A 461,373-nucleotide genomic window follows, 5' to 3' on the forward strand; every position below is an offset into this window, starting at 1 on the left:
CGGTGAGTTGTTCGAGCCTCGCGGAGGCGGTCCCGTCGGGAATGCCGGCCTCAGCGAAGATGGCCTCCTGGCCCGCGAAAGTTTCCAGGCAGCCGCGGCCGCCGCACGAACAGTCCGGTCCCGAAGGATCCACCACCACGTGGCCTACTTCGCCGGCCTGCCCGCGGGGACCCGCAAAGAGCCGTGAGCCGATGACGAGGCCGCCGCCGACGCCCACTTCGCCGGAGACAAAGAGGTAGTCCTGGAAATCCACGCCGTGTCCGTACCAGAGCTCGGCCAGCGCAGCGCAGTTTGCCTCGTTATGCAGGAGAGTGCCCTGTGGCGCCCCCGGCAGCAACCCGTGCAGCTCAAGGACAACCCCGTGCCATTTCAGGTTGGGGGCGCTGGAAACAGTTCCGGATCCGGTGTCCACAAGTCCGGGAACAGCCAGTCCCCCGCCAAGGATTTCGATTCCGGCTGCGGAGGCCTCTGCGGCAACATCAGTGACGAGTCCCGCCAGCAGGGCCATCACGGATTGGGGTGATTTGCCGCGGTTGCCGCTTTCCAGTGTCCTGTGGATCCGCAGGGTCCCGCCAAGGTCAAGGAGCCCGGCCGAAATGTAGTCGACATTGATTTCCATGCCCACCACGCCGCGACAGGTGCTGAGCTCAAGGCCCACGCCAGGGCGGCCGCGTTCACCGTCCCGGGCAGCACCGGATTCCGCCACCAGTCCGGCGTCCACGAGCTCGGCGACGAGGCTGGACACGGAGGCCTTGGTCAGGCCGGTCCGGGAGGCCAGGTCGGCGCGGGTGGGGCGTACGTCCGGATCAGTGCGCGGCTCCGCCAGGGACGCCAGGATGCGCACCAGGTTTCCGCGCCGGACATCCTCGACACGCCCGGGGGCAGGACGCCCCGCACCGCCGTCGGTATTTTTTCCGAGTGACATTTCCGCCGCCTTCATCATTGACCTTAGTCAATCATGATGCATATAGTTCAGATTGAAAACTAATTGATCCACAGCCGCTGCGGCGGTGGACCGCAATCTGAACCCCAACCTCCAAATCTCTGAACCAAGGACGCTTCATGACCCTCTTGCCCTCCCCCGCTGATAAGTTCACTTTTGGCCTTTGGACCGTCGGCTGGACCGGCGCCGATCCGTTCGGCGTCGCCACCCGCCCGGCCCTGGACCCCGTTGAGGCCGTCCACAAGCTCAGCGAACTCGGCGCATACGGCATCACCTTCCACGACAACGACCTGGTTCCGTTCGATGCCACAGCCTCCGAGCGCGAACTGATCCTGAAGAACTTCAAGGCAGCCTTGGCCGAGACCGGCCTGAAGACACCCATGGTGACCACCAATCTGTTCAGCCACCCGGTCTTCAAGGACGGCGGCTTCACTTCCAACGACCGTTCCGTCCGCCGGTTCGCGCTCAGCAAGGTCCTGCAGAACATCGACCTCGCCGCCGAGCTGGGTGCAGAAACCTTCGTCATGTGGGGCGGACGCGAAGGCAGCGAGTACGACGGTTCCAAGGACCTCTCCGCCGCCCTGGACCGGATGAAGGAAGGCGTGGACACGGCCGCGGCGTACATCAAGGACAAGGGCTACGGCCTGCGGATCGCCTTGGAGCCCAAGCCCAACGAGCCCCGCGGCGACATCTTCCTGCCCACCGTCGGCCACGGGCTGGCCTTCATCGCCCAGCTCGAACACGGCGACATCGTGGGGCTCAACCCGGAAACCGGCCACGAGCAGATGGCGGGACTGAACTTCACCCACGGCATCGCCCAGGCGCTGTGGGCCGGGAAGCTCTTCCACATCGACCTGAACGGCCAGCGCGGTATCAAATACGACCAGGATCTCGTCTTCGGCCACGGCGACCTCACCAGCGCCTTCTTCACCGTGGACCTCCTCGAAAACGGCTTCCCCAACGGTGGCCCCAAGTACGACGGTCCGCGCCACTTCGACTACAAGCCCTCCCGCACCGACGGCTACGACGGCGTCTGGGAATCCGCGAAGTCCAACATGTCCATGTATCTGCTCCTGAAGGAGCGAGCCCTGGCCTTCCGCGCCGACCCGGATGTCCAGGATGCGCTGGCCACCTCCGGTGTCTTCGAACTCGGCGAGCCCACGCTCGCCGCCGGGGAGACCGCCGCGGAGCTGCTCGCTGACGCGTCCGCTTTCGCGGAGTTCGACGCCGATGCGGCCGCGCAGCGATCGTTCGCGTTCGTCCGGCTCAACCAGCTTGCCATCGAGCACCTGCTCGGCGCACGCTAAGCCAAGCTCCCACACCCAACAAACACCCGCTGCCGCCGGATCCGGACTCCCGGGTCCGGCGGCAGAGCCCTCCAGAAAGAACCCGACATGCCGCTGGTAGCAGGAATCGACAGTTCCACGCAGTCATGCAAAGTGGTGATCCGTGACGCAGCCACCGGTGAGCTGGTCCGCCAGGGCCGCGCCGCCCACCCCGACGGAAGCGAGATCCACCCGGACCACTGGTGGAACGCCCTGCAGGAAGCCATCGCCCAGGCTGGCGGCCTCGATGACGTTGCCGCCGTCTCAGTCGGCGGCCAGCAGCACGGCATGGTCTGCCTGGATGCCTCCGGTGCGGTGGTCCGGCCGGCCCTTCTGTGGAACGACACGCGCTCCGCCGGGGATGCGGAACAACTCATCGCAGATGCCGGCGAAGGCGACGCCCGGGCCGGCGCCGATTTCTGGGCGCAGGCGACGGGGACGGTCCCGGTGGCATCACTGACCATCACCAAGCTTCGCTGGCTGGCCCGCAACGAACCGGACAATGCACGCCGCGTCGCGGCCGTCTGCCTGCCGCACGACTGGCTCAGCTGGCGGCTGGCCGGCCACGGCCCGGGAAGCGGTCCCTCCTCGCTGCAGCACCTTCGCACGGACAGGTCGGACGCGTCCGGCACAGGATACTTTTCCACTGCGTCGGGAACCTATCTCCCGGAAGTCCTCGAACAGGTGCTGGGCCACGTCCCGATACTTCCCGCCGTCGCCGGCTCGCTCGAGGCCGCGGGCAGAATGCCGGCCGGCGCGCTCATCGGCCCCGGTGCCGGCGACAATGCGGCGGCAGCCCTCGGCGTGGACGCGCGTCCGGGCGACGTTGTGGTGTCACTGGGGACATCGGGAACGGTTTTCGCCGTTTCGGAGACCCCGTCCGCGGATGCCACCGGACTCGTTGCAGGATTTGCCGACGCCACCGGCAACTTTCTCCCGCTGGCCTGCACCCTGAACGCCACCCGGATCTTCGATTCCACGGCCGCGCTGCTGGGCGTGACGCTGGCGGGACTCACCGAACTGGCCCTTGCCGCCCCGGCCGGTTCCGGCGGCCTCACGCTTGTTCCGTACTTCGAAGGCGAGCGCACGCCCAACCTGCCGGACGCCACAGGCTCCCTCCACGGGGCCACCCTGGCCAGCTATACCCGGGGCAACCTGGCCCGGGCCGCGATCGAGGGCGTGGTCTGCTCCCTTGCGGACGGCCTGGCCGCCTTGCAGGCCCAGGGAGTCAGGGCCGGCCGGATCATCCTGGTGGGAGGCGGGGCCCAGTCAGCTGCAGTGCAGCAGATTGCTGCGTCCGTCTTCGGACTCCCCGTGGTGGTGCCCGAGCCAGGGGAATACGTGGCCGACGGCGCCGCCCGTCAGGCGGCGGCCGTCCTTACGGGTCAATGGCCGCAGTGGGGTTCTGGTGGCACCGAAATAGACGCAGCCGACGGCGGTGCGCCGGAGGTCCTTGACCAGTACCGGCGGTACGCCAGGAGCTACCTCACCAGCTGAGTTCTGCCTCAACGACTGATTGCGCGGACGGTCCAGCTGGCCTCGTGGGACTCCCCCGGGGCCAGCCGGACCACGTCGGTTCCGCTGTTGAAGGCGTCAGGCGGGCACGTCATGGGTTCAACTGCGAGGCCCAGCCGGGACGGCCCTGCGGGCTTGTCGGCCGTATGGATCTGCAGCCACGGCCACGCCGAATCCCACTCCAGCTCGACGCCGGTGCCGGACGGGTCGTAGGCCCGAACGGCCGCGAGGCCGTCCCCGTTGTGAATCAGGCCGGTAAAGGCATGGTCGATCTCCACCGCACCCAGGACCTTCTGGGTCCGGAAGTCAAAGGCATGCCCTTCGACGCCGGCCATGCCCGCCGGCAGCAGCCGTTCGGCGGACACCTCCATGAATTCGGCGGCCGGGATCTGCACCGTCCACTCATCCAGCGGGGCGGCTCCGGCGAGGAGGTACGGATGCGGGCACACGCCGTACGGCGCGGCGTCCCCGCCAACATTCTCGGCGCGCACAGTGCTGCGCAGCCCGTCAGCCCGGAGCTCGTATTCGACAGAGATGTCAAGGCGCCCCGGATACGCCTCGCCGGGTTCAATGCGGGTGCCGAGACGGACAGAGCAAGCGGTGCGCTCCTGGAGCTCCCATAGTGCTCCAAACACCAGGCCGTGCAGGGCGGTCCCCCGGGCCTCCTCATTGACGGTGGACTGAAAATCCTTGCCGTCGAAGCTGTACCGGCCGTCAGCCAGCCGGTTCGGCCACGGGGCGCAGATGACACCGCGGTAGTCCGGAATCCCGCCGTCGGCGCCGAAACCGACCACCAGATCGCGGCCCTCGTGCTGCAGCCCGCGGAGTGCCCCTCCCCGGGCCGTGGCGACAGCGGTGTACGGGCCGAAACTGATCTCATGCTCGGTGGGGTTCATAGGGTGTCCATTTACTGCCGAAGACGGTGTGTTAGCGCTCACTATTCTAATACATCGCCTGTCAGGGCAGGGTAAGGATGACGGGCCCCTCCGCGGTGATCGCCACCGTGTGCTCGCTGTGGGCCGCGCGGCGTCCATTGGCGGACCGCAAGGTCCACTCGTCTTCGTCGTGGTAGTAGTCGTCCTTGCCCCCAAGGATCAGCATGGGCTCGATGGCAATCACCAGCCCTTCCGTCAGCTTGATGCCCCGGCCTGGACGGCCGTCGTTCGGCACGGGAGGCTCGGCGTGCATCGTCCGGCCGATCCCGTGGCCTCCGTGATGGGCCAGCAGGCCGTAACCGGCGCGGCGGGCAACCCCGCCGATTGCATAGGCGAGGTCCCCCATCTTGTTGCCGATCCTGGCCATCTCAATTCCCCGCGCCAGTGCTGCATCGGTGGCGGCAATCAGCTCAAGATCCGCCGGATCCGCCGTGCCGACCACGAAGCTGACGGCGGCATCGCCGCACCAGCCCTCAACGAACGCGCCGCAGTCCACGCTGAGCAGGTCACCGTCCTCAAGGCGGTAGCCGTTCGGGATGCCGTGGACCACGGCGTCGTTAACGCTTGTGCAGATGGCACCCGGAAAAGGCACCGAGGCCCACCGCGGGCGGTAATTGAGGAACGCCGGGGTGGCGCCAGCCTCGGAAATGGACTCGGCGGCAAGTTCATCAAGCTCCTTCAGGGAAACACCTACGGCGGCAGCGGCCCTGACAGCGGCCAGCGTGTTGGCCACGACCCGGCCGGCCTCGCGCATCAGTCCTATTTCCTGGGGATTTTTGATCATGGACATGGCTTTCCTCCGGATTCAGCTTGCCTGGTCCCACTCTAGGACTCCGCCGGACCGGCTGGTAAGCGGCTGGCTAGCACTTGGCAGGAGCCGGGCGCGGCGCCAGTAGAGTTGCCACCATGGCGAACGAAGATCTGATAGCCGGGATCCGCAGCCAGCTGAGGGCCGCGGCAGACCCGGTACGGGCGGCCGGAAGCCAGGCCTACATGAAATCGGACATGCCGTCGCTGGGGGTCAGGGTTCCCGAGGTGCGGAAGATCACCCATGCCGCCGCCGCGCAGTGGCCCTGCAGTTCAGTCCAGGAACTGGGCGATACTGTCCTGGCGCTCTGGCGTTCAGCCGCATTCCGGGAAGAGCGGTACGCCGCCATTGACCTGACGGGTTCGCGGCTTGCCGGCGGGCGGCTGGAGCTGCTGCCGGTGTACGAAGAAATTATCCGGACCGGAGCCTGGTGGGATCTCGTGGACGGGGTGGCTCACCGGATGTGCGCACTGCTGCAGGCACACCGTCCGGAGCTCGACCGGATCCTCCGCACGTGGAGCAAGGACCCCGATATGTGGATCCGCAGATCCGCCATCACCGCCCAGCTCGGGGCAAAGGCCGCCACCGATCCGGAGCTGCTCGCGTCCGTCATCGAGGCCAACGTGTCGGACCCGGAGTTCTTCATCCGCAAGGCCATTGGTTGGGCGTTACGCGAGTACGCAAAGACTGATCCGGTCTGGGTCCGGGAGTTTGTTGCCCGCCACGGCACGGATCTCAGCCCCCTCTCCCGCCGCGAGGCCGTCCGGAACCTCCCGGCCGGATGACCGGCGTCAGATAACCGGGCGGGTGGTTACCGGCTCATCCGGCTTGCTGAACAACTGCTTCGTTTTGGGATCCAGGAAGATCAGGTACAGCGCGAAAAGCAGTGCGATGATGGCCGCGGCGTTGCGCGCCAGGGCCAGGGGAAGGCCCAGGTCCTCCGTCTGCAGGTAGGGGAAGACTTCGAGCTGGTCCGAGATGGCGTAGACCATAAAGAAGGACACGATGAAGTAGAGAGCCTTTACCTGCCAGTCATCCCGGATGCCTGTGACGGCGAACAGCGGGATGAGCCATACAACGTACCAGGACTGGATCATGGGGGCGAGCAGGACCACGGCCGCGAACCCCAGCGTGAGGCGGCGCATCAGGCGGTCGTGGTCGCCGCGGAAGATCTGCCAGGCAACAATTCCGACAGCCAGCAGCTTGCCGGCGTCGTAAACCCATTTGGCCAGTCCCCAACCGTCCAGCCCGAAGGCGTTCGAGATGGAGGCCACCACAAGGCCCAGCAGGCCCACCGGCGCGTACCAGATCCAGATGCTTCCCGGCGCGGACAGTCCGTTCACCCAGCCGAAGCCAAAGCCGTTCACCAGGCTCATGGCGTACAGCATCGCCAGGCTGATGCCGGCAGTGAGTCCCCAGAAAACGAACTTCCGCAGCCAGCCGGCGTTCTTTCCCGCCCACAGAAGTCCGATAAACGGCAGGAACACGATGGTGATCGGCTTGACGGAGATCGACAGCGTCACGAGGACCAGCCCAAGCACCACGCGTTTGGTGGCGCAGTAATAGAGTCCGGCCAGTGCCAGCCCGATCATGAGCGCATCGTTATGGACACTCGCGATGAAGTTGGTCAGGAACAGCGGATTGGCTGCCGTGAGCCACAGTGCGCGGTGCGGATTCACGCCGTGCAGCTCCGCCAGTTTGGGAACATACACAATGCACAGCACCACGCCCACCAGGGCGGCAACGCGGAAGAGCATGATGCTCGCCTCGGGCTGCACGTTGGTGGACCACACCACCAGTTGTTCGATCCACAGGAACAGCTGCCCGTAGGGAACGGGTGCCTCGGTCCACATCTTGTCGGCCCCGAGTTGGAAATAGTTGGAGAGTGCCGAAATCCCGTTTTCGTAGGGATTGAAGCCTTCAACCATCAGGCGGCCCTGCCCGATGTAGGCGTAGACGTCACGGCTGAAGAGCGGGACGGAGAACATCATGGGCAGCCCCCACAGTGCCACAGCCTGCAGGGTGGCCTTTCGTGCACCGGCCCCCCAGACGCGGACACGCTGGCCAAGCCGAAGCCAGGCCCGCACCAGGAGCATGCCGCCCACGGCCAGCAGCACGATGGACAGTGCCACCCCTACCGCTTCGGTGCGCATCCAGATGAACAGCGGCAGGCGGCGAAGCTCAGAGACGGGCGCGAGCCAGCCGACGCCCAACGAGCCGATCGCCATGAACATCGAGCCGGCGAACCCCGAGAGGAGCGGCGAGAGGGCGTTGTCCACTTCAGCCGCGGCCGGCTCCGGTGACGGACCGGCAGCCACATTTCCCGCCGCAGGCACACGCGCCGTCATCTCAGGATCGTCCAATCTGTTGTGGGACATTATTCACCCGCTAGAAGCCGGACAGGCCGGCGGGGGTGGGGCCGCGGCAGCGAAAAGAGGGCACCGCCACGTATCGAAATCCTAGCACCGGGCAGCTCCGTGGCAGCGGAACGGTAGGCTGGTCGGGTGCCTATTACTAACGAACGCATTGTCTGGATCGACTGCGAGATGACCGGCCTGGACATCAAGAACGACGCCCTTATTGAGGTGGCCGCACTGGTGACGGACTCCGAACTCAACATCCTGGGAGACGGCGTTGACGTCGTTATCCGGCCGGACGACGCTGCGCTCGCCCAGATGAACGATTTCGTCCGCGACATGCACACCCGTTCCGGGCTTCTCGAAGAGCTTCCTCACGGCAAGACGATGGCAGAGGCCGAAGCCGTGATCATGGAATACATCGCGAAATGGGTTCCGGATCCCCGCAAGGCTCCGCTGGGCGGCAATTCCGTGGGCACGGACCGCGTCTTCCTCGCCCGGGACATGCCTGCCGTGGTGGAGCACCTGCATTACCGGGTCATTGATGTCAGCACCATCAAGGAACTGTCACGCCGCTGGTTCGCGCGGGCATACTTCCAGGCCCCGGCCAAGCACGGCGGGCACCGCGCCCTCGGCGACATCAAAGATTCAATCGATGAGCTGCGTTACTACCGGGAGGCAGTATTCGTCCCGGCGCCGGGACCGGACAGTGCCACCGCCCAGCGCATTTCGAAGTCCGTCATGGCCTCCGCCGAGTCCCTTGCAGAGGCGTCAGAAAAGTAATCTGCGCCACGTTTGAAGGAAATTTTCCCGAAACCGGCAAAAGTGGCAAAAACAGCCCCGCGGAGCAGGTAAGCTATATGACGTTGCCTTCCAAGACAGCCGGTAACCCGGACGGTCTCGCGGGGCACATGGTGGGCTTAGCTCAGTTGGCAGAGCGCCTGGTTGTGGTCCAGGAGGTCGCGGGTTCAACCCCCGTAGCTCACCCTCATGAAGGGCAGGATTTTCGCCCTTACCTAAAGGCCGCACCGGTTATCCGGTGCGGCCTTTACTTGTTTCCGCACTGCATCAAAAGGAACCACCTGACATGACCGTTCTGCCGATCACCATCTGGGGCGAGCCGGTTCTCCACCGCCGGGCCGCCGAAGTGGAAGTCTTCGACGACGAACTCCGTACCCTCATCGCCGACATGTTCGAAACGAACGACGCCGCCAACGGCGTGGGGCTCGCCGCCCCCCAGGTGGGCGTTGGCAAGCGCCTCTTTGTGTACAAGTTCGCCAACGACGACGGCGTGCCCCCTGCGGGCGTCGTGGTGAACCCGGTCCTGACGCTGTCCAAGGTTTCCGGCGCACTTCCGGACCCTGATGAGGAAGTGGAGGGCTGCCTGTCCTTCCCCGGCGGCCAGTACCCGCTCAAGCGCGCGGAGTGGGCGCGGGTGCAGGGGTTCGACGGTGACGGAAATCCGGTGGACTTCGAGGCCACTGACTGGTTCGCCCGGATCATCCAGCACGAATACGACCACTTGGACGGCAAGCTCTACGTGAACCGGCTGATGGACCGATACGCCCGCAAGGCCATGAAGCAGGCCAAGCGGAGCGGCTGGGGTGTTCCCGGCCTGACGTGGATGCCCGGCGTCGACCCCGACCCGTTCGGGCACTGACGTTAATGGGGCACTGACGCACACTGCCCGCCGCTACCGCGGAATAAGGGTGTGCTGCTCGGGGCACGATGCCAGGACACGTTTCATGGCATCCTTTTCGGTCTGGGTCACCCACAGCGCATAGGCCGCTTTCACTGAGATCTGGCGGGCTACGTAATGGCACCTGAAGGCCTTGTTTTTCGGCAGCCAGCTTGCTGCGTCCGAGGCGCTCTTTTCCTGGTTGGCGGGACCGTCGGCGGCTACGAGGTTGAGAGGATCGTTGGCGAGGTTTTGGCGCTGCAGCGGCGTCAACTGCTGGGCCCCCTTCTGCCATGCGTCGCCCAGAGCCACGACGTGGTCAATCTGGACGGCTTTGCTGCTCTCTGCTCCCCTGGTGAAGGTCACCACCGCTCCGGTGTACGGCTCATGGAATTCCCCGCGTGCCACACGGCACCGGGAGCCCTCGGTGAACTGCGCGCCGCCCAGGTCCCGCCGGAGGATGTCATTGCGGGTGTCGCAGCCGTTGCGGTCCACATCCAGCCAGGCCTGGCCGAACGCGGTGCGCTCGTAGTTGTCGTTGGCCGCCCGCCCTTTCACCTCGAGCGATTCCAGCACATCAGCCGCACGTCCTTCCGGTACGGGGCGGACGGGCAGAACTGCTTTCATCCACGCCGGGTCCAGCACGGGAGCAGTGCTGGGACCGGTGACGGGCGGCTCCGCCACGGCAAACTGGCCTGCGGTGAAAAACCAGCACACCGCGGAGACCAGTCCTACGGCCAGCACGATCAGCACGGCCCAGGCCTGGCGGGAGCGGCGCCGCGCACGGCGGTAGGCCGCCCAGCTGATGGTCATGGTTGCAGAGCCCGATGATGATTCCTACGCACCGGACGAGCTTAGGTGCGGCCACTGACAACGCGGCCGATATCCACAGTGTGGAGGGGCAGTTACTGCTCCTTCATCACACGCTTCAGGTCTACGGTGGCAAGGTCAAGCAGCTCCTCAAGCTGTTTGATCCTGCTATCGGGAATCTCTCCCGCGGCATGCGCCACGCGCGCCTGTTCAAGGAGGCGGGTAGCTTCCTTGTGGTTCTGCCGTGCTACGTCGAGGGCGTGTTCGAGGGTGGTTTCATGTTCGAGAGTCGATTCGTGTTCCATGACACCATTTTGGGTCCGTTTCCCGGCCGATGCCAGAGCATCGGCCGGGAAACCTCAGACCCGGACCCGTCCGGGCCCCTAGACCGAGATTGCCGCCAGCGCCGCGGCCGGTTCCTTGACGGGGAACGACGGCGGGTTGACGCCGGCCATTTCCTCCATCACGCGGACCACCTGGCAGCTGTAGCCGAACTCGTTGTCGTACCAGACGTAGAGGACCAGGTTCTTGTCGTTGGAGATCGTGGCCAGGCCGTCAACAATGCCTGCACGGCGCGAACCGACGAAGTCCGTGGAAACGACCTCGGGGGAATCGATGTAGTCGATCTGCTTACGCAGCTCGGAGTGCAGGGACATCTGCCGCAGGTAGTCGTTGACCTCATCCTTGGTGGTGCCCTGCTCCAGGCTCAGGTTCAGGATGGCCAGCGACACGTCCGGGGTGGGGACGCGGATGGAGCTGCCGGTGAGCTTGCCGAGGAGTTCGGGCAGCGCCTTGGCAACTGCTTTGGCGGCACCTGTTTCGGTGATCACCATGTTCAGCGCGGCGGAGCGGCCGCGGCGGTCGCCCTTGTGGAAGTTGTCGATCAGGTTCTGGTCGTTGGTGAAGGAGTGGACCGTCTCGACGTGGCCGTGGACCACGCCGAACTTGTCGTTGATGGCCTTCAGGACCGGGGTGATGGCGTTGGTGGTACAGGACGCCGCGGTGACGATCTTGTCCGAGTCCAGGATGGTGCCGTGGTTGATGCCGTGGACGATGTTCTTCAGCTCGCCCTTGCCGGGTGCCGTGAGCAGGACGCGGGAGACGCCCTTGCTCAGGAGGTGCTGGGACAGGCCTTCGGCGTCGCGCCAGCGTCCCGTGTTGTCCACCACGAGGGCGTCCTTGATGCCATAGGCCGTGTAATCCACGGTGGAGGGGTTGTCCGAGTAGATGACCTGGACCTGGACACCGTTGGCCGTGATGGTGTTGTTCTCGGTGTCCACCTTGATGGTGCCCTCGAACGATCCGTGAACGGAGTCCCGGCGCAGCAGGCTGGCACGCTTGGCGAGGTCGTTGTCCGAGCCGCGGCGGACCACGATCGCGCGGAGCCGGAGTCCGTGACCGCCACCGGCCTTTTCGATGAGGAGGCGCGCCAGCAGGCGGCCGATGCGGCCAAAGCCGTAGAGCACGACGTCGGTGCTGGTGCGGTCGTCGCCTCCACGCTTCCCCACGACGTCCGCGAGTTCGGCCCGCAGGAACTCTTCCAGGCTCGCACCGTTCGCCTCGGCCTTGAACTTCTGGTTCAGGCGGGCGATGTCGATTGCCGCAGCACCCAGATCCAGCCCGGCGAGGGCATCCAGCAGCGGGGCCGTCTCTTCCAGGAGCAGCTCGTCCTTGCTCATCCGGCGCGCAAAGCGGTGCGCCTTCAGGATGTTCATGGTGGACTTGTTGATCAGGCTGCGGCCGTGGATGGAAGTCACCACGTTGTTCTCGCGGTACAGCCGGCCGATCACCGGGATCATGGCCTCGGCAAGTGCCTCACGGCCCATCCACGTATCAAGACAAGAATCTGACGTCTGGCTCACAGAACTACCTTCCTTGGGTCAACCACATACGTCCTCGTATGCGGATGTCGGCCACCGGAGGTATTCCGGGGCACAGGCATCGGCGGGGATTCGGTCCACCCCGGACACCTTGGAGAATCGCAAAGAAAAACCGCCGGCTGCGAACGCAGACCCGGCGGCAGAACTTCTACGTTCGCTATCCATTCTAGGGTGGCGGCGCCGCCAGTACTGCCCCGCAAAGCGTGAAGTCACTCACATGCCGGCGATGGGAGACGTGCCTGAAAGCGGTGATGGATGGGTTGACCGATACGCCGGGTTCTGTGTTCCCGCTCCGTTACCGGTGCGGGAGTAGCGGCCATCCATCTACGAACGCCGTTGCCGACGCCCTCCAGCGGCCTACCCGGACACTCGGGCGAGCAGCCCTCGAACGTGCCCTGTCTGGCCTTGCTCCGGGTGGGGTTTACCTAGCCTTCCCGGTCACCCGGGAAGCTGGTGGTCTCTTACACCACCGTTTCACCCTTACCTGCTTCGTGCCGCTTTCAAACCGGCGCGACGCAGGCGGTCTATTCTCTGTGGCACTGGCCTGCGGGTTGCCCCGAGTGGGCGTTACCCACCACCCTGCTCTGCGGAGCCCGGACGTTCCTCGAGCCACTTGCGTGACGCGCGGCCGCCTGGTCAACCCATCCGCATTTCATTCTACGTGCTGCACCGGCGCCCGGCGTGCGGGACGTCCTGCGGGCGCCCGGCGGGACGTTTCGGACGCCAAGCGGGACGTTTCGGGCGCCAAGCGGGACGTTTCGGGCGCCAAGTGGGACAATTGGACAAGGTCAACTCATGCAAGAAAAGAGGGGATCCTGATGGACCCCACCGGTACCTACATCGCCATCGCCGTCGCAGTGCTGCTGCTCATCTTCCTGAAGATGTCCATCCGGATCGTGCGGCAGTACGAGCAGGGGGTGCTCTTCCGGCTGGGCAGGGTTATTGGCATTAGACTCCCGGGCCTGCGGTTCATCATCCCGGTCGTCGACCGCCTCCCGTTGGTCAGCCTGCGGATCGTGACCATGCCGATCCAGTCGCAGGGAATCATCACCCAGGACAACGTGAGCGTCGACATTTCCGCCGTGGCCTACTACCGCGTGGTCGATGCCGTGAAATCGGTCGTGGCCATCGAGAACGTGGCGGCCGCCATAGACCAGATCGCGCAGACCACGTTGCGGAAGGTAGTCGGCAGGCACAGCCTGGACCAGACGTTGTCAGAAACCGAGCGCATCAATAGCGATATCCGGGAAATCCTCGATGCCCTGACGTTGGCGTGGGGTGTCGAGGTGACCCTGGTGGAACTGAAGGACATCCAACTGCCCGAGAGCATGAAGCGCGCAATGGCCCGCCAGGCCGAGGCCGAGCGGGAAAAGCGGGCGAAGATCATCGCCGCGGAAGGCGAAGCCATCGCGGCCGCTGCCCTCGGCGACGCGTCGGACACCATGATGGCCCACCCGCTGGCGCTGCAGCTGCGGAACCTGCAGTCCCTGGTCGAAATCGCGGTGGACAAGAACTCCACGGTTGTCTTCCCCGCGCCGCTGATGAGTACGATCGGCGAACTGTCTGCCTTCCTCGCCCGCGAAAACCAGGCCGCGACGGCCGCCGCCAAACCGCCGATCAAGGCGGCCTGAGCTGCGGGCCGGTGGTGGGGCCTTCACGCCTATGATCGGCTTATGGAATTTGCGACGCTCGGACGCCGGCGGCTGCTGGAACTCGGAGCCGGCGGTGTGACTGCCGCGGTGCTGGCCGCATGTGCGCCGGTCGCCGACGGCCTCACGGCTTCGACCGGGGAAGTTCGCAGTGGATCCTTCACGTCGAGGTTCCGCCCGGACACGGGAACGAACTGGTCCGTGGCGATTCCGGCCGGCGGCGCCGACAGCGGTCAGCGCCCCCTCCCCGTGGCGCTCTTCCTGCACGGTACGGGCGCGGACCACCGGATGGTTTTCGACGACCTGCAGGCTGACCGGTTCCTGGCACAGCATGTGGCACGCGGCGGGTCGCGTTTCGCGATCGCGGCCGTCGATGGCGGCGAAAGCTGGTGGCACCCGCGCGCAACGGGCACGGACACGCAGTCCATGGTGGTGGAGGAGTTCCTGCCCTTGCTGGCAAGCCAGGGCCTGGACACCGGCAGGACCGCCGTGTTCGGCCTGTCGATGGGCGGCTTTGGCGCCCTTCTCCTCGCCTCCCGGCACCGGATTCCCGGCCTCCGGGCCGTCGCAGCGATGAGCCCGGCAGTCTGGAGCATGCACGACGCCGGGCGGGCGGACAACTTTGACAACGCCGCGGACTTCGAGGCCAACGACATCTTCGCGCTCAGGCCGGAACTGGAAATGTTGCCCAAGAGGATCGACTGCGGCACCGGTGACAACCTGCTTTACAGCGTCAAGGACTACGTAAGCGGCCTGCCCGGGGAGCATGAGGGTGGCTTCCAGGACGGCGGCCACGACAGCGGCTACTGGCGCTCCATCCTGCCGGATGTCATCTCGTTCCTGGGTCGGAACCTGGCCTGACCGCCGGCCCATCACTCCGCTGCCCCGCGCCGGTAAGATCGTACGGTGCTGATTCTGCTGCCGCCGTCTGAAGGCAAGACCCCCGCTGTCCATGGTGAAGCCGTCGACTGGACCGCCCTGAGCTTTCCGGTGTTGAACACTTACCGTGCGAAGGTGCTGGAAGCACTGGGCGACGTCAGTGCCCACCGCGACGCCCTCGCCCTGCTGGGCGTCGGGGCCTCGCTCAGTGCCGACGTCGAACGCAACACCCGGCTGCACACGGAACCGGCGGCACCGGCGCACCAGGTCTATTCCGGCGTCCTGTTCGACGCGCTCGGCTACCAGTCGCTGACGGCGGCGCAGCGCCGGAAGGCGGATGAATCGGTGCTGGTCATCTCCGCCCTCTGGGGCGCGATCCGCTTCGCTGACCGGGTGCCTGCCTACCGGCTGTCGATGGGAACGTCACTGCCCGACGTCGGCCGCCTGGCTTCATTCTGGAAGCCGCAGATTTCGGCGGCGCTGGCAGCCGCATCCGAGGGGGAGCTTCTGGTGGACTGCCGCTCCAGCACTTATTCTGCGGCCTGGACTCCCCCGCCGGCGCAGACCGTCGCCGTCAACGTGTTCACGGAAGTGAACGGCGTGCGCAAGGTGGTCAGCCACTTCGCCAAGCACACGCGCGGCGAGCTGGCCCGCCACCTGCTGACGCGCCGGGGTGCCGCTCCCCGGACCCCCGCTCAGCTGCTCAAGGCGGCACGCGAAAAGTGGGAAGCCGAGCTGGTCGAGGGCACTCCACGCAAAGCGCACGCCCTCAACATCATTCTCGGCGCCTAGGCCCATTCCGAGGAGCGGACCAGGATGCAGCCGGAGTCCGGGCAAAACACGATGTCATCCTCGGCCGCTGCCTTGATCTCGGCAAGGTCGCCGGGGCTCAGCTGCATCCCCGAACCTTCGGACTTGCCGTGGAAAAGCCGCGCCGCCCCCACTCCGCGTCTGGCCAGCGTCTTGTCATAAACAGCCAGCAGCCCGGCATCAAGGCCGGCGGCAAACTCCGCACGCGCGGCGCCCACTTCGGCGGCCTCGGCGGCAATCTCCGCCAGGGCGGCGTCAAGCTCCCCACGGATCCCGCCGAAGGATCCCTGGACGTCGTCCACGATCTTCTGCTGGGCCGCCTGGCGTTCACGGAGCCCCTCAAGCCGTTCCATGACCTCGAGCTCCACATCTTCAAGGGCCGAGCGCCGCTTGTTGAGCGAGGCAATGTCGCTTTGCAGGGCAACCAGGTCCTTGGACAAGCCGGTGCCGCTGTTCAGGCGCGCTTCATCGCGTTCGATCCTGGACGCCACCTGCTCCACATCGGCTTCCGAGCGCTTGAGCTCGGCTTCGGCGTCGTGGACCGCCATTTTCGCGGCACCGAGTTCACCGTTGGCCACGGACAGCGCAGCCTGCAGGTCACTGATCCGGGGATCGTTCTCGAGGGTGCGGCGGCGGTTGGACAGCGATTTGAGCCTGGCGTCGAGTCCCTGCAGTTCGAGCAATTTCAACTGTTCTGCCGGTGCTGCCTTGGCCACTATTACCTCCGCTTGTTCCTACCGGCCGCAGCCGGGCACCGGACCGGCGCAGTTTAGACTCTAGTCCCCGCCCGGAGTCAGAATGAAGTCCCACGGATCACTGTTGGTGGTGCTGACCCGGATGTCGACGTCGTGGCCCTGATCGCTGAGGACGTTTCCCAATGCCTCGGCCGCCGCCGGCAGCCACAGCCACTCGCTGGCGAAGTGGGAAACGTCGATGAGGTACGGCCTGTCATTCACGGCATTCTCACGCGCCTCGGACGCCGGGTGGTGGCGGAGGTCCGCGGTCACGAAAAGGTCAGCGTTGCTCGCCCGGACCTCGTTGAACAGGGAGTCCCCCGCGCCGCCGCACACTGCGACGCGGCGCACCAGGCCGTCCTTGTCCCCGGAGACCCTGACGCCACCGGCGACGGAGGGCAGGATGCCGTATACGCGAGCTGCAAAGTCCCCGAGCGTCATGACGTCTTCAAGGTCGCCAACGCGGCCAATGCCTTCTTCCGGCAGGCCGTTCGTGGCCGGAGTCAACGGCACAACATCTTGGAGGCCCAGGGCATCCGCCAGGACATCGGACACGCCCCCAACCGCGGAGTCACCATTGGTATGGACAGTGAGGAGCGCTGTTCCGGATTCGATCAGGCGGTGGACGGCTTTGCCCTTGGCCGTCGTGGCCGCGACGGAAGTGACTCCTTTGAGCAGCAACGGGTGGTGCGTGATCAGCAGGTCAGCGCCCCATTCGATGGCTTCCTCAATGACGTCAAGGGTGGGATCGACGGCGAACATGATCCTGCTGACCGCTGCTGAGGGATGGCCTGCGACGAGGCCCACCTCGTCCCACTCCTCCGCGAGGGATTCGGGCCAGAGTTCTTCGACGGCCAGCAAGATCTCGCCCAGTGCGGGGGCATCCGAGTGCTCGGCAGCGTCAGACTCAGCACCGGCCGGATCAGCAGCGGTGCGGGCGTCTTCTGCAACGTCGGTGTTCACAGGTTCCATACCCTCATTTTTACCCTATTCGCCGTCTTCGCCTGCACGCGCAGCAGTCTCGTAAAGTGGTTGGGGAATCATCAGGGCGCTTCAACCATTGAAGAGGACATGAAAACTTTTGTGCTTGGCGGAGGCTGCTTCTGGTGCCTTGACGCCGTCTACCAACAGACCAAAGGTGTTACGGCGGTCATTTCCGGCTATACCGGCGGCCACGACCGCCATCCGGACTACTACTCGGTCTGCTCGGGCACCACAGGCCACGCCGAAGTTGTGGCCGTGAGCTTTGATGAAGACGTGATCCCGGCCGAGGTCATACTGGACATGTTCTTCGCCCTCCACGATCCCACCACACTCAACCGCCAGGGATACGACGTCGGCACCCAGTACCGCTCGTCCATGTTTTACGAGACCACGGAGGAAAAGATCCTTTTCGAGGAGGCGATCGAACGGAACCAGGCGCTGTGGGCACATCCGATCGTCACCGAGGTCAGCAGGCTGCCCGTGTTCCATGTGGCCGAGGATTTCCACCAGAACTACTACGGCAAGCATCCGGAACAGGGCTACTGCCAGGTGATCATCAACCCCAAGCTGGCAAAGGCAAGGAAATATTACTCTGCATGGCTTAATGCTTAGCTAGGCTCCGGCCGCCCTCGTTAGGCTGACCTCAGTATTCGCTGTTCAGAGAACTCTTCAGAGATAGGCACAAATACATGGCACGGATCTACGACGACGTCACCCAGCTTGTCGGCGGCACTCCGCTGGTCAGGCTCAACCGGCTGACAGAGGGCCTCGACGCCCAGGTGGCGGTCAAGCTCGAGTTCTACAACCCGGCCAACAGCGTCAAGGACCGTATCGGTGTGGCCATTGTGGACGCGGCTGAGAAGTCCGGCGCACTGAAGCCCGGCGGAACCATCGTCGAAGGAACCTCCGGCAACACGGGCATTGCCCTGGCCATGGTGGGTGCCGCCCGCGGCTACAAAGTCATCCTGACCATGCCTGAGACCATGTCCACCGAGCGCCGTGTCATGCTTCGCGCGTTCGGCGCGGAGATCGTGCTTACCCCGGGTTCCGAAGGCATGCGCGGCGCCGTGGAGAAGGCCCAGGAGATCGTGGCAAACACGGAGAACTCCATCTGGGCCCAGCAGTTCGCCAACGAAGCCAACCCGGAGATCCACCGCACCACCACCGCGGAGGAAATCTGGTCCGACACCGACGGCAAGGTGGACATCTTCGTCGCCGGCATCGGCACCGGCGGCACCGTCACCGGCGTCGGCCAGGTCCTGAAGGAACGCAAGCCGGACGTCCAGATCGTTGCCATCGAACCGAAGGACTCCGCCATCCTGAACGGCGGCGCTCCCGGCCCGCACAAGATCCAGGGCATCGGCGCCAACTTCATTCCCGAAATCCTCGACACCAACGTCTACGACGAAGTCCTGGACGCCACCCTGGAGGACTCCGTCCGCGTTGCCCGCGACCTCGGCGTCAAGGAAGGCATCCTCGGCGGCATTTCCTCGGGTGCGATCGTCTGGGGAGCCCTCGAACTCGCCAAGCGCCCGGAGAATGCCGGCAAGCTCATCGTCGCGGTTGTCTGCGACTTCGGCGAGCGTTACATCTCCACCGTGCTCTATGACGACATCCGGGGCTAAGCCTTAGCCCGCCACTCACCGTTTCCTGTAGAAAGGTCTTTGTGAGCTTCTTCGCAAGACTTAAGGAAGACCTCGAAGCCGCCCGGTCGCATGACCCGGCGGCTCGAGGTTCTTTTGAGAACTTTTTTGCCTACTCCGGCCTCCACGCAATCTGGGCACACCGCCTGACGCACAAGCTCTGGCAGAATCCTTCGCTTCGCTTCCCGGCCCGGCTGATTTCGCAGCTGGCACGCTTCCTGACCGGGATTGAGATCCACCCGGGAGCCACGATCGGAAAGCGGTTCTTCATCGACCACGGCATGGGCGTGGTCATCGGTGAAACGGCCGAGATCGGTGAGGACGTCATGATCTATCACGGCGTCACCCTGGGCGGACGCTCGCTGGCGAAGGTCAAGCGGCACCCCACCATCGGGGACCGCGTGACCATCGGCGCGGGCGCCAAGGTCCTGGGCCCCATCACGATCGGACGGGACAGCGCAGTGGGCGCCAACGCCGTCGTGGTCAAGGACGCCCCGCCGGAATCCATCATCACCGGGGTTCCTGCAACGTGGCGCCACCGGGACGCCCAGCGCGAAACCAAACCGGCTGTGGACCCTGCCGAGTACTACATCGAGTACCGGATCTAGCGGCCAAGCCGCTGGTAGATAGTCCAGAAGATTACGTCGAACGCACGGTCCGGCAGGATCCTTCGCAGGGTCAGGATGGCGCGCGCACCCTTGCCCACCGGGTAGCGCGTCTTCGGCCGGGCCGCCGTTGCGGCATGGACAATGGCATCGGCAATAACGGCAGGGTGCGTTGACATGCTGGAACCCTCGGTGGAGGCCAGCGCCGCGGCGACGATCTTCGCCTGGTCCCGATAGGGGCCGTGACCGGACGTTTCCAGCAGGCTCTCGCCGGAGATGCCTCCCCATTCAGTCTGCGTGCCTGCCGGTTCGATGATTGACACCTTGATGCCATGCGGCTTGAGCTCCAGGCGCAGGGAGTCGCTCAGGCCCTCCACGGCGAACTTCGTGGCGTGATACCAGGCGCCCAGAGGCTCGTACATCTTGCCGCCGATGGAGGAAACATTGATGATCCTCCCCTGGGCGGCGGCCCGCATGGCGGGCAGCACGAGCTGGGTCATGCGCGCCAGGCCGAAGACGTTGACGTCGAACTGCCGCCGGCCTTCAGCCAGGTCCACCTCTTCCAGCGACCCGTAGGACCCGTAGCCGGCGTTGTTCACGAGGACATCGATCCGGCCGTGCGCCTCGAGGATTCCGCCCACGGCCGCCGCCATGGACGCCTCATCCGTGACATCCAGCGCCAGCACCTTTACGCCGTGGGCCTTCAGCGGCTCCATCTTCTCGACCCGGCGGGCGCCGGCGTAGACAGTGAATCCCTGCCCACTCAGCTTCTTGGCGGCCTCGAAGCCGATGCCGGTGGACGCACCGGTAACAAACGCGACTGGCTGCGACATGGGCTGCACTCCTTGGAGACGACAATCATTGGACAGGCGGCGATTGGAAGCCGCGGCCACCGAAAGAGCAGTCCGCAAACGGCAACGGCCGGCACCTCCCAGAGTATCCGGGAAGCGCCGGCCGTTGCGGTCAGAGCAGGGTGTGGCTTGAAGCTAGTGGGTGTCCACTGCCTCGATTTCGGACTTGTCCTCGCCCCACAGGGTGTGGAACGTGCCCTCGGCGTCAACGCGGCCGTAGGTGTGCGCACCGAAGAGGTCGCGCTGGCCCTGGATCACGGCGGCCGGCAGGCGCTTGCGGCGCAGGCCGTCGTAGTACGCCAGCGACGAGGAGAACACCGGTACCGGGATGCCCAGCTGAACAGCCGTGGCCACCACGCGGCGCCATGCCGGCAGGACCTCGGCGATGGCCTTGGTGAAGGCCGGTGCAAACAGCAGGTTGGCGGGCTTTTCGTCCGCGGCGTAGGCCTTGGTGATTTCCTTCAGCAGTTCCGCACGGATGATGCAGCCGCCGCGCCAGAGGGAAGCGATCTCGTCCAGCTTCAGGTCCCAGCCGTATTCCTTGGCAGCCGAGGTCAGCATGTCCAGGCCCTGGGCGTAGGAAACCAGCTTGGAGGCGTACAGCGCCTGACGGACGTCCTCAACGAACGTTTCCGGAACCTCGACGGCGATTTCCTCGCCGGCCAGGAGTTCCTGGGCCAGCTTGCGCTGTTCCGACTGGGACGAGAGGGCGCGTGCGAACACGGATTCGGCAATGCCCGACGTCGGGGATCCCAGCTCGAGTGCGGAGATAACCGTCCAGCGGCCCGTGCCCTTCTGCCCTGCGGCGTCCACCACGACGTCGACGAACGGCTTCCCGGTGCGGGTATCCACGTGGCCGAGGACCTCGGCGGAGATTTCGATCAGGAACGAGGCGAGTTCGCCCTTGTTCCACTCGGCGAAGATCTTGGACTGCTCGGCCGGTTCGATGCCGGCACCCGAGCGGAGAAGGTCGAAGGCTTCGCCGATAACCTGCATGTCGGCGTATTCGATGCCGTTGTGGACCATCTTGACGAAGTGGCCGGCGCCGTCGGTGCCGATCCAGGCGCAGCAGGGCTGGCCGTCAACGTTTGCGGCGATCTTTTCCAGCAGCGGTCCGAGGGCGTCGTAGGACTCCTTGGAGCCGCCGGGCATGATGGACGGGCCGTTCAGGGCGCCTTCCTCACCGCCGGAAACACCGATGCCTACGAAGTGCAGGTCCTTCTTGGCCAGGGCGGCTTCGCGGCGGCGGGTGTCCTCGTAGTGCGAGTTGCCGGCGTCGATGATGATGTCGCCGGCTTCCAGCAGGGGCTCGAGCTGTTCGATCACGGAGTCGACCGGCTTGCCGGCCTTGACCATGATCAGCACGCGGCGGGGCTTTTCCAGCGAATCCACAAGCTCCTGGAGGGTTTCGGTACGCACGAAGTCGCCATCGTGTCCGTGCTTTTCCAGCAGCGCGTCAGTCTTTTCAACAGACCTGTTGTGCAGGGCAACGGTGAAGCCGTTCCGGGCCAGGTTGCGGGCGAGGTTGGCCCCCATCACCGCAAGGCCGGTGACACCGATGTGTGCTGACATCAAAACTCCAATTCATTTCTGTGCAACGTGTGCATTCTGTTCCGCACTTCCTGCGGAACACGCTTTAAGAACCAGTGGCTGTCAATAAACCATATGTATTTCCGTCGACTACGGGAAAGTTGCGCCCACGTTTTGGAAGGTGGCGCGTCACAAAACAGTCTATGATGCCGCCAGCGCCATGACAGGCGAGGATGTACGCCCGGGCCGCGGACGGTGCCGCGCAGGACGGCGCCGCCAGCCCCATTATGCTTACGACTATGTCAACCAGCCTCCACCACCGCGCCATCGAAAACCTGGGCACCCGCATCGTGAGCGGCGCGCTGCCCACTGGCCATGTGATGCTGGCTGAGCAGCTTGAGGACGAACTGAAAGTCTCGCGTTCTGTGGTCCGCGAAGCAGTCCGCGTCCTGCAGTCCCTCGGCCTGGTGGAAACCATCAAGCGCGTGGGAATCCGGGTGCTGCCGGCACACCGCTGGAACCCGTTTGATCCGCTGGTCATCCGCTGGCGCCTGGCCGGTGACGGCCGCGGCGCCCAGCTCAGGTCCCTCGCGGAGCTGCGCTCCGCCGTCGAGCCTGTTGCCGCCGAGCTGGCGGCCGCCAACGCCCCCCAGGCAATCCGGCAGGAACTGCTGGACGTCTCGCTGGCAATGCGCGACGCCGGCGAGGCCGGCAACGTGGCGGAGTTCCTGGAGCTGGACATCAAATTCCACTCGCTTCTCCTCACCGGATCCGGCAACGAAATGTTCGCCAACCTTGTCGGACAGGTGGCGGAAACCCTGACCGGCCGTACCGTCCACGGACTCATGCCGGACCGCCCGCGGGAGACGGCCCTGCAATGGCACGTGGATGTGGCCGAGGCCATCGCCGCAGCGGACGCCGCCGGAGCCCGCGAGGCTTCCAGCAGGATCATGCGCGAGACGATCTCCGAGATGGAACCCGGCTGGCGGGACCAGCCCAGGGTTTTCATTCCGCTGCAGCAGGGCTGAAGTCCAGCAGCACCTTCCCTGATTCCGCGGAGTTCCGGGCAACGCCGAACGCCTCCAGGGCTGCCTCCACGGGGTACTCGTGGGTGATCACGGGGTCCACGAACAGGGTGCCGTCGGCGAGGGCCGCGATGACGTCGTCGATCTCGTCGTTGAAGCGGAAGGAACCCTTGAGCTCCAGTTCGCGGGTGATGGCCAGCGAGATCAGGACCGGCTGCGGGCCGGTGGGCAGCAGGCCGACCATCACGACGGTGCCGCCGCGGGCGGCGCCCTGGATGGCGGAGGCCAGGCCGTGGTGGTTGCCGGAGGATTCAATCACGACGTCGGCCTCGACGGCGGCGATCGCTTCCGCGTCGGAGGCGGCGAGCACTTCGTCCGCTCCCACGGCCGCGGCGATTTCCAGCGGCCTGGCGTGCATGTCCACGGCGACGATCCGGCCTGCGCCGGCGCGCTTGAGGACGGCCGCGGCCAGCGCGCCGATGGGGCCGCTGCCGATCACCAGGGCGGTCTTTCCGCTGACGTCCCCGGCACGGGACACCGCGTGCCAGGCCACGGAGGCGGGCTCGATCAGCGCCGCCGTGCGCAGGCTGAGGCCTCCCGGCAGCGCGCGCAGCATCCGCGCCGGCAGGTTCACGTAGCGGCTGAACGCGCCGTCGGTGTGCGGGAAGCGGGCGGCGCTGCCCAGGTACGTGCAGCCCGGGGACAGGTTGGGCCGGTCCGCCGGATACCGCGCCGCACCGGGCCCGGGCGTGGCCGGATGAACGGCAACCGGGGTGCCGGCCACCGGCCCGGTGCCGTCTGCCGCGGCACGAATCACGGTCCCGGAAATTTCGTGCCCGAGCACCAGGGGCGCGCGGAGGATGGATTCGCCGGCGGCGCCGTGCAGCCAGTAGTGCAGGTCCGAGCCGCAGATGCCACCGTAGCAGACTTCGACGACCGACTCGTCGCGGGCGGGGGCGGTGAGAATCACGTCTTCGATGCGGAGGTCGCCCGCGGCGTGCGCCACCACGGCCGCGCCGCTGGCAGGAAGTTGATGAAGGCCGCGCATCAGACCACCACCGTCATTCCGCCGTCAATGAAGATGGTCTGCCCGTTCACGAAGTCCGACCCGTCCGAGGCCAGCCACACCGCGGGCCCGGCCAGGTCCTGCACGGTCCCCCACCGGTGCGCCGGGGTCCGGCCCAGGATCCAGGCATTGAAGTCCTCGTCATCCACCAGGTTCTGCGTCATCTCGGTATGGATGTAGCCCGGGGCGATCCCGTTGATCTGCAGCCCGGACCCGGCCCACTCCGCGGTCATCGCCCGGGTCAGGTTCCGCAGCCCGCCCTTCGCCGCGATATACGGGGCGATGGTCGGGCGGGCGAGATCGGTCTGCACCGAACAGATATTGATGATCTTCCCCCGCCCGCGCGGGATCATGACCCGCGCCGCCTCACGCCCCACCAAAAACGCGCTGGTCAGGTCCGTGGAAATCACCCGCTCCCAGTCCGCCACGTCCAAATCCAGCATCGGCACCCGGTGCTGGATCCCCGCATTGTTCACCAGGACCTCCAGCGGCCCCACGTTCTCCTCCACCCATGCAACACCCCGCGCAGCCTCAGTGTCGCTGGTGACGTCGAACGCGCAACTGTGCACCCGCCCCGGCGGGTACCCGGCCGCCATCGCAGCCTCAGCCGCCTTCAGCCGCTCAGGATTGATGCCGTTCAGCACCACCGTCGCGCCGGCATCCGCCAGCGCCCGCGCCAGCGCATTGCCGATCCCCCGACTCGAACCGGTCACCAGGGCAACACGCCCGCTCAGGTCAAAAAGTGCACTCATCGTCTGCTGTTCCTCAATTGCTCTTGATTACTGGTGTGACTGCTGGTTCTGACTTGCGTCCCAGCTGAGATTCGAAATCGCCTGCCGGACGGCGGCGAGGTCGAGGTCCCCGAGACCCTGGCGCTTCAGTTCGGCGTAGAGTTCGACGCCGGCGGTAGCCATGGGAACCGCCGCGTCCACGGCGGCAGCGCTTTCCAGGACGAACGAGAGGTCCTTGTGCATGAACTTCGCCGGCCCTGTGGGCTCGTAGTCCTTTGCAGCGAGGCGGGGCCCCACAACTTCCAGGACCTTACTGCCGGCCAGTCCGCCGGCAAGCACCTCATACAACGCCGCGACGTCCATGCCCGAGCGTTCGGCGAGCTCTGCCGCTTCGGCGAGCGCCGCCGTCGTGGTTCCCACAATGAGCTGGTTGCAAGCCTTTGCCAGCGACCCTGATCCCAGCGGCCCCAGCCGCCGGACGGTGCCGCCCATAGCGCTGAACAGCGGAAGAAGCCTCCGGAAATCCCGCTCCTCCGCGCCGGCCATGATGGCCAGGGTTCCGTCCTCGGCACCCTTGGTGCCGCCGCTGACGGGTGCATCGACGACGGTGGCGTTACCGCGGCTCAAGCGGGCCACCCTTGCCCCGAAGTCCCGAACGGCTGCGGGCGACACGCTGCTCATGACAACGACGGCGGTACCAGGCACGGGCGGCTCTGCGGCCCAGCCGGCGAGGAGCTCCTGGGCCGCGTCCTCTATGTAGGACAGGTCGGGGAGCATAAAGATGATGACCGGTTCGTCCCGCAATGCTGCGACGTCAGCGGCCCGGATGCCGCCGCGCGCGGCAAAGCCGTCCAGGGCGGCAGCTGACCTGTTCCAGCCGGTGACGGCCCAGCCGGCCTTCAACAGGTTGACAGCCATATGGCCGCCCATCAGGCCCAGCCCGACGAAACCGGCCCTTTTTTCACTCAAATTTTCGCTCAGATCAGGGTTTGCCTGCACATCCATCGGCAGCGCACCTCACTTCATCGTGGTTATCTTCGTGGTTAGTTCTGGTTAACAGGAGGAATTCTGTTCAATATCCTAGCCTCCATTCAGTATGATGAACACCATGACGACTAAAACCACCGTCGCAATCGCCGTCCCGCTCGAAGCTGAGCTGGTTGAGCGCATCCGCGCCGTAGATCCCGCCGTGACCGTCCTCTATGAGCCCGACCTCCTCCCGCCCGAACGGTTCCCTGCGGACCACGCCGGCGATCCGCACTTCACGCGCACTCCCGAACAGGAGGAGCGCTACTGGGACATGTTGAACAAGGCCGACGTCCTGTACGGCTTCCCCAACGAGAGTCCTGCCGGACTGGCCCGCATCGCCGCCAGCAACCCCCGGCTCCAGTGGATCCACGCAATGGCCGCAGGCGCGGGCGGAGCGGTCAAAGCTTCCGGCCTGGACCAGGAAACCCTGCAGAAATTCAAGGTGACCACCTCAGCGGGCGTTCACGCCCTGCCACTGGCGGAGTTCGCCGCGCTGGGTATCTTCAACGGCTTCAAGCGCAGCGCAGAGCTTGCAGTGGACCAGGCCGCCAAGGTCTGGCCCGATCTGCGCACCCCGACGCGCCTGGTGAACGGCTCCACGCTGGTGGTGACGGGCCTCGGCGAGATCGGGCTGGAAACAGCCCGCATCGCCCGGGCACTCGGCATGAAGGTGAGCGGCACCAAGCGGAACGTTGAGCCGATCGACGGCATCGAAGAGGTAGCCGGGAACGACGGCCTGGCCGGCCTGCTTGCCACGGCAGACGCCGTCGTGAATACCCTGCCCGGCACGCCGTACACGGAAAAGCTGTTCAACCGGGAGGTGTTCGCGGCCATGAAGCCGGGAACCGTTTTCGTCAACGTTGGCCGCGGCACCGTGGTGGATGAAGACGCACTCCTGGGGGCACTCGACAACGGCCAGGTGGGCTACGCCTGCCTCGACGTGTTCGCCGTCGAACCCCTGCCGCAGGACAGCCCGCTCTGGAACCACCCGAGGGTCATGGTTTCCCCGCACACGTCGGCCCTGAGCGCCGCTGAGAACCGGCTGATCGCCGAACGCTTCAGCAGCAACCTGCGCACGTTCCTGGACGGCGGGGAACTCCCCCACCTCGTGGACACCGTGCACTTCTACTAGGCCGTACCAAGCCAATCTTCACCCGCCCATCGGCCCGCGCGGCCGCCGGGCATTTCGGCACGCCGCACTACAGGCCGGCCCCTCTTGGGGCACGCCGCACTACAGGCCGGCCCCCGCCTTGGGCGGAGGAGCCGGCCTGTTTGTTTGTGCCGGGGACTACTGCCGCTTTGCCCGCTCGACCTCGGCGGCGGTCCCGGCGTGCCCCCGGGCAGTAAGTCCTGCCACCACGCCGTCGATGTCGGCGTCCGGCCGGTTCTGGCTGAGCTTGGTCTTCGCCTCGATCCGGGTGATCACCAGTTCCAGGCCCACGATGGCGCGCAGCTGCCCGGAGATGTAGCGCTCCGGCGCGTCGTCCACGCTCCACGGGTGGTCGAAGCCTGCTTCGTTGACGTCGGTCAGCCGCCTGACCTGGCCGGCGAGCCAGGCCGGATCGTCGTGGACAACCAAGTTTCCGTATACATGCGCCGTGGAGTAGTTCCAGGTGGGGACTACGCGCCCGTGCTCGGCCTTCGATGCGTACCAGGACGGCGAGATATAGGCGTCCGCACCCTGGATGATGGCGAGTGCCTCTCCGATCACCGGCTCGGACCACTGCGCGTTGTTCCGGGCTACGTGGGTGTTCAGGGCGCCGTGTTCGCCGATCGACGGGTCATAGACGAAGGGCAGCAGCGTCGCAAGCAGGCCCTGCGATGTCATGGTGACCAGATTGGCTGCGGCCGGCCGGGCGAGGAGATCCTGGATGGCGTCGGGTCCGGCGGCGAAGTGGGCTGGGGTGTACATGATGCTAATCCTTTGCAGGCTGGAGGGATCGTGCGGCGTGCGGGACAGCGGGTGGGGCCGTTTGCGGAGCGGGCGCCGGTTTGAGGCGGACCCGGACGGCGGCGCCGGCGCAGAGGATGACGGCGAGGCCGCCGATGATGGTGGTCCAGCCCAGGCTCTCGCCAAGCAGGAGTCCGGCCCAGCAGATGCTCAGTACTGGCTGGACGAGTTGGATCTGGCTGACCTGGGCCATGGGGCCGATGGCAAGGCCGTGATACCAGGCGAAGAAGCCCAGGAACATGCTCACCACACCGAGGTAGGCGAACGCCACCCACTGGACGGGAGAGGCCGACGGCGGCTGCTGAGCCAGGGAGAGCATCGTCAGGACCGCCATCAACGGCGACGCCAGCACCAGAGCCCAGGATACGGTCTGCCAGGGGCCCAGTTCCCGGGCCAGCAGGCCGCCTTCCGCGTAGCCGACGGCCGCGGCCACCACTGCGCCCAGGAGCAGCAGGTCCGCAGAGTGCAGCTGGCCGAATCCGCCGGACTGCATGGAGGCGAAGGCGATAGCCGCCAGCGCGCCCAAACCGGTGATCAGCCAGAACACCAGGGGTGGACGTTCGCGTCCCCTCAGCACGGCGGCCGTCGCCGTCGCGGCCGGGAGCAGGGCGATGACCACCGCGCCGTGGCTGGCCGGTGTGGTGGTGAGTGCAAAGGACGTGAGCAAGGGAAATCCGATCACGACGCCGGCGGCCACCACTGCGAGGCGTGCCCACTGCACGCCGCGGGGAAGCCGCTGCCGGGTGAGTGCCAGTGCGAAGGCGGCGAGGACGGAGGCCACCACCGCGCGGCCGGACCCGATGAAAAGGGGCGACAGTCCTGTGACGGCAATCTTGGTGAAGGGGACCGTGAACGAGAAGGCCGCTACTCCGAGGAGGCCCCACCACAGTCCGGAGGGAGTGCGGGGCAGTACCACTGGGCGATTGCGTGTAGTAGCGCTACTATTGTCTCTCATGAACAACGATAGCAGTTCCCGAATTGCGACGCGACTGCGGGAGTGGATCGCCAAAGCCGCGCCAGGATCGAAGCTGCCGTCCACCCGGTCGCTGGTTGCTGAGTACCAGGCAAGTCCGGTGACCGTGCAAAAGGCACTGCAGGCCCTCACTGCGCAAGGGCTGATCGAAAGCCGGCCCGGCGTCGGCACTTTCGTACGGGCCGTCCGGAGTGCGCGCCCCTCGGACTACGGCTGGCAGACGGCGGCGCTGCGGTCACCGCTGGCACCCCTGCCGTCAGCCTCCAGCACCATGCGCGACGTGCCGAACAATGCCATCGCCTTCCACTCCGGCTACCCGGACCGGGAACTCCTGCCCGAGCGCCTTGTCCGGGCGGCACTCACACGCGCAGCCCGGAGCGACGCTGCATTGTCCCGTCCCCCGGCAGCGGGCCTGCCGGAACTGCAATCGTGGTTCGCGCACGAACTTGGCGGCTCGACACCGGTCGGAACCACACCGCCGAACCCGAGTGACGTCGTCGTCCTGCCGGGAAGCCAGAGCGGCCTCAGTTCCATTTTCAGCGCGCTGGCCGGGCGCGGACAACCGCTGCTGATGGAATCACCAACCTACTGGGGCGCCATTCTGGCGGCGGCGCAGGCCGGAGTCCGCGTTGTCCCGGTGCCCAGCGGACCTGACGGTCCGGACCCGGCGGAACTGGCCAGGGCCTTTGACGAAACCGGCGCGCGCCTCTTCTACGCCCAGCCGAACTACGCGAACCCCACCGGTGCACAGTGGGCTGCCGGGCGGGGTGAAGAGGTCCTGGAGGTGGTGCGCGCGAAGGGCGGGTTCCTGGTGGAAGACGACTGGGCCCACGACTTCGGCATCACCACCAGTCCGGTTCCCGTCGCCTCACGCGACGACTCCGGCCACGTGGTGTACCTCCGCTCGCTGACCAAGAGCGTATCCCCGGCCATCCGCATCGCCGCCGTCATCGCGCGCGGTCCGGCCCGTGAACGCATTCTCGCGGACCGGGCCGCCGAGTCGATGTACGTCAGTGGATTGCTCCAGGCTGCAGCGCTCGACGTCGTGACGCAGCCCGGGTGGCAGACGCACCTGCGCAGCCTCCGCCACCAGCTCCAGTCGCGCCGCGACCTCCTGGTCACCAGCATGCGCGAGCACGCCCCGCAGGCACACATCGAACAGGTCCCCAAGGGAGGCCTGAACCTCTGGGCGAGGCTGCCCGACGGCACAGACCTGGAGCGGCTGACCCGCGACTGCGAAAGCGCAGGGGTCATCATCGCGGCCGGGCGGGAGTGGTTCCCGGCCGAACCCGCCGGTGCGTTCATCCGCCTCAACTACTCAGGGTCCAACCCGGGAGCCTTCCCGGAAGGGGCGCGGATCATCGGCCAGGCACTGGAACGCAACAGCTAGGGACCGGCAGTGTCCAGGGCCCGGCCGGACTCACGTGCCGGATGAACCGGCGACGGCAGAGCAAAGGCTGCGGCCCCCTCCGTGCGGAGGGAGCCACAGCCTTTGTTTCGGAGTGCAGTTCCGGTGGTGCGGGTGGTACTAGCTCGCGTCCTCGGTAAGGACGAGGTCACGGCCTACGGTCTCCGGAGTGAAGAACGTCGTGGCGAACGAAATGAGCGCCAGCACCAGGGAGTAGATGGCGAGCACCAGCCAGGAGTGATTCGTTGCCGCCAGGAGCGACGCGCCAACGAGGGGAACCAGGCCCCCGGCCATAACGGCGGAGAGTTCACGGCTCATGGCAACGCCGGTGAAGCGGTACTGGGATCCGAAGAGCTCGGGCAGGAGCGGGCATTGCGGTCCGAGCATGGACTGGACGCCGATGGCGATACCCACCACCATGACCACCCAGACAAGGGTCACGTTGCCCAGCGTCACCAGGTAGAACGCCGGAAGTGCGATGACGGCTTGGAACAGGGCGCCGTAGCGGTAGACCGGCACCCGGCCGAAACGGTCCGAGAGCGCGCCGAAGGTGACCACCATGACGGCGGCGAAGCCGGCGGCAATGAGCAGGCCCACGGGTCCGATGAACTTGTCGCCCGGGAACACCCCGTCCTTGGCTGCCAGGAAGGCAATGAGGAGGGCTGAGTAGATCGACGAGTTGCCGTTCTCGCCCATGCGCAGGCCAATGCCGATCAGGACGTTCTTCTTGGAGTGCTTCCACAGCTGGCCGATGGGGTTCTTGACTACGTTTTTGTGCTTTTCGAGCTCCTGGAATACCGGAGTTTCCTTGAGCCGCAGCCGGATGAAGATGGCTACTGCAATCAGGATGATGCTGGCCAGGAACGGTACGCGCCACAGCCAGCCTTCGAGCACGGCCTTGTCAGCCATGGCAATCAGTGCGAAAGTACCGGCTCCGAGCAGGGTGCCGAGCTGGATGCCGACGAACGGCAGGGAAGCGAAGAATCCACGACGGCGGCGCGGCGCGACTTCTGATATCAACGTGGTGGCACCGGCCTGTTCAGCCCCGGCGCCGAGGCCCTGGAGGATGCGCAGTGTCACGAGCAGGACCGCACCCAGCATGCCCGCCTGCTCGAAGGTGGGCAGCAGGCCGATGGCGAAGCTTGCGGTTCCCATCAGGCCGATCGTCAGGATGAGGACCATTTTGCGGCCGAACCTGTCGCCGATGTAGCCGAAGATGACCCCGCCGAACGGTCGGGCCGCAAACCCGACGCCATAGGTGGCGAAGGACGCGATCAGGGCGCCGTCTTCACCTAGGGGCTTGAAGAAAAGCGGTCCGAAGATCAAAGCCGAAGCGAGGCCATAAATGTAGAAATCGTAGTACTCCAGAGCGGAGCCCACGGAGCTGGCAAGAGTTGCCCTCCGCAGTTGTTCCGGTTCGACGACGGCGTCGTCCGCATCGGCCAGTGGTGATTCAGTACGAGTTGTCACAAGCACTCCCTTAAGAACACTCCAGACCCCCGTTGGTCTGGTGGGATAGCGACGGCACCGGTGGTGTCGATCACTATATTGAACAGCGTACAGCACCATGAACGGTTCGCCAATGATGAAAGCTGATTTATTTTCCGGCGGAATCTGCGCCGGCCCTCAGCTTCCCTCCCCTAGCCCATGGGATTGCCCAGCGACCGGGCCAGCTCCTGCAATTCCTTCACCATCATGGCGCCCTGCTCCTCGGAATAGGTGGCCTTCAGCGCGGTAACGGACAGCCCCAGGCTGGGGCCGTGCGCCCCCCTCGTTGGGACCGATACCGCCAGGCACACAACTCCCGTGGTGGACTCCTCGTCCTCGAAGGCATATCCGCGCTCCCGGATGAGGGGCAATTGCTTCTTGAATTCAGCACCCGTCCGGAGTGATTTCGGGGTCAGTACGGGAAGTTCCTGGCCATCAGGGAACATCTCGTCGATGTCGTGGTCATGCAGCCTTGCGATGAGTGCCTTACCCACGGCACACAACGACACGGGCATCTTGTCACCGATATTCGAGGTCAGCCGGACCGCGGGATGCCCTTCGTAGCGGGCCAGGTAGATGACGTTGGTCCCGTCCAGCATGGCGATGCGGACGGTTTCGCCAGACAAGGTGGGCGCCTGCTCACAGAAGCGGTAGAACTCCTGCACCTCGTCCAGCCGGCTCAGGTAGGCGGCACCTAGTTCCACGAGTTTGCGCCCGAGCGTGAAGTCGGCCCCCTGCCGGTTGATAAGGCGCGCCTCCTCAAGGGCCAGCAGGAGGTTCGATGTTGATGATTTGGGGATGCCGAGTTCCCGCGAGAGATCGCTCAGCGTAAGCCGACCCGTCGCTGAAGCGGCCAGGGCCTCGAGTACTGCGGCGGCACGCGTCACGGCCGGCGCGGGGGACGCACTCCCTAGTCCGTCGGAAGTGCGGGGAGCCCGGGAATCGGCCATGATTCTCCTTCAGTTAAAGCGCGTCCGTAAGTGCGCCGTTCATTCACAACTGTTCATTCAGCTGAACAGTAACCATCATAATGTCTGCCGACCCGATTTGCTCCCCTGCGTGTATCGCCGGGGCGGGGCCCGCGCCGGCACCGGCGCCGGCACCGAGGGACCTTCGACTCTGGGAGGATCGGCCGGAGCATGAAAATGTTTCACATTTCCAAAAATTCACTGTATATTCATTCCAAGCCTTCCACCGCGGCATCCCCCAATAGCCGCGGTGGAAGGCTTTTCCAATTCCCCGTGATTCCGCGATCCAGAGGATCAAGCGGCGTCGGCCACGGCGTCCCGGAGCCGCCACCCGCCACCGAGCCCGTCACGGATCAATTCCATGGTGGTCAGTGCCGAGTTCTCGTTGCGGCCAAGGCGCGCCTGGACCCGCCACACCTCGATGTCCACTCGCCCCAGGCCCTTGGGCATCCTGCGTTCGGCCTCCCACCAGCTGATGCGCTCAAACCAACGGACCGGCTCGGCACTAATGGTCCATTCGCGGCCACCGCGGAGAACGGAAAGCGGCCGGCCGTCCGGGGCCAGCCTCATCATGACGTGTTCCATGCCGCCACACTATGAACAGGGTCCGACATTCCTCCCCGGGCGCCAATGACCATGGCCCGGACGACAAAAAACCCCGCCTTTGCCTGCCTGATCGGCCTGCAATGACGGGGTTTTGCTGGTGGGTCCTACCGGGATCGAACCGATGACATCCACGGTGTAAACGTGGCGCTCTACCAGCTGAGCTAAAGACCCAAACCGTGGTTTCCGCGCCTCAGCGCTTCAACCAACGAACAGCAACTCTACCGGACAAGTCCCGCCGAACGCCAATCGACGAACCCGCCACGGGGCAGTGAGGTGAACGTCACAGGTCCGGCAGTTCGGCCGCCAGCCACGTCAACGATTCACTGACCCCCGCCTCCAGCTTGATGGTGGCCAGGTCATCGCCGCGCGTGGCTCCCCTGTTGATGATCACCACTGGTTTCTCCTGCTTGGCGGCGTGACGGACGAATCGAAGGCCGCTCATGACCGTCAGTGAGGATCCGGCAACAACCAGAGCGCCGGCCGCGTCGACCATGGCGTACGAGCGCTCCACCCGGTCCTTCGGGACATTTTCACCGAAGTACACAAAGTCGGGCTTGAGGGTGCCCCCGCATGCCGGGCAGTGAGCCACGATGAAACTGCTGATCAGGGCCGAGTCCTCCACGGTTGCATCGGCGTCGGGCGCGATCTCCACCACGCCGTCCGCCAGGGCCCGTTCCAGGAATCCGGGGTTCAGTTCCTCCAGCACTCCTGCCAGCAGGGTCCTGCTGTAGCGGCGGGCGCAGGACAGGCAGGCCACCCGGTCGAAGCGGCCATGGAGGTCGACAACATTGATGCTGCCCGCGTCTTCGTGGAGCCGGTCCACGTTTTGGGTGATAAGGCCGGTGAGAAGGCCCCGCTGCTCAAGCCGGGCCGCGGCCGCATGGCCCTCATTCGGATCGGCGCGACGGAGGTGCGACCAGCCGATGTGATTGCGCGCCCAGTACCGCTGGCGGTTGGCGGCGTGCCCGATGAACTCCTGATATGTCATGGGCGCCCGTGGAGCCGCACCGGGCCCGCGGTAGTCCGGGATACCAGAGTCGGTGCTGAGGCCGGCCCCGGTCAGGAGTGCGAAGCGCTTTCCCGCTATGGCGTCCCTGATGTCGGCCAGGGCTCCGATTTCGTCCGGCGCAGGAGCGGCAGCACCCACCGGCGGCAGGCTGGCGAACCCAGTCATGCCAAGTCCGGGGTGCCGCTGCCTCATTCCGTCAGTTCCCGCCGAGCTCCGACAGGGCTGCGCGGTATCCCGCCAGATCACGGGCCTGGCCGCGCGGATTCACCACGACGTACCGGATGATGCCGTGCGCGTCGATGATGAACGTTCCACGCTTCGCCATGCCGCTGGCCGGGTCGAAGACGCCGTATTCCGATGCCACGTCCCCGTGCGGCCAGAAGTCGGCCAGCAGATCAAATCCATAGCCTTCCTTTTCCGCGTAGGCCCGCACCGTGAATTTGCTGTCCACGGATATCGCCAGGACAGTTGCGTTCGCATCTTCGAACAGCGAAAGGTTGTCCCGGATCTCGCAAAGCTCTCCGGTACAGATCCCCGAGAAGGCAAACGGATAGAAAACCACGACGACGTTGCGCCCCCGAAGCTCCGACAGCCGGACCGGTTCGCCGTACTGATTGACCAGCTCAAAGTCAGGGGCCGGCTCTCCGACCTCCGGGACGCTGGTCGTTGCGGGATTTTCTGCCGTTTGCAGCGGCTGAAGCGTCACTTGTTCTTCCTGGTGACCAGGCGCGTGGCGCTCCAGTCCTTGGATACACCGGCCGAGGTGGTGAGGTGAAGCCCTGCCGTGGGTGCCGCTTCCTGGATCTCCGCCGGGGACACGTAGCCATGCCTTCCCGACTTCGGAGTCAGAACCCAGACCACACCGTTCTCACTCAACGTGGTCAGGGAATCCATGAGCGTGTCAACAAGGTCCCCGTCGCCGTCCCGCCACCAGAAAATGACGGCGTCTACAACGTCATGGTCGTCTTCATCCAGGAGTTCGGACCCGGTGAGGTCCTCAATATCATCACGCAAGTCGAAGTCGACGTCGTCGTCGTAACCGAACTCCTGAATCAGATCCCCGTTTTTGAAACCCAATTTTTCCGCCACATTTACCGAAGTGGCGGCGTCGGCCTCACTCACGTGTTCCTCCAATGCTTAGTCATTTGCATAAATCTAGTGATTTCCATTACTACAAGCCAACACCCTTTGTGCCTGCTCTTCAAGCTACTGCCCCAGCGATCCCACTTATTCTGCGTCACACCAACGGTCTGGCGGCGGTCCGGCCCGGCGGCTACCGTCACAAACCAGTATGACGTCAAATACGACAAGCACGTCAGGCAGCGGCTACGCATCGGATAGCTCTCACAGCTAGAGTGGCTGATGACGTCTATGCCGGCGGGGCGATCGCCCTGGATTTAAGCGGTCATAGACGTGATAGGACCCTGCCCGGCGCACATGACCGGGCTGTTGTAACCGATACGTCGCACACGTCGCGTTCACGCCAGGCAGTTACCCTGCCGGACCTGAGTGCGCCGATGCATGCGCGCAAAGAGAGGTTGGACGTGGCTGCAGGAGAAGATACCTCCCATATCCTCAGCGGGTTGACTAACCAGCTGCCTGATCGTGATCCGGAAGAGACCGCCGAATGGATTGAGTCCCTGGATACGCTGATCAGGGAACAGGGCACCGAGCGTGCCCAGTACATCATGCGCAGTCTCCTGCAGCGTGCCGGCGCCCAGAGCGTCGGGGTTCCGATGGTCACCACCACGGACTATGTGAACACCATCCCGGTGGACCAGGAAGCGGAGTTCCCCGGGAACGAGGAATACGAACGCCGCTACCGGGCGTACATGCGCTGGAACGCCGCGGTGATGGTGCACCGGTCCCAGCGGCCGAACATCGGCGTGGGCGGGCACATCTCCACCTACGCCGGGGCCGCGACCCTGTACGAGGTCGGCTTCAACCACTTCTTCCGCGGCAAGGACCACCCCGGCGGCGGGGACCAGGTCTTCTTCCAGGGCCATGCCTCCCCCGGCATGTACGCCCGCGCGTTCATGGAAGGACGCCTGACCGAAGAGGACCTCGACGGGTTCCGGCAGGAAAAGTCCAAGGCCGGCCACGCCCTGTCCTCGTACCCGCACCCGCGGCTGATGCCGGACTTCTGGGAATTCCCCACGGTGTCCATGGGCATCGGGCCGATGAACGCGATTTACCAGGCCCAGTCCAACCGGTACCTGCACAACCGGGGCCTGAAAGACACCTCGGACCAGCAGGTCTGGGCGTTCCTGGGCGACGGGGAAATGGACGAGCCCGAGTCCCGCGGCCTGCTCCAGCTCGCCGCGAACGAGAACCTGGACAACCTGAACTTCGTGATCAACTGCAACCTCCAGCGCCTGGACGGACCGGTGCGCGGCAACGGCAAGATCATGCAGGAACTCGAAGCGTTCTTCCGCGGCGCGGGCTGGAACGTCATCAAGGTCGTCTGGGGCCGGGAGTGGGATGACCTGCTGACCCGGGACGCCGACGGGTCGCTGGTGAAGATCATGAACGAAACCCCGGACGGGGACTACCAGACCTACAAGGCCGAGTCCGGCGGGTTCGTCCGCGAACACTTCTTCGGGAAGACCCCGCAGACCAAGGAACTGGTCGCGGACCTGAGCGATGACCAGATCTGGAACCTCAAGCGCGGCGGCCACGACTACCGCAAGGTCTACGCCGCGTACAAGGCCGCCACCGAATTCAAGGGCAAACCCACCGTCATCCTGGCCAAAACCGTCAAGGGCTACGGACTCGGACCGCACTTCGAAGGCCGCAACGCCACCCACCAGATGAAGAAACTCACCCTGGATGACCTCAAGTCGTTCCGGGACCACCTGCGCATTCCCATCACGGATGAGCAGCTTGAGGGCGACCCCTACCAGCCGCCGTACTTCCACCCGGGCAACGATGCGCCGGAAATTGCCTACATGATGGAGCGCCGCGCAGCCCTGGGCGGGTCCGTTCCGGAACGCCGCAGCAAGCACGCCGCCCTCACGCTTCCTGACCCGAAGTCCTACGAAGTGGCAAAACGCGGTTCGGGCAAGCAGCAGGCAGCCACCACCATGGCCTTCGTCAGGCTCCTCAAGGACCTCATGCGGGACAAGGAGTTCGGCAAGCACATCGCCCCGATCATCCCCGATGAGGCCCGCACGTTCGGTATGGACGCGTTCTTCCCGACGGCGAAGATCTACAACCCCAAGGGCCAGAACTACCTGTCCGTGGACCGGGACCTGGTCCTGGCCTACAAGGAATCCGCCCAGGGCCAGCTGATCCACCCCGGCATCAACGAAGCCGGCGCCGTCGCAGCCTTCACCGCCGCCGGCACCGCCTACGCCACCCACGGAGTGCCGCTGATCCCGGTCTACGTGTTCTACTCCATGTTCGGCTTCCAGCGCACCGGCGACGCCTTCTGGGCAGCCGCGGACCAAATGACCCGCGGCTTCATCATCGGCGCCACCGCAGGCCGGACCACCCTCACCGGCGAAGGACTCCAGCACGCCGACGGCCACTCCCCCATCCTCGCCGCCACCAACCCGGCAGTGGTCACCTACGACCCCGCCTACGGCTACGAAATGGGCCACATCGTCCGCGACGGCATCGAGCGCATGTACGGACCGGATTCGACTAACCGGAACCTGATGTACTACATCACCGTCTACAACGAACCCATCTCCCAGCCGGCCGAGCCGGATGAACTGGACGTTGAAGGCGTGATCAAGGGCATCTACCTGCTTGCACCGGCCAAGATCGACGGCCCCCGCACGCAGATCCTGGCCTCGGGCGTTTCCGTTCCGTGGGCCCTGGAAGCCCAGCGCCTCCTGGCCGAGGACTGGGGCGTCTCAGCGGACGTCTGGTCCGTCACGTCCTGGAACGAACTGCGCCGCGACGCCATGGCAGCGGAAGAGGACGCGTTCCTCAACCCCGGCGAACCGGCACGAGTGCCGTTCGTGACAGCACAGCTCGAAGGCGCCACCGGCCCCATCGTGGCGGTCACGGACTACATGAAGGCCGTCCCCGACCAGATCCGTCAGTACCTCCCGAACGAGTTCGCTTCGCTCGGCGCGGACGGCTTCGGCTTCTCCGACACCCGCGCCGCGGCCCGCCGCTTCTTCAAGAACGACATCCACTCCATAGTGGTCCGTTCCCTCGAGATGCTTGCGCGCCGAAGCGAAGTGGACGCCCAGGCTCCTGCCCAGGCGATCGAGAAGTACCGGCTGAACAACGTCAATGCCGGCTCCACAGGAAACGCTGGCGGCGAATCCTGATCCGGCTGCAGTGAATCACGACGGCGGCGGTCCCCACCAAAAAGGCGGGGGCCGCCGTCGTCGTTGTGTTCCCGGCGTCAGGCGGACTACGGGTCTTTGTGACGCAGCGCAAATCGAGTTGTAGCCTTTGCACAAATGGAGCTTGGCCTGCGCGCACCGTATGCTCGATGCATGGCAGAGCCAACCCCCACTCCCGAAAAGCGCAAGCCGGCCTCGCGCGCCCTGACGCCGGAAAAAACCCAGACGCTGAAGAAACTCCGGGCCAGCGTGGGGCAGTTGTCCACCACCACCATGCGCCAGCTCGAAAAATCGCTGCCTTGGTACGGCCGGCTCAGTTCCGATGAGCGGTCCGCCCTCGGGATGGTGGCCCAGAACGGCATCGCCGCATTTGTGACCTGGTACGAGCGGCCCAGCTCGCCGTCGTGGATCCTCACGGATGTTTTCGGGACCGCCCCCACCGAGCTGACCCGCTCCATCAGCCTGCAGAAGGCGCTCCAGCTCATCAGGATCGTGGTGGAGGTGGTGGAGGACCAGGTGCCCGTCATCGCGCCGGAGGCGGACCAGCCGGCGCTGCGGGAAGCCGTGCTCCGCTATTCACGTGAAGTGGCCTTTGCCGCCGCCGATGTCTATGCCCGGGCAGCCGAGTCGAGGGGTTCATGGGACACCCGGCTTGAGGCCCTGATTGTTGACGCCATCCTGCGCGGCGAAAACACCGATGCCCTGCGGTCGCGCATTGCCGCCCTCGGCTGGAAAGCACAGGAGCGCTTTACCGTAATGGTGGGGAATTCGCCGTCGGAACCGAGCGCCAGCTACGTCAGCGAGCTGCGCCGGACGGCTGGCCGGTTCGCCGAGGACGCGCTGGTGGGGATCCAGGGGGACCGCCTGATCCTGATCCTTGGCGGAGTCCAGGACCGTGAGAGCGCCTACCTGAAGCTCAGCGAACTCTTCGCCCCCGGCCCTGTTGTCTACGGGCCGGAAGCGGGTTCCCTGCTGGAAGCCAGCAGCTCGGCGCAGTCCGCCTTTGCTGGGCTGACCGCAGCGCGGGCCTGGCCCTCGGCGCCGCGCCCGGTGGCGGCAGACGACCTGCTGCCGGAGCGGGTCATTTCCGGGGACGACGCTGCACGCCGGTCCCTCATCAAGAACATCTACCGGCCTCTGATTGCCGCGTCCAACGGACTGGTGGAGACCCTGGGCACCTATCTCGAGCTTGGACACTCGCTCGAGGCAACGGCCCGTGAGCTCTTTGTGCACGCGAACACCGTCCGCTACCGGCTCAAGCGTGTTTGTGACGTCACCGGCTGGGATCCGCTCCTTCCCCGGGAGGCGTTTGTGCTTCAGGCGGCCCTCGTGGTGGGACGGCTTTCCGTGCCGCCCAAGGCACCCACCGAACGCCAAACGTCCCGGAACGGCAACTGAACCGTTGTAGACTTCCTACAAACTGACCCAGTGAGCTTGGTGTATGAATACACCGAGAATCACGCGGTAATTTGGAAAGCTGGATACGTGCTTGCAATCGTCTGCCCTGGACAGGGCTCCCAGACCCCTGGTTTTCTGGCCCCCTGGCTGGAACTGCCTCCCGTCGCTGGCCATTTGGCCTCCCTCAGTGAAATAGCAGGCATCGACCTCACCGCACACGGCACTACGTCGGATGAGGAAACCATCAAGGACACGGCGGTGGCGCAGCCGCTGATCGTGGCGGCCGGCCTGGTGGCCGCAAAGTCGCTTTTCGACGTCGAACTCAGCGCTCTCCCTGTCATCCTCGCCGGACATTCCGTCGGCGAGATCACGGCGTCGGCGCTTGCCGGAGTCCTGACGGAGACCGAGGCCATGACGTTCGTGCGGGAGCGTGCCAACAGCATGGCCGCTGCCGCCGCGGTCACCCCCACCGGCATGAGCGCCGTGGTTGGCGGAGACCCGGCCGAGGTACTGGCCGCCATTGAAGCAGCCGGCGCCACGCCGGCCAACGTCAACGGGGCCGGCCAGACCGTCGCGGCGGGCACGTTCGAACAGCTCAAGGCCCTTGCGGAGAATCCTCCGGCCAAGGCGCGCGTGATCCCGTTGAAGGTGGCCGGAGCGTTCCACACCTCGCACATGTCACCTGCGGTTGCGGCGCTGGAAGCGCTGAAGCCCTCGCTGCAACCCCGGAATCCGCAGGTGCCGCTCTTGTCCAACTTTGACGGCAAGGAAGTGACCGACGGCGACGCAGCTGTCGGCAGCCTCATCGCCCAGGTCTCCCGCCCGGTCCGTTGGGACCTGTGCATGGAAACGCTGGTGCAGCGCGGCGTCACCGGCGTCATTGAACTTGCACCGGCCGGAACCCTGGCCGGACTCGCCAAGCGGGGCATGCCCGGGGTCAAGACCGTTGCCGTCAAGACGCCGGACGACCTCACCGCTGCCCTGGCCCTATTCGCAGAACTGGAGGGACAGGCATGAGCGCTCCCGCACTCAAACAGGCACCAATGCGCGAACACACCCGCATCCTCGGACTCGGTGCTTACCGGCCGGACGTCATCGTCACCAACGAAGACGTCTGCCAGTGGATCGATTCCTCGGATGAATGGATCCGGCAGCGCACCGGCATCGTGACCCGTCACCGGGCTCCCGCAGACGTCAGTGTCATTGACATGGCTGAGGGCGCGGCCCGCGAAGCCCTGGCGAAAGCGGGCATCGAGGCCAGCCAGCTGGGCGCCGTGATCGTCTCCACCGTGACGCATCCGTACGCGACGCCCTCGGCCGCTGCCAGCCTGGCGGACCGCATCGGAGCAACGCCCGCTCCGGCGTTCGACATCTCCGCAGCGTGTGCCGGCTACTGCTACGGCATTGCCCAGGGCGACGCACTGGTCCGTTCCGGCGCAGCCGAATATGTGCTGGTGGTGGGTGCGGAGAAGCTTTCGGACGTCATCGACAACACTGAACGCACGATTTCCTTCCTGCTGGGCGACGGCGCCGGCGCCGTGGTGATCGGTCCCTCCGACACCCCGGGCATCGGACCGTCCGTCTGGGGTTCGGACGGCAGCAAGTGGGACGCCATCGGCATGACGCATTCCCTGCTCGACGTCCGTGAGCTTGCCCTTGCCGCGAACAAATCCGGGGCCCTGAGCACCGAAGAGGCTGCGGTCACCGACGCCGCCATCTGGCCCACCCTGCGCCAGGACGGCCAGACTGTTTTCCGCTGGGCAGTGTGGGAGATGGCCAAGGTGGCCCAGCAGGCCCTCGACGCCGCCGGCATTGCGGCGGAAGACCTCGCAGCGTTCATCCCCCACCAGGCCAACATGCGCATCATCGACGAGATGGTCAAGAAGCTCAAGCTTCCCGAGACCGTCAAGGTGGCCCGGGACATTGCCGAAGCCGGAAACACGTCGGCGGCTTCCATTCCGCTTGCCACCCACCGCCTGCTCCAGGAAAACCCCGAGCTCAGCGGCGGACTGGCCCTGCAGATCGGATTTGGCGCCGGACTGGTGTTCGGTGCCCAGGTGATAGTGCTCCCGTAGCCGAACCCTTTACCCACAACTGAATACGTTCTGAAAAGCACGGATTCGCGAACCAAGCCGTAACCGCGGTTTGAATCATTTCCGGCAGCACCTGCCGGCAACAACAAGAAAAGGAGCCATCAATGGCTAGCAACGAAGAGATCCTGGCCGGCCTGGCTGAAATCGTCAACGAAGAAACCGGCCTCGCCACCGAAGCCGTCGAGCTGGACAAGTCCTTCACCGAGGACCTGGACATCGACTCCATCTCCATGATGACCATCGTGGTCAACGCTGAGGAAAAGTTCGGCGTGCGCATCCCGGACGAAGAGGTCAAGAACCTCAAGACCGTCGGTGACGCTGTCAGCTTCATCGCCGACGCACAGGCCTAGTCCTGGCTCCTGCCGGCAACGGCCGAATCCGGTATTCGGTCCGGGGCGCTGATCCAGCGTTCCGGACCGGACACCGCTGAATGACCCCAAGTTTTCCCCACGCATCCCCGGCCAGGCATTTCCCGGACTCGGCATGCGCACCGATAGAGAGTGATCCCATGGCACGCAAAGTAGTCATTACCGGTCTGGGTGCCACCACGCCCATTGGCGGCGATGTCCCCACAATGTGGAATAACGCGCTGAAGGGCGTCTCCGGCGCACGCACGCTCGAGGACGACTGGGTAGCGAAGTATGAACTGCCCGTCCACTTCGCAGCACGCGCCTCCACTCCCGCCCTGGACGTCCTGAGCCGCGTGGAAGCCAAGCGCATGGATCCGTCCACGCAGTTCGGCGTTGTCGCTGCCCGCGAAGCCTGGGCCGACTCCGGCATTACCGAAGTGGACCACGACCGTCTGGCTGTGGCTTTCGCCACGGGTATCGGCGGCGTATGGACCCTGCTGGACGCGTGGGACACGCTGCGCGAAAAAGGCCCGCGCCGTGTCCTGCCGATGACCGTGCCCATGCTGATGCCCAATGGCGTGGCAGCAGCGGTAAGCCTCGACCTTGGCGCCCGTGCAGGAGCACATACTCCGGTGTCCGCCTGCGCGTCAGGCACCGAAGCCCTGCACCTCGGCCTGGACCTGATCCGTTCCGGTAAGGCGGACGTCGTGGTCTGCGGTGGCGCCGAAGCGGCGATCCACCCCATGCCCATTGCCGCGTTCGCCTCGATGCAGGCTCTTTCCCGCCGCAACGACGATCCCGAGCACGCATCGCGCCCCTATGACACGGACCGCGACGGCTTCGTCATGGGTGAAGGCGCCGGCGCCCTGGTCATCGAGGCCGAGGAACATGCCCTGGCCCGCGGAGCCCGGATATACGGCGAGCTCGCCGGAACGTCCGTGACGGCAGACGCCTATCACATCACCGCCCCGGACCCGCAGGGCCTGGGAGCCACCCGTGCCCTGAAGGCGGCCATGTTCGACGGCAGGATCCAGCCTGAGGAAGTGGTCCACGTCAACGCCCACGCGACGTCCACGCCCGTGGGTGACAAGCCGGAATACACTGCCCTTCGTGCCGCCCTTGGCGCGCATGTCGACAATGTTGCGGTCTCCGCGACGAAGTCACAGATGGGCCACCTGCTGGGTGCCTCAGGTGCGGTAGAGGCCGTGCTGACCGTGCTGGCCATCTACGAACGCAAGGCGCCGGTGACCATCAACCTGGAAAACCAAGACCCGGAGATCCCGCTCGACGTCGTCACCAAGACTGCCCGCGACCTGCCCTCCGGCAACATCGTGGCACTGAGCAACTCGTTCGGGTTCGGCGGCCACAATGCCGTGATTGCGGTCCGCAGCATCTAACGTCCGCGCTAGCAATAGCAAGAGGCCCCCGCCGTCCGGCGGGGGCCTCTTGCGTTATGGAGGTTGTGGCAAAACGGCGGCCGGTTAGCCCACCTGGTGCAGCCAGCGCACGGGTGCGCCCTCGGCAGCGTGCCTGAACGGCTCGAGCTCTTCGTCCCAGGCTTCGCCGAGGGCAAGTGACAGCTCGTGGTAGACGGCGGACGGGTCGCCGGCACCGGATTCGTAGGCGTAGCGGATGCGGTCTTCGGAGACCATGATGTTACCATGCACGTCGGTGACGGCGTGGAAGATTCCCAGCTCGGGAGTGTGCGACCACCGTCCGCCGTCTACGCCTTGGCTGGGCTCTTCAGTGACCTCATAGCGAAGGTGCGCCCAGCCGCGCAGGGCGGACGCCAGCAGCGCGCCGGTGCCCGGGCTGCCGGTCCAGGACAGTTCCGAACGGAACATTCCGGGCGCAGCAGGCTGAGCAGTCCACTCAAGGTCCGTCCGCTTGTCCACGACAGACCCAATGGCCCACTCAACGTGGGGGCACAGGGCGGTCGGGGCCGAGTGAACGAACAAGACACCGCGGGTCATTGCAACAGACATTCCATCCTCCATAGCTGTAGGTACGTCTTCCCCAACGACCTCTGCCTGGATGTGTGTCTGCCGCGCCGGGTCCGCATGCTGCCGTGGTCCCTGCAAAGCTATGAAATTAGTGCCGGCTGATGCCTGAAACTGCTTGAGGGCGAGCTTCAAGCCTGACTTGAGAGTTGCCGGGCATGACTCTTATTGTGCCGTACCCCGCCTAATTACGCCAGTGCAATTCGGCGCGCCGGAAGCGGTCTGGAAATGTCACGCGCGCGGGTGCGCCTGCTGGTAGCTTCGCCGGAGCCGGTCAACCGAGACGTGGGTGTAGATCTGCGTGGTGGCCAGGCTGCTGTGGCCGAGGATCTCCTGCACGGCCCTGAGATCGGCTCCGCCGTCCAGCAAATGGGTGGCGGCAGAGTGCCGGAGTGCGTGCGGACCGGTGGCAGCGGTGTCGCCCAGCGCGTCAAGAAGGTCCTTCACCACCACACGAACCTGCCGCTGGTCCACCCTGCGGCCCCGGACCCCCAGGAAGAGTGCCGGACCGCTCCCCTCGGCTGCCAGCAGTGGCCGTCCGCGTCGCAGCCAGTCGTCGACAGCGACCGCAGCCGGGAGCCCGTACGGCACCGTCCGCTCCTTGTTGCCCTTGCCGACCACCCTCAGCGTCCGGCGGTCGGGGTCGAGATCGTCAACGTCCATCCCTGCCAACTCCCCCACCCGGACACCGGTGGCGTAGAGCAACTCCACCATGGCGCGGTCTCGAAGGGCGAGGACTCCGCCGTCTTCAGCAGCAGCCTTCAGCCCGTCCATGACACGGACAACCTGCTGCTGGTGCAGAACGCCGGGCAAGGACTTTTCCCGCTTCGGCGCCTTCAGGCGAAGCGCCGGGTCGGCCTCGAGGAGCTCCTCACGGACAGCCCAGGCGGTGAAGGACCGTGCGGTGGCTGCCCGCCGCGCAAGTGTGGAACGGGACACGCCGGCCTCACTCTGCGTGCCGAGCCAGCGCCGCAGCGTTGCTAGTTCGATCCCGTCGAGGTCGGTGGCGCCGTCGGCTGCGGCGGCCGACAGCAGGCTGTGGACGTCCGACAGGTAGGCGCGAACGGTGTGGGGCGACCTGGCGCGTTCATTTTCGAGGTAGCGGCCGAAGCCGTGTGCGGCGCCAGCGAGGGCTGCGGGAAGATCAGGGGTGTCCACGCTCCCACTTTCCCATCATTTGGCGGCCACGCAACGAACCACGTGACTCAACACGCCTTGCGGGAACGCTTCCAACCGCCTCGTTCGGATTCAGCGAGCCCCAACAACCCCAGCCTGCCCAGCCCCGCCCTGACGGAATCAGCACTTAACCCGGCAACTGAAGTCAGCTTTTCGACAGAACTGGTGGTCCGCAGCGGTAGTGCGTCGAGCAGGATGAGGTCCTCCAGCGTGAGGCCATCATGGTCGGCGGGCTGTCCCGGGCCAAGGTTGGCCAGCGACTCACCACTGGGAGAGGCAAGTTCGGCAATTTCCCCGGCATCAGTAACGCACACGGCTCCCCCCTCGCGAATCAGCCGGTGGCAGCCTGCGGAATTGGCGCTGTGCACGGATCCGGGGACGGCGCCGACGGCGCGGCCCAGGTTTTCGGCATGATGGGCAGTGTTCAGTGCACCGGAGCGCCAGCGGGCCTCCACCACCACAGTGACTGAGGACAGCGCGGCGATGAGGCGGTTCCGTTGCAGGAAACGGTACCGGGTGGGAGCGGATCCGGGCGGGACTTCAGCCAGGACAGCACCCTGGTTTGCGACGGCCCTGAGCAGGTCCTCGTTGCCGGATGGATAGAAGCGGTCTACTCCCCCGGCCATCACGGCGATGGTGGGCATGGTGTCGCCGGTACCCGCCAACGCAGCCCTGTGAGCGTGGGCATCAATCCCGTAAGCCCCGCCGGAGACGATGGTGAAGCCCCGTTGGGCCAGCGAATAGGCGAGGTCGCCGGTGACGGCTGCACCGTAGCTGGTGCTGTCGCGGGACCCGACAAGCGCAATGGACCTGGAAGCCGCGGGCAGGGGCTGTTCCACCCCGCGCCACCAGAGGCAGATGGGTTCATGAAGGTCCAGGTCGGTCAACTGCCTGGGCCATAGGGCGTCGGACGGCATGATCATGCGGCCGCCCAGCCGGTGCATGGTGGCGAGGTCCCGCTCCGGAGCAAGGTCCGGTATCCGGGGGGCCCAGCGCCTGAGCGAGGCGTTCATTCCGGGCCAGCTGCTGGTGCCGTTCTCTGCCAGCAGCGCTGTCATGGCCTGCTCAAGCTCGGGACCGGTTGCCAGCTGTCCGGTGGCGATTCGAAGCGCATCCACGGCACCGGCGGTCCTCACGAGCGCCAGGCCCACGGCGTCCTGGGGCTCCATCAGACGCGACAGGGCGGCCCGCGCTATGCGTTCAGTGTCAGTCATCGTTTTCCTTTCAGGCCGCAGCCGAGGCAGCTTGCCGGAGTCCCAGCGCCTGCCCGATATCGTCGTGGTCCGGGGTGTCGCGGCCGGCCAGGTCCGCCAGCGTCCACGCGAGGCGCAGAACGCGGTCGTATCCGCGGGCGGTGAGGACGCCGCGTTCGAGCGAGTGGTCCAGGATTCGCGTGGTTGGTGACGAGAGGCGCAATGCCCCGCGAAGCACGCGGCCAGGCACTTGTGAGTTGGTTTCCAGCCCCAGGGGGCGAAGTCTCAGCAGCTGACGCTCCCGGGCGCCACGGACCCGGGCGGCGATTGCAGGAGTGTCTTCCTCCGCGCCCGTCCGGCCGAAGTCCGCAAGCGAAACCCGTTCCACCTGAAGCTGGATGTCCACCCGGTCCAGCAGAGGCCCGGACATCCGTGCCAGGTACCGGCGCCTCATCATCGGCGTACAGGTGCAGTCGAGCCCTTTGCCCGAAGCCTTACCGCAAGGGCAGGGGTTGGCAGCAAGCACAAGCTGGAACCTTGCCGGATAGGCGGCGGTGCCCGCAGACCGGTGGATCACCAGTTCGCCGCTCTCTAAGGGTTGCCTGAGCGCGTCAAGGACCCGCCGCTCGTATTCCGGAGCCTCGTCAAGGAACAGTACGCCACGGTGCGCCCTGGACGCCGCTCCCGGCCGCGGCAACCCCGAGCCACCCCCGATGATGGCGGCGGCTGTGGCGCTGTGGTGCGGATTCTCAAACGGCGGCCGGCGAAGGAGCTGCACGGCGGCAGTCGGCAACGCACACAGGGAGTGGATGGCGGTCACCTCCATGGCCTCGTTGTCAGCCAAATCCGGCAGCAGGCCCGGAAGCCGTTCAGCCAACATTGTCTTCCCGGCCCCCGGCGGACCGGACAGGAGCAGATGGTGGGCACCGGCGGCAGCAACTTCAAGCGCCCTCCTGGCATCACCTTGCCCGGAGACGTCGCACATATCCGGCGCCATCCCGGCCCCGGAGGCGGCGGCGTCGGAGGAATCTTCGTCGTCGGGTTCGAAATCCAGGGCAAGCTCCTGCGGATCCGCCCCGAAGTCACATGCGAGCCGGGCCAGTGTCCTGTACCCGCGGACCCTGGCCCCCGGCACGAGTTCAGCCTCAGCCGCATTTGCGTGCGCCACCACAATGTCCGCATACCCGGCCTGCACGGCGGCCATGACGGCCGGGAGGATTCCCCGGACCGGCCTGAGCCTGCCATCGAGGCTCAGTTCGGCGATAAACACTGTCCGCTCTGTGGAGCGGATGTCATTCGCGGCGCGAAGGACGGCCATGGTGATGGCCAGGTCAAAGCCGGAACCCCGTTTGGGCAGCGAGGCCGGGATAAGGTTCGCGGTGATCTTTCTGCGGCTCAACGGGATGCCCGAGTTTTGCGCGGCGGACCGGATGCGTTCCTTGGCTTCGTTAAGTGAGGCGTCCGGAAGGCCGAGTATGACGAAGGCCGGGAGGGTCTGGCCGATGTCGGCTTCGACCTCGACGATGTACCCGTTGAGTCCCACAAGCGCCACTGAGTAGGTCCTGCCCAGGGCCACCTACCCCACCCCTTTGAGGTGCTCCACACGCGGCTGGCCGGCGCCGTCGTCAAGGACTGAAACGACGTCGACGCGCCGGAAAGGCATGCGGAGTTCGTGGTCGCGGCACCATGCCGACGCGAGCCGGTGCAGCCGCGCCAGTTTGGCAACACCGACGGCTTCGAAGGGATGACCGTAGGCGAGGGATTTACGCGTCTTCACTTCGGCGATGACAAGCGAGTCGCCGTCCAGGGCGACGATGTCGATTTCACCTTCGGGACAGCGCCAGTTGCGGTCCACGATCCGCATGCCCTGTGATTCCAGATATCCGGCCGCTAATTCTTCGCCGCGCCGGCCAAGCAAGTCTTTGGCTCTCATTGTTACCTCCGCCATCAGCCTGCTGGAGAGGCGGAGGCCGGCAAACCGGCGGAGGGAGCTATGTGGGAAACCCGGTCAAAAGAGTCCTGTGGAGGAGATGTTGCAGCGTTGCGCGAGGCGCTAGGCGCGGGTTCCGCATCTCATGCAGTGGGCAGACTGGTGTGGCCGCTCATCATAGAATCCGGCATGGCTGCTCCAGATGTGCCCTAGGAACCAGCAGAGTATTTTCACGGTGAGATCTTCTCTGATTTCAGCCTGGTAGGCGGTGCCAGTACGAGCCTGCGGTGCTCGATTCAAGCACCGCCAGTATTTGTCTGAACGACGCGGAACCCCCCGCACTGCGGTAAGCCGTCGGAACAGAACTACGAATCAATCCCTTACAGTAGTCTCGCGCCAAGGACGGCCTGGATGCCAGACCCCGGGCAAAAAACAGGTAGTGCAACCCGCTGATACGGTGGTCGCCTACCCGCTTCAGGCGCCCGGCCCGGCTACCCGTGCGTCAGCCGCTGCGGTCAGTTGCCCAGGTCCACGTCCTTGGGAAGGGCGAGTTCCTCGTTGCGGGGCAACTCTTCGACGTTGACGTCCTTGAAGGTGATCACCCGCACACTCTTGACGAACCGGGCCGAGCGGTAGACGTCCCACACCCAGGCGTCCTGGAGGGTGAGGTCGAAATAGACTTCGCCGTCGGCGCTGCGCGCCTGCAGGTCCACGTGGTTGGCGAGATAGAAACGCCGCTCGGTCTCGACTACGTAGCTGAACAGCCCGACGACGTCACGGTATTCGCGGTAGAGCTGCAGCTCCATATCGGTTTCATAGTTCTCAAGATCCTCGGCACTCATGGTTCCATCTTGCACCATTCCGCGCGGCCCCGCGGCCAAGGTCGGAGATCCAGGGTCAGAGAATCTGCCAGCTGACCCGGTGATAGGGGGTTGGCCCGGTGGCTTTGAGGGCCTCCTTGTGGGACGCCGTCCCGTAGCCTTTGTTTTCGTTCCAGCCGAAGGATGGGTACTCATCGTGCAGCGAACGCATCAGCTGGTCCCGCTCCACCTTGGCCAGGATGCTGGCAGCGGCCACGCTCAGGCACTGCATGTCCGCCTTGACAAGGGTGTGGACCGGCGCGTCGCAGCCGGGCCCGGCCGGTGCGTCGTCGAAGAGAGATGCCTGCGTTTCCGGTGAGAGCCAGTTGTGGCTTCCGTCGAGCAGCACCACGTCGGGGGTGATGCCGGCCGCCAGGATCTGGAGCCAGGCCCGCGTCCCGGCCGTCCGCAGGGCCGCGATGATGCCCATTGCGTCGATCTCGGCGGCAGAGGCGTGGCCGACCGCCGACGCGACGCTCCAGTTCCGCACCAGGGGCTCCAGCCGCTCCCGGTCGGCTTCTTTCAGGAGCTTGCTGTCGCGGACGTCGTCGAGCAGCACCGGCCGGGTCAGGTCCACGACGGCGATTCCGACGGTCACGGGTCCTGCAATGGCGCCGCGCCCTACTTCGTCGATGCCGGCCAGCAGCCGGGCACCAGAGCTCAGGAAGCGGTGCTCGTAGTCGAGGGTCGGTGCAAGGGACATTTATTTTCCAGCCGGTGCGGGTACGTTCCGGAACACATCGGGATAGTTGCCCAGCCCTGTCAGGCGGTTGAGGGGCCAGGCGATCACGGCCGCCTTGCCCTCGATGTCCGGCATGTCGATGAAGCCGCCGTTGCTTTCCTGGTGGGCCCGGGAATCGGCCGAGTGGTTCCGGTTGTCGCCCATGACCCAGATCTTGCCGTCCGGGACGACGACATCGAAGTTGCGGATGTCCGGGACCTCCGCGGGGTTGACGTACGTTTCATCCACGGCCTGGCCGTTGATGGTGAGTTTGCCGCCCGCATCGCAGCACACCACATGGTCGCCGGGGAGTCCGATGACGCGCTTGACCAGGTGCTGCTCCGAATTGTCGGGCAGGAGCCCCACAAACGTCAGGCCGTCCTGGACCCAGGTGAAGGGTCCGTCAGCCTTCTCCGGCGTGGGCACCAGCCACCCCTTGGTGTCTTTGAAGACCACCACGTCGCCGCGTTCGAGGGCAAAGGGCTCCGGAACAAGCAGGTTGACGAAGATCCGGTCGTTTACGTCAAGCGTGCTGACCATCGATTCGGACGGGATATAAAACGCCCGGAACAGGAAGGTCTTGATCAGGAAGGACAACACCACGGCGATGGCCACCACCGTGAGCACCTCTTTGATCCAGAGGTACACCGGGCCATGGGCCCTGCCTTCTTTCGCCGGCTTCGGCGGGCGCGACTTCGAGTGGGCGCCTCTCGAACCGGCGGTCCGGCTGTCGGTCCGGTGAGCGGGCGCATCGGCTTCTGCAGGCAGGCCGGTATCCGGAGCTTCCTCCGGAAAGGCTGTATCCCTGTCCGTGGCAGTCCCCGCGAGTTCGCGGCCGGCACGGTCGCGCTTGAACGGATCAGGAGTCCGGGGGTCAATCTCGGGCATCTACTGTCCGTCCTTCGTTGTCGTGCTGGTTTCTGCGGGCCGGGGTACAGCCGCAAATCTGTCGAGTGGCCAGATAATCTGGACCGGCCTGCCGATGATCCGGTCCAGGGGCACCATGCCGCCACCCGGGGCGCCCAGCAGGCTTCGGGAGTCTGCGGACATGGACCGGTGGTCTCCAAGCAACCATAACCGTCCGGCCGGAACGATCACACTGAACTTCTGCTTGCTCGGAGCGTCTCCGCCATAGAGGTATGGTTCCTCAAGCGCCTGACCGTTAACTGTGAGCCGCTGCCGGTCATCGCAGCAGATAACATGATCGCCGGGCAACCCGATAACCCGCTTTATGTAGGTTGTATCACTGCCCGTGATGCCAAGCCAGTGGCCGGCTGCCGCCGCGCCGTCCTGCAGCGGTCCGTTGCCGCTGTTGAGCGGGGCGAACGTCCCGCGGCCGTCGAAGACCACCACATCACCGCGCCGGACCGGCTCGGACTGGAAGTCAGTGCGGGAAACGAGGATCCTGTCGCCTGCGCCGAAGAGCGGCTCCATGGAGGCGGACGGGATGTAGTAGACATCCAGCCAGAGTCCGCGGACAAGCCCGCTGATGAGCAGGGCCAGCGCGATGGCCAGGAACGCAAAACGCCAGCCCAGTTTCCTGGGCTGGCGTTCTGACTGGTCCATGATCCGTATCCTGTGGCGCTGTTGCGGAAGAGCTCCGGCGCGGGCCGGATCCGGGTTCTGGACCCGCCGTGGAAGTCCGGGGACTTACTTGGCGGTGCTGAAGTCGCGCTTTTCCTTGATCTTCGCAGCCTTACCGCGCAGTGCGCGCATGTAGTAAAGCTTGGCGCGGCGGACGTCACCCTTGGTGACGACCTCGATCTTGTCGATGATCGGGGAGTGTACCGGGAAGGTACGCTCAACGCCGACACCGAAGGAGACCTTGCGGACCGTGAAGGTTTCGCGGATGCCGTCACCCTGGCGGCCCAGGACGAAGCCCTGGAATACCTGGACACGGGAGTTCTTGCCTTCGATGATGTTCACGTGAACCTTGAGGGTGTCACCCGCGCGGAACTCGGGAACATCGGTGCGCAGCGAGGCTGCATCTACGGTATCGAGGATATGCATTGATCCACTCCTGGTGAACGCCACAGGTCATCCACTTTGGGTCACGACGGCCAAGCCGGGAACTTGCCCGGAATCACCGCCGAAAGTTTTCTGATCCGGCCCCATCACTGATTGAAGGCGCCGGGGTGCCGGGCTGTTGGTGGCGCTCCCCCTGTGGCAGGTGCGCACCCAGCAGGCACAAGGACTAATTTTGCCACATCCGGAGGATTCCGGCTAATCCGGTCCCGCCCGCGACGAGGCGGCTGCAGAGTCCGCGTCAGCCTTCCGCCGGAGTGCCGTTCCCGCCATCGGCCGGGCGGAGCCTCAGGTGACCGTCGACGACGTCGTATCCCAGGTCCCCGAGCGCGGTGCGGTCCGCGCGGGGAAGTTTGCCGGCGTCGAACTCCGCCAGCAGATCGGGGCGGCGTTCCGCCGTACGGCGGTACTGCTCGTGGCGGCGCCACTGGGCAATCTTGCCGTGGTTGCCGCTCAACAAGACGGGCGGAACTTCGCGGTCCCGCCAGGTGGAGGGCTTGGTGTACACGGGGTACTCCAGCAGGCCGTCCGAGTGTGATTCTTCAATGAGGGACTCCGGGTTGCCGACAACGCCGGGAAGGAGCCGGACGATGGCTTCGGTCATGGCCAGGACGGCCACTTCGCCTCCATTGAGTACGTAGTCCCCCAGGCTCATGGGCCGGACCGTAAAGTGCTCTTCCGCCCACTCGATGACCCGCTCGTCGATGCCCTCATACCGGCCGCAGGCGAAGACCAGCTGGTCCTCCTCGGCGAGTTCGTGCGCCAGAGCCTGGGTGAACCGTTCCCCCGCCGGAGACGGGACGATCAGCACCGGCTTCCGGTCGGTGGCATCTTCCCGCCCTGCGGCTACCGAACTGAGCGCCTGCGCCCATGGTTCCGCCTTCATCACCATGCCGGCGCCGCCGCCGTAGGGAGTGTCGTCCACCGACCTGTGCTTGTCCGTGGTGAAATCCCGGAGGTCGTGGACGTTCAGGTCCAACAGGCCGTCCTGGCGGGCCTTCCCGATCAGGGATAGTTCCAGGGGCGCGAGGTACTCCGGGAAGATGCTGACGACGTCGATCCTCATTTAGGCGTTGTCCCCGGCCTCTGCTGTGCCCTGCCCTGTTGTGCCCGGCTCATCGTCCCCGGAATCCTCAAGGTTGATCTCGAACAGTCCGGGCGGCGGGGTGACCAGGATGTACTTCTCCCCCACGTTGACCTCGGGCACGATCTCTTCGACGAACGGAATCAGGATCTCCTTGCCATCCGCCGCCTCCACCATAATCAGGTCCTGGACCGGCAGGGTGCGGAGCCCGGAGACCTTACCGACAACGGTGCCGCCTACGCGGACCTCGAGGCCGACGAGCTCGTGCTCGTACCACCCCTCGTCGTCGTCTTCGTCAAGCTCTTCCGTCTCGATAAACAGTTTGGCGCCGCGCAGGGCCTCGGCCTGGTTGCGGGTCTCGACGCCCTCAAATCCCAGCAGCAGGATGTCTTTGTTCCAGCGGGCGCTGTCCACGGTCAGCGTTCCGACCGAGGCGGGCTCAACCACGAATTCCGTGCCCGGAACGAAGCGGTCCTCCGGCGCATCGGTCAGGACCTGGACGGTCACTTCGCCGCGGATGCCGTGCGGTTTGCCGATTCGTGCCACCTGAAGCTGCATCTGTTCCTCTGTTCCGGGATTCGTTCTGTACTGGTTTTACTGCGGCCGGTTGCTGCGACTTGTTCCACCGCGCGCCCGCCGCCGCGCCGGGTTTTCCTGAAAACAGTCCGGCCCCTCCACCATAATCTGGTGAAGGGGCCGGACTTGAGACAAATAGTGCGGGGCGTTTACCGGCGGCGGTCGGTGTCGACGACGTCGACCCTGACCTGTTCGCCGCCGGCCAGCGCCGCCACGACAGTGCGCAGTGCGCGTGCCGTGCGGCCCTGACGACCGATCACCCGTCCGAGGTCATCCTGGTGAACTCGCACCTCGAGGGTGTCCCCGCGGCGGTTGTTCTTGGCGCTGACCTTGACGTCCTCAGGACTGTCAACAATCCCGCGGACAAGGTGTTCGAGCGCTTCTGCCAGCAATTTACTCAGCCTCGGTGGTCTCTGCTTCAGCTTCGGTGGAAGCTTCGGCTGCTTCGTCCTTCTTGGCCTTCTTGGTGATGGCTTCCGGGATGATCACGGAACCCTTTTCCGGGGTAACGAAGGCAGCCTTGGGAGCCTTGGTCTTCAAGGTGCCCTCCTGGCCGGGGAGACCCTTGAACTTCTGCCAGTCACCGGTGATCTTGAGGATCGCGGCGACCTGCTCGGACGGCTGTGCGCCGACGCCGAGCCAGTACTGGGCACGGTCCGTGTCGACCTCGATGTACGAGGGCTCTTCGGTGGGGTGGTACTTGCCGATCTCTTCGATCGCACGGCCGTCACGCTTGGAGCGTGCGTCCATGACAACGATGCGGTAGTACGGTGCGCGCATCTTGCCGAAGCGCTTAAGGCGAATCTTTACGGCCACTTTTGTGGTCACTCCTGTTTCTGAAACGGGGTCGAGCCCGGCGTTCTGCACCCGTGGGGCGGGCCGTACTAGGGGGTTCTAAAAGGACAAGATCCGGACGCGGAGAGAGGGGCCACGCAGATCAAGTACCTGTCTATTGTGCCAGATCAGCGCCGGGATTTCGACTTGACACACGGCGGCCCGGTCAGGCGGACCAGACGTAAAGGCCGGTCCGGGCGTTCGCGTCCACGCTGCCGGCCATCTGCGCAAGCCGCTGGACATAGCCGAGGGCCTCGTCGGAGCCGAAAGGCATGTCCTCTTCGGCCGCCCACCTGGCGGCAACATCCTCCAGAACGTTGCCCTCGCCCTCGGTCTCGTAACTGAGGAGTTCCGCGAGCGCCCGGACCATCGCAGCCGGTACGCCCAGGAGGGAATCGCTGGCCACGTCCACCATGGCGAGTTCATAGTCCGCCCCAGCCGCGTGCACGGCCGCTCCTGCCAGGTCGCCGAGCTGCTCAATCTCGAAATCGCTGATGTCCGGAATCCGCAGCGAGTCCGGAGCCGCGGGCCCGCCGCCCTCAAGTGCCCCCGCGCGCTTGAGCGCCTCATCGTGGGTGGAAACAAAGATTTCAGTGAAACCCATGGAAATCATCCTCATTCCGTCGGCGCTGCAATGGTCCCGTCGGGCACCTTCGCAGCTGCCCCGGACTTCCGGAATCAGCCTAACGCAGAAGGACGCGCAGGTCAGCGACGCCTCAGCGGACGGCGACGCGGATCCGGTTGCGCCACGGATCCTCGAAACGCAGCTCCGCTCCCGTGTGGTGGGACGCCGCACCGGCAACCCGCAAACGGTCGGCGAGCGCGCCGACGTCGTCCGTTCCCGGCACTTCGATCAGGACTTCGCCCAGGCCAAGGGTGTCCTTACGGGGCCCTGCGCCGCGGCTGTTCCAGACGTTCATTGCCATGTGATGGTGGTAGCCGCCGGCGGAGACGAACAGGGCCTGCCCGTGCCATCCGGCGGTTTTCTCGAAACCAAGGGTGCCCACGTAGAAGTCATGGGCCGACTGGACGTCGCCCACCTGAAGGTGGACGTGCCCGACGCCGGCATGCGCCTCACGCTGCCCGCTTACCGCTTCCTCGGTCAGGAATTCCTGCAGGAACCGCTGCGGCGGGAGGGCAAGGCTGTCCATGACCACATTGGTCCCCTCCCAGGACCAGTCGCTACGGGGACGGTCCCAGTACAGCTCGATGCCGTTGCCCTCGGGGTCGCTGAAGTAGAAAGCCTCGCTGACGAGGTGGTCGGCGCTCCCGGTGAACAGCCGCGGCTCATACCGGGCCGCTGAAGCCACCGTGGCAGCGAGCGCCGGCCTGTCCCCGAAGAGCAGGGCCGTGTGGAACAGTCCGGCTTCACCCCGGGCCGGAAGGTTGAGCCCGGGTGCGGGTGCGAGATGGACCAGGGGCGTTCCGCGCCGGCCAAGGTACACGCCGCCATCCTGCTCAGCCACGACCTCCAGCCCGAGCGCGCGCTGGTAGTAATCGGTCATCAGCTTCATGTCCCCCACCTTGAGCATCACCGTGCCCATGGCGAGATCCGCCGGCAGCAGGTCCTTGCTGGATTCTGTGGTCATGGCAACTCCAAACTCCCGAAACTCCGCCTCCGGTCCTCCGGTGACGCTTACATAGAGTTAAATTACTTGAACCTTCAATTTATTCCTGGTGGAGCTGCCGACCGCGAAGAATGATGTAGGTGAGGTTCCGCAGCGTTTCCGGATTGATCCTGGGGTCCTGTTCGCACAGTACGACGTCGGCGCTGGCACCCTCGGCGATACCGTCCGCTCCCAGCCACTTCCGGGCGCCCCACGACGCCGCGTCGAGCGCCGTCGCCGCCGGCAGGCCGGCGGTGTGGAGCGCATGGATCTCATCCACTATCCGGCCGTGGCCGATGACGCTGCCCGCGTCTGTCCCGGCGTAGATCGGCACGCCCGCCTCGAAAGCTTCCACAATCCGCTCGTTCCGCCGCTGCCACAAGGCGCGCATGTGTGCTGCGTAAACCGGAAACTTTGCTTCCGCCCGGGCCGCGATGTCCGGGAACGTCGCAATATTGATCAGCGTGGGAACAATCGGGACGCGTTGTTCCACGAAGCGGGGTATGTGCCGTGGCAGGAGTCCGGTGCCGTGTTCGATGCAGTCGATGCCGGCGTCGAGCATGTCATCCAGCGTCTCCTCGGCGAAACAGTGCGCCGTCACCCGGGCACCTTCATCGTGGGCGGCGCGGACAGCATCCCGGACCACGGCGGCGGGGAACGACGCCGAAAGGTCACCGGCGTCGCGGTCGATCCAGTCCCCCACGATCTTGACCCAGCCGTCACCCGCGAGCGCCTGCTTGCGCACCGCCTCGACCAGTCCGTCCGGCTCAACTTCGACGGCGAATCCCCGCAGATAGCGGCGGGTCCTGGCAATGTGGCGTCCCGCCCGGATGATCCGCGGCAGCTCCGGACGCTGCTGGATCCAGCGCGTGTCATGTACCGCTCCCGCGTCGCGGACCAGCAGCGTGCCGGCCATCAGGTCCGTGACGGCCTGCTCCTCGGCGATGGACTCGGACACATCGCCGTCAGGTCCAAGACCGATGTGACAGTGTGCGTCCACGAGGCCCGGAAGCACCCAGCCATCCAGCACCACATCCGGCGGACCCGCCGGCCGACTGAACGTCAGCCTGCCGTCCACGGCCCAGAGGCCGTCCCGTTCCTGGTCTGGAGCGGTCAGCACCGTTCCGGTGAATTCGATGATTCCACGCATGCCTCAAGCCTAGACCGCCGGTTCCGGTCGTTGGATGTGAACGTCGTGTGACGTGGACGCTGCCCGGGCCTGTGGTAGCTTCGTCTACGACCACACGGGTGCCCCTGCAGGGGCTGAGATCGGGCTGACGCGGCCTGCGACCGTTGAACCTGTCCGGGTAATGCCGGCGAAGGAAGTGAGTATTCCGTGAATACACCAGAAACACAGCTGTCCCGTGCCCAAAATGGATCCACCGCCGGCCAGGCGGGCACTCATGAAACGCAGTCCCTGAAGTCCCATTCACTGGCCTTCATCGCCGACGAAGCCACCGGGATCCGGGTGCCGGTGACCGAGATTGCCTTGGAGGACTCGCCGGGCGGCGCGGCAAACCCGCCGTTCCGGGTCTACCGGACAGCGGGGCCCGGCAGCGATCCCGTGGTGGGACTGGAACCGTTCAGGACCCGGTGGATTGAATCCAGGGCGGACACCGAGCCGTACAGCGGCAGGGAACGGAACCTCCTCGACGACGGGAAGTCGGCCGTGCGCCGAGGCGCTGCCTCCGCGGAGTGGAAGGGCGCGCAGCCGGTGCCCCGCCGCGCTGTCGCGGGACGGACCGTCACGCAGATGCATTACGCCAGGAAGGGCGTGGTGACTCCCGAAATGCAGTTCGTCGCACTGCGGGAAAACTGCGATGTTGAGCTGGTGCGCAGCGAAGTTGCCGCGGGCCGCGCCATCATCCCCAACAACATCAACCACCCGGAATCCGAGCCGATGATCATCGGCAAGGCCTTCCTTGTGAAGATCAACGCCAACATCGGCAACTCGGCTGTTACCAGCTCCATCGCCGAGGAGGTCGACAAGCTGCAGTGGGCCACCCAGTGGGGTGCCGACACGGTGATGGACCTTTCCACCGGAGACGACATCCACACCACCCGGGAATGGATCATCCGCAACTCGCCGGTGCCGATCGGCACCGTGCCCATCTACCAGGCCCTGGAGAAGGTCAACGGCGAGGCCAACAAACTGACCTGGGAAATTTTCCGCGACACGGTGATCGAACAGTGCGAGCAGGGTGTGGACTACATGACCATCCACGCCGGAGTCCTGCTGCGCTACGTTCCGCTGACGGCCAACCGCGTCACCGGCATCGTCTCCCGCGGCGGATCCATCATGGCAGGGTGGTGCCTGGCCCACCACCAGGAGAACTTCCTCTACACGCACTTCGACGAGCTGTGCGAGATCTTCGCCAAGTACGACGTTGCGTTCTCGCTCGGCGACGGGCTGCGGCCCGGCGCGACGGCGGACGCGAACGACGCCGCCCAGTTCGCCGAGCTGGATACTTTGGCTGAGCTGACGCAGCGTGCCTGGGAATTCGATGTCCAGGTGATGGTGGAAGGCCCGGGGCATGTGCCGTTCCACCTTGTCAGGGAAAACGTGGAGCGCCAGCAGGAACTCTGCAAGGGAGCTCCCTTCTACACCCTGGGGCCGCTAGTCACGGACATAGCTCCGGGCTATGACCACATCACCTCCGCCATCGGCGCCACGGAAATCGCCCGCTACGGCACGGCCATGCTCTGTTACGTCACACCCAAGGAACACCTGGGGCTGCCGAACAAGGACGACGTGAAGACCGGCGTGATCACCTACAAGATCGCCGCCCACGCCGCCGACCTCGCCAAGGGCCACCCGGGGGCACATGAACGTGACGACGCCCTGTCCAAGGCACGGTTCGAATTCCGGTGGCGGGACCAGTTTTCCCTGTCTCTGGACCCTGTCACGGCTGAAGCCTTCCATGACGAGACGCTGCCTGCGGAACCGGCGAAGACTGCGCATTTCTGCTCAATGTGCGGGCCCAAGTTCTGCTCCATGCGCATCAGCCAGGACATCCGGGACGAATACGGTTCAGCCGAAGCCCAGGCAGCGCTGGCCGAGATGGCGGCCGGAATGCGCGAGAAGAGCAACGAATTCCTGGCAGCCGGCGGCAAGGTCTACCTTCCGGAGCTGCAGCTTCCCCGCCAGGAACTCCCTGGCTCGCACAGTGCAGCGGCGGGCGAAGTCGCCGCTAAGACGCCTGCGAGTGCTGACGCCGGCTGACCTCTGCAATAAATGACCGGATAACCCGGTCCCCCTCCACGGAGTCCTGAGGCCGGTGCCCGCCCGCCGCAACGCGGTGCAGGGCACCGGTTTCGCGCAGGTACCCGGCAATCTCCTCGTACAGCGGCTCCCAGCCGCCGGTGAGCACGAGCGTGGGGACTCCCGGGACGATCTGCAGCGGCGCCTCCCACGGAGGCGCCTGCAGCCGGAGCCTGCGGGCGGTGTTGAGCGATTCCGGTGTGGCCGGGCCGTCACTGTGAACGGAAAATGCGCGCCGGACGAACTCCCGCTGGAAATCGTCGTCGCCCAACTGGTGCCGCACATCAAAAAGGGGCTGCATCAGGGCCCGGTGCGCCGCCGTCGCGGGCAGTTCGGCGGTCAGCGACAGGCACGCGGGCTCCACGAGGGTGAGGGAGTGCACCAGGTCCGGGCGCTCCACGGCCGCCATCATCGCCGCAATGGCGCCCTGGGAATGGGCCACGACATGACCGCCGGCAGCGCCACGCCCTTCATCCGCCAAAGCGGCCAGCACAATCCGGGCATCGGCCTGGAAGTCCGACTCAAGAGGTTCCGCCACCGGGTCAAAGCCGTAGCGGCGCAGGAACAAAGCGTCGTAGGCCAGTGCCATGCCGTGCTGCTTGGGCCACGCGGCGGACCCGAAGGCCCCCGAACCGTGGACGAACACTACGCGCTGCTTAAACATGCCCCAACCCTATGGCAATGGCCGGATAATTCAGCGGGCGACATTGAACCCGCCGACAATCAAGTTGCCCGCGCGGAAAACTGCCTGGCCGGTAACTACTTGCTCCCGCCGAGGAACTTATCGAAACCCTTGGGCAGGTTGAGCTGGGACGGATCGAAATCCGCTCCCTGCTGGCCGAAGGCGGCGCCGGTGGGAAGTGCCTTGCCGGCGTTGGCACGCCGGGCCTCCGCTTCTCGAAGCTCCTGCGCGGCCTTGGCAGGGTTTCCCGACTTGGCCTTCTTCTTGGGTGCATTCTTGGCGCCCTTGCGGGCACCTCCTGCGCCGCCGCCCATGCCCGGCATCCCTGGCATGCCGGGCATTCCGCCGCCGGCTGCCATCTTCTTCATCATCTTCTGGGCCTGGGCAAACCGCTCCAGCAGGCCGTTGACGTCCGACACGTGCATGCCTGAGCCCTTGGCGATGCGGGCCCGGCGTGATCCGTTGATGATCTTGGGGGCAACGCGCTCGTGCGGCGTCATGGAACGGACGATCGCTTCCACACGGTCAATTTCGCGCTCGTCAAACTGCTCCAGCTGCTGGCGGATATTCTGCGCGCCCGGCATCATCATGAGCATTTTCTTCATCGAACCCATGTTGCGGATCTGCTGCATTTGGGCGAGGAAGTCGTCGAGGGTGAAGTCTTCCTGGTCGGCGAACTTCTTCGCCATCCGCGCCGCTTCGTCCTTGTCCCAGGACTTTTCCGCCTGCTCGATGAGGGTGAGGACGTCGCCCATGTCGAGGATGCGGGACGCCATGCGGTCCGGGTGGAACAGCTCAAAGTCGTCAACGCCTTCGCCGGTGGAGGCGAACATGACCGGCTTACCGGTGACTGACGCAACGGACAGGGCGGCACCGCCGCGGGCGTCGCCGTCGAGCTTTGAGAGAACGATGCCGGTGAAGTTGACACCCTCATCGAAGGCGAGCGCCGTGTTGACGGCGTCCTGGCCGATCATGGAGTCGATGACGAAGAGCACTTCATTCGGCACGATGGCGCGGCGGATCTGGCGCGCCTGCTCCATCATGTCGGCGTCCACACCGAGTCGTCCGGCGGTGTCAACGATGACGACGTCGTGAAGCTTCTGGCGCGCTTCCTCGACACCAGCGCGGGCAACCGCCACGGGGTCGCCCGCAGGATGGTCCAGTTCGGTGGACGTGGCACCCGGGTGCGGGGCGAAGACGGGAACTCCGGCGCGCTGGCCGACAACCTGCAGCTGGGTGACGGCGTTGGGCCGCTGGAGGTCGCAGGCCACCAGCATGGGGCTGTGGCCCTGGGACTTCAGCCACTTGGAAAGTTTGCCGGCGAGGGTCGTCTTGCCGGCGCCCTGAAGGCCCGCGAGCATGATGATGGTGGGGCCGGTCTTGGCCAGACGGATCCGACGGGTCTCGCCGCCCAGGATCTCAACGAGTTCCTCGTTGACGATCTTGACGATCTGCTGGCTGGGGTTCAACGCACCGGAGACCTCGGCACCCAGGGAACGCTCGCGCACCCGGCCCGTGAACTCGCGGACCACTGGCACAGCAACGTCGGCGTCCAGGAGGGCCCGCCGGATCTCGCGGACCGTGGCGTCAACGTCCGCCTCGGTGAGGCGGCCCTTGCCGCGGAGATTCTTGAAGGTTGCTGTCAACCGGTCAGAGAGTGAATTGAACACGCGCCGTGCACTTCTTTCAGTGGATCTACAGCTGGCGGCCGGTGCGGCTCGCCAGAGTCGTGACTGTTGTTGGCCTGGACCAACTGCCTCGACAACGGGACTCGACTATCTAGGGTACCAAGACAGGCCTGCAAGATGGCATGCTGGCAGGATGGCCACCCAAACAACTGTAAAAACCCTGCTCATCCTTGGTGCGTCAGGGGATCTTACCGGCCGGCTGCTCCTGCCGGGGCTCGCACGGCTGGCCGCCAGGGGCCGCGCGGACGGGCTGACGCTCGTCGGGGCAGGTTCGGATCCCTGGACCCAGGAGCAATGGCTGGAACGTGTCGAGACCTCTTTCGCCGACTCGAACTCGCAGGCGGACGCCGCGGGCAAGCGCGAACTCAAGCGGATAGCGGCGTCAACCTCGTATCACCAGCTTGACGTGACCGCTGGTGGCGGCCTTGCCTCACTGCTGTCCGGCCTCGAAGCTCCGGTGGCCGTGTACTTCGCCCTTCCGCCCCACGTCAGCCAAAAAGCATGCGAAGTGCTGGCCCCGGAGGACGTGCCCGCCGGCACCCGCCTGGTGATGGAAAAGCCGTTCGGATCCAGTGAGGATTCGGCCCGGCACCTCAACGTGACCCTGGCGGCGCTGGTCCCGGAGGACCACATCCACCGGGTGGACCACTTCCTGGGCAAGGCAACGGTACTCAACATCCTCGGACTTCGCTTTGCCAACACCTTCCTGGAGCCGGTCTGGAACCGCGAATACATCGAGAAGGTGGAGATCATCTTTGATGAGGACCTCGCACTGGAGGGCCGCGCCCGATACTACGACGGCGCAGGCGCGCTGCGTGACATGATCCAGAGCCACCTGCTGCAGATCATGGCGCTGATGGCCATCGAGCCGCCGGCCACTGTCGATGAGCGTGACCTCCGGGACGCCGTGGCCACACTCCTGCGCGCCAGCAGCATCAAGGCCCCCTACCGCTCAAACACGCGCCGTGCCCGATACACCGCAGGCTCCATCGACGGGCGGAAAGTCCCGGACTACACCAAGGAAGCAGGCGTGGACGCAGCCAGGAACACCGAGACACTGGCGGAGGTGCAGGTGGGCATCGACAACTGGCGGTGGCAGGGTGTCCCCTTCATCCTCCGGTCCGGCAAGGCGCTCGGGGCAAAACGCAAGGAAGCAGTTGTCACCTTTAAGCCTGTGCCGCACCTGCCAGCAGGATTCACCGGCGTCGACTCCCCCAATCAGCTCCGCATCGGGTTCGGCCCCGACACCCTGCAGTTCGACGTCGACGTGAACGGCCCCGGCAATGTCCTGAGCCTCGACCGGGTAACGCTCAACGCCGAACTCAGCGCTTCCGACCTCCTCCCTTACGGTGAAGTGCTCGAGGGCGTCCTCACCGGCGATCCGCTGCTGTCCGTGCGGGCGGACACCGCCGAAGACTGCTGGCGGATCATTGAGCCGGTGATCAAGGCGTGGGAACGCGGCAGCGTTCCGCTGGAGGAATACGCAGCCGGAACCTCCGGTCCCGAGGGCTGGCCGGCCTAAGAGCCCCGAACGTAGCTGTTCCGAACGCAAAGCGGGCCCGGCACCTTTTCAGGTGCCGGGCCCGCTTTACGCAAAGCTCATTGGGCTTGCGGCCGGCTAGATAGCGGCCGAGCCGCGTTCTCCCGTTCGTACCCTTACAGCTTCAAAGACGTCCACCGTCCAGACCTTGCCGTCGCCGGCACGGCCCGTGTTGGAGCTGGCGATGATGACATCCAGGATGTCGTCAGCCTGTTCGTCCGTGGCCAGGACTTCAACGCGGATCTTGGGAAGCAGGTCCACGTTGTACTCAGCCCCGCGGTACACCTCGGTGTAACCGCGCTGCCTGCCGTACCCGCTGGCGGCGCTGACCGTAAGGCCCTGCACGCCATAGGATTCGAGCCCCTCCCGGATGGAGTCGAGCTTTTCCGGCCGGACGATTGCTGTGATCAGTTTCATGCCCCCACACTTTCCTTACCTGTTGCTGCGTCAGTCTTCTTGCCGTCTTCGGCTACCGGAGCGGACTCCTCGCCCTGCTTGCCGGTAATCAGTTCATGCAGCGGCTGGAAGCTCCCGCCGTGTCCGCCGACGCCGAATTCGTAGGCAGTCTCGGCGTGCAGGCTGAGGTCCACGCCCACAACTTCCTGCTCCTGGGAGACGCGGAAGCCCATGGTCTTGTGGATGGCCAGGGCGATCACGGTCGTCAGGATGGCCGAGTAGGCGATGGCAATGCCTGCCGCTGCGAGCTGGGCCCACAGCTGGGTCAGTCCGCCGCCGTAGAAGAGGCCGCCGCCGACGCCCTCAACCGGGAGGGCGATGAAGCCGAGTGCCACGGTGCCGATAACGCCTGAGACGAGGTGGACGCCGACAACATCCAGCGAGTCATCGAAGCCCCAGCGGAACTTCAGGCCGACTGCCAGGGCGGAGGCCACACCGGCAACAACGCCGAGGCCCAGCGCGCCGATCGGGCTGACGTTGGCACAAGCCGGGGTGATGGCGACCAGGCCGGCGACAACGCCGGAGGCTGCGCCCAGTGACGTGGGGTGGCCGTCGCGGATGCGTTCGGTGATGAGCCAGCCGAGCATGGCAGCTGCCGGTGCGGCGAGGGTGTTGACCCAGATCAGTCCGCCCTGTTCCGCCGTGGTTGCTGCGCCGCCGTTGAAGCCGAACCAGCCGAACCACAGGATCGCCGCACCGAGCATCACGAACGGGATGTTGTGCGGGCGGTGGTTCGGGTCCTTGCCGAAGCCCCTGCGGTTGCCGATGATCAGAACGAGAATGAGTGCGGCCACACCGGCATTGATGTGCACCACGGTGCCACCGGCGAAGTCAATGGCAGGACCGAGAGCCTTGCCGACTGCGCCTTCAGGACCGAAGAGTCCTCCGCCCCAGACCATGTAGGCGATCGGGCAGTAAACCAGCGTGACCCAGACCGGGACGAACACTGTCCATGCGCCGAACTTTGCACGGTCCGCGATGGCGCCGCTGATCAGTGCCACCGTAATGATGGCGAAGGTTGCTGCGTAGCCGACCTTGATGAGTCCGTCCGGGGTGGTGATTCCCTCAAGTCCGAACGTTGCGAACGGGTTGCCGACGATCTGCATGAAGCCTTCGCCGGAGCTCATCGATGCGCCCCAGAGCACCCACACCACGCCGACCATGCCGATGGAGATGAAGCTCATCATCATCATGTTCAGCGCGGCCTTCGCACGTGTCATGCCGCCGTAGAAAAATGCCAGCCCTGGTGTCATGAACAGCACAAGTGCCGCCGCAACCATAAGCCATACGTGACCTGCGGTAAGTTCCATGGTGCACGTCCTCCCTTGCCTAGATGCTTTGTTGATCCCGCGGAGTTCTCCGCATGCCCAACGCCTGTTTGCGTTCTAAGACGATTTTTGCCGGGCTGTGTTTCGCCGGCGGAGGAATTAGATGTCCGGGTTGTTACAAGAACCTCCCGGAAGTAAATGGTGCATATCCCACTTGTTACGGTTATGTTTCACCAGTCCCAAACGCACCTCACAGCACCCCGCAAGGACAACGGCACCATGAACGAACGCTTCCGCCCCGGTAAGGCCTTGCCCGGCCGGAATGGCGGCCAATCAGGCCAACCCGGCCCCGCAGAACAGCCTCCCGGCACACGTCTCCCGCGCGATATTAAGGTGATGCTGGTCGCAGCCTTCCTGATTGCGCTTGGTTTCGGGCTGGTGGCGCCCGTGTTGCCCCAATTTGCCACCACATTCGACGTCGGGGCCACTGCCGCCGCCGTCATCGTGAGCATTTTTGCCTTCATGCGGCTGCTTTTCGCACCTGCCGGCGGTGCGCTGATCGTGAAGCTGGGCGAACGTCCCGTCTATGTGGCCGGCCTGTTGATCGTGGCCGTCTCAACTGCGGCATGCGCGTTCGCCCAGGACTATTGGCAGTTGCTCATTTTCCGGGGACTGGGAGGCGCGGGCTCGGTAATGTTCACGGTCGCGTCCATGGCCCTGGTGGTACGGCTGGCACCGCCGGAGAGCCGCGGCCGGGTTTCCGGCGCCTACGCTTCCGCTTTCCTCATCGGCAACGTCTGCGGTCCCATCGTTGGCGGATTGCTCGCCGGATTCGGCCTGCGCATCCCGTTCCTGGCCTACGCGGCCGCGCTGGTCCTGGCGGCGCTGGTGGTCCAGACCCAGCTCAGCCATGTGCCAGGGAAGTCACGGAAGGACCGCAGCACCGAGCCGGCGATGGGGCTGGGCGAGGCGATGCAGGACAGCGCCTACCGTGCAGGACTGTTCTCCAGCTTCGCCAACGGCTGGGCGACGTTCGGTGTGCGAATGGCCACGGTGCCGCTTTTCGCCGTAGCGGCCCTGGGTGCAGGGCCTGCTGCCGCGGGCTGGGCGCTGGCCGTCTTTGCCGGCGGCAACGCCGCGGCCCTGACAGTTTCAGGGAAACTTGCCGACAGCCTGGGACGCAAGCCCATGATGATTGCCGGCCTGGTCCTGACGGGCGTGGCGACGGCTGGAATCGGGCTGACCCACGACATGACCTGGTTCCTGGCGGCCTCCGCCGTCGCCGGAATAGGTTCCGGCCTGCTGGGTCCGGCCCAGCAGGCCGCCATTGCCGACGTGATCGGTAACGGGCGCTCCGGCGGCCGCGTGCTCGCGGTCTTCCAGATGATGTCCGACGCGGGCGCCATCGTCGGCCCCGTGCTCGCCGGGCTCCTCGCGGACCGGCTCGGTTACGGCTGGGCCTTCGGCGTGACCGGTGGCGTGCTGATCGTGGCCGCGGCCGGCTGGCTGTTCGCGCGGGAGACCGTCCACCGGCCTGCCTAGTTCAGCAGCGCGTCCACAAAGCTCTCGGCGTCGAACGGGGCGAGGTCGTCCGCCCCTTCGCCCAGCCCGATCAGCTTGACCGGAACCCCGAGCGTCTTCTGGATTGCCACCACGATGCCGCCCTTGGCGGTGCCGTCCAGTTTGGTCAGCACGATGCCGGTGATGTTGACTACCTCGGAAAACACGCGGGCCTGGTTCAGGCCGTTCTGTCCGGTGGTGGCATCCAGCACCAGAAGGACCTCGTCCACTTCGGCCAACTTCTCGATGACGCGCTTGACCTTGCCGAGTTCGTCCATCAGGCCGACTTTGTTCTGGAGCCGGCCGGCGGTGTCGATCATCACGACGTCGACCTCCTGGTCGATGCCCGCCTTGACCGCTTCATAGGCGACTGAGGCGGGATCGGCGCCGTCGACGTCGGACTTCACGGTGGGAACGCCGACGCGCTGACCCCATGTGGCGAGCTGTTCGGCGGCTGCGGCACGGAACGTGTCCGCAGCGCCCAGCAGGACGTCCTTGTCTTCCGCCACGAGGACGCGTGCGAGCTTGCCCACGGTGGTGGTCTTACCCACGCCGTTGACACCGACCACCATCATGACGGAGGGCTTGTCGGCGTGGCGTTCGGTGCGGAGGCTGCGGTCCATGGTCGGGTCCACGAGCTTGATCAATTCTTCGCGAAGCAGGGCCTTGACCTGCTCGGGGGTCCGTGTTCCCAGCACTTTGACGCGTTCCCGGAGCGCGTCAACCAGCTCCATGGTCGGTGCGGTGCCTAGATCCGCCAGCAGGAGCGTTTCTTCGACTTCGTCCCAGACGTCTTCGTCAATCTTGTCGCTGGACAGGAGCGCGAGCAGGCCCTTGCCGAGGATGTTGTTGGACCTGACAAGGCGTTCGCGGAGCCGGGTCAGCCGTCCCGCAACCGGCAGCGGGGTTTCGACGGCAATGGTTTCAAGCCCCGCAGCGTCGTCCGGGACCTCGGCCGGCTCCAGTCCTTCGAGGTCGACGGCGCCGGGCGCTTTGCGCTCGGTTGTCGCCGCCGGGCGGTCCTCCACCAGCGTTCCGCCCGCGCCGCGCACGGGTTCGACGGGATCGTTGGCGTCGCGGGTGCCCGGGTACTTCGTGATGTTCCGGCGGGTCTTCAGGAGGACCGGGATCAGTCCGCCAACGACCACCAGGGCAGCGAGGATGGCAAGGATAATGGGGAGGATGTCATTCACTCCCCTAGCTTCTCACAATCGCGGGACGCTGCCGGAGACTCACACCGACGCCGGCCGGCACGCAGTCCGGCTAAACTTCGGCGCCGAGGCGCTGGCTGATGACCGTTGACACCCCGTCGCCCCGCATGGTGACGCCGTACAGCGCGTCGGCAACCTCCATGGTCCGCTTCTGGTGCGTGATGACGATCAGCTGGCTGGACTCACGGAGTTCTTCGAAGATCGTGATGAGCCTGCCCAGGTTGGTGTCGTCCAAGGCAGCCTCCACTTCGTCCATCACATAGAACGGCGACGGGCGCGCCTTGAAGATGGCCACGAGCAGGGCCACCGCGGTCAGTGAACGCTCGCCCCCGGACAGCAGGGAGAGCCGTTTGATCTTCTTGCCGGCCGGCCGTGCCTCCACCTCAATGCCCGTGGTGAGCATGTCTGACGGGTCGGTCAGGACGAGCCGGCCTTCGCCGCCAGGAAAGAGCCGGGCAAATACGCGGACGAACTGCGCCGAGGTGTCCGCGAACGCTTCGGCGAACACCTTCTGGACACGGTCATCCACTTCCTTGATGATGTCCAGCAGATCCTTGCGGCTGGATTTGAGGTCCTCGAGCTGGCTGCTGAGGAACTGGTGCCGTTCCTCCAGGGCAGCGAACTCCTCCAGTGCCAACGGATTCACCCGGCCCAGGGACGAGAGGTCCCGCTCGGCTTTGCGGAGCCGTTTTTCCTGCTCGCCGCGGACGAAGGGTTTGCCTTCGGGGATCGGTCTGCCGTCCTCGTCCACCGCCGCGCGGAGGGCCGCCCACTTGTCGCCGGACCCTTCGGCGGGCACCGGCACCGGCTGGTCCGGACCGTAGTCCGCCACCAGCTGGTCCGGCGACAAGCCGAGCTCCTCAACCGAGCGCAGCTCGAGGGCCTCGATCCGCAGCCGCTGCTGGGTGCGGGCAAGCTCGTCGCGGTGCACCGAATCCGTCAGTTCCGCCAGCTCGCGGCTGAGGGCGTCGTTCTGCGAACGTACCTCCACAAGTTCGCGATCCCTGAGCTCCCGTTCTTCCTCTGCAAGGTCCCGGGCGCGGAGGGCGAGATCCACGGAGACGTCCATGAAACCGATGGCCTGCTCCGCCGCAGCCGAAACAGCCGCAGCGCGGCGAGCCTGGAGCCTGCGGCGGCGGGCACGCCGCGCCGCTTCTTCCCGCGCCCGTCGCTCGGCCACCGCGGCACGTTCCAATGAAAGGGCCCGGTTGCGCGTGGCGGTGAGTTGTTCCTCGGCGCTCCGGAGCGAAAGCCTGGCCTCCATCTCGGCAGACCGTGCCGCCGACGCCGCCAGCGCCAGCTCGTCACGGAGCTCGGCCGAGGGCTCCTCATCCGCGGGGGCCTGCTGGGCTGCGTCGAGTCGGGCGGTCGCAGCTTCGAGTGCCTCCTGCTCGGCCACAATGTTTGCCTCGGCCCTGGCCAGCGACGCGCCGAGCCTTTCGCTCTCCCCCACTGCGCTCCGGAGCACCGAGTTCAGATGGCCCAGCCGTTCGGCCACGGCCGCCAGCCGGGCATCTGATTCGTGGAGACGGTCCAAGGCGGCGTCTGCGCGTTCCTGCGCATCGGCCTTTCGCGCCGAGGCCGAGGCCAGCGCAAACCGGTTCCGTTCGAGGTCGGCGCCAACCGCGGCGAGCCTCGTTTCGGCGTCGTCGACGGCGGCCTGCACTTCCAGCAGGGACGGTGCACTCGCCGAGCCGCCCCGGACGGTTAAGGCTGTGAAAACGTCGCCCGCCCGCGTTGCAACGGTCAGCCCTGGCTGCTCGCGGATAAGCTCCGACGCCGCTTCAAGGCCGTCAACAACCACAGTGGCATCCAGCAAGCTGCGCAGCAGGGTGTCCAGCAGCGGGTCCGCCGCGGCACCGCCGGCGTCAGATGCACTGACCAGGTCCGCAGCCCATCGGGCACCCGGGGCAAGGGGACGTCGGGCCGGCACCGCGGGCACGGCAGGCATCGCCTCCGGGTCGTCCTGCCCCGCCGGGGCCGCCAGCAGCAGCGAGGCGAGTCCGGCGTCGTCGTCCTTAAGCAGTTGCAGCGCTTCGACGGCGGTACCGGCGTCCCGGACGACGACTGCGTCAGAGCAGTTACCCAGTGCAGCGGCGACGGCCGCTTCATAACCGGATTCGACGGAGAGCATCGACGCCAGGGACCCAATGACGCCGGGCAATCCCGAGTCGGCGACGCGGCCGGACCCGTCCTTGCGGTTGAGCCCGAGCTGCAGTGCCTCGCGCCTGGCGAGGAGCGAATCGCGTTCCCGTTCCGCGTCGCGCTCGGCTGACTTCAGCGCTTCAATGTCCGCCAGGATTTCATCCAGGGAAGCGCTGGCATCCTCGTAATCGGCGTCCAGGGATTCCTCGCCGTCCTCGACGCCGGCGACCTGCGATTCCAGCGCCGTGAACTCGCTCTGGGCGCGGCGCCGGCGTTCGTCACCGGCAGCCTGCGAATCCCGGAGCCGGCCAAGTTCGGCTTGTGCAGCCTCAACGCGTGACCGTGCTGCACCGACCTGGCCGGCCAGTTTTGCCAGCCCCTCCCGGCGGTCGGCGGCGGCACGGAGCACCGCAGCCAGCCGTTTGTCTTCGGCACTTGCCGCACTCTCGGCGTCCTGTTTGGCTGCCGTCGCGGCTTCCAGCGCAGTGCGCTTTTGCAGGATCCCGTCTTCCAGGGCGGCTTGTTCCTCGCGGACGCGGGCGGCATTTCTTTCAAGCTGTTCCGGATCCCGTCCCGAGTCCGGGGTCTCGTCCGCGGCGCCCAGCAGCCGGCGGCGTTCCTCCGCAAGCGACCGGAGGGAGCGGAACCTTTCCCGGCCCGCGGATAGCTGGTACCAGGTGTCCCGCGCAGCGTTGAGCTTGGGGGTTGCCTCGGCCGCCTGCCGTTCCAGCGCCGACTGCCGCTGACGACCGTTTTCGAGGCCTTGCTCCACAATGGCCCGGCGCGCCCTCAGCGCGGATTCATCGGCAACCTCCTGGGCCAGGACCGACCGCAACTGCACAAGGTCGTCCGCCAGAAGCCTTGCACGGGCGTCCCGCACTTCAAACTGGACGCTTTGGGCGCGGCGGGCCACTTCCGCCTGCTTGCCAAGCGGGGTCAGCTGCCGCCGGATTTCACTGGTGAGGTCACCCAGTCGCTGCAGGTTCGCCTGCATCGCCTCCAGTTTCCGGACCGTCTTTTCCTTGCGCCGGCGGTGTTTGAGGATCCCTGCCGCCTCTTCGATGAAGCCGCGCCGGTCCTCCGGGGTGGCGTGCAGGACCTTGTCCAGCTGCCCCTGCCCAACGATCACGTGCATTTCCCGGCCGAGGCCTGAATCCGACAGGAGTTCCTGAATGTCGAGGAGACGGCAGCCTGCACCGTTGATGGCGTACTCGGACCCGCCGGTGCGGAACAGCGTCCGAGAGATCGTCACTTCGCTGTACTCGATCGGCAGCGCACCGTCCGTGTTGTCGATCGTCAACGAGACGTGTGCCCGGCCCAGGGGCGGCCGGCCGGACGTACCCGCGAAAATGACGTCCTCCATTTTGCCGCCGCGCAGTGTTTTGGCACCCTGTTCGCCCATGACCCAGGACAAAGCATCCACAACATTGGATTTACCGGAGCCGTTCGGACCGACCACTGCAGTGACGCCCGGCTCAAAGTCGAACGTCGTGGCTGACGCGAACGATTTGAATCCGCGGACGGTCAGGCTCTTGAGGTGCAAGGTGTTTCGGATCTCCTGAGTGGCTGATGTTCTGCGTGGCTGAAGCTGGGTGTTCCTGCCCTAAATCTACTGCGTGGCACCGACAAAGCCCGGATTTGGGCTCCGCTCACCACCGGCCGTTGCGGGGCCGCGGCTGGCAGACGGGGCAGGTGTAGGAGGACCGGTTCATGAATTGTTCGCGCTTCATGAGGCTCACTATTCCTGCAGCTGCGCAGCGCTTGCACTCCTGATTTTCCCTGCCGTAGGCATTAAGGGACCGGTCAAAGTATCCCGAGGCGCCGTTGACGTTGACGTAGAGGGAATCGAAGCTGGTCCCGCCCGCCGCCAGCGCATCCAGCATGACCTCGCGGGCGGCGTCGAGAACCCTCAGGGCATCGCCGCGGCGGAGCGTATCGGTGGGTCGGGCGTAGTGGAGGCGGGCGCGCCACAGCGCCTCATCTGCGTAGATGTTGCCGATGCCGGAAACCAGCCCTTGGTCCAGGAGCGCCCGCTTCAACCCCGTCTTCCGGTTGCGCAAGCGCCGGTAAAAGGAATCGAAGGAAAAGTGCGGGTCCAGGGGATCCCGGGCAATGTGAGCGGCTTCCTCGGCAATGTACGGCGCGGGCACCTCACCCAGGCCGCCGGGTCCGCCGTCGGCCGTGGGAACCAGCGACGTCACGAACAGGCCCCCAAAAATGCGTTGATCCACGAACCTGAGCTGTTCCGGCATGCCGTCAACAGGGCTCAGCCGCAGACGGATCTTCAAGTGCTTTTCGTCCGGCACGCCGGAATCCTGCATCAGCAGCTGGCCGCTCATTCCCAGGTGCGCCATCAGGGCGACGGCAGGCCGGTCGGTGCCCGACTGCGCTGTTACCGACTGCTCCAGGGGGAGCCAGAGGAACTTTCCGCGGCGCACCACATCCAGGACCCGGGCGCCCTCAAGATTGCCCGCGAAGTCCTCGGCGCCGAGTGCATGCCGGCGGATGGAACGCGGATCCAGGACGTCAACGGAGGTGATGGTCCTGCCGCGGACCCAGCTCACCAGGCCGCGGCGGACAACTTCGACTTCCGGCAGTTCGGGCACGAAGAACCTAGAGGTCGGCTTCGGATTCCGCCGGAACGTTTGCCGGGCCCGCAGTCGACAGCTTCCGCCAGGCATCGGCTGCGGCTTCCTGCTCGGCTTCCTTCTTGGAGCGTCCGGCACCCTGCCCGTAATCGGTCCCACCGATCCGGAGCACCGCTACGAACGTCCGCGCGTGGTCCGGGCCTGAACCCTCCACCGCGTAGTAGATGCTGCCCAGCTGGCGGCTGGCTGCGAGCTCCTGGATGCTGGTCTTCCAGTCGGTGCCTGCACCGAGGGCCGCGGCATCCTGAAGCAGCGGACCGATCAGCCGCATGACCAGTTGACGGGCCGTCTCGATGTCGTTGGACACGTAGGTGGCGCCAATGAGCGCTTCCATGGTGTCGGCGAGGATGGACGCCTTGTTCTTGCCGTCGGTGAGCTTTTCGCCCTGTCCGAGGTAGATGTAGTCGCCGATGCCAAGGCTGCGGCCGATTCCTGCAAGCGCCCTGGTGCTCACCACGGCAGAACGCCGCTTGGCAAGGTCACCCTCGGGCAGTGCAGGGTTGTCCCGATACAGGGCATCTGTCACGGAAAAGCCCAGAATGGAATCGCCCAGGAACTCGAGGCGCTCATTGGTGGGTATGCCGCCGTTTTCGTAGGCATAGGAGCGATGTGTCAGAGCAAGACGAAGCGTCCCGGCGTCAATAGAGACACCGAGACGCTTCAAAAGCTCTTCAGTTGAAGACGTCATGTTCAGCCAGTGGGCCGATTAGACGTCCGCGACCTTGCGGCCCTTGTACTCAAGGAACAGCGCAGTGCCAGCCGAGTCGGTAACGACCTTTGCCTGGTGCGGCAGGCTGTAGGTAACCTGGCCGTTCTCAACGGTCTTCACCAGGTGGGGGGCGGTTGCCTTCCACTGGGAGCGGCGGGCGCGGGTATTCGAGCGAGACATTTTCCGCTTCGGGACAGCCACGGCTAACTCATTTCTCTCTAGAAAAACACTTACAAATCAATTTTGCCGGTCAGGCTTAGCCAGATCAGCTAGGGCAGCCCAGCGAGGATCTACGACCTCGTGGTGATGCCCCGGCTCGTCTTCCAGGCGTACTCCGCATTCGGAGCAAAGGCCCTGGCAGTCTTCCCGGCACACCGGCTGGAACGGCAGCATGGTTACAACTGCGTCCCGCAACACCGGCTCAAGATCGATTAAATCGTGCTCGATTCGATATTGCTCTTCTTCGTCTTCTTCATCGGAGAACTGGGCGTCCTCGTAGAAGAAAAGTTCTTGCACATTGACCTCGAGGTCATACGCAAGGGGATCCAGGCATCGGCCGCACTCGCCGGTTACTTCGACGTGAACGGTTCCTGATACCAGGATTCCTTCGTGTACGGCCTCCAGTCGCAGATCCAGCTCGACATCCGAGCCTTCCTGCACGCCAATGAGGGCCACACCAAGGTCACTTGGTGCGGGTACATGTTCCGTCAGCGTCCGCATGCTCCCCGGACTGCGTCCGAGGTCCTTGACGTCGAACGCCAAGGGCGAACTAGCATCTCGTTTAATGAGAACTCCTGTTGAACATATGACCGACGTACCATCTTAGCCTGATCTTCCGGATGGACTCAAACCGGGCGAAAGCCACACAGTTCAGCACCGCGGGACAAACAAAGGAATGGGTCGCGAATCCGGCCGGGGCCGTTGCGTACCGATCAAGCCTACCCTCTGCGGGGCTGGTCCGGCGACGACTCGCCCGCAAGCAGCCGCTTCAGCACCGACCTCGGCACGTAGTCGGACACACTTCCGCCCAGCGTAAAGACTTCCTTGATTAGCGTGGATGACAAGTGGAGGTAGTGGCCCTCGGTGGGAAGGAAGACCGTTTCCACGCCGCTGAGTTGACGGTTCATGGTGGCCATCGGGAGCTCATAGTCAAAGTCTGAGGACGAGCGCAGGCCCTTCACAATGGCGGACACTCCCCGCTGCCTGCAGTATTCCGCGAGCAGGCCCTCCCCCACAGGCTCCACCACGATGCCGCGGAGCGACGCAAGGGTCTCGCGCGCCATGTCGATCCGCTCCTCCAGGGTGAAACGGTACTTCTTGGCATAGTTGGTGGACACCGCCACAATCACTTCGTCAAAGAGGCCGGCGGCCCTGGCGATGACTTCCAAGTGGCCATTGTGGATCGGGTCGAAGGAGCCTGGGCAAACGGCGCGTCTCATGTTCCGAACCTACCCCATAGACGGAGCGGGATAACATGACTGGATGCCCGAGTCGAACATTCCCTTCACCGTTGCAGGGGGCGTAGTTCTTGTCACCGGAGCCGCCATGGGCATGGGCCGGCTGCACGCCCTCCGTGCCGCCCGGGAAGGCGCCGCAGTGGTGATCCTGTGGGATGTGGACGGCGTCGGACTGGAACGCGTTGCCGGCGAAGTCACGGCCCTCGGCTCTCGTGCCGTGGCCCGGCAAGTGGATCTTGCGGACCGTGACGCCATTGCGGCGGCCGCACGCGAATGCACGGCGGACGGCCCCCTGACGCTGCTGGTGAATAACGCCGGAATCGTGCGCGGCGCCCTGTTCTGGGAGCACCGGCCCGCCCCGGACATCGCGTTGACCATGGAAGTCAACGCTCTGGCTCCGATGTACGTAACCTTGGCGTTCCTGCCGGGCATGATGGCCGACGGCGCGCGCCCCCGCCGGATTTTGAACGTCGCCTCTGCCGCCGGAACAGTGTCAAACCCGCGAATGAGCGTTTATGCAGCTTCCAAGTGGGCCATGGTGGGCTGGAGCGACTCGCTGCGGATCGAACTGGAGCAGGAGGGCTATCGGCATCTCCGGGTCACAACGTTCTGTCCGAGCTACATTTCCACCGGAATGTTCGCCGGCGCCCGGGGTCCGTTGCTCACGCCGCTCATGACTCCCGATGACGCGGTCCGGCGGTCGTGGCGGGCAATGGCCGCGGGACGCCCGCTCCTGATCGCTCCGGCGACGGCCAATCTCGGCAAGGTCCTTCGGGGGATTCTCCCGGTCCGCGCATGGGACTTCATCGGCGGACGAATCTTCCGGATCTACGCGGGCATGGAAAAATTCACCGGACGGGCAGAGAACTCCGTCACCAACCGACAGGCAGGCAAACAGTGAGCACAACAGTTCCGGCACCGTGGCAGCGGGCAGCGTCGGGAGCGAACCTGCTGGCAGCCGACGGCACCCTCGGTGTCACAATCTTCGAGGAGATGACCACCCTCGCGGTCCGGACCGGCGCCATCAACCTTGGCCAGGGCTTCCCCGATGAGGACGGCCCGGCGGAAATCAAAGCGGCCGCCCAGGCGGCGATCAGCTCGGGCGCCAACCAGTACGCGCCCGGCAAGGGAATCCTTTCCCTCCGGGAGGCCATTTCGGCACACCAGCAGCGGTTCTATGGACTGGCCCCGGACCCGGAAACTGAAGTCATCGTTACCACCGGCGCCACCGAAGCCATCGCGGCCTCGCTGCTGGCCCTTGTGGAGCACGGCGACGAAGTGCTCACGTTCGAACCCTTCTATGACTCCTACGGCGCGATGATCGGGCTGGCAGGAGCCACGCACGTGACGGCTCCACTGCTGGCTCCCGATTTCATGCCGGACATGGCTGCCCTGGAAGCGGCCTTCAGCAGCCGCACCAAGGTTGTGCTCATCAACAATCCGCACAATCCCACCGGCGCCGTTTTTCCGCGCGAAGTGCTGCAGCGGGTCGTCGAACTTGCTACCAGGCACAATGCCGTGATCATCACCGATGAGGTGTACGAGCACCTGACGTTCGGTGTACAGCACATCCCTGTGGCTACGCTGCCAGGCGCTGCCGGCCGGACCATCACCATTTCCTCGGCAGGCAAGACGTTCTCCTTTACCGGCTGGAAGATCGGCTGGCTGAGCGGACCCGAACACCTCGTGTCGGCCATCAGGACCGTGAAGCAGTTCCTGAGCTACAGCTCCGGCACGCCGTTCCAGAACGCCATCGCCGTGGGGCTGGCCCTTCCGGACGATTTCTACACCGGAATCTCCGAGACCCTCAGGCGGAAGCGGGACATCCTCAGCGACGGGCTCAGGGCTGCCGGCCTGGACGTGTTCACCCCGCAGGGAACGTATTTCGTGAATGTGGACACTGCCCCACTGGGGATCTCCGATTCCGTCGACCTGGCCCGGAGGCTGCCGGACCTGGTGGGCGTCGCTGCAATCCCGGTGCCCGTCTTCTGCCACGCCGCGGGTGCCGAACGGACCCGCAGCCTGCTCCGTTTTGCCTTCTGTAAAAAGACTGAGGTCCTTGAAGAGGCCGCATCGAGGCTCGCTACGCTCCGCGACAGGCTCTGACGATGCCTCCGCGGCCCGCAGCAGGGTCACGCTTCCTCCGGACCACCGGCCAGCACGCGACCATCGAACCGGACACCTTTACGGAGGGATCCTTTGTGCTGAGCATCGGCGGCGCGGAGCAGTCCCACGTGAATCTCGCCGAACCGGGCGAAATATTCTACGAATACCTCCGTCGGATCGGACACGTCGTGGACCTGGCTGCACCTGCGGGCGAGCCCGTGAGCGCCCTGCATCTTGGCGCCGGGGCGCTGACGCTGGCCCGCTATATCCAAGCGACCCGACCGGGGTCCCTGCAGTACGCCGTGGAACTCGAGCGGGAGCTGCTGGACTTCGTCCTGCAGCAGTTGCCGATGCCGGACGGAACGGTGCTGCACACGCTGATCGGCGACGCCCGGGACGCACTGGCGGAGCTCCCGGCTGAGCTGCGTTTCGACGTCGTGATCCTGGATATCTTCTCCGGCCCGGAGGCGCCTGCGCACATTGCCTGCGCCGGGTTCTACGCAGAAGCGGCGGCCCGGCTGACGCCACGGGGAGTGCTGATCGTCAACGTGGGTGATGAGCCCGGGCTGACGCTGGTCCGGAGCCAGGTGGCAGCGTTGCGGCAGGTCATGGACGGCGTGGCTGCGTTCGCAGAGTCCGGGATGTTCGCCGGGCGCCATCCCGGCAACATCATCCTCATAGGAACGCAGGGTCCGTGGCCGGCGGGATGGACCGGGGAGCTGACGGCGCGCGGCCCGCACCCCGGGACGGTGCTGGCCGGCGTGGACCTCGACGCGATCTCAGACTAGTCAGCTGCCGCCGCCCACGGGTTCGGCAAACCACAGCTTGGTCTCGCCGTACTTCTTCTCGGCAAACCGTTCCAACGACGCCGGCCACCCCGGTTCCGGGCTGCGGGACGAGCGCTCCACAACTACGACGGCGGCCTCCGCCAGGTAGGGTGACAGCTCCTCCAGCACAGCGGCCATGGCGGGCTCGTCCAGCGGATACGGCGGGTCAAGGAACACAAGGTCCCACAGGGTTCCCGGCACGGTCCGTTCCAGGAAGGATTCCACCCGGGACCGGTGGACCGACACCGCCTTGCGGCCCACGGACCCGTTAATAAGGTCCGCGTTGCGCTGGCAGACCTCGCTGGCCTTGCCGTCGAACTCCACGAGGTCAACAGTCTCCGCCCCGCGGCTGGCACTTTCCACCCCCAGCGCGCCGGAGCCCGCATAGAGATCGAGCACACGGGCCCCCGCCACCACGTTGAAGGCCTCTAGCCGTGAGAAAAGTGCTTCCTTGACGCGGTCAGTGGTAGGACGGGTCATGGACCCGGGCACGCTGACCAGCGGCATTCCCCCGCCGGTGCCCGCGATGATACGGCTCATGCGCGTGCCCCCATGTCGCCTGCAGCTGCGCGCCCTCTTCTAGCCACGCTCAAGGAACGCCTCCTTTTCGGGGTTCAAGTACTCTTCGATTGCCTCCGCTAGTGCGGAATGGTCCGCCAGCGCCGGATCCGAGGCCACGATCTGCTGCGCGTCCTGGCGTGCCTTCGCAATGATGTCCTCATGTTCCAGCACTCGCAGCAGTTTCAGCGCAGAGCGTCCGCCGGACTGCGAGGCCCCGAGGATGTCCCCTTCACGGCGCAGCTTCAAGTCCTCCTGCGACAGCTCGAAGCCATCGGTGGTGGCTGCCACGGCGTCCAGCCGGCGGCGGCTGGGGTGGCCGGGTTCCAGGGTGGTCACCAGGAGGCAGGTGCCGGGCAAACCGCCGCGGCCCACCCGTCCGCGAAGCTGGTGCAGCTGCGATATTCCGAATCTGTCCGCGTCCAGGATCACCATCAGCGTGGCGTTGTGGACGTCAACGCCCACCTCGATCACGGTGGTGGACACCAGCAGTTTGGTTTCATTCGCCGTGAAGGACGCCATGGTTGCGGACTTCAGGACCGGATCCTGCCTGCCGTGCAGCGGTGCCAGCGAAACGCCGGCCAGCGCAGGTTCGTCCTGGAGATGTTCGACGACGGCCGTGACGGACGCTAGCTCGCGGGCAGGTCCGTCCCCTTCCAGGTCGGCGGCCGTCGGTTCCGCTTCCCCGGGGCTGAAGTCGCCGTCGTCGTCCTCGCCGATCTTGGGACACACCACGTAGACCTGGTGGCCGGCGTCGATCTCTTCCCGGGACCGGGACCAGATACGGCCGGCCCAGCCGGGATTTTCGGCGAGTCCAACCACGTGCGTTGAAATGGGGGCGCGGCCCGCCGGCAGTTCGTCCAGCACCGATGTTTCGAGGTCGCCGAACACGGTCATGGCCACGGTCCTCGGAATTGGGGTGGCAGTCATCACCAGCAGGTGGGGCGGTTTGCTGGCCTTCGCACGGAGGGCGTCGCGCTGCTCCACACCGAAACGGTGCTGCTCATCAACGACAATCAGCCCGAGGTCGTAGAACGAGACATTGTCACTCAGCAGCGCATGCGTTCCGATCACGATCCCGGCCGTGCCCGAGGCCGCGTCCAGCATGGCCTGCTTGCGGGCAGCGGTGGGCATGGATCCGGTGAGCAGCGTCACCTGCACGGCGTCGGGCCCGGACCCGCCCAGGAGTCCGTCCCTGGACAGCGGACCGAGCGTCCGGCGGATGGATTCGAAGTGCTGCCCGGCCAGGACTTCGGTAGGCGCCAGCAGCGCGGCCTGCCCGCCGGCGTCAACCACCTGGAGCATGGCGCGCAGGGCAACGATGGTCTTGCCTGAGCCCACCTCGCCCTGGAGGAGCCGGTTCATGGGGCTGTCCTGCGAGAGCTCCTCCGCGAGGGTCTTGCCGACGGCGGACTGGCCGGCGGTGAGGGTGAACGGCAACTGGCGGTCGAACGCCGTCAGAATTGCGCCTGCGACCGGCCGCCGGGCCGTGGCCTCTTCGGCCGCCAGCTGGGCGCGGCGCCGGGCAAGGGCGGACTGCAGTACGAGGGCTTCCTGGTACCGGAACCGGTCCCGGGCGCGTTGCCAGTCCCCCGGCACTTCCGGCGTGTGGATGAGCCGGTAGGCTTCGGCAGCCGGCAGGAACTTTTCCCGTGACGAGACTTCCGCCGGCAGGGGGTCGTCCAGGAGTTCCAGGTCGACCGTGTCCAGAAGGGTTGAGATCACTTTCTGGATGGACCAGCTGGTGAGTTTGGCTGTTGCCGGATAGATCGGGATGGGCATGGCGGCGAGCTTCTCCGGGTCCATGCCCGGAGTGTCAGGATCCTCATCGAGCAGCTGGAAGTCAGGGTTCGTGAGGCTCAGGCTGCCGGCGTACCGGGTGACTTTGCCCGAGAACAGGGCCCGCCGGCCCGGGAGCAGCTCCGCTTTGGCGCGGTAACCGTTGAAGAAGCTCACCTTCAGGGTGCCGGCGTCATCCGTGATCACGACGTCCGTCAGGGTGCCGCGGCGCGCCCGCATGGCGCGCGTGCTGCTGGACACGACGCGCGCGATCAGGGTGACCTCTTCATCCAGCGGGACCTCGCTGATGGGCGTCAGCTCACCCCGGCTGAGGTAACGGCGCGGAAAGTAGTTGAGCAGTCCGCCGACCGTGGTGATTCCGAGGTGTTTCTCAATGACGGCTGCGGAACGTTTGCCGATGCGGCGTTCCAGGCCCAGTTCCAGCTCAGCGTTCATGTCAGTCGGGGTCCCGGGGCAGGGCGAGCTGGCTGACAGAGATGTCCGTGGGTTCCCCGAGGGAGCCGATCAGTGCCACGGCCGGTTCCGGGGCCGGGACGTGGACGTGCACCCGCCAGCGGTATTTTCCGTCGGCGTCCATGGCACCGCCCACCTGGCTCATGATCACCGAATCACCCATTTCATCAAGCCGCTGGCGCAGTGTTGCGGCGTCCAGCGGCGAAAGGCTGATGGTGCACATGACTTCCACGCCGTCGTCGTCGGGCATGTCCGCATGGATGTGCGGATCCTGGACGTCGTAGCCGTGGAGGCCGTCCAGCATTTCACTTTGAAGTTCCTCGCCGAGCACCGCCGAGCGCAGGCAGTCGAGGATGAGGAGCATTCCGACCCCTCCGGCGTCCACGACATGGGCCTCGTGCAGGGCAGCCAACTGGTCTTCGGTCCGGACGACCGCTTCGAGGGCTGCCTCAACCGCTGCATCGAGGGCAAGTCCCAGGGCGTGGTTGCTGTCGTCGCCGTTCTGGTCGGCATCCACTCCGGCGGCAGCGCGCGCAGCCGCCTCCATGACCGAGAGCATGGTTCCCGGAACGGGATCGCTCAAGGCGGACCAGGCCCGGATCTGGGCGCGGTTGAGTGCGGCTGCCAGCAGTGGCGAACTCAGGCGGGTATGGCCGGCCAACGGCTCCGCGGCGGCGCACAGGAACACCGAGAACAGGGTTCCCGAATTGCCGCGGGCCTGTTCCATGGCGGCCTGGCCTGCCCGTGCAAGCACGGCCCCGACGTCCTGCTGGCCCGGTGTCCTCCCGGGCTGCTGCGCAAGTTCGGTGTCAGGTGATGTTGCCGGGCTGTTCAGGGCCTGCGCGGCGGCACGGACGGTCAGGTACAGGTTGGTGCCGGTGTCGCCGTCGGCCACGGGAAAAATGTTGATGGCGTTGAGGCGGTCGCTGTGGTTTCCGAGCGCTGTTTCGGCCTTGCCCAACCACCGCTTCATCGCTTGCGCGTTGGCGGCAATCTTAGTCTGCAAAGTGATCCCATCCCACAGTGTCCGCGGGCCGGCCCGCTATCTTCACGCCAGTGCTTTCCGTTGGTGCAAGGGCTTCTACTGAGCCTATCGCAGCGAAACCCGGAGGCAGCTGTACGTCCGCGGGGAATGTGGCAAGGAGGCCATGATCTTCTCCGCCGCCCAGCACCCAGGCCATGGCGTCCCCGTCCACCGCGTCCGCGGCGGCGGCCAGCGGCTCCGTGAGCAGCTTCAGTGCGGCCGGATCGAGGTTCAGGACGACGCCGCTGGCGGCGGCCAGGCGGCTGCCGTCGCGTACCAGTCCGTCGGAAATGTCCAACATGGCCGAGGCGCCCGAAGCCAGTGCAGCCGGCCCGGCCGCCAGCGGCGGAAGCGGCCGGCACTGCCTGTCCATAACGGTTCGCAGCGCCGGACTAAGCAGGTCAACGGCCGGCCCGGATTCAAGCAGGGCAAGCCCGGCTGCCGCGTGCCCCACCGTTCCGGCCAGGGCGACGGTATGGCCCGGGCGGGCGCCCGAGCGCAGAACAGGCTGCTGCCCGGCCAGGGTGCCCAGGATGGCCACCGTGACCGCGAGTTCGCGGCCACGCCCGAGGTCACCGCCGGCCACCGAACATCCGTCGGCGCCGAGGTCACGGATGGCATGGGAAAGCCCGTCGGCAAAATCCTCGACCCAAAAAACGGGCGTCTCCGGCGGCAGGGTCAGACTCACCACCATGGCCGTGGACTGCGCGCCCATGGCATTGATGTCGCTGAGGTTTTGCGCCGCAGCCTTCCAGCCGACGTCGAAGCCAGTGGTCCGGTATCCGTTGCGCCACACCAGCCGGAAATCCTGGTCCTGTACCTGGGTGTCGATGCTGACCACGGTCCGGCCATCCGGGGCTGCCACGATGGCGGCGTCATCACCGGGTCCCAGTAGAAGCGCCGAGCCTTCAGCGGTTCCGCCGTTCGGGTGCAGATTGTTCAGGCGCGGGAAGATCCTGGCAAGGAGTTCGGATTCGGAAAGTCCGCCGACAGTGAGGTGAGATTCAGGCACACCACTACGCTACAGTCCGGGACCGACATCTGGTTCCGGAGCCGGGTGCCGCCCTCCCCTGCCCGTCCGGCCGGCCGCCCGGGCCGGGATAGGCTTAAACAATGCACCAGCCCCGCACTCCGGTTTCCCTCCGTTCGCTCCGCCTGCCCGCAACGGCGGCGGCAGTGGTGCTGGCCCTCAGCGGATGCGCACCCGTGGTGGATGTGGCGCCGGCCAAGGATGCGGCCAACCCGGCCTGCGCTCCCATGATGGTGGCCCTTCCGGACACCATGGGAGATGCGGGGCTGCGGAAGACCAACAGCCAGGCAACCGCCGCGTGGGGCGATCCGTCCAGGGTCATCCTCCGCTGCGGGGTCAATGTTCCCGGCCCCACCACCGACCGCTGCGTCAGCGTCAACGGCATCGACTGGGTCATCAAGGAAGGCGACCCCGTGTGGACGCTGACCACCTTCGGCCGCGAACCGGCCACGGAGATCCTCATGGACCCCGACCAGATCAGTTCCGCGACCGTGCTGGCGGAGCTCTCGGCTGCTGCAGGGAAGATCAAGGCCACGCGGAACTGCGTGGGCCAGGAAGAGCTGCAGGACCTGCCCACCGGGCAGTAGCGTCTCGACAGGTTCGACCACCGGGGGCCCACGCGTCCCCGGCCGGACCCGCCCGCCGCGACGGCGGCTAGCGCAGGCCGGTCTTCCGGTTCAGCGCCAGGTAGATCAGTTCGTCGATGAGTTCCGCGTAGCCCAGCCCGGAGGCGGCCCACATCTGCGGGTACATGCTTTTCGGCGTGAAGCCAGGCATGGTGTTGATCTCATTGATGATCAGCTCACCGTCGGGAGTGTAGAAGAAGTCCACCCGGCTCAGCCCTTCGGCCCCGACAGCGTCGAACGCAGCGGCGGCAAGCTCGCGGACCCGGGCAATCGCCTCGTCGGGGAGGTCTGCCGGGCAGCTAAGCGACGCGGCGTCGTCCTCCACGTATTTTGCGTTGAAGTCATAGAACTCGTGCTCCCCCGGTGCCACGGCGATCTCCCCGGGCATGGACGTGCGCGGGGCATCGGTGCCGCGCCCTTCGAGGACAGCGCATTCGATCTCGCGGCCCACGATTCCAGCCTCGATCACGAGTTTGAGGTCATGCTCCCGGGCCGCCTCGATGGCCGCATCCAGGCCCTCCAGTGAATCCACCTTGGAGATGCCCATGGAAGACCCTGCCCGTGCCGGCTTGACGAATACGGGGTACCCCAGCAGGTCAACGCGTTTGCGGACGGATTCGGGGTCAGTGATCCACTGGCGGTCCGTCACGGCAATGTAGGGCCCCACCTGCAGGCCGGCGGCTTCGAAGACCACCTTCATGTAGTGCTTGTCCATGCCGACGGCGGAGGCCAGCACGCCGGCGCCCACGTAGCGGGTATCCGACAGTTCCAGCAGGCCCTGGATGGTGCCGTCTTCGCCGAACGGTCCGTGGAGCAGCGGGAAGACAACGTCCACGGTGCCGAGTTCCTGCGGCACTTCGTTCGGGGACGCCACGATGAGCTGGTGTTCTCCGCCGATCTCAGCAAGCGTTACCGTCCGGGCCGACGGCGCCACCTCGGGAAGTGAGGAGGCCGAGAGGGACCACTGCCGGGTGTCCCCCGGGGCGAGGACCCACTGGCCGGTCTTGGCGATGCCGATGGGTATGACATCGTACTTGTCGTAATCGATGGCCCCGAGAACGCCGGCGGCCGTGACGCAGCTGACGGCGTGCTCGCTGGAGCGGCCCCCAAACAAAACGGCGACGCGGGGTTTGGTGTGGCCGGGGCCGGTGTTCTTGTTCACTTGTTCTTCCGACACAGTCAGTAGTCGCCTTCGGATTTCAGGTCCCGGGCCAGCAGCAGCGGTCCCAGTTCGTCAACGGACAATTTTCCGGCCAGCACGGCAACCACTGCCGCGGTGATGGGCATCTCGACGCCCAGCTTTCCGGCAAGTTCGTGCACGGCCTGCCCGGACTTGATCCCTTCGGCTGTCTGGGTCATTTCGGCGGTGACCTGTTCCAGCGTCAGCCCCTTGCCCAGCAGGCGTCCGGCGGTGTGGTTCCGGGACAGCGGTGAGGAGCAGGTGGCGACGAGGTCGCCGAGGCCGGCCAGGCCGGCCATGGTTTGCGCTTCTCCTCCGAGCGCCAGGGCAAGCCTGGAGGTCTCTGCAAGCCCGCGGGTAATGACCGAGGCTTTGGTGTTGTCACCCATCCTTTTGCCTTCGCAGATACCGACCGCCAGGGCGATCACGTTCTTCACGATGCCGCCGATTTCAACGCCGACGACGTCGGTGGTGGTGTACGGCCGGAAATACGGTGCGGTGCAGCTGCGGGCGATCCAGGAGGCCACCTCTGCGTCGGAACAGGCCACCACCGAGGCGGTGGGTTCCTCGCGGGCGATTTCCATGGCCAGGTTCGGTCCGGACACCACGGCAATCCTGTCGGCTTTGATACCCAGTTCCTCGCAGATGACCTCGCTCATGCGGGCATCCGAACTGAGTTCGAGGCCTTTCATCAGGGAAACCACGTAGGCATCCGGGGATATCAGGCGCCGCCACTCGCGCAGCTGCAGCCGCAGCGACTGGGCTGGAACCGCCAGCACCACCAGGTCGGCGCCGGAAAGCACCTCCGCAACCTCGGTGGAAGCCGTAATGCTGTGCGGGAGGTCAATGTCCTTAAGGTACTGCGGGTTCCGGTGCCGGGTGTTGATCTGCTCAACAACCTCGGCGCGGCGCCCCCAGAGCCGTATGCTCCGCTGGACGCCGGATGCCGTTGCTGCATCGGCAAGGATCTTGGCAAAGGTGGTGCCCCAGGACCCTGCTCCGAGGACAGCGACTGACAAGGCTGAGCCCGCTGCGGCTTGTTCAGGGGTCATTTGCCGCCCCGATCGATGTTGCGCCCATGTTTGCTCTGGTTGTGGGCGGCGGGATCCCACCGCTCAGCGGGAGGCTGTTCCGATCGCAGGGTTGCCAGGAGCCCGGTGATGGCTTCCATGATGACGCCGGTGGCGGCCGTCAGCGTGGCCTTGTCCAGCGGCCGGCCCTCAAAAGCGCTGAGGTCCACGGGGTCGCCCACGATGACGCGTGAGGTCTGTCGGGGAAACAGATGGAACCGCTTCGCATAGCGCGGGAACACCTGATGGGCTCCCCAGTGCGCCATGGGAACCACGGGAATTCCGCTTTCGAGCGCCATCCTGGCGGCACCGGTGTGCCCCTTCATCGGCCACAGCTCCGGATCCCGGGTCAGTGTGCCTTCGGGGTAGATGATGATGGCCCCGCCTTCGTCCACCACTTCCCTGGCGACGTTCAGCGAACGGTTGGCGCCCGCCGTCGAGCGTTCCACCGGGATCTGTTTGGTGGCCCGCAGCACCGCTCCGAGGACCGGCACCTTAAACAGGCCGCCCTTGGCCAGGAAGTGCGGCATCCGCTTCTGGTTGTACAGCATGTGGCCGATGACCAGCGGGTCGATCTCGGTGCAGTGGTTGGGGGCGGCGATGAAGCCGCCCGCCGGGAGTTTTTCCAGCCCTTCCCACTTCTTGTTCATCAGCAGGTTCATCACGGGCCTGACGATCCCGGCGACGATGACAAAGGTGATGCGGCTCTTGGCCGTTTCCTTCACTGGGTCCCCGTTACTTGGCTGAAGTGATGTCGAAATCGGCGCCCAGCCCGGCGAGCTTCTCCGTGAAGCGCTCGTAACCGCGGTTGATGATGTCTATTCCGGTCACCCGGGACGTACCCGTGGCGGCCAGTGCGGCGATGAGGTGGCTGAAGCCGCCCCGGAGGTCCGGGACGTCGATGTCGGTGCCTTTGAGCTGTGTGGGTCCCGAGATGACGGCGGAGTGCAGGAAGTTGCGCTGGCCGAAACGGCACGGCACGCTGCCGAGGCATTCCCGGTGCACCTGGATGTTGGCCCCCATCCGGATGAGAGCGTCGGTGAATCCGAAACGGTTCTCGTAGACGGTTTCGTGGACGATGGACACGCCCTCGGCCTGGGTCAGGGCAACCACGAGGGGCTGCTGCCAGTCCGTCATGAAGCCAGGATGGACGTCCGTTTCCAGGACGAGCGGGTTCAGCTTGCCGCCCCGGTGGTAGAAACGGATGCCGTCCTCACCGATGTCCATGCCGCCGCCCACCTTGCGGTAGGTGTTCAGGAACGTCATCATGTCGCGCTGGGAGGCGCCCTCCACGAAGATGTCTCCGCGCGTCACGAGTGCCGCCGATGCCCAGGACGCGGATTCGTTCCGGTCCGAGAGGGCTCGGTGGTTGTAGCCACCGAGATCCTTCACGCCTTCGATCCGGATGGTGCGGTCTGTCTGGACGCTGATGATGGCGCCCATCTTCTGCAGCACGGCAATGAGATCGATGATTTCCGGTTCCGTGGCGGCGCCGGAAAGCTCCGTGATGCCCTCGGCGCGGGTGGCGCTGAGCAGAACCTGCTCAGTTGCCCCCACCGACGGGTACGGCAGCGAGATCTTGGCGCCTTGGAGTCCCTTGGGCGCGGAAATGTGGATGCCGCCCGGACGCTTTTCCACGACGGCCCCGAACTGGCGCAGCACGTTCAGGTGGTAATCGATGGGGCGGTCGCCGATTTTGCAGCCGCCCAGGTCGGGAATGAACGCTTCCCCGATGGCGTGGATCAGCGGGCCGCACAACAGGATGGGAATCCTGGAGTCGCCGGCGTGGGCATCGATGGCGGTGCTCGATGCGGTCTTGGCACCCTTCGGGTCCAGGGTCAGATCACCGGTAACCGGGTCCTTTTCGACCGTGACGCCGTGGAGCTGGAGCAGGCTGGTGACAACCTCGACGTCCTTGATTTCAGGGACGTTGCGCAGTACGGACGGCTCGTTGCCCAGCAGGGCGGCCACCATGGCCTTGGGGACAAGATTCTTGGCCCCGCGAACGGTGACGCGTCCAGTTAGCGGGACGCCTCCGCGGATTGTCAAAACACTACTCATATACCGGTTTCCTCACGACTACTCGCCCCCAAATCCTTACAAAGGCTCCAGCTAAGCATAGGAGCTAGCGTTACCGATCTGAAATACGGCGCGATTTTCCCGACAGTTCAGAGGGGGCCTGAATCGGGCGCAACGCGGACCGGGTAAGGGTGCGGGGTGTACCAGGCGGGGTGCTGCGGGGATCCCGGAGACCGCCCCCTAGGAAAGCCGTGCGGGCAGCGTCTTCGGCTTGAACGCGGGCCTTGTGGCCTCGTAGGCCGTGATGTCTTCCTCGTGCTGGAGGGTCAGCCCGATGTCGTCCAGGCCCTCCAGGAGGCGCCAGCGCGTGTAGTCGTCAATCTCGAACGGTGCCACCACATTGCCGCACATCACGGTCTTGGAGACGAGGTCCACGGTCACTTCGGTGCCCGGGGCGTTCTCCAGCACCTTCCAGATGAGCTCGATGTCATCCTGGGCGAGTTCAGCCGCCAGGAGGCCCTGCTTGCCGGAGTTGCCGCGGAAGATATCGGCGAACCGGGAGGACAGGACCGTCTTGAAGCCGTAGTCCTTCAGGGCCCACACAGCGTGCTCACGGGAGGATCCGGTGCCGAAGTCGGGCCCGGCGACGAGCACGGAGCCGGCGTTGAACGGTGCCTGGTTGAGGATGAAGGCCGGGTCCTTGCGCCAGGCGGCGAAGAGTGCGTCTTCGAAGCCGGTGCGGGTAATGCGCTTGAGGTATACGGCGGGGATGATCTGGTCGGTGTCCACGTTGCTCTGGCGCAGCGGTACGCCGATCCCGGTGTGGGTGCTGAACTTTTCCATGGCGGATCCTTCGGTGCTGGGTGGGTCTGGGCTGCGTGCTCTGGGCAGCGCGGGCTAGTCGGCGTTATCTAAGCGGCGCTGCTGCGGACGGCGGCGGACTCCGGAGCGGGGTCCAGGTCCGACGGCGAGCTGAGCGTGCCGCGTACTGCCGTGGCTGCCGCGACCACCGGTGAGACGAGGTGCGTGCGGCCGCCCTTGCCCTGGCGTCCTTCGAAGTTGCGGTTGGATGTGGAGGCGCAGCGTTCGCCCGGCTCCAGCTGGTCCGGGTTCATGCCCAGGCACATGGAGCAGCCGGCGAAGCGCCATTCGGCACCGAAATCCTTGAAGACCTTGTCCAGGCCCTCCGCTTCTGCCTCGAGCCGCACCCGCGCCGAGCCGGGAACAACGAGCATCCGGATGTTCGGATCCTTGGTGCGGCCCCGGACGATGTCCGCCGCCGCCCGCAGGTCCTCCATCCGGGAGTTGGTGCAGGAACCCAGGAAGACTGTGTCCACCCGGATCTCCTTCATCGGGGTGCCGGCTTCCAGCCCCATGTACTGCAACGCGCGTTCGGCCGCGGCCTTGGCGTTTTCATCGCCGAAGTCCTCCGGCGACGGCACCTTGGAGGACAGTGAAACGCCCTGGCCGGGGTTGGTCCCCCAGGTCACGAACGGCTCCAGGGTGTCGGCGTCAAGGTCAACTTCGACGTCGAACGTTGCGTCATCTTCGGAGCGGAGCGTGTTCCAGTATTCGACGGCGGCGTCCCAGTCCGCGCCCTGCGGCGCGTGCGGGCGTCCATGCATGTAGTCGTACGTGGTCTGATCCGGAGCAACCAGGCCTGCGCGGGCGCCGGCTTCGATGGACATGTTGCAGATGGTCATCCGGGCTTCCATGGACAGCGCACGGATCGCCGAGCCGCGGTACTCCAGGACGTAGCCCTGTCCGCCGCCGGTGCCGATCTTCGCGATGACGGCAAGGATGATGTCCTTCGCCGAAACGCCGGGGCGCAGGGTGCCCTCCACATTGATGGCCATGGTCTTGAACGGCTTCAGGGACAGCGTCTGGGTGGCCATGACGTGCTCCACCTCGGAGGTGCCGATGCCCATGGCCAACGCGCCGAAGGCACCGTGCGTGGACGTGTGCGAGTCGCCGCAGACCACGGTCATGCCGGGCTGGGTCAGGCCAAGCTGGGGACCGACAACGTGAACGATGCCCTGCTCGGCATCGCCCAGGGAGTGGAGGCGGACGCCGAACTCCTGGCAGTTGTTGCGGAGGGTCTGGATCTGCGTCCGGCTGGTGAGATCGGCGATAGGCTTGTCGATGTCCAGCGTGGGGGTGTTGTGGTCCTCGGTGGCGATGGTGAGGTCCGGGCGGCGCAACGGACGGCCCGCCAGGCGGAGTCCTTCGAAGGCCTGCGGCGACGTCACTTCGTGCACCAGGTGGAGGTCGATGTAGAGAAGGTCCGGCTGGGCGTTGGCACCTTCGCCGTCGCCTTTGCGCACCACGTGCGCGTCCCAGACTTTCTCGGCCAATGTCTTTGCCATGGCCATCTCCCTTCACTGCTGTTGGCTGTTTACATCCACTGAACCAGCACGCCCGCGTAATACGCCAGCCAAATGATTTGCATCTCAGATATTGAGACGGCAATATCATTACATGGACAATTCTAGTGGAGTCGGTGTCATCGATAAAGCGGCCCATGTGCTTGACGCACTTGAGGCCGGTCCCACCACTCTGGCGCAGCTCGTAGCCGCTACCGGACTGGCCCGGCCGACCGTACACAGGCTTGCCCTGGCGCTGGTCCACCACCGGCTTGTCAGCCGTGACATCCAGGGCCGCTTCGTCCTGGGAAGCCGCCTCGTGGAGCTCGCCTCCGCCGCCGGCGAGGACCGGCTGATCGCCTCCGCGGGACCGGTCCTGATGCAGCTGCGCGACGCCACTGGCGAAAGCGCCCAGATCTTCCGCCGGCAGGGCGACTGGCGTGTGTGTGTCGCGTCGGCCGAACGCCCCATCGGGCTCCGCGACACCATCCCGGTGGGTACACAGCTGTCCATGAAGGCCGGCTCCGCCGCCCAGGTGCTGCTGGCCTGGGAAGACCACGACCGGCTGCTCGAAGGACTCCAGGCAGCGCGCTTCACGCCCACCGTCCTGGCAGGCGTACGACGGCGGGGCTGGGGCCAGAGCCTCGGCGAACGCGAGCCGGGGGTCGCCTCCGTTTCGGCGCCTGTGCGGGGTCCCTCCGGACGCGTGATTGCCGCCGTCTCCATTTCCGGCCCGATCGAGCGCCTGACCCGCCAGCCCGGCCGGCTGCACGCAGAAGTCGTCTGTAACGCCGCACGGGTGCTGACCGAGGCACTCCGCAAGAACAACGACTAAGTAGGCTGTGCCCATGAACAGCTATGCGGTTTTCCTCCGCGGCATCAACGTGGGCGGCATCAACATCAAAATGGCGGACCTCCGCAGTGCGCTGGAGGACCAGGGCTTTGCGGGCGTGAAAACACTGCTGGCCAGCGGCAACGTGGTGCTGGCCAGCGATCTCGGCGCTGCGGCGGTGAAGAAAGACGTCGAAGCCTGCCTCCGTGAGGCCTTTGGCTACGACGCCTGGGTGGTGGTGCTGACCGCGGACCGGGTTGCCGCGCTGGTCGAGGCGTGCCCGTACCCGGCCGAGGACAAGACGACGCACACCTACGTCACGCTGAGTTCGGACACGGCCGTTCTGGACGAGCTGTTCGAGGCCGGTTCCCGGCTGGACGGGACGCAGCAGCACCGCCTTGGGCCGGAGGCGATGGCTTGGCTGGCTCCCGCGGGCGGCACCCTGGACAGCCCGTTCAGCAAGCTGTCATCCAAGGCCCGCTACAAATCCACAACCACCACACGCAACCTTCGCACCATGATCAAGGTGCGCGACGCCACGGAGGCATTGGAAACCCGCTAGTCGCGGCGGGCGGATTTCAGCGCGGCGTTAAAGGACTTCAGCCTGCTGACCTCCACCTCAACCGGCTCAACCACCAGCCTGTCCGCGACGGCAGCCACGGCCGCCCTGAGCTTCTTCCCGGCCGCGGCTGCCCGCAGCCCGGCAGCGGCCGCTGCTGCAAACTTCCCGGCGAGGGCCAGCACAATGCCAAGCACCACTCCCCCGGCAATCATCAGTGTGGGAACAGGCCACCCTTCCACCCGGGGAACCTCAGGAACCGGGAGCTGGAGATACGCCAGGCCGGCCAGGATGCCGAGCCAGCCCAGGCCGCCCAGGGCCGTGACGAGGGCCAGCCACTGGATGACGTTGAACAGTCCCCACCACCACGATTTCCGTCCGGCCATCAGCTCGGTGCCGGCAATGGCCTGGTCCAGCGCGTCAGGCAACCGGTCACGGCCTTCACGCGCCGCACTGCGGATGGCAGCCCGCCAGGGCCCCGGGGCCCCGGCACTGGCTGCATCCGCGAATTCCCGTACGGCCGCGTCCGTCCTGGCACGTTCCGGAGCCCCCGCCGGTGGCAGCGACGTCCTGTTGACTTCGGAATTGGCTCCCTCCCGGCGCAGGTTCAGCCGCCGCAGCGGATCGGGCCGGAACCGGACCAGCCAACGGGTCAGCGGCCAGCCGGTGCGCCGGATGGCTTCCTGCCGGTAGGACCGCGACACAGCGTCCACCACCAGCTGGACGTTGGCGGCAGCCGCAAGCTCATCGGCCAGTTGCGACCGGGTGCCCGCTGTGACACCGGCGGCCTCTCCCGCCCCGGATGCCTCAGCAAGCTGCGCCGAGGCCTTGGAAACATCCGCGGCCAGCCGCTGCGACAACGCCTGCCGTTGCACCACGACGTGGCGGATAGCTGCCCGCACCTTGTCCACTCCCGCGCCCGTCAGCGCTGAGACGCCGAGGATCCGGACCCTGCCCAGTCCGTCCCGGGCAAGGATCGCTTTGAGGGACTCCAGGACCGGCTCGACATCCGCGGGCGGAAGCCGGTCGATCTGGTTGAGTACCACCAGCGTGACCGCTCCGTGCGAAGCCAGCGGCGTCAGGAAGTCGTTGTGCACAGCGGCGTCCGCATATTTCTGGGGGTCCAGCACCCACACCAGGACGTCGACCAATCCCACCATCCGCTGGACGATTTCCCGGTTGGCGGCCTTGGTTGAGTCGAAATCGGGCAGGTCCAGCAGGACCAGGCCGGTGGATTCGTCGGCGAACCCCGGCACCGCTGCGGAGTGGTGCCGGCTGCTGACGCCAAGCCAGTCCAGCAGCGGCTCACTGCCTTCCGCTCCCCAGACACCCGCCAGCGGTTCCGACGTCGTGGGGCGGCGGGCCGCCGCCGTCGCGATTTCCGCGCCGCTGACCGCGTTGAAGAGCGACGATTTACCGCTGCCCGTCGCGCCGAAGAAGCCCACCACCGTGTGGTCCGAGGACAGCGAACGGCGGGAACTGGCTCGCTCGAGCACCTGGAGCACTTCGTCCAGGGCCTCGTCCGGCACTACGCCGCCGGCGAGCTCCCTTGCGTCGTTGAGGGCTTCCAGGCGGGAGCCAAGCCGGGAGGCCTCCCTGGTCCCGCTGTGCCGGCTCATGCTGACTCGGCCAGTCGCTGAAGGGCGCGGGCATGGCCCGAGAGGACTTCCGGCGAAACGCCCGTGGTGAAGTCCAGGCGGTCGAGGAAACGCCGCTGTTCGGCCTGCATCAGCTTGTGGCACCTCGCGTTCAGGTCCTCCCGCGCAGTCTTCGCGAGCCGCCTCACGGCATCCTCGCCAAAGACTGCCTCAAGGAGCCGTTGACCGACGACGGCGGTGCCGCCCGCCACGCCGATCTCCAGTCCGGTGAGGCCGGCCGTCATGGAGAAAACGACGATCATCAGGGCGGCCCCGAGCCCGTTGACCCCGAAGGAGAGCCACCGGGCCTGGGTCCGCTTGCCCTGGCCCTCTGTGCGGATGAGCTCCATGAGGGCTCCCTGCCAGGCACGGATCTCCGCGGCAACCTTCTCCGGGAAACCGGCGCCGGTGCCGGAAAGGTCGTCGGTGCCCAGCAGTTGGCGTCCCGCAGGGTCCGAGCGCCAGCGTTGGTCAGCGTCCTCGGCCGCAGTGGCAGCTTCGTCAATGATGACCGCCTGCAGCCCGGTTTCAATGGCAGTTTCGACCTTGACCGCCGGGGTCGGCTCACCGCGGAAGAACGCACCCAAGCGGTCACGCATGCGCCCGATGTTCTGCTCCAGGACGCGGAAGAACTCCCCGGTGCCCACGAAGTCCTGCCACCGGGCAAGGACTTCGCCCCGCAGGAGGGCGCCGTCCCGAGTGGCGTCCAGAATCCGGGCCACAGCATCCTGGTAAGCCGCGGCGGCATCCTTGGCCAGGACATCCCGCGATTGCTGCTGTTCCAGCGAAGCCTGCGCCAGCGCGGCAACTCTGCCGCTGAGCGCACGAACCGTGCCGTTCAGTGTCCGGCGGACGATGTCCGCCCTCCCGGCGGAGTCCGCGGCCAGTTCACGCACCCAGCGTGCCAGGGGCTCCACGGCCCCGTCGGGCAGCATTCCGAGGCCGTCAAGGGTGACCTCCGGAATAATAAACAGGCGGGCCGCGCCCAGGCCCTCCCGCTGCAGCATCATCCTCAGGTCCGTGCTGACCTCCGCCTCGGCCGCCGGAGGCACGCGGTCCAGGACCACTGCCACCATGATGTCCCTGGAGGCAGCGTCCTGGAGCAGCTTCCAGGGCACGGCGTCGGCATAGCGGTTCGCGGTTGTGACGAATAACCAGAGATCGGCGGCGGCGAGCAGCTGGCCCGCCAGCTTGCGGTTGTCATCCGAGACGGAGTCGACGTCCGGAGCATCCAGGAGGGCGATTCCTTCCGGCACGGCGGGGTGCCCCACTAGCACCAGGGACGATATTGATGCGGCGTCCGGCGCGGCTCCGGCCCGGTTGGCGGGCAACAGCGTGTCCACTACCGTGCCCCTGATGCGGCTCAGGCTCGGCAGAACCCGCTGGTCCTCGAACCAGGCTGCGTCCGCCGGGTGGTGAAGCAGGATCGGCTGCCTGGTGGTCGGCCGGATGGCGCCCGCCCTCGTGACCGGGTGGCCCACGAGGGCATTGACCAGCGTGGATTTGCCGGCACCGGTGGATCCGCCAACCACCGCCAGCAGCGGGGCGTCCAGGCTGCGGAAGCGCGGGAGGATGTAGTCGTCCAGCTGTGCCAGCGCGTTCCTGATATCGAGGCGGGCAGCGTCCGCGCCGGGCAGTGCAAGCGGCAGCCGGGCCGCGCCAAGGTCCGTGCGCACAGCTTCGAGCAGTTCCACGGCCGCGGCCGCCCGCGTGTTTTGCGCGGCAGTTCCCGGGGGCGAACTCTCAGATGGTGACGTCACAGCTTCATCATGCCAGTTCAGCGCTGGTCCGGCTCGGGCATCGCCCAGGAAGTCCCCTCCAGGCGGTCACATCCCCCTCGCGGTTCCAGGGGAAAGGACCATTCGGCGGGGAATAGCAGGGAAAGTATCCGGGCACATAAAAAACGGCCCCGGGCTGTTGCCCGGGACCGTTTCAGTGGTGACCCCAGCGGGATTCGAACCCGCGTTACCGCCGTGAGAGGGCAGCGTACTAGGCCGCTATACGATGGGGCCGCGTACTTTCCAGATAGCATTTCTGCTATCAGGCTCAGTGAGTATTTCACACACAAAGCCAGTGTTTCAAATCGGACAAACCGCTCGAAACCCCTGATCTTCCGCATCGGAATGCAGCTTTCTCAGAGCTGGGATACCAGGACTCGAACCTAGAATGACGGTACCAGAAACCGTAGTGTTGCCAATTACACCATATCCCAATGGAACTTTCGGGCTGGACTTTCAGGCCTAAACCTTCGCTCTCAGCGCCTCAGCACGAGTAATTACTTTACCCGAGAGTTTTGGATGGCACAAATCGGGGTCCGACTCCCCTGCCGCCGCACGCCCGGGCCCCTGTGATGGCACGCCATTCGGGTCGACCCGCGAGAAAATCCTTGCCATTCCGGGGCAAACAAGTTTACGCTCGGTAAGTTACCGCAGAGTAACCACCTCCCCGAAGCCAGCCCGACCGGCAGTTCTGCGCTCATTTCAGAATGTTAGCTGCATCACGGCTGGACACTTCCGGGGGCCACACACGTTTCCGCCAGGACCGTCGAGAGGAACCAACCGTGCCACAGAGTCGTGCCACTGCTCCCCCGAACCCCCGCACGCGCGGCCAACAGATCGCCATAGCGCTCCTTGCCTTGCTCCTTATTGCCTTGCTGGGTTTCTACACCGTCGTCACCGGCCGCATCACCGAAGGATCATCGAGGCTCAAGGACGGAGCCGGCCAGGCCTCCGCAGGTGCCGATCAGCTCAAGGACGGCGCCGGGAAGCTCGCCGCCGGCGCCACGCTGGCAGACACAGGGGCCGGCAAGCTAGCCGCCGGGGCGCAGAAGGTGCGCGCCGGCATCGCCGATCGGCTGGCCCCCGGTGCGGACCAACTCCAGGCCGGCGCCGAGAAACTTGCGGCCGGTGCGGTGAAGATCGAGACGGACGTCACGACGAAGCTCGCCCCGGGGGTGTACAAGGTCGATGACGGTGCCGGCAAACTGGCGGCCGGTGCGGTACAGCTCTCCGCAGCGCTGACGCCCACTGCATCCGGGAGCGCAGAGAATAACCTCGCCGACGGCGCGACCCGGCTCAGCGCCGGTGCATCCAAGCTGGAAGCCGGCGCCGGCCAGCTTGCTGCCGGAACAGACCAGCTCAAGGGCTACCGCGGGGCCAACGGCAACCCGGAAACGGGTACGGGCACCGCTGCCCTTGCGCAGGCGCTGGAGCTGCTGCAGGCCGCCGCGAACGATCCCGTACAGGGACTCGTGCCGCTTTCGGTCGTCAGGGACAAGATCGCGAAGATCACCGCAGGTGCCCAAAAGCTGGACGCCGGCGCCGCCCAGCTGCAGTCCGGCGCCTCACGGCTCCATGAAGGCACCGCGGAACTGCAGGCCGGGGCCGGCAAGCTGACCGCCGGCTTTACCACCCTAAGCGGCAAACTCAACAGCCAGGATCCGGAAAACCCCGGTGTTGTCCTTGGCACCCGGCTCCTCGCGGACGGGACCGCCAAGATCAGGGTGGGCATGGACGGCGTACCCGGGAACCCGGATCGTCCGGGCCTGCTCAAGGCCGCCGCAAGCATGACCGAAGGTTCGGCCCGGCTGGCCGCTGGAACCGGGACCTTGAATGCCGGCATCAAGGGCGACCCGGCAGATCCCGCGAACCCCGGCCTGCTGCGTGGTTCGGAGGCCCTTGCAGTCGGAGCCGCGCAGCTCTCGGAAGGCAACACCAAGCTGGCCTCCGGTTCCACGCAGCTGGCCACCGGGTCGGGCAAGCTCGCGGAGGGGAACGCGAAGGTGGCGGCCGGGACGGAAACGCTCTACTCGAGTGCGGCCGCGGTCTCACCATCAGACATGGTGGGGCAGCGGGACGGGGTTACGGCCATCGGCATGGTGGGAGTCCTGGGGCTTGGTTCAGTGGGCGCGTATGCCGCCTTGCGCAAACGGCGGAATGCCGGCGAACCGGTGTGATCATGCCGGTGGCCCCGCCCGGACCGGGCGGGGCCACCGGCCGCGGGCTATCCCAGCAGCTCGACGAGCGACCCCACCTGGTGGCCGGCAAAAACAGACTCCGTTTCACCGCTGCGGTTCAGCCATACGCCCAGCAGGCCGGCCGCCGTCGAACCTTCCGCGTCCAGCAGGCGGTTGTCTCCCACATAGAGCGTTTCAGCGGCGCTGCTGCCAAGGAGGCGTACGCCCTCGAGGTAGATGGCCGGATCCGGTTTGGGCACGCCCACGGTGTCCGTGCCCACCAGCACCCTGATCCGTTGAAGTCCCGCAGTATCCAGCTTCACCCGCTGGTAATCGTGCACGTTGTTGCTCACCGCTCCGTAGGGAATTCCTGCGGCGTCGAGGGCGTCCAGCACAGGGGCCACGTCTTCAAACGCACGGACATAGCCGTGCTGCAGGGCGGCGTAGGACGTAACCCACGCGTGGGATTCCTCCCCCTCTTCCAGTTCCACCCCGAAATGTCCCAGGGCGGCCCGCCCGCGGAGGAGCCGCTGCTCGTTGAAAGTCAGCTCCCCGGCCAGGTAGCGGTCATAGAAATGTGTGGTTTCGTGCGTGAAGATCCGCCCGAATTTCTCCCACCCGGCCTGGTCCAGGCCGGGCAGGAGATGCTCGCTGACATCACGCAGCGCCGTGGTCATGGCGTATTCGAGGTCCACGAGGGTGTCGTCAATATCGAACAGCACGCCCCGGATGACGCCGAAGCCCGTGTGCAGCACACGGCCGCCGTCGCCACGCAGTGCAGTCATCAGCCGCGGAAAGCGTGCAGGCGGGCCAACGAGGATGCCTTGCCCAGGATCACCATTGACTCAAAGAGCGGCGGTGAAATCCGGCGCCCGGAAATGGCCGTCCGGACCGGGCCGAACGCCAGCCTCGGCTTCACGCCCAGGCCTTCCACGAGCGCCTGCTTCAGCGCGGCCTGGATGCTCTCGGCGTTCCAGTCAGCCACGGCGTCGAGGGCTGCGATTGCCGCGTCCAGCACCTCGGTGAGGTTTTCCGGCAGTCCCTTGCGGGCGTCGTCCGCAACGTCGATGGCGTCGTCGTTCTTGAACAGGAAGGAAATCATCTCGGGAGCCTCGCCCAGCAGGGCGATGCGCTCCTGGATCAGAGGTGCTGCCTCGGCAAGGATCTCCTCTTCGCGGGCCGTAAGGCTCTCCCCCACGAGGCCGGCTGCGCGGAGGTAAGGAACGAGACGGCCCCTGAAGTCGTCCGCTTCCAGCATCCGGATGTGCGTGCCGTTGATCGCTTCAGCCTTCTTGATGTCAAAGCGTGCCGGGTTGGCAAGTACGTCGTGGACGTCGAAGTGCTCGATGAGCTGTTCCACCGTGAAGATGTCTTCGTCGGCGGACAGGCTCCAGCCCAGCAGGGAGAGGTAGTTGAGCAGGCCCTCGGGGATGAATCCGCGGTCCCTGAGCAGGAACAGGTTGGACTGCGGATCACGCTTGGACAGCTTCTTGTTGCCCTCGCCCATCACGTAGGGAAGGTGGCCGAACACCGGCATGTAGTTTGCGACGCCGATGTCCATCAGCGCGCGGATCAGCACCACCTGGCGGGGGGTGGACGACAGCAGGTCCTCGCCGCGCAGGACGTGGGTGATCCCCATGAGCGCGTCATCCACCGGGTTCACCAGGGTGTACAGCGGGGACCCGTCAGCGCGAACAATCACGTAGTCCGGGATGCTTCCGGCCTTGAAGGTAATTTCGCCGCGGACCATGTCGGTGAAGGTGACGTCCTCATCGGGCATGCGGACACGGAGCACCGGTTCGCGGCCTTCCGCCTTGAACGCGGCAATCTGCTCCTCGGTCAGTTCACGGTCGAAGTTGTCGTAGCCGAGCTTGGGGTCGCGGCCGGCGGCACGGTGGCGCGCTTCAACTTCATCCGGCGAGGAGTAGCACTCGTAGGCGTAGCCGGCTTCCAGCAGCTTGGCCACGACGTCCTTGTAGAGATCCAGGCGCTGTGACTGGCGGTACGGCTCGTGCGGTCCGCCTGTTTCCACGCCCTCTTCCCACGAGATGCCCAACCACTTCAGGGCCTCAAGCAACTGCTCGTAGCTCTCTTCCGAGTCCCGCGCCGCATCCGTGTCCTCAATGCGGAAGACAAAGGTTCCCTGGGTATGCCGGGCGTATGCCCAGTTAAACAGCGCCGTGCGGATCAGGCCGACGTGCGGCGTGCCCGTGGGCGACGGGCAGAACCGCACCCGGACCGGGGTTTCGGCGGTGACGGCAGGACTGGAGACGGCGTTGGACACAGAAGGAGTAGTCATAGTGACTCCAACTTTACCGCCTGCCCGGAGGCCGGGCCTCGCCGCTAGCGCCGGACGATCGGGTTGGAGAGCCGGCCGATGCCTTCGATCTCCACCTCAAAGCGGTCGCCGGCCGCAACCACGCCCACACCAGCGGGCGTACCGGTCATAATCACGTCGCCGGGAAGCAGCGTGAAGGCCTGGGAGACTACCGAGACGAGCTCGCGGACGCCCCGAATCATCTGGCTCGTGCTGCCGTCCTGGCGCAGTTCCCCATTGAGCCAGCCCTGGATCCGGAGGTCCTCGGTGTCGAGCTCGGTTTCGATCCACGGGCCCAGCGGCGCCGAAGTGTCAAAGCCTTTGGCCCGTGCCCACTGCAGGTCCGTCTTCTGGACGTCGCGGGCGGTGAGGTCGTTGCCGCAGGTGTAGCCGAAGATGACGTCATCCACGCGGTCCTCGGGCACGTCCTTGCAGATGCGGCCGATGACGACGCACAGCTCGGCCTCGAAGGAGACTTCCTCGGAGAATTCGGGCAGCACGATGGGATCGTTGGGGCCGATCACCGAGGTGTTCGGCTTCAGGAACAGCAGCGGCTGCTTGGGGACCTCGTTGCCCAGTTCCGCGGCGTGCTCGACGAAGTTGCGGCCCACGCCCACCACTTTGCTGCGCGGAATGATCGGCGCGAGGAGGCGAACGTCCTCCAGCTTGTGCTTTATTGTGGTTCGTTCCACGCCGTGAAAGAAGGGGTCGCCCTTGATAACAGTGACTACCTCACTGCCGGGCTCGCCTTCAACAACACCGTAGAGGGGATCAGAATCAGCTACAAAACGGGCGATACGCATGGTTCCTAGCGTACAGTCTCCGCTCGGGCGTCCCGCCGCGGGCACTGCCGCGCCAGCACCGCGCCGGAGCCCGGCATCCCGGTGCTCAGCCGCGGAGGAACTCCAGCTGTGCGGCCACGGAGTTCTCAGCGGCCGTACGGACGGCGGGGTCGATATCCGCATAGACGACATCAGTGATTTCGCCCACCCCCGCAGATGGCCCAAGGCCCGCCAGGGCAGCCCGGATCTGCGCGAGCCGTTCGTGCCGGTGGTTCCGGTAGGCACGGACAACTTCATCGAGCGCCGGGAGCACGGCTCCGTGACCAGGCAGCACGGTGGCCGGGCCAATGCCCTCAAGCCTGTCCAGGGTTGCCAGATAGTCGCCCAGTTTGCCATCGGGGAAGTCCAGCACCGTGGTGCCGCGGCCCAGAACTGTGTCGCCGGTCAGTACCGATCCGTGCCTGCCGTCGGCGGGCAGATGAAAACAGAGCGAGTCCGAGGTGTGGCCGGGCGTGGCAATCACACGGATCTCAACCCCCGCCGCGAGGATGGTTTCCCCGTCAGCCAGGGGAATCCCGCCGTGACAGTGCCGTGCATCTGCTGCGCGCACTGGCGCCCCGGTGAGCTCGTGGAAGCGCGCCGCCGCCGCGGTGTGGTCGGCATGACGGTGCGTGATGAGGATGAGCTCCACCCTCCCTGCCCCGGCCAGTTCCCGCAGGTGCTGTTCGTCCAGCGGCCCGGGGTCCACCACCACGGTGCTGCCCGAATCGGGGCCGCCCAGCAGGTATGAATTGGTCCCGTCAAGGCTCATGGGTCCGGGGTTGGGTGCTAGCCGGAACCGCGTCAGGTCGCTGGCCGGAAGAATCGACGGAAAGGATTCGGGATTCACCCACCCATCTTCGCACTGTTAACGCACGACGCCGGGTGGGCCGTAATGCTTACGGCCCACCCGGCGTCGTGCGTCAGGAAAGTGGGGAGACTCAGGCGAGGCGCGTCAGCCAGCCGTGGGTGTCCTCGACCGTGCCCGTCTGGATGCCGAGAAGCTGCTCGCGGATGGCCATGGTGGTCTCCCCCGCCTTCGCATCCTCGGAACCGATGAACTCGGTGGCGTCCTTGAGCACTCCGATGGGCGTGATGACAGCTGCAGTCCCGCAGGCGAAGACCTCGGTGATCTCGCCCGAGGCGACGCCATCCCGCCATTCGTCCAGGGTGATCTTGCGCTCGGTGACGGTGCGGCCCATGTCCTTGGCCACCTGCATGACGGACATCCGGGTGACGCCTTCCAGGATGGTCCCGGTCAGGGCGGGGGTGACCAGCGAGCCGTCCTTCATCACGAAGAAAACGTTCATGCCGCCGAGTTCTTCCACGGCGTTGTCATTGAACTGGTCCAGGAAGAGGACCTGCTTGCAGCCGTGGGCCTCGGCCTCCTGCTGGGCGATGAGGGAGGCTGCGTAGTTGCCGCCGCACTTGGCTGCACCGGTGCCGCCGCGGCCAGCCCGGGCATACTCCCGGGAGATCCAGATCGACACCGGCTTCAGCTCGCCGCCGAAGTAGTTTCCGGCCGGTGATGCAATCACGCGGAAGGAGACTTCCCTGGCCGCGCGGACACCCAGGAACGCTTCCGTGGCGATCATGAACGGGCGCAGGTAGAGCGCCTCGCCGTCCCCGGCGGGAACCCACTCGCGGTCGGCCTGCACAAGTTCGCGGATGGCGCCGAGGAAGTACTCCTCCGGAAGCTCCGGCAGCGCCAGCCTGCGGGCGGACTTGTTCAGCCGGGCGGCGTTGGCCTCCGGGCGGAACGTCCAGACCGAGCCGTCGGCATGGCGGTAGGCCTTGAGGCCCTCGAAGATCTCCTGGCCGTAGTGCAGCACCGCCGCCGACGGGTCAAGCGAGATGGGACCGTATGCCTCGATGCGCGCGTCATGCCAGCCGCCCTTGCCGGTCTCGTCGACGCTGTAGTCGACAACTGCGGTGTGGTCGGTGAAATAGTTGCCGAAACCCGGGTTCGCCAGGATGGCTGCTCGCTCTTCAGCAGACTTCGGGGTTACCGAAGGCTGATGGGTGAATTCGACGCCATGGGCAGTCTGAGTCATGGTTCCTCCACGGTCGGCTGCCTGGTGTGTGAACGTGGTTCAGCGTCGGACCACGGCAGCATTATTGGTGATTCGAAACTAGCTTACGCCCGATGCGTGGCCCTAAACGGCGGCGGCGATTGCGTCACCGATCGCGCTGGTGGTGCGCTCCCGGCCATCCCGGGTTTCGACGTCGGCAATGACTGCCGCTTCGATCTTCTTCGCTGCCTCCGCATAGCCGAGGTGGTCCAGAAGCAGGGCCGCCGACAGGATTGCCGCCGTTGGATCGGCCTTTTGCTGACCGGCGATGTCAGGGGCAGATCCGTGCACGGGTTCAAACATGGACGGAGCGGTGCGTTCCATGTTGATATTGCCCGAGGCCGCGAGGCCAATGCCGCCGGTGACGGCAGCGGCGAGGTCGGTGATGATGTCACCGAAGAGGTTGTCCGTGACGATGACGTCGAAGCGTGCGGGGTCGGTGACCATGAAGATGGTGGCAGCATCGATGTGCAGGTAGTCGTGGGTAACGTCCGGGAATTCCTGCGCCACCGCTTCGACTGTCCGCTTCCACAAATGGCCGGCGTAAACCAGGACATTGTGTTTGTGGACAAGGGTGACGTGCTTGCGCGGGCGTTCGCTGGCCCTGCGGAATGCGTCCCGGACAACCCGTTCCACGCCGTGGGCCGTGTTCAGCGAAACCTCGGTGGCAACCTCGTGCTTGGTCCCGGCCCGCAGGGTGCCGCCGTTGCCTACATACGGGCCCTCGGTGCCTTCGCGGACCACAATGAAATCGATGTCGCCGGGATTGGCCAGCGGGCTGCCGACCGTGCCGAAGAGGCGTGACGGGCGCAGGTTGACGAAATGGTCCAGGCTGAAGCGAAGCTTCAGCAGCATCTCCCGTTCGATGATGCCGGAAGGGATCCGGGTGTCACCGGGGGCTGCACCGACGGCGCCGAAGAGGATGGCATCGCGGGTGCGGAGGTCGCTGAGTACTGCCTCCGGGAGGGTCTCGCCCGTCTCAAGCCAATGCTGGGCTCCCAGCTTGTAGTGGGTCTGGTCCAGCGTGACGCCTTCGGCGGCTACAACCTTCTCCAACACTTTCAACGCTTCGGCGATAACTTCGGGGCCGATGCCGTCGCCGGGAATGACAGCAAGATTAATCGTGGGTGCGCTCATCGTTTCAGCGTAACCAAGCTATCCACATGATGGTCAAGTCGTCTCAATATTCGAACAGCCAGGAATGCCGGCCGGTGCGTATCAGCGGCCTGGCAGGGGCGAGGCGACGACGGCAACGTTCTTACCCCACGGATCCTCCGTGTAGCAGCTGATAAGGACCAACCGGTTGGGAACCACTGCCCAGATGGGGCTGTCCTTCAAGGTGGCCTTCGTGTACGTGGTCACGGAGTCCACCCTGTAGGTGATGGCGCCGGTTGACGTGGCAACTGTCAACTCGTCCCCGGCCGCGGCGGCGGAACTCAAGTGGTTGAACGGCGCGTCAAGCCCCTCCCAGCTGTGGCCGATGACATAGCTGGTGTTCACGGAGCCAGCGCCGGGCGTCCCGAGGTTCGCGAGCCAGTAGCCATCCATCGTCTCCGGTGGCACGATGCTGTGGCTTGCGGCGTCGACCGACTCCGGTTCCAGGGGGTGCACCACAACGTCCATGCCGGCAGCCGGGTAGATGATGCGCTGCGGTGCCGCCGCCGCGGGATAGGAAGGAGCAGGCGGTGCCGCCGGGGCTGCACCGCCTGCGGCCAACGGCTCGGCAGGCAACGGTACGGCGTGCAACGCAACAGGATCCGTCTTTGCAACGGATTCCGCGGCCTGCGCTCCGGCGGCAGGCATCGTGGCCTGCGCCAGCGGATCCGGCAAGCGCCCGGACAGGACTATTGCCGCCGGTTCCCCGGCCGCAGTTGCTCCGTGGTTGCCGGATCCGGTCACACCGTAGGCCAGCCAGGCCCCGAGAATCCCCGCGACGCAGAAGGCCAGCACCAGGAGGTCCCGGGTGCTAAGAACCAGGCTGCGGATACGGGCGGCATGCCTATGCCGGTACCGGACGTGACAGACCATGCTGGGCTCCTGAAGATTTTAGGAAGGTGATGCACAACCGGAGGGCGGGCGCCGTAAGTTCACGGCACCCGCCCCGGGGTTTACAGTCCTAGCTGCTTGCGCCGCGCGACCGCAGGCCGCTCTTGACGAGCACCCAGGCACCTGCCGCGGTAAAGAGGCCGGTCAGGATGGTCAGCCAGGCGGGGACTCCGCCAGGGGAGCTGCCCACGGCCGTCTGGACGTTGTAGCCCGTATTGCTAGCTGCCGGAACGGATGCTGCGGCAGCCCCCTGGGGCGTTGACGCAACCGGGGTCACTGCAGCGGGAGCCGGCGTGACGGCCGCCGGTGTGGTTGCCGGCGGCACTACCACTGTGACAACCGCAGGAGTCGTCGACGTATCAGTCGGCGTGACCGTCGGCTCGACCGTTGGTTCGTCCGTCGGCTCATCCGTCGGGGTGACCGTCGGGGTGACCGTCGGCTCATCCGTTGGTTCGTCCGTGGGCGGAGGCGGCGGCGGAGTTGTCGGTACGACACCCCCGCCCGCGCAGCCCTGGGCGAGAAGTGCGAGATTCGCCGGTGTCAGGTTCTGGCCGCCCGGCAGAGTGTCGCCATTGTTCTGCGGGACAACGTCGTCAGCGTGCCCGCTGTGTCCCGAAAGCCCGTTGACACTGACCTCTACCGCTGTATAGCTTCCAGATCCGCCCTTGGCGTGGCAGATGATAATGCTGTTTCCGTCGCTGGAAGCCGGTGGCGCGGCGTAGGCCGCCACTGTGGCCCCCATAACGCCGAGGCCCACCACCCCCAGAGTGGCTATTGTCCGTTTCATGTTCGGTCCCTCCATACCAAATCCGATTCGAACTGACCAGACTGTGCGGAGTAACCGTCTTCGAGACCAGTAAAAACAAAACCTGTGTGAGACCTCAAACAGCGAAGTGAAGGCGACAGTTACTCCCCAGACAGTGTCATCAGTTCGCTTGCCTTTTCAGGCTAGGTTTGCGGCTCCGGTTAAACCCGAGTAACAGGTACGCGTTTACTCAAACAGGCACAGGTACCAATTACCTGCTTCGTGAAAATATTCACTCGCACGCATACGGCGGACTACTTGGAAACTTGGGCGCTTCTGCCACGGCCCGAACCTCGCACCGGCAAATCAGCGGGCATAAAAGCGCTCCCCCACCTGCTGTGGCAAGTGAGGGAGCATCGGGGGAATTATGGCGGGACGCCAGGGTGTCCGGCCGGACTACGCTTCGGCCGGCTCCTCGTACTTCGGGAAGATCGGGGCCGGTGCAGGGAGCTCCGTGCCGGGAACGAGCGGCGCGGCGACCGCCGCGAACAGGCGGGCGTCGCCGTCGGGCTGGCCGAGGGTTTCCAGCAGTGCGGCGGACGCGGTCGGCATGACCGGCTGGACCAGGATCGCAACGATCCTGAGCACCTCAACGGTCACGTACAGCACCGTGTTCATGCGCTCGACGTCGGTCTTCCGCAGCACCCATGGCGCCTGCTCGGCGAAGTACGCGTTGGTGTCGCCAAGGACGCCCCAGATCGCTTCCAGGGCGCGGCTGAATTCCTGCTTCTCGAACGCGGCCCGGGCGGCGTCCAGCAGTCCGTTGGCCTGCGCCAGCAGCGCGGCATCCTCTGCAGTGAAGACGCCGGGGACCGGGACCCGGCCCTCGCAGTTCTTGGCGACCATCGACAGTGAGCGCTGTGCCAGGTTCCCGAAGTTGTTGGCGAGGTCGGAGTTCATCCGGCCGACGATGGCCTCGTGGCTGTAGCTCCCGTCGGCGCCGAAGGGCACCTCGCGGAGGAAGAAGAAGCGCACCTGGTCCAGGCCGTACTGTGCCACGAAATCCGACGGAGCCACCACGTTGCCCAGCGACTTGGACATCTTGACGCCGTTGTTGTTCAGGAATCCGTGGATCATGATCCGTTTGGGCAGTTCCAGCCCGGCGCTCATCAGGAACGCCGGCCAGTAAATGGCGTGGAAGCGGGAAATGTCCTTGCCGATCACGTGGACATCGGCGGGCCAGAATTTCTTGAAGGATTCCGAGTCGATGTCCGGGTAACCGACGCCGGTCAGGTAGTTGGTCAGCGCGTCGACCCACACGTACATGACGTGCTTGTCATTGCCGGGCACGGGAACGCCCCAGTCGAACGTGGTGCGGCTGATGGAGAGGTCGTCCAGCCCCCGCTTGACGAAGCTGATGACCTCGTTGAAGCGGGACTGCGGGGCACCGAATTCCGGGTGTGCCTCGTACAGTGCCAGCAGCTTGTCCTGGTAGGCGGAGAGCCGGAAGAAGTAGCTTTCCTCGGCCGTCCAGGTCAGCTCGGTGTCCGTCTCGCGCGAGTAGCGGAGACCGTCTTCCTTGACGACGGTCTCGTCTTCAACGTAATACGCCTCGTCGCGGACCGAGTACCAGCCCTCGTACTTGGACAGGTAGATGTCCCCGTTGGCCTCCATCTTCTTCCAGATGGCCTGGGAAGCGGCGTAGTGGTCCTCGTCCGTGGTGCGGATGAAGCGGTCGTACGAGATTCCCAGGGCGGAGTGGGCGGCCTTGTAGATTTCGGCGTTCCGATCCACCAGCTCCTTGGGCGTAATGCCTTCCTTTTCGGCCGTCTGAGCGATCTTCATGCCGTGCTCGTCCGTGCCGGTCAGGAAGAAAACGTCGTAGCCGTCCAGGCGCTTGAACCGGGCCATTGCGTCGGTGGCAATGTACTCGTAGGCATGGCCGATGTGCGGCACGCCGTTGGGGTACGTAATGGCGGTGGTGATGTAGAACGGGGTCTGGGCTGAAGACGACACTCTGGGAAGTTACCTTTTTTCGGAAGCGGTGCGGGCCGGGAGCTGGTGGAACGCTACCCCTAAATCTAGATCAGTTCGGTCAGGGTATCGCTGAGCCGGACAAGTTCGTGGTCATGTGACGCCACCAGCACGGCAATTCCGTCGGACGTGGTGTCCTTCAGGATGCTGATGATGCGGTTGGCCGAGGTACGGTCCAGGCTCGCCGTCGGTTCGTCGACCACGAGGACGCGGGTGCCCAGGATCAGGGCACGTGCGATCGCCACACGCTGCCGCTCGCCGCCGGACAGCTGGGCCGGACGGTGGCGCATGCGACGGCCCAGGCCGACAAGGTCCAGGAGGTCCTTTGCCATGTCGCGGCGCTGGTCCACTTCGCCGTCCGGCACGGCCGGCAGCAGTACGTTCTCCAGTGCGCTCATGCCGTCAATCAGCGCGCCGCCCTGGTCGACGTAGCCGATCAGGGCCCGGCGGCGGTCGGCGATTTCGTCGTCGCCCATGCTCTCGAGGGACTGGCCCTCCCAGTACACACGGCCCGACGTCGGCAGGGTAAGGCCGGCGCCGACGGTCAGGATACTGGTCTTGCCGGAACCGCTTCGGCCGGCGACGCAGTGCATTTCTCCGGCGTGGAGGGTCAGGTCGAAGCCTTCGACGACGTTGACGGCGTCGGCTCCGCCCTTCTGGCCGCCGTAGCGGATGGTGATGTTGCTCAGTTCCAGCGGGGTCCCGTGGTCTGCGGCCTTCAGGATGGTGTTTGCACGGGTCTGGAGCGAGCCGTCCCCGGCGTCATCCTGGGGAATCCGGTCGAGATTCAGGTCGTTGTTCATTGGACCACTTTCGTTGCAATTGGAATCCAGCAAAGTACAGCCACGAGTCCGGCCAGGGCGGCCCAGAGCGCAGCATAGGGGGCGAGCAGGAGGCCGATGCCGAGGGCGCCGACCACGCCGAGCGGCAGGGCCACCGTGCCCACGAGGGCGTTTTCGAACAGCCGGACCTGGCCCAGCATGTCCGGGTTCCAGCCCATGGCTTCGAGGGTGCCGAGGTACTGCCGCTTGGCCTGGAGCTCGAACCGTCCGGTGACAAGGGTCAGCACCAGCCCCACAGCTACTCCGGAGAGTGCCAGGACGATGCTGGGCAGCGCCACGCTGGCAGCAGCCAGGCCGCTGAGGGCACTGGCGCCGGCGGCTCTCGGGATGTCGATCAGCAGGGCGATCAGGCCACCAACGGCGGCACCAAAAACCCCGACTGCCACGGCCAGCGAGATCGTGTTGAATTTGTTGGTGCTCAACTGGCGGTTGGCGAACGTGAGCGGGGAGTCGACGGCGATCAGCCGCTCGTCGTGCTGCGGCTCCTGGTCGATTTCGTCACGGTGCCTCAGCTGCCGTGCCGCGAAGTAGGCGGCGGCGGCGTAGAGCACCAGCACTGAGGCGGAAACGATGACCGTAGCGAGGTTCCAGCTGACCAGGCTCAGGATGATCCCGGCAATCGCCAGCATGGCCGCTCCGACGCCGAACTCGGCGAGAACCCAGCTGCGGATCCTGTTCTGGGTCCAACCCATGGCTCGCAGGGTGCCGGCTTCGCGGCGGCGCTGGCGGATGTAGCTGACGGTGGAGGCGCCGGTCAGCAAAGCGGCACCGCACAGGGTGAGGAACAGCAGCGTCACGTTGGTTCCGGTCAGGGAACCGGACACGGCGTCGGCTGCATCCTGGCGGACCCACGACTGGGTGACGGTGCCCAGCGCGGATTCCTTGCCGGCGCCGTCCTTGGAGTATCCGGGAACGAAAATGTTGGCGTCTTCACGCGCCGAGCCGGCAACAACCGTTGCTTCGAGGCCCATGTCGCGGATTTCGTCCGCGAGTTTCTCGACCTCCGGCTGGGACTCCTTCCAGCTGCCCGGCGCCTTGGCCTTGACGCGGACGGCGTCGATGACCGAAGCGTTCTGTTCGTATCCCCGGGCGGCGGCGAGGCCGTAGTAGTCGGTAATCGCACCGGCAGACTGGCTGACCAGTCCCGTCGCGCTCAGTGACGGCTTGAGTTCGGTGTTCTCCACCTTCTTGCCTTGGGCGTCCTCGGTCAGGGTGAGGGGCGACGGATCGTAGCCGCCCAGGGGCAGCCGGTTAACGTCCCCGGCGGCTTCCTTGACCTTCTCGGCGTCGAACGTGCCGTAGACCATGGCCAGCGGCGCGGCGACCTTGGTGCCGGTCTCCAGGCTGTCGCGGTAGGAACGTTCGTCAACAGGCTCGCGCTGGGTCTGGTCGACGGGTGCTCCGCCCGCACCCTTCTCCGGAAGGCGGTTGACGGTCACCCACTCCCCCGGTGTGGCGGTCTTGTCCACGGCGCCGTTGCCGGCGGTGGCACCGTCGGTGTATTTGGGGGCGGACGCGAAGTCGGTGCTCCACGTTGCCGGGTTGTAGAGGCCCTGGCTGAAGTTGCCGGTGTTCCCCAGCAGCTGGGAGTAGTCCTGCGAGCCCGGCCAGGACAGGGCGAACGGCGACTTGGAAACGAACGGAAGGTAGTCCTTGTCCAGCGAACGAGTCACCGTGCCCACGTCCTTGACCACATTTCCGGAGCCGTCGATCTCCTCGATCTTGACCGAGTACTTGAGGTCGAGGGAGGTGCCGGAGCGGACGATCAGCGGGATCGCCTGGGAATCAGCGGTGAGCTGCCCTGCGCGCTTGGCCTGCTGGTACTGGGTCATCAGGGGTGCCCAGTACTTGAGCTTGACGCCGAGGAAGTCAGGCCCCTCTTCAAGCTCCTGCATGCTGATTCCCGTGGTGAACAGGCTTTCGAAGTGGCGGCCTATGGCCCCGGCGTTCCGGGCGTCTGCCGGCGGCGCCTTTTCGAGTGGTGCCAGGAAGTCGCCGGCGGTGCCCAGGAGGGCACGTTCGGACACGGGGTCGACGGCGACGACGGACTCTGTCACCTGTGGCGCCAGCGGCAGGGACACCGACAGGTTGAAAAGGTTGTGTTCGGAGCCGCCCGCGGGAGCCGGGAACTTGATGCCCGTTTCCCCATCGGCGCCTGCGATGCGGATGCTCTTGCCGCCGGCGGTCTGCTCTTCGACGAGCTTGGCCTTGCCGAGGGAACCTTCGGCCATGGACTTGAACAGGGTCTGTTCCGACTGTCCGTCGGAGCTGACCGCAGTGGCCGTCATGCGGTATTTCTTGGCCTCGTCAGTGAGGACCGATTCCGCTGCCGGCCACTTGCTGGGGTCGGTTCCGCCGGGCTCCCCTGCGGTCGCCGTGCCCACGAGGCCGGCGTTGAATCCGAGGTAGTCCATTGCGTCAAGCCGCGGCGCTTCGAGGTTCTGCGATACCCGTGAAACGAGGCTGATGGGGGCCGCCACTGAGGTGCCGGTGAGCTTCCTGATGCCATCAAGCTGATCGAAGCTGATACCGCCCTGGCCGTTGGCGATTTCCGGCTGCATGAGTGCGCCGCCGGAACCTGCCTTGGCCTGGACCAGGATGTCATAAAGTCCGCGGGAATTCTGGTCGACTGTTCGGTTGAGCGCTGCCTGTGACTGGCCCTGGACGAGGACGGACAGGCACATGGCGACGATCAAAATGGCCGCGGTCAGCAAAAGCACTCGGCTTCTGATGAACCTCTGGACGGCGTTCATTGGGCTCCCTGAAAGCTGGATTGCGTGAGCGCACACCTCTGTCCACATCTAACGGATGTGAAGGCGTCCCCTGCCGGGTGTGCAAAAAATAATGGCCGGTCTGCCGGCCGGATCCGAAAATCGGACCCAGCCATTGTACGCAGACCGGCCAATCATACGTGGCAGAAGTTAACGTCTGTCACGAGAAGTTCACCGATTAGGCGGGAGGTCAGTCTTCGAGGTCGACTTCCCGCACCATCTCGGCACCGATGCCGGCCTTGATCGCGTCAAGGACCTGCTGCGGAACCGAGCTGTCAATGGTCAGGAGGGCCAAGACCTGGCCGCCCTCGGCCTGGCGCGCAACCTGCATGCCGGCGATGTTGATGTTGTTCATGCCCAGGATGTGGCCGATGGTGCCGATGACACCGGGACGGTCCGCATAGGCAACCACCACCAGGTGTTCGCTGATGGGAATTTCCACCTCGTAGCCGTTGACGCCCACGAGCTTCTGGATCTGCTTGGGACCCGTCAGTGTCCCGGCGACGGAGATCTGGCTGCCGTCGCTCAGGGCACCGCGCAGCGTCAGGAGGTTGCGGTACGACTCGGTGTCCGGCGTGGTGATCAGGCGGACGTTGATGCCCCGCTGCTCGGCGATGACCGGGGCGTTGACGTAGGAGACCTGTTCGGTCACGACGTCGGCGAAGATGCCCTTGAGCGCGGCCAATTCCAGCACCTTGACGTCCAGGGAGGAAATCTCGCCGGCAACTTCGACGTCGAACTGGGTCAGGGATGCGTGGGTCAGTGCGGTGAAGATGCGGCCCAGCTTCTCGATCAGCGGGATGCCCGGGCGCACGTCCGGAGCGATGACACCGCCGGCTACGTTCACTGCGTCGGGGACCAGTTCGCCGGCCAGGGCGAGCCGCACCGACTTGGCCACGGAGACGCCGGCCTTTTCCTGGGCTTCGTCAGTGGAGGCGCCCAGGTGGGGGGTCACCACCACGTTGTCCATCTCGAAGAACGGCAGGTCGGTGCTGGGTTCCTTGACGAACACGTCCACGCCGGCACCGGCGATTTCGCCGTCCTTCAGGGCAGCGTGCAGGGCTTCCTCGTCCACCAGGCCGCCACGGGCGACGTTGATGACGTAGGCGGTCTTCTTCATCTTCTTGAACGCCTCAGCGCCGAGCATGCCCACCGTTTCGGGCGTTTTCGGCATGTGGATGGTGATGAAGTCCGACTGTGCCAGCAGCTCGTCCAGGGTGACCAGCTGCACGCCCAGCTGGGCGGCGCGAGCGGAGGTGATGTAGGGGTCGTACGCCAGGATCTTGGTGTCGAAGCCCTTCAGGCGGGCTGCCACGAGGGCGCCGATCCGGCCGAGGCCGATGATGCCGATCTTCTTCTCGTAGAGTTCAATGCCCGTGTACTTGGAGCGCTTCCATTCGCCGTCCTTGAGCGCGGCACTGGCCTGCGGAATGTGGCGGGCGAGGCTCAGGATGTGCCCAACCGTCAGTTCAGCGGCAGAGACGATATTCGACGTCGGGGCGTTGACCACCATGACACCGGCCTGCGTGGCGGCCTTGATGTCGACGTTGTCCAGGCCCACTCCGGCGCGGGCAATGACCTTCAGGTTCTTGGCCGCGGCGATGGCCTCAGCGTCCACCTGCGTGGCAGAGCGGACCAGGATTGCGTCAACATCCACGATGGCAGCGAGCAGCTGGGAACGGTCCGAGCCGTCTGTCTGGCGGATTTCGAAGTCCGGGCCGAGGGCCTCGACTGTGGCGGGTGAAAGTTCTTCGGCGAGCAGTACTACGGGTTTTGACACGGCTGATCCTCTGCGTTGCAGTCCGGGGGATAAATCAAGTCTAGGCTGACGGAAAGGCCGGGCTCACATTGTTAAGTGTGAACCCGGCCTCACTGCTGCCTTGTGAAGGGCACTGGCCGATGGCCTGGCGGCAGGCAGCCTTAGCGGGCTGCCGAGCCCTCTACGTAGTCCTCGTCCTGCTGCTGCCAGGAGAACAGGCCGCGCAGTTCGCGGCCGACGCTCTCGATGGGGTGCTGCTCAGCCTTGGCACGCAGTGCCTTGAACTCGACGCCGCCGTTGTCCTGGTCTTCAATGAAGCGCTTGGCAAACGCGCCGTTCTGGATGTCGCCGAGGACAGCCTTCATGTTTTCCTTCACCTCGGGGGTGATGACGCGGGGGCCGGAGACGTAGTCGCCGTACTCTGCGGTGTCAGAAACGCTCCAGCGCTGCTTGGCGATGCCGCCTTCCCACATGAGGTCAACGATGAGCTTGAGCTCGTGAAGCACCTCGAAGTAGGCGATCTGCGGCTGGTAGCCGGCCTCGGTCAGGGTCTCGAAGCCGTACTGGACCAGCTGGGAAACACCGCCGCACAGGACTGCCTGCTCGCCGAAGAGGTCGGTTTCGGTTTCTTCGGTGAAGGTCGTCTTGATGACACCGGCGCGGGTGCCGCCGATGGCCTTGGCGTAGGACTTGGCCAGGTCCCAGGCTGCGCCGGTGGCGTCCTGCTCGACGGCGATGATGTCCGGGATGCCGCGGCCGGCTTCGAATTCGCGGCGCACGGTGTGGCCGGGAGCCTTCGGGGCGATCAGGATGACGTCAACACCCTCCGGTGCCTCGATGTAACCGAAGCGGATGTTGAAGCCGTGGGCGAAGGCCAGGGCCTTGCCGGGGGTCAGCTTGTCCTTGATGGAGTCGTTGTAGATCGAGCGCTGGTGCTGATCCGGCGCCAGGATCATGATGACGTCTGCCCATTCGGCGGCATCGGCGACGTTCTTGACCGTGAATCCGGCGTCCTGTGCCTTGGCGATCGAGGCAGAGCCCTCCTTGAGGGCGATGGTAACTTCAACGCCGGAGTCGCGCAGGTTCAGGGCGTGGGCGTGGCCCTGCGAGCCATAGCCGACGATGGCTACCTTCCGGCCCTGGATGATGGACAGATCAGCGTCGTCGTCATAGAACATTTCAGTCACTTGCGTAACTCCTTTTGAGTGGATTCTCGAGTGTAAATAGTCTGTGGTGTTGCGTTACTGCACGGGCTGTGCGCTGCGCCTAAGCGCTGCGCAAAGCCCTGTCGCTCATGGAGCGGGATCCCCGTCCAACGGCCAGGGTGCCGGACTGCACAATTTCGCGGATGCCGAAGGGCTCGAGCACTGACAGCAGTGCGGTGAGCTTTTCGGGGTGGCCGGTTGCTTCAATGACCACCGAGTCTGTGGAGACGTCGACCACTGAAGCGCGGAACAGGTCTGCAGCCTGGGTCACCTGCAGGCGTGTTGCGGCATCCGCACGTACCTTGACCAGGATGTGGTCTCGCTGTACGGAAGATTCTGAGGTCAGTTCAACAATCTTGATCACGTTGACAAGTTTGTTCAACTGCTTGGTGACCTGTTCGATCAGGTCACCGTCGGCGTCGACGACGACGGTCATCCGGGACATGCCCGGAACTTCCGTCGGGCCGACGGCCAGGGAATTGATGTTGAAGGCCCGGCGCGCGAAGAGGCTCGCGACTCGGGTCAGCACACCGGGTTTGTCTTCGACCAGAACGGACAGCGTGTGGCGGGTCATGATCAGTCCTCCTCTTCCCATTCCGGGGTCATGTTGCGGGCGACCTGGATCTGGTCGTTGCTCACTCCGGCGGGCACCATCGGCCACACCATGGAGTCGGGGCTCACCACGAAGTCGATGACCACGGGTCGGTCATTGATCTCAAGGGCCTTCTGGATGGTGGCGTCGATATCCTCAGCGCGTTCGCACCGGAAGGACGCGCAGCCGTAGGCCTCGCCCAGTTTCACGAAGTCCGGGATGCGGACCGTCTCGTGGCCGGTGTTCAGGTCGGTGTTCGAGTACCGGCCCTCATAGAAGAGGGTCTGCCACTGGCGCACCATGCCCAGCGAGGAGTTGTTGATGATGGCAACCTTGATGGGGATCTTGTTGATGGCACAGGTGGCCAGTTCCTGGTTGGTCATCTGGAAGCAGCCGTCGCCGTCGATGGCCCAGACCACACGGTCCGGTGCACCCACCTTGGCGCCCATGGCCGCGGGGACCGCGTAGCCCATGGTGCCGGCTCCGCCGGAGTTCAGCCAGGCGTGGGGGCGTTCGTACTTGATGAACTGGGCCGCCCACATCTGGTGCTGTCCGACGCCGGCAACGTAAATCCCTTCGGGACCGGTCAGGGCACCGATGCGCTCAATGACGCGCTGCGGCGCGGTAAGGCCGTCCTCGGGCTCGGTCCAGCCCAGGGGATACGTATCCTTCAGGTTGTTCAGGAACGTCCACCAGTTCTCCAGGTCCGGCTTGCCGGAAGCAGCGAACTGCGTCTTCACCGCCTCGGTGAGTTCCGGAATGATCTCCTTGACGGAGCCCACGATCGGAACGTCCGCCGCGCGGTTCTTGGAGATCTCGGCGGGATCGATGTCCGCGTGGATCACCTTGGCGTTCGGCGCGAAGGTCTTCAGGACGCCGGTCACCCGGTCATCGAAACGGGCGCCCAGGGTGATGAGGAGGTCGGACTGCTGCAGCGCGGTGACGGCGGACACCGTGCCGTGCATGCCCGGCATGCCGACATGCTGCGGGTGCGAGTCCGGGAACACGCCGCGGGCCATCAGGGTGGTGACCACAGGCGCGCCGGTGATTTCGGCGAGCTCCCGCAGTTCCGCCGAAGCATGCGCCTTCACCACGCCGCCGCCAACGTAGAGGACGGGCTTGCTGGCCGCGGCTATCAGCTTCGCCGCTTCGCGAACCTGCTTGTTGTGGCCCCGGACCACCGGCCGGTAGCCGGGAAGGTCGATCTTCGGCGGCCAGGAGAAGGTCATCTGGCCCTGCTGGGCATCCTTGGCAACATCCACCAGGACGGGGCCGGGCCGGCCCGTTGACGCAAGGTGGAACGCCTCGGCCATGACATGCGGGATGTCATTGGGGTTGGTCACCAGGAACGAGTGCTTCGTGATCGGCATGGTGATGCCCACGATGTCAGCTTCCTGGAAAGCGTCGGTACCGATGACTCCGCTGGACACCTGGCCGGTGATGGCCACCAGCGGCACGGAATCCATATGCGCATCCATGATGGCGGTAACGAGGTTGGTGGCGCCGGGGCCTGAGGTGGCAATGCAAACGCCCACCCGCCCGGTAACCATGGCGTAGCCTTGCGCGGCGTGGCCGGCTCCCTGTTCGTGACGGACCAGCACGTGATTCATGCGGGAGGCCATCAAGGGGTCATAGGTGGGCAGGATCGCGCCACCGGGCAAACCAAAAATATCGTCCACGCCGAGTTCTTCGAGCGAGCGGACAATAGCTTGTGAACCGGTCATCACCGTCGGGGGTACAACGTTGTTCGGTCCGAGTACAGGAGAGACAGCAGCAGCGTGCTCGACGCCGGCATCAGCCGTGCGGTCGGCGCGTTCCGGAGCCTTGGGGGCTCCAGCGGACTTTGTAGCCATCAGCGAGGGGCTGATCGGCGATCCTTTGCTCATCGGACTCTTCCTTTGTGGATCTTTATTAGCGGGTACTTCTCATGACGGGTTCAATATGTGCAACAAATAAAAAAACCCCTCAGCCGTGAGGCTCTTCGAGGGGTTTGCGCGTGACGGTTCGTTACCAGTCGGGCTATTGAGCCACGCGCTTGGTAAGGACGACGTCTGCCTCTGCAGCGGCGCAGCTAGTAACGAATGCGATCATGCGTTCAGTTTTCCCTCTGGTGAGAAGCGTGTCAACGACGACGGTACGCATCTCACTATGTGGACGCCGTTGTCCACAGATTGAGCGCCTTCCCCAACTGACTGGCAGCTAACGCTCCGAAAAGCGCGTTTGGCGACGTTAGCTGCCAGTCAGTTGGGTCAGCGCGGCTGCGGGTACTACCCGCAGTATGCGCCGGTGGAGGCGCTGTGCACCAGCTTGGCGTACTTGGCGAGCACGCCCTTGGTGAACTTGGCCGGAAGCGGCTCCCAGCCGATCTTGCGGGATTCCAGCTCGGCCTCGTCGACCAGGAGGTCGAAGGTACGTGCTGCGATGTCGACACGGATCTTGTCGCCGTCCTGGACGAAGGCGATGGGGCCGCCGTCGACTGCTTCAGGAGCAACGTGGCCGATGCACAGGCCGGTGGTCCCGCCGGAGAAGCGGCCGTCCGTCAGGAGCAGGACGTCCTTGCCGAGGCCCGCGCCCTTGATGGCGCCGGTGATGGCGAGCATCTCGCGCATGCCCGGACCGCCCTTCGGACCTTCGTAGCGGATGACGACGACATCGCCGGCCTTGATCTTGCCGTTGTCCAGAGCATCCAGGGCGCCCTGTTCGCGCTCGAAGACGCGGGCGGTGCCCTCAAAGACGTCGGCGTCGAAGCCGGCGCTCTTGACGACGGCGCCTTCCGGCGCCATGGAACCGTGCAGGATGGTGATGCCGCCGGTCTTGTGGATCGGGTTGTCCAGCGCACGAAGGATCTTGCCGTCGAGGTCCGGCGGGTTGATGGACTCGAGGTTCTCGGCAAGGGTCTTGCCGGTAACGGTGAGGCAGTCGCCGTGCAGCAGTCCGGCGTCGAGCAGGGCCTTCATGATGACCGGCACGCCGCCGATCTTGTCCACGTCGGTCATGACGTAGCGGCCGAAGGGCTTAAGGTCACCGAGGTGCGGGATCTTGTCGCCGATGCGGTTGAAGTCGTCGAGCGTAAGTTCGACTTCGGCTTCACGGGCGATGGCGAGCAGGTGCAGGACGGCGTTGGTGGAGCCGCCGAAGGCCATGGTCACGGCTATGGCGTTCTCGAACGCCTTTTTGGTCATGATGTCGCGGGCCGTGATGCCGAGGCGGAGCAGGTTGACCACTGCTTCGCCGGACTTGCGGGCGAACTCATCACGACGGCGGTCTGCCGACGGCGGGGCGGCAGAGCCCGGAAGGGACATGCCCAGGGCTTCGCCGATGCAGGCCATGGTGTTGGCCGTGTACATGCCGCCACAGGCTCCTTCACCCGGGCAGATGGCCTTTTCGATGCGCTCCAGGTCCCCGAGGCTCATCTTGCCGGCGGCGCAGGCACCCACGGCTTCGAAGGCGTCAATAAGGGTGACTTCCTTCTCGGAACCGTCTTCCAGCTTGACCCAGCCCGGCATGATGGAGCCGGCGTAGAGGAACACGCTGGCGAGGTCCAGGCGCGCGGCAGCCATCAGCATTCCCGGCAGGGACTTGTCGCAGCCTGCGAGGAGCACGGAGCCGTCGATGCGCTCGGCCTGCATCACGGTTTCCACGGAGTCGGCAATGACTTCGCGGGAGACCAGCGAGAAGTGCATGCCCTCGTGGCCCATGGAAATGCCGTCCGAGACGGAGATGGTGCCGAACTGCATGGGGAAACCGCCGCCTGCGTGGACACCCTCCTTGGCACCCTGGGCCAGTCGGTTCAGTGAGAGGTTGCAGGGAGTGATTTCATTCCAGGAACTCGCGACGCCGATCTGGGGCTTCGAGAAGTCGTCATCGCCCATGCCGACTGCGCGGAACATACCGCGCGCGGGTGCGGCATGGATCCCGTCGGTGACGACTCGGCTGCGGGGCTTGATGTCAATCTTGTTCTCGGTTGCTGTTTGGGTGTCCTCACTCATGGGTCAAAGTCTATGACTCCGATCGGGACGCCAACGACCCGGAGGGCCCCGTTAAGCCGAAAACCGGGAATATTTCGATCAAATAGTGGACTCTCGTCTCGAATAATGAGATCGAGAGGGTCGGAACCGCCCTGGATGTGTCAGGCGTCACGGAGTCCGGCGGCATTGATCGCCGCAGCTTCGGCCTCCAGCATGGACAGGACCTGCGCGATCGTGGTCCGTGCCGCCACATCCGGGCGTGCGAGCGCCACGATGCTCCGGCGGGCAGTCACTCCGAGCAGCGGGCGCAAGACGAAGCCGCGTTCCTGGTTCCGCAAGGCGGTGTACCGCGGCAGCAGGCTCAGCCCGTGTCCGGCACTCACAAGCGCTTCCAGGACGCGAAGATCGGGAAACAACTGCGCGCGCACCGCCGGAGACCCTGCCTGGACCTCGATCTGGCGCAGCACCGTGTCGAAGGGGAACCCTTCCGGGACGCCCATCCACGGAAATCCCACCACGTCGCCGGCGGTCAGCGAGGACTTCGCCGCCAGGACGTGTCCGGCCGGCACAGCAACATCCAGCGGCTCGTTCAGCAGCGGAACCACCACCAGCCCCTGCCGGGCGAAAACATCGGGACCATCAACGCTGTGGGCCAGGACGATATCGTAGTCGGCGGCCAGGGCAGCGAAGCCGGCAACGCCGGGGTCCTCGAAAGAGGCCTCGAACCGGAGTCCTTCCACCGCCTTGACGCGGTGCAGGAGGCCGGGGAGGAACATTTCCGCTGCGCTCGGAAAGAAGGCCGCTTTGACGTGCGTCTGCCAGCCCTGCCGGTAGGTGTCGATGGTGGCCTCAGCGCGGGCCATGGCAGTGGACACGTCCGCCGCCGCTGCCGCCATCGCGCGCCCGGCCTCGGTCAGCCGCACTCCCCTGCCGGACTTCTCGACCAGGACAACGCCCAGTTCGTCCTGGAGGGTCTTGAGCTGCTGGGATACGGCCGACGGCGTCACCTCCATCGCTTCGGCGGTGGCGCCGACTGTGCCCCGGTCCGAGAGTTCACGGAGAATCCGGAGCCGTTTCAAATCCATGATGCGAGGCTACAGGACAGTGCCCGGGCACGGATCCCTCGTGCAGTCCCGACGTGACAAGGCATCCTGCGCCGGCTCTGGTAGCGTGCAAGCCACCCTGCCGGTCGACCATCAGGACTTCACTGTGAACAGCAAGCCCGTGCCGGTCAACCCGGACGCGACCAACCCCGCACCCGACACTCACGACGGTCCCCCGCTCAGCAGCGAAGAGCTGAAGACCAGGCTCCGCGCGGTTTTCGATCACCAGATTCCCAACTACGGCGACTACAACCTCGTCTGTGGCTCCAACAGCTTCGAGGGGACGGGTGCCGCAGCCCGTGGCTGGGCTCCTCCGCGCCGGCGGAGTTATGTTATCGGCTACCGCTGGCACCCGGCCGAGATCATCGTGGCCCCATTTGATGAAAAATCACTGGCCGCCGCGGGGGTACCGGTGGCGATCAACATGACCAACCTTTCGCACGCCCTCCGGCTGCCCGCCGTCGCATCTTCCCCGGGCGGTTACGAAGTGGCCGCAAGCACGGGGAAAGCCTTCCGTTTCGGGGTGGAGAACAGCATGCGGCTGGCTTCGGAGCCGGCAGGACCGGACCAGCGGTCCGCTCGCGGGCCGCGAAGCATCGAACAGGCCGACGACGCCGCGGACTTCTATGAATTCATGGCCGACTTCATCCGGCGCGGGCTGCCCCTCTGAACCTTTACAGCCCTAATCACACCGACGTAACGTCAAGCAACGGCAACCTTGCCTTATGGACAGAAGGGCTCTGCTATGGACTGGATTATCTGGGTCATCGTCATCGTAGTCATCGTCGGAGTTGTGTGGTGGCTCCTGAACCGCAACAGTTCAGGAACTACCACCGGACCATCGACGCTCTCCGATACCGATGCGTCCGTTCCACCGTCAGGGCAGGCCGGCACTCCCCGGCCCGTTGCCGGAGCACCGGCCGGAGGCAGCGCAGCACCTTCGGCAGACGCGGCCGCCACCGCCGGAATGCCCGGTGCCGCAGGGTTCAGCTTGGCAGCCAAAGCCGCACCGGCAACTTCCGCACCCGCCGGTGGAGATGTGGACGACTGGGACGAAGACCCAACGGCCACGACGGAGGTGCCCACAGCGGCCACGGACGCCCGGGCTCCCTCAAACGCGAGTGTCAAACCCGCCGGCACCGCCGAACCTGAAGTGACAGCCCAACCTGAGCACGCAGCCGTACCCGATAAAGAAGCCGTGTCCGAGAAGGCAGCCGTGTCCGACAAAGCTGAGTGGGAGGCGCAGTGGTCCGAGGCGGCCAGCACCCCGCACGCGGCGGAAGCGCACGCCGAATCGCACACCATGGAGGCTCCGGCTAAGGAATCAGCGGGCGAATCCCGGACCGCCGGGACGGGTACCACGGCTCCTGTCCATCACCCCGAGTACACGGAGCCGCATGCCCCCACTCTTCCCGGCGCCGAATCCGCCGCAGCGGAAGTCGTCCTGGACACAGCCGTTCGGGATAAAGATGCCCGGGAGTCAGGAGCGGGGGCGGAGCTGCCACCGGCCGGCGGGACCGGGCCGGTCGTTGCGAACGACACAGGAGTCCCTTCCGAGGGGGATGCCGAAACCATGCAGGCGGCCTCCTCTTCGGCCGCGACCGAAGGGGCCGCGAGCCACACGGCTGAACCCGCCGGACACCTGGCGGCGGACAAACCGTATGGGGAAGGATCAGCCGCCCCGGCTCCTGATGGCAGCGCACCCGAGGGCTACACAGTCAAGGGCAATGCGCAGCAGATGATCTACCACGATGAAACAAGCCCGGCCTACGAGGAAACCGTAGCGGAGGTCTGGTTCGAGTCAGCCGCCCATGCCGAAGCGGCCGGCTTCCGGGCGCCGCGACGTAGCCGGCACTAGGTCCGGCAACCGGAGGGCCGCCGTCACCATGAGCCGGGACAAGGAGGGGCGCAGATCCATGCTTGCGCTCCTCCCGGGACCTGTCACCGCCGTCGTGACGGCGCTGGCGTTGGTTGCCTGCACAGGTGGCGGCAGCGGTCCTCCCACGGGTAACGCCGGTCAAGTCACAGGCAGCAACAGGGCGGGCCAGGAACCCCGCGTGCTGCGGACAGTGGAGGGACTGAGCGTGCCGTGGTCCACGGTGTTCCTGCCGGACGGCACGGCCGTCATTTCCGAACGTGACAGCGCCACACTCAAGGCGGTCAAGGACGGGAAGACAACGGTGCTGGGGAGTGTCCCCGGAGTAGAGCCGGGCGGTGAAGGCGGCCTCCTGGGACTGGCAGTGTCGCCACACTTCGCCTCCGACCGGTCGCTTTTCGCCTATTTCACAGCCCGGTCCGACAACCGGATCGCCCGGCTCACACTGACTGAGCGTGATCCAGGAGGCGCGCTGGGGCTGGGTCCGCCGGAGACAATTTTCGCTGGCATCCCGAAAGCCTCAACCCACAACGGTGGCCGCATCCGTTTCGGACCGGACGGGAACCTCTATGTGGGAACCGGAGACTCCCAGCGCCGCGACCAGCCCCAGGATCCGAACGCGCTTGGCGGGAAGATCCTCCGGATCACGGAAAAGGGCGAGCCGGCGCCCGGCAACCCGTTCGGAGACAACCCGGTCTACAGCCTTGGCCACCGCAATGTGCAGGGACTCGACTGGGATGACGCGGGCAGGCTCTGGTCCAGCGAATTCGGACCGAACGTGGATGACGAACTGAACCTGATCCAGCCGGGCGGGAACTATGGCTGGCCCGAGGTCACCGGAGCTCCGGGAAACCCCGGCTTCATTGACGCCAAAGTCGTCTGGCCGTCCACCGCGGAATCGTCTCCGAGCGGACTCGAGATCGTAGGCTCCACAGCGTATCTCGGAGCGCTGCGGGGCCAGCGGTTGTGGGCAGTCCCGCTCGATGGTGAAAATGCGGGCAATCCTGTGAGCCATTTCACAGCCAAGTTCGGGCGCATCCGCGACGTTTCCCTGGCCCCGGACGGCACCCTGTGGATGCTTACCAACAATCAAAACCCTGATTCCGCGCTGATTTTGGCGCCCCCAGGCAGTCGCGGAGACTGATGCAGGCGCCGATTTCACACCGGGCTAAAACTCGTGTAGAGTTTCATGTCGTTGCGGAGATGAACGAGGGAAACAAAAGCCATCGGGAAGAACCAAAACAACAGTTGCACCTCTAGCTCAACTGGCAGAGCAATTGACTCTTAATCAATGGGTTCCGGGTTCGAGTCCCGGGGGGTGCACCAGAGAAACCCCGTCTTCACAGGCCAAAAGCCGTGAAGGCGGGGTTTCGCTTTGCCCGAAAACACTGCATCAGGCCTGGCCACAATTCTTTAGGAAATATTCACCTTAAGCATCGGAGCACCTGCGCCGCACTGGATAGAGTGACGTCACTCCTAGGTGTGGGAGGGGCTAACCATGGCTGTCTTTCGGTTTACTGTGACGGGCACGATCGAAGCCGACGCCGAAGCGCTTGGCGCCGCCATGGCGGCCTCCCTGCCGCTCCCCTCCACGGACGTCGACGCGCTGGGGATCATGGAAAGCAGCCTCGAGTTCAGCGAAAACCCCGGCTCGGCTTTGCAGGCCATGTTGGAGATGGGCGTAATGGCCGTCCTGCAGGCCAAATTAGGCCCCCTGAATAAGGGCTGGGACGTTCAGGCGCTGGAAGCCATTGCCGTCCGGCTCCTGGGGTAGTGAATCAGCTGATCAGTTAGCGCTGTTCGCGTCCACGGTAAGGCCGGACTCGGCACTTGCCACGATTGCCTTGGTCTCCGGCGAGGAAAAACGGCTGGCCAGGACTGTCACCACAGCCTGGAGCTCCTGACGAAGGATGTCCGGGTCGATCGAAGCGGCCGCAAGCACGGTCCGCTCCATGTCCGCCGCAGCGGCCACGGCCTCCACTCCGCGCTCAGTCAGGGACACCACGTGGCTTCGGCGGTCGGACGTGCTGCGCTCGCGCCGAATGTGGCCGTGCACCTCGAGCCTGCTGAGTGTTTTTCCCATGGTCTGGGCCTGGACGCGGACCAATTGAGCCAGCTGCGCCTGCGTCATGGGTCCATTAAGCGAAAGTACCTCCATGGCGATCACTCCGGCATGGGTGAGCCCGATGGCTCCCAGCTTCTCGTTCCAGGAGTGTTCCACGAGACGTGCCGCGGTGGACAAGAGGCGCCCTGTGGGCCAGCGATCCATATCAGGCATACAACTTAGTATAGCCAGCGTGGGATTCGTCCCTCGCTCCCCCGCTTACTAAGCTTTGATGTCCAGAACATTCCTAAGGAGAAAATCTTGGCTGAACGACTCACCCCCGGCACTCCGGCACCGGACTTTACGCTGAAGGATTCCGCAGGGAAGGACGTCAGCCTGAAGGACTACCGCGGCCGGAACACCATCGTGTACTTCTACCCTGCAGCGTCGACGCCGGGCTGCACCAAGGAAGCGTGCGACTTCCGCGACACGCTCGCTTCCCTGCAACGCGAAGGCTATGACGTCGTCGGCGTCTCTCCTGATCCGATCGGGAAGCTCTCCACGTTCGCAGAGAAGGAAGGGCTGACGTTCCCGCTCCTGTCCGACGAAGACCACACCGTGGCTGAGGCCTATGGCGCCTGGGGGGAGAAGAAGAATTACGGGCGGACCTACGAGGGCCTCATCCGGTCCACCGTTGTGGTGGACCCTGACGGCAAGGTGTCCGTCGCCCAGTACAACGTACGGGCCGCCGGCCATGTGGCCAAGCTGCGCCGGGACCTCGGACTGTCTTAGTCGTTTTCGCCAGGCCGTGAACGGCACGCGGGCCCATCGAGCGGAAGGCGCCCCCGGCAGGTACACTGGAGCCTGGAATCCGCCGTCGGACGTTTCCTGCTCTCGCAGGAATGGGAGCAAGAACACGCACGACGGCGCCGCGCGCGAGTGGTGAAATTGGCAGACACGCAGGATTTAGGTTCCTGTGCCTTCGGGCGTGGGGGTTCAAGTCCCCCCTTGCGCACAGCTGCACAATCCTCGGAATCCCGGGCCTCATGGTCCGGGATTCCTTCGTTTAACGCCGCCGCACCCGCGCCAGGAAGGACCTCGAAAAAAAGATTCTCTCCGTTCACCCATCCGTTCGTGCCGAGCGGCCGAATACCCATTGAGACACCAACCAAGGGTCGGTGCCCGCAGTCGGAAATTCAGCCAGTGCAGTGATCGACGCAGTCGTTCGCAGCAGGCAATGATCGGCACTAACAAGGAGAATCGAAATGCAGTCATTCAAGCGCACAACTTTCACCGTCGCAGGTGTTGCAGCTGCAGCACTGCTCAGCCTGACCGCCTGTGGCGGTTCAGCCACGACGGCGAACAGCTCCTCCGCACCGGCTTCGACGCCGTCTGCTTCGAGCATGGCTCCGTCACCGTCCGCCAGCTCTGCGGCCGCCATGGATCCGGCCGCCAACCTGGTGGGTCCCGGCTGCGCAGGTTACGCGGAAAAGGTCCCCAGTGGCGCGGGCTCGGTATCAGGAATGGCCCTCGATCCGGTTGCGGTTGCAGCCTCGAACAACCCGCTGCTGACCACCCTCACGGCAGCCGTGTCCGGCAAGCTCAACCCGAAGGTCAACCTCGTGGACACGCTCAATGGCAGTGAATTCACGGTCTTCGCACCGGTGGATGACGCGTTCGCCAAGATCGACGCCGCCACCATCGAAACGCTCAAGACCGACGACGCACTCCTGAGCAAGATCCTGACCTACCACGTGGTTCCGGGCCAGATCACCCCTGACAAGATTGTGGGCACCCACAAAACTGTCCAGGGCGGTTCAGTCACCGTGACCGGCACCAAGGATGCGCTGAAGGTCGATGACGCCAGCGTCATCTGTGGCGGCGTCCAGACGGCCAACGCCACGGTCTACCTGGTGGACTCCGTCCTGATGCCGAAGTAGGCAACCCCGCACGCTCCTGCTCCGGCTCCAGCCTGACTCCCTGGACCGACCCTGGAGAAACGGAGGCCCGCACCGGACGGTGCGGGCCTCCTTTTTGCCCTCAGGCAAGCCGGCCGGCAGCCCGGCGCGCGGCCGGCGCGCACCCGGCGGGTGTCCAGGATCGGTCAATTAGACTGGGGACCGGTCCGTTGTCCGCGGGCCTTCCTGCCGTCCAGAGGTGATCATCGAGTGCCCAGCAGTAAATCGCGCCGCATTGCAGTCAGTATCGGCGCAGGGGTCCTGTCGCTGCTTCTGGCCTCGTGCACGGGCACGCCCGCTCCGGCACCGGCGTCGTCGTCCGCGGTTCCGACCGGCTCGGCACCCGCCGCACCGACAGCGACGTTCACGTTCGGCACCGCTGCCCAGCCGCTGGGACTCGATCCTGCCCTGGCCTCCGACGTCGAGTCCTACCGGATTACCCGCCAGGTCCTCGAAGGCCTCGTCGGAGTGGACCAGACGACGGGACTGCCCACTCCCCTGCTCGCCACCGAGTGGGCAGAGTCAAGTGAAGGCCGCGCCTACACGTTCAAGCTCCGGGAGGGCGTCACCTTCCAGGACGGCTCACCCTTCGATGCGGCGGCCGTCTGCACCAACTTCAACCGATGGTTCAACTTCCCGGAAAGCCTGCGGAAGCAGGCGCCGGGCACCTCGTTCAAGGGCGTCTTCAAGGCCCACGCCGACCAGGCCTCGCTGTCCATCTACAAGGGCTGCACCGCGCTCTCCGCCGGAAACGTCCGGATCGATCTCACACAGCCCTTCACCGGATTCCTCCAGGCCCTGACGCTCCCGGCCTTCGCGATGTCCTCGCCGACTGCGATGGCGGCGCAGAAAGCGGACAGCCTCAGCCAGAGCCGCGACGGCCAGCCGGTCTCGGCCTATGCCCTGCATCCCGTCGGGACGGGCCCCTACAGCTTTGCGGCGTGGGAGGACTCCAGCGTCAAGCTGGTCAGCAACAAGGACTACTGGGGCGACAAGGGCCAGATCGGCACCATCAACTTCGTCACCTACGATCATCCGCAGTCCCGGCTCCAGGCCCTCCTCGACGGGAAGATCGACGGCTACGACGCCGTCACCGTGGGCAACTTCGACCAGCTCGTCAAGCGCGGGAAGCAAATCATCCAGCGGGACCCGTTCTCCGTGATGTACCTCGGAATGAACCAGGACGTGCCCATCCTGCAGAACATCAAGGTCCGCCAGGCCATCGAGTTGGCGGTGGACAAGGAAACGCTGATCCGCCGCTTCTTCATCGATAACACCGCCCAGGCGTCCCAGTTCGTCCCGCCCAAACTCAGCGGGTTCAACAACAACGCCCCCTCGCTGGGCCATGATCCGGCCAAGGCCAAAGCGCTTCTGGAGGAGGCTGGCTACAAGGGCGAGGAACTCAAGTTCTACTACCCCCTGAATGTGACCAGGCCATACCTTCCGACACCCGAGAAGATCTATGCGGAGCTCAGCAGGCAGCTCACCGCCGTCGGCCTGAACATCAAGCCGGTCCCCGTGGACTGGACGGACGGGTACCTGCAGAAAGTGCAGTCTCCGGGCGACCACGCCCTGCACCTGCTCGGCTGGAATGGTTCCTACTCCGATCCGGACAACTTCGTGGGACCCTTGTTCGGCGAGAAGAACGGTGAGTTCGGCTACCAGGATCCGCAGGTCTTTTCGAAGATTGCGCGCGCCCGCGGTTTGCCCGAGGGAGACGAACGGACCAAGCAGTACCAGACCATCAACGCCCAGATTGCGGAGACGGTCCCCGCCGTCCCCATTGCCTTCCCCATTTCGGCCCTGGCACTTTCAGACCGGGTGTTGAAGTACCCGGCCTCGCCGGTATTAAACGAGGTTTTCACAAAGGTGGAGCTTAAACCTTGACGGACCGCCCCAATTTCAGTTAGTGGGGCGCTCGGGATATTCTGTGACAGCCAGAGCCGCTGCTATCGGAGACTGATTGTGACTTTCATATCCAAGACCCAACATGCCGACGTCGTCCTGATTGGCGGCGGCATCATGAGCGCCACCCTGGGTGCGTTCATCAAGCAGCTCGAACCGAACTGGACCATTTCGCTGTTCGAACGGCTCGACGAAGCCGGCCTGGAAAGCTCAGGCCCGTGGAACAATGCAGGGACCGGCCACGCGGCCCTATGTGAGCTTAACTACTCTCCCGCAGCCAAAGACGGCTCGGTTGATCCGTCCAAGGCGCTGCACATCAACGAGCAGTTCCAGCTGTCCCGCCAGTTCTGGTCCCACCTGGTCAGCAATTCCCTGATCGGCTCCCCCAAGGGCTTCATCAACACGGTCCCGCACATGAGCTTTGTGATCGGGGACAACAACGCGGACTTCCTAAAGACACGGTATGAGGCACTGAAGCCGAACACCCTCTTCCGCTCCATGGAGTACTCCGAAGACCACGCCCAGATCGCCAAGTGGGCTCCGCTGATCGTCAAGGGCCGGGACCCCAAGCAGCGGATCGCCGCCACCCGCGCGGCCGAAGGGACCGACGTCGACTTCGGCGCGCTGACCCGCGAGCTGACCACGTACCTGGGCAACAACGGTGTGGAGATCAACTACGGCCACGACGTCAACGGCATCCGCCGTGCACCGGGCGGCGGCTGGGACCTCACACTCAAGCACAAGCAGTCCGGCGAGCACGGCAACATCCGCGCGAAGTTCGTCTTCGTCGGCGCCGGGGGCGGCGCGCTCCACCTGCTGCAGGCCTCCGGAATTCCGGAGAGCAAGGGCTACGGCGGCTTCCCGGTCTCCGGCCAGTTCTTCCGCTGCACCGATGAGGCCCTCGCCGCCCGGCACAGCGCCAAGGTCTACGGCCAGGCCTCCGTCGGAGCACCACCCATGTCCGTGCCGCACCTGGACACCCGCTACGTCAACGGCAAGCGTTCACTGCTGTTCGGCCCGTACGCCGGCTTCTCCACCAATTTCCTCAAGCACGGTTCGTACCTGGACCTGCCGCTGTCCATCCGCCCGAGCAACATCATCCCGATGCTGGCCGTCGCCAAGGACAACATGGACCTCACGGCATACCTGGTCAAGGAAGTTGCCAAGCGCCACGGCGACAAGGTCGAGGCCCTGCGCGAGTATTACCCCGAAGCAAAAGACGGCGATTGGGAACTCATCACCGCCGGCCAGCGTGTTCAGATCATCAAGAAGGACCCGAAGAGGGGCGGTGTCCTGCAGTTCGGCACCGAGGTGATCGCGGCGCGGGACGGTTCCATCGGTGCGCTGCTGGGGGCTTCCCCGGGAGCATCCACCGCCGTTCCCATCATGATCGAACTCCTGCAGAAGTCCTTCCCGAAGGACTTCAAGGGCTGGCAGTCCAAGCTCAAGGAAATGATGCCCGGCTACGGCATCAAACTCAACGACAACCCGGAGTTGGCCACTCAGCTGGAGGCAGAAACTGCCAAGGCCCTCCAGCTGGAAGCCGTGGACGCGCCCTCCAGCTGACGCCCTGTTGGGTTACGGCCGGTTCCACCTCCAACCACTAGACCGTCAACCCACCAGGAGACCATGAGATGTACCGGCTGGCTAAACTTTCGCTGGCAAACAGGGCACTGATCGCGCTGATCACCGTCTTTGCGTCGGTGTTCGGCGTGATCACCATGTCCTCGCTGAAACAAGAGCTCATTCCCTCCATCGAGTTTCCGCAAATCACGGTCATCTCCGCCATGCCCGGGGCCTCGCCGGAAGTGGTGGACAAGCAGGTGAGCGGGCCCCTCGAGACCGCGCTTAACGGTGTCGAGGGGCTCGAGTCGACGTCGTCCACATCCCGCACGGGCGTTTCCCAGATCACGATGGTGTTCACCTACGGTTCCAACCTGGACCGGGCACGGAACCAGATCGACCGTGCCATCTCCAATGCCAAGCGCGGGTTACCCGATGACGTCCAGCCGCAGGCCATTGCCGGCAGCATCAGCGACTTCCCGATTGTCTTCCTGGCGGTCTCCTCCGACAAGCCGCTCAGTGAGCTGAACGCCGACCTCCAGCGCCTCAGCGTCCCCCGTCTCCAGAAGCTCGACGGCGTCAGGGGCGCCGACGTCACCGGCGGCGCGTCCCAGCACATCCAGATTCTTCCCCGCCCCGATGCCATGGCAGCCAAGGGCGCCACCCTCCAGTCCATCACCAACGCCCTGAAAAACAATGGGGCTCTGGTTCCGGCAGGCACCATCGAGGAACAGGGCAAAACGCTCTCGCTGCAGATCGGCAGCCCCGTGGACTCCCTGGACGCTGTCAAGGCCCTGCCGCTCGGTGGTGCCAAGGACGCCGCCACCATCGGCAGCGTGGCCGATGTCAGCATCAAGGACGACGCCCGCACCTCGATAACCCGGACCAACGGCAAGGAAACGCTTGCCCTCTCCGTGACGAAAAAGCCCGAAGGTGACACCGTGGCAATCTCCCACGCGGTGAAGGATTCCATCAGCCAGCTCGAAGCCGAGCTGGGATCCAACGCCAAGTTCACCCCGGTGTTCGACCAGGCCCCGTTCATCGAAAAGTCCATCAAGGACCTCACCACGGAGGGCCTCCTGGGCCTCGGCTTTGCCGTCGCGGTGATCCTGGTATTCCTGATGTCCGTGCGGTCCACGCTGGTCACCGCCGTTTCCATCCCGCTCTCGCTGCTCATTACTTTCATCGGGCTCTCTGCCACGGGATACTCGCTGAACATCCTGACCCTCGGAGCACTCACCATCGCGATCGGACGCGTGGTGGACGACTCGATTGTGGTCATCGAGAACATCAAGCGGCACCTGAGCTACGGCGAAACCAAGCTCTCCGCCATCCTCACTTCCATCCGGGAAGTCGCCGGCGCCATCACGGCATCCACCCTGACCACGGTGGCCGTCTTCCTCCCAATAGCCTTTGTCGGGGAACTGGCAGGAGAACTGTTCCGGCCCTTCGCCCTGACGGTGACCATAGCGCTGCTCTCGTCACTCCTGGTGTCACTCACCATCGTTCCCGTTCTGGCTTACTGGTTCCTCAAGACGCCGGCCGGCAGCGCAGGAGCCGAGCTTTCCGCAGAGGCCGCCCGGGAAGCCGCCGCCAAGGCCCATGAGAAGGAGCAGCGCAGCCTGCTCCAGCGGGGCTACCTGCCCGTCCTGAACAAGACTCAGAAACACCCGGTGGTGACACTCATCGCGGCTGTCCTGGTGCTCGGCGGGACGGCGGCCATGACCCCCCTGCTCGCCACCGACCTGCTGGGCCGCTCCGGCGAGAACAGTATGACGGTCCGCCAGGTCCTGCCGGCCGGAACCAGCCTCACGGACACCAGCGCGGCCGCCGTGAAGGTCGAGGAAGTACTGCGAGACATCGACGGCATCAAGGACGTCCAGGTCACGTCAGGGAACGCGCAGACGGGCTTCACTGCCCTGACCTCCAGCGGCGCCTCCAACTCCTCGTTCACGGTGGTCACCGAGGAGAAGGCCAACCAGTCCCGGCTCCAGGAAACAGTCCGCACCGAACTGGCCAAGATCAGTGACGCCGGCAAGATCTCCGTAGGCTCCCAACAGGGCGGATTCGGCACCACCTCCACGGTGGACATCACTTTGAAGGCGGCAAACTCCGCAGACCTCAGGGCAGCCAGCGATGCCATGGTCAAGGCCATGGAAGGCGTACCCGGCAGCACCGAGGTTGCCACCAACCTTGCGGCAAGCCAGCCGGTGGTCCAGGTCAAGGTGGACCGCGCCAAGGCCGTCGCGGCGGGCTTGAACGAGGAGCAGGTGGCCGGTGTCCTGGCCGCCACCATCAGCCCGTTGCCGGCCGGAACGGTGCGGATCGACACCAACGACTTCCCGGTCCAGATCGGCGAGGGCACCCGCTTTACCAGCGTCAGCGCCGTCCGCAACATCCCGCTGCCGGCCGCTGGTGGTGCCGTCACGCTGGGAAGCATCGCTTCGGTGGAGCAGGTAGACATCCCGGTTTCCATCACCGCCAGCAACGGGCAGCGGACCGCGCGGGTCTCGGTGACGCCGTCGGGCGCCAACCTGGGCGCAGTGAGCACAGAGGTGCAGAACCGGCTCAAGGGGGTTGAACTGCCCGCAGGCGTCACGGCGGAGATCGGCGGAGCCACCACCCAGCAGACAGAGTCCTTCCAGCAGCTGGGCCTGGCCCTGCTGGCCGCCATCGCCATCGTCTACGTGATCATGGTGGCTGCGTTCAAATCGCTCATCCAGCCGCTCATCCTGCTGGTCTCCGTCCCGTTCGCCGCCACGGGAGCCATCGCTCTGCTCCTGGTGACCCGGGTGCCGCTGGGGCTGCCCTCGCTGATCGGCATGCTGATGCTGGTGGGCATCGTGGTGACCAACGCCATCGTCCTGATCGACCTCATCAACCAATACCGGCAGCCGCGGACCGGTCTTTCCGGAACGAAGTCCCCTGGAATGAACGTGGCCGACGCCATCACGCACGGGGCGCGGCAACGCCTCCGCCCCATCCTGATGACCGCCTTGGCCACCGTTTTCGCCCTGACGCCCATGGCACTCGGACTTACCGGCGGCGGCGGATTCATCTCCCAGCCGCTGGCGATCGTGGTGATCGGCGGTCTGGTTTCCTCGACGGCGCTGACGCTGGTGCTGGTACCAGTCCTGTACCGGCTGGTGGAAGGGCGCCGGGAGAAGAAGACCCTGCTCCGCGCAATGCACGAACGTCCCGACTTCGGTCCGCCGGACGACGTCGACGCAGAGTTCCGCGACTGGACAACGGGCATGGTGCCCAAGGTTTCCGGCCGCCGGGCAGCGGCCGGCGAACCCGAATAGCCGCTTCCTGAAAGTCTTTCTGCGCCTGAACAACAGCAGTGCCCGTGCCACCCGGTGGGACGGGCACTGCTGTTTAACCGTGCGGGAATATCCTGGCGTGCCAGACGTTACATCCACCGATAGATGCAAATGCATGTATATCGGGTACACTGAAACCAGACCCGAACAGTTCAGGAACGGAAGGCACATCATGCAGATCGGCGTATTCAGTGTCAGTGACATCACCACCGACCCCACCACCGGCCGCACGCCCACGGAACACGAGCGCATCAAAGCGTCCGTAGCCATCGCCAAGAAGGTCGAAGAGATCGGCATGGACGTCTACGCCATCGGCGAGCACCACAACCGCCCGTTCTTCTCCTCCTCCCCCACCACCACGCTGGCCTACATCGCGGCGCAGACAGAACGCATCATCCTGTCCACGGCGACCACACTGATCACCACCAACGATCCCGTAAAGATCGCCGAAGACTTCGCGATGCTGCAGCACCTTGCTGACGGCCGCGTGGACCTCGTGATGGGCCGCGGCAACACGGCACCGGTGTACCCCTGGTTCGGCAAGAACATCCAGGACGGCATCGAACTGGCCATCGAGAACTACAGCCTGCTGCGCAAGCTGTGGGACGAGGACACCGTGAACTGGTCCGGCAAGCACCGCACGCCGCTGCAGAACTTCACGTCCACCCCCCGCCCGCTCGACGGCGTCGCCCCCTTCGTGTGGCACGGTTCCATCCGCACGCCGCAGATCGCGGAAGTGGCTGCGTACTACGGCGACGGCTTCTTCGCGAACAACATCTTCTGGCCCAAGGAGCACTACCAGCAGCTGATCGGCCTCTACCGCGAACGCTACGAGCACTACGGCCACGGCAAGGCCGACCAGGCGATTGTGGGCCTCGGCGGACAATTCTTCATGCGGAAGAACTCGCAGGACGCCGTCAAGGAGTTCCGCCCGTACTTCGACAATGCCCCGGTCTACGGCCACGGCCCTTCCTTGGAGGACTTCACGTCACAGACCCCGCTGACCGTCGGCAGCCCGCAGGAAGTCATCGAAAAGACCCTGACGTTCCGTGAGTACTTCGGCGACTACCAACGCCAGCTGTTCCTGATTGACCACGCGGGCCTGCCGCTGAAGACCGTGCTGGAACAGCTCGACCTGTTCGGCGAAGAGGTCCTGCCGGTCCTGCGCAAGGAGTACGCCGCCCTCACGCCCGCCCATGTACCGGAACCGCCCACGCACGCCGGACGGGTGGCAGCCCGGCTGGCCGCCCAGGTGCAGGAGGATGCAGTGACCAATCCAACAGCCCGGGACGCCTGATGAAAGCCCAGCCAGGCGGGTCGCCCGTCAAACTCGCTGCGGAAACCTGGGAGTCGCTGTTCCGCGCCCAGGTTGCGGTGATGCGAAAGCTCCAGTCCGGCCCTGCCTTCAAGTCGCTGGCCGTCAACGAATACGACGTCCTTTTCACCCTCTCGCGCTGCCCCTCCGGCTGGCTGCGCTTGAACGAACTGAACGACAACGTACTCCTCAGCCAGTCCAGCCTCAGCAGGCTTGTGGAGAGGCTGGAGAAGCGGGGGCTCCTGGAGCGCATGCCGGCGCCCCAGGACGGACGCGGCATCCTCCTGAGGCTGACAGATGCCGGGCGGGAGCTGCAGAAGCAGATCGGACGCGAACATGTCCGCGACATTTCCGCACTGATCACCCCCGCACTCACCGCCAGCGAACAGCGTGAACTCCTGCGGCTTACCGAGAAACTGCGCGGGTCCTTGTCAGGGCGCTAAGGCCTGCGTCAGGTCAGGGCGACGAGTTTGGCGGGGTCCTCCACAGGCAGCTGCCCGTCCACCACCGCAGTGACCCGAAGTTCCCGCAAGGACAGGCTTCCGCCGACAGTGGACAGGAAGGCGGTGTCCGAGGAGTCCCGGCCCGCCGTGATCCTCAGCATGCTCTCGCGCGGGGCCAGCCCGGTGGGGTCGATGACATGCCAGGCACCGTTGACATAGGCCTCTGCCACGGCATGGAAATCCATCGGGCTCAGCCCGGGCGCGTAGACGGCCACGAGCCTGGCCGGGACGTCCTTCGAACGCAGGAGGGAAATGGCCAGGTGTGCGAAGTCCCGGCACACGCCACGGCGGTTCAGGAGCGTCTCCACCGCTCCGTCGGTCCCCCGGGAGGAACCGCTGACGTAGCGCAGCTCGCTGAAGACCCAGTTGCGGACGGCGAGCAGGAGCTCTTCGCCCTGGAGGCCGCCGAATTCCGCGTAGGCCGTAGGCAGCAGCCGGTCGGACTCCGCGTAGCGGCTGGGCCGGACGTAGCGGATGAGTTCCATGCGGGTGGGCTCTTCCGGAAGTGCCAGCCCGGAAACGGTGGCCGAGTAGTCCACGGTCACCTCCGTGGGGTCCGCGAACTCCATGTAGTGGAAGCGGCCGCCGTGGTGGTCGGACAGTTCCGTCACGGGCACCGGGTCCGTCCCGGAGGTCACCGACAACGTTTCCACGAGCGACGTATAGCCCGCATTCCTCGCGACGGCAACCGCCAGTGCGACTTTGGTTTCAGCTGCGGTCTTGAAGACGAGGCGGGCGGCCACGCTGCGTTCCATGTATCTCCGGGGTGTGAGGTAGTGGCAGAACAGTCCCCGGTGCCGGCCGGTTGGGTTTACGGGCGGGCGGCGGGACTAACTTTTGATCTTCAGAGACATTAGCATCCGCTGGACATTCGCAAATTCAGACCCCTCGTTGACGTACTTCGCCGCCTGGTCCAGGGTGTCGAAGGCCTTGGCCGGGGCCACCTTCTCATCCGCGGCGAAGGCCCGGAGCGCGGCCAGGTCTCCGAACGAGACGTCGCCCTTGCCTTCGGGGCCACGGACCACGTTTTGCAGGGTGCACGCCTTGCCGTCGCCTCCCCCCACCACGTTGGTGATGCCGAAGGAGCCGAAATATTTGTATCCCTGGATCACGCGGAACACCACATGCGGGGTGATAAGGCCGTCACCCTCACGGTGCGGCAGGTCCACCGGAACACTGCTGACCACCACGTAGGGCCTTCTGGCCGAGTCCGCGCAGGCAGCGGAGGACGGTGATGGCAGGCCCGTCTGCAGCGTCGCCAGGTAGGTACCCTTGGCGTCCTTGACTTCGACCTTGAGGGCCCCCGGAAGCGTCCCCTGGTCCGGCGTGACTGATTGTGCGATCCAGTCCTGGGGCAGTTCAAAACTCACGACCTTGGCGGGATCCGAAAAGACCTTCCACGCGGCGGCCGTCGCCCCGGCGGAGGCGGATTCCGTACCCGACGCCGAAGGTTGCGCGCCGGTGGCGGAGGATCCGGGTGTTGCACCTGTTGCCGACGCCGACGGCGTTCCTCCCGCCGTCGCGCTCTCGGACGGGCTGCTGCCCGCCGTCCAGGCCGGTTGTCCCTTGCCGTCGCCGCTGCATCCGGACATCACCGCGGCCGCCACGATGAACGCCGCCCCCAGCCGTGCCCTGCGGGCCATTGCCTTCCCTGTCATGAGGCAAGAGTAGCCGCGCGGCCGGTGCAGCCGCCGCGTTCCGGGCGGAGTGTTGACGCACGGGGTTTCCCGCCCGCAAAGAGGGCTACGCTGGGGGCATGGCGGAACAGCACTTTGACGCGGAGCAGGACAGCGTGGCGGACATCTCGGCCCTGGACATTGCCGACTGGCGGATCCGGACCTTTGCCATGTACCAAAACGTCCGAAGGATAGCCGTGGACAGCCCCGCCGAGGCGCACTCGTATTGGCGGCAGGAACGCGACAGGATGTTCGGCACCCACCCGGCGTCGGCACTCACCGCAGCATCCAAGGCCACGTTCAGCGGCCTCCGGACAGCTGACTACGACCCCATCTACAGGTTCCACGTGCCCCTGACGAAAGAGGGAGCCGGCCGGGAAATGAACGTCGAGACGGGCACCGACGGGCTGGTCAGGTTTGTCCGGCTGGGCACTTTCGACCTGCCCGAGATGGGTCAACTGGGCGTCTGGAAGCTGCACGGTTACGGCGGCGGCATCTTCGTGCCGTTCCGGGATGCGACGGCGGGTCAGCCCGGCGGCAGCTACGGCGCCGGACGCTACCTGCTGGACACAATCAAGGGCGCCTTCCACGGCGTGCTGGGATCAGGGCCCGACGCCGAGTTCGTCCTGGACTTCAACTTCGCCTACAACCCCTCCTGCGCCTACAACGAGGCCTGGGCCTGTCCGCTGGCCGGCCCGTCCAACCGGCTGGCCGTGGAGATCCCGGTCGGCGAACTGTACTGACGGGCCCAGCCGCAGGGCAGGGCCTCCGGGCGACACACTCCGACGGCACGTCCCGGCGGGACGTAGGATGTCGTGATGACCGCACCGACCCGCCGCATTGCCCGCGTCCGCCCGCACTCCCCCGCCTCGGAGCTGGAACAGTTCTTCGTCGCCAATGACGCTCCGGATTTCGGCAGCGAAGCGGGAAAGCTCTGGACCGTTATCCACAGCCCCTTCCCCGGGTCACTGGCGAACGCGGCGGCTGCCCCGCGGGCAGGCTGGCACCACGGCTCCACTGTCGGCGAAGACGCATTCACGTTCCTGGCACCAAGCATTCCGGCCAACGTGCTAGGCATGGCGCACAACACGGGCCCGGCGGGCCGGGACCTTCCTCCGCAGGCCTTCCACAAGGCAGCCACCAGCGTGGTGGGACCGGGCGATGCCATCGAACTCGCGCCAGGAGTGGGGCATGTGGACCCGGAAGCCGAGCTGACCGTCGTCGTCGGACGCAAGGCCCGCGGGTTGACGCTGGAGAACGCCCGGGAAGCCGTCCTCGGCTTCACTATCGGCAATGACGTCACAGCCCGGGACCTGCAGAAAGCGGACGACCTGTGGATCAGCGCCAAGAGCCAGGACACGTTCACACCAGTAGGACCGTGGATCGTGACGGGCCTGGACACCGCCTTGGACAGCGCGGCCCTTTCCATCGGAGTCGTGCACAACGGAACTGAACTGAGGGCTGCCAGTTCAGCGGACCTAGGCTGGGGCGTGGACGAAATCCTGGTTTATCTGACGTCCTTCATGACGCTCCACCCCGGAGACCTGGTCCTCACCGGATTCCCTGCCGAAAGCGCACAGCTGCACCCCGGAGACACCGTTACCTGCCGGGTGGAGGGGATCGGCGAACTGACGAACCCGGTCAGGGACGCCGCCGCCTGACCGAATCCGCCGGTGTGGTGTGGCAGGCTTGAGCGATGGAATCACCTGCTGCGACCGCCGTCCCGCTGACGCAACAGTCCGGTTCCGACACGGCCGTCCGGCAGCCACCGGCCACGAAGCACTACCGCGGCGTCCTGCGATTCCCCGCAGTCCGGCAGCTAATCCGTTTCACCGGTGTAGGGATTGTGTGCACGGTGACCTCGCTTGCCCTGTACGCGCTGCTACGGCCCTGGTTGGGGCCGCAACTGGCCAACGCCTCGGCGCTGATCATCACGTCGGTGATGAACACAGCCCTGAACCGGCGGCTCACGTTCAAAATCGCCGGACGCAGCAAAGTCGGCAGGGACCACCTGAGCGGCCTGGTGGTCATCGTGATTGCGCTGGTACTCACCGGAGGCAGCCTCGGAGTGCTGCACTGGTTCAATCCTGAGGCGAGCATGTCCGATGAGCTGTGGACCACCACGTTGTCCGGCTTCGCGGCCACTGCAGTGCGCTTTGCGCTGCTGCGGCACTGGATCTTCCGCCGCGCACGGCACCGCTGACGGCACCGCTGACGGCGCCGTTCAGCGGCAGCCCGGATAGCGCGCCTGACCGCGCGCTGCGGGCATGCGCCCTAGCGGATGCCCAGCGTCTGCACGCTGTCCACTGCGTGCCGGACGGCTGCTGCTGCTTCGTGCAGTTCCGCCGCCGTCACCGAGGCGTCAAAGCTGAAGCGGACGGCGGTCTGGGCGACGTCGGACGGAATGCCCATCGCCAGTAGCACCGGCGAGGCGGCATCGGATCCGGCGGCGCAGGCGGACCCGCTGGAGCACACCACGCCTTGCCGTTCCAGCTCAAGGAGCACCGATTCGCCGCTGGTCCCCGGGAAGCAGAAGGAAGCCACCGAGGGCAGCCGCTCGGCGGGGTGTCCTGTCAGTTGCGCGCCGGGCACCCCGGCCAGGACCTCGCGGATGAAGTCGTCCCGCAGGGCTTCGACGTGCTCCTGACCGGGGCGGACCAGCGCCAGTGCGGTGGCCAACGCCACGGCGCCCGCAACATTCTCGGTTCCGGAGCGGCGGCCGCGTTCCTGCCCGCCGCCATGGAGCAGGGGTTCAACCCGGGTGCGGCTCCGGACGAACAGCGCCCCGTTGCCTTTGGGTGCACCCAGCTTGTGCCCGGAGATGCTCATGGCGTCCACACCGAGGATTTTCGTGTCCAGCGGAAGCCAGCCCGCAGCCTGGACAGCGTCCGTGTGGAACGGGATGCCTTTCTCACGGCACAGCGCGGCAAGTTCCCGGATTGGCTGGACCGTTCCCACTTCATTGTTCGCATACATCACGCTGACCAGCGCCGTCTCCCGGCGGAGCACGGCTGCAAGGGCTGCGGCTGTCACTTGCCCGTAGCCGTCGACCGGGACGGTATCAACGGCGAAACCGTGGAACCGTTCGAGGTACCGTGCCGATTCTTCCACCGCGGGATGTTCGACGGCGCTGATCACCACGCGATTCAGGGCCTGGTCCGCAGCCTGTCGCGCCAGCGCGATTCCCTTGACGGCCAAGTTGTCCGCCTCAGTGCCGCCGGACGTGAAGGTAACCTCCGCGGGCCGGCAGTTCAGCGCCTTGGCCGTGGCCGTGCGGGCGCCGGCGAGCGCCGTGGCGGCGGACTCTCCGAGCGAGTGGTGGCTCGACGGGTTTCCGAAGTCGCCGGTGAGGTATGGCCACATGGCTTCCAGCACTTCGCGGCGGACCGGCGTGGTTGCTGCGGCGTCCAGGAAAATCATGGCGTGTTCAGCCCACCGTCAGTTCAGTGTCAGTCAGTTCCACGCCCAGCAGTTCAATGTCGAGGCCCAGGTCGAGGGCGATCACACTGTGCGTGAGGCCGCCGATGGAAATGACGTCCACACCAGTGGCCGCGATCGCCGCGACGGTACCGAGGTTCACGTTGCCGCTGGCTTCCACCCGGGCCCGACCATCCACGAGCGCCACACCGGCGGCCAGTTCCTCCAGCGTGAAGTTGTCCAGCATGATCGTGTCCACTCCGGCGGCGAGCACAGGCTCCACCTGCTCCATCCGGTCCACTTCAACCTCGAAGTGCGTAGTGTGGCCGAGCTGCGCTTTCGCCGACCTGAGCACTGCGGTGAGTTTCGCCGGATCGCCTCCGGTGATGACCGCGAGGTGGTTGTCCTTGGCCAGCACGGCGTCGGACAGGCTGAAGCGGTGGTTGGCTCCGCCGCCGCAGCGTACTGCGTAGCGTTCCAGCACCCGCAGGCCCGGAGTCGTCTTCCGCGTGTCGGTGATCCGGGCTTTGGTTCCCTGGACACGGTCCACGAATTCGGCCGTTTTCGTCGCGATCGCGCTCATCCTTTGAACCAGGTTCAGGGCCACGCGCTCGGCCAGCAGGACTGCCCGGGCGTTGCCGGACACCCTGGCCAGCGGGGTGCCCGCGCCGAACCTTCCGCCGTCCGCCACCAACAGCTCGACGACGGCGTCCGGGTCCGTGAGTTTCATGGCGGCAGCGAACACCGCTCCCCCGCTGAGGACGCCCGGGACACGGGCGTTCAGCACCGCCGTCGCGCGTGCCTGCGCTGGAATCAGGACCTGCGAGGTGATGTCACCGTAGGGGGCATCCTCGGCGAGCGCGGCCCTGAGCACACCCAGCACGGCGGCTTCGGGGAGGCTGCCGGTGAGCTCAACGCCCGTCCGGACCGTTGTTTCCTGGGCGGTGGTGGTCATGAGGAAATCCTTTGCATCGAATGGGAGGGGGCGGCCGCGGGGTCCGTATCCGCCCGGTAGTGGGCACCCACGGAGGCAGTCCGGTTCCGGGCGGCCTCCACGAGCAGCCGGGCGGCCAGCAACAGGTTGCGGTCTTCAAACTGACGCGGGTCGCGCGCGTCAGTACCGTCGATGGAGTCCGCCCACTCGGCCAACTGGACGGCAGCGGCATCGAGTTCAGACCCTGTTCGCAGCACCCCGGCAGCACCGGTCATCAACCGCCCCAGAGCGTCCCGCGAGAACGGACCGGGATCCGGCACAGTCATAACGACACTTTCGGGCTGCGCCGCTGAGGCTGCTTCCCCGCACGCAAGGCCGCGCTTCCCGCCGTCGTTCGAGGGTGTTCCGGAAGCGTGCGTAAAAGGGAGGCCGCCCGCGGCCGAGCTAGCACGCGGAGGAACAGCGTCGCACGACGCCCCAGCCGACGGCACAGGTGAAAGGAATGCCTCCACGGCACGCCGCCCGAAAACCAACCCTTCGAGCAGCGAGTTGCTGGCGAGCCGATTGGCGCCCTGAGCGCCGGTGCAAGCTACTTCGCCCGCTGCGTAGAGTCCCGGGACGGTGGTCCGTCCGCCCAGGTCTGTGGCCACCCCGCCCATCCAGTAGTGGGCTGCCGGAGACACCGGAAGCGGTTCGGCCGTCCAGTCGTATCCTGCCGCCGCCGTGGCGGCGGTGATCGTAGGGAACCGCCGCGCCAGGAAATCCGGGCCCTTGGCGGCAGCAATGCCCCGGGCGTCCAGGAACACCGGGCTGTCCGCCGGCGCCCCGGTCCGGGCAAGGTGCAGCGCGATGCTGCGGGAGACGACGTCGCGCGGTGCAAGTTCGGCGTCGGGATGATAGTCCGGCATAAAGCGGTGGCCGTCGGCATCGATCAGCACCGCGCCCTCGCCGCGGACTGCTTCGGACACCAGGAGCGGCGGCGGGCCGCCTGCCGTCTCCGTCATCGCCATGGTGGTGGGGTGGAACTGGAAGAATTCGAGGTCGCTCACTGCGGCGCCTGCACGCCAGGCCAGCGCCAGTCCGTCGGCCGTGGCTACCGAGGGGTTGCTGGTGCGCGCGAAAATCCTTCCGGCACCGCCGGTGGCGAGCAGCACGCCCGTGGCTGCCAGGTTCTTGAGTTCGCCGTTCTGCAGGTAAGTCACGCCGGTCACCCGGCCGTCCGCCGTCGTCAGTTCCGTGACGAAAGCGCCTGTTTCCAGCCGGAGCCGGCCGGACACCGCCCGTTCCAGGACCGCGGCGATCAGACCGCGGGCAATGCGGGCGCCGGTGGCGTCCCCGCCGGCGTGCAGGATGCGCGGTGCGGAATGGGCAGCTTCCAGTCCCAGTGCGGTGTCCCCCTGCGCATCGGCATCGAAGGTGACCCCGTACCGGCGCAGCCCGGCAATGTCCTGTGCCGCCTCCGTGCAGAGGATGCGCACGGCCTCCGGGTTGTTCAGGCCCGCCCCTGCGGCCAGCGTGTCGGCCACGTGGGCCGCCACGGAGTCGCCGGGGGCGGCTTCGCCCGGTTCCAGCACAGCCGACACGCCGCCCTGGGCGTAAAAGGTGTTGCTGTGCTCCAGCTGCCCCTTGCTGAGCAGGACCACTTCCGCAGCAGAGCCATCTTGGGCGTCGGCTGCCAGAAGCGCCGCGTAGAGTCCGGCAATACCGCTGCCGGCAACCACAAGCCGCCTGGTCACGGCCGCGCCGCCAGCATCCGCTCGAGGGCCACGCGCGCCGGAGCGGCCACGTCGTCGTCCACGGTGATGCGGTTGAGGACTTCGCCGTTGACCAGCGCCTCCAGTACCCAGGCCAGGTAACCGGGGTGTATCCGATACATGGTGGAGCAGGGGCAAATGACCGGGTCCAGGCAGAAGATGGTGTGCTGCGGGTACTCCGCCGCCAGCCGGTTGACCATGTTGATCTCGGTGCCGATCGCAAACGTGGTGGGTTCCGTGGCGGCGGCGATGGCCTTCCGGATGAAGTCGGTGGAGCCGGCGGAATCCGCGGCGTCCACCACCTCCATGGGGCACTCGGGGTGCACGATCACGTTGACGCCGGGGAAGTCGGCGCGGGCCTTCTCGATCTGCCCCACGTTGAAGCGCTTGTGCACGGAGCAGAAGCCGTGCCAGAGGATCACGCGGGAATCGAGTAGCGTCTGTTCGTCGTTGCCGCCGAGGTCCTTGCGCGGGTTCCACATGGGCATCTGCTCCATCGGCACGCCCATGGCCTTGGCGGTGTTGCGGCCCAGGTGCTGGTCGGGGAAGAACAGGACCCGTTGGCCGCGCTGGAAGGCCCATTCGAGCACTGTGGCGGCGTTGGATGAGGTGCAGACGATGCCGCCGTGGTCGCCGCAGAAGCCCTTGAGCGCCGCGGAGGAGTTCATGTAGGTGACGGGGATGACCGGAACCCGGCCGTCGGCGTCGGGCTCGGTGCCGTAAAGCTCCTCCAGCTGCTCCCAGCATTCGGTCACGGAATCGATGTCCGCCATGTCCGCCATGGAGCAGCCCGCTGCGAGGTTCGGCAGGATGACCGCCTGGTCCGGCTTCGAGAGGATGTCCGCGGTTTCGGCCATGAAGTGGACGCCGCAGAAGATGATGGCCTCGGCGTCCGGCCGGGTCAGCGCGGCATTGGCCAGCTGGAAGGAGTCACCCACGAAGTCGGCGTACTCAATCACCTCGTCCCGCTGGTAGAAGTGCCCTAGGATGACGGCCTTGTCCCCGAGTGCGGCTTTGGCCGCCCTGATGCGGGTGTCCAGTTCGGCGTCGCTGGCCTTCTTGTATTCCTCCGGCAGCTGCCCCTGGCGCGGGGTGGCCGCGGGGGCGACGTCCGAGCTGGAAGCACCCGGGCCGTACGCAGGCACACCGGCGAGGGCCTCGGCGAGATCGTAATCCCATGGCCCGCGGGCCAGCGCCGGGCTGCAGGTTGCGGCTGTTGCAATGCCTGTGGCACTGCTGGCGGCCTGTTCGCGAGTGATCAACTGGATTGCCGTGTTGACGCTGCTCATGGTGTGCTCCTGTTATCTGGGTCAAGGCCGGGGCGGCCGGTAAAGCGGTAGAGGCGGGGCGGGCGGTGTTTTCCGCCCTGCAGGTATTCGCCGGTTTCTTCGATTTCCGGCGTGGACTTGAGCTGGCGGCGGAAATTCGCGGGGTCCAGCTCCCGGTCAAGGACGGCTTCGTAGACCTCCCGGACCTGGGCCAGGGTGAAGTACTCCCCCAGCAGGTGGTAGGCGACCGAACCGTAGGCCAGCTTGTTCCGCAGGCGCCCGAGGGCATAGTCCACGATCGCGTTGTGGTCGAACGCCAGGTCTCCCAGGCGGTCCGCCCGGAACCACTTGACGTTCTCGGATTCGTCGGCGAGGGCGGCTTCCGTCGGCTGGACCAGCGCCCAGTAGACGATGGACACCACACGCTGGGATGGAGAGCGGTGCAGGCCGCCGAAGGCGTAGAGCTGTTCCAGGTAGTTCGGTGCCAGCCCGGTGGTTTCCTGCAGGTTCCGCGACGCCGCGTCCTGGAGGGATTCGGCGTGGGTCAACGGTCCTCCGGGGAGCGCCCACAGATCCTTGAACGGCTCACGGATGCGGCGTACCAGCGGCAGCCACAGGGTGGGCCGCCCGGATTTCTCGCTGGGACGGAGGGCGAAGATCACCGTGGAAATGGCGAGCGACGGCGGTGCGACCTGCCGCTCGGCAACGTTGGCGGAGCTCGTGTACACGGCGGTTCACCCCGCTTTCTTCGCACCCGACGGTGCCTCTGGGCTTCGTCCGGCGTCCCGTCCGCGGGTACCCCGGTTAGTTATAGTCAACATGACTAGAACTAATGGTACGACTGCCGGGCTCCTACACAAAATGGTTCAGGTCACATTGCGGCGGCCGCTTCGAGCAGCGGCAGCGTCCGGCCTTGGAAGTGCGTGTTCAGGACAATCACGGACGAGGACCTCAGCACGGTCCTGGTGGCGATCATGGCATCAAGGACCCGCTGCAGGTCGGGGTTGGACCGCGCTGCGATCCGCGCCATCAGGTCCGAGCTGCCGGAAACGGTGTGGATCTCGATCAGTTCAGGAATACCCGCCAGCGCTTCGACCACAGCATCGTGCCCCAGGTCCTGGTTGATGGTGAGCGAACAAAACGCCACCACCGGGTAGCCGAAATGGGAGGGGTCCGGCTGGGGCACCCACGAACCGATGACCCCGCCTGCCGTCATCCGGTCCAGCCGGGACTGGACGGTGGCGCGGGCGATCTTCAGGACGCGTGAAGCTTCCAGCACCGAAGCCCTGGGCGAATCCGTGAAGAATCGGACAATTTTGGCGTCCGTTGCGTCCACATTCATTGATTTCCCTTTCACGTCGGCCCATCCGCTTACAAATCGCCGGATATCCGGGCGATACTCCTGCAAACTGCCACCATGCTCTCACGGAAGCTGTGCGAAGAGGCCCGCGCGGGACGGTAAATTCAATATGTCCCAAAAGGACCACCCACCGACCACAAGAAGGTTCGCAAGCATGACGATGAAGTCCACGGCAGAGCGCCCATCCACTTCGCTCGGCCACAGCATGAAGCCCCGCCAGCTGACCATGATGGGGCTGGGCAGCGCCATCGGGGCAGGCCTGTTCCTCGGCTCAGGGGCGGGCGTCCAGGCCGCCGGTCCGGCCGTCCTGATCTCCTACCTCGTGGCCGGCACGCTGATCATCCTGGTCATGTGGGCCCTGGGCGAAATGGCCGCCGCCAACCCGAACAGCGGAGCGTTCTCGGTTTACGCGGAAAAGGCCATGGGCAGGACCGCCGGCGCAACTGTGGGGTGGCTGTGGTGGCTGCAACTGGTAGTGGTCATCGCGGCCGAAGCCCTCGGCGCGGCGGGCCTCCTTTTCACGGTCTGGCCGGTGATCCCCGTCTGGGTGCTTTCCCTGGTGTTCATGGCCCTCTTCACCGCCATCAACCTGGCCGGCGTGAACAACTTCGGTGAGTTCGAGTTCTGGTTCGCCATCCTCAAGGTGGCCGCAATCCTGATGTTCCTGGGCATCGGCACGGCGCTGCTCCTTGGCCTGCTGCCTGACGCACCCAGCCCCGGCCTGGGCAACATCACCGGAAACTTCGCCCCCGCAGGCCTCGGCGGAATTGCCACCGCGCTGTTCGTGGTGATCTTCGCCTTCGGCGGCACCGAGATCGTCAGCGTTGCCGCCGCCGAGACTGAAAACCCCCGCCACAGCGTGGGCCAGGCGATCCGCACGGTGCTGTGGCGGATCCTGGTGTTTTACATCGGCTCGGTGTTTGTCATTGCCGCTGTCCTGCCGGCCACCTCCGAATCCCTCGCCTCGCCGTTCGCCGGCGTACTCGATGCCGCAAGGATTCCGGGAGCCGGCACGGCCATCACCCTGGTGGCTGTCATTGCACTGCTGTCCGCGCTCAACGCGAACCTCTACGGTGCGTCCCGGATGATCTATTCGCTGGCCCAGCGCGACGAAGCCCCGCGCTTCCTGTCGAAGCTGAATGCGGCCAGGGTGCCGATGGTTGCCGTGGGCGTCTCCGTGGCCTTCGGCTTCATCGCCGCCGTGCTCGAACTCCTCTTCCCGGAACAGATCCTCCCGGCGCTATTCCAGCTGGTGGGCTCAACCTGCCTCATGGTCTGGGGCTCTGCCCTCATTTCCCAGCTCATCCTGCGCCGCAAGGCGGATCGCGACGGCACCGAGCTTCCGCTCCGAATGAAGGGCTTCCCGGGCCTGACGATCTTCGGATTGGTCCTGCTGGCGCTGATCTTCGCCGTCGGTTTCAGCAGCCCCGAGAGCAGCCGCCAGCTGGTGAGCACCATCATCCTGGTTGCCGCGATTGCCGCGGCCTGCAGGATCGGCGCCAAGGTCACAGCGTCCCGCCGGGCGAGCGCAGCCAGGTAGGCACGTAGGGGGGCAGCCCAAGCGGATCGCTCCCGATTCCACTAGGCAAATTGCTATGCGACACAGCTGCAGCCATGGCAGCTTTTCACAATCTGGCAAGTCCAACGTGGGCTGATTGCCCAGCCTTCCGCCCGTGACTAGGGTCACAGGCATGGATACCTCGCCTTCCCCTTTGAACGGCAACGACGCCGGGCACCTGTCGGGACCACATGCTGAACCCCTGACCGCCGAGCAGCTTCGCGAACTGTATTCGCTGATGGTGGCCGTCCGGCACCTGGACACATCGGCGATCGCCTGGCAGCGCCAGGGGCTCATCCCCGGCTACGCGCCGGAACTCGGCCAGGAGGCCGCACAGGTGGGAAGCGGCTACGCCGTGGACACCACCCGCGACTTCGTCTTCCCCACCTACCGCGAAATGGGCGTGGCCCGGGCCATGGGTGTGGACATGGTGGCCTATATGTCCACACACAAGGCCACGTGGCACGGCGGACTCTATAACCCGATCGAGTCCCGGCTTGCACCCATCCAGGCCGTGGTGGGCGGATCGGTGCTCCACGCCGTGGGCTGGGCCCACGGCCAGACGCTGGATCAGGCGGACGGCGTGGCCATGACGTACTTCGGCGACGGCGCGTCGTCCCAGGGCGATATCCATGAGGCGATGAACTTCGCGGCGGTCATGAAGGCTCCGGTGGTCTTTTTCGTCCAGAACAACGGCTGGGCCATCTCGGTCCCCACGGAACGCCAGGTGGCCGGCGGATCCGTCGCCGCCCGCGCGGCGGGCTACGGCATGCCGGCACTGAGGATCGACGGGAACGACGTCGTTGCCGTGGCCGAAGCGACGCGCCGCGCCTTCGCGCACGCGCGCGCCGGCAATGGCCCGGTGCTCATCGAGGCCATGACCTACCGCCGCGGCCCGCACTCCACCTCCGATGACCCGGGCAGGTACCGGTCGCTCAATGAAGAGCGCGACGACGCCGGCGAAGACCCGCTGGAACGGTTCCGGAAGCAGCTGCTAGCCGACGGTATCGCCGACGATGCCTTCTTCGCCGAAGCATTGGCAGCCGCCAAAGCCGAGGAGGAAGACATCCGCGCCGGGATCCAGGCGCTCGGTTCCCGCCCCGGCACCGAAATGTTCGACCTGGTCTTCCAGGAAACCACCCCTGCACTGCAGGCCCAGGCCGCCAGCTGGCGCGAGGAGTCCGAACATGTCTAATGCCACCCTTGAAAGCGGGGCCGCCATGGCCGAAGGAACTGCACGCAGCGGAGTTGAACAGTTGTCCATGCAGCAGGCACTGAACCGTGCCCTGGACGAGGTGCTCGCCGCGAACCCGAAAGCGCTGGTCTTCGGTGAGGACTGCGGCCGGCTCGGCGGCGTGTTCCGCATTACCGACGGCCTCCAGGCGAAGCACGGCACCGGCCGGGTGTTTGATACCCCGCTCGCCGAGTCCGGCATCCTGGGCATGTCGGTGGGGCTGGCGATGGCCGGCTTCCATCCCATCCCGGAGGTCCAGTTCGACGGCTTCGCCTACCCGGCCGTCAACCAGATCGTCTGCCAGATTGCCCGGATGAACTACCGCAGCCGCGGCACGATGCCGATGCCCATCACCCTGCGCGTGCCCAGCTTCGGCGGCATTCGCGCCCCCGAACACCACGGCGAAAGCCTCGAGGCGCTCTTCGCGCACGTACCGGGCCTGAAGGTCGTCTCGCCGTCGAACCCGCACGAGGCATACCACCTGCTCAAGTACGCCGCCACGCGGCCTGACCCGGTGATCTTCATGGAGCCGAAGTCCCGCTACTGGCAAAAAGGCGAGGTCGACTTCGACTCTCCGGACCCGGCAGGCTCCCCCACCGGCGGCTCCCCCACCGGCGCGAAAGTCAAGCGCGCGGGCCGCCACCTCACGCTCGTCGCCTGGGGCGCCATGGTGGCGCGCTGCCTGCAGGTGGCCGAGCTCGCCGCCGAGGACGGGATCGACATCGAGGTCCTGGATCTGCGCTGGCTGAAGCCCATCGATGAAGCCACGCTGGCGGCGTCCGTGCGGAAGACGCGGCGCGCCGTCGTCGTCCATGAAGCGCCGCTCACATCCGGGCTTGGCGCCGAAGTTGCCCAGCTCATCACGCAGGCCTGCTTCGACACGCTCAAGGCACCCGTGGAGCGCATCACCGGCTTCGACGTGCCGTATCCCTCGGGCGATCTGGAAGACGAATACATCCCGAACATTGACCGGATCCTCTTTGGCATCCAGCGAGTATTGGAGTACAAACGTGGCTGAAATTTCCTTCCCGCTCCCCGACCTCGGCGAGGGCCTGATCGAGGCGACGGTGCTGGAGTGGCTGGTTTCCCCGGGCGATCAGGTGGAGCGCAACCAGCCGCTCGTCGAAGTGGAAACCACCAAATCCGCTGTTGAACTGCCCAGTCCGCAGGCAGGTAAAGTGGTGCGTATCCACGGCGGGCCCGGTGACAAGATCAATGTCGGCGAGCCCCTGATTGTGTTTGAGGTGCCGGACAACACTGCCGGCATCGTGGGCACGGTCCCGAAGGAAGAGGCACCAAAGCGCCGGGTCCGCCTGAGCGCCGTACTTGATGAGGACTGACACCATGAGCGGCAGGCACACCGGCGAGCAGCACCACCACACCGTGGAGGGCACCGACCCCCAGCTTTACGTGGAGGTGCACGAGCCGGAGGCCGACACCGGGCTGCGGCCCGTCCTGTTGCTCCACGGGTTTTCCTCCTCCACCAAGCTCAACTGGCAGGACACCGGCTGGCTGGCCGCCCTGCTGGAAGCCGGCCGCCGCGTCATAACCGTCGACCTGCCCGGCCACGGCCGCAGCGGGGCACCGGAAGACATGGATTCGTACAGCCCCAGCCGGATCCGCGCGGACCTCCTGCAGGTGGCGTTCGACGCCGGTGTCCGCCCCTTGCGGGACGGCGACCCCGCCAGCGGGCTCGACGTGGTCGGCTACTCCCTGGGGTCCCGGCTCGCCTGGGAATTCGGCGCCACCCAGCCGGAGCTCGTTCACCGCCTGGTGCTCGGCGGCCCCAACATTGCCGATCCGCTGGCGGCCTTTGACCTGGTGGCCGCGCAACGTTATCTGGCGGACGGCACGCCCATCGCGGACGAGTCCACGGCCGGCCTGCTGAAAATGGCCCAGGGGCTGCCCAGCAACAATATCTTTGCGCTGTTGTCGCTCGTGGAAGCGATCAAGGGAGAACCCTTCGATCCGGCCGAAGCCGTCCCCCACATGCCCATGCTGCTTGTGGCCGGCGAGAAGGACGACCGGGCCGCGACCATGCCCGAGCTCGCTGAACTGGGCGCCAGGTCAGGGGCGCTCGTGGAGCAGCTGCTGATTCCCGGCCGGAACCACAGCAATGTGATCACCAGCAGGGCGTTCAAGCAGGCGGCAACGGAGTTCCTGGGAGTCTAGGTCCGGCACACCAACGGCGGGCGCGGACCGTAATGGTCCGCGCCCGCCGTCGTGCTTGTCAGGAACGCTGCGCAGTCAGCCTGCCTCCTAGTGGTGGCTGCTGACGCCCAGCGGGCGGCCCTTGGTTTCGCCGGCCAGGAGTACACCGACTGCGGAAATAACGCACAGGACCATGATGTAGATGCCGATGGAGCCGGTCCACTTGGTGCTCTGCATCAGCGTCTCCGCGATGGTGGCCGCGAAGGCACCGCCCAGGATCGCACCGAACGCGTAGCCGATGGAAATGCCCGAGTAGCGCACGTTGGCCGGGAACATTTCGGCATACATGGCGGACATCGGGCCGTACGACAGCCCGAGGCCGACGGTCAGCACGAAGAGCGCCAGGCCGTACAGCATGATGTTCTTCGTGTCGATCAGGGCAAACATCGGGATCATCCAGGCGAACACGATGCCGTAGCCGATCAGGAACGTCTTGACCCGGCCGATCTTGTCAGAGAGCCAGCCGCCCACGAGCGTGAAGATCAGCCAGCCGAATGAAGCCAGGGTGGTGGCCAGCAGGATCTCGGCGACCGGCATCTTCAGCGTCTTGGTGGCGTAGGAGATGAAGAACGCGATCAGCAGGTAGCCCGCCGCGTTATTGCCGATGAAGATCATCGTGGAGTAGAGCACGGACTTCTTGTGGAACTTGATCAGCTGTCCGAGCGGAGCCTTGGCCTTCTCCTTGCGCTCGATCATTTCCTTGAAGACCGGGCTTTCGGCCACCGCACGGCGGATCAGGTAGCCCACCACGATCAGCACGATGGACAGCAGGAACGGCACGCGCCAGCCCCAGGCGCCGAAGGCTTCCTTGGACATGCTGGTGTTGAGGAAGTACAGCAGGCCCGTGGCCAGGATCATCCCGACGGGAACGCCGATCTGCGGGTACGCGCCGAACAGGCCCCGCTTGCTCTTGGGAGCGTGCTCCACGGCCATCAGTGCCGCGCCGCCCCATTCACCGCCGGCGGAGAAGCCCTGGATGATGCGGAGCAGGATCAGCAGGATCGGCGCCCAGACTCCGATGTCGTTGTAGGTCGGCAGCATGCCGATCAGCGCGGTGGCGGCACCCATCATGATGAGGGTGAAGACCAGCATGGCCTTGCGGCCCAGGCGATCGCCCAGGTGGCCGGCGATGACTGCGCCGAGCGGGCGGAAGAGGAAACTGATGCCGATCAGCGCGAAGGAAAGGATCTGCGCAAGGCCGGGATTCGAGGCCTGCAGCGGGGTGAGGAACAGCGGTGACAGCAGCGTTGCTGTGAGCTGGGCAAAAATGAAGAAGTCGTACCACTCGATGGTGGTGCCGACCAGCGTCCCGGCGAGGACTTTCCGTTCCTCATGTTTGCTGCTGGGGCCCGCCTCTGAATCGACGTGTGAAGTTGCGGTCATTGGAACTCCGTGGCTGTGGGCAGTAGCAGAAAGCGCTACTACCGAATTTGGAATGACGCCGAGCGAATTACCGATCGAACGGTCAGTTGGTATGAGGATACTCGAATGTGTGACAAAGCGCACTAGGACTTTTGGTCCAACGTGCCGCCGGACTCGTGGCGCCGGACTCGTGGGCGGCGGCCACATGGACCCGGCAGGCAGGACGGTCAGTCCGGCCTGGTGAGGAATTCGCGGACCCTGACCCGGACCGGTTCGCGGTCATAACTGTTGACGAGGGCACCGGCCATCCGGACGGGATCACCGAAGAAGAAGTACTCGTAGAGGGACTGCCGGCCCGCGAACCCTGAGATGGAGGCATCAAAGGCCAGCTTGAACAGGCGGACGCGCTCAGGTCCGGTGAGCGTCTTGCCCTGCAGATACATGTCGATGTCCGCCCTGGCCCCGCTGTTGACGTCGGCCTCACCCGGCAGCGCCATCAGCCCGGAGGCGGAGAACTTCCGGATGATCTGCGGGAAGCGCTGGGCGATTTTGGGGTACCAGTTCCTGGCAGCATTCAGCGTGGTCCATTTGGGAAGCATCACGCCTGCCTCGTTGGGCCTGGCGTCAGCTTCCGACGCGCGGACCAGCGCCTTGCCGATTTCGACGTCGATGATCAGTTCGGCGATGTCCTCCTGGATGTGCTGGAAACCGTCGATCCCGATGGACTCGGCCAGTTCCGACGCCAGGCCGAGGAAGAACTCGCTCTTGGCGATCGTCCGGGTGACCACCTGGTGCGTCATGAGGGCGCCCGCGCCGGTCTCCGTGTAGAAGCTGTTGCAGAGCTCCGGGTGGCCGAGCATGAAGATCCGTTCGCTCGGCACGAATACCCTGTCGAAGATGGCCACCGCATCCATTTCCTCATAGCGCGAGGCCAGGGGCTCGTCATGGCTGCTGCCGCCGTTGTACAGCGAGGTTCGGCACAGGTACCGCAGGCCCGGAGCATCATTGGGGATGGCGAACGCATAGGAATACGGGGCGTCCTCCGGGGTGCCCCGCAGCACGGTGGACGGGAACACCAGGAGCTCGTCGGCAATGGGCGCGATCGTGGCCAGCATGCGGGCACCGCTGATCACAATGCCGTCCTCGCGCTCTTCGACGATGTGGGCCGACAACTGCCCGCCCATCTGTTCGGAGCCCGAGACGGAGCGGTTGACCTGCGGCGGGATGAGCGTGTGCGTGGCAAGGACGTCGTTCTCCCGTGCCCACTCGTAGTAGTTGCGGATGTTTTCGCCAAATTTGGGGTCGGCCTGCGAGAACCATTTTTCCGCGGTGCTGAGCGCCGTCAGGGATGAGTTCATATAGTCCCCCGAGCGGCCCAGGAAGCCGTTGGAGGATTCGGCCCAGGTGGAAATGGCCCTGCGCCGGCGCTGCAGATCCTCGATGGTCCGGGGGACCAGGAAGGACGCGTTCACCAGGTCGCCGGTCGAGGGCGAGGGGTATGTCAGTGCTTCCTGGTGGGCGGGGTCGTGCTGCATGTCGAAGAGCTTCGCGTAGGACCTGGCCACGTTGCGGAACGCCGGGTGCTCAGCAATTTTTTCGCTGACCACCTCACCGTCGATCACCACATGGGGCTTCATGGCGTTGAGTTTGTCCAGATACTGCCGTCCGGTGCGGATACCCATTGTTCTTCCTCCAGTCCTCGTTGAGCTGCAGCGGGTTGTTCGGATACGGGGGCCGGGCTAGAGGAGGTCCTCCATGCCCAACTCCCGGTCCGGGATGGTGGTGTAGGTGCCGTTGGCAAACGCCAGGGCGTCGCCGTGGCGGTAGTCGAAGTCCACCACCTGGCCGAGATACAGGGTGTGGTCGCCGCCGTCGTATGCAGCCCAGGGCCGGCACTCGAAGTACGCCAGGACCCCGGCGAGGCGCGGCGCCGTGGCACCCTCCACCCACCGGGGTTCGTGCCCGGGGCGGCCGGCGAAATGCGTGGCGAGGTACCGCTGTTCGGCACCCAGAATATTCACCGTGAACGGACGGCCGGCAAGCTCATCGTGCGCTTTTGCGGTACGGGCAATGCTGACCAGGACCAGGGGCGGCTCCATGGACACCGACGTAAACGAGTTAACGGTGATGCCGTGGCGCTTGGTGGCGCCGTCGAAGGTCACGATCGCGACGCCTGTGGCAAACCTGCCGAGGCTCCCGCGGAAACGGTGGTCCTTCGGTGTCGACGTCCTGCCCGCAACTTCGGGGGCCTCTCCCGGACGTGGTGTGGACATCATCATTGATCCCTTGGATTGTCTGCTCTATAGTCGATCTCGACGACCCAACTGTTCTATAGTTGAACATATAGTTCCCATATGGAACGCTAACCCAAAGTGAGGCGCAACACAAGACCCTGCGAGTGGAGCGCCACGGAACCCGGCCTAGGATGGACAGCATGACTCAGACTGCCGGCGCCGGTACACAGGCCGCGACCGCCCAGGCTTCCCCGTCGCAGACCCTCTCGCGCGGGATCCGCGCGCTGGAAATTCTCGCGGAAGCCGGGCAGCCGCTCACCATCGCTGAACTTGCCGACGCGATGGGGGTCCATCGTTCCGTGGCCTACCGGATCCTGCGCACGCTGGAGGATCACTCCCTGCTGGTCCGGGACGACTCCGGCAAGGTCCAGCCCGGCCCGGGCCTGGCCGTCCTGGCACGGGGTGTTTCCCGCAACCTGCAGTCGGCTGCATTGCCTGAGCTCACACAGCTTGCCAACACCCTGAACATGACGGCCTTCGTCGCGGTGTGGGACCACCAGGACTGCATCACCCTGGTGACCGTGGAGCCCCGGCACTCGGCGGCCACCGTGGTCCAGCACCCCGGCTCACGGCACCCGATAAGCGCCGGCGCCCCGGGGATAGCCATCCAGTCTGCACTCACGGAGCACGACTGGAACCTGCTGGCGCCGGATATCCCCTACCGGCCCGAGGCGGCCGAGGCCCGGAAACGCGGCTACGCGGCCAGCCACGATGAAGTCATTGCGGGGGTTTCCTCGCTGGCAGCCCCCATCAACGTGCCGGGCGGCCGCCCGGCCTCGGTCGCCGTCGTCTACATCCGCTCAACCCAGGACCCGGCTGAAGTGGCGGCAGCCCTGACCTCGAGCGCCGCGCGCATCGAAAAGCAGCTGCTCTAAGGCGCGGCACGCCATTCGTTAGCGGCTGCCGGCCACCTGGGTTCCGCGGCGCGCCTTGCCGTTTCGGATGACGACGGCGGCGGCCGCCCCCAGCAGGAACAGCGCCGCTGCGGCGCAGACCGGCACGAGGAACGCGGCGGAATACCCCTGGTGCTGCGCCAGCTGACCGGCTACCGAAGACCCCAGTGCCGTGCCGGCGACAATGCCGCTGGCGAGGGCTGTCATGACGGTTCCCAGCCGCCCGGCCGGGGCCACCAGGCCGCCGATAGCGAATACGGTGACCATCAGCGGGCCCACGGGCAGTCCGAGGACCAGCAGTACCAGCACCATGGGGAACGCCGAAGCAGGCAGCAGCAGGAGCACCGCCAGGCCGGCCATGAGCATGGCACTCACCATCCAGCGTGCCGACAGGGTGAACCGCTGCGGCCAGTAGGCAACGCTCAGGGCTGCCGCGGCCGAACTCAGTCCCATGACGGCGTAGAGCAGCCCGGCAATTTCGGCCGTGGCAAAGCTTGCCGAGAAGGAGCTCAGGCCCGTCTGGGTGGAACCAAAGAATGTCCCCATGCACACCATGGCCAGGAAGGGCAGGGCAACAGCTGCCATGCCGTTCGCGCGGGAGCCCGTTCGCCCGGACCCTGCGGCGTCGGACCCTGCGGTGTCGGGGCCGGCGGTGGCGGAGGCATCCGTGCCCGAAGCAGCCGTTCCTGAGCCTGCGACCGTCCTGGCGCCCCGGCGCCGGCGCACGCTCAGCGGTACGGCGAGGTGGGTGCGGTGGACGGCGAACGCGGGCACGAGGGTGAGCGTCAGGGCTGCGGCCAGGGCCAGCGGAAGCCAAGGGGCGATCAGGCTCGCGAGGATGCCCACCAACGCGGGGCCGAGGACGAAGGTCAGTTCATCGGCGGTGCTTTCGTAGGACAAGGCCGCATCCAGGTCCTTCGCATTCCTGGCTGTGCTGCCCCGGGCGGTCAGCGCCATCCAGCGGACGCGGGCCAGCGGGCCCACCTGGGGGCAGCTGGCCCCTGCCACGAAAGCCGCGACGAGGACCGGCACAGCCGCACCAAGGTCCTGGCCGGACGGAACGAGGTAGGCCGTGAGGATCAGGGCCACCACGGCGGCGGTGTTGAAGACCGCAGCGACCAGCAGCACCAACCGCTGGCCGAGCCGGTCGGCCCAGGCCCCGAGCACCGGCGCTCCCAGTGCGGAGCCGATTCCCACGGCCCCGGCTGCTGCTCCGCCGACCGCGTATGAGCCCGTGACGGCCGTAACCAGGGTCAGGGCGCCCACTGTCAGCATGGCCAGGGGAAGGCGGGCGAAGAGACCCAGCGGGATGAAGCCCTTGCCTGCCAGCAGCGGAAGCCGGGCGTAGCGGCCACCCCGGCTCGAAAGCGGGCGGGGGATGTCCTGCTCAGGATGCGGTGCGGGGCGCGCAGTGGCTTCGGGTGCAGTGGCTTCGGGTGCGGTGGTGGCAGGGGACGTTGCGGCGGATGCCTGCGAGAACATTGAAGTGGTCATTATTCCGGGTTCGCTCAAAGATGCGCATCGTCCCTCCTCCCGATGCGCGCGACCCGGTAACCCTTCAATTGTAGCCGAGGCCCCGGCACGCCGGTCCCGGCTGACGGAGCTCGAAACCGCCGCCGGGCCAGGGAATCAGGCCGGAGCGTCGTCGGAAATGTGGAGCGTGGACCCGTTCCGCCCCTTGACCACCTGGAGCTGGGTGCTGATGCGCTGCTTCATCTCCGGCACGTGGCTCACGAGGCCGACCACCCGGCCGCCGTCCCGCAACCCTTCAAGGGCATCCATGACCTGTTCCAGCGCCTGCTCATCCAGGCTGCCGAAGCCCTCATCCACGAAGAGCGTCTCGATGTCGACCCCGCCGGACTCCTGCTGCACTACGTCGGCAAGGCCCAGCGCCAGAGCCAGCGAGGCCATGAACGATTCACCACCGGAAAGCGTTGACGTATCCCTGCGCTGCCCGGTCCACTGGTCCACGACCTCGAGGCCGAGACCGGACTTGGCTCCCCGGGCAGCCTTGGCGTCCGTGTGCTGCAGGGTGTACCGGCCATCGCTCATTCCGACCAGCCGCTCCGAGGCGGCGATGGCCACCTGCTCCAGCCTGGCCGCCAGCACGTAGCTGTTAAGGCTCATCCGGTAGGAGTTGTCGCCGGCACCGCGGGCGGCGTCGGCCACCGCGGTGAGCAGCGCCGCGCGTTCCCGCGGACCTTGGCCTGAAGCTGCCAGCAGGGTGTAGTCCCCCGCGATCCGGCAGATGGTCTGCACCGATTTGTCCGCGAGCCCGGCCGCGATGACTGCTTGCCTGGCGGCCTGTTCCGCAGCGGAATCCTCCGCCCGGAGCTCTTCGAGCACGCCGGGCTCGACCGGGCCGTCCGCCGCAAGCTCGCGGGCCGCCTGTGTGAGTTCCTCGCCGGCGAAGAGTTCGCCGACGCGGGCTGCTTCATCCTGGCCGGCCCGGATGGCCGCTTCAAGCGTGGCCGCTTCAGGGGCCGGCAGGAGGACGGCCCGGGCCGCCTCTGCGGAGGCGAATCCGGACTCCGGAAGCGCCTGGTCCAGCAGCTGGCGGGCCTCCGTGGTCCGCAGCATGGCCTGTTCGAGGCTGGTCCGGGCGGCGTCTGCTCGTTCCAGGAGGGCCGTGGACTGATTCAGCGAGGTGAGCCGGCTGCCGAGGGTCGGGTAGCCGGCATGCAGCTTCTGCAGCGTAGCCTCCAGTGCAGCTGCCTGTTCGAGGACCTCCGTGTGCGTGGACTCCGTCGTCGCAATGCTGGAATCAGTAGCCGCCTGCGTCGATTCGGCGGCTGCAACCTGTTCGTCCAGTTCCGCCAGCCGCTCACGGCTGGCGACGAGATCCGCGGCGGCCCGGACGGCCTCGCGCGCACGTTCCTTGGCCAAAGCGGCTTCCGCGCGGGCGTCCTCCGCCGGGGTGTCGCCACCCTGGGCCGCCAGGACGGCGACCTGCTGCCGGGCCTCGGCAAGTTCCTTGTCCAGCGTTGCGAGGACAGCCTCTGCTGCCTCACAAGCTTCCTGGGCTGCCTGTTCCGCTTCAGCGATGGCCAGCGCGGCTGTGGCCGCGGGCGCCGGCGAGGGGTGCTCCGGGCTGCCGCACACCGGGCAGGGCGCGGCCGGCCGGAGCTGGGAAGCGAGCTCCGCAGCGGCGTTGGCGAGCCGCTCTTCCCGCAGATCCAGCCACCGCTGGCGGTGGTTCTGCTGATCATCCCGGGCAATGCGGTGCCGTTCGTCCACGCCGGAACATAACCGGGCCGCCGTGGCATACCGGCCGACGACGGCCACGAGTTCCTCAGCGGCAGCGGCTTCCTTGGTCCGCAGCTGGGCTTCGGCAGCGAGCTCCTCAAGGGGTGCCAGACCGGCCAGCAGCCCGGCCATTTCCGCACGCAGCGCATCAAGGGCCGCGGCGCCGGCGCGCCACCCCTCCCTCAGCTTCTCCACGGTGCTGCGAAGCTCTGTGCTGCGGACCGCCATCCCGGACAGCCTGGCCTCATCCGGCAACCGTTCCTCGAGCACGGCGCGGAGGGAGCGCAGGCGGCTGAGTTCGCTGCGCAGGACTGCCGCTTCGAAGTAGGGTTCGCCTTCGCTTCCGGCGGGGTGGCGGCTTGTGGTGGCGCCCCCGCCGGTAGCCAGGGCGGCAAGCTCGGGGTCCAGAAGAACCGCGGCGTCCAATTCGGCGGCAGCCGCGGCCATTGCGCCGGCCGCCCGCTCTTCGGCGTCCTCTGCTTTGTCGACGGCCTGCAGCTGGCCGCCGAGCACTTCGGCCCTGCGGTGGAGGCCAAGCTGCCGGGTCTTTTCACCGAGTTCGGGTGCCGCCGCGTCGGCGGCCGATTTCCGCAGTTCCGCGGCGGCGAGTTTTGCCTGGCGGGCGGCACGCGCGGCCGCGGACTCGAGGCGCCGGGCAGCCTCGGCGCGCGCTGCCGCCGCCTGGTCCGCCTCGGCCTGCAATATCCCGGCCCTGGCCGCGGCGGTGTCCTGCAGCCAGGCAAGAAGGTGGTCGGCGTCGTCGGGCACGGGGAAGGCGTCCGGCAGATCCTCTTCGGACGGTGCCGCTTCAGCCCGGGCCTGCGCCAGCAGCAGGTCCAACTGGTTGTTGAGGCCGGCGACCTCGGTGCGGGCCTCCGCGGCCTGCCGGGCCAGTTCCTGCTCGACAGCCCCAAACCGCTGCGTGCCGAAGAGGCTTTGAAGCAGCTCCAGCCGGTCGGAGGGCTTTGACCGAAGGAAAGCAGCGAAGTCGCCCTGGGGCAGCATGACCACCCGGGTGAACTGCTCCCGGTCCATGCCGAGCACTGAACTGATTTCAGCCCCGGCCTCATCGTTCCGGCCGGACTTTTCCATCCACTGCCCGTCAACGCGTTCCCGCAGCAGCGTATTGGCTTTCTGCTCCGTAAATCCGTTTTTGCCCCTGGCGCTGGGCCGGTTCCACGCAGGGATCCTGGAGACCTCAAAATGCCGGCCTTTGGCGGAAAACTCGCAGGTGACGCGCGGTTCGGCGGCGGCGTCAGCGTGGTCGCTGCGGAGCCGCTTTCCTTCCTGTCGCGCACCCGGCACGGATCCGTACAGGGCAAAGCAGATGGCATCCAGCACGCTGGTCTTGCCGGCACCGGTTGCGCCGTTCAGGAGGAAGAGTCCGTGAGAGCTGAGCCGGTCAAAGTCGATGTGCTCGGTGCCGGCGAAGGGGCCGAAGGCGGAGATTTCAAGCCGGTGGATCCTCATCGTGACATCTCCCCCAGACGCACGGCTTCGAGCGCTTCCCCGAGAACAGCTGCTTCGGCGTCATCGGTGCTGCGGCCCCGAACGTGCTCCAGGAAGCCGCAGCAGATGGACAGATCGTCATCCGCCGCGGCGAGCCTGGAGCTGTAACTCGTCGTGGTAGCTGCAGCGGCGCCTTCGGGCTCGAAACCGAGGACCAGGGTGTCCGGAAAGCGGGCACGAAGTTTGTCCATGGCCTGGGCGGGGCGCTGGGAGTCCGTCAGTGTGATCTGGCAATACGCGGCCTCGGCCCAGGCGTGCTCCTCTGCCGTGAGGAGGTGGTCCAGAGTGCCCCGCAGCACCGCGAGCGCGCGCGGCGCGTCCCATTGGACCTCCCTGACGTCGGTGATGCCCGTGGCATCCGCTTCGACCAGCCAGCCGCCTTTCCGGTGCTTCGCCTCTGAGAAGGAATAGGCAAGGGGCGAACCGGAATAGCGCACGGTCGGCGACAGCGTCTGCCTGCCGTGCAGGTGCCCGAGTGCGGTGTAGCCAAAACCGTCGAAGAGATCCAGGGGGACGGCCCCGACTCCGCCGATGCTCAGGTCCCTTTCACTGTCCGAGCTGATCCCGCCGCTCGCGAACGTATGGGCCAGCACGACGGAATGCACGGTCCTTCCGCTCGCACGGGTGACCACATCGGACCGGATCTTCGCTGTGGCTGCGCGCGTCACTTCGAAGTGGCTGGCGGGCTCAACGCCCAAGTGCTCGGCGACCAGACGGGGCTCGAGCCACGGAATGCCGTAAATGGCCAGCACAGGACCATCCTCCGCCGGGTCCAGCGGAAACAGCACCGGCACATCGAGTTCGGCGAGCCGGGTACGCAGGTGCACTCCCCCGCGCTCCAGCAGCCGCGACGCGAAGCCAAGGCGGATGGCCGAATCGTGGTTCCCGCTGGTGAGGACCACCTGCGCTCCCGCGTCCGTCAGGCGGACCAGGGCATCATCCAGCAGGCGAACGACGTCGACGCCGGGCAGGGCGCGATCGTAGACATCCCCGGCAATCAGGACGACGTCCACTTTCTCCGCGCTGACGAATTCGACCAGCTGGTCAATGAAATCCTGCTGGGCGTCCAGCATGCCGACGCCGTGGAAGGACCGGCCCAGGTGCCAATCGGAAGTGTGCAATAACCGCATGTTCTTAAGCTATCCGCGGGTACCGACAGTTTTGTGGCACAGACACGGCTTGGCCGGGCAACTACCGTCCGCGCTTGCCGTCAAAGAAGTCGCGGGCGTCGTCGTCAGCGGAGCCATCAGCGTCGTCAGAGGTAACGCCGGCGGCATCGTCGTCGTCGTCGAGATCGTCGTCGTTGGTGACCAGTTCGTCGTCGTCTGCATCGTCTTCGGCATCGTGCGCGCGGGCCGGCGCAGCAGCCGGGGCCTCGGCGAACCCGCGGAACACCAGACCTGCGATGGCGGCGCCCACCAGCGGCGCCACCCAGAAGAGCCACAGCTGTTCAAGGGACCAGGAGTTGCTGAAGATGGCCGAGGCGGTTGCGCGTGCCGGGTTGAACGGCGTGTTGCCCACTGCCTGGCCCAGCTGCAGCAGGACGGCGAGCGTGAGGCCCACAGCGAAGGGCGCGGCGGCCTTGCTGGTGTTGCGTGCAGCCGTGGTGCCGAGGAAAACGGCTACCAGGATGGCGGCGCCCAGGACCTCCACGAGCAGGACGCCGGCCATGGGCGCCTGGATGATGGAATGCTCGCCAAAGCCGGCGGTCACGGTGTCAAAGGCGGCCCGGGTGTCTTCGATCTTGGGAACAGTCCGCAGGATTCCGAACAGTGCCAGTGCTCCGGCCACAGCCCCGACCAGCTGCGCACCGAGGTACGCCGCGGCTTCCGGCACCCGGATGCGGCCTGCGATGGCGTTGCCCAGGGTTACTGCCGGGTTGAAATGGCCACCGGAAATGTAGGCGAAGGCGAGCATGGCCGCGGTGACGGCAAGTCCGGCCGCCAGCGAGGCGGACAACGGGTTTGACTGCGGAATCGTGAACAGCGGAACGCCCAGGCCGGCGATGACCAGGAACAGGGTGCCAAAGGCCTCCGCTGACAGGCGTGCCACCAGGCCCGGTTTGAAAGCCTCCGGTGCGGCATGCAAATCGGAACTTCGGGTCGGGCGTGCAGGCACAGGGGCGGTCATGGTGTGGAAATCCTTTGTTTCGATGCGCGGCCGGTGATCCCGGTGAGCGTGCGGGCGGCGGTGCGCCCGGCAATGTACTGTCCGACGTATTCTGCCAACTGAGTCTGGACGCTTGCTGGATTCGAGCTTAGCGGTCGACGCGCCGCCGCAGCGACTTCGGTACCTGCGCCCGGGGAATCCAGATGCCGTACGCGGGGTAAATTTACAGATATGAGCACTGAACATTCCCGCCTGACGGCGCCGACGCCCCAGTCCCGGATCCATGGCTGCCTGCTGGGCGGCGCCTTGGGCGATTCCCTCGGCTACGCCGTGGAATTCGATGATATTTCCACCATCCGGAGCCGCTTCGGTCCGGCGGGACTTCAGGATTTTTCAGCGCTCGACGGCGGCAGCCACTTCTCCGACGACACCCAAATGACGCTGTATACGGTTGACGGCCTCGTCGAGGCACTGGAGTGGGCAAATGATGGCACAGCCGCCGATGCCAACGCCTGTGTATGGCTCGCCTACCTTCGCTGGCTGGCGACGCAGGGCGTGCCGGTACCGTCGTCGGCTCCAGCCCCGCAGCCGCGCTGGATTGACGGTCAGCCAGCCCTGAAGCATCGCCGCGCGCCCGGAAATGCCTGCCTCAGCGGCCTGGCCTCCGGCGAAATGGGGACCATCTACCGCCCGGTCAATCCCGAGTCGAAGGGATGCGGCACGGTGATGCGCTCGGCGCCGTTCGGCCTCATTCCGCACATCCCGGCGGAGGCGGTGTACAAGCTGAGCTCTGACGCGGCTTCGTTGACCCACGGCCACCGTTCGGCGCGGCAGAGTGCAGGAACTTTCAGCCTCCTGATCCACGCCCTGATGAGTGGCCAAAGTCTCACAGAAGCGGCCGAATACGTGCTCGACCATGCCCGTGGACGGGACGACGCCGAGCCGGCACTCATTGACCGGCTGGAACGGTCCGTCCACCTCGCGGCAGTCTCCCGGCAGGAGCCGGCGGCGGCCGGCCGCCTCAGCCCCGAAGACCTGGTCCATGAGCTCGGGGAAGGCTGGGTGGCGGAGGAGGCACTCGCCGTCGCGCTTTACGCGGTGCTGGCCACAGCGCCGGCACGGGAGATGGCCGGCAACACCCCGGAGGAGACGACCGGCGCCGTTTCCAGTGCAGGCATTGAGGCGCACTTCCGTGAGGCCATCGTGCTGGCCGTGAACCACAGCGGGGACAGTGACTCCACCGGCTCCATCGCCGGGAACATCCTGGGCGCCTTCTACGGTGAGGAGTGCCTGCCGGCGGAGTGGCTGGAGTCGCTGGAAGCCCCGGAGGTCATCCGCGGTATGGCCGGTCAGCTGATCTCGGTGACCATCGCCTGAGTCAGGGCCGCTTCAGGGAGATGTTGGTGCAGGCTTCGCAGATGTCCGCCGGAATGAGTCCGCGGCGCTGAAGGAAGCCGAAGATCGCGCAACCCAGGCAGAACCCTGCGAATGCTTCCAGCGAGGCTGCCAGGATAAGGACAGCCAGGAGCGTCCAGGCAGCGGGAGCAAGCCCGGCCGCGAGCAGTAGCGCCGCGGCGGTGGACATGGCTGCACCGATGCCCTGCGCGAAGCGCTTGGGCGGGCCCGGAACCAGCTTGGCCCGGCCCAGACGCGGGGCCAGGACCTTGACGGAAAGCCGGGCAAGGGGTGAAATCCTGGGACCGAACAGCACGCGCAGCCAGAAGCCTGCGGCGATTACGGCAAGTCCCCAACCCCATCCGGTCAACAGCGTGGCGGCGGCAAGCACCACAACGAGGGCTGCGGTGATCCTGGCAGCATACTCGTTGACCGGGTTGGGGAATGCGAACACCGTGCGCCAGTCGACGCCGGTGCGCCCGCCTGCTGCCGTGGCAGTAGTAGGAACGGCGTCGGCCGGGGAGTCGGTCTGGAGTTTACCCATGGTGCAAGGCTAGGAGTCCGCCTCCGGCACCGGAAGGATTGTTGCGCCGTATGACCGCTGGCTAGATCAGGGCGGCGGCTGCCGGCACCTGCCCGCCCACCATCTGCAGGAACTCACCTTCGGACAGCACTTCGATGGCCTGCCCACGCTCGTGGAGTTCCAGGACCCGCCGGGCTTTGCCGGTCAGGCGGCCGGAGCGGAGGTCCGAGGCCACAAAGCCGTCGCCGACCACCAGCACCGTGGTCCGTCCGGTCACCCTGCTTTCGGGCTGCGCGCCGTACTCGGCCGACAGGACCTTGGCCTCCGGCCGGGGCATGGCGAGCTCCCCCGTGAACACGACCGTCTGCCCGAACAGCGGGTGGCCGGGTTCGGCGTCGGAATTTGGCACGGGGTTGGCCCCTTCCTCGGGCCAGCCGGATTTGAACGCCCGCGCCGCGGCTGTACCGGTTCCGCCGGCTGCCCCCAGGGCAGTCAGCGTGGCCTTGGACAGGCCGTCACGGGCGGGATCGAATGCCTGTTGATGCGGGAGCTCCAGTCCCAGGGACAGGAAGAGTTCCGCAATGCTGCCGGCGCCGTTGCGCCGGGCAATGTCTATCAGGATTCCCGCGCACGCCCTGGCATCCTCAGCTGCGTCGTGGTGGTTGACCAGCGGAACGCCGGCTTCCTCCGCCGCATAGGGCAGCGAATTGGAGACCAGGGAATAGCACCGGCGGGAAAGCATCACGGTACACACATAGTCGTAGGCAGGACCCGGCAGCCCGGACACTTCCAGCCCGGACCGGATCACGCCCAGGTCGAAGGCGGCATTGTGGGCAGCCAGGACATCGCCGCCAATGAAGGCACCAATCTCGGGGAAGAGCTCGCCGAAGCGCGGCAGGCCGGCCACATCCTCGGCCCTGATGCCGTGGATCCGCACATTGTGGTAATCGAACCGGTCATGGTTTTCGGGCGGGCGCATCAGCCAGGAAGCCTCCTCCACCACCACGCCGCCGCGGACCTTGCTCAGCCCAACGGCGCACGGCGAACCGCGGAAGCCGTTGGCTGTCTCGAAGTCGATCGCCGTAAAGTCCAAACCCACGGGTCAAACTTTACCGCCGGCCGGCCCGTGCCCCGGCACGCCAGCCCGGCTCGTCGCGGGTGTCGATGGTCACGCACCGTCCCTGCAGGAAAGCCCGGCACCGGGGGTCCAGTAACCTTGAGGGGTGAACCTACATGCGATGAGTGACTTTGCCGTGTCCACCCTCGGGGGTGCGGGACCGGTGCAGCCGCACCTGGCCTCGTTCCTCCCCGACTGGCTCAACCCCCAGATCTTCCTGGCCGATCCGGCCCTGGCCCCCTGGGTTGTGCTGCTGGTCTGCGGCATCATCTTCGCCGAGACGGGCTTGCTGATCGGCTTCTTCCTCCCTGGCGACTCCATGCTGTTCACTGCCGGACTGCTGGTGGCTACGGACACCATCAAGTTCAACATCTGGCTGTTCTCGGCACTGATCATCGTTGCCGCCATCATCGGCAACCAGACCGGTTACCTCATCGGTTCCAAAGCCGGCCCGGCCATCTTCAACAAGCCGGACTCCAAGCTGTTCAAGCGTGAAAACGTCGAAAGCGCGCACGCGTTCTTCGAAAAGCACGGCGGCAAGGCGCTGATCCTGGCCCGTTTCGTTCCGATCATCCGCACCTTCGTGCCGGTCATCGTGGGCGTCGCGCAGATGAGCAAGCGCAAGTTCTTCCTCTTCAACGTGATCGGCGCCGTGCTCTGGGGCGGCGGCGTCACCCTGCTCGGCTACCTGCTGGGCGACCGCGTGCCGTGGGTCCGCGACAACCTGGACATCATCTTCATCATCATCGTGCTGGTCTCCGTGATCCCCATCGGCATCGAAGTACTCCGCGGGCTGTCCGCCAAGCGCCAGGCCGCACACTTCGGCACGGACGCGGTGGAGGAGTTCATCGAAGAGCACGAACCCGAAGAAGAGCGCAAGACGAACATGTAGCACGACAAAAAATGAAGGCGCCCCGCACTGCGGGGCGCCTTCACTCGTTAATCAGCCGGCTAGGACCGGCTCTGCGGGCGGCGTTCGGCCAACGCCTCAACAATGGCCGGCAGCAACGCCCTGAACGCCTGGCCCCGGTGGCTGATGGCATTCTTTTCCTCGGGGCTCAATTCGGCGCAGCTGCGGTCCAGGCCGCTTGGCTGGAGCACCGGATCATAGCCAAAGCCGCCTTCGCCCCGCGGTTCGCGCAACAGCGATCCTTCGAGCTGGCCGTACTCCACCACCTCGCGTCCGCCATCCGTTGCCGCGCCCGGCACTGCGAGCGCAGCCGCGCAGACGAAAGCGGCGCCTCGGTACTCGTCGGGGACATCGGACAGCTGGTCCAGCAGGAGCCGAAGGTTGGCGGCATCGTCACCGTGGCGGCCGCTCCACCGGGCCGAAAAGATCCCCGGTGCCCCGCCGAGAACATCCACCGACAGGCCCGAATCATCGGCAATGGCCACCAGCCCCGTGGCCTCGGCCACGGCGCGCGCCTTCAGCAGCGAGTTCTCGGCAAAGGTCACACCGGTTTCTGCGACGTCCGGGGCGCCAACCGCACCGGCGTCCACCACCTGGGTGTCGACGTCGAGCCCTGGCACCTGCCCGCGCAGCAGCTCACGCAGTTCGCGGAGCTTGCCCTTGTTGTGGGTCGCGAGGACCAGCACGGGGACGGCGGCGTCCGTCACGGGGCCTCCGCCAGCGTTTCGCGCTGGATGGCCGCGAGCTGCTCCGTACCCAGCAGGGCAAGGTCCAGCAGCTGGTTCAACTCGTCGCGGTCGAAGGGGGCGCCCTCGGCCGTGCCCTGGACTTCCACGAATTTGCCTGACCCGGTGACCACGACGTTCATGTCGGTCTCGGCGCGGACGTCTTCGACGTACGGCAGGTCCAGCATGGGGATGCCGTCGATGATGCCGACGGACACGGCAGCGATTGTGTCGATGAGGGGCTGTGCGTTCTTGGAGATGATTTTGTTTTCGCGGGCAAAGCGGATGGCTTCGGCGAGCGCCACGTAGGCGCCGGTGATGGCGGCGGTGCGGGTGCCGCCGTCGGCCTGCAAAACATCGCAGTCCAGCACAATGGTGTTCTCGCCCAGCGCCTTGGTGTCGATGATGGACCTCAGCGAGCGGCCGATCAGCCTGGAAATCTCGTGGGTGCGGCCGCCGATCTTGCCCTTGACGGACTCGCGGTCGGAGCGGGTGTTCGTGGCGCGGGGAAGCATGGCGTATTCAGCCGTGACCCAGCCGCGGCCCTCCCCCTTGAGCCAACGCGGCACGCCTTCGGTCAGGGAAGCCGTGCACAGGACCCGGGTGTTGCCGAACTCGATCAGGGCCGACCCTTCAGCCTGCTTGGACCAGCCGCGGGTGATGCTGATCGGGCGGAGCTGATCAGGGGTACGGCCGTCGGCACGAATGACGGGGGTTGCAATTGCTTCAGAAGTCATGCCTTTAGCTTATCGACCCGCACGGACCCCCCGGACCGGCAGCTGCCAGGACCGGCGTCAGCCCGCACCGCCGGCAGTTCAGACGGTGTAGTGGACTCCGGCCACGGCCACTGCGACGTCGCCGCTGAACACGGGCTTGGCCTCGGCCATGACTTTTGTCTGCGACGTCCACACCGGAATGTGGGTGAGGAGCAGCCGGCGTGCCCCTGCAGCGGCTGCAGCCTCGCCGGCACGTTTGCCCGTCAGGTGCACGTCCTTGATGTCGTCGTCGCGGCCTTCCTCGAAGGCGGCCTCGCACAGGAAGAGGTCGGCGTCCTTCGCGGCTTCTTCCAGCCCGGCACACGAGTCGGTGTCCCCCGAGTACGTCAGGACGCGCGTGACCGGCGCGCCGCCTGCGGACGGCTCCGTCACCTCGACGCGGAGGGCGTAGGCCTCCTCCACGGGGTGGTTCACCGCGAACGGCGTCACCGTGTAGGGCCCGACCGTAACGGACTGCCGTTCGGTCCAGTTGGTGAAGTCGAATTCCTCGTGCATGCCCGGGTCCAGCTCCAGACCGTACGCCGTGGCCATCCGGTCCGCTGTGGCGGCGGGGCCCCAGACCTTAATCCGGTCACGGCCCCAGCCGCCCGGCTTCCAGCGCACGGCCACATGGAGGCCGCACAGGTCCATGCAATGGTCCGGGTGCAGGTGGGTGAGGAAGATCGCGTCGATGTCCTCAAGGTCCGTGTACCGCTGGATCGCCCCGAGGGCCCCGCTGCCGAGGTCCATCACGACCTTCCAGGTCCGCTCGCCGTCGTGGGCGGTCAGCAGGTAGCACGACGCCGGGGAGCCCGGACCCGGGAAGGAACCGGTGCAGCCAACAATGGTCAGTTTCACAGGCGGGAACCCCCGGCCGCGGATCCGCCGACGAAGTTGGAAATCCTTGGCCGGGCGGCGCCGGCCCGGGCTGCCGCGATCATCTCCGGCGTTATTTTCGCCAGGCTGCCGGTGGGGTACTGCGCGGCGACGTGGTCCACGTGCTTCACGCTGAGCACCTCGGGCCCCAGGAAGCGCCTGGCCAGGGTTTCGAACTGGCTGGCTTCGCCGGTGGCGATGAAGTGGTGCTGGGGCGGCGCCTCGACGGTCCGCTGAAGATCGTGTGAGACGAGCGCCCGATAGACATCCTTGGCGGTTTCCTCAGCACTGGAGACAAGGGTGACGTCCTCCCCCATGACGTAGGAGATCACACCGGTGAGCAGCGGGTAGTGCGTGCAGCCGAGCACAACAGTATCCACGCCGGCGGTGCGCAGCGGCTCAAGGTACTCCCGGGCAACGGCCAGGAGTTCCGGACCCGTGGTGATGCCGGCCTCCACGTAGCTGACGAACGCCGGACAGGCCACGGACGTGATGTGCAGGTCCGGGGCGGCGGCGAAGGTGTCCTCGTAGGCCCGGGAACCCACGGTGGCGGAGGTGCCGATGACGCCCACCCGTCCGCTCCGGGTGGCAGCCACGGCCCGACGCACTGCAGGCTGGATCACTTCGATCACGGGAATCCCGTAGCGGGCCGTGTACCTTTCACGGGCATCCCGGAGCACAGCGGCGGAGGCGGAGTTGCACGCGATGGTCAGCAGCTTGACGCCGGAATCCACCAGCTCATCCATCACGCCGAGGGCATTGGCGCGGACCTCGGCGATGGGCAGCGGGCCGTAGGGGCCGTTCGCGGTATCGCCTACATAGAGGATCGATTCGTTGGGCAGCTGGTCGATGATGGACCGCGCCACGGTCAGTCCGCCGACTCCGGAGTCGAAGATGCCGATGGGCCGCGAGCCCATGGGGCTGTCGTCCGTACTGCTCGCTGGGGAATCCGCCACAGCGTCCGCTGCCGGATCCATGCTCGATGCTGAAGTCATGATTATTCGAGGATAGGGCTTCCCTGTTGGTGCGGCCATCACATTGTGTCGCCCGACTCATGTTGGATAAGTCACATATTTTGGCGTCCGGCCGCTCCGGCCCGCACGCCGGTCCGTTCAGCCCCGCTGCTCCATGGACTGGAGCATGGCCTGCACCAGCGATTCCTGCAGCCACGTGGTGAAGTTGTACACCAGTGCCAGGTAGCTTTCCACGTCTTCGGCCTGGGACCAGTCCTGCATGGTGTGGACGTGTTCGGCGTCGGCGTCGTCCCGGATGTCGAGCCGTTCGGCCAGGACAAGCCGGACATCGTTCAGCGCCTGCGACCAGTGCCGGGCGTCGGCGGACGAAAGGACCACTTCGTTGGTGTCCAGACCCAACGCCGCCGCCCGCAGGGCGCCGATCTTGTTTTCCCGCAGTGAGCGTTCGGTGAGCTGGCGGAACTCCAGGGCGGCGGCGTCGTCGTTCCTGGTGACGTTGGGCAACAGCCGCCGCAGCGCGCGGTCCGACGGTTCCTGGACATTCATGTCCAGCCCGATCAGGGCTGTCAGCGGATCTTCGCTGGCGCTTTCGGCCGGTTCGAGCATCGAGATGACGTCGTCGATCAGGCTCCGCAGCAGTTCCCGTTCCGCCGGTTCCAGATATCCGGTAATGCCTTTGAGCCCGTATTTGAATGCCTTAGCCACGTTTGCCTTTGCCCTTGCCGGATCCGCCGTCTTTGCCGCCGCCGGTGGCTTTCTCCACCGTTGCCCACAGGCCGAAGCCGTGCATGGCGACGGCGTGCTGCTCCACCTGTTCCTTGCTGCCGTGCGCCACGATGGAACGTCCCTTCTTATGGACCTCCATCATGAGCTTGTTGGCTTTGGGCTCCGAATAGCCGAAATAGCTCTGGAAAACGTAGCTCACGTAGCTCATCAGGTTGACGGGATCGTTCCAGATCACCAGGTTCCAGGGAATGTCCGGGGCCGTCAGGGCGTCGGTGGACGTCACTGTTCCGGTCTGGGTGCTCTCCTGGGTGTCAGGGCCGAGCGCAACGCTTAAGGTCATCTGTCCATTCTAGGGCGATGCGCACTAGAGTGAATTCGTGAGTACCCCTGCTGGCTGGGATCATCCCCGCACGTCCTTGTACACCGACCACTACGAGCTGACCATGCTCCAGGCGGCGCTTCATTCAGGTGCCGCACACCGGAAGTCAGTGTTTGAGGCGTTCGCCCGCAGGCTCCCCGACGGCCGCCGCTACGGGATTGTGGCGGGAACGGGCAGGCTGCTGGAGGGCATCGCGGACTTCCGTTTCGGCGGACCCGAACTGGATTTCCTCCGCCGCTCCGGCGTGGTCAACGCCGAGACCCTGGACTACCTGGCCGGATTCCGTTTCACCGGCGACATCTGGGGCTACGCCGAGGGCGAAGCCTATTTCCCCAACTCCCCCATCCTGATTGTGGAATCCACGTTTGCCGAAGCCTGCATCCTCGAGACCTATGTTCTCTCGGTACTCAACCACGACAGCGCCATTGCCTCCGCTGCGTCGCGCATGATCACCGCGGCCGGCAACCGGCCCTGCATCGAAATGGGATCCCGGCGTACCCAGGAGGAATCCGCGGCCGCGGCCGCCCGCGCAGCCGTCATCGCCGGCTTTGACAGCACCTCCAACCTTGAAGCCGGACGCCGGTACGGCATCAAGACGGTGGGCACCGCCGCCCACTCCTTCACGCTCCTGCACGACACTGAACGGGAAGCCTTTGAGGCGCAGATCGCCTCGCTCGGCGCCGGAACGTCGCTGCTGGTGGACACGTACGACGTCGAAGCGGCCGTCCGCACGGCTGTGGACCTCGCGGGTCCCAAGTTGGGGGCAGTCCGGCTCGACTCCGGAGACCTCGTGGCGCAGGCCCAGTGGGTCCGCCGGTTGCTGGACGAACTCGGCAACGAGAACACCAAGATCGTGGTCACCTCGGACCTGGATGAATACGCCATCGCGGCGCTGCAGTCCGCACCGGTTGACTCCTACGGCGTGGGCACCTCGCTGGTCACCGGGTCCGGCGCCCCCACCGCAAGCATGGTCTACAAACTCGTCAGCCGAACCGACGACTCCGGGGAATTCGTGTCAGTAGCCAAAGCTGCCAAGAACAAGACGAGCAAGGGCGGCCGGAAATACGCGCTGCGCAGGCTCAACGAACGGGGCGTAGCCACCCACGAGATGGTGGGAGTGGGCCACGCGCCCGGGGACGACGGCAATGACCGCCAGTTGCTGCAGCAGTTCATCAAGAACGGCGAACTGCTCCCTGGCTGGACCGGGACCGAGGGCGTGTTCCGCGCCCGCCAGCGGCACATTGACTCCATGGCGGAACTTCCGGCGGTCGTCAACCGACTGCAACGCGGCGAGCCGGCCATCCCCACCGTCTACGAGGAGAACTGATGTCACGCGCCCTGATCATTGTTGATGTGCAGAACGATTTCTGCGAAGGCGGCTCCCTGGCCGTCAAAGGCGGGGCGGACGTAGCCGGGGCCATCAGCGAATACGTGGACGCCCACCACGGCCAGTTCGACCACATCGTGGCCACCCAGGACTGGCACATCGAGCCCGGCGCCCACTTCGCAGAGAGCCCCGACTTCATTGATTCGTGGCCGCCGCACTGCGTTGCCGGGACGCGCGGGGCGGAACTGCACCCGGACCTGGACACGGAGTACATCCAGGCCTTTTTCCGCAAAGGCCAGTTCACTGCCGCCTACTCCGGATTTGAAGGCATTCTTGCCCCCGAGGACGCGGTTCCCACAGGCGACCGGAAGCCCGGGGCCCTGCCGTTGCCGGAGGACGCGGAGCCATTCACCGCCAGTTCATTCGCCGACGAGGACGCCATCGGCCTGGACGACTGGCTGCAGAGCCACGATGTAGAGGATGTGGTGATCGTGGGCATCGCCACCGACTACTGCGTTATGGCTACGGCCCTGGACGCCGTCCAGGCCGGCTATTCCGTGACGGTGGTCCGCAACCTCACGGCAGGAATCGCAGCCGACCTCGACGACGCCTACGCCGAGATGGAACTCGGCGGAGTGGACCTGGCCTGACGTGGACTTCCCTGGCGTGGACGTGGCCCGAGCCGCGTCCGCGTTGCCGGCGGGTGCCGGGCTTAGCTGGTCCGGGCGCTATTTCCGGCCGATGAACCAGTCCTGAAGCTTCCGCAGCCTGGCCTGCAGCTGTTCCTCGTTGGCCTGCGCCACCGGCGGGCCGCCGCACACGGTTCGGAGTTTCGTATGCACCACCCCGTGCGGGGTTCCGGTCCGCGCGGACCATGCGGCCACGTTCTTGGCCAGTTCGTTGCGCAGGTCCATAAGCATCCGGTGATCGGGTACGGCGGGAGCCGCCTGCGAGGCAGCAGATTCAACCGACCGGAGCTTTTTCCGGCTCTGCTGTTCATGCTGGCGCTGGCGCAGCAGCGTACCCACCTGTTCGGCGTCCAGAAGTCCCGGAATGCCCAGGAAGTCCAGTTCGTCGTCGGATCCGATGTCGCCGCCGGTGCCGAACTCGCCGCCGTCGAACAGCACGCGGTCGAATGATGCCTGCGAGTCGAGGGCCTCAAATTTGCCCTTGGTGAGGCTGTCGGATGCCTTGTCCTCCCGGTTGGCCTCGTCCATGAGCGAATCTTCGGGATTGAACAGGCCGTCCGGGTCTTCTTTCTCCGGCCGGTCCAGGGCGTGGTCGCGTTCAGCCTCCATCGAGTTCGCCAGCGCGGTCAGTTGCGGAACCGACGGTAGGAACACCGACGCCGTTTCGCCGCGCTTCCGGGCGCGGACAAAGCGGCCGACGGCCTGGGCGAAGAACAGCGGCGTGGACGTGGACGTGGCATAGACGCCCACCGACAGCCGGGGAACGTCCACGCCTTCGGACACCATGCGGACCGCCACCATCCAGCGCTTATCGCTGGCAGTGAATTCCTCGATTTTGCTGGATGCCTTGACGTCATCGGAAAGGATCACGGTGGGTGATTCACCCGTGATCTTCTTCAGCTGGCCGGCGTAGGCGCGGGCGTCCTCGTGGTCGGTGGCAATCACCAGGCCGCCGGCGTCGGGTACGGTCCGGCGGACCTCGCTAAGGCGTTTGTCCGCTCCAGCCAGCACGGCCGGGATCCATTCGCCTGCAGGGTTGAGCGCTGTCCTCCAAGCCTGCGAAATGATGTCCTTGGTGACGGCCGACTCGCCAAGGGACGCCGCCATCTCCTCGCCGCCGCTGGTGCGCCAGCGCATCTGGCCCGAGTAGGCCATGAACATGACAGGACGGACCACGTGGTCGCGCAGGGCGTTGCCGTAGCCGTAGGTGTAGTCGGCTTTGGAGCGGCGGATGCCGTCCCGGTCTTCGGCGTACTCCACGAACGGAATGGGGGAAGTGTCGGAGCGGAAGGGCGTGCCCGTGAGTGAAAGCCGGCGTGCGGCCGGATCGAAGGCCTCGCGGAGGCCGTCACCCCAGGACAGGGCTTCGCCGCCGTGGTGGATCTCGTCCAGGATCACCAAGGTACGGGCTGCCTCGGTCTTCGCGCGGTGCAGCATGGGCTTGCTGGCAACCTGGGCATAGGTCACGGCCACGCCGATGAAGCCGCGGCCGTGCTGCCCGTCCGCATTCTTGAAGTTGGGGTCGATCGCGATGCCCACGCGGGCCGCTGCGTCAGCCCACTGCCGTTTGAGGTGGTCCGTGGGCGCCACGATGGTCACACGGTTCACGGTGCCCGCCTCGATCAGCATCGACGCCACACGCAGGGCGAAGGTGGTCTTGCCTGCGCCGGGCGTTGCCACCGCCAGGAAGTCCCTGGGACCGGTGGCAAAATAGCGGTCGAGCGCTTCCTGCTGCCACGCACGGAGCTTCTGCGCGGTCCCCCACGCTGCCCGCTCGGGATACGCCGGCGGCAGCGTCGGCCCGCCAAAGAGTGTCTCGGTCACGCAGAGCCCTCAATTCCCCGCATTGCGGCAGCCGTGAGCGAAAGACACATAAACATAAACACCAATCTGTTCCGGAGGAGCCGCACTGCTCCGGTCATCAAAATCATCGTGGTCACGGGACTTGCGCAGCAGAGATTGCGCCCCATGGTTGTCTTGCCCCGCCCCGGCCGGGCGGCCCGGTCACTGGCCTAAGCCAGATGACCGGTGAACGGCCCTATTTGCCGGAATCGCCGTCGGAGCCCTTGCCGCCGTCCTTGCCGGGACGCAGGCCTTCGTAGACCTCTTTGCACTCCGGGCAGACCGGGAACTTCTGCGGATCGCGGCCGGGAGTCCACACCTTGCCGCACAGTGCGATGACCGGCTCGCCCGTCATGGCCGATTCCATGATCTTCTCTTTGCGCACGTAGTGGGAGAACCGTTCCCGGTCACCGGGTTCAACTTCCTCGCGCACTTCCTCGCGCTCGATAGTGGCCGTGGACGTTCCTGGTCCGGAAAGCTCGCGCATCGGGTCGTTTTCGAGGGGGTCCGTCATGCTAGTCATGGCATCCATCTTAGCCGTTGTGCCGGACAAAAAACCGGACCTCCGAACTACAGGCCCTGCCAGGCGGGCTTGTTGTCATACGTGTGGCGGTAGTAATCGGCCAGCCTGAGCGATGACGCGGCGGCCTCGTCCACCAGGACGGTGACGTGGGGGTGCATTTGCAGGACGGACGCGGCGCAGATGGCAGCCACCGGCCCTTCAACGAAGTCCCGGACAGCCTGCGCTTTTTGGGCACCGGTGGCAATCAAGATCACATGGCGGGCTTCCATGATGGTGCCCAGCCCCTGGGTGATCACATGGTGGGGAACATCATGGATGCTGGTGAAGAACCTGGCGTTGTCCCGGCGTGTCTGCTCGATGAGGCTCTTGATCCTCGTCCTGGACGCCAGCGACGAGCCGGGCTCGTTGAATCCGATGTGACCGTCGGTGCCTACACCCAGTAGCTGGAGGTCCACCCCGCCGGCTGCCCTGATGGCGTCCTCGTAGGCCTGGCAGGCCGCCGGGATGTCAGCCGCCAGGCCGTCGGGAGTGTGTACGTTTTCCGGTGCAATGTTCACCCGGTCCGTGAACTCCCGGCGGATGACCTCCCGGTAGGACTGGGGATGCCCCTGCCCCAGGCCCACGTATTCGTCCAGTGCAAAAGCGCGGGCACGGCTGAAGTCGAGGCCGCCGTCGTCATGACGGCGGGCGAGTTCGTCATAGACGGGCAACGGGGACACCCCCGTTGCCAGGCCGAGCACCGCGTCGGGCTTACGGCGCAGCAGGGCCTCGACGGCGTCGGCCGCAAGGGACCCGATCTGTTTGCTCCCCGGAAGAATAACCACTTCCATGGCGTACCGCCTTTCCGCATCCAGTACTACTAATCATGGCCCAACCGGCCTAGCGGTTGACTGAAAGCTGTGCCAGAAGTTCCGGGCCGCGGGCGTCGAGCCATTTCCCGCCAAGGCGGACCCCTGCCGCAAAGAGGACGAGGCCCAGCACCGGGCCGAGCACCAGGTTGATCCAGCCGGGCACCATGCTGCCTGTCACGGACTGCGTGATGACCAGGGCCGCCTCCGGCAGCACCAGCACCATCAGCACGCCCATCCCGCCGAACTGGACCGCCATGGTCTGGGCAACGTTTCCGGGCGGCTTCTTGAACGGACTGTCGCCGGGGAGGGGTACCGCCACCGTGTACCGTGCCGAGATCACGGATGCCAGGCCGAGCCCGGTGAACAGGACCCCCAGGGAGAGGCCCAGCAGCGCCGGCAGCCACTCCCAGTTCCCTGTGAAGAAGAACGGGCCGACGCTGAAAACCAGCACGATGGGTAGCGCAAACGCCAGGCAGGCGAGTGCGCGCCCCAGCCTGTCGTGGACGCCGCGGACGCCGCTGGACAAATGGAGGGCAAACGCTGTGTTGTCGTAGGACACGTCCGCTGAAATCGACCATGCCAGCAGGAAAGCCGCCAGCGGACCGATGATCGCCAGCACTCCGTAATCACCGGTCTGGCTCGCCTGGAAGAACATCAGGACGGGCAGGAGCGGGATGACCACCAGCGACCCCGAATAACGGGGGTCCCTGATCCAATACGTGAGGGCCCTGGCCGTAATAGCGCCGACGGGCGTGGCCGGCAGCACACCGAAGAGGCCCATCCGACCGCCGCGCTTCCTGCTGCCCGCTGCGTACGGCGGCGTGACCAGGGCACGCTGCAGCAGCACCTTCCAGCACCAGGCGAGGCCGGCCAGTGTTGCCAGCGCGATCAGCAATTTAAGCCCGGCCGGTCCATACCGGGCCGCCGCCGCGTCGCCGCCGAGTGACCATGCGGCACCGGCAGGCGTCCACGCCAGGAAACGGGCCAGATCAGTCAGGAATCCGGCGGAGCCTGCGGCTCCCTGGGCCACGAAGGCCACGATCGGTCCCATGAGCATCAGGGGCACCATGAAGGCGAGCGCGCTGACATCCTTGAACCGCCGGGAGGATGCCAGGCCGGCAGTCGCCGTCGTCACCACTTTGGAAAGGACAATGCACGTCAGCACGCCGAGCACGGCGCCCGCTATGGCGGCCGCAACGGCCGGCACTCCCCTGCTCCACGTGCCCACCGTGGCAAGCGCCACCAGCGCCGTGGCGATGCCGGGGATCCCGATCAATCCGCCGAGGGCCAGGCCGGTGAGCAGCTGCGGCATGGGGACTGCCGCCGTGGTGAAGCGTGCCGGGTCCAGGGTCATGTCGGCCGAGGACGCAATGACGGGGACCACTCCCCAGCCCAGGACCGCCGCGGAACCGCCCAGCACCACCACGGTCTGGGCGAGCTCCAGGTCGGCCGTCCGGAGCAGGACGAGCGCCACTCCAAAGAAGCCGGCAATTCCCAGGGCATACAGCCCGCCGATGATCAGTCCCAGGAGCTGCCACGGGCTGCACCGGAGGCTGTTGCGCAGAAGCGTCAGCTTGAGCCTTAGAAGGTTCGCAACCATTCCAGGCCCTCCGTCTGGCTCCGGCCCCCCACTAGCTGGACAAAGCGGTCCTCCAGCGAGGCGCCGGCCCGGACTTCCTCCACCGTGCCGGCCGCCAGCAGCCTGCCCGCAGCAACCACCGCCACGTGGTCGCACATCCGCTGCACGAGGTCCATGACATGGCTGGAGACGATCACCGTTCCGCCGGAACCGACGTAGCGGTCCAGGATGTCCCTGATATTCGCCGCGGAAACCGGGTCCACCGATTCGAAGGGTTCATCCAGCACCAGCAGCCTGGGCGCGTGGATGAGGGCTGACGCGAGGGCGATCTTTTTGGTCATGCCGGCCGAATAGTCCACAACGAGGGTTCCGGCGTCGGCACTCAGATCAAGCGCCGCCAGGAGTTCCGCCACCCTGGCGGACACGACGTCCTTGTCCATCCCACGCAACAGGCCCGCGTAGCTCACCAGCTGCTCCCCGGTCAGACGGTCAAACAGCCGCACGCCGTCGGTGAGGATGCCCATGAGCTTCTTGGCTTCGAGCGGCCGTGCCCAGACGTCGGTGCCGTGCACCAGGGCCGTGCCGAAGTCCGGCCGGAGCAGCCCCGTGGCCATGGACAGCGTGGTGGTTTTCCCGGCGCCGTTGGGACCCACGATCCCGTAGAAGGACCCTGCCGGCACGTCCAGGCTGAGGCCGTCCACAGCGATCTTCCCGCCGAAGCGTTTGGCGAGGCCGCGGATGGACAGCGCCGGAACAGGGTGGTCCTGGGGGCCGGCGGACGGACGCAGACCGGGTTGCGGTTCAGTCATGGTGCCAGCGTAGCCTCCCGTCCGCGCGCAGAGGATCGTCCGTAAGGGTTACTTCCTAGAACGAATGGCGGGGAACCGCACGCTCATACTGCGGGACCCATGGCATCTCGTGGCCGAGCTCGAAGGCCGCGCGCAGCCACCAATGCGGGTCGCGGAGCGCGGCCCGCGCAATGAAGACTGCGTCAGCCTGTCCCGTGGCGACGGCGTGTTCCGCCTGCCCGGCCGAGGTCAGGAGTCCCACTGTGCCGGTGCGGATGCCCGCCTCGCGCTTGATCCGGGCTGCGAACCCGGTCTGGTAGCCGGGACCGGCCGGAATCTGCTGGTGCGCCACGGCGCCGCCGCTGGAGACGTCCACTAGGTCCACCCCGTGCTCGGCGGCGGCGCTGGCCAGCCGGACGGAGGCGGCGGCGTCGATCCCGCCGTCGGCCCAGTCCGAGGCGGAGATCCGCAACAGCAGCGGCATGGAGTCGGGAATGACGTTGCGAACGGCGTCCACCACGGCCAGGGTGAGCCGGTTCCGTCCGGTTTCGTCCGCTCCCCAGGCGTCCGTCCGGTCGTTAATGAGCGGGCTCTGGAACTGGTGGAGCAGGTAGCCGTGCGCACCGTGGATTTCGATCGTGTCGAACCCTGCGTCGACCGCCCGGATGGCGGCCGCTGCGAAGTCGGCAATCACGCCGTCAATCTCCGCCTCGGTCATGGCGGCGGGTGCCGCATAGCCGTCGAACGCGCCGGTGCCGGGACCCATGGTCTGCCAGCCGCCGTCGGACGCCGGCACTGACCCGCGTTTCCCCGAGAAGGGCCAGTACGTCGAAGCCTTCCGGCCGGCGTGCGCCAGCTGGGTGCCGATCTTGGCGTCAGCGGCGCCGTAGCGGTGCACAAACGCCGTGATCCGCTCCCAGGCTGCGGCCTGCTCGTCGTTGTAGAGACCGGCGTCGAGCGGGCTGATCCGGCCGGCCGCATTCACTGCGGCCGCCTCGGTGAGGATCAGCGCGGCTCCCCCGGTGGCGAAGGAACCCAGGTGCATGAGGTGCCAGTCGTGCGGAACGCCTTCCCCGGTGTCCGGGCCGCAGCTGTACTGGCACATGGGGGAAACCCAGCCGCGGTGGCGGAGCGTCAGTGAGCGCAGCTCCAGCGGCGAGAAAAGCGCCGACGACATTAAAACAGCACCCGTGCCAGCCCCTGCCGCGCCTTGGCGACGCGTTCATCGGACGGGCCCACCACCTCGAAGAGCTCCAGCAGCCGTACCCGGGCAGTCTCTCGTTCCGGGCCGAAGTTCCGGCCGATGAAGCCGACGATCCGGCCCAGGGCGTCGTCAATGTGGCCGCCGGCGATGTCCAGGTCCGCCACGCCCAGCTGGGCATCAAGGTTGTCCGGCTGCTCGGCGGCGAGCTGGCGCAGCGCTTCACCGTCGGGACCGGTCAGGGACTGCAGCCGGTCCATCAGCTCCACTTGGGCGAGTCCGGCCTTGGCTTCAGCATCCGCAGGCATCTCCAGCAGGGCCTGCCGGTAGGCGGCGGCCGCGGCGGCGAAGTCTCCTGCTTCGATGGCGTCGTAGGCGGCCTGGTGCAGCGGCGGCAGCGGGGCCGGCTCGGCCTCTGCGGGGGCGTTTCCGGCGCCGCCCAGGCTGCCGGTGACTCCGTTGGCTGCGGCGACCTTCAACAGTTCATCCAGCAGGCTGCGCACCTGCTGTTCGTCGGCTCCGCCCTGGAAAAGGGGCACCGGCTGGCCCTTCACCACAGCCACCGCGGTGGGAACGGCCTGTACCTGGAACGCCTGCGCAAGCTGCGGGAAGGCGTCGATGTCCGCGGCGCCCAGGACCAGGCGTCCGCCGTAGCTGTTGATGATGTCTTCGAGGACGTTGAGCAGCTCGCCTGAAGCGGGCGAGTAGCTGGCCCACAGGCCGAACACCACGGGCACCTGCGCCGAGAGCTCAACGAGCTGCTGGAAGTTGGCCTCGGTGACCTCGACCCGGAGCGGCTGGCCGCCCGTGTCCGGGGCGGCCCCTTGGGCCGTTGCTGACGGCGGGGCTGCGCCCGCCGGCCCGGCAGTTGGGGCTGCGGACGACTGCCCGGCCGGTGGCGCCGTGCGCTGTTTCAGGCTGGAAAGGTCGACGGCGCCGCGCAGGTTAAGCTGGCTGGCAGCGGCCGGAGGGACTGGACGGGAGGCTGGCGAACTCATAGCCTCCACTCTAGCCACTCAGGCCGCTGCCGGTCATACGTGGAGCGGGCTACTTGAAGCTGGCTCCCACGAGTCCGCGGGTGGCGGCCACGAGCTTCATCGGATCCTTCGAGCCGGTCGGCGGGATGTAGACCGCCATGGACTCGGCGAAGTTGAGCACCATGCCCGTGCTCGTTTCCTTGCCGCCGGCCAGCACGGCTGCGTCGTCCCCGATGGCCAGCTTGTCGCCCTCGGCCTTGGGCGTGCCGTCGAAGGCGAAGTTCAACTTGCCCATGACCAGTGCGCCGCCGTCGGCGGTGCGGAACACCACGGTGTCCTCGGGGGACACCTTATGCGTGAAGCTGAAGTTGCCGTTCACGCCGGTCTTGGCCACATCGGCCTGGTACGCCAGCGTGTCGGCGATGTACGGCGACGACTGGCCCTCCACGAGCTTGTCCTTGAACGTCGAATCGGCTTTCGTCAGACGGTCCCCCAGCCCGGCAAGGGCTTCCGCCCCGCTGTAGAGCAAGCCTGACTTGTCGTCTGCGGCCAGGGTTTCCGTTCCGGTGCGTCCGATGGACGGGAACGTGGTGCCCGGCTGCAGCGGCGTGGTCTGCACCAGCTTGTAGTTCTCGCGCGGCGACTTCTGCACGAGGGTCAGGAGCTGGGGCACAACATTGCCTTCGCCCTGGGTAACGGCCATCACCGAACGCGGCCAGGCGCGCTTGCTGGTGACAACCGTGGTCAGCAGTTTGGTGGCGCGGACCGGCATGCGCGCCTCGTAGGCGCCCACCTGTGAGCGGATTTTGTAGTTCTGTGTTCGGACCTCAAGTTCGGTGCGGTCCACCCGGGACTTGAGCTTCGCGGCATCCTTGGCGGCGTCGCCGGCGTCCACCGTGCTGGAAACCTGTTCCAGGATCCGGCGGAACTGGGCGTCCAGGAGCACCGGTGAATCGGGGGCGGTGTCGGCCCCGGCGGTTTCACTGCTTGACGGCGACGGAGCGGGCGTCGTGGCCGCCTGCGCAGCCACACCCGTTCCGGCCACGATCGTGGCGGCGAGCGCAACCATGGCCACGCCCGCCCGCTTTGCTGTGAACGTCGCGGTGAAGGCGGAGGTCCCGGGCCGCTTTTCAACGGGCGGCTCCACGGGGGCGGGAGCGGCAGGCGCCGGCTTGTCGGCCGGACGGACTGCTCGGGCACGGCGGATCAGCTTGTCCTTCATGGATTCGTCCGTGATGGACTCGCCGGTATCGTCCCCGCCGACTCCGGGCTTGCCGCTCTTGGGCTTGAGCACCAGCAGGGCCAGTCCGGCCAGCATGAGCAGGCCGCCCAGCACCATGAACGGCACGGCCCACGGTGTGGAGGTGTCGTTGGGGAACGTCATGGAGATGGACGACGGCGCCGGCTTGGTGCCGTCCGAGGCCAGCAGGAGCGACCATTCGCCGTCCGCCGGGGCGCTCCACGTGTAGTTCAGTTCACCGCTGGCATTCTCGGTGGTAACCCAGAGATCGGAACCGGCCGGCGAGGGAGCGGCGGCTTCGCCCTCCGCGTGCGCGAGCTGCAGCGACTTATTGTCTTCGGAAACTCCGGAGACCGTGTTGTGGGCCGTCTTGCCAACCCAGGCGTCCACGTCATCAGGGCGGCCTGCTGCCAGCATGAAGCCGCCTTCGCCCTTGACATTGATCTTGACCGTACCCCCGTGAAGGGTCCGCAACTTCTGGTCGATAACGGTCAGTGGTGCGGCGGTGCCGTCGGCGGGCGCCGTGGCCGTAAATGTCTCGGCCGGGGCCCAGATGGTCTTCTGTCCTACGCCGGCCAGCAGTGTCAGGAGGCCGAGCAGCACTAGTGCAACTGCAGTCTTGAAACGCAAAGGGATACCTATCATCAGCGGGGGTTTACTTTCAATAGTAACCATTTTGTTACCAATGAGTCAGGTCGGGACCCGGATCACAGCCTAGGGCAACCGGCCGCGCCGGGAGTAAAACCGGGCACTGACAAGCCTGCTGATAGTGTTTGCGATGATCATCACATGGTCCGCAGCAGCGGCGCCACAGAAGGTAAAGGGCCCCAAAACGCAGTGACTGAACACACGGATTCGTCCGCCCCAGGACATAACGACTCGACCGGATCCGGTGCCCAGGAAAGTGTACCGGCCGGTACGCGGCAAGAACACAAACCGCTGTTGCCGGGCCTGGCCGCGGCGGTGGTGCGCAGGCTCCGGACGCCCCTTCCCGGCGCACAGCCCAGGCTCCGCTTCGAGATGCCCCCCGAGTCCGCCGAGGACTCCGCCGAGCCTGCGACCGAGACCAGCACCCGCTTCGGACATCCCGGACCGCGCATGTCGTCCCAGCATCCCTTATATATGGGCTTTATGGGCACCGTGGGTGTCGGCCTTGCCCTGCTCGTCTACTGGATCGGTTCCAACACCACGCAGCTCCTGCTCTGGATCGTGACTGCGCTTTTCATCGCGCTGGGCCTGGACCCGGTGGTCCGCTGGCTGGAAGGACGCAAGCTTCCGCGGCCCGTAGGCATCCTGGTCTCCGTCACGGTCCTCGTCTCGGCTGTTGCCGGCTTCTTCGCCACGCTGATCCCCACTATCGTCCAGCAGGTCACCCAGGTCGTGCAGGAAGCACCCCGCTGGATCCAGGACTTCATCGATTCGGACTTCTTCCGCAGCGTGGACGACCAGTTCGGCGTCCGGGAACGCATCACGCAGGAGCTGGAAAAGTTCGTCAACAATCCGGATGCCATGGGCGGCATCTTCGGAGGGGTCGTCGGCTTCGGGTCCACGGTGGCCAACGGGCTCTTCGGAACCCTGATAGTCCTCGTGCTCAGCCTTTACTTCCTCGCTGCCCTTCCCGCCATGAAAAAGTGGGGCTACCGGCTGGCACCGCGTTCGCGCCGTGTCCGGGTTGAAGCCCTGTCGGAGGAGATCACCGGCTCCGTGGGCAACTACGTCATCGGCCAGGCCTGCGTGGCCCTGCTCAACGCGACCTTTGCGTTCATCGTGATGTCGATTGTCGGAGTCCCCTTTGCCGTTCTGCTGGCGTTCGTCGTGGCGCTCCTCGCCTTTATCCCCCTGGTCGGGGGCATGATCGCGGGTGTGCTGGTGACGCTGATCGCCCTCACCGCGGGCTGGCAGACCGCCTTGGTGTACGGCATTTGCTACTTTGCCTACCTCCAGTTCGAGGCGTACTTCATCTCGCCCCGCATCATGCAGAAGGCCGTGGCCGTGCCCGGCGCCGTAGCCGTTATCTCCGTTATCGCAGGCGGCAGCCTCCTGGGTGTCCTCGGCGCGCTCATCGCCATACCCACCGCAGCGGCGGTCATGCTGCTGGTGAAGGAAATCTTCATCGTCCGCCAGGACAAGCACTAGCGAACCGGGCTGCTACCGGGCCAGCGCCCTTAGGGGGCCGCGGAGGCCACGGGCCCGTTCCAGTCCTGGGGCAGGCCCTCGGGGCCCGCTCCCTGCGCCGTGACCTCATCGACGATTTCGTTGAGCACCCGGGCGGCGTACTTCTCCCCCACCCAAAGGTGCTTGGCGCCGTCGACGCCCACAACGTCAGCCTGCGGCACCAGACCGAAGCGCTCGGCGGCGGCCTCCGGCCGGAGGTAGTCGTCGTGTTCGGGAACCAGCACCTTCAGCGGCTTTCCCGAGGCTGCCCATTCCAGCAGGTGCGCGTCCGTGGCACGGTGCAGCGGGGGTGACAGGAGGACGGCGCCCTCCACTTCGGAGGCGACCGGCTCCGTCGCCCCGTACATGAGCGCTAGCTCCGTGCCGAACGACCACCCCACCAGCCAGCGGTTGGGAAGGTTCCGGGACGCCGCGAAGCGGACGGCGGCCTCGACGTCCAGCCGTTCGCCGATGCCCTCTTCGAAACGGCCGCCGCTGGTGCCGCGGGGCGAGGTGGTCCCCCTGGTGTTGAACCTGAGGACGGCCACGCCGGCGAGTGCGGGCAATCGGAAGGAAGCCTTGCGGTAAACATGCGAATCCATGAAACCGCCGTGGGTGGGCAGCGGGTGGAGCGTGATCAGTGTGGCGGTGATCTCCCCCGATTCCGGCACGGCGAGTTCGCCGACGAGGACGCAGCCGTCCTCCGTTTGTATTTCCACGTTCTCCCGGCGCGCCGGCAGGACTGTTGAAGCCCGGATAGCGGTGGCTTCGGAAGACTGGCTGAAAACGAACGACGCCGGGTCAAAAGTCATGACTAACAGCTTAGCGATAGCGGTACGTGCGTGACGTCCAGCAGTTGGAGTGCCAGTGCCTCCGCTCCGAAAGTCCCGCGGCCGCACCGAACAGGTGGTCCTCGGACCAGACCACCAGGTGTTCGACACCGGGCAGGACCGCCGTCGAGCAGCCCGGGCAGATGTAGGACTTTTCGGCCCGCTTGGCCGTCATGGTGCGCACCATCCACTCGCCGTCGGGGGCGCTCTCCCGCCGTGAGATCCCCGACCTCGCCCGCTCCAGGTCCAGTTCCGGCACGGGACCGCCGGCGTGCTTGCGGCTGGCCTGTCCCAGTTTTCCGGAGGCGGCACGGCGGGGGCGGTTGGAACGGGGCATGCCTCCATTCTGCCCCAGGCTCAGGCGCCGCGCTGTTCCTGCCTTGCGCCCAGACGGTAGTGTTTACCGGGTGCGTTTAGTCATAGCCCGATGTTCTGTTGATTATGTAGGCCGCCTCAAGGCCCATCTCCCCCTTGCCACCAGGCTCCTGCTGGTCAAGGCTGACGGGTCCGTCCTGGTGCACTCCGACGGCGGCTCCTACAAGCCGTTGAACTGGATGAGCCCGCCGGCCAGCCTTCGTGTTTCCCTGCCGGATGAAGTGGACCTGGAGCTCGGTGTCACCGAGCAGTGGACCGTCCAGTCCGCCAAGACCGATGACCGGCTCATCATCAATATCCACGAGCAGCTGCACGACACTTCCCATGAGCTCGGCCAGGATCCCGGCCTCATCAAGGACGGTGTGGAAGCTGACCTGCAACGGCTGCTGGCCGATCAGATCGAACGCCTCGGCACCGGCTTTTCCCTGATCCGGCGCGAGTACTTCACCGCCATCGGTCCGGTGGATATCCTGGCCAGGGATGCCGACGGCGCCACGGTGGCCATCGAGCTCAAAAGGCGGGGCGACATCGACGGCGTCGAACAGCTGACCCGCTACCTGGAGCTGCTCAACCGGGATCCCCTGCTGGCACCCGTCCGGGGCATCTTTGCCGCCCAGCAGATCAAGCCGCAGGCCAAGGTCCTGGCCAACGACCGCGGAATCGACTGCGTCACCCTGGACTACGACGCCATGCGCGGCGTTGACGACAGCGAATCACGCCTCTTCTGACGGGCCCTTCCAAATAAGCAGTCCGTCAATAGCCGGGTGCACGGCCATAACGAAGCGGTTCACGTCGGCTTTACGCAAAATTTATCGAATTCCCCCTTTTACCCGTTGACCTGACGCACCCCACATGAAATTCTTATCTAAGTCTTTGTGTAGGTGTTTTTCATGCTCGCAAGACATGTTGCGAGCGCGAAGCTTCGTCAGCTAGTGTCCGGTTCCACCGGGCGGCAAGCCAGGATTCTTCTCGCGGAGTGACCAAGTGCGGCACGAAGTGTGCCGGGCTTAAGCAAGTTCCACAATGAGGAGATATACATGGCACAGGGAACCGTCAAGTGGTTCAACGCTGAAAAGGGCTTCGGCTTCATCACCCCGGACGACTCCGATGGCGATGTCTTCGTTCACTACTCGGAGATCCAGACCGGTGGGTTCAAGACCCTCGACGAGAACCAGCGCGTTCAGTTCGAGATCGGCCAGGGCGCCAAGGGCCCCCAGGCTACCGGCGTAACTCTGGTCTAGTCCCGCTTCGGATCGCCGCCTGCAGGCGGCGTCCTGCGAATCAATGATCCCCGGCATTAGTGCCGGGGATCATTTTTTTGCTTTTTATCCATTCATCCGACGACGCATTGTTGCTTGTCACAAATGTTTTCTGAATCTGAAAACATGGCGCCGATAATAGTTACGCCGCCGTGCGCAATTAGCCGACCAAGGTCCTCAGGAGCCGGGCGCTCTGGCGGACCGAGAGGCCGGGCAGGTAGGCGCGGCTCAGCGCGCGGCCAATGGCAGGCAGCTGCAGGGGGTCCTGGTAATAGAGGTAGAGCGTGCGGTAATCGGGTTTGAACCGTGATTTGAAGGTGGCCAGGGAGCGGAATCCGTACACCGGCTCCAGTGCCCGTCCCACCACGTCAAGGATGGACGTGAGGGCGTCGGGCTCCCGCGCTGGCTCCCGTTCGGCTTCACTGCCTGGGTCCTCCGACGGATCCTGCGCTGCGCCGGACGCCGCCCCGTCGGCAGGCTCCTTGGCCAGCGGCGAGCCGGACAGGGAAATGACCTCAACCGAGCTCCGCAGCTCCAGCACGGCGGAGGCAATGAGGAACTCCATGGCACCGGGGAATCCATCCTCCCGCCGGCGCATGAAGTCGAGCGTCCAGCTGACCACGCGCCCCTCATCAAATACCGGGAGCCAACTGGTGACGCCGTGCACCAGGCCGCCGGCATCGACGGCGACGCAGCACAGCACGTCGTCGTCCATCAGTTCGTCCATGCCGCCGAGCGTAAAGCCCATCTCGGGAACGGATTTCTGCGCAGCCCATTCCTCGGATACTTCCAGCAGCTGGGCCCGCAGGGCCGCAGGAAAGTCGCTGTACCGTCCCCAGACCGCCGTGACGCCGGTCTTCCGTGCACGGTTCAGCGCAGTCCGGACGTTCTGCCACTCCTTGCCTTTGAATTCAAGCTCCCTGACCGCCAGCCGGGTCTCCTGCGCCACAGCCACCCGGCTGAACCCCCGCGACTGGAGCAGGGGCCACAGCCCCTCAGTGCAGGAATAGAAGCAGGGAACCATCGCATGCTCGGCGCAGTACCGCATGAAGCCGGTAGCGGCTTCCTCCCGCAACGCGGCATCACCGAATGGCCCGCCCAGCGTCAAGGCCACGCTGCCATGTTGCTGGTAGGCAACCCCGGCGTCCAGGGTGGGGGTGAACCAGTATTTGTTCGGTTCCCAGAGCGCCATCCAGGACAGGGAGTCGCCGCCCCGCCGCACCAGGCGGCGGGCCACGTCCCTCGCCTCAACGCCGGCACCGGCACCGTGGTGCTGCCCCAGGAGCACCACCCACACGCCGGCCAGTGCGACGGCCCAGAACACAATGCCGGAGTAGGCAAACAGAAAGGCCTCAACCGATTGCCGGTCCTGGAAGATCCGGTTGTACAGGCTGGGGATGGGCACCGGCAGGTACTGGCGTGCCAGTTCGGCCGCCAGACCGGACAGTCCGCCGTCGCGCGCCATTCCGCCGGCTCCCAGCCAGGCGACCGTGTAGCTGCCGGCAAGTGCCGCCCAGGTCCCTGCCAGCACCCTGGTCAGATTGCGCCGCGCCCCGGCCGACGTTTCCACCCGGAACTGCCGCCTGTTGATCCACAGCAGCACCACGAGCAGCAGCGGAACTGCCACGAGCGGGAGGACGTGGACGAACCCTGAGCCCATGACGGCCGTGTGCGGCCGCTGCGGGTAGTGCGGGATGCGGGCAAACAGGGTGAGGTACACGGCGGACAACGCGGTGACGGCCAGCTGGACTCCGATCGTGATCCGCCAGGCAAGCCGGCGTCCGCGGCGCAGCCCGTCCGCGCAGATCAGCAGGAGCAGCACGGGCACCACTGCCAGGGCAAGGCCCAGCGGTCCCGCGAATCCCGTCCGCCCGATCTCCAGGCAGTTCACGTCCACCGTGCCGCCGCAGTTTTGCTCCAGCTGGCTGAGGGTGGGCAACGGGTTCAGGACGACGTCCCGCAGCAGCGCCAGCGGCCCGGTGGGGCTGCGGACGGCGGCCGTCAGAATGGGCCCGACGGCGAAAATACCGACGATCAGGGACAGGAGGTTGCGCGTCTCGCGGCCGGTGGAACGGTGCCGGTGGAGGGTTCCGTGGTCGCTCTGGATCCACCAGCCGGCGGCAATTCCGGCCAGCGCACCCAGGAATCCGACCACGGTCTCCGGATGCCCTACGTAGAGGACGAGGAGCAGGGAGGCTGAAACAATGCCCGTGCGAAGGCGCCGCTGCCAGAGGGTAGGCAGGAGCCCGCTGGCCCCAAGGACTGCGGCGAGGACAGCGGCGTACGGCCCGATGAGCCGGGCGTCCACCATGAGCCCCAGCCACCCGTCGCCCGCGTAGCGGGCGAGCTGCGTGAGCAGCAGAAACAGCGAGACAGCCGCGAACTGGCCGCCGAAGAAGAACCACGCCGTCCGCAGCGTGCCCAGCCTGCGTTCGGCGAGCCCCAGCAACAACAGGATCATGAGTCCGGCAGTGAGATAGGCCGCAGGGTTCGTGGCGAAAAACAGCGAGGTGAACATGGACCACCAGCGGCCGTCCTTCAGCGCGCCGACGTGCACGGAGGCCACGTCAAGGAGGGCCTCCGGCGGGCCGGACAGGAAACTGTTGGTGGCCGCACCCGCCCCAAGGAAAAGACCCAGGACTACCAAGGTGAACGGCACGGCTTTGAAATGCTGCCGCACGCGGCGCAGCGCCGCCAGCATGACGTCAGTCCAGGTGACGCTGCCGGCCGCCGCGGAAGCGCGCCTGCCTGTTTCCGGGACGGCCTCCCGCTGGTTCGTCATGGCCGGATTCCCCAGCGGGCCGCCACGAAGTCGAGGGCAGCAGGAAGTCCCTTGGAAGCGGCCTCCCAGGAATGGCCCGTGTTGACCACCGGTTGCGCCTGCACGGTGAAGCCGGCCCGGCCGGCCGCAGCCGAAAGTTCATCCATGTAGGCAAGGAATTCCGGATCCCGGGAACCTGCGCCGAAATATATGGCATGACCCTCAAACCGCGTATTCTGCATGATGCTCAAGGGAGTCAGTCGGTCGAAGGTTGCCACGTCACCCCCGAACGCCGCGTCAACAGTCTTCTGCCGCTCCTTGGCCAGTGCGGGCTCACGTTCGCTGGAAAAGGCGAGGACCGAGGCGTAGACGTCGGGATGGCGGGTGCCCATCTGCAGGGCGCAGGTGGCCCCGAAGGAAAAGCCCCCGGCGGCCCACTGCCGGTGGTCCGGATCAACATCAAGGGTCTGCTCGATCCAGCGGGGAACATCCCGGGCAAGAAAAGTGTCGGCGTTGGCAATGCGGCTGTCCATGCAGAGGGTATTGGCCGACGCGGTACCGTTCGGATCCACCACCACGACAACCGGGGCCACGCCGTCGTGGTCCTCTGCGAAGCGGTCCATCCGGCTGCGCAGGGCCCCTCCTGTGAGCCAGTCCGAAGGCCCGCCAGGCTGCCCGGAAAAGAGGACGAGGACCGGTAAGGCGGGACGGGGTGTGGCCTGGTAGGCGGGAGGGAGGTAGATATAGGCCTCGCGGCTGCTGAAACCCGAATCGGTGCCCGGGATGACGGCTTTCCTCACGGCGCCGTCCGACGGCATTCCCTCCGGTGGACGCCAGGCATTGAGGGCAACGGGGGCAGCGGCCACAGGCTGGCGCTTCAGTCCGGCTTCGAGTGGCTGGATCCTCGCCACGGCGGTACCCATGAGGTCACTGACCGTATGGTTGAGGCCGAAGTAGGCGTTGATCTGGACAGCGCCGAGCAGGCAGACGCCGAGCATAGCTGCCGTTGCGGCGGCCCTCCCCCGCCACGCACCGCGGCTCTTCAAAGGGGAAGGCTGCCGGAGTTTCCACAGCCGGAGCACCCACAGGAAAAGGGCAAATACCATAGCTACAAACCACGCGAGCACTTCGCGCGGGAGGCTCTCGGGCAGGGTAGAAAACGTGTACAACAGCAGCCAGTGCACCGCGGCGACGGTGCCGGTGGCCAGCAGGAGGGCAGCTCCGGCACTCAGGACCCAGCGGCGTCCGCGGGCCCACAGCAGCCATCCGAGGCCGACAGCGCCGGCGGTCCAGGCAACCCAGAGCAGGGGCCCATCGGTCAGACGGACGTCAGCGATAAGGTCCACCGGCGTTAACGCCAGGTGCCCACACCGATGACCGGCCCGGCTTCAAGCCACGAGGACAGTCCTGTGTAGGCATCGAACTTCATGGCGAGCAGGACTTCCTGGCCTTCGTAGTGGAGTTCCACGATGACGGAGTCGGGCTGAACCTTCACGAGTTCCGCCTCGGTGGGCTGGCGGCGGCCCACCAGTTCCAGCGAGCTGCGCCGGAAAGTGTATTTGGGTCGGACACTGAGCGAGAGCAGCTTGAACCACTCAAGGTCGTTGTCCTGATAACGACAAACCCCCATCTGCCAGCTTTTTCCAGCCGTGCAAATGGAGGCGTCCACTGTGCCCAGGGCACGCCGCAGGTTAAAGCGGCGTACCCCGGACAGGCACAGTGCAAAAATCAGCAACGCAAAGACTGTTGCCAACGCGATGAACGGAAAACCAGGATCGTTCATCAAGGTCGTGCTAGCGGATCCCCGCGGTAGCCGCTTCACCCATTTGGGCGTTATCAGCAACTATGACCACCCTGTTGTTGTCGACGGAGAAGAATCCGCCGTCGACAACCACAGCAATGCGCTCACCGGAAACAGGCTCAATGGCCAGTTCACCTTCGGCCAGAATCGCCAGCAGGGGCGAGTGGCCGGGCAGGATTCCGATTTCACCATCGCTGGTGCGGGCCTTGACCATCTTGGCCGCTCCGGACCACACGAAGTGATCCGCTGCGACAATCTCAACCTCAAGCTCAGCCATATTACTTGGTCTGTTCCTGGATCTTGGCCCACTGGCGCTCAACGTCGTCCAGGCCACCGACGTTGAAGAACGCCTGCTCTGCAACGTGGTCAAGCTCGCCGTCGCAGATGGCGGTGAAGCCTTCAACCGTGTCCTTGATGGAAACGGTGGAGCCTTCGACGCCGGTGAACTGCTTGGCGGTGTAGGTGTTCTGGGAGAGGAACTGCTGGATGCGGCGTGCACGCGACACGACGATCTTGTCCTCTTCCGACAGTTCGTCAACACCGAGGATGGCGATGATGTCCTGGAGTTCCTTGTTCTTCTGCAGGATCTGCTTCACACGGACAGCCGTGTTGTAGTGGTCCTTGCCGATGTACTGGGGGTCCAGGATACGGGAAGTCGACGTCAGCGGATCCACGGCCGGGTACAGACCACGCGAAGCGATTTCACGGGAAAGTTCCGTGGTCGCGTCGAGGTGTGCGAACGTGGTGGCCGGTGCCGGGTCGGTGTAGTCATCCGCGGGAACGTAGATGGCCTGCATCGAGGTGATGGAGTGGCCCTTGGTGGACGTGATGCGCTCCTGGAGGAGACCCATCTCGTCAGCAAGGTTCGGCTGGTAACCCACGGCGGACGGCATGCGGCCGAGAAGGGTGGAAACCTCGGAACCTGCCTGCGTGAAGCGGAAGATGTTGTCGATGAAGAGCAGCACGTCCTGGTTCTGCACATCGCGGAAGTACTCCGCCATGGTCAGTGCGGACAGCGCAACGCGCAGACGCGTTCCCGGCGGCTCATCCATCTGGCCGAATACAAGGGCGGTGTCCTTGAGGACGCCTGCCTCTTCCATTTCAACCCAGAGGTCGTTGCCTTCACGGGTACGCTCGCCGACGCCGGCGAACACCGAGGTGCCACCGAAGTTGCGGGCAACACGGGTGATCATTTCCTGGATCAGCACGGTCTTGCCGACACCGGCACCACCGAAGAGGCCGATCTTTCCACCCTTGATGTACGGGGTGAGGAGGTCGATGACCTTGATGCCGGTTTCCAGCATCTCGGTGGAGCCCTCGAGGGTCGCGAAGGCGGGAGCCTTGCGGTGGATGGCCCAGTGGTCCGAAGCCTGGATCTCCGACTCGTCAACGTCAAGCGGCTTGCCGAGGACGTTGAAGATGTGACCCTTGACGCCGTCGCCGACAGGCACGGTGATGGGCGAGCCGGTATCCACAACGTTGGTACCGCGGACGAGTCCGTCAGTAGCCTGCAGGGAGATGGCGCGAATGAGGTTGTCACCCAGGTGGAGGGCAACCTCGAACGTGATGGTCTTGGTCTCACCGTTGAGAGTAATCTCCGTGGTGAGTGCGTTGTAAATCGAGGGGATTGCGTCAGCCGGGAATTCGACGTCGACAACCGGGCCAATAACACGTGCAATACGGCCGGTAGCACCGGACGTTGCGGCTACGTGTTCGGTAGCGGTGGCAGTCATCTCTCTCACTTCACTCAGTAGATGGCGTGGGGGTTAAGTCTATCTTTTGGTGCAGGTACAGCTGGATCCGGAACCGTGCTGGCTAGGACGCACTCAAGGCGTCGGCACCGGCCACGATTTCGGAAAGCTCCTGCGTAATTTCAGCCTGGCGGGCAGTGTTGCGCAGACGCGTGTACTTCTTGATGAGGTCCGTGGCGTTGTCACCGGCAGACTTCATCGCCCGCTGACGGGCTGCAAGCTCGGAAGCTGCTGCCTGCAACATGGCGGCGAAGATACGTGATTCGATGTAGCGCGGCAGCAGTGCATCTAGCACCTGCTCCGTTTCCGGCTCGAACTCGTAGAGCGGCAGGAGGTCCGATTCGGACTGTGCCTGCTCTTCGACGACCTCGAGGGGAAGCAGTCGGATGACCGTAGGTTCCTGCGTCACCATGGACTTGAAGCGTGTGTAGACGACGTGGATCTCGTCCACGCCATCCTCTTCGTACGCGGTGGCAAAATCCTCCAGCAGCGCTGCGCCGATTTCCTGCGCGGTCGCAAACTCCGGTGAATCCGTGTTGCCGGTCCATACCCGTGCGTAAGGACGGTTGCGGAAGTCGAAGTACGCCTGGGCCTTGCGGCCGACAACGTACGTCTTGACTTCCTTACCTTCCTCATGAAGCAGCTCGGTGAGGCCTTCCGCCTGCTTGAGCACACTTGCCGAGTAGGAACCTGCAAGGCCACGGTCCGAGGTGATGACCAGGACGGCGGCACGGCGGATCTGCTCGGGCTCGGTGACCAGCGGGTGGTCGATTTCACTCTGGCTAGCGACAGCAGAAACGGCGCGCGTAATCGCGTTTGCGTAAGGCAGTGAAGCCGCTACGCGTGCGCGGGCCTTGCCGATGCGCGAGGTAGCGATCAGTTCCATCGCCTTGAAGATCTTGCGCATCGACGTCGTCGAGCTGATCTTCTGGCGGTAGACCCGAATCTGGGCTCCCATACTTATCCTTTCCTAAGATCCCGGTGGCCGGGACTGCCGGAACCCGTCGGGGTCCCGGCAGTCCCTGCCAGCGAAACTAGCGCTTCTGCTTGACGATTTTTTCCTGGTCGACCTGCGCCTCGTCGATGGGGGCGTGCTCCTCGTGCCCTGCACCAACCAGGAGGCTGTCGCCCTCGCCGAAGAAGCCCTTCTTGAAGGCCACGATCGAGGTCTTCAGTGCTTCTGCGGTGTCATCGTCCATGACGTTGGTCTGTGCCAGCGTCGTCAGGATGGAGGACTTGTGCTTCAGGTGCTCCAGGAACTCGGTCTCGAAGCGGTTGATGTCCTCAACCGGAACGTCGTCCAGGTAGCCGTTGGTACCGGCCCAGATGGACACAACCTGGTTCTCGACCGGGAACGGCGAGTACTGGCCCTGCTTGAGCAGTTCCATCAGGCGTGCGCCACGGGTCAGCTGCTGGCGCGATGCGGCGTCGAGGTCCGACGCGAACATTGCGAATGCCTGCATGTCGCGGTACTGGGCCAATTCCAGCTTCAAGGTACCGGAGACCTTCTTCATGGACTTGACCTGCGCTGCGCCACCCACGCGGGAAACGGAGACACCCACGTCGACGGCGGGACGCTGGTTGGCGTTGAAGAGGTCCGACTGCAGGAAGATCTGGCCATCGGTAATGGAGATCACGTTGGTCGGGATGTAGGCGGAGACGTCGTTTGCCTTGGTCTCGATGAGCGGCAGGCCGGTCATCGAGCCGGCGCCCAGCTCGTCGGAGAGCTTGGCACAACGCTCCAGGAGGCGGGAGTGCAAGTAGAAGACGTCGCCCGGGTAGGCTTCGCGTCCCGGCGGGCGGCGGAGCAGCAGCGACACTGCACGGTAGGCCTCGGCCTGCTTGGAAAGGTCATCGAACACGATGAGGACGTGCTTGCCGCCGTACATCCAGTGCTGGCCGATGGCCGAACCGGCGTAAGGAGCCAGGTACTTGAAGCCTGCGGGGTCGGACGCGGGGGAAGCCACAATGGTGGTGTATTCCAGTGCGCCGTTGTCCTCGAGCGTCTGGCGAACAGCCGCGATGGTGGACGCCTTCTGGCCGATGGCCACGTAGATGCAGCGCACCTGCTTGGTGACATCTCCGGAAGCCCAGTTGGCCTTCTGGTTGATGATCGTGTCGATGGCGATTGCCGACTTGCCGGTCTGGCGGTCACCAATGATCAGCTGACGCTGGCCGCGGCCGATCGGGATCATGGCGTCGATAGCCTTCAGACCGGTCTGCATCGGCTCGTGCACCGACTTGCGCTGGGTCACGCCGGGCGCCTGGAGTTCCAGAGCACGGGTGGTTTCAGCCTTGATTTCGCCGAGGTCGTCGATCGGCTGGCCCAGCGGGTCAACCACGCGGCCGAGGAAGGCATCGCCAACCGGCACGGACAGAACCTGTCCCGTGCGGTGGACTTCCTGGCCTTCTTCGATTCCGGTGAAGTCACCGAGGATAATGACACCGATTTCGCGGACGTCGAGGTTCTGGGCCAGGCCCAGCGTGCCGTCTTCGAAACGAAGCAACTCGTTCGCCATGACCGAGGGAAGGCCCTCAACACGGGCGATGCCGTCACCTGCGGTGGTCACACGGCCGACCTCTACGCGCTCTGCGTTTCCGGGTTCGTAGGACGCCGCGAACTCGTTCAACGCAATACGGACGTCGTCGGCGTTGATGGTCAATTCGGCCATCTGCAGTCCCTGCTCTCCTGTTTTCGTGATCATCGTTGTCACGATGACCGGGGTTTCTATCAGTTAAGTTGTGCTTGTCCGGTTAGCCGGCAAGCTGACGCTGGAGCTGGCCCAGGCGGTTCAGTACAGAAGCGTCTACCACTTCATCACCGACCTGGATCCGGATACCACCAATCAGTGCCGGGTCAACGTTCATGTTGATCTTGAGCTCGCGCCCGTACAGCGCATTCAGCGCTGCCTGAAGCCGGCTGGTCTGCGTCTCCGTCAGCGGACGGGTGACGCTGACCGTTGCGATCCAACGCTGCTGGCGCTTGGCTGCAAGCTCTGCGAAACGGCGCACAAGGTTGGTCACCTTGAGGCCGCGCGGCTGCGAAACTGCCTGTCCGATAAGGACTTTCGCTTCCTCGCTTGCGTGGGGAACGAGCTTCTCGGCGAGGGCAATCTTGGCAGCCGGGCTCGCCTGCGGCTCGGACAGAGCACGCTGTACCTCGTGGCTGGAACCGACGGCCTGGTTGAAGGAGAACAGATCGTTCTCCAGCGTTTCCAGTCCGTTGATCCCTGAGGCAGAGACGGCCGACTTGTTCTCAGCAACGGCAATTACCACCGAAGCGGCAAGAGTCTCGAGTGCATCGCCGATATCCCGAGCCGACGCCCAGCGTGAACTGGCCAGTCCGCTCGCGATTTCCGCAGCATCAGTGGAGACTTTTCCACCGAAGAGCTGCTTGACCAGTGCCGACTTTTCGTCACCGCTGCGGGACGGGTCAGTCAGGGCACGGCGCAAGCCAGCCGAGCTGTCCACCGTTCCCAGGATTCCGAAGAGTTCCTTTGCCAACTGCAGCGAAGCGAAGGGAAGCTTGGCTTCCAATGCCACCAGCGCCGCGGTCAGCGATTCGCTCGATACACCTGCCATTACTTAGCTGCACCTGCGTTCTGGTTCTCCAGATCTGCCAGGAAACGGTCAACCACGCGGGCTGCACGTGCATCATCGCTCAGTGACTCGCCGACAATGCGGCTTGCCAGCGTGGTGGCCAGCGTGCCGACTTCGGCGCGCAGCGACACAACGGCCGACTGACGCTCGGATTCGATCTGAGCGTGGGCGTGCGCGGTGATGCGGGCAGACTCTGCAGCTGCCTTTTCCTTCAGGTCCGCGAGGATCTGGGCGCCTTCGGCACGGGCTTCCTCGCGGATGCGGTTGGCTTCTGCACGGGCGTCGGTGAGCTGCTGCTTGTACTCTTCGAGTGCAGCAGAAGCCTCTGCCTGGGCCTTTTCAGCCTTGGCGATGCCACCTTCAATAGCCTCGGCACGCTCCGCGAACGTCTTCTCGAACATCGGGACAACGAACTTGACCACGATGTAAAAGAGGACAGCAAAGCCGGCCAGGACTACGCCCATTTCCCAAGGGTTGGGAACGAGCGGATTAGTGCCTTCGGTGGCGGCTGAGATGATCGTCTGATTCATATTTCACCCGTCCTTATCTACTCGGTTTCTGGATGTTCGCTAAGTTCTAACGCTTAGGAGAGAACGAAAGCGAAGACCAGGCCGAGGATGGCGAGTGCTTCAGTCAGCGCAAGGCCGAGGAATGCGATCGGCTGCAGGACGCGCTGGGCTTCCGGCTGACGTGCCACACCATTGATGTAAGCCGCGAACACGAGACCCACACCGATACCACCGCCGATAGCGGAGAGGCCGTAGCCGATGAGGTTGAGGGAGCCGTTGATGGAGCCTTCCATTTTTCTTCCTTTCAAGATGCCACCCGTGTGGCAGGTTGTTTGGGTTGCTTCATCCCCGCGAAGGGGAAGTATGTGGGTGCCTAGTGGCTGTCCGCGTGCAGAGCGCCTTCAATGTAGATGGCAGTCAGCAGCGTGAAAACGTAAGCCTGCAGCGCCATGATCAGCGCTTCCAGCATGTACATGGCGATGGCGCCGACGAGAACCAGTACCGAGGTGCCCTTCAGGAGGATGTTCTCCTGCATGACCAGGTACTCGATGCCGGATCCGGCAATCATCACAATCAAGTGTCCGGCCAGCATGGTGGCAAACAGACGGAGGCTGTGGGTGACAGGGCGGACCAGGAAGTTGGAAATGATCTCGATCGGGATAACGATCGGGAGGATGTACACCGGCACGCCCGAGGGAACGGTGGCCAGCTTGAAGTACTTGAGACCGTTCTTCTTGACGCCGATGCCGATCCAGGTCAGGTAGACGATGGCTGCCAGCACATAGGCGCCGCCGACGTGCGAGAAGCTCGGAAGCTGGATCAGCGGGATGGCGCCGTAGATGTTGTTCACCAGGATGAAGAAGAAGAGGCTGAACAACAGCGGGACGTACTTAATAAAGTCCTTGCCGCCAATGATGTCCTTGGCGATGCTGTTGCGGACGAAGCCGTAGGCAGCTTCACCTGCAAACTGCAGTTTGCCGGGAACAAGCTGCTGCTTCCGCGCAGCTAGCAGAAAGAATGTAGCGATAATGACGACCGACAGGATAACCAGCAGCATCTGCTTGGAGAATCCGTCTGCCGCACCCCACGGCAGGATTGCCGGCAGGTGCATTTCTTCAATTCCAGGAGGGTTGAACTCTCCTGAATCTTGGGCCGGGAGCGCAAGCGCGATCAACGCGTTTCCTCTCTGCAGTGTCCATCATTGGGCGTTGGTGAGGGTCCGGCGATCTTCATGTCCGCCCTTCCCCTTGTGAAATTGTTAGGCATTACTGTTCCTCGTCCTTGGACGGGCCGCTGGCTGCACTGTCTTCACCAGGTGACGTTCTGTTACTGGTGAGTCCGTGCATATGAGAAAGATAGAACCCTCCCGCAGCTCCAAGCAGAGCGCCTAGGAGCACAATCCAGCGGGTTCCCCACAGATAATCCAGACCCCACCCTATCAAACTCCAGACGATGATTCCGCCAATTATGTAGCTAAAGACGGCGATGCCGGCGTTGTATCCGCCGTCCCCGCCGTCGGAAGATACGCCTACGGAACCGTGGGTGGATTTGGGGATTTCCCGCATGTTTTTTCGCTTCGAATTACGGCTGTTCATCGTTGCCGTCCTTCACGGGTTCGGGGTCGTTATAGATACGGAGGCGGGCCTTGCTGAATCCGTAGATCTCAGCCGCCTGCCAGAACACGACGGCGGTGACGGCGCCGATCAGGAACCAGCGGGCGTGGAGCCATTCAGGTGCTCCGATAACGAAAAGCACCACGGCGAATCCCACAACTTTGACGAAGTAGGTGACTACAAAGACCCCGATGGCGCCGGAGGGATTGTTCCGTCCGACAAAATGGCCCACAAGGAGGCTAATTCCGAAGAACGCCATAACAAGGAGGCCGCCGAAAGTGCTTGAGAGCGCTCCCCCGCCGCCGTTGAGGATCGCGGCCGGTATTCCGGCGAGCACGAGGCCGGCCAGGGCCGCACCTGCGCTCAGCTTCAGGAGCCCCAGCCACAGTGACTTTGTGGGGCCGGAGACACCAACGGGTCCGTTACCGGATCTGTGTCCGGGTTCGGCGTTGGAGGTCATCAGATCCCAATCGTCGTGTACTGCGGGCTGGCAAAGGAGGGTGCGGCGAAGAGCTGCACTGAAATTCTACATGAGATAGAAATTATTCGGAAAAGGGTGTCCAAGGCTCACTCCTGCCCTGCCGCTTCCGCCTCGGCCTCGTACTCCGCTTCCGACCGCGGCCCCGGTCCGGGTGCCTTGTCGCGAAGGTACGGCCATGCCGTGACCACGGCCATAACGGCGGCCGCTGCGACGTCCGCAGCCAGCACAAGCTGCCACGGGAAGATGGCGAAGGCCAGGCCCCCGAAGGCCAGCACACAGGTCCAGGCGTACATCAGGATGACGGAGGCGCGGTGGGAGTAGCCAATGTCCATCAGCTTGTGGTGCAGGTGTCCGCGGTCCGCGGACCAGGGCGAACGCCCCAGCGCCGTGCGCCGCACGACCGCCAGGCAGAGGTCCAGCAACGGGAGGAACAGCACCGCGAAGGGCAGGAGGATGGGGATGATCGTCGGTATACCGTTGGCCCGGTCGTAGAGGCCGGAGGTGATCTGGCCCGTTGAGACAATGCCGGCAGAGGCCAGGAGGAGTCCGATCAGCATGGCGCCGGAGTCCCCCATGAAGATCTTCGAAGGAAACCAGTTGTGCGGCAGGAAGCCGGCGCAGCTTCCCACCACCACCGCGGTGAGCAGCGTCGCGAGATCCGAATAGTCGAGCAGGACTGCCGACCGGTGCACCCAGTAGGCAGTCAGGAAGAACGCCACGCCGCCGATGATGGCCACGCCGGCGGCGAGCCCGTCCAGCCCGTCGATGAAGTTGAAGGCGTTCATGGTGGTGACGATCAGCCCGGCGGTGAGGACGATGCGGACGACCTCATTCTCAAGCAGGATCGGCTCGGGTATCAGCGGCAGGATGCTCATCCTTACGCCCCAGATGGCCACCACCATGGCCGCAGCGCTCTGGCCGATCAGTTTCACCCACCACCGCAGGTCCAGGAGGTCATCGGCGAGACCCACGATGACGATCAGCGTGGCGCCGGCGAGGACCCCCCAGGGCGAGGCGTTGCCGCGGAAGATGTCCTTGACGAAGAAAGACTGGCTCGCAACGATCAGGGCCACCAGGAATCCCGCGTAAATACCCAGGCCTCCCAGCCTGGAGACTTTGTGGGAGTGGGTGTCGCGGCTGCGGATCGGCGAGAAAAGCTCAAGCCTGTTGCCGATCAGCCGTGCACCCCAGGTGGCGGCGAAGGATACGCCTGCGGCCGTCAGCATCATCAGCAGGTACATGATCATGGGGAAGCCACCTTCCCCGCACTGCTGACGGAACCAACCCTCGACAGTGTGTATCCCTGCTGCCCGGTCAGTGCCCGGCGGCAGGGATAGCTAGGGTTCGATTGCTGTGGAACTGACTTTCGATAAATGAAACTTCTCCGTCGCCGTGCGCGCGGCAGGCAGTGCTTGGTGCCTGACAGGGCTGTATTACAGTGGACTCTAGTCAAGATACTAATGCCAACGGCTGGCTGGCTTCGCGTCACACGGCCCATTGCCGGCGGGAAATCCACCGGCGGCCGTGTTGAAAGGAACCAGCGATGTCCCCCTCGGTTGCAGTTGCCGCCGTGACGTTTGACCGTCCCCGCGAGCTCGCCGTCCTGCTGAATGCCATCAACCGGCAGAGCTCTCCGGTCCATTCCATTTGCCTCGTGGACAGCGGCACCGTGCCCGCCAAAGAGGTGGCGGACCAGCACGCAAACGTGGACTACGTCCGGTCCGAAGCGAACCTTGGCGGCGCCGGCGGATTCTCCCTGGCCATCCTGAAGGCGGTTGCCAGCGGCGCTGACTGGATCTGGATGATGGACGACGACGCCGAGCCCGGGGACCCGGAATGCCTCGCCACGCTGCTCCGGGAAGCCGAAGCGCGCGGCCTGGATGCCGTGGTCCCGCTGGTTGCCGCGCCGGGCCACCCGGACCGGTTGTCCTTTTTCTTCCGCCTCGACGGCAAAGTAACGCACGACCGTGCGGAAGTGGAGAAGCTCGGTTTCCTGCCCGACGACGGCCACTTCTTTAACGGAGCGCTGATCCGTTCGGACGTCTTCTTCAAAGTGGGCCTGCCCGACATGCGGCTTTTCATCCGCGGCGACGAGGTGGACTTCACTATCAGGCTCCGGAAGGCGGGCATCCGCTTTGGCACGGTGACCACCACCGCCATCACGCATCCGCACGCTTTTGCCGAGACACAGCACGTTTTCGGCGCCAGGTGGCACGTGATTGTTCCCGAGACGGCGTTCAAGCGCTACTACTACTACCGAAACCGCGGCTACCTGATCCGCCGCCACTTCCGGGCGAAGTCGCTGGTGGCGGACGTTGGCGGCTATCTCGGCTACTTCCTGCGACGCGGCGACTTCCGCGGCCTGGCGGATTGGTTCCGGGCGTTTTCCACCGGTCTCCGCGGCAAGGGCTTCGGTCCCCTGAAGGACCAGAAGTTCTAGCCTGGAGGACGGCTGGTCCTAGCCGTCCTGCCTGAGTCGTCTCCGGACCAGGAGGGCCAGCAGCACCCACGGCTCACCGAAGACGCGATAGGCCACCCTGCGCGGATGCAGCATGAGCCGCCAGGCCCATTCCAGGCCCAGCCGTCCCAGCCAGCGCGGAGCAAGCTTCTGGATTCCGGCGATCTGTTCGATGGCACCGCCCACCGCGCAATACACGGCAGGGGGAAGGGAGTCCAGCCTCCGGCGGAGGACCATTTCCTGCAGTGGCATGCCGAGTCCCAGCAGCACCAGCTGCGGACGCAGCTCCTGCAGCCAGGCGACAGCTTCATCTTCAAGGGCGCCGTTCCAGCCTTCGCCCGGCATGCCGGCCACTTTCGCACCCGGCACGATCCCGGCCAGCCGCGTCACAGCCTTGGCGTTGGCTTCCGCTCCGGCGCCGAGCACGGCAATTCGCTCAAGGCCTTCCACATTGCCGAGGGCTGGGATCCAGTCGGTGGAACCCAGGCGGTAGTCCATGACGGGCCCGTCCGCGTCCCCCGATCGTCCCCACAGCCACAGCACCGGGGCGCCGTCGAGCAGCACAACATCGCTGTTTTCGTAAAGGGCCCGGAATTCCGGATCGGAGTGGAAGAGCGTCACACTGTGCAGGTTGTGGCCTACCACCGTGCGGGTGCTGCCTTCGGCGACAAAGCGGTTGAGGGTGGCTGTCATCCCCTGAACTGTCAGTGGCGTCGCGTCGACACCGAGGACAGGGATGTGCTGCCGGGTGAGAATCATTCGACGCCGGGTCCCGTCACGGATCCGTCGCCGGCTGCCGGCCCGGCCGGCCGGGCGTCAGCGGCCGGGACTTCGGCTGGCCGGGCGTCAGCAGCCGGCACGTCGGCAGTTTGGGCGTCAGCAGCCGGCACGTCGGCGGCATTGCCGTCAATGTCCAGGAGTCCGGGAACAACCTCGCGCAGTTTTTCGAGGGCGAGGGCACCCTGGCGCACCACCCTGAGGGGCAGTGCAGTCGCGTCGACAATGGTTGAGGGCAGGGCATCCATGTCCGTGCCGCCCTCCGGACGCAGTCCCCCTTCGAGGTAGACCTCAACGGATTCGGCGAGCTGGGTCAAGGCCTCGGCGGCCGTCCGGGCTGCCGGCTGGCCGGTGCGGTTTGCTGACGACACAGCGAGGGGTCCGGTCAGTGTCAACAGGTCCTGGGCGACGTCGTCGGCCGGCATCCGCAACGCGACGGTGCCCTTTGTCTCGCCCAGGTCCCAGTCGAGCGACGGCTGCGCATGGAAGATCATGGTGAGGCCGCCCGGCCAGAAGGCCTCGGCAAGCTTGCGTGCCTCTGGCGGGACGTCGGTTGCCAGCCCGTCCAGGGCGTTGAGCCGCGGAATAAGGACCGGCGGAGGCATCTTCCGGCTGCGTCCCTTGGACGCCAGCAGCATATTGACAGCCTGGAGTGAGAACGCGTCAGCACCGATCCCGTACACCGTGTCGGTCGGGAACACCACGCATTTGTGTTGGCGGATGGCCCGCTGGGCATTCTCCAGCCCTTCAGCCCGCTGGTCAGCTGCCGTGCAGTCGTAGGTTGTGGTCACTGGCCTATTCTTTCATCACTTCAGGGGCTGATCGGTTTAAGGGTCCGACGGTGCGGCAAGGACTGCACTCGTGGCGCGCTCCTTGCCGTTGAGGTCCAGGTGCGTCTTCACGTCGGACCAGAGGCCCGAGGTCTTCAACATGGCTGCGATCCATGTTGCCTGGACTTCGGCGTGTTCCATAACGAAGTAGCCGCCGGAAACCAGCAGCCGGGCGGCTGACGCCGCTGCCGCCGTCGGAAGTTCCATGCCGTCCGCTCCCCCGCCGTACAGCGCTTCGGGCGGATCGTGCAAGGCCACTTCAGGTTCGTTGGGAATCGCCTCAGCGGGAATGTACGGCGGATTTGAAACCACGACGTCGAACGTGCCGTTGAGTTCCGGCAGTGCGTCGCGGAGGTCTCCGCGGAGCAGGGTGACGCCGAGCGGCCGAAGGTTGCGTTCAGCCCAGGCATGGGCAAATTCGCTGAACTCCACGGCGTAGACGTCCGCGCCGGGGACTTCGAGGGCGATGGAGCCGGCGATGGCTCCCGAGCCCGTGCCCAGGTCCACCACCTTGGCACGGCGCGTGCCTTGGGCCGGATCCTTGAGCCGGTCGATGACCAGCTGGACCACGGACTCGGTCTCCGGCCGGGGAATGAAGACTCCGGGCCCCACGGCCAGCTGCAGGTAGCGGAAATGGGCCACACCGGTAATGTGCTGCAGCGGCACCCGCTGTGCGCGCTCGGCCACCAGTTCGGCATAGCCGTCCGGCTCCGGAGACGAATCCGCCAGGAGCATGGCCCGCAGCCTGCCCAGGCCGACGCCCAGGAGGTGGTCCGCCAGCAGCTCCGCATCCACGCGCGGGCTGGGAACCCCGGCGTCGCGAAGGATGGCGGTCGCCTCGCGGACGGCTTCCGCCAGGCTCAGCCCTGTTCCGAGTGTCATCGTGCGTGCCGCCGAAGCCTATTCGCCGATGGCGTCCAGGCGGGCCTGTTCGTCCATCTCGATGGCCGACTGGATCACGGGCTCCAGGTCGCCGTTCATTACCTGGTCCAGGTTGTAGGCCTTGTACCCGGTGCGGTGGTCCGCGATGCGGTTTTCCGGGTAGTTGTAGGTGCGGATGCGCTCGGAACGGTCCATGGTGCGGATCTGGGACTTGCGCTGGGCCGAGTTCTCGGCGTCGATCTGCTCCTGCTGGTGCGCCAGGATGCGGGCCCGAAGCACGCGCATGCCGGCTTCACGGTTTTGCAGCTGGGACTTCTCGTTCTGCATGGCCACCACGATCCCGGTGGGAAGGTGGGTGATGCGGACCGCGGAGTCGGTGGTGTTGACCGACTGGCCGCCCGGCCCTGAGGACCGGTAGACGTCGATCTTGAGGTCATTCTGGTTGATCTCGAGCTCTTCGGGCTCGTCCACTTCGGGAAGCACCAGCACGCCGGCGGCCGAGGTGTGGATCCGGCCCTGGGATTCCGTCACGGGGACACGCTGCACACGGTGCACGCCGCCTTCGAACTTAAGCCGCGCGTAAACGCCCTCGGCGGGATCGTTCGAGCTGCCCTTGACGGCCATCTGGACGTCCTTGTAGCCGCCCAGGTCCGATTCGGTGGCCGAAATGAGTTCGGTCTTCCAGCCGCGTGATTCCGCGTAGCGGGTGTACATGCGCAGCAGGTCCGCAGCGAACAGCGCGGCCTCGTCGCCGCCTTCGCCGCCCTTGACCTCGAGAATCACGTTGCGGGCATCGTCCGGGTCCCGCGGGATCAGGAGCCGGCGCAATTTGGCGGCCGCCGTCTCCAGCGAAGCCTCCAGCTCGGGCACCTCCGCGGCAAACTCGGGGTCCTCGTCCGCCATTTCCTTGGCAGCCGCGAGGTCATCACGGATGGCCTCCCAGCGGTGGTAGGCCTCAACAATGCCATTCAACTGAGCAGACCGCCGCCCCAGCTTCCGGGCAAGCCGCTGGTCAGCATAAACAGCGGGATCCCCCAGCTGTGCCTGGATGGCATCATGCTCATCAAGCAGGCCCTGTACGGACTCAAACATTTTCAAAACCTCTTTCGACTCTTACAAGTCTAATGACTGCCATGCGGAGACTGACCGCACGTCCGGGCGCTAGCCCGCATCTGGTGAGATAACTGCATGGCGTTCGGATTTTGCCGCCCCGGGAGTGGCATCGGGCCTGCCGGAGCTGGGCGGCGAACGATCGAAGATCGAAGCCGCCCAGCGTAGGGGCGGGGGCGGCAAAATCCGAACGACAAAGGCGGGGCCGGCAAAATGCGTCGGCCCCGCCCCTGGTGAAACTATTTGTCGTTATCCGACTTCGCACCAAGCGTCGTCTTCTGAACCTGCATGAGGAACTCGACGTTGCTCTGGGTCTCCCGGATCTTGTTGGTCAGCAGCTCAAGGCTCTGCTGCGTTTCGAGTCCGGAAAGGACACGGCGCAGCTTCCACATGATCTTGACTTCCTCGGGGGAAAGCAGGTTTTCTTCGCGGCGGGTGCCGGACGCGTTGACGTCCACTGCCGGGAAGATGCGCTTGTCCGCGAGCTGGCGGGACAGGCGCAGTTCCATGTTGCCGGTGCCCTTGAACTCTTCGAAGATGACCTCGTCCATCTTGGAACCGGTCTCAACGAGCGCGGTGGCCAGGATGGTGAGTGAGCCGCCGTTTTCGATGTTGCGTGCTGCACCGAAGAAGCGCTTCGGCGGGTACAGCGCTGCGGAATCGACGCCACCGGACAGGATACGGCCGGAAGCCGGTGCTGCCAGGTTGTAGGCACGGCCCAGGCGGGTCATGGAGTCGAGGAGCACCACAACGTCCATGCCCATTTCCACGAGGCGCTTGGCGCGTTCGATGGAGAGCTCGGCCACGGTGGTGTGGTCGTCGGCGGGACGGTCGAAGGTGGAGGCAATGACCTCGCCCTTCACGGTGCGCTGCATGTCCGTGACTTCTTCGGGACGTTCGTCAACGAGCACCATCATGAGGTGGACCTCAGGATTGTTGGTGGTGATGGCGTTGGCAATGGACTGCAGGATAAGCGTCTTGCCGGCCTTCGGCGGCGAAACGATCAGGCCGCGCTGGCCCTTGCCGATCGGGGCAACCAGGTCGATGACGCGGGGGCCGATCTTCTTGGGGTCCGTCTCGAGGCGCAGGCGCTCCGAGGGATACAGCGGGACGAGCTTCGCGAATTCGACCCGGTCCTTGAGTTCCTCGGGGGTCTTGCCGTTGACGGAGGTGACGCGGACCAGGGCGTTGAACTTCTGGCGGGCGGACTGCTGGCTGCGGTCTTCGCCTTCACGGGGTGCGCGGATGGCGCCGACCACGGCGTCGCCCTTGCGCAGGTTGTACTTCTTGACCTGGGCGAGGGACACGTAGACGTCGTTCGGACCCGGCAGGTAGCCGGAGGTGCGGATGAACGCGTAGTTCTCCAGCACGTCCAGGATGCCGGCGACGGGCAGCAGGACATCGTCCTCGGTGACCTCGACGTCGTCGACGTCCGGACCCTGGGCGCGTCCACGACGGCGATCGTTACGGTCGCGGAAGCGGTCGTTGCGGGAGTTATCCCGGTTGTCCCGGCTGTTGTCCTGGCCGCCCGTCCTGTCGTTGCGGTCACGGCGGTTGCGGCGGTTACGGCGGCTTCCGCCGTCCGCATCGTCGCTTTCGCGGGTGTCGTCCCGACGGGTTGTTTCACGCGTACCGGCGGTTTCGCCGCCGTCGCGGCCGCCACGGGTGCGGGTTGTCTGGCGCTCGTTGCGCTGACCGGCTTCGGCTGCTTCGCCGGCCTGGTCTGCGCCGCGCTGTTCACGCTGCTCACCGCCACGCTGTTCCGTGCGCTGCTCGGAAACACGCTGTTCGGAGACGCGCTGTTCAGAAACACGCTGCTCGGCCGGCGCCTGCGCCGGGGCCTCACCCTCGGCGGCGGGGGCCGTCGCCTGGGCGGCTGCTTCACCGCGGCGGCGGTTGCGGGTGCGGGGCTGGCGGCGCTCCGCAGCTTCCGGTGCAGCACCTTCGGACACGGCGGCCTGAGCGGCTTCAGGAGCCGCGGGCGCTTCGCTGGGTGCGGCTTCCGGGGCGGGTGCCTCGGTGGCGGGAGCGGTGACAACGCCGTCGCTGCCGGCACGGCGGCTGCGACCACGGCGGGCACGGGTGCCTTCCGCGGCGGGAGCCTCTGCAGCTTCAGCAGCAGGGGCGGCAGCTGCCGGCGCGGTTGCCCGTGCCGAGATGTTTTCGCCGGTCTTATCAGCGCCCTTGGCCGGAGCCTTGGTGGCTGAAGTGCCTGCGCGGTGGGCGGAAATGGCGGTCACCAGATCGCCCTTGCGCATGCGGGATCCGCCGGAGATACCGAGCTGGCTGGCGAGAGCCTGCAGCTGGGCGAGCTTAAGGCCGGCAAGGCCGCTGCTCTTGGCGGGTGCTGCCGACAAGTCGGTAGCAGAAGATATGTCCACAGCTGGAGACAGCTCAGTGGTTTCGGTCACGAAGGATCCTTCCCCCTCGACGGCGTCCAGACTGGGAGCTGGACGCGATGATTTGATCTGGGCTGCAGTTCAGATCTGCAGCCGGATTTCGGCCTTGCCGGATGGAATTCGGCCAGCAGGGCCGGATACTGATACGCCTCGAACATTCCAGGAAGAGAACGGAATGGCGGACTGACGGTTCAGGGGTGCAGAGCGATTCTGCAGATTCCTGCGACAGACCAAAGCAGGCGGCACCGGAGACTATTGCGCAGTTGAAGTTCAGAGCAGCAAACGATTAGACAGGCGCCATGGCCAACATCGGGTTCGTTTTGACTGCCTGCGGGATTACCGCCGGTGCACTCCCACTTTAGCACCTTCAACGTCCACCGCCAGCTTCATCACACGCCATCCGACATCCGGCGTGTTGGCCCGGGTGTAGGCCTCGATGAAACCCACCACTGCGGCTGCCTCTTCTTCCCCGTTGGCGAGCACCAGGACAGTTGGCCCGGCGCCGGATACAACGGCAGCGTGTCCTGCATAGCGCAGCGCACGGATCAGGTCCGCGCTGGGGCGCATGGCCTCCGCGCGGTAGCTCTGGTGGAGGTAGTCCTCCGTGCCGGCGAGCAGGAATTCCGGCTTGCTGGTGAGGGCATGGATGAGCAGCGCGGCCCGGCCGGAGTTCATGGCGGCAGCATGATGGCCCACCGATGCCGGCAGGAGTGCGCGTGCCGCTTCGGTGGACAGCTCATAGTCAGGTACGGCGACGACTGGAATCACCGAATCCGTCACCGTGGCGCAGGTGCTGCTGTACTGGTCACTGTCCTGCCATGACAGCGCCAGACCGCCGAATATGGCCGGTGCCACGTTGTCAGGATGGCCTTCCATTTCGCTGGTCAGCTGCAGGATCCAGTCCTTGCCGCGGCGGGACGGCTCCGGCACGAGCGCATTCGCGGCCGTAACCGCGGCCACCACGGCCGAGGCCGAAGAACCCAGGCCGCGTCCGTGGGGGTTGACGTTGTCGGCCGTGATCTTCAGGCCCTGGTGCCGGAAGCCCAGCCGGTGCAGGGCCTCGGTGATGGCCTTGACCACCAGGTGGCTCGCGTCGCGCGGAAGCGTCTCCGCACCCTCGCCGCTCAGTTCGAACTCGAGCTCGCCGCTGCCCAGGGTTTCAACGGTCAGCGTGTCGTGCAGCGAGAGTGCGAGTCCCAGGCTGTCATAGCCGGGGCCGAGGTTGGCGCTGGTGGCAGGCACGCGGACGGTCACCAGCTGCCCGGTCGGGACCGCCGGCGCGCCGGCAGCTGACTCGGCCGGGACGGTGAGGGTGGTTTCCAAGGCTATTTTTCTTCCAGGCCAAGTTCGGCAGCCACGGTGACCACGTCGTTGGACACCTTGACGGGCTGCACTTCGCTGCCGTCTTCGGTGCGCAGCGCCCACTGCGGGTCCTTCAGGCCATGGCCGGTAACGGTGATCACGATAATCTTGCCAGTGGGAACCTGCCCCGCGGCGTGCTTCTTGATCAGGCCCGCGACGCCTGCGGCGGAACCGGGTTCCACGAAGACGCCCTCCTTGGCGGAAAGCCAGCGGTGCGCCGCGAGGATCTCATCGTCCGTCACGGCGTCGATGAATCCGCCGGACTCGTCACGGGCGGCGATGGCACCGTCCCAGGAGGCCGGGTTTCCGATCCGGATTGCCGTGGCGATGGTGTCCGGCTCCGTGATGGGGTGGCCCGCGACGAACGGCGCAGCGCCGGCGGCCTGGAAGCCCCACATCTGCGGGGTCCTGGTGGACACGGCGGGCAGCGTGCCGGCGGTCTCGGACTCGAACGGGGCGGAGTACTCCTTGTAGCCCTTCCAGTACGCGGTGATGTTACCGGCATTGCCTACCGGGAGGACGTGGATGTCCGGGGCGTCGCCGAGCGCATCCACAACTTCGAAGGCACCGGTTTTCTGCCCCTGGATCCTGGCCGGGTTGACAGAGTTCACCAGGAACACGGGGTAGGACTCCCCCAGCTTCCGGGCGATGTCGAGGCAGTTGTCGAAGTTCCCGTCCACCTGCAGGAGGGTGGCGCCGTGGGCGATCGCCTGGCTCAGCTTGCCCATGGAGATCTTGCCCTCCGGCACCAGCACGGCGCACTGGAGGCCGGCTGCCGTGGCGTAGGCCGCTGCGGACGCTGACGTGTTGCCGGTGGAGGCGCACACCACTGCCTTGGCACCCGAGGCCACTGCGGCCGTCATGGCCATAGTCATGCCCCGGTCCTTGAAGGAGCCGGTGGGGTTCATGCCTTCGACCTTCAGGTACACGGTGGACCCGGTCAGCTCGGAGAGCTTCTGCGCGTGGACCAGCGGCGTACCGCCCTCACCGAGGGTAATGACCTTCGTGCTTTCCGTTACGGGCAAACGATCAGCGTATTCGCGGATGACACCGCGCCATTGGTGAGCCACTTAGACTCCTTCTACCCGCAGTACGGATGTAACTGAATTGATGACGTCCAGGCCCTTCACGGCCCGGACGGTCGCTGCCAGTGCAGCTTCGGTTGCGCGGTGGGTGACGATCCGCAGTTCGGCAGATTCCACGTTGGAGTCGGCGTCACGGTGGATAGTCTGGCGCATGATCTCGATGGACACGCCGTGCTCAGCGAACAGCTGGGCGATCTTGGCAAGCACGCCGGGCTGGTCGGCAACGTCGAGGCCGATGTAGTAGCTGGTGTTGACGGCGTCGATGGGCAGCGCGGGCACCTGGCCGTTGGTGGTCTCGGTCTGCGCGGGGCCACCCAGGACGATCCGGCGTGCGGCGGAGACGAGGTCGCCCAGGACGGCCGAGGCCGTGGGGGTTCCGCCGGCGCCCTGGCCGTAGAACATCAGCTCGCCGGCGTTCTCGGCTTCGATGAACACGGCGTTGAAGGCGCCGTGGACGGCGGCCAGCGGGTGCTCGCGGGGCAGCAGAGTGGGGTGTACGCGGACGGACACGCCCTCGCTGCCGTCTGCGGCGGTCAGTTTCTCGGCGATGGCCAGCAGCTTGATGACGAACCCGGCGTCCTTCGCTGCGGCGATGTCCGCAGCACTGACTCCGGTGATGCCTTCGCAGTGGACGTTCTCCAGGTCGAAGCGCGTGTGGAAGGACAGCGAGGCGAGGATGGTCGCCTTGGCCGCGGCATCAAGGCCTTCGACGTCGGCAGTGGGGTCAGCCTCTGCGTAACCAAGGCGCTGCGCCTCGGCGAGGGCGTCCTCAAACTGAGCACCCGTGGTATCCATCTGGTCGAGGATGAAGTTGGTGGTGCCGTTCACGATGCCCAGCACCCGGGTGATGCGGTCGCCGGAAAGGCTGTCGCGGATGGGGCGCAGGATGGGGATCGCGCCGGCCACGGCTGCCTCGTAGGACAGCTGGACGCCGGCCTTGTCCGCTGCTTCGTAGAGGGTGGGGCCATCCTGGGCCAGGAGCGCCTTGTTTCCGGTGACCACAGAGGCGCCGTTCTGGATGGCGGCGAGAATCAGGGTACGGGCAGGTTCGATGCCGCCCATCAGTTCGATGACGAGGTCGGCGTCCTTGACGAGGGTGTCGGCATCCGTGGTGAACAGTTCCCGCGGCAGCTCGACGTCACGCGGCGCATCGATGGTGCGCACGGCGATGCCGGTCAGCTCCAGGCGGGCTCCGGCGCGGGCGGCCAGTGCTTCGGCGTCATCAATCAGAATCCGCGCCACCTGAGCCCCAACGTTGCCACAGCCCAACAGGGCTACTTTCAGGGTTCGCAATTCAGTCATTCAGACTCCCATGTCGCGGTTCAGCAGATCTTGTTCGGTTTCCCCGCGGACAATCAGCCGGGCTGATCCGTCGCGCACAGCGACAACGCCCGGCCGGGCCAGATAGTTGTAGTTGCTGGAGAGGGCCCAGCAGTAGGCGCCGGTCCCCGGTACAGCGAGCAGATCACCGGCTGCCACGTCCTCGGGCAGATATACATCTCTAACAACTATGTCGCCGCTCTCGCAATGTTTGCCCACTACGCGGGACAGCTGCGGTACGGCCTCGGAGATCCGCGACGCCACAATCGCCGAATAATCCGCGTCGTAGAGCACCGGGCGGGCGTTGTCGCTCATGCCGCCGTCCACCGACACATAGCGGCGCGGGTACGTAACGTTTTCCCCGGCATTCCCTGCATTTTCAGCGGCGGCAGCGTCCACGCGGACGGTCTTGAGGGTTCCCACCTCGTAAAGGGTGAACGTGGTGCTGCCTACGATGGCGCGTCCCGGCTCAATCGAGATTCGGGGAGACGTGATGCCCAGCTCGGCGCAGGTGGAACGCACGACGGCGGCCATCGCCTGCGCGATCTCTGCCGGCGGGCGCGGTGTGTCCACTGGCGTATAGGCGATGCCGTATCCGCCGCCGAGGTCCAGTTCGGGCAGGACGATGGAGTATTTCTCCTGCATGGCCGCAAGGAAATTGAGCAGTTTCACTGCGGCCAGCGCGAAGCCGTCCGGTTCGAAGATCTGCGAGCCGATGTGGCAGTGCAGGCCAAGGAGCTCAATGCTGTGGTAACTCGTGGCGGCGGCCACGGCTTCCTCGGCCGCGGACAGGCCTGCCTGGTCCGTGGTGTCCTCCGCCATGGACAGGCCGAACTTCTGGTCCTCATGGGCGGTGGCAATGAACTCGTGGGTGTGCGCATGCACTCCGGGTGTCAGCCGCAGCATCACCTTGGCGGTTTCGCCGCGTTCGGACGCGATTTTGGCGACGCGCTCCAGCTCGACAAGGCTGTCCACCACAATCCGGCCCAGCTTCATGTCCAGCGCACGGTGGATCTCGGCGTCGGACTTGTTGTTGCCGTGCAGGGCGACATCGGCGCCCGGTATGCCGGCGCGGTCCGCGACGGCAAGTTCCCCGCCGGAAGCGGTGTCCAGGCGCAGCCCTTCTTCCTCCACCCAGCGGACCACGGCGGTGCACAGGAACGACTTGCCGGCGTAGTAGACATCCACTCCCCCGCAGATGTCGGCGAAAGCGTCGTTGAAGGCGTCGCTGAAGGCCCGGGCACGTGCCCTGAAGTCGTTTTCGCTCATCACGAACAGCGGCGTGCCGAACTGGCGCTGGAGCTCACTGACCGGAATGCCGTCAATGGCGAGTTCACCGGCGTCGTTCCGGGCAACGCCGGCCGCCCAGAGGGGCTCGTGGAGCCTATTGAGGTCTGCCGGGACGGCAAGCCACTCCGGTGCCAGGGGGGATGCGTGGTTCAAAGAATTCCCTGTCATTGCGTCACATCCGTTCCGGCGCCGAAACGCCAAGCAGTTCCAGTCCGTTGGCCAACACCTGGCTGGTGGCGTCGTTGAGCCACAGGCGGGTGCGGTTGACGTCCGTGATGGGCTCATCGCCCTGCGGCGCCACGCGGCAGGCGTCATACCAGCGGTGGTAGGCGCCGGCGATAACTTCCAGGTGGCGGGCCACGCGGTGCGGTTCGCGCAACTCGGCGGCCTTGGCCACGATGGAGGGGTAGCTGCCCAGGTAGGACAGCAGTTCGTTCTCGGTGGCGTGGTCCAGGAGGGCGGCGTCGAACACGTCCTTCCCGTCAACACTGCGCTCCACTCCGGCTGCCACGGCGTTGCGGGCAGTGCCGCGGGACCGTGCGTGCGCGTACTGGACGTAGAAGACCGGATTCTCGTTGCTGTGCTTCTTCAGGAGATCGGGGTCCAGAGTGAGCGGGGAGTCCGCCGGGAAACGCGCCAGCGAATAACGGACGGCATCCTTGCCCAGCCAGGAAATAAGGTCCTTGAGCTCGATGATGTTGCCCGCGCGCTTGGACAGCTTGGCACCGTTCACCGACACGAGCTGGCCGATCAGCACCTCGATGTTGGCCTCGGGGTCGTCGCCGGCCGCTGCCGCGATGGCCTTGAGCCGGTGGATGTAGCCGTGGTGGTCCGCTCCCAGCAGGTAGATCTTCTGGTCGAAGCCACGGTCCTTCTTGGACAGGTAGTAGGCGGCGTCGGCGGCGAAGTAGGTCGGTTCGCCGTTCGCGCGGATCATCACGCGGTCCTTGTCGTCCCCGAAGTCCGTGGTGCGCAGCCAGACGGCGCCGCCGTCGTCGAACACGTGGCCCTGCTCGCGAAGGCGCGCGACGGCACTTTCGATGGCGCCGGCGTCGTGCAGTTCCTGCTCGGAAAAGTAGACGTCGAAGGCGACGCCGAAGTCGGCAAGGGTGTCCTTGATGTCCTTCATCTGCGCCTTGTACGCCGCACTCCGGATGACCGGCAGCGCCGCGACGTCGGTCAGTTCCCGGATGTCCGGGTGGTCCGCCAGGACATGGTGGCCCAGGTCGGAAATGTACTGGCCGGGGTAACCGCCCTCCGGCACGCCACGGCCGTGCAGCCGGGACAGCACGGAATGGGCGAAGACGTTCATCTGCGACCCGGCGTCGTTGATGTAGTACTCGGCGGTGACCGTCGCGCCGGAGGCCCGGAGGACGCGGGCGATCGAGTCGCCCAGCGCGGCCCAGCGCGTGTGGCCGATGTGCAGCGGGCCGGTGGGGTTGGCAGAGACGAATTCCATGTTGACCACGTGTCCGGCGAGCGCCGAGTTGGTGCCGTACGCCGGCCCCGCTTCGACGATGGCCTTGGCCAGGGCGCCTGCAGCCGCGGCGTCCACCGTGATGTTCAGGAAGCCCGGACCGGCGATATCCACGGCCGAAACGCCGTCAATGCCCTTGAGCCGTGCGCTGAGGATAGTGGCGAATTCCCGGGGATTAACGCCGGCCTGCTTGGACAGCTGGAGGGCAATGTTGGTGGCCCAGTCGCCGTGGTCCCGGTTCTTTGGCCGCTCCACGCGCACCTCGTCCGGCACGGCTGATGCGGAAAGAGTGATTTCGCCGGCGGCGACGGCGTCTTTCAGGCAGGCGGATATGGCGAGGGAGAGTTCTTCGGGAGTCACGCATCTAGCCTACCGGTGGCCCGCGAAACCCGCGGAATCCTCAGCAACGCCATGACGCTGTGAAGGGGCACAGGAATAGGAAGCCTCACAGAATTGAATCGGGTTCGTCACAGGCTGAACCATTACGCTGATTCCAACGTTGTCCATCCTGTAACTGCCTGACTGGATCCTGTCCCAGCGGTGCCGGGACCTGTCCGGCACGCAGCTGCCCGCAACTATACGAAACGAGCCCCGTATGAGCTTCCCGGCACGAAAGAGCGTCTTCGTCGGCATCGCCGGCATGTCCCTGATCGGAACCGTGGCCGGTTGCGCGCCGTCCGCCCAGGCACCGGCAGCCCAATCCGCGGCAGCCCAGTCCACGGCCGCGTCCGCCGGCTCCGCAACCAGCAGCGCCCCTGCTGCCGCGTCCGGCTACAAGGACGGCACCTACAGCGCCGACGGAAACTATGTGTCCCCCAACGGCACTGAAACTGTGGGCGTTGAGCTGACGCTTTCCGGCGGCACAGTGTCCGGCGTGAACATCACCCAGCATCCTTCCAATCCCAATACCCGGAAGTTCCAGGGCGAGTTCGCCGGCGGTATCGCGGCGCAGATAGTGGGCAAGAGCCTGGATGAACTGAATGTTTCAAAAGTGGCCGGCTCATCGCTCACCAGCGGCGGCTTCAACCAGGCCGTGGAGAAGATCAAATCCGAGGCCCGGTAGGCCGCGCCCGGACGAACGGCGCAGTATCCACCGTTCACCGCGTCAAGAGGAGATAACGTGCCGCACCCTGGCTGGGCAGCGTTCAGTTTCGACGGAATCGGAACCAGCTGGGAGATTTCAACGCCGGGCCCCCTGGACGGCGGCCAGCGCCGCCGGCTGCTCGGCGTGGTGGAGACGTACGACGCCGCGTGGTCCCGTTTCAGGGCGGACTCGATCGTCGCGCAGGCGGCCAGGGAGCCCGGCCGCTTCCGGATGCCGGACGGTGCAGGCGCGCTGGGCCGCCTGTACCGGAACCTCTACCGGCTGACTGACGGTGCAATGACGCCGCTGATCGGCGGCAGCCTGGAACAGCTGGGGTACGGCCCGGACTATTCGCTCCGGTCCCGCGGGACACCGGTTCCCGCTCCGCGGTGGGATGACGTCCTGGACTGGAATGACGCCGTGCTGACCACCACGGCTCCCGTGGTACTTGACGTCGGGGCTGCCGGCAAGGGCCAGTTGGCCGATCTGCTCGCAGCGGAACTCCGGTCCCTGGGCGCAGGCGAATACTTCATCGACGCCAGCGGCGACCTCCTCAATTCCGGACCGGTACCGGTGGCCGTGGCACTGGAACATCCGTACGATCCCGGCCGGGCCATCGGCACCCTCAGCCTGGGCACGGGCGCCTTGTGCGCCTCGGCAGCAAACCGCCGGGCGTGGGGCGACGGGCTGCATCACGTGTTGGACGGCACCACCGGGGCACCGGTCAGAACCGTGGTGGCCACCTGGGCGCTGGCCGAGGACGCCATGACGGCCGATGCCTTGGCCACTGCCCTGTTCTTCGTCTCAGGGAGGTCGCTTCAGCAGGATTTTGCGTTTTCCTGGCTTACGGTTTTCTCGGACGGAAGTGCCGCCTACTCAGCAGGTTTCGAAGGAGTGCTGTTCGAATGAGTTCCATGATCCAGCGGGTGGACACGTCCCTGAACCGCTTCACCATGTACCGCCTGGTGCTGTGGGTGCTTGCCGTGCTGGCCGCGTACAGCCTGCTGCTTAATGTCCTGGGCTGGCTCACCTTCGGCATCCCGGAGATGCTCACCCATCTGGCGCTCTGCCTGGGACTCACCTACGCCTCGAACCGCGGGCTGGCGGCCCTGTTCCACGTCCGGCCGCATTCCGAATCCTCGCTGATCACCGGCCTGCTGCTGTACTTCCTGTTCTGGCCCAGTTTCAAGGCGCTGGATGTTGCCGGCGTCGCGATCGCCTGCGTCCTGGCATCGGCCTCGAAATACGCCCTGGCCTGGCGCGGCCGGCATATCTTCAACCCGGCAGCCGCTGGGGCATTTGCGGCCGGACTGACCGGCCTCAACATCGCCACGTGGTGGGCTGCCACTCCCGCCATGCTTTTCCTCATCGTCCCCGGCATCGTGCTGGTCCTCTACCGCACCCGGAAGATACTGATGGGGGCCGTGTTCACGGCGGTCTCCGTATCCATCGTGGCCACTGAGCTCCTCCGGGCCGGAATGTCCACGGGCCAGGCCCTGTGGCAGCCCCTCGCACAGCGCCCCGTGCTGTTCTTCGTGGGCTTCATGCTGACCGAACCGCTGACCCTGCCGCCCCGGCGCTGGCAGCAGCTGGCGCTCGCCGCCGTCGTCGGCGTGATCTTTGCCGTCCCCTACAACCTGGGCTTCGTGGCCAACTCTCCCGAACTGGCCCTGCTGGCAGGGAACCTGCTTGCCTTCCTGGCCGGACAGCGCGGCGGCATCCGCCTCAACTTCCAGGAATCGCGGCCCCTCACGCCGACGACGACGGAATTCAGCTTCCGGCCCGAACGTGCGGTCAGGTTCGCGCCGGGACAATACATGGAACTGCACCTGCCGCATGCCAAGTCCGACGGCAAGGGCAGGCGCCGGGTCTTCAGCCTGACCAGCGCCCCGGATGCCCGGGACGTGACCATCGGCGTCGGTACTGCCGAGCCGGTGTCCGCCGCCAAGCGCGCCCTGCTCGCCCTGCGGCCCGGCGACTCCGTGACCGCCACGGCGGTGGGCGGCGACTTCGTGCTGCCCCGGGGCCGGACCGGGCCTGTCCTGCTGATTGCGGCCGGAATCGGCGTTACGCCCTACCTCGCGCAGCTCGCCGCAGGCGCGGCAAGGAACCGCGACGTGGTCCTGCTGTACCTTGCGAAGTCGACTGCGGAACTCGCCTACGCGGATGCGCTGGAGCAGTCCGGCGCACGGGTCATAGCCAGGCTCTCCGACGGCTCCGCGCCGCCGTCGTTCATGGAAGACGCCGGCAAAGTTTCCCGTCCGCCGGAGCCGCTCGACGGCGCGGCTCTCAAGGAACTTGTCCCGGACATTGCCTCGCGCGAAGTGTTCGTGTCCGGCTCGCCTGCCAGCGTCCGCTCACTGCGGTCCGCCGCCCGCAGTGCCGGCGCCCGCCGCATCCGCACGGACTCGTTCGCGGGCTACTGAGTGCCGATTTCGACCCGATTTTCCTTTGGGGGCCACCTTCCTGCTAAGCTCTAGGACGTCCCGCCGGCAACGGCAGGAACCCTGACTGCCCTCGTAGCTCAGGGGATAGAGCGTCTGCCTCCGGAGCAGAAGGTCGTAGGTTCGAATCCTATCGAGGGCACAGACAACCCCGCCAGCCCAGCTGGCGGGGTCTCCTGTTTAAGGCGTGTCCCGCCGCAATGTCGGCACCCCCTCGTAGGCTGTTTCCATCGCCGACGAGTAAAGGGGACATTTTATGTACTGCTCCATCATCCCGCCCTACATGCTGCGGCGCCTTGCGGCTCAGCACGAACCCCGCCTGTCCAGGGTGGCCCGGGCGGCGAAGGAAGCACTGCTCCATGTCAGGTCCATCCAAGCAACCCGCGCGCTTCCGCTCCCCGCGGTTCCGTCCGGAGTCCGGCAGCTCCAGCCCGGCCCGCCGAACCGCACGGTGTATGACGCGAAGACCTCCGAGTCCCTGCCCGGGCAGCTGGTGCGCAAGGAGGGGGAACCCGCCACGGGCGACTCGTCGGCGGACGAGGCTTACGACGGCCTGGGCCACACCCACCGGCTCTATGCCGAGGCCTTCGGACGGAATTCGATTGACGCCCAGGGACTGCCGCTTGATGCCACTGTCCACTTCGGCAAGCTCTACGACAATGCCTTCTGGGACGGACACCAGATGGTGTTCGGCGACGGCGACGGCGAAATATTCCAGCGCTTCACCCGCTCGCTGAGTGTCATCGGCCACGAGTTGGCACACGGCGTCACGCAGCACTCCGCCGGGCTCGTCTACCGGAACCAGGCCGGTGCCATCAACGAATCGCTTTCGGATGTGTTCGGCGCACTCGTGGAGCAATACGTCGCGCAGCAGACGGCTGCGGAGGCCAGCTGGCTGATCGGCGAAGGCCTGTTCACGGACCAGGTGCAAGGCGCAGCCCTGAGGTCGCTGAAGGCTCCCGGCACCGCCTATGACGACGACGTGCTAGGCAAGGACCCCCAGCCGGACTCGATGGACTCGTATGTCCGTACGAGCGCGGACAACGGCGGGGTGCACATCAACTCCGGCATCCCCAACCGGGCGTTCTACCTCGTAGCCTCGGCTCTTGGCGGCAATGCCTGGGAGACCCCGGGCCGCATTTGGTATGACACGCTCACCGGCGGTTCCCTCCCGGCCAACGCCACGTTCACCAAATTCGCCAAGGCCACGGCGGCATCGGCGGCGGAACTGTTTGGTGCGGCTTCACCGGAACATGACGCCGTCCGGACGGCGTGGGAAACTGTGAAGGTAAAGCTGTAACTGGAACGCCGCCGGAGGGGTCAGCCGGCGGCCAGGCAGTAGCGGAAGCACAGGAACCAGGCCATGAAGATCACTGTCCAGCGCAGCGGCGGGATTGCTGCGCTCAAGAGGGTATGGAGCGTCCAGGCCACCACCCCGACGGACAAGAGCCGCTGGGGGCCGCTCGTTGAGGCGTGCCCTTGGGATGCCGTTCCGCGCTCCGCGGAGGCCGTCGGCCAGCCGGACAGGTTCATGTATTCCATCAGGGCCGGCCAGCACCGCGCCACCCTTCCGGAGCAGGCCGTCACCGGCCCGTGGCGGGTCCTCGTCGACAACACCCGGGCAGCGGCCGAAGCCGCCCGGGACGGCGTCCCGGACCCGGGGCGCTAGACCGCAGGTTCAAGGTGGCCCCGGAACGCCCGCCGGTAGGATTGCGGGCTCGTGGCCAGCACTTTGCCGAAGTGGTGGCGGAGCAGCACGGAGTGTCCGAACCCTGACTCGCGGGCGATCTCGTCAATGTTGAGCTCGGTGGATTCCAGGAGCTCCTGCGCCCGCAGCACGCGCTGGGAGTTGAGCCAGGCTGCGGGGGTGGCACCCGTTTCGGACCGGAAGCGGCGCGCGAACGTCCGCGGCGACATGTGGACCCGCGCGGCGAGTTCGTTGACGGTGTGGTCCTGTTCCAGGTTCCGGACCATCCACTGCAGCAGTTCCTCCATGGGCTGTGAGCCGCAGGCCGGTATCGGACGGTCGATGAACTGGGCCTGCCCGCCGTCGCGATGGGGCGGAACCACCATGTCGCGGGCGATGCTGGCCGCCACGCCGGCTCCGAGTTCCACCCTCACCAGGTGAAGGCAGGCATCGATGCCGGCCGCGGTGCCAGCGCTGGTGATGATGCGGCCGTCCTGGACGTACAGGACGTTCTCGTCCACCAGTGCCGCCGGGTAGCGGCTGGCCAGTTCCGGGGAATAGTGCCAGTGCGTGGTGCATCGCCGGCCGTCGAGCAGGCCCGCACGCGCGAGGGCGAAAGCGCCGGAACAGATGGACATCACCCAGGCGCCTCGGGTATGGGCCGCCCGAAGTGCGTCCAGCACTTCTTCCGGGACATCCTGGTCGTGGCCGTAGGGAGCCATGACCACCAGATCGGCATCGGCGGCCGCTTCCAGCCCCAGGTCGACGTGCATGGACAGCCCGGACTTGAGCCGGATATCGCCCGGTTCCGGCGTGCAGACGCGGAAGTCGAAAGCCGGCACACCGGTCCCCCGGGCCGACCTGTCGATGCCGAACACCTCGAACGCGGTACCGAACTCAAAGATGGAAAAGTTGGGAACAACGATCACTGCCACTGATTTGAGCATGCTTCCATTGTGGCAGAAATTATAGCTTTTTGGTCATTTCTGCCACTGTTTTGTTGCCGGCAACGGGAGAAACATAGAGGCATGGAAACCATCGGAGTTGCACTCATCGTCCTGTTGCTCGTCATCCTCTCGGCCACCATCGCCGCACTCCTCAGGGACGGACGGGGCCACACCCCTCCCGAACGTTCAGAGCGCGACTGGTCAGCGCTGGACCTTCCGAGCATCAGCTACACCCTGCGGAACTACTGAGCGCCGCACCATCCGGATCCGGATTCTGCTCCGGACCGGCGCCGACTCAAATGCGGGATACAACAACAGGGACCCGGCTCAATAATGAGCCGGGTCCCTCTACCGCCAACGCCAGGAACCTATCTGCCGGCACTGGAACGCAGCGGGCGGGCCCGCCGCAGTAGACTGTCTCCAGCCATGACTTTTCATATTTCCTACCCCGCCGAGCTGCCGGTTTCCGAGCGCCGCGAGGACCTGATGGCCGCCATCGCGGCCAACCAGGTGACGATCATTGCCGGCGAGACCGGCTCCGGCAAGACCACCCAGATTCCCAAGATGTGCCTGGAACTGGGCCTGGGCGACAACGGACTGATCGGCCACACCCAGCCGCGCCGGCTGGCTGCACGCACGGTGGCCGAGCGTATTGCCGAGGAACTGGGCGTCGAGATCGGCCAGGAAGTGGGCTTCCAGGTCCGCTTCACCGGCGAGGTCAGCCGCAACACCAAGGTCAAGCTCATGACCGACGGCATCCTGCTGGCCGAAATCCAGCGCGACAAGCTGCTGCGCAGGTACAACGCCATCATCATCGACGAAGCCCACGAGCGCAGCCTCAACATCGACTTCATCCTCGGGTACCTCAAGCGGATCCTGCCGCAGCGCCCCGACCTGAAGATCATCATCACCTCCGCCACCATCGATCCGGAACGCTTCGCCAAGCACTTCGGCACCGAGGAGGATCCCTCCCCCATCATCGAGGTCTCCGGACGGACGTTCCCGGTGGAAATCCGGTACCGGCCGTTGTCCCAGCCGGCGGGCGGCGCAGTATCCGGCGATGACGACGACGCGGTAGCCGCCTCCGACGACGAACTCGAGGAGGACCGCGACCCGCTCGACGCCGTCTGCGACGCCGTCGACGAACTGGCCCTCGAAGCCCCGGGCGACATCCTGATCTTCTTCTCCGGCGAGCGCGAAATCCGCGATGCCGCCGAGGCCCTCAACGCCCGCATCCAGTCCAACCGGCGGCTGGCCGGCACCGAGGTGCTGCCGCTCTTCGCCCGGCTGAGCCTGCAGGAGCAGCACAAGGTTTTCCATCCCGGCAGCAAACGGCGGATCGTGCTGGCCACCAACGTCGCCGAAACGTCGCTCACGGTGCCCGGCATCAAGTACGTCGTGGACACCGGAACCGCACGCATCTCCCGGTACTCGCACCGGACCAAGGTGCAGCGGCTGCCCATCGAACGCGTGTCCCAGGCCTCGGCCAACCAGCGCTCCGGCCGGTGCGGCCGCGTGTCAGACGGCATCGCCATCCGGCTGTATTCGAAAGAGGACTACGAATCCCGGCCGCAGTTCACGGACCCCGAAATCCTGCGCACCAACCTCGCGGCCGTCATCCTGCAGATGACCGCTATGGGTGTGGCCCGGGGGCCGAAGGACGTGGAGAACTTCCCGTTTGTGGAGCCGCCGGATTCGCGCGCCATCAACGACGGCGTCACGCTCCTGCGCGAGCTGGGCGCCCTGAGCGCCGCGCGTCCGCAGGAGGAGAAGGGCGACGCCGACGGACGACCCGGCCGTCGGCCCGCCGCCGGCAGGAACGGCAGCGGCGGGCTGACCGCAGTCGGTCAGCAACTTGCCCAGCTTCCGGTCGACCCGAGGCTCGGCCGGATGATCGTCGAGTCCGGCAAGCGCGGGTGCGTCCGCGAGGTCATGATCTTGGCCGCCGCGCTCACCATCCAGGACCCGCGCGAGCGTCCGACGGACAAAAAGCAGCTCGCCGCGGAGAAGCATGCGCGGTTCCGGGACGAAAACTCGGACTTCACCGGCTTCCTGAACCTCTGGAACTACCTCCAGGAGAAGCAGCAGGAGCTCTCCTCCACGGCCTTCCGCCGGCTCTGCCGCGCCGAGTTCATCAACTACCTGCGCGTCCGCGAGTGGCAGGACCTCTTCGCCCAGCTCCGCCAGCTCGCCCGCCCGCTGGGCATCAGCCTGGACAACAAGCGCCTGGCCGATCCCGTGGGCAACCATGAGGGCATCCACATCAGCCTTCTCTCCGGCCTGCTCAGCCACATCGGCATCCTCGACGAGCGCAAGCGAGAGTACGCCGGGGCCCGCGGCAGCCGTTTTGCGGTCTTCCCGGGCTCGGCGCTGTTCAAGAAGTCACCCACGTTCGTCATGGCAGCCGAACTGGTGGAAACGAGCCGGCTGTGGGCCAGGGTGGCCGCGAAGTTCGATCCGCTCTGGGCCGAACAGGTGGCCCCGGACCTGGTCAAGCGCAGCTACAGCGAGCCACACTGGTCCAAGAAGATGGGCTCGGTGATGGCCCACGAGAAGGTCACTCTCTACGGTGTGCCCATCATCCCGAGCCGGCGCATCAACTACGGCAAAGTGGATCCGGAGCTCTGCCGCGAGCTGTTCATCCGCCACGCCCTGGTTGAGGGCGACTGGCAGACCCACCACAAGTTCTTCCACCGCAACCGGGCACTGCTCCATGAAGTCGAGGAGCTCGAGGCCCGGATGCGGCGCCGGGACATCCTGGTGGACGACGAGACGCTGTTCGACTTCTACGACGCCCGGATCGGTAAGGACGTCGTATCCGAACGGCACTTCGACAAGTGGTGGAAGGACGCACGTCAGCAGGATCCCACCCTGCTCGACTTCGACCAGTCCCTGCTGATCAGCGAGGACGCCTCGGCCCTTGACGATTCGGCCTACCCGAAGACCCTGCTGCACAAGGGCTTCGAACTGCCGCTCAGCTACGAGTTCCACCCCGTCGCGCCGGGTTCCCCGCCCAACCCCTCCGACGGCGTCACGGCCGAAGTGCCCGTGCTCTTCCTGAACCAGCTGGACGACGCCGCGTTCCGCTGGCTCATTCCGGGCCAGCGCGTGGAGCTCGTTACTGCCCTGATCAAGTCGCTGCCGAAGCAGGTCCGCAAGAACTTCGTTCCCGCCCCGGACGTCGCCCGGCAGGCCGTTGCCGCCCTCGAAGCCGATTTCGATCCTGCGGCCGACGAGCTGGAGCCCTCGCTTGAGCTGGTCCTGCGGCGGATCCGGGGACAGGTCATCCCGCCGGGTTCATGGAACTGGGCTGCCGTGCCGTCCCACCTTCGCGTGAGCTTCCGCGTGGTCGATTCCCAGGGCAAGACGCTGGATGAGGGCAAGGACCTGGCAGAACTGCAGGAACGGCTTGCTCCGGCCACGAGGCGGGCGATCGCCGAGTCCCTGGGCGCCACCCCGGTGACGACGGCCCCCAAAGGCCCGAAGGGCGCACAGCGCGGGCAGTCCGTGCAGGCCCCGAAGAACGCCGGAGGCTTCACGCCGTCCCCGGACGGTGCCGCAACACCCGGCTTCGCAGAGAAATCCGGGCTGACGGACTGGACCTTCGGAACCGTGCAGCGCCAGGTCCAGGGCATGGTGAAAGGACACACTGTCACCGGTTACCCGGCCTTGGTGGATGAAGGCGCATCGGTTGCCCTCCGACTGTTCCAGACCGCTTCCGAACAGGAGCTGGCCATGCGCGGCGGCGTCATCCGTCTGCTTGCGCTCAAGGTGCCCGCGCCGGACCGGTATGTCCTGGAGCACCTGAACAACACCGAGAAACTGACGTTCAGCCAGAATCCGCACGGCTCGGTGTCGGCCCTGATCGCGGACTGCGCGCTGGCCGCGATCGACAGGCTCACGCCGGCCGAACTGCCGTGGGCCGAGGCGTCCTTCAAAGCCCTGTACGAGCAGGTCCGGGCCGAACTCATCGACACAGTGTTCACTGTCACCGCGGTCGTCGAACGCATCCTCGCCAGCACGCGCCGGATCGAAAAGCAGCTCAAGGGGACCACCAGCCTGGCCCTGATCAGCGCGCTCAACGACGTCAGGAGCCAGCTCGAACAGCTCGTCTTCCCCGGCTTTGTAGCACGCACCGGCTACGCCCAGCTCAGCCAATTGCCGCGCTATCTGGCCGCGATCGAGAAGCGGTTGGAAAAGCTGCCCGGCAATGTCCAGCGGGACGCCTTGCACATGGCCGCGGTCCAGGCCTTGGAGGACGACTACGACGATGCCGTGTCGGCGCTGCTGCCGGGTCGCCGGGCCGGGGCCGAGTTAACGCAGGTGCGCTGGATGATCGAAGAGCTGCGGGTGAGCCTTTTCGCCGTCGAGCTCGGAACGGCCTATTCCGTCTCCGAGAAGCGGATCCGGGCGGTCCTGAATAAGGCGCTGGCCCCGGCGTAGCCCCCGTAAGGGAACCACGCCGGGGCCAGCCCGGACCAAAACCGGAATTGCGCCGGAGCTCTCAGGCCGCGGGAACGTGATCGCCGTGGCCGGCCTGGCGGAGCCCTTCGCGCAGCTTCTCCGCGTTGGCGTCGAGCTGTGCGGCGTCGGGGTTCTGGTCCACCGAGCCGAAGTCGTAGTCGGCCATGGAGTTGGACGGCCACACATGGACGTGGAGGTGGTTGACCTCGTAGCCGGCCACGATGAGCCCTGCCCGTGCGGCATCAAAGACATCCACCTGGACGGCGCCGATCTTCTGCGCAACTTCCATCACCCGTGTCAGCAGCGCGGGCGGGGCGTCCGTCCAACGGTCCACTTCCTCCGTGGGAACCACCAGGGTGTGTCCGTCGGCGAGCGGTCCCATGGTCAGGAACGCCACCACGTCCGGCTCGCGCCAGACGAAGCGTCCGGGGATCTCGCCGTTGATGATCTTGGTGAAAACGGTGCTCATGCGTCTGCCTTTTCCGAAGGGGTTCCGAGGGTGCTGGTGTCCAGGACAAAACGATACTTGACGTCTCCGGCCACCATGCGGTCATATGCCTCGTTCAGCTGATCGGCACCCACCACCTCGACGTCGGAGACAACGTTGTGTTCAGCACAGAAGTCCAGCATCTCCTGGGTCTCGGCGATGCCGCCGATCAGCGAACCCGCGTAGGCGATCCGGCGCCGGATCAGCGCCCCCGGATTGACAGGTGGCATGACTCCAGAGGGCAGGCCCAGCTGGAAGAGCGCGCCGTCCCGGCGGAGGGTCCGGAAGTTGGGGTTGAGGTCATGCGGCGCTGCCACCGTGTCGATGATGACGTCGATGCTCCGGCCGGCGGCCGCCATGGCCGCTTCGTCGCGTGACAGGACGACGCCGTCGGCACCAAGCTCCCGCGCCGCGGCGACCTTCGATGCCGAGGTGGTGAACACCACAACTTCGGCCCCCATGGCCTTGGCGAGCTTCACCGCCATGTGGCCCAGTCCGCCCAGTCCCACCACACCCACAACGTCGCCGGGCTCGACGTCGAAGTGCCGCAGCGGGGAATAGGTGGTGATGCCGGCGCAGAGCAGCGGCGCGACGGCCGCCGGGTCGAGGTTTTCGGGAACCCGCAGCACGTAGCGGCGGTCCACCACCACCGAGGTGGCGTAGCCGCCCTGAGTGATGGCGTCCCCGTTGCGGGCGTCAGGTGCACCGTAGGTTCCGGTCATGCCGTTTTCGCAGTACTGCTCCAGGCCGTCCAGGCAGCTTTCGCATTCACGGCAGGAGTCCACCAGGCAGCCCACGCCCACGAGGTCACCCGGCGCGAAATCGTCGACGGCGGCACCCACGCGGCTGACCCGGCCGACGATTTCGTGGCCGGGCACCAGAGGGTACTTCTGCGACCCCCACTCGCCGCGCGTCGCGTGCACGTCCGAATGGCAGAGGCCGCAAAACTCAATGGCGATCTCGACGTCGTCGTCCTTCGGGGCCCGGCGGGCGACGGTGAGCGGGACCAAGCCGCTGTCGCTTGCTGTGGCCCCGTAGGCCGCGGCCAGCCGCGGGAGCGCAGGCGGCGCGGTCTGGCTTGCGTCCCGGAGCGGCGGGGTGCCGGGGAGGGGCGGGGTGCCGGGGAGCGGCTTGGCGAGGGGCGGCGGTACGGGGCGTCCGGGGGTCATGCTCCGACGCTACCCCCGCCCCCGGCCGGCGTTCCAATCGGCCCAGGCCTACGGGGCCGCTCCCGCGGCCACCTCGTTGGCGGGATCATTGGACCACTGCGAGAACGAGCCCGGGTACAGCGCCGCGGGGAACCCGGCGATTTCCAGGGCGGCGATTTCGTGCGCGGCCGTCACGCCCGAGCCGCAGTACACAGCGGTGGGCACATCCGGCCGCACGCCCAGGGCCGTAAACCGCTCGCGCAGCTCCTCCGGCGGCAAAAACCGTCCGTCGCCTCCAATGTTCCCGGCCGTGGGGGCACTCACGGCCCCCGGAATGTGCCCTGCCCGCGGATCCACCGGCTCGACCTCCCCGCGGTATCGTTCGGCCGCCCGTGCGTCCAGCAGGACACCCCGTTCCGGCCACTGCGCAGCCTGCGGCGCATCGATGACGGGCATGGCACCGTCGGTGAGCGTGACGTCGCCCAGCGAAGCCTGCTCAAGGCCGCCTTCCACGGCGTATCCGGCCGCCCGCCAGGCGGACAGGCCGCCGTCGAGCAGGAAAACGGTGGACATCCCCGCGTTGCGCAGCATCCACCACAGCCTGGCGGCGGCAGTGCCGCCCGTGTCGTCATAGGCAACCACGACGTCGTTGTCCCGGATGCCCCAGCATCGCGCCGATTCCTGGAACTGCTGCAGCGGCGGCAAGGGATGCCGTCCCTGGGCGGGGTCCGCCGGCCCGGCCAGCCTGGTGGGCAGGTCCACGTACACGGCGCCCGGAATATGTGCCTCAAGGTAGTGCTCACGGCCGTGGGGGTCGCCCAGCGCCCAACGCACATCCAGCAGAACGGTGCGCTTGCCGGAGGTCATCCGGTGGTTCAGCGCGGACACGTCCATCAGGGGGTTCATCAAATCTCCTTTGGTTCGGATGACAGGCTGTCCGGCCTGGTCCGCAGACGCGGGCGGGCAGCCGGTTCCAACTGTAGCCGTGGACGCCTCCGGTCCCGGGTAGGCTGAATCGGTGAACACAGTGGGTAGCCGTGCGGGCAAGCAGGACCGGGCGTGGGCGGATGAAGCCGTCCGCAGGATCAACGCCGAGAACAACAGATCAGCGGACACACACCTATACTCCGTCCCGTTGCCGGAGCACTGGGGCGTCCAGCTGTACCTGAAGGACGAATCCACGCACCGCTCCGGCAGCCTGAAGCACCGGCTGGCCCGTTCACTGTTCCTGTTCGGACTGGTCAACGGCTGGATCCGGGAAGACACCACCATCGTGGAGGCTTCCAGCGGCAGCACGGCGGTCTCCGAGGCCTACTTCGCCCAGCTCCTCGGACTGCCGTTCGTCGCCGTCATGACCCGCACCACCAGCCCCGAAAAGATTGCCCTGATCGAGCAGTTCGGCGGGTCCTGCCTCCTGGTGGAACACGCCTCGGAGGTTTACTCCGCCGCCGAGGAAGTCGCCCGGACCACACGCGGCCACTACATGGACCAGTTCACCTATGCCGAGCGGGCCACGGACTGGCGGGGGAACAACAACATCGCCGAGTCCATCTTCCAGCAGCTGGCCCTGGAAGAGCACCCGGTCCCGCGGTGGATCGTGGTGGGCGCAGGCACCGGCGGCACCAGCGCCACCATCGGCCGGTACCTGCGGTATCACCGCCACGGCACGGAGCTCGCCGTCGTGGACCCGGAGAACTCCGCCTTCTACCCCGGCTGGAGGGACGGCGTGCCCGGGTTTAGCACCGGCATGCCCTCCCGCATCGAGGGCATCGGCCGGCCGCGGATGGAGCCCAGCTTTGTGCCCGCCGTCATCGACCACATGATCCAGGTGCCCGATGCGGCATCGGTGGCCGCCATGCGGCACCTGTGGGACCTGGCCGGGCTGCACGCGGGCCCGTCCACCGGGACCAATCTCTGGGGTGTGTGGCAGCTGATCGCCGGGATGGTCTCGGAGGGCCGGCGCGGCAGCGTGGTCTCGCTGATGTGCGACGCCGGAGACCGGTACGCCGGCAGCTACTACAACGAGGAGTGGCTGCAGGCCCGGGGGCTGGATCCCAGGCCGCATGAGGCCGCCATCAAGGAATTCTTCGAATCCGGAACCTGGCGGGCTTAAACCTCCACGGAGTCTCCGCTGGAGAGGTGGATGTACTCGGTGCCGTACTTGGCTCCCAGCCGCTTCACGTGACCTTCGATGAGGCCCAGTCCGGTCTCATTGAGCAGTGCGTCGTGGATGGGGAATGCCTTGGCGGCCCGGACTCCGATGACGAAATCCACTACCTCGCCAACTTTGTTCCAGGGCGCGTGGACCGGGACCAGGAGGGTCCGGACTCCAATGCCGTCCGGAATCACGAACGAGTCGCCCGGGTGGTACACGTTGGAGTCAATCAGGTACCCGATGTTGGCCACCACGGGGATCTGGGGGTGGATCAGCGCGTGCTGTCCGCCGAACGTCTGAACGTCGAATCCCACAGCGGTGAACGCCGACGCGGGCTCGACGTCCCGGATCCGGGACTCCGCAAACGGCGCCTCGGTCCGCAACTTGGCGGCTACTCCCCCGGGGGCAAAGACCAGGAGCGACTCATTGTCCCGCAGGGCTGAGACCACGGCAGGAACGTCAATATGGTCGCCATGTTCATGGGTGACCAGGACCGCCCCCGCGGCATCGAGGGCCTTGCCGGTTTCGGAGAACGTGCCGGGATCGAGCACCAGCACCTGCCCGTCCTTCTCGAGCCGGACACAGGCGTGGGTGTATTTAGTCAACTTCATGGAGCCAGCCTAGGGCGGCCTGCGCGGGAGTGTCCATGAACCCGCCCACGCACCCGCCCATCAGGTCCCGGCTGGTAATCTTGGACATTGCACCACCCCTGAGGGAAGCGAGTTATTCCATGGCCCACGGCGCCAAGGCCGACGCCACAAAGCTGTCCGCACCGGCTTCCGCCGGCGGCCGGGAGCAGCGTGTCACGAAGCAGCGAGTGGCCGTCAGCGCCGCCCTGGATGAGCTGGACGACTTTGTCAGCACCCAGGAGCTCTACCGGATCCTGCAGAACCAGGGCACTTCCGTGTCCCTGGCCACTGCCTACCGGATCCTGCAGTCGCTCGCCGACGACGGGCTGGTGGATGTCCTGCGCAACGGCGAGGGCGAGGCCGTCTACCGGAGGTGCGCCGTCACCGGGCACCACCACCATTTGCTGTGCCGCAACTGCGGCAAGGCTGTGGAAGTGGAAGCTCCCGCCGTGGAAACGTGGGCTGCGCGGACGGCCGCGGAACACGGTTACACCGAAGTGGCCCACACCGTGGAGATCTTCGGCCTGTGCCCGGACTGCACGGCCCGGAAATCCGCCGCAGGCTAAGGGGCACCGTCGCAGCCGCTGTCGCAGCCTGGGAGGCGCCGGCCTAGGAGGCTTCTGCGCCTGCCGGGAGGACGCGACCGTTGAGGCCGCGGCCGGCCCGGACGCCGCCGATGATCCGGCAGACGACGTAGATCAGGAATGACAGCGTGGTCACGTACGGGCTGATGGGGATCCGCCCGCCGAGGGCAAGCAGGATGCCGCCCACAGTAGCCGTCACCGCGAAGGCCACGCTGAGCATCACCACCAGCCGGGGCGAGGAGGTCACTCGAAGCGCCGCGGCGGCCGGAGTGATCAGCAATGCGAGCACCAGGAGCGCCCCCACCACCTGGATGGACAGCGCCACACTGATGCCCAGCAGCACCATGAAGCCGATGCCGAGTGTCCGGACAGGCACACCCCGCGCTTCCGCCACTTCCGGGTCCACGCTTGCAAACGTGAGCGGGCGCCAGATGGCCACCAGCGCCAGCATCACCACGAGGGCCGCTGTGGCCAGCACCTGCAGCTGGACTGTATCCACGGATACGATCTGCCCCGTCAGGAGACCGAACTTGTTTGATGCCCGCCCTTCGTAAAGGGAAAGAAAGAGGATGCCCAGGCCCAGGCCGAAGGGCATGATGACGCCGATAATGGAGTTCTTGTCCCGGGCCCGGACCCCCATCACTCCCAGCAGCAGCGCCGCCAGCACCGAACCGATGAGGGATCCGAAAACGATGTCGGCTCCGATCAGCAGCGCAAAGGCGGCACCGGCGAATGAAAGCTCGGAGATTCCGTGGACGGCGAATGCGAGGTCCCGTTTCATCACGAAGGTTCCGATCAGGCCGCCCAGCAGTCCGAGCAGCGCTCCTGCCCAGATGGAGTTCTGGACCAGGGCCAGGAGCTCGCCGTAGTTGTCGAAATTGAAGATGGAACCCAGGATGCTGTCGAAATCCACTTAGCCCACCTCCCCTGCCACCGAATGCGCGTCCTCGTGGTGGTGCGTGGCCCCCTCCGGGAGCCCCACCACGATCATCCGGCCGTTGGCACGGATGACTTCGACCCGGCTGCCGTAGAGCCCGGAGAGTACTTCGGTAGTCATCACTTCTGCCGGCTTGCCTACCCGGAAACGGCCGCCGGCAAGGTAGAGCACGCGGTCCACGTAATCGATGATCGGATTGATCTCGTGCGTTACGAAGACCACGGCACTGTCCTGCGTGCGGCATTGCTCGTTGATAAGTGCGCTGACGGCCTGCTGGTGCTGAAGGTCAAGGGAAAGCAGCGGCTCGTCACAGAGCAGTATCTGCGGATCGGCGGCCAGCGACTGGGCAACCCTCAGTCGCTGCTGTTCGCCGCCGGAGAGCTGGCCTACCGGAACGTTGGCATAGTCCGCGGCGCCCACCAGGTCCAGGAGTTCATCGATCCTGCGGTTGGCCTTTGCTGCACCGAGCCGCAGTCCCCAGCGGTGGCCGTCAACGCCCAGCCCCACCAGGTCCCGGGCACGCAGGGGCGTGTCCGGGGCGAAGGATTTCTGCTGCGGAATGTAGCCGATCAGGTTGCTGCCGCGTTCCACCGGACGGCCGCCCAGCGTTGCCGTCCCGGAATGGAGTTCCTGCAGTCCCAGCAGGACCTTCAGGAACGTGGTCTTGCCGCTGCCGTTCGGGCCGAGGACGGCAAAGAACTCGCCGGGATTGATATCGAGGTCCAGGTCCTCCCACAATGTCCGTTTGCCGAACTTCAGGGTGGCTCCGCGGAGGCTCACTACCGGTTTCAACGTTCTTTATCCTCGATTCATACGGGGCGAAGCGCCCCCACCATCTTAGGACTGCCGGTCCGTGGATGGTTCAGTACGGCTTCCCGGGGCGGAATAAGCCCCGCGGGCTACTTGCCCAGGGCCTGTTTGATGTTGTCCACGTTGCTGCCCATCCACTGTACGTACGTCTTCCCCTCGGGAAGCGTTTCGCTGAAGTCCAGCACCGGGACGCCGGCGCCCTCGGCTGCTTTCTTGAGGGCCTGCGTCTGCGGACTCTCCGTCTGTGTGTTGTACGCCAGGAACTTGATGTCTTTCGACCCGGCCAGTTCCGTGGCTTCCTTGAGGACCGCGGGCGGCACATCGGAGCCTTCCTCGATGGCGGCCGTGTAGTCGGCAGGGGTCTTGTTCACGAGGCCCGCAGCCTCGAGCAGGTACAGCGGCACCGGTTCAGTCACGGCGACGGGCGCCTGGGCTGACGTCGCGGCAAGTCCGGCGGCCTGGGCGTTCAGCCCGGCGATCTCCTCTTTGAACGAGGCGGCGTTGGCCTGGAAGGTCGAGGCGGACGCCGGCTCAAGCGCTGCGAGCTTGGCTTCGACGGCGTCGGCCAGCTTGGTCATGGCACCCAGGCTGTACCAGACGTGTTCGTTGAATGTTCCGTCATGGGAGTGGCCGTGCTCGTCGGCCGCGGGCGTGGACGCCGCCGACGGCTCCTCTGCCGGGGCAAGCCCGGAAACCTCGACTGCGCTGATGATGTTCTCGTGGCCCAGGTTGCTGTCGTCGGCCAGCTTGTGCATGAAGTCGTCGTAGCCGCCGCCGTTTTCAACGACCAGCCGGGCCTTTGAGACCGCCAGCTTGTCCTGGGTGGTGGCTTCGTAGGAATGCGGGTCCTGGCTCGCCTTGGTGATCAGTGCCTTGACGTTCACTTTATCGCCGCCGATTTCCTTGACGATTTCGCCGTACACGTTCGTTGAGGTGACCACCTCGATGGTGCCGGGATCCGCCTGCGGGCCGCCCGACGTCGTACTGCAGGCTGACAGCAGCAAGCTTAGGCCGGCGAGGGCGGTGGCGGAAAGGGCTGCGGAACGGCGCACGGAAGGACCTCGGATCTGGTTATCGGAAACTTGCCACATGAGAATCAGGAGCATTAGCAACAAGACGAGTGTAGCCCTAAATAGGAATGATTCCTATTTAGGGCTACAGCTTCCGGCGCGGGAGCTACTCGCCGTCCGGCTGGCCGAGCCGGCGGATGCCCTTCGCCTGCGTGGCATCACGGATCTCGCCCACGAGCTGCTCGATCACGTCTTCCAGGAACAACACGCCCTTGGTGTTGCCATCCGGTCCGATGACGCGCGCCAGGTGCGACCCGGTGCGCTGCATCACGGACATGGCTTTTTCGATCTCGTCATCCATGGCGAGGTTCGCCAGGGACCTGATCCTGCTCTCGGCAATAGGGTGCTCGTATCCGGCTTCCGGGATGGACAGCACATCCTTGATGTGCAGGTAGCCCGACAGCATGCCGTCCTCGTCCATCATCGGGAACCGGGAGAATCCGGTGCGGCTGACGGCTTTTTCGAACTCCACCGGCGTGGTGGGCGACTTCATCATGACCAGTTTGTCGAGCGGAACCATAATGCGCGACGCCGTATGCTCGGAGAATTCAAGCGCACCGGTGATCAGGCCGGCGTCGTCATCCACGAGCCCGTGCCGCGTGGATTCCTGCACGATCGACTGGACCTCCTCCAAAGTGAACGAGGAGTTGACCTCGTCCTTGGGCTCAATCCGCATCAGGCGCAGGATGTGGTTGGCGGACCAGTTGAGGGCTGCAATCACCGGGTTCACCAGCCGCGCAATGAACATCAGCGGCGGCGCCAGAAGCAGGGCCGCCTTGTCCGCAACGGACACCGAGATGTTCTTGGGCACCATCTCGCCGAAGGTCACGTGCAGGAAGGTCACTACCAGCAGGGCCACGGTGAACGCCACAATGTCGGCGAGTTCCATCGGCATGCCGACGGCTTCAAGGGGAACCGCCATCAGGTGGTGGATGGCCGGTTCGGCCACCTGCAGGATCAGCAAGGAGCAGACCGTGATGCCCAACTGGGCGCACGCGAGCATGAGGGACACGTTTTCCATGGCCCGCAGCGTCGTCTGCGCCCGCACGGAGCCGGCCTCCGCCAGCGGCTCGATCTGGCTCCGCCGCGCGGACATCACCGCGAACTCGGCCGCAACAAAAAAGGCGTTGCCGAATAGCAGGACTACCAGCCAGAGAATTCCTACCCAGTCGCTCATGCCGTGCCTCCCTGGCCGGCCGCGTGCTCTTCGCCGCGGACCGGAGAAGGCTTGAAGCAGATCCGGTCGATCCGGCGCCCGTCCATGCGGGTCACACTCAACGTGCCTCCGCCGACGTCCACCTTGTCCCCCACTGCGGCGATCCGGCCGAGCTGGCTCATCACGTAGCCGCCCACTGTTTCGTAGGCCGACTCGTCAGGAACCGTCAGTCCGGGAATCTGTTCCGAGAGTTCATCCGGGCGCAGGAGCCCGGGGAAGTACCAGTCCCCCGACGCACTCTGCAGCAGTCCGGGACGTACCTTGTCGTGTTCATCCGCGACCTCCCCGACAATTTCCTCCACGAGGTCCTCCAGGGTGGCGATGCCGGCAGTGCCGCCGTATTCGTCCAGCACTACCGCAAGCTGCATGTTTCCTTCACGGAGTTCCGCCAGCAGGGCATCCAGGTGGATGGTTTCGGGAACCCTGAGGACGTCCGTCATGATGGCGCCTGCCTCAAGGTTGGCGCGCCGGTCCGAGGGCACGGCGATTGCCTTCTTGACGTGGACCAGGCCGCGGATGTCGTCGGCGGACTCACCAATGACCGGGAAGCGTGAATACCCGGTCCGCCGTGCGGCGTCGACAATGTCCGAAACCGGCTGCCCGGCGGCAATGGTCTCCACCCGGATCCGCGGGGTCATCACGTCGGCCGCAGTGCGGCCGGAGAACTTCAACGTCCGGGCGATGAAGTTCGCCGTTCCCGGGTCAAGTGTTCCCATGGCGGCGGAGCGCCGCACCAGGGATGCCAGTTCGGCCGGGGTCCGGGCGCCGGAGATCTCTTCCTTGGCTTCGAGTCCGAAGACATTCAGCACTTTGTTGGAGAAGCCGTTGAGCACGATGATTGCCGGCTTGAAGACGGCGGTGAAGACCAGCTGCGGACGGGCCACGGCCTTGCCGATGGGCAGGGACAGGGCGATGGCCATGTTTTTGGGCACCAGCTCGCCGATCAGCATGGATCCAAGGGTGGCGATAGTCATGGCCATCACCAACGAAACAGATGCGGCTGCGGCTTCCGGAACACCGGCCGCGGCCAGCGGACCTTCCAGCAGCTTTCCGACGGACGGTTCCATGACGTAGCCGGTCAGCAGGGTGGTCATGGTGATCCCGAGCTGGCAGCTGGATAGTTGGGTGGACAGTGATTTGAGGCATTTGAGCAGCGGCACGGCCGCAGCGTCGCCGCTGTCGACGGCCCGCTGGACCGTGGCCTGGTCCAGGGCGACGAGGGAAAACTCAACGGCGACGAAGAAACCCGTGCCAAGGATGAGCAGGATGCCTGCTCCAAGTAGTAACCATTCCATCAGCGGTTAGCCTCCGGCGAAGATGCCGGCCGCGTAGCGGCTGAAGAAAGGGAGGTGCTGCCGGGGAAACCGCCCGGCGGAGGATGGTCGGCCGGCGCCGACCCTGTTTCCTGGAAGGCTGCGGCGTGGACTGCTGCAGAATGATGGGCACGTGAACGGGGTTTGCCGGCTCTGTGGGTGGACTGCGGGGAGCTCGTGTTCATGCTCCGCTGACAGCCCCCAGGCCGGCACCTAGATTTACTGTCCATAAGAATTTCAGTCTACAGGAGCAGATGCGGCGCACAGGGTAGGTGCGGCCCCGCCGGGCCGCTCCTCCGAAGGGCTTTTCGTCACCAGCTTTGCGGAACAGGCCGGCCCTCCTCGTAGCCGGCTGCGGACTGGATTCCCGCCACGGCACGCTCACGGAATCCGGCGAGGTCCACTGCGCCGGCGTAGCTGATGGAGCTGCGGAGCCCTGCGGTGATCATGTCAACAAGGTCCTCCACGCCCGGCCGCGCGGGGTCCAGGTACATGCGTGACGTGGAGATGCCCTCTTCGAAGAGCGCCTTGCGGTCCTTTTCAAAAGCGCCCTCGCGCTGGTTCCGGTTCTGCACAGCCCTGGCCGAGGCCATGCCGAAGCTCTCCTTATATAGGCGGCCGTTCGCGTCCGGCTGCAGGTCCCCCGGGCTTTCGTGGGTTCCCGCAAACCACGAACCGATCATGACCTGGCTTGCCCCGGCCGCCAGCGCCAGGGCCACGTCCCGCGGATACCGCACGCCGCCGTCGGCCCAGATCCGCCCACCTGCGGCGCGCGCCGCGGCGGCGCACTCCAGCACCGCGGAGAGCTGGGGACGGCCGACGGCCGTCATCATGCGCGTGGTGCACATGGCCCCCGGACCGACGCCGACCTTGACGATGTTCGCGCCGGCGTGGATCAGTTCCCGGGTTGCATCCGCTGTCACGACGTTGCCGGCCACGATGGGTACGGCGGGGTCAAGCCCGCGGACAGCCGCCAGGGCGTCGAACATCTTTTGCTGGTGACCGTGTGCGGTGTCGATGACAAGGACGTCGACACCGGCGGCCAGCAGTTCCGCCGCCCGGCCCGCCACGTCACCGTTGATTCCGACGGCGGCAGCCACCTTCAGCTTCCCCGCCGCGTCCAGCAGGGGCCGGTAGATGGTGGAACGAAGGGCACCCTTGCGGGTGAGGACTCCTGCGAGGGTGCCGTCCTGGTGGACCGGGGCGAAATCCGTGCCCGCGGCGTCCATCGCCTCGAAGGCCTTCCGCAGGGAGGCGTCACGGATATCGGAGCCCGTTCCGCCCGCGGCCGGGTTCCCCGGGCCCAACGCGCCGGCGTCCAGCACCAGCGCCTGCCGCATGATCGACGCGAGGGAGGCAAAACGGTCCTGCCCCTCGCAGTCCGCAGCGCGGACCACGCCGGCAACCCTGCCTGCGTCGTCCACCACCACCACGGCACCGTGCGGCCGCTTGCCCATCAGATGGAGGGCGTCGATGACGGTTTCCGAGGCCAGCAGGCTGACCGGAGTTTCGAACACCGTGTGGCGCGACTTAATCCAGGCGGTGACATCGCGCAGCACATCAAGCGGAACGTCCTGCGGCAGGACGGCCAGCCCGCCGCGGCGGGCCATGGTCTCGGCCATGCGCTTTCCCGTCACCGCCGTCATGTTGGCCACCACCAGCGGGATGGAGGACCCGGTGCCGTCGTCGGCCGCGAGGTCCACATCCAGCCGCGACGTGACGTCCGAACGCGAGGGCACCAGGAAGGCGTCCGAGTAGGTCAGGTCGGTGGACGGTTCACTCAAAAAACGCACGGCTGCTCCTCGTCGAAAAGGGATACTCAGTGCGAGTCTAGGCGAGGGAGCGCCCGCAGCGGGACGGCCCCGGGGAGGCCTCCAAGGAAGGCTCCGGGAGGGGCTCCGGTGACGGCGGCGGGACGGCTCGGACGGAGGCTCCGGCAGCTTATTCGCGCAATAGTTTCGCCGCTACATGATTTGGGTCACCCTTATTGGCAGTTAACCAAGGATCGTCACTAGACTGGCAAAGGTCTGGGTTCACAGGACGCAGAGACTGGTTCGATTGTTGTGCTGAGGCACCGAAGGCGACCAGAGGGAAATCAAACTCATGGAAGAGGCGTATTTCAAGTGCCAGAGCAGCCTAGCCACCGTCTACCAGAGGAATTTGGCGGAAACGAGTGGCTCGTTGACGAACTGTACGAGCGTTACCAGCAGGACAAGAACACGGTAGATGCCAAGTGGTGGCCCCTGTTCGAATCCTTCGACGCCGGTGACAGCTCGTCTTCCAACGGGACCTCCGGTGCACCGGCGCCCGCAGATCCCTCAACCCGCGAACTTCCAGTTGTAGCTCCCGCTCCGGCCGCACCGGCACCGGCGCCGGCAGCCGCCGCCAAACCGGCCGCTGCCGCCCCGACCGCTTCCGCCCAGGCTCCCGCAGCCCCGGCGAAGAAGGCACCCGCCACTGTTGCCCGCGACGGCGCAAAGAAGCCCGAATCCGCAGGCACTCCGCCCATCCCCGCCCAGCTGCCGAAGAACGTCAAGGCTCCCACGGCTCCCGAAGAGGACGTTGTCTCCGTTCTCCGCGGACCGGCCAAGGCCATCGCTTCCAACATGGTCACCAGCCTGGAAGTTCCCACCGCGACCAGCGTCCGCGCGATTCCCGCGAAGCTGCTGATCGACAACCGTGTGGTCATCAACTCCAACCTGGCCCGGGCCCGCGGCGGCAAGGTCTCTTTCACGCACCTGATCGGCTATGCCGTCATCCGCGCACTTTCCCAGTTCCCGTCCATGAACGTCTACTACGACGAAGTGGACGGCAAGCCCGTCGCTGTCCAGCCGGCACACGTGAACTTCGGCATCGCCATCGACATGCCCAAGCCGGACGGCACGCGCCTGCTTATGGTGCCGAACATCAAGAAGGCGGAGACCCTCAACTTCTCCGAGTTCTGGCACACCTACGAAGACCTGATCAAGCGCGCCCGCAACGGCAAGCTGACCGCCGATGACCACTCCGGCACCACGGTCTCCCTCACCAACCCGGGCGGCATCGGCACCGTGCACTCCGTGCCCCGCCTCTCCAAGGGCCAGGCTGCCATCATCGGCGTCGGCGCACTGGATTACCCGGCCGAGTTCCAGGGCGCCAGCGAGAAGATCATCGCGCACAACGCCATCAGCAAGGTCCTCACGCTGACCTCCACCTATGACCACCGCGTCATCCAGGGTGCCGGCAGCGGCGAGTTCCTGAAGCTCGTGCACCAGCTCCTGCTCGGTGCGCAGAACTTCTACGACGAGATCTTCGAGTCCCTGCGCATCCCGTACGAGCCCGTGCGCTGGAGCCCGGACCTGCAGGTGGACCCGGCCGACGAAATCAACAAGGTCGCCCGGATCCAGCAGCTGATCCACTCCTACCGCGTCCGCGGCCACCTCATGGCGGACACCGATCCGCTGGAATACGTACAGCGGAAGCACCCGGACCTGGACGTCCTCACCTACGGCCTGACCCTGTGGGACCTCGACCGCGAGTGGCCCACCGGCGGCTTCGGCGGCAAGCCCATGCTGGCGTTCCGCGATATCCTCGGCGTGCTCCGTGACGCCTACTGCCGCACCACCGGCATCGAATACATGCACATCCAGGACCCGGCCGAGCGCAAGTGGTTCCAGGACCAGCTGGAGCACCCGTACTCCAAGCCCAGCCGCGAAGAGCAGCTGCGCATCGTGTCCAAGCTCAATGCCGCGGAAGCCTTCGAAACGTTCCTGCAGACCAAGTTCGTGGGCCAGAAGCGGTTCTCGCTCGAAGGCGGCGAATCGCTGATCCCGCTGCTGGACGCCATCATCTCCGATGCAGCCGACGACGATCTCGACGAAGTGGCGATCGGTATGGCCCACCGCGGCCGCCTGAACGTGCTCACCAACATCGCCGGCAAGACCTACGCCCAGGTCTTCCGCGAATTCGAAGGCACGCAGGACCCGCGCTCCGTGCAGGGCTCCGGTGACGTCAAGTACCACCTCGGCACCGAGGGCACGTTCACCTCGGACAACGGCAAGGAGACGAAGGTCTACCTCGCCGCCAACCCCTCGCACCTCGAGGCAGTGGACTCCGTCCTCGAAGGCATCGTCCGCGCCAAGCAGGACCGCCTGGACCAGGGCGAGGCCTTCCCCGTGCTCCCCATCATGGTGCACGGCGACGCTGCCTTCGCGGGCCAGGGCGTGGTGGCGGAAACGCTCAACCTCTCCCAGCTGCGCGGATACCGCACCGGCGGAACCATCCACGTGGTGGTCAACAACCAGGTGGGCTTCACCACCGCCCCCTCCTCGTCGCGTTCCTCCACCTACTCCACGGACGTCGCCAAGATGATCCAGGCTCCGGTGTTCCACGTGAACGGCGATGACCCGGAGGCCGTGGTCCGCATCGGCCAGCTCGCCTACGAGTTCCGCCAGCGATTCCACAAGGACGTTGTCATCGACATGGTCTGCTACCGGCGCCGCGGGCACAACGAGGGCGACGACCCCTCGATGACCCAGCCGCTGATGTACAACCTGATCGAAGCCAAGCGCTCTGTACGCAAGCTGTACACCGAATCGCTGATCGGCCGCGGGGACATCACCGAGGAAGAAGCCGAGCAGCTGCTCCGCGACTACCAGGAACGCCTGGAACGCGTCTTCGCTGAGACCCACGCTGCGCAGACCTCCCCGATCCCGATCATCACCGCCGATTCCGCCGCCGTGTCCGATATCGAACGGCCGAGCGCCCAGCAGTCCGACTCCGGCATCAACGCGCCGGCGTCCACCGCAATCTCCCCGGAGACCCTGGCGCGCATCGGCAAGGCCCACATCGAGATTCCTGAGGGCTTCACGGTCCACGCCAAGCTCAAGCAGTTGCTGGAGAAGCGCGAACAGATGTCCCGCGAAGGCGGCATCGACTGGGGCTTTGGCGAGATCGCCGCCTTCGGCTCGCTGATCATGGAAGGCGTTCCCGTCCGGCTCGCCGGCCAGGACTCGCGCCGCGGCACTTTCGTGCAGCGCCACGCCGTGTTCCACGACCGCGCCAACGGCAATGAGTGGCTGCCGCTGGGCAACCTCTCCGATGACCAGGCCAAGCTGTGGATCTACGACTCCCTGCTGTCCGAATACGCTGCAATGGGCTTCGAATACGGCTACTCCGTCGAACGCCCTGACGCCCTGGTGCTGTGGGAAGCGCAGTTCGGTGACTTCGTCAACGGTGCGCAGACCATCATCGACGAGTTCATCTCCTCGGCCGAGCAGAAGTGGGGCCAGCGCTCCTCGCTGGTGCTCATGCTGCCCCACGGCTACGAGGGCCAGGGCCCTGACCACTCATCCGCCCGGATCGAGCGGTTCCTGCAGATGTGCGCCGAAGAAAACATGATCGTGGCCAACCCCACGACGTCGGCCTCGCACTTCCACCTGCTGCGCCGCCAGGCGTACAGCCGGCCGCGGAAGCCGCTCATCATCTTCACGCCGAAGCAGCTGCTCCGCCTGAAGGCCGCAGCGTCTTCCGTGGAGGACTTCACCACCGGCGCCTTCAAGCCTGTCATCGGAGAGCACGAGCAGCTGCAGGCGGATGCCGTTGAGCGTGTGCTGCTGGTGTCCGGCCGCCTGTACTACGATCTCCTGTCCACGCGGCAGAAGACCGGCGACAAGACCACGGCGATCGTCCGCGTCGAGCAGCTCTACCCGCTGCCCGCCGCTGAAATCGCGGCCGAGCTCGCCAAGTACCCCAACGCCGACGTGGTGTGGGCACAGGACGAACCGGCCAACCAGGGACCGTGGCCGTTCATGGGCCTTAACCTGCCCGAGGCGCTCGACCGCCGGGTCAAGCTGGTATCCCGTCCGGCTTCGGCCTCCACGGCCGCCGGTTCCATGAAGCGGCACGCTGCGGAGCAGGACGCCCTCCTCAAGCAGGCGTTCGCACGGAAGTAGCTTGGACGCTGCCCGGCCGGAACTCGACATTCACGACTCCGGCCGGGCAGCGCTGCTTAATGGAAGGGGCGGCGCTGCCCGACGCAGGTGCTGACCGACGCCGGTGCTCCCCAACGCGGGTCGCGGAGTTGGCTGGCAGCCCCTTTCCATGGAACGCTGAACCAATTGCATATTGAGGTAAAGAGGTAGTCGTGGAAGACAGGAAGCTGCGGATTGCGGCTGTTGGAGATGAACTGTTGGCCGGCCTGGGCGATCCCCGTGCGCTCGGCTGGCTGGGCCGCGTGCTGGCCCGCACTCCGCAGGACGGCATCACCGTTGAGTGCTATCCCCTCCCCTGCCCGCAGGAAGGCACCGAGGGCCTGGCCGCCCGCTGGCTCGACGAGGCCGGCCGCCGCTTCGGCAACAACCACGAAAACCGGCTCGTGATCGGCCTGAGCGGGCGTGACCTCGAGTTTGGCCTGTCCACGGCCCGCAGCCGCCTCAACCTTGCCAATATCCTGGACTCCGCGTCCCAGAACAAGATCGAAGTCTTTGTGGTGGGTCCGCCGCCGTCACTTGACCCCTCGCAGAACCGCCGGCTGGGGGAACTGAATACGGCCTTCGCCGATGTCACCACGCGGCGCAAGCACTTGTACGTGGACACCTTCTCCCCGTTGCTCAACCATGAGCAGTGGCGGCAGGATCTGGCAGCCAACGGCGGAACGCCGGGACAGGCCGGCTACGGGCTGATGGCCTGGCTGGTGCTGCACCGCGGCTGGTTCCAGTGGCTCGGTATCGCTGCCCCGGAGTAGACCCGGAAGCCCGGGCGGCTTTGCCCGCTCGGGGTGCTGCATCGAAACAGATGCGCACGTGCTCGGGGTGCTTGACACCCCAGTCCCGCCCGTGACCCAATGGGCCCATAACGCCGTCGACATAAGGTTGTGGGTCCATGAACGTTCCCGGAATCCCCAAGGGCTCCCCCGCCCCGGCAGCGCTGGCCGTAGCGCTGATGCTTGCTGTGGCAGGTTGCAGTGCGGGCCCGGCTCCTGCCCCGTCTTCGCCTTCCCCCTCCACCGCAGCCTCCTCCCCGGCAGCTTCGTCCAACGACGGGCTGCAGGAGTTCGACCAGGCGGCGCTGGAACAGACCTTCAGGGATGCCGCCCGGGAACTGCGCGTCCCCGGCGCGGTAATGCTCCTGCGGACCCCAGCTGGGAACGTCACGTACGCATACGGCGTGCGTAGCTTCGGCGGAACCGATCCCGTGACGCCGGCGGACCACGTCCGGATCGGCTCCGTCACAAAGACCTGGACCACCACTGTCATCCTGCAGCTGGTCCAGGAAGGGAAGATAGAGCTCGACGACCCGGTGGCGGACTACCGTCCGGACGTGCCGAACGGCGCCAACATCACCATCGAACAGTTGCTGACGATGCGCAGCGGACTCTACAACTACACCGAGGCACTGGAAGTAAACCAGGTCCTCGATGCCGATCCCGGAAAGGCATGGCCCCCCGAAGAACTGCTCGCCGTTGCTTTCCGCCATCCGCCGTATTTCGCTCCGGGCGAGGGCTTCCACTATTCCAACACCAACACGGTGCTGCTCGGCCTGATCGCGGAAGCCCTGGACGGCAAGCCGCTCACTGCGGCGTTCCGGGACAGGCTGTTCACACCGCTGGGACTGACCGGATCCGTATTTCCGGAGCAATCATCCAACGCCATTCCGGAACCGCATCCGCAGGGGTACATGTACGGGAACAACGTGCTGACGCTCAACGACCCTGCCCTCCCCGCGGACATGCAAAAGGCTGCCGCTGACGGAACGCTCCTGCCCACGGACCAGACAGCCATGAACCCCTCGTGGGCCTGGGCCGCCGGGTCCGGAATTTCGACCGCGGAAGACCTGGCAACGTGGGCAGAGGCACTCGGCAGCGGAAAGCTCCTGGGGCCCGCCCTGCAGAAACTGCGGCTGGACAGTCCCCAGCCGGTCAAGGCCGACGACCCTGGAGGGGCTCTCTACGGGCTGGGGATCGCCAAATTCGGGAAACTCTTCGGGCATACCGGCGAACTGCCCGGCTTCAACACCTTCGCAGGCCATGACCCTGCCGCCCAGGTCACCCTCGTCGTCTGGACGAACCTGGCCCCGACGCCGGATGGCAGGGATCCGGCGACCACGACTGCCCGGACCCTCATCGGAAAGATCTATCGCTAGCCAGCGTCTATTGCTTTTGGGCAAGACGCGATATATCGTCAAATCATAATCACGATATATCGCAATATGGAGGCGCAGTGGACGAGAACACCTGGACCGTCACCGGTCCGCAGACGATCGACGTCGACGGCGTCAGGTCACTCAAGCTCGGAATCATCCGGGGACGGTTCGATGTGGTCACCCACGCCGAGGAGGTCACGCGGATCGAAGTATCCGAAATCCACGGGGATCCGCTGACGGTCACCCTGGTCAACGGGCGACTCGAGGTTCGGCACCAACTACAGGGCGCCCAGGGCTGGTTCAAGAACCTGATGGACACAGTCAACAACAGCAGCACCAACTCCGTGGTCATCAGCATTGCGTTGCCAGCGGGTGTGGAAGTGGAGGCCGGCACGGTCAGCGGCGACGGCCTCGTCTCCGGGATCAGCGGCCACACCAAGCTCAACACCGTCTCCGGATCCGTCATGGCGGACGGCACCAGCGGCGAACTCCACGTCAACACGGTCAGCGGCGAAGTCATCGCCCGGAACCACGAGGGCGTCCTAACCGCCAAGAGCGTTTCCGGGGAGGTCACCGCGTCCGGCCGGTTCAGCAACATCCGCGCCAACACCGTCAGCGGCGACATGAGCTTCGACCTCCGCGGCTTCACCCACGACTTCGGGGCCAACTCGGTGTCGGGCGACCTGACCGTCCGGCTTCCCCAGGACGTCGGAGTCGATGTCGTGGCCAAGTCCGCCGGCGGCACCGTGGTCATCGACGACCAGAAGTACGTCCATCCGGGCGGCAAGGTCCAGACGATCGCCGGCCCGGACGCGCAGCTGATGATTGTGCGAACCAACTCCGTCTCCGGAAAGACGTCCATCATCCACAGCCTGTCGCCTGCGGACACGGAAACGGAGGCCTAGATGCCTCCGGTCTTCGCCCATGGCGCGCTTCGCCTCTATCTGCTTTCCCTCCTGGAGTCGGGCCCCAAACACGGCTACGAACTCATCAAAGCCCTCAGCGAACGCTTTGGGGGGACCTACTCCCCCAGTGCCGGGACGATCTATCCGCGGCTCGGCAAGCTGGAAGAAGACGGGCTCGTGGCCACGGAAGCCGAGGGGCGACGCACCAACTACCGCATCACCCCCGCGGGCCTGGTGGAGCTCAACCGGCGCAGGGACGAACTGGCCGGCGTGGAGAATGACATTTCCGCCTCGGTGCGCCGGCTGGCCGACAATCTGCGGGAGGATATCCGCGTCAACATGCGCGGGCTCCGGGCCGACCTTGCCGCCACTGCCGAGGCCGCGCGGTCGTCTGCGCGTTCCGCAGGGTTCCCGGACCGCGGTACCCGGCACACTCCCGAAGGCGACCGCACGCTCAAAGAGGCGGAAATGCTGGTGCAGTCGTTCAGGGACAACCTGCGTGTGGAGCTTCGGGTAAAAGCCAGCGCTGCACCAATCAGCGGCGTCACGCTCGAGACGATCCGGACGGTGCTGGACCAGGCCGAAATATCGATCCGCAACTCGCTGAACGCCGGCAGTCATTGAGCGGGACCCGGTTCGCGGGCCGTCGCGTGATGTGGGAGACTTGAGGGCAGCTCTTTTGAGTACCAAGATTAAGGAGGCCAGCTATGAGCAAGCGTGCACGTAAACGTCGTGACCGTAAGCGTGGCGGCGCGAACCACGGGAAGCGCCCCAACACCTAAGCTACGGTTTGGAACATGAGCTTTAAAGCGGAGGGCCCCGGAAACCACATGGTTTCCGGGGCCCTTCGCCGTTAATGCCGTGAAACCGGGATCAGCGGCCGTCCGGCCGGGCTTCGGGCGGAGCTAGGCCTCGACAGGACGGATCGAATGGATCCGGTCCAGGATGGCGTTCTTCAGGTTCTCCGGGGCGGCTTCCGTACAGGAGCGCTTGACCACCTTGCGGATGACGCACTCGAGATCGTACTCTTCAAGGCACTCCGGGCAACCGTCCAGGTGATCCTTGATCTCCGCGATGTCGCTGTGCGTCAACGCACCGTCCAGATATTCGTAAATACGTTGCATCCGGGCGTCGTCGCAATCGCCCAGTCCCTGGCAGTCGCTCATTTCCTGTTCTCCTGTGTTGTGCTTTCGGCCGCGGCACCGGAATCGGTTGCGGCTTTGAAACCCCGCTCTGCGGCGTAGTCCGCAAGCATGTCGCGCAGCATCTTGCGGCCGCGGTGAAGCCGGGACATCACAGTGCCGATGGGGGTGTTCATGATGTCTGAGATTTCCTTGTACGCGAACCCCTCCACGTCGGCAAAGTACACAGCGAGGCGGAATTCCTCCGGAATCGCCTGCAGCGCCCGCTTCACATCGGAATCCGGAAGGTGGTCCAGCGCTTCCGCTTCGGCAGAACGCAGGCCGGATGAAGTGTGCGACTCCGCCCGCGCCAACTGCCAGTCCTCAATGGTGTCCGAGTTCGACTGCAGCGGCTCTCGCTGCCTCTTGCGGTAGAGGTTGATGTACGTGTTTGTGAGGATCCGGTAGAGCCACGCCTTGAGGTTGGTTCCCGGTTTGTACTGATGGAACGCCGAGAAAGCCTTGGTGTAGGCCTCCTGCACCAGGTCCTCAGCGTCGGCGGGATTCCGTGCCATCCTCATGGCGGCCGAATACAGCTGGTCGACATACTGCATGGCGTCGCGTTCAAACCGCAGCCTGCGCTGCTCGGGGGTCTCGGACACGACGTCGACCTCCGCCTCCGCGGACCGCCCGCCGTCCGGGCTTGTCCCGACGTCCGGGCTCACCCCGGTGTCCGTGCTGGCTGCAGCGTCCGCGCTGGCCCCGGCGTCCGCCGGATGCCTGCTGTTGGTTTTGGCCTCGTTACCGGCAGCCTCGTATATGGCCGCAACGGCCGGATCAATGGTGCTCATTGCCCTTAAGTCTACTGTGACACGTCCCGGGCCTACCGGCGGGTGCCCGCCAGGCTCATCACGCCCCGAGAACTCCAGCGGCGCAAGGAGTTCCGCGCTGTCCCTAACCAATGTCAAAGCTTCATCTCCGCTCTGTGTCCTTGTGTCGGCGTCCTTCTTGGAGGCGCCCGTGCGAACGCATTCAGCGTTCAGCCGCCCGGCGTCCGCAAGCGCCTTAGGCCGTGGCCAAGCACAGCCCGTGACTCATCGGGACCTGCTTTCCATAACCACTGCCGGCGGGCAAATATTCCGCAAAAGTGCAAGACTAGAACCGGTTCCCCCGCAGATGTTCCGCGGCTCGTCCACCCAGGAGGAAATTCATGTCGTTAGTCCGCATTCTCGCCCGGCCCATGCTGGCCTCCAGTTTCATTCTCGCCGGCCTGGACAAGCTAAAGAACGCGGATGACACTGCGACGCAGCTGTCGCCGCTGTTGCGCCGGGCAGCGGATTCCCTCCCGTTCGCCACCAACGAAAAAGTACTGGCACGCGTCATTGGAGGCACCCAGGTGGGCGCTGGCGTGCTGTTCGCCCTGGGCAAGTCGGCCAGGCTCGCAGCCTCCGTACTCGCCGTCATTTCAGCGCTGAACGCCTTCGTCGAGTGGCGCAGCGCCGACATCACCACCAAGGAAGGCCGGGACGCGCGGCGGACCCAGCTCCTGAAGAACGTCACGCTCACCGGCGGCGTACTGCTTGCGTCCGTGGACACCGCGGGCAAGCCGAGCCTGGCCTGGCGGGCCGAGCATCTGGCCGCCGACGCCCGCAAGGGTGCCAGCCACCTGGCTGCAGACGCCCGGAAGACCACCAGCAAGAATCTCAATAAGGCCGAAAAAGCAGTCCGCAAGGCCGTGGACCACGCCGTGAAAGCATAGGCACGAATGACAGGCACTGCCCCCGCCCCAGTACCGTCCGCGCCGGTTGCGGACGACACCTGGCCCGCGCCGTTCGCCGAAGCGCCGGTCGACGCCACAGTCACCGTCCCCGGTTCGAAGTCCCTCACCAACAGGTACCTGGTCCTTGCTGCCCTGGCCGACGGGCCGTCCCGCCTCCGTGCACCCCTGCACTCCCGCGATTCGGCCCTAATGATCCAGGCACTCCGCCAATTGGGGGCCGGAATCCGGGAAGTCCCGGGGGACGGCTCATTCGGGCCCGACCTTGAAATCACTCCCCTCGCCCCGGATGCGACGGCGGCGGATGCCGCCATCGACTGCGGGCTCGCGGGTACTGTGATGCGCTTCGTTCCCCCTGTGGCTGCCCTCCGCAGCGGCGCCACAGTCTTCGACGGCGACCCGCACGCCCGCAAGCGGCCGATGGGCACCATCATCGAGGCGCTGGCAGCCCTCGGCGTCGATGTCCGGGCCGCCGACGGAACCCGGCCGTCCTCGCTTCCCTTCGCGGTGGCCGGCACTGGCGAAGTGCGCGGCGGACACCTGGTGATTGATGCAAGCGCCTCATCGCAGTTTGTGTCGGCGCTGCTCCTTGTGGGAGCGCGTTTCACCGAGGGCCTGCACCTTGAGCACGTGGGCAAGCCGGTCCCAAGCCTCGACCACATCAATATGACCGTGGCCGTACTGCGCGAAGTCGGCGTGTCGGTCGACGATTCCGTCCCCAACCACTGGGTGGTGGCGCCGGGCTCGATCCGGGCCTTCGACCGCCGCATTGAACAGGATCTGTCCAACGCGGGCCCCTTCCTCGCAGCGGCGCTGGCAACCGGCGGTACCGTCCGCATCCCCAACTGGCCCGCGCCCACAACGCAGGTCGGTGACCTGTGGCGCAGCATCCTGGCTGCCATGGGCGCCACGGTCACGCTGACCGACGGGACACTCACCGTTACGGGCGGACCGGAAATCAAGGGCGCAGACTTCGCCGACACCAGCGAACTGGCACCGACCGTGGCAGCGTTGTGTGCGTTGGCAACAACCCCGTCGCGGCTGACCGGCATAGCGCACCTCCGCGGCCACGAGACCGACAGGCTTGCCGCACTCGTCACGGAAATCAACCGCCTGGGCGGGGACGCTGAGGAAACCGCCGACGGCCTGATAATCCGGCCTGCAAAGCTCCACGGCGGAACAGTTCACAGCTACGCCGACCACCGGATGGCCACCGCCGGGGCCATCCTCGGCCTCGCCGTTCCCGGCGTCGAGGTTGAAGACATCGGCACCACGTCCAAGACAATGCCCGACTTCCCGCAGCTGTGGGAAGCTATGCTGGCACCACAGCCGGGCCGGCAGACGGAACAGGCCAGTGGGGCGTAGCACCGGTACATGGGACGAGTCCGATATCCGGGTCCGTCCCAACAAGAAAGGTACGCGTCCACGGACCAAGGACCGGCCCAGCCATGACGACGCCGTGACCGGCCGGATCATCACGGTGGACCGCGGGCGCTACACGGCGGTGGTGGGCGAAGACAGCGGCAACGAGCGCATCGTGGTCGCCGCGCGGGCACGCGAGCTGCGTCGTTCGCCGGTAGTGGCCGGGGACTTCGTGTCCCTGGTGGGTGATGTTTCCGGAGAGCCCGACACCCTTGCCCGGCTCGTGAAGATCCAGGACCGGCGCACCCTTTTGCGGCGCAGCGCCGACGACACGGATCCGATTGAGCGGGCGGTCGTGGCGAATGCGGACCAGCTCGTGGTGGTGGTCGCCGCCGCCAATCCGGAACCCCGCACAGGATTTATCGACCGCGCCCTGGTGGCGGCATACGACGCCGGCATCGAGCCGCTGCTGCTGGTCACCAAGGCGGATGTCAAGGATCCCACCGAGCTCCTGTCCAACTACCGGCACCTTGATTTCCCGGTCATCATCAGCCGGACCGCCGACGCCGCCGCCTCCGGCATCGATGCCCGCTCGGACGACGGGCTGTCCGCGCGCCTCGACAGCGACGCCGTCTCGCAGCTCCGTTCACACCTCGACGGCAAGGTCACCGTCATGCTTGGGCATTCGGGCGTGGGGAAGTCCACCATGGTCAATGCCCTGACCGGCGCTGAGCGGGCCACCGGAGGAGTCAACGCCGTCACCGGGCGGGGACGGCACACGTCGTCGTCGGCACTTGCCCTGCGGATCAGTGACGCGCCCGCCGGAAGCTGGATTATTGACACCCCGGGTATCCGGTCATTCGGCCTTGCCCACGTCGATCCGGACCGGATCCTGCGTTCGTTCCCCGACCTCGAACCCGGCACGGATGCCTGCGAACGCGGCTGCAAGCATGATGCATCCGCCGTCAACTGCGGCGTGGACGCCTGGGTGGCCGAAGGACACGCAGGGCCGTCCGGCGCGGCGCGTCTTGCGTCCCTGCGGCGGTTGCTCGGCACCGATCCCCGGATGGAAGCTCAGGAAGCGAAGGAACTCGGCATCGTTTCGTAGCAGGCGGAGGGGCCAGGGACCTGACATCCCGCCCGGCCGGCCACAGAGACGGTAGTTTGGAACCATGACCCAACCCGCTTCGAGCTACAACGACGACCTGCGCCTCGCCCATGTACTGGCTGACTCTGTCGACTCCCAGACCATGAGCCGCTTCAAGGCGCTGGACCTTCAGATTGAAACCAAACCGGACCTGACCCCGGTCACGGATGCTGACAAATCAGCTGAAGAGTCCATCCGCGGCCAGCTGTCCCGTTCCCGCCCGCGGGATGCCGTCCTCGGCGAAGAATTCGGCAGCTCCGGGCACGGTTCCCGCCGCTGGATCATCGATCCGATCGACGGCACCAAGAACTTCGTGCGCGGCGTGCCGGTGTGGGCCACCCTGATCGCCCTCGTGGATGAGGGCGAGCCGGTGGTCGGCCTGGTCAGCGCACCGGCGCTGGGAAAGCGCTGGTGGGCCGCTAAAGGGGCTGGCGCCTACATGGGACGGTCGCTTGCGGCAGCCACCCGGCTGAAGGTTTCGAACGTGTCCAAGCTCTCGGACGCCTCCCTCTCCTACTCGAGCCTTAGCGGCTGGAAGGAACGCGGCAACCTGGATGAATTCCTGGGCCTCACGGAGGACGTCTGGCGGACCCGGGCCTACGGCGACTTCTGGTCTTATTGCATGGTGGCCGAAGGGTCCGTGGACATCGCCTGCGAGCCGGAACTGAACCTCTACGACATGGCCGCCCTGGTGCCCATTGTCACCGAAGCCGGAGGCCGCTTCACTTCGCTGGAGGGAGTGGACGGCCCCTTCGGCGGGAATGCCCTCGCCACCAACTCGATCCTCCATTCGGAGGTCCTCAAGCGCCTGAACCCGGACCTCGACGACCTCCTCTGACGCGCAGCGCACCCCCCGGTCGCTAGGCGCGAGGGCGGCAGATCAACGCAGCGCCGAATGAACGCAGTGCCGAATAAACGACGGCGGACGCCCCTCCCAAGGGTGCGTCCGCCGTCCTTTGTTCGGCCGCAACGCCATTCTTCTGCCTCGCGTAACAAAGTGCTTAATAATTGCCGCAACTTTCCCGCGGCGCTGTCAATGTCCTAATCTCGAAACAGGTCACGAGTGCCAGCGCTAAACCCCGGTTTGCTGGCCGGCAACCCTCCATTCGCGGTGGGGTGCCCCGGGTGACGACCAGGCCGGTCCGGAACGGACCCGGCAAGCGCGGATCCCCGGAGTGAGGGGTCCCTTTACAGTGAGGTCCCCATGACTACTGCCACGTTCCCCGCAAACTCCGGAACCGCCCCCGCCCCAGCCCGTCTGGATGAACGGTTCAGCGTCGCCCGGCGCCCCCTCTCGGCCGTCACCGGCGCGGAGATCCAGGCTCCGCTGATCCAGGGCGGCCACGTCCGCTACGCGAACCTGGACTACGGCGCGTCGGCACCGGCACTGTCCGTCGTCTCGGCCTACCTCAACGAAATCCTGCCGTACTACGCCAGCGTGCACCGAGGCGCGGGCTACGCTTCGCAGATCAGCACGTCCGTGTACGAAAACGCGCGGAATATCGTCCGCGGCTTCGTGGGCGGCAGGCCGGACGATTCCGTCATTTTCACCAGGAACACCACCGACTCCCTGAACCTGCTGGCGGGCTGCCTGCCGGTGGCGGACGGCCGCCACACCGGTGAAGTGCTCTACCTGGACATCGAGCACCACGCCAACCTGCTCCCCTGGCAGGGCGTGCCGCACCGCAGCGTGGTTGCCGCGTCCACCCTGAAGGCAACCCTGGAGAGCCTGCGCACTGAACTCCGGCAGGGTGACATCAGCCTGCTGGCCGTCACCGGCGCCTCCAATGTCACCGGCGAAATCCTTCCGATCCGTGAACTGGCCGCTTTGGCGCACGAACACGGCGCAAGGATTGTGGTGGACGCGGCGCAACTGGCCCCGCACCGCCGCATCGACATCGCAGCGGACGACGTCGACTACCTCGCCTTCTCGGGTCACAAGCTGTATGCACCCTTCGGCTCCGGCGTCCTCGTGGGCCGGCCGGACTGGCTCGACGCCGGGACCCCCCACCTGGCAGGCGGCGGAGCGGTCCGCGAGGCCCGGCTGGATTCCGTCAGCTGGGCCACGGGACCGGCACGGCATGAGGGCGGCTCGCCCAACGTGCTCGGCGCCGCCACCCTTGCCCGCGCCACGCAGGTCATCGGCGCTCTGGACCAGGAGCTGTGGCACGCCCACGAGACCGCCATCCGGTCCTTCCTCGTGGAGGGGCTGCAGAGGATCGACGGCGTCACGGTGCACCAGATCTTCAGCGACACCAATGACACGATCGGGGTGGTCAACTTCTCCGTCGCCGGCTACGACGCGGGCCTTGTTGCGGCCTACCTCTCCGCCGAACACGGCGTGGGCCTGCGGGACGGCCGCTTCTGCGCCCACCCGCTGCTCAAGCGGCTGGGACTGCCCTCGGGCTCGCTCCGCGCAAGCTTCGGCGTCGGATCCCGGCTGGAGGACGCCCAGCGCCTGCTCGCTGGCATTGAGGAACTCCGCCGCACGGGCCTGGGCTGGGACTACGTTGTGGACGCGGGCCGCTGGGTGCCGGCCAACGACACCCGCAGCTACCCGGAATGGGCGCCCAATACCCCCGGCACCGCCGGCGCGGCGCCCTGCACCGACGACTGAGCGTTGGGCCTGAGGCCCGAGGACTGGGGACACGGTCTGTGCGGTAAATTCGAGGGGTAAGAATTCCAGCCTGCCCGAAGGAGATTGCACGTGGCACGGGGAGGCCCCAAACTGCACCACCAGCGCCGGCACGAGCTCGGCCAAAGCTTCCAGGACGGCGGTGAACACTACGACCGGGTCCGCCCAAGCTACCCTGGCGACTCTGCGGACTGGCTGATCGAAAGCGTCGGCGGGATCGCCGGAGTGTCCGACGCCGCTGACATTGGGGCGGGGACGGGCAAGTACACCGCATTGCTGGTGCAACGCGGGCTGGCAGTCTCCGCGGTGGATCCTTCACCGGACATGCTCGCCCAACTGCGCCTCGTCCTGCCGGGAGTTCCAGCGACGGAGGGCACAGCGGAGGCAACCGGACTCCCGGACGCGGCGTTCGACGTCGTCGTTGTTGCCCAGGCCTGGCACTGGTGCGATCCCCTCCTGGCAAGCACCGAACTGTCCCGCATCCTCCGCCCTGCCGGCGTGCTGGGACTGGTGTGGAATCAGCTGGATACGTCCGTCCCGTGGGTCCACCGCTTGTCCCGGATCATGCATGCAGGGGACGTGCACAAGCCGGACTTCCGTCCCGCAATCGGGCCGGAGTTTGCCGGGCTTGAGAGCCACCTGACACGCTGGGAAGACTCAGTGACCACCGGAGACATCGTCGAACTGGCAAAGTCCCGCAGCTATTACCTCGCGGCCGGCGAAAGTACGCGCGCAAAGGTCCGCCACAACCTGGACTGGTACCTCCACGAGCACCTGGGCCATTCCCCGGCGGACACCATCGGACTTCCCTACCTCACCCAGACCTGGCGGGCGTTCAAAGCATGAGTGCCGCAGCCAAAGCGGTAGGCTTGGACTCGTGAAGACCAGCGCGCCCTCCTCCTCCATCGAGGACTACGTCAAGGTCATCTACTCCTTTACGGAGTGGCAGGACAAGCCCATCACGTCCTCGCAGCTGGCCCAGCGGCTTGGCGTCGCAAACTCCTCGGTCTCGGAGATGGTCCGCAAACTCAAGGACCAGGGCCTGGTTGACCACAAGCCGTACAGCGCCATCACGCTCACGGCGGACGGAATCCGCCTCGCGCTCTCGATGGTCCGGCGTCACCGCCTGATTGAGACCTACCTCGTCCAGGAACTCGGCTACAGCTGGGATGAAGTCCACGACGAAGCCGAACTCCTGGAACACGCAGTGTCGGATACCTTCATCGAGCGGATGGCCCGCAAGCTCGGCGATCCCCTGCGCGACCCGCACGGTGACCCCATCCCGGCAGCGGACGGCACGGTCCATATGCCGCACGCCCATCGGATGAGCGAACTCGACGACGGCCACACAGGCCGGATCACCCGGATCAGCGACGACAACCCCGAACTCCTGCGCTATCTTTCCGCGCAGGAGATCGATCTCGATGCCGACATCGAAGTGCTTGGCCGGAAACCCTTCGGCGGCGCACTGGTGGTCCGGATCGGCGCTGCCGGAGCCGGCCGCGAATTCGACCTCGCCGATGAGGTGTCGTCAGCGCTGTGGGTATACAGCGATTCACGCCACGCCGGATGCCGGCTGGCGGACGCCTGAATGCGTGCCGCCTGAATGAAGGCCCTCAGAAGCGCCGGCTGGCGTGCCTGGACGGCAGTCGCCCTCGGGGCTCTCGTGGGGACGGAACTCCGCTACGGTCTGGGCGTCCTCCTGCCCGAACCCCCTGGCGCGATCCCGTGGACCACCTTGGCCATCAACGTTTGCGGAAGCTTTGTCCTTGCCGCGCTCACCACGGTGTGGATGGCACGCCCCAGGACAGCGTTCTGGCTGCGGGCGGGGATTGGGCCCGGGCTGCTGGGCTCGTTCACAACTTTCTCCGCCGTGGTCTTTTCCGTTAACCAGGAGGCCCGTTCCGGGCAGCACGTGACCTGGCTGATCTATCTCGGCCTCTCGCTGGTTCTGGGTCTCGGTGCGGCCGCCGCGGGCTGGAAAGCAGGCAAGGCCCTGAGCGACCGGACAGGTGGATCATGACAGCGCTGCTGGTAGGAATTTTCGGCGTTGCAGGAGGCCTGCTCAGGTTCTCCGTCGACACGTACTTCGCGCACCGCGCTGGCGACCGCCGGCACTGGCCCTGGGCTACCCTGGTGGTCAATGTCATCGGGTCGCTGATCATCGGCCTTTCCCTGGGCGTTACCGGCAGGCTGGGGCTCGGCGGGGAATGGCATGCGGCGATCGCCACCGGGCTGGCCGGCGGGCTGACAACCTTCAGTTCCTGGACCACTGCCACCATCCGGCTGGTCAGTGAGGTGCGGTACGTTGCAGCTGCCCTGAACGTCACGGTCAACCTCGTGGCCGGGCTCAGCGCCGCCGCCGCGGGAATTGCCATCTCTGGCTGAGGCTTGCCGGCCGACAGCGTGTGGAGACCCGGCCTCTGCGCCGGAGTCCCGCCGTCGTGAACGAGGAGCGGCCCCGCATCCCGTATCGTTAAACGATGGTTACGCGACGTGAAGCAGCTCAAATCCTCGACATCCCGCTGGAAATGGCACACCGTCACGGTATCCCCGCCAGGCTGTCGGACGCCGAACTGTCCGAACTCCTGGACAATCCCCCGGCCTGGCTCGTCCAGTCCAAGGCAAACCGGACCGGCAAGCGGCCGGTCTGGGTCCAGCTGACCTGCGCGGTCTGCGGTTTCTCGGAAGCCGCCCGGCCCAAGAAATGGTGGCCGCCGTTCACGTATGTCTGCTGCGTCCATCACGCGGCGTCGGACCTGCCCCCGGTCCTGCCGGGTCTGGTCCGTAGTGAATACGAGGGCATCGGGAGCCGGTTCGTCGGCATCGTCGACGTTGAAGTGCCGGGTTCCTGACCAGTTACATTCGGGACAAAACAGGCGTACCTTACAAGCACGGGGCCTATTCGAGGGCCCCGACGTTAGGGAGGGCGACATGCCTGACAAATCGCCGCACCGGCAGGTTACCAAGAAGTCGGACAAGTCCATCAAGCAAAAGAGGGCCGAAAAGAAGTCCAAGCATGAGCTGGACACCCACGTGGACCCCGTCGCGCACATCAAGAAGCGCTGACCCGGGGCCGCGGACGGCCGCTGGAGAATGCCAGATCGGTGCCGAAAACAAAAGGCCGGAAGCTTTCGCTTCCGGCCTTTTGCACGGGGTGGGACCGCGTTGCCGCCGTCCCGATGGTGGAGATGGGGGGAATTGAACCCCCGTCCGATGTCGTGTTGTCAGGGCTTCTCCGGGCGCAGTTTGCGTCGGATTTTCTCGGCCCCAGCTATCCTGCAAACGAGTAGCTGATCCGGGCCCAGTCATTTAAGAGTCCCGTTCACCCCAATGACGAAGGTAAACAGCAGTGGCTATCTTAATGACGCCAGGATCCGGGACGATAGCAATCCCGGGCTGACGGACTGTCTTACTGCTTAGGCAGCGAGAGCGAAGTCAGTGCGCGTTTGTTTGGCACTTATTGTTTTGCAGACAGCGTTTACGAGATAATTCTGCATCCTCGGCCCGCTTCACCTGTCGCGACTAACATCGTCGAAACCGATCATCCCCGTATTTTGTTACCAAACCGGTCAGGTTCCTTGCGGATTCTTTGCGGAATCCACGCCGTTCCTTCCCGGACTACCTATCATAACGCACTGCCGCCCGGAATCATTCCCCGACGTTCGCAGCCGCTCCGCGGCCAGGTTCAGCTGCGGTTCTTTTCGCGCATGACGCGCAGCGCTTCGCGCTTGTCCTGCTGCTCGCGGAGCGTCTGCCGCTTGTCGTATTCCTTCTTACCGCGGGCGACGCCGATCTCCACTTTCGCTTTGCCGTCCAGGAAGTAGAGCTGGAGCGGCACGATGGTGAAGCCTGATTCGCGGACCTTGTGCGAGATCTTGGTTAGTTCCTCGCGGTGCAACAACAGTTTGCGCCGTCTCCGGGCGGAGTGGTTCGTCCAACTCCCCTGGTTGTATTCGGGGATATGGATTCCCTCCATCCACAGCTCGTCGTTGTAGAACGTGCAGAACCCGTCAACCATGGAGGCGTGGCCCTCGCGAAGGGACTTCACTTCTGTCCCCATCAGGGCAATGCCCGCCTCGTAGGTGTCGAGGACGTGGTAGTCATGCCGGGCCTTCCGGTTGGTGGCCACTACCTTACGGCCACTTTCTTTCGGCACGGTGGAACTCCTCAGCTCTTGGTCTGGATGGTTGCCCCGACCGTTGAGGCTCGGGGGCTATTTAATTCTACGGCAGCCGCAGGGCCTGCCTGTCAGAGCAGGATCATCGGATCGACGGCCTGGCCGTTGAGCCACGTCTCGAAGTGTGAATGGCAGCCGGTTGAGTTACCCGTTGTTCCCGAATAGGCGATGAGCTGCCCCTGGCTGACCTGCTGGCCCAACGAAACGACCACGCTGCTGTTGTGGTAGTAAATAGTGGTCAGCGAGTTGCCTTGGACAACGCCATGCGAGATCTTCACGTTGTTGCCGCCGCCGTCGTTGCTCCACCCCGCGGATACGATCGTGCCGGCCGCCGGGGCGTAGACCGGGGTCCCGCAGCTGGCACCAAAGTCGATGCCGGTGTGCATGTATCCGCCGGAGCCGTAGAAGTCGACCGTGCCGGGCGGCGTCGCACGCCAGCCGAAACCTGAGGTGATGGGGACGTCGGCCGAGAATGGGTGCCGCAGGCCGAAGGCCGAAGGCGGCCCGACCTGCGGAACGTAGGGCTGGGCTGCCTGGCCGGCTGCCCTGGCCGCTGCGGCGGCGGCCTCGGCGATGCGGCGCTGTTCGGCCTCCCACGCTTCGCGCAGCTTCCGGTCACGTTCGACGATTTCCGCAGCCACGGCATCCTGGGCTGCCTGTACCTTGGAGAGTTGGCTTTGGATGCCCGGCTTTGCCGCCTGGAGTTCGTTGTTGATGCGGGTGGTGTCAGCGATCAGCTTGTCCACCTGCTCCTTCTTGGCGGCGGCTTCATCCCGGGCGGCCTTTTCCCGGGCCAGCGCGGCATCCGCCTTGGCCTTGAGGTCCTTGATCTCCGCCTCAACCGCCTGCAGCCGCGCCTCCGAATTGACGTTCGTTGCGTTCTGCTGGGAGAGCTTGTCCATGGCGGAGTTCTGGCTCCGCATGGCCTGGTCTGCCAGGTCCATGGTGTCCGTCAGGCTGCCGCCGCCCTTGGAGCCAAAGAAGAGCGTGAGGTTCGAGGGAACCCCGCCGGACTTGTAGGCCTGGGTGGCGATCTGACCGATGAGTTTCTTGGTGTCGGCGATCTTCTTCTTGTCGGTCTCGAGCTGCTGCGTGATCTTGGCCTTGTTCTGCTGCGCCAGATCCACCCGCGCAGCCAGTGCCTCGACTTCCTTGACGGCACTCGCAACCCGGCCCTGGGCTTCGAGCAATGCCTGCTGTGCGGCCGGGAGCTGGCCCTGGTAGATCACCAGGTCGCCGGCTGCCTTGGCAATCTTGGCATCCACAAACTCGAGGGACTGCTGCACCCGGGCTGCCTCGGCTTCCAGCGCCGCCTGCTTGTCTTCCAATTCGTCCGCGAAGGCCACAGGGGTGGAGGCGCCCAGGCTCGCGGCCAGGAGCAGTGCGAGGGCAGCGCTGATGATGCGGCTTCCCCGTCCCGCGGTCCGGCGCCGGCGGGCCTTGCGGTCCAGATCTGTCATGGTCATTCCTTCGTTGGTATGCACAGCCTAGACCCGCAAATATCTACGTAAGGTCAAGAGAGACGAAATTCCAGCCAAAGTTGCGCCCAGGCCGAGCAGTGCCGGAGCCAGGATCAGGGTTTGCGCCGGCGAGATGAACGCCGTGTCCGGATACTGCTTTGACATGTATTCGCCGAGGAAGAAATGGGCCACGGCCCAGAGCGTGCCCGAGGCCAGCGCCGCTCCGATCACGGCGGCGATGACGCCTTCGAGGATGAACGGCAGCTGAATCACGGTCTTGGAGGCGCCCACCAGCCGCATGATTCCGGTCTCCCGGCGCCTGCTGAAGGCGGACAGCCGGATGGTGGTGGCGATGAGCAGGATGGCGCAGACGATCATCACGCCGGCGATGATGACGGCGACCAGGGAAGCCGCGTTCATCACCGAGAAGAGCCGTTCCAGGACCTGGCGTTGGTCGATGACCGTCTCAACGCCGGGCTGCGAGGAGAAGGTCTCACTGATGATCTGGTATTTCTCCGGATCCTTCATGTTGATCCGGAAGGAGGCAGGCAGCTGGTCGGGTGTCACCGAGTCAACGATCGGTGAGTTGGAGAACTGCTCCTTGAAGTGCTTGTAGGCGTCGTCCTTGGACTCAAACTGGAAGTCGTTGATGTACTGGGCCACGGCGGGTGATTCCAGCAGGGTGCGCAGGTTTTCCTGCTGCTCCGGCGTGGCCGTCCCGGTGGCGCAGCCAGCCGCCGTCGAGCCGTCACCGCAGAGGAAGATTGCCACCTGGACCTTGTCGTACCAGTAGCCCTTCATCTGGTTGATCTGGAGCTGCAGCATGCCGGCGGCGCCGACGAAGGTCAGCGACACGAAGGTGACCAGGATGACCGAGACCACCATGGACAGGTTGCGCCTCAGGCCGCTGCCGATCTCGCTGAGGATGAAAGCCAGCCTCACAGTTCCTCCCCCGGCTGGGAGGAAACTGGCCCGTCACCCGGGTCCGCTGCAGACCCGTCCGGGCGTCCGCTGGCGTCTTTGAAACGGCGGGACTGCCCCACAACCGGCATCATCGACGTGTACAGTGCCCGTGCTTCGTCGCGGATGACGATACCGTTCCTTAGTTCCACCACACGTTTGCGCATCTCATTGACGATGTCGTCGTCGTGCGTTGCCATAACCACTGTGGTGCCGTTCTGGTTGATCTTGTCCAGGACGCCCATAATTCCCATCGACGTCGTGGGGTCAAGGTTTCCGGTGGGCTCATCCGCCAGGAGGATCCCCGGGCGGTTGACCACGGCACGGGCGATCGCCACACGCTGCTGTTCACCGCCGGAGAGCTCGTGCGGCATGCGGTGCTCCTTGCCTTCCAGGCCCACCGTCTTGAGTACTTCGGGAACAGTGTCCCGGATGATGCTGCGGCTCTTGCCGATGACCTGCATGGCGAAGGCGACGTTCGCGAAGACGTTTTTTTGCGGAAGGAGCCGGAAGTCCTGGAATACGACGCCGATCCCGCGGCGCAGCCGCGGAACACGCCAGCTTGAAATGTTCGCCACATTCTGGCCGGCGACATACACGGCGCCGGACGTGGCCCGGTCTTCCTTAAGCACCAGTCGGAGGAAGGTTGATTTGCCGGAACCGGAGGCGCCCACAAGGAACGCAAACTCACCACGGTCAATTTCAAGGTTGACAGAGTCCAGCGCAGGCCGGGCTTTCTGGTCGTAGACCTTGGTGACATTCTCGAAACGGATCATTGCCCTAAGAACCCTGCAGGACATGGCTTATGGAGCCCCGTACTGCAGCCGGTGCACGGGCTTTCTTTTGGGGGAAGTAGAGCTCCGGCTCCTCGACTATACACACCGGCACCTGCAGAAAAGCTGGAGTTACCTGGCGTGTCGCAGGATTTCAGCCACCGAATGGAGCACCCCCGCCGGTCCCGACCCTAGTTGGCGGCGTTGCGGTTATCTGTCCGCCAGCGGATGCCGGCGTCGATGAAGTCGTCGATTTCGCCGTCGAACACTGCGGAGGTGTTGCCCACTTCGTGCTCGGTCCGGAGGTCCTTGACCATCTGGTAGGGGTTCAGGACGTAGGAGCGCATCTGGTCGCCCCATGAGGCCTTGACGTCGCCGGCGAAGGCCTTCTTTTCCGCGTCTTCCTGCTCCTTCTTGAGCAGCAGGAGCCGGGACTGCAGCACGCGGAGGGCCGCCGCACGGTTCTGCAACTGGGACTTCTCGTTCTGCATCGAGACCACGGTGCCGGTGGGGATGTGCGTCAGGCGCACCGCCGAGTCCGTGGTGTTGACGGACTGGCCGCCGGGGCCGGAGGAACGGAAGACATCCACGCGGATTTCGTTGTCCGGGATCTCGATGGAGTCCGTCTGCTCGATCAGCGGAATCACTTCCACGGCCGCGAACGACGTCTGGCGGCGGCCCTGGTTGTCGAAGGGGCTGATCCGGACCAGGCGGTGGGTACCGGCTTCCACGCTGAGCGTGCCGTAAGCATAGGGTGCGTTGACCTCGAAGGTGGCGGACTTGAGCCCGGCTTCCTCGGCGTAGGAGGTGTCCATAATGGTGGTCGGGTAGCCGTGGCGTTCCGCCCAGCGCAGGTACATCCTGAGCAGCATTTCGGCGAAATCCGCGGCATCCACGCCGCCGGCGCCGGCACGGATGGTGACCACTGCTTCGCGTTCGTCGAACTCGCCGGACAGCAGCGTCACCACTTCAAGGTCCTTCAGGGACTTCCGGATGGACTCGAGCTCGGCGGCCGCCTCGCCCATGGAATCGGCGTCGTCCTCGTCCTGGCCGAGTTCGACCAGGACCTCCAGGTCGTCAATCCGGGAAACGAGCTTGTTGAGCCGTTCGAGCTCGCTCTGCCGGTGGGAGAGCCTGGAGGTGATCTTCTGTGCAGCCGCCGGGTCGTCCCAGAGGTTGGGCTCGCCTGCGCGCTCGCTCAGTTCAGCGATGTCTTCCTTCAGCTCCTCAACATTCGAGACGTTTTCGATGGAGGTGTAGGTGGCGCGCAAAGCGCGGATTTCTGCGGAAAAATCTATTTGAGCCATGGTTGTTAAAGCCTACGCTATGGTTCCTAGCCGTCCGGCACCGGCTCTGCGGCGCTACCGGACCAGTCGGGAGCGCGCTGTGGAGGTGGCCTCAATCCTGATCCCGTCCGGAATGAGGAAGTTCACGATTGGAGGATGCACCTCAGCGCTCAGCACAACGACGGCGGTAGAACCGTCGGGGCTCCCGGTGTCCGGCGCGACGGCTAGGCCGTCGAACCTGGCAAAGGCGCCGTTCCGGCTTAGGTAGTCTGCGGCGACGCTGCGCACCCGTCCGCCGTTGAGGACCGCGGACGGGCTGCCGCCGCCCGTCTCGACCTGGCCCAGCGTGTAGCTGTCGGCCGCTGCCACCGATGCCCCGTCTGCCGCGGACAGCAGCTTCTTGTGTTCAAGGTAGAGCGAAGAGGCCGCCATGACTGCGGTGCTTACCAGGAGCGCCAGGAGCACGTAGCCGATGATCAGGACCATCATCTGCCCGCCTTCCCGGCTTGGTTCAGTGTCACGGCGTTGGGACGCTATCGGAATCGCCCCACAATCTGCGTGGCGGAGGCGTCCAACCGACTTGCATTGAGCTGCATCGAGTCGCTGAACGGTACAAAAGGCAGCGGCACAGTGAGGTGGACGGTGATGGTGACGGCCGAGCCCGGGGCGAGGCAGTCCGAGGACTGGCAGCTCGCGTCCATGCTCGCGTTGTCCGCCGTGTGTCCGTAGTCCGCCAGGGCAAGCATGACGGCCTGCTCGGCTGCAAGACGGCCGCTTTCTGCGTCGGGCTGGGCAACATACACCTTGGCGGCCTGGTCGGCCGCGCCGACGACAGCGAAGGCGCCGCCCTGGATCTGCCCCACGGTAATGATGAAATACACGAGGGGCACCATCAGGAGAAGGGCGAGGAACGTGAATTCGACGACGGCGCTCCCGCGCTCGTCAGAGGTGGCTTCCCCGCTCCCGGGCAAGGCTTCCCCGCTCCCGGCCAGGAACAGCCTGGCCGCGGTCCTACGGCTGGATGGCAGCATGGCCTCTCACCTCCAGAGCCTCCCGGGGACCGATCAGCCCGATCACCGGCAACGGCGCCCGGACCGTGACTTCGAGGGCGCGGATTCCCTGATAGTTGACCTCCGAGGTGGTCACGTCTTTGGCGAAGTCCGCGTTGAGCGCCATTCCGATGAGCTCACTGGTGCGGTCCCTCGCGTCGGCCGCGTTCCGGTCGGCGAGCGTGCCGTATCTGGCCCCCGAAGCCGCAGCGTCGATCAGGGTGTTGCGGACATGCAGCACCAGCGTCAGCTGGATGATTGCCAGGAAGAACATCGTGAGAAGCCCGCCGACCAGAACGAAGTCCACAACGGCGGAGCCACGTTCCCGCAGGGACGTAGCATCGCGCTCAGCAGGGTTCTCCGATGTCCGGCAAGCCGGATCGTCCGCCGCCGCGAACGCCGGGGTCATCTGCTAGTTTCCGACCTTGTTCATGGCCTGGTTGAACAACCCTTCGAGGGCAGGTCCGGCCAGGGCCAGCAGTGCAGCCACGAGCACTGCCGACATCAAGGTGATCATTACCCAGCCCGGTACGTCCCCTCGTTCCGGATGGTCCGCGCTCCCGGCAGGCCCACGGCTGCTGTTCTCGACGAACGCTGCCGCTGTCCGGAGCAGCAGGACGATGGGGTGGATGAGGGCCAGGGCGCGGATTCCTAGGTGTTTCATCGAGATTCCATTCTGTGGGTTCGGGCTGGAGTTCTTGTCCGGCGATCCGGGCGATCTTGATTCAGTCATAGTCCGAGGCTGATGGCGGCGAGGCCGGGAAACACGGCAAAGATGACCGTCAACGGGAGTATGCCAAAAACCAGCGGGACCATCATGGCGATCTCCTTCTTTCCGGCCGATTCCATCAGCTCACGTTTGGCGGTGTCGCGAACATCCTGCGCCTGGGCCCTGAGGACATCAGCAAGGGGTGTCCCCCGCTCCACTGCCACGATGATCCCGTCAACGAATCGCACCAAAGGCCCCAGGTCGGTCCGTGCCGAGAACCGCTGCAACGCTTCGACCAGCGGTTTTCCGGCCCGGGTTTCCCCAAGGACCAGCTCAAATTCGCCGGCGAGTTCGCCATGCGATGTCCTGCAGACCCTGTCCAGGGCGCCCGAGGCACTTTCGCCAGCGCTGACGGCAAGTGCCATCAGCTCGGCGAGGCTCGGGAACTCGGCCATCATCCGCTTTTCCCGCCTGCTGATCTGAGCGCCAAGCCAGTAGTCCCTGAACAGGAATCCGCCAAGGGCGCCGCCGAGGACGGCCACAACAGCGAGGAACGGATTGAACTGTCCTGCGGCCACTCCGACTAGCACCAGGCCCGTGGCAACGACGAACGCCAGGACAGCCCACAGCAGCTGCTCTGCCCTGAAGTCGACGACAGACTTGCGGATTCCTGCCTGCGCCAGCCTGCGGGTCAACGCCGAGGACCCCAGGTTGAACCGGGTGAGGAACGAGTGCGCGTCTTTCAGCATCGGGCGCAGGATGCGTTCGAGGGGACCGAAGGGCGTGAGGTTGTCCGCCGGGGCCATGAGCAGCCTGGACTCCAGGTTCTGGGACTTGAGTTGCGGTTCAATGCGCTCCGTAAAGCTCATGGGCCGCATGAATGGCAGCCGTACAACCAGAAGCCAGAGTCCGGCTCCGAGCAGGAGACCGTAGATCACGGCAGCGGCCGCGGGCGACGTCATCTGAGCACCCGCTCGTCCTCGGGAAGGGCCCCGATGCGCAGCATGACGGCGTAGCAGATGGCGGACACGACCAGCCCGCCGAGGAGCACCGCAGCCCCCATCGCCGTGTTGTAGGCGGCGACCGCTTCGGGTCTGGTGGCCAGCAGGACCATGACAATCCACGGAGCAGCCACTGCAAGCCGGGCCGCATTCACCGTCCAGGACTGCCGGGCTTCGAGCTCGCTTCTGGTCCGTGCGCTTTCCCGTAGGAATTCGCCCAGGGTTCCCAACAGCCGGCCCAGGTCGGAGCCGCCCACTTCGCGCGTGAGCCTCAGGGCTTCGACAATCCGATCCGCGACGGGATCAGCAAGCCGTTCTTTGAGCCTGTTGAGGGCCGGATCGAACTGGCCGCCGGCGCGGTAGTCGGATCCAAAATCACGAAAAACGTGCCGCAGTTCCTCGGGACCCTTGTCACCCAGTTGGATCAGCGCCTCCGGCAGGGACAACCCTGCCCTGATTGCGGAACGAAGGTGGTCAACAACGTCCGGCCAGAGCTGACGCAGTGTCGCCGTGCGCTTACGGGCGCGCCACCTGACAACTGCCATCGGGAGCCAGCCGCCAAACAGGCCGAAGCAGGCAGAGATGGGCCAGGACCTGGTCACGGCGAAGAACACCAGACTGACGAATGCCCCGAGGCCAAGACACGTAGCTACCAAACCCAGCCCGGAGACGTTTTCGATTCCCGCTGCCCGCAGCAGGTCCCGGAGCCGACTGGAGCGGGCAGGGCGTTTGACGGACTGGGGCTGTTCCCATGCCGACCACCAGATGAGGAACAGACCTGCACCGAGAACCACGCCCAGCACGGGGGCCATCAGCGGACCTCCAGCAGTGCCGCAACGTCGAATCCCGCAGCGGCGAACTTCTCGACGGCGGGCATGGAGTTGGCCCTAGGCTGCAGCTGGCCGTCGACCATCGAGAAAACCATCGACGACTCGATGATGCCATTCTCAACCCGCCTGCCAAGGGAGAGGATCTCCGTCACCTGGCGGCGGCCGCTCGCATGGCGGCTGCAGTGGACCACCAGATCAATGCAGGAGGCGACCGTCGGCACTACGAACGCACTGGAGATGTTGTCACCGGCCAGCAGCGGAAGGGTGCACAGCTTGGTAACGGCGTCGTGCGCGGAGTTCGCATGCACAGTACACATGCCGGGCAAGCCGGAGTTGAGCGCGATGAGCATATCCAGGCTTTCCGCCTCGCGGACTTCGCCAACAACCAGGCGGTCCGGCCGCATCCTCAGCGCTTCCTTGACAAGCCTTCGCAGCGGGATCTCTCCTTCCCCCTCAAGGTTCGGCTGCCGGCACTGCAATCCGACAACATCACGCAAGGGAAACTGCAGTTCAAAGATTTCCTCGACCGTGATGACTCGCTCACGTGCCCCAATGCTGGCAGCCAGGCAGTTCAGCATGGTGGTTTTCCCGGCTTGCGTAGCCCCCGACACCAGTATGTTGAGCCCGCTGGCTACTGCGGCACCCAGGAACCGGGCCGACTGGGGAGTAAGGGTGCCCAGCTCCACGAGGTGGTCGAGCCGGCTTGCCTTGACCACAAACTTTCGGATGTTGACCGCCCAGTGGCGCCTCGTGACATCCGGGATAACAACGTGTAGCCGGGATCCGTCCGGGAGGGCGGCATCCACGAACGGCGAGGACATATCGAGGCGGCGGCCTGAGCTTTTCAGCATACGTTCCACAAGGTCCCGTACCTGCTGGTCCGAGAGACTAAGGGACGTGAGTTCAGATTCGCCGTTCCGCGCCACGTAAATTTCGCTCGGTTCGTTGATCCAAATTTCTTCGATGGCGGGGTCATCCAGCAGGGGCTGCAACGCGCCGAAACCTGCAACGGCGTCGTAAACCTGCCGACGGGCGGTGTCCAAGGGGCCGATCGGCGGAAGCGGTCCCATGAGCGCACGCTCGTCATAGTCGCTGACCGCCGCTTCGACCAGGCGCCTGACCTCGCCGGCCTGCCGAAGCGGGTCAAGGCCGCGGCGCCGGATCAGTTCGCGGACCTCGTCCTCCACAATTCGAACAGCATCCATGAGTTCCCCAATACGACTGCCGCCCCCGACTGAGGCAGTACAACTTAAAACTAAGGGGCCAAGACGTGTCGACCAAGTCATATCTTCGATCTGTGGATAAATCTGCGATGGCGATGATTCGAACTTTATCTATTTGAGCCTGTATTTCGTCACAGTTGTGGAGGGTCCCACCTGACTGTCGGCGGAAGAATAACCCATGCTTTGCAAGGCATCAGCCATTGCGGATTCGCCGGACTTTTGAATGAGAATTACCGTGCGGTACTGGCGGATCCGGTCCGCCGACGCCTTCACGTCGAAACGTTGGTTGAATATCCTCTTCCACTGGGCGGCGGTGATTCCGATGGTGGGGTCACCCAATCCGGCAAACGCCTCGGGGTATGCCTGGTACGCCAAGTCGCTGGCTGGACTCAGCACAAACGAATCTCCGGGTGTGCCAAGCTTTTGAACGGAGTCCGCAACAAAACGAAAATCGTCCTGACGATCACGTCCGTACTGGGTCCGTTGGCCCGCGTAGGACGGAACGCAGATGAGGAGAACGACTGCAACTGCAGACGCTATGGCGGCTTTGAGCTTTCGAGTTGTTCCTGTACGCATTACCGGCAGCACCGCGGCCGGCGCGGCCGCCAGTAGCGCCATTGCGGGGAGCTCGAACGTCAAGTATCGCGGCAGGTAGTAGTTGCCACCCGAAACCAGTGACCCGACAATCACAACCGCGGCCGGACCAATCAGCCAAGGTATTGTTAGGCGCACAAGAAAATGCCGCCGACACAACACAACACCGATCGCCGCGGCCGTCCACATGAAAATCGCAAGTCCCACCATTGACAAATCCTCGCCCGGCGTTGGCACCGGCACGACTTGGCCGTCGTTGGCGAAATAGCCGTCGGCGAAAAACTGGAGGAATGTGAATTCGAAGGGAAACGCGGGACCGACTTCGCGAATCCACGAGATCTGGAACTGCTGCCGGCTGGCTGCAATTCCTACATACAGTGCGGGCAGAAGCCACCCTAGGGACGCCGTCAGCATGCCGCGCCACTCCTTGCGCAACATCCGGTCCCAGAGAAGGGATACGGCGTGCGCAAGCAGGAGTAAGACGCAATAAAAAGACAAACTAACAGTGACGATTCCAACCACTAAGTAGGCGGCCCATTTGATCCGTCGCGGATTCTCACGGATGGAGACCAGAATATACGTAGCGGCCACAGCGCCCAGGAGGGTCAGAGCGTAAGACCGGGCATCGGTCGCAGCGTACTGGACTCTCGGCAACAGAACCAGGAAGGCCGCAGCTAAGAAACCGAAGTGAAGGTTTGCGACCTTCCTGCCAATTTCAACCATAAGCAATGCCGACACCGCGACGGCCAAGAGGCTAGGGAACCGAACGGACACCTCAGAAAACCCAAATATTCGGGTCCATCCGTACATAATGAAGTAGTAGGCACCGTGGACGGCATCGATGTTTCCGAGCATCGCCACAAGATCCGGAAAACTCCGCCGGACAGCGCTCAGGGTTGCCGCTTCATCGGTCCAGAAACTCGGCCGCCAGCTACCAAGAACCGAATAGGCAAATGCGATGATTGCCACGATGATCGAGGACTTGGAGAGTTTGGTCACCGCACCATCCTAAGTGCGCGCCCAGACTAAGACCCGATCCCCAGAGCCCGGCAAACCGTGGCTCTCGGCCACTGCTAACACGTACAGGCCTGCAGTGAGAGCAGACCCAAGCCTATAAGAGTCCGCGTTTTTCAATCAGTTCTTTCAGTGCGCCCTCAATGTGTTGGCCGTAAGGGAGCGTGAAATGAGTATGGTCTTTCTTCACGGGAATCCGACCGGCGAACTCGGGACAAGCGTCCTTGGAACTGCAAAAAAGCGCACGAGTATCGAGATGCACGCTGTTGGTCGCCTTGGCAGCAGCCGAATCGGCTTTGGCGATGTCATACCAAAGACTGGATACCGTGCCGAGGCAGTCGGCGGGCTTGCTGACAGGTGAATAGCACTCCCTGACGTCCTTGTCGAAGGGCGGAGGACTGAGGATGAGGCGCTTACCCGATCCATCGATCCTTCCAAGAATGGACTCCATGCCCGCTTGCCAGTCCGCCGCTGTTGCCGGCTTGCCGGTAGTTGACATACGCTCGGGAACCATCGTGTTGCCCACAATCACAATGTCCGGCTTTGATTGTTGAATGAAGTCCACGGCTTGCTTCTTGCGTTCGACGCAGTAAGCCTGTTCCTCCGGGGACTTCACCATTGGATAATCATTGAATGGGCATCCCGGCCGCCCAAAGATTCGGATGTTCCAGCCGTTCTCTGCATATAGCTTCGTCAGCGGAAAAGCCCACCGCTGCGAGATTGAGTCTCCCACCAGCACGGCTTTCTTCTCGGCGTCCGCCGGACCAAATGTGCATTCTTCGGCACTGTGGTTGCCGGGCGTGCCACAGTTCAGTACTCGGTCCGGATGCGGGTCCTCGGACATGAGCGTCTCCAGAGAAGGGTCGAATTCCGGCCACGACGTTGCGGAGACGGCAGCGTTTAGCTCCTCACGAAGCGCTTCTCCAGCCGGACCCTCCACTGGGGCGGGCGGGAAGTCCGTATGGGTCGCGGAAAGCGGCGGCGCGACCACAGCAGGCATGGAGCCTACCTTCAGTCCTGTCGCGCCAACAGCCACCAGAAGGAATACGGACAATCCGGCGAGAGGCCGCACAAGCTGTCCCCGCGCTGAGCGACGCCTCTCCTCGGGGACCCCTTTGCTTTCTGTTTTCGGTCCGGAGGACAGCCACGAGCTCTTGCGGATCGGGTCCTCAACGAGACGGTAGGAGTACACGGCAAGGCCAAGTGTCATGAACAACGACATAGCGAAAAAGAACCCGCTTCCCGGCGGGAGCAGGACCCCCAGGAAGACAATTACCGGAAAATGCCACAGATACAGGCTGAAAGAAATATCGCCGAGATAGCGGCTCACGGGGTTGGTCAACAAAGGCAGGAACCGCTGCGAGCCGCCGCAGCCCGCCCCAATAACCAAGACTGTGGAGACCACCGGCAGCAGCCCACCGGGTGCCGGGAAGCCAGTTGCGGGAGTAACTACGAAGACTGAAACGATGATCCCCACAAGACCGAGGTTGGCCAATGCCGGACGCAGCCAGTTCGGAATCCGCTCGCAAAGCGGTATGGCGAACGCAAGTAGTGCGCCCAGACCCAGTTCCCATGCCCGGGAAAAAGAGGAATAGTACGCGGCACCCGGATTGGAAGACGTTTCAAAGAGCGCCCAGGCGAAAGAAGCGACGCTCAGTAGTCCTATCAACATCGCAGCGGCCCGAAGGGACGCGGAGCGGGCGACGCCCCGCCGTCGCAGAAATACCAAAGCGGCCAGCATGATCCATGGCCATATGAAGTAGAACTGTTCCTCCACCGCAAGGGACCAATAATGGCGCAATGGGGATACCGGGCCGTCTGCCTGGAAGTAGTCCGAGCCCTGCAGGAGGAACCTCCAGTTTGCCGAAAACAGTGCCGCCCACAAGGAATCAACTGCGGTGGTGGCCATACGCGGCCCAGCGAAGAGGAAGAAGGAAGCCACAAGAGTCGCTGCGATGACCACAAGCGAGGCGGGCAAAATGCGCTTCACCCGTCGCCGGTAAAAGTTCGCGAATGAAATGGTCCCGCTTCGCTGCCATTCCCTCACCAAGAGGCCGGTTATAAGGAATCCGGAGATAACAAAAAACACGTCAACGCCGACGAAGCCGCCTTTGGGCCAACCGAACAGATGGTCGACAATGACAGCACCCACGGCAACAGCGCGAAGGCCTTGGATGTCCGGGCGGAGTCCCGAACTTTTTGCCCTGCTACGTTTGGCCGTGTTCTTCCTGGTAGCGGATGGCGTGGCCAACGCTTCAGCTGGACCTTCATATGACGTCAACGACAAGCTTCTAGCCTCCTCCGGGATGTAGTCAAGCGCCCACTGACGAAGTCTTCCCGACGAAAAGAGCGATGGTCGAGAGTGGCAGTCAGGGGGTTCGCACTTCACTTTGAGGCGCGAGGGCGGTCCACACGTCAGATATGCCGCCGCGAATCACTTCTGCCCGTCAATACTACCCTTCCCGGTTCGTCTGAGCTGCATTCGACAAAACCCATCAGAGGCTTCTCAGCCGCTTCAGGTAAGCGATTCCTGCCACAAGACCCACCGCGCAAGTGGCAATTGCGCTCCCGATGCCCCAGCCGATGGAGTCCGGCAACAGCAGCATGAGGAGAGTAACGCCGACAGCGCCAGCCATGCCTTTGAGCATCAGTGGCAGGTTAACCAGTTCGCGGTCGTAGCTCCGGACTACTAAGGCGTAGACAACGCCAAGGAGCAGATACGCGACGACTTTGATCACACCCACGAGCAGCAGATTCCCGCTTCCGGCCGGGAAGAATGCCAGTCCCAGACCGACAACTGCGATGGCCGGCGTAACGACAGCCATCAGTCGCGTCTTCCCAATGGCAAACAACTGGGACGTTGAAACGAGGAAAACCACGTATCCGTAACCCAGAAGCGGCAGGATCCGTGCCAGCAGGAGGAGGACCGGCTCTGGATCGTTGACCAGCACGTGAGTTGCAAACACCGCAACGCCGCTTCCCCCGAGCGTCAGCATCAGACCAATAAAGACGGCCTCACGCTGCACCTTTGCAACCTGCCCGGTTGTATCCACCCCCCGATGAGAAAAAATTGTCGTTTGCCACACATTGGAAAGGGCCATGATGACCGCAAGTGGACCCAAGGCCAAGGGCATCACTGCGTTATATCGTCCGACCAGTTCTTCGCCGCGCAACAATGTAATCAGGATCGACTCGCCTTGCAGCATCAGCACGAGGGCGATGCTATGCGGCAGCACCGGCAGGGACGTTCTCACTGCGGACCTAATGGATTCACGATATTTCAGTGGTGCTCCGGGCTTGCTGAGCGCAAGCCCCGCCAGCGAAGCCAGCAAAACGCACACGGCGAAACTCGCCATGTACACCGTCGCTGTGGGTGCGATTATCAGGATGGCTGCGAGGCCCGCGACGTGTCCCAACACCGTGGCTACAATCGTTATCACTACGAACGCCAGGGCTCGGTGCTGAGAACGCAAATAGGCGAGCGCCATTTGCGTAATGCCGTGGAGGCCGATTATTCCTATGGAAATCAGGTAAGCAGAGACATCTCCCAGGGACCCGGTAACGGACGCAATGACGGCGAACAGCAGGCCAGCCACGCTGGCACCGACAATGCTGAGTCCGACGCCGAACCCGTTCAGGGAACGCGCCCGCTCGGGTCCCCGATCAGGATCGAAGTACATCGTGCTGAGGACCATCGGGAGGCCCGCCGAGAGTGCAATCAGGCCAATCGAAATGAATGACAGGGAGAAACTCACCTGTCCCCACTGTTGAGGGTCCAGCAAGCGTATGGCGAACGGCTGCACTGCTACGGCCCCAATGCCCTGGGCGACGGCGGCAACGAGATAGAGAAGACGGTGGTGTGATGGAACTGCCACCGGTGACGTCTCGCCGGTCAGCCGCGGTTCAGTAGTCATCTACTTGGCCATGTCGAAGGTCCGCCGGACATGCCAGAGATAGAGCTTGGCATACAGTGCCGGGAAGACTTTGATGAGCATTCCGGACAGGCCCAGGTGCGGCGCAGCCAAGGTCACGTCAGCAAGATCCCTGAACGAGAGTTCCTCACGAACGTAGCGCACAATCCTGTCGACGCTTTGTTTAGGGCTCCCCGCAAACAGCCCGCCCGAAATGGTAAGCACGCCCAGAAATGTCCGCAGTGTATTCCAGGAACGCGTCTTGACCTTTGCCGCCAGATCCGGGTTCAGACCTTCACGGACGCAGGCCAGCGGACCGTCGACAAATTCCATCGAGGGCTCTTGGCTCCAGGTGAGTGACTGGCCTTGGACGTGGTAGACGTAGACCGGTGTGGACACTATGCGTACCTTGCGGCTATACGAATAGGCAATGGAATTAACTACAAGGTCCTCATAACGGACCAGATGGTCCGGAAACGAAAAATGGTCAAAAAGCGAGCGGCGATAGACCTTGGCATGGAGGAAGTTCCACAGCTTGCCCTGCAGCGCCGCGTCCACAGTCTCCAGTCCGGTCAGCAGCCCCTGCGCAGAGTCCGGCCTTGGATACCGGCGGCCCGCCGGAGTCTGCGCCACGTGGGCAGCGACGACTATGTCGATGCCTTCCGCAATGTTCGCTTCCATCGTGGCGAGATAGTTTGAGAGCAGCTCGTCGTCACAGTCCAAAAAACCCACGAATTCGCCGACCGCCTCTGCAACGCCAGCGTTCCTGGCCGCACTCGGACCTCCGTTTCGCTCCTGCCTGATGAGCCGGATCCGGCCGTGCCCTTCTGCATCGACGAGGGACTCGACCAAGTCACGGCTGTTGTCCGTGGAGCAGTCATCTACGACCAGCAACTCCCAGTCGTCGCGATCCTGCGCCAGCACACTCCTGATGGCACGCTCCACCGTCGCGCCTCCGTTGTATAGGGGCATCACGAAGCTGGTCCTGATCGGCATGGAGTGTCCTTACTTATCGCTCACGGAACGGATCCCACTTAGGGTCGACGGCCCTGCCCCGGCATCCGCGGCAGCATATCTACTCTACCGGTCTCAGTACTTAGCCCCTTCGCGCTCCAGCTTTTGTCACTCCAGCAACCCTAGTAACACACGCAACAGGAGTGTTATCTTAGATCAGCTATTCGGGACCGTTGACGTGGTCGACGCAACCGCCACTGCCCTACCCTGATCCCGACGGTCAATCCGAGTTCGCACGGTTACCCTGGGGAGCCCGTTCCGGAGTTGTATATGAATAAGTCCAAGCACAAAATGCCAAGCTTGCACTCGGAAGGTGCGGCGCGTAGGCAGATCGCCGCAATGCTATCGACAGCATTCACGGCCGTGGCCATTGGGCTCGCAGGGACCCTGATAGCGGTCCCCTCCGCCACCGCGTCGCCACTCCCGTCGCCCTCCCCCTCGGCCACAGCGTCAGCATCGCCTACAGCGGACTCAGTCGCCACCGCAGCGGCACCGACTATCCCGGCGTCACCTGAACCAACTCCGACGGCGACGGCGACGGCGACGCCCACGGCGACAGCCACACCCTTGCCAACCGATAGCGCGCCCAATCCGAATCCCGACCGTTCCGGCGTCATGCCTCTCTCTCCTGCCGACGCTGCCGCGCTTGAAGCCGAGATGGGTCAGGGAGGCGGATACATGGGTGTCGGAAAGCGGGCTGCATCGGACCCTGGTCCGGGATCTCCTTTGCCGGGCAAGAGCGCTCTGCTAACCACAGAGGCTTTTAACACCTGGAGGCCGGCCGGCATCCAGGGTGTCGATGTCAGCGGCTGGCAAACCGGCATTGACTGGGACTCACAGTTCAACCAGGGAGCCCGTTTTGCGTATGTGAAGGCTACAGAGAGCACCACCTACACCAACGACGAGTTCTCAAGCCAGTACATGGGCTCCCGGGACGCAGGCATGATCCGCGGCGCATACCACTTCGCCACACCAAGCACTTCGTCGGGCGCTGAACAGGCCCGCTATTTCGTGGCACACGGTGGCGGCTGGTCGGCGGATGGTATGACTCTTCCGCCCCTTCTAGATATCGAGTACAACCCCTACAGCACACTGGGTAACCTGTGCTACAACATGTCCCCCAGCCAGATGGTGAACTGGGTACGTGATTTCTCCAACACGATCGTCGCCTTGACCGGCCGCAAACCCGCTATCTACACCACCACGGACTGGTGGAAGACCTGCACAGGAAACAACACAGGCTTTGCGGACCACCCTTTGCATCTGGCCAGTTACTCGACCAGTCCCGGAGTCCTTCCCAGCGGCTGGACGTTTTACAGCATTTGGCAGTATTCACCGGATGGCCCCTATGTGGGGGACTCAAATGTCTGGAATGGAACCTACGCCCAGCTCAAGGCCTTCGCGTACGGGCGTGCACTGAACGCCGGGGAAAGTGCCATTTCCAGCCTGGCAGAAGGTATGCCGATCGGGGCCCCCGCGGGCACGATTGTCTGTGGGATAAGAGACAACGGATGCTACCAAGGCTTCCGCAACGGAGAAGTGCTGTGGTCCCCTGCGACCGGCCCGCGGGTCTCGCGCGCGGGTGCCATTCGCTCCCTATACCGCCTAATCGGCGCGGAGAACAGCTCAATGGGCTACCCCGCCAGCGGTGAACAGTGCGGGCTCAGGGACGGCGGTTGCTATCAGATGTTCCAGGGCGGCGCCATCATGTGGTCCCCGCAAACGGGCGCCCAACTGTCCCGATACGGGGCCATCCGCAATGCATGGGCCGCCGGCAATTTTGAGAATGGGGTACTGGGTTATCCCTCCAGCGGGGAGATCTGCGGACTGAAGAACAACGGTTGCTACCAGGCATACCAAAATGGCGCCATCCACTGGAGTGCCGACACTGGCGCCCGCCCTACCCGTAATGGTGCAATCCGAAGCGTCTGGGCCTCGAGCGGGTACGAAACAGGTGTGCTGGGATATCCGACAGGTACCGAAACCTGCGGGCTCAAAGACGGCGGCTGCCTCCAGTCGTTCGAGAATGGCCAGGTTCATTGGACTGCTACAACTGGCGCGAACCTCACCCGCGGCGGTGCTATCCGTAGCCTTTGGGTTTCGACGCGTTCCGAAGAGGGAGTGTTGGGCTATCCCACCGGCGCCGAAGCCTGCGGGCTCAAAGACGGCGGCTGCTACCAGTCCTTCCAGAATGGACAGATCCACTGGACGGCCAAGACTGGGGCCCAGTTGACACGCAACGGCGCCATTCGGAACGTCTGGGCCGGCAGCGGCTACCAAGACGGCGTGCTGGGCTTCCCCACAGGTATTGAGACCTGCGGGCTCAAAGACGGCGGCTGCTACCAGTCCTTCCAGAATGGACAGATCCACTGGTCGCCTGCTACCGGAGCGCACCCCACCAGGGCCGGAGCAATCTCCAGCTACTGGGCACAGTCCGGCTGGGAAAACGGACCGTTGGGATACCCCACAGGTAGTGAAACATGCAAGTCCGGCGGCGAGTGCTATCAGTTGTTCCAGAATGGGACCCTGCAATGGACGCCGATAAATGGAGTAACACGCCGCTGACGTGGCCGCTGGCCCCGATGGTTGCCAGGGTCATTCACTTCAGAGACAACGACGGCGGGCCCCCTGTCGGGACTGCCCGCCGTCGTGGTTTATCCAGACTTTTCTTGATGTGCCCCGATCAGGGGCGGAAAGCGTGCTTGACCAGTTTGCCAAGGCCGGGCCACATCCGCTTGCTAACCACCTTTGGGGTCAGCGACACGGCGTTGAGCCGCGACGTCAGATGAAGGCGGGCAGCCCGTGCCGCCTTAGTCCAGCCCAGCTTGGAAAAGTCCCGGGCGCACTCGTCGAAGAAAGCTCGTTCCTCCGCGAACCTGCGTCCGTCGAGGGCACGCACAGAGGAATCCGACTCCCTGTGGCGGCGGTACTGGAAGCAGACGGTGTCTGTCACGAGCATCTTGCCTCCGTCCATGATGATGTCCATCGCCAAGGCAATGTCCTGCACTACGTTGTACTGCTCGCGGAAGTCGTGTTTCAGGATCGCGTCGGCGCGCCACGCGACAGACGGGAAGTACAACCAGTCCCCCGTGATGAGGCTTTCGGCAATCGGCTCGCCGGCGATGATCGCCTCGGACGAGCCGCCGACCGCCAGGCGGCGCAGTCCGGCTTTGACCTTGTCCCCCAGCGGCTCGTAGACCGCACCGTTCTCGTCAATGACTTCGACGCCCGGCTGCACAATCTTGATTTCCGGATTCTGGAAAGCCTTGCGTACGGTACCCACGTAGTTCGGCAACATGATGTCGTCGGCACCCATAACCACCACGACGTCGTGCTGCACAAGCCCGAGGCACTTCTTATAGTTGCCGTTTGCGCCGAGGTTGACTTCGTTGCGGAAGTAGCGCACTCGGCCGTCGGAATCAACGAGGTTCTGGAAATAGGCCGGCAGGGACTCATCCGGATAGCCATCGTCGACGATCGTCAGGACAAAGTCTCTGTCCTCTTGGCCAAGTACCGAGTCGACGGCAGCCTTCATCATCGCCACGTCGCCGTAGTAGGGCAGCATCACATCAATGGTCAATTTTTACTCTTCTCTGGAATTACTGGTCTGATCTGCAACATGGTCTGCGGTCGGAGGACGCAGGCCCTCCGACTTCCCGTCAGAAAGCCGCGCGATGGAAGAGCGCAGGATCGCCACTTCTTCGGCGAGGATACGCGTCTCGTCTTCTAGAATGGTCAGCTCGCGGGAAACGTGAAGTCCTACCCCCACCAGCAGCACAATGGACAACGCGAACAGCAGGTTTGCGGGAACACGAACACCGACAACCGACGCAGCAAAGTCCAACATGCTGGGAAAAAGTCCCAGCACAATCGTCAGCCCGCCAACCACGAGCCAGAGCACCGCATATTTTTCGCGGAGTTTGCCCACTCGGAGCATCAGGAGAACGGCCAGAACCATCCCAATGGACGTGGCCAAAGAAAAAGCAACACTCACGCGGGAACACTTCCTTCTCCGGCGATGTCGCCCGGCCGGGGTGTAGCTGTATCGGTCTGCACGCGTGGCCTACGACGCGCCAAGGCAAAACAAAGAACAAGTCCCGAGCGTGCAAGGTAGATCATCGCTTTAAATGGACTGTGACTGGGCGTTCCTGCCTGCCGCACCTTCATCTCGACGGGGATCTGCACGACCCTGCAGCCGGACTTTATCGCCACCACCAGGGAGTCGATCGTGTCGCCCAAATACTCCGCAGGGAAATGGTCTATGTACTGATGCAGCGCCCGTTCGTTCGCCGCCCGAAAGCCTGACGTGACGTCGGTCAGCGGCGTTTGCGCAACTTTCGAGATCACCCTGGCGAGGACCGACATGGCCCACCGCCGCGGGCCTTTGGCATCATATGATCCGCGGCCGGCAAAGCGCGCACCAATTGAGATATCTGCGGTTTCCAGTCCGGCTAGTACCCGGTCAATGTCGTGGGGATCGTGCTGGCCATCTGAATCCACTTGGATGGCGGAGCTGTAGCCGTGGCGGATGGCATACTTGAAACCGGTCCGCATGGCACCCCCGACACCCAGGTTGAAAGGTAGCCGAAGAACCGAAGCGCCTGCCTGTTCAGCGATGGCGGCGGTGTCGTCGTGCGACCCGTCGTCGACCACGAGGATGTCATGCTGGGGAACGACGCGGCGTACTTCCCTGACCGTATTACCGATTGCTTCGGCCTCGTTCCAAGCAGGCATGATTATCAGCGTGCCGGACCGCGTCTTGTTACTCATGGTTTGTAACTATAGCAAGGGGCCCGGTGCTCCATACGACGGCCTGACCATGGCCCAGAGACGTAACCTGCATAATTGTACGGTTGACAACACACAATGAGGAGCCTTGATCGATGACTTGGTGGCAGACCGTACCGACTTTTGCGTCGGCGGCATTGATCTATTTCTTGCCGGGACTGTCCATACTGGCGGCGGCGGGAGTTCGCCGCCTCAACCTCGTTGCTCTGGCGGCCCCTGTTTCAACGTCAGTAGCCGCTTGCGCCGCCGTCGTCGCTCCTTACCTGCGTTTGCCGTACACACCTCTGGTGTATTTCGCTATAAGCGGTGTCCTGGCGCTCCTGACTCTGGCTGCCCGATGGTGGTGGGTCCGCGAGGGAAAGACTGTTGGCTCGCTGGCGGACAACGGCCCACTCAACGCCGGCGATCTTGGGAGGTGGACCGCTACCTGGGCCGTTCCGCTGGGCCTGGTTTTCGCCGCGCTGCTGATTGGCAGGCGCTTCGTGACCGGTTTCGGAAGCCCTGAAAACTTCTCGCAAACCTTTGACAATGTGTATCACCTCAACGCGGTGCACCACATCGCACAGACGCAGAACGGTTCGTCCCTGTCGCTGGGCAACCTCACCGAAGCCTCCAGCTATTTTTACCCCGCAGGCATGCACGACATGATGGCACTCCTCCAGATGCTGACGGGCAGCCCCGTTCCCGTCGTCGTCAATGTTGGAACAATAGTGATTGGCGCCATTGTCTGGCCGCTCGGTTGCATGTTCCTGGTTTCCAGGCTTGTGGCCTACCGCCCAGTGGCCCTTGTTGCAGCCGCAGTACTCTCGGCGGGCTTCAGTGCATTCCCGTACCTGCTCATCGGTTTTGGCGTCTTGTATCCAAACAACGCCGCCATAGCACTGCTGCCGGTCATTCTGGGACTGGCGGTGGAGATGCTGGGCATGTCGCGGAGCGCGCCTTCCTCGTTCATTGCGCCCGCCGTTGCCTTCTGCGCGGCCCTGCCGGGGATGGTTCTCACGCACCCCAGTGCCATGGTGGCGCTTCTGGGGTTCCTAGTGCCCGTACTGTTGGGCCGGCTGGTCAGGGTCTTCTTCGAATGGAGAGAAGGAAGCTCACCCAAAACGGCAGTCATTCGTTGGGCCGTAGTATGTACCGCATACATTGCGGCAGTAACCGCCGCCTGGATGGTTCTTCGTCCGGGCCTTGGCGCGGCACCGTGGCTGCCTTTCCAGTCGAATGCTCGGGCAATTGGTGAAATCCTGGGCAGTGCACCGATGGGCACAACTACCGCATGGGTCCTCGCCATCCTCACGGTCATCGGCCTGTACGTCATTGCCCGCACGCTGCGGCGCACATGGTGGATCCTCGGAATGTACCTGGTGGCCGCACTTTTATACATGGTCGTTTCGAGCTGGCCTCCCGGCGCATTCCGAACGTTTCTGACGGGGGTCTGGTATAACGACAGCTTCCGACTGGCGGCCCTGTTGCCCGTTGTCACCTTGCCTATTGCTGTATTTGGCGCCGAGTGGCTGCTGTGGCGCATTCGGGCCTTGATGGACAATGCTTCAACGCTCCTGCCGGGTATCGGCCGTGCGTCCGCAGCCCCCATTTCGGATCTCGGCGAGGCGCGGCCTCCTGCTGTCAGCAAAGTGGTCGCCGTATGGGTGACGCTCGGACTCTTGGGCCTAGCCGCACAAGGTGGCACCCTGTCGCAGGTCCAGGACAGGCTCCACTCGATATTCGACATCACGAAGGCGTCCGACCTTGTGGACGAGGATGAAATGAAGATTCTCAAAGAGGTGGGCGCCAAGGTGCCGGTCGACGGTGTCGTTGTCGCCAACCCGCTTACGGGCGGCTCATTGGTCTACGCACTAGCGGACCGGCAACCCCTTGCGCCCCACATTTTCGGTGAACGCACGGAAAAAGAGCAGCTCTTGCTGGACCACTGGGACGAGGCCGCCTATAACAAGGATGTTTGCCCTGCCATCAGGGAACTAAACGCGTACTGGGCGCTGGATTTCGGCACTAAAACGGTCATTCCGACCGAGGACCCGTTCCCCGGCCTGGCCGACGTAGCTGCGGGCACTGCAAAGGACATCGAAGTCTTGGCGACTTCAGATGAGGCCCGCTTGGTCCGGACTACGGCGTGTGACTAAGTTTCCCTGAAAATAGATGTGGGCTCCGCAAGGTCTTGCGGAGCCCACATCTATGTTTAGCCGGGTCTTGATAACCGGGACCGGCTGCCCTACGGCCTGCGCTTCGTCTCGTAGGCCGCCCGTGCCAGTTCGGGCAACACTGTGAGAGTCGCCCATTTAACTCCAAGTGGCGATGCTTCCACCAAGGCGAGGGCATCGTCGGAGGTCTTCACGAGCACGAGGGCGTCCCGTTGGGCGCCTGGAAGGTCGTCGAGAACCCCATCTTTCAAGATGATCTTCTTGTCCGATATGACAGAGACAACATCGATGTCGGCTTCAAGTTCGCGCGCCCGCCTCGCTTCCCAAAGAACCGGACCGGTTCCCGCTTCGACACGTTTCCGATTGCCTCCTTCCACCACTTTCGCCAAGACAGGGGCTGGCACAACGCCGAAATCCTTGAGGATTCGAACGGGGTTCGACTCCTCGTCATACACTTCGAAATCGGCGCCTGGTGCCAGACTTGCGCCTAGATAGAGGAACGTTGAACCATCAAGCACATCGTAGCTGGACCTTGCTTTTGTGATGCCCTCTTCGACTTCCTCGATCAGCCTCTGCGCCCCTTGGGGTTTGCCAATCGCCGTACCGACCATCGTCGTCGTCGTGCGCCAATCCGTCCCAAAGGGAGCGCCCGGATAAGCAACTACCGGGGCTATCTCGCTCAGTTCATCGTATTGTTCCCTGGTCAGACCGGAATTAACGGCGAGAATCAGATCCGGCTTGAGCGATTCCAACTCTTTTAAGGGCGGCTCCTCGCTGTCCCTGTACTGTGCGGGCATTACGGCATTCATCGCTGTGACAGCCTTGTTGAACCAGAGGCTAACCCCGAATCCGCGCAATTCATACTGCGGCACCGCTGCCGGGACGACTCCCAAAGCGATGCAGACGTCCTGACTCGCGTAGCCCAGGGTGGCGATTCTCTTGGGGGCGGACTTGATGGTTGTGGAACCGAAGGAATGCGTCAACGTAACGGGAAACGTAGATGTCTCCCCCTGACCGGAAGGTCCATCGGGCTGGCCGAGGCAGCCGGACAGCAGAAGCGGCGAAGCTGCCGCTGCTATTAGGAATGAACGGCGTCCCATGCTCTTTGCGGAGCCGGACATGTGTTCCTGCATACTGTTGTTCTCCCGTCCTTCCCCCATTGCGGAGGCCCGCCCAAATTGGGCAACTTGCTAATTCTAATGGGGATCAGCAGCCGACCGGCGGCTCACAGGGCCCTTGAACGCTCACGGAGTTCAGCGACAACCTCGTGGACATCGCCATCCATCACGACGTGGCCGTGCTCGAGCAATACGCCACGCTCACAGATCGTGGCCACAAGGTCAAGGTCGTGGCTGACTACGAAGAGCGTCTTACCCTTGGCGGCAAGTTCCTTGATCTTCGCAATGCACTTGCGCTGAAACGGTTCGTCTCCCACGGCAAGGATCTCGTCAATAAGAAATACTTCGGGATCAGTGTGGACAGCGATGGAGAACGCCAGCCGCAGGTACATTCCCGAGGAATAGAACTTCACCTCCGTGTCGATGAATTCGCCGATCTCAGAAAACTCTACGATCGAGTCGAATTTCTCGTCGATTTCGGATTCGGTCATTCCCAGGATCGCACCATTTAGGTAGACATTGTCCCGTCCACTCAGGTCGTGATGAAAACCTGCGCCCACTTCAATGAGGCCCGCCACCCGCCCGCGGGTCAGAACTGTTCCACTGTCTGGCTGCAGTACCCCGGAGATGAGTTTCAGCAATGTGGATTTTCCGGAACCATTAAGACCCAGGAGAGCTACGGTCTCGCCATGCTGAACGTCCAAAGAGACGTCCTTCAGTGCGTCGAATTTCTTCGACAAGTCACCTTTGCGGCCCCGGATCAGCCACACAAGCGCTTCCTTCATGGAACGGGTGTGGCGCAGCACGAATTGCTTGCGGAGTCCGATGCAACTGATCGCCCGGTTGTCTACGATCATCTAGAGCTCCTGGGCGAAGTGGATAGCGAGCTTGCGGAATACTAGTTGGCCCACAAAGAGGACTAGGAGCGAAATGCCAAACGCGACGGGCAACCAGAGGGAGATAAGGTCCGGCGGCAGGGGGGCCAAGGGTATTTGGTCCGGTTTCAGCGTCGGATACCAGAACGCCCAGTGGAATATCTCCACGCCTACGGTGAGGGGATTCAGCTGGTAGATCCAATACCACGGTCCCATGACGCGTTCCACCATGGTCCACAGGTACAGGACCGGGGACGCCCAAGTGACGATCATCAAGATCATGTCGACAAGGTTTTCCGAATCCCGGAAGTAAACGTTGGCCGCTCCGAAAAGGAGACCAAGCCCCGTTGCCAGAATCGCAACCATTACAAAAGCCGCAATCACTGTCAGCAACTGAACGATGGAGGGTGCCCAGCCGGCGATCAGACAGGCCCCGACAAGAACCGCAGCCTGCGGCAGGAAGTGCGCAGCGGACACCCAGACTGTAGCCACCGGAAATAGCTCACGCGGAAGGTAGATCTTCCGTATAAGATCACGGTTGTCGACAATGGAACGCGTGGCATTACCCAGCGATTCGGTAAAAAAGTTCACGAAAACAATGCCCGAGAACAAGTAGATGGCGTAGTTTGGCGTCCCGTGCTGCAGGTTGAGGAAGACTCCCAACGCAACAAAATAGATGAGAAACTGCATCAGCGGCTTAACGTAGGACCAGAGCAGACCCAGAGCCGATCCGCGATAGCGGATCTTGATTTCCTTCCTGACCAGCAGCTTCAGCAGGAAGCGATTGGCGTAGACGTCCAGCAGTCCTCGACCGTAGCCCGGCTTAATAAGCTCCTCGGACGGGACCATCTACCTACGATCCTTCATCGGTGTACCCACGGTGGTGCCAAAGGTTCTTTCCCACGATTCCATGGAAGTGATCTCGGGGAGCGCCTTTCGGTATTCAGCCGACAGGCTTTCCCATTGCTGGAAGAGCTGCGCCTGTAGCTTCGAGGCTTCCATCAACTTGCTCTTCAGCAATCCCGGATCCCTCCGATACCACGAAATGCCAGTTCCCTCTGCGTTGGATACAAGGACACTGTCGTATTTGGACAAGGTCCACCATTTGTTCTCGCGGTGCGCAAGATGCGCCTGAGGCCGCTCTAAGGTTTGCGGATCCGGCTTGCGGAAAACTTGCCGCAGGACCGTCTTAGCAGCCCATTTGACGAGGTCTTTCTTGGCCGGCATTTCGTTGAGAGCGCCGCCGCGACCGCCGCGAGTCAATCCGGGTGCCGGGAAGTCGTCGATGTCGGACCGGATTTGGGCCTCAGGATGGCGTGAACGCAAGGCATTCACCTCGGCAAGTTTCGTACCAAGATCCGGGTGTAGGCCCGCAGGTCCCCGCAATACATCGCGAAGCGCCATAATGCGCGCTTCCTGGGCGAAGTACTGCATGGAAATCAAATGCTTGACGCTGTTTTGGAAGGACTCCCGCAATACACGTCCGCCCTTAGGGAATGGGCTGTGAATCAGCGCAGCGATCAGACGGTTCCGTTCGTGGAAGTACGACTGCCAGCCCAAAGAATCGTCTTTATCAATCCACGAAACGTGCCACAGCGCAGCTCCGGGCAGCGACACTGTGGAGTAGCCGGCTTCCTTGGCCCGCAGAGAATACTCCGCATCGTCCCACTTAATAAAAACGGGGAGCGAAAGGCCGATTTCCCGAATGATGGCCGTCGGGATCAGGCACATCCACCAGCCATTGAAGTCCACGTCGACACGCCGGTGCATCCAGGGAGTCTGGCGAAGGTTTCGCTGCCGGAAGTCGTGGCGGTACTCAATATCGTTGTCCGGGCTGATCCAGCTCAGACGGTAAGGATCTACGACCTCTCCGAAAGTGTGCAAAGTCGTGCGGCTGAAGAGGTCAAACATGTGGCCACCAACGATCGTTGGCTTCCGGCTGAAGCGGGCGAAGGCGATGAGGCGCTCAATGCTGTCCGGTTCAACCACTACGTCGTCGTCCAGAAGCAGGACAAACTCGCTGCCGTTCCGGACTGATTCTGCCATCCCCCGGGAGAACCCGCCAGAGCCGCCAAGGTTGGGCTGATCCACCACTCTAAGCTTGCCCTCGAGAAGCTGGGTCACTTCGTCGAAGTCGTCCGCGGCCGTCACCTTGTCAGTCCCCTGATCAACAATGAGGACCTCCTTGACGCTCTTTAAAGCATGAGGGTTGGAACCCAGAATTCTTGCGTTGGCAATGCAAAAAGCCGGCTTGTTCATCGTCGTGATTTGTACCGTAGCCACTTCACCGGCGGGAATCGTGGGGCTATCTGACGTGGCCCAAGTGGCTTCCAGCAGCTTAAGCTCGGACTTGCCTGCCACCAACTCGAACCAGTACCAGCCGCCGTCACCGAACGTCTCCAGCGGCAGGTCCAGCCTCACTTCGTCCATGCCCTGGACCCCGATGGATTCAACTCGCTGCGGGACACCGCGTGCGTTGGATTTGTAGACCACAACGCTTCCGGTACCCTCCGTGCTGACGGCAAGTTGCACGGACCGGACCGTAGTCCATCGGCGCCAGTAGCTGGCAGGGAAGGCGTTGAAGTAGGTTCCGAAGGAAACATGCTGCCCGGCGCGGATCTTCATCGACGTTCGAGACAGGAAGTCCTCATGATGCGCTTCGACCGCGGTAGCCCCGACAAGGTGAAGCTTTTCCTCGGGCAGCTTCGGCGACCTGTAGAGGTCGTCGTCCTCCACGAGGTGCAACCCGACCGCACTGCCAGCATCGACGTAGAGTTCGATAGCATCCAACTCACCCGGGGGCGGAAAGATAACCCTCTGCAGTTCGAACGCCGCGGAAGCGGTCATGCGTCCACGCCTCCGCTTTCAAGCTGTGCGCCACTCTCAAAATGCGGCCGGATCTGGTTGTCAAACATGGTCAGGGCTGAGCCGATTGCCATGTGCATGTCGAGGTACTTGTACGTGCCTAGGCGGCCGCCGAACAGCACATCGCTTTCCGCAGCCGCGAGGTCGCGGTACTTCAGCAGGCGTTCGCGGTCGGCGGCAGTGTTGATCGGGTAATAGGGCTCATCGCCCTTCTCCGCCGCGCGGGAGAACTCCCGCATGATGACGGTCTTTTCCGTCTGGTAGTCGCGCTCGGGGTGGAAGTGGCGCGGTTCGATGATGCGGGTGTAGGGCACGTCGTCGTCGTTGTAGTTCACCACCGACGTTCCCTGGAAGTCGCCCACTTCGAGGACTTCTTCCTCGAAGTCGATCGTCCGCCAGGACAGGTCGCCTTCCGCGAAGTCGAAGTACCGGTCCACCGGACCCGTGTAGATCACCGGGATGTTTCCAACGACCTTGTTCTTGCTGTACTCATGCGACTCATCGAAGAAGTCGGTATTGAGCCTGACCTCGATGTTCGGGTGCTCCGCCATCTTCTCGATCCACGCGGTGTAGCCGTTGGTCGGCAGTCCCTCGTACTTGTCGTTGAAGTAGCGGTTGTCGTAGTTGTAGCGCACCGGGAGGCGGGAGATGATCCCCGCGGGCAGGTCCTTCGGATCCGTCTGCCACTGCTTGCCGGTGTAGTGCTTGATGAACGCCTCGTACAGCGGCCGGCCAATCAGCTGGATGCCTTTGTCGTTCAGGTTCTGGGGATCGGTGCCTGCGAGCTCGCCGGCCTGCTCCTTGATGAGGGCCTGGGCCTGTCCCGGGGTGAGGTTCGCACGGAAGAACTGGTTGATCGTGGCCAGGTTGATCGGCAGCGAGTACACCTCGCCCTTGTGGACTCCGTAGACCTTGTGAACGTAATTCGTGAACGTCGTGAACCGGTTGACGTACTCCCAAACACGTTCGTTTGACGTGTGGAACAGGTGGGCACCGTAGCGGTGCACTTCGATGCCGGTCTGCTCTTCCTTTTCGCTGTAGGCATTACCACCGATGTGGTGGCGGCGGTCGATGACAACGACCTTCAAGCCAAGCTCAGTGGCGGCCTGTTCTGCGATTGTCAGGCCGAAAAAGCCCGACCCTACGATGACGAGGTCAGCGGTCACAAAATCTCCTGATTCGAATGCGGGCAGCCCAATGTTGTGCATTGGCTGCTGCTCTAGCCTACCCGAGACTACGCCGACACCAGTGATTCCCGGGCATGGGCCGGGCTTATCCACATAGTGAGCCGGGGGCGATGCCCCGCGGCTCTGCCCGCAGGTAGCTTGGGCAGAAAGCAGCCTCCTTCCCAAGGGAAAGCACCTGATGACACTCCACTGCACCCTGGTCCGCGGGCCCGATGCCGCCAGTCCGGGACCTCCGCTCGAACTGATTATCGAGGCCCCGCCGGGAGGCTCCGGGCTCATGCTGCAGCAGGCCTTAACGCAGGAATACGGTGCCCGTGAACTCTCAGTGTCCGGCTTTCCGTTGTGCCGCTTGGTCGTCGGTGAGCCGCCACTGGTTACCGGGGCAGTCATCGTTGACGGCGCCGGGGATCGCCCTCCGGAAAGCGGCGAGGGAAGGGCCTCGACGCTGCTTGTTGCCGTACACAGCGGTCCGGCGGCGGGGACAGTGCTGCCACTAAGGCGCGGCAGGTATCGGCTCGGCCGGAGCGGCACGGAAATCGCCATCCCCGATGCCGCCCTCTCCCGTGAGCACGCCAGGCTGGACCTTAGTGACACGGCCGTCACCATCACCGATCTGGACAGCGTCAACGGGACCTTTGTGGACGGCAGGCGGGTGGGGCAGGCCGACGTCTCAACGAACTCGCTCATCAGCTGCGGGAATTCGACGCTGTCCATCGTGTTCGGGCCTGGTCCGGCCGTACGGCTGCCGGAGTGGGAGGCTGCCGGATCCAGTGTGGCTGATCCCCTGAAGATTCCGCACAGGGCGGAAGGCGGCAACCGGGGAATTCTCCTCCTCACGGCGGTCCTGCCGCTACTCATTGGCGTGGGCCTGGCTGTCATCACCGGGATGTGGATGTTTCTGGCCTTTACGGCCGTTTCTGCTGTCTCTTTGCTGGTGCCCATGCTCGCCGGCCGCCGCCAGCGGCAGCGGCTCAAGGCATTAGTGTCTGCCGCCGTTGAAGAAGACAGGGAACGTCGACGCCGATCCGCACCGTCCGCGGCCGAGCTCGCCCTGAGGGGGCGATCGGAACACAACGGCCGGTGGGACGGGACAGCCGTACCCGACGATATTGGGCTCCGCCTCGGGCTGGCCGAGCAACGGGCAAACATCAGTCTGGACCCGGCGGACCCGGATTTCGAAGCGCCGGAGGCGGGCCTCATGCCGACCGTCCTTCAGCTTTTGGACCTTACGTTTGTCCGCGGACCGCGGCAGGACGTCGCCGGGCTGGTCAGGTTCATGCTGATGCAGCTCACAAGTTTCAGGTCGGCGGCCCGGACCCGGGTCGTTGTGCATGGGTCACCCGGCTCCCTGCCGCTGACCGCCAGGTACCTTACGCCGGTCATGCTTTCGTCCAGTCCCCGGACAACCTCGGAGGTTCTGGAGCGCTGCATCGACCGGGAGCGGGAACGCGGCGTGCTGATACTTACCGGTGATTCCCGAGGCCAGTCCGGATCCCACGGCCTGGCTGCCACCGCCATCAGCCGGGGCTGGCACGTTGTGGACTGCACACTCGATAGCGGCCCAGAGGAAGGCGGCCCCGAATCGGGCGCGGTTGTCGAACTTGGAGGAGCCACCGCCAGGTTACGGATTGGGGGCGCGGCGAGGGACTTCCTGCCCGACCTCGTCCCGGAGGGAGTCTTCGACCGATATTGCCGGAACATGGCCGTGCGGCGTGAGCGCCGCCCGAACTCCGCACCGGTCGTTCCGCAGAGTTGCTCGCTCGCTGACGTCCTCCCTGGTGCCGCAGCGGACGCATCAGCCCGTTGGGTCGCCGGCAACAGCAAACCCGGACTCTGCGTTCCCATCGGGATGACTGCATCCGGGCCCCGCGTGCTGGACCTTGAGTCGGACGGCCCGCATTTTCTGGTGGCAGGAACCACCGGGTCCGGAAAATCCGAACTACTCCGGAGCCTGACCGCCGGCCTGGCACTCAGCTACCCGCCGGACAGGATCAACTTCCTCTTTTTCGACTTCAAAGGCGGTTCGGGCCTGGGACCGCTGACCGGCCTGCCCCATTGTGTGGGCATGCTCACCGACCTCACCAGAAATGAACTGGACCGCGCGCTAATCTCCCTGCGAGCGGAAATCCGGCACCGGGAGGAATTGCTGTCCGCCGCTCAGGCTCCGGACTTGGCCGGCTATCGGTCCGTTGGATCCCCGGCCGGGCCGCTCCCCCACCTGGTCCTCATCATTGACGAATTCCGCATGCTCGTTGAAGATGCTCCCGACGCACTGAAGGAGCTGATGAGGATCGCAGCCGTCGGACGGTCGTTGGGCCTGCACCTGATCATGGCAACGCAGCGGCCTCAGGGCGCACTCACGGCAGACATCCGCGCCAACGTCACCACAAGCATTGCCCTGCGCGTCCAGTCGGACATGGAATCGGTGGACATCATCAATTCACGGCTTGCCGCCGGCATTTCGGTGGCCAACCCCGGGCGCGCCTACCTCGCCCGCGGGACGGAGGATCCAGTCGAGTTCCAGGCGGCAACCCTCTCGGGCGCCGCAGCAGCGGTGAGATCATCCCCGGTCCGCGTTCGCCCTGCGGCCGAGGCTCTTGTGGTGTCTGCGACCGACCAGGAAGAGAACGCCGACCCGGGGTTCCCGCTTTCACCAGCCCGGGCGGCCGGTCCCATTGTGGAGTCGCTGGTGGAACTCTGGGACGGTCTGGGCGGTTCAGCACCCCGCCGCCCCGTGGCGATACCGCTGCCAACGATCGTGCTGCTTCCCGACCCCGGCAGAGAAGGCGGACCCGATCCCGGCATCTGGTCCGTACAGCTCGGCCTGCTGGACGAGCCGGACCGGCAGCGGGTCTCTCGGCTGACGTGGCAGCCAGCCAACCATGGTCACTTGGCCTTGGTCGGCGGAACGGCAAGCGGGGTGGACGAAGCCCTGGATCTGGTACTGCAGCAACTGATCGAACATGACATCGAATCGCATATCTACCTGCTCGATGCTGGCAATGCCTTCAGCTCGGTCCACTCCCATCCGCGGGTGGGCGCGGCGGCCGGCCTTCACGAACTCCGCCGGGCCGTCCGGATCCTGGAACGTGTTGCCCTCGAGCTGTCACTGCGGCTCAGCCGCCCGGCGGAGTCACTGCCGCCACCGATTGTCCTAGTGCTTGCCGGCTGGGGCTCATGGGTCTCATCGTTCCGTGCCGGCCCGCTGGCCTGGGCGGAAGACCTAGTCCAGGACATCGTCCGGGACGGCGCCAGGGCAGGCGTTACGGTGCTCATTGCCGGAGACCGGGAGGTGGTAACAGCCCGATACTTCGCGTCCATCCCTAGCCGGGCCTACTTCCCGACTGGCTCCACCGAAGAGGGCCGGCTTGCCTGGCCACGGCTCCCGGACGTAGCGCTAATCCGCGGACGGGCAGTGATGTTCGGCCCGTTGGCGGGCAGCCCGGCCTCCGCGGCCCAGTTTTACGCAGCCCCTCCTACGTCGACTACATGCGCTGGCAGGGGCAAGGAACCGGCCGTCAGGCCCTTCAGAATTGAGGCGCTGCCCAGGCGCCTGAGCGTTGCGGATGTCCTGGCACGTGTCCCGAGCGTTTCCGCACCGCCAGCCAGCACAACAGCTGCAGCCGGAAACGATTACAGAAGCCGCAAGATAATAGTCGGGATCGGCGGTGATGAACTTGTCCCGGCTACAGTCCGTCTTCCGCCGGGAGGCGTCCTGCCGGTTATGGGAGGCCCGTCTTCCGGCAAGAGTTCCCTTCTTGCAGCCATCCCGGAGCTTAACGCTGATGCTCCAGGGTGGCTCCGCCCCGGCCCGGAAGATACAGCCGCCAGCTACTGGGCCGATGTGCTGGCAAGCGCCGACGCGGGCACGCTCAACAAGGACTGGGTTCTCCTCGTGGACGATGCGGACATGCTGACACCGGAATCGCACCGGCATCTCGAGGCCCTGCATGGTTTTGGTTTGAGGGTAATCCTGACTGCGGGGTTCAGCCCTTCACTCAGCCAGCGGGTTCCGCTGGCTGCACGTGCCCGCGGGCAGGGGGCCGGCATCCTGATCGCGCCGCGGCACATCAACGACGGCGATTTCTTCGGCATTCGCTTTGAGGTGGAAGCCAACCCGCCGGCAGGGAGGGCCGTCATCATTGCAGAGGGCCGGGCTGTGCCCGTTCAGTTGGCGGCCGGACCGGGCCCCGGGGTCACAACGCCGGAGGCGCCCCGCCGGCACGTGAAGCAAAACTGATCACGCGCTTGTTAAAGAGCAGGACCACGGCAATGACCGCCGGAACCAGCATCGCGAATCCCGCGGCAATGTAACCGCCGGTGAGCGTCGGAAATCCGATCGTCAGCACAAACAGCTGGGCCACCAAAGCCCCCGCCCGCGGCCAGCGGAATCCCCGGAGGAGAAAATAGGCAACGGCGTAAAGCCAGGCCGAAAATGACATCAGGAGCGCCAGGGTAAACACAGCACCCCAAAACGAAAGGACGGGCGCTCCTGTGATCAGCTGAATTGCATACCAGCCCGCTGCCGCGAGCAGTGCCGTTGCTTCAGCGGCCACGATCAGGGACAGGACGGTGACCGGAGGCGGCCGCGTGGCCCGAACTTCCGGGGAAACAGGGCGCGGGGAAGCAACCGAACCGTCAGTGTCACCAGGCAAGCGGGGCTCGGGGGTGGCGTCGGAGTGGTCCTCTGGGGGTCTTGACACACTGGCACCATACCGGACATAGTCGACTCCGGGGAGAGCGCTGGCGAGCTATGTGACGTATCGCTCACGCTTATAAGGCACTTCGTGGACGATTACCCCTTGTTTACACAGCGTTAACATGACACGCTTAATTCAGATGACCAAGGGGACCCGGCTGGGTCCCTTTCTTATGTTGCCTCTAGTGAATATTTTCACAAGTGGCTAAAAACGAGTTCCCAGGAATGGAGTGACTGATCAGCATGGATTGGCGTAACCGCGCAGCGTGCCTCGACAAGGACCCGGAGCTGTTCTTCCCAGTAGGAAACACCGGGCCTGCTCTCCTGCAGATCGAGGAGGCCAAGAGTGTGTGCCGCCGCTGCCCGGTGGTGGACACCTGCCTCCAGTGGGCCCTCGAATCGGGCCAGGACGCCGGCGTCTGGGGCGGAATGAGCGAAGACGAGCGTCGGGCCCTCAAGCGCCGCGCTGCACGCGCCCGTCGGGCCTCCTGACCGTTTGGATTTCCGGCCTCCGGACAAAACGAAGCGGCCGCGGACTTCAGAGTCCGCGGCCGCTTCCCATTTAAGGGTCGAAGGTCATTTAGGGTTCCACCGTCACCGTTTTTGCAGGTTCAGGACGATCTGCACGGCGGTGCCGCCGCCCTCGCGGGGTTTCCACTGGATGCTGCCGCCCAGTTCGCTGGTGACGAGGGTCCTAACGATCTGCAGTCCCAGGCCTTCAACATGTGGAGTTTCCGGAAGCCCGACACCGTCATCGGCCACGGTCACGGTCAGGAACTCGTCGCCGTCGTCGCCTTCCGATCGGTCGGCCAGAAGCCAGACAGTTCCGGTTCGCCCCTCCAGGCCGTGCTCGACTGCGTTGGTCACCAGCTCGTTGATAACCAGGGCAAGCGGGGTGGCGAAGTCGCTGGGCAGTTCACCAAACAGCCCGGACCTGGCAGTCTTGACCTGCTGCGACGGCGAGGCCACTTCGGCGGACAGACGGAACTGGCGGCCGATCAGCTCATCGAAGTCAACGCTTTGCGTCAGCCCCTGGGACAGCGTCTCATGGACCAAGGCAATCGTTGCGACTCTCCGCATCGCCTGTTCCAGGCCCTGCTTGGCCTCATCACTGACCATCCGGCGAGACTGCATGCGCAGCAATGCCGCAACAGTCTGAAGGTTGTTCTTAACCCGGTGGTGGATCTCCCGAATGGTGGCGTCCTTGGTCACAAGCTCCATTTCACGGCGCCGGAGCTCGGAGACGTCGCGGCAGAGCACCAGCGCCCCGAACCTTTGCTGCTCATCGCGTAAGGGGATGGCCCGGAGCGAGAGGCTGACTCCGCGGGATTCGATTTCGCTCCGCCACGGCATCCGGCCGGTGACCACGAGCGGCAGCGTTTCATCCACCATGCGGCGGTCCCGCAGCAGACCCGCCGTGACCTCGGCGAGCGACCTGCCCTCGAGGGATTCACCGTCCCCCAGGCGCCTGAATGCGGAGACGCCGTTGGGGCTGGCGTACTGCACAATCCCGTCTGCGTCGAGCCGGATCAGGCCGTCTCCCACCCGCGGGGCGCCGCGGCGGGATCCGGTGGGCGACGCAAAGTCGGGCCACAGTCCGAGCGTTCCCATCCGGAGCAGGTCATAGGCGCACTGCCTGTACGTCAGTTCAAGCCTGGACGGCATCCGTGAACTGGACAGGTCCATGTGTGTTGTCACGACGGCGAGCGTCCGGCCATTCCTGACCATGGGGACAGCCTCGACGCGGAGAGCCATGTCGCTGCTCCAGTTGGTCTCACTCGAACGCTCAATGGTCCGGCTACTCCACGCCTTATCAACCAGCGGCTGCAGGTCCGACCTGATCCCCTCCCCCACGAAGTCGGTGTGGAACACCGTGTGCGTGGTGGAGGGGCGGACGTGGGCCAAGGCCACGTAGCCGAACTCAGGATGCGGAAACCACAAGGCAAGGTCAGCGAAGGCGAGGTCGGCGACCATCTGCCAGTCGCCCACCAGGAGGTGAAGCCACTCGGCATCCCCCGGCCCAAAATCAGCGTGTTCCCTGATGGGGTCCGTAAAGATTGCCACTACACCTCCAGATTCGACGCTAAGGAACGGATCCTTAGCGCCGGACGATTGACCTCAAGAGCCTCAATGCTACCGACAGTGACGCCATATCGTCCGCTTCGAGCGAGTTGACCTCCTCAAACATGCTCCTGGCACGGTCGAGCTGTTCGGCATTCAGGCCTTCCCACTTCAGTACCCGGTCCTCCGCAGGGGTCCCGGGCGACGTCGACTCAAGCACCGACGCCGTAATATCCGAAATGGTGGAGTAGAGGTCGTCACGCAAGGCGGCACGGGCCAGCGCCTGCCAGCGGTCACGCCGCGGGAGCTTGGTGATGCGTTCCAGGAGGGAATCCACGTGGAAGCGGTCGAACACCGTGTAATACACGTGTGCGATGCTTTCCACCGGCTCCGCGTTGACGTGGGCTATCTTGGCGATGTCCAGCAGCACAAAGCTTTCGAACAGCTCGGCCCAGCGATGGGCCAGGTCCTCCGGAAGTTCCCAGCTCCGGGCCTTTTCCAGCCACGCAGCCACCCGGGCACGGTCGTCGCCCCGCAGGTAATCGAGGAGCCGGGCCCGCATCGGATCCATCAGAGGCTTGAATTCAGCCACGATTTCGGAGATCGGCCGGGAAGCGCTGCCCTGGCCGATCACCCAGCGGACAGCCCGGTCCAGGAGCCGGCGGATGTCCAGGTGGACAGTGCTCCAGTGCTCGGTGGGGAAGGAGGCAGGCAGTTCATTGAGCTCACCGACCATGATGTCCAGCTCGTAGATTTCGCGGAGGGCCACAAACGCCTTGGCCACCGCAGCTTCGTTGGCTGACGTCTCTTCGATGGTGCGGAATGCAAACGTGATGCCGCCAAGGTTGATCATGTCGTTGGCCACGACAGTGGCGATGATCTCGCGCCGCAGCGGATGGCTGTCGAGCTCAACGTCGAACCTCTCCCTCAGCTGCTTCGGGAAATAGGACCGCAGGGTCTGCCTGAACCACGGATCGTCGGCGAGATCGCTCTCACGCAGTGCCGTTGCGAGTTCGATCTTGGCGTAAGCCGCCAGCACCGAGAGTTCCGGCGAGGTCAGCCCCTGTCCCTGGGCCAGGCGTTCCCGAAGGGTCGCGGTTGTGGGCAGTGCTTCGAGCTCGCGCTTGAGGTCGGCCGACTTCTCCAGCCAGTCCATCAGCCGTTCATAGCTGGGGCTCCACTCCGCCACACGGATTCTGTCATTGAGGAGCAGGATGTTCTGGTCAATGTTGTCTTCAAGCACGAGCCGGCCGACTTCATCCGTCATGGACGCCAGGAAATCGGCCCGCTCGGCGGACTCGAGCTTGCCCGCGGCGACCATCCGGTCGACGAAGATCTTGATGTTGACCTCGTGGTCCGAGCAGTCAACTCCGGCCGAGTTGTCAATGGCGTCCGTATTCAGGATGACACCCTGAAGTGCGGCCTCAATGCGCCCGCGCTGGGTCATGCCCAGGTTTCCGCCTTCTCCGACCACCTTGACGCGGAGGTCACGCCCGTCAACGCGGATGGCGTCGTTGGCCTTGTCCCCCACCTCGGCATGCGTTTCGGTGCTTGCCTTGACGTAGGTTCCGATGCCGCCGTTGTACAGCAGATCGGCGGGCGCCAGGAGAATGGCGCGAAGGAGCTCCGGCGGGCTCAGCTCGGAGGTGCCGTCCGGGAGTCCCAGGGCTGCCCGCACCTGGTCGGAGACCGGAATCGACTTGGCCTGCCGTCCGTACACGCCACCGCCTTCGCTGATGAGGGCCTTGTCGTAGTCATCCCAGGAGGACCGGGGCAGGTTGAAGAGCCGCAGCCGCTCTTCGTAGGACGCCGACTCGTCGGGATTCGGATCCAGGAAGATGTGGCGGTGGTCGAACGCGGCAAGCAGCCGGATGTGTTTCGACAGCAGCATGCCGTTGCCAAAGACGTCCCCGGACATGTCACCGACGCCCACCACGGTGAACGGCTCCGACTGGGTATCAAGGTCGAGTTCGCTGAAGTGGCGCTTGACCGATTCCCACGCGCCCCGGGCGGTGATCCCCATGGCCTTGTGGTCGTAACCCACGGATCCGCCTGAGGCAAAGGCATCCCCGAGCCAGAAGCCGTAGTCCGCTGAGAGCCCGTTGGCGATGTCTGAAAACGTTGCGGTTCCCTTGTCTGCTGCGACAACGAGGTAGTTGTCGTTGTCGTCGTAGCGGACGACGTCGGCCGGCGGAACCACAGCTTCGCCGTCCGGAGTGGTGATCAGGTTGTCCGTGAGGTCCAGCAGGCCGCGGATGAAGGTCTTGTAGCTCTCCACGCCCTCCGCCATCCACGCGGTCCTGTCGGCGGCAGGATCGGGAAGCTGCTTGGCGAAGAATCCGCCCTTGGCGCCGGTGGGCACAATGACAGCGTTCTTGACCGTCTGCGCCTTAACAAGGCCAAGGATTTCGGTCCGGAAGTCCTCACGCCGGTCGGACCAGCGCAGCCCGCCGCGGGCCACCTTGCCGAAGCGGAGGTGTACGCCCTCCACCCTGGGCGAGTACACCCAGATTTCAAACATGGGTCGCGGGAAAGCCAGTCCGTCGATTGCGGCCGGATTCAGCTTGAAGCTCAGGTAGGGCTTCTGCTGATAGAAGTTCGTCCGGAGCGTGGCCTCGATGAGGTTCGCAAAAGTCCGGAGCACCCGGTCGGCGTCCAGGGTTGCAACCTGTTCAATGGCGGCTGCCAGCTCCGTACGGACGCTGGCTTGGCGCTCCGCCCGGACGTCGTCCTCGAGGGCGGGGTCGAAGCGTGCCGCGAACAGTGCCACGAGCGAACGTGTCACGTCAGGATTTGCCAAGAGTGTGTCAGCAATGAATCCGAACGAATTTGTGTTGCCCATCTGACGCATGTATTTCGCATAGGCGCGAAGGACCACAATCTGGCGCCACGGCATGCGCTCGCGCAGGACCAGGCGGTCGAAGCTGTCCGACTCGACGTCGCCGGAGACGGCGGCGCCGAATGCGTCCGCCAACAACTGGCCCGTCGCGAGGGGAGCAACACCGGAGGGGTACTTCAGGCCCAGGTCATACAGGAAAAAATCCCGTTTGTCGGCCGTCTCGATTTCGAAGGGCCGCTCATCGAGCACTTCGAGCCCCAGATTGTGAAAAAACGGCAGGATCTGGCTGAGGCTCTTCGGCTCCAGCATGTAGAGCTTGACGCGTGCGTCCTCTTCGAGCGTGGCCCCTGCGCCCTCGGGCAGGTACACGTGTACCCCGGGCTTCTCGAGCCGTCCTTTTTCAGCCGGCTCGGCGGCCGACCCGTACTTCTCGAAGCGCGCAATGTCGGTCAGCGCATCTTCGACCTCGTAGTCCACGCGGTAGCTGGCCGGGAAGGCCTCGGCCCAGGCAGAGGCAATCGCCTTGTTGTCGCCGTTGGCGCCACTGGCACGCAGCACTTCCGTGATGCCCTCGCTCCACGAACGCGCGGCACGGACAAGCCTCTTCTCCAGTTCCTCGACATTGACGTCGCTGACGTCTGCGTCCTTCGGGAGCCGGATCCGGAAGAAGAGCCTGGCCAGCGCGGATTCGGTCATCCTGGCTTCGTAATCAATGGAGACGGCGTGAAAGGTCTCGCGGAGCTCCTGCTCGATGCGGAGGCGCACGTTGGTGGTGTAGCGGTCACGGGGAAGGTACACGAGTGCGGACATAAACCGGCCGTAGATGTCGGGCCTCAGGAACAAGCGGGTGCGCCGCCGCTCCTGCAGCCTTTGAATGCCTGTCGCCGTCGCTGCGAGGTCGGAAACCTCGATCTGGAACAGCTCATCGCGGGGGTAGGTTTCAAGGATACCCAGCAGGTCTTTGCCCGAATGGGAGTGCGGCGGGAAGCCGGCGCTGCGCAGGACGGCTTCGACCTTCTCGCGAACAATCGGAATGTTCCGGACCGAGCCCGCGTAGGCGCTCGTGGCGAAGAGGCCGATGAACCGCTGCTCGCCGTTGACGTTGCCGGCGGCGTCGAAGCTCTTCACGCCGATGTAGTCGAGGTATGCCGGACGGTGCACTGTGGAACGGGAGTTGGCTTTGGTGATCACCAGAGCGCGCTTTTCCCGCGCTTTCCTCCGGCCGGCGACGGTGAGGTGCTGGACGTGGTGCCCGTCCGCGCCGCTGCGGAGCAGTCCGAGTCCGCTTTCCTCCCGCAGTTCCAGGACGTCCTCGCCGGACTCGTTGACCAGGTCATATTCGCGGTAGCCAAGGAAGGTGAAGTTTCCGTCATCGAGCCACCGGAGGAGGTCCTGGGCCTGACGAAGTTCCTCGATCTGGGAGGCATTGGCCACGTTGTCCAGGTCCTGGGCGATCTGGAGGGCCTTGTTGCGCATCTTGGGCCAGTCTTCAACGGCCGCCCGCACATCACCGAGCACGCGCTCAATGCCTTCGATGAGCCGCCCCTGCGCTTCCTCGCTGGCAAGGCCGATTTCGACGGCGATCCAGGACTCCATGTGCGAGGCGTTGTCACCCTGGGCGATCAGGTGCGACAGGCTTGGCATTGCGGCAGTGTCGCCGCTGGAGATGCCGATGCTGGACGGAACCCTGTCCACCTTCGTCAGACGGGAGGTTGCGCGGTTGCGTGTGACGACGAAAAGCGGGTGGAGGACAAGGTGGATTGCCGAGTTCTGGCGAACGAGCTCGGCGTTGACGGAGTCCACGAGAAACGGCATGTCGTCCGTGACGATATACACGACGCTGCAGTCCGACTCGTCCACGATCCTGATGTTGGCCGTGCCCGGTACACAGACAGCGGCAACTTCGCGGTGAGTCTCGGCGCGGGCGGCCAGGACATCCGGCGAATAGGCCCGGGAATCCTCCTCCGCAAGGTGCTCGTAATAGTCTCCGAAGTACCCTTCACGGGCTCCGAGCAAAACGGACTGATCCTCCACATTGGAGCCAGACGACATCGACAAACGCCTCCATCACAAGTTCATAGCTGCCTCATTGCAGCCCTTATGGCGAGCCTAGCCCTTTAGGTGTCTCTTCGCTGTGGAAGAAAAGACAGAGGATCGGCGTTTTTGCTGGGCAGGTGCACAAACCAATTCGGCAATGGCCTGGCGTAGCCCGGACTCGGGTGCGGCCTCCAGCAGGAGACTCCCGGCGAGGAGCGCCGCGTCACTTGCTGCCCCGTCTGCCGGGAGGAACGCGGTGATCCCTTCTGACGGCCCGTACCTTTCCCACGCCTCGCGCAGCTGGCGCGCAGGGAAACGTCCGGCGGCAGCGGCGCGAACCTTGTTCAGGACCACCTTCGGTGACGCCTGGGGAACCGCTGCCTCAAGTTCGGCAAGACCGCGGACGAGCCGCGGCACGCCGATCGAGTCGGCCGATCCCACGGCATAAACGGTGTCCGCGAGCTCGAGGCTCCGCAGCGTGGCGGCATTCCTGCGTGGAGCCATGGTGTCAAAACTGAGTTCCTCGTCCGCTTCGAGGCAGAAGCCGGTGTCCACTACGACGAAGTCCGCCACCTCCCGCGCCCTCTCAAAGACGACACCCAGGGCTGTTGCGCGCAATTCGCTCCAGCGATCCGCGCGTGTGATGCCTGTCAGAATCCGGAGCGTCCCGGATTTGAGGACGACGGGTGTGGCAATCTTCAGCAGCGCGCCGGCATCCAGTTGCCCCAGGTCGGCCAGCCGGCACGCCTGGGCTAGACCTGCGGATTCGTCCAGGAGTCCCAGCATGCCCGCGACGCTGGCTCCATAGCTGTCAGCGTCAATCAGAAGCACTGAATTGCCGGCCGCGGCCAGTTCACCGGCCATGTTGACGGCCACCAGAGTCCGGCCGGGAGAACCCGCTGGACCCCAGACGGTGATGACTTGTCCGCTACCGGACGGCTCTCCCGGGACGGCATCGATCTCCTCCGGGACGGTCCGGATGGCGGCACCGGTGTCCGCGAATCCGCTGTCCCACGCCTGAAACGGCGCGGGACTGGCCCACCGGGCAACCGCGCCCGAAATCCTGCCGGCAAGTGCCGCCGAGTCAACCCCCGCAGGCGCCGCCGTGACACCGATCGCTGTCAGCCTCACCGTTTCTTCCGGACTGTCCGTCAATGCGATGACGACGACGCCCACGGCGGTGAGCCGGTCAACAAGCGAGGCCGTCAGTTCGTCACTCCCCTCCGCGACAACGGCAGCCCGGGCGAGGCCGCTCTGGCAGGCGGCCAGCAGCTCCGTCAGCTCCGAGCATCTCCTCACCACAGTGACCGGTCCATGGAGGCGTTCGAGGCCGCCGACCAGATCCTCCCGGGACTGGCCGACCGTGACGACGGGGATGCTCATGATGTTCCGCCGCCCGGGTTCCAGACCACGGAAATCCTCGCCTTGTTCGCCTGGGCACCAAGCAGCCTCGGCATCTGCTCGTCAGTGACAAGGACCATGACCACCGTGGAGCGGGAAGATCCCAACGTGGTCGAGCCCGGGGTAACTTCAGCGATCTCAGCCCCTGGAAGCAACAACTTCGGTTCGCTGAAGCCGTTGCGGGCATCAGGCAGGGCCACCCAGACGTCAACCCGTGAACCTGCTGCGGCCTGCTCCGGCAGGGCTTCGTCGACAGTAATTGCGACCGGCTTACGGTTCAGCGCATCGGGCTTGCCGAGGCTTCCCCGAGGAACCAACTGGTCCGGACCGATCCGCTGCACGGCAACCATGCCCTCGGGCAGTCCGGCCTCTGCGGTGACATAGTGGGATTCCACGTCGCCGAGCCTGACCTTCACACGGTTGACGTTTTCAGCAGTGACTTTCTCACCGACGGCGATCTGACCTTTTGCCGCAAACACCTCGGTGGTCTGGTCGGCGCCCCCGACCAGTGACACAACACCGGCCACGGAGGCCAGGACCAGCAGGAACCCGAGAAGCAGCCTCGGATCCTTCCAAGACGGCTTTTTGAGCCTGACTGCACTGGCCGTCGTACCTGAACTCACGTGCTGTTCCCCCCGTCGGTGCCGGCGGACTGGCTGATGCGCCGGACTACCTCATTGTTACGGCAAATGGGCCTGATCGAAAGTCAAAAGACCAAACAACGCCAAACTGTGGATAACAGCACCACCCGACGCCAATGGTGGCAAAATAGAAACATGCCCCGATTCCTCACCCTTGCAGACGTAGCCGAACAGCTGCAGATCAACTCCCCGGCGGCCTATGCGCTCGTGCGTAGCGGCGAACTCAAAGCCATCCAGGTGGGCGGAAGGGGACAGTGGCGCGTGGAAGAAAAGATGCTGGAACAGTACATCGAAGAGCGCTACGCGGAAGCCGAGCGCATGATTCAGGAAGCCAAGTCCAAGTCACTCTGAGCAGGGACGCCCGTCTGAGCCGGGACCGGGGCGCGGGCGCACGAACCGCCGCCAGGGAGTGCGTTCAGAGCTCCGCTCCGCGTATTGAACGTAGTGCACCAAGCGAGGAAAAAGGCACCGAGGCAACCTGGCTGACGTTGGCGGCGCGGCGGACCTCTCCGGGCCGGGTCATGGCCAGATCGAAATAGTCCCGCCCCACGCGATCAATAACACCACTCAGTCCCGCCGCGCCCTGTGCGCCGCCGATGAGAATAACCGACAGATCAGCCCTGTCGCGCCCCAGGCCGCGAAGGGCACTGGCCAGCCCCAGCTTTCGCCGGACGGATGACGGCTCGGCCATTGCCAGCCTCCCCAGGCCGTGGTACCGGGAAACTGCCGCGAAGGGGACCAGCACCTGCTGATGATGATCGTTGAGCACCAGGCTCTCTCCCCCCACGTGACTCAAGGCGCCCTCGAACACGGCTCCGGATGCCAGGTGCACCGCCACCCTGAGCCCCAGGGAACCGCGCAACCTGTCCGCCAGTTCCACACCCGCGACATCTGCCCGCGACCGCTCGGCGATTTCCGATTCGAGCTCCAGCCGGCCAACTGAGGCCAGTTGTGCCTCCATGTCCTCAAACAAGGCGTCCCAACGCATGCCGCCAATCTAGGCGCGCGTCGTCCCCCGGTCAATTCGCGGCTGGCCCATGCGACGAAAAACAAATCACTGGACAAAAGTCGGAAAGTAAGTTCAAACTAGGTTCAAATAGATCAAACAACATCAAACAACATCAAACAACCTGAGGAGTAGGATCATGGAGGTTTCACGCGGCAGGCTGCTCCGCTCAGACGCAATGCTGGCGGTGACGATCCTGCTTCTCGGGCTCTTCCTGGCGGCTACAGGAGCCTCGCTGACGGAGCGATGGGAGCGATCATCTGCCAGGGACCAGTCACTGGCTTTCGAAGACCTGCTCGGATTTGTCGTCAACACAACGGGACTCATCATTGTCACCTGGTGGATTCTGTCGATGTTGATTGCACTAACTTCCGCCGGCCTGGAACGCGCCGGAAGCCGCCGGGCTGCGGAGATCACCGGAAAATACAGTCCTTCCTTCATGCGCCGCCTCGCCCTCGCCGCAGTGGGACTTCAGCTGCTGGGAGCACCGCTTGCCCACGCCGGCACGGTGACTGCTGACCCCCAGTGGAGTCCAACCTCCCCTCCGGCCACCTCAGCAGTGTGGATGCCCACCGAACACGCGGCGTCAGCACCTCACCCCGGTCCCGGCGCCACTGATCCGAGGTGGAAACCGCACGCGCCCGTCGTCAGCCCGGGTCCATTGTCGGCACAACCTGTACGGGCTGCCCGCCAACAGCCGGTTGACGAGGACGGATCGGTCACCGTGGTGGCCGGTGACTCGCTGTGGACCATTGCGGCCAACCAGCTGGGCTCCCCCGCTTCTGATCGCGACATCGCCCTGGAATGGCCTCGCTGGTACGAGGCGAACAGGGCCGTCCTGGGTGAAAGCCCCGATCTCCTTCTCCCGGGACAGGTACTCCGGCCTCCGTCCAGGTCCTAAATCCGCAGTAAAGCCACACCTTAACTTTTACGTATCCGCCATCAAACAGAGGAAAACGTCATGAGCGCATTGCATCTGGTCCCCACACTGCCGCAGGCGGAACGATCCAGCGACGGTAGCCGGGTTCAAGCCACCGAGAGCCGGCGTGCCCTCCAGACGGTGGATGAGAACAGGGAAATCTGTGCCATTGCCCGAGGGACGGTGCAGGCCGCAATCGAGGTGCTGGCGGGAACGCGTCCTGTCCAGCAGCTCTCACGCAGGCTTGACCAACGATGCCTGGCATCACTGCAGCACCGTGCCGCACTGACCCGACGGCTTGCTGCCGGTCCGTCTCCGACAGCAGGGCGACTGCACCGCAATCCGGCCGTCCGGTCGGTCCGCGCCTGCCAAGTCGCCGCTGGGATCTACGAGGCAAGTGCCGTCGTGGTGGATGAACTACGGGTCCGTGCAGTGGCAGTGAGGCTTGAGCGCAGCAATCAGGTGTGGCGGATCACCGCGCTGGAGATCGGCTGACTATTCTTCGTGAAGGCGCCGCCGCACAAGCCACCCCTCCACACCTGCGCGAAGACGAATGAGGACCGGAACAGTTGTTCCGGTCCTCATCCGTATTCAAGGTACGGCTGCTTCGGCAGCCGTCTTTTCCTAGCGCTTCTTCTTTTTCGGAGCGGGCTTCCGGGTGCCGTCCTGGGCAGCGGCCTTGGCCGGATTTCCCGAACGCCCGGAGGTCCTTCCCTCGACACGCGTCTGGCTGGCGCCGTCTTCTCCCGGTGCGGTGTACTGCAACTGCGCGGGCTTCTCCGGAGCCTCCAGGCCGGCCGCACGGATCTGCGGCTCATGGTGCTCCGTGTGTTCCCCGGCGCCGTCGGCTACCACCACGTCTTCCGCGGGAGTCACCTCGACCTCAAGGTTGAACAGGAATCCGACGCTTTCCTCACGGATGGCCTCCATCATGGCCTGGAACATGATGAAACCCTCGCGCTGGTACTCCACCAGGGGATCTCGCTGGGCCATCGCCCTAAGGCCGATGCCTTCCTTCAGGTAGTCCATCTCGTAGAGATGCTCCTGCCACTTCCGGCCGATCACAGACAGGACCACCCGGCGTTCCAGTTCGCGCATGCTCTCGGATCCGATGACCTGTTCTCTGGCCTGGTAGACCAGTCGGGCGTCGGAAAGAATCTCTTCCTTCAGGAAGTCCACCGTGATGCGGGACTTGCCGCCGGCCTCGTCGATAACGTCGTGGGATGTAACGCTGACGGGGTAGAGCGTCTTCAGGTTCGTCCAGAGCTGGTTGAAGTCCCAGTCGTCGCCGGTGCCTTCGGTGGTTGCTGCGTCGATGAGGGCAGTGATGGTGTCCTCGATGAAGAACTGCACTTTCTCGTGCAGGTCGTCTCCCTCGAGGATGCGCCGGCGGTCGCCGTAGATTGCTTCACGCTGGCGGTTGAGGACGTCGTCGTACTTCAGCACGTTCTTGCGCTGTTCCGCGTTGCGGCCTTCAACCTGGCCCTGCGCAGATGCAATGGCACGGGACACCAGTTTCGACTCCAGTGCGACGTCGTCCGGCACCGAACTGTTCATGAGCCGTTCGGCCGCGCCCGAATTGAACAAACGCATTAGGTCATCTGTGAGGGACAGGTAGAACCGTGACTCACCGGGGTCGCCCTGACGTCCGGAACGGCCGCGGAGCTGGTTGTCGATGCGGCGCGACTCGTGGCGTTCGGTGCCCAGGACGTAGAGTCCACCGAGGTTCAGCACTTCTTCGTGCTCGTCCTTGACTGCTTGTTTGGCCGCTTCGAGCGCCGCAGGCCAGGCTGCTTCGTACTCTTCCGAGTTTTCTTCCGGATCCAGGCCTTTGGCGGCCAGTTCGGCGACGGCGGTGAATTCGGCGTTTCCGCCCAGCATGATGTCGGTACCGCGACCGGCCATGTTCGTGGCGACAGTCACGGCGCCCTTACGGCCGGCCTGCGCGACGATCGCGGCTTCACGGGCGTGGTTCTTCGCGTTCAGTACCTCGTGCCGGATGCCTTCCTTGGCCAGCAGCCTTGAGAGGTATTCGCTCTTCTCAACGCTGGTGGTTCCAACGAGGACGGGCTGGCCCTTTTCGTGGCGCTCAGCGATGTCCTTGACGACGGCGTCGAACTTGACCGCTTCGTTCTTGTAGACCAGGTCCGACTGATCGATGCGCTGCATGTCCCGGTTGGTGGGGATGGCCACCACTCCGAGCTTGTAGGTGCCCATGAATTCCGCGGCTTCGGTTTCGGCGGTGCCGGTCATGCCCGAAAGCTTGTCGTACATGCGGAAGTAATTCTGCAGCGTGACGGTGGCCAGCGTCTGGTTCTCGGCCTTGATTTCGACGCCTTCCTTGGCCTCGATCGCCTGGTGCATTCCCTCGTTGTACCGGCGGCCGGCCAGGATGCGGCCGGTGTGTTCGTCAACGATCAGGACTTCGCCGTCGAGGATGACGTAGTCCTTGTCCCGCTTGAAGAGCTCCTTGGCCTTGATGGCGTTGTTCAGGAAGCCGATCAGCGGGGTGTTGGCTGACTCATAGAGATTGTGGATGCCGAGGTAGTCCTCGACCTTTTCGATTCCGGCTTCGAGCACACCCACGGTGCGCTTCTTTTCGTCGACCTCATAGTCGGTGTCGGCCTGGAGCCGGAGGACCACCTTGGCGAATTCGCTGTACCAGCGGTTCGTGTCGCCTTGGGCCGGACCGGAAATGATGAGCGGGGTACGGGCCTCGTCGATGAGGATGGAGTCCACTTCGTCAACGATCGCGAAGTGGTGGCCGCGCTGGACCAGTTCTGACTTGTCCCAGGCCATGTTGTCGCGCAGGTAGTCAAAACCGAACTCGTTGTTGGTGCCGTAGGTGATGTCCGCGGCGTATTGTTCGCGGCGCACGGCAGGGTCCTGGTTGGACAGGATGCAGCCGCTGCTCAGGCCAAGGAAGCGGTAGACGCGGCCCATGAGGTCGGACTGGTATTCGGCGAGGTAGTCGTTCACGGTGATGACGTGGACGCCATTGCCGGCCAGGGCGTTGAGGTAGGCCGGAGCGGTGGCCACGAGAGTCTTTCCTTCGCCGGTCTTCATTTCGGCAATGTTGCCCAGATGCAGGGCCGCGCCGCCCATCAGCTGAACGTCGAAGTGCCGCATTCCCAAGGTTCGGGAGGAAGCTTCGCGGACGGCGGCGAAAGCCTCCGGCAGGAGATCGTCGAGCTTTTCGCCGTCCTGGTGGCGTTCCCGGAGCCGGCCGGTTTCTTCACGCAGTTCGGCGTCCGTGAAGGTCTTGAAAGAGCTCTCCAGGGCATTGATGGAATCGGCATAGTTCCTCAATTGCCTCAGGGTTTTTTTGTCACCCGTACGGAGAAGTTTTTCGATAAGTGATGCCACGTGAAGTTGCTCCCAGTCTCAAGCTGCCGAATTCTGGCGTGTTCAGTCTACGGGAGACGCGCACGGCACGTTACGCCTGTTCCCTGAGAGCGGATAGTCCGGTTTCGTGGGCAGCGACGGCCTCAGCAAGGGAAGCGGCAAGGTCGCCGACCGGCGAGACAACCACGCCGTCAAGCCCCAGCCATTCGGCCATGAGGCGGAGCTCCATGGCAAGTTCAACGGCGGTGTCGGCTGGAGCACCCGGTTCGGCGTGCGCCGCCCTCGCGAGGAGCAGGCCGGCCGGCCTGTCGGCTTTGAGGTCCACACGAGCCACGATGCCGTCCCGAAGCAGGAACGGGAGGACGTAGTACCCGAAGCGTCGCTTGGCCTCCGGAGTGTAGATCTCGATCCTGAAGTGGAAGCCGAAGAGCTCCTCTAGCCGCCGACGCTCAAAGACAAGCGAGTCAAAAGGGCTCAGAAGCGCCCGCCCGGTTGCCGCGCGGGGCAACCGTGCGTCAACATGCCGGTAAACCGGCCGGTCCCAGCCCCGGACCGATACCGGCTCAAGTCTGCCCCCGTCGACCAGGTGCTCCACCGCGATGGCGGCAGTCTTCATCGGCGTGCGGAAGTAGTCGGCGAAGCAGCGCACGGTGCCGATGCCATGGGCCCTTGCAGCGGCTTCAATGAGCCGGTCCATCGCTCCCGCGGGATCGGCGTCCTGCGCGCCCCCGCCGTCCAACGCGGTGTACACCTTGGCGGACAGCGTGTAGCGGCGTTCGAACTGTTCAGTCCGGGAGGATGCCGAGACAAGTCCTTCCTCGAAAAGGTGCTCCAGGACACGCTTGACCGCGTTCCAGTTCCACCCCCAGTTGTCCGTCCGACGGTCTTCGACATGCCCGATCCGTGCGGTGAGTTCAGCGGCAGTCAGGGGCTTGCTATTGGCCAGAGCTGTGAGGACCTTTTCGGCTACGTCAGTGCGAAGTTCGGGATCCATGCCGGATGCGCCGACCCATTTCCGGTTCTGCCACAGCAGCAGGTCCGGAAAATGGTCCGGCCGGATGAAGCTCGCTTCGTGTGCCCAGTACTCCGTCATTCTGCGCGGATGCGTTGAGGCCATCCGGTGCAGAATGGCGCGGTCATAGTTTCCGAGCCGGGAAAAGAAAGGCAGGTAGTGGCTGCGGGCGAGAACGTTGACGGAGTCAATCTGGACCAGGTGGAGCCGGTCAAAGGTACGGCCCACCGCCCGTGCACTCACGGGTCCGGCGGGCCGTCCTTTGTCCAATCCCTGGGCTGCCAAAGCGATCCGCCGCGCCTGGATAAGGCTCAGCGATGCGCCCATGTCAGTCCTTCCGTTGGCTGGTCAACACCAGCTTAGGCGGACTCGCGGCTCAAGGGCGCGCAGGTTCATCCTCCGAGCGGTAGGCGAGGATCTTTTCCTCGACGGCTGCTTCGCCCGGTTCGCACGTCTGGTCCAGGCTGATGACGCCGTAGGTCCACCCGTCGCGCCGGTACACCACGGACGGCGCTTTGGTTTCCTTATCCACGAAGAGGTAGAAGTCGTGGCCCACGAGCTCCATGTTGTCGACGGCATCGTCGAGTGTGAGGGACGCCGCCGGGAACACCTTGCGGCGGATCAGGACCGGTGAATCTCCTGCAGGGATGTCATTGTCGACCTCGTAGGGCGACTTCTCAACGGGTGCAGCCTGGGGCTCCTGGTGGTTGATGGCCTCTACATACAGAGGCTCGGTGGTGCTTGCCGGCTCAAGGCTGGCAGTCGCCTCGCGGACGGCCTTGGGTGTGTGCCGCCCATGGTGGACCTTCTTGCGATCCTTGGCCCGGCGAAGGCGCTCAAGAAGCTTGTTGTAAGCGAGATCGAACGCGGCGAACTTGTCGGCGGCGCTTGCCTCTGCACGAATGACGGGGCCGCGGCCCAAGACGGTCAGCTCAACCGTGAGCAAGTCTGCGGTCTGGCGTGCCTTGGTCTCCTTGGAGACCTTCGCGTCCACCCGTTGGACCTTGTCTCCCAGCGATGCGATCTTTGAGATCTTCTCGTCGGCGTATTCGCGGAAGCGGTCTGAAACCGTCAAATTCCGTCCGCTGATCATGAACTCCATGGTGCCCTCCAAATGACTTCGGTGACACGACGGCGGCACTTCCCGGGGCCGATCTGACTGACAGTCGAGCCCCTTTCCGAGCCGCTATCGACAGGTACAACTGATCTTGGTACCCACAACCGACGTTAGTTCATCGCTACCCGTTATTCACCTTTTCTTCATTTATTTTTTTCAATGTCAGCCGCCAGTCCCTGCTGGAGCACCGGGAACGGGCGATGGGTCGGCGGCGTCGGGCGGGCGTGTCGCTGCCAGCACGACGGCACCCATCACCACGCCTCCCGCCCGGTGGACGGCACGCGCTGCTTCCGCCAGTGTGGCCCCGGTGGTGAGGACATCATCCACGATGATGCAGGGGCGTCCCCGGATGTCCGGCGCGAGCGGCGAGGATCTTGCCCGCATGGACCCCCGGACACGTTTGGCGCGGGCGCCCCGCCCCAGTCCCTTTTGGCCTCCGGCCATCGGGTGGGCTTGAACCAGCGCCCGGAGGCGTCCGGACAGGTCATTATTGGCAGCAGACGGCCCTTGCGTAAAGGCACGGCTCTTGCGGAGTGCGTCGGCGAGGTTCCCGGCACCGAGGCTCCCGCTGCGGTCCAGATTCCGCAGCAGGAGGTGCACAGGGCTGAAGCCCCGCTTCCTGAACGCGCTGTTCGTGGTGGGAACGGGTATCAGGCAGTATCCCCGCAGTGTTCCGCCCGCCCCGTTGATGGCTCGACCAAGCGCCTTGGACAACACCGATCCGAGCTGCCCCTGGCCATGTTTCTTGAACGACAGCACAGCCTGCGCAAGTTCCTCGCGATAAATACCGGCGGCCACGACGGGGAGGATCACCGAACCGTTCACGTCCATGAGGGCAGGAGCCTGCCCCTCAGCCCGGAATGGGGTCCTGGTGAGGATACGCACCGCCCGCTCGCAGGGTCCGCACAGCGCGAAGTCTTCCGTCCCGCAACAGACGCATTCAACAGGGGCCGCCAGCGCCAGTAGCTCGCGGCCAGCGTTCGCTGCACCGTCCGCAGCCCGCGGCCACCACTGTGAGTAGCCGCTGCGGTGCTTTGCCGCGGTGGGCGCCGGCGGTTCAAGATCGGGGTCCGGGTTTCTCTCCACATGCAAAGGCTCCATGGCGGGCGGCTCCACCGGAAGTCTCCTGTCCGCCTATGTGGAATCGGCGCATATGTGGACAAGGCCCCGCCGGTCTTAGCCGGGGAATGACGGGTCCACGGGCCCCTTTAGCTGGGGCGACCAGCCGTTTCCAAGGCGCTGGAATATGCCGTCGGCGGACTGCCCGAAGATTTCCTCCGGGCCGTTGCCGGCGCTGATGGCCGTAAGCCCGGGCCAGGGTGCCAGCTGCTGGGGCTGTGACGCCGCCAGGGACAGCAATTCGGGCGTTACGTTGTCAGTTGCCGATGCTTTCATGACCGCGACTGTGGTGTCGCTGACCCACACGCCACGGTCCGGATCGCGGTCGGTCAGGAGGGTGGTCGGGGCCGTGAGGTCGCGGGGGGTGCCGTCTGCGCTGCGGACGATTCCCGTCACCTGCACCCGGGTTCTTCCGTTTTGTTCAGAAATCACCAGTGCCCGAACGCCTTCACGCGATATGCGGAATTCTTTGACGGTGCGTCCGGCCAGCCAGGCAGGGGCCAGCGTGACGGTGGGAATGCTGGCCCCTTCCGGAATTCCGGTGGGCCGGAAGGCGAGTACTTCCGTTGCCCCATTGGCGCCGGGACCGGCCGTCCAGACCCAATCCTGCTGGCCGAACGACGGGCGGGTCAGGGTGGTGCGGGTGGTCAGGGCCCGCGCAGGCTGCCCCGGCAAGATGGAATACAACGTGGTCCGGCTGCCGTTGAGGAACGCCGCCGACTGCGATACCGGCGATTCGGCAGGGGAAACCGGGCCGAGGGCCCCCACCGACTGGATATCCGGGAGCGGCGAGATCCGGTTGTTCTCATATCGGACCAGTTGGCCGTCGCTCACGGCGATCTGGCGGGCCGGCACGTTCTTGTCCCGGACAGGAGGCAGCACGGACCCGTTGTCCTCGACCCGGACAAGGTCCTGGTTCGCGCGCAGTTCGACGTTGACGACATCCGGCTGGCCGCGGAAGGAGAGAGCCAGCTGTGTCTGCATCCGCAACCTGTCCTCGTTGGAAGCCTCCACGAGTTCCTTGGCTGACAGGTCAACCTGCGCTGCGCCGGAGACGACCGGGACGGATTCCCGCGTCAGTTTCATCCCGGACGGGAAGGCACTGACCACAGCTCCCTTGAGATAGGGAGCCGGACCGCTCAGCAAGGCGCTGGTCATCGCCTTGACCGTTTTCTTCTTGTTGAACCATCGGACGTCGGGCACGGCGTAAGTGAAGCTGGGATCGTAGAAATAGATGGGGTAGGCGCCGTATATCACTTTGAATGTCTGCTCCGGGATGGCGATCCCGTCCGGGATGGCGGAGATGCGCCACTGGCCGTCCACCTGAGTCAGCGTGACCGGAATCTTCTCCTTGGTGCCCTCGGGAAACTGTGTGGCAATCCCGTCCGCATCAACCGAGTAGGCAACGTCCAGTTCGTAGTTGTAGACGTTTTCCACCCCGGTGCGGACCACTCTGGTTGAGCGGAAGACCAAGGTGCGCTGGTCCGGTTTCCACGCAACGGAGGCTGCCTGAGTGAGGTATTCCCTCGCCACTGCGTAGTCGTCCTCGTAGCCGCTGCCAGCGAGGTAGAAGTCTTCAATGACGGATTCAGGTCCGGCGCCTTCGCGCGGCGCAACCGGGAAAAAGACGGGCGCGTTGTTTGGCTTGCCCGCGCTCTCGTCGGTGCTTTTCCCCACGGGACCCGAGCGCGGAATCTGGGCGCAGGAGGTTAGCAGCAGGAGCAATACAGTCATTAAGGCCGCGGCCACCGTGCCAAACCGCCGTGGGATACGGGTCATTTTGCTTCTTCCCCGCCCTCGCCATGCTTTAACCCCGGAGCAGCTGCCGACGGCACGGCCGGCTGAGGCGCTGCCTGCCCTGTGGGCCCGGCAGGACCGGCGTCGGCTCCTGCTCCCTCCGGGAAAGCAACGGTTCCAAACAGCAGCATGGTGCCCTGCCCCGATCCGCCCGGCAATTCGACGTCGGCCGGTTCCAGTTGGAGCGGCGATTTGGTGATGGCTTCGCCCTGCCGAAGCGGCAGCGTCAGCCGGAAGTTCGCTCCCGTCCCCTTGCTGCCCCAGGCCTGGAGCCACCCGTTGTGGAGTTTCGTGTCCTCCGCGGCGATGGACAGGCCCAGCCCGCTGCCGCCCGTGGTGCGCGCCCGGGCGGGGTCCGCACGCCAGAAACGGTCAAACACCCTGGCGGCTTCCGACTGTGTCATGCCGATACCGTGGTCGCGGACGGCTACCGCCACGGCGGTGTCGTTAGCAGCGACGGAAATACTGACCGGCTTGCCTTCGCTGTGCTCCAGCGCATTCAGCACCAGGTTGCGGAGAATCCGCTCGATGCGTCGGTCATCCATCTCCACCACGATGCTCTCTTCCCGCGAATTGATGGTGACCTCCGAACCGTACTCAGCCGCGACCGGCCCCGCGTCTTCCACGACGTTGGCCACGAGCTGAAGGATATCGGTGGGCTCGGCGTCGAGTACTGCCACGCCCGCATCGAAGCGTGAAATCTCAAGCAGGTCAGCAAGGAGGGACTGGAAGCGTTCCACCTGGTTGTAGAGCAGTTCCGCCGAGCGCTTGTTGATGGGGTCGAAATCGTGCCGCGCGTCGTACAGAACCTCTGCTGCCATCCGCACAGTGGTGAGCGGCGTGCGAAGCTCGTGGGACACATCCGAGACGAAGCGCTGCTGCATCTGCGACAAGGTGGCCAGCTGCGTGATCTGTTCCTGCAGGCTGGCGGCCATGTGATTGAACGATGCGCCCAACCGCGCCACCTCGTCCTCGCCTTTGACCACCATTCGTTCCTGGAGCTGCCCGGCCGCCAGCTTTTCCGACACCACTGCGGCGTGGCTGACCGGGCTGACCACGTTGCGCGTCACGTACCAGGCAATGGCACCGATGATAAGAACGAGGACCGCGCCGCCGGCCAGGAGGACGTTCTGTATTTCGTCGAGGGTCTTTTGCGCAGTGTTGAGGTCGTAAATAAGGTACAGCTCGTACACGGTGCCGTTGAACGTGACCTTGTTGCCCACGGCGATGCCCGGCCGGTCTTCCGTTCCCACAGGGAACTCCGTGGATGCCCAGAACTGGTCCTTTCCGGACTCCTGAACGGCCTTCCGCAGCTCCGGCGGAATCACGCTGATGGTCAGCTGGTCCGAGGCCCGCGATTCCACCCAGCGGTTGCGGGGCTTGGTCTGCTCGGGCATCGCCTCAAACACGTACCGCCGCTGGATCACGTTTCCGCGCCCCTCCACGGCATTCAAAGTGTCGTAGACAAGCGTAATGACGCTCGACTGGTCGGTGACCTGGGCGCCGTCGAACGTGTCCTGGACCTGTTTGACGTTATAGAGCGTCTCCGACTCAGCCTGCGTCAACCGCTCCTGGAACAGGTTGTTGGCGATCTGGTTCGACAGGTAGGCGCCAACAACTGCGAAGGAACCGATCGACAGCAGAAGCGTGGTGAGGACCGTCCGGAACTGCAAGGACCGGCGCCAGCGCCTGTGGAGCGCCCGCAGCAGGAATCGGACACCGGGCAGGAGCCTGATCAGCCCGGTCCGGACGAGCCGCGAGACCCGCAATCCCACGATCCGGGCGCGACGGACCCAGATCCGGGCGCGGAACGGCAACCCGGAGAGCACACCCGCGATGGCGTCGGTATGTTCCGGAGCGCTGTGGACGTGGGTGTGTTCCGTTTTTTGCGGGCGGGCTACCTCCGGCTCATGGCCGGCTTCGCCGCTGGGCGGTTCAGGAACCTGCTTTGTAGCCGACACCACGGACCGTCAAAACTACTTCGGGGGCTTCGGGGTCTCGCTCGATCTTTGACCTCAGCCGCTGGACGTGGACGTTCACTAGGCGGGTGTCTGCCGCGTGCCGGTATCCCCAGACCTGCTCCAGCAGCAGTTCGCGGGTGAAAACCTGCCAGGGTTTACGGGCAAGGGCAACGAGCAGGTCGAACTCGAGGGGCGTGAGCGAGATGCGTTCGTCGTTCCGGCTCACCAGGTGGCCGGCCACATCAATGGTGATGTCTGCGATGCGCAGCGTTTCGGGTGCCTTCTGGTCGCCGGGGCGGAGCCGGGCCCTGACACGGGCCACCAATTCCGCCGGCTTGAACGGTTTGGGAACGTAGTCGTCCGCACCCGACTCCAGGCCGCGGACCACGTCCGAGGTATCCGACTTCGCGGTCAGCATGACAATAGGTGAATCCGACTCGGCGCGGATCTGCCGGCACACTTCGATCCCGTCCATGCCCGGAAGCATCAGGTCGAGCAGCACGAGATCAGGCTTCGAGGAACGGAAGACTTCCAGCGCCTGCCCGCCGTCCGCGCAAAAGACGGGTTCAAAGCCGTCATTGCGCAGGACAATCCCGATCATCTCGGCCAGCGCTTCGTCATCGTCCACTACCAGAATGCGTGCCTTCATAGTTATATATTCGCCTATTGAATGGGCTTTGTCCCGTTGAGGGCCGACACGGCATGGCGCGGGCAACCGCCGTACGGGGCGCGCTTCGGACGGCGGACCGCCGCCACAGCGGGAAGAATCAGCCGGAAGCTATGAGGCATGCAGGCAAAACTATAGGCTGGGAGCGGGCCGGACGGTGCAGGACGCCGCCGGTCCGGAGCGCCGGGCGGAAGTTGTGGCCGGGCGGCTCGCGGACAGCGTCTTTTGGGGAGGAACAGGTTGTCAGAGCAGGATCCGAACGCGCGGCCCCGGGAGGGCCAGCAGCAGCCGGTGCAGCCACTCCCCTGGGATGCCCCCGCGCAGTGGAACGCACCGCCGCCCGCGTACGGCGGCCAGCCGCAGTGGGGCTCCCCCCATCCCGGGACGCAGCCGGCTCCGCCGCCGGGGTACGGTCAGCAGGCGTACGGTCAGCCCGGATACGTTCAGCCTGGATACGTCGCCCCGCCGAAGCCAGGCATCGTGCCCCTGCGGCCCCTGATGTTCGGCGAGATCCTGGATGGATCGTTTCAGACCATCAGGCGGAACGCCGGGGCGATGCTGGGCGCGGCGCTTCTTGCACAAACCCTGGCAACCGTTGTCAGCGCGGTCGTTACCGCAGAGACCCAATCGCGGGGACAGTCGATCGCGATGTGGGTATCCGGCATGGCTCCGCCCGAGATGCTCGGACTCGGCTTCGGCCTCCTCATCGGCGCCGCCCTGCTGGGACTCTTGTCCTTCTTTATCTCCATTGTGCTGCAGGGTGTGATGGCGGTACCCGTGGCCCGGTCGGTCCTGAACTGGCGCACAGGATTCAAGGAGATGTGGAAGCTGTCGCGGTCCAGGATCGGATCGTTGCTGGCGTATGGCGGGCTGCAGATCCTCGCCGGCATCACCCTGGGCGTCGTTCTGGTCGGCGCAGTCGTACTCCTGATTGATGGCATGCGCGGAGCCTCTGCGCTGATCCTCGTCCCGCTGTTCCTCGGTTCCATGCTGATCGTCCTGTGGCTCTCCATCCGGCTCCTCCTGGCGCCGACGGCGATCGTCGTCGAGGAGTTGGACGTTCTTGACGGCCTGCGGAGGTCCTGGCAGCTCACCCGACACAACTGGTGGCGCATCTTCGGCATCGTTTTGGTCATTTCCCTCCTGATCGGCATCATCAGCCAGATTGTGCTGGTCCCCCTCGGGATTGCTTCCGGCGGGCTCTCCTCCGTCATCGCGCCGCACGGCGACGACGACGGCCAGCGCGCCCTCGACGCGGGTCTCGGGGTCGCTGCGATCATCGTCACCGCGGTGGTCGGGGCGGTCGGCTACGCTTTCCAGACCTCTGTGATGGGCCTTCTTTATTTTGACCTCCGGATGCGCAAGGAGGGCCTGGACCTCGCCCTCCAGCGGCAGCTCGAAGCGGGCAACGACGCCGACGGCGTTCCCGGGCGCGGTGTGGCCCCCGAAGCAAACTCTGCGGGGCGTCCTCCCTCCGGCATCTGGCCCCAGCCGCCGTACGGACCGTCCCCTTACGCACAGCCGCCGTACGGACCGTCCCCTTATAACCCGCCGCAGAGCTACGGACCCCCGCCCGGATACAACCCGCCGCAGAGCTACGGCCAGCACCCAACCAATCCGCCGCCGGGCGCCGGATGACGGGGCCAGGCATTTACGAGGCTGTGCCCGCGCCTCCCGTGGAACCTGGCGCTGATGAGGCCCGCAGGTGGGCCGTCGAGGAGCTCTCCAAACCCGTCTACCAGGACGCGCAGCCCGACTGGCTCACCGATCTGTGGCGGCAGTTCACCGATTGGCTGCGATCCCTCGGCAGCGGCGACCCTGCCATTGACAGCGGAGTTGCGGTACCGGCCATCGGAGTGACAATCCTGGTTCTCATCGCCGTCGCTGTCCTTCTCGCGCGCCCCCGATTGAACGCCCGGCGCCAGCGCCCCGCCGGGGACGACGTCGATGCCGATCCTTCCGTCAGCCCGGCCGAGTACCGCCGGCGCGCGGCCGCGGCCGCAGCGCGCTCCGAGTGGCGCACCGCCATCGTCGAACAGTTCCGCGCCATGGTCCGGTCTGCCGAGGACCGCACGGTCATCGATCCCCTGCCCGGCCGGACGGCGGACGAGGTGGCCGGCCAGCTGGCCGGGGCGTTCGGCAGCCATGCCGCCGAACTCCGGCACGCGGCCGGCATCTTCGACGCTGTCCGGTACGGCGGTGCCGACGCCACCGGCAGCGACCACGCCGTCATAGTTGCGCTGGATCAGCTCCTGGATGCAGCAAAGCCCGACTTCGGCCAGCCGGCCGCGGACCGCCTGGCGCTGCCGCGATGACGCCCGTCCTCGAATCGGCGAACCGGCCGGTACGCGATGGAGGCGCGGCCGACGGTGATCGCCCGGTCCACACCTTCGCCGCATGGATCCGCCGTCACCGGACGTGGACGCTGCTCATCCTGGTCTTTTCGGTTGGAGTGGGGCTGTCGATCATGGCGCAGCTCTCCCCCCACGGCGACAGCTTCCCCCTGTCCACGCGCAACGCAGCTCCTGACGGTGCGCGGGCGGCGGCCGAGATATTGCGGAGCCGGGGTGTGGACGTTCGCCAGACCGATAACTTCGGATCAACGATGTCGGCGCTGGAGGATGCCGCCGGGGCCGGCGCCTTCGAAGACAGCACCGGCACCACCTTGTTCCTCTACGATCGAAACGGCTACCTGGACCCCGTGCAGCTGCAGGCGTTGCGGGAGGCCACGGACAGGCTGGTGGTGGTCACGCCCCGCCTCAGCACGCTCAGCGCCCTCGACGGCGAAATCCGCCCCGCCGGAGTGGTGCCGTCCGGAGTGGCAACCTTGGAACCCGGCTGCAGGCTCCACGATCCCGCGGCCGCCGGGGCCGTCACAGCGGAGTCCGCGTACCTCTACAAGGCCGACCGCGCCTGCTATGAGCCTGCAGAGGGCCTGGGCGGACTGTATGCCGCCAGTGACGACGGCAGTCTGGTGGTGCTGGGCAGCACGCAATTACTCAGTAACCGCCTGCTCGATGAACACGGCAATGCGGCATTGACGCTGAGGACGCTGGGGGCCTCGGACAACCTGGTCTGGTACCTTCCCGGGCTTGCGGACGTGGCCGAGGAGGACACACCCAAGACCCTGGACCAACTTGCCGCGCCGTGGGTCGCCTTCATCGGCCCCTGGCTGGCGCTGGTGGCCGTGCTGGCAATGGCCTGGCGGGGCCGGCGGCTGGGACCGCTGGTCTTCGAGCCGTTGCCGGTGGTGGTCAAGGCCGTTGAGACTGCTGAGGGCCGCGCCCGGCTGTACCACGACGCCCACGCCGTGGACAGGGCTGCTGACAGCCTTAGGGCCGGTACGCTGGTCCGCCTCGCCCGGGTCCTCCGGCTGGGACCGGATGCCGAGTCAACGGCAATTGTCGACGCCGCCGCACGGCACCTTGGGCGAACCCGCGAGGAGACAGCCCGCGTGCTGGAAGGCCGCCCGCGCACGGAGAGCGAGCTGGTCCACTGGGCCCAGCAGCTGGAATCACTAGAGAAAGAGGTAACCGCCCAATGAGTGAGCAGACCAACGGATTCACACAGGGCGGCCCCGGCGGTCCGGCCTTGGCAACGGTGGAGGCAGCGCCCGGCAGCGATCCCGTCCGCCAGGCCCTCCTCAACGTGCGGCACGAAGTGGCCAAGGCGGTCGTCGGCCAGGACGCCACCGTCACCGGGATGCTGATCGCATTGCTGTGCCGCGGTCATGTCCTGCTGGAGGGCGTTCCGGGTGTGGCCAAGACCCTGCTTGTCCGGACGCTTTCCGCCGCCCTGAGCCTGGACACCAAACGCGTACAGTTCACACCCGACCTCATGCCCGGCGACATCACCGGCTCGCTGGTCTTTGACTCCCGGACCTCGGAGTTCAGCTTCCGCGAGGGCCCTGTGTTCACCAACATCCTTCTCGCCGATGAGATCAACAGGACACCGCCGAAAACGCAGGCGTCCCTGCTGGAGGCCATGGAGGAACGCCAGGTTTCGGCAGACGGCGTCTCCCGGCTGCTTCCCGTTCCGTTCATCGTGGCAGCCACGCAGAACCCGGTGGAGTACGAGGGCACCTATCCCCTCCCTGAAGCCCAGCTGGACCGCTTCCTGCTGAAACTTGCCATGCCGTTGCCGGGGCGCGCTGATGAAATCGAGGTCATCCGCAGGCACGCGGCCGGCTTCGACTCCAGGAACCTGGCCGCCGCCGGCGTGCGCGCGGTCGCGGGTGCGGCCGAGCTGGAGGAGGCCCGACAGGCAGTGGCTGCCGTGGTGGTGGCGCCCGAAGTTGCCGCCTACATCGTTGACATCGCCAGGGCCACCCGTGCTGCCCCTTCCTTCCAGCTCGGAGTGTCGCCGCGCGGCGCCACCGCCCTGCTGAGTGCCGCCCGTGCATGGGCCTGGCTGTCCGGGCGGCAGTTCGTGACACCGGACGATGTGAAGGCGCTGGCCCTCCCCTGCCTGCGGCACCGTGTTGCCCTGCAGCCGGAAGCGCAGATGGACGGCGTGCATGTTGACGGGGTCCTCGCCAGCATCCTGGCAACTGTGCCCGTGCCCCGCTGACGCCATGGCCATTTCCGGACGGTTCGTACTTCTGGCCCTGGCAGGGCTGTTGCCCGTGATGCTGTTTCCCGGCTGGGGAACGGTCCTGCTGGTCTGCCTGGTTCTGGGCGCACTCCTGCTGCTGGACCTTGCCCTGGCCGCGCCGCTGCGGAAGATCACGTTGGACCGCACTCTTCCGGGGAACGTCACGCTGACAGGCAGCTGCGAATCCGTCCTGACCATTGGGAACACCGGTCCGCGCCGGCTCCGCGGCCTCGTGCGGGACGCCTGGCAGCCGTCCGCCGGTGCGCAGAATCCGCGCCAATTCACCGACGTCCCGGCCGGCGAACGGCGGCGCATGAAGGTGCTGCTGAAACCTGCCCGGCGCGGCGACCTGAAGGCACCCCACGTGACCCTCAGGGCCTTCGGCCCGCTGTGGCTGGCCGCACGGCAGCGGACCCTCCCGTGTCCCGGCGCCGTGCGGGTGCTCCCGCCGTTCCACTCACGGCGCCACCTACCGTCCAAGCTCCGCAAATTGCGCGAGCTCGACGGAAAGGCCGCGGTCCAGATCAGGGGTGCCGGCACCGAATTCGATTCCCTCCGCGACTACGTCCGCGGTGACGACGTGCGCTCGATTGACTGGCGCGCCACGGCGAGACGGTCCGCCGTCGTCGTCCGTACGTGGCGTCCCGAACGGGACCGTCGCGTGGTCATCATGCTGGACACCTCCCGGACGGCGGCTGCGAGGATCGACGATGAACCCAGGCTCGATACCGGAATTGAGGCCGCCCTGCTGCTGGCCGTCCTTGCCGAACGCGGCGGCGACCGTGTGGATTTCTTCGCCTTCGACCGCCGGACGCGCGGACGGGCAGGCTCCGCGTCGAAAGGAAACCTGCTGGGACAGCTCGTGCAGGCGATGGCCCCGCTGGAACCGGAACTCATTGAGCTGGACTGGAGCCAGGTCCCGGGCCAGATCCGGCAAATATCGGCGCACCGTTCGCTGGTGGTGCTGCTGACACCGCTGGACAGCGGCGCACCGGAAGAGGGACTGCTGCCGATGGCCGCCCAGCTGGCGCAGCAGCATGTTGTGGTGGTTGCCTCCGTGCGGGACCCCATGCTCGGTACCATGCAAAAGGAACGCACGACGGCGGCGCAGGTGTTCCGGGCGGCAGCCGCCGAACGGGCACTGCTGGAACGCGAGGCGGTTGCCATCCAGCTGCGCCAGATGGGGGTGGAAGTGGTGGACGCCGAACCCCACCAGCTGCCGCCCGCACTGGCGGACGCCTATATCCGGCTCAAAGCCGCGGGCAGACTATGAAAGATGTGTCGAAAACCAGGAGGCCAACGTGACCACGCCTATCTATGAACGCGCCCTGGGCAGCGACTTCGCCCGGCTGCAACCCGAGCTCCAGGAGTACTTTTCGCTTGCTCCCGGCTCAGGACGCTACGGCGTCGGGGAGGGTGTCTTCGACGTTGTGGGGTGCCGGCAGCAGTGGCTCCGTCCGCTGCTGCGGCTGACCAGCGGGGAAGAAGCCTTCTTCCCGGAATACGGTGAGCGAATTCCCTTCCGGATCGAAAACCACGCGCACCTCGATCCGTTCGGCCGGTCGAGCCTCACCGCCAGGCGCGAGATCCAGTTTCCTGGCCGCACGCGGTTGTTCCATGACACCACCAGCCTTGACGACTCGCGGAGCAAGCCGGGGCTGGTGGACTATGTCGGCCGCTACCGGCGCCTGGTCACTGACCTCAACCTGAGCGTGACGGCCGAAGGCAGGCTCCGCGGCGTCTCCGAATCGTCCCGGCTGTTCCTGGGTGCCCTGCGCATCCCGCTGCCGGCGGCCTTGGATGCCAAGGCGTACGCGGAGCAGTGGTGGGAACCGGCGGAGGGCGAAAACGGCAAGCACCGGATCCAGGTCAAGGTGATCCAGCCGCAGCTGGGTCTCGTCCTGGTGTATGCGGGGAGCTTCGACTACCGCCTTCGCTCCTACCCCGGCCAAAGCGCGGGGCAGGGCCACCTCCCGGGCTACGCCCGGCCGGACCGGTGGGAGAGCCGCGTTTAGCCGAGGGCCAGCTGGTTGAGCCCGTCCGCCACCTGGGTGAGGCGGGTCAGCACGGCGGTGGCAGACGACGGCGTGTGCCCGGCCAGCCCCTCGGACGGCGTCACCCGGATGGAGCCGAGCGAGGAGGCGGGAAGGCCCAGCTGGCGCCACGGACGCCACACGTTCTCCACGGCTTCCTGCACTCGCGGCAGTGCGGCGGACCGGTTGCCCACCGCGAGCACCCCGGCCCACAGGCTCTTGCCGGCCTCGACCGCACCGGCGAGCTGTTCCCACTGGCGGGAGGTGAGCGCCTTGAGCGGGACGGCTATCCCATCTGCACCCGACGAAAGAATGCGGTCGAAGGGCGCCTCAACTTCGGCAACCGCGATCACCGTTTCGACGGCACCGGCTGCCTTGGCCGCATCGATGACCAGGCGCCACGCCTCTGTCACTTCCTGCCCCGGAACAGCCCGCAGGGTCCTGTAGCCGCTGGATGTGGGAATGGTGCCGGCGAGGACCGCCGCAATATCAGGTTCATCGATCTGGACCACCAGCCGCGCCCCGGGCACAGCCGTGCCGACGCGGGCCAGTAAATCACCGACGCCGGCTGCCAGCGATGCGGCGATATCGCGTCGGGCGCCGTAGTCGAGCAACACCCGTTCGCCGTTGTGGAGGTGGAGGCCTGCGGCCAGGCTCAGCGGTCCTCGCAGGTGGACCTTGAAGTCGCGGGCCGGGCTTTCTTCCGTCCCGGCAACGTCGGCCAGGACGTTGATGTCCGTTGACAGCGCCGACTTCGCCCGCATGAGGTCTTTCCCCGGACGATCCACGATCCGCCATCCGTGGGGCTGAACGTCGACGGCCAGGTCCACCAGGAGTGACGCGGTCCGGCCGAGGGCATCGGAGCCGACGCCGCGGTCCGGAAGCTCCACGAGGAACGGCAGGTGCGGGTTCCCGAGTTCGCCGCGGACGATCCGCGTCGCCTCCAAAGGATCGTCACCGGGCCACGGGCCCAGGGCAGTGGCAGTTACTTGCGATTCCGGCATGGCCTAGGCGTCGACGGCGGTGGACGGGGCGGGCGGGGAAAGCAGCGGCCGGCCGGCAGCGGACCCGTTGTTCCCGGCGGCCTGGTGGTCTTCGGCAATGGCTTCGTGGTGCCGGATGACCTCGCCGATGATGAAGTTCAGGAATTTCTCGGCAAATGCCGGATCCAGGTGGGCCTCCTCGGCCAGGCGGCGCAGCCGCGCAATCTGGGCAGTCTCCCGGCCCGGGTCCCCGGCAGGCAGCCTGTGCGCCGCCTTGAGGAAACCGACCTTCTGCGTGGCCTTGAACCGTTCGGCGAGGAGGAACACGAGCGTGGCGTCGATGTTGTCGATACTGGACCGGATGGACAGTAGTTCCGCCATGACCGATTGGTCGACTTGTCCGGCCAACGAGCTGGCTGAGGGGTCGTAGGATTCGGCGTCTGGAAGGTCTTGGTTCTGCTCGGTCATGGTCCCAGTCTATGGGCACCCCGCCAATTCCCGGTGGCTGTTAAGCGTCCCCGCAACGTTCCCGTGTGAGGCTGCCGGGGACGGAAATGCCCGCCGTCCGGAACGGACGGCGGGCATTTCCAGCAGGGAGCGGAACTAACCGGCCAGCAGCGCGCGGTTGGCTTCCCGGCGCTTGGCCTGTTCGTCCGGATCAGGGACGGGCAGCGACGCGATCAGCCGGCGCGTGTAGTCGTGCTGGGGGGCGCCCATCACCTGGGTGCCTAGCCCCTGCTCCACGAGCTTGCCCTTGTAGAGCACGCCGACCCAGTGGGACAGGATGTCGACGACCGCGAGGTCGTGGCTGATGAACAGCGCGGCGAAGCCGAATTCCGCCTGGATGTCCTTGAACAGTTCCAGCACCACAGCCTGGACGGAAACGTCCAGCGCCGAAGTGGGTTCGTCGGCAATCAGCAGCTTTGGGTTCAGGATGAGGGCCCTGGCCAGTGACGCCCGCTGCCGCTGTCCGCCGGACAGTTCGTGCGGGAACCGGTCAGCATACGACGCCGGCAGCTGCACCGATTCGAGCAGCTCACCAACGCGTTTCCGCGCCTGTGCCGGCGTGGGATTGCTGTGGATGATGAGCGGCTCGGCAACGCAGTCGCCGATGGTTAGTTGCGGGTTGAAGGACGCCGCCGGGTCCTGGAAAACGAAGCCGATCTCCTTGCGGAGGGGCTTGAACGTCCGTTCCTTGAGGTTCAGCATCTCGTAGTCCAGCACCTTCAGGCTGCCGCCCGTGGTGCGGTTGAGTCCGGCGATGGCGCGTCCGATAGTGGTTTTGCCGGATCCCGATTCACCGACCAGGCCGAAGACCTCACCCTCGGACAGCGTAAAGCTCACGCCGTCTACGGCCTTGAAAGCGGGGGTGCCCAGCCTGCCGGGGTACTCAATGGTCAGGCCCTTGGCTTCCACCAGGACTTTGCCACCCTGGTGGGCCCGCGTCGTCATTCCCTCGGAAGCGGAGTTCCTGCCTAGGTGCGGCACAGCCGCCAGAAGCTTCCGTGTGTACTCCTGTTTCGGCTCGGCGAACAGCACCCTGGCGGTTGCCTCCTCGACGACATCGCCCTGGTACATCACCACCACCCGGTCGGCGAGATCGGCCACCACCCCCATGTTGTGGGTGATGAGCACGATCGAGGTGCCGTACGTGTCCCGCAGGTCCCTGAGCAGCTGGAGGATCTCAGCCTGGACCGTAACGTCCAACGCTGTTGTTGGTTCATCGGCGACGATCAGCCCCGGATTAAGTGCCAGTGCGGCCGCAATGACGACACGCTGCTTCTGGCCTCCGGAAAACTGGTGGGGATAGTAGTCCACCCGGTTTTCGGGGTCCGGGATGCCCACTTTCCGGAGGGCCTCGATGGCGCGGGATTTCGCCTCCCTGGCCGACACTTTGCCGCCCTTGCCCTGCGCATGGGCACGGATGCCTTCTGCGATCTGCCATCCCACGGTGAAGACGGGGTTCAGGGCCGTGGACGGTTCCTGGAAGACCATGGCGACGTCCCGGCCGCGGATCTGCCGCAGCTTGGCGGCGCTGACACTGATGACGTTGTTCCCGTTGATCAGCACCGCACCGGAGCTGATGGCGGTCTCCGGGAGGAGGCCGAGGATGGTCTTGGCAGTAACCGTCTTGCCGGAGCCTGACTCACCGACGATCGCCACCACTTCGCCCGGGTTGACCTCAAGGCTGACGTCCTTGACGGCATAGACGTCCCCGGCATCGGTAGCGAAAGTGACCTTCAAGTGGTCAATATCCAGGACCGGGCCTGTGCCGTGCTTGTCGATGTTGGTGGTCATGAACTGCTCACTTCTGCTTGAATTCCTGCCTGCGCGGCTGCGTTCGAATCAGGCCCGCCCTTGCCGGAAGCGGCCTTCTTGCGTCCGCGCAGCCGCGGATCGTTGAGGTCGTTGATGCTCTCACCCATGAGGGTGAGGCCGACGACGGTCAGCACCATTGCGAGGCCCGGGAACACGCCCGTCCACCAGATGCCGGACGTGGTGTCGGCCAGCGCCTGCTTCAGGTCGAAGCCCCATTCCGCGGCGGAGCTGGGTTCGATGCCAAAGCCCAGGAAGCCCAGGCCTGCCATCGTGAGGATTGCTTCGGAGGCGTTCAGCGTGAAGATCAGCGGCAGGGTACGCGTCGCGTTCTTATAGATGTGCCGGCGCATGATGCGGATGTTCGAGGCCCCCACTACCTTGGCGGATTCCACGAAGGGTTCGGCCTTGAGGCGGATGGTTTCGGACCGGATCACCCGGAAGTACTGAGGAATGAAGACCACGGTAATCGAGATTGCCGCGGCCATGATGCCGCCCAGCAGGCTGGACTGGCCGCCGCTGATGACGATTGCCATGACGATTGCGACCAGCAGCGAGGGGAAGGCATAGATGGCGTCCGCGATGACAACAAGGATCCGGTCCAGCCAGCCGCCGATGTAGCCGCTGACGAGTCCCAGGATGACGCCGATGAAGATCGACATCAGGACGGCCACAACGATCACCATGATGGCCGTCTGCGTTCCCCAGATAACCCGGGACAAAACGTCGTAGCCGCCCACCGTGGTCCCCAGCAGGTGCTTTCCACCGGGCGCCTCCTGGGCGGGGAAGTTGCCGTCCGCGTCCGAAAGCTGGGCGTACCCGTAGGGAGCCAGGAGTGGCGCGAATATGGCCGTCAGCACAAATGCACTGGTCAGGACGAGTCCTGCAACCAGCATTCCGCGTTGCAGGCCCACGCTCTTGTTGAAGTGCGAGATGACCGGCAGCCGGCGGAAGAGCGAAGCGCGGGGATCCGCTGCGGGTTCAACAGTTGTTGGGGTGCTCATGTCAGTACCTCACGCGGGGGTCGATCAGCGCGGCAACAATGTCCACGATGAAGTTGGTCACGGCCACGATGACGGCGAGGAGGACCACGATGCCCTGGACCGCAACGAAGTCGCGTGCCGTGAGGTAGGTGGCCAGCTGGAATCCCAGCCCTTTCCATTCGAAGGTTGTTTCCGTCAGCACGGCGCCTCCGAGCATCACTGCGATTTGCAGGCCCATCACGGTGATGATGGGGATCAGCGCAGGCTTGTAAGCGTGCTTGGTGACCAGCCGGAATTCGCTGACGCCGCGGGAGCGCCCGGCCTCCACGTAGTCCCGGCCCAGGGTTCCGATCACGTTGGTGCGGACCAGCCGCAGGAAGATGCCTGCGGTCAGCAGGCCCAGGGCGAGGGCCGGCAGGACCGCGTGCGCCATGACGTCACCCAGTGCTGCCATGTTGCCACTGCGGATGGCGTCCAGCCAGTAGATGCCTGTCGGCGACTGCAGGGAGGTGAGCTCCAGTTCGCTGGAGGTCTTGGCGCGACCAGCCACGGGGAGCCACCCGAGCCACACGGCGAAAGTGAGTTTCAGGAGCATGCCGGCGAAGAACACAGGAGTGCCGTAGCAGACGATGGCGAAAACGCGAAGTACAGCGTCGGGGGCGTGGTCCCTCCGGTAGGCGGCGACCATGCCCAGCGGAATACCCACCAGCAGGGCCACCAGCAACGCGTTGATGGTCAGTTCCAGAGTGGCAGAGCCGTAGGTGGCCAGCATTTCCGTGACCTGGCGGTTGTCCGAGAGGGTGGTGCCGAAGTTGCCCGTGGCCAGATGTCCCAGGTACTCGAAATACTGCACGAGGATCGGACGGTCATAGCCTGCGGCGGTGATCCGCTCCGCCAGCTGCTCAGGCGGCAGCCGGCCGCCCATGGCCGCAGTGATGGGATCGCCGGTGATGCGCATCAGGAAGAACACCAGCGTCACGAGGATGAAAATCGTAGGAAAGATCAAGAGGAACCTGATCAGGATGTATTGGCCCAGTCCCCCGCCGGACGATTTCTTTTTTGACGGCAGCAGGCCGTCGGCGTCGGTTGGCGGCGCCTCAATCAGTGTTGTCATTGGTACCTAAATGTGTGCTTCCGGCGGCTTCGTGGGCCCCGAAATCTGTTGCCCTGCTCCAGCACGAAAGGCGGGACGCCGCACGGGCGCCCCGCCTCCTCGGCTGGCCAGGACCGGATGGAGAACTGGACCTACTTGGAAATTACGCCAAGCCGGGTCTTGAAGGATGCGTCCAGGGTCTTTTCGACACCCTTGACATCCTTTCCGGCGACCATGAGCTGGGCGCCCTGCAGCAGCGGCAGCGTGGAAAGATCCTTGGCCACGGCCGTCTGGGCTTCGCCCAGCACCTTTTCGCGCTCTGCCTTGTCAACGGTGGTGAGCTGGGTCTTGATCAGCTCGGTGACGGATGCATTTTCGTAGTGGTTCTTGAGGAAGTTGCCCGGCACGAAGAACGGGGTCAGGTAGTTGTCCGCGTCCGAGTAATCGGGGAACCAGCCGAGCTGGTACACCGGGTAGGCGTCAGCAGTGCGGTCCTTGGAGTAGGTGACCCACTCGGTGGACTGCAGGTCAACCTTGAACAGTCCGGACTTTTCCAGCTGCTCCTTGATCATCGCGTACTCGTCGCCGGATGACTTGCCGTAGTGGTCCGGGTTGTACTGCAGCTTGATGTTCACCGGTGCCGTGACGCCTGCATCGGCGAAGGCCTTCTTGGCCTTGTCCAGGCTGGGCTTGCCGCTGCCGTCGCCGTACATTTCCTTCAGTGGCTGGATCGCGCCAACGAAGCCGTCGGGCACCACAGAGTACGCCGGCAGGTAAGTGCCTTTGTAGACCTGGGTTGCGATGGCGTCGCGGTCAACGACGTTGGCCATGGCCTGGCGGACGGCGAGGGCCTTGGCGGGATCCGCGTCGGCAGCCTTGGCACCGAACGGCATGGTGTCGAAGTTGAACACGATGTAGCGCAGCTCTCCACCGGGGCCCTTGTGGACCTTGACCTTGGAGTCCTTCTCCAGGTCTGCGGCGTCAGTTGCGGTCAAGCTCCGTCCGGCGACATCAATGTTCCCCTGCTGGACGTCCAACTTGAGGTTGTTTGAGTCGGCGTAGTACTTGATGGTGGCGCCGTCGTTCGCGGGCTTGCCGAGCAGGCCCTTGTAGTCCGGGTTGACCTTGAGGCTGACAAGCTCGTTCTTCTTGTAGCTGTCGATCGTATAGGGGCCGGCGAACGGTTTGCCCTTGACGATTTCATCGTCCGTCATCAGCTTGTCGGCCGGGAAGACCTCTTCGTCGACGATCGGTCCGGAGTTGGCTGCAAGAACGCCCGGGAAGACCTGGTCATTGCCGGCCTTCAGCTTGAAGACAACAGTGGAGTCGTCCTTGGCGGTGACCGACTCAAGGTTTCCCAGGAGCGAAGCCGGACCGTTCGGGTCAGCGATGCTGACGACGCGGTCGATGGAGAACTTCACGTCCGAGGATGTGAGTGCGTGCCCGTTGGCAAATTTGAGGTCCGACTTGAGCTTCACGGTGTATTCCGTGGGGCTGGTGAATTCCGCGGACTCCGCGATGTCGGGCGTGGCGTCTGCCGTGCCCGGCTTGGCGTTCAGGAGGAACGGGTAGATCTGGTTCATCACCATGAAGGAACCGGCATCGTAGGACCCCGCAGGATCGAGGGTAACGACCTTATCGGTGGTGCCGTAGGTAATGGTTCCGCCTCCGGCACCGCCGGTGGAAGTTCCGCCGCCGCCGGACGAACCTGTGCAGGCTGTCAGTGCAAACGCGGAAACACCCGCGAGCGCGATAGCGCTGTGCAGGGCCTTTTTGTTCATTGCCATCTGTGGACTTTCTGTTCGATGAGTACACGCGTGCCGCCGCGCAACTGGATCAGTTGGACTCGGTGGGCGGGACGTTGTCCTGATCACACGATTCAATCAGACCCGAGCGCGGTGAATCGTTACAACCTGTGAGTTGAGACACAAAATTTACCTGATTGGGTCAAAACTATCGTTTTCTTCAGCATTCCGGCCTGATCAGCCTCCGACGGAACGATGAGTGAGTGCCCTAAGGAATTGCCATTGAAGAGTCTCCTTCCCGGGAATAGAGTTGCCCTACCCGGCTGAAGGGAACACATCATGAGCAAAGCCGCCCTCTGTGTGGGGATCAACGAATTTGAACACCTGCCGAAATCCAGCTGGCTGCAGGGCTGCGTCAACGACGCCCGGGACCTCGCCGCACTGCTGCAAACCGGGTATGGGTTCGCCGAGTCGGACATCTCGCTGTTGCTGGATTCCCAGGCCACAAAGAGCCAGGTGATGGCGCAGCTGGATTCGATGATGGACCGCGCGGCCGCCGGCGAACTCCGGCACATCGTCTTCACCTTCTCCAGCCACGGAACGCAGATTCCAGACACCAACAACGACGAAGCGGACCGGCTGGATGAAGCCTTCGCCTGCTTCGACATCAACAACACCGGCGACTCGTGGGATCCGGCCACCGTCATCTCGGATGACGAACTGTTCACCCTCTTTGCCCGCTTGCCGGACGGCGTGCTGATGGACGTTGTGCTGGACACCTGCCACAGCGGCACGGGCCTGAAATCACTGGACCTCCTGCCCGGGCGGCGGCCCCGCTTCCTGCCGGCACCGACCCCCCGCGGCGTTGCTGCCACGGAGTTCAACGACACGCGGGCACTGCGTGACCTGGTGAAGGCCGGCCGGGGCGTCAAACCCGTTCTTTTGGCCGCCTGCCGGGCCGATCAGACCGCCGCCGACGCATTCCTGGAGGGCCGGTACAACGGAGCCTTCACGTACAACTTCATCAAGGCGGTCACCGGCGACGGGGCCCTGGGCCGGGCGGACATCCTCAAGCTGGTCAGCAAGGGCCTCAGGGCCGGCGGCTTCGACCAGGTGGCCCAGCTGGAAGGCTCGACGCCCGCACGGAAGGCCCCGTGGGGAAGCTGATGCAGGCCGGAAGCTGACCGCGGCGCGGGAAGCTGACGGCGGCTCACTCCCGGCGCTCGTCCTCCGGGTGGAAGGTCGCCGCCGGCATCTTTATCCCTGCTTCCCTTTTGACGGTTTCCAGTTTCTCCTGCTGCCACTCCGCGTCCATGACCGGCTTGAGGGCTGCGAAACAGAGCCGTCCACCCTCGTCAAACCGCAGCAGACCGCCGCCGCGGACGGTGTAGTAGTCACTGTCCACCCGGAGGCCAAGCTTGTTCCTTGCTTCGGTTTTGGACATAGTGACTGACTGCACGTAGGACGCGCCGATTTCGGAGACAACGAAACCGTCCGGCCCCACCCGGGTACTTGGACGCACCCGGTTCACCACGATGCTCGTGTCCTGATCGATGCCGGCAGCCTCGATCAACCGCGGGTTCTCCCACATGAAGCGGTTGACCTCCTCGGGATCGGCAGCCAGGGCAGACAACCGGACCGGGTAGCGCAGATCGCGAAGATGCTTAAGGCCGTCCAGGAGTTCGTCGGGCTCCGTGGAAAGGTCAATGTCCCAAAAGGCGTCGCGCACGGCCTGCCGGTATCCCATCATGTCCGTCGGCACCAGGACGGCGTCAGCTGCGAGGATTCCCCGCAGCAGGTCCTCCCAGCCCGGGTCCACCGGCGGCATGTAGGCGAGCCCCCGCAGCACCATGCCCAGCATCTGATGCCCAAGATGCGCCCCCGCTTCCGCCACCTGGTACCGGCTGGAGCGGCCGCCCGGCCTGTCCAGCCGCTGTAGCCAGAGCCTCACGACGGCGTCCAGCACCCCCTTCACCGCAATCTCGCCCCGCCGGTGGGGCTCGGGATCCAGCCGCCATTCGAAGGGCACGTCCACGTCGAGGGGCCGCCTGGCGGCGCCCCGCGAAAACAGCCCGTCGGCCAGTCCGAACAGCCCGGAGGCCAGGACTTCCTTCTCCATGTTCCGGGCGGGTATGGCTCCGCGCTTCCCGTCCGGACCCGGAACAGCCACTGACAATTGTTGTTCCACCCGCTCAGGCGAGGAAAAGACGCTCAGCATGGCCACCAGGTCGGCAATGCATTCGTGCAGCGCGTAGCCGTCGAGCAAGGCATCGCTGTCTGTCCACTGGCGCCGGTAGCCGTCCAGGATCGCATGAGTCACCTCATGGGCGACGAGGTCATGATAGAGCGCCAACGGGACGGAACGCGTGGAACGGTCGTCGGTTCGGTGCCCAAAACGGATCAAGCCGCGTTCGCGGTCGTATCCAGTGGAGGCGTAGGGGATCTTGTCATACACACTGATGAGCAGCCGGTGGCCCGAGGCCCAGCCCATCCGGCGCCCCAGGGTGACTTCAAATGCCTGAAGTGTTGCGGTCGCCACCGCATAGACGTGCTGTGCGAGAAACCGGCTGTCGGTTAGCAGCTCTTCCAGCCCGGCGGGTGCGTCCTGGTCGTCGATGCACCATTCGTTGCGGTCCACGGACAGGGAAATGGGCCGGGGACCGTCAGCCCCGGGAGCCCGCACGCGCAGCGCCAGGCGTGCGCCGGCCGGGCCGTTGACCACCCTCTCCACCGGCACCCGAATGCTGGTGGTGAGCGGCTTTCCTGCCTTGCGGGTGAAGGGGCCCTCGGCAAGGGCGGTCAGCGCGACCATTTCGAGGCCGTGACCGATGCCAAGCGCTGCAGAGACCATGCCGGGCCCGCTTTCCTCAACTTTGCAGGCCACCCGTGAAGCGGTTGCCTGCATGAAGCCTGGTTCCCCAGGCCTCAATTATTGCGGGAGCAGGGGTGATTGACTACGGCAAACCGCCGCGGGCACCCGATTCCGATTAAAGCGCCGCGCGCTGCAGCGAACGCGCTGCGTCAATGGTGGCCTGCCCCAGGACCCGGCTTCCCTGGTAGAGCACCACGGTCTGTCCGGGGGCCACTCCGCGCAGCGGGGTGGTCAGCGTGACCACAAGGTTCGTCCGCTCCGCGCCGCCGTCGTCCGTCAGCAGTTCCGTATGGGCGGTTGCGGGAACGGGATCGCCGTGGGCCCTGACCTGGGCGTGGCAGTCGAACTCGTCGCCGGTGGCGATTTCCGCAATCGGCAGGCCGGCCCACGATACTTTGATGCCGCGGATCTCGTCGATGGCCAGGAGCGCCTCGGGGCCCACCACCACCTTGTTTTCCTTGGGCCGGATCTCCAGGACGAAGCGGGGCTTGCCGTCGGCGGCGGGCGTGCCCAGCTTGAGACCGCGGCGCTGGCCTACGGTGAACGCGTTGGCACCGGGGTGCTCGCCCACCTTGGACCCGGTTTCATCAACAATGTCGCCCGTGGTCATGTCGATCTTCTCCGCAAGCCACCCCGCGGTGTCACCGTCCGGAATGAAGCAGATGTCGTGGCTGTCCGGCTTGTTGGCCACTGACAGCCCGCGGCGTTCGGCCTCGGCGCGCACTTCGGCTTTCGAGGGGGTGTCCGCCAGCGGGAACATGGAGTGCTTGAGCTGTTCGTGGGTGAGGACGCCGAGCACGTAGCTCTGGTCCTTGGCCCAGTCGGCCGCGCGGTGGAGTTCCGGGTTTCCGTCGGCGTCGGTGATCACCTTGGCATAGTGGCCGGTGCAGACGGCGTCGAAGCCCAGTGCGATGGCCTTTTCCAGCAGCGCCGCAAACTTAATGCGTTCATTGCAGCGCATGCAGGGGTTCGGAGTGCGTCCGGCGGCATATTCGTCGATGAAGTCCTGGACCACGTCCTCCTTGAACCGCTCCGAGAAGTCCCAGACGTAGTACGGGATACCCAGGACGTCGCAGGCGCGCCAGGCGTCGCGCGAGTCTTCGATCGTGCAGCACCCGCGGCTTCCGGTACGGAGCGTTCCGGGCATCCTGGACAGCGCCAGGTGGACGCCGACGACGTCGTGTCCTGCCTCGACGGCGCGGGCGGCGGCAACGGCGGAATCGACTCCGCCGCTCATGGCTGCAAGAACTCGCATGCTGGCTTTCTCTAGGGGAAGGTGTGATGGTGCGGCCGCAGCTGGTACCGGGCCGGCGCACAGAACGCGGCCGGATACACTGCATGCCCAACTATTCTACTGCCTCGCCCAAGGGGGACCCGAAATCGCCCCCGCGACCCCTTGACGCCCACAGATGCGGATTCTATTGTCAGGAATAGTATTTTTAGAAGCGGGCCGCCGACAGGGTCGGCCCTCCAGGGAATCGAGCGGCGTCATGGCTGTCGAACACACCACCGAAAGCATCGTCATAGCGGGCGCGGGGCTGGCTGGCGCCACCGCTGCCCGCACCCTGCGCAGCGAGGGGTTTGCCGGCAGGATCAGCCTCATTGGCTCCGAACTGCACCACCCATACCTTCGTCCGCCGCTTTCCAAGGAGTACCTGCTGGGCAAAGCCGGCGAGGACGCGCTCCCCGTGGCTCCCGAGGCCTGGTATGCAGAGAACGACGTCGACCTCCGACTCGGCGTGACCGTCGCCGCCGTCGACCCCGGCTCGCACTCAGTACGTCTCAGCAGCGGCGAGTCCCTGGACTACGATGCGCTCCTGCTGGCTACGGGCGCCCTCCCCCGTCGCCTTTCCCTGCCGGGGAGCGGGCTGGACGGCGTCACCATGTTCCGGACCCTGGATGACAGCCGCCGCCTCCGGGAACAGTTATCGCCGGGCGGACGGAACGTGGTGATGGTCGGCTCGGGCTGGATCGGGATGGAACTGGCGGCTGCTGCCATCAGCTACGGCAACCACGTGACGCTGCTCGGACTCGAGGATGTCCCGCTGGCCTCCGCCATCGGACCTGAACTGGGCGGGTTTTTCCGCTCCGTTCATGAAGCACACGGTGTCCGGTTCCGCCCGGGCGCAACCGCATCCGAGCTACGCGGCGACTCCGGCCGCGTCACCGGCGTGGTCACCGGCTCGGGCGACGTATTGCCGGCCGACGTCGTGGTGATTGCCGTGGGCGTGGCACCGGACACCCGGCTCGCGGAGCAGGCAGGACTGGTCCTTGACAACGGGATACTGACGGACGCCTCCCTGCGGACCAGCGTCCCGGATATCTTCGCCGCCGGGGACGCGGCAAACGCGCTGCACCCGTTCACGGGGCAGCACCACCGCAGCGAGCATTGGCATAATGCGCTCAGCGGCGGAAAGATCGCGGCCAAAGCGATGCTTGGCCAGGGTGCAACTCTGGACACGATTCCGTACTTCTACACCGACCAGTACGACCTCAGCATGGAGTACTCGGGTTTCCCCACCCTGGCGGCGGCCGCCGAACCGGTTATCCGCGGGTCACTGGAGGGCAGGGAATTCATCGCATTCTGGCAGCATGAGGGCCGCGTGGTGGCAGGGATGAACGTCAACGTTCCCCGCACACAAAAAGCCATCAAGGCACTGATCTCCAGCCGGGAGACCATCGGGCCGGGCCGTCTGGCAGATCCCGGCGTCGCGCTGGATCAGCTCCTGGCGGACGACTGACGGGCCACTGTGGCGGCGGTCTGGATGGTCGATTCGTGCCCGGCCATGCCTGCCTGGCGGGCCCGGTCGTAGGCGCCCGGCAGTGCCGCCAGGAGGGCGTCGACGTCGGACTCTGTGGACGCGTGCCCCAGGGAGAAACGCTGCGCGCCGCGTGCGGTGTCCTCATCGAGCCCCATGGCCAGCAGGACGTGCGAGGGCCGTGGCACGCCGGCGGTGCAGGCCGAACCCGTGGACGATTCGACGCCGGCAAGGTCCAGCAGGAAGAGCAGGGAGTCACCCTCGCAGCCCGGGAAGGTGAAGTGCGCGTTGCCGGGCAAGCGTCCATCGCCCGGCGCTCCACGGAGGACGGCGTCGGGGACGGCGGCCCGCACGCCGGCGATCAGCCTGTCCCGCAGCCCGGCGATGCGGGCCGCTTCCCCGGGGAGGTCTTTGGTCACGGCTTCGGCAGCTGCGGCGAAGGCGGCGATCGACGCCGTGTCCAGCGTGCCCGACCGCACGTCGCGTTCCTGCCCTCCGCCGTGCAACACCGGCGTTAGCTTGACGGCGCGGCCCAGCAGCAGGGCACCGACCCCCACCGGGCCGCCGATCTTGTGGCCGGAGATGGACATGGCGTCCAGCCCGCTCGCCCGGAAGTCCACCGGCAATGACCCAAAGGCCTGGACTGCGTCCGAATGCACCGGAACGCCCACGGCATGGGCCGCCGCGACCACCTCATGCACCGGCTGGATGGTGCCAACCTCGTTGTTTGCCCACATCACCGAGACGAGGGCGATGGTCTCCGGGTTTCGGGAGAGCTCCGACCTCAGCGCATCCAGGACCACTACGCCGTCGGAATCCACGGGCAGCCACGTGACCTCGGCGCCCTCGTGCCGCTCCAGCCACTCCACCGTGTCCAGGACAGCATGATGTTCGACGGCGGAGCACAGGATCCGCGTGCGCTCCGGCTTCTCAGCGCGGCGGGCCCAGTAAAGGCCCTTGACAGCCAGGTTGTCAGCCTCCGTGCCGCCCGAGGTGAAGATGACTTCCGACGGGTGGGCCCCGGCTGCTGCGGCTATTGCCTCGCGGGCGTCCTCCACAGATCGTCGTGCCCGGCGGCCGGATCCGTGCAGCGACGACGGGTTGCCGGTCCTGGCCAGTTCGCGGGTGAGTACCGCCAGGGCCTCGGCGGCGATGGGCGTGGTGGCGGCATGATCGAGGTAGACGGACACAAGCCAATTCTAGCCGCGGCAACCCTGCCTGCCCCGGCACCGGGGTAGATTCGAGCGGTGAAAGCCTCGATTTACCTGGTGCTGGCCACCCTGTTCTGGTCCGGCAACCTTGCGGTGGGGCAGGCAGCCGTGGACACCATGACGCCGCTGGAACTCACCTTCTGGAGATGGGCGCTGGCCGCCCTTCCACTCGTGGCGCTGGCCCATTTTGTGGAACGTCCCGACTGGCGCGCCGTCCTTGGCCGCTGGCGGGTACTGCTGCTCCTGAGCGTGCTGGGCATGGGCTGCTACACCCTGCTGCTCTACACCGCCCTCCAGCACACGTCCGCTCTCAACGCTTCGCTGATCACGGCTGCCAATCCGGCGCTCATCGTGGTGATGGCCATCTTCATGCTCGGTGAAAAGCCCGGCCTCTTCGGCTGGCTGGGCATCGCCCTGGGTCTCACCGGGGTGCTCCTGGTCCTGACCCGGGGCGAACTGCTCCGGGTGTTCAGCATTACCTTCAATTTCGGTGAACTGCTGATGATCGGGGCGATTGTTGTGTGGGGTTTCTACACCATTATTTCCCGGCGGCTGGGCTTGCCGGCCATCGCGGCCACAGCCGTTCAGGTGGTGATGGCCACGGTCCTGCTGGGTCCGGTGGCACTCGCCGCGGGCGCCGGTTTCCCTGCTACCGCAGCCGAAGGATGGTCGATCGCCTACATCGCTGCCTTCCCTTCGCTGGGGGCGTACCTGTGCTGGAACCTCGCACTCAAAACGACGGCGCCCGCCACCGCCGGCAATTACCTGAACCTGATCGTTGTGTTCACGGCGGCCATCACGGTGATGATGGGCATTCCGGTCAGCCTGCCCCAGATCGTCGGGGGCATGCTTGTCGTAGCCGGTGTGCTGCTGGCAGGCCGGCCCCGGAAACCCGCGGAAATCAGGGCGGCGTAATCCTGGCGCAGCACTGGCCGGCGGCCTTGTTCCCCACGATGCGGTCCTCGGCAACACCGCAGCCGGCAGCCGCGCCGGTGAGGAACGCTCCGTTCATGGCACAGACCACGTCGGCATGGCCGTCCGCAAGCCGGTGAAACGGGCAGTTGCGCAGTGCGAAGCCGCCCGCACCGTCCGGATCCGGCAGGTACCCTTCCGCGGAGAGGAATTCCTCGAGGCTGTGACTCCCCTCCGCCATTTCCAGGCCCTTCGCGTAGGAGGTGGCCAGCAGCGCGTCCCGGACGGGCTCGCCGGCGGCACTGGACCGTTCGATCGCGGCGGCCATGAGTTCACCGGCCAGGTCATAGTTACGGTCGGGCACGGAAGCACTCAGTTCCGGCTGGGCCGGCCGGTACAGCTTTGCCGGCCGGCCAGAGCCGGGTCCGGCCTTCCCTCCGAGCTTGCGGAACTCAACGGTAAGCACGCCGTCCTGCACCAGCCTGTCCAACTGGAACGATGCCGTACTTCGCGGGATCTCCAGGGCGGCGGCCGCTTCGTCCCGTCCTACCGCCCCGGAGGACGACGAGACGAATCCGAAGAGTTTCCTGCGGTTCTCATCACCAAGCGATGCCACGGCCGCGATCCGGCGGGCCCAGGGAAGTCTGCGCATGGAACACCCTAACTCTAAAAACAAGATTCATTGCTTAATTCAGGATCTCTTTCTAAAATTATGTTACCTACTTTTAGAAGGAGCAAGCCATGAAATCATCCTCGGTGCTGACCACGCCCTCCCGCAGCCTGGCCTCCGAGCCGGGCAGGCAGGCCTTCCTGCTGCTTCGCACGGTCTTCACGGTCGCCCCGGTCATTTTCGGCCTCGACAAGTTCACCAACCTGCTCGCCGACTGGACCATGTATCTGGTCCCCGTGGCCACAGCCGTGGTTCCGTTGCCGGCCCAGACCATCATGTACATCGTTGGTGTCGTGGAGGTTGTTGCCGGTATAGCGGTGGCGCTCCGGCCACGCTTCGGATCGATGCTGGTGGCCGTGTGGCTGCTGGGAATCATCATCAACCTGCTGCTCCTGGGCAGCTTCTTCGACGTCGCACTTCGCGATTTTGGCCTGCTCGTGGCCGCCCTGGCCCTCAACCGGCTGTCACCCCGGAGTTCCCGCAAGGCCTAGCGGGAACGGCTCAGTCCGTTGGCGGAACGACAACCAGGCGTTCCGCCACGTCAGCCCGGGCCACTGCGAGCGCAGCGGAGTCCGGGCACACGAGTGAAATGTAAACAGACGACCCCGCTTTGCCAAAAAGCCTGGCCAGCACCGCTGCCGACCTTCCGCCTGGCGCCGATACGCCGTCGTAAGCCAGCACCTCAACCATCGGCCCGGGTTTGCCCGGTTCGCCGCCCCAGCGCAGGGTGTCGGTCTTCAGGTAGCCGGGGACCACGGTGGGATCCAGATACCGAAACAGTTCAGCGGTGGAGGCCTTGTCATCTCCGGTAACGGCCAGTGAGCCCTGATTCACGCGGACCCTGGCCGACACAACGCATCCGTCGGCTTTGACGTAGCGGTTCTCCCCGGCCACGTTCTCCTTGACCGGCTTCCAGCCCGGCGCCTCACGGAGCCCGTCCGAAAGGCCGACGGCGACTCCTGGGGCAAGGGAGTCCCCGGCAGTAAACGGAAGGTCCTTCGCGGCCACGGCCGCCGCATCGTGGCCCGGCGTAATGGTGGGCGTTGCCAGCGATGGCGTGGTCTGGACAGCGCTCGGGGCTGCAGGATCCGGGACGCCCACACTGCAGCCGCCCGCGCCGGCCAGCACCACTGCCAGGGTCAGCGTCCGCGCCAACTGCCGGATCACCCCGGTCAGAGTGTACGAACGGTTCGCAGCGTGTCCCCTGCCCATCGATTGCACACGGCCCCCACATACGCTCTGCCGGCGGCGCTGTTCCGGCCGGTCCTCCGCAAGAGTTTAGACGCTCCGGCCGGTATGCCGTCACGGCACGGCCAGCACCCTGATGGCCCCGGGCACCACCTCGATGGTCAGCGGCAACGGGCCGACCCGCTCGCCGTCGGCGTACGCAACAACGTTCGCGGCGGAGAGCTCAACACGGCGCACTTGCCTGATGTGCACTGCCCGGTGCCCGGTATGGCGGCCGGAAAAGACTTTCGGGAAGACTGCCAGGAAGCGCACCCTGGACAGCGGCTTCACGATGAACAGGTCCAGGAACCCGTCGTCGAGCACGGCGTCGGGGGTCACCTTCATGCCGCCCCCGATGGACTGGCCGTTCGCCACCGAAATGAGCATGGCCCCCTGCCGCCAGGTTTCGCCGTCGGCTGTCACGGTGTAGTCCACGGCTTTGAACGTGGCCAGTTCACGGAGCATGGCCAGGTTGTACCTGCTCCTGCCGCGGGGCCAGCGCCACGCGTTGGCGCGTTCGTTCACGGCGGCGTCGAAGCCGGCGGAAACCACTCCGGCGAACCATCTGGTTGCGCCATTCCCTGTGACGCGCCCTGCATCAATAAGGCGCCCGCCACCGTCGAGTGCAGCCAGGATCCGTTCACAGGCGGCCGTTGCATCGTTCAACGGGAGGCTCAGGGCCCGCGCCATGTCGTTGCCCGTACCGCTGGGAACGATACCCAGCGGCACCGTTCCGTAGGGCACGGCAAGTCCGGCGAGGGCGTTGATCCCCAGATGGACCATTCCGTCGCCGCCCACAACTACCAGGGCGTCGCAGCCCGAGTCCAGGGCCTCAACCACGGCAGCCGCGAGCCGGTCATAGCTGGCCTTTCTCAGCACGATCACATGTGCCCCGGCAGCGCGGAAGAAGGCCACTACGGCCTCTCCCGTGTGCCGGGTACCGCCGAACGAAGCACGCGGGTTGATGGCCACTGCGATGATCATGCGCTGAATTATGCCAGTGGCCGGGAACCAGAGCCGCCGGCGCGGACGTTGAGGCTGTACACGGTTAAACTGGGCGGACCGGACTGCCTGAGTGGACTGGAACCGACAAGATAAGGATCAGTGCTTGACCCAGGGCAGCAGCTCCCATTACCAGGTCCTTCGCCTTCCCGTGACGGCGACGGACAAAGAGATCAAGGTGGCCTACCGCAAGGCTGCCAGGCGGGCACATCCCGACCACGGCGGCGACGCCGCCGTTTTCCGGCAGGTGACCCTTGCCTACGAGACGCTGATTGATCCGAAGCGGCGGGCCGCCTACGACCGCTCGTACGCACATGGAACTGGCGCGACTCCGACGGAAGGCGCCCATTTCGACGCGCCCGCTGCCGGGAGCCGGGCGTCGGCAACCGTCCACCGGCCCAACAGTCCGCGCAACACGGCAGGCGACGCTCCGGTCTACGTCCCTCCGTTCGAGGACCAGGAGTCCGGCAGCGTTCCGCTGATCCCCGCGGAGCTTGCCGCCCGGCAGGTCCACGGCATGCCGCGGAAGCGGGGCATTTTCGGTGCGGAAGCCCGTATCCAGCGGGAAATGCGGACCGTTCAGCTGATCAGCAGGCAGATCCTCCCGGCCATTCCCGCCGCACGGCTGATCAACGGGCTGCAGTCACCGGCGGACAACAGCCACATCGACCACGCACTGCTGTCCGGCTACCGGCTCGCGCTGATCGGATCCATGCTGTTGCCCAAGGGTGCGTACGCCTGGAACGGCAGCACCCTGACGCACGGCGGCCGGGCCATTGCTCCGCCGCAGCTGGCGCACATCGTCCGGCGTATGCAGGACATCTTCCCGGAGCTGAACGTGACGGGATGGACCGTCATCCACAGTCCGGACGGCAACCTCCATGAGCCGGTGATCGACCACCACCGGCGATCACCCCGCGGGCATGAAACGGTACAGGTGGTCAACGGGGCCGGACTGGTCCGGGGACTCAAGGAGTTCCTGAGCTCCGGGCCCGCTCCGAATACCGTCAACGTCCCCGCCCTCGCCAGGCTGCTCCGCGGGATGCACTGACGGCTGGCTTGCACGGGCTGGCCTGCATGGAACGGACATCCGGGGGACGGGCGGCACGGACAGCGGACGGGGCGGGCGGTCGCTAGGATGGGACGGTGTTTCGCATCCTCTTCCACTCCCCCGAAATTCCCGGCAACACCGGCAATGCCATCCGGCTGGCTGCCATCACCGGTGCCGAGCTGCACCTGGTGGAGCCGCTGGGCTTTGACTTTTCCGACGCCAAACTACGCCGTGCCGGCCTGGACTATCACGACCTCGCCGTCGTGACGGTGCATAAAGACCTCGGCGCTGCCTGGAAAGCTTTGCAGCCCGAGCGCGTCTACGCGTTCACGTCCGATGGCGAAACCTCCTACACGGACATCAGCTACCTGCCCGGCGATGTGCTCCTCTTTGGCCAGGAATCCGTGGGACTGCCGGAGGATGTCAAGCACGACCCGCACGTAACGTCGCGGGTGCGGCTGCCGATGCTTCCCTCGCTTCGGTCCCTGAACCTCGCGAACGCGGCGTCCATTGCGGTTTTTGAAGCCTGGCGCCAGAACGGCTTCGCCGGCGCCAAGCTCTAGCCCGGCTCGCCCCGACCACGGCCCCGGGCACTGCCGCTGCCCCGACCGGCCGGCCGGCAATTAGTGGCACTCCTCCGCCCATCCTTCCGCGCCTGCACTCCGAATAACCTGTGAAGGCCAACCCGGGCCCCTACAGGATCGAGGAGCGGCAGGTGACTACAGTGCAGGTCCGCAGGTCCCCGGCCCGGAACAGTCGCACCGCCCACGGCGACGTTCCGAGCGCTCCCGGTGCCAAGCGTTCGCCCGAAATCGACTTATGCTTGGGGGTAATGGAAACTCCCAACGCCCCAAACCCCGAAGCCACCGCTTCCCCGGGCACTCCCGTCGAAGTGAACCGGCGGCTCGGTGAGCTGCTGGCACTCATCGCCAACGGTGACCAAGGGGCGTTCGCGGAATTCTATGAACTGACTTCCCGGCGCGTCTTCGGCATGGCACGCCGCGTGCTGATCGATCCCGAGCTCAGCGAGGACACCACTCAGGAAGTCTTCCTGCAGGTCTGGCAGAACGCGGCGAAATTCAATCCTGAGGCGGGCAGTCCGCTGGCATGGCTGATGACGATCTCGCACCGGCGTGCCGTGGACAAGGTCCGCTCCTCCCAGTCGTCCACTGACAGGGAAGCCAAATACGGCGCGAGCAGCCAGGACATTGACCATGACTCCGTTTCCGATGAGGTCGGCAGCAGGCTGGAAGCAGAAGCCGTTGTCAGGTGCCTGGATACCCTCACCGAGACGCAGCAGCAATCCGTCCGGCTGGCCTACTACGGCGGACTAACGTACCGCGAAGTCGCGGAGAAACTGAACGCCGCCGTACCCACCATCAAGTCCCGCATCCGCGATGGGCTGATCCGCTTGAAGACCTGTCTGGGGGTGAGTTGAGATGACCGACGTGAACCAACCGAACAGCAGCCGTCCGCCCGGGATGTTTGCCCACGATATCGCCACGGACCTGGCTTCCGGCCGTGCCGTGGAACTCGCCGAAGTGTATGCCCTGGACGCTGTGACCCCCGCCGAACGGGCCGCCATTGAGGAATACATCTCGGCCGCGCCGGGGCCGGAACGGGACGCCTTCGACGAACGCGTCCGGCAGGCACGCGAAACGCTGGCCTTCACCTTCACTGCGGAGGAGGAACCGCCCGCGGGGCTGTTCGACCGCATTGTGGCCCAGCTTCCGGCGCAGCCCGGCATCGTTCCGGTTTCCACCCCCATAGTCCACGGGCATGCGCAGGAACCGGGCCAGGCGCCTGGCACTGACGAACTCGGCGCCGCCCGTCAGCGCCGTGAAGAACGACGCCGGGCGCCCGGGCTCCGTAACTGGTTTATCGGGGTGGCCGCTGCCGCTGTCATCGCGCTGGGCGGCGTCGGAGTGGGAGCCTATGTGGCAAACCAGAACGATCCGCTGAACCAGGTGCTCCAGGCCCAGGATGTCCGGCAGGCAACCGTCGACGTCAGTGGCGGAGGAACGGCCACGGTTTCCATCTCGTCTTCCAAGGACGCAGTGGTGGTCAAGATGAACGGGGTGCCGGCTCCTCCGTCCGGCAAGGTGTACCAGATGTGGCTGATCCCCAAGGACGGCTCCGCTCCGGTTTCGCAGGGGCTCATGGACGCAGAGGCGTTGTCCAAGCCGGCCGTGGTGAAGGGCATCCATTCCGCGGCCGCGCTGGGCATCACCGTTGAACCGGTGGGCGGCTCGGCTTCGCCCACGTTGCCGACAGTCGCAGCGGCCCCTCTCGGCGCGTAGCCTGCTGCCGCCGCCGTCGTCATCACCGGCCTGCCGGTGCCCGCCTTCCGGCGAGCACCGGCAGGCCGCGGCACTTTAACCACCAAGCCCTAACGACAAAAGCCGCGCAGGCCTTGATCCCTTCCTTTTCGAAGGGATCAAGGCCTGCGCGGCGGCGCGGCTCGCCTGAGCCGCGGTTCCGATGAATCGCGCCGCTAAATTATCAGCGACAGCAGCATCACGAAGCCGAAGCCGACAACGGAGATCAGCGTCTCCATGACGGACCACGTCTTGAAGGTCTGCCCGACGGTCAGACCGAAGAGCTCCTTTACCAGCCAGAAGCCTGCGTCGTTGACGTGGGAGAGGAAGAGCGAGCCCGCGCCGATGGCCAGGGCCAGCAGTGCGGCATGGGTCGGGGTCAGTGAACTGGCCAGCGGAGCCACGATGCCGGCTGCCGTCACCGTCGCTACTGTGGCGGAGCCGGTGGCCAGCCGCAGTGCGACGGCCACGATGAAGCCCAGCACCAGGACCGACATGTTGGTGCCTTCGGCCCACTTCTTGACGGCGTCGCCGACGCCCGCCCCGATCAGGGTCTGCTTGAAGCCGCCGCCGGCACCCACGATCAGCAGAATTGCCGCGATGGGGCCGAGGCTGGCGCCGACCTTGGACGTGATGCGGCTGCCGGTGAATCCCACGGCGTAACCGAAAGTGATGATCGCCAGCAGCACGGCCAGTGTCATGGCAACCAGGGGCTGGCCAACGAAGTCAAAGAAGATCCGGACCGGCGGTGCAGTCTTGGGATCGGGCCAGACGATGTCCACCACGGCTTTGAGTAGCATCAGCACCACCGGGAAGATGATGGTCAGCAGGGTGACAAGGAACGTGGGCTGGCGTTTGACGCCTTCCATGTCCGCGCCATGCTGGGTGTCGATGCCGCCGGCCACGGCGGGCGCACCCACCGGAACCCATTTCGCGGCGAGGCGTGAGAACAGCGGTCCGCAGATAATGACCGTGGGGATGGCAACGAGGATTCCCAGGGCCAGAGTGGTGCCGAGCTCTGCTTTGACGGCGCTGATCGCGATCAGGGGTCCGGGGTGCGGCGGCACCAGTCCGTGCAGCACTGAGAGCCCGGCCAGGGCGGGAATGGCGATGCGCATGAGCGGCATCTTGGAACGCTGCGTGACCAGGACGATCACGGGGAGCAGCAGCACAAGTCCGATTTCGAAGAACATCGGCAGGCCGATGATGACTGCCACCAGGGTGACGGACCAGACCACCTTGTTGCCGCTGGCCTTGTCCAGCAGCGTGTCCACCACGCGGTTGGCGCCGCCGGAGTCGGCCAGAAGCTTGCCGAGCATCGCGCCGAGGGCGATCAGCAGGCCGACTTCCTTCAGGACGCCGCCCACTCCGTCTTCGAAGTTGGAGATGACCTTGGCAAGTTCAACGCCCGAGGCAAGGCCCACGAAGGCGGAGCCGAGGACAAGCGCAAGGAAGGGGTGCAGCTTGAGTTTGGCGATCAGCACCACAATGAGTGCGATGCCGATTGCGGCGACCACCAGAAGCTGCGTGTCATGGCCGGTCCAGCCCTCGACGGCAGCAGGCAGCTGCATTGCTATTTGAGAATTCAAAGTATGGTTCCTAAGTGCGTAACGCTGGTCTATGGGGTCGCGGCGTCTGCCGCGTCCAGGTTGAGCCGCTCGATGATTTCCTGGGCTTCTTCCGACGGTGTGGCCGATACGCACAGGGAAATGTGGTTTTCGTCCGCCGTCGGCTCTTCCAGCGCATCAAACTGCGATTCGAGCAGCGCGGGAGGCATGAAGTGCCCGTGCCGCGATGCCAGGCGGTCGGAGATCTTTTCCTTGCTTCCCTGCAGGAAGACGAACACCACGCCCTCACCGCGCAGGGCGTCCCGGTAGCGCTTTTTTAGCGCGGAACAGGTGACGACGCCGGGGGTTCCGTCCTGCGTGTGCGCCCGGATCCATTCGGCGATGGATTCCAGCCACGGCCATCTGTCCTCATCGGTCAGCGGCTCACCGGCCTGCATTTTTGCGACGTTCGACGCCGGGTGCAGGTCGTCGCCTTCCGCCAGGTCCCATCCGAGCTTGCCGGCCAAGAGGCCGGCCACAGTTGATTTACCGGATCCTGAGACACCCATGATCACCAGTACCGGCTGCTGCGCAGTCTTCGCCATCAAAGTCTGCCTTCCTGAATAAATATGATTTAAACAGAGGCCAGCATATGACACGGGTTACACCCGGACAACCCTAGAACCCGGCGATGGTCCCGGAACCGTTGATTGTGACGACATGAAACGCCTCGGCACTGCGCCCGTCGGCCAAACCGGCCCGCGAGCCGGTACCCAGCATGAGGGCGCGGACTGTGCGGTCCATGGCATCCAGGTCCGGGTGCTGGCTGGCATGAACATGGATCGCCGCCAGCTTCTCCTCGACGTGTGCCGTGACGTCCACAAAATGGTTCTCCCGCTCCTCGGGTCCGGCAATCAGCCAGAGCCACGGCAGCTTGTAGGCTTCAAGGCCCGCCTCGGCCAGGTCCGGGTACGCGAAGGGGTTTTCCAGGGCCGGATAGACGGCGCGCGTTACGGCCTCGCCCACGGCGAGGTGGTCCGGATGGCTCTTCTGGATGCGGTTCCAGTTGCGTTCGGGATGCATGGAAAGCACGACGTCGGGCCGGATCTCCCGGATCAGCTTCACCACTCCCCTCATCACCTCGTGCGTCGGTTCCAGGTAGCCGTCCCGCTCGTGGAGATAGTGGATGTCGGTCACCCCGACCAGCGCAGCGGCCCGGCGTTGTTCCTCCGCCCGCATGGCCACGATCTGGTCGCGCTGCGCCGGGTCGAAACCGCCGGCGTCGCCGTCGGTCATGATGCAGTAACTGACCTCAACTCCTGCCGCGGTCCAGGCAGCGATCGTCCCGGCTGCGCCGAAGTCGATATCGTCCGGGTGGGCGGTAAAACAAAGGACCCGCTCAACCCGGTGGTGGTCCGGGTTGAACGGGCTCTTAGCCGTAGCATTGATGCTCAACTCATCAGCCTTTGCGCTTCTTGATCTCTTCGGTTGCCTGCGGAAGAACCTGGAAGAGGTCTCCGATGATGCCGAAATCGGCGATCTCGAAGACCGGTGATTCGGCATCCTTGTTGACGGCAACAATGACCTTGGCGGTCTGCATGCCGGCTTTCTGCTGGATGGCGCCGGAGATGCCGGCGGAAATGTAGAGCTGCGGGGAAACCGTCTTGCCGGTCTGGCCCACCTGCGCATCGTGGCCGATCCAGCCGGCATCTGTTGCGGCGCGGGACGCACCAACGGCGGCACCGAGGGCGTCGGCCAGTTCCTCAACCGGACCGAAATCGCCGTCGACGCCGCGTCCGCCTGCCACCACAATCCGGGCCTCGGTGAGGTCCGGACGGCCACTGGCCGGCTTGTCCGTGCGGCCGGTAATCCGGGCAGCGCCGGCCGAGGCGGACTCCGGCACGTCGACCGTGAGTACCTCCGGGCTTGCTGCTGCGCCTGCGGGTTCCGGCGTTACGCTGTTCGGCTTTACTGTCAGCACGGAGACTGCCGTAGTGGCCTTGGCCGTGGTCGTGTAGGAGCCCGCCAGCACCGACTTGTGCGCCGTGCCGTCCGGGTCCACTGCCACGACGTCGGTGATGACGCCGGCGCCAAGCTTGATGCCCAGCCGGGCTGCGATCTCCTTCCCGTCAAACGAGTTCTCCAGGAGCACTGTTGTGGCACCCGAGGCCGCAACGGCCCCGGCCAGGAATGCAGCCTTGGGGCCCACCAGGTAAGCGTCAAGGTCGTCGGACGAGGGCCGGAAGATGGCGGCGGCGCCGTGCGAACCGAAGGCGCCGGCGACGTCGTCGTTCAGTGGTCCGTTGACGGCGACTGCCGTTTCACCGAGCGTACGGGCGATCGTCAACAGTTCAAGGCTGCTCTTCTTGAGCGCCTGGCCGGGGTTGTCAATGAATACAAGTACTTTTGCCATGTCTGGAATCCTCTTAGAGCAGCTTCTGGGCGGCCAGGAACTCGACCAGCTTGATGCCGGCGTCGCCTTCGTCGGTGATGATGGTGCCGGCGGTGCGCGGCGGGCGGGCGGCTGCCGTCTGCACAGCGGTCCACGAACCGGCCTTGCCCACCTGTGCAGGGTCGACGCCGATCTCAGCGAGCGAGAGCGTGGTGATGGTCTTGCGCTTTGCAGCGATGATTCCCTTGAAGTTAGGGAAGCGCGGCTCGTTGATCTGGTCGGTAACCGACACGACGGCGGGCAGCGGTGCCTCGATGGTGTCATAGTGCGTGTCGCTGTCGCGCCGGGCGATGACGCGGCCGCCGTCCACTTCCAGTTCGGAGGCGAACGTGACCTGCGGGAGCCCGAGCCGCTCGGCCAGCTGCGCAGGAACGAGGGAGGTCTCGCCGTCGGTGGACGCCATGCCGGTCAGGACCAGGTCCACGGGGCTGTCTGCTCCAAGGTGGCGGACGGCTGCAGCCAGTGCCAGTGACGTCGCGGCTGCATCGGATCCGGCCAGCGCGTCGTCGCGGAGGTGGACGCCTTCGGTGGCGCCGATCTGGAGGGACTTCTTGATGGCATTGACGGCGCCGGCGGGACCCATGCTCAAAGCGATGACCTGGTTGCCGGCCTTTGCTCCGCCGCGGGCTTCTGTCAGCTGCAGCGCGGCTTCCAGGGCGTATTCGTCCAGCTCGGACAGGATGCTATCGGCGCGGTCCGTGGTGTTGTCCTCGGCGCTGAGGTGACGGTCCAATTGCGCGTCTGGTACATGCTTGACCAGAACGATGATCTTCAATGTCTCTTCCACTTTCTGTACAGCAGCCTTCCATGCTTGTGGATAGCCAGCCGGGTGAGGTTATGGCCGCGGATCTCCCCCGGGGTGCGGGTAGAACCAAGCTAACCATATAGCGGGGCGCCCGCGCCGTCCCGTTAAGGCCTGTGTCAGGCCGGCGCAGGACCGCGGCAGGCGGGCGCAGGACCGCGGCAGGCGGGCGCGGGACCGCGACGGCCGAGCAGCGGAGGCGGGGGCACCATGCAGGTGCCCCCGCCTCCGCTGTCGGGTGAATACGTGCCGCGCTGCCGGACGCGACGCCGGCAGTTACTGCTCCGCTGCCGCTCCGAGTGTCACGTCCACCTGCTGTTGCTGGCCGCCGCGCTGGAACGTGACCTTCACGGTCGCGCCCGCCGGCTGCTCCCGAACCGCTGCGGTCAACTGGTTGGGATCGCTGATGACGAGGTCGTTGAATTTCGTCACGACGTCGCCCACTTTCAGGCCGGCCTTGGCGGCGGCGGAGCCTGACTCCACGGTGGCCACTTCCGCACCCACCGAGAAGGACGAGCTTGAGGACGTGGAGGACTTCGACTTCACACTGACGCCGAACTGGCCGTGCGTGGCTTTGCCGTTGTCAATGATCTCCTGGGCAACACGCTTGGCGTTATTGATCGGAACACTGAAGCCCACGCCGATGTTGCCGCTGGTGCTCGAGCTGGAATCGCCGCCCGCCGAGGCAATGGCCACGTTCACACCGATGACCTCACCCTTGCTGTTGACCAGGGCGCCGCCGGAGTTGCCGGGGTTAATGGCGGCGTCGGTCTGGATCACGTTAAGGGAGATGGATCCCTGGTTCGCGGAGTTCTGGCTTTGGCCGCCGTCCGGCGGGGCAAACTGGAAGCCGCCTTCGCCGTCGCTTTGGGAATCATCCGCGCCTTCCTTGGGCGCTGCCGATGAGGCCACGCTGATGGTCCGGTTCAGCGTGGAGACGATACCGTCGGTGACCGTTCCCGTCAGGCCCAGGGGCGAGCCGATGGCAATGGCGGTGTCACCAACGTTCAGCTTGCTGGAGTCACCAAGGGTTGCCGGCGTCAGCCCCGAGGCGTTGTCCACCTTGATCACTGCAAGGTCGCTGAGGGGGTCCGTGCCAACGATTTTCGCGGTGAGCACCCTGCCGTCACTCGTCCGGACTTCGATGGTGGCGCTGGCCGTCTTGCCGTCAAGGGTCACAACGTGGGTATTGGTCAGGATATGACCGTCGTCGTCGAGGATGATTCCCGAACCGGTGCCGCCGTCGCTGCCGCTCGTCGCTTTTATGGTCACCACGCTCGGGGAAGCCTTCAGCGAAGCGGCGGTAATGACGTTCACGTCATCTTTGTTGTTGACGATCACGGTGCTGGGCTGGCCGCCGGCGCTGCTGACGGCTGACGTGGAGCCGTTGCTGAGGAAAGCATCGCTGGCCGCCACCACTCCGCCGCCCACCAGGCCGGCGGCAAGAATGCTGGCCACCAGGGTTCCCACGCCAAAGGCCGCTTTCCGCTTCGGGGTGCTTGCAGGATCGGAGGCGTACATGCTGCCCGGGTGCTGGTGGCTGGCCTGGTAGGGGCCGCTGCCCTGCGGGGCGCCGGCACCGGAGTAGTTGCTGTGTCCCTGGTGGGCGTCATGCGGGGCGGAAGGGCCCGCCTGTTGGCCGTAGAAAGGCTGGTGCTGCGGATAGACGGGCTGCGGTGCACCGTCCCCGCCTGAATGTGGCTGACCGTCACGGAAGTGCGCATTTCGATCGTCGGACTGTGCCCGGTCGAGCCGGATAGTCGGGTTGTCCTGGGCGCTCGGGTTGCGCTGCGCATCAGGGTTTCCTTGGACTGAGTCTCCGGCTGGCCGCGCCGGTGCCTGCGGCTGCAGCGCGGACTGCTGCCGGGGCTCTGCATCCAGCGGTTGCGTGTCCGCGTGAGCAGGCTGCGCCGGCCAGCCCTCCCCGGGCTTTTCCGGACCCCTGTTCTCAGGCGATCCACCCTGTGCTGGGTTCTCAGTCATTAGACTTCCTTTCATCCTTGTCTGCCTTTAACTATGGACCCTCAGACTGGAGCTAAGGCGGACGTTGGCTGGGAGGTTGCTGAACGCCGTCGGAGTCCATTTTTTGCAGGTCCGGCAGGTGCTTTCAGCGCTTTTCGCTGGTGGCATATTCCCCGTTGTGGACGGGCAATTTGGTGCACCATAGAATCAAATGGAATTGCCACAGCGACCTGCGGCTTTACACATGCGTGGGGGCGCTGCTGCATTCTGTGACGACTGGCTCGGCCGAATCAGTCGCAGAAGTGCTGAAGGGTTGCACATGCGGTCTAATTTCAAACGTCTCCTCGCCGTGATCGGCCTTGCCGGGTTGCTGGCGGTTCCCGCCACCTCAGCCTGGGCCGAAGACCCGGTGACCATTCCGTCCGGCTCGAACATCGTGGACAACGCCAATGTTCTCGGAGGACGTAAGGCCGAAGTTCAGGAAGCAATCCAGAAGCTCCTGAAAGACCACAAGTACAACCTCTACGTGGTGACTGTGGACTCTTTCACAAACCCGGCCGATCCCGCGGCGTGGGCACAGAAAGTGGCAACGAACAAGAGCATGGGCAGGGCCGATGCCATTCTGGCGATAGCGGAAGAGGGTAAATTCAGCTTTGTACTGAACTCGGCAAGCCCCATTAAGTCCAAGCAGTCCAACATCAGCCAGAATGCCGTGACGGCGAACCTGGCCGGCGGCAAGAAGGACTATGCCCAGGCAGCCATCGACACCGCTGCGGCCATCGGAGACGCGGCAGGCGGCGGCAGCGGCACCGTTTCTTCAGGCGATGGCGCCGGAGCGGCCGTACTGGTCGGCACGGGTGTCGTCGTGGCGGGTGGCGCGGGCGCCTACCTCTACTTCAGGAACCGTCGGAAGAAGACCGCAGCGTCCAGCGCCAGTTACGGCCCGCAGGGTGCGGAGCTTGACCCGCTGGCCTCGCTGAGCGTGGACGACTTGCGCAAAAAGAGCGGTTCGCTGCTTATTGAGGCCGATAACGCCATTAACTCGAGCGAGCAGGAACTGGGCTTCGCCCAGGCACAGTATGGCGATGCCGCCGTCGGGAATTTCACCAAGGCGCTGCAGGAAGCCAAGGGCCACATGTCCGAGTCGTTCAAACTGCAGCAGCAGCTTGACGACCACATCCCGGACACCGAAGAGCAGCAGCGGAGCTGGCTCGGCGAAATTATCCGCCGTTCCGAGGCTGCCCTGGCATCCCTCCAGGAACAAAAGGCAGACTTCGATTCGCTCCGTGAACTTGAGAAGAACGCCCCCCAGGCCCTGGCCGCGGTGAATGCCGGGGCCCAGGAAGCCGACGCCCGGATCGCCACGGCTGAACAAACCCTGACAACCCTGCGGGCCAAATACGCTGACAGCGCCCTTGTCCAGGTCTCGGACAACATCGGCCAGGCCAAGGAGCGGCTGGCTTTCGTGCAGAACGCCACGTCCACGGCCCAGGACAAGCTGGCCTCCGGAGAAGGCAGCCTGGCTGCAGTGGCCGTCCGTGCTGCGGAAGAGAGCCTGCACCAGACAAAAGTGTTGATCGATGCCATCACGAAGGTCTCCGGTAGCTTGGACGAGGCCCGTAACAGCCTCGAGGCCGCTGTGGTTGACACGTCACAGGACCTCGCGCAGGCCAAGGCGATGATCCAGTCCGGAGCCCATCCGGAACTTGCCGGGCCGGTGGCCGGAGTGGAAGCAGCCCTGGCGCAGGTCAAGGCGGAAATCCAGGGCGGCAAGATCGATCCGATTGCCACGTTGGAGCGGGTGGAAACGGCCCATCAGTCGCTGGACCAGTCCCTGACGGGCATCCGGGACCAGCAGGAACAGGCTCGCCGCGCACAGGCTTCGTTGCAGCAGACCATCATGTCGGCGCAGGCGCAGATCAGCGCCACCTCGGACTACATCACGGCGCGCCGCGGCGGAGTCGGGACCGAAGCGCGTACCCGCCTGGCCGAAGCCCAGCGGAACCTGGATTATGCCTTGTCCATCTCCCGCAATGATCCGGTCACGGCGCTGACGTACGCTCAGCAGGCCCACGCCCTGGCAGCCCAGGCCGCACAGCTCGCCCAGGGCGATGTGGACAGCTTCGGCTACGCAAACCAGGGCTACGGCCGCGGCGGCATGTTCGGTGGCGGAGGCGGTGGCGGACTCGGCGGTGCCATCCTCGGCGGCATCCTCATCAATTCCATCCTCAACGGAGGCAGCGGCGGCGGCTGGGGCGGCGGTCACAGCGACGGCGGCGGCTGGGGCGGCGGCGATTTCGGCGGCGGAGGCGGGGACTTTGGCGGCGGCGATTTCGGCGGCGGAGACTCCGGCAGCTTCTAGCCGATCCACAGACTAGGCGGCGGCCTTTTCCCTGGCCGCCGGATAGAAGCGGTACATCAACTGTTCACTGAATTCAGTGGCGACCACTGAGCAGGATGAAAGGCAACACCATGGTTAAGCAGTCCATTTTCGGCCGTATGGCGCAGCTGGCAAAGGCGAACATCAACTCCTTGCTGGACCAGGCCGAAGATCCGCAGAAGATGCTGGACCAGATGGTCCGGGATTACACGAACAACATTGCCGAAGCTGAATCTGCTGTGGCGCAGACCATCGGCAATCTGCGGATGCTCCAGGACGACTACAACGAGGACGTCAAGAACGCCCAGGACTGGGGCAACAAGGCCCTGGCAGCGTCCCGCAAGGCCGACGAGTACCGGAGCAGCGGCGACGCAGTGGACGCCCAGAAGTTCGACAACCTTGCCAAGGTGGCCATCCAGCGCCAGATGGCGGCCGAGAACGAGGCAAAGGCTGCCGAGCCCAGCATCGCCTCGCAGACCGAGGTTGTGGACAAGCTCAAGACCGGTCTTGACCAGATGAAGGGCAAGCTCAACGAGCTGACCAGCAAGCGCAATGAGCTGGTGGCCCGGTCCAAGACCGCCGCTGCACAGTCCCAGGTCCACGACGCGCTCAAGAGCATCGACTTCATGGATCCCACCAGCGAGGTAGGCCGCTTCGAAGAGAAGATCCGCCGCGAAGAGGCCAAGGTCCGCGGGCAGCAGGAACTCGCCGCTTCCAGCCTCGATGCACAGTTCAACCAGCTCGAAGACCTTGGCGAGCAGACCGAGATCGAAGCACGGCTCGCGGCTCTGAAGTCCGGCGGCGCGAAGCCTGCCATTGGTTCGTCGGCCAACGCTTCGGCTGCAGACTCCACGGTTGAAGAGGCTGATTTCGACAAGCTCTAGTAGCTGATCCGGTTCCGGACCGGACGCAAGAAAGGCCGGGTTCCCTGATGGGACCCCGGCCTTTCCGTTGTCAGCTACGGCGTGGGCGTCTGGCTCAAGTTCACCGCCGGTTCGCCTCCCGACGTCAGCCCCGCCCCCGCCGTACAGCTCCCGGAACGGACCTCGCCGCCGTTGTAGACCTTGCGCAGGCAGTTGCGCAGGGCCAGCTGGCCCCAGTAGTTGGGGTGCAGTGATTCCTGGATGTAGTAGTCGCTGAAGGCAGTGCTCGCCGTCCGGATCTCGTTGATCCACTCACTGTTGTCCGCGGCGCCGGCGCTCCGCCAGTCAGCCAGAGCGGTGTTGTTCAGCTTCTTCGTCGTATCGGCGCACAGTTCATGGCCGCTGAAGAGCGCGGACACATTGAGCGTGTGAACGCCGGCCACTCCGGAAGCAGCGATGCCGGCTGAAATGGTGGCGTTGATGGCTGGCACGGCGGCCCCCGCAGCCCAATCCAAGTCCGCATTCCAGAAGCCGCAGCCGTAGGTGCTTTGCCGGCTGAAACCGGCTTCGGAATAGGCGATGTCGGAACTCCGCGGCAGTGGCGAGACGTAGTTCTGTACCACCAGGCTGTACTCACCGGGCGCGTAGCCTGCACTGCCCATGGCCTTGGCAACGTTGGCAAGCGAGGTGCCGATCCGGCCTGCCACCGCCGCCCTGTTGGCGCCCGAGAAGTTGGTGGCTACCGTGGTGGAGTCCTTGCAGTAACTCGGTGCCCACCACGGGCTGGTCATGAACTTGGAGACACACGTGGCGATGATGCCGGCAAAACCCAGGTCGTTGCCACCGATCGAAACCACTACCATCCTGACCCGGTGGGATGATGCGAAGCGTTGAAGTTCCAGGGCCTGTCCGCTGTTCCCGGCAGCGTCGGTGTAGAAGTCGAGCCCCGGTTTGAATTCCCCTGAAGAGTTCCAGGACGTGGCCGTTTTGGCGCCGGAACAGGCCAGGTTGAGTGCCTGCGCCTGCCCGATCCTGATTTCCGCTGACGAGGAGCGGTGGCAGCCCCCCGTGCGCTCGGACTGGCCGGCATCCAGGTAGGCGGCGTCACCCAGGGCGTCTGCCTGGGCAGGATCGCTGGAGTTGCCCGCCCAGCGGCCCGCCTCCCCCGAAACATAGGAATCCCCGACGCTCACCACCCACGCATCGCCGCCAGCCGGCGCGGCGTGGGCGGTAGGGGCGATCAATGCCGAAACTGAGATTGCGGCGGCGAGACCCGCCAGGAGAGCCCGGGTGGCGGGCCGCTGGCAGTGTGCCGCTCTGACCGCTCCCGCCTCTTTGGCCGCTGCAAGGAATAGCTTCATTGGACATCCTTTTTCCTGCGCGCGGCATCATTGCGGCGAACAGGTGGCCGGCACCCGGCAGCCTCCAGCCGTATGCCGTTGTCAACAGGAAAAGCCCGATCCGAACGGAACCGTCCCTGCGGAGAATGAACGCAACGGACGGCAGGAGCGAGTCTACGGCCAAGTTACCGGCCAGTAAATAGCGTGGTGCGCCGTGTACCGTGGAAGCATGCCTTCCACCATTGTCTGGCTTCGTGATGACCTTCGCCTGGATGACAATCCGGCGCTGGCCGACGCGGCAGCCCTGGGCCACCCCGTGACTGTCGTGTACATCCTGGATGAAGAATCGCCGGGGGTGCGCGCCCTCGGCGGTGCAGCCAAGTGGTGGCTGCACCATTCACTGGCGTCCCTGGCTGCCGGACTGGAGGCCGCCGGCTCCCGGCTGGTCCTTCGGCGCGGGAGCGCAGCGGGAATCATCCAGGAACTGACGGCAGGCACCGGAGCCTCACACCTGAGGTGGAACCGCAGGTACGGCGGACCCGAACGCAGCATCGATGCCGGCATTAAGGCCTGGGCCGGGGACGAAGGCCTTGATGCCGCGAGCTTCCAGGCCAGCCTCATGTTCGAGCCGTGGACCATCCGTACCGGATCCGGCGGGCCCTACAAGGTTTTCACGCCCTTCTGGCGCGCCTGCCTCGAAAGCGGTGAGCCGCGGATGCCGTCCGGCGCCCCCGGCAAACTGCCCCAACCGGCGCGGAACGACGACGGGGCGCTCCCCCACAGCGACGATCTGGACGGCTGGGGGCTGCTCCCCCGGACACCGGACTGGAGCGCGGGACTCGCGGAGGCGTGGACGCCCGGTGAAGCGGGCGCGCACAGCCGCCTGCACGACTTCCTTGATGGCCCTGTCGAGGAGTACGGAACCGGCCGGGACCGGCCGGGAGTCGAAGGCACCAGCCGCCTTTCCCCCCACCTTCGATTTGGTGAAATCAGTCCCTTCCGCGTCTGGCACGCGCTCCGTGAGCGCTTCCCGCACCAGGCCACCGCCGACGTCGGGATCTTCCGGTCCGAACTGGGCTGGCGCGAGTTTTGCTGGCAGCTGCTGTATGAGAACCCGGAGCTGGCGACACGGAACTACCGACCCGACTTCGACCGCTTCGAGTGGCAAACGCCGTCGGACGCTGAACTGGAAGCCTGGCAGCAAGGCCGGACGGGCTATCCGTTGGTGGATGCCGGAATGCGGCAGCTGTGGCAGACCGGCTGGATGCACAACCGCGTCCGGATGGCCGCCGCGTCGTTCCTGGTGAAGAACCTGCTCGCCGACTGGAGGCTGGGCGAAGCATGGTTCTGGGACACCCTGGTGGACGCCGATTCAGCCAGCAATCCGGTCAACTGGCAATGGGTGGCCGGATCAGGAGCGGATGCTTCCCCGTATTTCCGGATCTTCAACCCCGTGACGCAAAGCAAGAAGTTCGACGCAGCGGCCCGATACCTGCGGGAGTTCATTCCGGAAATCGCCGGGATGGATGACAAAACGATCCACGAACCCTGGAAGTCTCCGGAACAGGCTGCCGGGTATCCGGAGCCCGTGGTGGGCCTGCCGGAGTCACGCGAGCGTGCTCTGGAGACCTACCAGAGGCTCAAGGACAGCTGAGCCGGGGCCGCCTTCAGCGACCCCGGCTTGCGGCCGGCCAGCAGGGCCGTCAGCGACTGCTGACCTTGCCCATCAGGGATGCAATGGGACTCAGGAAGAGCGGCCGGGCCAGGAACCACGCAGCGACCATGACGGCGACAGACGCGGCAAAGATGCCGAAGCCGACCCAGCTGACGTCGTCGCTGCCGCCGTACATGTGGTTAAGGTTCCGGAGCGCGCCGGTGGCGAGCACCAGGAACACGTGGACAACGATGAAGGCGACAAAGTAGATCATCACCGGGAAGTGCACGGCACGGGCGGCCTCGATCGGGAAGGCCTTGTTCAGCGCCTTGGCGTTCTTGGGCCAGGCCGAGGACATCCTGAGGCCTGTGATGAACGCCAGGGGCGCCGCGACGAAGACCGTGAGGAAGTACGTGAGCAGCTGGAGGGCGTTGTAGTTGACCCAGCCGTTCTCCGTGGGCCAGTTCAGGGATGCGTACTGCAGAGCCGCTGAGAGGGCGTTGGGGAAGACATCCCAGCTGGTGGGCACGATCCGCACCCACTGGCCGGTGGCGAAAATCAGGACGGCGAACACGATGCCGTTGAGGATCCACAGCGCGTCCAGGACGAGGTGGAACCACAGGGCGAGGCTGATCTTCGTCGGGGCATTTCTGGTGCGGATCATGCCCTTGTTGTTCCGTGTCCAGTAGGCAGCGGGACGAGTCTGCGTCCGCACCTGCCAGCCGGAGCGGATGATGAGCAGCAGGAAGAAGCCGTTGAGGAAGTGTTGCCACGCCAGCCAGGCCGGGAAGCCCGCGGGAGTTCCCTCAGGGAGCTCTGAATGGCCCGGGTAGGCCGCCAGGAAGTCCTTGACGCCGGCAAGTCCGGTGATCCACTTCGCGAGAAGCACCACGAGAAGAAGGGCAACGAGCGCGGCCGGCACTGCCCAGTACAGCTTGGCCCATTTACCCTTTGCAGTTCCGGACTTCTTCTTGGTCGGTAGTGACATCGAACAGCATTCCTCTCGAGAATGATCGACTAGTGACGTAGACGGATCCGCCCCTGCCGGGTGCACCAGCGGGAGCGCCGGCCGGGTTAAGTTCGCCTTAATAGCTTGGATCATGAACAGCGGAAGAGCGAACCCGTACGGGCCGGCGGTCATCCCCCGCAACATACGATCCGTTCCCAGGCGGCGACGGCCTGCCAATGCGGTGATCGTCGTTGACCAGCCACTTGGCACCGCAGGACATAGCCCCCGCGAATGAGAATACTAGGAAATGCTAGTAGTTGGTGACCTGGAGACAAAGAAAAGAGGCCCTGACCGGCATTGCTGCCGGTCAGGGCCTCTTCCATGGTTGCGGGGACAGGATTTGAACCTGTGACCTCTGGGTTATGAGCCCAGCGAGCTACCGAACTGCTCCACCCCGCGTCGCAAGAACAACACTACCCTACTTTTGCGGCCGCTCCGACCACTCCCCGGCGCCGCTCCCCAAGAACGGGCCAAAGCAAAAGGCCCGGATTCCCTCTCGGGAATTCCGGGCCTTTCCTTCAGTTGCGGGGACAGGATTTGAACCTGTGACCTCTGGGTTATGAGCCCAGCGAGCTACCGAACTGCTCCACCCCGCGTCGCAAGAACAACACTACCGGCCGGTGAACTTCAGACCAAATTGAGGCGACGTGATCTGCGTCTCGGCACCGGACGGCGCCGCTCAGAAGCTGCCGTCCCGCCGCCCTGCCGGACCACTTCCAAGCCAGACCGCTGCCCAGCCGGACCCGGCCAATACGGCACAGGCCGGCTTCCCCGTCCTCGCGGAGGGGGAAGCCGGCCTGTACGGGCCTAGAGGCTATAGGGAGCCAGCAGGCGCCCGGTCAGTTGCTTGGAGAGGGCGACGGCGTCGCCGCAGCTGTGGGGGCAGCCGTGGGAGCCGGAGTGGGTGAAGCACTTGCTGCGCCGAGCTTCGCTTCGGCGTCGATCGCCTTCTGCAGTGCGGCGGACAACTTCTTCTGCTGCTCTCCGTAGGCGGCGAAATCACCCTTCGCGAGGGCCTCCTGGCCCGCCTTGATGGCAGCGTTTGCCTCGTCCAGCGCAGCCTTCAGCTCCGCCTTGGCGTCGGTACCGCCGGTGGCGGGCGGCGTTCCGCCTCCGGTGGCAGGAGGAGTCTGCCCGTTGTTGTCTGAATCACCAGCCGAGGCGCCGGAGTCCCCGCCGAACAACTGGTTCAACGCCTGGTCAAGCGTTGGGGCAAAGCCGATCTTGTCGCCGAACGCCACCAGCACACGCTGCAGCGTTGGATAGGACGTTTCGCCCGTGGACCGCAGGTACACAGGCTGCACGTACAGCAGGCCACCGCCCACGGGGAGAGTAAGGAGGTTGCCGTTGAGGACGTCAGACGCGCCCTGCCGGAGCAGATTCAAGGCCTGGGACACGGTGGGATCCGAGTTGAACTTGTTCTGGGCCTGGCCGGGGCCGGGAACCTGGGCTTCCGGCGGGATCTGCAGGAGCCTGAGCTGGCCGTAGCTTTCCGCTTTCACGCCCTTCTGGTTGCCGGCGTCGGAATCCGCGGCCAGGAAGCCATAAAGCACGTTGCGCGCGGTGCCGTTGACCACCTGGGGAATGAACGACGACGTGAGCTGGAAAGCGGGCTTGTCCTGGTCCGGCATCTGCAGCGACATGTAGAACGGCGGCTGCTTGACCTCCTCCTTGACAGTGGGATCGTTAGGCACGGACCACGCGTCGTTGTTCGTGTAGAAGTTGTCCGCCTGGGTGACGTGGTAGCGGCCCAGCAGTTCGCGCTGGACCTTGAACAGGTCCTCCGGGTAGCGGACGTGGCTCATAAGGGCCCCGGACATCTCCGAGAAGGGCTTCAAGGATGTCGGGAAGACGTTCTGCCAGGCCTTCAGCACCGGGTCCTGGTCGTCCCAGGCGTACAGCGTCACGGAGCCGTCGTAGGCGTCAACAGTCGCCTTGACGGAGTTGCGGATGTAGTTCACCGAACTGTTGGGCAGGGCGACGGTGCGGCCCGCCGTCGTCTGGGAATCGGCGGTGGCCGACGACAGCTGTTCCTGCTGCGAATAGGGGAAGTACTGGCTGGTGGTGTAGCCGTCCACTATCCACTTCACCCGGCCGTCCACAACAGCCGGGTACGCGTTGCCGTCCACCGTGAGGTACGGGGCGACCTTTTCGACGCGGTCCCGCGGGTTACGGTCGTAGAGGATCTGCGACTCGGCGTTCACGCCGTCGGACAGCAGGAGATCGGAGGACTGGAACTTGATGGCGTAAAGGACCTTGTTGAAGAAGCTGCCGACGTTCGGTCCGCCGTTGCCGGTGAAGGTGTACTGCGTTTCGCCGTCGCCTTCCTTGCCGGCGGGACGGTCCTGCTCGCGGTTCAGCGAGCCCTTCGGGGCTCCGACGATCGAGTATTCCGGTGAGTTCTCGCCGAAGTAGATCCGGGGCTGGTAGGTCGTGTCGTTGCCGAGGACACCATTGGACGGAATGCCGGCCTGAAGGAATTCGGGCTTGCCGTCCGCGGTGAACTTGTTGCCCTTGGCCGCGACCACGCCATAGCCGTGCGTGTAGACGACGTGCCGGTTCAGCCAGGACTGCTGGTTGGCGCTGAGGCCGTCCGGATTGAGTTCACGGACGGCAATCACGGTGTCCTGGACCTTGCCGTCGACTTCGTACCGGTCCACGTTGAGTGCGCTCGGGAACTGGTAGTAGGGCCGGTACTGCTCAAGCTGGGAGAACGCGTCCGAAATCAGGTTCGGATCCAGGAGCCGGATATTCGCAGTGGTTTGTGCATCCGGCGCTAGGGCACCGGTAGTGGCGGTGGTGGTGGCGTTGTACCGGTCCTCCTGGATTTTGTCCAGGCCGTAGGCTGCACGGGTCATGCTGATGTTCCGCTCGATGAACGGCTTCTCAAGGGTCTGTTCGGACGGGCGCACCTGGAACTGCTGGATGACCCACGGGTAGACACCGCCGGCAAGGATGGACGTAATGACCAGCATGGCCGTGCCGATGACGGGCAGGCGCCATTTGCCGATTATGGCAGCAACGATGAACAGGATGGCAACCAGCGCGGCGGCGACAGCCAGGATGGACTTGGTGGGGATGACGGCGTTGACATCCGTGTACAGGGCGCCGGACCAGCGTCCGTTGCTGTTCTGCACCGCGGAGTAGCGGTCCAGCCAGAAGTTCACTCCGAGGAGCAGCAGGAAGGCAGCGCCCGTCACGGCAAGGTGGATCTGGGCAGCCCGGCTGGTGAAGATGCCGCGTTCCATGATCCGGATGCTGCCGTAGAGATAGTGCGTCAGGATTCCCGCGATGCCGGCGACCACCACCACGCTGATGAGGAAGCCTGTGACGAAGCCGAGGAACGGCAGGGTCATCAGGTAGAAGCTGATGTCGAGGTTGAACTGCGGGTCGTTCTGCCCGAACGGTTCCTGGTTCAGGAAGAGCAGCACTTTCTGCCACTGGCTGGCGGCGGCGCTTCCGGCGAACAGGCCGAAGAGTATCGGCAGGCCGATCATGACTACCCGGCGGACCGGTTCCAGCTGCGCCTGGTAGCGGTTCAGGTTGTCCCTGATCTCCGAATCCGGGGCGTAGACGGGACGGGCGTGGTAGGCGATCCGGATGGCATAGAACATCGCAGCGAACATGAGCGCGAAGGCGACCAGGAAGATGATGATGCGTGCCAGGTTCTCCGTGAGGAAGACTTCGAAGAACCCAAGCTGCTGGTACCAGAGAACATCGGTCCAAACATTGGCGAAGAAGATGAAGCCGACCACAACCAGTGCTACGACGATCAACGTCGGCGTCAAGGCACCTCGCCTTGGCTGGGGTCTTCCGGGCGGAGTGGAGCTGGCGGGACGGGACAAACTCGGTACCTCATAGCTGGTCGTCAGTTACTGGTTTTGTCAAAACTCAGGGTGCGTGCTGCTCGGACCGCCGGCACACCCCGGACGTGAGGTGAACGACAGTCATTAGTGCCACGAGTGGCGGTGGTGCTTAGTTCCTGCAATTAGTCTAGTTGCTGGTGCACGAGGGAAGTCCGGATGTGTCGCCGCCTGAACCGATCACGGCGACTGCTTCCCTGGCCTCGGCCAGGTTCTCGACTTTGACCACCTGCAACCCGTCCGGAATGTGTCCCACCACCTCCCCGCAGTTGGCAGCCGGCGCAAGGAACACCTCCGCGCCGTCCTCCCTGGCCCCGTACATCTTCTGCCCGATCCCGCCGATGGATCCCACGACGCCGTCGGGCGTGATGGTGCCCGTCCCGGCGATATGTTTACCGCCGGTCAGGTCCCCCGGGGTGATGGTGTCGATGATGCCCAGGGCGAACATCATGCCCGCGCTGGGGCCGCCCACCTTCTCGAGGGAAATCTTGACGTCAAAAGGGAACTTGAATTCGTACTGCAGCAGCACGCCGAGGATGAATTTTCCGGCGGCGTTCTTCATGGGGGTGATGGTCTCCGTGACCTGCGCCGCATCACGCGTGACAACGACCGTGGCGGGCTTTCCCTTGCCGGCGGCGAGTTCCTCCTGCACGACGCTGAGCGACGTCACGGGTTTGCCGTTCACGCTGGCGAAGACATCGCCGGCCTGGAGCTTGCCGGCGGACGCCGACTGATCCGCGAGGTCTGCCACCCGCAGTTTCTGTTCGAAAGGAATATCGAGTTCCTTCAGTGCGGAAGCCGTGGCGTTCTCCTGGGAAGTGGTCATGGCCACTGCGCTCTCCTGCTGGGACTCCTCCTTCGTCACCCCGGTGGGGAAGATGAGCTCCTCCGGATAGACCGCCTTGGATTTGTCCAGCCAGGCTGAAAAAGCTTCGAAGACGCTGACCGGGCCGTTGGGGCCGCCGTCGACATAGACAGTGGTGAGGTCCAGGTTCCCCTTGGCCGGAAACGTTTCGCGGCCGGTCACGCTGATGACCGGCTTGCCGTTGTCGTTGGCCAGGGTGTTGAAGGTGGGTCCCGGTGATTCAACGACGTACGGTACAGGAAGGCTGGCGGCGGTGATGCCCAGCGCAAGAGCCATCAAACCGGAGGCCACCATCGCGGGGTAGCGGTTGTCGCTTGCTTTGGCACGGCGGGACGTCGGCCGGCGGGAAAGCCTGCCGCGGGTAGTCCCGCTGCCGTTTCCCGGTTCCGCAGGATCCCCTGGAACCTGGTCGCCCTGAGTGATTGTCAATGAAGGACCTCTCCGTACCTGCGCCCTCGGACGCGGCCCTGTGGCTGAACCGGATCGCACTGACGGCAGCCTGCAAATATTCCGATGACTAACACTACGCGTTGAGCGGGCGGCACCGCTCTTTGCCGACAGCGAACGGGGCCGGATTCGGCAGACAGCCGCCAAGGCCCCGGGGTACCGTGAAGGTGATCAACAGTCACACCGACGATCGGCGGGATCATGACCTCCAACCCACTCAATCCGTCCAACGGGGACGACGACACCCCTAAGGATCCGCTTGCGGAAATGCTACAAAACCTCATGGGTGGCAAGGGCATGGGTGACATAGACCCCGCTGAACTGGCCAAGGCCGCAGGGCTTCCGGACGATCCGAACCTGTTGGCCCAGATGTTTTCGCAGGTGCAGGCCATGATGAGCGCGCCCTCCGAAGGGCCCGTGAACTGGCAGCTCGCCCACGACAATGCGCGGCGGGTTGCCGCAAGCGGCTCCGACCCCTCTGTCACGGCCCAACAGTCCCGTGAAATCGATGAGGCACTGCGACTGGCCGAGTTGTGGCTTGACCAGGTCACTGAGCTTCCCGCCACCGGCCTGATCGGCCGGGCCTGGTCCCGCGCCGAGTGGGTCGAGGAGACGCTCGGCACTTGGAAGCGGCTCACTGAACCCGTGGCGAACAGCATTGCAAATGCGCTGTCCACAGCCATGACCGAGCAGATGCCCGAGGAAATGAAGTCCATGATGGGCGGGGCTTCCTCCATGCTGCAGAACATGGGCGGCGCCATCTTCGGCATGCAGCTCGGCCAGGCCATCGGTGCCCTGTCCGCGGAAGTGGTGAGTTCAACGGACATCGGGGTTCCGCTGGCCGACCTCGAAATGGCCCTCCTCCCGGCCAACGTGGCCAAGTTCGGCGAGGGCCTGAGCTTGCCCGAGAACGACATCCGGCTTTTCCTTGCGGTGCGGGAAGCGGCGCATGCCCGGCTCTTCGTCCAGGTGCCCTGGCTCCGCGGCCACCTCCTGGGAGCCATCGAGGCCTACGCCCGGGGCATCCACATTGACACGTCCAAGATCGAGGAACTGGCCCGGGAGATCGACCCCAGCAACCCCGAAGGCATCCAGGAGGCGCTGTCGCAGGGCGTATTTATGCCCCAGCGGACCCCCGCCCAGGAACAAGCACTGGAGAAACTCGAAACGGCGCTGGCCCTGGTCGAAGGCTGGGTGGACGAGCTGACCGCAGCGGCCACCGAGAAGTTCCTGCCCTCTGCCTCCGCTCTGCGCGAGACAGTGCGGCGCCGCCGTGCCACGGGCGGCCCGGCCGAGCACGCCTTCTCGTCCCTGGTGGGACTGGAACTGCGTCCCCGCCGCCTGCGCGAGGCCGCCGCGCTGTGGGCTTCCCTCAAGGAAGAACGTGGCACCGAGGGACGGGATGCCATTTGGCAGCACCCCGACCTCCTGCCCACCGGCGAGGACCTGGACGATCCCCAGGGGTTCAGTGCACGGCGCAAGCTCGCCGAAGCGAGCGACACCGAGGTGGACGACGCGCTGCAGAAACTGTTGAACGGCGGATTCGACGAACCGGCCGAGGACGAAAAGACCTCTGACGACAAGGACACCGGCGGCGGTCCCGGCTCCGGCACGGACGACGACGGCGGGACGCCGAAAGCCTGACCCGCCGGCTTTGAGGTCAGCTAGCCGAGCACTGACGGACCGTGGGTTTCGTCAGTGCTCGAGCTTTGTCCATCGACGTCCGGCGACATTCCCCGCGACGTTGCGAACGCCACGCCTTCAAGAAACGCCTTGGCCCGCTGGGTTTCGGGGTAAGCCTCCAGGAGTCGCCAGAACGCGGCGTTGTGGCCGGCCACAAGCAGATGCGCCAGTTCGTGCAGGAGCACATAGTCGATGACCCACTGCGGCATCGTCCGCAGTTTGTCCGAGAGCCTGATGGTCCCGTCGGCGGGAGTCGCGGAACCCCAGCGCGAGTTCTGGTTGCTGACCCACCGCACGGAAGACGGGACGGAGCGTCCGCCAAGGTACTTCGCCGACAGTTCGGCCGCATGTGCGGCGAGCGCGGCATCCGTGGCCGGCCTGCGCCGCCCCTCCCCGCGCGACCGCCGGACTCCCTGTAACCGGAGCTTCTCCAGCATCCGGTGGACCCATTCGCTTTCCTGGCCCTTGGTGAAGTGCGCCGGGATGGCCACAACGGCTGTTCCGTTCTCCCAGAACGCTGCCACGGTCCGGCGACGGCGGGCCGAGCGGCGGACGACCACCGGCGCGCCGTCGGGGGTAGTCAGCGGAATCGCCCGTGGCGGGGCGCCGCCGGCCATCAGGCGCTGCTGCTTTCCGTGAGGACTTCGAGCACGGCTTCGCCGTACTTCTCCAGTTTCGACGGCCCGATTCCGGCCAGCTGGCCCAATTCTTCGAGGGACGCCGGCCGCGCCTCGGCGATGGCAGTCAAGGTCGCATCAGTGAACACCACGAACGCCGGAACCTCGGCGGCCAGGGCCACGTCCTTCCGCCACTGGCGCAGCGCGTCGAAGGTCTGTTCCTCGTAGCTCGGCGGGCACTGGCTGCAACGGCCCACCTTGCGTTCGGCACCCGTGGACAGCATGCTTCCGCAGACCCGGCACATCGCCGGGGACGCCGCCTTCCGCCGCGGCGCGGGCCCTTTGCCGCGCGCCGTCGAACTGGCAACCGAGTCCGGGCGGAGGCCGTCCAAAAAGCGGGACGGCTTCCGGTTGGCCCTTCCGCCGGGAGTCCGGGCCAACGACCAGGAAAGGGACAGGTGCTCGCGCGCCCTGGTGATCCCCACGTAGAGCAGCCGGCGTTCCTCGTCCACGTCTTCCGGGGAGTCGGCGAACGAGATTGGCATAAGTCCTTCGCAGAGCCCCACGAGGAAGACCGCGTCCCACTCGAGGCCCTTGGCGGCGTGCAGCGACGCCAGGGTCACCCCTTGCACGGTCGGGGCATGCTGGGCCAGCGATCGTTCCTGCAGTTCGTTGACAAAGTCCGAGAGGGTGAACCGCGAACCCCGGCTGAGTACCAGCTCATCGGCCAGCGCAACCAGCGCGGCCAGCGATTCCCAGCGTTCCCGCAGCGCTCCGCCGTTGTGCGGGGCGGACGCCGTGTAGCCAAGGGATGCCACGATGTCCCGGACCAGCTGGCCCAATGGCTCGGGTTCGGAGGTTTCGGCAGCTGCACGGGTGGCGGCCCTGAGCTGGAGGATTGCGTCCCGGACTTCCTTGCGGGCGAAGAACCGCTCTCCCCCGCGCAGCTGATAGCCGATTCCGGCCGAAGCCAATGCCTGTTCATAGGCCTCCGACTGTCCGTTCGTGCGGAACAGCACGGCGATCTCGCTGGCCGGGGTGCCGGCGTCGAGCAGTTCCCGGATCTTGATCGCAACGGTGGCAGCCTCGGCTTCATCGTCCGCGCACTCCGTGAACTGGGGCGGCGGTCCGGGCTGCCGCTGTGCGACCAGTTTGAGCGGAGCCGCCCAGGCGGCATCCGCTACGGGGCCTCCGCTGCGCCGGCCCGCGAGAAGGTCATTGGCCAGTTTGACCACCTGTGGCGTGGAGCGGTAATCCCTGATCAGCTTGACGACGTTTGCACCGGGATACATGGCCTTGAAACCGAGCAGGTGCTTGGGGGAGGCTCCGGTGAACGAATAGATGGTCTGGCTGGCGTCGCCCACGACGCACAATTCGTCGCGTCCGCCCAGCCAGAGTTCCAGGAGCCGCTGCTGCAACGGCGAAACGTCCTGGTACTCGTCCACCACGAAGTGCCGGTACTGTTCGCGGACGGTGGCGGCCACCTTCGGGTCCTCCTGCAGGATCCCGACAGTGATCAGCAGGACGTCCTCGAAGTCGATGACGTTGCGGTCCGTCTTGACGTCCTCATAGGACTGGAACACCCGGGCCACAGCCGTGAGGTCGAATCCCCCGGGGTTGCCGCGGTCCTTCGCGTTCTCGAGGTAGTTCGCCGGCGTCAGCATGGACACCTTGGCCCACTCGATCTCTGACGCCAAATCCCTGATGGATGCCCGGTCCGTGCTGAGCCTCAGGCGGCGGGCGGCTTCGGCGATCATCTGCGCCTTGTGGTCCAGGAGGTTTGGCAGCGCACCGCCGACGGCCTGCGGCCAGAAGAACTGCAGTTGCCTCAGTGCGGCGGCGTGGAAAGTCCTTGCCTGGACGTTGCCTACGCCGAGATCGCGGAGCCTGCTCCGCATCTCCGCCGCAGCGCGCGCGGTGAAGGTCACGGCCAGCAGCCTCTGCGGACTGTAGACGCCTGAGTGCACGCCATAGGCAATCCGGTGGGTGATGGCGCGCGTCTTGCCGGTGCCTGCACCCGCGAGCACGCACAGGGGCCCGTTCAGTGTGCTCGCGACTTCCCGCTGCTCGTCGTCCAGTCCGCCCAGAATGCGGTCTTCCAGGGACCGGTTGTCCTGCGCAGCGGGCTCGGCGGAAGCGATGTCGCCCTCGGCGGTGCGTTCAAAATTGTCAGTTGTCACTTGCTGCTCATGTCACTTGGTGCTGGGTCGATCGATGGTGTCGCGCGGAGGTCCGCTGTGCGGGGACGTCATTCGTCGGCAGGACGGTCCTGGATGATGCCGCCATACCAGTGCTCAATCAAGGACCGGGCAATGGACAGCCTGCTGGAAATGACAATCTCCCCGCTCAGCACCGCGGCCTGAAGCTCCGCACGGCTGAACCACCGCGCACGGGTGACCTCCACGCCGTCGGGCATTGCTTCGGTGTCCTGTGTCCTGGCGGTGAACCCCAGCATCAGCGAGGCGGGGAAAGGCCAGGACTGGGACCCCAGATACTGGGTGGCGGTGATCCGCACGCCCACTTCTTCCTGGATTTCCCGGACGACTGCCTGCTCCAGCGACTCGCCCGGCTCCACGAACCCGGCCAGGGTGGAATAGTTCTTCGCGTCAACGGGCCCGCCGCCACCCAGCAGGAGCCGGTCATCCGGGCCGACCACCGTCACGATGATAGCCGGATCTGTCCGGGGGTAGTGCTCGGAGTTGTCGGCAGGGCACCTGCGGACCCAACCTCCTGCCTCAACGAGCGTCGCGGCGCCGCACCGCGGACAATGAACGTGCGTGGCATGCCAGTTGGCGATCGCGCTGGCTTCGATGAAGAGGGCGGTGTCGGTGGCATTCAAGCGTGCCGCCACGTCCCGGAATCCCGTCCAGACGGCATCCGACGGTATTCCGGCGATGCCCCGTTCGAACTGTTCCGCCCGGACCTCAAAAGGCTCCTCCAGGACAAATAGGACGATTTCCGTACCTTCGTCCAGGTGCGAGCCGGCTAGGGCGGACCCGAGGTAGATGGTCATGGCCGGCGGGGTTCCGGCCTCGCCGAGGCTCGCCGCTAGTCCGGCGGCGTCCGTCAGCAGGAGGCTGTCGCCACAGACCAAAGCCTGGCGGTGCGAGAGGACCATGGCCAGCGCCCGGCCGGAATTGACCACGGAGTCCACCATGCCCGGCTTCATCCTGGCGCCGGATCCCCTGTCAACGAGGGCGGGACGGACGGGGAGGACAGTGTCCATAAGGTGGTTCGCCGGCAGCCGCTTCAAAGGAGGCGTACCGCCAGGGGCCACACCTTCCGCTCCCCTATTTTGCTCTGCCTCATTTTGGGATGCCGGTGACTCCGCAAGACTCATGTACCCACCGTACTGACTCCGGCTGACAATTGACATTTGCTCCGGCCGCAACGGACCCCCGTTGCAGCGTTCCGAACACTGGTTTGGCAAGGGGATTCGTCACGATCTGAAGACTCGCCGTGGTACATCGCCATCTTGGGCGCCAGTCAATCTACCGTGGACGGGTGAGAAGAAAACCGATCGAGCTGGCAGCTGTAGCAACTGCGGCAGTCCCCGGACTGACGCCCACCGCCGTGAGTTCCGCACCCGACGATCCGGCGGACTTTGATTCGGCCCTCCTCCTGGACTCCGAAGGGAAGCAGTGGCGGGTACGCTCCCCCCGCCACGCTGAGGCCAGCGCCCGGCTGGAAACGGAGTTCATGGTGCTCCGCGCGTTTGCTCCCGGAATCAGGGCCGAACTGCCTTTTCTGATGCCCACGGTGGCTGGCACCGTTCGGCAGGGTGCACTCAGCACCTTTGTGTACTCGCATCTGGCAGGCACCACCCGCAGCGTCGAAGAACTGACAGCCGGACCGGAAGGTCTGGCGAAGGAAATAGGTGCGGCACTGGCCGCCATTCACGACCTTCCGCGGACTTTGGTCAGCAACGCCGACCTCCCCAGCTACACACCCAATGAGTTCCGGCAGCGCAGGCTCAACGAACTCGACCAGGCTGCCACCACAGGGAAGATCCCTCCCGTGCTCCTGCGCCGTTGGGAACATGCACTGGAAGACGTCTCGCTGTGGCGTTTCAATCCCTGCGTTGTCCACGGCGACCTGCATGAGGACAACATCCTCGTTGACGGGGACCGTGTGACGGCTGTGACGGGCTGGACCGATTTGCGCATCGGCGACCCCGCCGACGACATGGCCTGGCTCGTGGCCTCCAACGAACAGGGCTTCGTGGACGCCGTGCTGAGCCACTACACGTCCGGCCGCAGGGATGCGCCGGACGCCCACCTGCTGCGCCGCGCGGCGCTCTCCGCCGAGTTCGCGCTGGCCCAGTACCTGGTCAAGGGCCTGGCGGCCGGAAACGAGTCCATGATCGGCGAAGCTGAAGAAATGCTGGCCTCGCTTGCCGAAGACATCGCCGAGCACGGCGGTCAGCCCATCAGCGTGGAACCCTTGCCGCAGGCCGTCCCCGCCGTGCACGTGGAACCCGTTCCGCTGGACGGACCGTCCGTGCATGTCGAAGCCCTCCCGCAGGTCCAACCGGCCGGTGCCGGGGCCGTGCCTTCGGTCCATGTATCACCGATCCCGGCCGAACAGCCCGCCACCACCGTCGCCTCCGGTCCGCCAGCCAAGGGCGGCGAAGCCGGTCAGGCTGCCGGCGCAGATGGGGAAACCACGCCCCATGCCCCGCCGGCAGCGGACGACACGTCCACCGCCGCCATTACGATTGTGGACGCAAAGTCCCACTAGCCGAGCCGGACGCTTTCGCCAGTGCGGTGGTTCCGCCGAGGGCCGCAGTAACGATGTCCTCCAACTGTTCGGCCGTCCCGAGGTCGTGCGGGCGGACCACCTGATTTTCCCCCACGTAGTAGAAAGCGGCCCGGACATTGTCGAGGGGCACTCCCTTGAGCCGGGCCCAGGCGAGCCGGTAGACGGCCAGCTGGACGGCTTTCACCTTCAGCTGCCCGGCGGCGGGACGGCGGCCTGTTTTCCAGTCCACCAGGTCCCAGCGCCCGTCGGCGTCCCGGAACACGGCATCGATCCGGCCACGCACCACAACGTCTCCGATGCGCGTTTCCACCGGAACCTCCACATGGGCCGGGGCACGGTGCGCCCACTCAGAGTTCCGGAACGTCTCCACCATGGAGTCCAGCCCGTACGCCTCGTCAATATGGTTGTCCGAGCCCGGCGCCTCGTCCAGTTCCAGCATGCCTGCCTTGCCGAAGTACTCTTCGACCCAGGCGTGGAAAGCCGTGCCCTTGCGGGCTGACATGCCTGGTTCCCTGGGAACGGGGCGCCGCAGCCGTGCAAGGACTGATCCCGGATCATCGCCCAGGTCCACAAAGGTTGACGCAGAGATGTGGCCGGGCAAGTGGACATCCTGCACTGCGGCCCTGCGAAAGCGGCGCTCCAGCAACAGGGCCGCCTCCTGCGCCCAGCTGGCCGCAACGCTCCGGAGCTGGCGGGGACCCTCCCCCGCTGAGAGACCCTCAGCGTCCCACGCTGGTCCCGCGGCCATGGCCTCGCGGACCCTTCCGGCGGCCGTTTCCATCGCCGCTCGCCGCCCTGGAACCAGCCGCAGCCTGGTCCCGGTGCGCGGATCGGCAGGCCCTTCCAGCGGGTCGTACGGCCACAGCGCCAGTTCCAGGTCCTGGGTCAGCGGGCTTTCCGCCGGCAGTGATGACTCCTCCACCGACGCCGGATGCACGACGGCGGCATGTTCCGGCGCATCTTCCGCCGGACCTCCGGCAGGCTCCTGGGCCGCCCCGTCCGGACCGCCGATGCGTGTCGCGACACCAGCGAGGGGCCCCAGCTCGGAAAGGAACGGCGACATCTCCGCCATACCGGCCCGGGAGCCGACCCAGGCCGCGCTCGACACCCACAGCACGTATTTCGCCCGGGTGTAAGCCACGTAGGCCAGCCTGCGTTCCTCTGCTTCGCCGTGCGCCTGGACATCCGCCTTGAAGTCTTTTTCTGCGTCCAGCCAGCCTTTTTGGTCCGGTTGGTCCAAGTCCCATTGCGGCAGGTCGGCGCGGTCACCCCGCAGCGGCCAGGGCAGGGCGGCGCTGCCGCTGCTCCAGCGTGAATCGCGGCTGCTGGGAAACGCTCCCGCGTTCAGGCCGGGAACGAACACGACGTCCCACTCCAGGCCCTTGGACGCGTGCACCGTCAGCAGCTGGACGGCTTCATGGTTGACGTCCGGAGCGGCGACGTCCAGCCCGCCTTCCTCCGTGGCCGCGGCCTCCAGCCACGCCAGGAAAGCCAGGACGTCTACCCGGTGGGAGGTGTGGAGGAATCCTGCCGCGGCATCATGGAATGCGTCCAGGTTCCTCCGGGCCTGATGGATGCTGATGCCGGGACGGGCCGCCACCTCGATATCCAGGAGCATGGCCCGTTCCACCTCGCCCAGCAGGGTGGTGAGGTCGTCACCCATGAATCCCCGGAGCTGCCGGAGCTCGGCCGAGAGGGTGTGCAGTCGGTTGAGGGCCTCCGGGCTCAGCGTCCGGCCATGGGCCGACGTCCAGCCGTCCCGCGGCAGCCAGTCCAAGGCTTCCACCAGGCTTGCCGCATCGGTGATGTCGCTTTCGATGACGGCGGCGTCGGAATCATCACCTTCATCGGCGCCCTGCCCCGGGTGCCCCCGGCGGCGTGCAAGGAACGAAGACCAGTCCCGGAAGGCCATTAGGTCGGCCGGCCCTATCCGCCAGCGCGCTCCGGCCAGAAGGCGCATGAGCGAGTCCGAACGGCCCGGATCAGCGAGCACCCGCAGCGTGGCCACCAGGTCAACAATCTCCGGGGTGTCCAGGAGTCCGCCGAGGCCCACAATTTCGTAGGGGATTCCGCGCACCTCGAACTCACGCCGGATGCATTCCATCTGAGCGCGACGGCGGCAGAGAACGGCCATCGCGGGAGGTATCTGGTCTGTTCCGTCGTTGTCTTCGAAATCCGTGACGCGGTACCGCAGGACATCCGCCGCGATGGCTTTGGCCTCGTCTTCGTCGGTCGCAAAGCGTCCGATGACCACCTTTCCCTGGGCCGCCGCGGGGCTGGGCTGCAGCGGCGGAACCTCCACGGAGTCCGCCGCGTCCCGCTCCCCCGCAGGCCCGGCTTGAATGGCCGCGGCGCTAAGTGGCGCCGAAATGACATTGGCGGCGGACAGGATGTTGCGCCCGTTGCGCCACGCGGTTGTCAGGTAGGAAGTGGGTGCCACAGCGTAAGAATCCTCGACCCGGACGGGGAATTCACGAACAAAATGGAACAGCTGGCCGGCAGACGCCCCCCGGAAACCGTAGATGGACTGGTTCGGGTCACCCACGGCTGTCACCGCATGGCCGCCGCCGAAGAGCCTGGAGAACAGCACGAGCTGGGCATGCGAGGTGTCCTGGAATTCGTCGAGCAGCACCACTTTGAACCGCTGGCGTTCCACTTCGGCGGCCAGCGGGATCTCGCTGGCGACCCGCGCGGCGAGGGCCACGAGGTCGCCGAAGTCCAGCGCGCCCCGGACCCGCTTCGCGTCCGCGTACCTTCCCACCATCTCGGCGACGCTGGCCCTCGTGCGCAGCATGGCGCCGAGTTCTCCGGCGGCCTGGGTGGGGTTCTTCTTGGCTCCGGCCACATAGGGCAGGGCTTCGAATTCCGCGACGCGCCCCATCAGCCATTCCTGCACCTCGGCGGGATCCCGCAGGTGTTCAGCGCACTCGCCGGCAAGCTGGATGACGGCTTTCACCAGCGTGGACTTGGCAGCACGGAAATGCTCGTATTCGCCGTCGAAAGCCTCAACAACTTCGCTGGCCAGCTGCCAGGCCTGCGCTCCGCCCAGCAGGACAACGTCACGTTCGACACCGAGCCGGAGACCGTAGTCGGACACGATGCCGCTCGCGTAGGAGTGATACGTGGATACCTTGGGTTCCAGGGCATCCTCGCTGAGCAGGCCCGCCGGAAAAATCCTGTGCTCCGTGTCCTCCGCGGCAATCCGCTGCAGAGCCGCCAGCTTGGCCCGGATCCGGCTGGCGAGCTCACCGGCCGCCTTGCGCGTGAACGTCACCCCCAGGACTTCTTCCGGCCTGACCCATCCATTGGCAACCAGCCACACAACGCGGTCTGCCATGGTGGCGGTCTTGCCGGATCCGGCACCTGCAATGACCAGGCGCGGCGTGAGTGGCGACGAAATGATGGCGGACTGCTCTGCGGTGGGGCTGTTGCGTTCGCCCAGCATGGCAGTCAGCTCTTCAGGGGAAAACCGCGGCGCCGGCACGTCAGGGGGCGTTGTCATTCAGTAACCTGCTTTCCGCGAAGGCAAAGGGGACAGACCTCCGGCAGCCGGCAGCCGTGGCCACCATGGCCGGACTTGGCCGGATCGTGGCGGGCTTCAAAAACGCTGCCGGACATAATCCGTGCGGCCTCGTTCACCATGTCGAGGGCCCAATTGTTGTCGGAGCTGTCCAGCGGCTCCTGGACCTGGATACCAGGGCCCTTGTTGCTCGTGCCAAGCTGGGCAAGCACGGCCCCGCCCGGCTGAACGTCGCCTGGTTGAACCGCCACCGGTTGAACGTCAGCGGCCGCTGTGCCGGGTTCCATGAATCCGCCAGCCAGTACCGCGGCCTGGTAGGAACCCAGCTGTGGATGGCGCGCGAGATCAGCTTTCGACGGCTGGCGCTTGCCTGTCTTGAGGTCAACGATCACCAGCCGCCCTTCGGAGTCGATTTCCAGCCGGTCAACTTGTCCGCGGAGAACGGCGGACCTGGTCTCAGGGTCGGCGGCTGTTCCCGGCAGTCCCGGCTGCGGCACGTCCACGATGTCCGCCAGTTTCACTTCGAAGTCCCGTTCGACACCGACAAGGCTCCTGCCTTCACTGCGCATGACCAGGATGTATTGGGCCAGTTTCCGGACCATGCCCTCGGCGCGCTGAAAATCCAGCTTGCCTTCCCAGTTGTCCTTCATGCCCAGCGCGGGCCATCGCCGGACCAGCTCCGCAACGTATTCCGATCCCGAAGAATCCGGCAGGTCCTGTGCGATGGTGTGGACCAGCGTGCCCAGGCTCCTGGCAAAGTCGGTGGCGGCTTCTCCGCCGGCAGCCTGGATGAACCAGTCAAGCGGAGACTTTTGGACCGTCTCCACCTTGGACGGCGAGACGAACACCGTTCCTCCGGCCGGAACAATCCGTTCCGCCGAAGACAGCGGCGCGAGCCCCCACCAGGAGTCGGGATCGGCGCCGGGCACGGATGGCTCCGCGACCGCCAGCCGCGCAAGGACCTTCGCGGCTTCGACGGATTCGGCGGCGGACCTCCCGTCCAGTTGCGCGTGCTGCCGAAGTTCGGCCACGAGGGCACGGAGGGTCATGGGCCGTTCCACCGGGGTGAATGTCCGCCGATCCTGGCCGGGACGCAGCGGAGCCACGTAGTCGAGGAAGGACGAGGGCTGTTCGTCCTCTGACGACACAGCCGTGCAGATGAGCACGTCCCGTGCCCGGGAGACAGCCGTGGAGAAGCTGCGGAGTTCGTCATAGCGGATTTCCCGCAGCCTGCTGATGGGCCCCAACTGCAGGGCGTGTTCCACCCCGTGTTCAACGGCGTCAGCAAAGAGCGTGCTGCCAAGGAGCTCTCCGCGGAGCCTGGTGTTGGGCCACACTCCTTCCTGCAGGCCGGAAATAATGACGACGGGCCATTCACGTCCGGCAGCACTCGCCGGCGTCATGAGTTCCACGGCGTCCTCCAGCTGCGCCCGGGCTGCCAGGGTGTCCATTGGCAGCTCCTGGCTGAGCAGATACTCCAGGAACTGATCCGGGCCTGACCCTGGCAACTGGTCTACATAGCGTTCGGCGGTGTGGAACAGGGCCATCATGGCGTCAAGGTCGCGGTCTGCCCTGGCACCCGCTGCGCCGCCGGCCAGTGCCGCCTCAGTCCAGCGTGCGGCGAGCCCGGTGGAGTTCCAGAGCGCCCAAAGCACCGTTTCGGCGTTGCCGCCCGGGGCCCGGGCCGCCAGCCGCCCGGCTTCGATCATGCGCGCGACACGGCGGGCAGAGCGGCCTTCGATACCAGTAGTGGCCAGCGCGCCGGGTTCCAGCAGCGACTCGACGAGCAGGGCATCACTGGTGCGGCCTCCCCCGCCAAGGATCTCCTCTCGGCGCAGGGACTGGCGCAGGCGGCGCAACTCGATGGAAGTCGCTCCGCCGATTCGGGACGTCAGCAGCGCCACAGCCGATTCCGGGGTCAGCGCCGCAGGATCCAGCGCCACGGCATAGGCATCAAGCAGGGGCCGGACAGCGACTTCGTCCCGGACCGCAGATTCGGCCACGGGAACCCGCACGGGAATGCCGTGGCCGGCGAGGTGGCGCTGAAGCTGGTTCAGCTGCCCGCCGTTCCGCACGATCACCGCGATGTCGCCGAGCTCGCGGCCCTGGTTCAGGTGCGCATCAAGGATGCGCTGCGCAACATAGCGCAGCTCCTGGACCGGAGACGGAAGGACGTGGCCCTCCACATCGCCCCGGACAGGGGCAACACCGTGGTGCTTGAGGCCATCCTGCTGCTGGCCGCATGCGGCTTCGGCGCTTTCCAGCCTGCGGGCCGAGCGGCCACCGGCGCGTTGAGAGATGCGTGCCGCCACCTCAAGCCACGCCTGGGCGACGGCGGGAGCGTGGCGGTGTGTCACCCGGAGCGGGCGTTCCAGGACCGTGTCCCCCGCGGCAGTATCCCGGAGCCCCTCTCCAGGTGCGCCGGCAGGAGCCAGCAGGTGCGGCAATTCAGCCGTGAGGTCGGGCCTGGCGCCACGGAATCCCTGGACAACGGTGTCCGGGGACGACGTCACGTAGACATCCTTGCCTGCCGCGATGTCGGCCAGCAGCTCGAACACGGCCGGGTTGGCTTCCTGGATGTCGTCCACGAGAATCAGCTGCAGGCGTTCCCGCTCGGCGGCCAGGAATTCGGGGGCGTCCTGGAAGATCTGGCGTGCGGCCGTGATGATTCCCGCGGGGTCGAAGGCCTCCGGCATACGCAGGTCCAGTACGTCGCGGTACTCGGCGTACAGCGCGGCGGCAGCGATCCAGTCCGGACGGTTGCACTGCCCGGCCAGCCGCACCAGGTCATCGGGCGTCCGGCCGGACTCAATGATCCGGTCAAAGAGCTGACGTACCTCGTGGCGGAAGCCACGGGTTTCCAGTGCGGCGCCCAGGTCTTCGGGCCAGGGCAGTTCAAGCCCTGGAAGGGCATGGCCTTCAAGCAGTTCCTTGATGATGAGGTCCTGCTCGGGTCCTGACAGGAGCCGCGGCGGTCGCGGCAGCGGAAGGATGCCTTCCGCTTTGGCACGCCGGATCAGATCGAAGGCATACGATGCCCAGGTGCGTGCCGGCGTCGTACTGAGGCTGCGGTTGAGCCGGGCCGTGAAGCGGTCTCTGAGGGAGTCGGCTGCGAGGCGGCTCGGCGCCAGCACAAGCATTCTTTCCGGATCCACGCCGTCGCGCTCTGCCCGGCGCACAGCAACTTCAATGAGTACGGTGGACTTTCCCGTACCCGGGGCTCCCGGTACCAGGACCGGACCGGACCCGTGCGGGACGTCCACGGCCGCCTGCTGGTCCGGTGACAAAACCGGAACGACGTTGAGGACCTGCTTTGGCGGAAGGAGCCTCAGTCCGGCTACCGTTCCAGCGGGCCTGCCGACTGGTATGTGGCCTGTTTGCCCGTCTGCACGCTGCCCTGCCTGGATCCGCTGCCCTGCTTGGATCCGCTGCCCTGCTTGGATCTCCGGGGAGTCGTTAGTAAGTGTCACACAGTCATTTCATCATTCGGGGCGGACATTTTATGGAGCCGCCGCTCCAGCCGTTCGGCAATCAGGTCGATGAGGTCGAAGTCACTGTCCAAGGGCGCCCACCGCGCCTCCGCAAGGTCCACGCGCCACCGTCCTTCGCCGCTCCGGACGAAGTCCAGGTAGCGGCCCAGGAGCGGGGTTCCTTCCTGGAGGTAGTACGTCAGGGCCTCGGCCTCGAGCCCCTGCGGAGCTTCGCCACTCGCCCTCAGGACGCGCCACCAGGGGACGGAGCTGCCGTGGTGGCTCATGACCGCGCCCACCTGCCGCGCACCGCCGGAACCGAGGAGCTCGGCTACGTCGCCATACGCGACAACTGATCCCGTAGGGACGAGTTGAACCACGGACAGTACCGCCTCGACATACTCCGTGCGCATGAATCCAGCGTAGCGGTTCCCCGGCACCCGCGAGGCGCCCCGTGTGAGCGGCCACCCGCGACGCGGCCCGACCGCGAGGCAGCCAGCCCGCCGACGGGCGGCACGCCCGCAGTCCGGCGCAAAAGTGTCAGAGGCAGCAGGTAGTTTTGAAGTATGAGCACCAGGAACACCAGCATCAGCACCACCACTGGCAGCACCACCACCGGCACGTGGGACACGCGTCCCCGGGCCGCCTTCGACTTGGAGACCACCGGCCGCAACTCGCGTGCCGCCAGGATCGTCACGGCATCGGTCACCGTGGTGGATGCCGATGGAAGCGTCATCAAGGAGCATGAGTGGCTCGCGGATCCCGGAATCGAGATCCCCGCCGAAGCCAGCGAGGTGCACGGCGTGACCACCGAACGGGCCCGCCAGGAGGGCCGCCCGGCCGCGGAAGTGACCCGCGAACTCGCCTCGGTGCTGCAGGGATTGTTCGACGACGGTGTCCCGGTTATTGCGTTCAACGCCAGCTATGACTTCACGGTGCTGGCAGCAGAGTCGGCCCGGTACGGGATTCCGCAACTGGACCGTTTCCCCGTCCTGGATCCCTACATCATGAACAAGCAGGTGGACCGGTACCGCAAGGGTAAGAGGACGCTGACCGCACTCTGCGAAGAATACGAGGTCAACCTCGACAACGCCCACACGTCCGCAGCGGACGCCCTCGCGACGCTCCGGATGCTGGACGCCATGGCCGGTAAGTTCCCGAAACTCCGGATGGCCGCCGGTCAGCTCCATCAGCTGCAGGTGGGCTGGGCGGCCAGCCAGGCCGCGGACTTCCAGACGTATCTCCGCAAGACCAAGCCCGCCGCCGTGATCGAAGGCGAATGGCCGGTCCTCCCGCCCGAAGACGCCAGCGGGGGCGACTTCTAGCCGGCCGTACAAAACCCGGACCAGCCCGGCCCTCCAGGGAAAAAGGCCACAGTCTGGGCCACAGTCTGGGACGAGGATCACAGTTCCCGGCAGGGTCGCTGGCCGGCGCAGGCGGCCGGTGCAATTTTGCCTGTCACAGCACGGCCGCACGAGCAACGCGGCATTGGCATTGAGTCGGAACCTAATGCGGCGGCAAAGTCATTGCGCCGAAGATACTGCGGAAGTGACTCGCCAAGGGCACCGCTGACATAATTAAGTTCAAAAGCGTGCTTGTGCTATGCCCTGCCCGAGGCCAACCTCCTGAGGATAAATGATCACAGTTACTGACCTGCGAAAGGTCTACCGCCAGGGGAGAAAGGAAGTGGTGGCCCTCGACGGTGTCACCCTTTCCGTTCCCAAAGGTTCCATTCACGGAATCATTGGCCATTCAGGCGCCGGGAAATCGACCCTGGTGCGTTGCCTGACGCTGCTGGATCGTCCGACGTCGGGGTCCGTCAGCATTGACGGCACGGAACTAAGCTCCGTCAGGGACTCCGAAATCCGCGCCGCCCGGCGCCGCATCGGCATGGTGTTCCAGCATGCGAACCTCATGGACTCCCGCACTGCGGCCGGCAACGTGGCGCATCCCCTGGAGCTGGTCAAGACGCCGAAGGACAAGATCCGGGCCAAGGTTGCCGACTTGCTGTCCCTCGTGGGCCTGGAAGGGTTTGAAAACGCCTACCCCTCCCAACTTTCCGGCGGGCAGCGCCAGCGCGTCGGCATCGCCCGGGCACTTGCCGCCGAGCCCGACGTCCTGTTGTGCGATGAGCCCACCTCTGCCCTGGACCCTGCGACCACTGATGAAATCCTCGACCTGATCCAGGACCTCACAAAGCGTTTGCAGCTCACCGTCCTCATCATCACGCACGAAATGAACGTCGTGAAGCGTGTCTGCGACTCGGTGTCCCTCCTGTCCAAGGGCCGCATCATCGAGCACGGGGCGCTCAAAGACGTGGCCGGGGATCTCGAGAGCAAGCTGGCCAAGGCACTCCTGCCGCTCCCGGCCTCAGAGCCCCTTAAGGGTGCGCTGCAGGGCGGACCGGTCCTGGAAATCCTGTTCGCCGGTGACAACGCCAAAGAACCTGTCCTCACCGGTGTTGCACGGCACTTCGACATCGACCTCAATGTCCTCGCCGGCAGCGTCGAGACGCTGGGCGGCCACCAGTTCGGGCACCTCCGTGTGCAGCTCGCCGAGAATGCGGATTACGACGCCGTCCTCGCCTACCTCCACCAGCGAGGCATAGGCGCCAAACTGGCGGGGACGAAAACAACAGCCAGCGACGCCGTGGATCTTGACGCAGTGGATCTGGATGACCCTGATTTGGATAAAACTCAATTGGGCGACGCGGCGGGAAGGAACTCATGAACGACATCTTCAGCAACCCCGTCCTCGCGAAGGCGCTGCCCGAAGCCATCGTTGAAACACTGCAGATGGTCGGAATTTCGGCCTTCTTCACTGTACTGGTGGGCCTGCCCCTGGGCGTCTTCCTGCACGTCACGGCGCCGGGCGGACTGCGTCCGATGCCCGTCACCAACCGGATCATGAGCGACGTCATCGTCAACATCACCCGGTCCATCCCGTTCGCCATCCTGATGGTCGCGCTCATTCCGCTGGCCCGCCTGCTGACCGGCACGAGCCTTGGGCCCATTGCGGCTTCAGTCTCGCTGTCCATCGGCACCATTCCCTTCTTTGCCCGCCTGGTGGAGACATGCCTCCGGGACGTCCACCACGGCAAGATCGACGCCGCCCAAGTCATGGGGTCCACCAAAATGCAGGTCATCAACAAGGTGATGCTGCGCGAATCGCTCCCGGCCCTCGTAGCCGCCACAACCACCACCGTGGTCACGCTGGTTGGATACTCGGCCATGGCCGGCCTGGTGGGCGGCGGCGGACTCGGGAAGCTGGCGTACAACTACGGCTTCCAGCGATTCGATGTCACGGTCATGATCGTCACCATCGTCCTGATCATCGTCCTCGTTCAGGTCATCCAGCTGGTCGGCGAGCAGATCGCCCGTAGCCTCGACCACCGCTAGGCCTGCACCACCGCCGGGCCAACACCACCAACCAGCCGTCGTCCAACGGGCACGGCAATCTTCACCGCAGCAGGTAGCCGCCCGCTGCATCTGTGCCGGAGACGGCGCCGGGCGCAAGCCCGCCGTCGAACTCCCAGCAATTCGAAAGGAACGCATTCGATGCGTAAATCACTCTCCCTCCTGGCCACCGGTATCGTCACCGCACTAGCCCTGACGGCCTGCGGCGGTTCCTCCAGCCCCAGCGCCGAAACCACCGCCCTTGACCCGGCCAAGCCCGCCACCCTGACCGTCGGTGCAAGCCCGGTCCCGCAGGCCAAGATCCTGGAATTCCTCAACGAGGACCTCGCGCCCAAGGCAGGCCTGAAGCTGGACATCAAGGAGATCGAGGACTACCAGACTCCGAACACCGCCCTGAGCGACGGTTCGCTGGACGCCAACTACTACCAGCACCTCCCCTGGTACGAAGACCAGGTCAAGACCAAGGGCTACAAGTTCGGCCACGGCGAAGGCGTCCACATCGAGCCTTACGCCGCCTTCTCCGAGAAGGTCAAGGACATCAAGGACATCAAGGAAGGCGCCAAGGTCGCCATCACCAACGACCCCTCCAACCAGGTCCGGGCGCTGAAGGTCCTCCAGGTTGCCGGCCTCGTCAAGGACATCAAGGACGATTCCTCGGTGCTGACCCTCACCGACGAGCAGAACCCCAAGAAGCTGAAGTTCTCCGAGAACCAGCCCGAACTCCTGATCAACGACCTCAAGGACCCGTCCGTGGACCTGGCCCTGATCAACGGCAACTTCATCCTGAAGGCGGGCCTGAGCACCAAGGACGCCCTCGCAGTGGAGTCCGTGGAAAACAACCCCTACGCCAACTTCCTGGCCTGGCGTGAAGACTCCAAGGATGACGTCCGGATCAAGAAGCTGGACGAGCTCCTGCACTCCCCCGAGGTCAAGGCCTTCATCGAAAAGGAATGGCCCAACGGTGACGTGACGGTGGCCTTCTAAGCCTTCCGCTTCACAGCATTAGCAAGAAACCCCGCCTCCCGGACATTTCCCCTTCGCTTTTAGCGGGGATTCGTCCGGGAGGCGGGGATTTCTGTTGTGAGCCGTTACAGCCCGGCAGGCACCTCTGCCGACGCAGCAGCGCGGGCCGCCGCAGGGAGCGCCTCGAAGATCCGGTTCATGGCGGCGTCGTCGTGTGCCGCGGACAGGAACCACGCTTCGAAGACCGACGGCGGCAGGTAGACGCCGGAGTCCAGCATCGCGTGGAAGAACGGCGCGTAGCGGAACACTTCCTGGCCCTGGGCGTCGTCATAGTTGTGGACGCCCCGGGCCGACGTGCCGAAGGCCACCGAGAAGAGGTTTCCTGCCCGCTGGATGGAGTGGTCCACGCCGGCGGCGTCCAGTGCCGAGGACAGCGCCGCTGAAAGCTCCAGGGAGCGTGCATCGATAAACGAGTAGACCTCGGGGGTGGCGTGGGTCAGGGTGGCGACGCCGGCGGCCATGGCCACCGGGTTTCCGGACAGCGTTCCCGCCTGGTACACGGGGCCGAGCGGCGCGAGGTAGTCCATGATGTCGGCACGGCCGCCGAGGGCCGCAGTCGGCATGCCGCCGCCGATGACTTTGCCGAAGGTCAGCAGGTCAGGGCTCCACGGCTCGGCGGCGCCGGCCGCGCCGCCGGTGAGGCCCCAGTAGCCCGAGTAGCCCGTACGGAAGCCGGTCAGGACTTCGTCCACGATGAGCAGGGCACCGTGGTCGCGGGTGATCCGCGATAGTCCGGCGTTGAACCCCTCGCCGGGCGTGACCACTCCCATGTTGGCCGGAGCCGCCTCCGTGATGACGGCGGCGATGTTGCTGCCGTGCGCGGCGAACGCGGCCTCCACGGCGGCGAGGTCGTTGTACGGCAGCACTAGGGTTTCGGCGGCGGTGGCCGCGGTGACGCCGGCGGAACCGGGCAGCGCCAGGGTGGCCACGCCGGATCCGGCCGCGGCAAGGAGTCCGTCGAGGTGGCCGTGGTAGCAGCCGGCAAACTTGATAATCAGGTCGCGGCCGGTGAAGCCGCGGGCCAGGCGGACGGCGGTCATGGTGGCTTCGGTGCCGGTGGACACCATCCGGACGCGTTCGGCGGCGGGGACGCGTTCCCTGACGATCGCGGCAAGGTTGGCTTCGTCCGGGGTGGAGGCACCGAACGAGAGCCCGCGGTCCACGGCGGCGTGGACTGCTTCGAGCACGGCGGGGTGGGCGTGCCCCAGCAGCGCGGGACCCCAGGAGCACACCAGGTCCACGTACTCGGCACCGTCCGCGTCCGTCAGGTACGGGCCCTTGGCGGACACCATGAACCGCGGAGTCCCGCCCACGGAACCGAAGGCCCGGACGGGAGAGTTGACGCCGCCCGGCATGAGCTGGCGTGCACGGTCGAAGAGTTCCTCATTGCGAGGCGAGCTGGAAGTCATGGTTCCTATTCTTTCAGTTTGCGGGTGCATGCCCGGACAGGAGCTTGGCCACACGGGGCGCCACCTCGGTGCCCAGCAGCTCAATGGACCGCATCATGGTCTTGTGGGGCAGGGAGCCGCTGCTGTACTTGAGGTCGAAGCGGTCCACGCCCAGGTTCTGCTTGAGCAGGACGATCTTCCGCGCCACCGTTTCCGGCGATCCCACGTAGAGCGCGCCTTCGGGGGTGCACATGGCATCGAATTCCCGCCGTCCGCCCGGGCCCCAGCCGCGTTCCGCGCCGATCCTGTTCCGCAGCTCCAGCCAGTGCGGGAAGAACTCCTCGCGGGCTTCCTCGTCCGTTTCGGCCACATGCCCGGGCGAGTGCGTGGCCACCTGCTGCATCGGATGCCCGTACTTGGCCATGGCCTCGCGGTAGAGGTTGGCCAGCGGCGCGAACGACCGGGGTTCCCCGCCGATGATCGCGAAAATGATGGGGTAGCCGTATTCCGCGCAGCGCAGCACCGACTCCGGGGTTCCGCCCACGCCGATCCAGGCCGGCAGGAGGTGGTGCTCCAGCGGCGGATAGACGCTCAGCCCGTTGATGGCCGGACGGGTGCGCCCTTCCCAGTGAACGGGCTTCTGTGCACGGACCTTGTCAAAGAGTTCCAGCTTTTCCTCGAACAGGACCTCGTAGTCGGCAAGGTCCAGGCCGAACAGCGGAAACGATTCGACGAAGGACCCGCGGCCCAGCATGACTTCGGCGCGGCCGTTGGAGATGGCATCCACCGTGGAGAAACGCTGGAAGACGCGGATGGGGTCGTCCGAACTCAGCACGGTCACCGCGGACCCCAGCCGGATGTGCTTGGTCCGGGCGGCGGCGGCGGCCAGGAACACCTCGGGGGCCGAGACGGCGAAGTCCCGGCGGTGGTGCTCCCCCACACCAAAGGCGTGGAGTCCGACGTCGTCCGCCAGCTCCGCCTGCTCCAGCAGTTGGCGCAGCACTTGCGCATGCGGCACCGGATGACCGTCGGGGTAGGACCCGACGTCGCCGAACGTGTTCAGCCCGAGCAGGACCTTCCCCGGGCCGACGGGGGCAGTGGGGCTGTCGCTCATTTCGACTCCTTCAGCCAGCCGGCGAGCTCGGAGGCCCAGTAGGTCAGGACCATGTTGGCTCCGGCCCGTTTGATGCCGAGGACCGATTCGGTGATGGCGGCACGGCGGTCGATCCAGCCGTTGGCGGCGGCCGCCTCGATCATGGAGTATTCCCCCGAGATCTGGTAGGCGGCCACGGGCACGGTGCTCATGGCGGCGACGTCGGCGAGGATGTCGAGGTAGCTCATGGCGGGCTTGACCATCACCAGGTCGGCGCCTTCGGCCAAGTCCAGCTCCACCTCGAGGATGGCTTCGCGGCGGTTGGCGGCGTCCATCTGGTACGTGCGCCGGTCCCCCTTGAGCTGCGAATCCACCGCTTCGCGGAAGGGGCCGTAGAACGCGGAGGCGTATTTCGCGGCGTACGCCACTACAGCCGTATTCGTGTGTCCGGCGTCCTCCAGTGCCTGCCGGATCACGCCGATCTGCCCGTCCATCATTCCCGAGGGGCCCAGCATGTGCGCCCCGGCATCAGCCTGGGCCACGGCCATCGCCGCGTAGATTTCCAGCGTTGCGTCGTTGTCCACGTACCCGTCGGCGTCGAGGACGCCACAGTGGCCGTGGTCGGTGAATTCGTCCAGGCAGACGTCGCTCATGACCACCAGGTCATCGCCCACCTCCGCGCGGACGTCCCGGATCGCCTTGTTGAGGACGCCGTCGGGGTCCAGGGATGCCGTGCCGCGCGCATCGCGTTCGGCCGGAATGCCGAAGAGCATGATGCCGCCGACGCCCAGCTCCACGGCCTCGGCCGCAGCCCTCTTCAGGGAATCGGTGGTGTGCTGCACCACGCCGGGCATGGACGCGATGGGGTTGGGTTCCGTGAGCCCCTCCCGGATGAACGCGGGAAGGATCAGTTCGGGCGCCGCCAGCCTGTGTTCGGCCGTCATCCGGCGCATGGCCGGGGTGGTGCGGAGCCGGCGGGGGCGATGGGTCGGGAAGCTCATGTTCGGTCCTTCACGGGGGTCTCAGGGGCGGACGGGGGTTTCAGGGGCGGGCGGTGGTGGTGTGGAATGTCCTGGTGCCAGCGCCTGGAGGACGGCGGACACCAGGCCGGACGCTGTTGGTTCCTCGGCGACGGCGGCCACCGGCAGCCCCAGCGATGCGGCCTCAGCCGCCGTCGAACGCCCGATCGCCACGAACCGGCAGTCCCCCAGCGGCGACAGTCCGGCATGGATGCGGCGGGCGGCGCTGGGCGAAGCGGCGACGACGGCGTGCAGCCGCCCGGCGGCAAGCTCGGCTTTCGCTTCGGCGGGAGTCAGCACTTCAGCTCCGGGCTGCGTCACGGCGGCGGGCTCCTCCGGCGTGAAGCTGCGGGCCGGATCCGCCGGATAATCCACCGTGTGGTAGGCAGTCACGGCCTGGACGCTGGCACCGAGTGCTTCCAACCCGTCGGCCAGCCTGCCGTCCGCAATGTCCGCCTGCGGAAGGAAGACGCTGCCCTGGCCGTGCGGCCAGATGTCGAGGAGCCCGACGCCGGACTGAAGCCGGGCGGGGGCAAGGTCCACGGCGACCCCGCGAGACTCGAGTTCGCGCCGCGTGGCAGGCCCGATGGTGGCCACCTGGACGGAGCCGGGCAGCCATCGGCTCAGCGTGCTGCCCCGTTCCCGGGCGAGTTCCTCGAGCGCCTGCACGGTGGTCACACTGCTGATCACCAGCCAGCTGTAGGCGCCTGCACCCAGGGCGTCGAAGGCGACTTCCAGGGAATGCAGGTCCCTGGCCCGTTCAAAATCGATCAGCGGGAGCAGCAGCGGCTCGGCGCCGGTTTCCCGCAGGGCCGCGAGGAGCGCCGCTGCCCGGTCCGGGCTGCGGGTGACCAGGACGCGGGCACCCTCCAGGACCCGCGGCCCTGGCTCGCCCTCAGCGCGGCGGGCACTGCGTCTTCCCATCATGTGGCGGGCTCCGCCGGTTCAGGAAGCGGCAAGGTCCGCGATGTCGGCTGCGCCGGCCGCCAGCAGCACCTCGGCAAGTTCGATGCCGAGAAGCGTGGCGCCCACCTCGGTGAGCCCGTCTGTTGCCCGCTTGTCGCGGACGGAGGCTTTCCCGTCGACAGCGCAGACCGCGGCCTCCAGGTACAGCATGCTTCCCTTGCGGAATGCGTAGGCACCCACCGGAGCCGCGCAGCCTGCCTCCAGCCGGGCCAGGAGTGCCCGCTCGGCCGTGACCGCCAGCCTGGTGTCCGTGTCATCGAGCGCTGCCAGCGCCTGCGCCAGCGGCCCCTGGGAGCCCTCGGTGGACCCGGCTTTCCGCGGCGCATCAGCGGTGCGGCATTCGATGGCCAGTGAGCCCTGGCCGGCGGCCGGAAGCATCACGTCCGTTTCGAGGTATTCGCTGATGGTGTCCAGCCGGCCGATGCGCTCAAGGCCGGCAGCCGCAAGCACGACGGCGTCGAGGTCGCAGGATTTCCCGTCCACCACGGCGTCGGTCGCGTTGCCCGGCAGGCCGGGGACACGGCCCAGCCGGGTATCCACGTTGCCGCGGATGTCCACGACGTCCAGGTCTGGACGGGCGGCGCGGAGCTGCGCTGCCCGGCGCGGGGAACCGGTACCCACCCGGGCACCCTGCGGCAGGTCGGCCAGTTTGAAACCGTCGCGTGCACAGAGCACGTCGCGGACGTCCACGCGTTTTGGCGTTGCAGCGAGGGTCAGCCCGGGAGCGGCTCCGGTGGGCAGGTCCTTGAGCGAGTGCACGGCAACGTCGCACTGGTCCCGCAGCAGCGCATCGCGCAAGGCAGCAACGAACACACCTGTGCCGCCCATCTGCGAGAGCGAGCCGGTCAGGACGTCCCCGTCGGTCCTGATGTGCACGAGTTCCACGGGGAAACCGCCAATGGCGGCAAGCTGGTCCGCCGTCTGCTGGGTCTGGGTGAGCGCCAGCTTGCTGGCGCGCGTCCCGATGCGGACTGTCACAGCGATTCCTGTCCCGCCGCCTGTGCAGCCGGGGCGGCAGCAGGGTCCGAGGGGTAGGGGTCGTGGCCCGTTCCGACGGTGGTGTCCGCTCCTGCGATGGTGGGCTTCTCGCCCCGGAAGTTGGCGCAGCAGCCCGGGCGGCAGACGTCGTACCAGGGGCCGAGGTCGGTCAGGTGGGGCCTGTCGGCAATGTTGTTCGCGGCAGTGCGCTCACAGATCAGGTCCACGATGCCGCCCACGAACTTGCGGTGCGTGCCGGGGGTGGGCACCCGGGTTGCTGCGAGGCCGTGGTTCCGGCAGGTCTCCAGCGCTTCGGTGTCCAGGTCCCAGACAACCTCCATGTGGTCGCTGACGAAGCCAAGGGGCACGATCACGATTCCCTTGACGCCCTGGCCGGCGAGTTCCTCGATGGCGTCGTTGATGTCCGGTTCGAGCCACGGAACGTGCGGGGCGCCGGAGCGGGACTGGTAAACGAGCGACCACGGGGCGGTGTCACCGGTTTCCTCCTCGATCCGGCGGATCACCTCGGCGCCGGATGCCAGGTGCTGGGCCACATAGGCCGAGCCCTCAGCGAACTGGCGCGGCTCGTCCTCGGAACGTCCGGCGGCTTCGGCGTCACGCGTGGGAATGGAGTGGGTGGCGAACAAGATGTGAACGGGTGCGTCCGGGGTGCCGGCGGCGGCCAGCTGGGCGCGGACGTCGGCCAGGCCGGCGGCGGTGCCTTCGATGAACGGTTCCACGAAGCCGGGGTGGTCGAAGTACTGGCGGACCTTGTCCACTTCCAGCTTTCCGTCCAGGCCGGTGGAGGTCAGCGCAAGGCCGATATCTTCGCGGTACTGGCGGCAGCTGGAGTAGCACGAGTAGGCGCTCGTGGTGACCATCAGGACCTTGCGGTGGCCGGCGTCGTACACGTCCTGCAGGGTCTGCGGGATGTAAGGATCCCAGTTCCGGTTGCCCCAGAAGACGGGCAAGTCGATGCCGCGGGCGGAAAGTTCGGCTTCGATACCGGCCTTGAGGGCACGGTTCTGCTGGTTGATCGGGCTGATGCCGCCATTGGCCCGGTAGTGGTGCGAGACCTCTTCGAGCCGTTCGTCCGGGATGCCGCGGCCACGGGTGACGTTGCGCAGGAACGGGATGACGTCGTCCTGGCCTTCGGGGCCGCCGAACGAGGCGAGGAGGACGGCGTCGTACTCCTTTGGCGCCATCCGGCCGGCTTCGGTGACCGGGTTGACGGCGGTGCTGGCGGCTGCCGAGCCAGGCGCTTCCTGGGATTCGAGCGGGCTCATGCGAGGACCTCGGCGATCTCCCCGGCGGTGACCCGCCGGCCGGTGTAGAACGGGATTTCTTCACGGACGTGGTGCCGGGCCTCGGTGGCGCGCAGGTGGCGCATCAGGTCAACGAGGTCCACCAGCTCTGGGGCCTCGAGGCCGAGGATCCATTCCCAGTCGCCCAGTGCGAAGGACGAAACGGTGTTGGAGATGACCTGCGGGAAGTCGCGGCCCAGCATTCCGTGGTCGCGCAGCATGGCGCCGCGCTCGGCGTCGGGCAGGAGGTACCACTCGTAGGAGCGGACGAACGGGTAAACGCAGAGCCACTCGGCGGGTTCCACGCCGCGGGAGAACGCGGGCGTGTGGTTCTTGGCGAATTCGGCCTCGCGGTGCACGCCCATGGCGGACCAGGCGATCTCAGTGCCGGCAAAGAGGCTGCTGCGGCGGATGTCGCGGACGGCTTGCTGCAGCGCCTCGGGCCTGGGGCCGTGGAGCCACACCATGATGTCCGCATCTGCACGCATGCCCGAAACGTCGTAGCTGCCGCGGTGGACTACCCCGGCATCCGCAAGGCGGCCCAGCAGTGCTTCGAATTCGATGGCAGCATCGCCGCTGCGCTGGACGTTCGAGGAGCGCTTGAAAACAGTCCAGAGGGTGAAGAACTGCTCTGTTTCTTCGGCTGCTGATTTTCCGGCTACTGATTCGGTTTTACTGACAGATTCGGCAGAAGTGTGGCTCATAGTTACCAGTCTGCCCCTCGGTGCCGCCTAAGTCGAAACCGAACTGTTCTACAACGCGTAGAAGTGCTGAATTTCACAGGTCATACTGCCCGCAACTGACTCAGATCCGGCGCATCCGCACGTAGGCCACCCCGGCGGCGCAGGCCAGCGCGACCAGCCCGGCACCCCACCAGACTTGGGGCGACAAGTCGCCCATCGGCGAGACGCTCACGGCAGACCGCATCACCGGTGCGCTCGAGACACCGTAGCCGGGTCCGGACAGCGGCATGACCCCTGCCGACGTCAATATGGCCATGTTGGCAGGACCGTACCTGTTCGTGGTTGTCCATGCCGACGCCGGCGCAGTGGTTGCGGACTCTGAGGCCCGGTTGCCGGTCGCCGGCACCGTTACGCCAGTGGCCGGCACTTTCGCGGACGTGCCGGGAGTGGTTAGTGCCGTTCCCGGAGCGGCCGGTGCGGCACTTCCGGGCAGCGACGGGCTTGGCGCCCCGGGCGTACCGGCAGGAGCCGCTCCGGGGGCGGGAGCAGGCGCGGCCGGCGCCTGTGCCGGACCGGTGGACGGGCCTGCAGCCCCGCCCGCGGGAGGTGCTGGAGTGCCCGACGGCGCGCTGCTTTCGGAGGGAGACGGTGACGGCGTCTCCGGGTCCGGTGACGGCGACGGCGTCTCCGGGTCGGGCGACGGCGAAGGCGTCACCGGGTCGGTCGTCGGAGATGGCGACGGCGTGGGCTGCGACCGTTGTCCGGGCGGCGTCTGCTTGCCGGTGCCGGGTGCGGGCGGGCGGGCTGGATCGCCTTTGGGTCCCAGGACCACGGATGCCCAGATATCCAGCGGGAGAGCACCCGTTTCCACGGAAGCCGTCGTGGCGGCGTCAGCGCCGTCTGTGGTGTCCGGAGCCGGGACGAGGGATACAGCGTTGGATGCAGGAACACCTGCGGAAAGGACTAGTACCGCTCCGAGCGCCGCTGCTGCCGTGCCGCGCCGAAGACCCCCATGGAAACCAGTCAGCGTTCGAGTTTCTTCGGACTTCTGATTGACCATAGTCATCGACCCTAGCCAGAAATTCGTGCCATTTGAAACTTGCAAAGAAGCCCTGCACGCGGTACTCGCGGGCTAGTGGAGGCTGTCCGCGATTTGTTTTTTGGTGTCGGCCACAACCGCTGCCAGGCCGTTGCCCGCCAGCCACCCGCCCACCATCACGAGGCTTCCGTCAGCAGCGCAGACCCTGCGGACTTCCGCCACCCGCTGCCGATGGCCCACGGCTGCGAAAGGCAAAACACCGCCCCAGCTGACGACGTCCCAATCAAGAACGTCATCGGCCGTGACAGGCATTGTCAGCAGTGCCGACGCATCCCGTAAGGCCGCATCAAGCAGGGCACGGTCACCCTCGCGGGAGCCGGCTCCGACAGGTGCGATGGCACCCTCTGAGGGGAGGCGCTCACCCCGGCCGTATGACAGCCGGACGACGTGGGTCCCCGGCCCCGCCGCGGCCGCCAGCCAGTCCCATTTGGCGGTGGCGTGGGTCAAGGCCTTGGCCTCGATGCCGGGTGTCTGCGGTGCCACCAGGATGCCCGTTCCGCGCGGCCGGCGGTCCAGTTCCGGAAGGTCAACAACAAGTGTCACAAGCTTTACGTCCGGACCGGCAGCCGGACGGTGCCCGGCCAGGTCAGGCACGGCATCCTGCAGCAGCCCGACGGCGGACGGGCCATCAAGGGCAACTACCAGCAGACCGGCGTCGTACGTTTGTTCCCCCGCCGAAACCCGCCAACCGTCAGCTGTCCTGGCCACAGCCTCTGCCAGGGTTCCGGGCAGGAGCGTCACGCCGCGCCGGCGCAGCTCCGCCACGAGGGCGCTGATCATGGTGTGCATGCCGCCGTGGAGGCCGGCGACGGCGGATCCCGCCTTGGTGCCCTGCGCCGGGGTCCCCCGGCGCTGGGCCGCGACAGCGGCGGCCAGGGAGCCGTGGGCCTTGATTCCGTCGCGGAGCCCGGGCGCCACCATGTCCACGTCGAGGAGCGCGGGATCTGCGGAGTGCACGCCGCCCACCACCGGCTCGACGAGGCGTTCCAGAACGCGGCGGCCCATCCGCTGCCTGACCAGGGCCGAGACACTGGTGATGCCCGCGCGGGTCCCCGCGGAAGCCGGCAGGAGCCTGTCCAGGGACGCCCGGAGGGAACCGGCCAGTCCCAGCGTCCGCCGCACTTCGGGGTCCCACGGGTTGGCCGGAATGCCCAGCACGCCGGTTTTGGGGAGCTCGCGGGCGCCTTCGGGGAGCTGAACCCAGGCACCGCCGGGATGGGGCGCCACGATGTTGCCGGCGATGCCGAGTTCTGCCGCGAGGTCCGCAACGGCGTTTGTACGGGTGGCGAAGGACTCCGCTCCGCTGTCCAGCGTCAGGCCGCCCACCACATGGCTGCCCACGCAGCCACCCCAGGCTTCGCTGGCTTCCAGGACGGTGACGTGCCTGCCGGCTTTGGCAAGCTCAAGGGCGGCGAGCAGGCCGGAAACGCCGCCTCCCACCACCACGGCCGTAGTAACGGACGCTTCCGGCGTGGCTGCGCTCACCATTTACTCCGGGGAAATCGAGTGAATGAGTTCGACGACGCGCGTCAGGACGTCGGGGTCGGTCTCCGGCGGTACGCCGTGGCCCAGGTTCAGGACGTGGCCGGGGGCGGAGGATCCGGCCCGGATGACCTCCCGCACGTGCGCTTCGAGGACTGCCCACGGAGCTGACAGCAGGGCGGGGTCGATGTTGCCCTGCAGCGGGACGGTGCCGCCCAGCCGGCGGTTGGCTTCGTCCAGCGGCAGCCGGTAGTCAACGCCCACAACGTCGACGCCGACGTCGCGCATGGCCACCAGGAGTTCGGAGGTTCCGGTGCCGAAGTGGATCAGCGGTGCACCGAGGTGCCGGACGTGGTCCAGCGCACGGGCAGAGGCCGGGGCCACGAAGCGCTCGTAGTCGGCCAGCCCCAGCGAGCCCGCCCAGGAGTCGAACAGCTGGCCTGCGGAAGCGCCGGCTTCCAGCTGGGCGCGAAGGAACATGCCCGAGGCGTCGGCAGCCCAGTTGGCCAGGGCAGTCCAGGTTTCGGGGTCGGCGTGCATCATGGTGCGCGGGCCGAGGTGGTCGCGGGAGGGCTTGCCCTCAACCATGTACGCGGCGAGGGTAAAGGGCGCACCCGCGAAACCGATCAGCGGCGTTTTGCCCAGCTGCGCAACGGTAAGGCGGACGGCTTCCCGGATCGGCTCCAGCGCTTCCCAGGTCAGCTGCGGGAGTGCCGCGACGTCCTCGGCGGTGCGGACCGGCTTGTCCAGGACCGGACCAACGCCCGGAACGATGTCCACGCCGACCCCGGCCAGTTTCAACGGAATCACGATGTCCGAGAAGAAAATGGCGGCGTCGACGTCGTGCCGGCGCACGGGCTGCAGCGTGATCTCGGAGGCCAGCTCGGGACGCAGGCAGGAATCCAGCATGGCCACGCCTTCGCGCACCTTCAGGTATTCCGGCAGGGAACGGCCGGCCTGCCGCATGAACCAGACGGGTCGACGGGACGGCTTACCGCCGCGGTAGGCGGTGATGAGCGGCGAATCAGCCGTGCGGCCGTCCATCAGCGGGTGTCCTGCATCCAGGGTGGCATCGGTGAACGGGGCGTCGGAGACCGTTCCGTTGGACGTTGCAGCGCTTGAAGTCATGACTCCGATTGTCCCTAAAGTCGCGCCGAAAAGATAACGACAGGCTGTCATCCGGGGCCAGCCACGGCCCTCCGTGGCAGGAATCACAGGCCGCCGTGGGGTTCACCACGGTGCTTTGTTGTTCTACGCCGCGACGTAAAAGCTATGATTGTGATGCTGTGGTTCTTTTTTCATTGGTGGCTACACACGCCGACATCGACCTCGAGACCGTTGCTCAACTGAGCACCGGTGCTTCCGAGCTTGCTACATCCGCACTCTCCGGGTCGCCGGCAGTGACGGGTGCGGTGGTGCTTGCCACCTGCAACCGCTTCGAAATTTATGGTGAAGCGTCCCATCCGGATGACGTGGAAGCCGCACGGGCCGCCCTCGTTGCCCAGATCAGTGAACGCACCGGACTCAACGAGCAGCTGGTGTCCCGCTCATTCAATACGCGCACCGGCGGCGAAGTCAGCCAACACCTTTTCGCTGTGAGCTCCGGCTTGGACTCGGCTGTGGTGGGCGAACGCGAAATCGCGGGGCAGGTACGCCGGGCGCTCATCACCGCCCAGCATGAAGGCACTGCCAGCTCAGGGCTCGTCCGCCTCTTCCAGGCAGCATCCAAGACCGCCAAGGATGTCGGTGCGCAGACGGCCCTGGGATCACGCGGACTGTCCATTGTCTCGGTGGCCCTGGATCTCGCCACTGACCTTTCCGAAAACCCCGACTGGTCCACCAAGAAGGCCGTGGTCTTCGGGACCGGTGCCTACGCCGGCGCCACCATGTCATTGCTCCGCGAACGCGGATGCACGGATATTTCCGTCTTTTCCTCCTCCGGACGCGCCGAAGCGTTCGTCGCCACGCGCGGCGGCAAGGCCCTCGACGCCGATTCGCTTCCCTCCGCGGTGGCCGCAGCGGACGTCATGATCGGGTGCAGCGGCTCCGATACCCGCGTCGAAGCGGATGAACTCGCCCGCGTTCGCGCCGGCTCACCCCAGACTCTGATCGCCATCGACCTGGCGCTCACCCATGATTTCGATCCCGCCGTGGGAGAGCTCGACGGCGTGGAGCTGCTGACGCTCGAGTCCGTGCGGCTCGCTGCCCCCCAGGAGCAGGCCGAATCGCTGGCACAGGCCAGCGGCATCGTTACCGGCGCGGCTGCAGCGTTTGAGCAGGAGCGCGAGGCCAGGTCCGTGGACTCGGCGATTGTCGCGCTGCGCCGCCACACCATGAACGTCCTCGACGCCGAAATGGAGAAGGTCCGGGCACGCCACGGCTGCACGGCCGCCGCTGAGGAAGTCGAGTTCGCCCTGCGCCGGATGGTCAAGCAGCTGTTGCACGTTCCCACGGTCCGCGCGCGGGAGCTTGCCTCCAACGGCCAGCAGGAACAGTACATTGCGGCCCTTGACGCGCTGTACGGCATCACCGTTGAGCAGCCCGCCGCTGCCCCGGCTGCCGAATGCCCGGTGGACCAGGGCCAGGCCGGCCCGGCGTCCGCCGACCTCCGGCGGGAAACCGCCTAGCCTCAGGCTTCCGGCCCGCCCCGGCGCACGCGCCCGACGCAGAGCCAAACGCCGAGCCAACCGGGCGGCAAGATGTCAGCCGAAGGCGTTGATCCCGGTCATCTCCGCCGAGAGCGTCCACAAGCGCGCAGCATCCGACGGATCCACCGCGTGCGCCTCCACTCCCCTGATCCGGGCTTCAGGACTCCCCGTCCGGGTGGGTTCGGCGATGTCGCAGTCCTCGCAGTAGACCCCGCCCATGCCCTGCAACGCCGGGGACGTGGCGGCCCACACTGTGGTTGCGGCGCCTTGTGCCGGGGTCTTGAACCTGGCATCGACGTTGCCGTCCTGGTCCATCCAGCCGGCGGCCACCATCTCCTCGCGCGGCAGGTGGCGCTGCAGTTCCGTCATGATGCCGCCGGGATGCACGGCGAATGCCCGAACGCCGGAGTCCCTTCCGAGGAAGTCCAGGTGCACGGCGAAGAGGGAGTTGGCCGTCTTGGCCTGGCCGTAGGCTTTCCATTTGTCGTAGCCGGTGTCGAAGTTGATGTCGTCGAAACGGATGGGCGAGAGCTTATGCCCGGTGGACGACAGCGAGACCACGCGCGCGCCCAGGCCGGCCGCCAGCGCGGGCCACAGCAGGTTGGTCAGGGCAAAGTGTCCCAGATGGTTGGTGGCGAACTGCGACTCCCAGCTGGGACCGACGCGCTGCTCGGGGCTGGCCATGATGGCTGCGTTGTTGATGAGGATGTCCAGGCCTGCGGCTGGGTCCCCGGACGCCGCGGACAGGAACCCGTCTGCAAAGCTTTTCACGCTGGCCAGATCCGCCAGGTCCAGCGCCCCGACACTAACGGCTCCGCCTTCTGCTCCGGCAGGCAGTCCGAAGGGTATTCCGGCCGCTTCCAGCATTTCCCGCGCATGGCCGGGCCTCCGTGCGCCCACCAGCACCTCGGCGCCGGCGGACACTAGTGCCCGGACCGTCTCCAGTCCGAGTCCGGAGTATCCGCCCGTGACGATGGCAGTCCTGCCGGTCAGGTCGATGCCGGCAACGACCTCAGCGGCGGTCGACTCCTTGCCGAAGCCGGAACCGGTTTTACGTTGCGGCGTCCTGCTGGTGTCCTGGTTCATTGCTCAGTAAACCGGCTTGGCCGGCTCCACTTCCCGTACCCAGGCAAGGATGCCGCCGTCGAGGTGGCTGACCCGCTGGTAGCCTGCCTTGCGCGCCGCCGCCAGGACGGCCGCTGAGCGCGTCCCGGCCTTGCAGTGGAACACAATGTCCTTGTCCTGGGGCAGCTCGGCCCACGCCTCCCCCGCCAGGATCCTGCCCTGCGGGATCAGGACGGAGCCGTCAATGCTGACGATGTCATGCTCGCCGGGCTCGCGGACGTCCACGAGTTCGAAGTCCTTCAGGCCGGCTTTGCGCGAGGCCAGCATGGTGGCCAGCTGAGTGGCCGTCACGGTGTTTTCCTTGGCCGTTTCAGCCTCCGGAGCTATTCCGCAGAATGCCTCATAGTCCGTGAGTTCCGTGATGCGTTCAGCCGCCGGGTCCCGTGCCACCTTGATCTCGCGCCAGCTGCCGCCGAGGGCGTCGAACAGCGCCACACGTCCCAGCATGGAGCGCCCGACGCCGGTGATCAGCTTCACTGCCTCGGTCACCATGAGCGAGCCGACGGCCGCGCACAGCATCCCGAACACGCCGCCTTCGCCGCAGGAGGGCACCGAACCGGCCGGCGGCGCCTCCGGGTAGAGGTCGCGGTAGGTGGGGCCGTACTTCTCCCAGAACACGCTGACCTGGCCGTCGAAACGGAAAATGGAGCCCCATACGTAGGGCTTGCCGAGGATGGCGGCGGCATCGTTGACCAGGTAGCGTGTGGCGAAGTTGTCGGCGCCGTCCAGGATGAGGTCATAACCTGCGAACAGCTCCAGTGCGTTCGAGGCATCCAGCCTGACATTGTGGAGCCGAACGTCCACCAAGGGGTTCAGCGCGGCAATGGAGTCACGGGCTGACTCGATCTTGGGCCTGCCCACGTCCGCAACCCCGTGGATGACCTGACGCTGCAGGTTGCTCAGGTCAACGGCGTCGTCGTCGATGATTCCCAGGGTTCCCACGCCTGCGGCGGCAAGGTAAAGGAGCGCCGGCGAGCCCAGGCCGCCGGCTCCGATGACCAGGACCTTGGCGTTCTTGAGCCTGCGTTGGCCCAGCGTGCCGATTTCGGGAATGATGAGGTGGCGGGAGTAGCGCTCCACCTCTTCGGCGGTCAGGGCATCCGCCGGTTCCACGAGCGGATCCAGGGTTGCAGGGACAGCAGTTGCGGTGAACGTGGAAGCCATACTTCAATGTATGCCCGAAGATACCGCCAGGTCATATTACCCGCGCGTAAAGTGTAGGTAACTGCAATCGAAAGAAGGCCAACAGTGGTTCATCATGCACCGGTTGATCGGACACAGGCCGGGAAGGCAGCCGCGGGACAGACGCGGACCGGCGGTGCGCGTTCAGCGCGGCTCCCGCGTGACGAACGACGCGCCCAGCTACTGGCGGCCGCCCAGGAAGTATTTGTGGCCAACGGCTACCACGGTGCGGCCATGGACGAGATCGCGGAAACGGCACACGTCAGCAAGCCGGTGCTGTACCAGCACTTTCCCTCCAAGCGCGAGCTTTACCTTGCCCTGTTGGACAGCCATCTCAGTTCCCTGACCGAGCTGATGATGGGCGCCCTGAATTCCACCGATGACAATGACGAGCGCGTCCAGGCGGTCATGCGGGCGTATTACCGCTTTATTGCCAGCGATGACCAGGCGCACCGCCTGGTCTTTGAATCGGACCTGATTAATGACAGCGACGTCAGTTCCAGGCTCGAAACTTTCAACAAGGCTTTTGCCGATGCCATTGCGCGGGTCATCGCCGAGGACACGAAGCTCCCCATGCTGGAGGCCCAGCTGCTGGGGCGCGGACTCGCCGGAATGGCGCAGGTCAGCGCGCGCTATTGGCTCGAAACTGACGGAAACCTGGACCTCGATGTGGCCAGTGATCTGATCTATCGTTTAGCTTGGCGCGGAATCTCCCGCTTTCCCAAGGAAACCTAGACTACAAATAGAGAACACCTTTAGAACTTTGATTGGCTGGGAGGCCTCGCTGTGGAAGTAAAGATCGGCATTCAGAACATCGGCCGCGAAATTGTGCTGGAATCGGCTCAGGATGCTGACGCTGTTGCCAAGCTCGTCGAGGAAGCCATCGCCAAGGGTTCCGAGCTTCGACTGGCTGACGAAAAGGGCCGCGTGGTCATCGTTCCCGCCAACGTCCTGGGTTACGTTGAAATCGGGGCAGAGGAAGCCCGCCGCGTCGGGTTCGGCCAGCTCTAGGCACCCCACGTAGACCAACCCGCTCTGCAGCAAGGAGTTCGCCGAAAATGCTTTCCCTGGTAATCGTGGCCCTGGTCACCGCTGCCACAGGCCTTGTCGTCTGGGCCAACGACCGGCGCCATGCGAAGTACGGCATCGCCATGCCGCCGGGCATTTCCCTTGCCGTGGGGATGCTGAGCTGGATCATCTTCATGGCAGCGGGGCTTGGTTACCAGCCCGGCCTGACGTGGATTCCCTGGGTGCTGCCCATGGTGCTGGGCACCGGGGCGGCACTCGCTGCCGCGGTGTACCTGGGCCGGAAGCGTACCCTGCATGACACAAAGCAGCTGACGGCAGCCTTGAGACTCTAGCCAGGGCTACAGATCCGGGTCGTGCCCTTCCTCGGTGCAGAGGCACAGCCGGTTCCCCTGCGCATCCGTGACCACCACCCAGTTGGGTGCGTGGTCACGGTTCATTAAGGCCCCGGTGGCTGCGGTTTTCTCCAGTGCCGGGCCGGATTCCGCTTTGCTCCGGTGGATGTCCAGGTGGAAGCGGTTCTCGTTCGGGGTGGGCGTTTCCTGGAACCAGACCCCCGGGCCTCGGCCGTAGGGGTCGACCAGGTCGCCGTACCTCCCTTTCCGATAGCCAAGGGCGGTCCGCCACACCTCGGAAATCTCGTCCGGGTTCGCAGTGTCTATGGCGATCTCCACTGTCCGGTACAGGCCGGGCTCAGCGGCCGCCGACGCAGCAGCGGCTGCCAGGCTCACGGCCGCTGCCGCGGTGACGTCACGCTCCGTCACCTCCGAGCCGGCGTCGTGCGAGGTGAAGCGGATGAACACCCTGTTGTAGCGCCAGTCCAGGTCCGGGTGGTGGTTTTGCTCCTCGGCGAGGCGCCCGACGGCGGCAATCAGCTCGAGCGCTCCGGCCGCCGTCGGCGTCTTGAAAACGGTCACCAGGCCTCCCAGCCGGTACCTCCAGTCGGGAAGGTCCGCCAGGGCGGCGTCGATCCGGGCTCGCGTCAGAACGTCTTCCTTGCCGGTCACCGCTGGCTCCTTGCCTGGTTCGGACTGCTACAGGAACTCCGCCCGGCCCTCCATGGCGGACGAGGCAAGGGCGTGTTCGCGGCGCGGAATCCGGCCGGCCGCCTTCGCCAGCCTACCGGCGATGACAGCGTGTTTGAAGGCCTCCCCCATCATCGCCGGGTTCTGCGCCCGGGTCACTGCGGTCGCCAGCAGCACCGCGTCGCAGCCCAGTTCCATGGCGAGGGCCGCGTCGGACGCCGTACCGATGCCGGCGTCCAGCACCACGGGAACTGATGCCCTGGAAACGATGAGTTCGATGTTGTGCGGGTTCAGGATGCCCAGGCCGGTGCCGATGGGCGATCCAAGCGGCATCACGGCCGTGGCTCCGAGGTTCTCCAGCCGCAGGGCCAGCACGGGGTCGTCATTCGTGTAGGCGAACACCTTGAACCCGCGGTTGACCAGTTGCTCTGTGGCATCCACGAGTTCCACGGCGTCCGGCAGGAGGGTGTGCTCGTCGGCAATCACTTCAAGCTTCACCCAGTCCGTTTCCAGCGCTTCCCGCGCCAGTTCCGCCGTCATGACGGCGTCCCGTGCGGTGAAGCAGCCGGCCGTATTGGGCAGGACCCTGATGGTGTGGTCCACCAGGAGCTGGAACAGCGAACCTGTTTCCGCCGGGGAATAGCGGCGCATGGCCACGGTGGTCAGCTCCGTGCCCGAGGCGATCAGCGCCGCCCCCAGACCGTCCAGGCTGGGCGCGCCGCCGGTTCCCATAATCAGCCGCGATCCCAGGTGGACACCGTCCACGATGAAGGGGTCCGCCGCCGCGTGCCGTGCCGTCCCTGCCACGCCGGCAACCGTAGTTCCTGCCATGATGCTCAACCTCCCTGTACCGCGGTAACGAGTTCGACGTCGTCGCCCTCGGCGAGCGCCGTGACGAACCACTGGCTGCGCGGCACCACCTCGGAATTCCGGGCCACTGCGACGCCCAGCTTCCGGCCGTCGGCGGCCTGCCCGTTGGGGGCGAGGTTCCTGCCAGTGACCTGGCTGATGAGGGTGGTGACAGACGCTCCGTCGTCCACCGCATGGACGGTGCCGTTCAGTGTGATGTTCATGCTGTTTCCTTGTTCGGGTCAATTGTGACGATGTTCGGTGGCGTTGCCGGTGTTGCCGGCGTTGGCGAAAGGCCGGAAAACCGGTCGGGCCGGAAAGGCGCCCAGCGGACGTCGGCGGTGCCGTCCATGAGCTCCCTGCAGATGGACGCTGCCGCAGGAGTGAGCAGGACGCCGTGCCGGAAGAATCCGGTGGCAATGATCAGCCCTTCGACGTCCTTGCCGGTTCCCGCAGCGGCTACGCGCCCCAGCAGCGGCGCGTTGTCCGGCGTTCCCGGACGCGCCCTTGCCGTGGCTTCCAGGAGTTCCAGTTCGGCGACGGCCGGAACCAGCACTTGCGCGTCACGGAGCAGCTGGTAGACGCCGCCGGCTGAAACGGCTGAACGGACCGGCGTTGCGTGTCCGGCTCCAAGGTCCGCAGCGTCTGCCCCCGGGAGGGCGTCTTCACGCTGCGTGGCCCCGATCACCACGGTTCCGTCCTGCCGGGGCACGATGTAGACGGGAACCCCATGGACCATGCCGCGGACGGTGGATGTCAGCAGCGGCCGCAGGTAGGCGGGGACCCGCAGCCGCAGGATGTCCCCGTACACCGGGCGGAGGGGCAGCTTCAGTCCCGCGGGCAGCCCGCCGAGGGACGCAGACTCCAGCCCGTTGGCAATAATCGTCTCCGCTGCGTGCACTGCACCTCCCCCGGCCAGGCTGACGCCGCTGACCCGCCCGTCCTCCCACAGCAGGCCGGCCGCCCGCCGGCGCACGGCGGAACCTGCCAGCGACTCCGCGATGAGGGCGAGGAGCTTTCGGGGATCCACCTGGTGGTCCGCCGGGATGTCGAAGGCACAGGAGATCCCGGGACTCAGCAACGGCTCCCGTGCCCGCGCTTCCCTGACGGTCAGCGGTTCCACGGTGAGGCCGCTCGACAGCTGGACGCCGCGCAGGTCGGCGAGCGCGCGGCGGTCGGCGGCGTCGGCCCCCACGGCGAGGGTCGACGTCGTGAGGTAGCCGGTGTCCCGGCCGCCGCTGCCGGATTCCCCGGGAACCCCCTCGGTTTCAAGGCTCGCCGCAAACGCGGGCCACAGCCCGGAGGAGTGAAGCATGAGCTCCAGGAGGTCCTCCTCCTGGTAATGGAGTTCGCTGACCGGTGCCAGCATGCCGGCGGCGGCCCAGCTCGCTCCCGTACCGGGCGCGTCATCGATGAGCACCACGGACCGGCCCGACTGCCGGGCCTCCCAGGCGATGCCATGGCCGATGATTCCGCCGCCAACCACGGCGACGTCGGCGCTGATGTCGCGGCTGCGCGCGGCGGGGCTGCCTGCTGGGGTATGCGGGGCCATAGTCATCCTTCCCTACGCCGGTACTAACCGGATCAGGTCAAGCGGTCGGCTCTGACGCCCTCTCAGCCCTGCAGCTTTGTGACAGCTGCTGCGGGCTCCCGCGGTACTCCCCCAGTTTAGGGGAACTAGGCTGGTGCCATGACCGAGCAAGCTCTCCTCACCGATGCCCGCCTGTACCTCTGCACTGACGCCCGCACGGACCGCGGCGATTTCGAAGACTTCGTGGATGCCGCCTACGCCGGTGGCGTCGACATCATCCAGCTCCGCGACAAGAACCTGGAGGCGGCCGAAGAGCTCGAACTTCTTGCTGTGCTGGAGTCCGCTGCGCGCCGCCACGGGCGCCTGTGGTCGGTCAACGACCGCGCGGACATCGCCTCGCTTTCCGGCGCGCCCGTGCTCCACATCGGACAGAAGGATCTTCCGCTGGCGGCGGCCCGGAAGTTCCTCGGCAACGAAGCCCTCATCGGCCTGTCAACGCACAGCACCGGGCAGATCGACGCCGCCAGGGCCGCATCCCGCGGTACCGGAGGACTGGACTACTTCTGCGTGGGGCCGGTCTGGGCCACCCCCACGAAGCCGGGGCGGGCCGCCGTCGGCCTCGACCTGCTCCGCTACGCGGCAAGCGCCGCCGGCAAAGAAGCGGCCGCCGGGACGACGGTTCCGTGGTTCGCCATCGGCGGCATTGACCTGGGCAACGTTGAGCAGGTGGTGGCTGCAGGGGCGCAGCGGATTGTGGTGGTCCGCGCCATCACCGAGGCGGACGATCCCGCCGCGGCCGCGCGGTCACTGCTCGAAGCGCTCGACACCGGCGCATCCTGACTATCCGGTCAGTCCGAGCTGCGTCATCCGCTTGGAGTGGTTTTCCGCCAGCCCGGCGATCAGGCCGCTGACCAGGTCTTTCGCCTCGGCGGTGTCCTCGCCGCCGATCAGGCTTCCCAGGAACGCATGCTCATAGCTGACGCGCTGCGCCTGGGTCAGGGCTTCGCCCAGCAGCCGCCTGCCCCACAGCGCCAGCCTGGAGGCGAGCCTGGGATCATCGGCGAGGGCACCCTTGAGCCGGTCGCGGAGAACCTCCGTCGTTTCATCGGAGGCCTGGATCTGTTCGATGAGTTCCCGCGTTTCGGCGTCGACGTATTGTGAGATGGCCCGGTAGAAGTCGGCAGAGACCGTGTCGATGACGTAGGCCTTCATCAGCGATTCGTACCAGTCGGCCGGGCGTGTCCGCGAATGGAAGTAGTCCACGGCTGGCTGGAAAGGCAACATGGCGTCCTCGGCGTCGATCCCCCTGGCCTCGAGCCGGGCGCTCACCAGTTCGTAGTGCCGGAACTCCACTACGGCTATCCTGCCGAGCACCGCCCGGTCGTGGAGGGTGGGTGAATACCGTGCGTCGGCGGCAAACCGCTCAAAGGCCGAAAGCTCGCCGTAGGCCATCATTCCGAACAGGTCCGCGACGAAGCGGTTGTAGCGAGCAGTGTCAGCCGGGGTTGAGCTCATCGTCCAAGACTAATGGCGGAAATGGAGCTAACCTGACTTTCGTGTCCCATCATCGCCTGACTCCAAGTGTCCACGAACAGACCAACCGGTTGGCCGACGCGTTGAACGCGCTCCGTACGGAGTTGGAGCTGCCGGGGCCGTTTCCTGATGATGTCCTTCAGGATGCGCTGGCGGCCATTGCGGAACACAAGATGCCGGACCTGGACCTCACGGATGTGGGCTTTGTGACCATAGATCCGGCGTCGTCCACGGACCTGGACCAGGCCCTGTTCATCGAGCGGTCAGGCGACGGGTACAAGGTTTTCTACGCCATCGCCGATGTGCCGTCCTTTGTGGCACCCGGCGGGGCGCTGGACGCCGAAACACGCCGCCGGGGGCAGACGTTCTACGCCCCGGACGGCCGGATTCCGCTTCACCCGGAAGTCATCAGCGAACAGGCGGGCAGCCTGCTGGCCGGACAAATGTGCTCCGCTTTCGTCTGGGAGTTCAGCCTGGACGCGGGGGCCCGCGTGCAGTCAGTGCTGGTGCGCCGTGCCAAAATCCGGAGCCGTGCCAAGCTCAGCTACAAGGGCGTCCAGGCCGAACTCGATGCCGGCACTGCCGCCCCCGTCCTGCAGCTGCTCAAGGAAGTGGGGCTCAAGCGGGTGGAACTGGAGAGGCTGCGCGGCGGAGCCAGCCTGAACATGCCGGAACAGGACATTGAACAGCTGCCCGACGGCGGCTACCGCATTGTCGCTGCTCCGTCCCTTCCGGTGGAGGACTGGAACGCCCAGATCTCCCTCATGACCGGCATGGCTGCGGCGGACCTGATGCTGGAAGGCAAAGTGGGGATCCTGCGGACCATGCCTTCGCCCGACGAACGCTCGCTCCTGCACTTCAAACGGCAGACGAACGCGCTCGGAAAGCCCTGGGACGGCCGGGCGAGCTACGGGGAGTACCTGCGCTCCCTTGATCCCACGGACCCCAGGCAGCTGGCCATCCTGCATTCCGCCGGCATGTTGTTCCGGGGCGCCGGCTATACGCCCTTTGACGGCACAGTGCCGAAGGACGCCATCCAGTCGGCAATCGGAGCTGCCTACGCGCACACCACGGCCCCGCTGCGGCGGCTGATAGACCGTTTTGTCCTGGTGATCTGCGAGGCGCTGAGCAACCGCACTGCTGTCCCCGGCTGGGCCCGTGACGCCCTGCCGTCCCTGCCGGAGATTATGGCGGCCTCGGACCAGCTGGCAGCAAGGATGGAGCGGCTGGCCCTGGATACGGTGGAGGCCGCCCTCCTTGTCAACCACATCGGGCAGGAGTTCGACGCCGTGGTCATCTCCGGATCGAAACCGGGCAAGACAAACGGAAACGGCGGCAACGGAAACGGGAACGGACCGTCCGGCATCATCCAGATCGCGGACCCGGCAGTGACCGCCAGGTGCCCCGGCGAACTTGAATCCGGCACCACCGTCCGGGTCAGGCTGATCTCCTCGGACATCGACACACGCGCGATCCGGCTGGAGTTGGTGGAGTGATTGTGGATTGGCTGTGGGCCGTGCCCGGGCGTCAGTCGGTGATGGTTGCGGTCAACAGCTAGACTGAAGGGGTAGTAATGGATGCCCGGTCGTTGATTTCCATGATTTTTGAATTCAACAAGCCCGCCCCTACGCGATCTTGAGATACACCCGTTGGTCCCCAGTGCCAGCATTTAGATAGCCCGCGATCGGCTTCCACTGGATTTGCTTGCGCGCCTGAGCGTGCTCCGGAACGGCCTTGCGGCCGGCCCCGTTGAGCAAGCAGCGCCAATGCCCAAATGAATAAGGAAACTCCCCTGTGAGTGAATTGCACACGCACCAACTTCTGACCGACGACACCGGCACCGAATCGATCGAGCCGGAAGAGACCATCATCTCGGACGAAAAACCGCACGAGATTGAAGAAAAAACCTTCGCCGACTACAACGTCCGCGCCGACATCGTCGAGTCCCTGGCCGACGCCGGAATCACGCACCCCTTCCCCATCCAGGCGATGACCCTGCCCGTGGCCCTCGCCGGCCACGACATCATCGGCCAGGCGAAGACGGGTACCGGCAAGACCCTCGGCTTCGGCATCCCCGCGCTGCAGCGCGTGGTGGGACGCGACGACCCCGGATTCGACAAGTTGGCAGTCCCGGGCGCGCCGCAGGCACTGGTGATTGTGCCCACCCGCGAACTCGCTGTCCAGGTTGCCAAGGACCTCGAAAACGCTGCCCGCAAGCGCAATGCCCGCATTGCCACCATTTACGGCGGCCGTGCCTACGAGCCCCAGGTGGAGGCGCTGCAGAAGGGCGTCGAGGTTGTTGTCGGCACCCCAGGGCGGCTGATCGACCTTTACAAGCAGAAGCACCTGAGCCTGAAGAACGTCAAAATCGTCATCCTCGACGAGGCCGACGAAATGCTGGACCTCGGCTTCCTGCCGGACGTAGAGACGCTGATCGCGGGAACCCCGGCCGTCCGCCAGACCCTGCTGTTCTCGGCAACCATGCCCGGCCCGGTCATCGCCATGGCGCGCCGCTACATGACCCAGCCCACCCACATCCGTGCTGCTGATCCGGACGACGAGGGCCTCACCAAGCGCGACATCCGCCAACTGATCTACCGTGCCCACAGCATGGACAAGGTCGAGGTCGTCGCCCGCATCCTGCAGGCCCGCGGACGCGGCCGCACGATCATCTTCACGAAGACCAAGCGCACCGCCGCCAAGGTTGCCGAGGAACTGGTGGACCGCGGTTTCGCCGCGGCCGCCATCCACGGCGACCTCGGCCAAGGCGCCCGCGAGCAGGCGCTGCGCGCCTTCCGGAACAACAAGGTCGACGTCCTGGTGGCCACCGACGTCGCCGCCCGCGGCATCGACGTCGACGACGTCACGCATGTGATCAACTACCAGTGCGTCGAGGACGAAAAGATCTACCTGCACCGCGTCGGCCGCACCGGCCGCGCCGGAAACAAGGGCACCGCCGTGACGTTCGTGGACTGGGACGACATGCCGCGCTGGGGCCTCATCAACAAGGCCCTTGGCCTGAGCTACCCGGAGCCGGTGGAAACCTACTCCTCCTCGCCGCACCTCTACGAAGAGCTGGACATCCCCGAAGGCACCAAGGGCCGCCTGCCCCGCGACAAGCGCGTCCTTGCCGGCGTCGACGCCGAAGTCCTCGAGGACCTGGGCGAGACCGGCAAGAAACCCGGGCGCGGCAGCGCAAGGGACGGCGGACGGGACACCGCCCGTGGCGGAAGCACCGGCGGCGGACGGGACGGCAGCCGCTCCGGCGGACGCGATTCCCGCCGCAGCGACGCCGGCGGCACCCGGGACAGCGCCGGACGCGAGGGCTCACGCTCAGGTGACCGCCGCCGTCGTTCCTCCGACAGCAGTTCAGCAGCCGCTCCCGCTGCCGAGGCGGCCCCGGTGGCAGCCCCGGTGGCAGCTGCGGCGCCCGCCGAGGTTGACCGGGCCACCCGCGCCCGCCGCCGCACCCGCACCCGCCGCCGCAACGGCGAAGTGGTGGGCGGCGGAACTGCAGCGCAGGACGGCGCGCACCACGGCAACACTGAGGCCTAAACCCCTCAATGACTGACACCGTCTGGGCGCCGGACGGCAGCAACCTGGTGGTACACGCGGATAACGCCGAGTACCTCCCCACGCTGCCGGACGGCGCCTTCACACTCATCTACGTCGACCCGCCGTTCAACACCGGCCGCGCCCAGAGTCGGCAGCTGACCACCATGGTGCGGAACTCGGACGGCGGCGGCGACCGCGTGGGTTTCAAGGGCCGCTCCTATGACACGATCAAAGGCGCCCTGCACAAATACGACGACGCCTTCAGTGACTACTGGTCGTTCCTGGAACCCAGGCTCGTGGAAGCGTGGCGGCTGCTGGCCGACGACGGCACCCTCTACCTTCACCTGGACTACCGGGAAGTGCATTACGCCAAGGTGATGCTGGACGCCATCTTTGGCCGCGAATGCTTCCTGAACGAAATCATTTGGGCTTACGACTACGGCGCACGTGCCAAGTTCCGCTGGCCCACCAAGCACGACAACATCCTGGTGTACGTCAAAAACCCGGCGAAGTACCACTTCGACAGCGCTGAAGTGGACCGCGAACCATACATGGCGCCGGGGCTGGTGACTCCGGAAAAGCGGGAGCTCGGCAAGCTGCCCACGGACGTCTGGTGGCACACCATCGTCTCCCCCACCGGCAAGGAAAAGACCGGCTACCCGACGCAGAAGCCCGAGGGCCTGATCCGCCGCGTCGTGGCCGCTTCAAGCCGGCCGGGCGACTGGTGCCTGGACTTCTTCGCGGGCTCCGGCACCCTGGGTGCGGTGGCCGCCAAGCTCGGCCGGAAATTCGTCTGCGTGGACCAGAACCAGCCCGCCATCGACGTGATGGCCAAGCGCCTCAGCGCCCACGCGACGTTCACGTCCTTCCCGCCCAACTGACTCGCACTTAACGTCGTCATCCGCCGATTTCACAGCGTTAACTGCCAGTCAGTTGGGCATACAGTTCAAGGACGTACGACGGCGGTTCCGGTCGCCTGCTCTTCGATCCTCGCCAAGACCTCGGGCGAGGTCAGGTTCTCGCCCAGCAGGTTCGGCTTGCCGGTGCCGTGGTAGTCAGAGGAGCCCGTGACCAGCAGGCCATGCTCCTCCGCAAGCGCCCGGAGGTAGGCCCGGCCGTCTTCCGGGTTGTCTCGGTGCTCGATCTCCAATCCGGCCAGGCCGGCGTCGATCATTTCCAAGTAGGTGCGCCTGCCCACCACGCGGCCGCGTGCGGACGCCACCGGGTGGGCGAACACCGGCACGCCGCCCGCCGCCCGGACCAGTGCCACGGCGACGGCCGGATCCGGGGCGTAGTGCTGGACGTAATACCGGGAATGGGAGGTCAGGATCGAGGCGAAGGCTTCGGTCCTGTCCGCGACCACTCCGGCGGCCACCAGGGCGTCGGCGATGTGCGGCCGGCCGAGCGTTGCGCCGGGTGCTACGTGGTGGATGACGTCGTCCCAGCTCAGCGGGTAGTCCTCGGCCAGGAGGGTGACCATGCGCTCGGCCCGGGTAAGGCGCGCGTCCTTGGCCTTGGTGATTTCCTCCAGCAGGCCCGGATGCGACGGGTCATGGAGATAACTGAGGAGATGGACGCTGATGCCTTCCTCGGTCCGGCAGGACACTTCCATGCCGGGCACGAGCGCAATCCCTGCGGCCCGGGCCGCGAGGGACGCCTCGGCCCAGCCGTCAGTGGAATCGTGGTCGGTCAGGGCCACCACGTCCAGGCCTGCGGCCGCGGCGGACGCCATCACCGCTGCGGGCGCCTCCGTGCCGTCGGAAACGTTCGAGTGCGCATGCAGATCAATCTTCACCAGCCCAGCCTAGTAGATCCCCGCCGTGGGCGGCCGGTGCGGTGTGCGGTGCAGTGTTCGGTGGCCCCGGCCACGCCGCTGGTGAGACTATGGGACGGTGAACGATGCAGATAACGCCTACAACGGCGAAACTCCCTCAAACCAGCCCCTCGAAGAGCGCGTCAACAACCGCTCCCAGCGGCCCAGTTCCGACGCCTTCAAAGCCTTTATGGCCAGCAACTGGGCGCCGTCGGCACAAGAGCTCCCCGATCGGGACGCCGTCGCCGACCACGCCGCCAAACGGCGTCGCACCATCTCGGGCCTGTTCAAAGGCGAACGCCTGGTGGTCCCCGCCGGGCCCCTGAAGGTCCGCTCCAATGACTGCGACTACCGTTTCCGCCCCCACTCCGGTTTCGCGCACCTGACCGGCCTGGGCCTGGACCACGAGCCCGACGCCGTGCTCATTCTGGAACCGGTGCCGGAAGGCACGGGCGACGACGGCGGAAACCACCGCGCCACTCTGTACTTCCGGCCCCTGGCCGGCCGGGACACCGAACAGTTCTATGCAGACTCCCGCTCCGGCGAATTCTGGATCGGCGCCCGCCCCACGCTCGCGGAGTTCGAGCGGAGGCTGGGCCTCGCCACGGCGCACATTGACCAGCTCGAGCTCGCCATCACCAAGAACGTGGGCGCCCCCGAAATCGGCGGCATTTCCATCCGGCTGGTGCGCAAGGTGGATGACAACATCGACGCCCTCGTGGACACGGCCCGCTACAACACGGCCAAGGACCCGGACAACCTGGACCTGGGCGTGCTGGATGCCCTCGACGAGAAGCTCACGGAAGCCCTCTCCGAGCTCCGCCTGCTCAAGGACCCGTGGGAAATCGAGCAAATGAAAATTGCCGTGGCCGCCACGGTGGAAGGGTTTGCCGAGGTGGTCAAGGCGCTGCCCCGCGCACTGACGCATCAGCGCGGCGAGCGGGTAGTCGAAGGCGCTTTCTTCGCCCGTGCCCGGGAAGAGGGCAACGAGCTCGGCTATGACACGATCGCGGCTTCGGGCAACAACGCCACTGTGCTGCACTGGACGCGGAACACGGGAAAGGTCAACGCCGGCGAACTGCTGCTGCTGGATGCAGGTGTTGAGGCTGATTCCCTCTACACCGCCGACGTCACCCGCACCCTGCCCGCCAACGGCACGTTCAGCGACATCCAGCGGAAGGTGTACGAAGCCGTCCTGGACGCAGCGGACGCCGGCTTCGCCGCAGCCCGCCCCGGCACCAAGTTCCGTGACATCCACACAGCCGCCACCACGGTCCTGGCCGAACGCCTTGCCGAATGGGGCCTGCTGCCCGTGTCCGTCGAGGAGGCCATCAGCCCCGAGGGCCAGCAGCACCGCCGCTGGATGCCGCACGGCACCAGCCACCACCTGGGCCTCGACGTGCATGACTGCGCCCAGGCCAAGCGTGAGCTTTACCTGGACGGCGTCCTCACTCCGGGCATGGTGTTCACCATCGAACCCGGCCTGTACTTCAAGAACGAGGATCTCGCGATTCCCGCGGAGTACCGCGGCATCGGCGTCCGGATCGAGGATGACATCCTGATGACGGCCGACGGTCCCGTCAACCTCAGTGCCGCCCTCCCCCGCAAGGCCGACGACGTCGAGTCCTGGATGGCGGGCATCTATCAGGAAGCCGACCACGCGTAGCCCCGGAAAGCCGTAAATCGGAAACACAAAGGCCTCCGTCCGGATCGTCCGGACGGAGGCCTTTGGTGTTCGCGTTATTGCTGAGTGTTGCCCTCGGCGGGCTCATGTTTGGCGCCGCCTTCAGGCGTAGGCGCGTCGGTCACGCGCACCCCGTACTGCGGCCGGCCGTCAGGGAGGTCCGGGTAGCGCACCGCGGGCGTCGGCGCGGCCACGTGCTGGGGGTGTTCCTCGGAAGGGGGCTGCGGACCTTGGCTGACCGCTCCGGATGCCGCGTGGGCGCCCGCGGCCGGCTGGTTCCCTGCCTCCGGGGTCCGCTGGCCGTAGGGGTCGTTCCAACCCGCGGGACGCTGGGGCCCCTGCTGCGGACCGTGCTGGTGCCCGGGCTGCTGGAAGGGCTGGTTCTGATAGCCCCCCTGCCCATAGGAAGCAGACCCTGCAGACGCGTCCGACGGGGTCATGGGCAGCTGCTGCAGCATGCGCCGTGCCTCGTGGGAAGCCTCGAAAGCCACCACGACGTCGTAGTTCGTGGCCACCACCTGGCTCGTTGACGTGAAGTCACGCTTCCCGCGCTGCGTTGCGTAGGTGACAATGCCGAAGAGCATAAAGAACGCCGCACCCATGAGCACCGAGGTCACAATCGAGAAGTAGCCGCCGGTCGGCGAGAAGAAGGACAGCATCACGCCGACAAACAAGCCGAACCACATGCCGCTCAATGCGCCCGACAGAGCGACCCGTGGGTAGCTCAGCCGCCCGGTGACGCGCTCCACCATTTTCAGGTCGTTGCCCACGATGGACACCAGCTGGACGGGGAACTGCTGGTCCGCGAGGTAGTCCACCGCCTTCTGGGCGTCCAAGTAGGAGTTATACGAACCGACGGTGTCCCCGGCCGGAACCGTGCGGAATTCATCCGGCCCGTTCGGGACACCGGCCTTGGGAGCACCAAAAATGTTTGACATACCTCCATTCTTGCCCATCCGGCTGTGTGCAGGCTGAAATTCAGCTAAAAGAGAGCAGACTCGGTAGCCTGTACAAGTGAGCACAAATCTTTCGCGGGTGTTTGTTGCGCGCCTTCTCGGACTGGATGTCTTCGACCCCCTGGGCGACCGGCTGGGCAGGCTGCGCGATGTCGTGGTGCTCTCCCGCGGCACCCGGGGCGCCCCCCACGTGGTGGGCATCGTGGTGGAAGTCCCCGGCAAGAAGCGGGTGTTCGTCCCCATGACCAGGATTACCTCAATCGACCAGACCCAGGTCATCTGCACCGGCCTGGTGAACCTGCGCCGCTTCGAACAGCGCGGGGCCGAAACCCTGGTGGTGGCCGAAATGTTCGACCGCCGAGTGACCCTGGCGGACGGCAGCGGCGACGCCACCATCGAGGACATCGCCATGGACCGGCACCGTTCCGGCGACTGGTTCGTCAGCAAACTGTTCGTGCGCCGCGGCCACTCCCTCTCGCCGCTGAGCCGGCTCCGCCGCAACGAGACCATGATCATCGACTGGGCGGATGCCCTGCAGGGCGCGAGGACGGAGCCGCAGGCCGCCACCCAGTTCGTGGCCACGCACGAGGACCTGAAACCGGCCGACTTCGCCGAAGCGCTGCAGGAGATGAGCGACAAACGCCGCTTCGAAGTGGCCAGCGAACTGCAGGATGAACGGCTTGCCGACGTCCTGCAGGAGATGCCCGAAGGCGACCAGGTGGAAATCCTCTCCGCCCTCGACGTCAACCGCGCCGCCGACGTCCTCGAAGAGATGGATCCGGACGACGCCGCCGACCTCCTCGCCGAACTCCCCTCGGCACAGGCAGAGGAACTGCTCCAACTCATGGAACCCGAAGGGGCCGAGGACGTCCGTCGCCTCCTGGAGTACGACGAGGACACCGCCGGCGGACTCATGACGCCTGTCCCGGTGATCCTCCCTCCCGAGGCCACGGTGGCCGAAGCCCTGGCCCACGTCCGGCGGGAGGAGCTCTCACCGGCGCTCGCGTCGTCGATCTTCATTGCCCGTCCGCCGCTGGAAACGCCCACGGGGCGGTTCCTCGGCGTGGTCCACATCCAGCAGCTCCTTCGCTACCCGCCGCCCGAACCGCTCGGAAACCTGGTGGACAAGAACCTGGAACCCGTGTCGGACCAGGCACACATCAGCGAGGTGGCCCGCACCCTGGCCACCTACAACCTGAACTCACTCCCGGTCGTCAACGAGGACGGACGCCTCGTGGGGGCGGTGACTGTCGATGACGTGCTTGACCACCTATTGCCGGACGACTGGCGCGCCCACGATGATGACGCCCCGATAAGGAAACTTGGAGGCCGCATTGGCTGATCTCAGCTCACCCCGGAACTCCTCCCACCGTCCCGGAGCCAAGACATCCGGTGGCCTGGATACGCCGCTCAGCGGGCGCCAGCGCATTCTTCCCAAGTTTTCGCCGAATCCCGACGCGTTCGGCCACGCCACGGAAGGCTTTGCCCGTTTTATGGGCACACCGACCTTCCTGGTCTACATGACGATCTTCTGCGTCTTCTGGCTGGTCTGGAATACTTTCGCGCCCGAGGCCTGGCAGTTCGACTCGCAGGCGTTGGGCTACACCCTGCTTACTCTGATGCTGTCCCTCCAGGCCTCCTATGCGGCCCCGCTGCTGCTGTTGGCCCAGAACCGGCAGGATGACCGCGACCGCGTGTCCCTCCAGCAGGACCGGCAGCGCGCTGAACGCAATCTCTCCGACACCGAGTACCTCACCAGGGAGCTGGCCTCCCTGCGCATCGCGCTCCGCGAGGTCGCCACCCGCGACTACGTCCGCGCCGAGCTGCGCAGCCTGCTCGAGGACATGCTGGAGGCGCAGGAGGAACTCCGCACCCATGACCCGTCCGGCGCCGGCAGCCACGAGTCGCCGAAGGACAAACTCAAGGAGAAGCTGAAGGAACGCCGCGACAAACAGCGCAACCCGCGGACCCAGCAGATCCCCAAGGTCAAGCCGGACCACCCCGGCACTCCCGCGCACCTCAATTCCCCCGAAAGCTGAGCACTGACTGCATGAGCACCCCCCTGGCCCAGGCAGTGGACGCTGCACTGGCCACCGTCATCGACCCCGAACTGCGGCGCCCCATCACTGAACTTGGCATGGTGGAGTCCGTGGACATCGCCGACGACGGCCGAGTGCGGCTCGTCGTGCTGCTCACCATTTCCGGTTGTCCGCTGCGCGGCACCATCACCGCGGACTCCGAGGCCGCGCTGTCGGCAGTTCCCGGAGTGACGGCGGTCGACGTCGAGCTCAGAGTGATGACGCAGGAGCAGCGGGACGCGTTGAAGGAAAAACTCCGCGGACCGGGCGGCCAGCGCGGCATCCCGTTCAACCAGCCCGGATCCCTCACGAAGGTGTTTGCTGTTGCCAGCGGAAAGGGCGGGGTGGGCAAGTCCTCCGTCACGGTGAATCTCGCCTGTGCCATGGCTGCCCGGGGACTGCGCGTCGGCATCATCGACGCCGACGTGTACGGGTTCTCGGTCCCCGCGCTGATGGGCATCGACCAGGCCCCCACCCGCGTGGACGACATGATCCTGCCGCCGGTCGCGTACGGCGTGAAGGTTATTTCCATCGGCATGTTCGTCAAGGGCAACCAGCCGGTGGCGTGGCGCGGGCCAATGCTCCATCGAGCCCTTGAGCAGTTCCTCACCGACGTCTATTTCGGCGACCTGGACGCGCTGTTCCTCGACCTGCCTCCGGGCACCGGGGACATCGCCATCTCCGTGGCGCAGCTGCTTCCGAAGGCACAGATCCTGGTGGTGACCACACCGCAGGCCGCTGCCGCCGACGTCGCCGAGCGGGCGGGTGCCATCGCCACCCAGACGGGCCAGTCCGTGGCCGGGATTGTGGAGAACATGTCCTACCTGGAAATGCCCGACGGCGGCAGGATGGAACTCTTTGGCAGCGGCGGCGGCGCTGTCCTCGCCGAGCGCCTGACCGCCACCGTCGGCGCGGATGTGCCGCTTTTGGGCCAGATTCCCCTGGATATCCTGTTGCGCGAGGGCGGCGACGCCGGCGAACCGATCGTGCTGGGCCGTCCCGAGACCCCGGCGGCCAAGGCGCTGACGGGGATAGCGGACAAGCTGGCTGCAAGGCCGCGGGGCCTGACGGGTATGAAGCTGGGCCTCCAGCCCCGGTGATGGAGCCTGTCCCCGGGTGATTGGGCCTGTCGAAATCCGGGCCCTACGTGGCCTCGGAGTCGAAGGGGGCAGGCTCGCCCTCGGGCAGCCGTTCGATGACGCGCGCCGGCCGCTCTTCCGCATAGGATGCCGCGGCGGCAGAGGCAACTGCCGCGACCGCAGCCGGCGCCCCGGCACTGACAGGCTTGGTGTCGTCGTCGAGCAGGGCTTCCTTGATGATCCGGCGGGGATCGTACTGGCGGGGATCGTATTTCTTCCAGTCGACCTCGTCGATGTCGATGCCGACTTCGTCCTTGATCTGCTCCCGTGCGCCGGACGCCATCCGGCGGACTTCCTTGACCAGGTTCGCCAGTTTCTGGGTGTATTCGGGCAGCCGGCTGGGGCCGATCACCAGGACCCCGATGATCAGCAGAAGAAGAAACTCCGGACCGTTGATTCCAAACACCTTAGGAAGATTACCCTCTCCGGCACAGTGGTGACGATTCTGACGCGGAGCGCACAGCGGCGGCTGCTCCGGGCGGCCGGCTCATGGCGTAAAAAGCTCCACGATGCGCCCCAGGCCGCGCTGCAGCCTGTCGGGCAGGCCTTCCCCGGCAGGCACGCTTTCCGTGCCGGGCGCGGCGCTGCCGGCCGTTCCGGTCGCGGGGACCTCGGGGCTGCGCACTGAGGTGGTGGAACCCGAGCGAACCAGTTCTGCCACGCCATCATCGGCGGAGTCAGCAGGCAGATCCGAGATGTAGGTGAAGGTCACGCCCGGAGCCTGGTAAATGGCCCGCCACGGGGCAGAAGCATTGATCCATACCGCCCCGCCTGCCGCGCTGCCGGCCGCAGCACCCCCAGGCGAACGCACGAACCCGTCGACCTCCGCAGGACGGCCGGTCAGGATGTTCGTGGGCGATGACAGCGGCACGGTTGGTTGTGCGCCGTCAGCGGGTCCCGGCTGCGAGTGCTGTTCGAGGACTGTGGCAAAGTGTGTCCCGTCAGTGAGCCGCAATTCCAGGACTGCCTGTCCGGCGACGGTTTCATGCCGCGCCCAAAGGACGTGGAACCCCATGTCGCGAAGCTCCGGGCACGACCATCCCTGCGTGCGGAGTCCCTCAAGGTCTGTGGATGTCAGCATGCCGGCGGACCCGGGGGAAGCACTGCCGGCCGGCGGTTGAAGTCCGAAAGCGGCCTCGTGCTGCCGGGACCACGCTGCAGGGGTGCCGTCGGCGACGGGCCGGGGGTCACCGGCCACGAAGTAGGCAGCGCCGGTGACCACTCCGGCCGCGGCCAGGGCCCCGCCCGCCGCCAGGCCCAGTGCGCGTAGCGCCGGGAACCCTGCGGGCGTGCTTCGGCGCACGGCATGGCCGGCGGCCGTACCGCCCGGCGCAGACGCGAGCTGCTGTGTCCTGGCCAACAGCCTGGCAGTGAAGTCCTCGCTTGCAGCGGGGATGGCCGCGCTGCGCAGGCGCTCAAGATACTGGCGCTCACGCCACTGAAGCGACGTGCATTCCGGGCAGGATTCTATGTGCTTTGAGCTGCGGCCGCGCTTGCTGCGCGGCAGGATTCCGCGCGTACAGTTGCCTCCCAGGCCCCGCAGCAGGTTTCTCAGCTGACCCATGGAGCCGATCAGAGGATGCCGGCGACGCGCGGCAGCTTGAGCCGCGGCTTGAGGGATTGCCTGGTCCGGGGATCACGGTGCGCCAGCTTTTCGCGGAGCATGGTGCGGCCGCGGTGGATGCGGGACCGCACGGTTCCAAGCTTGACGCCCAGGGCCTCGGCCACCTCGTCGTAGGACAGGCCCTCAAGGTCACAAAGTACGACGGCGGCCCGGAAGTCAGGCGGCAGTTCTTCGAGGGCGGCCTGCACGTCGAGGTCCAGGTTGTTGAATTCAAAGCTCTGTTCCGGACCGGGCTCGCGGCCCGGCAGCCGCGATTCGGCGTCGTCAGCGAGGGCATCGAAGCGGATGCGGCTCTTGCGCCGCGCCTGGTCCAGGAAGAGGTTGGTGGTGATCCGGTGCAGCCAACCGTCGAGCGTACCGGGCTTGAAGTTCTCCAGCGACCGGAAAACCCGGACGAACACCTCCTGGGTGAGGTCCTCGGCGTCGTACTTGTTGCCGGTTAAGCGGTAGGCAAGGCGGTAGACCTTGGCGGAGTGGTTCGTGACCACTTCCTCCCAGGTTGGCCTGACCCACTCGGTGTCCGGCTGGGCCACTGAATCTTCAATTGCCGGGACAGGTGCCACAACTGATGCTGACATCGTCCACTCCCCTCATGGATGGAACTAACGCCTGGATGGTGCTGACACCAGTGCTTCGGCGCCGATCACCTCCTGGATGAGCGGATTCCAATCATTTCAAAGTTGGCTGGGAATTTCCTGACTATTGCAGGGCTTCAGCCTTGGGCGGAACGACCCGCGCCTCCGGACCCCGGAACAGGGTGGTCCCCGTCACATCGGCCGGAAGCCACAGCCTGCCGACTCGCCACCTCCGGGCCCGGCACCCCCTGACACAGTACGCTGATAGGAACAATCCCCTTGCCGCCCAGAAAGCGAATCCTCATGAGCGCCGATAAGTCCACGAGCTGGTCCTATGCAGAAGATCTGCCTGCCGAGGATGAAGTACTGCTGCACGCTCGGGAGCGTTCCTTTGAGCTGGGCGTGACTCCGGTGGGACCGGGCGTGGGAGCGGTGCTTACCGTATTGGCTGCGGCATCCAAGGCACAGACAGCGGTAGAAATCGGAACCGGTGCAGGCGTGTCCGGCGTCTGCCTGCTCCGCGGGCTCGGACCCCAGGCGGTCCTGACCACCATCGATGTGGACGTTGAGCACCTCAGGGCTGCGCGGGAGGCATTCCAGGAAGCGGGCAGCCCCGCCAACCGCACCCGCACTATTTCCGGCCGCGCCGGCGACGTCCTGCCGCGGCTGACCGACAGCGCGTACGACCTGGTGTTCGTTGACGCGGACAAGCCGGGCATCCCCGGGTACGTCGAACAAGCCATCCGGCTGCTCAAGCGTGGCGGGTTGCTGATTATCAACGATGCCTTGGACAAGGACCGCGTGGCCAACCCGGCTGCCCGGGATTCCACCACGGTGGTGCTGCGCCAGGTTGGCAAATCCATCCGCGACGACGACCGCCTGGCTTCGGCAATGCTGCCCACCGGCGACGGGCTGCTGGTAGCGGTTAAAAAATAAGGCGGGGCCCGCAGCCTTACGGCCGCGGACCCCGCCCCAGCAAATCTATTCGGTAACGCCGACGAGGCATTCCTTAAGGTTTGCCGCCTCCGCCGCGTTGAGTTCGACCACAAGCCGCCCCCCGCCTTCGAGCGGCACACGCATAATCAAGCTGCGGCCCTCTTTGGTTACTTCCATAGGGCCGTCGCCGGTGCGTGGTTTCATAGCCGCCATGAGGAAAATCCCCTCCAATAGTCCCAGGACCTACCAGCCCGGGCGGGCTGTGGCCGCGTCGTCAATCAAGCCCCATGGCGGCCTAGCAGCTACCGCCATGGCTGAACAGTTCTGAATGCAATTTGTTCATGCTTAACCCCTATTATCCTGTAATTACCCGCCTGTAGCTAATTGATGGATTTTCTTCATCGCTTGGAAAATTGCGGCCGACTGTGCCGTGCGTCATAGCTCCGCGGACCGGCTCACGGACGTCTCACGGCGGATAGTCTCCCCCGCCGGGCAGTTCGGCCCAGGCCCACAGCCAGACGATCCAGACAATCTGGAGCAGCACGAACATGGTGACCACAGTCCCGCGGTATGCCCGGGATCGGGACAGCAGGGCTGCACCCAGGGCCAGCGGAAACAGCGGCAGCAGCATGCGGAATGTGCTGGTCTGGGGGTGCAGGAACACGAGCAGATAGCCCATGTAGCAGACGCACCAGAGCCGCAGCTCAGCACCCAGCGCCACCACGGGCGGGGACGTCATGGCAAGCCCGAAGACGGCGACAAAGACAAAGGGAGCCAGGACGCCCAGCACAGGTCCAAAAAGCTGGATTCCAGTGTCGAACCAGGGCTTGAACGGCACGAGGTCGTGGCCGCGCCAGACGGTTTCCGTATTGGTATAGGCGGCGGGATCGCCGGTCACTGCCCACGCGATGGCAGGCCAGATCAGGGCACTGAGTCCGCTGACTGCGGCGAGGCCCGCCAACGCCGCGAGGTCCCGACCACTGTGCTGTGCCGCCGGACTGCCCGGGGCGGCAGGACGGTTCCGCAGCCACAGCCGGTACGCGAGCAGCCCGCACACCATCGCTGCGAACGGAACCCCCGTTGGCCTGGAAAGACACATGAGGAGCACTACCGGCATGGCCCACAGGTACCGCCGTTGCATCACCAGGAGGAGTGCTGACGCCAGCAGCAGGAGGTTCAGCGATTCGGCATAGGGAACCTGGAGCACGGCGGCGACGGGGAAGGTGGAAAAGAAAACCACTGCCCACATGGCCGTGCGGTGGCCGGCTTTCTGCCGGAAGAGGCAGTACACCACCAGGGCGGCCCCCAGCCCGGATGCCATTGCGATGAATGTGAGGGCCAGTGCGGGGTCCAGGCCAGTCATGGCCGACAACGCCCGCCCCAGCATCGGAAACAGCCCGTAGAAAGCCCAGGCGTTCTCCTGGACGTTTCCGCTTTCGTCCACGGGGAGCTGGCTCGGATATCCGTTCCGGAGCACCTCGCCATACCAGCGGGCATCCCAGATATTGATGAAGTTCCAGTAGTCGGGTTCCGCGGGGAACCACGGGTTGACGCCTTGGTGCAGGGCCGCCGCCATGAAGATGCAGGCACTGACGATACGCGCAGCAACGTAGACGCCTGCCACCTGCGCCCACCACCGCCACGTGCCGGCACGCGCGGCGGCGGACGCAACTTTGGTTCGCACCAGGCCGTTCAGTCCCAGGGTTCGGTCCGGCCCCACCCGGTCCGCGGACGTGCCCGGTCTGTTCAAGGCCCGATCTCCCCCGGCTGTGCCGGCGCGCGCAGTTCCGTCCGCAACCGCTCAATTTCGCGGTCCTTGGCGGCAAGCTGGTCACGGAGTTCATCCAGCACCTGGTCAACCTGGTCCATGCGGTAGCCTCGCAGGCCCAAAGCAAACCGGATCCGGTCGACGTCGGCCGGTGCAGCGTCGGCAGGAAGCAGCACCGGCGGCAGTGAGGCCACAGGCTCGTCGAATCCGTCCAACAGCGCGGGGCCTCCGGAATGCCGGCGCCGGAATATGCCGGACGTAAAATCTGCTCCGAAGAACAGCGCGGCGCCGATCAGTGCGATGACGAGGAAGATCAGGAAGAAACTCACAGGATCCATCGTGCCAGACGCCGGCGCGGCCGCTATTCCGGCCGCTGGTTGCCGTTCGGCCCGCCAGTGCCGTTGCCAGTGCCGCTGCCTTGCGGCGGCCGGATGGCACCGTGGATAACGAGGTCCACCGCGTGCGCCGGCTCATCGACTACCTGGATAAGGCCGAGGTCCTTCTCGGAAATCATGCCGTCTTCCACCAGAGTGCCCCTGATCCAGTCGAGCATGGGCCCCCAGAAAGCGGTGCCCAGGAGGACGATGGGGAAGGACGTGACCTTCCGCGTCTGGACCAAAACCATCGCCTCGAAGAGTTCGTCCAGGGTGCCCAGGCCACCAGGCAGCACAATGAATCCCTGGGCATACTTCACGAACATGGTTTTCCGTGCGAAGAAGTAGCGGAAGTTGATCCCGAGGTCCACCCACTGGTTGAGTCCCTGCTCGAACGGAAGCTCAATACCGAGACCCACCGATACACCGTTGCCCTGGACGGCGCCTTTGTTGGCAGCCTCCATGGAGCCCGGTCCGCCGCCGGTAATGACGGCCACCCCGGCTTCGGCCAGTTTGCGGCCCACCTCAACGCCCAGTTCGTAATAGACGGAGCCCGGCTTGGTGCGTGCGGAGCCGAACACGCTGACGGCGGGCCCGAGGTCCGCGAGCGCACCGAAGCCTTCCACGAACTCACTCTGGATTCTGAGGACCCGCCACGGGTCAGTGTGGACAAACTGGCCGGGCCCCTTCGTGTCCAGCAGGTGCTGGTCCGACATCTCCACGGCCGCCTGCTTTCGACGCAGCTCCAGCGGACCCTTGTGACGGGTGGCAATGGGAGGTACTGGAGTTGGAGAAGGCTGCGGATCGGTACTCATCCACCAAGGCTAGCGCGGTTCTCCAAGCCAGACTGTCCGGCGCGTCCGATCCTGTTGCAGAGGCTGCCCGGGGCCCTGACCTGCAGGTATCTCTTGAATCACGATCTGCAGGAAGTTGGAGTGATTGCCGTCATATCCCGCTAATGTTCGCTAGATTCTCTCTTATGACTACTCAAGTGCCCGGCGAAGCTCTCGTCTCCCTGAAAGCCGTGAATAAGCACTACGGCCAGCTGCACGTACTCAAGGACATCAACCTGAACGTCCGCAAGGGCGAAGTTGTTGTGGTCATCGGACCCTCCGGTTCCGGTAAGTCCACACTCTGCCGGGCCATCAACCGCCTGGAGACCATCGACGACGGCAAGATTGCCATCGACGGCAAGGAGCTCCCGGAGGAAGGCAAGGAACTCGCCAAGCTGCGTGCCGACGTCGGCATGGTGTTCCAGTCCTTCAACCTCTTCGCCCACAAAACGATCCTGGAAAACGTCACCCTGGGGCCCATCAAGGTCAAGGGTGTGCCCAAGGCGCAGGCGGACAAGGACGCCATGGCGCTCCTGGAGCGTGTCGGCGTGGGACACCAGGCACCCAAGCTCCCGGCGCAGCTTTCCGGCGGCCAGCAGCAGCGCGTGGCGATTGCCCGGGCCCTTGCCATGAAGCCGAAGGTCATGCTCTTCGATGAGCCCACTTCCGCGCTTGACCCGGAAATGATCAATGAAGTCCTTGACGTCATGATCCAGCTGGCCAAGGAAGGCATGACCATGATCGTGGTCACCCACGAGATGGGCTTCGCCCGCAAAGCCGCCGACCGCGTGGTGTTCATGGCCGACGGCCAGATCGTCGAGGACGCGACGCCTGAGGAGTTCTTCACGAACCCGCAGAGCAACCGCGCCAAGGACTTCCTCTCGAAGCTCCTCACCCACTGATTCCCCGAGACCGCACCTACTCACTTCGCACCCAGGCCACCACAGTGGCCGCCAATGAAAGGTAATGTCATGAAGGCATTTTTGACCCGACGAAAGTCCTTTGTGGTTGCAGCATCAGCAGCCCTCGCTCTGACATTGAGCGCTTGCGGCGGCGGCGGCACCGGCACCACCAGCAACCCCACGGTCGCCGAGAAGCCCACCTTCGCAGCTGGCAGCACCATGGCGAAGCTCTCCTCCGCCGGCACCATCAAGATCGGCACCAAGTTCGACCAGCCGCTGTTCGGCCAGGTCGGCCTTGACGGCAAGCCCATCGGTTTTGACGTCGAGATGGGCAAGCTGATTGCCGCCAAGCTGGGCATTGCTGCGGACAAGATCGAATGGTCGGAGACTGTCTCGGCCAACCGCGAGCCCTTCATCGAACAGGGCAAGGTGGATCTGGTCATCGCCACGTACACCATCAACGACAAGCGCAAGCAGGTCGTTAGCTTTGCCGGGCCGTACTACGAGGCCGGCCAGGCGCTCATGGTTAACAAGGACAACGACACCATCAAGAAGCCCGAGGACGTCAAGGGCAAGAAGGTCTGTTCCGTGACCGGTTCCACCCCTGCCGGCACCATCGTGGAGAAGTACGGAGCAGAACTCGTTCCCGCAGCCACATACTCTGCCTGCCTCGAACCGCTGCGCAACAAGCAGGTGGAAGCCATCACCACCGACAACGTGATCCTTGCCGGCTTCGTGGACAAGGAACCTGACGCCTTCAAGCTGGCCTCGGATGAGACCTTCACCAAGGAGCCCTACGGCATCGGCCTGAAGAAGGACGACACCGTCTTCCGCAACTGGATCAACGACCAGCTGGAAGAATTCGCGAAGGACGGCTCCTACAAGAAGGCATGGGAAGCCACCGCCGGCGCCGTCATCAAGACGGCTCCGGAACTCCCGGCCATCAACCGTTACTAAATAGCGCCGGCGGTTGCCGGAGTCCGCGTACCGCGCCTCCGGCAACCGCCGCTCCCATCTTCGCTCCCGTCCGCGACACACAGCCAAAGGATGTTATGGACGTCATCATCGAAAACCTGCCACTTTACTGGGAAGGCTTTCTCCGAACCCTGTTCCTGTCCGCCGTGTCCGGAGTCATCGCCCTCCTGCTGGGAACCGTGCTGGCCGCAGCCCGTGTTTCCCCTGTTGCTGCCCTCCGCGGCTTCAGCATGGCCTATGTGGAGATCCTGCGGAACACCCCCCTGACCATTGCTTTCTTCTTTGCCGCGATCGTCCTGCCCCGGCTCGGCGTGAAATTCGAGCAGTTTGAGGTGGCGGCCATCATTGCCCTGAGTGCCTACACGGCGGCCTTCATCGCGGAAGCCGTACGCTCCGGTGTCAACAGCGTTCCCGTCGGCCAGGCCGAAGCAGCACGCAGCATTGGCATGAAATTCGGCCAGGTGCTTTCCCTGATCATTCTCCCGCAGGCACTGCGGACGGTGATCCCGCCGTTGATCAACATCCTGATCGCGCTCGTGAAAAACTCCTCCGTTGCCGGCGCCTTCTTCGTTCTTGAGCTGTTCGGTTACGGCCGCCAGCTGGCCAATTCCAATGGCGACCAGGTCCTGGCCGTTCTCCTCGGAGTGGCATTCTTCTACCTGCTGATCACTGTTCCGCTGGGCATCCTGGCGAGCACCGTCGAACGAAAGGTGGCGATCGCCCGATGAGCTCAGTTCTGTACGACGTCCCTGGGCCAAAAGCCCGCCGGGTCTCACTGATCGGTTCCGTAGTCGGGTCCCTGCTGATCCTTGGCCTGTTAGCGTGGATCGTCAGTACGCTGGCGCAGCAGGGCATCTTCGAGGGACGCCGCTGGGCCATCTTCACCCGCGCGGACGTCTGGACGCTGCTCGGCAACGGCATCGGCGCCACCCTCAGCGCTGCCGCTGTTGCCGCCGTCATTGCGTTCCCTCTGGGACTGTTGGTGTGCCTGCTTCGGATTTCCGACCTCGCCGCGATCCGGATTCCCACCCGGATCGTGCTGGAATTCCTGCGCGGCATGCCAGTCGTCCTGATGATGTTCTTCGTCCTGCTGGTCTTTGGCACCAACCAATTCATCGCAGTGGTGGCCGGCCTGGTCCTCTACAATGCGGCTGTCTTTGCGGAGATCATCCGCGCCGGCATCCAGTCCCTGCCCAAGGGGCAACGTGAAGCGGGCCTCACCATTGGCCTGACAAGTTTCCAGTCCCGCATGATCATTGAGCTGCCGCAGGCCGTCCGCCGGATGATGCCTTCGCTTGTGGCCCAGCTCGTGGTGCTGCTGAAGGATACGTCCTTGGGTTACATCGTCGCGTACGGTGAGCTGCTCCGGGCAGTGCAGGTCATGGCCGACTTCCTGGGAACGCAGTTCCTGTTCCCGATCTTCTTCGTAGCCGCTGCGATCTACATTGCGATCAACATCTGCGTTTCGCGCATCGCAGTCTGGATTGAACGCCGCGGCTCCAAGAAGGCCGCCGGCGGCGTGGCCAAAGCGGAGCCTGAGCCGATTGAAGCCGAAGTGAAATAGCAGTAACGAACGCGAGAACCAGGAAGGCCCTGATCAAAGGATCAGGGCCTTCCTGCTTTAGCAGGGACGTTGTCCGCCTAGTTGGCCAGCCACGTCCGGAGCGCCCTCAGGCATTCACGGACCGCGTCAGCGTCAACGTGCTCGTTGTCCTTATGCGCCAGCAAGGGATCGCCCGGGCCGAAGTTGACCGCGGGAATACCCAGCTCGCTGAAACGCGCGACGTCGGTCCAGCCGTACTTCGGCTTGGGCTCGGCACCGACAGCGGCCACGAAGGATGCGGCAGCCGGATGGTTCAGCCCCGGCCGCGCACCGGCCGCGCTGTCGGTCTTGACCACATCGAACCCGTCGAGGAGTTCGCGGACGTGGGCTTCGGCTTGATCCGGAGTCTTGTCCGGAGCGAAGCGGTAGTTGATTTCCACCACGCAGCGGTCAGGGATGACATTGCCGGCCGTGCCTCCGTTGATCTTCACCGCGTTGAGGCTTTCCCGGTAGTCCAGGCCGTCCACGTTGATGGTGGCCGGTTCGTAGGCTGCCAGTCTCGCGAGGATGGGTGCGGCGGCATGGATGGCGTTGCTTCCCATCCAGGCCCGGGCGGAGTGTGCTGCTTCACCGATGGTGGTTGCCTCGAACCGCATGGTGCCGTTGCACCCGCCCTCCACCGTTCCGTGCGTCGGCTCGAGCAGGATGGCAAAGTCGCCGTCCAGGAGGCCGCCATGGTTGCGCACCAGCCGCCCGAGGCCGCTCTTCACCGCTTCCACTTCCTCGTGGTCGTAGAACACGAAGGTGACGTCCTTGCCCGGCTCCGCGCCGCCGTCGAACATGGTGGCCGCCAACGCCAGCTGCACCGCGACGCCGCCCTTCATGTCCGTGGTGCCGCGGCCATACAGCAGCCCTTCCCCCGGCGCGCCGGACGGCCAGAACGAGGGGACTGTGCCGAGGGCCCCTTCGGTGGTGGGGAGTGGCACCGTATCCAGGTGTCCGGCCAGGATGACGCGCTCAGTGCGGCCAAGTGCGGTCCGGGCAATGATGGAGTCGCCGTCGCGGACCACGGTAAGCTGCGGAATCTTCCGCAGGGCATGTTCGACGGCGTCGGCCAGCTCCTTCTCGTTGGCCGAGACACTGTTGATGTCGATGAGCGCAGCGGTGAGGAGGGCGACGTCCTGGCGGAGATCCAGGCGGACAGAGGCAGTTTGAGCAGTCACGATGACAGTCTAGTTCGAGACCTGAGCCTCCCTCTCGATAGACTGGGGGCATGACTGAAACCGCTGCTGCTTCCGCCGTGCCCGCTGACAATTCCGCGTCCACCGACGCCCGCTCCGCCTACGGCTACGGTGTGGCCACCATTTCCACCCGCAACGGCGAGGCCACCGTGCTGGACGTCTGGTTCCCCGCGCCGTCCCTCGGAACCGCAGCGGACAGCCTCCGGAATGTGGAAAGCGCGGATCCCGTGCTTGCCGAGATCGCCGCAGCCGGCAGCGACACCGACCGCGGCACCGAGCAGCAGGTTGTTTTCGTCCAGGTTCACCTTGACGAAGCCCCCGCCGACACCGCGGACGCCTACCTCCGACTGCACCTGCTTTCGCACCGGCTGGTCCAGCCCAACACCATCAACCTGGACGGCATCTTCGGCAAGCTCCCCAATGTCGTCTGGACGAACTTCGGCCCGGCCGCCGTAGACGGCTTCGAGCTGACCCGGGCCAAGCTGCGTAAACGCGGAGCCGTGACTGTCTACGGCGTGGACAAGTTCCCGCGCATGGTGGACTACGTGGTGCCCGCAGGGGTCAGGATCGCCGACGCCGACCGCGTCCGCCTTGGCGCCTACCTCGCCGAAGGCACCACGGTCATGCACGAGGGCTTCGTGAACTTCAACGCCGGCACCCTGGGCACCTCCATGGTGGAAGGCCGCATTTCTGCAGGCGTTGTAACCGGTGACGGCACTGACGTCGGCGGCGGGGCCTCCATCATGGGCACCCTCTCCGGCGGCGGCAAGGAAAAGATCTCCCTCGGCGAACGTGTGCTGCTGGGCGCCAACTCCGGCGTCGGAATCAGCATCGGCGACGACTCGGTGGTGGAAGCCGGCCTGTACGTCACGGCCGGGACCCGCGTCCGCGTGGTCGGGCCCAAGGATGCCGACGGCGAGGACACCACCCGGGTGGTGAAGGCCGTTGAGCTCTCCGGCGTGCCCAACCTGCTGTTCCGCCGGAATTCCTCGACCGGCGCGGTGGAGGTACTCCCCCGCAAGGGCCAGACCGTGGAACTCAATGAGGCACTCCACGCCAACTGATTCCGTCCGCCCGCAGAAGTCAACCGGCCCGTCCAGGGCGTGAGGGAGTAACTTCGTGTCACGGAGACGTGGCCTGCGCCGCCTGCTAGTCCTGGGGCTGGCTCTGGCACTTATTGCCGGCGGCGTTTACACGGCCGTGGCCTTTATCCAACGCTCGGAAACGCTGATTGCCGAAAAGTGCACTGCCGTCGTAGGGTCCCGCAAAGCCGACCTGGCCACCGACCAGGCGGCCAACGCGGCCCTGATAACGGCGGTCGCGGTGCGCCGGGGGCTGCCGCCGCGGGCGGCGAGCATCGCCCTGGCCACCGCCATGCAGGAATCCAAGCTCCGCAACATCGGGCACGGCGACCATGCCGGGCCGGATTCCCGCGGGCTGTTCCAGCAGCGTCCCTCCCAGGGCTGGGGCACCGAGGAACAGGTGATGGACCCTTATTATTCGAGCGGGGCGTTCTACGACGCCCTGGTGAAGATCCCGGAGTACGAGTCACTGGAAATCACCGCCGCCGCCCAGCAGGTCCAGCGTTCGGCGTACCCGCAGGCCTACGCCGAACACGAGGACATGGGAAGGGTCTTCGCCTCCGCCCTGACCGGCCAGTCTGCCGCAGCACTCGACTGCACCCTCAAATCTCCTGAAGCAGCCGGTGATGTCCAGGCCGTCGTCGACGAAGTGGCAGCGGCGTTCCGGAACATCCCGGCGACGGCCGACGGCAGCACCGTCGTGCTGGAGGCGAGCGGCAGCCAGGCCTGGGCCGTGGCGCAGTGGGCCGTGGCCAACGCGAAGTCGCTGTCCGTGACGGCGGTCGGCGTCGAAGGCCGCAGCTGGGACCGGGCGTCCAGGAACGGCTGGCAGCCTTCGGAGGCCCGGTCCGGCCAGGTCACGGTGACCGTCTCTACCGGGACTCCCTGACGTTTAGCGCCTCAGACGAGCAGTTCCACGACGGGCTGGACGTAGCTTCGGAACACCTCAGGCTGGGAGAGCAGTTCCTTGCTCATGATGATCTTGTCCGGCTCGAGGTACCAGGCCCGGGGTTCCGTCAATGGAAGTTCGACGATGGTCAGGTTGAAGTCCCGCGAACCGCGGCCCACCTCCAGCAGCCGGTCCTCCACCATGTCGCCCAAGAGCTGCGGGGCGCCGCTGGCCTCCCGTTCGGCTTCCAGCTCCGCGTATTCTGCGCGGCGCTCCCGCGCCCACGTCAGCGCCGAACCGAAATGCGCCTGCAGCACGCGCTGGAGTGCAGGAGAGTTGCCAAAAGCCTCAAAGTCGGGGGGCGTCACGTCGGGGGTCATTTGCGGGTGCGCCTTGAGCAGTTGCTCCCACCAAGCCTCCCATTCAGTCTTCAGCGCGCTGATCCCGCCCACTTCGGACGTGAGGTTGGTGTGGTCCACCGGACGGATCTTCGGTGCCATGTGACACAGTGCCGGACGCCCGGCACTGTCGAGGCCGGCGGCGTCGCGAACGTAAAGTGCGATGAGCATGGGACCTGAAGTGTCCATGGTGATTCGCCAGCCAGGACCGCCTGTTTGGTGCATCCGAATGGCCTCCCTTGGCTTGTTTACTGTCCCAGTCTAATCCTGTTGACTACTGACGTTAATGGGTGGTTTCAGACTGTCCAAGGCTGTGCAGGTGGGACGACAGGACGTCCCTGCACATTTCGGCAGTCATCCATTCCGGCTGCAGCAAAGCATGCATCGTCAGCCCGTCCAAGGTAGCCAGCAGCCGCTCCGCTTCGGTCACCAGGCCCAGGTGGCCGTCGCCGTCCATTGCCTCCCCGGGCGCCCGCAGTTCCATGACCAGCCAACCGACAACGGCGGCCACGGCCCGGTGGCTGCGGTCGGCCTCGGCGGCAAGGAAGGGCTTGATCCGGGCTGCGTTTTTGAACGCCATCCAGACGCACGCGTCCACCGCCCGTTCCTCATCCAGGGGAAGGAACTGGCCCAGCAGGGTTAACACTCCCTCCCGGTGCTCCGCAGTGCCGGGGACCAGCCGGGTGAGGTTCTCCCGGGCCTCGTCCAGCCTTCCGGTGATCCTGTCGACCGCAACGCCGAAGGAATGGGCTAGGAGCTCGTCGCTGCTGGAGAAGTAATGGCGGACGGAACCCACCGCCAGCCCGGCTTCGTCAGCCACTTCGCGCAGTGAGGCCCGTTCCAGCCCGTCCGTCGCGATGATCCTGAAAACTGCTTCGACAACTTCCTGTCGCCGGGCTGCGGCATCAACGATTTTGGGCACCCTTATTATTTAGCACAGTTGTGCCGCCAAGTTGTGGGCAACACGGGCGGAAGCCCGGCGAAGTGGGATAGCGTTGAGCCCATGAGAATTCTGGTTACGGGCGGCACCGGCTACATCGGGTCGCACACAGTTCTGTCCCTTCAGGAAGCCGGCCATGAGGTGGTGGTCATCGACAACCTGGTCAATTCAAGCGAGGAGTCGCTGCGCCGCGTAGCCGAGCTCAGCGGCAAGGAAGCGGTGTTCCACAACGTCGACCTCGTGGACGAGCCGGCTGTCGATGCCGTCTTCGCCCGGGACCGGATCGACGCCGTGATCCACTTCGCCGGCCTCAAAGCGGTGGGAGAATCCGTCCGGGAGCCGCTGAAGTACTACTACAACAACCTGGTGGGCACACTGAACCTGATCCGGGTGATGGACCGGTACGACGTCCGTTCCCTCGTGTTCAGCTCCTCAGCCACGGTGTATGGCGAGCACAACCCCATTCCGTACGTCGAAAAGATGGAAATCGGCGCCAACAACCCGTATGGCCGGACCAAGGAACAGATCGAGGACATCCTGTCGGACCTCGGTGCCGCGGACAGCCGGTGGCACATCGCGCTCCTGCGCTACTTCAACCCGGTGGGAGCACACCCGTCCGGCCGGATCGGCGAAGACCCCCAGGGCATCCCCAACAACCTGGTGCCGTTCATAGCCCAGGTCGCCGTGGGCCGACGCGAAAAACTGATGGTGTTCGGCGGCGACTACGACACCCCCGACGGCACGTGCCTGCGTGACTACATCCACGTCGTGGACCTTGCCGAAGGCCACGTTGCAGCGCTGAACCACGTGGCTGACCGCACAGGCGTGTTCCGTTGGAACCTTGGCTCCGGAAAGGGATCGTCGGTGCTGGAGGTACTGCGTTCTTTCGAAAAGGCCGTGGGCCATGACCTTCCCTACGAGATCACCGGCCGCCGGGCGGGCGATCTCCCCGCTTTCTGGGCCGATGCCACCTCCGCCTTGGCCGACCTGAGCTGGTCCACCACCAAGACCGTGGACCAGATGTGCGAGGACCACTGGCGCTGGCAGAAGAACAACCCGCTGGGCTACAACTCCTAGGCCGGTGCCAAAAAAACGACGCCGGCTACGCACCTGAGGTGCGTAGCCGGCGTCGTTCTTTGTCCAGCGGCTAGCTGGCCGGGTAGTTGCGCTCCGGCTCACCTGTGTAGAGCTGGCGCGGACGGCCGATCTTGGTGTTTGGGTCGCTGATCATTTCGCGCCACTGGGCAATCCAGCCCGGCAGGCGGCCGATGGCGAACAGCACCGTGAACATCTTTTCCGGGAAGCCCATGGCCTTGTAAATCAGGCCGGTGTAGAAGTCCACGTTCGGGTAGAGCTTGCGCTGGATGAAGTAGTCATCACTCAGCGCCTTCTCTTCGAGGCGCAGGGCGATCTCCAGGAGTTCGTCGTTGCCGCCGAGCTTGGTGAGGATCTCGTGTGCGGTGTCCTTGACGATCCTGGCCCGCGGATCGTAGTTCTTGTAGACGCGGTGTCCGAAGCCCATGAGGCGGACGCCGTCTTCCTTGTTCTTGACCTTCTCCATGTAGTCCTCAGGCTTGGTGCCGTCGGCCTGGATCTGGCGGAGCATCTTCAGCACGGCCTCGTTGGCGCCGCCGTGGGCGGGGCCAAAGAGGGCGTTGATGCCTGCCGAAACGGAGGCGAAGAGGTTGGCGTTGGACGAGCCGACAAGCCGGACCGTGGAGGTCGAGCAGTTCTGCTCGTGGTCGGCGTGCAGGATGAGGAGCAGGTCCAGTGCCTTGGCGACTATCGGGTCAACCTCGTACTGCTCGGCCGGAAGGCCGAAGCTCAGGCGCAGGAAGTTCTCCACGAGGTTGTGGGAGTTGTCCGGGTAGAGCATCGGCTGGCCGATGCTCTTCTTCAGGGCGTAGGCGGCGATGACCGGCATCTTGGCCAGGAGCCGGTACGTGGAGACCTCCACCTGCTCAGCGTTGAACGGGTCCAGCGAGTCCTGGTAGAACGTGGAGAGCGCGGACACGGCCGAGGACAGCACGGGCATCGGGTGGGCGTCCCGCGGGAAGCCGCTGAAGAAGCCTTTGAGCTCTTCGTGCAGCAGGGTGTGGTGGCGGATCCGCTGGTCAAAGGCTTCCAGCTCGGTGGCGTTCGGCAGGTTGCCGTAGATGAGCAGGTAGGAAACTTCAAGGAAGCTCGAGTGCTGGGCGAGTTGCTCGATCGGGTAACCACGGTAGCGCAGGATGCCGGCGTCGCCGTCGATGTAGGTGATCGCCGAAGTGGTGGCCGCAGTGTTCATGAACCCCGGGTCAAAGGCAACGGCGCCTGTCTGCTTCAGCAGTTTGGAAACGTCATAGCCTTCGTTTCCTTCTACAACCTTGATGCGCGGGAGTTCGAGTTCGCCGCCCGCATGGCGCAGGGTTGCGCTGGTGGTCTCAGTCATGGAGTCTCCTCATGAGGCGTCAGGGCCTCTCTGTAGAAAGCTTGATCCAACATCCGGTGGAGCCGCCCGAGGAGCCTGCGTGGCAGGGTTTCCAACGGCCGGGCTGCCTTCTTGTAGAAAGCCACCATTGATAGTCAGTTAAAAAGTACCGCTCCAAGGCAAGGTGACACTAATCCGATAGTGCCGAAATGCCCCAAAAAGGCCCCCGTTGTGTTGCGTGTCACATCATTGTTACGGACCCGTGGCGGGTTCGTGGCGGCTACGAGCCGGCGCTCAGCCTGGCTACTGCCGTGTCGATCCGCTCATCCGCGGCCGTCAGCGCAACGCGAACGAACCCGTTGCCGGCATCCCCGTAGAACACGCCGGGGCCAACCACGATCCCCAGCCCGGCCAGCCTGCCCACGGTGTCCCAGGTGGCTTCGCCGGCGCTGCACCACAGGTACAGCCCCGCCTGCGATTCGTGGATGGTCAGCCCGAACGCCTCGAGCGCCGGCACTAGCCGTTCCCGCCGGCCGCGGTAAAGGTCCTTCTGCGCTTGAACGTGGGCGTCGTCGCCCAGGGCCACCCGCATGGCTTCCTGCACCGGGTACGGCACGATCATGCCGGCGTGCTTGCGGCTGTTGACCAGGTTGGCCATAATCACCGGGTCCCCGGCCACGAACGCCGCACGGTATCCCGCGAGGTTCGACTGCTTGCTCAACGAGTAAACCGCCAGCAGGCCGTCATGCGAGCCGCCGGCTACATGCGGGTCCAGAATACTGGGCACCGGGCTACCGCCGCGCTGGACGTCCCACTCCCCCCAGCCAAGTTCCGCGTAGCATTCGTCGGAAGCCACCACGGCGCCGAGCCCGCGGGCCTGGTCGACGATCCGCTTCAATGACGCCGCGTCACGGACGCTTCCGGTGGGGTTGGCCGGCGAATTTACCCAGACGAGCCGGACGCGCTGTCGTGTCTCGTCATCCAGTTCGTCGAGGTCGTCAGCGGCGATCTGTTCGGCGCCGGCGAAGGTCGCCCCGATGTCGTAGGTGGGGTAGGCAACCGTAGGACGGACGACGACGTCGCCCGGCTTCAGTCCCAAAAGGAACGGCAGCCATGCCACCAGCTCCTTGGACCCGACGGTTGGCATCACATCTTGGGGATCCAGCCCGGGGACGCCGCGGCGGCGGGCGAACCAGTCTGCAATAGCGGTGCGGAGCGCCGGCGTGCCGTGCACCGTGGGGTACCCGGGTGCGTCGGCGGCGTCCTGGAGCGCCTCCTGAATCAGGGCCGGCGTGGGGTCCACCGGGGTGCCGATGGAAAGATTGACCACCCCGCCCGGGTGCTCCGCAGCCTTGGCAAGATATGGTGCCATGGCCTCCCACGGGTAATCGGGCAGGCTAAGGCCGAAGCTGCGTACTGCGGATGTCACGCCAAGCGCCTCAGTGATCCTGGTTCTGCGGCGGCAGGGCAGCAATCATCGGGTGGTCGGTGTGGGTATTGCCGACCTTTGCAGCGCCGCCGGGCGAGCCGAGGTCGTCAAAGAACTCAACGTTGGCCTTGTAGTAGTCGGCCCACTCGTCCGGGGTGTCATCCTCGTAGTAAATGGCCTCGACGGGGCAGACAGGTTCGCAGGCACCGCAGTCGACACACTCATCGGGGTGGATGTAGAGGGACCGCTCACCCTCGTAGATGCAATCGACGGGGCATTCTTCAATACATGCCTTGTCCTTGACATCTACACACGGCTGCGCGATTACGTACGTCACGTCCCTTGCCTCTCCACGTTGGTTTCCGGCATTCCGCCGGTGATCATTTCCGGCCTGAACGCCGAACTGCTGACTTCTGAGCCTATTATCTATCAGGCTGTTCCCGCGAACCTAGCGGCGCGTCATACATTGCCCGCGTCATACTAGCGCGGGGTCCTAGGATGGAGTGGTGAATCCGCAGATCCCCGCTCCCCGGCAGTTCCTGGAAGGCGCGCCGCTGGGCACAAGGGTGGTGGTCCGTTACAAGATCCCGGAGGGCATGACGGATGCTCTGGGCGATCTGGTGGGAATCAACGCCGCTGAATGCACCGTCCGCACCCGGCGGACCGACGTCGTAATCCCTTTGGCCCTGGTGGTGGCAGCGAAAGCGGTGCCACCGGCGCCGGCACGGCGTGCCCCGCGCACGGCACCTTAGCCTCCAGCACGCGCGTCGTCAGGCCGGCGGCCTCAGCGTCCGGTAGCGCCGGCACCAGACGAGCATCAGCACGGTTACGCCGGCGATGCCGTAGATCCACGTGTACCCGGGAAAGTCCCCCGCGATCAGCCGCTTGCCGGGCTCCAGCGTCGACCACAGGCCGGCCAGGACGTAGCACAGCACGCCGCAGGCCGCCGTCGGGATCACCGACCGGAAGGCCGCCCCGAGGAGCAGTTGGACCGAGCCGAGAAGCACCAGCGCTGCCACTGCACCCCAGGGAAGGACGACGCCGGAAAGCAGCAACTGCTGGCGGTGCAGTGCCGTACCGGCCGCGGCAACAAAAAGAGCTGCCGGCACGGCGGCGGCGATGCCGCCTGCCATGCCGGCAGCTCTATTGTTCACGAAGGTGATAACCGGAACGTGCCCGGATCAGACCTTGGCGCGGGCGCGGTTGGCCTTGGCGCGCTCGTTGGTGTCCAGGATGACCTTGCGGATCCGGATGGACTCCGGGGTAACCTCGACGCACTCGTCTTCGCGGGCGAATTCGAGGGACTCTTCGAGGGTCAGGTCGCGCGGGGGCGTCAGGTTCTCGAAGGTGTCGGAGGAAGCGGCACGCATGTTGGTGAGCTTCTTTTCCTTGGTGATGTTGACGTCCATGTCGTCGGCGCGGGAGTTCTCGCCCACGATCATGCCCTCGTAGACCTCGGACGTGGGCTTCACGAAGAAGGAGCCGCGTTCCTGCAGGTTGATCATGGCGAAGGGCGTCACAACACCGGCGCGGTCGGCGATCATCGAACCGTTGGTGCGGTATTCGATCGGGCCGGCCCAGGGCTCGTAGCCCTCGGAGATGGAGGCAGCGATACCGGCGCCGCGGGTGTCCGTGAGGAACTTGGTGCGGAAACCGATCAGGCCGCGGGCCGGAACGATGAACTCCATGCGGCACCAGCCGGTGCCGTGGTTGGCCATGTTGGTCATGCGGCCCTTGCGGGCTGCCATGAGCTGCGTGACGGCACCGAGGTATTCTTCCGGCACGTCGATGGTCATGTGCTCCATCGGCTCGTGGATCTTGCCGTCGATGGTCTTGGTGACCACCTGGGGCTTGCCGACCGTCAGCTCGAAGCCTTCGCGACGCATCTGCTCGACGAGGATGGCCAGGGCCAGTTCGCCACGGCCCTGGACTTCCCAGGCGTCGGGACGCTCGGTGGGGAGGACCTTGATGGAGACGTTACCGATCAGTTCCTTGTCGAGGCGGTCCTTCACCTGGCGTGCGGTGACCTTGGCGCCCTTGACCTTGCCGGCGAGCGGCGAGGTGTTGATACCGATGGTCATGGAGATCGCGGGATCGTCCACGGTGATCAGCGGCAGCGGCTGCGGGTTGTCGGCGTCGGTCAGGGTCTCACCGATGGTGATGTCCTCAATGCCGGCGACGGCCACAATCTCGCCCGGACCAGCGGACTCGGCCGGCACGCGGTCGAGGGCCTTGGTGGCCAGCAGTTCGGTGATCTTGACGTTCTTCAGCTCGCCGTTGGCACGTGCCCAGGCAACGGTCTGGCCCTTGCGCAGGGTGCCGTTGTAGATGCGCAGCAGAGCCAGGCGGCCCAGGAACGGGGAGGCATCCAGGTTGGTGACGTGTGCCTGGAGGACACCGTTCGGGTTGTACGTCGGTGCCGGGATGTGCTCGATGATGGTCTTGAACAGCGGCTCAAGGTCCTCGTTCTCCGGAGCGGTGCCGTCAGCCGGCTGCTCAAGGGAGGCGCGGCCAACCTTGGCGGCGGCGTAGACGACGGGGACTTCGAGGATCTTGTCCAGGTCTAGGTCCGGAACTTCGTCGGCGAGGTCGGAGGCCAGGCCCAGGAGCAGGTCCATGGACTCGTGGACGACTTCGTCGATCCGTGCGTCGGGGCGGTCGGTCTTGTTGACCAGCAGGATCACCGGCAGGTGCGCGGCAAGGGCCTTGCGAAGCACGAAACGGGTCTGGGGCAGGGGGCCCTCGGAAGCATCGACGAGGAGCACAACGCCGTCAACCATGGACAGGCCGCGCTCCACCTCGCCGCCGAAGTCGGCGTGGCCCGGGGTGTCGATCACGTTGATCGTGATGGTCTCGCCCTGCGAGGACGGTCCGTTGTAGGCCACGGTGGTGTTCTTGGCCAGGATGGTGATGCCCTTTTCGCGTTCAAGGTCACCGGAGTCCATGACGCGGTCTTCGAGGTGGTTGTGCTCGGCAAAGGAGTTGGTCTGCTTGAGCATGGCGTCGACCAGCGTGGTCTTGCCGTGGTCAACGTGGGCCACGATCGCGACGTTGCGCAGGTCACTGCGCGATGCAGTGGCTACCGCGGTGTTGGTGGTGGTTTCAGACATGCGTTATTGCTCGATTCAGTGGTGAAGTCAGCTGTGGTATCGCGACATTTCCAACCGGAACGCACGACGGATGAGACCCTTTGGCACAGGGCACCTTCTACCATTCTAAGCGCTAGGTCATTTATTGGCCTAAAAACCCCAAAATAGGGTCCTCCAGACCCCGTTACTGGATCGTCATCTGAATGGGACGAATAGTGGCCTAAGTTACTGGATATTCCTGTTGCGATGCCCCATCATTACGGAGGTAACAGCACGCAAAGCCCGGAGACCCTAGATGCGAAACGCTTCAGCCCTGACCCGCTTCGTCGCACCTATGATCGCCGCCGGCGTTCTGATGGCCGGCTGCGGGCAGGCAACACAGACCCCGAATGCGGCCCCGGAATCTGCCGCACCGGCCGCCAGTGCGGCAGCATCGCAGCCGTCGGCATCTGCATCCGGCCAGTCCGTTCCGCGGAAATCGGCGGCCGCGCCGGTGGCTGCAGCACCGGGCGAACCGGTCGCCGCCGGCTCGCCGGGGAAGGCCCGGCTTGCCCCGGAATCCGATCCGGCATCGATGGCACCCGGGTCGGTCTACCTGAACCCCGCAAACGGCCGCAACGAAGTCATCGTCGCCAACATCAAGCGCACTGCAGTCCTGATCGGGGACTCCCAGTCCGAGCCCGAAGCCGGCTGGCCCCGCCAGGGCCTGGCTGCCATGGGCTATAACGTCTTCTTCTGCGGCCGCGGCGGCACCGGCTTTGTTGTGGGCAATGGCAAGACCGGAAACTACATTGACGCGCTGCAGCGCGGCGACTGGCAGCTTCCCTACGGGTCGCCCGGGCTGGTGGTCATCCAAGGCGGCGGAAACGATGCTGCCCGCGGAGCCACTGATGCCCAGATCGTGACCAATGCCGAACGCCTGATCTCCTCGCTCAAACAACGCTACCCTGGGTCCAAGTTTGCCATGATCGGCACCCTGGCCCGCGGAATCAACTACGGCGGCGGGCGGCGGTCACAGGTGGACGCATTGCTCGGCACGGTGGCAGCCAAACATGCCATCCCTTTCGTCAGCGTTGGTGACTGGCTGACCAGGTTCGATCTAGCCAAAGAACTGGCCGACGCTGTGCACATGAACAGTGTGGGCCACAAGGCGCTGGGGACCATCCTGGCCGCAAGGCTGAAGGAACTGGGACTTGAGGCGCCCGCTGTCCCGGCCACCTCGGCATTGCCGGTCGGGTGAGCGGAGCCTCACCCTCCTGAGCCGACCCTTCTGCACAGAGTCGCATCGGCACCCGGACAATTCAGCACAAAAAGGAGCCGGTATCCGCCCCGAGGGCGGATACCGGCTCCTTTCGTGATGCACCCTACTCAGGGAACATTTGCTCGGGTTTTGCTCAGGCAACTTCCGGCGGCAGCATCAGCCGCGCACCCGGGATGGCGTGGAGCAACGCCTTCGTGTAGTCCTGCTGCGGAGCGTCGAACACATCGTCCGTGGAACCGGTCTCAACCAGCTTGCCCTTCTCCATCACGCACACGTGGTCCGCGATCTGCCGGACCACGGCAAGGTCGTGGGTGATGAACAGGTAGGTCAGGCCCAGCCTGGACTGCAGCTCGGCAAGCAGGTTCAGCACCTGTGCCTGGACCAGGACGTCGAGGGCGGAAACCGCCTCGTCGCAGATGATCACTTCCGGGTCGAGTGCCAAGGCACGTGCGATGGCAACACGCTGCCGCTGCCCGCCGGACAGTTCGTTAGGATAACGCTGCATGGTGGACTGTGGCAGTGCCACCTGGTCCAGGAGCTCGCGGACCTTCTTCTCGCGGCTGGCTTTGTCCCCGATCTTGTGGGTACGCAGCGGCTCCTCGATGGTCCGGAAGATGTTGTACATCGGGTCAAGGGAGCCGTAGGGATCCTGGAAGATCGGCTGCACGCGGCGGCGGAACGCAAAGATCTGCTTGCTGTTCAGCGTGGAGGTATCCACGCCGTCGAACACGATCTTTCCGGACGTCGGCTGCAGGAGGTTCAGCACCATCTGGGCCACGGTGGACTTGCCGGAACCCGACTCCCCCACGATCGCCGTCGTCGTCCCGCGCTTGACGCTGAAGGAAACGTCGTCGACGGCGGCGAAGTCGGTGGACTTCCCGAAGCCGGAGCGCAGTTTGAAGACCTTGCGGAGGTTCTGGATCTGGAGCACGTCTTCGGTCATGGTCGGCTCGACGACGACCGCCTCGGCGGGAGCGAGCAGCTCGTCCGTTTCGACGCCGAGTTCCTTGGCCACCTGGATGCGCCGAGAGGCCAGCGACGGCGCCGAGGCCACCAGGCGCTGCGTGTACGGGTGCTGCGGGTTCTGCAGCAGTTCGAGGGACGGACCGGCTTCCACCACGTTGCCCCGGTACATCACCACCACCTTGTCCGCGCGTTCGGCGGCCAGGCCCAGGTCGTGCGTGATGAGGAGCACCGCCGTACCCAGCTCGGAGGTCATTTTTTCGAGGTGATCCAGGATCTGCCGCTGCACGGTGACGTCCAGCGCGGACGTGGGCTCGTCAGCGATGAGCAGCCGCGGCTGGCAGGACAGGCCGATGGCGATCAGCGCACGCTGGCGCATGCCGCCGGAGAATTCGTGCGGGTACTGCTTTGCGCGGCGTTCGGCGTCGGGAAGGCCCGCCTCGGCGAGAACCTTCGCAACGTCGGCGGGTCCGCTGGGACGCCCGTTGGCCCGCAGCGTTTCCTTGACCTGGTAGCCGATCTTCCAGACCGGGTTGAGGTTGGACATCGGGTCCTGCGGGACCATGCCGATCGTGTTGCCGCGCAGCTCGATCATGCGCTTTTCCGAGGCATGGGAAATGTCTTCGCCGTCGAGCAGGATCTGCCCGCCGGAAACCCTGCCGTTGCCGGGAAGCAACCCGATGGCGGCCAGCGCTGTCGTCGACTTCCCGGAGCCGGACTCCCCCACAATCGCGACGGTTTCGCCCGACATGATGGTCAGGTGGGCGTTCCGGACGGCCTGTACCTCACCGGACCCGGTCTTGAAGGAAATGGCGAGGTCGCGGATTTCCAGCAGCGGCGTGTCCGCCTGGCCCGCCTCACTGATTCTGACGTCGGAAGTTGTCATGATTGCCTCGTTCATCGTTGACGGCTTTTCGGATCGAGGGCGTCGCGCAGTGCGTCGCCGAGCATGATGAAGCTCAGGACGGTGATGGACAGCGCGACGGCCGGATACAGCAGGATGGCCGGGTTGGTCCGGACTGAAGACCTGGCGGAGGCGATGTCGTTACCCCAGGACATGATGCTTCCCGGCAGGCCGATGCCGATGAAGGACAGCGTGGCTTCCGCCACGATGAAGACACCGAGTTCCATGGTGGCCAGGACGATGATCGGCGCGAGTGCATTCGGCAGCACGTGCCGGACGAGCGAACCAAAGCGTGAGACGCCCAGTGAGCGGGCCGCCGTGACGAAGTCGGCATTACGCACTTCAATGACCGCGCCGCGCGTAATGCGGGCCATCTGCGGCCAGCTGAGGACCACCAGGATCATCACCACGGTCCAGACGCCGCGGTTATCGCGCATGAACGGAAGCTGCGAGACCACCAGGGCGCCCAGAATCAGCGGAATGGCAAAGAAGATGTCGCCGAGCCGGGCGATTACGGCGTCGAGCCAGCCGCCATAGAAACCCGCGATAGCGCCGAGGGTGACACCGATGAGGAGGACGCAGATCACAGAGAAGACGCCCACCATCAGCGACGCCTGGGTGCCATGGATGATGCGGGAGTACACGTCGCAGCCCTGGAAGGTGTAACCGAGCGGATGCCCTGCCCCGGGGGCGCCGTCGGAGTTCGCCAGCTGGCAGTTGTCGTTCGGTGCCACCTGGGTGAAGAGGCCCGGAAAGAGCGCCACAATGATGATCAGCGCGATCATCACGGCGGAAATGATGAACAGCGGGCGACGGCGGAGCTTGCGCCATGCGTCGGCCCAGAGGCTCAGCGGAGCCTGGTCTGCTTTGAGCGAGTCCGTTGCCAGCAGGGGGGTCTCCTCCACGGGGGCAACAAAGTGCTCGATTTCGCGATTAGTTTTCATAACGGATCCTCGGATCAAGCCAGGCGTACAGCAAATCGACCAACAGGTTGGCAATAACGAAGACAAGCACCAGGACGCTGACAATCGCGACGACGGTGGGGCCTTCGCTGCGGATAACGGCCTGGAACAGCTTCTGGCCAACTCCCGGGACATTGAAGATGCTCTCGGTGACGATGGCACCGCCCATCAGGCCGCCGAGGCTGGCGCCCAGGTAGGTGATGACCGGAATCATGGAGTTGCGCAGGATGTGCGTGACCACGACGCGCGGCCGCGAAAGGCCCTTGGCGGTGGCGGTGCGCACATAGTCGGCGTTCATGTTCTCGACCACCGACGCGCGCGTCAGCCGCAGGACGTAGGCGAAGGAAACCAGGCCCAGTACGGTGGCCGGCAGGATCAGGTTGCCCCAGTCCGCGTTGGCTCCAACGGTGGGCTTGGCCCAGCCGAGCTGCACACCGATCAGCAGCTGGAGGACGAAGCCGAGTACGAACGTGGGGATGGCGATGACCACTAGGGACGCGACGAGCACGGTGGCGTCGAAGAATTTCCCCTTGCGCAGTCCGGCAATAAGGCCGAAGGTCACGCCAAAGACAGTCTGGATGATGAGGGCTTCGACGGCCAGCATGACGGTGACCGGGAAGATCCGGCCGAGGGACGCCGCAATGGGCTGGCCGGTGAAGTCGACGCCGAGGTTGAAGGTGAACAGGTTCTTGAGGAAGAGCCCATACTGCACCCAGAACGGCTGGTCGAGATTGTACTGCTGGCGGAGCTGCGCGATGACGGCTTCGCTGGGCGGTCGGTCGCCGAACAGTGCCCGGATCGGGTCACCGGGGAGGGCGAAAACCATGAAGTAGACGAGCAGGGTGGTTCCGATGAACACCGGAATGATCTGCAGCAGGCGCCGGAGGATGTACTGGATCACAGCAGCGTCTCCTGAGCGTTTGTGGGGCTAAGGGGGATCATTTAGGACAGCTTTCGTGCCGGTTCCAAGGCTATGGGGGCCCGGCTTTGTGGCCGAACCCCCATTAGCTTTTTGACGTGGATTTGTTCTGCGAACTACTTGGCGGTGATGGCCCAGTACTGCAGAACACCGTTCCAGCCAGCGTCAACGTTGCTGACGTTCTGGCTCCAGACGGCCTGGCGTGCGGAGTACCACAGCGGCAGGTTGGGGAGTTCCTCGAAGAGGATCTCCTGTGCTTCCGTGAACTTCTTGTTGGCGTCGTCCGTGGACTTGGCGCCAAGGCCTTCGGTGAGGAGCTTGTCGAACTCGGGGTTCGTGTAGCCCTCGTAGTTGGCGCTGGCACCGGTCTTCAGGAGCGGGCCGAGGAAGTTGTACAGCGACGGGTAGTCAGCCTGCCAGCCGGCGCGGGTCAGGCCCGGAAGGTCCTTGGCGGTGCGCAGCTTCAGGATTTCAGCGAACTTGGCGAACGGCTGGCCTTCGGCCTTGATTCCCAGGTTGTTCTTGAAGTTGTTGGCAACGGCGTCGATCCATTCCTTGTTACCGCCGTCGGTGTTGTAGGCGAGCTGCAGGGTCTTGTCAGCGGGCCACGGGCTGATGGCGTCAGCCTTCGTCCACAGGTCCTTCGCCTTGGCGGCGTCGAACTTCAGGACCTCGGAGCCGGCAACATTTTCGTTGTAGCCGTCAACAGCCGGTGAGGTGAAGTCCTTGGCCGGGATACGGGTGCCGGAGAAGATGACCTTGGTGATCTCTTCGCGGTTGATGGCCATGGACAGCGCCTGGCGGCGGAGCTTGCCTGCTTCGCCCTGGAACTCGGGCAGGTAGCCCGGGATGTTCAGGGTGGAGTTGCCTGCGTACGGCTTGTTGAGGTGGTTCTCAGGGAAGTCCGTGGCGTAGGTCTTGAGGGCGTCCGTCGGCAGGACGTCCGTGACATCGAGGTTGTTGCCCTGGATGTCGGTGTAAGCCGGAGCCGGATCGGTGTAGAACTTGAAGGTCACGCCGCCGTTCTTGGCAGCACGTGCACCCTGGTAGTCAGCGTTCTTGACCAGTTCGATCTGGCTGTCGTGCTGCCAGGCACCTTCCTTGGCCATCTTGTACGGGCCGTTGCCCACAGGGTTCTCGCCGAACTTCTTCGGGTCCTTGATGGCGTCAGCAGGCAGCGGCATGAAGGCGGAGTAGCCAAGGCGCAGCGGCCAGTCTGCTTCAGGCTGGGTCAGCTTGACCGTGATGGTGGAATCGTCCTTCAGGGCCAGGCCTGAGAGGGTCTGTGCGGTGGGGGCCGGAACGTCGGTGTCCTTGCCGTCCGCACCCTTCTCCGTCTTGGTGGCGCTGACCGCGTCATAGCCTTCGATGGATTCGAAGAAGCTGCTGTTGCTCTGGGCGTTGGTGCTCAAAGCGGCAAAGTTCCAGGCGTCAACGAAGCTCTTGGCGGTGACTTCCTCGCCGTTGGTGAACTTGCTGCCGGACTTGACCTTGATGGTGTAGTTCTGGCCGTCCGGGGACTCAATGGACTCGGCCAGGGCGTCGACGGACTTGCCGCTCGGGTCGTAGCTCCGCAGGCCTTCGAACAGAAGCTCGACGACGCGGCCACCGTAGACTTCGCCGGTATCGGCGGGCATCAGGGGCTTCTGCGGCTCATTGCTGTACGCCGTGATGACCTTGTTGGGATCGCCGGCAGCCTGGCTGCTGCCACCGTTCGTGGAGCCGCCTCCGGCACCGCATCCGGTCAGGGCAAGGGCCGCGATGGCAACCATGCCCAGTGCTTTGGAAGTGCGCGAAAAACGCATTCCGCCTCCTATGAGTTGTGGGAGTGAGAAGGGAAAGTCTTGTGCTTCCCCGCAGGCCGGGCACAGAGGTGTCCTGTGACGTGGCATACATAAGTGAGTAGCCTAACCCCAAAATGTCCAGATGTTGGAACTCTGTTGCCAAACTGTAACCCGGTCACAATTTGACCACTAGCGTCAACACCGGCGTATTTCAAGTCACACGTTACTCAGTGGTAGCCTACACCTGATGTGACGGATCTTACTCCACTCCACTTGCCAGCAGCTGTGCCCGCAGCTCCCGTCGCTCACGCTGTTTTTCGGGGTCCGGCAGGGGCACCGCGGCGAGCAGGCGCTGCGTGTAGGGTTCCTGCGGATTCCGCAGAATTTGGTCCCGAGTGCCCTGCTCAACGATTCTGCCCCGCTGCATCACGCAGATGCGGTCGGCCAGCACGTCGACCACCGCCAGGTCGTGCGTCACGAAGAGGCAGGCGAAGCCGAGGTCTTTCTGGAGGTTCTGGAACAGTTCAAGTACTTTTGCCTGCACCGACACGTCAAGTGCCGACGTCGGTTCGTCCGCAACCATCAGCTTCGGCTTGAGCGACAGTGCCCGGGCGATGCCCACGCGCTGCTTCTGACCGCCGGACAGCTCATGCGGATACCGGTTGCGGTAGCTCCTGGGCAGCTCGACCTGGTCAAGGAGCGCCTCGATCCGCTTCTGCAGCCCGCTTCCCTTGGCCTCCCCGGCAAGGAACATGGGTTCGCCGATGCTCTCGCCGATCGGAAGGCGCGGATTCAACGACGACGACGGGTCCTGGAAAACCATGCCGATGTGCCGCCGGACATGGTGCAGCTGCTTGCCGTTCTTCTTGGCGGCTGAAATGTCCTGGCCCACCACCCGCATTGTGCCTGCTGCGACGGGAAGCAACCCCACGGCCGCGCGGCCGATGGTGGTCTTGCCGGAGCCCGATTCGCCTACGAGTCCCACCACCTGGCCCGGGTAGATCACGAGGTTTGCTCCCTCCACGGCCCTGAAGGCAGGCACGCGGCCCTGTTTGGGGTATTCGATGGCCACATCAGTCAGTTCGAGGACCGGCTCGCCCTGGGGCCGTTCCGCGGCCGCAGCAGCCAGCGCCGCAGCGTTCTCCCGCTCGCGCCGAACCAGTTCGTCATGCTCCACCGATTCCAGCTCGGCGTGGGTGGCGGCTGCCAGCGCGGCGGTAACGTCGACTTCTTCGCCGTGCTCCGCTCCGCCCTGGCCAAGGTGCGGCACCGCCGCCAGCAATGCCTGCGTGTATTCGTGCCGGGGGTTCCGGAAGACCTGCTCGGCCGTTCCGGTTTCGACAATCAGGCCCCGCCGCATGACGGCGATCCGGTCGGCGAGGTCCGCCACCACGCCCATGTCGTGGGTGATCAGCACAATGGCGCTGTCCAGCTTGTTCCGCAGATTGCGCATGAGGTCCAGGATCTCGGCCTGGACAGTGACATCCAAGGCCGTGGTGGGCTCGTCGGCAATCAACAGCTTGGGGTCGCAGGACAGCGACTGCGCAATCATGGCCCGTTGCCGCTGGCCGCCCGACAGCTGGTGCGGGTAGGACTTGAACGCCTTCTCCGGGTCCGGTAGTTCCACCAGTTCCAGCATCCGCAGGGCGCGTTCCTTGGCCTGTTCGGGTGAAACTTCGTTATGCAGCCGCACTGTCTCCACGATCTGCGCCCCGACCGTGTAAACCGGGTTGAGTGCGGTCATGGGCTCCTGGAAGATCACGGCCACGTCCTTGCCGCGGACTTCCCGGATGTTGGCCGCGCTGGCACCGAGGAGCTCTTTCCCTGAGAGGCGGACGCTGCCGGATACCCGGCTGTTACTGGGCAGGAGGCCCAGGAGGGCCATGGAACTGGCGCTCTTGCCCGAACCGGACTCCCCCACGATGGCCAGGACTTCGCCGGCCCTGACCTCATAGTTCAGGCCGATGGCCGCGGGCACCCATTTCTTGTCCACTCCAAAGTCCACGCTGAGGTCGCGGACCTCGAGTACAACAGCGCCCTTGGCGGGTTCCTGCCCGGGGGCGGCGTCCTGGTGGGGGGTGATGTTGTCAGTCATGACGGGTTCCCTTCCGCCCAGGCCGCCACTGCACAGGAGATTAGTGCTGCGGCCTGGAATCCTGAATTATTAGGGGCATGAGCAGTGTGCCGCACGCCGGAAATGTTGAAGTCTTCAAAGCCCCTACGAACAGATGGTTCGCGTGGCTCTCCTGGCTGGTCGCAGCGCTCGGCCTCGTCGTCACTGCGGCGGCCGGAGGCCCGGCCGCCCTCGTGGGGGCAGGCCCGCTGCTGCTGATCGGCTTTCTCGGCTGGCTGCTGTTCTGGATGCCTTCGGTGGTGGTTCACGACGCCGGCATCACCTTGGAGAATCCGTTCCGCTCCGTTAACGTCCCCTGGGCTGCCTTGGTCAATGTTGATACCCGGTACGCCTTGACGCTGGTCACGCCGGCCGGGAGCTACGTTTCCTGGGCTGCACCGGCGCCGGGCATCTGGGGCGGCCGGAACGCCCGTCCTGAGGATCTCAAGGGACTGCCTTCCGCCACGTACGGGCCGGGAAAGTCCGTGCGCCCCGGTGACCTGAAAACCACTGATTCCGGCCAGGCGGCCCGGCTGGTCCGCGGACGCTGGGAACAGCTGGTCGAAGCTGGCTCCCTGGACGCAGGAAATGCCGAAACGACGGCCGTCAGGGTGACGTTCCGCTGGCCGGCGGTTGCAGCCACCGCCGTGCTGCTGGCCGCCAGTTACTGGGCCGTTGCAGTTCCTTAGGGCGGATGCCCGGACAGGCCGCATTCAGTCGCCCGCAGACCTGTCGGCTGCGGCAGCCGGCACCTTGGCCGGTTCCCCGGACTGCTGAGTGTCCCTGGCCTTCTTGGCGTTGAACTTCTTCTGCCTTGGATCGAATGCGTCCCGGAGCCCGTCGCCGATGAAGTTGATGCTCAGGCAGATCAGGACAATAAAGATGCCAGGGAACCAGAACAGCCATGGCCGGGTGGCGAACGCTTCCTGGTTTTGCGAGATGAGGAGCCCCAGCGAGGTGTCCGGGGATTTCACACCCACGCCGAGGTAGCTCAGGGCGGTTTCCAGCAGGATGGCGGCGGACATTGTGAGTGTCACGTTCACGATCAGGACGCCGATGGCGTTGGGCAGGATGTGCTTGAAGATGATTCTCGCGTTGCTGGCGCCGGAGATGCGTGCAGCATCAACAAACTCCCGTTCCCGTAGTGTCAGGAATTCCCCGCGCATCAGGCGTGCAAGGCCGACCCAGCTGACGAGCCCTAGGAAGATTCCCAGTATCAGGATGCCGTTGCTGGCCGCGAAGCCCGAAAACCAGCCGCCCTGGTCCCTGCGGTTAACGCTCTGGGCAACCACTGCGGCCAGCAGCAGCACCGGAATGATGATGATGACGTCCGTGATGCGCATCAGGACGGCTTCCACCCAGCCGCGGAAGTAGCCGGACAATCCGCCCACCACGGTGCCGAGCAGGCCTGCGATGGTCCCGATGAGCAACATGATGATGATGGACTGCTGGGCGCCGCGCATGGTCATGGCAAAGAGGTCCCGGCCGATCCGGTCCTGCCCGAACGGGTGGTCTCCCCAGGCCGGCGGCCAAAGGGACGCCGTAGGGACGCCGTCGTTAACGAGCGGTGAAACGTCAACGTGGTTGTACTTCCACCAGCCCGGAATTCCTGCCCAGCCCACGGAAGTAAAGGCGAGGATGAAGATGACGGCGAAAATGACCAGGCCCACGATGGCGCCGCTGTGGCCGAGGAAACGCTTGCGGACAATCTGCCCCTGACTTAACCCCTTCGCGTCGGGTTCCAAGGACGAACCCGGCTGCCTGGAGTGTGAGTGTTCGGCCAGGAATTCTTCCTGCTGGGTTGGCTGGCTCATGCCTTAATCCTTACGCGGGGATCGAGTGCGGAGTACGCGAGGTCCGCTATCAGGTTGAATACCATCGCCGTAACCGCGACGCAGACGAATACACCCATCACAGGGTTCGGATCGATGTGCATAATGCCGTCCAGGAACAGGAAGCCCATGCCTCGGACGGAGAACACGGTCTCAGTAATGACGGCACCACCGATCAGGGCCCCGATATCGAAGGCCACGATTGTTGCAATGGGAATCAGCGCGTTGCGGAACGCGTGCCCCATCACCACCGATCTCTCGGACAGGCCTTTGGCGCGGGCCGTCCTGATGTAGTCCATGTTCATGATTTCGAGCATGGAGGAGCGGGTAAACCGCGTGTAGCTGGCGAGCGATACCAGGATCAGGGCCATGGTCGGCAGAATCAGGTGCGTAAAGGTGTCCAGGGTAAGGATCCAAAAATCACCTTGGATGTTGGGCGTGCCTGCACCGATCGTGGCGATGGGACGGCCCCGGACCCTGCTGTTGCTGAAGTAACCGGGCCATGCCTGCATAAAGCGGTCCAACACAACGAGCCCGCCCACTAGGAAGGCCGTTATTCCGGCTGCGCGCATCGACTGGCCGCGGTCGTAGCCGCCCACGAGGTAGCCCGTTCCCACGCCAACGCCGATGGTCGCCAGGCCCAGGAGGACGACCATGACAGCCGTGGCCTGGTTGAGAAGCGGCTGCACAGCAAAGTATGCGACCACACCAAGGGCAACCACAATGAGTGACGCCTGCAGGGCCTTCCGGTTCTTGAGGCCGGCCACCAAAAGCGTCACGGCAAAGGCCAGGCCGACACCGGCGATGGCAATAACAACGGGGCCGAGACCGGGATTCCGGAACCACTGGACGACGGAGAAGTAGACGAGCACAAGGCTGACTGCCACAAAAACGATGCCACCCGAAACGAACCTGCGCCGGGCCGCCCCGCCCACCGCCACGGCCACGATCAGGCCGGCGACGACGCCGATGCCCAACGCGACGGGCAGCGGTATTTCGGGATTTCGGAGGAAGTCGTTGAAGCCGATGGCACCGTATTCCTTCAGCAGCACGGCAACCCAAAAGATGGGCAGGGAGAAGAATAGGAACGCCATGAACGTCACGCCGTAGTCCAGCGCGCTGTACTGGCGCAGCGCGGTAATGATGCCGAGGGCTATGCCGATCAGGATGGCAAGGATGGTGGCGCCCGTGACGAGGGTCAGGGTCTGGACCAGCGCGAACCCGAGGGCTTCGGTGATCGGCTGTCCGGCGATGTTCTTACCCAGGTCGCACGACGAGCCGAAGGGAACCAGGCACTGCGCCGCTCCGCCCAGCCATTTGAAGTACCGGAGCGGAGCCGGCGTGTCGAGATCAAGGAGTGCGCTGCGGGCATCCATGAGTTGTTGCTTGTTGGGCGCGCTGCTGGCGCGGAATTCCTCCAGGGGATCCCCTGACGACGCTGTCAGGAGGTAGACGAGGAATGATGCGCCGAGAAGTATGAGTGCGGCTGTGATGAGCCGCCGGACGATGTACGTCACCATGGTGGAAAGCCTCGATATCCGGGCCCGGAATCTCGCCGGACCCATCGCAGAATCAGGCCGGCTTTCCGAATGAGGGGGGCGGAAGGCCGGGAGAATGCCGGTGGTGCCGGCAAAGGCGCCGGGACGGTGCTGCTGTTGTCCCGGCGCCTTCACCTGCTCAATCACTTGCTGAGCGGGGGCTCTACTTCTCGGCCCACTCCCAGAAGTTCCACCAGACACCGGTCTGGTTCGGCATGAACTTAACACCCGTGATGCGGTCGCTGTAAGCGTCCACGCCCACGGACTGGAAGAGCGGAAGGCCGTAGGCGGAATCCCAGATCTTCTTGTCGATTTCCTTGCTGAGGTCATCCTGCTTTGCGCGGTCCGTGGTCACGATCAGTTCATCCATCAGCTTGTCGGCATCGGGATCGCTGAACTGGTTGAAATTGGATCCGTTGCCGCTGCGGAAGATCTGCGGTACACCGGAAACGCCCACACCCGGGTTGGTCCAGCCGAAGATGGTGGCGTCGTAGCTGCCGTCACCGAGGGCCTTGCCCCAGTCGGACTTGCCCAGGCCGCCGTCGACGATCTTGAAGCCGGCCTTGGTGGCCGACTCGCGGATCAGCGAGAATGCGTCCACACGGTTGGGGTTGTCTTTGTTGTACATGATGCGGATCTCGGGCGTCTTGCCCGCGAGGAGCGCCTTGGCGCCGTCGATGTCCACGTCCTGGTAGGCGGAGGAGCCGTTGTTCTTGACGGAATCCGCATAGGCAGCCTGCGCCGGGACGAACAGCTGCGAGTCCAGCGGCTTGGCCTGCGGATCGAGCTTCTTCACGATCTTGTCAACGATGTCCTTGCGCGGGACAGTTTTCATGAACGCTTCCCGGACGCTCTTCTCGGCCAGCGGGCCCGAGTAGTTCAGGTCGATGTGGTCGTAAGAGAGCTGGTTTCCCTGTTCCACGGTGACGCCCTGGCTTTCCAGGGCCTTGAGCTGCTCGATGGTGTCAGCCGAGGCCTGCGGCGCAATAATGTCAGCTTCGCCGTTCTTGAGGGCCTGCACCTGTGCCGGAGCTGAGCCGATGTAGCGGACCGTGATTTCGTCCAGGCTGGATTCGGGGCCCCAGTTGTAATCCTTGTTTCGGACCATGGTCAGCGACTGGTCCTGGGTGACGCTTTTGACGATGTACGGACCGTTGGAAAGGAAAAGGCTGGGATCGGACGGCAGGGTCTTCGTGTCGAAGCCGGTGTTCCAGAGGTCAGCCATGGCCTTCAACTTCTCATCGGCCGGCTTCGGAGCCTTGGGATCGCCCTTGGGCTTTTCCTTCAGGTAGTCCACGAGCGCCTTAGCGTCGCTCAGGCCAGCCTTCTTGGCCAGCACATGCGCCGCAATGTCGATGCCCGGTCCGCCAAGAACGGTTTCCCAGTCAGCGAAGGGCTTGGAGTACTTGATGGTCATGGAGCGGTTGTCGTCACCGAGCTCCGGGAAGTCGGTGAGCTTGAGGCCGGTGGGGTCACCGGCGTAGGAGAAGTACTGCGTGCCCGTCTTGGCCTCGGAGTCGGCATCATCGTAGTAGCCGGAAAAAGCCGCCCACTGCAGCAGGAGGTCGGCCGCCGTCACGGGTGTGCCGTCGGACCACTTCACGCCCTCGTTGACGGTGTACTTGATCGTTAGCGGGTCATCGGAAGTCTTTTCCATCTTGCCGAATTTCTCGTTGCGTACAACGTTCAGCTGGTTGTCGATGTAGTAGAAACCCGAGTGGGTGGCATAACTGATCTTCGAGTTGATGTCCGTGTTGCCGTCGGCGGTGTTCGGGTTGAACGTGTTGAACGCGTTCACCTCGACCACCGTGGCTGAGCCACCCTGTTTGCCGGCAGTAGCGCTGGACGGGGTGGTCCCGCCGCTGTTGCCGGCGCAGGCGCTGAGAGCTAGCGCGGCAGCTGCCGCGACGCCTACCGCTTTGGAAATACGACCTAAGCGCATTCCGCCTCCTATGTTTCTGTGGTGTTGAAAAGACCGCCGCTGTAGGCGCCGGCCAGACCGCCCATTCCCCCAGTGAGAATGTGGCTAGTCTCACATGAGCAGTAGCCTAGACCCGAAAAGAAAGCCAATGGGACCAAAGTTGCCCATGGGTAAAGGTTGTTACCGAGCTGCAACAATCAACATAAAGGCCACGATTCGCGAGGAATCGTGGCCTTTGGGGTTAATGCCTATTCACTGACTGCGGCAGTGCTGCGGACGATCGAATCTCATCGTTGTAACCACCTCGGAGGTCATCGAGCGGCTCGATTCCAGGTCAGTGTCTTAGCGGGTAATTTCCCGCCATTGTCGGTAGCTGCCCTTCGTCGCCCGCCTATCATGGGGATCAGTCCCACACTGACCCTGAAGGAAGCCCATGCCCGACTCCTCACGACCGCTACGCAAGCTCGGATTCCTGACTATTGGCCTGTTCGATCCGGCGGATCCAGCCGCGGGGCACGAATCGACGTTGCAGGTCATCGAGCTGGGCGAGCGGCTTGGATTTGATAGCGCCTGGCTGCGCCACCGCCATCTGCAGTTCGGGATTTCCTCCCCCGTTGCCCTCATGGCTGCGGCCAGCCAGCGCACCTCCCGGATCGAGCTTGGAACGGCAGTGACTCCGATGGGCTGGGAAAACCCGTTGCGCCTGGCCGAGGACCTGGCCACCGTGGATCTGCTCGCCGGCGGACGAATCAATCCCGGCCTGAGCGTGGGGGAACCAATGCACTACGACACGGTCAAGCACGAGTTGTACCCGGATTCCGCTGGGCTGGAGGACTTCAGTTACGGACGTCTGGAGCGGCTTGCCCGTTTGATTGCAGGGGAACCGGTGCGGGAATTCTCCGGCAAGCATGGTGTCGTTGAGGAATTCTCCAACCGCGTCGAGCCGCACTCTTCCGGGCTGCGCGAACGGCTTTGGTATGGGGCGGCAAGCAAGAAGTCAGCAATCTGGGCCGGAGAAAACGGATTCAATCTGCTCTCCAGCAGTGTGATGTTTGCCGAGACGAATCAGGAACCGGCGTTTGCCCAAATCCAACAGTCACAAATTCGGGCCTATCGTGAAGCTGCCGCTGCCTCAGGCCAAGCGCACGGACCAGCCCGGGTCTCACAAGGCCTGGTGGTGATCCCGACCGATTCGGCTTCCGCCAAACAGCGGGAAAAGTACCAGCAGTACGTCGATGAACGCACTCCCCGGACCTTGGCGCCGCAGGGGCCTAAACGCGTGTTGTTCGCTCCCGATCTCATTGGCACCAGCGCTCAGATTGCGGATCAGTTGTACTCGCACGCGGGGTTCCAGGAAGTCGACGAAGTGGCGTTCGCGCTGCCTTTCAGCTTCGACCACGAGGACTACGTCCAGATCCTCACCGACATCGCCACCAAGTTGGGACCCGCCCTCGGATGGACCCCCGCAGGTTAATCAAGACCCGCACTAGGCGGTTCTGACAACGAAAAATCGCGCCCCGACTTGTGCCAGGACGCGATTTTCGAGGACGTGGCTAGACGTTGAAGCGGAACTCCACCACGTCGCCGTCGGCCATTACATATTCCTTGCCTTCGATACGGACCTTGCCGCGGGCTTTGGCCTCGGCCATGGATCCGGCCTCGATGAGGTCGTCGAAGGACACAACTTCGGCCTTGATGAAGCCACGCTGGAAATCGGAGTGGATGACGCCGGCGGCCTGCGGTGCGGTGTCGCCCTGGTGGATGGTCCAGGCGCGGGTTTCTTTGGGACCGGCCGTCAGGTAGGTCTGCAGTCCCAGCGTGTGGAAGCCGACGCGGGCCAGCTGGTCGAGGCCTGATTCGTCCTGGCCGTTCATCTCCAGCATCTCGCGGGCTTCTTCCTCGTCCAGTTCCACGAGGTCGGATTCCAGCTTGGCGTCGAGGAAGACGGCGTCCGCCGGAGCAACCATGGCGCGCAGTTCTTCCTGCTTCGCGGGGTCGCCCAGGATTCCCTCGTCCGAGTTGAAGACGTAGATGAAGGGCTTGGCGGTCAGCAGGCCGAGCTCCTTGAGGTGCTCCATCTCGAGCTTGTCGCTCTTGATCGAGGAGAAGATGGTGTCGCCACGTTCAAGCACGGCCTGCGCCGCCTTGATCGCGGCCAGTTCGGCCGCGTCGCGCTTCTTGATCTTGACTTCTTTTTCGATCCGGGGAATCGCATTTTCGATGGTCTGGAGGTCAGCCAGGATCAGTTCGGTGTTGATGGTCTCCATATCCGAGCGCGGATCCACCTTGCCGTCAACGTGGATGACGTCCGGGTCATCGAACACGCGGACAACCTGCGCGATGGCCTCGGCCTCGCGGATGTTGGCGAGGAACTTGTTGCCCAGGCCTTCGCCCTCCGACGCACCCTTGACGATCCCGGCGATATCGACGAACGACACGGGGGCGGGCAGCAGGCGCTGTGATCCGAAGACAGCGGCCAGCTTGGCAAGCCGCGGGTCCGGCAGGTTGACCACACCGACGTTCGGCTCGATGGTGGCGAACGGATAGTTCGCAGCCAGCACCTGATTACGGGTCAGTGCGTTGAAAAGGGTTGATTTGCCGACGTTGGGCAGTCCGACGATGCCAATAGTAAGAGCCACGAGCACTAATTCTACCGGTAACCGGGCGCGAACCATGCGGCGGTCCGTTCCCGGCCTCCGCAGGCGGCGTGCGTCTGCGCCAAAAATGTCGGTGGCCCATGCCAAAGTGAACACATGGACGCTTTTGCACTGATACTTGCCCTGCTGATGCTGATTCTCGGCGCCGTGATCGGCGCCGCCCTCACCTACGTGGCGCTCCGGCGGCGGAGTGTGGCCCTGGAACAGGACTTCGACGGCGTCTCGGCGCGCCTTTCGGAGGTCAGCGCCCAGTTCGCTGCGGCCGACGCCGAGCGGCGCCTCTTGTCGGCACAGAACCGGGAGCTGGGCGAGTCGCGGAACCAGGACGGCAGCGTCCTCCGGGCGCTTGCCCCGGTGGCGGAAAGGCTGACGGCGGTCCAGCAGCAGGTGTCCCTGTTGGAACGCGACCGGCTGGAGCAGTACGGGCAGCTGGCCCAGCAACTTCAGGAGGCCCGGCTTTCCGACGAGCAGCTCTTGCGCTCAACCCACGCCCTGGAGTCCGCCCTTCGGTCGAATAGCGCCCGCGGCCAGTGGGGTGAGGTCCAGCTGCGCCGGGTCGTGGAAGCCGCCGGCATGCTCCGCCACGTGGATTTCCACGAGCAGCAGCACACCGCCGGAGCGGGGAACGCCGTCCGCCCCGACCTCGTGGTCCAGCTCCCGGGCGGGAAGCAGCTGGTGGTGGACGCCAAGGTTCCCCTGGGGTCCTACCTTGAGGCCCAGGACCTGGGACCTTCAGCGGGACGCCAGCAGCAGGGGTCCGCCCTCAACGGCCAGAACGCGTTGCTGGCAGCCCACGCCAAGGCCCTGAAATCCCATGTGGACGCCCTGAGCAACAAGAAGTATTGGGAGATCCCGGGCAATTCGCCGGAACTCGTCATCTGCTTCCTGCCGGCCGAATCCATCCTGGCGGCCGCGCTGGCAGCGGACGCCGGCCTTCTGGACTACGCCTTGAATAAGAATGTGGTGCTGGCATCCCCCGGCACCTTGTTGGCCGTGCTGAAGTCAGTAGCGTTCACCTGGCGCCAGGACGTGCTCACAGACAGCGCCCGAGAGCTCTTTGAGTTGGCGCGGCAGCTCTACGAGCGGATGGGCACACTGGGCGAAAACGTGACCAAGCTGGGTTCGTCGCTGAAGACTTCCGTTGACCGCTACAACTCAATGGTCGGAACGCTGGAAGCGCGCATTCTTCCGACGGCGCGGAAACTCAACGCCCTTGAAGCCGAGGGGCTGACCACACCGCCTGCGATCGAGGTGACTCCCCGGTCGGTGGCGGCTCCCGAACTTCAGTCTGAGGAGTCGGCCGCCTAGCCCGCGGCCGGGCCGGCCGGCCTCCGCTGAGACCGCATGGCCCTGTGCCGCGAAGGAGTTAGTTCCGCGCTCCGCGTCCGCCGAGGGCACGGGTCACGTCGCCCGATTTCTTAAGCGTTGCGCGCAGCTCCTTGGGCAGCGAGAAGAGCAGGTCTTCCTCCGCCGTGACCACTTCTTCCACAGCACTGTAGCCGTAGTCCGCCAGGAGCCGGAGCACATCCTTGACCAGCACTTCCGGAACGGACGCGCCGGAGGTGACGCCCACCGTGGCCACGCCTTCGAACCAGGCCTCGTCCACTTCGTTGGCGAAGTCGACGCGGTAGGACGCCTTGGCGCCGTATTCCAGTGCAACCTCCACGAGGCGGACGGAGTTGGACGAGTTGGCGGAGCCCACCACAATGACCAGATCGGCCTGCGGGGAGATCTTCTTGATGGCTACCTGCCTGTTGGTGGTGGCGTAGCAGATGTCGTCGCTGGGCGGATCCTGCAGTGTCGGGAACCGTTCCTTGAGGAGCCGGACGGTTTCCATCGTTTCATCCACGCTCAGGGTGGTCTGTGACAGCCAGATGACCTTTTCCGGATCCCGCACGCTAACTTTGTCGACTTCGTGCGGACCGTTGATGATCTGGATGTGGTCGGGGGCTTCGCCGGCGGTTCCTTCAACTTCCTCGTGACCGTCGTGGCCGATGAGGAGGATGTCAAAGTCGTCCTTGGCGAAACGGACAGCTTCGCGGTGGACTTTGGTCACCAGCGGGCAGGTGGCGTCAATGGTACGCAGGCCGCGGTCCTCGGCCGACTGCACGACCGCGGGCGATACTCCGTGGGCCGAAAAAATTACCAGGGCGCCTTCGGGGACCTCATCAGTCTCGTCAACGAAGATGGCGCCCTTCTCCTCAAGCGAACTCACGACGTGGACGTTGTGGACAATCTGCTTCCGCACGTAGACGGGCGGACCATAGTGTTCCAGTGCCTTCTCCACGGCGATGACGGCGCGGTCCACGCCGGCGCAGTAGCCGCGGGGAGCCGCTAGCAGCACCTTTTTGGGACCTGAGACCGGGGCTGCAGCCAGCACGTCTTCAGGCGAACGGCGCCTGCGTGGAATTGACGGCATGGGAATGGAGACTGCTGAGGTGGTCATTGTTCAATGCTACCGGGAACGCTGGTCGCGTCCGGCGCCGGCAACGACGCGGAGAATGACGCCGGCCACAATGAGGACGGCGCCGGCGATGAGAGCCACCAGGATCCATTGTCCGAACCGCTCCGAGGATGCCGCCACGAATTCACTCTTGAAGATATCCGCCACCTCGTTCCCGCTGGCCGTCCCGCCTACCGCAAGGCCGGCCGCATCAGATCCGAGTTTCCACGCCGCGGCCAGCACCAACGCCCCCGCTCCCGTACCTACCAGCACAATCCAGCGCCGGCGGGCGGCGATGAGGGCCAGCAGTAGGGCAATGGCCGAGCCGGCAGCCAACGCGTAACCCATGGGGGCATAGGCCGCAACCTGGTCAACGAGCTGACGGTGGCTCGGCTGCCCGATGTCGATGCGCGTCTGGTCCGGCGCTTCAATCGGAATGTTGGTGGCCTCCGAAATCTGCTTGGTCAGCAGGCCAACCAAGGGCGCCACATCCAGGGTGAGGGACGTGGACGGGTCAGCTGCTGCCGATCCGGCCCCTGCAGCCGGGAAGTTAAGCCGGTGGCTCTTCCTCAGCGTTTCTTCCCAGGCCGCAGGATAGCCGGGGAGCGTCGTCAGGGATTTGGCGGCGGAGTCCAGGATCGGCTGCACCAGATCGGCGAACGGTTCAGGAATCTGGCCGGCCGGGTCGATGCTCGCAACAGCCGCGGAGGCCAGCCTCTGCTGGAAGACGGTGTCCTTGCCCAACGGTGCGGCGAGCGAGACAAAGCCATCCTCCTGCACAATGTTCCGGTCCACCCAGATGGCAGGGACGGAGACGGCGGCCAGCAGCAGTCCAAGGATGACGGCGGCAGCGGAGACAAAAGTGCGCAAGGGATTCCTCGGTTGTGGTTTGCGGTACTGCCATCCTAGGGGCGTCGGCCGGGAAGCAAAAATGTCGGCGGACAGTGGTAAAGCTATGGATAGAGTTGATTCGGTTTGATGCCATTCCGTTTTGATGCACCGCCACCTGCAAAGGATTCCCAATGCCCAAGGCTCCCTCCCCGTCACGGCCCGCCCATGCCTGACAACATGCCCGCGGCCACCACGGTTCCTGCGACGGCTGCTGAAACGAGTCCGGACAACCCCTGGCCCCTGCAACTGTTGTCCCAGAAGCTCAAGGCCCATATCGACCGGACGCCCTCGGCGTGGGTCGAAGGTCAGGTCATTGAGCTGAACCGCCGTGGCGGCAGTGCTTTCATGACGCTCCGGGATGTCGACGCCGAAATCTCCCTGCCCGCCTCCATCTGGTCGACTGTGCTGGATCGCCAGGAGGTTCCGCTGGAACGCGGGTCCAGGGTGGTGGCGCTCCTGAAGGCCGAGTTCTGGCTCAAGACCGGACGCCTCAACATGTCCGTGAAGGACATCCGCCCGGTGGGGCTGGGCGACTTGCTGGCGCGTATTGAACGGCTCCGCCATGCGCTTTCTCTGGAAGGACTCTTTGCGGATTCCCGGAAGAAACGCCTGCCCATCCTCCCCCACCGGATCGGACTGATCACCGGACGCGATTCCGACGCCAAGAAGGACGTGCTGCGCAATGCCGCCCTCCGGTGGCCCGCGGTCGAATTCGAGGTCCGCGAAGTTGCCGTCCAGGGAAACACTGCTGCTTCCCAGATCATGGCCGCGCTGCGGGAACTCGATGCTGACCCGCACGTTGACGTCATCGTCATCACCCGCGGCGGCGGCGCACTCGAGGACCTCCTCCCCTTCAGCAACGAGGACCTGATCAGGGCGGTGTCCAATGCGTCCACGCCGGTGGTCAGCGCGATCGGCCACGAGGCAGACCGCCCCATCCTCGACGACGTCGCCGATCTGCGGGCCTCGACGCCCACGGACGCCGCCAAGAGAATCGTTCCCGACGTCGTGGAAGAACTCGCCAGGGTCCGGCAGGCACGGGACCAGCTCCGGCGCGGGGTTAACCGGCTCGTGGAGCGGGAATCCGACCGGTTGGCTTCCCTGCATTCACGGCCGGTCCTGGCCGCACCGGAGACCATGGTCAGTGCACGCGCCGAGGACGTGGCGCGGCTCAGCAGCCGCTCCCGTGCAGCCATCAGCACGGCGGTGCTGAGGGCAGCCGACCAGATCGTGCATCTCCGCAACCAGGTCCGCTCGCTCTCGCCGCAACAGACGCTGGACCGGGGCTACGCCGTGGTGCAGGTTGCCGGCACAGACCAGGCAGCGGACGCGCAGCCGGCAGTAGTCCGGCACCCGTCTCAGGCCCCGGAGGGTGCGGACCTATTCGTCCGGGTGGCCGGCGGCAGCTTTTCCGCCCGGTCCACGGGCGGCCACCAGGTATCCGACGGCTGAACCAGCCCACGCCGGACATGTACCGGCCCCCGCCCATCCACTGACAACCAGCAGGGAGCACCACAATGGCAGCAGAACAGAAACCGAACGCGGATATCGAAGCGCTCAGCTACGAGGAAGCCCGCGAGCAACTCGTGGCCGTCGTGGGAAAGCTGGAAGCCGGCGGCGCCAGCCTGGAGGACTCACTCGCCCTGTGGGAGCGCGGCGAAGCCCTGGCCAGGCGCTGCGAGGAGTGGCTGGAAGGGGCCCGAAAGCGGCTGGCCGCAGCCCGCAACCAAGCCGGGCCCGAGTCGTAGGGCCCGTCAGGACCTTTCCACCAGGCTCCGTTCCAGGGCCACGTCGAACTCAGCGGCGGGCCACTGAAGATTGAGGTCCGCCATCGCTTGGAGCAGCAGCTGCTGCACGGCGATGCGGGCGTACCACTTCTTGTTCGCCGGGACTACGTGCCAGGGGGCAACCTCGGTATGCGTCTTGTCGAATGCCGCCTGGTAGGCAGCCATGTAGTCGTCCCAGAAGACGCGCTCCTTGAGGTCGGCGCTGCTGTATTTCCAGTGCTTTGATGGATCGTCAAGCCGTGCAAGCAGGCGGGCCTTCTGTTCGTCCCGGCTGATGTTCAGCATCACCTTGACGATTCGGGTGCCAGAACCGGCAAGCCTGGCTTCAAACTCGTTGATCGCCGTGTAGCGTCGCTCCAGCTCCTCCGGCGAGGCCCAGCCGTGGACGCGGTGGATGAGCACATCCTCGTAGTGCGAGCGGTCGAATACGCCCACCATGCCGGCCGCCGGGACTTCCTTCTCGATCCGCCAGAGGAAGTCGTAGGATTTTTCCTCGTCCGTGGGCGCCTTGAACGCCTTGAGCTGCACCCCTTGGGGGTCCATGGCACCCACCACGTGGGCCACGATGCCGCCCTTACCCGCAGTGTCCATGGCCTGGAGGATCAGCAGGACGCGCTTGGTCCCGCCGAACTTTGCTTCGGCGAACAGCTGCTCCTGGAGGGTCGCAAGTTTGCCGTCGAGTTCTTCTAGGAGTGCCCGGCCGTCGGATTTTCCGCCGGGATAGCCCGGAGTGGAATCAGGGTCCACATCCGCCAGCTTGAACCCGTCACCAGCCGCCAAGGTCCCTGACGGGTGTTCGTCGAACGTTTCGATGTTTGCCATGAGAAGCCTTCCGCCGATGTGCCGCCAGTCCGGAGGGCCGCTTCCTTGCGCCCGTCCGTCCGCAGCCGCCCGCTATCCGCGGGGCGACTGCTGCCATCAGGCTAGTTCCCCTGGTACCGGCTCAGGAAGTCCCCCATGCGGCCGACTGCCTCTTCGATGTCCTTCACGTTGGGCAGCGTGACCATCCGGAAGTGATCCGGCCGTACCCAGTTGAAGGCGCGTCCGTGGGAAACGAGGATCTTCTGCTCCCGGAGCAGGTCCAGGACGAATTTTTCGTCGTCGCGGATATGGAAGACCTCCGGATCCAGTTTCGGGAACAGGTACAGCGCTCCCCTGGCCTGCTGGGTGCTGACGCCGGGGATGGCGTTGAGCATGTCATAAGCTTTGTTCCGCTGTTCCAGCAGCCGCCCGCCGGGCAGGATCAGATCGTTGATGCTCTGGTATCCGCCCAGTGCAGTCTGGATGGCATGCTGGGCAGGCACGTTGGCACACAATCGCATGTTGGCGAGCAGGCTGATGCCTTCGAGGTAGTCGGCGGCATCCTTCTTCGGCCCGGATATCGCCATCCAGCCGGCCCGGTACCCGCAGACACGGTACGCCTTGGACAGCCCACTGAAGGTCAGGCACAGAACGTCGTCGCCGGTAAGGCCTGCCAGGTTCACATGGACGGCGTCCTCGTACAGGATCTTCTCGTAGATCTCATCCGCGAAAAGCACCAGCCCGTGCTTTTCAGCCAGGGCCACGATCTTCTTGAGGGTTTCCTCGGGATACACCGCGCCGGTGGGGTTGTTCGGGTTGATCACCACGATTCCCTTGGTCCGCGGGGTGATCTTGGATTCAAGGTCTTCCAGGTCCGGCTGCCAGCCGGACTCCTCGTCGCAGAGGTAGTGCACCGGCCGTCCGCTGGCCAGTGCCACCGAGGCGGTCCACAGCGGGTAGTCCGGCGTGGGGATCAGAACCTCGTCGCCGTCGTCGAGGAGTGCCATGAGCGACATGGTGATGAGTTCGCTGACGCCGTTGCCGAGGTAGATGTCGTCCACGTGGATGTTCTGGATGCCGCGGGTCTGGTAGTACTGCGACACTGCGGTCCGGGCGGAGAATATGCCGCGGGAGTCACTGTAGCCCTGGGCGTGCGGCAGGTGGCGGATCATGTCCACCAGGATGGCGTCCGGCGCTTCAAACCCAAACGGGGCCGGGTTTCCGATGTTCAGTTTGAGGATGCGGTGACCCTCTGCCTCCATTTGCTGGGCGGCCTGAAGAATCGGTCCACGGATGTCGTAGAGGACATTATGAAGCTTGGTGGACTGCTTGAATTCTGCCATCCATCAAATATGCCATATGGAGGATGTACTTCAGCTGAGACTTGACTCACACAAGCGGAAAGCCGGCGGTGCGGTCCGGCGTCGAGGTGGGCACCGCGTCAAGGAACGACGACGGCGCCTGCCGGACATGTGGAGTCCGGCAGGCGCCGTCGGGCCTGCGCTAATCAGCGGGAGATACTAACCGGTGTTACTTGACCAGGCCTTTGTCCTTGAGCCAAGCCGCGGCTGCATCCTTCGGGTTCTGCTTCTGGGTCCCGCTGACGGCACGGTTGAGGTTGATCAGGTCCTCCGTGGTGAGGATTTTGGACACCGAGTTGAGCGCTTCCTTGGCCTTGTCCGTCATCTTGGCCTTGTTGTACAGCGGCAGTACCTGCTGGGCGATGAAGTTGTTCTTCGGGTCGTCCAGGACCACCAGGTCATTGTCCGCAATGGCCGGGGTGGTGGTGTAGATGTCAGCGACCTGGACCTGGTCCTCCAGCAGTGCCTTGACGGTGATGGGGCCGCCGCCGTCGCTGAACGGTTCCAGCTTCTTGGGTTCGCAGCTGTAGTTCTTCTTCAGCCCGGGCAAGCCGTAGGCGCGCTCGGCGAAGGTGGCCGGAGCTCCCACCACCAGTTCGCTGCAGACCTTGGCGAGGTCTTCGATGGACTTGAGCTGGTACTTTTCCGCCGTCGCCTTGGTCACCACCATGGCGTCCTTGTCCTCGGCCTTGGAAGGCTCCAGGACCGCGAGACCCTCCGGCAGCTTGGCCGGAAGCGCCTTGAAGATGTCTTCCGCCGAGACCTCGGTGGCTTCCTTGTTCACATGCAGCAGGAGGTTGCCGCTGTAATCGGGAATGATGTCCACGGAGCCGTCCTGGACCGCCTTGAAGTACACCTCCCGCGAGCCGATGTTGGGCTTGGTGCTTGCGGTGACGCCGGCTGCGTTCAACGCACCGGCATACACCTCCGCGATGATCTGGCTTTCCGGGAAGTCCGCAGATCCGATCACCAGCGCGGAACCTGAGCCCGAACCGCCCGTGGCGGGCGCGCTTTTCAGCGGATCCGATCCGCCGCCGCACGCGGACAGCGCCAGGGCCAGTCCGACGCCGGCGGCCAGGCCGCCGAATGCGCGGCGACCCAGAATACTAGGGTGGGTTTCCTTCATGATCTACCTCCTTGAACAACAGGCTCCGCGGGCACGGGGTCTGTGAGATCAGCCGGTGCCTGCTGGCTCCGGCGTGGCATGGCAGAGGATTCCCGGGACAGGAACAGCCTCTGGAAAACAGCGAGCAGCAGATCGACGGCAATGGCCAGTGCTGCTATCAGCAACGAGCCGCCGAGCATCTGCGGAAAATCGGAGAGCACCAGGCCGTCGAAGAGGTACCGGCCCAGGCCGCCAAGGTTGATATACGCCACCACTGAAACGGTGGCGATCACCTGGAGCACGCCGGTCCTGAAGCCGCCGAACATCACGGCCAGGGCGTTGGGAAATTCGGCCCGGAACAGCACCTGCAATTCGGTCATGCCCATGGCGCGGGCCGCATCCACGACGTTCCGGTCCACGCTGGCAATTCCGGCGTAGGTGCCTGCGAGTAGCGGAGGTACGGTCAGAATCACGAGCGCCCAGATCGGAGGCATTAGTCCGATGCCGGCCAGGAGGACGAAGAGCGTCAGCAGGCCCAGGGTCGGCAGTGCCCGGAGCGCCCCGGCCAGCGCAACAACCGCCACCCGGCCGCGGCCGGTGTGGCCGACATAGAGTCCGATGGGGACCGCTATCGCCGTGGCAATGAGCATCACGAGACCTGTGTACTGGAGGTGCTCAGCCAGCCGTACGGGAATGCCGGTGCTTCCCGTCCAGTGCAGGGGATCGCCCAGCCACGCAAAAGTGTCGGTGAAGACGTTGCTCATGCGGACGCACCCCCGGTCCGGACGTCCGACAGCCGCTCGGCCGCCGAGGGGAGACCGGCCTTTTCTGTTTTGGCCACAGCCCTGGTCCACGGCGTCAGGAGCCGTTCCAGGAGAACCAGGACGGCATCCATCACCAGCGCAAGCACCAGGATGGCGATGATCCCGACAAGCACCTCGGTAATAAAGCCCCGTTGGAGGCCGGAGGTGAAAAGCATCCCCAGGTTTCCGATGCCGAGGAGGGCGGCCACGCTCACCAGCGAAATGTTGCTGACGGACACAACCCTCAGGCCGGCGAACAGCACCGGAAGGGACAACGGCAGATCAATCTGCAGGAAACGCGCAGCGGGCTTGAACCCCATCGCAACGGCCGCCTGGCGGAGGTCTTCATCCACGGAGTCGAAGGCGTCGAGTGCGGCCCGCACCAGCAGCGCCACTGCGTAAATAGTCAGGGCGACGATCACGTTCAGCGGATCCAGGACCCTTGTCCCCAGGATTGACGGCAGGATGATGAACAAGGCAAGGGACGGGACCGTGTAGAGCAGGGACGTCGCCGTGACCACCACGGAACGCAGGGTCCTGTTTTGCCGGGCAAACTGTGCCAGCGGAATGGAGAGCAGCAACCCGAACACCATGGGCAGGATGGCCAGCGCCAGGTGCTGGCCTGCCAGTTCGAACACCCTCCCGCTGTTGGCCAGGAACCATTCCATCAGAGGGCGCCCTGCCGGACCAGCCGGGCAGATTCAATGACCGCAAGGACTTCATCCGCGCGGAGGACACCTGCAAGTTTGCCGTCGGCGTCAACGGCGACGCCCAGCCCCGACGGCGATGACAGCGCCGCGTCCAGGGCCCGCCGAAGCGTCTCCCCTTTCCGGAACAGCGAGCCGCCGGGGATGAGCGAAGAACCGGAACCGGGACTTGTCCAGCCCATCGGACGGGAATCCGCATCCACCACGAGCGCCCAATCGCTGCCCTCCAGTCCGGCAGTTCCGGACTCAAGGGCGCTGTGACTGACCGTAGGAACGTCATGGAGGATAACGGCGTCGGACGGGCTGAACGCCAGGTGGCGGAACCCCCTGTCCTTGCCCACGAAGGAGGCCACGAAGTCGTTGGCGGGGGCACGGAGTATTTCCTCCGGCGTCGCGTACTGCGCCAGCTTGCCGCCCGTGGCGAAAACAGCGACCTTGTCTCCAAGCACGGTGGCTTCGTCAATGTCATGCGTGACAAAAACGATGGTCTTGGCCAGGTCCCGCTGCAGCCGGAGGAGCTCCTGCTGCAGCTCGTCGCGCACCACAGGATCCACGGCGCTGAACGGTTCGTCCATCAACAGCACCGGAGGATCTGCCGCGAGCGCCCGGGCGACGCCGACCCGCTGCTGCTGGCCGCCGGACAGTTGGGACGGGTACCGTTTTCCCAGCACCGAAGCCAGCCCGACGACGTCGAGCAGTTCCTCTGCGCGCTTGCGGGACTCAGTTTTGGAAACCCCGTTCAGCCGCGGAACCGTTGCGATGTTGTCCAGTACTGAGCGGTGCGGCATCAGCCCGGAGGACTGCATCACGTACCCCATGGACCGCCTCAGTTGCGCGGCGGGCACTGAGGTGACGTCCTTCCCGTCCACGGTGATGGTGCCCGACGTGGGCTCCACCATGCGGTTGATCATCCGCAGCGAGGTGGTCTTCCCGCAGCCGGACGGACCCACAAAAACCGTGATGGAGCCTTTGTCGATGGACATAGTGAGGTTGTCCACGGCCGGCTGCCCGCTCTGGTACTGCTTGGTGACGCTCTGGAATTCGATCATGGCTTCAGCCATTTCCGGGCTTACCTAACTGTTGGCGGCAACATCGGACGGTCAGGCCAAAGATCATAAGGTTGCTGATATTCGGCTGTAAAGCAGGTAATACACAGCGTAACCAGCGGCCCGTTCAAAGTCAGCGGTGCCGCGGCTACCGTAAGCATTCGGTAACCTACGCCTTTTGGATGGGTGGCGGCGCCGGACTGTGATCCCGCCCTCAGTCCTCCCTGCCGCCACCCCTCCGCCACGGGTCATCCGGCGTGCTTCAACTGCGTTTCCGTTTACCCCGCTTTCCGTCCCCGCCAGCGCGGTCGCGGGCCATTTCCTGCCCGTACCGCTCGGCTGCCCGTTGACTCTTGCCCGCCACCACCACCTTCTGGTGCCACTCCCGCTGGTAGGCCCGCCGGGCTGCCGCGTCGTGCCGGCGGTTGAGCGCCGCCAACTCACGCTGGAGCTTGAGGTAACTTTCCCACCGGCGCATCTCAAGGGCTCCGTCGGCGAGTGCTGCCTGAACAGCGCAACCCGGTTCCCGGTCGTGGGCGCAGTCGGCGAAGCGGCAGCGGCCGAACAGCCCTTCGAGGTCGCCGAACATCTCATCCATCCCGTCGTCCGCGTCGAAGAGCCCAAAGCCGCGGACGCCCGGTGTGTCCATCAGCACCGCTCCTCCCGGCAGCGGAACGAGCTCGCGCGCCGTGGTGGTGTGCCTGCCCTTGCCGTCGCCTGACCGTACCGGCCCGACGCCCTGGACATGGTGCCCGGCAAGGGCGTTAATCAGCGTGGACTTTCCGGCACCCGAGGGTCCCAGCAGCACGAGCGTTCCGCCGGCCGGCACGTGTGCGAGCACTTCGTCGAGGCCGTCGCCCTGTTCCGCCGAGGTGGTGACCACAGCAACGCCTGCCGCCTGCAGGATGACTTTTCCGACGACGTCGTCCGCTATGTCGGCGAGATCTGCTTTGGTGATGATCACCAGCGGGGTGGCCCCCGAATCCCACGCCGCCACGAGCGTCCGCTCCAACCGGTTGTGGGTGAGGGGCCGGTCCACGGGGACCACCACTCCCACGACGTCTACGTTGGCACCAAGGACCTGTGCTTCCGATGACGCCTCGAAGGCGCGTTTGCGGCTCAGCGCCGACTCGCGGGGCAGCACACCGATGACCGCGGGCTCCCCTGCTGCGTTGGCACCGAGCCACACCCAGTCACCGGTCGCGGGCACCTCGCCGCGCGCCGGGTAGGGCAGGTGCCACAGCTCCGCTGCCGCTGCGACCAGCACCCTGTTCCGGTCCACGCGGACTACCCGCCCCGGTTCCTCCCCGCCGGGCATGGGATGGGCGTCAAAAAGTGCTGCCGTCCGGGCTGTGAAGCCGTAGTGCACGGGACCGGCCATCGGCGGAGTCGAGTTGGTGGTTGTTGGATTTTGTGTTGTTGAATCTTCTACGGTCAGCGTGTGACCTGGTGTTGTTTTCAATGGAAACCTCTGCTGAGGCCCCGTTGGCACAGACTCCGCTGCTTGATTCAGCCGTTGCGGGTCAGGACGTGCGTTTTGCCGGGGCAGGAATAATGACATTGCTGGCGCACTGGGCGCGCAAGAATATTGCAGTCATCGTCTCCACCTCCCCGTTTCTGCCATGCCAACTGTCGAAGCCAGTCCGAAGCCGGTCCGTCCGCATCGCCGGACGCTTTCGCCGGCGGCGTTTCAAGGGTAAGCCGTCCGGCCAGAGATTGGCTAGGGGTTCCGGCTCCGAAGTCCGGCCTGCCCGTATTCTGCCCTTCAGCCTAGAGTTGATCCTGTGACGAACCTAGAAGTAAGCCCTAAGGAAGAACTGTGCCCGGCAGGACAGCCCGGAGGATCCGCCGGGACCGGGCCGTGCCTGCAGTTGTGGCCGGCCCGGGAAGTCCCGCTCGGCGGGGTCCGGGCCATGAACGTCCTCCGTACCCTTCCGCAGCGAGGCCTCCCCACGGTGGGTGCCTGGTGCTTCCTGGACAGTTTCGGTCCGGACCGTGTCGCCATGTCCGTGCTGCCGCACCCGCACACCGGCCTGCAGACCGTGACGTGGCCGCTCGCAGGCAACATCAGGCACCGTGACAGCGTGGGCAGCGACGTCATCGTGCGTCCGGGCGAGCTCAACATCATGACCGCGGGCCACGGGGTCTCCCACTCCGAGTTCGCTGTGCTGCCTGGCCGTGCGTCCGGCACCGGGTCGAACGACGGCGGGACGGCCGACGCCGGCATGGAACTGCCGCTGCAGCGGGGCCTCCAGTTGTGGGTGGCCCTTCCGGACGGCGAGCGCCACCGGGCCCCGGCATTCGAGCAGCACCGCGACCTCCCGGAAGTGGCCGGAGACGGTTTCACAGCAACAGTGATGGTGGGAAGCTTCGCCGGAGTGGAGTCGCCGGCCACGATGTATTCCCCGATCGTCGGCGCGGACATCTCCTGCGCCGGATCGCTCAGGCTGCCGCTGGACCCGGAGTTCGAGCACGCGGTGCTGGTGCTCGACGGCGGCATCACCCTCGACGGTCAGGATGTGCCGGCGGGCCCGCTAGGTTACCTAGGCACCGGCCGCAGCCTGCTGGAAATCGAGGCGGCCCCGGGCACGCGCTTCATCCTGCTGGGCGGGGAACCGTTCCAGGAGGAGCTGTTGATGTGGTGGAACTTCGTGGGCAGGACCCACGATGAAGTGGCCCAGGCGCGCCAGGACTGGGAGGACCAGGCAGATCTGGCGGACCAGGAATCCGAGGGTTCCCGGTTCGGGCTGGTCCATGGACACGGGCCGGATTCGGGAGCCGAGGCCGGGCGCATTCCTGCTCCCCCGTTGCCGGGCGTCCGGCTCCGGCCGCGCACCCGTTCCTGACCGGTTCTGTTCCCGGCAGGCACCCGTTCCTGACAACGGGCCCGCGCAAGGCACGAAGTCCCGAAGGCTAGCCTTGTTCGGCCACCAGTTGCAGGACTCCGAACACGGGATCCTGCTCCAGGACCCGGACATCGGTCACTCCCTCAGCGGCAAGGCTGCGCTTGAAGGACTCCTGAAGCCTCGCCACGTTCATGCCGAGCCCGCTGCCCAGGATCACCGGTCCCTTGATGCCCAGTTTCCGCAGAGCCTGGGCGGCCAGCCCGGCGAGATCCCGGCCTGCCTGTTCAACAAGCGCCTGACTGGGTGCGTGCCCCGCGTCCGCCGCCTCCACCACGAGGCGGGCCCGCTGCGCCCAGTAGCGGCGGCCCGTATCCGGCGAATGGAAAAGGGCAATGAGCTTGTTGGGGTCATCGATCGCGCAGGACTGCAGGAGTGCCGTGGTGAGTTCGTCGGGTTCCAGGCCCTGATTCATGCGGCGGAGGCTGTGCCGGACCGCCTCACGGCCCAGCCAGTAGCCGCTGCCTTCGTCCCCGAGCAGGTAACCCCAGCCGCCGGCACGGGCTTCCTCGCCGCTGGCATTCTTGCCCCAGGCTGCGGAGCCGGTGCCGGCAATGACGGCAACGCCGGTGCTCGCCCCGCCGGCGGCCAGCAGCAGCCGGGAGTCGTGGACCACCGTGATCTTCGCGCCGGGAACATGGGGAGCGATCAGGGCCGCCAGAGCGGCTGCGTCCTCGTCCGTGTCGATTCCGCCCGCCCCGGCGTAGACCTGCGCAACAGCCCCGCCGCCGATCTTGGCGAACAGCTCTGACAGGTGACGTGCCGCTTCTTCGCGGCTGACATTCTGAACGTTTGAGCTGCCGACGGATTCATCGGCCACGGCCTGTCCGTTTTCGAAGCGGACGCCGCGCGTCTTGGTTCCGCCAATGTCCAGGCCGATCACGGCGCCGGGCACGGCGGCAGTCCCGCCGGCGGGACCCGCTACCGACGGCGCCGCGCCCGGCGCTGCCTGGAGCCCGCCGGTGGAAGGAACAGAATCCGTTGCTGGCAAGTTGTCAGAATTAGTCACGTGAACAGACTACTGAGTCGTTAGAGGGAGCAGGGCATGACGAGCGCCATTTTCGGTACACGGATCATTGCGGCGCCAATGGCCGGGGGCACATCGACGCCCCGGTTCGTGGAGTCCGTGCATCTGGCGGCCGGTGTGGGCTTCCTCGCGGCGGGTTACAAGACCGCGGCGGCGATGGAATCCGACATGCGCGAGGTCCGGTCCGCCGGGGCGTCTTTCGGCATGAACCTCTTCGTCCCCGACCGGTCCCAGCTCGATCCGCCCGCCGGCGTCCGGCGGCAGCTTGAGGACTACCGGCGGAGCCTCGAGACGGACGCCCGGCGCTACGGAGTAGCACTTCCCGGGCTGCGGCTCGACGACGATGATGCCTGGCAGGACAAGATCGACGCCCTGCTGGCGGATCCCGTGGAGTTTGTCAGCTTCACGTTCGGCCTCCCGGAACCGGCCGAAGTTCAGGCGCTCAAGCGTGCAGGGTCAACCCTGCTTGCCACTGTCACCAGCGCGGCCGAAGCACTGCTTGCCGTGGAGCGGGGAGCGGACATCCTGGTGGTCCAGCACGGGAGCGCGGGCGGCCACAGCGGGGCCTTCCTGGCCCCGGCAGGTCCGACGGACTCCCATGGCCCCGCGACCACGGCTGAGCTGCTCACGGCGGTGCGCACCGCCGTCGACGTTCCCCTGGTGGCGGCCGGCGGGATCATGGATTCCGCCGGCGTCGACGCGGTGCTGGCCGCCGGCGCCACCGCGGCCCAGCTGGGCACGGCCTTTCTCCGCAGTGACGAAAGCGGTGCGCGCCAGCTTCACAAGGACGCCCTCGCCAGCCGCGATTTTAGCGGGACACGAATGACCCGTGCGTTCACCGGCAGGCAGGCGCGGGCGCTGGTTAATGCCTTCGTCCGGGACCACGGTGACGCACCGGAGGGGTACCCTGCCATCCACCATCTCACCGCGCCGATCCGAGCGGCGGCGGCAGCAGCGGGCGATCCGGAGAGGCTGAACCTTTGGGCGGGAACCGGATGGCGGCAGGCGGCAGCCAGTCCGGTCCCGGTGATCATGGCCGGCCTGCTCGCGGGATCCTCGCTTTCCTGACCTTCCTGTACTTCGGGATCGTGTCCCAGCGGTGAAGTCAATGTGCGGCCTGCGCATCCACCAAGCCCGTGCCGGTCAGACCTCCGAACGTGCCCGAATGAGTCCTGCCAGCAGTTCCGGGCCCTCGGTCAGGACCAGTTCCCGGAACAGCCTGACCTGGTCCGGCTCGGCCTCCTGGCCGCCTCGCCGTTCGCGCCACG

General features: G+C 65.3%; 413 protein-coding genes, 9 tRNA genes, 2 other RNA genes and 3 riboswitches (2 of these 427 running past the window's edge). Of the genes, 148 read left to right on the forward strand and 276 right to left on the reverse strand.

Translation table 11 applies throughout. The features are described 5' to 3' along the window. A protein-coding gene (locus tag ACSQ1X_RS12355; RefSeq protein ID WP_436057880.1) for an ROK family transcriptional regulator crosses the window boundary here: on the reverse strand, positions 1-925 show its 5' portion. Its footprint begins 314 nt before the window's first position; 925 of the gene's 1,239 nt are visible here — the first part of the coding sequence; the start codon lies at positions 923-925; its stop codon lies off the left edge, out of view. A gap of 137 nt (positions 926-1,062) precedes the next feature. Here ACSQ1X_RS12355 and xylA point away from each other — a divergent pair, with 137 nt between their 5' ends. Next, complete coding sequence (xylA, locus tag ACSQ1X_RS12360; RefSeq protein WP_055803625.1) at positions 1,063-2,250, forward strand: xylose isomerase; 1,188 nt, start codon at positions 1,063-1,065, stop codon at positions 2,248-2,250. An 87-nt stretch (positions 2,251-2,337) separates the two neighbouring features. Beyond that, positions 2,338-3,765 carry a xylulokinase gene (gene xylB, locus ACSQ1X_RS12365; protein ID WP_436057881.1) on the forward strand — a complete coding sequence of 476 codons (1,428 nt, stop codon included), beginning with the start codon at positions 2,338-2,340 and terminating at the stop codon, positions 3,763-3,765. A gap of 8 nt (positions 3,766-3,773) precedes the next feature. Here xylB and ACSQ1X_RS12370 read toward each other — a convergent pair whose 3' ends face one another. Continuing rightward, positions 3,774-4,679 (reverse strand): aldose 1-epimerase family protein, encoded by a 906-nt coding sequence (locus ACSQ1X_RS12370; protein WP_436057882.1) that lies wholly within the window; start codon positions 4,677-4,679, stop codon positions 3,774-3,776. 61 nt (positions 4,680-4,740) lie between these two features. Then, the gene (gene map / locus ACSQ1X_RS12375; protein ID WP_436057883.1) at positions 4,741-5,508 is read right to left on the reverse strand and encodes a type I methionyl aminopeptidase; all 768 of its coding nucleotides are present in this window, start codon (positions 5,506-5,508) and stop codon (positions 4,741-4,743) included. 116 nt (positions 5,509-5,624) lie between these two features. Here map and ACSQ1X_RS12380 point away from each other — a divergent pair, with 116 nt between their 5' ends. After that, a complete protein-coding gene (locus ACSQ1X_RS12380; protein ID WP_436057884.1) occupies positions 5,625-6,311 on the forward strand; it encodes a DNA alkylation repair protein in 687 nt (228 codons plus the stop codon). Positions 6,312-6,317: 6 nt separating this feature from the next. Here the strand turns inward: ACSQ1X_RS12380 and mptB are convergent, their stop codons facing one another. Further along, positions 6,318-7,874 (reverse strand): polyprenol phosphomannose-dependent alpha 1,6 mannosyltransferase MptB, encoded by a 1,557-nt coding sequence (mptB, locus tag ACSQ1X_RS12385; RefSeq protein WP_200939388.1) that lies wholly within the window; start codon positions 7,872-7,874, stop codon positions 6,318-6,320. Positions 7,875-8,030: 156 nt separating this feature from the next. Between mptB and orn the strand changes: the two genes are divergently transcribed. From orn to def, 3 genes are all read left to right on the forward strand, one after another. Then, positions 8,031-8,666, forward strand: coding sequence for an oligoribonuclease (gene orn, locus ACSQ1X_RS12390; protein WP_436057885.1), 636 nt, complete (start codon positions 8,031-8,033; stop codon positions 8,664-8,666). 131 nt (positions 8,667-8,797) lie between these two features. Then, positions 8,798-8,870: transfer RNA gene (locus ACSQ1X_RS12395), tRNA-His, on the forward strand. Between the two features lie 100 nt (positions 8,871-8,970). Beyond that, on the forward strand, positions 8,971-9,543 hold the full coding sequence (gene def, locus ACSQ1X_RS12400) for a peptide deformylase (RefSeq protein ID WP_436057886.1): 573 nt from the start codon (positions 8,971-8,973) through the stop codon (positions 9,541-9,543). Between the two features lie 33 nt (positions 9,544-9,576). Here def and ACSQ1X_RS12405 read toward each other — a convergent pair whose 3' ends face one another. From ACSQ1X_RS12405 to rnpB, 4 genes are all read right to left on the reverse strand, one after another. Continuing rightward, entirely contained in the window at positions 9,577-10,374 is a 798-nt protein-coding gene (locus ACSQ1X_RS12405) for an HNH endonuclease family protein (RefSeq protein WP_436057887.1), read from the reverse strand. Positions 10,375-10,466: 92 nt separating this feature from the next. Next, positions 10,467-10,676, reverse strand: coding sequence for a hypothetical protein (locus tag ACSQ1X_RS12410; RefSeq protein WP_028268959.1), 210 nt, complete (start codon positions 10,674-10,676; stop codon positions 10,467-10,469). 78 nt (positions 10,677-10,754) lie between these two features. Beyond that, entirely contained in the window at positions 10,755-12,233 is a 1,479-nt protein-coding gene (locus ACSQ1X_RS12415; protein WP_082506887.1) for a glyceraldehyde-3-phosphate dehydrogenase, read from the reverse strand. 270 nt (positions 12,234-12,503) lie between these two features. Further along, positions 12,504-12,895: RNase P RNA component class A (gene rnpB / locus ACSQ1X_RS12420), an RNA gene on the reverse strand. A gap of 174 nt (positions 12,896-13,069) precedes the next feature. Here rnpB and ACSQ1X_RS12425 point away from each other — a divergent pair. The 3 genes from ACSQ1X_RS12425 to ACSQ1X_RS12435 are packed head-to-tail and all read left to right on the forward strand — an operon-like array spanning position 13,070 to position 15,571. Then, positions 13,070-13,882, forward strand: coding sequence for a slipin family protein (locus ACSQ1X_RS12425; RefSeq protein WP_436057888.1), 813 nt, complete (start codon positions 13,070-13,072; stop codon positions 13,880-13,882). Positions 13,883-13,924: 42 nt separating this feature from the next. Then, entirely contained in the window at positions 13,925-14,761 is an 837-nt protein-coding gene (locus ACSQ1X_RS12430) for an alpha/beta hydrolase (RefSeq protein ID WP_436057889.1), read from the forward strand. A 45-nt stretch (positions 14,762-14,806) separates the two neighbouring features. Further along, positions 14,807-15,571, forward strand: coding sequence for a YaaA family protein (locus tag ACSQ1X_RS12435; protein WP_436057890.1), 765 nt, complete (start codon positions 14,807-14,809; stop codon positions 15,569-15,571). On the opposite strand, the gene ACSQ1X_RS12440 is transcribed toward ACSQ1X_RS12435, so the two are convergent. Both ACSQ1X_RS12440 and ACSQ1X_RS12445 read right to left on the reverse strand, forming a co-directional pair. Further along, positions 15,568-16,305 (reverse strand): zinc ribbon domain-containing protein, encoded by a 738-nt coding sequence (locus ACSQ1X_RS12440; protein ID WP_436057891.1) that lies wholly within the window; start codon positions 16,303-16,305, stop codon positions 15,568-15,570. The two genes, ACSQ1X_RS12435 and ACSQ1X_RS12440, sit on opposite strands and share 4 nt — an antisense overlap. 60 nt (positions 16,306-16,365) lie before the next feature. Then, on the reverse strand, positions 16,366-17,295 hold the full coding sequence (locus ACSQ1X_RS12445; RefSeq protein WP_436057892.1) for a Nif3-like dinuclear metal center hexameric protein: 930 nt from the start codon (positions 17,293-17,295) through the stop codon (positions 16,366-16,368). A gap of 99 nt (positions 17,296-17,394) precedes the next feature. Between ACSQ1X_RS12445 and msrA the strand changes: the two genes are divergently transcribed. The 3 genes from msrA to epsC all read left to right on the forward strand — a co-directional run bounded on the left by msrA (position 17,395) and on the right by epsC (position 19,558). Next, complete coding sequence (gene msrA, locus ACSQ1X_RS12450) at positions 17,395-17,919, forward strand: peptide-methionine (S)-S-oxide reductase MsrA (RefSeq protein WP_055803659.1); 525 nt, start codon at positions 17,395-17,397, stop codon at positions 17,917-17,919. Between the two features lie 77 nt (positions 17,920-17,996). Continuing rightward, positions 17,997-18,932, forward strand: a complete 936-nt coding sequence (cysK, locus tag ACSQ1X_RS12455) for a cysteine synthase A (RefSeq protein ID WP_011692288.1) — start codon at positions 17,997-17,999, stop codon at positions 18,930-18,932. A gap of 41 nt (positions 18,933-18,973) precedes the next feature. Continuing rightward, positions 18,974-19,558 carry a serine O-acetyltransferase EpsC gene (gene epsC / locus ACSQ1X_RS12460; RefSeq protein WP_436057893.1) on the forward strand — a complete coding sequence of 195 codons (585 nt, stop codon included), beginning with the start codon at positions 18,974-18,976 and terminating at the stop codon, positions 19,556-19,558. Here epsC and ACSQ1X_RS12465 read toward each other — a convergent pair. Both ACSQ1X_RS12465 and gndA read right to left on the reverse strand, forming a co-directional pair. Beyond that, on the reverse strand, positions 19,555-20,388 hold the full coding sequence (locus ACSQ1X_RS12465) for an oxidoreductase (RefSeq protein ID WP_436057894.1): 834 nt from the start codon (positions 20,386-20,388) through the stop codon (positions 19,555-19,557). The two genes, epsC and ACSQ1X_RS12465, sit on opposite strands and share 4 nt — an antisense overlap. A gap of 153 nt (positions 20,389-20,541) precedes the next feature. Continuing rightward, on the reverse strand, positions 20,542-21,978 hold the full coding sequence (gndA, locus tag ACSQ1X_RS12470) for an NADP-dependent phosphogluconate dehydrogenase (RefSeq protein ID WP_055803668.1): 1,437 nt from the start codon (positions 21,976-21,978) through the stop codon (positions 20,542-20,544). A 257-nt stretch (positions 21,979-22,235) separates the two neighbouring features. On the opposite strand from gndA, the gene ACSQ1X_RS12475 reads away from it, so the two are divergent. Continuing rightward, complete coding sequence (locus ACSQ1X_RS12475; RefSeq protein WP_055803767.1) at positions 22,236-22,964, forward strand: FadR/GntR family transcriptional regulator; 729 nt, start codon at positions 22,236-22,238, stop codon at positions 22,962-22,964. On the opposite strand, the gene ACSQ1X_RS12480 is transcribed toward ACSQ1X_RS12475, so the two are convergent. Genes ACSQ1X_RS12480 through ACSQ1X_RS12490 form a run of 3 tightly spaced genes read right to left on the reverse strand, consistent with a single transcriptional unit; the run spans position 22,942 to position 25,727 of the window. After that, positions 22,942-24,009 (reverse strand): L-idonate 5-dehydrogenase, encoded by a 1,068-nt coding sequence (locus ACSQ1X_RS12480; protein WP_436057895.1) that lies wholly within the window; start codon positions 24,007-24,009, stop codon positions 22,942-22,944. The genes ACSQ1X_RS12475 and ACSQ1X_RS12480 overlap by 23 nt on opposite strands. Next, positions 24,009-24,779 (reverse strand): SDR family oxidoreductase, encoded by a 771-nt coding sequence (locus tag ACSQ1X_RS12485; RefSeq protein ID WP_436057896.1) that lies wholly within the window; start codon positions 24,777-24,779, stop codon positions 24,009-24,011. The genes ACSQ1X_RS12480 and ACSQ1X_RS12485 overlap by 1 nt, the downstream gene beginning before the upstream one ends. Before the next feature lie 27 nt (positions 24,780-24,806). Next, a complete protein-coding gene (locus tag ACSQ1X_RS12490) occupies positions 24,807-25,727 on the reverse strand; it encodes an NAD(P)-dependent oxidoreductase (protein ID WP_436057897.1) in 921 nt (306 codons plus the stop codon). A gap of 127 nt (positions 25,728-25,854) precedes the next feature. Between ACSQ1X_RS12490 and ACSQ1X_RS12495 the strand changes: the two genes are divergently transcribed. After that, positions 25,855-26,919 (forward strand): D-2-hydroxyacid dehydrogenase, encoded by a 1,065-nt coding sequence (locus ACSQ1X_RS12495; RefSeq protein ID WP_436057898.1) that lies wholly within the window; start codon positions 25,855-25,857, stop codon positions 26,917-26,919. A gap of 156 nt (positions 26,920-27,075) precedes the next feature. Here the strand turns inward: ACSQ1X_RS12495 and ACSQ1X_RS12500 are convergent, their stop codons facing one another. Both ACSQ1X_RS12500 and ACSQ1X_RS12505 read right to left on the reverse strand, forming a co-directional pair. Then, positions 27,076-27,699, reverse strand: a complete 624-nt coding sequence (locus ACSQ1X_RS12500; RefSeq protein WP_436057899.1) for an FMN-binding negative transcriptional regulator — start codon at positions 27,697-27,699, stop codon at positions 27,076-27,078. A gap of 4 nt (positions 27,700-27,703) precedes the next feature. After that, positions 27,704-28,693, reverse strand: a complete 990-nt coding sequence (locus tag ACSQ1X_RS12505) for a DMT family transporter (protein ID WP_436057900.1) — start codon at positions 28,691-28,693, stop codon at positions 27,704-27,706. On the opposite strand from ACSQ1X_RS12505, the gene ACSQ1X_RS12510 reads away from it, so the two are divergent. Next, complete coding sequence (locus tag ACSQ1X_RS12510; protein ID WP_436057901.1) at positions 28,692-30,101, forward strand: PLP-dependent aminotransferase family protein; 1,410 nt, start codon at positions 28,692-28,694, stop codon at positions 30,099-30,101. The genes ACSQ1X_RS12505 and ACSQ1X_RS12510 overlap by 2 nt on opposite strands. 138 nt (positions 30,102-30,239) lie before the next feature. On the opposite strand, the gene ACSQ1X_RS12515 is transcribed toward ACSQ1X_RS12510, so the two are convergent. The 7 genes from ACSQ1X_RS12515 to ACSQ1X_RS12545 form a co-directional block, all read right to left on the reverse strand. Continuing rightward, positions 30,240-31,589, reverse strand: coding sequence for an MFS transporter (locus tag ACSQ1X_RS12515; protein ID WP_436057902.1), 1,350 nt, complete (start codon positions 31,587-31,589; stop codon positions 30,240-30,242). 170 nt (positions 31,590-31,759) lie between these two features. Further along, complete coding sequence (locus ACSQ1X_RS12520; protein ID WP_436057903.1) at positions 31,760-32,557, reverse strand: IclR family transcriptional regulator; 798 nt, start codon at positions 32,555-32,557, stop codon at positions 31,760-31,762. Between the two features lie 312 nt (positions 32,558-32,869). Next, entirely contained in the window at positions 32,870-33,160 is a 291-nt protein-coding gene (locus ACSQ1X_RS12525; protein ID WP_055803690.1) for a hypothetical protein, read from the reverse strand. Between the two features lie 116 nt (positions 33,161-33,276). Further along, positions 33,277-33,352: transfer RNA gene (locus ACSQ1X_RS12530), tRNA-Val, on the reverse strand. 109 nt (positions 33,353-33,461) lie between these two features. Continuing rightward, positions 33,462-34,382, reverse strand: a complete 921-nt coding sequence (locus ACSQ1X_RS12535) for an NAD-dependent protein deacetylase (RefSeq protein ID WP_436057904.1) — start codon at positions 34,380-34,382, stop codon at positions 33,462-33,464. A 4-nt stretch (positions 34,383-34,386) separates the two neighbouring features. Beyond that, positions 34,387-34,896, reverse strand: coding sequence for a peroxiredoxin (locus tag ACSQ1X_RS12540; RefSeq protein WP_235506044.1), 510 nt, complete (start codon positions 34,894-34,896; stop codon positions 34,387-34,389). Continuing rightward, positions 34,893-35,312, reverse strand: coding sequence for a DUF3052 domain-containing protein (locus ACSQ1X_RS12545; protein ID WP_055803775.1), 420 nt, complete (start codon positions 35,310-35,312; stop codon positions 34,893-34,895). The genes ACSQ1X_RS12540 and ACSQ1X_RS12545 overlap by 4 nt, the downstream gene beginning before the upstream one ends. 395 nt (positions 35,313-35,707) lie before the next feature. Here ACSQ1X_RS12545 and aceE point away from each other — a divergent pair, with 395 nt between their 5' ends. The 6 genes from aceE (at position 35,708) to fabF (ending at position 43,732) form a co-directional block, all read left to right on the forward strand. Next, a complete protein-coding gene (gene aceE / locus ACSQ1X_RS12550; RefSeq protein WP_436057905.1) occupies positions 35,708-38,476 on the forward strand; it encodes a pyruvate dehydrogenase (acetyl-transferring), homodimeric type in 2,769 nt (922 codons plus the stop codon). Positions 38,477-38,647: 171 nt separating this feature from the next. Further along, positions 38,648-39,892, forward strand: a complete 1,245-nt coding sequence (locus ACSQ1X_RS12555; protein WP_436057906.1) for a PucR family transcriptional regulator — start codon at positions 38,648-38,650, stop codon at positions 39,890-39,892. A gap of 87 nt (positions 39,893-39,979) precedes the next feature. Continuing rightward, entirely contained in the window at positions 39,980-40,909 is a 930-nt protein-coding gene (locus ACSQ1X_RS12560) for an ACP S-malonyltransferase (protein ID WP_436057907.1), read from the forward strand. Next, positions 40,906-41,967, forward strand: a complete 1,062-nt coding sequence (locus ACSQ1X_RS12565) for a beta-ketoacyl-ACP synthase III (protein WP_055795815.1) — start codon at positions 40,906-40,908, stop codon at positions 41,965-41,967. The genes ACSQ1X_RS12560 and ACSQ1X_RS12565 overlap by 4 nt, the downstream gene beginning before the upstream one ends. 122 nt (positions 41,968-42,089) lie before the next feature. Then, positions 42,090-42,335 carry an acyl carrier protein gene (locus ACSQ1X_RS12570; protein ID WP_028271673.1) on the forward strand — a complete coding sequence of 82 codons (246 nt, stop codon included), beginning with the start codon at positions 42,090-42,092 and terminating at the stop codon, positions 42,333-42,335. Between the two features lie 158 nt (positions 42,336-42,493). Then, the gene (fabF, locus tag ACSQ1X_RS12575; protein ID WP_436057908.1) at positions 42,494-43,732 is read left to right on the forward strand and encodes a beta-ketoacyl-ACP synthase II; all 1,239 of its coding nucleotides are present in this window, start codon (positions 42,494-42,496) and stop codon (positions 43,730-43,732) included. 84 nt (positions 43,733-43,816) lie between these two features. Here fabF and ACSQ1X_RS12580 read toward each other — a convergent pair whose 3' ends face one another. From ACSQ1X_RS12580 to ACSQ1X_RS12660, 17 genes are all read right to left on the reverse strand, one after another. Continuing rightward, positions 43,817-44,320, reverse strand: coding sequence for a DUF3145 domain-containing protein (locus tag ACSQ1X_RS12580; protein ID WP_011692312.1), 504 nt, complete (start codon positions 44,318-44,320; stop codon positions 43,817-43,819). A gap of 246 nt (positions 44,321-44,566) precedes the next feature. Then, complete coding sequence (locus ACSQ1X_RS12585) at positions 44,567-45,493, reverse strand: tyrosine recombinase XerC (protein ID WP_436057909.1); 927 nt, start codon at positions 45,491-45,493, stop codon at positions 44,567-44,569. A 47-nt stretch (positions 45,494-45,540) separates the two neighbouring features. Further along, on the reverse strand, positions 45,541-46,725 hold the full coding sequence (gene dprA / locus ACSQ1X_RS12590; protein ID WP_436057910.1) for a DNA-processing protein DprA: 1,185 nt from the start codon (positions 46,723-46,725) through the stop codon (positions 45,541-45,543). 10 nt (positions 46,726-46,735) lie between these two features. Beyond that, positions 46,736-48,280 (reverse strand): YifB family Mg chelatase-like AAA ATPase, encoded by a 1,545-nt coding sequence (locus tag ACSQ1X_RS12595; protein ID WP_436057911.1) that lies wholly within the window; start codon positions 48,278-48,280, stop codon positions 46,736-46,738. Next, entirely contained in the window at positions 48,281-48,637 is a 357-nt protein-coding gene (locus ACSQ1X_RS12600) for a YraN family protein (RefSeq protein WP_055795913.1), read from the reverse strand. It lies immediately after the preceding gene. 512 nt (positions 48,638-49,149) lie between these two features. Next, a complete protein-coding gene (locus ACSQ1X_RS12605; RefSeq protein ID WP_003806068.1) occupies positions 49,150-49,476 on the reverse strand; it encodes a DUF2469 domain-containing protein in 327 nt (108 codons plus the stop codon). A gap of 55 nt (positions 49,477-49,531) precedes the next feature. Beyond that, positions 49,532-50,197, reverse strand: coding sequence for a ribonuclease HII (locus ACSQ1X_RS12610; protein ID WP_436057912.1), 666 nt, complete (start codon positions 50,195-50,197; stop codon positions 49,532-49,534). Further along, positions 50,198-51,103, reverse strand: a complete 906-nt coding sequence (gene lepB, locus ACSQ1X_RS12615; protein WP_436057913.1) for a signal peptidase I — start codon at positions 51,101-51,103, stop codon at positions 50,198-50,200. Further along, the gene (lepB, locus tag ACSQ1X_RS12620; protein WP_436057914.1) at positions 51,104-51,781 is read right to left on the reverse strand and encodes a signal peptidase I; all 678 of its coding nucleotides are present in this window, start codon (positions 51,779-51,781) and stop codon (positions 51,104-51,106) included. It abuts the gene before it with no gap. An 84-nt stretch (positions 51,782-51,865) separates the two neighbouring features. Further along, positions 51,866-52,225 (reverse strand): 50S ribosomal protein L19, encoded by a 360-nt coding sequence (gene rplS, locus ACSQ1X_RS12625; protein WP_055795923.1) that lies wholly within the window; start codon positions 52,223-52,225, stop codon positions 51,866-51,868. Between the two features lie 256 nt (positions 52,226-52,481). Further along, complete coding sequence (trmD, locus tag ACSQ1X_RS12630) at positions 52,482-53,306, reverse strand: tRNA (guanosine(37)-N1)-methyltransferase TrmD (RefSeq protein WP_436057915.1); 825 nt, start codon at positions 53,304-53,306, stop codon at positions 52,482-52,484. Continuing rightward, entirely contained in the window at positions 53,307-53,882 is a 576-nt protein-coding gene (gene rimM, locus ACSQ1X_RS12635) for a ribosome maturation factor RimM (protein ID WP_055795931.1), read from the reverse strand. A 167-nt stretch (positions 53,883-54,049) separates the two neighbouring features. Continuing rightward, the gene (locus ACSQ1X_RS12640) at positions 54,050-54,292 is read right to left on the reverse strand and encodes an RNA-binding protein (protein ID WP_011692324.1); all 243 of its coding nucleotides are present in this window, start codon (positions 54,290-54,292) and stop codon (positions 54,050-54,052) included. 1 nt (position 54,293) lies between these two features. Continuing rightward, entirely contained in the window at positions 54,294-54,716 is a 423-nt protein-coding gene (gene rpsP / locus ACSQ1X_RS12645; RefSeq protein ID WP_028271661.1) for a 30S ribosomal protein S16, read from the reverse strand. 184 nt (positions 54,717-54,900) lie between these two features. Beyond that, positions 54,901-55,338 carry a hypothetical protein gene (locus ACSQ1X_RS12650; protein WP_200939265.1) on the reverse strand — a complete coding sequence of 146 codons (438 nt, stop codon included), beginning with the start codon at positions 55,336-55,338 and terminating at the stop codon, positions 54,901-54,903. Positions 55,339-55,450: 112 nt separating this feature from the next. Continuing rightward, positions 55,451-56,323 carry a VOC family protein gene (locus ACSQ1X_RS12655; protein WP_436057916.1) on the reverse strand — a complete coding sequence of 291 codons (873 nt, stop codon included), beginning with the start codon at positions 56,321-56,323 and terminating at the stop codon, positions 55,451-55,453. Between the two features lie 79 nt (positions 56,324-56,402). Next, positions 56,403-57,491 carry an amidohydrolase family protein gene (locus ACSQ1X_RS12660; protein ID WP_436057917.1) on the reverse strand — a complete coding sequence of 363 codons (1,089 nt, stop codon included), beginning with the start codon at positions 57,489-57,491 and terminating at the stop codon, positions 56,403-56,405. A gap of 84 nt (positions 57,492-57,575) precedes the next feature. Further along, a riboswitch (TPP riboswitch) is annotated at positions 57,576-57,683 on the forward strand. Here ACSQ1X_RS12660 and thiC point away from each other — a divergent pair. Continuing rightward, entirely contained in the window at positions 57,678-59,564 is a 1,887-nt protein-coding gene (gene thiC, locus ACSQ1X_RS12665) for a phosphomethylpyrimidine synthase ThiC (protein WP_436057918.1), read from the forward strand. (Overlaps the previous riboswitch by 6 nt.) Here the strand turns inward: thiC and ACSQ1X_RS12670 are convergent. Together ACSQ1X_RS12670 and ffh are read right to left on the reverse strand one after the other, a co-directional pair. Beyond that, a complete protein-coding gene (locus ACSQ1X_RS12670; RefSeq protein WP_436057919.1) occupies positions 59,533-60,267 on the reverse strand; it encodes an alpha/beta fold hydrolase in 735 nt (244 codons plus the stop codon). The genes thiC and ACSQ1X_RS12670 overlap by 32 nt on opposite strands. Before the next feature lie 95 nt (positions 60,268-60,362). After that, the gene (ffh, locus tag ACSQ1X_RS12675; RefSeq protein WP_055795946.1) at positions 60,363-61,955 is read right to left on the reverse strand and encodes a signal recognition particle protein; all 1,593 of its coding nucleotides are present in this window, start codon (positions 61,953-61,955) and stop codon (positions 60,363-60,365) included. A gap of 151 nt (positions 61,956-62,106) precedes the next feature. Between ffh and ACSQ1X_RS12680 the strand changes: the two genes are divergently transcribed. After that, complete coding sequence (locus ACSQ1X_RS12680) at positions 62,107-63,495, forward strand: glucose-6-phosphate dehydrogenase (RefSeq protein ID WP_436057920.1); 1,389 nt, start codon at positions 62,107-62,109, stop codon at positions 63,493-63,495. Between the two features lie 96 nt (positions 63,496-63,591). Here the strand turns inward: ACSQ1X_RS12680 and ACSQ1X_RS12685 are convergent, their stop codons facing one another. Both ACSQ1X_RS12685 and ACSQ1X_RS12690 read right to left on the reverse strand, forming a co-directional pair. Next, positions 63,592-63,930 carry a P-II family nitrogen regulator gene (locus ACSQ1X_RS12685; protein ID WP_011692333.1) on the reverse strand — a complete coding sequence of 113 codons (339 nt, stop codon included), beginning with the start codon at positions 63,928-63,930 and terminating at the stop codon, positions 63,592-63,594. Then, positions 63,927-65,279 (reverse strand): ammonium transporter, encoded by a 1,353-nt coding sequence (locus ACSQ1X_RS12690; RefSeq protein WP_055795952.1) that lies wholly within the window; start codon positions 65,277-65,279, stop codon positions 63,927-63,929. Before ACSQ1X_RS12690 ends, ACSQ1X_RS12685 begins: the two co-directional genes overlap by 4 nt. A 354-nt stretch (positions 65,280-65,633) precedes the next feature. On the opposite strand from ACSQ1X_RS12690, the gene ACSQ1X_RS12695 reads away from it, so the two are divergent. Next, entirely contained in the window at positions 65,634-66,779 is a 1,146-nt protein-coding gene (locus ACSQ1X_RS12695) for an MFS transporter (protein WP_055797188.1), read from the forward strand. Here ACSQ1X_RS12695 and ftsY read toward each other — a convergent pair. The 7 genes from ftsY to coaD form a co-directional block, all read right to left on the reverse strand. Continuing rightward, on the reverse strand, positions 66,776-67,990 hold the full coding sequence (ftsY, locus tag ACSQ1X_RS12700) for a signal recognition particle-docking protein FtsY (RefSeq protein WP_055795955.1): 1,215 nt from the start codon (positions 67,988-67,990) through the stop codon (positions 66,776-66,778). The two genes, ACSQ1X_RS12695 and ftsY, sit on opposite strands and share 4 nt — an antisense overlap. A 70-nt stretch (positions 67,991-68,060) precedes the next feature. Continuing rightward, positions 68,061-71,696: a chromosome segregation protein SMC gene (smc, locus tag ACSQ1X_RS12705; protein ID WP_436057921.1), complete on the reverse strand. Its 3,636-nt coding sequence runs from the start codon at positions 71,694-71,696 to the stop codon at positions 68,061-68,063. Positions 71,697-71,802: 106 nt separating this feature from the next. Continuing rightward, on the reverse strand, positions 71,803-72,759 hold the full coding sequence (gene mutM, locus ACSQ1X_RS12710) for a bifunctional DNA-formamidopyrimidine glycosylase/DNA-(apurinic or apyrimidinic site) lyase (RefSeq protein WP_436057922.1): 957 nt from the start codon (positions 72,757-72,759) through the stop codon (positions 71,803-71,805). 7 nt (positions 72,760-72,766) lie between these two features. Further along, positions 72,767-73,489: a ribonuclease III gene (rnc, locus tag ACSQ1X_RS12715; RefSeq protein WP_436057923.1), complete on the reverse strand. Its 723-nt coding sequence runs from the start codon at positions 73,487-73,489 to the stop codon at positions 72,767-72,769. Between the two features lie 18 nt (positions 73,490-73,507). Further along, the gene (gene rpmF, locus ACSQ1X_RS12720; protein ID WP_009356569.1) at positions 73,508-73,711 is read right to left on the reverse strand and encodes a 50S ribosomal protein L32; all 204 of its coding nucleotides are present in this window, start codon (positions 73,709-73,711) and stop codon (positions 73,508-73,510) included. A gap of 36 nt (positions 73,712-73,747) precedes the next feature. Further along, the gene (locus ACSQ1X_RS12725) at positions 73,748-74,272 is read right to left on the reverse strand and encodes a YceD family protein (RefSeq protein WP_436057924.1); all 525 of its coding nucleotides are present in this window, start codon (positions 74,270-74,272) and stop codon (positions 73,748-73,750) included. Positions 74,273-74,448: 176 nt separating this feature from the next. Continuing rightward, complete coding sequence (gene coaD / locus ACSQ1X_RS12730) at positions 74,449-74,949, reverse strand: pantetheine-phosphate adenylyltransferase (RefSeq protein WP_055795976.1); 501 nt, start codon at positions 74,947-74,949, stop codon at positions 74,449-74,451. 43 nt (positions 74,950-74,992) lie between these two features. Here coaD and ACSQ1X_RS12735 point away from each other — a divergent pair, with 43 nt between their 5' ends. Genes ACSQ1X_RS12735 through ACSQ1X_RS12745 form a run of 3 tightly spaced genes read left to right on the forward strand, consistent with a single transcriptional unit; the run spans position 74,993 to position 77,861 of the window. After that, positions 74,993-75,868 (forward strand): SDR family NAD(P)-dependent oxidoreductase, encoded by an 876-nt coding sequence (locus ACSQ1X_RS12735; RefSeq protein ID WP_436057925.1) that lies wholly within the window; start codon positions 74,993-74,995, stop codon positions 75,866-75,868. Next, complete coding sequence (locus ACSQ1X_RS12740; RefSeq protein ID WP_436057926.1) at positions 75,865-77,073, forward strand: aminotransferase class I/II-fold pyridoxal phosphate-dependent enzyme; 1,209 nt, start codon at positions 75,865-75,867, stop codon at positions 77,071-77,073. Before ACSQ1X_RS12735 ends, ACSQ1X_RS12740 begins: the two co-directional genes overlap by 4 nt. A gap of 2 nt (positions 77,074-77,075) precedes the next feature. After that, entirely contained in the window at positions 77,076-77,861 is a 786-nt protein-coding gene (locus ACSQ1X_RS12745) for a spermidine synthase (RefSeq protein ID WP_436057927.1), read from the forward strand. Here ACSQ1X_RS12745 and rsmD read toward each other — a convergent pair whose 3' ends face one another. From rsmD to thiL, 4 genes are read right to left on the reverse strand one after another with little or no spacing between them, the layout of a single operon-like run. Continuing rightward, positions 77,862-78,440, reverse strand: a complete 579-nt coding sequence (gene rsmD, locus ACSQ1X_RS12750) for a 16S rRNA (guanine(966)-N(2))-methyltransferase RsmD (protein ID WP_436057928.1) — start codon at positions 78,438-78,440, stop codon at positions 77,862-77,864. It lies immediately after the preceding gene. Between the two features lie 39 nt (positions 78,441-78,479). Continuing rightward, a complete protein-coding gene (locus ACSQ1X_RS12755; protein ID WP_436057929.1) occupies positions 78,480-80,693 on the reverse strand; it encodes an ATP-dependent DNA helicase RecG in 2,214 nt (737 codons plus the stop codon). Position 80,694: 1 nt separating this feature from the next. After that, positions 80,695-81,684 carry a DAK2 domain-containing protein gene (locus ACSQ1X_RS12760; RefSeq protein WP_055797197.1) on the reverse strand — a complete coding sequence of 330 codons (990 nt, stop codon included), beginning with the start codon at positions 81,682-81,684 and terminating at the stop codon, positions 80,695-80,697. Positions 81,685-81,706: 22 nt separating this feature from the next. Continuing rightward, entirely contained in the window at positions 81,707-82,747 is a 1,041-nt protein-coding gene (gene thiL, locus ACSQ1X_RS12765; protein ID WP_436057930.1) for a thiamine-phosphate kinase, read from the reverse strand. 101 nt (positions 82,748-82,848) lie between these two features. On the opposite strand from thiL, the gene ACSQ1X_RS12770 reads away from it, so the two are divergent. Continuing rightward, on the forward strand, positions 82,849-83,352 hold the full coding sequence (locus ACSQ1X_RS12770) for a DUF3515 domain-containing protein (RefSeq protein ID WP_055795996.1): 504 nt from the start codon (positions 82,849-82,851) through the stop codon (positions 83,350-83,352). Positions 83,353-83,419: 67 nt separating this feature from the next. On the opposite strand, the gene ACSQ1X_RS12775 is transcribed toward ACSQ1X_RS12770, so the two are convergent. The 6 genes from ACSQ1X_RS12775 to leuC all read right to left on the reverse strand — a co-directional run bounded on the left by ACSQ1X_RS12775 (position 83,420) and on the right by leuC (position 90,026). Next, entirely contained in the window at positions 83,420-84,568 is a 1,149-nt protein-coding gene (locus ACSQ1X_RS12775; RefSeq protein ID WP_082506652.1) for a D-alanine--D-alanine ligase family protein, read from the reverse strand. A 2-nt stretch (positions 84,569-84,570) separates the two neighbouring features. After that, entirely contained in the window at positions 84,571-85,623 is a 1,053-nt protein-coding gene (locus ACSQ1X_RS12780; protein WP_436057931.1) for an NAD(P)H-dependent glycerol-3-phosphate dehydrogenase, read from the reverse strand. After that, a complete protein-coding gene (locus ACSQ1X_RS12785) occupies positions 85,620-86,366 on the reverse strand; it encodes a lysophospholipid acyltransferase family protein (RefSeq protein WP_436057932.1) in 747 nt (248 codons plus the stop codon). Before ACSQ1X_RS12785 ends, ACSQ1X_RS12780 begins: the two co-directional genes overlap by 4 nt. A 10-nt stretch (positions 86,367-86,376) precedes the next feature. Further along, positions 86,377-87,702: a UDP-N-acetylglucosamine 1-carboxyvinyltransferase gene (murA, locus tag ACSQ1X_RS12790; RefSeq protein ID WP_028271630.1), complete on the reverse strand. Its 1,326-nt coding sequence runs from the start codon at positions 87,700-87,702 to the stop codon at positions 86,377-86,379. A gap of 198 nt (positions 87,703-87,900) precedes the next feature. Next, on the reverse strand, positions 87,901-88,503 hold the full coding sequence (gene leuD / locus ACSQ1X_RS12795) for a 3-isopropylmalate dehydratase small subunit (RefSeq protein ID WP_055796007.1): 603 nt from the start codon (positions 88,501-88,503) through the stop codon (positions 87,901-87,903). Between the two features lie 68 nt (positions 88,504-88,571). Further along, on the reverse strand, positions 88,572-90,026 hold the full coding sequence (gene leuC / locus ACSQ1X_RS12800) for a 3-isopropylmalate dehydratase large subunit (protein ID WP_436057933.1): 1,455 nt from the start codon (positions 90,024-90,026) through the stop codon (positions 88,572-88,574). Positions 90,027-90,138: 112 nt separating this feature from the next. On the opposite strand from leuC, the gene ACSQ1X_RS12805 reads away from it, so the two are divergent. Further along, positions 90,139-90,858: an IclR family transcriptional regulator gene (locus ACSQ1X_RS12805; RefSeq protein ID WP_011692361.1), complete on the forward strand. Its 720-nt coding sequence runs from the start codon at positions 90,139-90,141 to the stop codon at positions 90,856-90,858. Positions 90,859-90,871: 13 nt separating this feature from the next. After that, positions 90,872-91,417 carry a DUF1697 domain-containing protein gene (locus ACSQ1X_RS12810; protein WP_436057934.1) on the forward strand — a complete coding sequence of 182 codons (546 nt, stop codon included), beginning with the start codon at positions 90,872-90,874 and terminating at the stop codon, positions 91,415-91,417. Here ACSQ1X_RS12810 and ACSQ1X_RS12815 read toward each other — a convergent pair. From ACSQ1X_RS12815 to ACSQ1X_RS12830, 4 genes are all read right to left on the reverse strand, one after another. Next, positions 91,414-93,033 (reverse strand): GTPase, encoded by a 1,620-nt coding sequence (locus ACSQ1X_RS12815; protein ID WP_436057935.1) that lies wholly within the window; start codon positions 93,031-93,033, stop codon positions 91,414-91,416. The two genes, ACSQ1X_RS12810 and ACSQ1X_RS12815, sit on opposite strands and share 4 nt — an antisense overlap. Then, a complete protein-coding gene (locus ACSQ1X_RS12820; protein ID WP_436057936.1) occupies positions 93,030-94,811 on the reverse strand; it encodes a dynamin family protein in 1,782 nt (593 codons plus the stop codon). Before ACSQ1X_RS12820 ends, ACSQ1X_RS12815 begins: the two co-directional genes overlap by 4 nt. A 176-nt stretch (positions 94,812-94,987) precedes the next feature. Next, positions 94,988-95,063: transfer RNA gene (locus ACSQ1X_RS12825), tRNA-Glu, on the reverse strand. 128 nt (positions 95,064-95,191) lie between these two features. Further along, positions 95,192-95,263: transfer RNA gene (locus ACSQ1X_RS12830), tRNA-Gln, on the reverse strand. Positions 95,264-95,611: 348 nt separating this feature from the next. On the opposite strand from ACSQ1X_RS12830, the gene ACSQ1X_RS12835 reads away from it, so the two are divergent. Next, complete coding sequence (locus tag ACSQ1X_RS12835; protein ID WP_436057937.1) at positions 95,612-97,006, forward strand: hypothetical protein; 1,395 nt, start codon at positions 95,612-95,614, stop codon at positions 97,004-97,006. Between the two features lie 47 nt (positions 97,007-97,053). Here the strand turns inward: ACSQ1X_RS12835 and ACSQ1X_RS12840 are convergent, their stop codons facing one another. The 17 genes from ACSQ1X_RS12840 to ACSQ1X_RS12920 all read right to left on the reverse strand — a co-directional run bounded on the left by ACSQ1X_RS12840 (position 97,054) and on the right by ACSQ1X_RS12920 (position 119,263). Further along, positions 97,054-97,791 carry an HAD family hydrolase gene (locus ACSQ1X_RS12840; protein ID WP_055796022.1) on the reverse strand — a complete coding sequence of 246 codons (738 nt, stop codon included), beginning with the start codon at positions 97,789-97,791 and terminating at the stop codon, positions 97,054-97,056. Then, positions 97,791-99,305, reverse strand: coding sequence for a glutamate--tRNA ligase (gltX, locus tag ACSQ1X_RS12845; protein WP_436057938.1), 1,515 nt, complete (start codon positions 99,303-99,305; stop codon positions 97,791-97,793). Before gltX ends, ACSQ1X_RS12840 begins: the two co-directional genes overlap by 1 nt. A 44-nt stretch (positions 99,306-99,349) precedes the next feature. Further along, positions 99,350-100,126 carry a fumarylacetoacetate hydrolase family protein gene (locus ACSQ1X_RS12850; RefSeq protein ID WP_436057939.1) on the reverse strand — a complete coding sequence of 259 codons (777 nt, stop codon included), beginning with the start codon at positions 100,124-100,126 and terminating at the stop codon, positions 99,350-99,352. A gap of 85 nt (positions 100,127-100,211) precedes the next feature. Continuing rightward, a complete protein-coding gene (locus ACSQ1X_RS12855) occupies positions 100,212-100,994 on the reverse strand; it encodes an MBL fold metallo-hydrolase (RefSeq protein WP_436057940.1) in 783 nt (260 codons plus the stop codon). 91 nt (positions 100,995-101,085) lie between these two features. Next, a complete protein-coding gene (locus ACSQ1X_RS12860; RefSeq protein ID WP_436057941.1) occupies positions 101,086-102,198 on the reverse strand; it encodes a branched-chain amino acid aminotransferase in 1,113 nt (370 codons plus the stop codon). A gap of 102 nt (positions 102,199-102,300) precedes the next feature. Beyond that, positions 102,301-103,353 carry a 3-isopropylmalate dehydrogenase gene (locus ACSQ1X_RS12865; RefSeq protein WP_436057942.1) on the reverse strand — a complete coding sequence of 351 codons (1,053 nt, stop codon included), beginning with the start codon at positions 103,351-103,353 and terminating at the stop codon, positions 102,301-102,303. A gap of 81 nt (positions 103,354-103,434) precedes the next feature. Then, a complete protein-coding gene (locus tag ACSQ1X_RS12870; RefSeq protein WP_436057943.1) occupies positions 103,435-104,244 on the reverse strand; it encodes a class F sortase in 810 nt (269 codons plus the stop codon). 88 nt (positions 104,245-104,332) lie between these two features. After that, positions 104,333-105,049, reverse strand: coding sequence for a hypothetical protein (locus tag ACSQ1X_RS12875; protein ID WP_436057944.1), 717 nt, complete (start codon positions 105,047-105,049; stop codon positions 104,333-104,335). 414 nt (positions 105,050-105,463) lie between these two features. Then, positions 105,464-107,023: a methionine--tRNA ligase gene (metG, locus tag ACSQ1X_RS12880; RefSeq protein ID WP_436057945.1), complete on the reverse strand. Its 1,560-nt coding sequence runs from the start codon at positions 107,021-107,023 to the stop codon at positions 105,464-105,466. 65 nt (positions 107,024-107,088) lie between these two features. After that, a complete protein-coding gene (locus tag ACSQ1X_RS12885) occupies positions 107,089-107,844 on the reverse strand; it encodes an ABC transporter ATP-binding protein (RefSeq protein WP_028271615.1) in 756 nt (251 codons plus the stop codon). After that, complete coding sequence (locus tag ACSQ1X_RS12890) at positions 107,841-110,636, reverse strand: ABC transporter permease (protein WP_436057946.1); 2,796 nt, start codon at positions 110,634-110,636, stop codon at positions 107,841-107,843. The genes ACSQ1X_RS12885 and ACSQ1X_RS12890 overlap by 4 nt, the downstream gene beginning before the upstream one ends. 208 nt (positions 110,637-110,844) lie before the next feature. Next, entirely contained in the window at positions 110,845-112,434 is a 1,590-nt protein-coding gene (gene serA / locus ACSQ1X_RS12895; RefSeq protein WP_055796052.1) for a phosphoglycerate dehydrogenase, read from the reverse strand. A 140-nt stretch (positions 112,435-112,574) separates the two neighbouring features. After that, positions 112,575-113,600, reverse strand: a complete 1,026-nt coding sequence (gene ilvC, locus ACSQ1X_RS12900; RefSeq protein WP_028271612.1) for a ketol-acid reductoisomerase — start codon at positions 113,598-113,600, stop codon at positions 112,575-112,577. Positions 113,601-113,679: 79 nt separating this feature from the next. Beyond that, positions 113,680-114,192 (reverse strand): acetolactate synthase small subunit, encoded by a 513-nt coding sequence (gene ilvN / locus ACSQ1X_RS12905; RefSeq protein ID WP_028271611.1) that lies wholly within the window; start codon positions 114,190-114,192, stop codon positions 113,680-113,682. Positions 114,193-114,194: 2 nt separating this feature from the next. Continuing rightward, complete coding sequence (locus tag ACSQ1X_RS12910) at positions 114,195-116,096, reverse strand: acetolactate synthase large subunit (RefSeq protein WP_436057947.1); 1,902 nt, start codon at positions 116,094-116,096, stop codon at positions 114,195-114,197. Positions 116,097-116,477: 381 nt separating this feature from the next. Continuing rightward, on the reverse strand, positions 116,478-118,199 hold the full coding sequence (gene ilvD, locus ACSQ1X_RS12915; RefSeq protein ID WP_055796060.1) for a dihydroxy-acid dehydratase: 1,722 nt from the start codon (positions 118,197-118,199) through the stop codon (positions 116,478-116,480). A 140-nt stretch (positions 118,200-118,339) separates the two neighbouring features. Then, entirely contained in the window at positions 118,340-119,263 is a 924-nt protein-coding gene (locus ACSQ1X_RS12920; protein ID WP_055796071.1) for a LysR family transcriptional regulator, read from the reverse strand. A gap of 124 nt (positions 119,264-119,387) precedes the next feature. On the opposite strand from ACSQ1X_RS12920, the gene ACSQ1X_RS12925 reads away from it, so the two are divergent. The 5 genes from ACSQ1X_RS12925 (at position 119,388) to ACSQ1X_RS12945 (ending at position 122,931) form a co-directional block, all read left to right on the forward strand. Beyond that, on the forward strand, positions 119,388-119,951 hold the full coding sequence (locus tag ACSQ1X_RS12925; RefSeq protein WP_436057948.1) for a hypothetical protein: 564 nt from the start codon (positions 119,388-119,390) through the stop codon (positions 119,949-119,951). A 75-nt stretch (positions 119,952-120,026) separates the two neighbouring features. Next, a complete protein-coding gene (locus ACSQ1X_RS12930; RefSeq protein WP_436057949.1) occupies positions 120,027-121,139 on the forward strand; it encodes a sunset domain-containing protein in 1,113 nt (370 codons plus the stop codon). Positions 121,140-121,167: 28 nt separating this feature from the next. Further along, entirely contained in the window at positions 121,168-122,301 is a 1,134-nt protein-coding gene (locus ACSQ1X_RS12935; protein ID WP_436059336.1) for a PQQ-dependent sugar dehydrogenase, read from the forward strand. A gap of 106 nt (positions 122,302-122,407) precedes the next feature. Further along, positions 122,408-122,483, forward strand: a tRNA-Lys gene (locus ACSQ1X_RS12940). 172 nt (positions 122,484-122,655) lie between these two features. Continuing rightward, on the forward strand, positions 122,656-122,931 hold the full coding sequence (locus ACSQ1X_RS12945) for a hypothetical protein (protein WP_436057950.1): 276 nt from the start codon (positions 122,656-122,658) through the stop codon (positions 122,929-122,931). Positions 122,932-122,943: 12 nt separating this feature from the next. Here ACSQ1X_RS12945 and ACSQ1X_RS12950 read toward each other — a convergent pair whose 3' ends face one another. After that, positions 122,944-123,426 carry a MarR family winged helix-turn-helix transcriptional regulator gene (locus tag ACSQ1X_RS12950; protein WP_051628953.1) on the reverse strand — a complete coding sequence of 161 codons (483 nt, stop codon included), beginning with the start codon at positions 123,424-123,426 and terminating at the stop codon, positions 122,944-122,946. A 96-nt stretch (positions 123,427-123,522) separates the two neighbouring features. On the opposite strand from ACSQ1X_RS12950, the gene bcp reads away from it, so the two are divergent. The 8 genes from bcp to ACSQ1X_RS12990 all read left to right on the forward strand — a co-directional run bounded on the left by bcp (position 123,523) and on the right by ACSQ1X_RS12990 (position 133,708). Then, positions 123,523-123,993 (forward strand): thioredoxin-dependent thiol peroxidase, encoded by a 471-nt coding sequence (bcp, locus tag ACSQ1X_RS12955; protein ID WP_436057951.1) that lies wholly within the window; start codon positions 123,523-123,525, stop codon positions 123,991-123,993. 141 nt (positions 123,994-124,134) lie between these two features. Then, positions 124,135-124,216, forward strand: a tRNA-Leu gene (locus tag ACSQ1X_RS12960). A 250-nt stretch (positions 124,217-124,466) separates the two neighbouring features. After that, positions 124,467-125,141: a fasciclin domain-containing protein gene (locus ACSQ1X_RS12965; RefSeq protein WP_055796097.1), complete on the forward strand. Its 675-nt coding sequence runs from the start codon at positions 124,467-124,469 to the stop codon at positions 125,139-125,141. A gap of 228 nt (positions 125,142-125,369) precedes the next feature. Further along, complete coding sequence (locus ACSQ1X_RS12970) at positions 125,370-127,046, forward strand: ABC transporter substrate-binding protein (RefSeq protein ID WP_436057952.1); 1,677 nt, start codon at positions 125,370-125,372, stop codon at positions 127,044-127,046. 78 nt (positions 127,047-127,124) lie between these two features. Further along, positions 127,125-128,630: a malate:quinone oxidoreductase gene (locus tag ACSQ1X_RS12975; RefSeq protein ID WP_436057953.1), complete on the forward strand. Its 1,506-nt coding sequence runs from the start codon at positions 127,125-127,127 to the stop codon at positions 128,628-128,630. A gap of 68 nt (positions 128,631-128,698) precedes the next feature. Continuing rightward, positions 128,699-131,932 (forward strand): efflux RND transporter permease subunit, encoded by a 3,234-nt coding sequence (locus ACSQ1X_RS12980; RefSeq protein WP_436057954.1) that lies wholly within the window; start codon positions 128,699-128,701, stop codon positions 131,930-131,932. Between the two features lie 190 nt (positions 131,933-132,122). Next, entirely contained in the window at positions 132,123-133,247 is a 1,125-nt protein-coding gene (locus ACSQ1X_RS12985) for an LLM class flavin-dependent oxidoreductase (protein ID WP_436057955.1), read from the forward strand. Then, positions 133,247-133,708 (forward strand): MarR family winged helix-turn-helix transcriptional regulator, encoded by a 462-nt coding sequence (locus tag ACSQ1X_RS12990; protein WP_436057956.1) that lies wholly within the window; start codon positions 133,247-133,249, stop codon positions 133,706-133,708. The genes ACSQ1X_RS12985 and ACSQ1X_RS12990 overlap by 1 nt, the downstream gene beginning before the upstream one ends. 8 nt (positions 133,709-133,716) lie before the next feature. On the opposite strand, the gene ACSQ1X_RS12995 is transcribed toward ACSQ1X_RS12990, so the two are convergent. Next, positions 133,717-134,523, reverse strand: coding sequence for a transglutaminase-like domain-containing protein (locus ACSQ1X_RS12995; RefSeq protein ID WP_055796113.1), 807 nt, complete (start codon positions 134,521-134,523; stop codon positions 133,717-133,719). 75 nt (positions 134,524-134,598) lie between these two features. Then, on the reverse strand, positions 134,599-135,138 hold the full coding sequence (locus ACSQ1X_RS13000; protein ID WP_436057957.1) for a hypothetical protein: 540 nt from the start codon (positions 135,136-135,138) through the stop codon (positions 134,599-134,601). Positions 135,139-135,142: 4 nt separating this feature from the next. Between ACSQ1X_RS13000 and ACSQ1X_RS13005 the strand changes: the two genes are divergently transcribed. From ACSQ1X_RS13005 to ACSQ1X_RS13020, 4 genes are all read left to right on the forward strand, one after another. After that, positions 135,143-135,439, forward strand: a complete 297-nt coding sequence (locus tag ACSQ1X_RS13005; protein ID WP_436057958.1) for a hypothetical protein — start codon at positions 135,143-135,145, stop codon at positions 135,437-135,439. A gap of 85 nt (positions 135,440-135,524) precedes the next feature. After that, positions 135,525-136,187 (forward strand): DUF1684 domain-containing protein, encoded by a 663-nt coding sequence (locus ACSQ1X_RS13010; protein ID WP_436057959.1) that lies wholly within the window; start codon positions 135,525-135,527, stop codon positions 136,185-136,187. Between the two features lie 75 nt (positions 136,188-136,262). Beyond that, positions 136,263-137,105 (forward strand): fumarylacetoacetate hydrolase family protein, encoded by an 843-nt coding sequence (locus tag ACSQ1X_RS13015; protein ID WP_436057960.1) that lies wholly within the window; start codon positions 136,263-136,265, stop codon positions 137,103-137,105. A gap of 35 nt (positions 137,106-137,140) precedes the next feature. Further along, positions 137,141-137,647 carry a GtrA family protein gene (locus ACSQ1X_RS13020; RefSeq protein ID WP_436057961.1) on the forward strand — a complete coding sequence of 169 codons (507 nt, stop codon included), beginning with the start codon at positions 137,141-137,143 and terminating at the stop codon, positions 137,645-137,647. A gap of 71 nt (positions 137,648-137,718) precedes the next feature. Here ACSQ1X_RS13020 and ACSQ1X_RS13025 read toward each other — a convergent pair whose 3' ends face one another. The 6 genes from ACSQ1X_RS13025 to ACSQ1X_RS13050 form a co-directional block, all read right to left on the reverse strand. Further along, positions 137,719-138,864, reverse strand: a complete 1,146-nt coding sequence (locus ACSQ1X_RS13025; protein WP_436057962.1) for a cysteine desulfurase family protein — start codon at positions 138,862-138,864, stop codon at positions 137,719-137,721. Positions 138,865-138,871: 7 nt separating this feature from the next. Beyond that, positions 138,872-139,816, reverse strand: coding sequence for a carboxylating nicotinate-nucleotide diphosphorylase (gene nadC, locus ACSQ1X_RS13030; RefSeq protein WP_436057963.1), 945 nt, complete (start codon positions 139,814-139,816; stop codon positions 138,872-138,874). Further along, complete coding sequence (locus ACSQ1X_RS13035; protein ID WP_436057964.1) at positions 139,813-141,531, reverse strand: L-aspartate oxidase; 1,719 nt, start codon at positions 141,529-141,531, stop codon at positions 139,813-139,815. Before ACSQ1X_RS13035 ends, nadC begins: the two co-directional genes overlap by 4 nt. Then, a complete protein-coding gene (gene nadA / locus ACSQ1X_RS13040; RefSeq protein ID WP_436057965.1) occupies positions 141,528-142,838 on the reverse strand; it encodes a quinolinate synthase NadA in 1,311 nt (436 codons plus the stop codon). The genes ACSQ1X_RS13035 and nadA overlap by 4 nt, the downstream gene beginning before the upstream one ends. Then, entirely contained in the window at positions 142,835-143,545 is a 711-nt protein-coding gene (locus tag ACSQ1X_RS13045; RefSeq protein ID WP_436057966.1) for an NUDIX hydrolase, read from the reverse strand. The genes nadA and ACSQ1X_RS13045 overlap by 4 nt, the downstream gene beginning before the upstream one ends. 143 nt (positions 143,546-143,688) lie before the next feature. Continuing rightward, complete coding sequence (locus ACSQ1X_RS13050; protein WP_436057967.1) at positions 143,689-144,159, reverse strand: Lrp/AsnC family transcriptional regulator; 471 nt, start codon at positions 144,157-144,159, stop codon at positions 143,689-143,691. Positions 144,160-144,331: 172 nt separating this feature from the next. Between ACSQ1X_RS13050 and ACSQ1X_RS13055 the strand changes: the two genes are divergently transcribed. From ACSQ1X_RS13055 to ACSQ1X_RS13075, 5 genes are all read left to right on the forward strand, one after another. Then, entirely contained in the window at positions 144,332-145,717 is a 1,386-nt protein-coding gene (locus ACSQ1X_RS13055; RefSeq protein WP_436057968.1) for an amino acid permease, read from the forward strand. Positions 145,718-145,973: 256 nt separating this feature from the next. Beyond that, a complete protein-coding gene (locus ACSQ1X_RS13060) occupies positions 145,974-146,930 on the forward strand; it encodes a thiamine pyrophosphate-dependent enzyme (protein ID WP_436059337.1) in 957 nt (318 codons plus the stop codon). Further along, positions 146,923-147,987 carry an alpha-ketoacid dehydrogenase subunit beta gene (locus ACSQ1X_RS13065; protein ID WP_436057969.1) on the forward strand — a complete coding sequence of 355 codons (1,065 nt, stop codon included), beginning with the start codon at positions 146,923-146,925 and terminating at the stop codon, positions 147,985-147,987. The genes ACSQ1X_RS13060 and ACSQ1X_RS13065 overlap by 8 nt, the downstream gene beginning before the upstream one ends. After that, the gene (locus ACSQ1X_RS13070) at positions 147,980-148,309 is read left to right on the forward strand and encodes a biotin/lipoyl-containing protein (protein WP_043482513.1); all 330 of its coding nucleotides are present in this window, start codon (positions 147,980-147,982) and stop codon (positions 148,307-148,309) included. The genes ACSQ1X_RS13065 and ACSQ1X_RS13070 overlap by 8 nt, the downstream gene beginning before the upstream one ends. Before the next feature lie 4 nt (positions 148,310-148,313). Next, on the forward strand, positions 148,314-149,141 hold the full coding sequence (locus tag ACSQ1X_RS13075) for an alpha/beta fold hydrolase (protein ID WP_055796147.1): 828 nt from the start codon (positions 148,314-148,316) through the stop codon (positions 149,139-149,141). 87 nt (positions 149,142-149,228) lie between these two features. Here ACSQ1X_RS13075 and ACSQ1X_RS13080 read toward each other — a convergent pair whose 3' ends face one another. From ACSQ1X_RS13080 to ACSQ1X_RS13090, 3 genes are all read right to left on the reverse strand, one after another. After that, positions 149,229-150,563, reverse strand: coding sequence for an MFS transporter (locus tag ACSQ1X_RS13080; protein WP_055796150.1), 1,335 nt, complete (start codon positions 150,561-150,563; stop codon positions 149,229-149,231). Positions 150,564-150,769: 206 nt separating this feature from the next. Then, the gene (hpaB, locus tag ACSQ1X_RS13085) at positions 150,770-152,224 is read right to left on the reverse strand and encodes a 4-hydroxyphenylacetate 3-monooxygenase, oxygenase component (RefSeq protein WP_436057970.1); all 1,455 of its coding nucleotides are present in this window, start codon (positions 152,222-152,224) and stop codon (positions 150,770-150,772) included. Positions 152,225-152,281: 57 nt separating this feature from the next. Next, entirely contained in the window at positions 152,282-152,818 is a 537-nt protein-coding gene (locus ACSQ1X_RS13090) for a flavin reductase family protein (protein WP_436057971.1), read from the reverse strand. Positions 152,819-152,976: 158 nt separating this feature from the next. Here ACSQ1X_RS13090 and ACSQ1X_RS13095 point away from each other — a divergent pair, with 158 nt between their 5' ends. Next, positions 152,977-153,711, forward strand: coding sequence for an IclR family transcriptional regulator (locus ACSQ1X_RS13095; protein ID WP_055797213.1), 735 nt, complete (start codon positions 152,977-152,979; stop codon positions 153,709-153,711). Between the two features lie 18 nt (positions 153,712-153,729). On the opposite strand, the gene ACSQ1X_RS13100 is transcribed toward ACSQ1X_RS13095, so the two are convergent. The 4 genes from ACSQ1X_RS13100 to ACSQ1X_RS13115 form a co-directional block, all read right to left on the reverse strand. Then, positions 153,730-155,223, reverse strand: a complete 1,494-nt coding sequence (locus tag ACSQ1X_RS13100) for an MFS transporter (protein WP_436057972.1) — start codon at positions 155,221-155,223, stop codon at positions 153,730-153,732. Between the two features lie 135 nt (positions 155,224-155,358). Then, positions 155,359-158,445, reverse strand: coding sequence for an AAA family ATPase (locus ACSQ1X_RS13105; protein ID WP_436057973.1), 3,087 nt, complete (start codon positions 158,443-158,445; stop codon positions 155,359-155,361). After that, entirely contained in the window at positions 158,442-159,614 is a 1,173-nt protein-coding gene (locus ACSQ1X_RS13110) for an exonuclease SbcCD subunit D (RefSeq protein ID WP_436057974.1), read from the reverse strand. The genes ACSQ1X_RS13105 and ACSQ1X_RS13110 overlap by 4 nt, the downstream gene beginning before the upstream one ends. A 61-nt stretch (positions 159,615-159,675) precedes the next feature. Then, entirely contained in the window at positions 159,676-160,614 is a 939-nt protein-coding gene (locus tag ACSQ1X_RS13115; RefSeq protein ID WP_436057975.1) for an MIP/aquaporin family protein, read from the reverse strand. 210 nt (positions 160,615-160,824) lie between these two features. On the opposite strand from ACSQ1X_RS13115, the gene ACSQ1X_RS13120 reads away from it, so the two are divergent. Then, the gene (locus tag ACSQ1X_RS13120) at positions 160,825-161,970 is read left to right on the forward strand and encodes an ADP-ribosylglycohydrolase family protein (protein WP_436057976.1); all 1,146 of its coding nucleotides are present in this window, start codon (positions 160,825-160,827) and stop codon (positions 161,968-161,970) included. Position 161,971: 1 nt separating this feature from the next. On the opposite strand, the gene ACSQ1X_RS13125 is transcribed toward ACSQ1X_RS13120, so the two are convergent. After that, the gene (locus ACSQ1X_RS13125) at positions 161,972-162,532 is read right to left on the reverse strand and encodes a DUF4395 domain-containing protein (RefSeq protein WP_436057977.1); all 561 of its coding nucleotides are present in this window, start codon (positions 162,530-162,532) and stop codon (positions 161,972-161,974) included. 61 nt (positions 162,533-162,593) lie between these two features. Then, complete coding sequence (locus tag ACSQ1X_RS13130) at positions 162,594-163,610, reverse strand: exonuclease domain-containing protein (RefSeq protein ID WP_436057978.1); 1,017 nt, start codon at positions 163,608-163,610, stop codon at positions 162,594-162,596. A gap of 139 nt (positions 163,611-163,749) precedes the next feature. Between ACSQ1X_RS13130 and ACSQ1X_RS13135 the strand changes: the two genes are divergently transcribed. Beyond that, positions 163,750-164,520 carry a VTT domain-containing protein gene (locus ACSQ1X_RS13135; RefSeq protein ID WP_055796175.1) on the forward strand — a complete coding sequence of 257 codons (771 nt, stop codon included), beginning with the start codon at positions 163,750-163,752 and terminating at the stop codon, positions 164,518-164,520. 59 nt (positions 164,521-164,579) lie between these two features. Here the strand turns inward: ACSQ1X_RS13135 and rdgB are convergent, their stop codons facing one another. The 6 genes from rdgB to clpS form a co-directional block, all read right to left on the reverse strand. Continuing rightward, positions 164,580-165,245, reverse strand: coding sequence for an RdgB/HAM1 family non-canonical purine NTP pyrophosphatase (rdgB, locus tag ACSQ1X_RS13140; RefSeq protein WP_436057979.1), 666 nt, complete (start codon positions 165,243-165,245; stop codon positions 164,580-164,582). Continuing rightward, a complete protein-coding gene (gene rph / locus ACSQ1X_RS13145) occupies positions 165,242-166,000 on the reverse strand; it encodes a ribonuclease PH (protein ID WP_028270069.1) in 759 nt (252 codons plus the stop codon). Before rph ends, rdgB begins: the two co-directional genes overlap by 4 nt. Before the next feature lie 78 nt (positions 166,001-166,078). Next, on the reverse strand, positions 166,079-166,876 hold the full coding sequence (locus ACSQ1X_RS13150) for an MBL fold metallo-hydrolase (protein ID WP_055796180.1): 798 nt from the start codon (positions 166,874-166,876) through the stop codon (positions 166,079-166,081). After that, positions 166,873-167,928, reverse strand: coding sequence for a glutamate racemase (murI, locus tag ACSQ1X_RS13155; RefSeq protein WP_436057980.1), 1,056 nt, complete (start codon positions 167,926-167,928; stop codon positions 166,873-166,875). Before murI ends, ACSQ1X_RS13150 begins: the two co-directional genes overlap by 4 nt. A gap of 78 nt (positions 167,929-168,006) precedes the next feature. After that, a complete protein-coding gene (locus ACSQ1X_RS13160; protein ID WP_436057981.1) occupies positions 168,007-168,573 on the reverse strand; it encodes a DUF2017 domain-containing protein in 567 nt (188 codons plus the stop codon). Further along, the gene (clpS, locus tag ACSQ1X_RS13165; protein ID WP_028270073.1) at positions 168,566-168,934 is read right to left on the reverse strand and encodes an ATP-dependent Clp protease adapter ClpS; all 369 of its coding nucleotides are present in this window, start codon (positions 168,932-168,934) and stop codon (positions 168,566-168,568) included. The genes ACSQ1X_RS13160 and clpS overlap by 8 nt, the downstream gene beginning before the upstream one ends. A gap of 37 nt (positions 168,935-168,971) precedes the next feature. Between clpS and ACSQ1X_RS13170 the strand changes: the two genes are divergently transcribed. After that, complete coding sequence (locus tag ACSQ1X_RS13170; RefSeq protein WP_436057982.1) at positions 168,972-170,300, forward strand: nicotinate phosphoribosyltransferase; 1,329 nt, start codon at positions 168,972-168,974, stop codon at positions 170,298-170,300. After that, positions 170,300-170,950, forward strand: a complete 651-nt coding sequence (locus tag ACSQ1X_RS13175) for an isochorismatase family protein (protein ID WP_436057983.1) — start codon at positions 170,300-170,302, stop codon at positions 170,948-170,950. Before ACSQ1X_RS13170 ends, ACSQ1X_RS13175 begins: the two co-directional genes overlap by 1 nt. 78 nt (positions 170,951-171,028) lie before the next feature. On the opposite strand, the gene ACSQ1X_RS13180 is transcribed toward ACSQ1X_RS13175, so the two are convergent. The 8 genes from ACSQ1X_RS13180 to ACSQ1X_RS13215 all read right to left on the reverse strand — a co-directional run bounded on the left by ACSQ1X_RS13180 (position 171,029) and on the right by ACSQ1X_RS13215 (position 180,635). Further along, entirely contained in the window at positions 171,029-172,813 is a 1,785-nt protein-coding gene (locus ACSQ1X_RS13180) for a DEAD/DEAH box helicase (RefSeq protein WP_055796194.1), read from the reverse strand. 214 nt (positions 172,814-173,027) lie between these two features. After that, positions 173,028-173,363 (reverse strand): DUF3039 domain-containing protein, encoded by a 336-nt coding sequence (locus tag ACSQ1X_RS13185; protein WP_055796197.1) that lies wholly within the window; start codon positions 173,361-173,363, stop codon positions 173,028-173,030. A gap of 38 nt (positions 173,364-173,401) precedes the next feature. Beyond that, positions 173,402-174,184 carry a glucosamine-6-phosphate deaminase gene (gene nagB, locus ACSQ1X_RS13190; protein ID WP_436057984.1) on the reverse strand — a complete coding sequence of 261 codons (783 nt, stop codon included), beginning with the start codon at positions 174,182-174,184 and terminating at the stop codon, positions 173,402-173,404. Positions 174,185-174,233: 49 nt separating this feature from the next. After that, the gene (locus ACSQ1X_RS13195) at positions 174,234-175,805 is read right to left on the reverse strand and encodes a transporter (RefSeq protein ID WP_436057985.1); all 1,572 of its coding nucleotides are present in this window, start codon (positions 175,803-175,805) and stop codon (positions 174,234-174,236) included. Next, positions 175,787-176,593 carry an ABC transporter ATP-binding protein gene (locus tag ACSQ1X_RS13200; protein ID WP_055796205.1) on the reverse strand — a complete coding sequence of 269 codons (807 nt, stop codon included), beginning with the start codon at positions 176,591-176,593 and terminating at the stop codon, positions 175,787-175,789. The genes ACSQ1X_RS13195 and ACSQ1X_RS13200 overlap by 19 nt, the downstream gene beginning before the upstream one ends. A 55-nt stretch (positions 176,594-176,648) precedes the next feature. Next, positions 176,649-177,749: an NADH:flavin oxidoreductase/NADH oxidase gene (locus ACSQ1X_RS13205; RefSeq protein WP_436057986.1), complete on the reverse strand. Its 1,101-nt coding sequence runs from the start codon at positions 177,747-177,749 to the stop codon at positions 176,649-176,651. After that, the gene (locus ACSQ1X_RS13210; protein WP_436057987.1) at positions 177,749-178,771 is read right to left on the reverse strand and encodes a co-chaperone YbbN; all 1,023 of its coding nucleotides are present in this window, start codon (positions 178,769-178,771) and stop codon (positions 177,749-177,751) included. Before ACSQ1X_RS13210 ends, ACSQ1X_RS13205 begins: the two co-directional genes overlap by 1 nt. Positions 178,772-178,820: 49 nt before the next feature. Further along, entirely contained in the window at positions 178,821-180,635 is a 1,815-nt protein-coding gene (locus tag ACSQ1X_RS13215; RefSeq protein WP_436057988.1) for a hypothetical protein, read from the reverse strand. Between the two features lie 294 nt (positions 180,636-180,929). On the opposite strand from ACSQ1X_RS13215, the gene ACSQ1X_RS13220 reads away from it, so the two are divergent. Then, positions 180,930-182,126, forward strand: coding sequence for an AI-2E family transporter (locus ACSQ1X_RS13220; protein ID WP_156372255.1), 1,197 nt, complete (start codon positions 180,930-180,932; stop codon positions 182,124-182,126). A 29-nt stretch (positions 182,127-182,155) separates the two neighbouring features. On the opposite strand, the gene ACSQ1X_RS13225 is transcribed toward ACSQ1X_RS13220, so the two are convergent. Both ACSQ1X_RS13225 and ACSQ1X_RS13230 read right to left on the reverse strand, forming a co-directional pair. Further along, a complete protein-coding gene (locus ACSQ1X_RS13225) occupies positions 182,156-182,956 on the reverse strand; it encodes an alpha/beta hydrolase (protein ID WP_436057989.1) in 801 nt (266 codons plus the stop codon). Positions 182,957-182,966: 10 nt separating this feature from the next. Continuing rightward, positions 182,967-183,311 carry a hypothetical protein gene (locus tag ACSQ1X_RS13230; protein ID WP_028270086.1) on the reverse strand — a complete coding sequence of 115 codons (345 nt, stop codon included), beginning with the start codon at positions 183,309-183,311 and terminating at the stop codon, positions 182,967-182,969. A gap of 70 nt (positions 183,312-183,381) precedes the next feature. Here ACSQ1X_RS13230 and nucS point away from each other — a divergent pair, with 70 nt between their 5' ends. Then, complete coding sequence (nucS, locus tag ACSQ1X_RS13235; RefSeq protein ID WP_028270087.1) at positions 183,382-184,077, forward strand: endonuclease NucS; 696 nt, start codon at positions 183,382-183,384, stop codon at positions 184,075-184,077. A gap of 309 nt (positions 184,078-184,386) precedes the next feature. Further along, positions 184,387-184,590 carry a cold-shock protein gene (locus ACSQ1X_RS13240; RefSeq protein WP_011692441.1) on the forward strand — a complete coding sequence of 68 codons (204 nt, stop codon included), beginning with the start codon at positions 184,387-184,389 and terminating at the stop codon, positions 184,588-184,590. Positions 184,591-184,768: 178 nt separating this feature from the next. Here ACSQ1X_RS13240 and ACSQ1X_RS13245 read toward each other — a convergent pair whose 3' ends face one another. The 14 genes from ACSQ1X_RS13245 to ACSQ1X_RS13310 all read right to left on the reverse strand — a co-directional run bounded on the left by ACSQ1X_RS13245 (position 184,769) and on the right by ACSQ1X_RS13310 (position 198,371). Then, positions 184,769-187,390 carry a bifunctional lysylphosphatidylglycerol flippase/synthetase MprF gene (locus ACSQ1X_RS13245; RefSeq protein ID WP_436057990.1) on the reverse strand — a complete coding sequence of 874 codons (2,622 nt, stop codon included), beginning with the start codon at positions 187,388-187,390 and terminating at the stop codon, positions 184,769-184,771. Then, the gene (locus tag ACSQ1X_RS13250) at positions 187,387-188,715 is read right to left on the reverse strand and encodes an alpha/beta hydrolase (RefSeq protein ID WP_436057991.1); all 1,329 of its coding nucleotides are present in this window, start codon (positions 188,713-188,715) and stop codon (positions 187,387-187,389) included. The genes ACSQ1X_RS13245 and ACSQ1X_RS13250 overlap by 4 nt, the downstream gene beginning before the upstream one ends. Positions 188,716-188,720: 5 nt before the next feature. Continuing rightward, positions 188,721-189,152, reverse strand: a complete 432-nt coding sequence (locus ACSQ1X_RS13255; RefSeq protein ID WP_028270090.1) for a DUF2550 domain-containing protein — start codon at positions 189,150-189,152, stop codon at positions 188,721-188,723. 10 nt (positions 189,153-189,162) lie between these two features. Beyond that, complete coding sequence (locus tag ACSQ1X_RS13260) at positions 189,163-189,447, reverse strand: F0F1 ATP synthase subunit epsilon (RefSeq protein WP_011692445.1); 285 nt, start codon at positions 189,445-189,447, stop codon at positions 189,163-189,165. A gap of 1 nt (position 189,448) precedes the next feature. After that, positions 189,449-190,903, reverse strand: a complete 1,455-nt coding sequence (gene atpD / locus ACSQ1X_RS13265; RefSeq protein ID WP_011692446.1) for a F0F1 ATP synthase subunit beta — start codon at positions 190,901-190,903, stop codon at positions 189,449-189,451. A gap of 82 nt (positions 190,904-190,985) precedes the next feature. Further along, positions 190,986-191,879, reverse strand: coding sequence for a F0F1 ATP synthase subunit gamma (locus tag ACSQ1X_RS13270; protein WP_028270091.1), 894 nt, complete (start codon positions 191,877-191,879; stop codon positions 190,986-190,988). A gap of 76 nt (positions 191,880-191,955) precedes the next feature. Next, positions 191,956-193,593 (reverse strand): F0F1 ATP synthase subunit alpha, encoded by a 1,638-nt coding sequence (gene atpA / locus ACSQ1X_RS13275; protein WP_055797222.1) that lies wholly within the window; start codon positions 193,591-193,593, stop codon positions 191,956-191,958. An 82-nt stretch (positions 193,594-193,675) separates the two neighbouring features. Further along, the gene (locus ACSQ1X_RS13280; protein WP_055796227.1) at positions 193,676-194,503 is read right to left on the reverse strand and encodes a F0F1 ATP synthase subunit delta; all 828 of its coding nucleotides are present in this window, start codon (positions 194,501-194,503) and stop codon (positions 193,676-193,678) included. Beyond that, complete coding sequence (locus ACSQ1X_RS13285) at positions 194,503-195,051, reverse strand: F0F1 ATP synthase subunit B (protein ID WP_436057992.1); 549 nt, start codon at positions 195,049-195,051, stop codon at positions 194,503-194,505. Before ACSQ1X_RS13285 ends, ACSQ1X_RS13280 begins: the two co-directional genes overlap by 1 nt. A 53-nt stretch (positions 195,052-195,104) precedes the next feature. After that, complete coding sequence (gene atpE / locus ACSQ1X_RS13290; protein WP_011692451.1) at positions 195,105-195,323, reverse strand: ATP synthase F0 subunit C; 219 nt, start codon at positions 195,321-195,323, stop codon at positions 195,105-195,107. 80 nt (positions 195,324-195,403) lie between these two features. Beyond that, entirely contained in the window at positions 195,404-196,204 is an 801-nt protein-coding gene (gene atpB / locus ACSQ1X_RS13295; RefSeq protein ID WP_028270094.1) for a F0F1 ATP synthase subunit A, read from the reverse strand. A 91-nt stretch (positions 196,205-196,295) separates the two neighbouring features. After that, positions 196,296-196,595, reverse strand: a complete 300-nt coding sequence (locus tag ACSQ1X_RS13300) for a hypothetical protein (protein ID WP_082506659.1) — start codon at positions 196,593-196,595, stop codon at positions 196,296-196,298. A 16-nt stretch (positions 196,596-196,611) separates the two neighbouring features. After that, entirely contained in the window at positions 196,612-197,103 is a 492-nt protein-coding gene (locus tag ACSQ1X_RS13305) for a hypothetical protein (protein ID WP_436057993.1), read from the reverse strand. Between the two features lie 107 nt (positions 197,104-197,210). Next, on the reverse strand, positions 197,211-198,371 hold the full coding sequence (locus ACSQ1X_RS13310) for an MraY family glycosyltransferase (protein WP_436057994.1): 1,161 nt from the start codon (positions 198,369-198,371) through the stop codon (positions 197,211-197,213). A gap of 296 nt (positions 198,372-198,667) precedes the next feature. On the opposite strand from ACSQ1X_RS13310, the gene ACSQ1X_RS13315 reads away from it, so the two are divergent. Further along, positions 198,668-199,564 (forward strand): glycosyltransferase, encoded by an 897-nt coding sequence (locus tag ACSQ1X_RS13315; protein WP_055796235.1) that lies wholly within the window; start codon positions 198,668-198,670, stop codon positions 199,562-199,564. 18 nt (positions 199,565-199,582) lie between these two features. Here ACSQ1X_RS13315 and ACSQ1X_RS13320 read toward each other — a convergent pair whose 3' ends face one another. From ACSQ1X_RS13320 to argS, 10 genes are all read right to left on the reverse strand, one after another. Further along, entirely contained in the window at positions 199,583-200,341 is a 759-nt protein-coding gene (locus ACSQ1X_RS13320) for a WecB/TagA/CpsF family glycosyltransferase (protein ID WP_436057995.1), read from the reverse strand. Further along, positions 200,338-201,150, reverse strand: coding sequence for an L-threonylcarbamoyladenylate synthase (locus ACSQ1X_RS13325; protein ID WP_436057996.1), 813 nt, complete (start codon positions 201,148-201,150; stop codon positions 200,338-200,340). The genes ACSQ1X_RS13320 and ACSQ1X_RS13325 overlap by 4 nt, the downstream gene beginning before the upstream one ends. Positions 201,151-201,186: 36 nt before the next feature. Then, positions 201,187-202,071 carry a peptide chain release factor N(5)-glutamine methyltransferase gene (prmC, locus tag ACSQ1X_RS13330; RefSeq protein WP_436057997.1) on the reverse strand — a complete coding sequence of 295 codons (885 nt, stop codon included), beginning with the start codon at positions 202,069-202,071 and terminating at the stop codon, positions 201,187-201,189. 18 nt (positions 202,072-202,089) lie between these two features. Next, a complete protein-coding gene (gene prfA, locus ACSQ1X_RS13335) occupies positions 202,090-203,163 on the reverse strand; it encodes a peptide chain release factor 1 (RefSeq protein ID WP_055796247.1) in 1,074 nt (357 codons plus the stop codon). A gap of 257 nt (positions 203,164-203,420) precedes the next feature. Then, positions 203,421-205,592 (reverse strand): transcription termination factor Rho, encoded by a 2,172-nt coding sequence (gene rho / locus ACSQ1X_RS13340; protein WP_436057998.1) that lies wholly within the window; start codon positions 205,590-205,592, stop codon positions 203,421-203,423. Positions 205,593-205,916: 324 nt separating this feature from the next. Then, a complete protein-coding gene (thrB, locus tag ACSQ1X_RS13345) occupies positions 205,917-206,903 on the reverse strand; it encodes a homoserine kinase (protein WP_436057999.1) in 987 nt (328 codons plus the stop codon). Positions 206,904-206,905: 2 nt separating this feature from the next. Continuing rightward, on the reverse strand, positions 206,906-208,012 hold the full coding sequence (thrC, locus tag ACSQ1X_RS13350; protein ID WP_055796255.1) for a threonine synthase: 1,107 nt from the start codon (positions 208,010-208,012) through the stop codon (positions 206,906-206,908). After that, positions 208,013-209,329, reverse strand: a complete 1,317-nt coding sequence (locus ACSQ1X_RS13355; protein WP_436058000.1) for a homoserine dehydrogenase — start codon at positions 209,327-209,329, stop codon at positions 208,013-208,015. Then, on the reverse strand, positions 209,330-210,805 hold the full coding sequence (gene lysA / locus ACSQ1X_RS13360; RefSeq protein WP_436058001.1) for a diaminopimelate decarboxylase: 1,476 nt from the start codon (positions 210,803-210,805) through the stop codon (positions 209,330-209,332). A 4-nt stretch (positions 210,806-210,809) separates the two neighbouring features. Continuing rightward, positions 210,810-212,474, reverse strand: coding sequence for an arginine--tRNA ligase (gene argS / locus ACSQ1X_RS13365; protein ID WP_055796266.1), 1,665 nt, complete (start codon positions 212,472-212,474; stop codon positions 210,810-210,812). A gap of 235 nt (positions 212,475-212,709) precedes the next feature. Between argS and ACSQ1X_RS13370 the strand changes: the two genes are divergently transcribed. From ACSQ1X_RS13370 to ACSQ1X_RS13395, 6 genes are all read left to right on the forward strand, one after another. Beyond that, positions 212,710-213,177: an FMN-binding protein gene (locus tag ACSQ1X_RS13370; RefSeq protein WP_436058002.1), complete on the forward strand. Its 468-nt coding sequence runs from the start codon at positions 212,710-212,712 to the stop codon at positions 213,175-213,177. Positions 213,178-213,234: 57 nt separating this feature from the next. Further along, entirely contained in the window at positions 213,235-214,107 is an 873-nt protein-coding gene (locus ACSQ1X_RS13375) for an FAD:protein FMN transferase (RefSeq protein WP_436058003.1), read from the forward strand. Positions 214,108-214,112: 5 nt separating this feature from the next. Further along, positions 214,113-215,624, forward strand: a complete 1,512-nt coding sequence (locus ACSQ1X_RS13380) for an FAD-dependent oxidoreductase (RefSeq protein WP_436059338.1) — start codon at positions 214,113-214,115, stop codon at positions 215,622-215,624. A gap of 87 nt (positions 215,625-215,711) precedes the next feature. Next, positions 215,712-215,784 (forward strand) — tRNA-Arg (locus tag ACSQ1X_RS13385). 114 nt (positions 215,785-215,898) lie between these two features. Next, positions 215,899-216,942: a M4 family metallopeptidase gene (locus ACSQ1X_RS13390; protein WP_436058004.1), complete on the forward strand. Its 1,044-nt coding sequence runs from the start codon at positions 215,899-215,901 to the stop codon at positions 216,940-216,942. A 63-nt stretch (positions 216,943-217,005) separates the two neighbouring features. Continuing rightward, positions 217,006-217,311, forward strand: coding sequence for a protealysin inhibitor emfourin (locus tag ACSQ1X_RS13395; protein ID WP_436058005.1), 306 nt, complete (start codon positions 217,006-217,008; stop codon positions 217,309-217,311). On the opposite strand, the gene ACSQ1X_RS13400 is transcribed toward ACSQ1X_RS13395, so the two are convergent. Then, positions 217,308-218,276 (reverse strand): GlxA family transcriptional regulator, encoded by a 969-nt coding sequence (locus ACSQ1X_RS13400; protein WP_436058006.1) that lies wholly within the window; start codon positions 218,274-218,276, stop codon positions 217,308-217,310. The two genes, ACSQ1X_RS13395 and ACSQ1X_RS13400, sit on opposite strands and share 4 nt — an antisense overlap. 81 nt (positions 218,277-218,357) lie before the next feature. Here ACSQ1X_RS13400 and ACSQ1X_RS13405 point away from each other — a divergent pair, with 81 nt between their 5' ends. Then, complete coding sequence (locus ACSQ1X_RS13405) at positions 218,358-218,525, forward strand: hypothetical protein (protein ID WP_436058007.1); 168 nt, start codon at positions 218,358-218,360, stop codon at positions 218,523-218,525. Between the two features lie 177 nt (positions 218,526-218,702). Continuing rightward, a complete protein-coding gene (gene hrpA / locus ACSQ1X_RS13410; protein WP_436058008.1) occupies positions 218,703-222,719 on the forward strand; it encodes an ATP-dependent RNA helicase HrpA in 4,017 nt (1,338 codons plus the stop codon). A gap of 61 nt (positions 222,720-222,780) precedes the next feature. On the opposite strand, the gene ACSQ1X_RS13415 is transcribed toward hrpA, so the two are convergent. From ACSQ1X_RS13415 to ACSQ1X_RS13425, 3 genes are read right to left on the reverse strand one after another with little or no spacing between them, the layout of a single operon-like run. Further along, positions 222,781-223,209, reverse strand: a complete 429-nt coding sequence (locus ACSQ1X_RS13415; RefSeq protein ID WP_055796284.1) for an HIT family protein — start codon at positions 223,207-223,209, stop codon at positions 222,781-222,783. Then, a complete protein-coding gene (locus ACSQ1X_RS13420; protein ID WP_436058009.1) occupies positions 223,206-224,396 on the reverse strand; it encodes an NAD(P)-dependent alcohol dehydrogenase in 1,191 nt (396 codons plus the stop codon). Before ACSQ1X_RS13420 ends, ACSQ1X_RS13415 begins: the two co-directional genes overlap by 4 nt. A 48-nt stretch (positions 224,397-224,444) precedes the next feature. Further along, entirely contained in the window at positions 224,445-225,281 is an 837-nt protein-coding gene (locus ACSQ1X_RS13425) for a sulfurtransferase (protein ID WP_436058010.1), read from the reverse strand. A 112-nt stretch (positions 225,282-225,393) separates the two neighbouring features. Here ACSQ1X_RS13425 and ACSQ1X_RS13430 point away from each other — a divergent pair, with 112 nt between their 5' ends. Further along, entirely contained in the window at positions 225,394-226,488 is a 1,095-nt protein-coding gene (locus ACSQ1X_RS13430) for a PLP-dependent cysteine synthase family protein (RefSeq protein ID WP_436058011.1), read from the forward strand. Here the strand turns inward: ACSQ1X_RS13430 and ACSQ1X_RS13435 are convergent. Continuing rightward, positions 226,485-227,141, reverse strand: a complete 657-nt coding sequence (locus tag ACSQ1X_RS13435; protein WP_436058012.1) for an MBL fold metallo-hydrolase — start codon at positions 227,139-227,141, stop codon at positions 226,485-226,487. The two genes, ACSQ1X_RS13430 and ACSQ1X_RS13435, sit on opposite strands and share 4 nt — an antisense overlap. A 119-nt stretch (positions 227,142-227,260) precedes the next feature. Between ACSQ1X_RS13435 and ACSQ1X_RS13440 the strand changes: the two genes are divergently transcribed. After that, a complete protein-coding gene (locus ACSQ1X_RS13440; protein WP_055797229.1) occupies positions 227,261-227,725 on the forward strand; it encodes a Fur family transcriptional regulator in 465 nt (154 codons plus the stop codon). A gap of 43 nt (positions 227,726-227,768) precedes the next feature. On the opposite strand, the gene ACSQ1X_RS13445 is transcribed toward ACSQ1X_RS13440, so the two are convergent. From ACSQ1X_RS13445 to ACSQ1X_RS13470, 6 genes are all read right to left on the reverse strand, one after another. After that, positions 227,769-228,656 carry a metal ABC transporter permease gene (locus ACSQ1X_RS13445; RefSeq protein WP_436058013.1) on the reverse strand — a complete coding sequence of 296 codons (888 nt, stop codon included), beginning with the start codon at positions 228,654-228,656 and terminating at the stop codon, positions 227,769-227,771. After that, a complete protein-coding gene (locus ACSQ1X_RS13450) occupies positions 228,657-229,472 on the reverse strand; it encodes a metal ABC transporter ATP-binding protein (RefSeq protein WP_082506660.1) in 816 nt (271 codons plus the stop codon). Positions 229,473-229,579: 107 nt separating this feature from the next. Next, positions 229,580-230,542 carry a metal ABC transporter solute-binding protein, Zn/Mn family gene (locus tag ACSQ1X_RS13455; RefSeq protein ID WP_436058014.1) on the reverse strand — a complete coding sequence of 321 codons (963 nt, stop codon included), beginning with the start codon at positions 230,540-230,542 and terminating at the stop codon, positions 229,580-229,582. 124 nt (positions 230,543-230,666) lie between these two features. Next, positions 230,667-231,737 (reverse strand): hemolysin family protein, encoded by a 1,071-nt coding sequence (locus tag ACSQ1X_RS13460; RefSeq protein ID WP_055796304.1) that lies wholly within the window; start codon positions 231,735-231,737, stop codon positions 230,667-230,669. Beyond that, a complete protein-coding gene (locus ACSQ1X_RS13465; protein WP_055797234.1) occupies positions 231,734-233,071 on the reverse strand; it encodes a hemolysin family protein in 1,338 nt (445 codons plus the stop codon). Before ACSQ1X_RS13465 ends, ACSQ1X_RS13460 begins: the two co-directional genes overlap by 4 nt. A gap of 329 nt (positions 233,072-233,400) precedes the next feature. After that, on the reverse strand, positions 233,401-234,882 hold the full coding sequence (locus ACSQ1X_RS13470; protein ID WP_436058015.1) for a GuaB1 family IMP dehydrogenase-related protein: 1,482 nt from the start codon (positions 234,880-234,882) through the stop codon (positions 233,401-233,403). A gap of 330 nt (positions 234,883-235,212) precedes the next feature. On the opposite strand from ACSQ1X_RS13470, the gene ACSQ1X_RS13475 reads away from it, so the two are divergent. The 6 genes from ACSQ1X_RS13475 (at position 235,213) to ACSQ1X_RS13500 (ending at position 242,897) form a co-directional block, all read left to right on the forward strand. Beyond that, positions 235,213-239,022: a multifunctional oxoglutarate decarboxylase/oxoglutarate dehydrogenase thiamine pyrophosphate-binding subunit/dihydrolipoyllysine-residue succinyltransferase subunit gene (locus tag ACSQ1X_RS13475; RefSeq protein WP_436058016.1), complete on the forward strand. Its 3,810-nt coding sequence runs from the start codon at positions 235,213-235,215 to the stop codon at positions 239,020-239,022. Between the two features lie 191 nt (positions 239,023-239,213). After that, positions 239,214-239,813, forward strand: a complete 600-nt coding sequence (locus tag ACSQ1X_RS13480; RefSeq protein WP_055796312.1) for a GDSL-type esterase/lipase family protein — start codon at positions 239,214-239,216, stop codon at positions 239,811-239,813. A 137-nt stretch (positions 239,814-239,950) separates the two neighbouring features. Further along, positions 239,951-241,210 carry a serine hydrolase domain-containing protein gene (locus ACSQ1X_RS13485; RefSeq protein ID WP_436058017.1) on the forward strand — a complete coding sequence of 420 codons (1,260 nt, stop codon included), beginning with the start codon at positions 239,951-239,953 and terminating at the stop codon, positions 241,208-241,210. A gap of 77 nt (positions 241,211-241,287) precedes the next feature. Further along, positions 241,288-242,115, forward strand: coding sequence for a DUF4097 family beta strand repeat-containing protein (locus tag ACSQ1X_RS13490; RefSeq protein ID WP_436058018.1), 828 nt, complete (start codon positions 241,288-241,290; stop codon positions 242,113-242,115). Further along, on the forward strand, positions 242,116-242,739 hold the full coding sequence (locus ACSQ1X_RS13495; RefSeq protein ID WP_436058019.1) for a PadR family transcriptional regulator: 624 nt from the start codon (positions 242,116-242,118) through the stop codon (positions 242,737-242,739). Positions 242,740-242,822: 83 nt separating this feature from the next. Continuing rightward, complete coding sequence (locus ACSQ1X_RS13500; protein ID WP_369299106.1) at positions 242,823-242,897, forward strand: 50S ribosomal protein bL37; 75 nt, start codon at positions 242,823-242,825, stop codon at positions 242,895-242,897. Positions 242,898-243,020: 123 nt separating this feature from the next. On the opposite strand, the gene rsrA is transcribed toward ACSQ1X_RS13500, so the two are convergent. Both rsrA and ACSQ1X_RS13510 read right to left on the reverse strand, forming a co-directional pair. After that, positions 243,021-243,281, reverse strand: coding sequence for a mycothiol system anti-sigma-R factor (rsrA, locus tag ACSQ1X_RS13505; RefSeq protein ID WP_028270137.1), 261 nt, complete (start codon positions 243,279-243,281; stop codon positions 243,021-243,023). Beyond that, a complete protein-coding gene (locus tag ACSQ1X_RS13510; RefSeq protein WP_436058020.1) occupies positions 243,278-244,087 on the reverse strand; it encodes a sigma-70 family RNA polymerase sigma factor in 810 nt (269 codons plus the stop codon). The genes rsrA and ACSQ1X_RS13510 overlap by 4 nt, the downstream gene beginning before the upstream one ends. A gap of 359 nt (positions 244,088-244,446) precedes the next feature. On the opposite strand from ACSQ1X_RS13510, the gene ACSQ1X_RS13515 reads away from it, so the two are divergent. The 11 genes from ACSQ1X_RS13515 (at position 244,447) to ACSQ1X_RS13565 (ending at position 253,226) form a co-directional block, all read left to right on the forward strand. Continuing rightward, on the forward strand, positions 244,447-244,995 hold the full coding sequence (locus tag ACSQ1X_RS13515; protein WP_436058021.1) for a DoxX family protein: 549 nt from the start codon (positions 244,447-244,449) through the stop codon (positions 244,993-244,995). 6 nt (positions 244,996-245,001) lie between these two features. Continuing rightward, a complete protein-coding gene (aroA, locus tag ACSQ1X_RS13520) occupies positions 245,002-246,378 on the forward strand; it encodes a 3-phosphoshikimate 1-carboxyvinyltransferase (RefSeq protein ID WP_436058022.1) in 1,377 nt (458 codons plus the stop codon). Continuing rightward, positions 246,368-247,483 (forward strand): ribosome small subunit-dependent GTPase A, encoded by a 1,116-nt coding sequence (rsgA, locus tag ACSQ1X_RS13525; RefSeq protein WP_436058023.1) that lies wholly within the window; start codon positions 246,368-246,370, stop codon positions 247,481-247,483. The genes aroA and rsgA (ACSQ1X_RS13525) overlap by 11 nt, the downstream gene beginning before the upstream one ends. 64 nt (positions 247,484-247,547) lie before the next feature. Next, positions 247,548-248,360: a histidinol-phosphatase gene (gene hisN / locus ACSQ1X_RS13530; protein ID WP_436058024.1), complete on the forward strand. Its 813-nt coding sequence runs from the start codon at positions 247,548-247,550 to the stop codon at positions 248,358-248,360. A 217-nt stretch (positions 248,361-248,577) separates the two neighbouring features. Next, positions 248,578-248,691: riboswitch (SAM riboswitch) on the forward strand. Between the two features lie 35 nt (positions 248,692-248,726). After that, positions 248,727-250,139, forward strand: coding sequence for an aminotransferase class V-fold PLP-dependent enzyme (locus ACSQ1X_RS13535; protein WP_436058025.1), 1,413 nt, complete (start codon positions 248,727-248,729; stop codon positions 250,137-250,139). A gap of 90 nt (positions 250,140-250,229) precedes the next feature. Then, the gene (locus ACSQ1X_RS13540; RefSeq protein WP_436058026.1) at positions 250,230-251,003 is read left to right on the forward strand and encodes a class I SAM-dependent methyltransferase; all 774 of its coding nucleotides are present in this window, start codon (positions 250,230-250,232) and stop codon (positions 251,001-251,003) included. Positions 251,004-251,034: 31 nt separating this feature from the next. Continuing rightward, positions 251,035-251,748 carry a metal-dependent transcriptional regulator gene (locus ACSQ1X_RS13545; RefSeq protein ID WP_055796341.1) on the forward strand — a complete coding sequence of 238 codons (714 nt, stop codon included), beginning with the start codon at positions 251,035-251,037 and terminating at the stop codon, positions 251,746-251,748. A 15-nt stretch (positions 251,749-251,763) separates the two neighbouring features. Continuing rightward, a complete protein-coding gene (locus ACSQ1X_RS13550; protein ID WP_055796344.1) occupies positions 251,764-252,180 on the forward strand; it encodes a fluoride efflux transporter FluC in 417 nt (138 codons plus the stop codon). After that, positions 252,177-252,545, forward strand: a complete 369-nt coding sequence (locus tag ACSQ1X_RS13555) for a fluoride efflux transporter FluC (protein WP_436058027.1) — start codon at positions 252,177-252,179, stop codon at positions 252,543-252,545. Before ACSQ1X_RS13550 ends, ACSQ1X_RS13555 begins: the two co-directional genes overlap by 4 nt. Before the next feature lie 95 nt (positions 252,546-252,640). After that, a complete protein-coding gene (locus tag ACSQ1X_RS13560; RefSeq protein ID WP_028270148.1) occupies positions 252,641-253,012 on the forward strand; it encodes a hypothetical protein in 372 nt (123 codons plus the stop codon). Positions 253,013-253,091: 79 nt separating this feature from the next. After that, complete coding sequence (locus ACSQ1X_RS13565; protein WP_268760395.1) at positions 253,092-253,226, forward strand: hypothetical protein; 135 nt, start codon at positions 253,092-253,094, stop codon at positions 253,224-253,226. A gap of 114 nt (positions 253,227-253,340) precedes the next feature. Here ACSQ1X_RS13565 and ssrA read toward each other — a convergent pair. The 17 genes from ssrA to ACSQ1X_RS13650 all read right to left on the reverse strand — a co-directional run bounded on the left by ssrA (position 253,341) and on the right by ACSQ1X_RS13650 (position 270,143). Further along, positions 253,341-253,709, reverse strand: a transfer-messenger RNA (tmRNA) gene (gene ssrA / locus ACSQ1X_RS13570). Positions 253,710-253,845: 136 nt separating this feature from the next. Then, positions 253,846-254,316 (reverse strand): SsrA-binding protein SmpB, encoded by a 471-nt coding sequence (gene smpB, locus ACSQ1X_RS13575; protein ID WP_028270149.1) that lies wholly within the window; start codon positions 254,314-254,316, stop codon positions 253,846-253,848. Positions 254,317-254,408: 92 nt separating this feature from the next. After that, entirely contained in the window at positions 254,409-255,797 is a 1,389-nt protein-coding gene (locus ACSQ1X_RS13580; RefSeq protein ID WP_055796355.1) for a M23 family metallopeptidase, read from the reverse strand. A gap of 27 nt (positions 255,798-255,824) precedes the next feature. Next, a complete protein-coding gene (gene ftsX, locus ACSQ1X_RS13585) occupies positions 255,825-256,739 on the reverse strand; it encodes a permease-like cell division protein FtsX (RefSeq protein WP_028270151.1) in 915 nt (304 codons plus the stop codon). After that, positions 256,736-257,533 carry a cell division ATP-binding protein FtsE gene (gene ftsE / locus ACSQ1X_RS13590; protein WP_055796358.1) on the reverse strand — a complete coding sequence of 266 codons (798 nt, stop codon included), beginning with the start codon at positions 257,531-257,533 and terminating at the stop codon, positions 256,736-256,738. The genes ftsX and ftsE overlap by 4 nt, the downstream gene beginning before the upstream one ends. A 188-nt stretch (positions 257,534-257,721) precedes the next feature. Then, on the reverse strand, positions 257,722-258,837 hold the full coding sequence (prfB, locus tag ACSQ1X_RS13595) for a peptide chain release factor 2 (RefSeq protein WP_055796362.1): 1,116 nt from the start codon (positions 258,835-258,837) through the stop codon (positions 257,722-257,724). 54 nt (positions 258,838-258,891) lie between these two features. Continuing rightward, a complete protein-coding gene (locus ACSQ1X_RS13600; protein WP_436058028.1) occupies positions 258,892-259,305 on the reverse strand; it encodes a pilus assembly protein TadG-related protein in 414 nt (137 codons plus the stop codon). A gap of 44 nt (positions 259,306-259,349) precedes the next feature. Beyond that, on the reverse strand, positions 259,350-259,847 hold the full coding sequence (locus tag ACSQ1X_RS13605; RefSeq protein ID WP_436058029.1) for a hypothetical protein: 498 nt from the start codon (positions 259,845-259,847) through the stop codon (positions 259,350-259,352). Continuing rightward, complete coding sequence (locus tag ACSQ1X_RS13610) at positions 259,828-260,139, reverse strand: TadE family protein (RefSeq protein WP_436059339.1); 312 nt, start codon at positions 260,137-260,139, stop codon at positions 259,828-259,830. The genes ACSQ1X_RS13605 and ACSQ1X_RS13610 overlap by 20 nt, the downstream gene beginning before the upstream one ends. A gap of 138 nt (positions 260,140-260,277) precedes the next feature. Continuing rightward, positions 260,278-260,529 carry a hypothetical protein gene (locus ACSQ1X_RS13615; RefSeq protein WP_436058030.1) on the reverse strand — a complete coding sequence of 84 codons (252 nt, stop codon included), beginning with the start codon at positions 260,527-260,529 and terminating at the stop codon, positions 260,278-260,280. A gap of 65 nt (positions 260,530-260,594) precedes the next feature. Further along, a complete protein-coding gene (locus tag ACSQ1X_RS13620; protein WP_436058031.1) occupies positions 260,595-261,536 on the reverse strand; it encodes a type II secretion system F family protein in 942 nt (313 codons plus the stop codon). Further along, complete coding sequence (locus ACSQ1X_RS13625) at positions 261,533-262,387, reverse strand: type II secretion system F family protein (RefSeq protein WP_436058032.1); 855 nt, start codon at positions 262,385-262,387, stop codon at positions 261,533-261,535. The genes ACSQ1X_RS13620 and ACSQ1X_RS13625 overlap by 4 nt, the downstream gene beginning before the upstream one ends. Then, complete coding sequence (locus ACSQ1X_RS13630) at positions 262,387-263,610, reverse strand: CpaF family protein (RefSeq protein ID WP_436058033.1); 1,224 nt, start codon at positions 263,608-263,610, stop codon at positions 262,387-262,389. The genes ACSQ1X_RS13625 and ACSQ1X_RS13630 overlap by 1 nt, the downstream gene beginning before the upstream one ends. A 129-nt stretch (positions 263,611-263,739) precedes the next feature. Further along, positions 263,740-265,221 carry a glycosyltransferase family 39 protein gene (locus tag ACSQ1X_RS13635; RefSeq protein ID WP_436058034.1) on the reverse strand — a complete coding sequence of 494 codons (1,482 nt, stop codon included), beginning with the start codon at positions 265,219-265,221 and terminating at the stop codon, positions 263,740-263,742. Between the two features lie 112 nt (positions 265,222-265,333). Next, positions 265,334-267,625, reverse strand: coding sequence for an acyltransferase family protein (locus ACSQ1X_RS13640; protein WP_436058035.1), 2,292 nt, complete (start codon positions 267,623-267,625; stop codon positions 265,334-265,336). 106 nt (positions 267,626-267,731) lie between these two features. After that, positions 267,732-269,150, reverse strand: a complete 1,419-nt coding sequence (locus ACSQ1X_RS13645) for an oligosaccharide flippase family protein (protein ID WP_436058036.1) — start codon at positions 269,148-269,150, stop codon at positions 267,732-267,734. Next, positions 269,151-270,143, reverse strand: a complete 993-nt coding sequence (locus ACSQ1X_RS13650; RefSeq protein WP_436058037.1) for a glycosyltransferase family 2 protein — start codon at positions 270,141-270,143, stop codon at positions 269,151-269,153. A 585-nt stretch (positions 270,144-270,728) separates the two neighbouring features. Here ACSQ1X_RS13650 and ACSQ1X_RS13655 point away from each other — a divergent pair. Continuing rightward, positions 270,729-272,726: a GH25 family lysozyme gene (locus tag ACSQ1X_RS13655; RefSeq protein ID WP_436058038.1), complete on the forward strand. Its 1,998-nt coding sequence runs from the start codon at positions 270,729-270,731 to the stop codon at positions 272,724-272,726. A 118-nt stretch (positions 272,727-272,844) separates the two neighbouring features. Here the strand turns inward: ACSQ1X_RS13655 and ACSQ1X_RS13660 are convergent, their stop codons facing one another. From ACSQ1X_RS13660 to ACSQ1X_RS13670, 3 genes are read right to left on the reverse strand one after another with little or no spacing between them, the layout of a single operon-like run. Then, a complete protein-coding gene (locus ACSQ1X_RS13660) occupies positions 272,845-273,741 on the reverse strand; it encodes a glycosyltransferase family 2 protein (RefSeq protein ID WP_436058039.1) in 897 nt (298 codons plus the stop codon). A gap of 3 nt (positions 273,742-273,744) precedes the next feature. Next, entirely contained in the window at positions 273,745-274,155 is a 411-nt protein-coding gene (locus ACSQ1X_RS13665; protein WP_436058040.1) for a DUF2304 domain-containing protein, read from the reverse strand. Beyond that, positions 274,152-274,931: a glycosyltransferase family 2 protein gene (locus ACSQ1X_RS13670; RefSeq protein ID WP_436058041.1), complete on the reverse strand. Its 780-nt coding sequence runs from the start codon at positions 274,929-274,931 to the stop codon at positions 274,152-274,154. The genes ACSQ1X_RS13665 and ACSQ1X_RS13670 overlap by 4 nt, the downstream gene beginning before the upstream one ends. A gap of 113 nt (positions 274,932-275,044) precedes the next feature. Here ACSQ1X_RS13670 and ACSQ1X_RS13675 point away from each other — a divergent pair, with 113 nt between their 5' ends. Further along, the gene (locus ACSQ1X_RS13675; RefSeq protein ID WP_436058042.1) at positions 275,045-277,087 is read left to right on the forward strand and encodes a DUF6541 family protein; all 2,043 of its coding nucleotides are present in this window, start codon (positions 275,045-275,047) and stop codon (positions 277,085-277,087) included. Between the two features lie 89 nt (positions 277,088-277,176). On the opposite strand, the gene ACSQ1X_RS13680 is transcribed toward ACSQ1X_RS13675, so the two are convergent. The 5 genes from ACSQ1X_RS13680 to glf form a co-directional block, all read right to left on the reverse strand. Continuing rightward, positions 277,177-278,238 (reverse strand): ABC transporter substrate-binding protein, encoded by a 1,062-nt coding sequence (locus ACSQ1X_RS13680; protein WP_436058043.1) that lies wholly within the window; start codon positions 278,236-278,238, stop codon positions 277,177-277,179. Between the two features lie 92 nt (positions 278,239-278,330). Beyond that, entirely contained in the window at positions 278,331-279,080 is a 750-nt protein-coding gene (locus tag ACSQ1X_RS13685) for an ABC transporter ATP-binding protein (RefSeq protein WP_436058044.1), read from the reverse strand. Beyond that, complete coding sequence (locus tag ACSQ1X_RS13690; RefSeq protein WP_436058045.1) at positions 279,081-279,947, reverse strand: ABC transporter permease; 867 nt, start codon at positions 279,945-279,947, stop codon at positions 279,081-279,083. Continuing rightward, positions 279,948-281,945 (reverse strand): glycosyltransferase, encoded by a 1,998-nt coding sequence (locus tag ACSQ1X_RS13695; RefSeq protein ID WP_436058046.1) that lies wholly within the window; start codon positions 281,943-281,945, stop codon positions 279,948-279,950. Then, positions 281,942-283,129 (reverse strand): UDP-galactopyranose mutase, encoded by a 1,188-nt coding sequence (glf, locus tag ACSQ1X_RS13700; RefSeq protein ID WP_436058047.1) that lies wholly within the window; start codon positions 283,127-283,129, stop codon positions 281,942-281,944. Before glf ends, ACSQ1X_RS13695 begins: the two co-directional genes overlap by 4 nt. Before the next feature lie 199 nt (positions 283,130-283,328). Between glf and ACSQ1X_RS13705 the strand changes: the two genes are divergently transcribed. Then, positions 283,329-287,390, forward strand: a complete 4,062-nt coding sequence (locus ACSQ1X_RS13705; protein ID WP_436058048.1) for an FtsK/SpoIIIE domain-containing protein — start codon at positions 283,329-283,331, stop codon at positions 287,388-287,390. Here the strand turns inward: ACSQ1X_RS13705 and ACSQ1X_RS13710 are convergent. Further along, entirely contained in the window at positions 287,347-287,853 is a 507-nt protein-coding gene (locus tag ACSQ1X_RS13710; protein WP_436058049.1) for a hypothetical protein, read from the reverse strand. The genes ACSQ1X_RS13705 and ACSQ1X_RS13710 overlap by 44 nt on opposite strands. Positions 287,854-288,092: 239 nt before the next feature. On the opposite strand from ACSQ1X_RS13710, the gene ACSQ1X_RS13715 reads away from it, so the two are divergent. Next, entirely contained in the window at positions 288,093-288,341 is a 249-nt protein-coding gene (locus ACSQ1X_RS13715; protein WP_003804966.1) for a WhiB family transcriptional regulator, read from the forward strand. 102 nt (positions 288,342-288,443) lie between these two features. Here the strand turns inward: ACSQ1X_RS13715 and ACSQ1X_RS13720 are convergent, their stop codons facing one another. Genes ACSQ1X_RS13720 through ACSQ1X_RS13735 form a run of 4 tightly spaced genes read right to left on the reverse strand, consistent with a single transcriptional unit; the run spans position 288,444 to position 296,810 of the window. Beyond that, entirely contained in the window at positions 288,444-289,913 is a 1,470-nt protein-coding gene (locus ACSQ1X_RS13720) for a sensor histidine kinase (protein ID WP_028270180.1), read from the reverse strand. Between the two features lie 34 nt (positions 289,914-289,947). After that, a complete protein-coding gene (locus ACSQ1X_RS13725; protein WP_436058050.1) occupies positions 289,948-294,801 on the reverse strand; it encodes an NAD-glutamate dehydrogenase in 4,854 nt (1,617 codons plus the stop codon). A 57-nt stretch (positions 294,802-294,858) separates the two neighbouring features. Beyond that, a complete protein-coding gene (locus ACSQ1X_RS13730) occupies positions 294,859-296,169 on the reverse strand; it encodes an AAA family ATPase (RefSeq protein WP_436058051.1) in 1,311 nt (436 codons plus the stop codon). Beyond that, positions 296,166-296,810 carry a hypothetical protein gene (locus ACSQ1X_RS13735; protein WP_436058052.1) on the reverse strand — a complete coding sequence of 215 codons (645 nt, stop codon included), beginning with the start codon at positions 296,808-296,810 and terminating at the stop codon, positions 296,166-296,168. The genes ACSQ1X_RS13730 and ACSQ1X_RS13735 overlap by 4 nt, the downstream gene beginning before the upstream one ends. Before the next feature lie 153 nt (positions 296,811-296,963). Here ACSQ1X_RS13735 and ACSQ1X_RS13740 point away from each other — a divergent pair, with 153 nt between their 5' ends. Continuing rightward, positions 296,964-297,179 (forward strand): helix-turn-helix domain-containing protein, encoded by a 216-nt coding sequence (locus ACSQ1X_RS13740; protein WP_436058053.1) that lies wholly within the window; start codon positions 296,964-296,966, stop codon positions 297,177-297,179. A gap of 64 nt (positions 297,180-297,243) precedes the next feature. Here ACSQ1X_RS13740 and ACSQ1X_RS13745 read toward each other — a convergent pair whose 3' ends face one another. Beyond that, positions 297,244-297,816 carry a hypothetical protein gene (locus tag ACSQ1X_RS13745; RefSeq protein ID WP_436058054.1) on the reverse strand — a complete coding sequence of 191 codons (573 nt, stop codon included), beginning with the start codon at positions 297,814-297,816 and terminating at the stop codon, positions 297,244-297,246. A 157-nt stretch (positions 297,817-297,973) separates the two neighbouring features. On the opposite strand from ACSQ1X_RS13745, the gene ACSQ1X_RS13750 reads away from it, so the two are divergent. Then, a complete protein-coding gene (locus ACSQ1X_RS13750) occupies positions 297,974-298,735 on the forward strand; it encodes a LysM peptidoglycan-binding domain-containing protein (protein ID WP_436058055.1) in 762 nt (253 codons plus the stop codon). 60 nt (positions 298,736-298,795) lie between these two features. Further along, the gene (locus ACSQ1X_RS13755) at positions 298,796-299,248 is read left to right on the forward strand and encodes an Rv3235 family protein (protein WP_436058056.1); all 453 of its coding nucleotides are present in this window, start codon (positions 298,796-298,798) and stop codon (positions 299,246-299,248) included. A 129-nt stretch (positions 299,249-299,377) separates the two neighbouring features. Here the strand turns inward: ACSQ1X_RS13755 and secA are convergent, their stop codons facing one another. The 7 genes from secA to mtrA all read right to left on the reverse strand — a co-directional run bounded on the left by secA (position 299,378) and on the right by mtrA (position 309,753). Beyond that, positions 299,378-302,119 (reverse strand): preprotein translocase subunit SecA, encoded by a 2,742-nt coding sequence (gene secA, locus ACSQ1X_RS13760; RefSeq protein WP_436058057.1) that lies wholly within the window; start codon positions 302,117-302,119, stop codon positions 299,378-299,380. A gap of 70 nt (positions 302,120-302,189) precedes the next feature. Beyond that, a complete protein-coding gene (locus ACSQ1X_RS13765) occupies positions 302,190-303,437 on the reverse strand; it encodes a winged helix-turn-helix domain-containing protein (RefSeq protein ID WP_436058058.1) in 1,248 nt (415 codons plus the stop codon). Positions 303,438-303,486: 49 nt separating this feature from the next. Continuing rightward, the gene (gene hpf / locus ACSQ1X_RS13770; protein ID WP_028270189.1) at positions 303,487-304,212 is read right to left on the reverse strand and encodes a ribosome hibernation-promoting factor, HPF/YfiA family; all 726 of its coding nucleotides are present in this window, start codon (positions 304,210-304,212) and stop codon (positions 303,487-303,489) included. A 177-nt stretch (positions 304,213-304,389) separates the two neighbouring features. After that, positions 304,390-305,328, reverse strand: a complete 939-nt coding sequence (locus ACSQ1X_RS13775) for a ComF family protein (protein WP_436058059.1) — start codon at positions 305,326-305,328, stop codon at positions 304,390-304,392. Between the two features lie 75 nt (positions 305,329-305,403). After that, positions 305,404-307,125, reverse strand: a complete 1,722-nt coding sequence (locus tag ACSQ1X_RS13780) for an LpqB family beta-propeller domain-containing protein (RefSeq protein ID WP_436058060.1) — start codon at positions 307,123-307,125, stop codon at positions 305,404-305,406. After that, the gene (gene mtrB / locus ACSQ1X_RS13785) at positions 307,122-309,107 is read right to left on the reverse strand and encodes an MtrAB system histidine kinase MtrB (protein ID WP_436058061.1); all 1,986 of its coding nucleotides are present in this window, start codon (positions 309,105-309,107) and stop codon (positions 307,122-307,124) included. The genes ACSQ1X_RS13780 and mtrB overlap by 4 nt, the downstream gene beginning before the upstream one ends. Next, complete coding sequence (gene mtrA, locus ACSQ1X_RS13790) at positions 309,079-309,753, reverse strand: MtrAB system response regulator MtrA (protein WP_011692552.1); 675 nt, start codon at positions 309,751-309,753, stop codon at positions 309,079-309,081. Before mtrA ends, mtrB begins: the two co-directional genes overlap by 29 nt. A gap of 258 nt (positions 309,754-310,011) precedes the next feature. Between mtrA and ACSQ1X_RS13795 the strand changes: the two genes are divergently transcribed. Genes ACSQ1X_RS13795 through ACSQ1X_RS13820 form a run of 6 tightly spaced genes read left to right on the forward strand, consistent with a single transcriptional unit; the run spans position 310,012 to position 316,379 of the window. Next, positions 310,012-311,409, forward strand: a complete 1,398-nt coding sequence (locus ACSQ1X_RS13795) for a DUF7847 domain-containing protein (protein ID WP_436058062.1) — start codon at positions 310,012-310,014, stop codon at positions 311,407-311,409. A 23-nt stretch (positions 311,410-311,432) separates the two neighbouring features. After that, positions 311,433-312,086 (forward strand): DUF4129 domain-containing protein, encoded by a 654-nt coding sequence (locus ACSQ1X_RS13800; RefSeq protein ID WP_436058063.1) that lies wholly within the window; start codon positions 311,433-311,435, stop codon positions 312,084-312,086. Continuing rightward, positions 312,083-313,315 carry a DUF4350 domain-containing protein gene (locus ACSQ1X_RS13805; protein WP_436058064.1) on the forward strand — a complete coding sequence of 411 codons (1,233 nt, stop codon included), beginning with the start codon at positions 312,083-312,085 and terminating at the stop codon, positions 313,313-313,315. The genes ACSQ1X_RS13800 and ACSQ1X_RS13805 overlap by 4 nt, the downstream gene beginning before the upstream one ends. Continuing rightward, a complete protein-coding gene (locus tag ACSQ1X_RS13810; protein WP_436058065.1) occupies positions 313,312-314,340 on the forward strand; it encodes an AAA family ATPase in 1,029 nt (342 codons plus the stop codon). The genes ACSQ1X_RS13805 and ACSQ1X_RS13810 overlap by 4 nt, the downstream gene beginning before the upstream one ends. Positions 314,341-314,344: 4 nt before the next feature. Then, positions 314,345-315,637 (forward strand): DUF58 domain-containing protein, encoded by a 1,293-nt coding sequence (locus ACSQ1X_RS13815; RefSeq protein WP_436058066.1) that lies wholly within the window; start codon positions 314,345-314,347, stop codon positions 315,635-315,637. Between the two features lie 28 nt (positions 315,638-315,665). Further along, positions 315,666-316,379 (forward strand): DUF4166 domain-containing protein, encoded by a 714-nt coding sequence (locus tag ACSQ1X_RS13820; RefSeq protein ID WP_436058067.1) that lies wholly within the window; start codon positions 315,666-315,668, stop codon positions 316,377-316,379. Here the strand turns inward: ACSQ1X_RS13820 and ACSQ1X_RS13825 are convergent. The 6 genes from ACSQ1X_RS13825 to ACSQ1X_RS13850 all read right to left on the reverse strand — a co-directional run bounded on the left by ACSQ1X_RS13825 (position 316,376) and on the right by ACSQ1X_RS13850 (position 323,559). Beyond that, a complete protein-coding gene (locus tag ACSQ1X_RS13825; RefSeq protein ID WP_055796498.1) occupies positions 316,376-317,401 on the reverse strand; it encodes a hypothetical protein in 1,026 nt (341 codons plus the stop codon). The genes ACSQ1X_RS13820 and ACSQ1X_RS13825 overlap by 4 nt on opposite strands. A gap of 3 nt (positions 317,402-317,404) precedes the next feature. After that, the gene (locus ACSQ1X_RS13830; RefSeq protein ID WP_055796502.1) at positions 317,405-317,848 is read right to left on the reverse strand and encodes a chorismate mutase; all 444 of its coding nucleotides are present in this window, start codon (positions 317,846-317,848) and stop codon (positions 317,405-317,407) included. Positions 317,849-317,983: 135 nt separating this feature from the next. After that, positions 317,984-319,678 (reverse strand): ABC transporter ATP-binding protein, encoded by a 1,695-nt coding sequence (locus tag ACSQ1X_RS13835; protein ID WP_436058068.1) that lies wholly within the window; start codon positions 319,676-319,678, stop codon positions 317,984-317,986. After that, a complete protein-coding gene (locus tag ACSQ1X_RS13840) occupies positions 319,675-320,700 on the reverse strand; it encodes an ABC transporter permease (RefSeq protein WP_436058069.1) in 1,026 nt (341 codons plus the stop codon). The genes ACSQ1X_RS13835 and ACSQ1X_RS13840 overlap by 4 nt, the downstream gene beginning before the upstream one ends. Before the next feature lies 1 nt (position 320,701). After that, complete coding sequence (locus ACSQ1X_RS13845; RefSeq protein ID WP_436058070.1) at positions 320,702-321,793, reverse strand: ABC transporter permease; 1,092 nt, start codon at positions 321,791-321,793, stop codon at positions 320,702-320,704. A gap of 131 nt (positions 321,794-321,924) precedes the next feature. Beyond that, a complete protein-coding gene (locus tag ACSQ1X_RS13850) occupies positions 321,925-323,559 on the reverse strand; it encodes an ABC transporter substrate-binding protein (RefSeq protein WP_436058071.1) in 1,635 nt (544 codons plus the stop codon). A 297-nt stretch (positions 323,560-323,856) separates the two neighbouring features. Here ACSQ1X_RS13850 and ACSQ1X_RS13855 point away from each other — a divergent pair, with 297 nt between their 5' ends. Next, positions 323,857-324,684 (forward strand): caspase family protein, encoded by an 828-nt coding sequence (locus tag ACSQ1X_RS13855; RefSeq protein ID WP_436058072.1) that lies wholly within the window; start codon positions 323,857-323,859, stop codon positions 324,682-324,684. Between the two features lie 43 nt (positions 324,685-324,727). Here ACSQ1X_RS13855 and ACSQ1X_RS13860 read toward each other — a convergent pair whose 3' ends face one another. Together ACSQ1X_RS13860 and mnmA are read right to left on the reverse strand one after the other, a co-directional pair. After that, on the reverse strand, positions 324,728-326,368 hold the full coding sequence (locus ACSQ1X_RS13860; RefSeq protein WP_436058073.1) for a hypothetical protein: 1,641 nt from the start codon (positions 326,366-326,368) through the stop codon (positions 324,728-324,730). Positions 326,369-326,504: 136 nt separating this feature from the next. Further along, positions 326,505-327,644 (reverse strand): tRNA 2-thiouridine(34) synthase MnmA, encoded by a 1,140-nt coding sequence (gene mnmA, locus ACSQ1X_RS13865; RefSeq protein ID WP_055796522.1) that lies wholly within the window; start codon positions 327,642-327,644, stop codon positions 326,505-326,507. Positions 327,645-327,879: 235 nt separating this feature from the next. On the opposite strand from mnmA, the gene ACSQ1X_RS13870 reads away from it, so the two are divergent. After that, positions 327,880-329,130 (forward strand): NAD(P)/FAD-dependent oxidoreductase, encoded by a 1,251-nt coding sequence (locus tag ACSQ1X_RS13870; RefSeq protein WP_436058074.1) that lies wholly within the window; start codon positions 327,880-327,882, stop codon positions 329,128-329,130. Here ACSQ1X_RS13870 and ACSQ1X_RS13875 read toward each other — a convergent pair. Then, positions 329,109-330,338 carry a cysteine desulfurase family protein gene (locus ACSQ1X_RS13875; RefSeq protein ID WP_055796526.1) on the reverse strand — a complete coding sequence of 410 codons (1,230 nt, stop codon included), beginning with the start codon at positions 330,336-330,338 and terminating at the stop codon, positions 329,109-329,111. The genes ACSQ1X_RS13870 and ACSQ1X_RS13875 overlap by 22 nt on opposite strands. Before the next feature lie 57 nt (positions 330,339-330,395). Between ACSQ1X_RS13875 and ACSQ1X_RS13880 the strand changes: the two genes are divergently transcribed. After that, positions 330,396-331,274: a DMT family transporter gene (locus tag ACSQ1X_RS13880; RefSeq protein WP_436058075.1), complete on the forward strand. Its 879-nt coding sequence runs from the start codon at positions 330,396-330,398 to the stop codon at positions 331,272-331,274. Here the strand turns inward: ACSQ1X_RS13880 and ACSQ1X_RS13885 are convergent. Next, entirely contained in the window at positions 331,261-331,923 is a 663-nt protein-coding gene (locus ACSQ1X_RS13885; RefSeq protein WP_436058076.1) for a helix-turn-helix transcriptional regulator, read from the reverse strand. The two genes, ACSQ1X_RS13880 and ACSQ1X_RS13885, sit on opposite strands and share 14 nt — an antisense overlap. Before the next feature lie 89 nt (positions 331,924-332,012). On the opposite strand from ACSQ1X_RS13885, the gene ACSQ1X_RS13890 reads away from it, so the two are divergent. Beyond that, positions 332,013-332,432: a hypothetical protein gene (locus ACSQ1X_RS13890; RefSeq protein ID WP_436058077.1), complete on the forward strand. Its 420-nt coding sequence runs from the start codon at positions 332,013-332,015 to the stop codon at positions 332,430-332,432. Between the two features lie 10 nt (positions 332,433-332,442). Here ACSQ1X_RS13890 and ACSQ1X_RS13895 read toward each other — a convergent pair whose 3' ends face one another. Continuing rightward, the gene (locus ACSQ1X_RS13895) at positions 332,443-333,108 is read right to left on the reverse strand and encodes a hypothetical protein (RefSeq protein WP_436058078.1); all 666 of its coding nucleotides are present in this window, start codon (positions 333,106-333,108) and stop codon (positions 332,443-332,445) included. Between the two features lie 135 nt (positions 333,109-333,243). Further along, entirely contained in the window at positions 333,244-334,152 is a 909-nt protein-coding gene (locus ACSQ1X_RS13900) for a diacylglycerol/lipid kinase family protein (protein WP_055796538.1), read from the reverse strand. A gap of 124 nt (positions 334,153-334,276) precedes the next feature. On the opposite strand from ACSQ1X_RS13900, the gene ACSQ1X_RS13905 reads away from it, so the two are divergent. The 4 genes from ACSQ1X_RS13905 (at position 334,277) to ACSQ1X_RS13920 (ending at position 337,521) form a co-directional block, all read left to right on the forward strand. Further along, positions 334,277-335,221 carry a J domain-containing protein gene (locus ACSQ1X_RS13905; RefSeq protein WP_436058079.1) on the forward strand — a complete coding sequence of 315 codons (945 nt, stop codon included), beginning with the start codon at positions 334,277-334,279 and terminating at the stop codon, positions 335,219-335,221. 95 nt (positions 335,222-335,316) lie between these two features. After that, on the forward strand, positions 335,317-335,784 hold the full coding sequence (locus ACSQ1X_RS13910; protein WP_436058080.1) for a tRNA (cytidine(34)-2'-O)-methyltransferase: 468 nt from the start codon (positions 335,317-335,319) through the stop codon (positions 335,782-335,784). A gap of 269 nt (positions 335,785-336,053) precedes the next feature. Beyond that, positions 336,054-336,659: a sigma-70 family RNA polymerase sigma factor gene (locus ACSQ1X_RS13915; RefSeq protein ID WP_436058081.1), complete on the forward strand. Its 606-nt coding sequence runs from the start codon at positions 336,054-336,056 to the stop codon at positions 336,657-336,659. Position 336,660: 1 nt separating this feature from the next. Further along, entirely contained in the window at positions 336,661-337,521 is an 861-nt protein-coding gene (locus tag ACSQ1X_RS13920; protein ID WP_055796548.1) for an anti-sigma factor, read from the forward strand. Positions 337,522-337,715: 194 nt separating this feature from the next. On the opposite strand, the gene ACSQ1X_RS13925 is transcribed toward ACSQ1X_RS13920, so the two are convergent. The 6 genes from ACSQ1X_RS13925 to ACSQ1X_RS13950 form a co-directional block, all read right to left on the reverse strand. Next, positions 337,716-339,110, reverse strand: a complete 1,395-nt coding sequence (locus tag ACSQ1X_RS13925; protein ID WP_055796551.1) for a GntT/GntP/DsdX family permease — start codon at positions 339,108-339,110, stop codon at positions 337,716-337,718. A gap of 47 nt (positions 339,111-339,157) precedes the next feature. Next, positions 339,158-339,691: a gluconokinase gene (locus ACSQ1X_RS13930; RefSeq protein ID WP_055796554.1), complete on the reverse strand. Its 534-nt coding sequence runs from the start codon at positions 339,689-339,691 to the stop codon at positions 339,158-339,160. A 73-nt stretch (positions 339,692-339,764) separates the two neighbouring features. Beyond that, a complete protein-coding gene (locus ACSQ1X_RS13935) occupies positions 339,765-340,541 on the reverse strand; it encodes a PIG-L deacetylase family protein (protein ID WP_436058082.1) in 777 nt (258 codons plus the stop codon). Positions 340,542-340,545: 4 nt separating this feature from the next. Continuing rightward, complete coding sequence (locus tag ACSQ1X_RS13940; protein ID WP_436058083.1) at positions 340,546-341,499, reverse strand: electron transfer flavoprotein subunit alpha/FixB family protein; 954 nt, start codon at positions 341,497-341,499, stop codon at positions 340,546-340,548. 13 nt (positions 341,500-341,512) lie between these two features. Next, on the reverse strand, positions 341,513-342,313 hold the full coding sequence (locus tag ACSQ1X_RS13945) for an electron transfer flavoprotein subunit beta/FixA family protein (protein ID WP_055796563.1): 801 nt from the start codon (positions 342,311-342,313) through the stop codon (positions 341,513-341,515). 303 nt (positions 342,314-342,616) lie between these two features. After that, positions 342,617-344,323, reverse strand: coding sequence for a trypsin-like peptidase domain-containing protein (locus ACSQ1X_RS13950; RefSeq protein WP_436058084.1), 1,707 nt, complete (start codon positions 344,321-344,323; stop codon positions 342,617-342,619). A 298-nt stretch (positions 344,324-344,621) separates the two neighbouring features. On the opposite strand from ACSQ1X_RS13950, the gene ACSQ1X_RS13955 reads away from it, so the two are divergent. Continuing rightward, on the forward strand, positions 344,622-346,664 hold the full coding sequence (locus tag ACSQ1X_RS13955; protein ID WP_436058085.1) for a TPM domain-containing protein: 2,043 nt from the start codon (positions 344,622-344,624) through the stop codon (positions 346,662-346,664). A 110-nt stretch (positions 346,665-346,774) separates the two neighbouring features. Continuing rightward, positions 346,775-347,566, forward strand: a complete 792-nt coding sequence (locus ACSQ1X_RS13960; RefSeq protein WP_055797264.1) for a PspA/IM30 family protein — start codon at positions 346,775-346,777, stop codon at positions 347,564-347,566. Positions 347,567-347,640: 74 nt separating this feature from the next. Here ACSQ1X_RS13960 and ACSQ1X_RS13965 read toward each other — a convergent pair whose 3' ends face one another. Next, entirely contained in the window at positions 347,641-348,906 is a 1,266-nt protein-coding gene (locus ACSQ1X_RS13965) for a hypothetical protein (RefSeq protein WP_436058086.1), read from the reverse strand. A gap of 208 nt (positions 348,907-349,114) precedes the next feature. On the opposite strand from ACSQ1X_RS13965, the gene ACSQ1X_RS13970 reads away from it, so the two are divergent. After that, positions 349,115-350,539 carry a cryptochrome/photolyase family protein gene (locus ACSQ1X_RS13970; protein WP_436058087.1) on the forward strand — a complete coding sequence of 475 codons (1,425 nt, stop codon included), beginning with the start codon at positions 349,115-349,117 and terminating at the stop codon, positions 350,537-350,539. Between the two features lie 49 nt (positions 350,540-350,588). Here ACSQ1X_RS13970 and ACSQ1X_RS13975 read toward each other — a convergent pair whose 3' ends face one another. The 5 genes from ACSQ1X_RS13975 to ACSQ1X_RS13995 form a co-directional block, all read right to left on the reverse strand. Further along, complete coding sequence (locus ACSQ1X_RS13975) at positions 350,589-351,527, reverse strand: cytochrome b/b6 domain-containing protein (RefSeq protein WP_436058088.1); 939 nt, start codon at positions 351,525-351,527, stop codon at positions 350,589-350,591. 343 nt (positions 351,528-351,870) lie between these two features. Beyond that, positions 351,871-351,947: transfer RNA gene (locus ACSQ1X_RS13980), tRNA-Met, on the reverse strand. Positions 351,948-352,070: 123 nt separating this feature from the next. Beyond that, a tRNA-Met gene (locus tag ACSQ1X_RS13985) sits at positions 352,071-352,144 on the reverse strand. A 243-nt stretch (positions 352,145-352,387) separates the two neighbouring features. Next, positions 352,388-355,393 (reverse strand): UPF0182 family membrane protein, encoded by a 3,006-nt coding sequence (locus ACSQ1X_RS13990; protein WP_436058089.1) that lies wholly within the window; start codon positions 355,391-355,393, stop codon positions 352,388-352,390. Between the two features lie 148 nt (positions 355,394-355,541). Further along, positions 355,542-356,705, reverse strand: a complete 1,164-nt coding sequence (locus ACSQ1X_RS13995; RefSeq protein ID WP_436058090.1) for a YlbL family protein — start codon at positions 356,703-356,705, stop codon at positions 355,542-355,544. 219 nt (positions 356,706-356,924) lie between these two features. On the opposite strand from ACSQ1X_RS13995, the gene ACSQ1X_RS14000 reads away from it, so the two are divergent. Further along, a complete protein-coding gene (locus tag ACSQ1X_RS14000; protein ID WP_436058091.1) occupies positions 356,925-358,367 on the forward strand; it encodes a zinc-dependent metalloprotease in 1,443 nt (480 codons plus the stop codon). A 20-nt stretch (positions 358,368-358,387) separates the two neighbouring features. Here ACSQ1X_RS14000 and ACSQ1X_RS14005 read toward each other — a convergent pair whose 3' ends face one another. The 3 genes from ACSQ1X_RS14005 to nudC all read right to left on the reverse strand — a co-directional run bounded on the left by ACSQ1X_RS14005 (position 358,388) and on the right by nudC (position 362,249). Next, complete coding sequence (locus ACSQ1X_RS14005) at positions 358,388-359,023, reverse strand: M48 metallopeptidase family protein (protein ID WP_055796589.1); 636 nt, start codon at positions 359,021-359,023, stop codon at positions 358,388-358,390. Then, the gene (locus ACSQ1X_RS14010; RefSeq protein WP_436058092.1) at positions 359,023-361,203 is read right to left on the reverse strand and encodes an ATP-dependent DNA helicase UvrD2; all 2,181 of its coding nucleotides are present in this window, start codon (positions 361,201-361,203) and stop codon (positions 359,023-359,025) included. Before ACSQ1X_RS14010 ends, ACSQ1X_RS14005 begins: the two co-directional genes overlap by 1 nt. Positions 361,204-361,271: 68 nt before the next feature. Next, entirely contained in the window at positions 361,272-362,249 is a 978-nt protein-coding gene (gene nudC, locus ACSQ1X_RS14015; RefSeq protein ID WP_436058093.1) for an NAD(+) diphosphatase, read from the reverse strand. Positions 362,250-362,527: 278 nt separating this feature from the next. Between nudC and ACSQ1X_RS14020 the strand changes: the two genes are divergently transcribed. Further along, complete coding sequence (locus tag ACSQ1X_RS14020) at positions 362,528-363,763, forward strand: macrolide 2'-phosphotransferase (RefSeq protein ID WP_436058094.1); 1,236 nt, start codon at positions 362,528-362,530, stop codon at positions 363,761-363,763. Here the strand turns inward: ACSQ1X_RS14020 and ACSQ1X_RS14025 are convergent. The 3 genes from ACSQ1X_RS14025 to ACSQ1X_RS14035 form a co-directional block, all read right to left on the reverse strand. Beyond that, positions 363,735-367,286 carry an ATP-dependent helicase gene (locus ACSQ1X_RS14025; protein ID WP_436058095.1) on the reverse strand — a complete coding sequence of 1,184 codons (3,552 nt, stop codon included), beginning with the start codon at positions 367,284-367,286 and terminating at the stop codon, positions 363,735-363,737. The genes ACSQ1X_RS14020 and ACSQ1X_RS14025 overlap by 29 nt on opposite strands. Continuing rightward, complete coding sequence (locus ACSQ1X_RS14030; protein WP_436059340.1) at positions 367,283-370,672, reverse strand: ATP-dependent helicase; 3,390 nt, start codon at positions 370,670-370,672, stop codon at positions 367,283-367,285. Before ACSQ1X_RS14030 ends, ACSQ1X_RS14025 begins: the two co-directional genes overlap by 4 nt. A 98-nt stretch (positions 370,673-370,770) precedes the next feature. Then, complete coding sequence (locus ACSQ1X_RS14035; RefSeq protein ID WP_436058096.1) at positions 370,771-371,187, reverse strand: MGMT family protein; 417 nt, start codon at positions 371,185-371,187, stop codon at positions 370,771-370,773. Between the two features lie 153 nt (positions 371,188-371,340). On the opposite strand from ACSQ1X_RS14035, the gene ACSQ1X_RS14040 reads away from it, so the two are divergent. The 4 genes from ACSQ1X_RS14040 (at position 371,341) to ACSQ1X_RS14055 (ending at position 375,174) form a co-directional block, all read left to right on the forward strand. Further along, positions 371,341-372,099: a 3'-5' exonuclease gene (locus ACSQ1X_RS14040; RefSeq protein WP_055796603.1), complete on the forward strand. Its 759-nt coding sequence runs from the start codon at positions 371,341-371,343 to the stop codon at positions 372,097-372,099. A gap of 310 nt (positions 372,100-372,409) precedes the next feature. Then, positions 372,410-373,504, forward strand: coding sequence for a methionine ABC transporter ATP-binding protein (locus tag ACSQ1X_RS14045; protein ID WP_436058097.1), 1,095 nt, complete (start codon positions 372,410-372,412; stop codon positions 373,502-373,504). Then, positions 373,501-374,172: a methionine ABC transporter permease gene (locus ACSQ1X_RS14050; protein ID WP_028272597.1), complete on the forward strand. Its 672-nt coding sequence runs from the start codon at positions 373,501-373,503 to the stop codon at positions 374,170-374,172. The genes ACSQ1X_RS14045 and ACSQ1X_RS14050 overlap by 4 nt, the downstream gene beginning before the upstream one ends. A 159-nt stretch (positions 374,173-374,331) precedes the next feature. Beyond that, a complete protein-coding gene (locus ACSQ1X_RS14055) occupies positions 374,332-375,174 on the forward strand; it encodes a MetQ/NlpA family ABC transporter substrate-binding protein (RefSeq protein ID WP_055796611.1) in 843 nt (280 codons plus the stop codon). Positions 375,175-375,278: 104 nt separating this feature from the next. Here the strand turns inward: ACSQ1X_RS14055 and hemL are convergent, their stop codons facing one another. From hemL to hemE, 10 genes are all read right to left on the reverse strand, one after another. Next, entirely contained in the window at positions 375,279-376,622 is a 1,344-nt protein-coding gene (gene hemL, locus ACSQ1X_RS14060) for a glutamate-1-semialdehyde 2,1-aminomutase (protein ID WP_436058098.1), read from the reverse strand. Positions 376,623-376,635: 13 nt separating this feature from the next. Continuing rightward, positions 376,636-377,715 (reverse strand): LLM class flavin-dependent oxidoreductase, encoded by a 1,080-nt coding sequence (locus ACSQ1X_RS14065; RefSeq protein ID WP_436058099.1) that lies wholly within the window; start codon positions 377,713-377,715, stop codon positions 376,636-376,638. Next, complete coding sequence (hemB, locus tag ACSQ1X_RS14070; protein ID WP_028272593.1) at positions 377,712-378,695, reverse strand: porphobilinogen synthase; 984 nt, start codon at positions 378,693-378,695, stop codon at positions 377,712-377,714. The genes ACSQ1X_RS14065 and hemB overlap by 4 nt, the downstream gene beginning before the upstream one ends. Before the next feature lie 21 nt (positions 378,696-378,716). Next, positions 378,717-379,640 (reverse strand): uroporphyrinogen-III synthase, encoded by a 924-nt coding sequence (locus tag ACSQ1X_RS14075; protein WP_436058100.1) that lies wholly within the window; start codon positions 379,638-379,640, stop codon positions 378,717-378,719. 18 nt (positions 379,641-379,658) lie between these two features. Next, positions 379,659-380,657, reverse strand: a complete 999-nt coding sequence (gene hemC / locus ACSQ1X_RS14080) for a hydroxymethylbilane synthase (RefSeq protein WP_436058101.1) — start codon at positions 380,655-380,657, stop codon at positions 379,659-379,661. Next, a complete protein-coding gene (locus ACSQ1X_RS14085; RefSeq protein ID WP_436058102.1) occupies positions 380,654-381,943 on the reverse strand; it encodes a ferrochelatase in 1,290 nt (429 codons plus the stop codon). The genes hemC and ACSQ1X_RS14085 overlap by 4 nt, the downstream gene beginning before the upstream one ends. Further along, entirely contained in the window at positions 381,940-382,665 is a 726-nt protein-coding gene (gene hemQ, locus ACSQ1X_RS14090; protein WP_436058103.1) for a hydrogen peroxide-dependent heme synthase, read from the reverse strand. The genes ACSQ1X_RS14085 and hemQ overlap by 4 nt, the downstream gene beginning before the upstream one ends. 100 nt (positions 382,666-382,765) lie before the next feature. Further along, entirely contained in the window at positions 382,766-383,704 is a 939-nt protein-coding gene (locus tag ACSQ1X_RS14095) for a hypothetical protein (protein WP_436058104.1), read from the reverse strand. Positions 383,705-383,776: 72 nt separating this feature from the next. After that, on the reverse strand, positions 383,777-385,231 hold the full coding sequence (gene hemG, locus ACSQ1X_RS14100; protein WP_436058105.1) for a protoporphyrinogen oxidase: 1,455 nt from the start codon (positions 385,229-385,231) through the stop codon (positions 383,777-383,779). Then, on the reverse strand, positions 385,232-386,353 hold the full coding sequence (hemE, locus tag ACSQ1X_RS14105) for a uroporphyrinogen decarboxylase (RefSeq protein WP_055796631.1): 1,122 nt from the start codon (positions 386,351-386,353) through the stop codon (positions 385,232-385,234). 158 nt (positions 386,354-386,511) lie between these two features. Here hemE and ACSQ1X_RS14110 point away from each other — a divergent pair, with 158 nt between their 5' ends. Continuing rightward, positions 386,512-387,852, forward strand: a complete 1,341-nt coding sequence (locus ACSQ1X_RS14110) for a glutamyl-tRNA reductase (RefSeq protein ID WP_436058106.1) — start codon at positions 386,512-386,514, stop codon at positions 387,850-387,852. A 75-nt stretch (positions 387,853-387,927) separates the two neighbouring features. Here the strand turns inward: ACSQ1X_RS14110 and ACSQ1X_RS14115 are convergent, their stop codons facing one another. Together ACSQ1X_RS14115 and moeB are read right to left on the reverse strand one after the other, a co-directional pair. Next, a complete protein-coding gene (locus ACSQ1X_RS14115; protein WP_436058107.1) occupies positions 387,928-388,959 on the reverse strand; it encodes an SDR family NAD(P)-dependent oxidoreductase in 1,032 nt (343 codons plus the stop codon). A 3-nt stretch (positions 388,960-388,962) separates the two neighbouring features. Beyond that, the gene (gene moeB, locus ACSQ1X_RS14120) at positions 388,963-390,162 is read right to left on the reverse strand and encodes a molybdopterin-synthase adenylyltransferase MoeB (RefSeq protein WP_436058108.1); all 1,200 of its coding nucleotides are present in this window, start codon (positions 390,160-390,162) and stop codon (positions 388,963-388,965) included. A gap of 84 nt (positions 390,163-390,246) precedes the next feature. Here moeB and ACSQ1X_RS14125 point away from each other — a divergent pair, with 84 nt between their 5' ends. Genes ACSQ1X_RS14125 through ACSQ1X_RS14135 form a run of 3 tightly spaced genes read left to right on the forward strand, consistent with a single transcriptional unit; the run spans position 390,247 to position 391,541 of the window. Next, positions 390,247-390,915: a TetR/AcrR family transcriptional regulator gene (locus ACSQ1X_RS14125; RefSeq protein ID WP_436058109.1), complete on the forward strand. Its 669-nt coding sequence runs from the start codon at positions 390,247-390,249 to the stop codon at positions 390,913-390,915. Between the two features lie 51 nt (positions 390,916-390,966). After that, on the forward strand, positions 390,967-391,191 hold the full coding sequence (locus tag ACSQ1X_RS14130; RefSeq protein ID WP_028272581.1) for a DUF3107 domain-containing protein: 225 nt from the start codon (positions 390,967-390,969) through the stop codon (positions 391,189-391,191). A 47-nt stretch (positions 391,192-391,238) separates the two neighbouring features. After that, positions 391,239-391,541 (forward strand): hypothetical protein, encoded by a 303-nt coding sequence (locus ACSQ1X_RS14135; protein WP_436058110.1) that lies wholly within the window; start codon positions 391,239-391,241, stop codon positions 391,539-391,541. Positions 391,542-391,547: 6 nt separating this feature from the next. On the opposite strand, the gene ACSQ1X_RS14140 is transcribed toward ACSQ1X_RS14135, so the two are convergent. The 4 genes from ACSQ1X_RS14140 to thiO form a co-directional block, all read right to left on the reverse strand. Continuing rightward, entirely contained in the window at positions 391,548-392,213 is a 666-nt protein-coding gene (locus tag ACSQ1X_RS14140) for a 4a-hydroxytetrahydrobiopterin dehydratase (RefSeq protein WP_436058111.1), read from the reverse strand. 27 nt (positions 392,214-392,240) lie between these two features. After that, a complete protein-coding gene (locus tag ACSQ1X_RS14145; RefSeq protein WP_436058112.1) occupies positions 392,241-393,062 on the reverse strand; it encodes a thiazole synthase in 822 nt (273 codons plus the stop codon). 5 nt (positions 393,063-393,067) lie between these two features. Beyond that, on the reverse strand, positions 393,068-393,304 hold the full coding sequence (gene thiS / locus ACSQ1X_RS14150; protein WP_055796656.1) for a sulfur carrier protein ThiS: 237 nt from the start codon (positions 393,302-393,304) through the stop codon (positions 393,068-393,070). Then, a complete protein-coding gene (thiO, locus tag ACSQ1X_RS14155; protein WP_436058113.1) occupies positions 393,301-394,632 on the reverse strand; it encodes a glycine oxidase ThiO in 1,332 nt (443 codons plus the stop codon). The genes thiS and thiO overlap by 4 nt, the downstream gene beginning before the upstream one ends. Continuing rightward, positions 394,625-394,744: riboswitch (TPP riboswitch) on the reverse strand. Its footprint overlaps the gene before it by 8 nt. A 26-nt stretch (positions 394,745-394,770) precedes the next feature. Between thiO and thiE the strand changes: the two genes are divergently transcribed. Continuing rightward, positions 394,771-395,451: a thiamine phosphate synthase gene (thiE, locus tag ACSQ1X_RS14160; protein ID WP_436058114.1), complete on the forward strand. Its 681-nt coding sequence runs from the start codon at positions 394,771-394,773 to the stop codon at positions 395,449-395,451. Here thiE and ACSQ1X_RS14165 read toward each other — a convergent pair whose 3' ends face one another. Continuing rightward, positions 395,452-396,126, reverse strand: a complete 675-nt coding sequence (locus ACSQ1X_RS14165; protein WP_436058115.1) for a ferritin-like domain-containing protein — start codon at positions 396,124-396,126, stop codon at positions 395,452-395,454. A gap of 41 nt (positions 396,127-396,167) precedes the next feature. Between ACSQ1X_RS14165 and ACSQ1X_RS14170 the strand changes: the two genes are divergently transcribed. From ACSQ1X_RS14170 to ACSQ1X_RS14180, 3 genes are all read left to right on the forward strand, one after another. After that, positions 396,168-397,640 (forward strand): RNB domain-containing ribonuclease, encoded by a 1,473-nt coding sequence (locus tag ACSQ1X_RS14170; RefSeq protein ID WP_436058116.1) that lies wholly within the window; start codon positions 396,168-396,170, stop codon positions 397,638-397,640. Between the two features lie 298 nt (positions 397,641-397,938). Beyond that, complete coding sequence (locus ACSQ1X_RS14175) at positions 397,939-399,699, forward strand: DEAD/DEAH box helicase (RefSeq protein WP_436058117.1); 1,761 nt, start codon at positions 397,939-397,941, stop codon at positions 399,697-399,699. An 8-nt stretch (positions 399,700-399,707) separates the two neighbouring features. Beyond that, positions 399,708-400,580: a DNA-methyltransferase gene (locus tag ACSQ1X_RS14180; protein ID WP_436058118.1), complete on the forward strand. Its 873-nt coding sequence runs from the start codon at positions 399,708-399,710 to the stop codon at positions 400,578-400,580. 65 nt (positions 400,581-400,645) lie between these two features. Here ACSQ1X_RS14180 and ACSQ1X_RS14185 read toward each other — a convergent pair whose 3' ends face one another. Continuing rightward, complete coding sequence (locus ACSQ1X_RS14185; RefSeq protein WP_436058119.1) at positions 400,646-401,494, reverse strand: PHP domain-containing protein; 849 nt, start codon at positions 401,492-401,494, stop codon at positions 400,646-400,648. A 97-nt stretch (positions 401,495-401,591) separates the two neighbouring features. Here ACSQ1X_RS14185 and ACSQ1X_RS14190 point away from each other — a divergent pair, with 97 nt between their 5' ends. Next, positions 401,592-403,178: an aminopeptidase P family protein gene (locus ACSQ1X_RS14190; protein ID WP_436058120.1), complete on the forward strand. Its 1,587-nt coding sequence runs from the start codon at positions 401,592-401,594 to the stop codon at positions 403,176-403,178. Positions 403,179-403,252: 74 nt separating this feature from the next. On the opposite strand, the gene ACSQ1X_RS14195 is transcribed toward ACSQ1X_RS14190, so the two are convergent. Beyond that, a complete protein-coding gene (locus tag ACSQ1X_RS14195; RefSeq protein WP_436058121.1) occupies positions 403,253-404,134 on the reverse strand; it encodes a general stress protein in 882 nt (293 codons plus the stop codon). Positions 404,135-404,210: 76 nt separating this feature from the next. On the opposite strand from ACSQ1X_RS14195, the gene ACSQ1X_RS14200 reads away from it, so the two are divergent. Genes ACSQ1X_RS14200 through ACSQ1X_RS14210 form a run of 3 tightly spaced genes read left to right on the forward strand, consistent with a single transcriptional unit; the run spans position 404,211 to position 407,330 of the window. After that, positions 404,211-405,494, forward strand: a complete 1,284-nt coding sequence (locus ACSQ1X_RS14200; protein WP_055796684.1) for a magnesium transporter MgtE N-terminal domain-containing protein — start codon at positions 404,211-404,213, stop codon at positions 405,492-405,494. Further along, positions 405,475-406,191, forward strand: a complete 717-nt coding sequence (locus tag ACSQ1X_RS14205; RefSeq protein WP_436058122.1) for a DUF1003 domain-containing protein — start codon at positions 405,475-405,477, stop codon at positions 406,189-406,191. Before ACSQ1X_RS14200 ends, ACSQ1X_RS14205 begins: the two co-directional genes overlap by 20 nt. Positions 406,192-406,202: 11 nt before the next feature. Then, entirely contained in the window at positions 406,203-407,330 is a 1,128-nt protein-coding gene (locus ACSQ1X_RS14210; RefSeq protein ID WP_436058123.1) for an Mrp/NBP35 family ATP-binding protein, read from the forward strand. A gap of 43 nt (positions 407,331-407,373) precedes the next feature. Here ACSQ1X_RS14210 and ACSQ1X_RS14215 read toward each other — a convergent pair whose 3' ends face one another. From ACSQ1X_RS14215 to sigE, 3 genes are all read right to left on the reverse strand, one after another. Beyond that, a complete protein-coding gene (locus tag ACSQ1X_RS14215) occupies positions 407,374-407,775 on the reverse strand; it encodes a Sec-independent protein translocase TatB (protein ID WP_436058124.1) in 402 nt (133 codons plus the stop codon). 81 nt (positions 407,776-407,856) lie between these two features. Then, the gene (locus ACSQ1X_RS14220; RefSeq protein ID WP_436058125.1) at positions 407,857-408,933 is read right to left on the reverse strand and encodes an anti-sigma factor; all 1,077 of its coding nucleotides are present in this window, start codon (positions 408,931-408,933) and stop codon (positions 407,857-407,859) included. A gap of 8 nt (positions 408,934-408,941) precedes the next feature. Continuing rightward, entirely contained in the window at positions 408,942-409,571 is a 630-nt protein-coding gene (gene sigE / locus ACSQ1X_RS14225) for an RNA polymerase sigma factor SigE (RefSeq protein ID WP_436058126.1), read from the reverse strand. A gap of 300 nt (positions 409,572-409,871) precedes the next feature. Here sigE and ACSQ1X_RS14230 point away from each other — a divergent pair, with 300 nt between their 5' ends. Further along, positions 409,872-410,504, forward strand: coding sequence for an O-methyltransferase (locus ACSQ1X_RS14230; protein WP_436058127.1), 633 nt, complete (start codon positions 409,872-409,874; stop codon positions 410,502-410,504). A 45-nt stretch (positions 410,505-410,549) separates the two neighbouring features. Here the strand turns inward: ACSQ1X_RS14230 and ACSQ1X_RS14235 are convergent, their stop codons facing one another. The 4 genes from ACSQ1X_RS14235 to ACSQ1X_RS14250 all read right to left on the reverse strand — a co-directional run bounded on the left by ACSQ1X_RS14235 (position 410,550) and on the right by ACSQ1X_RS14250 (position 413,461). Continuing rightward, positions 410,550-410,717, reverse strand: a complete 168-nt coding sequence (locus tag ACSQ1X_RS14235; RefSeq protein WP_009357720.1) for a DUF3117 domain-containing protein — start codon at positions 410,715-410,717, stop codon at positions 410,550-410,552. Positions 410,718-410,970: 253 nt separating this feature from the next. After that, the gene (locus tag ACSQ1X_RS14240; protein ID WP_436059341.1) at positions 410,971-412,206 is read right to left on the reverse strand and encodes a hypothetical protein; all 1,236 of its coding nucleotides are present in this window, start codon (positions 412,204-412,206) and stop codon (positions 410,971-410,973) included. Positions 412,207-412,250: 44 nt separating this feature from the next. After that, entirely contained in the window at positions 412,251-412,610 is a 360-nt protein-coding gene (locus tag ACSQ1X_RS14245) for a DivIVA domain-containing protein (protein ID WP_436058128.1), read from the reverse strand. Between the two features lie 23 nt (positions 412,611-412,633). After that, positions 412,634-413,461: a TIGR00730 family Rossman fold protein gene (locus ACSQ1X_RS14250; protein WP_055796704.1), complete on the reverse strand. Its 828-nt coding sequence runs from the start codon at positions 413,459-413,461 to the stop codon at positions 412,634-412,636. Positions 413,462-413,625: 164 nt separating this feature from the next. On the opposite strand from ACSQ1X_RS14250, the gene ACSQ1X_RS14255 reads away from it, so the two are divergent. From ACSQ1X_RS14255 to ACSQ1X_RS14270, 4 genes are all read left to right on the forward strand, one after another. Next, positions 413,626-414,381, forward strand: a complete 756-nt coding sequence (locus tag ACSQ1X_RS14255) for an amino acid ABC transporter ATP-binding protein (RefSeq protein WP_028269433.1) — start codon at positions 413,626-413,628, stop codon at positions 414,379-414,381. Between the two features lie 69 nt (positions 414,382-414,450). Then, positions 414,451-415,338 carry a glutamate ABC transporter substrate-binding protein gene (locus tag ACSQ1X_RS14260; protein ID WP_055796707.1) on the forward strand — a complete coding sequence of 296 codons (888 nt, stop codon included), beginning with the start codon at positions 414,451-414,453 and terminating at the stop codon, positions 415,336-415,338. 95 nt (positions 415,339-415,433) lie between these two features. Then, positions 415,434-416,084: an amino acid ABC transporter permease gene (locus ACSQ1X_RS14265; protein WP_055796710.1), complete on the forward strand. Its 651-nt coding sequence runs from the start codon at positions 415,434-415,436 to the stop codon at positions 416,082-416,084. Continuing rightward, positions 416,081-416,920 carry an amino acid ABC transporter permease gene (locus ACSQ1X_RS14270; protein ID WP_055796711.1) on the forward strand — a complete coding sequence of 280 codons (840 nt, stop codon included), beginning with the start codon at positions 416,081-416,083 and terminating at the stop codon, positions 416,918-416,920. The genes ACSQ1X_RS14265 and ACSQ1X_RS14270 overlap by 4 nt, the downstream gene beginning before the upstream one ends. 77 nt (positions 416,921-416,997) lie before the next feature. On the opposite strand, the gene dapE is transcribed toward ACSQ1X_RS14270, so the two are convergent. Continuing rightward, positions 416,998-418,122, reverse strand: a complete 1,125-nt coding sequence (gene dapE / locus ACSQ1X_RS14275) for a succinyl-diaminopimelate desuccinylase (protein ID WP_436058129.1) — start codon at positions 418,120-418,122, stop codon at positions 416,998-417,000. A 50-nt stretch (positions 418,123-418,172) separates the two neighbouring features. Between dapE and dapD the strand changes: the two genes are divergently transcribed. Further along, the gene (gene dapD, locus ACSQ1X_RS14280; RefSeq protein WP_436058130.1) at positions 418,173-419,204 is read left to right on the forward strand and encodes a 2,3,4,5-tetrahydropyridine-2,6-dicarboxylate N-succinyltransferase; all 1,032 of its coding nucleotides are present in this window, start codon (positions 418,173-418,175) and stop codon (positions 419,202-419,204) included. A 55-nt stretch (positions 419,205-419,259) separates the two neighbouring features. After that, positions 419,260-420,111: a hypothetical protein gene (locus ACSQ1X_RS14285; protein WP_436058131.1), complete on the forward strand. Its 852-nt coding sequence runs from the start codon at positions 419,260-419,262 to the stop codon at positions 420,109-420,111. Between the two features lie 11 nt (positions 420,112-420,122). On the opposite strand, the gene ACSQ1X_RS14290 is transcribed toward ACSQ1X_RS14285, so the two are convergent. Both ACSQ1X_RS14290 and ACSQ1X_RS14295 read right to left on the reverse strand, forming a co-directional pair. Next, complete coding sequence (locus ACSQ1X_RS14290; RefSeq protein WP_055796723.1) at positions 420,123-420,734, reverse strand: hypothetical protein; 612 nt, start codon at positions 420,732-420,734, stop codon at positions 420,123-420,125. Between the two features lie 58 nt (positions 420,735-420,792). After that, entirely contained in the window at positions 420,793-421,431 is a 639-nt protein-coding gene (locus ACSQ1X_RS14295) for a TetR/AcrR family transcriptional regulator (protein WP_436058132.1), read from the reverse strand. Positions 421,432-421,512: 81 nt separating this feature from the next. Here ACSQ1X_RS14295 and galE point away from each other — a divergent pair, with 81 nt between their 5' ends. Beyond that, complete coding sequence (galE, locus tag ACSQ1X_RS14300; protein ID WP_055796729.1) at positions 421,513-422,526, forward strand: UDP-glucose 4-epimerase GalE; 1,014 nt, start codon at positions 421,513-421,515, stop codon at positions 422,524-422,526. Between the two features lie 70 nt (positions 422,527-422,596). Here the strand turns inward: galE and ACSQ1X_RS14305 are convergent, their stop codons facing one another. The 3 genes from ACSQ1X_RS14305 to fdxA form a co-directional block, all read right to left on the reverse strand. Beyond that, positions 422,597-423,880 carry a citrate synthase gene (locus ACSQ1X_RS14305; RefSeq protein WP_436058133.1) on the reverse strand — a complete coding sequence of 428 codons (1,284 nt, stop codon included), beginning with the start codon at positions 423,878-423,880 and terminating at the stop codon, positions 422,597-422,599. Positions 423,881-424,139: 259 nt separating this feature from the next. Further along, the gene (gene dapC, locus ACSQ1X_RS14310; RefSeq protein ID WP_436058134.1) at positions 424,140-425,288 is read right to left on the reverse strand and encodes a succinyldiaminopimelate transaminase; all 1,149 of its coding nucleotides are present in this window, start codon (positions 425,286-425,288) and stop codon (positions 424,140-424,142) included. Positions 425,289-425,298: 10 nt separating this feature from the next. Continuing rightward, positions 425,299-425,625: a ferredoxin gene (fdxA, locus tag ACSQ1X_RS14315; protein ID WP_055796733.1), complete on the reverse strand. Its 327-nt coding sequence runs from the start codon at positions 425,623-425,625 to the stop codon at positions 425,299-425,301. Between the two features lie 169 nt (positions 425,626-425,794). Here fdxA and ACSQ1X_RS14320 point away from each other — a divergent pair, with 169 nt between their 5' ends. After that, positions 425,795-426,040, forward strand: a complete 246-nt coding sequence (locus ACSQ1X_RS14320) for a putative acetyltransferase (protein WP_436058135.1) — start codon at positions 425,795-425,797, stop codon at positions 426,038-426,040. Positions 426,041-426,058: 18 nt separating this feature from the next. Here ACSQ1X_RS14320 and ACSQ1X_RS14325 read toward each other — a convergent pair whose 3' ends face one another. Together ACSQ1X_RS14325 and typA are read right to left on the reverse strand one after the other, a co-directional pair. Then, positions 426,059-426,421, reverse strand: coding sequence for a hypothetical protein (locus ACSQ1X_RS14325; RefSeq protein WP_436058136.1), 363 nt, complete (start codon positions 426,419-426,421; stop codon positions 426,059-426,061). A gap of 48 nt (positions 426,422-426,469) precedes the next feature. Beyond that, positions 426,470-428,398: a translational GTPase TypA gene (gene typA / locus ACSQ1X_RS14330; protein ID WP_055796742.1), complete on the reverse strand. Its 1,929-nt coding sequence runs from the start codon at positions 428,396-428,398 to the stop codon at positions 426,470-426,472. A 274-nt stretch (positions 428,399-428,672) separates the two neighbouring features. Between typA and ACSQ1X_RS14335 the strand changes: the two genes are divergently transcribed. Continuing rightward, on the forward strand, positions 428,673-429,617 hold the full coding sequence (locus tag ACSQ1X_RS14335) for an SGNH/GDSL hydrolase family protein (protein WP_436058137.1): 945 nt from the start codon (positions 428,673-428,675) through the stop codon (positions 429,615-429,617). Positions 429,618-429,771: 154 nt separating this feature from the next. On the opposite strand, the gene ACSQ1X_RS14340 is transcribed toward ACSQ1X_RS14335, so the two are convergent. From ACSQ1X_RS14340 to ACSQ1X_RS14360, 5 genes are all read right to left on the reverse strand, one after another. Then, on the reverse strand, positions 429,772-431,487 hold the full coding sequence (locus ACSQ1X_RS14340) for an ABC transporter ATP-binding protein (RefSeq protein WP_436058138.1): 1,716 nt from the start codon (positions 431,485-431,487) through the stop codon (positions 429,772-429,774). Positions 431,488-431,498: 11 nt separating this feature from the next. Further along, positions 431,499-432,449, reverse strand: a complete 951-nt coding sequence (locus ACSQ1X_RS14345; protein ID WP_055796748.1) for an ABC transporter permease — start codon at positions 432,447-432,449, stop codon at positions 431,499-431,501. Continuing rightward, complete coding sequence (locus ACSQ1X_RS14350; protein ID WP_028269452.1) at positions 432,439-433,368, reverse strand: ABC transporter permease; 930 nt, start codon at positions 433,366-433,368, stop codon at positions 432,439-432,441. The genes ACSQ1X_RS14345 and ACSQ1X_RS14350 overlap by 11 nt, the downstream gene beginning before the upstream one ends. 134 nt (positions 433,369-433,502) lie before the next feature. Then, on the reverse strand, positions 433,503-435,191 hold the full coding sequence (locus tag ACSQ1X_RS14355) for a peptide ABC transporter substrate-binding protein (protein ID WP_055796751.1): 1,689 nt from the start codon (positions 435,189-435,191) through the stop codon (positions 433,503-433,505). 238 nt (positions 435,192-435,429) lie between these two features. Further along, complete coding sequence (locus ACSQ1X_RS14360) at positions 435,430-437,265, reverse strand: ABC transporter ATP-binding protein (protein ID WP_436058139.1); 1,836 nt, start codon at positions 437,263-437,265, stop codon at positions 435,430-435,432. A 77-nt stretch (positions 437,266-437,342) separates the two neighbouring features. Here ACSQ1X_RS14360 and ACSQ1X_RS14365 point away from each other — a divergent pair, with 77 nt between their 5' ends. Next, on the forward strand, positions 437,343-437,972 hold the full coding sequence (locus ACSQ1X_RS14365; RefSeq protein ID WP_436058140.1) for a PH domain-containing protein: 630 nt from the start codon (positions 437,343-437,345) through the stop codon (positions 437,970-437,972). A 24-nt stretch (positions 437,973-437,996) separates the two neighbouring features. Here the strand turns inward: ACSQ1X_RS14365 and ACSQ1X_RS14370 are convergent, their stop codons facing one another. From ACSQ1X_RS14370 to ACSQ1X_RS14380, 3 genes are all read right to left on the reverse strand, one after another. Continuing rightward, a complete protein-coding gene (locus ACSQ1X_RS14370) occupies positions 437,997-439,097 on the reverse strand; it encodes an ABC transporter permease (protein ID WP_436058141.1) in 1,101 nt (366 codons plus the stop codon). Further along, a complete protein-coding gene (locus tag ACSQ1X_RS14375; protein ID WP_436058142.1) occupies positions 439,094-440,635 on the reverse strand; it encodes an ABC transporter permease in 1,542 nt (513 codons plus the stop codon). The genes ACSQ1X_RS14370 and ACSQ1X_RS14375 overlap by 4 nt, the downstream gene beginning before the upstream one ends. A 181-nt stretch (positions 440,636-440,816) precedes the next feature. Beyond that, on the reverse strand, positions 440,817-442,595 hold the full coding sequence (locus ACSQ1X_RS14380) for an ABC transporter family substrate-binding protein (protein WP_436058143.1): 1,779 nt from the start codon (positions 442,593-442,595) through the stop codon (positions 440,817-440,819). Positions 442,596-443,007: 412 nt separating this feature from the next. On the opposite strand from ACSQ1X_RS14380, the gene ACSQ1X_RS14385 reads away from it, so the two are divergent. Further along, positions 443,008-444,048: an LLM class flavin-dependent oxidoreductase gene (locus tag ACSQ1X_RS14385; RefSeq protein ID WP_436058144.1), complete on the forward strand. Its 1,041-nt coding sequence runs from the start codon at positions 443,008-443,010 to the stop codon at positions 444,046-444,048. 79 nt (positions 444,049-444,127) lie between these two features. Here the strand turns inward: ACSQ1X_RS14385 and ychF are convergent, their stop codons facing one another. Then, a complete protein-coding gene (gene ychF / locus ACSQ1X_RS14390) occupies positions 444,128-445,213 on the reverse strand; it encodes a redox-regulated ATPase YchF (protein WP_055797285.1) in 1,086 nt (361 codons plus the stop codon). Positions 445,214-445,327: 114 nt separating this feature from the next. On the opposite strand from ychF, the gene rmuC reads away from it, so the two are divergent. Then, positions 445,328-446,539, forward strand: coding sequence for a DNA recombination protein RmuC (rmuC, locus tag ACSQ1X_RS14395; RefSeq protein ID WP_436058145.1), 1,212 nt, complete (start codon positions 445,328-445,330; stop codon positions 446,537-446,539). A gap of 58 nt (positions 446,540-446,597) precedes the next feature. On the opposite strand, the gene ACSQ1X_RS14400 is transcribed toward rmuC, so the two are convergent. Further along, on the reverse strand, positions 446,598-447,677 hold the full coding sequence (locus tag ACSQ1X_RS14400) for a 4-hydroxy-3-methylbut-2-enyl diphosphate reductase (protein WP_436058146.1): 1,080 nt from the start codon (positions 447,675-447,677) through the stop codon (positions 446,598-446,600). A gap of 9 nt (positions 447,678-447,686) precedes the next feature. Continuing rightward, positions 447,687-448,544 carry a hypothetical protein gene (locus ACSQ1X_RS14405; RefSeq protein ID WP_436058147.1) on the reverse strand — a complete coding sequence of 286 codons (858 nt, stop codon included), beginning with the start codon at positions 448,542-448,544 and terminating at the stop codon, positions 447,687-447,689. Positions 448,545-448,730: 186 nt separating this feature from the next. Between ACSQ1X_RS14405 and xseA the strand changes: the two genes are divergently transcribed. Together xseA and ACSQ1X_RS14415 are read left to right on the forward strand one after the other, a co-directional pair. Then, positions 448,731-450,017, forward strand: coding sequence for an exodeoxyribonuclease VII large subunit (gene xseA / locus ACSQ1X_RS14410; RefSeq protein ID WP_436058148.1), 1,287 nt, complete (start codon positions 448,731-448,733; stop codon positions 450,015-450,017). 65 nt (positions 450,018-450,082) lie between these two features. Next, complete coding sequence (locus tag ACSQ1X_RS14415; protein ID WP_055796783.1) at positions 450,083-450,313, forward strand: exodeoxyribonuclease VII small subunit; 231 nt, start codon at positions 450,083-450,085, stop codon at positions 450,311-450,313. Between the two features lie 6 nt (positions 450,314-450,319). Here the strand turns inward: ACSQ1X_RS14415 and ACSQ1X_RS14420 are convergent, their stop codons facing one another. The 7 genes from ACSQ1X_RS14420 to rsgA (ACSQ1X_RS14450) form a co-directional block, all read right to left on the reverse strand. Beyond that, positions 450,320-451,174, reverse strand: coding sequence for a polyphosphate kinase 2 family protein (locus ACSQ1X_RS14420; protein WP_436058149.1), 855 nt, complete (start codon positions 451,172-451,174; stop codon positions 450,320-450,322). A gap of 101 nt (positions 451,175-451,275) precedes the next feature. After that, positions 451,276-452,496, reverse strand: coding sequence for a pyridoxal phosphate-dependent aminotransferase (locus ACSQ1X_RS14425; protein WP_028269467.1), 1,221 nt, complete (start codon positions 452,494-452,496; stop codon positions 451,276-451,278). 187 nt (positions 452,497-452,683) lie between these two features. Further along, positions 452,684-453,640, reverse strand: coding sequence for an ABC transporter substrate-binding protein (locus ACSQ1X_RS14430; RefSeq protein WP_055796789.1), 957 nt, complete (start codon positions 453,638-453,640; stop codon positions 452,684-452,686). Further along, positions 453,637-454,383: an ABC transporter permease gene (locus ACSQ1X_RS14435; protein WP_436058150.1), complete on the reverse strand. Its 747-nt coding sequence runs from the start codon at positions 454,381-454,383 to the stop codon at positions 453,637-453,639. The genes ACSQ1X_RS14430 and ACSQ1X_RS14435 overlap by 4 nt, the downstream gene beginning before the upstream one ends. Next, the gene (locus ACSQ1X_RS14440) at positions 454,380-455,090 is read right to left on the reverse strand and encodes an ABC transporter permease (protein ID WP_436058151.1); all 711 of its coding nucleotides are present in this window, start codon (positions 455,088-455,090) and stop codon (positions 454,380-454,382) included. Before ACSQ1X_RS14440 ends, ACSQ1X_RS14435 begins: the two co-directional genes overlap by 4 nt. Then, entirely contained in the window at positions 455,090-456,190 is a 1,101-nt protein-coding gene (locus ACSQ1X_RS14445; RefSeq protein WP_436058152.1) for an ABC transporter ATP-binding protein, read from the reverse strand. The genes ACSQ1X_RS14440 and ACSQ1X_RS14445 overlap by 1 nt, the downstream gene beginning before the upstream one ends. A 247-nt stretch (positions 456,191-456,437) precedes the next feature. Further along, positions 456,438-457,556, reverse strand: coding sequence for a ribosome small subunit-dependent GTPase A (gene rsgA, locus ACSQ1X_RS14450; protein WP_436058153.1), 1,119 nt, complete (start codon positions 457,554-457,556; stop codon positions 456,438-456,440). 403 nt (positions 457,557-457,959) lie between these two features. Here rsgA (ACSQ1X_RS14450) and ACSQ1X_RS14455 point away from each other — a divergent pair, with 403 nt between their 5' ends. Beyond that, the gene (locus tag ACSQ1X_RS14455; RefSeq protein WP_436058154.1) at positions 457,960-459,021 is read left to right on the forward strand and encodes a pirin family protein; all 1,062 of its coding nucleotides are present in this window, start codon (positions 457,960-457,962) and stop codon (positions 459,019-459,021) included. A gap of 67 nt (positions 459,022-459,088) precedes the next feature. Here ACSQ1X_RS14455 and ACSQ1X_RS14460 read toward each other — a convergent pair whose 3' ends face one another. Then, positions 459,089-460,087 (reverse strand): N-acetylglucosamine kinase, encoded by a 999-nt coding sequence (locus ACSQ1X_RS14460; protein ID WP_436058155.1) that lies wholly within the window; start codon positions 460,085-460,087, stop codon positions 459,089-459,091. A gap of 36 nt (positions 460,088-460,123) precedes the next feature. Between ACSQ1X_RS14460 and ACSQ1X_RS14465 the strand changes: the two genes are divergently transcribed. Further along, positions 460,124-461,173 carry a nitronate monooxygenase gene (locus ACSQ1X_RS14465; protein ID WP_436058156.1) on the forward strand — a complete coding sequence of 350 codons (1,050 nt, stop codon included), beginning with the start codon at positions 460,124-460,126 and terminating at the stop codon, positions 461,171-461,173. Between the two features lie 75 nt (positions 461,174-461,248). Here ACSQ1X_RS14465 and ACSQ1X_RS14470 read toward each other — a convergent pair whose 3' ends face one another. Next, positions 461,249-461,373, reverse strand: partial view of a LysR family transcriptional regulator gene (locus tag ACSQ1X_RS14470; protein ID WP_436058157.1) — the 3' end only. It continues 859 nt past the right edge of the window; 125 of the gene's 984 nt are visible here — the last part of the coding sequence; its start codon lies off the right edge, out of view; its stop codon occupies positions 461,249-461,251.

It is taken from the genome of Arthrobacter sp. LjRoot78 (assembly GCF_964254335.1).
GTDB lineage: Bacteria > Actinomycetota > Actinomycetes > Actinomycetales > Micrococcaceae > Arthrobacter.

Coding starts and splice junctions, on each gene's coding strand:
- ACSQ1X_RS13580 (WP_055796355.1), bottom strand. CDS start 255,797: ATGACAGATCTGGACCGCAAGGCCCGCCGGCGCCGGACCGCGGGACGG.
- rimM (WP_055795931.1), bottom strand. CDS start 53,882: ATGCAGCTTCAGGTGGCACGAATCGGCAAACCGCACGGCATCCGCGGC.
- fabF (WP_436057908.1), top strand. CDS start 42,494: ATGGCACGCAAAGTAGTCATTACCGGTCTGGGTGCCACCACGCCCATT.
- ACSQ1X_RS14210 (WP_436058123.1), top strand. CDS start 406,203: ATGAGCACCCCCCTGGCCCAGGCAGTGGACGCTGCACTGGCCACCGTC.
- ACSQ1X_RS13300 (WP_082506659.1), bottom strand. CDS start 196,595: ATGCGGGAAATCCCCAAATCCACCCACGGTTCCGTAGGCGTATCTTCC.
- ACSQ1X_RS13370 (WP_436058002.1), top strand. CDS start 212,710: ATGAGCTTCCCGGCACGAAAGAGCGTCTTCGTCGGCATCGCCGGCATG.
- ACSQ1X_RS13240 (WP_011692441.1), top strand. CDS start 184,387: ATGGCACAGGGAACCGTCAAGTGGTTCAACGCTGAAAAGGGCTTCGGC.
- def (WP_436057886.1), top strand. CDS start 8,971: ATGACCGTTCTGCCGATCACCATCTGGGGCGAGCCGGTTCTCCACCGC.
- ACSQ1X_RS14305 (WP_436058133.1), bottom strand. CDS start 423,880: ATGACTGAGACCACCAGCGCAACCCTGCGCCATGCGGGCGGCGAACTC.
- typA (WP_055796742.1), bottom strand. CDS start 428,398: ATGTCTGAAACCACCACCAACACCGCGGTAGCCACTGCATCGCGCAGT.
- ACSQ1X_RS13395 (WP_436058005.1), top strand. CDS start 217,006: ATGAAGATCACTGTCCAGCGCAGCGGCGGGATTGCTGCGCTCAAGAGG.
- rsmD (WP_436057928.1), bottom strand. CDS start 78,440: ATGAGCCGTATCATCGCGGGCACCGGCGGGGGAATGCCGCTGGTCAGC.
- ACSQ1X_RS12600 (WP_055795913.1), bottom strand. CDS start 48,637: ATGAGAGCCAAAGACTTGCTTGGCCGGCGCGGCGAAGAATTAGCGGCC.
- thiO (WP_436058113.1), bottom strand. CDS start 394,632: ATGGCCCCGCATACCCCAGCAGGCAGCCCCGCCGCGCGCAGCCGCGAC.
- ACSQ1X_RS13920 (WP_055796548.1), top strand. CDS start 336,661: ATGACCGACGTGAACCAACCGAACAGCAGCCGTCCGCCCGGGATGTTT.
- ilvN (WP_028271611.1), bottom strand. CDS start 114,192: ATGACCCGCCACACGCTGTCCGTTCTGGTCGAAGACAAACCCGGTGTG.
- ACSQ1X_RS12570 (WP_028271673.1), top strand. CDS start 42,090: ATGGCTAGCAACGAAGAGATCCTGGCCGGCCTGGCTGAAATCGTCAAC.
- ACSQ1X_RS12405 (WP_436057887.1), bottom strand. CDS start 10,374: ATGACCATCAGCTGGGCGGCCTACCGCCGTGCGCGGCGCCGCTCCCGC.
- rmuC (WP_436058145.1), top strand. CDS start 445,328: ATGGACGCTTTTGCACTGATACTTGCCCTGCTGATGCTGATTCTCGGC.
- ACSQ1X_RS12770 (WP_055795996.1), top strand. CDS start 82,849: ATGCACCAGCCCCGCACTCCGGTTTCCCTCCGTTCGCTCCGCCTGCCC.
- ACSQ1X_RS12980 (WP_436057954.1), top strand. CDS start 128,699: ATGTACCGGCTGGCTAAACTTTCGCTGGCAAACAGGGCACTGATCGCG.
- ACSQ1X_RS13320 (WP_436057995.1), bottom strand. CDS start 200,341: ATGATTCTCACCCGGCAGCACATCCCTGTCCTCGGTGTCGACGCGACG.
- ACSQ1X_RS14055 (WP_055796611.1), top strand. CDS start 374,332: ATGCGTAAATCACTCTCCCTCCTGGCCACCGGTATCGTCACCGCACTA.
- ACSQ1X_RS14165 (WP_436058115.1), bottom strand. CDS start 396,126: ATGAGCTCAACCCCGGCTGACACTGCTCGCTACAACCGCTTCGTCGCG.
- ACSQ1X_RS13305 (WP_436057993.1), bottom strand. CDS start 197,103: ATGACCTCCAACGCCGAACCCGGACACAGATCCGGTAACGGACCCGTT.
- ilvD (WP_055796060.1), bottom strand. CDS start 118,199: ATGAGTGAGGACACCCAAACAGCAACCGAGAACAAGATTGACATCAAG.
- ACSQ1X_RS14145 (WP_436058112.1), bottom strand. CDS start 393,062: ATGGCAGGAACTACGGTTGCCGGCGTGGCAGGGACGGCACGGCACGCG.
- ACSQ1X_RS12850 (WP_436057939.1), bottom strand. CDS start 100,126: ATGCGTATCGCCCGTTTTGTAGCTGATTCTGATCCCCTCTACGGTGTT.
- ACSQ1X_RS12680 (WP_436057920.1), top strand. CDS start 62,107: ATGGCCACCCAAACAACTGTAAAAACCCTGCTCATCCTTGGTGCGTCA.
- ACSQ1X_RS13695 (WP_436058046.1), bottom strand. CDS start 281,945: ATGACCGCTTCCGCGGCGTTCGAACTGCAGAGGGTTATCTTTCCGCCC.
- ACSQ1X_RS13560 (WP_028270148.1), top strand. CDS start 252,641: ATGGTTACGCGACGTGAAGCAGCTCAAATCCTCGACATCCCGCTGGAA.
- ACSQ1X_RS12815 (WP_436057935.1), bottom strand. CDS start 93,033: ATGAGCCGGCACAGCGGGACCAGGGAGGCCTCCCGGCTTGGCTCCCGC.
- murI (WP_436057980.1), bottom strand. CDS start 167,928: ATGGCCGCACCAACAGGGAAGCCCTATCCTCGAATAATCATGACTTCA.
- rsgA (WP_436058153.1), bottom strand. CDS start 457,556: ATGGCCGGTCCCGTGCACTACGGCTTCACAGCCCGGACGGCAGCACTT.
- ACSQ1X_RS13135 (WP_055796175.1), top strand. CDS start 163,750: ATGAGTGACTTTGCCGTGTCCACCCTCGGGGGTGCGGGACCGGTGCAG.
- hemL (WP_436058098.1), bottom strand. CDS start 376,622: ATGACTTCCAGCTCGCCTCGCAATGAGGAACTCTTCGACCGTGCACGC.
- ACSQ1X_RS13810 (WP_436058065.1), top strand. CDS start 313,312: ATGAGTGAGCAGACCAACGGATTCACACAGGGCGGCCCCGGCGGTCCG.
- ACSQ1X_RS13270 (WP_028270091.1), bottom strand. CDS start 191,879: ATGGGAGCCCAGATTCGGGTCTACCGCCAGAAGATCAGCTCGACGACG.
- nudC (WP_436058093.1), bottom strand. CDS start 362,249: ATGGACACTGTCCTCCCCGTCCGTCCCGCCCTCGTTGACAGGGGATCC.
- map (WP_436057883.1), bottom strand. CDS start 5,508: ATGTCCATGATCAAAAATCCCCAGGAAATAGGACTGATGCGCGAGGCC.
- ACSQ1X_RS13690 (WP_436058045.1), bottom strand. CDS start 279,947: ATGGTCCCGTCCGAGGAGCTTATTAAGCCGGGCTACGGTCGAGGACTG.
- ACSQ1X_RS13400 (WP_436058006.1), bottom strand. CDS start 218,276: ATGCTCAAATCAGTGGCAGTGATCGTTGTTCCCAACTTTTCCATCTTT.
- dapD (WP_436058130.1), top strand. CDS start 418,173: ATGACTGAAACCGCTGCTGCTTCCGCCGTGCCCGCTGACAATTCCGCG.
- ACSQ1X_RS13850 (WP_436058071.1), bottom strand. CDS start 323,559: ATGGCAATGAACAAAAAGGCCCTGCACAGCGCTATCGCGCTCGCGGGT.
- ACSQ1X_RS14335 (WP_436058137.1), top strand. CDS start 428,673: ATGCGAAACGCTTCAGCCCTGACCCGCTTCGTCGCACCTATGATCGCC.
- ACSQ1X_RS12380 (WP_436057884.1), top strand. CDS start 5,625: ATGGCGAACGAAGATCTGATAGCCGGGATCCGCAGCCAGCTGAGGGCC.
- ACSQ1X_RS13405 (WP_436058007.1), top strand. CDS start 218,358: ATGGAAACCATCGGAGTTGCACTCATCGTCCTGTTGCTCGTCATCCTC.
- ACSQ1X_RS14400 (WP_436058146.1), bottom strand. CDS start 447,677: ATGACCACCTCAGCAGTCTCCATTCCCATGCCGTCAATTCCACGCAGG.
- ACSQ1X_RS12655 (WP_436057916.1), bottom strand. CDS start 56,323: ATGACCACAGAATCCAGCAAGGACCTGCTGCCGGCGGATCTCGCCATG.
- ACSQ1X_RS14270 (WP_055796711.1), top strand. CDS start 416,081: ATGAGCTCAGTTCTGTACGACGTCCCTGGGCCAAAAGCCCGCCGGGTC.
- ACSQ1X_RS13805 (WP_436058064.1), top strand. CDS start 312,083: ATGACGCCCGTCCTCGAATCGGCGAACCGGCCGGTACGCGATGGAGGC.
- rnc (WP_436057923.1), bottom strand. CDS start 73,489: ATGACGTCTTCAACTGAAGAGCTTTTGAAGCGTCTCGGTGTCTCTATT.
- hemQ (WP_436058103.1), bottom strand. CDS start 382,665: ATGAGCCACACTTCTGCCGAATCTGTCAGTAAAACCGAATCAGTAGCC.
- ACSQ1X_RS13095 (WP_055797213.1), top strand. CDS start 152,977: ATGACTCAGACTGCCGGCGCCGGTACACAGGCCGCGACCGCCCAGGCT.
- ACSQ1X_RS13815 (WP_436058066.1), top strand. CDS start 314,345: ATGGCCATTTCCGGACGGTTCGTACTTCTGGCCCTGGCAGGGCTGTTG.
- ACSQ1X_RS14440 (WP_436058151.1), bottom strand. CDS start 455,090: ATGGAATGGTTCCTGGCCAACAGCGGGAGGGTGTTCGAACTGGCAGGC.
- ACSQ1X_RS13260 (WP_011692445.1), bottom strand. CDS start 189,447: ATGGCTGAGCTTGAGGTTGAGATTGTCGCAGCGGATCACTTCGTGTGG.
- ACSQ1X_RS12930 (WP_436057949.1), top strand. CDS start 120,027: ATGGACTGGATTATCTGGGTCATCGTCATCGTAGTCATCGTCGGAGTT.
- lepB (WP_436057914.1), bottom strand. CDS start 51,781: ATGGACCAGTCAGAACGCCAGCCCAGGAAACTGGGCTGGCGTTTTGCG.
- ACSQ1X_RS14360 (WP_436058139.1), bottom strand. CDS start 437,265: ATGACTGACAACATCACCCCCCACCAGGACGCCGCCCCCGGGCAGGAA.
- ACSQ1X_RS13900 (WP_055796538.1), bottom strand. CDS start 334,152: ATGATCATCGCAGTGGCCATCAACCCGCGTGCTTCGTTCGGCGGTACC.
- mnmA (WP_055796522.1), bottom strand. CDS start 327,644: ATGCGAGTTCTTGCAGCCATGAGCGGCGGAGTCGATTCCGCCGTTGCC.
- ACSQ1X_RS13420 (WP_436058009.1), bottom strand. CDS start 224,396: ATGACCCCCGGACGCCCCGTACCGCCGCCCCTCGCCAAGCCGCTCCCC.
- ACSQ1X_RS12945 (WP_436057950.1), top strand. CDS start 122,656: ATGGCTGTCTTTCGGTTTACTGTGACGGGCACGATCGAAGCCGACGCC.
- dprA (WP_436057910.1), bottom strand. CDS start 46,725: ATGACTGACACTGAACGCATAGCGCGGGCCGCCCTGTCGCGTCTGATG.
- ACSQ1X_RS13355 (WP_436058000.1), bottom strand. CDS start 209,329: ATGACTGAATTGCGAACCCTGAAAGTAGCCCTGTTGGGCTGTGGCAAC.
- ACSQ1X_RS14000 (WP_436058091.1), top strand. CDS start 356,925: ATGACCTCCAACCCACTCAATCCGTCCAACGGGGACGACGACACCCCT.
- ACSQ1X_RS14065 (WP_436058099.1), bottom strand. CDS start 377,715: ATGAGCGACAGCCCCACTGCCCCCGTCGGCCCGGGGAAGGTCCTGCTC.
- ACSQ1X_RS14035 (WP_436058096.1), bottom strand. CDS start 371,187: ATGCGCACGGAGTATGTCGAGGCGGTACTGTCCGTGGTTCAACTCGTC.
- prfA (WP_055796247.1), bottom strand. CDS start 203,163: ATGTTTGAGTCCGTACAGGGCCTGCTTGATGAGCATGATGCCATCCAG.
- nadA (WP_436057965.1), bottom strand. CDS start 142,838: ATGAGCAGCGTCAACACGGCAATCCAGTTGATCACTCGCGAACAGGCC.
- ACSQ1X_RS13050 (WP_436057967.1), bottom strand. CDS start 144,159: ATGAATGTGGACGCAACGGACGCCAAAATTGTCCGATTCTTCACGGAT.
- ACSQ1X_RS13255 (WP_028270090.1), bottom strand. CDS start 189,152: ATGAACGATCCTGGTTTTCCGTTCATCGCGTTGGCAACAGTCTTTGCG.
- ACSQ1X_RS13055 (WP_436057968.1), top strand. CDS start 144,332: ATGACGATGAAGTCCACGGCAGAGCGCCCATCCACTTCGCTCGGCCAC.
- ACSQ1X_RS12610 (WP_436057912.1), bottom strand. CDS start 50,197: ATGTCCCTTGCACCGACCCTCGACTACGAGCACCGCTTCCTGAGCTCT.
- ACSQ1X_RS14325 (WP_436058136.1), bottom strand. CDS start 426,421: ATGGCAGGCGGCATCGCCGCCGCCGTGCCGGCAGCTCTTTTTGTTGCC.
- ACSQ1X_RS13205 (WP_436057986.1), bottom strand. CDS start 177,749: ATGTCGTCGGCGCTTTTCTCGCCGCTGGAGCTGCGCTCACTGACGCTC.
- ACSQ1X_RS13390 (WP_436058004.1), top strand. CDS start 215,899: ATGTACTGCTCCATCATCCCGCCCTACATGCTGCGGCGCCTTGCGGCT.
- ACSQ1X_RS13280 (WP_055796227.1), bottom strand. CDS start 194,503: ATGGCAGGTGTATCGAGCGAATCGCTGACCGCGGCGCTGGTGGCATTG.
- ACSQ1X_RS13610 (WP_436059339.1), bottom strand. CDS start 260,139: ATGTTCTTCCTGGCAATCATCCAGCTGACGCTGGTGCTGCATGTCCGC.
- hrpA (WP_436058008.1), top strand. CDS start 218,703: ATGACTTTTCATATTTCCTACCCCGCCGAGCTGCCGGTTTCCGAGCGC.
- ACSQ1X_RS12920 (WP_055796071.1), bottom strand. CDS start 119,263: ATGGATTTGAAACGGCTCCGGATTCTCCGTGAACTCTCGGACCGGGGC.
- rph (WP_028270069.1), bottom strand. CDS start 166,000: ATGACTTCTGAAGCAATTGCAACCCCCGTCATTCGTGCCGACGGCCGT.
- ACSQ1X_RS14380 (WP_436058143.1), bottom strand. CDS start 442,595: ATGCGCTTAGGTCGTATTTCCAAAGCGGTAGGCGTCGCGGCAGCTGCC.
- ACSQ1X_RS14445 (WP_436058152.1), bottom strand. CDS start 456,190: ATGGCTGAAGCCATGATCGAATTCCAGAGCGTCACCAAGCAGTACCAG.
- mtrA (WP_011692552.1), bottom strand. CDS start 309,753: ATGAAGGCACGCATTCTGGTAGTGGACGATGACGAAGCGCTGGCCGAG.
- ACSQ1X_RS12660 (WP_436057917.1), bottom strand. CDS start 57,491: ATGCGTGGAATCATCGAATTCACCGGAACGGTGCTGACCGCTCCAGAC.
- ACSQ1X_RS13840 (WP_436058069.1), bottom strand. CDS start 320,700: ATGAGCACCCCAACAACTGTTGAACCCGCAGCGGATCCCCGCGCTTCG.
- ACSQ1X_RS13080 (WP_055796150.1), bottom strand. CDS start 150,563: ATGACCGCAACTTCACACGTCGATTCAGAGGCGGGCCCCAGCAGCAAA.
- ACSQ1X_RS12805 (WP_011692361.1), top strand. CDS start 90,139: ATGGACAATTCTAGTGGAGTCGGTGTCATCGATAAAGCGGCCCATGTG.
- ACSQ1X_RS13615 (WP_436058030.1), bottom strand. CDS start 260,529: ATGAAACACCTAGGAATCCGCGCCCTGGCCCTCATCCACCCCATCGTC.
- ACSQ1X_RS12965 (WP_055796097.1), top strand. CDS start 124,467: ATGCAGTCATTCAAGCGCACAACTTTCACCGTCGCAGGTGTTGCAGCT.
- ACSQ1X_RS13555 (WP_436058027.1), top strand. CDS start 252,177: ATGACAGCGCTGCTGGTAGGAATTTTCGGCGTTGCAGGAGGCCTGCTC.
- ACSQ1X_RS13175 (WP_436057983.1), top strand. CDS start 170,300: ATGTCACGCGCCCTGATCATTGTTGATGTGCAGAACGATTTCTGCGAA.
- ACSQ1X_RS12525 (WP_055803690.1), bottom strand. CDS start 33,160: ATGGAACACGTCATGATGAGGCTGGCCCCGGACGGCCGGCCGCTTTCC.
- hemE (WP_055796631.1), bottom strand. CDS start 386,353: ATGACTTCAAGCGCTGCAACGTCCAACGGAACGGTCTCCGACGCCCCG.
- ACSQ1X_RS14025 (WP_436058095.1), bottom strand. CDS start 367,286: ATGACAACGCCCCCTGACGTGCCGGCGCCGCGGTTTTCCCCTGAAGAG.
- ACSQ1X_RS12445 (WP_436057892.1), bottom strand. CDS start 17,295: ATGGAACCTGTGAACACCGACGTTGCAGAAGACGCCCGCACCGCTGCT.
- ACSQ1X_RS14250 (WP_055796704.1), bottom strand. CDS start 413,461: ATGAGTACCGATCCGCAGCCTTCTCCAACTCCAGTACCTCCCATTGCC.
- ACSQ1X_RS13125 (WP_436057977.1), bottom strand. CDS start 162,532: ATGGGTAAACTCCAGACCGACTCCCCGGCCGACGCCGTTCCTACTACT.
- gltX (WP_436057938.1), bottom strand. CDS start 99,305: ATGACTACTCCTTCTGTGTCCAACGCCGTCTCCAGTCCTGCCGTCACC.
- ACSQ1X_RS12755 (WP_436057929.1), bottom strand. CDS start 80,693: ATGAACGCTGAGCTGGAACTGGGCCTGGAACGCCGCATCGGCAAACGT.
- ACSQ1X_RS12565 (WP_055795815.1), top strand. CDS start 40,906: ATGAGCGCTCCCGCACTCAAACAGGCACCAATGCGCGAACACACCCGC.
- ACSQ1X_RS14430 (WP_055796789.1), bottom strand. CDS start 453,640: ATGAAGGAAACCCACCCTAGTATTCTGGGTCGCCGCGCATTCGGCGGC.
- ACSQ1X_RS12510 (WP_436057901.1), top strand. CDS start 28,692: ATGAACAACGATAGCAGTTCCCGAATTGCGACGCGACTGCGGGAGTGG.
- ACSQ1X_RS13780 (WP_436058060.1), bottom strand. CDS start 307,125: ATGACCCGTATCCCACGGCGGTTTGGCACGGTGGCCGCGGCCTTAATG.
- gndA (WP_055803668.1), bottom strand. CDS start 21,978: ATGTCAGCACACATCGGTGTCACCGGCCTTGCGGTGATGGGGGCCAAC.
- ACSQ1X_RS14265 (WP_055796710.1), top strand. CDS start 415,434: ATGGACGTCATCATCGAAAACCTGCCACTTTACTGGGAAGGCTTTCTC.
- ACSQ1X_RS13090 (WP_436057971.1), bottom strand. CDS start 152,818: ATGATGTCCACACCACGTCCGGGAGAGGCCCCCGAAGTTGCGGGCAGG.
- ACSQ1X_RS12495 (WP_436057898.1), top strand. CDS start 25,855: ATGATGAACACCATGACGACTAAAACCACCGTCGCAATCGCCGTCCCG.
- ACSQ1X_RS14365 (WP_436058140.1), top strand. CDS start 437,343: ATGAGCAGTGTGCCGCACGCCGGAAATGTTGAAGTCTTCAAAGCCCCT.
- ACSQ1X_RS13515 (WP_436058021.1), top strand. CDS start 244,447: ATGTCGTTAGTCCGCATTCTCGCCCGGCCCATGCTGGCCTCCAGTTTC.
- hemB (WP_028272593.1), bottom strand. CDS start 378,695: ATGAGCTTCCCGACCCATCGCCCCCGCCGGCTCCGCACCACCCCGGCC.
- ACSQ1X_RS13685 (WP_436058044.1), bottom strand. CDS start 279,080: ATGATCGTAGACAACCGGGCGATCAGTTGCATCGGACTCCGCAAGCAA.
- ACSQ1X_RS13625 (WP_436058032.1), bottom strand. CDS start 262,387: ATGGCCCCCGTGCTGGGCGTGGTTCTCGGTGCAGGTCTGTTCCTCATC.
- ACSQ1X_RS14085 (WP_436058102.1), bottom strand. CDS start 381,943: ATGAGCCCGCTCGAATCCCAGGAAGCGCCTGGCTCGGCAGCCGCCAGC.
- ACSQ1X_RS12860 (WP_436057941.1), bottom strand. CDS start 102,198: ATGACTCAGACTGCCCATGGCGTCGAATTCACCCATCAGCCTTCGGTA.
- ACSQ1X_RS13675 (WP_436058042.1), top strand. CDS start 275,045: ATGACTTGGTGGCAGACCGTACCGACTTTTGCGTCGGCGGCATTGATC.
- ACSQ1X_RS13230 (WP_028270086.1), bottom strand. CDS start 183,311: ATGCCCCGTTCCAACCGCCCCCGCCGTGCCGCCTCCGGAAAACTGGGA.
- hpf (WP_028270189.1), bottom strand. CDS start 304,212: ATGGAGTTCATGATCAGCGGACGGAATTTGACGGTTTCAGACCGCTTC.
- ACSQ1X_RS12870 (WP_436057943.1), bottom strand. CDS start 104,244: ATGGTCTGTCACGTCCGGTACCGGCATAGGCATGCCGCCCGTATCCGC.
- ACSQ1X_RS13200 (WP_055796205.1), bottom strand. CDS start 176,593: ATGACTGAACCGCAACCCGGTCTGCGTCCGTCCGCCGGCCCCCAGGAC.
- ACSQ1X_RS13750 (WP_436058055.1), top strand. CDS start 297,974: ATGGAGGTTTCACGCGGCAGGCTGCTCCGCTCAGACGCAATGCTGGCG.
- ACSQ1X_RS13215 (WP_436057988.1), bottom strand. CDS start 180,635: ATGATAGGTATCCCTTTGCGTTTCAAGACTGCAGTTGCACTAGTGCTG.
- ACSQ1X_RS13970 (WP_436058087.1), top strand. CDS start 349,115: ATGCCTTCCACCATTGTCTGGCTTCGTGATGACCTTCGCCTGGATGAC.
- ACSQ1X_RS14135 (WP_436058110.1), top strand. CDS start 391,239: ATGCTTTCCCTGGTAATCGTGGCCCTGGTCACCGCTGCCACAGGCCTT.
- ACSQ1X_RS13885 (WP_436058076.1), bottom strand. CDS start 331,923: ATGCGCAGACTTCCCTGGGCCCGCCGGATCGCGGCCGTGGCATCGCTT.
- ACSQ1X_RS13965 (WP_436058086.1), bottom strand. CDS start 348,906: ATGAAGCTATTCCTTGCAGCGGCCAAAGAGGCGGGAGCGGTCAGAGCG.
- ACSQ1X_RS13835 (WP_436058068.1), bottom strand. CDS start 319,678: ATGACCACCAACATCGACAAGCACGGCACAGGCCCGGTCCTGGATATT.
- aroA (WP_436058022.1), top strand. CDS start 245,002: ATGACAGGCACTGCCCCCGCCCCAGTACCGTCCGCGCCGGTTGCGGAC.
- ACSQ1X_RS13225 (WP_436057989.1), bottom strand. CDS start 182,956: ATGACTTTTGACCCGGCGTCGTTCGTTTTCAGCCAGTCTTCCGAAGCC.
- mptB (WP_200939388.1), bottom strand. CDS start 7,874: ATGACGGCGCGTGTGCCTGCGGCGGGAAATGTGGCTGCCGGTCCGTCA.
- ACSQ1X_RS14115 (WP_436058107.1), bottom strand. CDS start 388,959: ATGAACCAGGACACCAGCAGGACGCCGCAACGTAAAACCGGTTCCGGC.
- ACSQ1X_RS12370 (WP_436057882.1), bottom strand. CDS start 4,679: ATGAACCCCACCGAGCATGAGATCAGTTTCGGCCCGTACACCGCTGTC.
- rsrA (WP_028270137.1), bottom strand. CDS start 243,281: ATGAGCGACTGCCAGGGACTGGGCGATTGCGACGACGCCCGGATGCAA.
- lysA (WP_436058001.1), bottom strand. CDS start 210,805: ATGACAGGGAATTCTTTGAACCACGCATCCCCCCTGGCACCGGAGTGG.
- ACSQ1X_RS13620 (WP_436058031.1), bottom strand. CDS start 261,536: ATGACGTCGCCCGCGGCCGCTGCCGTGATCTACGGTCTCCTGCTCGGA.
- ACSQ1X_RS12935 (WP_436059336.1), top strand. CDS start 121,168: ATGAGCCGGGACAAGGAGGGGCGCAGATCCATGCTTGCGCTCCTCCCG.
- ACSQ1X_RS13510 (WP_436058020.1), bottom strand. CDS start 244,087: ATGAGCACCATTGATCCGGCCGTTGCGGCCATATACGAGGCTGCCGGT.
- ACSQ1X_RS12480 (WP_436057895.1), bottom strand. CDS start 24,009: ATGCGCGGCCTTCATCAACTTCCTGCCAGCGGCGCGGCCGTGGTGGCG.
- ACSQ1X_RS12780 (WP_436057931.1), bottom strand. CDS start 85,623: ATGACCCCTGAACAAGCCGCAGCGGGCTCAGCCTTGTCAGTCGCTGTC.
- ACSQ1X_RS14385 (WP_436058144.1), top strand. CDS start 443,008: ATGCCCGACTCCTCACGACCGCTACGCAAGCTCGGATTCCTGACTATT.
- ACSQ1X_RS13075 (WP_055796147.1), top strand. CDS start 148,314: ATGAGCGGCAGGCACACCGGCGAGCAGCACCACCACACCGTGGAGGGC.
- ACSQ1X_RS13755 (WP_436058056.1), top strand. CDS start 298,796: ATGAGCGCATTGCATCTGGTCCCCACACTGCCGCAGGCGGAACGATCC.
- ACSQ1X_RS13285 (WP_436057992.1), bottom strand. CDS start 195,051: ATGAATCAGACGATCATCTCAGCCGCCACCGAAGGCACTAATCCGCTC.
- ACSQ1X_RS12695 (WP_055797188.1), top strand. CDS start 65,634: ATGCTGGTCGCAGCCTTCCTGATTGCGCTTGGTTTCGGGCTGGTGGCG.
- ACSQ1X_RS13845 (WP_436058070.1), bottom strand. CDS start 321,793: ATGACAACACTGATTGAGGCGCCGCCAACCGACGCCGACGGCCTGCTG.
- ACSQ1X_RS12505 (WP_436057900.1), bottom strand. CDS start 28,693: ATGAGAGACAATAGTAGCGCTACTACACGCAATCGCCCAGTGGTACTG.
- ACSQ1X_RS12865 (WP_436057942.1), bottom strand. CDS start 103,353: ATGAGCGCACCCACGATTAATCTTGCTGTCATTCCCGGCGACGGCATC.
- ACSQ1X_RS13650 (WP_436058037.1), bottom strand. CDS start 270,143: ATGCCGATCAGGACCAGCTTCGTGATGCCCCTATACAACGGAGGCGCG.
- ACSQ1X_RS13955 (WP_436058085.1), top strand. CDS start 344,622: ATGCGGTCTAATTTCAAACGTCTCCTCGCCGTGATCGGCCTTGCCGGG.
- ACSQ1X_RS13485 (WP_436058017.1), top strand. CDS start 239,951: ATGAACGTTCCCGGAATCCCCAAGGGCTCCCCCGCCCCGGCAGCGCTG.
- ACSQ1X_RS13930 (WP_055796554.1), bottom strand. CDS start 339,691: ATGGCGAAGACTGCGCAGCAGCCGGTACTGGTGATCATGGGTGTCTCA.
- ACSQ1X_RS14355 (WP_055796751.1), bottom strand. CDS start 435,191: ATGCGTTTTTCGCGCACTTCCAAAGCACTGGGCATGGTTGCCATCGCG.
- ACSQ1X_RS13740 (WP_436058053.1), top strand. CDS start 296,964: ATGCCCCGATTCCTCACCCTTGCAGACGTAGCCGAACAGCTGCAGATC.
- ACSQ1X_RS13115 (WP_436057975.1), bottom strand. CDS start 160,614: ATGACCGCCCCTGTGCCTGCACGCCCGACCCGAAGTTCCGATTTGCAT.
- ACSQ1X_RS13010 (WP_436057959.1), top strand. CDS start 135,525: ATGGCGGAACAGCACTTTGACGCGGAGCAGGACAGCGTGGCGGACATC.
- ACSQ1X_RS14220 (WP_436058125.1), bottom strand. CDS start 408,933: ATGGGTCAGCTGAGAAACCTGCTGCGGGGCCTGGGAGGCAACTGTACG.
- ACSQ1X_RS13210 (WP_436057987.1), bottom strand. CDS start 178,771: ATGAGTTCGCCAGCCTCCCGTCCAGTCCCTCCGGCCGCTGCCAGCCAG.
- ACSQ1X_RS13310 (WP_436057994.1), bottom strand. CDS start 198,371: ATGATCATGTACCTGCTGATGATGCTGACGGCCGCAGGCGTATCCTTC.
- ACSQ1X_RS12745 (WP_436057927.1), top strand. CDS start 77,076: ATGCCTCCGCGGCCCGCAGCAGGGTCACGCTTCCTCCGGACCACCGGC.
- ACSQ1X_RS13855 (WP_436058072.1), top strand. CDS start 323,857: ATGAGCAAAGCCGCCCTCTGTGTGGGGATCAACGAATTTGAACACCTG.
- ACSQ1X_RS13825 (WP_055796498.1), bottom strand. CDS start 317,401: ATGCCGGAATCGCAAGTAACTGCCACTGCCCTGGGCCCGTGGCCCGGT.
- ACSQ1X_RS14045 (WP_436058097.1), top strand. CDS start 372,410: ATGATCACAGTTACTGACCTGCGAAAGGTCTACCGCCAGGGGAGAAAG.
- ACSQ1X_RS13315 (WP_055796235.1), top strand. CDS start 198,668: ATGTCCCCCTCGGTTGCAGTTGCCGCCGTGACGTTTGACCGTCCCCGC.
- xylB (WP_436057881.1), top strand. CDS start 2,338: ATGCCGCTGGTAGCAGGAATCGACAGTTCCACGCAGTCATGCAAAGTG.
- trmD (WP_436057915.1), bottom strand. CDS start 53,306: ATGAGGATCGACGTCGTCAGCATCTTCCCGGAGTACCTCGCGCCCCTG.
- msrA (WP_055803659.1), top strand. CDS start 17,395: ATGAAAACTTTTGTGCTTGGCGGAGGCTGCTTCTGGTGCCTTGACGCC.
- ACSQ1X_RS13565 (WP_268760395.1), top strand. CDS start 253,092: ATGCCTGACAAATCGCCGCACCGGCAGGTTACCAAGAAGTCGGACAAG.
- ACSQ1X_RS13725 (WP_436058050.1), bottom strand. CDS start 294,801: ATGTCGTCTGGCTCCAATGTGGAGGATCAGTCCGTTTTGCTCGGAGCC.
- ACSQ1X_RS12580 (WP_011692312.1), bottom strand. CDS start 44,320: ATGTCTGTTGCAATGACCCGCGGTGTCTTGTTCGTTCACTCGGCCCCG.
- ACSQ1X_RS13925 (WP_055796551.1), bottom strand. CDS start 339,110: ATGCAGCTGCCTGCTGCCGTCGAGGGCTGGACCGGCCATGACACGCAG.
- ACSQ1X_RS13960 (WP_055797264.1), top strand. CDS start 346,775: ATGGTTAAGCAGTCCATTTTCGGCCGTATGGCGCAGCTGGCAAAGGCG.
- ACSQ1X_RS13195 (WP_436057985.1), bottom strand. CDS start 175,805: ATGGTTGCGAACCTTCTAAGGCTCAAGCTGACGCTTCTGCGCAACAGC.
- ACSQ1X_RS12670 (WP_436057919.1), bottom strand. CDS start 60,267: ATGTTTAAGCAGCGCGTAGTGTTCGTCCACGGTTCGGGGGCCTTCGGG.
- ACSQ1X_RS13715 (WP_003804966.1), top strand. CDS start 288,093: ATGGATTGGCGTAACCGCGCAGCGTGCCTCGACAAGGACCCGGAGCTG.
- ACSQ1X_RS12535 (WP_436057904.1), bottom strand. CDS start 34,382: ATGAGGCAGCGGCACCCCGGACTTGGCATGACTGGGTTCGCCAGCCTG.
- ACSQ1X_RS12995 (WP_055796113.1), bottom strand. CDS start 134,523: ATGGAACGCAGCGTGGCCGCCCGCCTCGTCTTCAAGACCGCAGCTGAA.
- ACSQ1X_RS13120 (WP_436057976.1), top strand. CDS start 160,825: ATGAGCACTGAACATTCCCGCCTGACGGCGCCGACGCCCCAGTCCCGG.
- ACSQ1X_RS13110 (WP_436057974.1), bottom strand. CDS start 159,614: ATGCGGTTATTGCACACTTCCGATTGGCACCTGGGCCGGTCCTTCCAC.
- ACSQ1X_RS12410 (WP_028268959.1), bottom strand. CDS start 10,676: ATGGAACACGAATCGACTCTCGAACATGAAACCACCCTCGAACACGCC.
- ACSQ1X_RS12890 (WP_436057946.1), bottom strand. CDS start 110,636: ATGAACGCCGTCCAGAGGTTCATCAGAAGCCGAGTGCTTTTGCTGACC.
- ACSQ1X_RS13185 (WP_055796197.1), bottom strand. CDS start 173,363: ATGGATGCCATGACTAGCATGACGGACCCCCTCGAAAACGACCCGATG.
- galE (WP_055796729.1), top strand. CDS start 421,513: ATGAGAATTCTGGTTACGGGCGGCACCGGCTACATCGGGTCGCACACA.
- ACSQ1X_RS13680 (WP_436058043.1), bottom strand. CDS start 278,238: ATGCAGGAACACATGTCCGGCTCCGCAAAGAGCATGGGACGCCGTTCA.
- ACSQ1X_RS14245 (WP_436058128.1), bottom strand. CDS start 412,610: ATGGATCCTGTGAGTTTCTTCCTGATCTTCCTCGTCATCGCACTGATC.
- ACSQ1X_RS14040 (WP_055796603.1), top strand. CDS start 371,341: ATGAGCACCAGGAACACCAGCATCAGCACCACCACTGGCAGCACCACC.
- ACSQ1X_RS12500 (WP_436057899.1), bottom strand. CDS start 27,699: ATGTACACCCCAGCCCACTTCGCCGCCGGACCCGACGCCATCCAGGAT.
- ACSQ1X_RS13605 (WP_436058029.1), bottom strand. CDS start 259,847: ATGCTGCCATCCAGCCGTAGGACCGCGGCCAGGCTGTTCCTGGCCGGG.
- ACSQ1X_RS13380 (WP_436059338.1), top strand. CDS start 214,113: ATGATCCAGCGGGTGGACACGTCCCTGAACCGCTTCACCATGTACCGC.
- ACSQ1X_RS13105 (WP_436057973.1), bottom strand. CDS start 158,445: ATGAGGATCCACCGGCTTGAAATCTCCGCCTTCGGCCCCTTCGCCGGC.
- ACSQ1X_RS13705 (WP_436058048.1), top strand. CDS start 283,329: ATGACACTCCACTGCACCCTGGTCCGCGGGCCCGATGCCGCCAGTCCG.
- ACSQ1X_RS12885 (WP_028271615.1), bottom strand. CDS start 107,844: ATGAACAACGACCTGAATCTCGACCGGATTCCCCAGGATGACGCCGGG.
- rplS (WP_055795923.1), bottom strand. CDS start 52,225: ATGCATATCCTCGATACCGTAGATGCAGCCTCGCTGCGCACCGATGTT.
- ACSQ1X_RS13670 (WP_436058041.1), bottom strand. CDS start 274,931: ATGAGTAACAAGACGCGGTCCGGCACGCTGATAATCATGCCTGCTTGG.
- ACSQ1X_RS13495 (WP_436058019.1), top strand. CDS start 242,116: ATGCCTCCGGTCTTCGCCCATGGCGCGCTTCGCCTCTATCTGCTTTCC.
- ACSQ1X_RS13015 (WP_436057960.1), top strand. CDS start 136,263: ATGACCGCACCGACCCGCCGCATTGCCCGCGTCCGCCCGCACTCCCCC.
- ACSQ1X_RS13435 (WP_436058012.1), bottom strand. CDS start 227,141: ATGAAGTTGACTAAATACACCCACGCCTGTGTCCGGCTCGAGAAGGAC.
- nadC (WP_436057963.1), bottom strand. CDS start 139,816: ATGACCACCACCGCCCAGGAAACAACGGTCCGGACGGGCGTTGAGCTC.
- ACSQ1X_RS13425 (WP_436058010.1), bottom strand. CDS start 225,281: ATGAACCCCCTGATGGACGTGTCCGCGCTGAACCACCGGATGACCTCC.
- ACSQ1X_RS12735 (WP_436057925.1), top strand. CDS start 74,993: ATGCCCGAGTCGAACATTCCCTTCACCGTTGCAGGGGGCGTAGTTCTT.
- murA (WP_028271630.1), bottom strand. CDS start 87,702: ATGAGTAGTGTTTTGACAATCCGCGGAGGCGTCCCGCTAACTGGACGC.
- ACSQ1X_RS14415 (WP_055796783.1), top strand. CDS start 450,083: ATGGCAGCAGAACAGAAACCGAACGCGGATATCGAAGCGCTCAGCTAC.
- atpD (WP_011692446.1), bottom strand. CDS start 190,903: ATGACTGCCACCGCTACCGAACACGTAGCCGCAACGTCCGGTGCTACC.
- ACSQ1X_RS13940 (WP_436058083.1), bottom strand. CDS start 341,499: ATGGCAAAAGTACTTGTATTCATTGACAACCCCGGCCAGGCGCTCAAG.
- ACSQ1X_RS13745 (WP_436058054.1), bottom strand. CDS start 297,816: ATGCGTTGGGACGCCTTGTTTGAGGACATGGAGGCACAACTGGCCTCA.
- leuD (WP_055796007.1), bottom strand. CDS start 88,503: ATGGAAAAGTTCAGCACCCACACCGGGATCGGCGTACCGCTGCGCCAG.
- ACSQ1X_RS14425 (WP_028269467.1), bottom strand. CDS start 452,496: ATGGCAGAATTCAAGCAGTCCACCAAGCTTCATAATGTCCTCTACGAC.
- ACSQ1X_RS14260 (WP_055796707.1), top strand. CDS start 414,451: ATGAAGGCATTTTTGACCCGACGAAAGTCCTTTGTGGTTGCAGCATCA.
- ACSQ1X_RS14340 (WP_436058138.1), bottom strand. CDS start 431,487: ATGACAACTTCCGACGTCAGAATCAGTGAGGCGGGCCAGGCGGACACG.
- ACSQ1X_RS12555 (WP_436057906.1), top strand. CDS start 38,648: ATGGCAGAGCCAACCCCCACTCCCGAAAAGCGCAAGCCGGCCTCGCGC.
- clpS (WP_028270073.1), bottom strand. CDS start 168,934: ATGACCTTAAGCGTTGCGCTCGGCCCTGACACCCAGGAGAGCACCCAG.
- ACSQ1X_RS12685 (WP_011692333.1), bottom strand. CDS start 63,930: ATGAAACTGATCACAGCAATCGTCCGGCCGGAAAAGCTCGACTCCATC.
- ACSQ1X_RS13915 (WP_436058081.1), top strand. CDS start 336,054: ATGGAAACTCCCAACGCCCCAAACCCCGAAGCCACCGCTTCCCCGGGC.
- ACSQ1X_RS13860 (WP_436058073.1), bottom strand. CDS start 326,368: ATGGTCTCTGCAGCGCTTGGCATCGGTCACGGCCTCGAAATGGTCGCG.
- ACSQ1X_RS13460 (WP_055796304.1), bottom strand. CDS start 231,737: ATGAGCGACTGGGTAGGAATTCTCTGGCTGGTAGTCCTGCTATTCGGC.
- nagB (WP_436057984.1), bottom strand. CDS start 174,184: ATGGAAGTGGTTATTCTTCCGGGGAGCAAACAGATCGGGTCCCTTGCG.
- thiE (WP_436058114.1), top strand. CDS start 394,771: ATGACCGAGCAAGCTCTCCTCACCGATGCCCGCCTGTACCTCTGCACT.
- atpA (WP_055797222.1), bottom strand. CDS start 193,593: ATGGCCGAATTGACCATCAACGCCGACGACGTCCGTATTGCGTTGAAC.
- atpE (WP_011692451.1), bottom strand. CDS start 195,323: ATGGAAGGCTCCATCAACGGCTCCCTCAACCTCATCGGCTACGGCCTC.
- ACSQ1X_RS12650 (WP_200939265.1), bottom strand. CDS start 55,338: ATGGGTTTCACTGAAATCTTTGTTTCCACCCACGATGAGGCGCTCAAG.
- ACSQ1X_RS13645 (WP_436058036.1), bottom strand. CDS start 269,150: ATGACTACTGAACCGCGGCTGACCGGCGAGACGTCACCGGTGGCAGTT.
- ACSQ1X_RS14435 (WP_436058150.1), bottom strand. CDS start 454,383: ATGAGCAACGTCTTCACCGACACTTTTGCGTGGCTGGGCGATCCCCTG.
- cysK (WP_011692288.1), top strand. CDS start 17,997: ATGGCACGGATCTACGACGACGTCACCCAGCTTGTCGGCGGCACTCCG.
- ACSQ1X_RS13730 (WP_436058051.1), bottom strand. CDS start 296,169: ATGAGCATCCCCGTCGTCACGGTCGGCCAGTCCCGGGAGGATCTGGTC.
- moeB (WP_436058108.1), bottom strand. CDS start 390,162: ATGGCTTCCACGTTCACCGCAACTGCTGTCCCTGCAACCCTGGATCCG.
- ACSQ1X_RS13060 (WP_436059337.1), top strand. CDS start 145,974: ATGGTGGCCGTCCGGCACCTGGACACATCGGCGATCGCCTGGCAGCGC.
- ACSQ1X_RS12810 (WP_436057934.1), top strand. CDS start 90,872: ATGAACAGCTATGCGGTTTTCCTCCGCGGCATCAACGTGGGCGGCATC.
- ACSQ1X_RS12950 (WP_051628953.1), bottom strand. CDS start 123,426: ATGGATCGCTGGCCCACAGGGCGCCTCTTGTCCACCGCGGCACGTCTC.
- ACSQ1X_RS12690 (WP_055795952.1), bottom strand. CDS start 65,279: ATGGAACTTACCGCAGGTCACGTATGGCTTATGGTTGCGGCGGCACTT.
- sigE (WP_436058126.1), bottom strand. CDS start 409,571: ATGTCAGCATCAGTTGTGGCACCTGTCCCGGCAATTGAAGATTCAGTG.
- ACSQ1X_RS13415 (WP_055796284.1), bottom strand. CDS start 223,209: ATGAGCACCGTTTTCACCAAGATCATCAACGGCGAGATCCCCGGACGC.
- ACSQ1X_RS13830 (WP_055796502.1), bottom strand. CDS start 317,848: ATGACCGAGCAGAACCAAGACCTTCCAGACGCCGAATCCTACGACCCC.
- ACSQ1X_RS13890 (WP_436058077.1), top strand. CDS start 332,013: ATGAAATCATCCTCGGTGCTGACCACGCCCTCCCGCAGCCTGGCCTCC.
- ACSQ1X_RS12840 (WP_055796022.1), bottom strand. CDS start 97,791: ATGACTGCACTGCGTGGCGACGGCGGCCGTGTGCTGCACACGGGCTTC.
- ACSQ1X_RS13870 (WP_436058074.1), top strand. CDS start 327,880: ATGGCTGTCGAACACACCACCGAAAGCATCGTCATAGCGGGCGCGGGG.
- ACSQ1X_RS13950 (WP_436058084.1), bottom strand. CDS start 344,323: ATGACTGAGAACCCAGCACAGGGTGGATCGCCTGAGAACAGGGGTCCG.
- ACSQ1X_RS12985 (WP_436057955.1), top strand. CDS start 132,123: ATGCAGATCGGCGTATTCAGTGTCAGTGACATCACCACCGACCCCACC.
- ACSQ1X_RS14235 (WP_009357720.1), bottom strand. CDS start 410,717: ATGGCGGCTATGAAACCACGCACCGGCGACGGCCCTATGGAAGTAACC.
- ACSQ1X_RS14195 (WP_436058121.1), bottom strand. CDS start 404,134: ATGTCAAACATTTTTGGTGCTCCCAAGGCCGGTGTCCCGAACGGGCCG.
- prmC (WP_436057997.1), bottom strand. CDS start 202,071: ATGACACTCGGAACAGGGCTGAGCCTGGCGGAAGCCGTCCGCGAGGCG.
- ACSQ1X_RS13535 (WP_436058025.1), top strand. CDS start 248,727: ATGACTACTGCCACGTTCCCCGCAAACTCCGGAACCGCCCCCGCCCCA.
- ACSQ1X_RS12430 (WP_436057889.1), top strand. CDS start 13,925: ATGGAATTTGCGACGCTCGGACGCCGGCGGCTGCTGGAACTCGGAGCC.
- ACSQ1X_RS14230 (WP_436058127.1), top strand. CDS start 409,872: ATGAGCGCCGATAAGTCCACGAGCTGGTCCTATGCAGAAGATCTGCCT.
- ACSQ1X_RS12425 (WP_436057888.1), top strand. CDS start 13,070: ATGGACCCCACCGGTACCTACATCGCCATCGCCGTCGCAGTGCTGCTG.
- ACSQ1X_RS13975 (WP_436058088.1), bottom strand. CDS start 351,527: ATGTCACTACCGACCAAGAAGAAGTCCGGAACTGCAAAGGGTAAATGG.
- ACSQ1X_RS13765 (WP_436058058.1), bottom strand. CDS start 303,437: ATGGGCGCATCGCTGAGCCTTATCCAGGCGCGGCGGATCGCTTTGGCA.
- lepB (WP_436057913.1), bottom strand. CDS start 51,103: ATGCCCGAGATTGACCCCCGGACTCCTGATCCGTTCAAGCGCGACCGT.
- ACSQ1X_RS14255 (WP_028269433.1), top strand. CDS start 413,626: ATGACTACTCAAGTGCCCGGCGAAGCTCTCGTCTCCCTGAAAGCCGTG.
- ACSQ1X_RS12475 (WP_055803767.1), top strand. CDS start 22,236: ATGTCAACCAGCCTCCACCACCGCGCCATCGAAAACCTGGGCACCCGC.
- ACSQ1X_RS13440 (WP_055797229.1), top strand. CDS start 227,261: ATGGCCCACGGCGCCAAGGCCGACGCCACAAAGCTGTCCGCACCGGCT.
- ACSQ1X_RS13245 (WP_436057990.1), bottom strand. CDS start 187,390: ATGACGAACCAGCGGGAGGCCGTCCCGGAAACAGGCAGGCGCGCTTCC.
- ACSQ1X_RS14370 (WP_436058141.1), bottom strand. CDS start 439,097: ATGAGCCAGCCAACCCAGCAGGAAGAATTCCTGGCCGAACACTCACAC.
- ACSQ1X_RS12485 (WP_436057896.1), bottom strand. CDS start 24,779: ATGAGTGCACTTTTTGACCTGAGCGGGCGTGTTGCCCTGGTGACCGGT.
- ACSQ1X_RS12520 (WP_436057903.1), bottom strand. CDS start 32,557: ATGGCCGATTCCCGGGCTCCCCGCACTTCCGACGGACTAGGGAGTGCG.
- ACSQ1X_RS14050 (WP_028272597.1), top strand. CDS start 373,501: ATGAACGACATCTTCAGCAACCCCGTCCTCGCGAAGGCGCTGCCCGAA.
- xseA (WP_436058148.1), top strand. CDS start 448,731: ATGCCTGACAACATGCCCGCGGCCACCACGGTTCCTGCGACGGCTGCT.
- ACSQ1X_RS13600 (WP_436058028.1), bottom strand. CDS start 259,305: ATGATGGTCCTGATCATCGGCTACGTGCTCCTGGCGCTCCTGGTAAGC.
- hemG (WP_436058105.1), bottom strand. CDS start 385,231: ATGGTGAGCGCAGCCACGCCGGAAGCGTCCGTTACTACGGCCGTGGTG.
- ACSQ1X_RS14375 (WP_436058142.1), bottom strand. CDS start 440,635: ATGGTGACGTACATCGTCCGGCGGCTCATCACAGCCGCACTCATACTT.
- ACSQ1X_RS12465 (WP_436057894.1), bottom strand. CDS start 20,388: ATGTCGCAGCCAGTCGCGTTTGTTACCGGTGCGTCCACCGGCATCGGC.
- thiS (WP_055796656.1), bottom strand. CDS start 393,304: ATGAACATCACACTGAACGGCACCGTCCATGCGGTGGACGACGGAGCG.
- ACSQ1X_RS12605 (WP_003806068.1), bottom strand. CDS start 49,476: ATGAGTGCCGAGGATCTTGAGAACTATGAAACCGATATGGAGCTGCAG.
- ACSQ1X_RS13550 (WP_055796344.1), top strand. CDS start 251,764: ATGAAGGCCCTCAGAAGCGCCGGCTGGCGTGCCTGGACGGCAGTCGCC.
- ACSQ1X_RS12760 (WP_055797197.1), bottom strand. CDS start 81,684: ATGAAGCGGTGGTTGGGCAAGGCCGAAACAGCGCTCGGAAACCACAGC.
- ACSQ1X_RS14075 (WP_436058100.1), bottom strand. CDS start 379,640: ATGATGGGAAGACGCAGTGCCCGCCGCGCTGAGGGCGAGCCAGGGCCG.
- ACSQ1X_RS13630 (WP_436058033.1), bottom strand. CDS start 263,610: ATGGATGCTGTTCGAATTGTGGAGGACGAGGTCCGCGAACTGATCCGG.
- ACSQ1X_RS13065 (WP_436057969.1), top strand. CDS start 146,923: ATGTCTAATGCCACCCTTGAAAGCGGGGCCGCCATGGCCGAAGGAACT.
- ACSQ1X_RS13100 (WP_436057972.1), bottom strand. CDS start 155,223: ATGACCACTTCAATGTTCTCGCAGGCATCCGCCGCAACGTCCCCTGCC.
- xylA (WP_055803625.1), top strand. CDS start 1,063: ATGACCCTCTTGCCCTCCCCCGCTGATAAGTTCACTTTTGGCCTTTGG.
- ACSQ1X_RS14180 (WP_436058118.1), top strand. CDS start 399,708: ATGACTGACACCGTCTGGGCGCCGGACGGCAGCAACCTGGTGGTACAC.
- ACSQ1X_RS12990 (WP_436057956.1), top strand. CDS start 133,247: ATGAAAGCCCAGCCAGGCGGGTCGCCCGTCAAACTCGCTGCGGAAACC.
- ACSQ1X_RS14005 (WP_055796589.1), bottom strand. CDS start 359,023: ATGGCCGGCGGCGCCCCGCCACGGGCGATTCCGCTGACTACCCCCGAC.
- hpaB (WP_436057970.1), bottom strand. CDS start 152,224: ATGGGTATCCGCACCGGACGGCAGTATCTGGACAAACTCAACGCCATG.
- coaD (WP_055795976.1), bottom strand. CDS start 74,949: ATGAGACGCGCCGTTTGCCCAGGCTCCTTCGACCCGATCCACAATGGC.
- leuC (WP_436057933.1), bottom strand. CDS start 90,026: ATGGCAAAGACATTGGCCGAGAAAGTCTGGGACGCGCACGTGGTGCGC.
- ACSQ1X_RS14345 (WP_055796748.1), bottom strand. CDS start 432,449: ATGAAAACTAATCGCGAAATCGAGCACTTTGTTGCCCCCGTGGAGGAG.
- ftsE (WP_055796358.1), bottom strand. CDS start 257,533: ATGATCCGTTTCGAGAATGTCACCAAGGTCTACGACCAGAAAGCCCGG.
- prfB (WP_055796362.1), bottom strand. CDS start 258,837: ATGGCTCAAATAGATTTTTCCGCAGAAATCCGCGCTTTGCGCGCCACC.
- ACSQ1X_RS13025 (WP_436057962.1), bottom strand. CDS start 138,864: ATGATTTTCCTGGACGCCGCAGCAACCACGCCGGTCCGCCGCGAAGTG.
- aceE (WP_436057905.1), top strand. CDS start 35,708: ATGCATGCGCGCAAAGAGAGGTTGGACGTGGCTGCAGGAGAAGATACC.
- ACSQ1X_RS12875 (WP_436057944.1), bottom strand. CDS start 105,049: ATGAAACGGACAATAGCCACTCTGGGGGTGGTGGGCCTCGGCGTTATG.
- ACSQ1X_RS13465 (WP_055797234.1), bottom strand. CDS start 233,071: ATGGAATGGTTACTACTTGGAGCAGGCATCCTGCTCATCCTTGGCACG.
- ACSQ1X_RS14290 (WP_055796723.1), bottom strand. CDS start 420,734: ATGCACCAAACAGGCGGTCCTGGCTGGCGAATCACCATGGACACTTCA.
- ACSQ1X_RS14095 (WP_436058104.1), bottom strand. CDS start 383,704: ATGGTCAATCAGAAGTCCGAAGAAACTCGAACGCTGACTGGTTTCCAT.
- hisN (WP_436058024.1), top strand. CDS start 247,548: ATGACCCAACCCGCTTCGAGCTACAACGACGACCTGCGCCTCGCCCAT.
- ACSQ1X_RS14420 (WP_436058149.1), bottom strand. CDS start 451,174: ATGGCAAACATCGAAACGTTCGACGAACACCCGTCAGGGACCTTGGCG.
- ACSQ1X_RS13775 (WP_436058059.1), bottom strand. CDS start 305,328: ATGGAGCCTTTGCATGTGGAGAGAAACCCGGACCCCGATCTTGAACCG.
- ACSQ1X_RS13020 (WP_436057961.1), top strand. CDS start 137,141: ATGGAATCACCTGCTGCGACCGCCGTCCCGCTGACGCAACAGTCCGGT.
- ACSQ1X_RS14465 (WP_436058156.1), top strand. CDS start 460,124: ATGACGAGCGCCATTTTCGGTACACGGATCATTGCGGCGCCAATGGCC.
- ACSQ1X_RS12910 (WP_436057947.1), bottom strand. CDS start 116,096: ATGAGCAAAGGATCGCCGATCAGCCCCTCGCTGATGGCTACAAAGTCC.